At 53.3% G+C, this 461373-nt stretch carries 366 protein-coding genes, 3 tRNA genes, 1 other RNA gene and 1 riboswitch (1 of these 371 cut by a window edge); of the genes, 209 read left to right on the top strand and 161 right to left on the bottom strand.

What is annotated here, in order from left to right:
• Positions 1 to 37: 37 nt before the first annotated feature.
• From L1D43_RS11505 to L1D43_RS11495, 3 genes are all read left to right on the top strand, one after another.
• Positions 38 to 433, top strand: coding sequence for a hypothetical protein (locus L1D43_RS11505; RefSeq protein ID WP_220080913.1), 396 nt, complete (start codon positions 38 to 40; stop codon positions 431 to 433).
• Positions 434 to 587: 154 nt separating this feature from the next.
• Positions 588 to 971 carry a carboxymuconolactone decarboxylase family protein gene (locus L1D43_RS11500; RefSeq protein WP_220078820.1) on the top strand — a complete coding sequence of 128 codons (384 nt, stop codon included), beginning with the start codon at positions 588 to 590 and terminating at the stop codon, positions 969 to 971.
• A 788-nt stretch (positions 972 to 1759) separates the two neighbouring features.
• Entirely contained in the window at positions 1760 to 2713 is a 954-nt protein-coding gene (locus L1D43_RS11495; RefSeq protein ID WP_239851713.1) for an alpha/beta hydrolase-fold protein, read from the top strand.
• 11 nt (positions 2714 to 2724) lie between these two features.
• On the opposite strand, the gene L1D43_RS11490 is transcribed toward L1D43_RS11495, so the two are convergent.
• Complete coding sequence (locus tag L1D43_RS11490; RefSeq protein WP_239851988.1) at positions 2725 to 3618, bottom strand: collagenase; 894 nt, start codon at positions 3616 to 3618, stop codon at positions 2725 to 2727.
• 207 nt (positions 3619 to 3825) lie between these two features.
• On the opposite strand from L1D43_RS11490, the gene L1D43_RS11485 reads away from it, so the two are divergent.
• Positions 3826 to 5646: a M1 family metallopeptidase gene (locus tag L1D43_RS11485; RefSeq protein WP_239851711.1), complete on the top strand. Its 1821-nt coding sequence runs from the start codon at positions 3826 to 3828 to the stop codon at positions 5644 to 5646.
• 858 nt (positions 5647 to 6504) lie between these two features.
• On the opposite strand, the gene L1D43_RS11480 is transcribed toward L1D43_RS11485, so the two are convergent.
• Positions 6505 to 6984: a glutathione peroxidase gene (locus L1D43_RS11480; protein ID WP_041509189.1), complete on the bottom strand. Its 480-nt coding sequence runs from the start codon at positions 6982 to 6984 to the stop codon at positions 6505 to 6507.
• A 384-nt stretch (positions 6985 to 7368) separates the two neighbouring features.
• On the opposite strand from L1D43_RS11480, the gene L1D43_RS11475 reads away from it, so the two are divergent.
• Complete coding sequence (locus L1D43_RS11475; RefSeq protein ID WP_239851709.1) at positions 7369 to 7902, top strand: YfaZ family outer membrane protein; 534 nt, start codon at positions 7369 to 7371, stop codon at positions 7900 to 7902.
• Positions 7903 to 7961: 59 nt separating this feature from the next.
• Here L1D43_RS11475 and L1D43_RS11470 read toward each other — a convergent pair whose 3' ends face one another.
• Positions 7962 to 8132 carry a hypothetical protein gene (locus L1D43_RS11470; protein ID WP_160290139.1) on the bottom strand — a complete coding sequence of 57 codons (171 nt, stop codon included), beginning with the start codon at positions 8130 to 8132 and terminating at the stop codon, positions 7962 to 7964.
• 248 nt (positions 8133 to 8380) lie between these two features.
• Positions 8381 to 9811, bottom strand: a complete 1431-nt coding sequence (locus L1D43_RS11465) for an RsmB/NOP family class I SAM-dependent RNA methyltransferase (protein ID WP_239851708.1) — start codon at positions 9809 to 9811, stop codon at positions 8381 to 8383.
• Positions 9812 to 10200: 389 nt separating this feature from the next.
• On the opposite strand from L1D43_RS11465, the gene L1D43_RS11460 reads away from it, so the two are divergent.
• From L1D43_RS11460 to L1D43_RS11405, 12 genes are all read left to right on the top strand, one after another.
• Positions 10201 to 10644, top strand: coding sequence for a carboxymuconolactone decarboxylase family protein (locus L1D43_RS11460; protein WP_239851705.1), 444 nt, complete (start codon positions 10201 to 10203; stop codon positions 10642 to 10644).
• Positions 10645 to 11276: 632 nt separating this feature from the next.
• Positions 11277 to 11882 carry a transcriptional regulator BetI gene (betI, locus tag L1D43_RS11455; RefSeq protein ID WP_239851703.1) on the top strand — a complete coding sequence of 202 codons (606 nt, stop codon included), beginning with the start codon at positions 11277 to 11279 and terminating at the stop codon, positions 11880 to 11882.
• Positions 11873 to 13336, top strand: a complete 1464-nt coding sequence (gene betB, locus L1D43_RS11450; RefSeq protein WP_239851701.1) for a betaine-aldehyde dehydrogenase — start codon at positions 11873 to 11875, stop codon at positions 13334 to 13336. The genes betI and betB overlap by 10 nt, the downstream gene beginning before the upstream one ends.
• Before the next feature lie 9 nt (positions 13337 to 13345).
• A complete protein-coding gene (gene betA / locus L1D43_RS11445) occupies positions 13346 to 15037 on the top strand; it encodes a choline dehydrogenase (RefSeq protein ID WP_239851699.1) in 1692 nt (563 codons plus the stop codon).
• 258 nt (positions 15038 to 15295) lie between these two features.
• The gene (locus tag L1D43_RS11440) at positions 15296 to 16513 is read left to right on the top strand and encodes a BCCT family transporter (RefSeq protein ID WP_239851696.1); all 1218 of its coding nucleotides are present in this window, start codon (positions 15296 to 15298) and stop codon (positions 16511 to 16513) included.
• Between the two features lie 49 nt (positions 16514 to 16562).
• Positions 16563 to 17267 carry a TorF family putative porin gene (locus L1D43_RS11435; RefSeq protein ID WP_239851694.1) on the top strand — a complete coding sequence of 235 codons (705 nt, stop codon included), beginning with the start codon at positions 16563 to 16565 and terminating at the stop codon, positions 17265 to 17267.
• 161 nt (positions 17268 to 17428) lie between these two features.
• The gene (locus tag L1D43_RS11430; RefSeq protein ID WP_041509527.1) at positions 17429 to 17905 is read left to right on the top strand and encodes a MarR family winged helix-turn-helix transcriptional regulator; all 477 of its coding nucleotides are present in this window, start codon (positions 17429 to 17431) and stop codon (positions 17903 to 17905) included.
• A 2-nt stretch (positions 17906 to 17907) separates the two neighbouring features.
• Entirely contained in the window at positions 17908 to 18828 is a 921-nt protein-coding gene (locus L1D43_RS11425) for a patatin family protein (RefSeq protein ID WP_239851692.1), read from the top strand.
• A 341-nt stretch (positions 18829 to 19169) separates the two neighbouring features.
• Positions 19170 to 19556, top strand: a complete 387-nt coding sequence (gene pcaC / locus L1D43_RS11420) for a 4-carboxymuconolactone decarboxylase (protein WP_239851690.1) — start codon at positions 19170 to 19172, stop codon at positions 19554 to 19556.
• A 764-nt stretch (positions 19557 to 20320) separates the two neighbouring features.
• Positions 20321 to 21409: a dsDNA nuclease domain-containing protein gene (locus tag L1D43_RS11415; RefSeq protein ID WP_239851688.1), complete on the top strand. Its 1089-nt coding sequence runs from the start codon at positions 20321 to 20323 to the stop codon at positions 21407 to 21409.
• Between the two features lie 32 nt (positions 21410 to 21441).
• Positions 21442 to 23157 (top strand): hypothetical protein, encoded by a 1716-nt coding sequence (locus tag L1D43_RS11410; protein WP_239851686.1) that lies wholly within the window; start codon positions 21442 to 21444, stop codon positions 23155 to 23157.
• A gap of 132 nt (positions 23158 to 23289) precedes the next feature.
• Positions 23290 to 23508 (top strand): hypothetical protein, encoded by a 219-nt coding sequence (locus L1D43_RS11405; RefSeq protein ID WP_239851684.1) that lies wholly within the window; start codon positions 23290 to 23292, stop codon positions 23506 to 23508.
• A gap of 169 nt (positions 23509 to 23677) precedes the next feature.
• Here the strand turns inward: L1D43_RS11405 and L1D43_RS11400 are convergent, their stop codons facing one another.
• Positions 23678 to 24313, bottom strand: a complete 636-nt coding sequence (locus L1D43_RS11400) for a glutathione S-transferase (RefSeq protein WP_239851682.1) — start codon at positions 24311 to 24313, stop codon at positions 23678 to 23680.
• Between the two features lie 160 nt (positions 24314 to 24473).
• Between L1D43_RS11400 and L1D43_RS11395 the strand changes: the two genes are divergently transcribed.
• Positions 24474 to 25064: a TetR/AcrR family transcriptional regulator gene (locus L1D43_RS11395; RefSeq protein WP_239851680.1), complete on the top strand. Its 591-nt coding sequence runs from the start codon at positions 24474 to 24476 to the stop codon at positions 25062 to 25064.
• Positions 25065 to 25186: 122 nt separating this feature from the next.
• On the opposite strand, the gene L1D43_RS11390 is transcribed toward L1D43_RS11395, so the two are convergent.
• Together L1D43_RS11390 and L1D43_RS11385 are read right to left on the bottom strand one after the other, a co-directional pair.
• On the bottom strand, positions 25187 to 26011 hold the full coding sequence (locus L1D43_RS11390; RefSeq protein WP_049766584.1) for an SPFH domain-containing protein: 825 nt from the start codon (positions 26009 to 26011) through the stop codon (positions 25187 to 25189).
• A gap of 69 nt (positions 26012 to 26080) precedes the next feature.
• The gene (locus L1D43_RS11385; RefSeq protein WP_160794293.1) at positions 26081 to 26779 is read right to left on the bottom strand and encodes a DUF2461 domain-containing protein; all 699 of its coding nucleotides are present in this window, start codon (positions 26777 to 26779) and stop codon (positions 26081 to 26083) included.
• A gap of 181 nt (positions 26780 to 26960) precedes the next feature.
• Here L1D43_RS11385 and L1D43_RS11380 point away from each other — a divergent pair, with 181 nt between their 5' ends.
• The 3 genes from L1D43_RS11380 (at position 26961) to L1D43_RS11370 (ending at position 29743) form a co-directional block, all read left to right on the top strand.
• Positions 26961 to 27413, top strand: a complete 453-nt coding sequence (locus L1D43_RS11380; RefSeq protein ID WP_239851679.1) for a YaiI/YqxD family protein — start codon at positions 26961 to 26963, stop codon at positions 27411 to 27413.
• Between the two features lie 330 nt (positions 27414 to 27743).
• Positions 27744 to 28835 (top strand): PfkB family carbohydrate kinase, encoded by a 1092-nt coding sequence (locus L1D43_RS11375; RefSeq protein ID WP_239851677.1) that lies wholly within the window; start codon positions 27744 to 27746, stop codon positions 28833 to 28835.
• Positions 28829 to 29743 (top strand): pseudouridine-5'-phosphate glycosidase, encoded by a 915-nt coding sequence (locus L1D43_RS11370; RefSeq protein WP_239851675.1) that lies wholly within the window; start codon positions 28829 to 28831, stop codon positions 29741 to 29743. Before L1D43_RS11375 ends, L1D43_RS11370 begins: the two co-directional genes overlap by 7 nt.
• A 96-nt stretch (positions 29744 to 29839) precedes the next feature.
• Here L1D43_RS11370 and L1D43_RS11365 read toward each other — a convergent pair whose 3' ends face one another.
• The 3 genes from L1D43_RS11365 to L1D43_RS11355 all read right to left on the bottom strand — a co-directional run bounded on the left by L1D43_RS11365 (position 29840) and on the right by L1D43_RS11355 (position 31515).
• Entirely contained in the window at positions 29840 to 30376 is a 537-nt protein-coding gene (locus L1D43_RS11365; protein WP_239851673.1) for an NUDIX hydrolase, read from the bottom strand.
• A gap of 44 nt (positions 30377 to 30420) precedes the next feature.
• Positions 30421 to 31128 carry a tRNA (adenine(22)-N(1))-methyltransferase TrmK gene (locus tag L1D43_RS11360; protein WP_239851671.1) on the bottom strand — a complete coding sequence of 236 codons (708 nt, stop codon included), beginning with the start codon at positions 31126 to 31128 and terminating at the stop codon, positions 30421 to 30423.
• Between the two features lie 138 nt (positions 31129 to 31266).
• Complete coding sequence (locus tag L1D43_RS11355) at positions 31267 to 31515, bottom strand: hypothetical protein (protein WP_041509207.1); 249 nt, start codon at positions 31513 to 31515, stop codon at positions 31267 to 31269.
• 357 nt (positions 31516 to 31872) lie between these two features.
• On the opposite strand from L1D43_RS11355, the gene L1D43_RS11350 reads away from it, so the two are divergent.
• Entirely contained in the window at positions 31873 to 33702 is a 1830-nt protein-coding gene (locus L1D43_RS11350) for a S8 family serine peptidase (RefSeq protein ID WP_239851669.1), read from the top strand.
• Between the two features lie 281 nt (positions 33703 to 33983).
• Here the strand turns inward: L1D43_RS11350 and rsmS are convergent, their stop codons facing one another.
• The 4 genes from rsmS to L1D43_RS11330 all read right to left on the bottom strand — a co-directional run bounded on the left by rsmS (position 33984) and on the right by L1D43_RS11330 (position 39146).
• Complete coding sequence (gene rsmS / locus L1D43_RS11345; protein ID WP_239851667.1) at positions 33984 to 34178, bottom strand: pleiotropic regulatory protein RsmS; 195 nt, start codon at positions 34176 to 34178, stop codon at positions 33984 to 33986.
• Between the two features lie 142 nt (positions 34179 to 34320).
• Positions 34321 to 36732, bottom strand: coding sequence for a TonB-dependent receptor (locus L1D43_RS11340; protein WP_239851665.1), 2412 nt, complete (start codon positions 36730 to 36732; stop codon positions 34321 to 34323).
• Between the two features lie 447 nt (positions 36733 to 37179).
• Complete coding sequence (locus L1D43_RS11335; protein ID WP_239851664.1) at positions 37180 to 37584, bottom strand: hypothetical protein; 405 nt, start codon at positions 37582 to 37584, stop codon at positions 37180 to 37182.
• Between the two features lie 5 nt (positions 37585 to 37589).
• The gene (locus L1D43_RS11330) at positions 37590 to 39146 is read right to left on the bottom strand and encodes a S41 family peptidase (protein ID WP_239851662.1); all 1557 of its coding nucleotides are present in this window, start codon (positions 39144 to 39146) and stop codon (positions 37590 to 37592) included.
• Between the two features lie 522 nt (positions 39147 to 39668).
• Here L1D43_RS11330 and L1D43_RS11320 point away from each other — a divergent pair.
• On the top strand, positions 39669 to 40400 hold the full coding sequence (locus tag L1D43_RS11320) for a DUF599 domain-containing protein (protein WP_239851661.1): 732 nt from the start codon (positions 39669 to 39671) through the stop codon (positions 40398 to 40400).
• Positions 40401 to 40639: 239 nt separating this feature from the next.
• Positions 40640 to 41395, top strand: a complete 756-nt coding sequence (locus tag L1D43_RS11315; RefSeq protein ID WP_239851660.1) for a putative porin — start codon at positions 40640 to 40642, stop codon at positions 41393 to 41395.
• Between the two features lie 266 nt (positions 41396 to 41661).
• Here L1D43_RS11315 and L1D43_RS11310 read toward each other — a convergent pair whose 3' ends face one another.
• On the bottom strand, positions 41662 to 42774 hold the full coding sequence (locus L1D43_RS11310; RefSeq protein ID WP_239851659.1) for an HD-GYP domain-containing protein: 1113 nt from the start codon (positions 42772 to 42774) through the stop codon (positions 41662 to 41664).
• A gap of 177 nt (positions 42775 to 42951) precedes the next feature.
• The gene (locus tag L1D43_RS11305; protein WP_239851658.1) at positions 42952 to 44241 is read right to left on the bottom strand and encodes an aminotransferase class I/II-fold pyridoxal phosphate-dependent enzyme; all 1290 of its coding nucleotides are present in this window, start codon (positions 44239 to 44241) and stop codon (positions 42952 to 42954) included.
• A gap of 483 nt (positions 44242 to 44724) precedes the next feature.
• Here L1D43_RS11305 and L1D43_RS11300 point away from each other — a divergent pair, with 483 nt between their 5' ends.
• The 8 genes from L1D43_RS11300 (at position 44725) to L1D43_RS11265 (ending at position 53209) form a co-directional block, all read left to right on the top strand.
• A complete protein-coding gene (locus L1D43_RS11300; RefSeq protein ID WP_239851657.1) occupies positions 44725 to 46086 on the top strand; it encodes a Na(+)-translocating NADH-quinone reductase subunit A in 1362 nt (453 codons plus the stop codon).
• Positions 46086 to 47300: an NADH:ubiquinone reductase (Na(+)-transporting) subunit B gene (locus L1D43_RS11295; RefSeq protein WP_239851656.1), complete on the top strand. Its 1215-nt coding sequence runs from the start codon at positions 46086 to 46088 to the stop codon at positions 47298 to 47300. Before L1D43_RS11300 ends, L1D43_RS11295 begins: the two co-directional genes overlap by 1 nt.
• A 114-nt stretch (positions 47301 to 47414) precedes the next feature.
• The gene (locus L1D43_RS11290; protein ID WP_239851654.1) at positions 47415 to 48185 is read left to right on the top strand and encodes a Na(+)-translocating NADH-quinone reductase subunit C; all 771 of its coding nucleotides are present in this window, start codon (positions 47415 to 47417) and stop codon (positions 48183 to 48185) included.
• A 1-nt stretch (position 48186) separates the two neighbouring features.
• Entirely contained in the window at positions 48187 to 48810 is a 624-nt protein-coding gene (locus L1D43_RS11285; RefSeq protein WP_011866503.1) for an NADH:ubiquinone reductase (Na(+)-transporting) subunit D, read from the top strand.
• A 4-nt stretch (positions 48811 to 48814) separates the two neighbouring features.
• Positions 48815 to 49423 (top strand): NADH:ubiquinone reductase (Na(+)-transporting) subunit E, encoded by a 609-nt coding sequence (gene nqrE, locus L1D43_RS11280; RefSeq protein WP_239851652.1) that lies wholly within the window; start codon positions 48815 to 48817, stop codon positions 49421 to 49423.
• 41 nt (positions 49424 to 49464) lie between these two features.
• Positions 49465 to 50682 (top strand): NADH:ubiquinone reductase (Na(+)-transporting) subunit F, encoded by a 1218-nt coding sequence (gene nqrF, locus L1D43_RS11275; protein WP_239851650.1) that lies wholly within the window; start codon positions 49465 to 49467, stop codon positions 50680 to 50682.
• 148 nt (positions 50683 to 50830) lie between these two features.
• A complete protein-coding gene (locus tag L1D43_RS11270; RefSeq protein ID WP_239851649.1) occupies positions 50831 to 51616 on the top strand; it encodes a hypothetical protein in 786 nt (261 codons plus the stop codon).
• A 528-nt stretch (positions 51617 to 52144) separates the two neighbouring features.
• On the top strand, positions 52145 to 53209 hold the full coding sequence (locus L1D43_RS11265; protein ID WP_239851648.1) for a M43 family zinc metalloprotease: 1065 nt from the start codon (positions 52145 to 52147) through the stop codon (positions 53207 to 53209).
• A 62-nt stretch (positions 53210 to 53271) separates the two neighbouring features.
• On the opposite strand, the gene L1D43_RS11260 is transcribed toward L1D43_RS11265, so the two are convergent.
• Entirely contained in the window at positions 53272 to 53622 is a 351-nt protein-coding gene (locus L1D43_RS11260; RefSeq protein WP_239851647.1) for an antibiotic biosynthesis monooxygenase, read from the bottom strand.
• A 168-nt stretch (positions 53623 to 53790) separates the two neighbouring features.
• Here L1D43_RS11260 and L1D43_RS11255 point away from each other — a divergent pair, with 168 nt between their 5' ends.
• Both L1D43_RS11255 and L1D43_RS11250 read left to right on the top strand, forming a co-directional pair.
• The gene (locus L1D43_RS11255) at positions 53791 to 54369 is read left to right on the top strand and encodes a Crp/Fnr family transcriptional regulator (RefSeq protein ID WP_239851646.1); all 579 of its coding nucleotides are present in this window, start codon (positions 53791 to 53793) and stop codon (positions 54367 to 54369) included.
• Positions 54370 to 54483: 114 nt separating this feature from the next.
• Positions 54484 to 54996 (top strand): YgjV family protein, encoded by a 513-nt coding sequence (locus L1D43_RS11250; RefSeq protein WP_239851645.1) that lies wholly within the window; start codon positions 54484 to 54486, stop codon positions 54994 to 54996.
• A gap of 120 nt (positions 54997 to 55116) precedes the next feature.
• Here L1D43_RS11250 and L1D43_RS11245 read toward each other — a convergent pair whose 3' ends face one another.
• Positions 55117 to 56640 (bottom strand): DUF3300 domain-containing protein, encoded by a 1524-nt coding sequence (locus L1D43_RS11245; protein ID WP_239851644.1) that lies wholly within the window; start codon positions 56638 to 56640, stop codon positions 55117 to 55119.
• A 277-nt stretch (positions 56641 to 56917) separates the two neighbouring features.
• Here L1D43_RS11245 and L1D43_RS11240 point away from each other — a divergent pair, with 277 nt between their 5' ends.
• Positions 56918 to 58231: a diguanylate cyclase gene (locus tag L1D43_RS11240; RefSeq protein WP_239851642.1), complete on the top strand. Its 1314-nt coding sequence runs from the start codon at positions 56918 to 56920 to the stop codon at positions 58229 to 58231.
• 42 nt (positions 58232 to 58273) lie between these two features.
• Here L1D43_RS11240 and L1D43_RS11235 read toward each other — a convergent pair whose 3' ends face one another.
• Genes L1D43_RS11235 through L1D43_RS11225 form a run of 3 tightly spaced genes read right to left on the bottom strand, consistent with a single transcriptional unit; the run spans position 58274 to position 60788 of the window.
• Positions 58274 to 59746 (bottom strand): ATP-binding protein, encoded by a 1473-nt coding sequence (locus L1D43_RS11235; protein WP_239851633.1) that lies wholly within the window; start codon positions 59744 to 59746, stop codon positions 58274 to 58276.
• 17 nt (positions 59747 to 59763) lie between these two features.
• Entirely contained in the window at positions 59764 to 60444 is a 681-nt protein-coding gene (locus tag L1D43_RS11230) for a response regulator transcription factor (RefSeq protein ID WP_239851631.1), read from the bottom strand.
• Positions 60445 to 60470: 26 nt separating this feature from the next.
• Entirely contained in the window at positions 60471 to 60788 is a 318-nt protein-coding gene (locus L1D43_RS11225) for a PepSY domain-containing protein (RefSeq protein ID WP_239851629.1), read from the bottom strand.
• Between the two features lie 262 nt (positions 60789 to 61050).
• Between L1D43_RS11225 and L1D43_RS11220 the strand changes: the two genes are divergently transcribed.
• The 4 genes from L1D43_RS11220 (at position 61051) to L1D43_RS11205 (ending at position 66301) form a co-directional block, all read left to right on the top strand.
• Complete coding sequence (locus tag L1D43_RS11220; RefSeq protein ID WP_052813665.1) at positions 61051 to 61974, top strand: choice-of-anchor H family protein; 924 nt, start codon at positions 61051 to 61053, stop codon at positions 61972 to 61974.
• 153 nt (positions 61975 to 62127) lie between these two features.
• Positions 62128 to 62868, top strand: coding sequence for a cytochrome b/b6 domain-containing protein (locus L1D43_RS11215; RefSeq protein WP_239851627.1), 741 nt, complete (start codon positions 62128 to 62130; stop codon positions 62866 to 62868).
• 220 nt (positions 62869 to 63088) lie between these two features.
• Positions 63089 to 63619, top strand: coding sequence for an outer membrane beta-barrel protein (locus tag L1D43_RS11210; protein WP_239851625.1), 531 nt, complete (start codon positions 63089 to 63091; stop codon positions 63617 to 63619).
• A gap of 243 nt (positions 63620 to 63862) precedes the next feature.
• A complete protein-coding gene (locus tag L1D43_RS11205) occupies positions 63863 to 66301 on the top strand; it encodes a TonB-dependent receptor (protein ID WP_239851623.1) in 2439 nt (812 codons plus the stop codon).
• A gap of 110 nt (positions 66302 to 66411) precedes the next feature.
• On the opposite strand, the gene L1D43_RS11200 is transcribed toward L1D43_RS11205, so the two are convergent.
• On the bottom strand, positions 66412 to 67251 hold the full coding sequence (locus L1D43_RS11200; RefSeq protein WP_239851621.1) for a sulfotransferase domain-containing protein: 840 nt from the start codon (positions 67249 to 67251) through the stop codon (positions 66412 to 66414).
• Between the two features lie 224 nt (positions 67252 to 67475).
• Between L1D43_RS11200 and L1D43_RS11195 the strand changes: the two genes are divergently transcribed.
• Positions 67476 to 68816 (top strand): amidohydrolase, encoded by a 1341-nt coding sequence (locus L1D43_RS11195; protein WP_239851619.1) that lies wholly within the window; start codon positions 67476 to 67478, stop codon positions 68814 to 68816.
• Positions 68817 to 68880: 64 nt separating this feature from the next.
• On the opposite strand, the gene L1D43_RS11190 is transcribed toward L1D43_RS11195, so the two are convergent.
• On the bottom strand, positions 68881 to 69687 hold the full coding sequence (locus L1D43_RS11190; RefSeq protein ID WP_239851617.1) for a molybdate ABC transporter substrate-binding protein: 807 nt from the start codon (positions 69685 to 69687) through the stop codon (positions 68881 to 68883).
• 463 nt (positions 69688 to 70150) lie between these two features.
• On the opposite strand from L1D43_RS11190, the gene L1D43_RS11185 reads away from it, so the two are divergent.
• The gene (locus L1D43_RS11185) at positions 70151 to 70708 is read left to right on the top strand and encodes a hypothetical protein (RefSeq protein WP_235375344.1); all 558 of its coding nucleotides are present in this window, start codon (positions 70151 to 70153) and stop codon (positions 70706 to 70708) included.
• A 68-nt stretch (positions 70709 to 70776) separates the two neighbouring features.
• On the opposite strand, the gene L1D43_RS19875 is transcribed toward L1D43_RS11185, so the two are convergent.
• From L1D43_RS19875 to fixA, 10 genes are all read right to left on the bottom strand, one after another.
• Positions 70777 to 70908, bottom strand: coding sequence for a hypothetical protein (locus L1D43_RS19875; protein WP_258406098.1), 132 nt, complete (start codon positions 70906 to 70908; stop codon positions 70777 to 70779).
• A 273-nt stretch (positions 70909 to 71181) separates the two neighbouring features.
• Positions 71182 to 72015, bottom strand: a complete 834-nt coding sequence (locus L1D43_RS11180; RefSeq protein ID WP_239851615.1) for an amino acid ABC transporter — start codon at positions 72013 to 72015, stop codon at positions 71182 to 71184.
• A 165-nt stretch (positions 72016 to 72180) separates the two neighbouring features.
• Complete coding sequence (locus L1D43_RS11175; protein WP_239851613.1) at positions 72181 to 72432, bottom strand: hypothetical protein; 252 nt, start codon at positions 72430 to 72432, stop codon at positions 72181 to 72183.
• Between the two features lie 148 nt (positions 72433 to 72580).
• A complete protein-coding gene (locus L1D43_RS11170; protein ID WP_239851611.1) occupies positions 72581 to 74215 on the bottom strand; it encodes a methyl-accepting chemotaxis protein in 1635 nt (544 codons plus the stop codon).
• A gap of 163 nt (positions 74216 to 74378) precedes the next feature.
• Positions 74379 to 75506: a hypothetical protein gene (locus L1D43_RS11165; protein ID WP_239851609.1), complete on the bottom strand. Its 1128-nt coding sequence runs from the start codon at positions 75504 to 75506 to the stop codon at positions 74379 to 74381.
• A gap of 249 nt (positions 75507 to 75755) precedes the next feature.
• Positions 75756 to 77012, bottom strand: coding sequence for an MFS transporter (locus tag L1D43_RS11160; RefSeq protein WP_239851607.1), 1257 nt, complete (start codon positions 77010 to 77012; stop codon positions 75756 to 75758).
• Between the two features lie 441 nt (positions 77013 to 77453).
• Positions 77454 to 77741, bottom strand: a complete 288-nt coding sequence (locus L1D43_RS11155; RefSeq protein WP_041509237.1) for a 4Fe-4S dicluster domain-containing protein — start codon at positions 77739 to 77741, stop codon at positions 77454 to 77456.
• Entirely contained in the window at positions 77738 to 79030 is a 1293-nt protein-coding gene (fixC, locus tag L1D43_RS11150) for an FAD-dependent oxidoreductase FixC (RefSeq protein WP_239851606.1), read from the bottom strand. The genes L1D43_RS11155 and fixC overlap by 4 nt, the downstream gene beginning before the upstream one ends.
• Positions 79031 to 79099: 69 nt before the next feature.
• Positions 79100 to 80041 carry an FAD-binding protein gene (locus L1D43_RS11145; RefSeq protein ID WP_239851604.1) on the bottom strand — a complete coding sequence of 314 codons (942 nt, stop codon included), beginning with the start codon at positions 80039 to 80041 and terminating at the stop codon, positions 79100 to 79102.
• A gap of 14 nt (positions 80042 to 80055) precedes the next feature.
• Positions 80056 to 80829 carry a putative electron transfer flavoprotein FixA gene (fixA, locus tag L1D43_RS11140; protein WP_239851602.1) on the bottom strand — a complete coding sequence of 258 codons (774 nt, stop codon included), beginning with the start codon at positions 80827 to 80829 and terminating at the stop codon, positions 80056 to 80058.
• 907 nt (positions 80830 to 81736) lie between these two features.
• On the opposite strand from fixA, the gene caiT reads away from it, so the two are divergent.
• The 8 genes from caiT to L1D43_RS11100 all read left to right on the top strand — a co-directional run bounded on the left by caiT (position 81737) and on the right by L1D43_RS11100 (position 93017).
• Positions 81737 to 83281, top strand: a complete 1545-nt coding sequence (caiT, locus tag L1D43_RS11135; RefSeq protein ID WP_052813667.1) for an L-carnitine/gamma-butyrobetaine antiporter — start codon at positions 81737 to 81739, stop codon at positions 83279 to 83281.
• Positions 83282 to 83332: 51 nt separating this feature from the next.
• Positions 83333 to 84469, top strand: a complete 1137-nt coding sequence (gene caiA, locus L1D43_RS11130) for a crotonobetainyl-CoA dehydrogenase (protein ID WP_041509240.1) — start codon at positions 83333 to 83335, stop codon at positions 84467 to 84469.
• 160 nt (positions 84470 to 84629) lie between these two features.
• A complete protein-coding gene (gene caiB / locus L1D43_RS11125; RefSeq protein ID WP_011866471.1) occupies positions 84630 to 85856 on the top strand; it encodes an L-carnitine CoA-transferase in 1227 nt (408 codons plus the stop codon).
• An 8-nt stretch (positions 85857 to 85864) separates the two neighbouring features.
• Positions 85865 to 87421, top strand: coding sequence for a crotonobetaine/carnitine-CoA ligase (gene caiC, locus L1D43_RS11120; protein WP_275659137.1), 1557 nt, complete (start codon positions 85865 to 85867; stop codon positions 87419 to 87421).
• Positions 87422 to 87478: 57 nt separating this feature from the next.
• Complete coding sequence (caiD, locus tag L1D43_RS11115; RefSeq protein WP_041509243.1) at positions 87479 to 88264, top strand: crotonobetainyl-CoA hydratase; 786 nt, start codon at positions 87479 to 87481, stop codon at positions 88262 to 88264.
• Positions 88265 to 88416: 152 nt separating this feature from the next.
• Entirely contained in the window at positions 88417 to 89379 is a 963-nt protein-coding gene (locus L1D43_RS11110) for an alpha/beta hydrolase (RefSeq protein ID WP_239851599.1), read from the top strand.
• A gap of 268 nt (positions 89380 to 89647) precedes the next feature.
• Entirely contained in the window at positions 89648 to 90559 is a 912-nt protein-coding gene (locus tag L1D43_RS11105; RefSeq protein WP_239851597.1) for a LysR substrate-binding domain-containing protein, read from the top strand.
• Positions 90560 to 90662: 103 nt separating this feature from the next.
• The gene (locus tag L1D43_RS11100) at positions 90663 to 93017 is read left to right on the top strand and encodes a penicillin acylase family protein (RefSeq protein WP_239851595.1); all 2355 of its coding nucleotides are present in this window, start codon (positions 90663 to 90665) and stop codon (positions 93015 to 93017) included.
• A 133-nt stretch (positions 93018 to 93150) separates the two neighbouring features.
• On the opposite strand, the gene pfaD is transcribed toward L1D43_RS11100, so the two are convergent.
• The 5 genes from pfaD to L1D43_RS11075 form a co-directional block, all read right to left on the bottom strand.
• Positions 93151 to 94785 (bottom strand): eicosapentaenoate synthase subunit PfaD, encoded by a 1635-nt coding sequence (gene pfaD, locus L1D43_RS11095; protein WP_239851593.1) that lies wholly within the window; start codon positions 94783 to 94785, stop codon positions 93151 to 93153.
• 158 nt (positions 94786 to 94943) lie between these two features.
• Complete coding sequence (locus L1D43_RS11090) at positions 94944 to 100889, bottom strand: beta-ketoacyl synthase N-terminal-like domain-containing protein (protein WP_239851591.1); 5946 nt, start codon at positions 100887 to 100889, stop codon at positions 94944 to 94946.
• Positions 100889 to 103024 carry a PfaB family protein gene (locus L1D43_RS11085; protein ID WP_239851590.1) on the bottom strand — a complete coding sequence of 712 codons (2136 nt, stop codon included), beginning with the start codon at positions 103022 to 103024 and terminating at the stop codon, positions 100889 to 100891. The genes L1D43_RS11090 and L1D43_RS11085 overlap by 1 nt, the downstream gene beginning before the upstream one ends.
• Entirely contained in the window at positions 103021 to 110874 is a 7854-nt protein-coding gene (locus L1D43_RS11080) for a type I polyketide synthase (RefSeq protein WP_239851589.1), read from the bottom strand. Before L1D43_RS11080 ends, L1D43_RS11085 begins: the two co-directional genes overlap by 4 nt.
• The gene (locus tag L1D43_RS11075) at positions 110874 to 111728 is read right to left on the bottom strand and encodes a transcriptional regulator (RefSeq protein ID WP_239851588.1); all 855 of its coding nucleotides are present in this window, start codon (positions 111726 to 111728) and stop codon (positions 110874 to 110876) included. Before L1D43_RS11075 ends, L1D43_RS11080 begins: the two co-directional genes overlap by 1 nt.
• A 658-nt stretch (positions 111729 to 112386) precedes the next feature.
• On the opposite strand from L1D43_RS11075, the gene fusA reads away from it, so the two are divergent.
• The 8 genes from fusA (at position 112387) to L1D43_RS11035 (ending at position 121518) form a co-directional block, all read left to right on the top strand.
• A complete protein-coding gene (gene fusA / locus L1D43_RS11070; RefSeq protein ID WP_239851587.1) occupies positions 112387 to 114435 on the top strand; it encodes an elongation factor G in 2049 nt (682 codons plus the stop codon).
• Between the two features lie 157 nt (positions 114436 to 114592).
• Positions 114593 to 114934, top strand: a complete 342-nt coding sequence (locus L1D43_RS11065) for a cupin domain-containing protein (RefSeq protein ID WP_041509252.1) — start codon at positions 114593 to 114595, stop codon at positions 114932 to 114934.
• A 96-nt stretch (positions 114935 to 115030) separates the two neighbouring features.
• On the top strand, positions 115031 to 115861 hold the full coding sequence (locus L1D43_RS11060) for an outer membrane lipoprotein-sorting protein (protein ID WP_239851586.1): 831 nt from the start codon (positions 115031 to 115033) through the stop codon (positions 115859 to 115861).
• 39 nt (positions 115862 to 115900) lie between these two features.
• Entirely contained in the window at positions 115901 to 117133 is a 1233-nt protein-coding gene (locus tag L1D43_RS11055; RefSeq protein WP_239851585.1) for an ABC transporter permease, read from the top strand.
• On the top strand, positions 117120 to 118385 hold the full coding sequence (locus L1D43_RS11050; protein WP_239851584.1) for an FtsX-like permease family protein: 1266 nt from the start codon (positions 117120 to 117122) through the stop codon (positions 118383 to 118385). The genes L1D43_RS11055 and L1D43_RS11050 overlap by 14 nt, the downstream gene beginning before the upstream one ends.
• Before the next feature lie 51 nt (positions 118386 to 118436).
• Entirely contained in the window at positions 118437 to 119120 is a 684-nt protein-coding gene (locus L1D43_RS11045) for an ABC transporter ATP-binding protein (protein ID WP_239851582.1), read from the top strand.
• 19 nt (positions 119121 to 119139) lie between these two features.
• Entirely contained in the window at positions 119140 to 120453 is a 1314-nt protein-coding gene (locus tag L1D43_RS11040) for a hypothetical protein (RefSeq protein WP_239851580.1), read from the top strand.
• 114 nt (positions 120454 to 120567) lie between these two features.
• Positions 120568 to 121518, top strand: coding sequence for a 4'-phosphopantetheinyl transferase superfamily protein (locus tag L1D43_RS11035; protein ID WP_239851579.1), 951 nt, complete (start codon positions 120568 to 120570; stop codon positions 121516 to 121518).
• Between the two features lie 466 nt (positions 121519 to 121984).
• On the opposite strand, the gene L1D43_RS11030 is transcribed toward L1D43_RS11035, so the two are convergent.
• Both L1D43_RS11030 and L1D43_RS11025 read right to left on the bottom strand, forming a co-directional pair.
• Positions 121985 to 123175 carry an alginate export family protein gene (locus L1D43_RS11030; protein WP_239851577.1) on the bottom strand — a complete coding sequence of 397 codons (1191 nt, stop codon included), beginning with the start codon at positions 123173 to 123175 and terminating at the stop codon, positions 121985 to 121987.
• Positions 123176 to 123449: 274 nt separating this feature from the next.
• The gene (locus L1D43_RS11025; RefSeq protein WP_239851575.1) at positions 123450 to 125459 is read right to left on the bottom strand and encodes an alkyl sulfatase dimerization domain-containing protein; all 2010 of its coding nucleotides are present in this window, start codon (positions 125457 to 125459) and stop codon (positions 123450 to 123452) included.
• Positions 125460 to 125575: 116 nt separating this feature from the next.
• On the opposite strand from L1D43_RS11025, the gene L1D43_RS11020 reads away from it, so the two are divergent.
• A complete protein-coding gene (locus L1D43_RS11020; RefSeq protein ID WP_239851574.1) occupies positions 125576 to 126511 on the top strand; it encodes a LysR family transcriptional regulator in 936 nt (311 codons plus the stop codon).
• A gap of 27 nt (positions 126512 to 126538) precedes the next feature.
• On the opposite strand, the gene queF is transcribed toward L1D43_RS11020, so the two are convergent.
• A complete protein-coding gene (gene queF, locus L1D43_RS11015; RefSeq protein ID WP_239851573.1) occupies positions 126539 to 127396 on the bottom strand; it encodes an NADPH-dependent 7-cyano-7-deazaguanine reductase QueF in 858 nt (285 codons plus the stop codon).
• 60 nt (positions 127397 to 127456) lie between these two features.
• Here queF and syd point away from each other — a divergent pair, with 60 nt between their 5' ends.
• Positions 127457 to 128119, top strand: a complete 663-nt coding sequence (syd, locus tag L1D43_RS11010; protein WP_239851572.1) for a SecY-interacting protein — start codon at positions 127457 to 127459, stop codon at positions 128117 to 128119.
• Between the two features lie 80 nt (positions 128120 to 128199).
• On the opposite strand, the gene L1D43_RS11005 is transcribed toward syd, so the two are convergent.
• Positions 128200 to 128973, bottom strand: a complete 774-nt coding sequence (locus L1D43_RS11005) for a Zn-ribbon-containing protein (protein ID WP_239851571.1) — start codon at positions 128971 to 128973, stop codon at positions 128200 to 128202.
• Positions 128973 to 129308: a hypothetical protein gene (locus tag L1D43_RS11000; protein WP_239851570.1), complete on the bottom strand. Its 336-nt coding sequence runs from the start codon at positions 129306 to 129308 to the stop codon at positions 128973 to 128975. Before L1D43_RS11000 ends, L1D43_RS11005 begins: the two co-directional genes overlap by 1 nt.
• A 147-nt stretch (positions 129309 to 129455) precedes the next feature.
• On the opposite strand from L1D43_RS11000, the gene L1D43_RS10995 reads away from it, so the two are divergent.
• Positions 129456 to 129827, top strand: a complete 372-nt coding sequence (locus tag L1D43_RS10995) for a DUF3192 domain-containing protein (protein ID WP_239851569.1) — start codon at positions 129456 to 129458, stop codon at positions 129825 to 129827.
• Between the two features lie 124 nt (positions 129828 to 129951).
• Here L1D43_RS10995 and L1D43_RS10990 read toward each other — a convergent pair whose 3' ends face one another.
• A complete protein-coding gene (locus L1D43_RS10990) occupies positions 129952 to 130182 on the bottom strand; it encodes a DUF2789 domain-containing protein (protein ID WP_239851568.1) in 231 nt (76 codons plus the stop codon).
• 143 nt (positions 130183 to 130325) lie between these two features.
• Here L1D43_RS10990 and L1D43_RS10985 point away from each other — a divergent pair, with 143 nt between their 5' ends.
• Positions 130326 to 130976 carry a GNAT family N-acetyltransferase gene (locus L1D43_RS10985; RefSeq protein ID WP_082035588.1) on the top strand — a complete coding sequence of 217 codons (651 nt, stop codon included), beginning with the start codon at positions 130326 to 130328 and terminating at the stop codon, positions 130974 to 130976.
• Positions 130969 to 131268: a DUF962 domain-containing protein gene (locus L1D43_RS10980; RefSeq protein ID WP_239851567.1), complete on the top strand. Its 300-nt coding sequence runs from the start codon at positions 130969 to 130971 to the stop codon at positions 131266 to 131268. Before L1D43_RS10985 ends, L1D43_RS10980 begins: the two co-directional genes overlap by 8 nt.
• Before the next feature lie 1675 nt (positions 131269 to 132943).
• Here L1D43_RS10980 and L1D43_RS10975 read toward each other — a convergent pair.
• Together L1D43_RS10975 and L1D43_RS10970 are read right to left on the bottom strand one after the other, a co-directional pair.
• Positions 132944 to 133333: a DUF3301 domain-containing protein gene (locus L1D43_RS10975; protein WP_239851565.1), complete on the bottom strand. Its 390-nt coding sequence runs from the start codon at positions 133331 to 133333 to the stop codon at positions 132944 to 132946.
• The gene (locus tag L1D43_RS10970; RefSeq protein WP_239851563.1) at positions 133330 to 134343 is read right to left on the bottom strand and encodes a DUF3549 family protein; all 1014 of its coding nucleotides are present in this window, start codon (positions 134341 to 134343) and stop codon (positions 133330 to 133332) included. Before L1D43_RS10970 ends, L1D43_RS10975 begins: the two co-directional genes overlap by 4 nt.
• A gap of 135 nt (positions 134344 to 134478) precedes the next feature.
• Here L1D43_RS10970 and L1D43_RS10965 point away from each other — a divergent pair, with 135 nt between their 5' ends.
• The 5 genes from L1D43_RS10965 (at position 134479) to purU (ending at position 138782) form a co-directional block, all read left to right on the top strand.
• Complete coding sequence (locus L1D43_RS10965; RefSeq protein ID WP_239851561.1) at positions 134479 to 134796, top strand: YqcC family protein; 318 nt, start codon at positions 134479 to 134481, stop codon at positions 134794 to 134796.
• Between the two features lie 10 nt (positions 134797 to 134806).
• Positions 134807 to 135628 (top strand): tRNA pseudouridine(65) synthase TruC, encoded by an 822-nt coding sequence (gene truC / locus L1D43_RS10960; RefSeq protein ID WP_239851987.1) that lies wholly within the window; start codon positions 134807 to 134809, stop codon positions 135626 to 135628.
• A 405-nt stretch (positions 135629 to 136033) separates the two neighbouring features.
• On the top strand, positions 136034 to 136498 hold the full coding sequence (locus tag L1D43_RS10955) for a flavodoxin (RefSeq protein ID WP_041509270.1): 465 nt from the start codon (positions 136034 to 136036) through the stop codon (positions 136496 to 136498).
• On the top strand, positions 136462 to 137919 hold the full coding sequence (locus L1D43_RS10950; RefSeq protein WP_239851559.1) for a PTS transporter subunit EIIC: 1458 nt from the start codon (positions 136462 to 136464) through the stop codon (positions 137917 to 137919). The genes L1D43_RS10955 and L1D43_RS10950 overlap by 37 nt, the downstream gene beginning before the upstream one ends.
• A 29-nt stretch (positions 137920 to 137948) precedes the next feature.
• On the top strand, positions 137949 to 138782 hold the full coding sequence (gene purU, locus L1D43_RS10945) for a formyltetrahydrofolate deformylase (RefSeq protein ID WP_239851558.1): 834 nt from the start codon (positions 137949 to 137951) through the stop codon (positions 138780 to 138782).
• Positions 138783 to 138883: 101 nt separating this feature from the next.
• Here purU and L1D43_RS10940 read toward each other — a convergent pair whose 3' ends face one another.
• The 4 genes from L1D43_RS10940 to map form a co-directional block, all read right to left on the bottom strand.
• A complete protein-coding gene (locus L1D43_RS10940) occupies positions 138884 to 139228 on the bottom strand; it encodes a DUF3718 domain-containing protein (RefSeq protein ID WP_041509273.1) in 345 nt (114 codons plus the stop codon).
• Between the two features lie 210 nt (positions 139229 to 139438).
• A complete protein-coding gene (dapD, locus tag L1D43_RS10935) occupies positions 139439 to 140263 on the bottom strand; it encodes a 2,3,4,5-tetrahydropyridine-2,6-dicarboxylate N-succinyltransferase (RefSeq protein ID WP_041509274.1) in 825 nt (274 codons plus the stop codon).
• Between the two features lie 35 nt (positions 140264 to 140298).
• Positions 140299 to 142899 (bottom strand): bifunctional uridylyltransferase/uridylyl-removing protein GlnD, encoded by a 2601-nt coding sequence (gene glnD, locus L1D43_RS10930; protein WP_275659123.1) that lies wholly within the window; start codon positions 142897 to 142899, stop codon positions 140299 to 140301.
• Positions 142900 to 142953: 54 nt separating this feature from the next.
• Positions 142954 to 143796 carry a type I methionyl aminopeptidase gene (gene map, locus L1D43_RS10925; RefSeq protein ID WP_268747955.1) on the bottom strand — a complete coding sequence of 281 codons (843 nt, stop codon included), beginning with the start codon at positions 143794 to 143796 and terminating at the stop codon, positions 142954 to 142956.
• A gap of 234 nt (positions 143797 to 144030) precedes the next feature.
• Between map and rpsB the strand changes: the two genes are divergently transcribed.
• The 17 genes from rpsB (at position 144031) to tilS (ending at position 164003) form a co-directional block, all read left to right on the top strand.
• Positions 144031 to 144759, top strand: a complete 729-nt coding sequence (rpsB, locus tag L1D43_RS10920; protein ID WP_011866432.1) for a 30S ribosomal protein S2 — start codon at positions 144031 to 144033, stop codon at positions 144757 to 144759.
• Between the two features lie 119 nt (positions 144760 to 144878).
• On the top strand, positions 144879 to 145727 hold the full coding sequence (tsf, locus tag L1D43_RS10915; protein WP_041509277.1) for a translation elongation factor Ts: 849 nt from the start codon (positions 144879 to 144881) through the stop codon (positions 145725 to 145727).
• Between the two features lie 133 nt (positions 145728 to 145860).
• On the top strand, positions 145861 to 146604 hold the full coding sequence (pyrH, locus tag L1D43_RS10910) for a UMP kinase (protein WP_011866430.1): 744 nt from the start codon (positions 145861 to 145863) through the stop codon (positions 146602 to 146604).
• A gap of 35 nt (positions 146605 to 146639) precedes the next feature.
• On the top strand, positions 146640 to 147197 hold the full coding sequence (frr, locus tag L1D43_RS10905; protein WP_041509278.1) for a ribosome recycling factor: 558 nt from the start codon (positions 146640 to 146642) through the stop codon (positions 147195 to 147197).
• Positions 147198 to 147278: 81 nt separating this feature from the next.
• Complete coding sequence (locus L1D43_RS10900; protein WP_041509279.1) at positions 147279 to 148070, top strand: isoprenyl transferase; 792 nt, start codon at positions 147279 to 147281, stop codon at positions 148068 to 148070.
• 20 nt (positions 148071 to 148090) lie between these two features.
• Positions 148091 to 148948, top strand: a complete 858-nt coding sequence (locus L1D43_RS10895) for a phosphatidate cytidylyltransferase (protein ID WP_041509280.1) — start codon at positions 148091 to 148093, stop codon at positions 148946 to 148948.
• Positions 148949 to 148950: 2 nt separating this feature from the next.
• Complete coding sequence (gene ispC, locus L1D43_RS10890; RefSeq protein WP_239851556.1) at positions 148951 to 150138, top strand: 1-deoxy-D-xylulose-5-phosphate reductoisomerase; 1188 nt, start codon at positions 148951 to 148953, stop codon at positions 150136 to 150138.
• A gap of 102 nt (positions 150139 to 150240) precedes the next feature.
• Positions 150241 to 151602 (top strand): sigma E protease regulator RseP, encoded by a 1362-nt coding sequence (rseP, locus tag L1D43_RS10885; protein WP_239851554.1) that lies wholly within the window; start codon positions 150241 to 150243, stop codon positions 151600 to 151602.
• Positions 151603 to 151633: 31 nt separating this feature from the next.
• Complete coding sequence (gene bamA / locus L1D43_RS10880; protein ID WP_041509283.1) at positions 151634 to 154117, top strand: outer membrane protein assembly factor BamA; 2484 nt, start codon at positions 151634 to 151636, stop codon at positions 154115 to 154117.
• Positions 154118 to 154186: 69 nt separating this feature from the next.
• Positions 154187 to 154681, top strand: coding sequence for an OmpH family outer membrane protein (locus tag L1D43_RS10875; protein ID WP_041509543.1), 495 nt, complete (start codon positions 154187 to 154189; stop codon positions 154679 to 154681).
• A 6-nt stretch (positions 154682 to 154687) separates the two neighbouring features.
• Entirely contained in the window at positions 154688 to 155713 is a 1026-nt protein-coding gene (gene lpxD / locus L1D43_RS10870) for a UDP-3-O-(3-hydroxymyristoyl)glucosamine N-acyltransferase (protein ID WP_239851553.1), read from the top strand.
• Positions 155714 to 155743: 30 nt separating this feature from the next.
• Positions 155744 to 156205 carry a 3-hydroxyacyl-ACP dehydratase FabZ gene (fabZ, locus tag L1D43_RS10865; protein ID WP_041509285.1) on the top strand — a complete coding sequence of 154 codons (462 nt, stop codon included), beginning with the start codon at positions 155744 to 155746 and terminating at the stop codon, positions 156203 to 156205.
• The gene (gene lpxA, locus L1D43_RS10860; protein WP_041509286.1) at positions 156202 to 156969 is read left to right on the top strand and encodes an acyl-ACP--UDP-N-acetylglucosamine O-acyltransferase; all 768 of its coding nucleotides are present in this window, start codon (positions 156202 to 156204) and stop codon (positions 156967 to 156969) included. The genes fabZ and lpxA overlap by 4 nt, the downstream gene beginning before the upstream one ends.
• Before the next feature lie 252 nt (positions 156970 to 157221).
• Complete coding sequence (gene lpxB, locus L1D43_RS10855; RefSeq protein ID WP_239851552.1) at positions 157222 to 158370, top strand: lipid-A-disaccharide synthase; 1149 nt, start codon at positions 157222 to 157224, stop codon at positions 158368 to 158370.
• Between the two features lie 13 nt (positions 158371 to 158383).
• On the top strand, positions 158384 to 159010 hold the full coding sequence (gene rnhB / locus L1D43_RS10850) for a ribonuclease HII (RefSeq protein ID WP_239851550.1): 627 nt from the start codon (positions 158384 to 158386) through the stop codon (positions 159008 to 159010).
• A gap of 130 nt (positions 159011 to 159140) precedes the next feature.
• The gene (gene dnaE / locus L1D43_RS10845; RefSeq protein WP_239851548.1) at positions 159141 to 162614 is read left to right on the top strand and encodes a DNA polymerase III subunit alpha; all 3474 of its coding nucleotides are present in this window, start codon (positions 159141 to 159143) and stop codon (positions 162612 to 162614) included.
• The gene (gene tilS, locus L1D43_RS10840) at positions 162615 to 164003 is read left to right on the top strand and encodes a tRNA lysidine(34) synthetase TilS (protein ID WP_239851546.1); all 1389 of its coding nucleotides are present in this window, start codon (positions 162615 to 162617) and stop codon (positions 164001 to 164003) included.
• A gap of 101 nt (positions 164004 to 164104) precedes the next feature.
• Here the strand turns inward: tilS and L1D43_RS10835 are convergent, their stop codons facing one another.
• Positions 164105 to 164980: a GGDEF domain-containing protein gene (locus tag L1D43_RS10835; RefSeq protein ID WP_239851544.1), complete on the bottom strand. Its 876-nt coding sequence runs from the start codon at positions 164978 to 164980 to the stop codon at positions 164105 to 164107.
• Between the two features lie 232 nt (positions 164981 to 165212).
• Here L1D43_RS10835 and L1D43_RS10830 point away from each other — a divergent pair, with 232 nt between their 5' ends.
• Together L1D43_RS10830 and L1D43_RS10825 are read left to right on the top strand one after the other, a co-directional pair.
• On the top strand, positions 165213 to 167162 hold the full coding sequence (locus L1D43_RS10830) for a monovalent cation:proton antiporter family protein (protein WP_239851541.1): 1950 nt from the start codon (positions 165213 to 165215) through the stop codon (positions 167160 to 167162).
• Between the two features lie 15 nt (positions 167163 to 167177).
• Entirely contained in the window at positions 167178 to 167936 is a 759-nt protein-coding gene (locus L1D43_RS10825; protein WP_239851540.1) for an SGNH/GDSL hydrolase family protein, read from the top strand.
• Here the strand turns inward: L1D43_RS10825 and L1D43_RS10820 are convergent.
• Positions 167933 to 169057 (bottom strand): patatin-like phospholipase family protein, encoded by a 1125-nt coding sequence (locus L1D43_RS10820; RefSeq protein ID WP_239851538.1) that lies wholly within the window; start codon positions 169055 to 169057, stop codon positions 167933 to 167935. The genes L1D43_RS10825 and L1D43_RS10820 overlap by 4 nt on opposite strands.
• A 497-nt stretch (positions 169058 to 169554) precedes the next feature.
• Here L1D43_RS10820 and L1D43_RS10815 point away from each other — a divergent pair, with 497 nt between their 5' ends.
• Complete coding sequence (locus L1D43_RS10815; protein WP_041509294.1) at positions 169555 to 170223, top strand: response regulator transcription factor; 669 nt, start codon at positions 169555 to 169557, stop codon at positions 170221 to 170223.
• Between the two features lie 85 nt (positions 170224 to 170308).
• Here L1D43_RS10815 and L1D43_RS10810 read toward each other — a convergent pair whose 3' ends face one another.
• On the bottom strand, positions 170309 to 173809 hold the full coding sequence (locus L1D43_RS10810; protein WP_239851534.1) for a PAS-domain containing protein: 3501 nt from the start codon (positions 173807 to 173809) through the stop codon (positions 170309 to 170311).
• 257 nt (positions 173810 to 174066) lie between these two features.
• Here L1D43_RS10810 and L1D43_RS10805 point away from each other — a divergent pair, with 257 nt between their 5' ends.
• From L1D43_RS10805 to L1D43_RS10745, 13 genes are all read left to right on the top strand, one after another.
• A complete protein-coding gene (locus L1D43_RS10805) occupies positions 174067 to 175104 on the top strand; it encodes a DcaP family trimeric outer membrane transporter (RefSeq protein WP_041509545.1) in 1038 nt (345 codons plus the stop codon).
• A 119-nt stretch (positions 175105 to 175223) separates the two neighbouring features.
• The gene (locus L1D43_RS10800; RefSeq protein WP_239851525.1) at positions 175224 to 176021 is read left to right on the top strand and encodes an ABC transporter ATP-binding protein; all 798 of its coding nucleotides are present in this window, start codon (positions 175224 to 175226) and stop codon (positions 176019 to 176021) included.
• The gene (locus tag L1D43_RS10795; protein WP_239851523.1) at positions 176021 to 177988 is read left to right on the top strand and encodes a long-chain fatty acid--CoA ligase; all 1968 of its coding nucleotides are present in this window, start codon (positions 176021 to 176023) and stop codon (positions 177986 to 177988) included. Before L1D43_RS10800 ends, L1D43_RS10795 begins: the two co-directional genes overlap by 1 nt.
• Complete coding sequence (locus L1D43_RS10790; protein WP_041509297.1) at positions 177985 to 178878, top strand: branched-chain amino acid ABC transporter permease; 894 nt, start codon at positions 177985 to 177987, stop codon at positions 178876 to 178878. Before L1D43_RS10795 ends, L1D43_RS10790 begins: the two co-directional genes overlap by 4 nt.
• Positions 178879 to 178938: 60 nt before the next feature.
• Positions 178939 to 180012, top strand: coding sequence for a branched-chain amino acid ABC transporter permease (locus L1D43_RS10785; RefSeq protein ID WP_239851521.1), 1074 nt, complete (start codon positions 178939 to 178941; stop codon positions 180010 to 180012).
• Between the two features lie 139 nt (positions 180013 to 180151).
• The gene (locus tag L1D43_RS10780; RefSeq protein ID WP_041509299.1) at positions 180152 to 181396 is read left to right on the top strand and encodes an ABC transporter substrate-binding protein; all 1245 of its coding nucleotides are present in this window, start codon (positions 180152 to 180154) and stop codon (positions 181394 to 181396) included.
• Positions 181397 to 181455: 59 nt separating this feature from the next.
• Positions 181456 to 182274, top strand: coding sequence for an ABC transporter ATP-binding protein (locus tag L1D43_RS10775; RefSeq protein WP_041509300.1), 819 nt, complete (start codon positions 181456 to 181458; stop codon positions 182272 to 182274).
• An 8-nt stretch (positions 182275 to 182282) separates the two neighbouring features.
• Positions 182283 to 183509 carry an AMP-binding protein gene (locus L1D43_RS10770; RefSeq protein ID WP_239851519.1) on the top strand — a complete coding sequence of 409 codons (1227 nt, stop codon included), beginning with the start codon at positions 182283 to 182285 and terminating at the stop codon, positions 183507 to 183509.
• Between the two features lie 519 nt (positions 183510 to 184028).
• Entirely contained in the window at positions 184029 to 186587 is a 2559-nt protein-coding gene (locus L1D43_RS10765) for an AAA family ATPase (RefSeq protein ID WP_239851518.1), read from the top strand.
• 1885 nt (positions 186588 to 188472) lie between these two features.
• Positions 188473 to 190236 carry a hypothetical protein gene (locus L1D43_RS10760; RefSeq protein WP_239851516.1) on the top strand — a complete coding sequence of 588 codons (1764 nt, stop codon included), beginning with the start codon at positions 188473 to 188475 and terminating at the stop codon, positions 190234 to 190236.
• A gap of 427 nt (positions 190237 to 190663) precedes the next feature.
• Positions 190664 to 191413, top strand: coding sequence for a hypothetical protein (locus L1D43_RS10755; protein WP_239851514.1), 750 nt, complete (start codon positions 190664 to 190666; stop codon positions 191411 to 191413).
• 198 nt (positions 191414 to 191611) lie between these two features.
• On the top strand, positions 191612 to 192295 hold the full coding sequence (locus L1D43_RS10750; protein WP_239851513.1) for an RDD family protein: 684 nt from the start codon (positions 191612 to 191614) through the stop codon (positions 192293 to 192295).
• A gap of 27 nt (positions 192296 to 192322) precedes the next feature.
• Positions 192323 to 193342: a hypothetical protein gene (locus L1D43_RS10745; RefSeq protein ID WP_239851511.1), complete on the top strand. Its 1020-nt coding sequence runs from the start codon at positions 192323 to 192325 to the stop codon at positions 193340 to 193342.
• A 122-nt stretch (positions 193343 to 193464) separates the two neighbouring features.
• On the opposite strand, the gene L1D43_RS10740 is transcribed toward L1D43_RS10745, so the two are convergent.
• A complete protein-coding gene (locus tag L1D43_RS10740; RefSeq protein WP_239851509.1) occupies positions 193465 to 195174 on the bottom strand; it encodes a proline--tRNA ligase in 1710 nt (569 codons plus the stop codon).
• Positions 195175 to 195292: 118 nt separating this feature from the next.
• Here L1D43_RS10740 and L1D43_RS10735 point away from each other — a divergent pair, with 118 nt between their 5' ends.
• Together L1D43_RS10735 and L1D43_RS10730 are read left to right on the top strand one after the other, a co-directional pair.
• Positions 195293 to 195715 (top strand): hypothetical protein, encoded by a 423-nt coding sequence (locus tag L1D43_RS10735; RefSeq protein WP_239851507.1) that lies wholly within the window; start codon positions 195293 to 195295, stop codon positions 195713 to 195715.
• 119 nt (positions 195716 to 195834) lie between these two features.
• A complete protein-coding gene (locus L1D43_RS10730) occupies positions 195835 to 196107 on the top strand; it encodes a hypothetical protein (RefSeq protein WP_239851506.1) in 273 nt (90 codons plus the stop codon).
• Positions 196108 to 196278: 171 nt separating this feature from the next.
• Here the strand turns inward: L1D43_RS10730 and L1D43_RS10725 are convergent, their stop codons facing one another.
• Positions 196279 to 198003 (bottom strand): AMP-binding protein, encoded by a 1725-nt coding sequence (locus L1D43_RS10725; RefSeq protein WP_239851505.1) that lies wholly within the window; start codon positions 198001 to 198003, stop codon positions 196279 to 196281.
• A gap of 214 nt (positions 198004 to 198217) precedes the next feature.
• Positions 198218 to 199765 (bottom strand): M28 family metallopeptidase, encoded by a 1548-nt coding sequence (locus L1D43_RS10720; protein WP_239851986.1) that lies wholly within the window; start codon positions 199763 to 199765, stop codon positions 198218 to 198220.
• 472 nt (positions 199766 to 200237) lie between these two features.
• Between L1D43_RS10720 and L1D43_RS10715 the strand changes: the two genes are divergently transcribed.
• Positions 200238 to 200471, top strand: a complete 234-nt coding sequence (locus tag L1D43_RS10715) for a hypothetical protein (RefSeq protein WP_239851504.1) — start codon at positions 200238 to 200240, stop codon at positions 200469 to 200471.
• 9 nt (positions 200472 to 200480) lie between these two features.
• On the opposite strand, the gene L1D43_RS10710 is transcribed toward L1D43_RS10715, so the two are convergent.
• The 6 genes from L1D43_RS10710 to L1D43_RS10685 form a co-directional block, all read right to left on the bottom strand.
• Positions 200481 to 201110 carry an acyltransferase gene (locus tag L1D43_RS10710; RefSeq protein ID WP_239851503.1) on the bottom strand — a complete coding sequence of 210 codons (630 nt, stop codon included), beginning with the start codon at positions 201108 to 201110 and terminating at the stop codon, positions 200481 to 200483.
• 2 nt (positions 201111 to 201112) lie between these two features.
• On the bottom strand, positions 201113 to 201850 hold the full coding sequence (tsaA, locus tag L1D43_RS10705; RefSeq protein ID WP_239851502.1) for a tRNA (N6-threonylcarbamoyladenosine(37)-N6)-methyltransferase TrmO: 738 nt from the start codon (positions 201848 to 201850) through the stop codon (positions 201113 to 201115).
• A 42-nt stretch (positions 201851 to 201892) separates the two neighbouring features.
• Positions 201893 to 202309, bottom strand: coding sequence for an Rcs stress response system protein RcsF (rcsF, locus tag L1D43_RS10700; protein ID WP_239851497.1), 417 nt, complete (start codon positions 202307 to 202309; stop codon positions 201893 to 201895).
• A gap of 77 nt (positions 202310 to 202386) precedes the next feature.
• A complete protein-coding gene (locus L1D43_RS10695; protein WP_239851496.1) occupies positions 202387 to 203655 on the bottom strand; it encodes an amidohydrolase family protein in 1269 nt (422 codons plus the stop codon).
• The gene (locus tag L1D43_RS10690; protein WP_239851495.1) at positions 203655 to 206783 is read right to left on the bottom strand and encodes an amidohydrolase family protein; all 3129 of its coding nucleotides are present in this window, start codon (positions 206781 to 206783) and stop codon (positions 203655 to 203657) included. The genes L1D43_RS10695 and L1D43_RS10690 overlap by 1 nt, the downstream gene beginning before the upstream one ends.
• Before the next feature lie 323 nt (positions 206784 to 207106).
• Positions 207107 to 207499, bottom strand: a complete 393-nt coding sequence (locus L1D43_RS10685) for an H-NS family nucleoid-associated regulatory protein (RefSeq protein WP_041509318.1) — start codon at positions 207497 to 207499, stop codon at positions 207107 to 207109.
• Positions 207500 to 207811: 312 nt separating this feature from the next.
• On the opposite strand from L1D43_RS10685, the gene L1D43_RS10680 reads away from it, so the two are divergent.
• The 3 genes from L1D43_RS10680 to L1D43_RS10670 all read left to right on the top strand — a co-directional run bounded on the left by L1D43_RS10680 (position 207812) and on the right by L1D43_RS10670 (position 211494).
• The gene (locus L1D43_RS10680; RefSeq protein WP_041509319.1) at positions 207812 to 208561 is read left to right on the top strand and encodes an electron transfer flavoprotein subunit beta/FixA family protein; all 750 of its coding nucleotides are present in this window, start codon (positions 207812 to 207814) and stop codon (positions 208559 to 208561) included.
• Entirely contained in the window at positions 208562 to 209485 is a 924-nt protein-coding gene (locus L1D43_RS10675; protein WP_041509320.1) for an FAD-binding protein, read from the top strand.
• 148 nt (positions 209486 to 209633) lie between these two features.
• Positions 209634 to 209850: riboswitch (Lysine riboswitch) on the top strand.
• Between the two features lie 78 nt (positions 209851 to 209928).
• On the top strand, positions 209929 to 211494 hold the full coding sequence (locus tag L1D43_RS10670; RefSeq protein WP_239851494.1) for a Na+/H+ antiporter NhaC family protein: 1566 nt from the start codon (positions 209929 to 209931) through the stop codon (positions 211492 to 211494).
• 252 nt (positions 211495 to 211746) lie between these two features.
• On the opposite strand, the gene L1D43_RS10665 is transcribed toward L1D43_RS10670, so the two are convergent.
• Complete coding sequence (locus L1D43_RS10665; RefSeq protein ID WP_239851493.1) at positions 211747 to 213888, bottom strand: M3 family metallopeptidase; 2142 nt, start codon at positions 213886 to 213888, stop codon at positions 211747 to 211749.
• Positions 213889 to 214256: 368 nt separating this feature from the next.
• Between L1D43_RS10665 and L1D43_RS10660 the strand changes: the two genes are divergently transcribed.
• Positions 214257 to 214835 (top strand): thymidine kinase, encoded by a 579-nt coding sequence (locus L1D43_RS10660; protein ID WP_041509323.1) that lies wholly within the window; start codon positions 214257 to 214259, stop codon positions 214833 to 214835.
• Positions 214836 to 214903: 68 nt separating this feature from the next.
• Here the strand turns inward: L1D43_RS10660 and L1D43_RS10655 are convergent, their stop codons facing one another.
• Positions 214904 to 215335 carry a hypothetical protein gene (locus L1D43_RS10655; RefSeq protein WP_239851492.1) on the bottom strand — a complete coding sequence of 144 codons (432 nt, stop codon included), beginning with the start codon at positions 215333 to 215335 and terminating at the stop codon, positions 214904 to 214906.
• 140 nt (positions 215336 to 215475) lie between these two features.
• Complete coding sequence (locus tag L1D43_RS10650) at positions 215476 to 216255, bottom strand: transporter substrate-binding domain-containing protein (RefSeq protein WP_239851485.1); 780 nt, start codon at positions 216253 to 216255, stop codon at positions 215476 to 215478.
• Positions 216256 to 216642: 387 nt separating this feature from the next.
• On the opposite strand from L1D43_RS10650, the gene L1D43_RS10645 reads away from it, so the two are divergent.
• On the top strand, positions 216643 to 218217 hold the full coding sequence (locus tag L1D43_RS10645; RefSeq protein ID WP_239851484.1) for a PAS domain-containing methyl-accepting chemotaxis protein: 1575 nt from the start codon (positions 216643 to 216645) through the stop codon (positions 218215 to 218217).
• A 108-nt stretch (positions 218218 to 218325) separates the two neighbouring features.
• Here the strand turns inward: L1D43_RS10645 and L1D43_RS10640 are convergent, their stop codons facing one another.
• The 8 genes from L1D43_RS10640 to L1D43_RS10605 form a co-directional block, all read right to left on the bottom strand.
• The gene (locus tag L1D43_RS10640; RefSeq protein WP_144200387.1) at positions 218326 to 218982 is read right to left on the bottom strand and encodes a 3-oxoacid CoA-transferase subunit B; all 657 of its coding nucleotides are present in this window, start codon (positions 218980 to 218982) and stop codon (positions 218326 to 218328) included.
• Positions 218983 to 218994: 12 nt separating this feature from the next.
• Positions 218995 to 219696 (bottom strand): CoA transferase subunit A, encoded by a 702-nt coding sequence (locus tag L1D43_RS10635; RefSeq protein ID WP_144200389.1) that lies wholly within the window; start codon positions 219694 to 219696, stop codon positions 218995 to 218997.
• A 46-nt stretch (positions 219697 to 219742) separates the two neighbouring features.
• Positions 219743 to 220642 (bottom strand): hydroxymethylglutaryl-CoA lyase, encoded by a 900-nt coding sequence (locus L1D43_RS10630; protein ID WP_239851483.1) that lies wholly within the window; start codon positions 220640 to 220642, stop codon positions 219743 to 219745.
• A gap of 2 nt (positions 220643 to 220644) precedes the next feature.
• On the bottom strand, positions 220645 to 222678 hold the full coding sequence (locus L1D43_RS10625; protein ID WP_239851482.1) for an acetyl/propionyl/methylcrotonyl-CoA carboxylase subunit alpha: 2034 nt from the start codon (positions 222676 to 222678) through the stop codon (positions 220645 to 220647).
• Positions 222679 to 222735: 57 nt separating this feature from the next.
• Positions 222736 to 223536 (bottom strand): enoyl-CoA hydratase-related protein, encoded by an 801-nt coding sequence (locus L1D43_RS10620; RefSeq protein ID WP_239851481.1) that lies wholly within the window; start codon positions 223534 to 223536, stop codon positions 222736 to 222738.
• Positions 223537 to 223585: 49 nt separating this feature from the next.
• The gene (locus L1D43_RS10615; protein WP_239851480.1) at positions 223586 to 225193 is read right to left on the bottom strand and encodes a carboxyl transferase domain-containing protein; all 1608 of its coding nucleotides are present in this window, start codon (positions 225191 to 225193) and stop codon (positions 223586 to 223588) included.
• A gap of 89 nt (positions 225194 to 225282) precedes the next feature.
• The gene (locus L1D43_RS10610) at positions 225283 to 226452 is read right to left on the bottom strand and encodes an isovaleryl-CoA dehydrogenase (RefSeq protein WP_239851478.1); all 1170 of its coding nucleotides are present in this window, start codon (positions 226450 to 226452) and stop codon (positions 225283 to 225285) included.
• A 109-nt stretch (positions 226453 to 226561) separates the two neighbouring features.
• On the bottom strand, positions 226562 to 226963 hold the full coding sequence (locus L1D43_RS10605; protein ID WP_239851476.1) for a MerR family DNA-binding transcriptional regulator: 402 nt from the start codon (positions 226961 to 226963) through the stop codon (positions 226562 to 226564).
• A gap of 286 nt (positions 226964 to 227249) precedes the next feature.
• Here L1D43_RS10605 and L1D43_RS10600 point away from each other — a divergent pair, with 286 nt between their 5' ends.
• On the top strand, positions 227250 to 229154 hold the full coding sequence (locus L1D43_RS10600; protein WP_239851474.1) for a propionyl-CoA synthetase: 1905 nt from the start codon (positions 227250 to 227252) through the stop codon (positions 229152 to 229154).
• A gap of 61 nt (positions 229155 to 229215) precedes the next feature.
• Here the strand turns inward: L1D43_RS10600 and L1D43_RS10595 are convergent, their stop codons facing one another.
• Positions 229216 to 230844 (bottom strand): methyl-accepting chemotaxis protein, encoded by a 1629-nt coding sequence (locus tag L1D43_RS10595; RefSeq protein ID WP_239851472.1) that lies wholly within the window; start codon positions 230842 to 230844, stop codon positions 229216 to 229218.
• 188 nt (positions 230845 to 231032) lie between these two features.
• Between L1D43_RS10595 and L1D43_RS10590 the strand changes: the two genes are divergently transcribed.
• The 3 genes from L1D43_RS10590 (at position 231033) to L1D43_RS10580 (ending at position 233048) form a co-directional block, all read left to right on the top strand.
• The gene (locus tag L1D43_RS10590; protein ID WP_239851469.1) at positions 231033 to 232037 is read left to right on the top strand and encodes a toxin-antitoxin system YwqK family antitoxin; all 1005 of its coding nucleotides are present in this window, start codon (positions 231033 to 231035) and stop codon (positions 232035 to 232037) included.
• 47 nt (positions 232038 to 232084) lie between these two features.
• Positions 232085 to 232558 (top strand): cytoplasmic protein, encoded by a 474-nt coding sequence (locus L1D43_RS10585; protein WP_239851467.1) that lies wholly within the window; start codon positions 232085 to 232087, stop codon positions 232556 to 232558.
• 298 nt (positions 232559 to 232856) lie between these two features.
• Complete coding sequence (locus tag L1D43_RS10580) at positions 232857 to 233048, top strand: DUF3185 family protein (protein ID WP_239851465.1); 192 nt, start codon at positions 232857 to 232859, stop codon at positions 233046 to 233048.
• Between the two features lie 91 nt (positions 233049 to 233139).
• On the opposite strand, the gene L1D43_RS10575 is transcribed toward L1D43_RS10580, so the two are convergent.
• Entirely contained in the window at positions 233140 to 234138 is a 999-nt protein-coding gene (locus tag L1D43_RS10575; RefSeq protein ID WP_239851463.1) for an NADP-dependent oxidoreductase, read from the bottom strand.
• Between the two features lie 225 nt (positions 234139 to 234363).
• Between L1D43_RS10575 and L1D43_RS10570 the strand changes: the two genes are divergently transcribed.
• Together L1D43_RS10570 and gndA are read left to right on the top strand one after the other, a co-directional pair.
• Complete coding sequence (locus L1D43_RS10570; protein WP_239851461.1) at positions 234364 to 234837, top strand: MarR family transcriptional regulator; 474 nt, start codon at positions 234364 to 234366, stop codon at positions 234835 to 234837.
• Positions 234838 to 235096: 259 nt separating this feature from the next.
• On the top strand, positions 235097 to 236638 hold the full coding sequence (gndA, locus tag L1D43_RS10565; protein ID WP_239851459.1) for an NADP-dependent phosphogluconate dehydrogenase: 1542 nt from the start codon (positions 235097 to 235099) through the stop codon (positions 236636 to 236638).
• Between the two features lie 70 nt (positions 236639 to 236708).
• Here the strand turns inward: gndA and L1D43_RS10560 are convergent, their stop codons facing one another.
• Entirely contained in the window at positions 236709 to 238241 is a 1533-nt protein-coding gene (locus L1D43_RS10560) for a DUF3612 domain-containing protein (protein WP_239851452.1), read from the bottom strand.
• A gap of 189 nt (positions 238242 to 238430) precedes the next feature.
• On the opposite strand from L1D43_RS10560, the gene L1D43_RS10555 reads away from it, so the two are divergent.
• Positions 238431 to 238967, top strand: coding sequence for a malate synthase (locus tag L1D43_RS10555; RefSeq protein ID WP_239851451.1), 537 nt, complete (start codon positions 238431 to 238433; stop codon positions 238965 to 238967).
• Between the two features lie 103 nt (positions 238968 to 239070).
• Here the strand turns inward: L1D43_RS10555 and L1D43_RS10550 are convergent, their stop codons facing one another.
• A complete protein-coding gene (locus L1D43_RS10550; RefSeq protein WP_041509341.1) occupies positions 239071 to 239943 on the bottom strand; it encodes a 1,4-dihydroxy-2-naphthoate polyprenyltransferase in 873 nt (290 codons plus the stop codon).
• Between the two features lie 407 nt (positions 239944 to 240350).
• Here L1D43_RS10550 and L1D43_RS10545 point away from each other — a divergent pair, with 407 nt between their 5' ends.
• The 5 genes from L1D43_RS10545 to ompW all read left to right on the top strand — a co-directional run bounded on the left by L1D43_RS10545 (position 240351) and on the right by ompW (position 244670).
• A complete protein-coding gene (locus tag L1D43_RS10545; RefSeq protein ID WP_239851985.1) occupies positions 240351 to 241268 on the top strand; it encodes an SDR family NAD(P)-dependent oxidoreductase in 918 nt (305 codons plus the stop codon).
• A 116-nt stretch (positions 241269 to 241384) separates the two neighbouring features.
• A complete protein-coding gene (tesB, locus tag L1D43_RS10540) occupies positions 241385 to 242248 on the top strand; it encodes an acyl-CoA thioesterase II (protein WP_160794570.1) in 864 nt (287 codons plus the stop codon).
• A gap of 29 nt (positions 242249 to 242277) precedes the next feature.
• Positions 242278 to 242670 (top strand): YbaY family lipoprotein, encoded by a 393-nt coding sequence (locus tag L1D43_RS10535; protein ID WP_041509552.1) that lies wholly within the window; start codon positions 242278 to 242280, stop codon positions 242668 to 242670.
• A gap of 367 nt (positions 242671 to 243037) precedes the next feature.
• Positions 243038 to 243400: a hypothetical protein gene (locus L1D43_RS10530; RefSeq protein ID WP_239851450.1), complete on the top strand. Its 363-nt coding sequence runs from the start codon at positions 243038 to 243040 to the stop codon at positions 243398 to 243400.
• 589 nt (positions 243401 to 243989) lie between these two features.
• Positions 243990 to 244670 carry an outer membrane protein OmpW gene (ompW, locus tag L1D43_RS10525; RefSeq protein ID WP_160794574.1) on the top strand — a complete coding sequence of 227 codons (681 nt, stop codon included), beginning with the start codon at positions 243990 to 243992 and terminating at the stop codon, positions 244668 to 244670.
• 99 nt (positions 244671 to 244769) lie between these two features.
• Here ompW and L1D43_RS10520 read toward each other — a convergent pair whose 3' ends face one another.
• Entirely contained in the window at positions 244770 to 245540 is a 771-nt protein-coding gene (locus L1D43_RS10520; RefSeq protein ID WP_239851449.1) for an SDR family NAD(P)-dependent oxidoreductase, read from the bottom strand.
• A gap of 118 nt (positions 245541 to 245658) precedes the next feature.
• Between L1D43_RS10520 and L1D43_RS10515 the strand changes: the two genes are divergently transcribed.
• The 5 genes from L1D43_RS10515 to L1D43_RS10495 all read left to right on the top strand — a co-directional run bounded on the left by L1D43_RS10515 (position 245659) and on the right by L1D43_RS10495 (position 250382).
• The gene (locus L1D43_RS10515) at positions 245659 to 246060 is read left to right on the top strand and encodes a YbaY family lipoprotein (protein WP_041509346.1); all 402 of its coding nucleotides are present in this window, start codon (positions 245659 to 245661) and stop codon (positions 246058 to 246060) included.
• Positions 246061 to 246133: 73 nt separating this feature from the next.
• Complete coding sequence (metA, locus tag L1D43_RS10510) at positions 246134 to 247099, top strand: homoserine O-succinyltransferase (protein WP_239851448.1); 966 nt, start codon at positions 246134 to 246136, stop codon at positions 247097 to 247099.
• On the top strand, positions 247092 to 247586 hold the full coding sequence (locus tag L1D43_RS10505) for a GNAT family N-acetyltransferase (RefSeq protein ID WP_239851447.1): 495 nt from the start codon (positions 247092 to 247094) through the stop codon (positions 247584 to 247586). The genes metA and L1D43_RS10505 overlap by 8 nt, the downstream gene beginning before the upstream one ends.
• Positions 247587 to 247797: 211 nt before the next feature.
• Positions 247798 to 248415 (top strand): NAD(P)H-dependent oxidoreductase, encoded by a 618-nt coding sequence (locus L1D43_RS10500; RefSeq protein ID WP_239851446.1) that lies wholly within the window; start codon positions 247798 to 247800, stop codon positions 248413 to 248415.
• A 5-nt stretch (positions 248416 to 248420) separates the two neighbouring features.
• On the top strand, positions 248421 to 250382 hold the full coding sequence (locus tag L1D43_RS10495; RefSeq protein WP_239851445.1) for a monovalent cation:proton antiporter-2 (CPA2) family protein: 1962 nt from the start codon (positions 248421 to 248423) through the stop codon (positions 250380 to 250382).
• Here the strand turns inward: L1D43_RS10495 and L1D43_RS10490 are convergent.
• Complete coding sequence (locus tag L1D43_RS10490; RefSeq protein WP_239851443.1) at positions 250372 to 251235, bottom strand: RluA family pseudouridine synthase; 864 nt, start codon at positions 251233 to 251235, stop codon at positions 250372 to 250374. The two genes, L1D43_RS10495 and L1D43_RS10490, sit on opposite strands and share 11 nt — an antisense overlap.
• A gap of 180 nt (positions 251236 to 251415) precedes the next feature.
• Here L1D43_RS10490 and L1D43_RS10485 point away from each other — a divergent pair, with 180 nt between their 5' ends.
• The 6 genes from L1D43_RS10485 to L1D43_RS10460 all read left to right on the top strand — a co-directional run bounded on the left by L1D43_RS10485 (position 251416) and on the right by L1D43_RS10460 (position 257264).
• Entirely contained in the window at positions 251416 to 252294 is an 879-nt protein-coding gene (locus L1D43_RS10485) for a transporter substrate-binding domain-containing protein (protein WP_239851441.1), read from the top strand.
• Between the two features lie 90 nt (positions 252295 to 252384).
• Positions 252385 to 253290: a GGDEF domain-containing protein gene (locus L1D43_RS10480; protein ID WP_239851439.1), complete on the top strand. Its 906-nt coding sequence runs from the start codon at positions 252385 to 252387 to the stop codon at positions 253288 to 253290.
• 232 nt (positions 253291 to 253522) lie between these two features.
• Positions 253523 to 255277, top strand: a complete 1755-nt coding sequence (locus L1D43_RS10475; RefSeq protein ID WP_239851438.1) for a phospho-sugar mutase — start codon at positions 253523 to 253525, stop codon at positions 255275 to 255277.
• A gap of 162 nt (positions 255278 to 255439) precedes the next feature.
• Positions 255440 to 255859, top strand: coding sequence for a VOC family protein (locus L1D43_RS10470; RefSeq protein ID WP_239851437.1), 420 nt, complete (start codon positions 255440 to 255442; stop codon positions 255857 to 255859).
• A gap of 159 nt (positions 255860 to 256018) precedes the next feature.
• Complete coding sequence (locus tag L1D43_RS10465) at positions 256019 to 256477, top strand: GyrI-like domain-containing protein (RefSeq protein WP_239851436.1); 459 nt, start codon at positions 256019 to 256021, stop codon at positions 256475 to 256477.
• A 100-nt stretch (positions 256478 to 256577) separates the two neighbouring features.
• Positions 256578 to 257264, top strand: coding sequence for a YafY family protein (locus L1D43_RS10460; RefSeq protein WP_239851435.1), 687 nt, complete (start codon positions 256578 to 256580; stop codon positions 257262 to 257264).
• Positions 257265 to 257288: 24 nt separating this feature from the next.
• Here the strand turns inward: L1D43_RS10460 and L1D43_RS10455 are convergent, their stop codons facing one another.
• The 4 genes from L1D43_RS10455 to L1D43_RS10440 all read right to left on the bottom strand — a co-directional run bounded on the left by L1D43_RS10455 (position 257289) and on the right by L1D43_RS10440 (position 259654).
• Entirely contained in the window at positions 257289 to 257600 is a 312-nt protein-coding gene (locus L1D43_RS10455; RefSeq protein WP_239851434.1) for an NIPSNAP family protein, read from the bottom strand.
• A 12-nt stretch (positions 257601 to 257612) separates the two neighbouring features.
• Positions 257613 to 257915 (bottom strand): AzlD domain-containing protein, encoded by a 303-nt coding sequence (locus L1D43_RS10450; RefSeq protein WP_239851983.1) that lies wholly within the window; start codon positions 257913 to 257915, stop codon positions 257613 to 257615.
• Positions 257915 to 258601, bottom strand: coding sequence for an AzlC family ABC transporter permease (locus L1D43_RS10445; RefSeq protein ID WP_239851981.1), 687 nt, complete (start codon positions 258599 to 258601; stop codon positions 257915 to 257917). Before L1D43_RS10445 ends, L1D43_RS10450 begins: the two co-directional genes overlap by 1 nt.
• A 183-nt stretch (positions 258602 to 258784) precedes the next feature.
• On the bottom strand, positions 258785 to 259654 hold the full coding sequence (locus tag L1D43_RS10440) for an AraC family transcriptional regulator (RefSeq protein ID WP_239851433.1): 870 nt from the start codon (positions 259652 to 259654) through the stop codon (positions 258785 to 258787).
• Positions 259655 to 259809: 155 nt separating this feature from the next.
• On the opposite strand from L1D43_RS10440, the gene L1D43_RS10435 reads away from it, so the two are divergent.
• On the top strand, positions 259810 to 260217 hold the full coding sequence (locus L1D43_RS10435) for a DCC1-like thiol-disulfide oxidoreductase family protein (protein ID WP_239851979.1): 408 nt from the start codon (positions 259810 to 259812) through the stop codon (positions 260215 to 260217).
• A 54-nt stretch (positions 260218 to 260271) separates the two neighbouring features.
• Here the strand turns inward: L1D43_RS10435 and panP are convergent, their stop codons facing one another.
• The 4 genes from panP to L1D43_RS10415 all read right to left on the bottom strand — a co-directional run bounded on the left by panP (position 260272) and on the right by L1D43_RS10415 (position 266058).
• Positions 260272 to 261912 (bottom strand): pyridoxal-dependent aspartate 1-decarboxylase PanP, encoded by a 1641-nt coding sequence (gene panP / locus L1D43_RS10430; RefSeq protein WP_239851426.1) that lies wholly within the window; start codon positions 261910 to 261912, stop codon positions 260272 to 260274.
• Positions 261913 to 262218: 306 nt separating this feature from the next.
• Positions 262219 to 263364 (bottom strand): glycerate kinase, encoded by a 1146-nt coding sequence (locus tag L1D43_RS10425; RefSeq protein ID WP_239851424.1) that lies wholly within the window; start codon positions 263362 to 263364, stop codon positions 262219 to 262221.
• Positions 263365 to 263632: 268 nt separating this feature from the next.
• Positions 263633 to 264991: a GntP family permease gene (locus L1D43_RS10420; protein ID WP_239851422.1), complete on the bottom strand. Its 1359-nt coding sequence runs from the start codon at positions 264989 to 264991 to the stop codon at positions 263633 to 263635.
• 263 nt (positions 264992 to 265254) lie between these two features.
• A complete protein-coding gene (locus L1D43_RS10415) occupies positions 265255 to 266058 on the bottom strand; it encodes a gamma-glutamyl-gamma-aminobutyrate hydrolase family protein (protein ID WP_239851420.1) in 804 nt (267 codons plus the stop codon).
• Positions 266059 to 266472: 414 nt separating this feature from the next.
• Here L1D43_RS10415 and L1D43_RS10410 point away from each other — a divergent pair, with 414 nt between their 5' ends.
• Positions 266473 to 266862, top strand: a complete 390-nt coding sequence (locus L1D43_RS10410; protein ID WP_239851419.1) for a universal stress protein — start codon at positions 266473 to 266475, stop codon at positions 266860 to 266862.
• A 326-nt stretch (positions 266863 to 267188) separates the two neighbouring features.
• On the opposite strand, the gene L1D43_RS10405 is transcribed toward L1D43_RS10410, so the two are convergent.
• On the bottom strand, positions 267189 to 267932 hold the full coding sequence (locus L1D43_RS10405; RefSeq protein WP_239851417.1) for a DUF4344 domain-containing metallopeptidase: 744 nt from the start codon (positions 267930 to 267932) through the stop codon (positions 267189 to 267191).
• Between the two features lie 370 nt (positions 267933 to 268302).
• Entirely contained in the window at positions 268303 to 269199 is an 897-nt protein-coding gene (locus L1D43_RS10400; protein WP_239851415.1) for a LysR family transcriptional regulator, read from the bottom strand.
• Positions 269200 to 269383: 184 nt separating this feature from the next.
• On the opposite strand from L1D43_RS10400, the gene L1D43_RS10395 reads away from it, so the two are divergent.
• Together L1D43_RS10395 and L1D43_RS10390 are read left to right on the top strand one after the other, a co-directional pair.
• Complete coding sequence (locus L1D43_RS10395) at positions 269384 to 270355, top strand: TDT family transporter (RefSeq protein WP_239851413.1); 972 nt, start codon at positions 269384 to 269386, stop codon at positions 270353 to 270355.
• 343 nt (positions 270356 to 270698) lie between these two features.
• On the top strand, positions 270699 to 272378 hold the full coding sequence (locus tag L1D43_RS10390) for a pseudouridine synthase (protein WP_239851411.1): 1680 nt from the start codon (positions 270699 to 270701) through the stop codon (positions 272376 to 272378).
• Between the two features lie 366 nt (positions 272379 to 272744).
• Here L1D43_RS10390 and L1D43_RS10385 read toward each other — a convergent pair whose 3' ends face one another.
• The 10 genes from L1D43_RS10385 to L1D43_RS10340 form a co-directional block, all read right to left on the bottom strand.
• Positions 272745 to 273908: a sugar diacid recognition domain-containing protein gene (locus tag L1D43_RS10385; RefSeq protein ID WP_239851409.1), complete on the bottom strand. Its 1164-nt coding sequence runs from the start codon at positions 273906 to 273908 to the stop codon at positions 272745 to 272747.
• 313 nt (positions 273909 to 274221) lie between these two features.
• Positions 274222 to 276321, bottom strand: coding sequence for an MtrB/PioB family decaheme-associated outer membrane protein (locus L1D43_RS10380; RefSeq protein ID WP_239851407.1), 2100 nt, complete (start codon positions 276319 to 276321; stop codon positions 274222 to 274224).
• Positions 276322 to 276333: 12 nt separating this feature from the next.
• Positions 276334 to 277323 (bottom strand): DmsE family decaheme c-type cytochrome, encoded by a 990-nt coding sequence (locus tag L1D43_RS10375; RefSeq protein ID WP_239851405.1) that lies wholly within the window; start codon positions 277321 to 277323, stop codon positions 276334 to 276336.
• An 81-nt stretch (positions 277324 to 277404) separates the two neighbouring features.
• Positions 277405 to 279375 carry an OmcA/MtrC family decaheme c-type cytochrome gene (locus L1D43_RS10370; protein WP_239851403.1) on the bottom strand — a complete coding sequence of 657 codons (1971 nt, stop codon included), beginning with the start codon at positions 279373 to 279375 and terminating at the stop codon, positions 277405 to 277407.
• 379 nt (positions 279376 to 279754) lie between these two features.
• Positions 279755 to 281944 carry an OmcA/MtrC family decaheme c-type cytochrome gene (locus L1D43_RS10365; protein ID WP_239851401.1) on the bottom strand — a complete coding sequence of 730 codons (2190 nt, stop codon included), beginning with the start codon at positions 281942 to 281944 and terminating at the stop codon, positions 279755 to 279757.
• 475 nt (positions 281945 to 282419) lie between these two features.
• Positions 282420 to 284726 carry a hypothetical protein gene (locus L1D43_RS10360; RefSeq protein WP_239851399.1) on the bottom strand — a complete coding sequence of 769 codons (2307 nt, stop codon included), beginning with the start codon at positions 284724 to 284726 and terminating at the stop codon, positions 282420 to 282422.
• Positions 284727 to 285243: 517 nt separating this feature from the next.
• Positions 285244 to 287391, bottom strand: a complete 2148-nt coding sequence (locus L1D43_RS10355) for an OmcA/MtrC family decaheme c-type cytochrome (protein WP_239851977.1) — start codon at positions 287389 to 287391, stop codon at positions 285244 to 285246.
• A 75-nt stretch (positions 287392 to 287466) separates the two neighbouring features.
• Positions 287467 to 289377 carry an OmcA/MtrC family decaheme c-type cytochrome gene (locus tag L1D43_RS10350; RefSeq protein ID WP_239851975.1) on the bottom strand — a complete coding sequence of 637 codons (1911 nt, stop codon included), beginning with the start codon at positions 289375 to 289377 and terminating at the stop codon, positions 287467 to 287469.
• Positions 289378 to 289414: 37 nt separating this feature from the next.
• Positions 289415 to 291526 carry an MtrB/PioB family decaheme-associated outer membrane protein gene (locus tag L1D43_RS10345; protein WP_239851397.1) on the bottom strand — a complete coding sequence of 704 codons (2112 nt, stop codon included), beginning with the start codon at positions 291524 to 291526 and terminating at the stop codon, positions 289415 to 289417.
• A gap of 15 nt (positions 291527 to 291541) precedes the next feature.
• On the bottom strand, positions 291542 to 292510 hold the full coding sequence (locus L1D43_RS10340) for a DmsE family decaheme c-type cytochrome (RefSeq protein WP_239851395.1): 969 nt from the start codon (positions 292508 to 292510) through the stop codon (positions 291542 to 291544).
• Positions 292511 to 292903: 393 nt separating this feature from the next.
• Between L1D43_RS10340 and L1D43_RS10335 the strand changes: the two genes are divergently transcribed.
• The 3 genes from L1D43_RS10335 to glnS all read left to right on the top strand — a co-directional run bounded on the left by L1D43_RS10335 (position 292904) and on the right by glnS (position 297306).
• Positions 292904 to 293143, top strand: a complete 240-nt coding sequence (locus tag L1D43_RS10335) for a FeoA family protein (protein ID WP_011866315.1) — start codon at positions 292904 to 292906, stop codon at positions 293141 to 293143.
• Positions 293136 to 295430: a Fe(2+) transporter permease subunit FeoB gene (gene feoB, locus L1D43_RS10330; protein WP_239851393.1), complete on the top strand. Its 2295-nt coding sequence runs from the start codon at positions 293136 to 293138 to the stop codon at positions 295428 to 295430. The genes L1D43_RS10335 and feoB overlap by 8 nt, the downstream gene beginning before the upstream one ends.
• A gap of 205 nt (positions 295431 to 295635) precedes the next feature.
• On the top strand, positions 295636 to 297306 hold the full coding sequence (gene glnS, locus L1D43_RS10325; RefSeq protein WP_239851391.1) for a glutamine--tRNA ligase: 1671 nt from the start codon (positions 295636 to 295638) through the stop codon (positions 297304 to 297306).
• Between the two features lie 120 nt (positions 297307 to 297426).
• Here the strand turns inward: glnS and L1D43_RS10320 are convergent, their stop codons facing one another.
• On the bottom strand, positions 297427 to 298023 hold the full coding sequence (locus tag L1D43_RS10320) for a Yip1 family protein (RefSeq protein ID WP_041509378.1): 597 nt from the start codon (positions 298021 to 298023) through the stop codon (positions 297427 to 297429).
• Between the two features lie 250 nt (positions 298024 to 298273).
• Between L1D43_RS10320 and miaE the strand changes: the two genes are divergently transcribed.
• Entirely contained in the window at positions 298274 to 299038 is a 765-nt protein-coding gene (gene miaE / locus L1D43_RS10315) for a tRNA isopentenyl-2-thiomethyl-A-37 hydroxylase MiaE (protein ID WP_239851390.1), read from the top strand.
• Positions 299039 to 299071: 33 nt separating this feature from the next.
• Here the strand turns inward: miaE and L1D43_RS10310 are convergent, their stop codons facing one another.
• On the bottom strand, positions 299072 to 299800 hold the full coding sequence (locus L1D43_RS10310; protein WP_041509559.1) for a UDP-2,3-diacylglucosamine diphosphatase: 729 nt from the start codon (positions 299798 to 299800) through the stop codon (positions 299072 to 299074).
• Between the two features lie 18 nt (positions 299801 to 299818).
• Positions 299819 to 300313 carry a peptidylprolyl isomerase gene (locus L1D43_RS10305; RefSeq protein WP_160794636.1) on the bottom strand — a complete coding sequence of 165 codons (495 nt, stop codon included), beginning with the start codon at positions 300311 to 300313 and terminating at the stop codon, positions 299819 to 299821.
• Between the two features lie 264 nt (positions 300314 to 300577).
• Between L1D43_RS10305 and cysS the strand changes: the two genes are divergently transcribed.
• The gene (cysS, locus tag L1D43_RS10300) at positions 300578 to 301957 is read left to right on the top strand and encodes a cysteine--tRNA ligase (RefSeq protein ID WP_239851389.1); all 1380 of its coding nucleotides are present in this window, start codon (positions 300578 to 300580) and stop codon (positions 301955 to 301957) included.
• Positions 301958 to 302139: 182 nt separating this feature from the next.
• Here the strand turns inward: cysS and folD are convergent, their stop codons facing one another.
• Complete coding sequence (gene folD, locus L1D43_RS10295) at positions 302140 to 302994, bottom strand: bifunctional methylenetetrahydrofolate dehydrogenase/methenyltetrahydrofolate cyclohydrolase FolD (protein ID WP_239851388.1); 855 nt, start codon at positions 302992 to 302994, stop codon at positions 302140 to 302142.
• 345 nt (positions 302995 to 303339) lie between these two features.
• Here folD and L1D43_RS10290 point away from each other — a divergent pair.
• From L1D43_RS10290 to L1D43_RS10250, 9 genes are all read left to right on the top strand, one after another.
• Positions 303340 to 303416 (top strand) — tRNA-Pro (locus L1D43_RS10290).
• Positions 303417 to 303479: 63 nt separating this feature from the next.
• Positions 303480 to 303556, top strand: a tRNA-Arg gene (locus L1D43_RS10285).
• Positions 303557 to 303564: 8 nt separating this feature from the next.
• Positions 303565 to 303640 (top strand) — tRNA-His (locus tag L1D43_RS10280).
• Positions 303641 to 303892: 252 nt separating this feature from the next.
• The gene (tig, locus tag L1D43_RS10275) at positions 303893 to 305197 is read left to right on the top strand and encodes a trigger factor (protein WP_239851383.1); all 1305 of its coding nucleotides are present in this window, start codon (positions 303893 to 303895) and stop codon (positions 305195 to 305197) included.
• Between the two features lie 89 nt (positions 305198 to 305286).
• A complete protein-coding gene (gene clpP / locus L1D43_RS10270; RefSeq protein ID WP_041509383.1) occupies positions 305287 to 305898 on the top strand; it encodes an ATP-dependent Clp endopeptidase proteolytic subunit ClpP in 612 nt (203 codons plus the stop codon).
• A gap of 84 nt (positions 305899 to 305982) precedes the next feature.
• Positions 305983 to 307263, top strand: coding sequence for an ATP-dependent protease ATP-binding subunit ClpX (gene clpX, locus L1D43_RS10265; protein ID WP_041509384.1), 1281 nt, complete (start codon positions 305983 to 305985; stop codon positions 307261 to 307263).
• A 126-nt stretch (positions 307264 to 307389) separates the two neighbouring features.
• A complete protein-coding gene (gene lon / locus L1D43_RS10260) occupies positions 307390 to 309747 on the top strand; it encodes an endopeptidase La (protein WP_239851381.1) in 2358 nt (785 codons plus the stop codon).
• Positions 309748 to 310006: 259 nt separating this feature from the next.
• Entirely contained in the window at positions 310007 to 310279 is a 273-nt protein-coding gene (locus tag L1D43_RS10255) for an HU family DNA-binding protein (RefSeq protein WP_011866302.1), read from the top strand.
• Between the two features lie 226 nt (positions 310280 to 310505).
• A complete protein-coding gene (locus L1D43_RS10250; RefSeq protein WP_239851379.1) occupies positions 310506 to 312371 on the top strand; it encodes a SurA N-terminal domain-containing protein in 1866 nt (621 codons plus the stop codon).
• A gap of 486 nt (positions 312372 to 312857) precedes the next feature.
• Here the strand turns inward: L1D43_RS10250 and fabV are convergent, their stop codons facing one another.
• From fabV to pspF, 7 genes are all read right to left on the bottom strand, one after another.
• Entirely contained in the window at positions 312858 to 314060 is a 1203-nt protein-coding gene (fabV, locus tag L1D43_RS10245) for an enoyl-ACP reductase FabV (RefSeq protein WP_239851377.1), read from the bottom strand.
• Positions 314061 to 314164: 104 nt separating this feature from the next.
• Positions 314165 to 314950 (bottom strand): ATP-binding cassette domain-containing protein, encoded by a 786-nt coding sequence (locus tag L1D43_RS10240; protein WP_011866299.1) that lies wholly within the window; start codon positions 314948 to 314950, stop codon positions 314165 to 314167.
• On the bottom strand, positions 314925 to 315938 hold the full coding sequence (locus L1D43_RS10235; RefSeq protein WP_041509387.1) for an oligopeptide/dipeptide ABC transporter ATP-binding protein: 1014 nt from the start codon (positions 315936 to 315938) through the stop codon (positions 314925 to 314927). The genes L1D43_RS10240 and L1D43_RS10235 overlap by 26 nt, the downstream gene beginning before the upstream one ends.
• A 12-nt stretch (positions 315939 to 315950) precedes the next feature.
• Positions 315951 to 316841: an ABC transporter permease subunit gene (locus L1D43_RS10230; RefSeq protein WP_220071820.1), complete on the bottom strand. Its 891-nt coding sequence runs from the start codon at positions 316839 to 316841 to the stop codon at positions 315951 to 315953.
• Positions 316828 to 317859, bottom strand: coding sequence for an ABC transporter permease (locus L1D43_RS10225; protein WP_239851375.1), 1032 nt, complete (start codon positions 317857 to 317859; stop codon positions 316828 to 316830). Before L1D43_RS10225 ends, L1D43_RS10230 begins: the two co-directional genes overlap by 14 nt.
• On the bottom strand, positions 317859 to 319499 hold the full coding sequence (locus tag L1D43_RS10220; RefSeq protein ID WP_239851373.1) for an ABC transporter substrate-binding protein: 1641 nt from the start codon (positions 319497 to 319499) through the stop codon (positions 317859 to 317861). The genes L1D43_RS10225 and L1D43_RS10220 overlap by 1 nt, the downstream gene beginning before the upstream one ends.
• Before the next feature lie 87 nt (positions 319500 to 319586).
• The gene (gene pspF, locus L1D43_RS10215) at positions 319587 to 320657 is read right to left on the bottom strand and encodes a phage shock protein operon transcriptional activator (protein WP_239851371.1); all 1071 of its coding nucleotides are present in this window, start codon (positions 320655 to 320657) and stop codon (positions 319587 to 319589) included.
• Positions 320658 to 320834: 177 nt separating this feature from the next.
• Here pspF and pspA point away from each other — a divergent pair, with 177 nt between their 5' ends.
• The 6 genes from pspA to megL all read left to right on the top strand — a co-directional run bounded on the left by pspA (position 320835) and on the right by megL (position 326203).
• Positions 320835 to 321518 (top strand): phage shock protein PspA, encoded by a 684-nt coding sequence (gene pspA / locus L1D43_RS10210; RefSeq protein WP_041509392.1) that lies wholly within the window; start codon positions 320835 to 320837, stop codon positions 321516 to 321518.
• Positions 321519 to 321538: 20 nt separating this feature from the next.
• The gene (gene pspB, locus L1D43_RS10205) at positions 321539 to 321778 is read left to right on the top strand and encodes an envelope stress response membrane protein PspB (protein ID WP_041509393.1); all 240 of its coding nucleotides are present in this window, start codon (positions 321539 to 321541) and stop codon (positions 321776 to 321778) included.
• Entirely contained in the window at positions 321765 to 322160 is a 396-nt protein-coding gene (pspC, locus tag L1D43_RS10200) for an envelope stress response membrane protein PspC (protein ID WP_239851369.1), read from the top strand. Before pspB ends, pspC begins: the two co-directional genes overlap by 14 nt.
• Positions 322161 to 322272: 112 nt before the next feature.
• Entirely contained in the window at positions 322273 to 323715 is a 1443-nt protein-coding gene (locus L1D43_RS10195) for a YcjX family protein (protein ID WP_239851973.1), read from the top strand.
• A 92-nt stretch (positions 323716 to 323807) separates the two neighbouring features.
• Positions 323808 to 324902 (top strand): TIGR01620 family protein, encoded by a 1095-nt coding sequence (locus tag L1D43_RS10190; protein ID WP_239851367.1) that lies wholly within the window; start codon positions 323808 to 323810, stop codon positions 324900 to 324902.
• Positions 324903 to 325027: 125 nt separating this feature from the next.
• Complete coding sequence (gene megL, locus L1D43_RS10185) at positions 325028 to 326203, top strand: methionine gamma-lyase (protein ID WP_239851365.1); 1176 nt, start codon at positions 325028 to 325030, stop codon at positions 326201 to 326203.
• 82 nt (positions 326204 to 326285) lie between these two features.
• Here megL and L1D43_RS10180 read toward each other — a convergent pair whose 3' ends face one another.
• On the bottom strand, positions 326286 to 327677 hold the full coding sequence (locus L1D43_RS10180) for a DASS family sodium-coupled anion symporter (RefSeq protein WP_239851363.1): 1392 nt from the start codon (positions 327675 to 327677) through the stop codon (positions 326286 to 326288).
• A gap of 392 nt (positions 327678 to 328069) precedes the next feature.
• Between L1D43_RS10180 and L1D43_RS10175 the strand changes: the two genes are divergently transcribed.
• Together L1D43_RS10175 and ffs are read left to right on the top strand one after the other, a co-directional pair.
• Positions 328070 to 328369: a ComEA family DNA-binding protein gene (locus L1D43_RS10175; RefSeq protein WP_239851361.1), complete on the top strand. Its 300-nt coding sequence runs from the start codon at positions 328070 to 328072 to the stop codon at positions 328367 to 328369.
• Positions 328370 to 328565: 196 nt separating this feature from the next.
• Positions 328566 to 328662, top strand: an RNA gene (gene ffs / locus L1D43_RS10170) — signal recognition particle sRNA small type.
• Between the two features lie 303 nt (positions 328663 to 328965).
• On the opposite strand, the gene L1D43_RS10165 is transcribed toward ffs, so the two are convergent.
• The 6 genes from L1D43_RS10165 to dinG are packed head-to-tail and all read right to left on the bottom strand — an operon-like array spanning position 328966 to position 334423.
• Positions 328966 to 329250, bottom strand: a complete 285-nt coding sequence (locus L1D43_RS10165; protein WP_041509400.1) for a late competence development ComFB family protein — start codon at positions 329248 to 329250, stop codon at positions 328966 to 328968.
• A 50-nt stretch (positions 329251 to 329300) separates the two neighbouring features.
• On the bottom strand, positions 329301 to 330203 hold the full coding sequence (locus L1D43_RS10160; RefSeq protein WP_239851359.1) for a histone deacetylase: 903 nt from the start codon (positions 330201 to 330203) through the stop codon (positions 329301 to 329303).
• 7 nt (positions 330204 to 330210) lie between these two features.
• The gene (locus L1D43_RS10155; RefSeq protein WP_239851358.1) at positions 330211 to 330900 is read right to left on the bottom strand and encodes a DUF2057 domain-containing protein; all 690 of its coding nucleotides are present in this window, start codon (positions 330898 to 330900) and stop codon (positions 330211 to 330213) included.
• A gap of 9 nt (positions 330901 to 330909) precedes the next feature.
• Positions 330910 to 331572, bottom strand: coding sequence for a primosomal replication protein (locus L1D43_RS10150; RefSeq protein ID WP_239851356.1), 663 nt, complete (start codon positions 331570 to 331572; stop codon positions 330910 to 330912).
• Complete coding sequence (locus tag L1D43_RS10145; protein WP_239851354.1) at positions 331569 to 332342, bottom strand: TSUP family transporter; 774 nt, start codon at positions 332340 to 332342, stop codon at positions 331569 to 331571. The genes L1D43_RS10150 and L1D43_RS10145 overlap by 4 nt, the downstream gene beginning before the upstream one ends.
• Positions 332343 to 332350: 8 nt before the next feature.
• Positions 332351 to 334423 carry an ATP-dependent DNA helicase DinG gene (dinG, locus tag L1D43_RS10140; RefSeq protein WP_239851352.1) on the bottom strand — a complete coding sequence of 691 codons (2073 nt, stop codon included), beginning with the start codon at positions 334421 to 334423 and terminating at the stop codon, positions 332351 to 332353.
• A 162-nt stretch (positions 334424 to 334585) separates the two neighbouring features.
• Here dinG and L1D43_RS10135 point away from each other — a divergent pair, with 162 nt between their 5' ends.
• The 10 genes from L1D43_RS10135 to L1D43_RS10090 all read left to right on the top strand — a co-directional run bounded on the left by L1D43_RS10135 (position 334586) and on the right by L1D43_RS10090 (position 348294).
• Positions 334586 to 336961 carry a DNA polymerase II gene (locus L1D43_RS10135; RefSeq protein ID WP_239851971.1) on the top strand — a complete coding sequence of 792 codons (2376 nt, stop codon included), beginning with the start codon at positions 334586 to 334588 and terminating at the stop codon, positions 336959 to 336961.
• A 233-nt stretch (positions 336962 to 337194) separates the two neighbouring features.
• The gene (locus tag L1D43_RS10130) at positions 337195 to 338406 is read left to right on the top strand and encodes a porin (protein ID WP_239851349.1); all 1212 of its coding nucleotides are present in this window, start codon (positions 337195 to 337197) and stop codon (positions 338404 to 338406) included.
• 769 nt (positions 338407 to 339175) lie between these two features.
• Positions 339176 to 341773: a TonB-dependent receptor gene (locus tag L1D43_RS10125; RefSeq protein WP_239851347.1), complete on the top strand. Its 2598-nt coding sequence runs from the start codon at positions 339176 to 339178 to the stop codon at positions 341771 to 341773.
• A gap of 107 nt (positions 341774 to 341880) precedes the next feature.
• A complete protein-coding gene (locus L1D43_RS10120) occupies positions 341881 to 342840 on the top strand; it encodes a class I SAM-dependent methyltransferase (protein WP_239851345.1) in 960 nt (319 codons plus the stop codon).
• A 502-nt stretch (positions 342841 to 343342) separates the two neighbouring features.
• Positions 343343 to 344125, top strand: a complete 783-nt coding sequence (locus L1D43_RS10115) for a DUF3450 domain-containing protein (protein WP_239851343.1) — start codon at positions 343343 to 343345, stop codon at positions 344123 to 344125.
• A complete protein-coding gene (locus L1D43_RS10110; protein WP_041509410.1) occupies positions 344125 to 345480 on the top strand; it encodes a MotA/TolQ/ExbB proton channel family protein in 1356 nt (451 codons plus the stop codon). Before L1D43_RS10115 ends, L1D43_RS10110 begins: the two co-directional genes overlap by 1 nt.
• A complete protein-coding gene (locus tag L1D43_RS10105) occupies positions 345480 to 346007 on the top strand; it encodes a MotA/TolQ/ExbB proton channel family protein (RefSeq protein WP_082035592.1) in 528 nt (175 codons plus the stop codon). The genes L1D43_RS10110 and L1D43_RS10105 overlap by 1 nt, the downstream gene beginning before the upstream one ends.
• Positions 346008 to 346020: 13 nt before the next feature.
• The gene (locus tag L1D43_RS10100; RefSeq protein ID WP_239851341.1) at positions 346021 to 346425 is read left to right on the top strand and encodes a biopolymer transporter ExbD; all 405 of its coding nucleotides are present in this window, start codon (positions 346021 to 346023) and stop codon (positions 346423 to 346425) included.
• Between the two features lies 1 nt (position 346426).
• Positions 346427 to 347044, top strand: coding sequence for an energy transducer TonB (locus L1D43_RS10095; RefSeq protein WP_239851340.1), 618 nt, complete (start codon positions 346427 to 346429; stop codon positions 347042 to 347044).
• Positions 347045 to 347046: 2 nt separating this feature from the next.
• On the top strand, positions 347047 to 348294 hold the full coding sequence (locus tag L1D43_RS10090) for a hypothetical protein (protein ID WP_041509412.1): 1248 nt from the start codon (positions 347047 to 347049) through the stop codon (positions 348292 to 348294).
• A 59-nt stretch (positions 348295 to 348353) separates the two neighbouring features.
• Here L1D43_RS10090 and L1D43_RS10085 read toward each other — a convergent pair whose 3' ends face one another.
• Entirely contained in the window at positions 348354 to 348863 is a 510-nt protein-coding gene (locus L1D43_RS10085; protein ID WP_041509413.1) for a diguanylate cyclase, read from the bottom strand.
• Between the two features lie 79 nt (positions 348864 to 348942).
• Between L1D43_RS10085 and L1D43_RS10080 the strand changes: the two genes are divergently transcribed.
• The 6 genes from L1D43_RS10080 to L1D43_RS10055 all read left to right on the top strand — a co-directional run bounded on the left by L1D43_RS10080 (position 348943) and on the right by L1D43_RS10055 (position 354485).
• Complete coding sequence (locus L1D43_RS10080) at positions 348943 to 350784, top strand: DUF885 domain-containing protein (RefSeq protein WP_239851339.1); 1842 nt, start codon at positions 348943 to 348945, stop codon at positions 350782 to 350784.
• Between the two features lie 91 nt (positions 350785 to 350875).
• Positions 350876 to 351154: a peptidylprolyl isomerase gene (locus L1D43_RS10075; protein ID WP_011866267.1), complete on the top strand. Its 279-nt coding sequence runs from the start codon at positions 350876 to 350878 to the stop codon at positions 351152 to 351154.
• 4 nt (positions 351155 to 351158) lie between these two features.
• Positions 351159 to 351707, top strand: a complete 549-nt coding sequence (locus L1D43_RS10070) for a GNAT family protein (RefSeq protein ID WP_239851338.1) — start codon at positions 351159 to 351161, stop codon at positions 351705 to 351707.
• Positions 351708 to 351755: 48 nt separating this feature from the next.
• Positions 351756 to 351983, top strand: a complete 228-nt coding sequence (locus L1D43_RS10065; RefSeq protein WP_239851337.1) for an RNA-binding S4 domain-containing protein — start codon at positions 351756 to 351758, stop codon at positions 351981 to 351983.
• A gap of 36 nt (positions 351984 to 352019) precedes the next feature.
• On the top strand, positions 352020 to 352406 hold the full coding sequence (locus L1D43_RS10060; RefSeq protein WP_041509417.1) for a ribonuclease E inhibitor RraB: 387 nt from the start codon (positions 352020 to 352022) through the stop codon (positions 352404 to 352406).
• 108 nt (positions 352407 to 352514) lie between these two features.
• Complete coding sequence (locus L1D43_RS10055; protein WP_239851336.1) at positions 352515 to 354485, top strand: NERD domain-containing protein kinase family protein; 1971 nt, start codon at positions 352515 to 352517, stop codon at positions 354483 to 354485.
• Positions 354486 to 354545: 60 nt separating this feature from the next.
• Here L1D43_RS10055 and gcvA read toward each other — a convergent pair whose 3' ends face one another.
• Positions 354546 to 355490, bottom strand: coding sequence for a transcriptional regulator GcvA (gene gcvA / locus L1D43_RS10050; RefSeq protein WP_239851335.1), 945 nt, complete (start codon positions 355488 to 355490; stop codon positions 354546 to 354548).
• Positions 355491 to 355601: 111 nt separating this feature from the next.
• Between gcvA and L1D43_RS10045 the strand changes: the two genes are divergently transcribed.
• From L1D43_RS10045 to L1D43_RS10000, 10 genes are all read left to right on the top strand, one after another.
• On the top strand, positions 355602 to 356366 hold the full coding sequence (locus L1D43_RS10045; RefSeq protein WP_239851334.1) for a TSUP family transporter: 765 nt from the start codon (positions 355602 to 355604) through the stop codon (positions 356364 to 356366).
• A 194-nt stretch (positions 356367 to 356560) separates the two neighbouring features.
• Positions 356561 to 358927 carry a hypothetical protein gene (locus L1D43_RS10040; protein ID WP_239851333.1) on the top strand — a complete coding sequence of 789 codons (2367 nt, stop codon included), beginning with the start codon at positions 356561 to 356563 and terminating at the stop codon, positions 358925 to 358927.
• Between the two features lie 111 nt (positions 358928 to 359038).
• Positions 359039 to 360832 (top strand): hypothetical protein, encoded by a 1794-nt coding sequence (locus tag L1D43_RS10035; protein ID WP_239851331.1) that lies wholly within the window; start codon positions 359039 to 359041, stop codon positions 360830 to 360832.
• Between the two features lie 91 nt (positions 360833 to 360923).
• A complete protein-coding gene (locus L1D43_RS10030) occupies positions 360924 to 363242 on the top strand; it encodes a toxin-antitoxin system YwqK family antitoxin (protein WP_239851330.1) in 2319 nt (772 codons plus the stop codon).
• A complete protein-coding gene (locus L1D43_RS10025) occupies positions 363243 to 364349 on the top strand; it encodes a hypothetical protein (protein ID WP_239851329.1) in 1107 nt (368 codons plus the stop codon).
• A 100-nt stretch (positions 364350 to 364449) separates the two neighbouring features.
• Complete coding sequence (locus tag L1D43_RS10020; protein WP_239851328.1) at positions 364450 to 364773, top strand: hypothetical protein; 324 nt, start codon at positions 364450 to 364452, stop codon at positions 364771 to 364773.
• A gap of 236 nt (positions 364774 to 365009) precedes the next feature.
• Positions 365010 to 365870, top strand: coding sequence for a glutathione-dependent disulfide-bond oxidoreductase (yghU, locus tag L1D43_RS10015; RefSeq protein WP_239851327.1), 861 nt, complete (start codon positions 365010 to 365012; stop codon positions 365868 to 365870).
• Positions 365871 to 366195: 325 nt separating this feature from the next.
• Positions 366196 to 367338: an exonuclease SbcCD subunit D gene (locus L1D43_RS10010; RefSeq protein WP_239851326.1), complete on the top strand. Its 1143-nt coding sequence runs from the start codon at positions 366196 to 366198 to the stop codon at positions 367336 to 367338.
• Positions 367335 to 370391: an SMC family ATPase gene (locus tag L1D43_RS10005; protein ID WP_239851325.1), complete on the top strand. Its 3057-nt coding sequence runs from the start codon at positions 367335 to 367337 to the stop codon at positions 370389 to 370391. Before L1D43_RS10010 ends, L1D43_RS10005 begins: the two co-directional genes overlap by 4 nt.
• Positions 370392 to 370636: 245 nt before the next feature.
• Positions 370637 to 371893, top strand: coding sequence for a peptidoglycan DD-metalloendopeptidase family protein (locus L1D43_RS10000; RefSeq protein WP_239851324.1), 1257 nt, complete (start codon positions 370637 to 370639; stop codon positions 371891 to 371893).
• A 108-nt stretch (positions 371894 to 372001) separates the two neighbouring features.
• Here the strand turns inward: L1D43_RS10000 and L1D43_RS09995 are convergent, their stop codons facing one another.
• The 3 genes from L1D43_RS09995 to L1D43_RS09985 form a co-directional block, all read right to left on the bottom strand.
• Positions 372002 to 372505 (bottom strand): YgjP-like metallopeptidase domain-containing protein, encoded by a 504-nt coding sequence (locus tag L1D43_RS09995; protein WP_239851323.1) that lies wholly within the window; start codon positions 372503 to 372505, stop codon positions 372002 to 372004.
• 67 nt (positions 372506 to 372572) lie between these two features.
• On the bottom strand, positions 372573 to 373013 hold the full coding sequence (locus L1D43_RS09990; RefSeq protein ID WP_239851322.1) for a DUF3010 family protein: 441 nt from the start codon (positions 373011 to 373013) through the stop codon (positions 372573 to 372575).
• A 315-nt stretch (positions 373014 to 373328) separates the two neighbouring features.
• On the bottom strand, positions 373329 to 374672 hold the full coding sequence (locus tag L1D43_RS09985) for a DEAD/DEAH box helicase (RefSeq protein WP_239851321.1): 1344 nt from the start codon (positions 374670 to 374672) through the stop codon (positions 373329 to 373331).
• Positions 374673 to 374888: 216 nt separating this feature from the next.
• On the opposite strand from L1D43_RS09985, the gene rssA reads away from it, so the two are divergent.
• The 6 genes from rssA (at position 374889) to ribA (ending at position 381486) form a co-directional block, all read left to right on the top strand.
• Positions 374889 to 375836 (top strand): patatin-like phospholipase RssA, encoded by a 948-nt coding sequence (gene rssA / locus L1D43_RS09980; RefSeq protein ID WP_239851319.1) that lies wholly within the window; start codon positions 374889 to 374891, stop codon positions 375834 to 375836.
• 446 nt (positions 375837 to 376282) lie between these two features.
• Positions 376283 to 376990: a hypothetical protein gene (locus L1D43_RS09975; protein WP_239851317.1), complete on the top strand. Its 708-nt coding sequence runs from the start codon at positions 376283 to 376285 to the stop codon at positions 376988 to 376990.
• A 250-nt stretch (positions 376991 to 377240) separates the two neighbouring features.
• Positions 377241 to 379358, top strand: a complete 2118-nt coding sequence (gene nrdD, locus L1D43_RS09970; RefSeq protein ID WP_239851316.1) for an anaerobic ribonucleoside-triphosphate reductase — start codon at positions 377241 to 377243, stop codon at positions 379356 to 379358.
• A gap of 261 nt (positions 379359 to 379619) precedes the next feature.
• Positions 379620 to 380096 (top strand): anaerobic ribonucleoside-triphosphate reductase-activating protein, encoded by a 477-nt coding sequence (nrdG, locus tag L1D43_RS09965; protein ID WP_239851315.1) that lies wholly within the window; start codon positions 379620 to 379622, stop codon positions 380094 to 380096.
• Between the two features lie 169 nt (positions 380097 to 380265).
• Entirely contained in the window at positions 380266 to 380622 is a 357-nt protein-coding gene (locus L1D43_RS09960; protein ID WP_041509435.1) for a YibL family ribosome-associated protein, read from the top strand.
• A gap of 246 nt (positions 380623 to 380868) precedes the next feature.
• Entirely contained in the window at positions 380869 to 381486 is a 618-nt protein-coding gene (ribA, locus tag L1D43_RS09955) for a GTP cyclohydrolase II (RefSeq protein ID WP_041509436.1), read from the top strand.
• A gap of 54 nt (positions 381487 to 381540) precedes the next feature.
• On the opposite strand, the gene L1D43_RS09950 is transcribed toward ribA, so the two are convergent.
• From L1D43_RS09950 to L1D43_RS09860, 19 genes are all read right to left on the bottom strand, one after another.
• Positions 381541 to 381999: a hypothetical protein gene (locus tag L1D43_RS09950; RefSeq protein ID WP_239851314.1), complete on the bottom strand. Its 459-nt coding sequence runs from the start codon at positions 381997 to 381999 to the stop codon at positions 381541 to 381543.
• 142 nt (positions 382000 to 382141) lie between these two features.
• Positions 382142 to 382546: a VF530 family protein gene (locus L1D43_RS09945; RefSeq protein WP_239851313.1), complete on the bottom strand. Its 405-nt coding sequence runs from the start codon at positions 382544 to 382546 to the stop codon at positions 382142 to 382144.
• Between the two features lie 100 nt (positions 382547 to 382646).
• Entirely contained in the window at positions 382647 to 385061 is a 2415-nt protein-coding gene (locus tag L1D43_RS09940; RefSeq protein ID WP_239851312.1) for a S8 family serine peptidase, read from the bottom strand.
• Positions 385062 to 385802: 741 nt separating this feature from the next.
• Complete coding sequence (locus tag L1D43_RS09935; RefSeq protein WP_239851969.1) at positions 385803 to 386144, bottom strand: rhodanese-like domain-containing protein; 342 nt, start codon at positions 386142 to 386144, stop codon at positions 385803 to 385805.
• Between the two features lie 68 nt (positions 386145 to 386212).
• Positions 386213 to 386425 (bottom strand): DUF2892 domain-containing protein, encoded by a 213-nt coding sequence (locus tag L1D43_RS09930; protein WP_011866238.1) that lies wholly within the window; start codon positions 386423 to 386425, stop codon positions 386213 to 386215.
• A gap of 11 nt (positions 386426 to 386436) precedes the next feature.
• Positions 386437 to 389691, bottom strand: coding sequence for an efflux RND transporter permease subunit (locus L1D43_RS09925; RefSeq protein WP_239851311.1), 3255 nt, complete (start codon positions 389689 to 389691; stop codon positions 386437 to 386439).
• 30 nt (positions 389692 to 389721) lie between these two features.
• On the bottom strand, positions 389722 to 390738 hold the full coding sequence (locus tag L1D43_RS09920; protein WP_239851310.1) for an efflux RND transporter periplasmic adaptor subunit: 1017 nt from the start codon (positions 390736 to 390738) through the stop codon (positions 389722 to 389724).
• Between the two features lie 114 nt (positions 390739 to 390852).
• The gene (locus L1D43_RS09915; protein WP_239851308.1) at positions 390853 to 391563 is read right to left on the bottom strand and encodes an SIMPL domain-containing protein; all 711 of its coding nucleotides are present in this window, start codon (positions 391561 to 391563) and stop codon (positions 390853 to 390855) included.
• Between the two features lie 75 nt (positions 391564 to 391638).
• Positions 391639 to 392025, bottom strand: a complete 387-nt coding sequence (locus L1D43_RS09910) for a VOC family protein (protein WP_239851307.1) — start codon at positions 392023 to 392025, stop codon at positions 391639 to 391641.
• A gap of 105 nt (positions 392026 to 392130) precedes the next feature.
• Complete coding sequence (locus tag L1D43_RS09905; protein ID WP_239851305.1) at positions 392131 to 393447, bottom strand: outer membrane protein transport protein; 1317 nt, start codon at positions 393445 to 393447, stop codon at positions 392131 to 392133.
• 381 nt (positions 393448 to 393828) lie between these two features.
• A complete protein-coding gene (gene putP, locus L1D43_RS09900; RefSeq protein WP_239851302.1) occupies positions 393829 to 395280 on the bottom strand; it encodes a sodium/proline symporter PutP in 1452 nt (483 codons plus the stop codon).
• Between the two features lie 337 nt (positions 395281 to 395617).
• Positions 395618 to 396322 (bottom strand): DUF3379 domain-containing protein, encoded by a 705-nt coding sequence (locus tag L1D43_RS09895; protein WP_041509445.1) that lies wholly within the window; start codon positions 396320 to 396322, stop codon positions 395618 to 395620.
• Positions 396315 to 396878, bottom strand: coding sequence for a sigma-70 family RNA polymerase sigma factor (locus L1D43_RS09890; RefSeq protein WP_041509446.1), 564 nt, complete (start codon positions 396876 to 396878; stop codon positions 396315 to 396317). The genes L1D43_RS09895 and L1D43_RS09890 overlap by 8 nt, the downstream gene beginning before the upstream one ends.
• 84 nt (positions 396879 to 396962) lie before the next feature.
• A complete protein-coding gene (locus L1D43_RS09885; protein WP_239851300.1) occupies positions 396963 to 398603 on the bottom strand; it encodes a BatD family protein in 1641 nt (546 codons plus the stop codon).
• A complete protein-coding gene (locus tag L1D43_RS09880) occupies positions 398597 to 400630 on the bottom strand; it encodes a VWA domain-containing protein (RefSeq protein ID WP_239851299.1) in 2034 nt (677 codons plus the stop codon). The genes L1D43_RS09885 and L1D43_RS09880 overlap by 7 nt, the downstream gene beginning before the upstream one ends.
• Positions 400627 to 401631 (bottom strand): VWA domain-containing protein, encoded by a 1005-nt coding sequence (locus tag L1D43_RS09875; protein ID WP_239851297.1) that lies wholly within the window; start codon positions 401629 to 401631, stop codon positions 400627 to 400629. The genes L1D43_RS09880 and L1D43_RS09875 overlap by 4 nt, the downstream gene beginning before the upstream one ends.
• Positions 401619 to 402113 (bottom strand): DUF4381 domain-containing protein, encoded by a 495-nt coding sequence (locus L1D43_RS09870; protein ID WP_239851295.1) that lies wholly within the window; start codon positions 402111 to 402113, stop codon positions 401619 to 401621. Before L1D43_RS09870 ends, L1D43_RS09875 begins: the two co-directional genes overlap by 13 nt.
• A complete protein-coding gene (locus L1D43_RS09865) occupies positions 402114 to 403043 on the bottom strand; it encodes a DUF58 domain-containing protein (RefSeq protein ID WP_239851290.1) in 930 nt (309 codons plus the stop codon).
• A complete protein-coding gene (locus tag L1D43_RS09860; protein ID WP_041509451.1) occupies positions 403043 to 403999 on the bottom strand; it encodes a MoxR family ATPase in 957 nt (318 codons plus the stop codon). Before L1D43_RS09860 ends, L1D43_RS09865 begins: the two co-directional genes overlap by 1 nt.
• 410 nt (positions 404000 to 404409) lie before the next feature.
• Between L1D43_RS09860 and fadI the strand changes: the two genes are divergently transcribed.
• Both fadI and fadJ read left to right on the top strand, forming a co-directional pair.
• Positions 404410 to 405720 (top strand): acetyl-CoA C-acyltransferase FadI, encoded by a 1311-nt coding sequence (fadI, locus tag L1D43_RS09855; RefSeq protein ID WP_239851289.1) that lies wholly within the window; start codon positions 404410 to 404412, stop codon positions 405718 to 405720.
• Between the two features lie 4 nt (positions 405721 to 405724).
• Positions 405725 to 407845: a fatty acid oxidation complex subunit alpha FadJ gene (fadJ, locus tag L1D43_RS09850; RefSeq protein WP_239851288.1), complete on the top strand. Its 2121-nt coding sequence runs from the start codon at positions 405725 to 405727 to the stop codon at positions 407843 to 407845.
• On the opposite strand, the gene L1D43_RS09845 is transcribed toward fadJ, so the two are convergent.
• From L1D43_RS09845 to L1D43_RS09830, 4 genes are all read right to left on the bottom strand, one after another.
• A complete protein-coding gene (locus tag L1D43_RS09845) occupies positions 407842 to 408105 on the bottom strand; it encodes a hypothetical protein (RefSeq protein WP_239851285.1) in 264 nt (87 codons plus the stop codon). The genes fadJ and L1D43_RS09845 overlap by 4 nt on opposite strands.
• A 377-nt stretch (positions 408106 to 408482) precedes the next feature.
• A complete protein-coding gene (locus tag L1D43_RS09840) occupies positions 408483 to 409196 on the bottom strand; it encodes a hypothetical protein (protein ID WP_239851283.1) in 714 nt (237 codons plus the stop codon).
• Positions 409197 to 409345: 149 nt separating this feature from the next.
• The gene (locus tag L1D43_RS09835; RefSeq protein ID WP_239851281.1) at positions 409346 to 413626 is read right to left on the bottom strand and encodes an EAL domain-containing protein; all 4281 of its coding nucleotides are present in this window, start codon (positions 413624 to 413626) and stop codon (positions 409346 to 409348) included.
• Positions 413627 to 414143: 517 nt separating this feature from the next.
• Positions 414144 to 416933: an insulinase family protein gene (locus L1D43_RS09830; RefSeq protein WP_239851279.1), complete on the bottom strand. Its 2790-nt coding sequence runs from the start codon at positions 416931 to 416933 to the stop codon at positions 414144 to 414146.
• Between the two features lie 211 nt (positions 416934 to 417144).
• On the opposite strand from L1D43_RS09830, the gene sixA reads away from it, so the two are divergent.
• Positions 417145 to 417615 (top strand): phosphohistidine phosphatase SixA, encoded by a 471-nt coding sequence (sixA, locus tag L1D43_RS09825; protein ID WP_041509458.1) that lies wholly within the window; start codon positions 417145 to 417147, stop codon positions 417613 to 417615.
• A gap of 168 nt (positions 417616 to 417783) precedes the next feature.
• Here the strand turns inward: sixA and smrB are convergent, their stop codons facing one another.
• A complete protein-coding gene (gene smrB, locus L1D43_RS09820; RefSeq protein ID WP_041509459.1) occupies positions 417784 to 418311 on the bottom strand; it encodes an endonuclease SmrB in 528 nt (175 codons plus the stop codon).
• A gap of 79 nt (positions 418312 to 418390) precedes the next feature.
• Between smrB and prmB the strand changes: the two genes are divergently transcribed.
• The 6 genes from prmB to L1D43_RS09790 all read left to right on the top strand — a co-directional run bounded on the left by prmB (position 418391) and on the right by L1D43_RS09790 (position 423991).
• Positions 418391 to 419335, top strand: coding sequence for a 50S ribosomal protein L3 N(5)-glutamine methyltransferase (gene prmB, locus L1D43_RS09815; protein ID WP_239851277.1), 945 nt, complete (start codon positions 418391 to 418393; stop codon positions 419333 to 419335).
• A 132-nt stretch (positions 419336 to 419467) separates the two neighbouring features.
• On the top strand, positions 419468 to 420562 hold the full coding sequence (gene aroC, locus L1D43_RS09810; RefSeq protein ID WP_239851276.1) for a chorismate synthase: 1095 nt from the start codon (positions 419468 to 419470) through the stop codon (positions 420560 to 420562).
• Positions 420563 to 420797: 235 nt separating this feature from the next.
• Positions 420798 to 421973 (top strand): MFS transporter, encoded by a 1176-nt coding sequence (locus L1D43_RS09805; protein WP_239851968.1) that lies wholly within the window; start codon positions 420798 to 420800, stop codon positions 421971 to 421973.
• Positions 421974 to 421993: 20 nt separating this feature from the next.
• Positions 421994 to 423160: an ATP-NAD kinase family protein gene (locus L1D43_RS09800; RefSeq protein WP_239851274.1), complete on the top strand. Its 1167-nt coding sequence runs from the start codon at positions 421994 to 421996 to the stop codon at positions 423158 to 423160.
• Positions 423161 to 423182: 22 nt separating this feature from the next.
• Positions 423183 to 423464, top strand: coding sequence for a YfcL family protein (locus L1D43_RS09795; RefSeq protein WP_239851272.1), 282 nt, complete (start codon positions 423183 to 423185; stop codon positions 423462 to 423464).
• Positions 423465 to 423466: 2 nt separating this feature from the next.
• Positions 423467 to 423991, top strand: a complete 525-nt coding sequence (locus tag L1D43_RS09790) for an RNA methyltransferase (protein WP_239851270.1) — start codon at positions 423467 to 423469, stop codon at positions 423989 to 423991.
• A 129-nt stretch (positions 423992 to 424120) separates the two neighbouring features.
• On the opposite strand, the gene mnmC is transcribed toward L1D43_RS09790, so the two are convergent.
• The gene (mnmC, locus tag L1D43_RS09785; protein ID WP_239851268.1) at positions 424121 to 426154 is read right to left on the bottom strand and encodes an FAD-dependent 5-carboxymethylaminomethyl-2-thiouridine(34) oxidoreductase MnmC; all 2034 of its coding nucleotides are present in this window, start codon (positions 426152 to 426154) and stop codon (positions 424121 to 424123) included.
• A gap of 175 nt (positions 426155 to 426329) precedes the next feature.
• Between mnmC and fabB the strand changes: the two genes are divergently transcribed.
• Complete coding sequence (fabB, locus tag L1D43_RS09780) at positions 426330 to 427541, top strand: beta-ketoacyl-ACP synthase I (protein ID WP_011866207.1); 1212 nt, start codon at positions 426330 to 426332, stop codon at positions 427539 to 427541.
• 187 nt (positions 427542 to 427728) lie between these two features.
• On the opposite strand, the gene L1D43_RS09775 is transcribed toward fabB, so the two are convergent.
• Positions 427729 to 428466, bottom strand: coding sequence for a YciK family oxidoreductase (locus L1D43_RS09775; RefSeq protein WP_239851266.1), 738 nt, complete (start codon positions 428464 to 428466; stop codon positions 427729 to 427731).
• Positions 428467 to 428726: 260 nt separating this feature from the next.
• Between L1D43_RS09775 and L1D43_RS09770 the strand changes: the two genes are divergently transcribed.
• The 3 genes from L1D43_RS09770 to L1D43_RS09760 all read left to right on the top strand — a co-directional run bounded on the left by L1D43_RS09770 (position 428727) and on the right by L1D43_RS09760 (position 433525).
• On the top strand, positions 428727 to 431213 hold the full coding sequence (locus L1D43_RS09770) for a VolA/Pla-1 family phospholipase (RefSeq protein ID WP_239851264.1): 2487 nt from the start codon (positions 428727 to 428729) through the stop codon (positions 431211 to 431213).
• Positions 431214 to 431341: 128 nt separating this feature from the next.
• Complete coding sequence (gene sohB / locus L1D43_RS09765) at positions 431342 to 432373, top strand: protease SohB (RefSeq protein ID WP_239851263.1); 1032 nt, start codon at positions 431342 to 431344, stop codon at positions 432371 to 432373.
• Positions 432374 to 432511: 138 nt separating this feature from the next.
• The gene (locus L1D43_RS09760; RefSeq protein WP_239851262.1) at positions 432512 to 433525 is read left to right on the top strand and encodes an AraC family transcriptional regulator; all 1014 of its coding nucleotides are present in this window, start codon (positions 432512 to 432514) and stop codon (positions 433523 to 433525) included.
• Here the strand turns inward: L1D43_RS09760 and L1D43_RS09755 are convergent.
• The 3 genes from L1D43_RS09755 to L1D43_RS09745 form a co-directional block, all read right to left on the bottom strand.
• The gene (locus L1D43_RS09755; RefSeq protein WP_239851261.1) at positions 433522 to 434757 is read right to left on the bottom strand and encodes an SO2930 family diheme c-type cytochrome; all 1236 of its coding nucleotides are present in this window, start codon (positions 434755 to 434757) and stop codon (positions 433522 to 433524) included. The genes L1D43_RS09760 and L1D43_RS09755 overlap by 4 nt on opposite strands.
• Before the next feature lie 52 nt (positions 434758 to 434809).
• Positions 434810 to 437461 (bottom strand): parallel beta-helix domain-containing protein, encoded by a 2652-nt coding sequence (locus tag L1D43_RS09750; RefSeq protein ID WP_239851260.1) that lies wholly within the window; start codon positions 437459 to 437461, stop codon positions 434810 to 434812.
• A gap of 566 nt (positions 437462 to 438027) precedes the next feature.
• Entirely contained in the window at positions 438028 to 438621 is a 594-nt protein-coding gene (locus tag L1D43_RS09745; RefSeq protein ID WP_239851259.1) for an arylesterase, read from the bottom strand.
• Positions 438622 to 438655: 34 nt separating this feature from the next.
• Here L1D43_RS09745 and L1D43_RS09740 point away from each other — a divergent pair, with 34 nt between their 5' ends.
• Together L1D43_RS09740 and L1D43_RS09735 are read left to right on the top strand one after the other, a co-directional pair.
• Positions 438656 to 439396, top strand: coding sequence for an ABC transporter ATP-binding protein (locus L1D43_RS09740; protein WP_239851258.1), 741 nt, complete (start codon positions 438656 to 438658; stop codon positions 439394 to 439396).
• The gene (locus tag L1D43_RS09735) at positions 439396 to 441846 is read left to right on the top strand and encodes an FtsX-like permease family protein (protein ID WP_239851257.1); all 2451 of its coding nucleotides are present in this window, start codon (positions 439396 to 439398) and stop codon (positions 441844 to 441846) included. Before L1D43_RS09740 ends, L1D43_RS09735 begins: the two co-directional genes overlap by 1 nt.
• Before the next feature lie 401 nt (positions 441847 to 442247).
• Here L1D43_RS09735 and L1D43_RS09730 read toward each other — a convergent pair whose 3' ends face one another.
• A complete protein-coding gene (locus tag L1D43_RS09730) occupies positions 442248 to 443171 on the bottom strand; it encodes a TIGR01777 family oxidoreductase (RefSeq protein WP_239851256.1) in 924 nt (307 codons plus the stop codon).
• 98 nt (positions 443172 to 443269) lie between these two features.
• The gene (folX, locus tag L1D43_RS09725; RefSeq protein WP_011866196.1) at positions 443270 to 443635 is read right to left on the bottom strand and encodes a dihydroneopterin triphosphate 2'-epimerase; all 366 of its coding nucleotides are present in this window, start codon (positions 443633 to 443635) and stop codon (positions 443270 to 443272) included.
• 75 nt (positions 443636 to 443710) lie between these two features.
• On the opposite strand from folX, the gene L1D43_RS09720 reads away from it, so the two are divergent.
• Together L1D43_RS09720 and L1D43_RS09715 are read left to right on the top strand one after the other, a co-directional pair.
• Complete coding sequence (locus L1D43_RS09720; protein WP_239851248.1) at positions 443711 to 444808, top strand: AI-2E family transporter; 1098 nt, start codon at positions 443711 to 443713, stop codon at positions 444806 to 444808.
• 50 nt (positions 444809 to 444858) lie between these two features.
• On the top strand, positions 444859 to 445776 hold the full coding sequence (locus tag L1D43_RS09715) for a class I SAM-dependent methyltransferase (protein WP_239851246.1): 918 nt from the start codon (positions 444859 to 444861) through the stop codon (positions 445774 to 445776).
• Between the two features lie 38 nt (positions 445777 to 445814).
• Here L1D43_RS09715 and L1D43_RS09710 read toward each other — a convergent pair whose 3' ends face one another.
• The 4 genes from L1D43_RS09710 to ackA form a co-directional block, all read right to left on the bottom strand.
• Positions 445815 to 446039 (bottom strand): hypothetical protein, encoded by a 225-nt coding sequence (locus L1D43_RS09710; RefSeq protein ID WP_239851244.1) that lies wholly within the window; start codon positions 446037 to 446039, stop codon positions 445815 to 445817.
• A gap of 683 nt (positions 446040 to 446722) precedes the next feature.
• The gene (locus tag L1D43_RS09705; RefSeq protein WP_239851242.1) at positions 446723 to 447154 is read right to left on the bottom strand and encodes a hypothetical protein; all 432 of its coding nucleotides are present in this window, start codon (positions 447152 to 447154) and stop codon (positions 446723 to 446725) included.
• Between the two features lie 335 nt (positions 447155 to 447489).
• Positions 447490 to 449628, bottom strand: a complete 2139-nt coding sequence (gene pta, locus L1D43_RS09700; RefSeq protein WP_239851240.1) for a phosphate acetyltransferase — start codon at positions 449626 to 449628, stop codon at positions 447490 to 447492.
• A gap of 96 nt (positions 449629 to 449724) precedes the next feature.
• Positions 449725 to 450921, bottom strand: coding sequence for an acetate kinase (gene ackA / locus L1D43_RS09695; protein ID WP_239851238.1), 1197 nt, complete (start codon positions 450919 to 450921; stop codon positions 449725 to 449727).
• A gap of 194 nt (positions 450922 to 451115) precedes the next feature.
• On the opposite strand from ackA, the gene yfbV reads away from it, so the two are divergent.
• Positions 451116 to 451559 (top strand): terminus macrodomain insulation protein YfbV, encoded by a 444-nt coding sequence (yfbV, locus tag L1D43_RS09690; protein ID WP_041509481.1) that lies wholly within the window; start codon positions 451116 to 451118, stop codon positions 451557 to 451559.
• Here the strand turns inward: yfbV and pflA are convergent, their stop codons facing one another.
• From pflA to L1D43_RS09675, 3 genes are all read right to left on the bottom strand, one after another.
• Complete coding sequence (gene pflA / locus L1D43_RS09685; protein ID WP_239851236.1) at positions 451560 to 452300, bottom strand: pyruvate formate lyase 1-activating protein; 741 nt, start codon at positions 452298 to 452300, stop codon at positions 451560 to 451562. It lies immediately after the preceding gene.
• A gap of 103 nt (positions 452301 to 452403) precedes the next feature.
• Positions 452404 to 454686 carry a formate C-acetyltransferase gene (pflB, locus tag L1D43_RS09680; RefSeq protein WP_239851234.1) on the bottom strand — a complete coding sequence of 761 codons (2283 nt, stop codon included), beginning with the start codon at positions 454684 to 454686 and terminating at the stop codon, positions 452404 to 452406.
• Between the two features lie 563 nt (positions 454687 to 455249).
• Positions 455250 to 456782, bottom strand: coding sequence for a DUF3360 family protein (locus L1D43_RS09675; protein WP_239851232.1), 1533 nt, complete (start codon positions 456780 to 456782; stop codon positions 455250 to 455252).
• Positions 456783 to 457753: 971 nt separating this feature from the next.
• Here L1D43_RS09675 and focA point away from each other — a divergent pair.
• Positions 457754 to 459277: a formate transporter FocA gene (gene focA, locus L1D43_RS09670; protein ID WP_239851230.1), complete on the top strand. Its 1524-nt coding sequence runs from the start codon at positions 457754 to 457756 to the stop codon at positions 459275 to 459277.
• Between the two features lie 299 nt (positions 459278 to 459576).
• On the opposite strand, the gene L1D43_RS09665 is transcribed toward focA, so the two are convergent.
• A complete protein-coding gene (locus L1D43_RS09665) occupies positions 459577 to 460491 on the bottom strand; it encodes a LysR substrate-binding domain-containing protein (protein WP_041509486.1) in 915 nt (304 codons plus the stop codon).
• 379 nt (positions 460492 to 460870) lie between these two features.
• Here L1D43_RS09665 and yfcC point away from each other — a divergent pair, with 379 nt between their 5' ends.
• Positions 460871 to 461373: the start of a putative basic amino acid antiporter YfcC gene (gene yfcC / locus L1D43_RS09660; RefSeq protein ID WP_239851228.1), read on the top strand. It continues 1027 nt past the right edge of the window; only the first 503 of its 1530 coding nucleotides appear in the window; its start codon is at positions 460871 to 460873; the stop codon falls past the right edge of the window.

The raw sequence follows: 461373 nt of genomic DNA, 5'->3' as shown, positions 1-461373 counted from the left end.
CCCCTGATAGCCAGCGTTAGGTTGCTAAAGGTAACTGATGTTCTGGATCTTAGTTTTAGCCTTTTTGTTTTTTTATTGGTTTGTGATGTCCCAGGGATGGAGAAGGATCGAAGGAATTGCAGACATAATAAAAACCCATAAAATCAGCAAGCCGAAAAATACCAAATGGCGCTGGGCTGGTAGCGGTCTGTTAAGGGAAGAAAAATCAAGTGTATGGGATGGCTTTGGTCATTTCGCTGAAACACAGGAAGGTTTGTATTATTGGTCGTTGGGAAAACCATGTTTATTTTTTTGTTGGTCAGATCTCACAATCATTCAAACGAAAAGGAATTGGTCGATGAGAAAATACCATCATATAAAAATCAAAGGGTTTCCAAAGATAACGTGGTTAGTTCCCTGTAAAGCAATTAGATGTATCGGCAGTGCAACCTAACAAACTGGTTAAGAGGGATTCAGCACGCGTGGCATTTTGGATATGCGTCAGGTTTAGTGGTTAAGGTTGTATGCAGAAGGAATGGTATTGCATGGTTTACACCTTAATTCGGCGTTAAGCCTAGTCAACTAATATATCGTTTGGAGAAGAAGTAATGGATTCTGCACTGGAAAGAGGAAGGAAAGCTGTTAGAGAAGTTGACCCTCAGCTCGAAGAAATCCTAAGTGAGAGATATGATGGAATACTCCCTGAGTTTTCAGAGTCACTAATTGAAATGGCCTATGGCCGCATATATTCGAGACCTGGACTCGATGTAAAAACAAGATTTATTGCCACCATTGCAGCACTCACAGCGCAAGGCGCTCAGACTTTACCTCAGTTGAGAATAAACATCAGAAATGCTCTAAAGGTTGGTGTGACTCAAAGAGAAATTAGTGAGGTAATTTTTCAGATGGCATTGTATGGTGGCTTGCCATCTATGATAAATGCTTTAAATGCGGCTAAAGAAATCTTTGAAGAAGAGGCTGGAAAGGCTTAACAAGGACCAGCCACTGTGACCGGTGTTACCCATTTAAATATTAATCAGGGCCAAGTGGATTAGAATAAAAATCTAACATGGAAATGCCCAAGAATGTTTTTAAAGCTTGGCTGTGCAATAACGTTAAATCGAAGAGACTATAGATACTGGTGTAAACACATTTGTGGCATTCCCTCTGTCCGTGGAGGTCAGATAACGAGGTAGAGCTCTCATGGATGTGCTCGAACAACATCCTTGTCTAACGGCCAGTTCGGCATCCATGCCTCTCGTTCGTATGCACGAAGCTAGGCTTCACTCACCGTGTCACAAATGTGTTTGCACATAAGCCTGCCGCAGGCAATTCAAAACCATGAAGGTCAACGCTACCATCAGCGAAGTAAAAACCTATGCCACTAAAGGTTACAAGCTAAAAAGCCAATACCTTTATTCGAAGACAAACATCGGTAAATTCAGGATAAAAAAAAGCGACCCTGATGAGGTCGCTTAAGTTCCAAATTCGGAATCTAAGGATAGTTGCGCTAGAAACTATCTAAAGGGAATGATGATGAACGGTCAACACACTGATGATTAATTAAGACCTGTCACTGGATTAACTAATCGATGCAAATTCTGTTCATATTATCAGAGCGCTTTTATCGGGATTAGTTCAGAAAAATTCTTAAATATTTTCATCTTTTTTAAAAAACCTTATTAAATCAACAAAAAGCTTCATGTTTAGCACCGGCTAAAGTAGTCTGTTGCCTGACTCACTACTCATCTTACGTCATCAATAAGGATATTGCGCTGACATGAAGTTACTCCATCTGCTCACATCGCAGGCTATCTTCTTAGTCTTCTCTATGGCCAGTCAGGCGTCCACTCCGGTAGCGGTATCCGAACAAGCGGCGCCCGGTTCTCTGGCGCCAAATTCAACGTCGCCAGCGTCTAATTCAACGTCGCCAGTGCCTAAGGTAGAGATCCCCCGCACCGCTGTGTTCGAGCTGACCGATCCCGTGAGTAAGCGCGTCTATCCACTCTGGGTTAAGCTGCCGCGCTCTTATCAGTCTGACAGCGAAAGGCATTATCCGGTGATCTATGTGGTCGATGCCCCCTATGCCTTTCAGATTGTCTCGGGCATGACGCGTTTTCCCATGAATAGCGGCAAGATGCGTGAGGCGATCATCGTTGGGCTCTCCTATGCCAAGGGGGATAAGGGGCCCCAGAGTCGGGTGCGTGACTATACCCAGGTTGTGGACAGCGGCTGGAAGCTAGAAACCGGCGGTGCCAGCCAATATGCAGACTATCTTCAGACAGTGGTCTTGCCCTTTGTGGCGGGGCGTTACCGGGTTAACGACAATGAGCTAACCTTCGTCGGCAACTCTCTCGGCGGCCTGCTTGGGGCCAATCTGCTACTGGAGAAGCCGAATCTGTTTGATAACTATGTGCTGGGCAGTCCGTCGGTGTGGTTTAACGGCGAGCAGATCTTATCCCTGATGGCAAAGCCGAGAGCCGAGGAAAAACAGGCGCGGCGAGTGTTCCTGGCGGTAGGGGCATTGGAGACACCTGCCAAGGCGGGGATGCAACACGACATGGTCGCCGGGGCGGATAAGCTTGGACGCCACCTAAGGCGCCAGCTGGGGGATAACTTGGTACTCGAGAGCCTCATCATTGCGGGGGCGCGCCACGAAACCGCCTTTCCCACCACGGCGAGCCAAGGCCTCTACTGGCTTTTGGCGAGCGATGGGGAAGGCAGTACTCAGTAGGAGGTTCGGCGTTAAGAGGCTTGTTTAGCGGTGCTGGCGGCATTCAGCGCCTTAAGCCAGGCCTGAAACTCCGCATCCATGCTGGTGCCCCACTGCTTTACCAATGCCTGATATCTCGGGTAATCGCCTTTGCGGGTAAAGCCCAGCATGGTGTCTATCTTGTCTTTGTGGTGTTCCATCATGAAGCGCACCGCTAGATAGCCCCAGCGATAGACGCGATCTGTGCCGCCGTTGTGCTCGTAGCTGGTGTTAAACAATTCACTCAGCTCAAAGTGCTGTTTGGCGATGATGGCGATGGCTGCCGGGTTGTCGTCTCCTTGAGAGATATATTCCCCCAGCCCTTCGCTCCACCACACTAGGTGCGGCAGCAGCGGCGCGGGCTTGGGGCAATACTCGGGGGCGCTATGGGAGTCGTGCAGCGAGGCGCAAAAATCGCCGTAGAGGTTGAAGTGACCATCCAGGTAATGCACATACTCGTGGGCCAGGTTCCAGATCTGTCCGCCGCGCTCATAGGCGACAAATTCAGCCTGATTTCCTTTTTGGTGGGGAAGTCCTTCCAGGAACATGCCGCCGTTGTCGCTGGGCACGTCGAAATGCGCCGTCACATAGCGGGTATAGTCGTCGCGGCTGTGATAGACATTGGCGCGCATGCGTTGGTTGTTGTCATTGGCGACCGGCTTGCCTTGGGTGCCAAATAGCTGGTGGAACTTGGCTTCCTGCTTCTGCATAAGGGCGCAGGCCGTGGTTATCTGCTCCTGGGTGAGCGCCTGAGAGCGAATGGTGATCGTGGGGCTGCAGTCGTGATTCTGGCTTAAGATTTGTTGTAATGGTGCAACCGGCGAGGTTTCGCCTGCCTGCAGGGCGAAGCTGGTCAGCAGGGGCAGGGCCGCCGCACCGAGACGCATGAGAGATGAATGGGACACAGAGGTTTCCTTATTGTTATTTTTGTATAAAATATCCTGATTGTTCCATCTTCAACCGCTGAAGTCAATTTGAAGGCCGCTAGATTAGGTGACAGTTAGTCGGCTGTTTGTCGACAATTAGACGACTCGCCTTATTCTGTGGTCATGACATGCCTGGCGGCCATGACATTCCAGGCCTGCGGGACTAAAATGGCGCTAGCCCTACATTATAAAAAAGGATTCCTTGTGACAGAGCAGTGGGATAATCAACAAGACCATCATTCGTTTGCCAATGTCGATGCAATTCGGGTCACGCATTTAAGCCTGGCCCTAGAGGTCGATTTTGCGGCGCGGCAGCTTATCGGTAGCGCCCGACTCAACTTAGACTACCTTGAGCCGGCATGCCGTATCCTCTACTTAGATACCCGTGACCTTAGCATTAGTGACGTGCAGGATGATGCCGGCAATGCCTTGGTCTATCGACTGGATGAGCAAGATGCGGTGCGCGGTCAGCGCCTGGCCATCGAGCTGACGGCGCCGAGCAAGCAGCTCACCGTCAAGTATCATACCTCGCCCTCGGCTCAGGGGCTGCAGTGGCTGTCGCCGGAGCAGACCAGTGGTAAACAGCTGCCGTTTCTGTTCAGTCAGTCTCAGCCCATCAACGCCCGCAGCTGGATCCCGCTGCAAGATAGCCCCAAGGCTAGAATTACCTTCGATGCTAAAATTACCGTGCCGCAAGGGATGCGCGCCGTGATGAGCGCCATGAACCATGGTGACGCGCCACTAACCGGTGAATTTAGCTTCGAGATGGAAAAGCCGATTCCTACTCACCTGCTGGCAATTGCCGTGGGCGATCTACACTTTGGCGCCATCGGCCCGCGCACCGGCGTATATGCCGAACCTGAGGTGCTCGGCGCCGCGGTGAAGGAGTTTGAAGATACCGAGAAGATGGTTGAGATCGCCGAGTCTCTGCTGGGCCCTTACGCCTGGGATCGCTACGACATGCTGATCTTACCGCCGAGTTTTCCCTTTGGCGGCATGGAAAACCCCAGACTCGCCTTTATGACACCCACTCTGATTGCCGGTGATAAGAGCCTGGTCTCCACAGTCGCCCACGAGCTGGCGCACTCCTGGACGGGCAACCTGGTGAGCAACGCCACCTGGCGGGATCTCTGGCTAAACGAGGGCTTTACCACCTATTTCACCAACCGCATCGTCGAGGCCGTGTACGGCAAGGAGCTGGCCGAGCTGGAGGTGGTGCTGGAATATGGTCGCCTCAAGGAGGAGCTGGTCAGCATGCCGCTCGCGGCGCAGACCCTGCCGGCCAATGTGCAGGCGGGCGACCCCAACGATGCCTTTAACCGTTTCACCTATGACAAGGCCTCCATGTTTGTTCATGAGCTGGAGCGTCGTCTGGGGCGTGAAGCCTTCGACAGCTTCCTGTTCGAGTATGTGAATCACTTTGCCTTCCAGGCGATCACCACGGAAACTTTCGTCGAATACGCCAAGCAGACCCTGCTCGTTCAGCATGGCGATAAGTTAACCGAGGCCGAGCTACTAGAGTGGGTCTACGGTGAGGGGATGCCGGCCTGGTTCGTGGCGCCGAGTTCTGACAGCCTAAAGAAGGTCGATACCCTGCGCGCTGCCTGGCTCGCCGGTGAGCCCATCAACCGGGACAATACTGCCGATTGGCGCGTGCATCACTGGCAATACTTCCTGAACAGCCTGCCCGAGGTGCTGGAGCAAGAGGCATTGATCGACTTAGACAGCTGCTTCGATCTTAGCCGTAGCACCAATGCCGAGATCGCCTGTGACTGGTATCGCGTGGCCATACGTAATCATTACGATCCCGTGTTGCCCTTTGTCGAGGCTTATCTGATGAAGATAGGGCGAGGTAAGTTTGTGCGTCCCCTGTACAACGAGTTACTGGCAGCTGGCTATGTTGAGGAGCTGCGTAGTATCTATAGCAAGGCGAGGGCAGGGTATCACCCCTCTTTGTCGGTACAGTTAGACAAGCAACTGCTGGCTTAGGATAAAAAAATGGCAACCCAAGGGGTTGCCAGAACTATCTATTTGGAGAGAGAAATCTGTGCGCTAGCGAAATTTCTAAGCTCCAGAGACCAATTGGGTCTCGAAGGGAGATGATGAACAAACAATGATGAAAAATCTGTTACATCTCTTCAGAGTCCCCATCTTCGGGTTAGTTCCCTGCACTGCAAAAAATAATCGAAAAAAGCAGATTTTCTGTGGTTCGCCGACTTTGCGGACCCGAAAGCATTTAAACAGGCAAAAAAAATGGCAACCAAAGGTTGCCATGAATCAAATAAGTGTCGAGTCATAAACCCCATTGCGCTAGCGAGGTTAATGCTCTTGGGACCTAAAGGGTCACCAAAGGGAGATGATGATGAACAATGTAACTTGAGCCAGGTACGCTTACCGAATCATTCGTTAGCTAAATTACCCAACCCGCTAATCCGTTCACTTATTCAGAGTCCCCCTTAGCAGATAAGTTCAATAAAGCTTGTAAAAAATTCAAATTTTTTTGCCAACCGTCGCCAAAGGGGCAAATTTAACCTTTTAGTATAGATGCAGTTGGGGGATCTTGCCCTGTAAAGCGTTATCAAACTCATTGAGGCGATAGGCGGTCTGGCGCTCTTTATTAGAGCATAATCTATTGATCTAAGTTGAATTTATAAAAAAAGGCAACCTAGGAGGTTGCCTGTCGATCCATCTAGATCTAGGGGGACTGCGCTAGAAGTCCCAGGGAGAATGATGAACATGAAAAAGCAAATCTTCGCGTTCAGTATTTGGAGTTTTTAAACGGTGAAAAGTTCAAAAAATAACCAAAAATGTTTGAAGATATTTCCAACATTCTCCTATCTGTTTGGATTAGTTCACTAAAGCAGCAATTTTTTCTGTTAAAGATTCCGGCGTCGTGGTGGGCGCGAAGCGCTCTAGTACCCGTCCGTTAGCGTCTACGAGGAACTTGGTGAAGTTCCATTTGATCGACTCGCTGCCCAGTAGCCCCTTGGCTTCACGTTTAAGGTAACGATACAGGGGGGGCGTCTTGTCGCCGTTCACCTCTATCTTGGCAAAGAGTGGGAAATTGACCCCGAAGTTAAGTTCGCAGAACTGGCTTATCTCGCTCTCGTCTCCCTGTTCCTGTTTGCCAAATTGGTTACAGGGGAAGCCGAGTACGGCGAATCGCTCCGGGCCAAACTTATCATACAGGGCTTGCAGCGCCTGGTACTGTGGGGTGAAGCCACACTTGCTGGCGGTGTTGACGATAAGCAGTACCTTACCTTTGAAATCCGCCATCGACTGCGTGCTGCCATCGATGCGGGTGAGCGAAAAATCGTATATCGACATAATAGGCTTCCTCCTGATGATGTTATTAGCCTAGCAATAAAATATATTGCGCGCAATTTAAATTGTCAGTTTAAGTCGATTGATGACCTCTAAGAGGCTAAAACCTAAAGGTTAGAGGCTAGTTGCTAGAAGTTACGGCTGGCGGTTAGAGGTTGGAGGTTGGAGGCAGAGCACAGTGACCTGACAGGAAAATGGATTGCGTAATAGAGGCGCTGGTGACCGTTGTATCCTACTCATTGAACTTGTGGTGATCACGGTTGTTTTATGCAATGAGTTTGTTAATAAATCCTTTGAAAACAGCTTGATGAAGCATATTTAATGGTGGGCGAAAATACAGTCTGATACCCTCTTGCCCGACTAAAAACCGCATTTTAAGGGGTGACGATGAAAACTAAACTCGCGCTACTGCTGTTAGCCAGCCTGAGCCTGACGGCTCAGGCCAGCAACTTGAACCTTGGCATCAACGACGATGTGATCTCAACGGATCTGCAGATGGAGCTTAACCCGTCGGCTAATTTGGTGATGGGGTATCTCTATTCCAACGATGAGGGGCATATGGTCTCTGCCGCGGCGCACATGACCCATGATGCCGGGGGACATCACTTTGAGGTTGGGCCTAAGTTTTCCCACTATTGGGCTAAAAACAGCAGTAACGGTAGTGTGGTGGCGATCGGCGGACGCTATTCGCTGGATCTGGGCTCAAACATCGCACTCAAGACCTCGGCCTACTATGCACCATCTGTGCTGAGTTTCGGCAGCGTCGATGGCCAGTATGAGTTAGATGGCAAGATCCAGTTTCAGGTCAATCCAAATCTTGGGCTGTTTGCTGGTTACCGCAATATACGACTGCAGTATGACGATAGCCGCGATAACACCTTCGACAGTGGTTTCTATATCGGCGCCAGCGCCAACTTTTAGTAGCCCATAAGCTTGTTGGAGACTTGGGTGAGCGCAGTCAGGCGTTCACCCAAGCTTGGCTAACGCCAGATATCCTCGTCAAACTCGTCGTCATGCTCATATCGCTTTGGCTGGTTGGCCTGATGACGACGTCGCTGTTTACCGCGCTTACTGCGTAGCTTATCCTGGGCATCGAACTCCCATGTGGGCGCCTGCTGTGATGCCATCTCAAATTCATCATAGTGTGACATGATCTCACCTGTCTCTCGTAACTGATCTTTACTGACCTATCTTGTGCTATCTAGGCCTAGCCGAAACCGCATGGTAAGAAGCTAATATGACGCCTGGGTGACAGGGATGAGACAAACAGGTGACAAGAGCGCCGCCCTATCGCGGCGCCAATTGGGATCTGTGGGGGAGGGGCTTAGCCCTGATGACCATGCTAAGCCTGACGAACAACTCTAGACCTGACGAACAACTCTAGACCTGACGAATGATTCTAGGCCTGACGAACCATCTTGGCTACAAACATGCCGTCGCTATCTGCCTGGTAGGGCAGTACCGTCAGCATCTGTGTCGCCTCATGGGTGAAGGGGTGAGTCAGTGTCTGCTGGCTAAAGTCGGGACGCTTAGCCAGGAAGGCCTCGACGACCTCTTGGTTTTCGACCGGACTAATTGAGCAGGTGGCATAGACCAGGACGCCACCGGGTCTTACCGCCTCACAGGCGCGGCTTAAAATATCCAGCTGCAGGCTCGCCTTGTCTGTGATGGCACTGGCATCATCGAGCCAGCGCATATCCGGGTTGCGTCGCCAGGTGCCGGTGCAGCTGCAGGGGGCATCGACCAGCACGCCGTCGAAATGACCGGCGGCAACCGGCAGGGCATCCGACTGCCAAGGCTGGGTGCTGATCTGGCTAAAACCGGCGCGCTTGGCGCGCTTAGTGAGTTCTTCGAGCGGTTTACGGCGAATGTCAGAGGCGACCACGCTGCCGCTGGCCTTGCTATCTTGCTGTAACATCAGCGAGCGCAGCTGCAGACTCTTACCGCCGGCGCCGCTACAGGCATCCCACCAAGATTCATCGGCCTTGGGCGCGCAGATATTGCCTATCACCTGAGAGCCGAGATCCTGGATCTCCAGCTTGCCTTCGCCGTAAAGGGTGACGGCGTTGAGGTTGATGCTCTTGTGCCCCAGGTTGATGGCATCAGCGAAATAGTCGCTGCCGCTGGTGTGGAGCTCTTGCTTTGCCAGCTTGGCCTGCGCCTTGGCCAGAGAAATGCCTTGCAGTCGTCCCCAGATAGGTGGGCGAGTGCTTAGGCTCTCCACTAGGCGTTTCTGCTTGTCGCTGTCTTGGTCGAAATGGGCCCAGAACCAGTCGGGGGCCAGCGCCGTCAGGGGGAAGCCCTGGCCGGGGAAGGCGGCCTCTAGCATGGCCTGCTTGATCTTAAGAGCATCAGAGTCTGAGCCAGAACCAGAATCTGCATGAGCAATTATTGCTGGCTCACCTAAACAGGCAAACCCGCGCCAGGCCGAGACGATATCCTGCCAGGGATGAGACTCCAGGGCGGCCGTCAAGGCTAACTGAGCGAACCACTGCTGGGTAATCGCCTGTTGGCTGGCGTTTTTCTGGGGGATTAACCTTAGCCAGCCATGCCAGCGAAACAGGCCAAAGAGACTCTCGCGGATCACCCGTCTGTCTTTGGAGCCATGCTTCTTATGGGCGCGGAAATAGTCGGCTAAGATGCGATCGCCCGGTAGCTTGCTTTGCAGCGTCTGGCAAAATAGCTGGTGAATGGTCAGGCTGTAGCTCAGGGCGCGTTTCTCGGCGCCGCTCTGGGCGTTTAACGCCTGATGAAGCTGCTCGCTGCTGATGCTGGCGACCGCCAGAGGAGCCTTGCTAGAGGTGGTTGCCGAAGTTGTGGAGTCGCCCATGAGTGTACGCCTAAGCTGAGATCTGTTTCTGAGGGCGCAAGTGTACCAGATGTCGGCATATTTGCTACCGCCGAGGCACGCGAAACACCCCATGAAACCTTGATTCTAGTCGCCACTCTCGCCTCATTCACACCTGCAGGTTATACCAATCACAGTAAACATGTGATCAGAAATAGCGCAGGAAAAACGCTTGAGAACAAAGCAGGATTTTTAGATAAGTAGTTATTCTACAGTTAAAAATGCTAATACAGTTATCGAGCGTTTTAACAAGCTAGAATGATCAATTATTTATTACGATTGGTATTAAGTTCGCCAGATGTCGAAAATGTACAATAGCACGAACCGGGTGCTGGGTATCCTGATGCTACTCGACTATCGGAGGAACCCAAATGAGTACAAATATCGATTACATGACGCTGGCGCCAGAGGCCCTGGGAATCTTATACAGCCAGGAAAACTATCTAAAGCAAGTGTTTAGTCAGCAAGATAAGTTGGGGTTGGCGGAACTCGAGCTGGTAAAGCTACACATATCCCAGGTGAATCAGTGCGCCTTTTGTATCAATATGCACACCAAGGCGGCACTGGAGCTAGGGGTAAGCCTGGACAAGATTGCCGGCCTCAGTGCCTGGCGCGGCCTGCCTTATTACACCGAGGCGGAGCGTGAGGCGCTCAATTGGGCCGGGCAGTTTTTCTTGCCGCAGATCCCCTCTGAGGCAGTTGAACGGGCACGGCGCTATTTTGGTGACAAGGCCCTGGTCGACCTGACCCTAGGGATCAACGCCATCAATAGTTGGAACCGCCTGTGTAAGGCGTTCAAACCCAGCCTGGCCTAGTCGCCTTGTGCCAGCCATGCCGAACTGGTCAAGCCGTGCTAATTATACGGCGCTAGTTACAGTGCGCTAATGAGATAGCGCTGATTACACTGGGCTAATTGCATTGTATTAGTTACGGAGTGCCAATCACGGCGCACCAATCACAGTGCAAGATAAAAGGGAGATGAAGTGAGTCGCAAGTGAGATTGCCATCTATTTGGCATTAGGTGTCCAGGCTCACTTTCTTACTTCATCATTTTCTTCACTTCATTACTTTCTCACTTCATCACTTCCGCACTTTCCTACTTTGTCCTTGTCCCAGAGCTTGAGGTCTTGGTGTTTTAGATAAAAGTTATTGCTGCAACTATTTGTCCGCGTTCCAACATCGGCCAAATGTTGGGGTTGTAACCATTTTCTGTTAACGAATAATTTCAAAAAATATTTTGTTAACAATTTTGCGCAAGTCACCTTTAAAAATATTGAGCGTCAACAATTAGTTACGAGATGGTCTTCCCTCTCATCTTTTCTTTAAAAAAACTGTGATTAGCCGTGCAAAATTAGTAATTGGGTTGATAGTTACACCTCTAACTATTACCATTGTTATTAATTGAACGTTCAATTAACTAATTTTTAGACAGGGAGAAGTGGGTTTTATGGCACGTCCTCAGATGAAATCGGTAAGGCAACAGCAACTCATCGATGCCACCTTAGTCTCTGTCGAGCGACACGGTTTACACCACACCACTATTAACACCATCAGCGGCCTGGCGGGTATGTCATCGGGCATTATCAGCCACTATTTCGGGGGGAAGCAGGGGCTGATCGAGGCCACGCTGAAGTATCTATTGGATGAGCTGAAGCAGGCGCTGCTGGCAAGGACCTTAGGTAAGACACTGACCCCCATGGAACGCCTGTTTATGATCGTTGAGGCCAACTTTACCGAGCTGCAACGATCGAGCGCCGCCACCAAGACCTGGCTGAGCTTCTGGTCACAGGCGATGCACGACCCAGGACTCGCCAGACTGCAATGCATCAACCATCAACGCCTCTATGCCAATCTTAAATATTCTTTTCGTCCCTTACTCGGCGCTGCGGCCGCCTGTGATGCGGCTAAACAGACGGCGGCGATGATCGATGGTTTTTGGCTACGCAGTGCGCTTAGCGCCTCACCAGAGAAAGATTTTGAGCAAGCTCAACAGTTATGTAAGTCCTTCATTGAGACTCGAGTGATGCAGTACGGAGAAAATGAATGTCACTAGTTGTATACCAAAATTACGTTCACGGTCGTTACCTGAGTAACGCAAGCGGTGAAATCTTCGATGTGGTCAATCCCGCGACGGGCGAGGTGGACTACCGCGTCGAAGTGGCCGACGACAAGATCAAACAGGCTGCCATCGACAGCGCCAAGGAGGGATTTGCCCTCTGGTCATCGATGACACCCATGGAGCGCAGTCGTATTCTGCTCAAGGCGGTCGCCTTGCTGCGCGAACACAACGATGCCCTAGCGGCGATCGAAGTACAAGACACGGGTAAGCCTTGGCAGGAAGCCTCTGTGGTCGACGTGGTGACTGGGGCGGATGCCATCGAATTCTTTGCCGGGCTGGCGCCTAGCATAGAGGGTAACCAGCAGAGTGTGGGAGACGATTTCTATTACACCCGCCGTGAACCTCTGGGGATCTGTGCCGGTATCGGTGCCTGGAACTATCCGCTGCAAATCGCCTGCTGGAAATCGGCGCCGGCGCTAGCCTGTGGCAACGTGATGTTATTTAAGCCTTCCGAGGAGACGCCGCGCGGCGCCATGAAGCTGGCGGAGATCTTCACCGAGGCGGGCGTACCCAATGGTGTGTTTAACGTGATCCAGGGCGATGGACGAGTCGGTGCCTGGCTAACCCACCATGAGGAGATCGCTAAGGTCTCCTTTACCGGTGAGGTAGGCACAGGCACTAAGGTGATGGCCGCGGCGGCCAGCACCCTGAAAGAGGTGACCATGGAGCTGGGCGGCAAGTCGCCGCTGATCATCTTTGACGATGCCGATCTCGACAATGCCGTGTCGGCCGCCATGCTGGCCAACTTCTACACTCAGGGTGAGATTTGTACCAATGGTACCCGCGTCTTCGTGCACAAGGATATCTACCCGCGCTTTATCGAGAAGTTACTCGAGCGTACTCAAAACAATATTGTCTGTGGCGATCCTATGGATGAGGCGACCAACTTCGGCGCACTGATCTCCAAAGACCATCAACGCAAGGTGCTCGACTATATTGCCCTCGGTCAATCGGAAGGGGCGACCCTGCTAACCGGTGGCACGGCCTTAAGCCCACAGAGTGCGCCTAATGGCTACTTTGTCGCCCCCACCATCTTCACCGATTGCCAAGACGAGATGACCATAGTGAGAGAAGAGATCTTTGGCCCTGTGATGTCAGTGCTCACCTTCGAAGATGAGCAAGAGGTGATTGCGCGTGCCAACGATACCCGTCTCGGCCTCGCCGCCGGGGTGTTTACCCAAGACATTACCCGCGCACACAGGGTGATTCATCAATTGCAGGCAGGGATCTGCTGGATAAATGCCTATGGCGCCTCGCCGTCAGAAATGCCGGTCGGTGGCTACAAGATGTCGGGCATTGGCCGCGAAAACGGCACAGAGACATTAAAGGCCTACACCCAGATCAAGGCCGTGTATGTTGGCATGGCGCCCCTTGAAAGCCCATTTTAAGGAGCGCCCATGACCAATACGACACAAGAATACGATTACATCATAGTCGGCGCAGGTAGCGCGGGCTGTGTGCTGGCCAATCGCCTGTCGCAAGACCCTGAAAATAGAGTGCTGCTGCTGGAAACCGGCGGCAGCGACAAGAGCATCTTCATCCAGATGCCAACCGCACTGTCTATCCCGATGAATACCAAGAAGTATGCCTGGCAGTTTGAGACCGAGGCGGAACCTTACCTGGATAACCGCCGCATGCACTGTCCGCGCGGCAAGGTGCTCGGCGGCTCCTCGTCGATCAATGGCATGGTTTACGTTAGAGGCCATGCGCGCGACTTCGATGAGTGGCAACAGGCGGGGGCCAAAGGTTGGGATTATGCCCATTGTCTGCCCTATTTTAAGAAGGCGGAAACTTGGGCCTTCGGCGGCGATGCCTATCGCGGCGACACCGGCCCGCTTGGGGTTAACAATGGCAACCAGATGAAGAACCCGCTGTATCAGGCATTTGTCGATGCGGGTGTCGATGCGGGCTATTTGTCGACCCAAGATTACAACGGCGCCCAGCAAGAGGGCTTTGGCCCCATGCACATGACGGTCAAAAACGGGGTGCGTTGGTCGACGGCCAACGCCTACCTGAGACCGGCGATGAAGCGCAGCAACCTGACGGTGATCACCCATGCCCTGGTGCATAAGGTATTGCTCGAAGGGAAGCGCGCCACAGGTGTGCGTTTCGAGCGTAAGGGCAAGGTGCAAGAGGTGCTGGCGGCCAAAGAGGTGGTGTTATCGGCAGGTTCTATCGGCTCGCCGCATCTGTTGCAGCTGTCGGGCATTGGGGCGGCCGATGTGCTCGCCTCGGCGGGTGTAGAGCTGGCTCACGAGCTACCGGGCGTCGGCCAGAACCTGCAGGATCATCTGGAGTTTTATTTCCAGTTTAAGTGCCTTAAGCCTATCTCCCTCAACGGTAAGCTCGACCCGTTAAATAAGCTGTTTATCGGTACCCGTTGGATACTGAACAAGTCTGGCCTGGGGGCGACCAACCATTTCGAGTCCTGCGGCTTTATTCGCTCCAAGGCGGGACTGGAATGGCCGGATCTGCAGTATCACTTCCTGCCGGCGGCCATGCGCTACGACGGTAGGGAAGCCTTCGCCGGACACGGTTTTCAGGTGCATATCGGTCACAACAAGCCTAAGAGTCGCGGCGCTGTGACCCTGGCGAGTGTCGACCCTAAGGTGGCGCCAAAGATACAGTTTAATTACCTGTCGCACCCCGAGGATATCGAGGGCTTTAGAGCCTGTGTGCGCCTGACCCGGGAGATCATCAATCAACCCGCATTAGATGAGTATCGCGGCGAAGAGATCCAGCCGGGGATCGGCGTACAGAGTGACGAGGCCATCGACAAGTTTGTCCGCAGTGCGGTAGAGAGCGCCTATCACCCCTCGTGTTCCTGCAAGATGGGCGAAGATGAGATGGCAGTGGTCGATAGCGAGACCAAGGTGCGTGGCATCGACGGGCTAAGGGTGGTGGACTCCTCCATCTTCCCGACGATCCCTAACGGCAACCTTAACGCGCCGACCATCATGGTGGCCGAGCGCGCCGCCGACCTTATCTTGGGGAAAGGCGTGCTGTCACCCAGTGATGCCGAGGTCGTGATTGCACCCGACTGGCAAGAGGCGCAGCGCCAGCAGGCGCCGAAGAGGGCGGCTATCTGAGCAAAGCCGCTGACTAAAGTGTCTGGATAGATTCAACCGGGCCTAAGGCCAGCCTAAGCCGACAGCGTCTCTCGGGGCAAATCGGCTAAATGGCCTAATCCGTCAAAAACCGTTTATCAGGGTTTAAATATCGTTAAAGCGATATTTAAGGCTTGAGGGCTTCTTGCAGCCTTAAAACAGGGTGGCTGACACAAGACAAACTAAATAAAAACGAGTTAACACCATGTTTAATTTGAATTTTAATGTGAGGGAACAATGATGACCGCTTGGTTAACCACAGGGATCTTATTTACGTTCGCGGCGATAGCCTTCGTGCTGTATCGCTGGGGCAATGTGAAGTGTATCGGCGTGACGCCGGTGCGTACTTTTACCTTTATCGCCATTCTGTTTACCTCGGGTCTGGATGTGGGACTGATCATGTTTCCCCTGACCGAGTTTGCGGGCTATGCCGATCTGAGCACCAGCCCAGAGTATGGCTTTAGTAACCCGCTGGCCATCGAGTTTGGTTTCTGGGCCTTCTTGATTTGGGCGTTCTACTTCCTGACCTGTTTCTACTTCTGTGTGATTGAACCTAGGGTGAAGTTTTTCGAGATCCCGCTGGTGAAGTTTATCAATAACCTGGTGATCATCGGCACCTGTGCCTTTACCGCCTATCTGCTATTGACCAACTTGCCCTGGTATCTGCCGGAGATCGGCGACGGTGAATCTGTGGTCGGCACCTTCTATCTGATTGTCTTCGTGGTGATCGCCGCCGCAGTCTATTCCAGCACCAGCATTCGCTATGTACGCACCCTGAGCCTGGCCAGCACCTGGCTGTTTATCGGCTTGATCGCCCTGATGTGGGCCGGAGCCTTCCTCAGCCCCGAGTCGGGCGTGGGCGAGTTTGTGACCACCTTTGCCTTGCTGGGTGACTACTTCGGCAACCTGCATCACTTCGTCCTGCCGTTAAACGACTATCATGAATTTTACCTCTTCTGGTGGTTTGCCTGGAGCATCATGATAGGCCAGTTTACCTCGCGTTTCGTCGGTGGCATGAAGACCTATCAGGTGTTGATCGCCATGATGGTTTTCCCCTCTATCCCCATCGCCATCTGGTTTAGCGTGCTCTATTACTACAGCGTCAACGAGATCGCCACCGCGGGCTTCTATAACATCGCCATGGTCACCGTAGGCATCACCTTCGTGGTGAACTCGTTAGATTCCTTGACCCGTCTTTATACCGACAACCTTAACCTCACGGTGCAGCGTTTCGGCAAGACCAAGTATGTGGTGGGCAATATTGTGCTGATGTCGGCGCTCACCCTGCTGTTTAGCCTCGACTTCTTACAGATCCAATGGGTTGGCGCGCTGGCGATTGCCCTGATCTTGGCCTGTTTCGGTTACATAGTGGCGACCAAGTACCAGAAGGTGGCGGCGATTGAACGCTCGCCAAAAGAAAACCAGATCGATTTCAACAAAATCGAATTGGCAAACTAATCTCAAATGCTAAGTGTGAAAATTAAAGTCATAAAAAAAAGGGAAGATAATGAAACAATCTATCAAGCAATTGGCGCTTTGTGGTCTACTCCTGTTACCCGCTAGTGCGATGGCAGGCCTGAGTTCGACCGTCAATCTGACTTCAGATTACACCTTTAACGGTGTGAGCCAGACAGACAACGGCCCGGCGCTACAGGCAAGTTTAGATTATGGTGTCGATTCTGGTTGGTATGTGGGAACCTGGGCGTCAAATGTCGATTTCGGTGCGGGCGATGATACCTGGCTGGAGTGGGACTTTTACGCGGGCAAGTATATGGCCCTTACCGAGCGCGTGTCATTGGACGCGGGTATCGCTTATTACACCTATCATGGCGACTCCTTTTCAGATGACTATCAGTACCCGGAAGCCTACGCCAAGTTTGGTTACGCGTCGTCTGTGGGCCAGAGTGAGTTGAACTTCTGGTATTCCTGGGACTACTTTGGCGTCGATGCGGGCCACTACATCATGATGGCGGCGCATACCTTTACCCTGGCCGAAGGCCATGACATTCGCATCAGCTTCGATCGCTCGACCTCGCAAGATGAAGACAAATGGTCGTGGAACGGCGACGATGCCTATAACCATTATCGCGTCGAGTACATGACCAGCTGGAACGGGTTCGACTTTAACCTTGCCGCTGAAGACACAAGCATGGATACTGACAACAGCGATACCCGCGCTGTGCTATCTGTGTCACGTACCTTTGCTTTTTAAGCGTGATACCGACAATGGCGATGTGATATAGCCTTAGGTTATAGACAGAAGTCATTAGTGAAAAAGCAGAGCAAGCGATAAGTTTGTTCTGCTTTTTTTCTATTTGAAGCATGAGTCTAGATAACATTTCTGGTATGGTGCGGCTGAAACGAGAGGAGATTATGGAAAAGTACGAACAACTACTGATTTCGCTGCGCCGTGTGATCCGCGCCATCGACATACATTCTCGCCAGCTGAATAAGCAGTCTGGCCTAACGGGCCCTCAGTTAATGGTGATGCAGACCATTGCCGCCTACGACCGTCCGCTGGCCAAGGAGATCGCTCAGGAAGTGGCCCTCAGCCCTGCCACGGTTGCCACCATTATCGACCGCCTCGAGGCGCGTGATCTGGTGGTGAGAACCCGTAGCGAGTCAGACAAGCGCAAGTGGCACCTGTCCCTTAGCGAGGCCGGCATAGATATTCTCAAGGCCGCGCCTAAGCCGCTACAGGATCACTTTATCAAGCGTTATCAAAACCTTGAAGACTGGGAACAGAGCCAGTTACTCTCTGCCGTCGAGCGTATCGCCTCCATGATGGATGCTCAGGAGCTGGATGCGGCCCCTGTACTCCTGGTGGGACAGATCCAGGCGGAAGAATAGCCGTGACGGGCGCAGTATTGCCTGACTTTGCAGCCGCCCGATATGAGGCGGCGGAGCTTAGGGTCGATAACTGCGCCTTAGTGCTGGAAGGTGGCGGCCTGCGGGCCATCTTTACCGCAGGTGTGCTCGATGCCCTGCTACAGGCGGGGATCCATTTTCAGTATCTGGTGGGCGTCTCCGCCGGCGCCATCTATCCCGCCTCCTACCTCTCGCGTCAGCTGGGGCGTAACCTCACCATTCAGCAAAACTTCCTCGCCGACAAGCGCTACATGGGGCTCAAACATCTGCTGCGCACCGGCAACTATGTCAACACCGACTTTACCTATCGGCGCATGGCCCATGAGCTGGTGCCCTATGATTTCGAGGCCTTTAGTCACAGCGAGGCCGAGTTTAAGGTGGGGGCGTTTAACTGCCTGACCGGCGAGACCGACTTCTTCGGCATGGCGGATTTTGCCGATCACGACACCTTCTTAGAGGTGCTCATCGCCTCCAGTAGTCTGCCCTTCATCTCTAAACCGACCTGGCTTGGTGGCACGCCCTATCTCGATGGTGGCATAGGTGCGCCCATTCCCCTGGCTCAGGCCCGTGCAGATGGCTTTAAGCGCCAGGTGGTGATCCTCACCCAGGAGAGTGATTATCGCAAATCCGCCTTTAAGGCCAAATGGCTGGCCAGGCGCCTCTATCGTCGCTATCCCAAGGTGGCCAATGCCCTTATCGAGCGCCACAACACCTATAATCGGGCGCTGGATGAGCTGGCGAAGGCAGAATCCGAGGGCAGCGCCCTGGTGCTGCAACCCGCCACGCCACTAGGCTTGTCGCGCCTGGAGCGGGATGTCAGCAAGGTCGAGGCCGTCTATCGCCGCGGCCTTGAGGAGGGCGAGGCCTTTATCCCGCAGCTGCTGGCGTTTATCGCTAAGGGCTAATAACTCACACCTAAGGCTTCAGGTTTTACACCTAGCGTTTCACGTCTAATACTCAGTCGCTACTCCCCAATGCCTGCTGGCTAGAATCTCATATCTATCACTCTGTCCCTTGTCTGCTAAGCCGCTATCCCTTGATCACTGCGTGCGCTACTTGTTCCAAGCGCCATGTTCTAAGCGCCATGTTCTAAGCGCTATTTTCTAAGCGCTATAGTAATTCGCTGGTGCCTTAATGCTTTAGCCGCAGAGGGGCAGGTTTTGGTTGATCTTTGTCCAGTTTCCAAGCACCTTTAGAGGATGTTTTGTCAAAGTCTCAATTGAATCATGATGTTAAAGGAGTTCCCATGGATAAGGCCAAGTATGAAAAAGGGTTAGGCGTCAGGCGCGAGGTGATGGGCGATGAGTTTGTCGACAGGGCGTTGTCATCGGCCAGTGACTTTACCCAGCCACTCCAGGAGCTGGTGACCCGCAATGCCTGGGGCGAGGTGTGGGCCAGAGAGGGACTCGACAGGCGTACCCGCAGCTTGATCACCATAGCGACCCTAGCCGCACTCAAGGCCTCCACGGAACTCAAGGGCCATGTGCGCGGCGCGCTGCGTAACGGCTGCACCGTCGAGGAGATTCAGGAGGTGTTATTGCATGCCACCGTGTATTGCGGCATGCCGGCCGGGGTTGAGGCGTTTAGGGCGGCGAATGAGGTGATTTCGGAGTGGCTGGAAGGGGAGTCATAAGGGGACTCTCGCCCTTTTGTTTCTGTTGTTGTGATTACCGGGATTGTTGTTTGAAGGGGCGTTGAAGGTCGTACCTTCACTGTAACTTATCGCCTGCCCGGCGAGGGGAGTGCAAGCACTCTTTTGGCACGCCGACTTTTTGTCAAAGAGAGTCATCCCTGGAGGCTTCACGGCGGTGCTGACCTACATGGATGTAGGGAATGCCAAAAGATGTAGGGAACATATTTGGCCATGCCGCCGAGAGCCAAAAGTGTGCTTACACTGAGTATCTAACGTCTCTTCGATTCATCGTCGATTGTTTTTGATTAGGAGGCAGCATTTGGCCACATTTGTATTTGTGAGGGATTTGAAGGTCGTACCTTCATGGCAATCTATCGCCTGCCCGGCGGGGGCTGTGCAAACACGTTTTTGGCTCGCAGCAAGTCCATCCATGGATGCTCTGCGAAATCATCCATGATTTCGAAGGCCAAAACCGTGTTTACACAAGTATTTCAACGCTTCTTCGATTGGAGGTGATCGGGTTCGAATAGATTCAACTCACTATTTTTTTTGTGAAAAAATCTTTGACTAAATGTGACTTGGCATGTTGTGTAGTCTCTACAAGATAGATTAAAGTATCACCAATCAAGGACAGAGCTAGGCCAACTCGAATCAAACATCGATTACGCCATTCAGGGAATGAAAAAGCCAACCACATGCGCTAATCATATCCCTTATAAGGCTAACTCTGACCCCATTTATTCAGGAATTAGGCCTTCTTAAAAATGAACAGTACAATTCAGTATGACCTAATTAAAGTGCCTCAAACTGAGAATGCAGGCTCTCGTTCCCCTGCAAGATTTGCATATCAAAGAAATTGGGCTCTAGCAGAACTGATCGAATATCATTTAGAAGGAAAAGATTACGTTTTCGCCTTTGAGTTCCACGATGACATACTGATACTTGACTCTGAAGATAATCCATCTAACCTGCAATTTGTACAGGTGAAAACCAAAACAACCGGCAAAAAATGGACTGTTCATGATCTCACCAAGTCGGAAAAAGGCAAGAAAGGGAATCCAGACAAGCTCTCAATAATCGGTAAATTATACGAAAATAAGAAAAACTTCTCCAGTCACAGCAGTCAACTGCGTTTTGTCACTAATGCATATTTCTCATTCATTGAACCTACACCTACAACAACAGCAGATCGGCTAGAAAAGAACGATCAAGATAAGATAACTAATGCAGTCCAAACACAGCTTGGAATTGGTGCTGTTGATTTAAGCTCTCTCAAACTAGAACAAAGTTCTCTAAGTGTTGATGACCATGAAAAGCACATTCGAGGCATTCTGCATAACTTCTTTGAAGAGTTATTTGGAAGTGATCACAACATCCCTGTATCACCTTGGTATCAGTCCATATCTGACCAGATTAAAGTCAAAAACAATTACCCATCAGAACAAATAAAATCTTTCGATGATTTAATTCGAAACAAATGCATTACAAAATCTGAAATTGAGGACTTTGTGCAGCGGGTTAACCGTTCTCATAATAGCGGTGATAACTGGGACTTCGTCAAACCCCAGCTACAAACGGAAGGCTTTGGTTTTCAGGAGTTGATAAAGCTTCAGCGGAGCTGGCAAAAGTACAGCACCGATAGACTGGACTACGACAACACTGCGCTAAAGACTCTCGAAAGTGACATTTCTAGAGCAATGAACGGAACCTCACTTGGAGACTCTCCAACATTAAAATACGTGGTTTCAAGCATTAGAAAAGACATATCTAAAAAGCTGTCAAAAGTAGAGAGTATTTTTGACTCCCACTACATAGATTCGATTATTCTGTGGCAATACTGTGAACAATTATAACTTTAAGAAACTTGTAAGGTATTTACGAAAAAATGGAACTAAATCAGCTGCTAATAAAGAAATTGACAATCCTGTCGATACCGGAGAAGTCCGCAAAAACAGTGACGTTCCATCCACAAAGAAACCTGATAACGGGCGAGAATGACGTCGGTAAATCTTCAATTATCAAGTCAATCTATCACTCACTCGGCGCTGATGTTCAGTTTGACAATATCTGGGAGAAAGCTGACGCTATTAGCCTACTAACATTTTCGTATAGCAATAAAGATTACATGATCTTACGCTCCAGAGATCATTTTGGACTATTTGATGAATACGGCAATCTCCTTCAATCTTTTGACAGCATTATCAAAGGTCTTTCACCTTATTTCGCCAAACTGTTCAACAACAAGTTACAGCTCAAACAATCACAAACAAATCAAAGAATACCTGCTTCACCTGCTATTCAGTTTCTGCCATTTTACATTGATCAGGATAAGAGCTGGACAAAACCATGGGACTCATTTGAAGGCCTCGGCGTATTTAGTGGTTTCAAACGAGATTTAATCAATTTCGTCACAGGTATACGTTCGAACGAATACTTCCTGTTATCCGAGCAAATAGACCAGCTTTCAGCCAAATTAAAAACACTTAAAAATGAATCAGGGGTTCTCAGTTCCGCTAGAAAGACTGTAGAAAAACACATCCCAAAAGCCACTTTTGACATTGATATCAAAGCTTTTAAAAGAGATATAGACAGGCTGCTTGTTAAACTGGAAGTGCTAAAGAACAAGGAAAACGAATACCGAAAAAATCTTATTAAACAAAAGAGTAAAGAAGCATTTATCGATAATGAGATTACCTTAGTCAGCAAGTCAATTCGGGAGATCAATAAAGACTATGAACATTCATTAAATGAGCTTGATTGTGAAATCACTTGCCCAACTTGTAATGCATCTTATGAAAACTCAATGGTATCCAGGTTCGGACTTTTGAAGGACATTGACACCTGTCGTAGTCTTCTCTCTGACTATTTAGAAGATAAAAAGAAAATCACAAAAGAAGTGACGAAACTAGAGAGTCAACTCAACCTGCAAGTTGCTAAGGTTCGCGAAATTACAGCCATTCTTAATAAGAAAAAAGGCAAAGTTCGCCTTAAAGACCTCATTCAAAATGAAAGTTCCAAGCAGGTTAAAGAAATCTTTAATCGAAGCCAGAGCAACTATAGCACGCAAATTGGTGGGGTTGAGGAACAGAAAACAGAACTTGAGTCTGCCCGCTCAAATTTGAACAACAGGGAACGTAAAGACTCTATTGTCAGCAGGTTTAATACGCTTATTGACCTATTTTTAATAAAGCTTAATGTTCACACCCTTAATTCAGATGGGTTCAGCGATATTCCATTATCAGTTAGATCCCAAGGTAGTGATACGCCACGAGCCCTGTTGGCCTATTACTATTCTGTTCTATTTACCTCTAAAGAGTTTACATCCTTACCGTTGTTTCCTTTGGTTATTGACTCGCCAAACCAGCAAGATCAGGATGCTACAAACAGGCATAAGATCATCAAGTTTATTTTTGAGAATACACCTGATGACTACCAGTTAATCTTAGGTACTGTCGATTTACACGGGGTTGAATATGACGGGCATATTATTTCCCCTGTAACTAAGCTCAAACTACTGGACAAGGATGAATTTGAAGATAGCTATGCTGAAATAGCCCCTCTTATCGACAGGCTTCAAACCAGCTTAGTTACTGGCTCGTAACTAAATTGGTGACTTTAAAGATTAGGTGTGGTTAAGGCTGCATATAACAAACAAATGTTGTCTAGCGGGTTTTTTATTGTGCTCCAAATTAGCCGCCAAAGTGGGTTTTATATGTATTTAAAGGAGAATATTATGAAAGATGAATATAAACAAAAAATTGGAATTCCAGACGAGCATGAACTAGTCCAAACCGCTACAAAGTGGGAACAGCGAAAAGGAAAAGATACTGATACCTATTGGTATGATGAAGTTAATACTGAGGGAGATGTGGTCGCGAAATATGTCGTTAAAGATGCAACTTCAATTTATCCCCCTTTTGGTAATAGCGTTACTTGGGAAAAAATCGACTAACAAATACATATAGCCAGTTGGTAAGTAAACTCTATAGAATATTTCTTTTTGTCCTTACCAAGATGTTGATCTAGCAATTACAACGTTCACCTATTTTTTAGTGGCTTGAACGGCGAGCTTTGGCTTGGGCTCGCCTTGTTTGTTTTAGCCTTTTAGGCCTGACGTTGTGTTAGCCGTTAAGGTCTATGATGGCGGGGCGTTGTTCCATCTTGTTGAGCCAGGCGGTGAGGTGGGGCTGGTCGTCGCTTGGGGTGATCTCCAGGTGTTTGATGAAGCTCATCATCACGTAGGCGGTGATGTCGGCGATGGAAAACTTCTGTCCGGCGACAAAGGGCTGCTGGCCGAGCTGCTGCTCTAGCGTTGGCAGAAACTCTATCACGCGCTGGCGGGATTCTTCTCCCCAGGCCTCGACGCAGCGCTCTCTGTCTTCATACACCTTAGTGATGTTTCTAAAGGCTTGGAAGGCGACGAATAGGCCCTGCAGCTCGCAGATCCTCTGCCACATCTCAACCTGAGCCTTCTCTAGCGGCGTGTCGCCAAACAGCGAGTGTGCTGGAGCAATGATCTCGTCGAAGTAGCGGCAGATAGCCACAGATTCACACAGGGTCTGACCGTCGTCGAGCTCGAGTACCGGGATGCGGCCGTTGACGCTGATGGCCTTAAACTCATCACTCAGATTGTCACCGGCGCGCAGGTTGAGACTCTCACGCTCGAGGCCTGTCTCTTGTTCGTTTAGGCCGAGTTCCTTAAGGAAGATATTGACGCGTCGGGCGCTGGGGGTCATGGCTAATTCGTAGAGTTTCATCTATCCCTCTCTGACTCTTGTGGTAGTTGTTGTGGTGGCCTCAGTTGAAGGTTTTTTCTTTAACTGAACGCTCGTTTAGAATAGAATCTAATTCATAACTGAACGTTCGGTCAAGAAACTTGTTGCGAACACATGTGACTAATTCAGAGCAAAATCATCTATGGCGAGAAGTTGTAATTTCGATAGACAAGACAAGCTGATAGCAGCCATGGAGCTGTTTTGGCAGAAGGGCTATGCCGATACTTCGGTAGCGGATCTGGTGGATCACCTTAAGATTAACCGCTTTAGTCTGTATAACAGCTTCGGTGACAAGCTGAGCCTGTATCGTGAGGCGCTGGCCTACTACTTCGATAACCATGCCATGCCCAATCTCACGCCCCTGTTTGTCGAGACGGCGGGCTTAGATGAGTTGGTGACTTATCTGGAGGAGTTTATCGTCAGGCAGTCTAACCAGCCCTTCGGCTGTTTCTTGCAAAATGCCGTGCTGGAAAAATACCTAAGCGATGAGGTGGTGCAGGGGATCTGTACTCGCCTGTTTGACGAGCTGCATCAGACCTTCGAGCGGTTGCTGGAAGGGGCGCAGCAACGCGGTGAGTTGTCGGCAGGTGTCCAATGTGCGCAGCTGGCAAGCTTTCTGGTGATGCAGATGCAGGGAATACGTGTGCTGGGCAAGGCGAGGCAGCAGGCGCGTATCGCTCAGGCCCGTGAGGTGCTTATGGGTTATCTTAAATCGCTAGCTGTGAGTGGTTAGCTTAAGTTGCTCGCTAACTAGTTTGTTTAAGGCACGCGAATCTAGGTTCAATAATTCTTTATCTCTAACGCTTCTAGTGCCTGTCGCCTAAATGACGACAGGCTTTTTGGGTTCCGTTACTGCTATTTGGCGCCCTTGATCAGAGGGATGCCGTTGGTGCCCACCGGAATGTAGACGGTAGTGTGATTCGGCGAGTCCGCCATCTTCAGTTGGGCGTTAATCGCCTCGTGCTGTAGATAGTTGGGCGTTAGGGTCTCGTTGATGATCTTCTGCGCCTGGGCGATCCCCTTGGCCTCTTCGATACGGATCTCCGCATCCTTCTGTGCTATCTCCTTCTGGGTCTCTTTTTCCGACAGCAGCTGCTGGGCGGCGAGCTTCTTCTCGACCGCGATGGCGACTATGTCGGGATAGTTGATATTACCCACGATCACATTGTTGAGCTGAAAGGGCGATGTCTTGAGGTAGTCCTTGAGCTTGACCGACACCGCCTGGGCGATCTCCGAGCGGTTCTCCTTGAGCGCCACGCTGTCGTAGCGCTGCACCTCGTCCCGTACATAGGTGCGGAAGGTCTCGCGCACGAAACGTACATACCAGTTCTCGGCGCCATATTTTTCCACCACCTCTTTCACTGTGCCCGACTTGATGGCAATCACCGCATGAAAGTTGAAGCTGATGTTGAGGTCGTCCTTGGCGAGGATCTTAAAGTTTTCCGTGTAGGTGTTGGGACGCATGTCGATGTTGATCACTTCGTTGCGCCACAGGGAGACCCCATAGTTGCTGGGGCCTATGAGGGTGCCGCGATAACCGCCTGCGCCGAAGATACGTGGCTTCTCAAACACATAGCCCTCTTCCCCCGCCGGGGTGTTGGGGTTGGTGCAGCCCGTTAGGCCGCCCGCAAGGGGCAGTACCACCACAAGCGGTGCGATAAATTTGAGGCGATTGAACATGTTCAGGCGCTGGCTCAGACGTGAGTTTAGCGGCTTGTTTTGTCTACGATTAAACATCAAAAATCCTTTTTAATAATCTAGGTCCAGGGCGAAACAGAGGTAGCCCATGAGTTTGTTGACCTGGCTAAACTGCTTGGCGCACCAGGTATCGAAATCCTCGGCAAACAGCTGCCGGGTGTCGAGTGGTTTGATGGCGATAAAGTCTTTGCGCTTGAGCTCATCAATCATGGGGTGATGCTTGTCAAAGCCCTTGGGCGGGCGCTGCAGGCTGTCGCCCTCCATGTTAAATCCAGCGTCGCTCAGCTGCTTGAGCGCCTGTTTGTAGGCGTTGGGGTTATCGTCGATGCAGCTGCGGATCTGGCTTAGCGCCTTGCTGTCTGGGTGCCAGATGCCAGCGCCGAGGAAGCAGCCATCGTTGGCGATATGCAAATACAGTCCAGGAGCGTGCACATCTTTGCCCTGGAAATGGCGAAACTGAATGCCGACGTTGATCTTATATGGGGTCTTGTCCTTGCTAAAGCGGGCATCGCGTTGGGGGCGCATCAGGCTGCCGCCGACCTTCTTGGGCACGGCGGTGAGGCGCGGCGAGAGCTTGGCGATATGGGGCGCCATGACACTGATAAAGTTGAGCGCCGGGGTGCGTACCTTGGCCTCATACTCGCTTTGGTGGCTCTTGAACCAGTCGCGCTCGTTATTGCTTGCCAGCTTGGCGAGAAAGTCGAGGCAGTCTGGGGTAAATATGGCTTCCCTGGGGGCCGATGTGGTCATAATCTGTGCCCTATGTCCTAATTATCAATATCTTGGCTAAATTACCATATTCCCTGCAAAGAGTGTTAATGCCTAGGCCCTAGTGATTGCTGGATTGTGCATTCTGCGAAGGGCGATAGCCGCTTGCTATGTTATAGTGCGCTCCATGCTCAACGCTATGTCGATATAACAGGAAAGAGAGATGAAAATTTGGGTCGATGCCGATGCCTGTCCGGGTGTGATTAAGGAGATACTGTTTCGTGCCGCCGAGCGCGCCGAGATCGCAGTGACCTTAGTGGCCAACCATGCTATGCGTATTCCGCCGTCGCGTTTTATCCAGTTGGTGACGGTGTCGTCCGGCTTCGATGTGGCCGACAATGAGATAGTGCGGCGCGCGGCGCCTGGCGATCTGGTGATCACCGCCGATATTCCCCTGGCCTCGGAGGTGATCGACAAGGGGGCGCTGGCGCTCAATCCCCGTGGCGAGCTGTACACTGAGCATAACATTAAGTCTATCCTCAACATGCGCGATTTTATGGATACCATGCGCGCCAGCGGCGTGCAGACCGGCGGCCCGGCCGCCATAGGCCAGAGTGAGAAACAGGCCTTCGGTAACCAGCTGGATCGCCTGCTCACCAAACACCACAAACGCTAGGTCGATGTTAGTGCTTTGCATTAGTGCTCGATATGAGTGTAGGCATTAATGCTCAGAATTAGTGGCTAGCGCCTCGTAACAGCGAATCCCTAAGCGCCAGGTTGGCGCTTTTTTTGTGCCAAAATGTGAGTGGATACTGACGCCACAACGCCTGTCAGCCTGGGATTGCGCTCAGAGCCGAGTGAGGCGCACCTCACATAACTATTTGATTGTGAATTTGTTTGTCTTGCACTGGCCGCATAAATCGATTAACTTAAAACAAAAGTTTGCAATACAAACATTTGTTTGTTTTGCGGCGATGTATCCTTAATGCTGAGTGAGATTGCCGTAATGACGGAACGTGAATTAGAAATCCTAGCACTACTCAAGCAAGACCCTCTGATCCCCCAGCTGGAGCTGGCGGATCGTCTTGGGATCAGCCGCTCTGCGGTGGCTGGTCATATCATGAACCTGACCAACAAAGGCATTATCCGTGGCAAGGGCTATATTCTAGCCGAAGCCAAGTTTGCCATGGTGGTCGGCGGGGCCAACATGGATATTCTCGGTCGCCCGGCTGCCAACCTGCGGGTGGGGGATTCTAACCCCGGCAGTGTCAGCTGCTCCCCCGGTGGTGTGGGGCGTAACATTGCCGAGAACCTGGCGCGCCTAGGCTCAGATACCCGCCTGATGACCGCAGTGGGCAAAGATGCCTATGGCCAGCAGATCGTCGAGCATTGTCAGCGCGCCGGTATCGACATGAAACCCAGCTTGCAGCTGAGCGATGGCGTGACCTCCACCTACCTCTCGGTGCTCGATGGTGACAGCGACATGCATGTGGCGATCAACGACATGGCGATTCTGGAGCGTCTCGGGGTCGAGCAGCTCAAGAGTCAGCAGGAGATGTTCAAACGCGCCAGCCTCATCATAGTCGATGCCAACTTGTCTGATGCAGCCTTAGCCTACTTGCTGAGCAACTTTGCCGATATCCCGCTGTTTGTCGATACCGTTTCCTGCGCCAAGGCGGAGAAGATTAAGCCCTACCTGAGCGCGGTACATACCCTCAAGCCTAACCTCAAAGAGGCCGAGCAGCTCTCCGGCATAGCCATCGCCAACTATGGCGAGTTGCCTATGCTGGCCAGCTGGTTCCATGAGCAGGGCGTGCAGCGAATATTCCTGAGCCTGGGAACCGATGGGGTGTTTTACAGTGATGGTGAGGAGCAGGCCCTTGTTCCGGCCATTCCGGTCGAGATGGTCAATGCCAACGGCGCCGGTGATGCCTTCCTCGCGGGCCTGGCCCACGGCTTTATTCAAGGTTGGTCGTCCCGTCAGTCGACCGAGTTTGCCATGGCGGCGGCGGTGGTTGCCCTGTCGGATCTGGCAACCATCAATCCAAATATGTCTGAAATATCAGTTAACCGAGTTATCAAGGAGTCTCTATGTTAGCGCAGTACCTAGATATCAACCCAGAAGTGAAAGCGGCATTGGATGCCGGCCGTCCCGTGGTGGCACTGGAATCGACCATCATCTCTCACGGTATGCCTTATCCGCAAAATGTCGAGACTGCCCTGAAGGTAGAGCAGATCATCCGCGATAACGGCGCTGTGCCAGCCACTATCGCGATTCTCAAGGGACGCCTCAAGGTGGGCATGACTCATGAGGAGATCGAGTATCTGGGTAAGGCGGGTCAGGCTGTGATCAAGACCAGCCGCCGCGACATCCCCTTCATCGTGGCCAAGCAGGCCGATGGTGCCACCACAGTGGCCTCGACCATGATCCTGGCGGCGATGGCGGGCATCAAGGTGTTTGCGACCGGCGGTATCGGCGGCGTGCATCGCGGCGCCCAGCAGACCTTCGACATCTCGGCGGATCTGCAGGAGCTGGCCAACACAGATGTGGCCGTGGTATGCGCCGGTGCCAAGTCGATTCTGGATATCGGCCTGACCCTAGAGTATCTGGAGACCCAAGGGGTGCCGGTTGTCGGCTATGAAACCGAGACACTGCCTGCCTTCTACACCCGTGAGAGCGATTTTGGTGTCGACTATCGTCTGGACACCCCTAAGCAGGTGGCCGATGCCATGATGGCCAAGTGGCAGATGGGCCTCAAGGGCGGCGTGGTGGTCGCTAACCCTATCCCGGCCGAGTATGCCCTGGATAAGGCGATGATCGATCAGGTGATTAAAGATGCTGTGACCGAGATGGATGCCAAGGGGATCTCTGGTAAGGCCTCGACGCCTTTCTTGTTGGCCAAGGTCGCCGAGAAGACCGAAGGCAGCAGCCTGGCGGCCAACATCCAGTTGGTGTTTAACAACGCCAAACTGGCGGCGCAGATTGCCTGTGAATACAGTCGTTAATACCTATTGCTAGGAATTAAAAAGAGCGCTGCGGCGCTCTTTTTTTTGTGGGTTTACGGGTGGTTTATCTTGAGATGATTTTAATTCGTGAGCAGTTTAGCAAGTGAGCAGCTCATCGCGGATCAGCCTCAGCAGATAGGTCTCGCGCTCGATAGACAATCCCTTCTTCTCGCTATGGGCCATGGTGTGCTCATTGTGGGCAATTGCCTCATGAATCTCTATCCAGACCGGGTGCATGCCGTTTTGTAGCTCATGGCTCTCAAGCCTAGTATCGCCCAGCTCCTCACCAATTTCGCAGACGAAGCAGTAAGACTCCATCTGCACAAAATCGAATTCGGGTTTATACCAGGGGCGAAACTCCTGGTAGCGGCCGAACTCGCTCAATATCTCGATAGTATGGGCGCCGGTTTCCTCCTCCAGCTCCCTAAGCAGCGCCTGGCGAATATCTTCGCCCTCATCCACGCCGCCGCCGGGAATGCTATAGTCGTGATATCGCGCCGTGTAGAGCATCAATATTTGGCTACCCCTAAGTACTATGGCGCGCGCCGCGCGGCGGATGAAGCCCTGTCCGGCTACCTCCTCTGGCGTGGCGGCGTTAAGGTCGGGATGGATAGTGGATTTCAGCAGGCGCATAAGTGACTCACTTGAAGATGAAAAAGAATGCCAAAGATAAAAGGCTAGGCGCTAAGCAAGTCCAGCTGCGCCTGATAATCTGAGATGGCGCGATCGAGCAGCGGTTTCTGCTCCAGCTGGCTGCCTCTGACCACCTGATGATAGTGTTTCAAAAGGCGCCTTAGATAGGCCACTTGTGTCTCGATTGGCGCCTGTGACCAGAGCCTGTCGCCAATCGCCGTGATGGGACGCTTGCCGTGGCGCGCCACATGCAAAAGCTCGTAGCAGCGCTTGTTCTCACTGATGAGTTTCTCGTCGACGAGCCCAAGCCTTATTGCACTTAGCCTGTCTCTGAGCTGATAGGTGTGATGCACGGGGCAGAGCAGAAACTCTATGTTTTGCCCCAGGGCATCGGCGCTGGCTTGAATCGCGCTCACCAGCTCGCCGGTGAGTTCGCCGCCGACGCCGGCGATGATCACCAAGTGCGGCGTCTCGCTCGGATAGTTCGCCAGCGGTAGCTTAGCCACATCCATACAGTGCACCCGCCATTGAGGGCTGGTGGCATCTTGATTTAGTGGGAAGAAGCGCTCGAGTTTGTCCTGCAGGGTCTGCATTATGCCAGGCACGATGTCGACAAAATGCATGGTACCGGCCACTTGCTTCTTAAGCAGGGCGGCGCCGAGCAGGCCGTGATCGCAGCAGCAGTCCCAGATATGTTCGTAAGGGCCATCGACCATGGCCTGCAGGTGAGAGAGGCGTTGACTGAGTTTCAAGCTATGACTCGTTATAGGTGATACATGATACTTGCTAGCGCGATAGGATGATAGTGGGTCTGTACTGTCTTGCAGGCACAGCTGATGCTATATCGTATCTGGGCTTATAATTCCTAGGCGGGCTTACTTTAGGCGAGGCTAGAGCAGCTCGATCTCCAGTTCGATATCCGTGCAGCCCTTCTTACAAAACACGCCGTAGTGGCCGGTTTGTGCCTTCTCCGTGGGTACGATTAACTGCAGTGGTTGTTTACAGGTCTGGCAATCGACCCGGTTGCCCTTAAATAGCCGCTTGATCAGGTTCTTCTGCTCGTTAAAGGAGCTGGCCGTGCTCTTGTTGATGGCCGAGAAGTCTATCGACTGGCTTGAGGCCTTGGCATTATTTGTCATCGTCAATGTCGTCAATGGTGGCAAATGAGCCCCTAGTATACCAGCCTTGGCGCTTTGCAACAGCGCTTTTACCCGTCGTGTCGCCGGCTTTGATGTATGGCCTAGCCGCTTGTCTGGTGAGGCAATGATCTGGCCTGCAAATTCTACTGCCAAACAAATTGTACGCCTGTGCAACATATGTTTATTTTTTGTTAACACCTTGTTGCCTTTGAGTTGGTGTGATAGTTTGTGCCTTGTTGTGTGGTAGTAAATGCCAAATCAGGTCGCAATTGAAGAGAGAAATACCGCGGCATTTGCTATTCAGGGAAGTTCTAATAAAAAGACTCTTAACAAAATAAATATAATGGAGAGACCTCTATGAAGTTAACTAAGTTGGCAAGTGCAGTAATGGCTTTAAGTGTTGGCCTATCAACTCAGGCATTTGCCGATGATGATCGTTACATCATCCAGGTAGACAATGGCAGTAAGGGTGTCGTTAAGGCACTGGCAAAGCAGCTAGGCGCACAGATCCACGTTGATGGTGACGGCTTTATCGCTGCAACCTTTACGGGCAAAGATTTGGCCCAGGTCAAGGGACTGTTAAATAACCCACATGTAAAATTAGTCGAGGCGGATCAGCGTCGTCATCTGATGAGCTTTAGCGATGACGCGGGCAACCCAATGACACAGCAGGTTACACCTTACGCCGTGTATCAGTCACAGGCCGACCAGGTGACCTTCAATGCTGCAGCTGGCATGAAGGTGTGTATCATCGACTCTGGCCTGGACGCGTCTAACCCAGATTTCGTTTGGAATAACATCACAGGTGACAACGATTCGGGTACGGGTAACTGGAACGTCAACGGCGGTCCACACGGTACTCACGTTGCCGGTACTATCGGTGCCGCTGACAACAATGTTGGTGTAATTGGTATGGCGCCTGGCGTCGATATGCACATCATCAAGGTATTTAACGCCGAAGGTTGGGGTTACTCATCTGATCTGGCACACGCCACAAACCTGTGTAGCGCGGCCGGAGCTAACATCATCAGCATGAGCCTAGGTGGCGGCGGATCAAACTCTACCGAATCTAATGCCTTCCAAGCCTTCGTCGATGCGGGCGGCCTAGTGGTTGCTGCGGCGGGTAACGATGGTAACAACGTACGTTCATACCCAGCTGGTTACCCATCTGTCATGATGGTGGGCGCGAACGATGCGAACAACAACATCGCCGATTTCTCTCAGTTCCCATCTTGTACTTCGGGTCGTGGTCCTAAGGCGACTTCAGACGAGACTATCTGTGTGGAAGTGACTGCAGGTGGTGTAGATACACTGTCTACTTACCCAGCAGGCATGGCGACAGCCTCTAACCTGACTGCCGATGGCGCTTCATTTGCCAGCAGCGCAATGGAAAACGCAGGCGTGGTTTCTGGCAACACCTATTTCATGGGCACTGCCGAGGCGACCGATGCGGGCGCGAACGGTAACATCTGTGTGATCGATCGCGGTGCGATCTCTTTCCACGACAAGGTGGCTAACTGTGAAAACTCTGGTGGTATCGGTGCGATCATCATCAACAACGAGCCTGGCATGCTGTATGGCACACTAGGCGATACCAACACCACTTCTATCCCAGCAGTGGGTGCTGCACAGGAAGATCGTGCTGCGCTATTGGCGGCGAGCACTGCAACTGTGGATATCGGCACCTCTGATTACGGCTTCATGAGCGGTACTTCTATGGCAACGCCAGCCGTGTCTGGTATTGCGGCCCTGGTTTGGTCTAACCATAACCAGTGTACCGGTAGCGAGATCCGTGCGGCGCTGAAGGCGACAGCCATGGATAGCGGTGCGCCGGGTAAAGATGAGTACTTTGGTTACGGTATCGTTCAGGCTGCGGCTGCCGATGCTTACCTGACGGCTAACGGCTGTGCCGGTGGCGACAATGGTGGCGGAAACAACGGTGGCGGTGATTTCTCTATCTCAGCGAATGGTTATAAGAGTAAGGGCGTTAAGAAAGTTGATCTGACCTTCTCTGGCGCAGCGGGTGCAAACGTAGATGTTTACCGTGACGGTGGCAAGATTGCGACCACTTCGGCAAGCAGCACCTACACTGACACCATCAACACTAAGGGCGGCGGAACTTACGTTTACAAAGCCTGTGACGAAGGTACTTCTACCTGTACTGCTGAGCAGACTGTTGTTTTCTAAACAGTGTCCCTGAGTAACATAAAAAACGCAGCCTAGGCTGCGTTTTTTTATCGTTAAGTTTCCGAAGAATAGACCGTTATTGAAGGTGTGATAGGGTAAAGCTAAGGTGCTGACTTTAGGCTTTATACCAATCACAATAATATCAATCACAGTAAACATGTGATCAGAAATAGCGCAGGAAAAACGCTTGAGAACAAAGCAGGATTTTTAAATAAGTAGTTATTCTACAATTAAAAATACTAATACAGTTATCGAGCGTTTTAACAAGCTAGAATGAGCAATTATTTATGACGATTGGTATTAGTTAACTTTCTTTGCAGATCTTGCTTAACTATCTCTAATGCCGCCAGCGCCACATCTGGCTCAATCTCATGGCTCTCCAGAAGATAAATAAGGTCTACGGCGAGTTTAATCTCATCACTGGCGTCATCTAGGCCTGTGTTAGCGCTGGCCGAATCATTCGCTGCTTGTGTCATATTTTCCCCTCAGTTGCATGCTGTCGATTTTCACACAGCGCAGCGATAGGAACAAGTTGCCTAAGCTCTCACCTTGATGGCTGGTCGAGATAAAAAAAACAGGCCATAGATGGCCTGTTTTAGTGTGATGAACTGATAAGAATTAGTAGGTATATTTCGCTTCTAGGAAGAAGTAACCACCATTAAAGCCAAACGGGGTGTTGGTTAATGGGTAGACGAAGATACCATTGAAATTATTGCTGTCTGGGCGCTTCTCTGGGTAGACATCAAACAGGTTTTGCGCCCCGGCGGTAAAGCTTAGTGCATCGGTTGCCGCATACTGCACCGACAGATCCATTATCCACTGGTCGCTGTAATTTACGTCGCCCGATGAATAACCCACAGTATAGTCGCCGAAGTAGCTTAGACGAATGTTAGTCTTGAAGTCGCCGAGTCTATGGGTGAGCCCCAGGTTGCCCGTGTTATTTGGCGTCGCCGAGGTCATACGGGTTTGTTCGATACGATTGAAGAGCTCTTTACCTACACCGTCTAAGATCTGCGGGAAATGGATGTCTTGTATTTCCGTTTTGTTATAGGCATAGGCCAGGTTGGCTTGCAGGTCGCCCCAGGAACCGATATCAAAGTCCTGGCTTATCACCAGATCGACGCCACGGGTACGGGTATCGACCGCGTTGATGAAGAAGCGCGCCGACTCGGCATTGGTGCCCGCCAAGGCCTGTGCGACGGCCGGTGAGTCATCAGGCGTGACTGAGCTCGACAAGATGATGCGGTCATCGACTGAGATTTGATAGGCATCCAAGGTCAGTGCCAGGCCGGCATCGTTACGATAGACCAGACCCAGACTGAAAGATTGTGATAACTCTGGAGCCAGCTCGTTGATCCCCAAGCCTTTCGTTACCGGTGACAGGGTGTTGAACGTACCCGACTCTGTCGGTACCAACTGACCCGTGACAGGATCTGGATTGAACAGGGTAGAGATATTGCTGAAGTATAGCTGCTGTACGCTAGGTGCTCTAAAGCCTGTGTTGATGGTGCCGCGCAGCGCTAAGTTGTCGGTAAAATCATAACGGCCTGCCAGCTTCCAGCTGGTGTTGTCGCCGAAGTCTGAATAGTCCTCGTAACGTAGTGCCGCCGCCCAGTAAAACTCATCGGTTAACTGGTTTTCGAGCTCGACATAAACACCTGTGTTATTGCGGGTCTCGTCGACTTCAGATTCTGGGGTAAAGCCCGAAAAGCCTTGGCTACCGGCGGCGCGGTTATCAAAACCACCATTGATGTAGGAACCACTCTCGCCAGCCTCGATTTGGTAACCATTTTGGCGCCATGAAATACCTGTGGCAAAGAGTATCTCTGAGTCATTTGCAAAGGAAAAATAGCGTGACGCATCGATGTTTATATTGGTTTCACGGGTCGACAATGTGCCTGCATCAAACTCGGTTGGGCTGTCGGGGCCTAAAGATGCGTTTAATGTGTTAACAATATTGTAGTTAAATGCATTTTCGCCATGGCCTGCGGAGGTATCGATATCCCACTCACCCAGGCTGAATTCATAGCCAAGCACTATCGAGGTGTCGATAATGTCGGGGTTGATCTGTGGCAAGAAACCATCGGGATAAATTTCCGTTAAGTTACGCTTATCTAGGGCTCTGCGGTAGAAGGCGCCAGATTTGGTTTCGCGTTTGCTCACGCCACCGAAGGCGTATAGTTCGCCATTATCTGAGATGGCCTTGGCGGCGTTGATAAACAAGCCTAAGTTGTCGTATTCGGCATCACCAACTTGGTGGCTCTTTCGATTAAAGCTGGCTTCACGAGGGTCGAGTGAACCATCGGCCAATTCCGGATACTGCTGGCGAGGATCTAACCCAGCGCGGTTAGTGCTGTCTTTGTGGTGGGCCTCGAGCGAGACATTGACGAAGCCATCGTCACCCAGTGCGATGCCATGGTTGGCTCCCACTCGCCACTGTTCACCGTCACCGGCGTAGGTTTGGCCCGCTTGTGCCGACAGGCTACCACCCTGTTCACTGTCTTTTAGCACCACGTTGATGACGCCGGCGATAGCGTCGGAACCATACTGGGCCGATGCGCCGTCACGTAGGATCTCGATACGTTTGATGGCCGTCATTGGAATGGCGTTTAAGTCGACGTTAGAGGAGCCTTTACCGACAGTGCCGCTTAAGTGGACCAATGCCGAGCCGTGGCGACGCTTACCGTTGACCAGCACTAGGGTGTGATCCGGTGACAGGCCGCGCAGGCTCGCCGGACGTACGGCATCAGAGCCATCGGTTACCGATGAGAATGGAAAGCTGTAACTTGGTGCGGCAAATTGCAGCGCCTTAGCCGTTTCTGTCATCCCCGTCGATTCGAGCTGCTCGGCGGTGATAATGTCCACCGGCGCCACGCTATCTGTGGCGGTACGCAGTGCGATACGTGAACCTATGATCTCGATTTTTTCGAAGCTGGCTTGTTGATTTAAGCTGGCTGGTTGATCTTCAGCTTGGACGTTAGGAAGGATGAGTGCAGATGACACTGCTAATGCGGAAACAGCTAAGCGCATAAGGCCTCTTAATAAAATGTATGTAAAACAATAATGAGAAGGGCGCGATAGTATCACTGTAACAATTGTTACATTTAGAAGGATATGTACTAACTCATTGCCGACGGTTCTATTGGGCACTCGGACTGCTATAGAGAGGGGAAGGCCTTGCTCGCCAAATGTAATCCTCGAGCCTGATGACGCTTGAGGGCTGCTAATGGCTTTGAACTATGAGTCACTGTGTGGCGGATATTGCGGTCATCCAGGCCCGATGATGAAGTTGGTTGCGAGCAGATAAGAGTGTGCTGACCATAAAAAACGGCTGCTTTGTAAAGCAGCCGTCGTGGGGAAGACGCATCTTGATGGGCATGTTGCCAACTAGCTTGATTAAGCCTGACCTTCTCTGTCTGGGTTAATCGGCCGGGCTCAATGTGACGAGCTTATTCAGCCTAGCTTGTTCAGACGGCCTTATTCGGCTTGGCACTGGGTGACTTCCAGCGGCGCACTGCGATGCTCTTCGGCATCTGTGACAAAACACTTATCACCGCTTATCCAAAGCTGCACTATTTGCGGCAGCTCGAAGCTGCGGCCCATTAACAGCTGACCGTTAGGATCCGTATGGGGAGTGCGCTCCAGCGCCAATCTACTGTTTTGGGTAAATGCATCTGCCGCCAGGGTCACCTTGTTCATCTTCAACAGTTTGGCGATGGCGTTTTCCAGCTCGGCCAGACTCTCGGCACTCGGCTCGCTAATTATTGCAGCCATTGGGGCAGGCACAGGATCCGGCAAAGCAGCGTCTTGTGCCTGTAATGAGCAGCCTAGGAGCGCTAATGGCATAGTGCTGACCATGATACGAATTAAGCGTTTCATCATAATTCCTACTTAGGCTGAGTCAGGATACGGTTATTGAGTAGAATATTTTGATTGCGGGTATCTTCCAGCATATAACCGACATCGATAAACTGAGGTTTCGCCTGGGTACGGGACGCTTTTGCTACTTGGGTTGGGCAGCTGTTGTTGTCACGGTAGTAGAGCGCCGCGGCTAGCTGGCTCTCCTCTTTATCGCCCAGGGCGTGGCTAAAGTCATCGGCTATGTCACAGCCAGGCACTTCGCTTTGCAGCGTCGGGCTGCTGCTGGGGACGAAACCATCTGAATAGTCGCCGAAGCCCTTGTCGTTTTCCCCCTTAAACTGAATGCTAAAGTAGGTATTGCCGCAGTTGGGGGTCGGGTAGAAGCCATAGGGCTTACCACAGGTAGTACCGCCAATCTGAATCACCTCGACATTTATGCCACGCAGACTGTTGATCAGCGACTCACTGGCGGAGCAGGTTCTGTTGGTGGTGAGTACATATACCCGGGAGAGGTTGAGGCTGGGCAGGCTCTGTCCGCTCGACAAGAGGCTGGGGTTAAAGCCGAAGGTCTTATCGTAGAAAGGGCTAGGGGTTAAGGTTTCACCCGTGACAGGATTCTTGGTGGGATATTTGTCATTGAAGGTTACTTGCTCGAAGATACGATCTTTCGTCGCCTGCTCACCGGCAATCATGTAGCCCAGCTGGCTGGCCATGGCCAGTAAGCCGCCGCCGTTGTAGCGCAGGTCTAACACCAGGTCATCGACCTTGGCATTGGCCAGTGTGTTGATGGCATCGAATAGGCCGCGCTCAGCGGTGGCAATATGAGCGTTGAACTGCATATAGCCTATGGTGCCCGATGGGGTAGCGAGTACCTTGGTATTTTGCACAGGTGTCGAGACCACGGTTTGCGCCGTCAGCACCACATCGCGCGTCTGGCTGGCGCCGAGATCTTGAAGGGTGAAGCGCGTCTGTTGACCTGCGTCCTCGGGGAACAGGCCCTTGTTGAGAATGTCTATCGAGGCACTGTCGCTGGCATCTTTCACGCTCACGCCATCGATACTGACAACGACAGCACCACGGGCGATATTGGCGTTGGTCGCGGGAGAATTGGGCTCAGTGTAGGCGACGGTGACCTTCCTGTCTGTTGTGCCACTGGCCTGTTGCAGATAGAAACTCATGCCATAACCCACGGACGCGCCCGATTGGTTGAGCTGCTCCCATTCGCTGGTGGGCATAGAGAAGTGGAACTGGTCTTTCGGCTTGCCCGAGGCGGACAGGTTTTCGGTTTTCAGGAGATCGAAATATTCCAGGACCTGGTAAGGGGCCGGATCCCTGTCGATGATCTCGCTGTACCAGAGATAGGTGTCGTTGCTCCATGAGCGTAACCAGAGTTTTTCCTTGAGACCCGCATCGCATTGGTTGGCCAGTTGTGCATAGGGGATAAATTCTCCCTCGACCCACTTCACCGTGCCGCCTGTGCCTGTACTTGGCCCAGAACTATCACTGCCACCGCCGCCACAGCCTGTGAGCAAGAGGCCTGATGCAATCAGACTTGTGATCAGAGTATTTGAGATTGACTTCATAAATAATCCTTTATTATTAAACTCTTGTATTTTGGTGGGTTGCAATTGTTAACGGGTCTCATGTGGTTGTACATGGAGGTAACAATTTATTGACCATCTTAGCTAAGAATTGTATGCAGGTATAGCCTAAGAATGATTGCACAAAAATCACACGGGATAGGTGCGCAGCGCAGTGGAAATCGAGTTGCAATATCAATGGGCTATGATTAAATGAGCCTTAGCAGCCATTGACCTTAGGGTCTGTTGACCTTTCCTGTTTGTTTTTGCAGCACTTTGTAGGCAATTTATACAAGGAAGAGCCCGTGTAGTGTAGTTATTCTACATGAGTGGGTGATAACGCCGTAGAAATAGCCTACAAAAGCAGCCCGAAGGGTTCACCTAAATACGCTCTGCTCCTTGTTGCGTGCCATTTGCATAGAATAACTATGCGACACTGCACGCGCCTTGAGCAAAACGCGTTTATATTGAACAAAAATTAAACCTGAAAGATAAACAGACCCTTGTTAACAAGTTGAATCCATAATGAATGATTATCTGCTCGACCTTATCGCCGTGACCTGTTTCTTTAGCTGCTGGATAGGTTACGCCCGCTTCGCCCGCAAGAAGGCCAAGAACACCAACTGTATCGCCCGTTGTCTGCATCAGCACAGAATTCACTGGATGTATCAACTGCTGGGCCGCGAGGTAAGAGTGGCCGAGGCGGCGCTGCTGGCCAACCTGGAGCGTAATATTACCTTCTTTGCCAGCACTACCATGTTGGTGCTCGCTGGTGTCTTGACCCTGTTTGCCCAGGTCGAGCGGCTGGAGGCGGTGATCGCCTCTATCCCCATGACGGCACCGCCGATTCACATGTTGATCCAGTTGAAGCTCGGCATACTGACGTTAATCTTCGTCATGGCGTTTTTTCAGTTTACCTGGTCCATGCGCCAGTATGGTTTTCTCAATGTCATGGTGGGTGCGACGCCGGTCGACAAAAGCGGTGGTGATGAGCAGCTAAAGGCCTACGCGCTGCAGATGGCCATAGTGCAGGACAGGGCGGCCCACGCCTACAACTATGGCCTGCGTTCCTACTATTTCTCGATGGCCGTGCTTGGCTGGTTCTTCCATCCGCTGCTGTTTATCGTCTCTAGCCTGGTCGTGGTCTATACCCTGTATCGGCGCGAATTTAAGTCGCGGGCGGTGCAGGCGATCACCCAGGGGATGTTGCTCCTCGATGAGCGTGAGCAGGCGAAAACGGCACAAGGCAAATTGTAGTCTTTAGGTTTCAATTGTTACCTGTGCGTAGCTTAAAGTTTTGGTGAATGTAGTTTCGCTGGGCTTTTATGAAGTTTTTATTGCGCTTTTCCTAAACTATGGCGTATCGTTAGCGCCGCTAGGAGAGCACTGGATATTTATTTGTATAAATATCAGAAAATTACAATGGATTGTGTAAAGCACCTTTCTATTTTTTGTCTTTTATTCTCCTAGCTTCATAAATATAAGGGAATACATTGATGAAAAAATCAGTAACAGCCGTTGCCATTTTTCTTGGTCTTAGCAGCATGAGCGCCATCGCTGCGCAGGACAACGCCTTTCAACACGAAGCCGGCCTGAACTACTACTCTAACTCTGAAGAGTTTGGCGATGGTATCTGGAACGCGAACTACCGCTACTATGTCACGCCTGTGGACCAGAGCAGCAGCCCATATGCCCTAAACGGCTTCCTGGCGCAGAGCTCTAACCTGGGTGCTCATTACAGCAACTTCGATGATGCCGACCTGGATTCTTACGGTATCGACGGCACTTATGTGTTTGCCTCTAAGTGGTTTGTTGGTGTGAACTATCAAAAGCACGACTACGCACATTTTGATTTTGACACCTATGGCGCGGAAGTGGGTTACTACTTCAACGATTCTTCTGCCGTTTCAGCCTTCTATAACGATGGCGATGAGGGTGTCGAAGAGACCTATGGTGTGAAAATTCGCAGCTATATCGCATTGCAATCGACTGCCGGTGTGGATCTGCAGGCTAGCTGGACTCACAGTGACGATGACGACATGATCAACCTGGGTGCCGACTGGTATGTGAACAATGCCTGGTCTGTGGGTCTGGGTTACACCAACACCGACGATGATGATGCGTTCGATGTGAGAACCGCTTACTGGCTGCGTATTTCAGACAACTTCTCGGCCAACTTCCAAGTGGCACGCGTGTTGGATTCAGATTTCGACGGCGTGAACATTGGTCTTGGTGTAGTCGGTCGCTTCTAAATCGCTGCCGGACTAATGTCTGAAACTTAATTTCTTTTACTTAGCGCCTCTGACTTCTAAAGATTAGAGGCATAGTGAGTATAAAAGGCCTGCTGGCGCCCTGGCTTGGCAGGCCTTCGTCTTATCCTGGTGACGATTAGTGAATGGCTAAGGCGCTCCGGGTTATTCTGTCTATCTTCTCTTAACTTTCCTCCATATTCCTAACCGGCTTTATTCTTTGCCGTCTCATCTTTCGGCCGTCTAATCGCGTCGACAGCTCAATGGTCTTAAAACTCGGTGGAGTCGAAGGTACTCTGTATCCTGAGCACCTCGGGCAGCGCCTCATGGAGCGCGGCGACACAATCGGCGTCCAGCTTGCTGCCCGATAGGCGTTCGAGTTCGGCAAAGGCATCGCTATTGGTCCAGGCGGATTTATAGGGGCGCTCACTGGTGAGGGCATCAAATACGTCGGCCACCGCCACTATTCTCGCCTCGATAGGCACCTCGTCGCCTCTTAGGCTGGTGGGGTAGCCAGAGCCATCTATCGCCTCGTGGTGATAGAGCACGATATTACGCAGCATCTGGGTATGGTCCAGGTTACTCAGGCGGTAGTTACAGAGTAATTTGTCGATGAGATCCCGACCCGATTCACAGTGTTTCTGCATCTCGGCGCGCTCATCTAAGGTGAGCGGACCCCGCTTAAACAAGATCTCGTCGGGCACTGTGATCTTGCCGATATCGTGCAGGGGGGCAAACATGAAGATATGTTCGATAAAGTGATCGTTTAGGCCTCTCTCATCCGCCAGACGCTGGGCGATCAGGCGTGAGTAGTGAGCCATACGACTCAGGTGGCCGGCGGTTTCCGGGTCGCGAAAATGGGTGACATCTATGGCTGTCTTCATGGTCGAGGCCAGGGTGTTCACCTCGCTCAGCTCGTTGATCACCATCAGGGCCAGCAGGTTGCCGATGAGATCCAGATGTTCCACGCAGCGCTTGTCCAGCACCTCTTTATCGTCGCCGTTAAAGAAGATAAAGCCTAGCAGAGTATTGCCCGAAAGCAGGGGCAGGGTATAGCTGCTGCGATAGCCTGCCTCATAGATCTTAACCGCGTGTTCGTGCTGGCTGTCTCGATAGATGCCGAGGTCTTGAACGATCCTCGCCTCCTTGGTGCGGGCTACCTGTAACAGGGAGTGGCACTGGCTGAGATTTGCCTGGTAATGGTTGAGGGGAGAGGGCTTACCGCTGTAGATGAAGGTACGCACTATGTCACAGTCCTGATCGTACAGGGCGACGGCGATACGGGTGATCTGCGGCAGCTTGGCCTGGGTGGTGGCGTGAAGGTGTGCCAGCTTACTCATGATAGAGGAGTGTTGATTGAGCTCCGTCGAGGTGTAGTACATGTGCCCTCCCATGGCTGGTGCCAGACTAAGCTAAGTTAGCTCATTGTCATTATAGTCAAGCTATTGGCAGAGATAGCATTATACCTATGGCTTATAGGAAAAAGGGCTTAAGGGAGTAGGGGGCATGAGCCTTGTTAAGTTACCGAGCCAGTTGGCCCGGTAACTGGGGCCGTCAAATTAAATAGCCTTATCCAGGGCCTGAGAGACGTCCGCGATAATATCGTCGATATGCTCTATGCCGACCGAGATGCGGATCAGATCTTCTGATACCCCCGCCTTGGCCAGCTCCTCGCCGTTGAGCTGTCTGTGGGTGGTCGTCGCCGGATGACAGGCCAGGGATTTGGCATCGCCTATGTTGACCAGGCGCAGGATCATCTGCAGGGCATCGATAAAACGTCCGCCGGCCGCCTTGGCCGCCTCGCTATCTTCGGCCTTGATACCGAAGCTGATGATGCCCGAGGCCTTGCCCGAGGTGATCTTCTGGCAGTTGTCGCGATAGGGGCTGTTGTCCAGCGCACCATAGTTGACCCAGCTGACCCTGGGGTCTTGTTCGAGAAATTTGGCCAGGGCGAGAGCGTTGTCGCAGTGACGCTCCATGCGCAGGGCCAGGGTCTCTAGGCCCTGTAACAGCAGGAAGGCACTCTGAGGCGATAGGGCGGCGCCGGTATTACGCAGCGGCACCACGCGGCAGCGACCAATAAAGGCCGCCGGACCGAAGGCCTGGGTATAGACCACCCCATGGTATGAGGGGTCAGGCTCGTTGAGCAGGGCGAAGCGTTCAGGCTGGGCCGCCCAGTCGAACTTACCCGAGTCGATGATCACCCCGCCTATGGTGGTGCCGTGACCGCCAATATATTTAGTCAGCGAGTGAATCACGATATCGGCACCGTGGTCGAAGGGGCGGCAGAGTACCGGGGTGGCGACCGTGTTGTCGACGATCAGTGGCACGCCATGCCTATGGGCCAGCTCGGCCAGGCGAGCGATGTCGACGATATTGCCCGCCGGGTTGCCGATTGATTCGCAAAACAGCGCCTTGGTCTTATCATCGATATGGGCTTCCAAGCCTTCGAAGTCGTCGAAGGCTGCCATGCGCACCTCGACACCCTGGCGTGGCAGAGTATGGGCAAACAGGTTATAGGTGCCGCCATAGAGCTGGCTGGTGCTGACAATGTTATCGCCCACCTGTGTCAGTGCCTGAATGGCATAGGTGATGGCGGCCATGCCAGAGGCCAGGGCCAGGGCGCCGATACCGCCTTCGATGGCGGCCAGGCGTTGCTCGAGCACATCTGTGGTGGGGTTCATGATGCGGGTGTAGATGTTGCCCGGCACCTTAAGATCAAACAGGTCGGCACCGTGTTGGGTGTCGTCAAACGTATAAGAGGTGGTTTGATAAATGGGTACGGCCGCCGCCTTGGTGGTTGCTTCCGAGTCATATCCATGATGCAGGGCTAAAGATTCGAGTTTCATCTAATTCATCCTATCGCTTAACTGAAAACCTGTGTTCGAAAAACGACCATAGCATTTAGCCTTCTAGATGTCTAAAGCTTTTTGTGATGGATGATTTGTTTACGGATCGGCCCATCTAAGGGATCTCGGCGGTCGATCTTTGTAAAAATTGCCCCTTTTGCTTCTTTTTTCACGCGCCTATCCCTAAGGGGTAAAAGAGGGGGTAAATAGCCCAGGGTGAAGCTAGGCATTTCGTACAATTTTTGTCCCAAATTGAATGTTTTAGCCCTGGCTAAATAAGCAGTATCCCCTTTACCTGTTTTATTGTTATAAAACTACATTGTTAACAGTTCTCAGGATTCACTGCCGATCAGGATCACAATTCTGGCGGAAAAACTGTTGCTAAGTTACAAGTCGGTGTCGGAATGTGACCTCAATATCGGAATCTAAGTTAACAAACTTTTACCATGAGGCATCCCAATTTAGTAACGGTTGATGTTTGCGATGGCAGGTTTTCCAGACAAGATTAAGACGATAAAGAAGGGCCTAGATGTGCCTATCGCCGGCGAGCCGAGGCAAGAGATAGATTGCTGCGCTCGTCCTGCAAAGGTGGCACTCCTGGGTGAAGAGTATGTTGGCCTGAAGCCCACCCTCTTGGTGGAGGTCGGCGATCGGGTGAAGAAGGGCCAGACCCTGTTCGAAGACAAGAAGGCACCGGGCGTGCGCTTTACTGCGCCGGCCAGCGGTGTTGTCGTCGAGATCAACCGCGGCGAACGCCGTGTGTTGCAGTCTGTGGTGATCCTGGTGGAGGGAGATGAGCAGATCACCTTTCAGGCCTATTCGGATCTGAGCCGCCTGAGCCGTGAAGCCGTGCAGCAAAACCTGGTTGAGAGTGGCCTGTGGACCGCGCTGCGCACTCGCCCCTTCTCTCGCGTGCCCCTGCTCGACACCGAACCTGCCGCCATCTTCGTCAACGCCATGGACACCAACCCACTGGCTGCCGATCCGCGGGTGATCATCGCCGAGCAGGGCGAGGCCTTTGCCGCCGGACTCGAGGTGCTGGCCTATCTGACGCCTGGCAAGATCCATCTGTGTCATGATGCCGGCGAGGCATTGCCTGGCGCCGACCTCGCCCGTGTCGATAGTCATCGTTTTGCCGGCGTGCATCCTGCTGGCCTGGTGGGCACCCATATTCACTTTATCTCCCCTGCGAGCCTAGATCGACCCGTGTGGCACCTTGGCTATCAGGATGTGATCGCCTACGGCAAGCTGTTTATGACCGGCGAGCTTTATACAGATCGCGTGGTGGCCTTTGGCGGCCCGACGGCGGTCAACCCAAGACTGCTGCGTACGCAACTGGGCGCCCAGCTCAGCACACTGATTGAAGGTGAGATCAAGCCTGGCACCAACCGTGTGGTCTCCGGCTCTGTGCTGGCCGGTCATACCGCCTTTGGTGTGCACGACTACCTGGGTCGTTTCCATCAGCAGATCTCAGTGCTGGCGGAAGACGCTAAACATCAGCTACTGCCTTGGGTGCGTGGCGGCGGCGACAAGTTCTCTATTACCCGTGCCGTGACCTCACGCTTCAAGGCGACAAAGCGTCTGTTCGACCTGACCACTCACGCCGGTGGTTCACACCGCGCCATGATGGCCTTCGGTCAGCTGGATCGCGTGATGCCGCTGGACATACTGCCGACGCTGTTAGTAAGGGATCTCGTAGTGCGCGATACCGATGAGGCCCAGGCCCTTGGTGCGTTAGAGTTGGATGAAGAAGATCTGGCCCTGTGTACTTTTGTCTGTCCGGGCAAGTATGACTTCGGACGTGAACTTCGCATCTGCCTAGATATTATTGAGAGGGAAGGTTAATGAGTAAGCAAGACAATAAGCCAGATGTGCAAGAGGATTATTATGCTCACGGCTCGTCGATGCGTAGCTTCCTGCGCTCGCTGCTATATGCCCATGGCCGCAGCACCAAAGGCAAAGTGCATGTTCGCGATGCGATCGATGTAAAACGTACCATGACCCTGGTGGGTCTGTGCCTGTTGCCGGCCATCTTGTTCGGCATCTATAACCTGGGTCTGCAGGCGCAGCTTGCGCTGGCTTCGGGCTTAACCACGCCGGATCGTTGGCAGCTACTGGCATTTAACGCCATCACAGGTGGGCTGAGCGAGCAGAGCGGTTTCTTCGGGCTGTTTGGTTATGGCCTGAGTTTCTATCTGCCTATCTATCTTACCGCGCTGTTGGTGAGCCTGTTTTGGGAGATGGTGTTTGCCAAGGTTCGTCGCCAGGAGCTGCATGAAGGCTTCTTCGTGACCGCCCTGCTGTTTACCCTGATCCTGCCGGTATCGACCCCGCTGTGGATTGTGGCGCTGGGTATCACCTTCGGGGTGATCATGGCCAAAGAGGTGTTTGGCGGCATGGGGTATAACTTCCTCAACCCTGCGCTGGCCGGTTATGCCTTTATCTACTTTGCCTATCCGACAGAGGTGGCGCAGATTGCCCAGTTTGTGGCGGTCGATGGCTTCTCTGGCGCGACAACCCTGCTGCAGACCGCGGCAGGCAAGATGAGCTTCGAGGGCTACACCTGGTACCAGGCCTTCAGCGACCCACTGTGGTGGGATGCCTTCTTCGGCTTCACCGTGGGTTCTATAGCCGAAACCAGCACCCTGGCAATTCTTATCGGCGGCCTGTTCCTGTTGCTGACCCGTTTGGCCGACTGGCGCGTAGTTGCCGGTGTGATGGCCGGCATGGTGGCGACCGCCGTGATGTTCAACCTTATTGGTTCGACTAAGAACGATATGTTTGCCATGCCTTGGACCTGGCATCTGGTCAGTGGCGGTTTCGCCCTGGGGATGATGTTTATGGCAACCGATCCCGTGACGACCGCCTATACCCGTCAGGGCAAGTTTGCCTATGGCGCGCTGATCGGTTTCATGACGGTGCTGATTCGTGTACTGAATCTCAAGATGCCTGAGGGGATCATGCTGGCGATTCTGTTTGCCAACCTGTGGGCGCCTATCTTCGATTACCTGGTGGCGCGCAGCAACATGAAGCGGAGGCTGAAACGCAATGCCTTATAAGTCAGAACATATGTTAAGGATCCAGACCGCCAACCTCTGGTCGTCAATCTTCGCATCCTTTTTGTTTCGTCGTTCCAGCCGCGCCCCGGGCGCCACTATGGAGAAGCAACGCTAATGGCATTTAAGAAAGATACCGTTGTGGGGACCATGATCTTCACACTCGTACTCTGCCTCTCTTGTTCTTTCATGATCACGGGAACCGCCGAGGTACTCAAAGAACGTAAGTTGGTGAAAAAGCGCGACGAGCTTAAGCGCAACGTCTTGCTGGCCGCCGATATCGACATCAGCGGCGACAAAGATTTTCGCGCCATCTTCGAGCAGTCGGTGAAGCCTCTGCTGGTGGAGCTGGACAGCGGCGCTATCGATACCGAGGCGAACGTGCTGGATTTCGACGACCGCATGGCGGCCATCAATCCGCAGACCTCGAGCAAGCCTAAGAAGGATATCGCCAAGATCAAGACACGCGCCAATCAGGCCCGCGTCTTCAAGGTGTTTGACGACAAGGGCGAGCTGCACGCCGTGGTGTTGCCTATCTATGGCAAGGGGCTCTGGTCGATCATCTATGGCTATGTGGCGCTCAAGCCAGACCTGAACACCATAGAAAACGTGGTCTTCTACGAGCATGGTGAGACACCGGGCATCGGCGACTTCCTCGACGATACGGCCTGGACCGACAAGCTTAAGGGCAAGCAGCTGTTTGACGAGAAGGGACAGGTTTCCTTCAAGGTGGTCAAGGGCGGTGCTAAGGCCGGCGATCTTCATGGCGTCGACGCGGTGAGCGGCGCGACCATGACGGGACGCGGCGTACAGCGTGCTATGCAGTTCTGGTTCGGGGTCGAAGGTTATCAGACCTTCCTTCACAAGCTAAAAGCGTCGGAGGTTTAAGATGAGTAAGAGTATGACGGCTACCCGGGACATTCTAACCGGCCCGATTTTCGCCAATAACCCCGTGGCCATGCAGGTGCTTGGGGTCTGTTCGGCGCTGGCGGTGAGCAATTCGATGCAGACCGCATTGGTGATGACTCTGGCGGTGACCTTCGTGTTGGTGTTTTCTAACCTGATCATCTCCAGCATCCGTAACTTTATTCCTAACAGCGTGCGCATCATCGCTCAGATGACAGTGATCGCCTCCCTGGTGATCATCGTCGACATGGTGCTGCAGGATGTGGCCTATGAGCTGTCGCGTCAGCTGTCGGTGTTTGTGGGCTTGATCATTACCAACTGTATCATCATGGGCCGCGCCGAAGCTTTCGCCATGAAGATGCCGCCGCATCTGGCTGTGGTGGATGCCATGGGCAACGCCATGGGCTATGGCGTTATCCTGCTCAGCGTCGCCTTCGTGCGTGAACTGCTGGGCGCGGGTACCCTGTTTGGCCATGAGATCTTAAAGACGGTCGAGAACGACGGCTGGTATCTGGCCAACGAGATGTTCAAGTTGCCGCCGAGTGCATTCTTCCTGATTGGCTTACTGATCTGGGCCATCAATGTTATCCAGCGTAAGCGAGGTTAAGGCTATGGAACACTATATCAATCTCTTTGTTCAGGCCGTCTTTATCGACAACATGGCGCTCTCTTTCTTCATGGGCATGTGTACCTTCCTGGCCGTGTCGAAGAAGGTATCGACCTCTTTCGGTCTGGGGATTGCGGTGATCGTGGTGATGACACTCGCAGTGCCGCTGAACCAGCTGATCTACTCCAAGGTGTTGGCTCCAGGTGCTCTGGCCTGGGCGGGTTATCCCGAGCTAGACCTGAGCTATCTCAAGCTCATCACCTTCATCGGCGTGATCGCCGCCCTGGTACAGATCCTGGAGATGTTTCTGGATAAGTATATTCCCAGCCTGTATGACAGCCTGGGGATCTTCCTGCCGTTGCTAACGGTTAACTGCGCCATCTTCGCCGGGGTGATCTTCATGGCGAACCGTGACTACACCCTGGGTGAGTCAGTGGTGTTTGCGACCGGTTCAGGCTTTGGCTGGGCGATGGCCATCGTGCTGCTGGCGGGACTGCGTGAGCGGATGAAGTTTCACGCCATTCCGGCGGGGCTGCAAGGTGTGGGTATCACCTTTATTACCACGGGCCTGATGGCATTAGGCTTTATGTCTTTCTCCGGCATCTCGCTGTAAGTGGCGTGCTAGTGTCAGTGCATTAAGAAAAGGGTTATTAGATGGAAATGGCAATAGGCATAGGCATGTTCACCATAGTGGTGTGTGTGCTGGTAATGGTGATTTTAGTCGCCAAGAGCAAGCTGGTGATCAACGGTGACGTGAGCATCCGCATCAACGATGATGATGACAAGAGCATAACCACGGCGGCAGGTGACAAGCTACTGGGCGCCCTGGCGAGTAAGGATATCTTTATTCCTTCAGCCTGTGGTGGCGGTGGTACCTGCGGTCAGTGCCGGGTGAAGGTTAAGTCGGGTGGCGGCGATATCCTGCCTACCGAGCGCGACCATATCAACAAGAAAGAGGCTAAAGAGGGTTGTCGTCTGGCCTGTCAGGTGGCGGTGAAGACCGACATGGAGCTTGAGCTGGAAGAGGAGATCTTCGGCGTCAAGAAGTGGCAGTGTGAGGTGATCTCTAACGATAACCAGGCCACCTTTATCAAGGAGCTGCTGCTCAAGTTGCCCGAAGGGGAAGATGTTAAGTTCAAGGCGGGCGGTTATATTCAGATCGAGGCGCCGGCTCATGAGGTGAAATATAGCGACTTCGATATTCCGACCGAGTACCGTGATGACTGGGAAAAGTATGGCCTGTTCGATCTTGTCTCTACCGTGAATGAAGATGTGCTTCGCGCCTACTCTATGGCTAACTACCCAGATGAGAAAGGGGTGATCATGCTAAACGTGCGTATCGCCACGCCGCCTTCTGAAGGCCTGCCACCGGGCAAGATGTCCTCCTACATCTTTAATCTCAAGGCGGGCGACAAGGTCACCATCTCTGGGCCTTTCGGTGAGTTCTTCGTTAAGGAGACTGACGCCGAGATGGTGTTTATTGGCGGTGGTGCAGGTATGGCGCCGATGCGCTCACATATCTTCAACCAGCTCAAGGGCGAGCAGACCAAGCGTAAGATGACCTTCTGGTACGGAGCCCGTTCACGTCGTGAGATCTTCTATCAGGAGGAGTTCGACGCGCTGGCGGCGGAAAATGACAACTTCGAGTGGCATGTGGCCCTGTCGGATCCGCTCCCAGAAGATAACTGGGACGGTTACACAGGCTTCATCCATAATGTGCTCTACGAGAACTACCTGAAGAACCACAAGGCGCCGGAAGATTGTGAGTTCTACATGTGTGGCCCACCGATCATGAACTCCTCGGTGATCAACATGCTGGAAAGCTTAGGGGTTGAACAGGAAAACATACTACTGGATGACTTCGGCGATTAATCCCTGAGTCTTTCTAAGATAAAACGCAGCCAATGGCTGCGTTTTTTTATGTCGAGGTGGGACGAGTCGCTATTTGATCTGTGTCATAGTGGTCTGGGAGGCATAGCTTTATATTGTTTTGTTATCTAAAGGTTAACGAAGCAATGATATGAGTGATAAGCCAGAGAGCTGCGAGAACAATACCCCCGAGAGCAATACCGCCAAGAGTACCTATACCATCTCCGCGCGGGGTAAGGCGGATCATCAGTCGGTGATTAAGTTTCTTAAACAACACTTTGCCGCGGTGCCCCTTGGGCAGGTAGAGAGCGTGTTTGGTTTCGTCGAGCCATCGACCCTATATGGCGGGCGTTTTTATCTGATGCGCCAGCTGTCCGAGCGGGACACGGGTCTGCTGGCCGATCATGGTATAGGACTCAGGATCCCCTTTACTAACCACTTTGCCACCAAGGAAGAGTTCGACGCCAATCGCCCCCTGCTTGCCAAATATCATCACAAACGCAACTCGATTATCTGTACAAACGATGATCTGGCTTACTGGATCAAGCAGGAGTTTCCTGACTATGACATAGAGGCGAGTGTGATTAAAAACTTGCTAAAACCCGAGCAGATCGAGGAAGCCTTTGGGCTCTACGACACCCTGGTGCTTCCTATGGTGCTCAACGATGACGAGGCCTTCTTGGCCGCACTACCTCATAAAGCGCGTATTCGTCTGTTTGCCAATGCGGGCTGTGCCTACACCTGCCCGGCGCGTATCTGTTACAAGTCTATCTCTAAGTTTAATAAGGGGCAGGGGGGCGAGTTTAAGTGCTCCCAAGATCTTAAGGCCCGTGAGATGCAGGGCATGATAGATTTCGATCTACAAAGGCTGAGAAACCTTGGATTTCATAAGTTTAAACTGCTCAGGGCCAGGGCTGGCGACCAGACGGGGTACTAGGGCCGATTCGATGGTGGTTGGCTATAACGGCTTAGCTTGCTGTTAGGGTTTAGCTTGCTGTTAGGATTTAGCTAGCCGTCTCGGTCAATTCATTCGCCCATAAGCCCTATTTTTGGGGATTCGTGGCGCCTTTTGGGAGGCGGCGTTAAAAGCACAGAGTTGGAAGGATAACAGATTCGTTCAATGCAGTTTTCTAAATTAAATCAGATGGATAAATTTATACTTGGCAAAGGCTAACGGCTCGTTAGCCTGCTATATCTCATCAATATATCCCTTTGCTTATTCGAGCAATTTTTAGTTTTTTTATCTTTGTGGTAAGCAGCGATCTAAGTGTCGCTAGCGAGTGCCATCGGTGTGATTCGTATTTTACAAAATATTCACATTTGGGTTTACTCTTAATTTCATTTGGGTATATTGTATACAGAATATTTTATCTCGATAGGTAATGTTGTTATTCAAATAGAGGGAAACGAATACGCCAGGGAAAGGTGATTTACCCACACACTAATAATAAGAGTGACGAATAACATGACCAACAAATTGACCCTATCTATCCTGGCCGCTCTGTTAACCGCCGGTACCGGCGTTAGCGCCAAGCAGCCGGAATTTGCCGCCGACCATTGTAAGGCGGGGGAGATCAACGCTCAGCATTATCGTAATTTCCCCGCCGCTTTAGATGAGGCCAAGGCCCGCCATGCCAAGTTGTTTGAGCGTAAGCGTGCCATGGCTAAACCGGGTGACGATAGCGCCTCGACGGGGGATACCCCCGCGGCGCTGGCATTGTCGGCGACCCCAAGCTATGTGATCCCAGTAGTTTTCCATGTGTACGGCAGCCAGTTTAACGGTAAGACGGTGACAGATGCGGTGATCATCGATGCGCTCAACAAGACCAACGAAGATTTTCAGGGACAAACCGCCGACTTTGCCGACATAGATGCCGAGTTCCAGGGCGTGAAGCAGGCGCTGAATATTGAGTTTCGCCTAGCCAGTATCGATCCCGATGGCAATCCCACCTCGGGGATCGTCTATCATTCGGCGTCGTCCGGGGCGGGTAACTATTCCAGCTCGGACGTGAAGCGGGATCACTGGGACAACTACAAGTACATGAATGTCTACATTCAGAACGATCTCTATGCCGACGGCGTGACCAATAACTCTGGGGTGGCCTGGTACCCGGATACCACTATGTCTGACGAGGGGCTGGCCCGTGTGACCTACAACGGTGCCTATCTTGGCAGCAATACCGATGAGAACTTCCGCTCTGTGTTGACCCATGAGTTTGGCCACTTCCTGGATCTGATCCATACCTTCGAGGGCGGTTGTAAGCGCGGTTTCGAGCGACGCTGCGATACCACAGGGGACGAGAACTGCGATACCCCGCAGCAAAACAGCTGGCAGATGAATCCAGGCGATGGCGGCATAGTCAACTGTATGGGGCAGACCATCAACTGGCAGAACTTCATGGCCTATTCAGACCAATATGCCAACTTCACCCAAGATCAGGTGGCACGCATGGTAAATGGCCTCGACAGTCAGGCCCGCGTGACTCTCTGGTCGGCGCAAAATCTGGCGGCCACAGGCGTGGCTAACTAAAACGTTACAGCTTTAAAAAACGCAGCCTAGGCTGCGTTTTTTTATGTCGCTGAATATGCTGTTCAGGCAAATACCGGCGCGTCGTACTCATAGCCCTCGTCGGTATAGGCGGTCACTATGGCATCATCCACCAGGCCGTCGGGAGCGCTGACCTGAGTCTCGAAGAAGTGCTGAATTTGCTGGCGGCGGCCATGTGCCGCCCAGCTCTCGCCATCGGTCCAGATCTCGTTGAAGACGATAGGATAGTCTGTGCGGCTGGCACTCGGATGGTCTATCTGGCGGGTAAGAATGTACTGAATGCATCCCTGTTCCCGCAGTGAATCTGGCTCGAGCGCCTTGAGCACCTCGAAGAGTTCGGCGGCTTTTCCCGCCTTGGGGCGAAACTGGGCTATGACAAATACGCGTGTTGACATCTGTGGCTCTCCGCTGGCTAAAAACTAAGTAAAATTACGAGTGAACTCAGAGTCTAGCCCAAAAAAGGCTGCGGCTTAAAGTAGGCATTGTATTGATATGCTGTTGGTTATTCAGGGCCGTCAGGGAGTGTTATCATCACTGCCTTAACAGATCGCCGAGGAGGCTAAGTGGCACAGAGATTGGTGAAAGATGCCCTGACAAGTTTTGGCGAGTGTCTTCGCCTGCTTGGACTGGGGGATGATGAATGCACTGAGGCGCTAAGCCTAGCCAAATGCATTCGAGCGCCCAGAGGGGAGATACTACTGCACCAGGGGGCTTGCCAGGAGCATGGCTATTACATCGTCGATGGCATATTGGGCGCACAGCATTATGGCGATTGTGGCGGTTTGTTTTCGAAAGAGTTTTATTTCGAGGGTGAGCTCTGCCTGCTCTACCACAGCCTGCTGACCTGTGATGTGGCGCCCTATCAGCTTGAGGCGGCGACAGATGTGACTTTAGTGCGCTTCTCCCTCGCGCAGCTTAAGCAGGCCAGCTGGCAGCCTGTGCTGATTGCATTGCTGAGCCAGCAGCTGCTTTATAAGGAGGAGAAGGAGGCCTTCCTGCTGCTTAAACGGCCGGAGGAGAGATACCTCTATCTGGTCAACCACAGGCCTATGTGGGTCGAGCGACTGAGTAACCTACAACTCGCGCGCTATATCGGCATCACGCCCGTGAGCCTGTCGCGTCTCAAGGCCAGGCTGGCCTGAGTTTAGCGAGGTAAATGCGGTAAAATCGCCTCGACTTATCTTAAGTTAATGCGCCGCATCGACAGCCTGCGACATACTGCCGCCATCTTTAGCTTGCTGAAATTTAGGTTGTATATGTCGGTATTTTTCCTGTCCCAGTGTCTGATCGCAATAGCCATAGTGACAGACATTCTCTCTTTTCAATTCAAGCACAAGCGCCATATAGTGCTCTGTCTCGCGCTGTCGGGGATACTGATCAGCCTGCACTTTGCCCTCCTGTCACAATGGACGGCCGCAGGGCTGATGCTAGTGGCCGCTATTCGCTATCTGATGACGGTTTTCAGCCATTCGAGGCGGTTGCTCTGGCTGTTTCTGAGTATCAATAGCCTGATAGCCCTGCTTACCTTTGCCGGTCCCTTGAGCCTTATCAGTTTTGCCGGCAGCTGCACCCAGACAATCGCCGCCTTTTGTCGAAGCGATCAGCGGCTGCGGCAGTTGATGATAGTGGGAACCAGTATCTGGCTGGTGAACAATTATCTGGCGGGATCACCGACGGCAGTGTTGATGGAGCTGCTGTTTATCGGCAGTAATCTGGTGGGCTACTATCGTTTCTATGGCTTGCCGTGGCGGCCTAGGCTGGTAGATTAAGGTGCGAGATCCGAGTATTGCTGAACTGATTCGAAAAAAGTGACGGCGGTGATTGTCACCGCCTTAATGCTTGCTCTTTACGTAGGCGAGCTCCCTCTTAGCTATTTAGCGACTTACCGCTTAGTTATCACGTTGCTTAGTTCGGCCCTGTTGGTTGTGAGATGAGGCGCCGCGACCATTATTGGTCTGATGGCTCTTCACCTGCTGATGGCTCCTCTCTCTTTGATAGCTCTGGGGCTGATGGCTCCTCTCTCTTTGATAGCTCTGGGGCTGATGGCTCCTCTCTCTTTGATAGCTCTGGGGCTGATGACTCCTTTCACGCTGATGGTTCTTAGTCGGTTGATGGCTCTTAGTCGGTTGATGACTCTTCACTTCTCGCTGATGGCTCTTCATCTCTCGCTGATACTGTTTGGGCTGATGGCTTTTGACCTCGCGCTGATGGCTCTTGACTGGCTGATGGCGCCTATCCTTGTTCCAGTCTTTAGCCCTGTTATTGGCTTTCGTACTGGATGAGTGGTTAGCCCTATCTTTCAGGCTGAGCCTGTCGCGCTTCTCATAGTACTTGGTCTGCGCCTTGTGCCCGTCCTGATGACGGTCATTCTGGCCGCGTGCATCACTCAGCTTGTGGCGGAAGTTCTGCTCGCGGCGCGCCTGGATCTGCGCCGCGTTGTAGTGTTTACCCTGACTCGGCTTAGCCTTATTCGAGTTGGAATAGCGCTCCACACTGCTGTGATGTTTCACGTCATAGCGGTTAGGGCGATACTTGTCATAGCGGGCCTTAACCTTAGGCGAGCGATACGCCACCCCGTGTCTGTGCACCGGCTTGTGGTGCCAACGTTGGGCGCCGCTGCTGGTCACGATTCGGTTATGTGGACGGTAGCGGGTCGTATGATGGTGATGGGTCACCACGATATGACGCTTGTGCCAGCTAAAGGCGCTGAAGAAATAGTTAAAGCTAATGTGTATGCCACTGTTGAAGTAGAAGTGGCCCGAAATATGACCAGGATAGTATCGGCTGTAACGGGGCGGATAGGCCCAATATACAGGCGGATAGTTGTACCAGTGCCAATGACCGTAGACCACTCGGGTGTCATAGTAAGGCACATAGATCACCTCACGCTGTACAGGCTCGATGACGATTTGGCGGTTGACCTTAGTCACCTTCATATTCTCCATCTCGTCGAAGGCGTTGGCGCGTTCGGCCTGCTGTCTCAGGCGCTGAATGCTGTCCAGCACCCGGCCCTCGTCTTGCAAGAAGGCGTCGCCCAGCTTCTGGGTCCACTCGAGATCATCACTCAGGCGTTGCAGCAGATCGGGAAAGGCGACCAAGGCGGTAACGCTGGGATCCCAGTCCTGTTTCTCTGCGCGGTTAACCGCCTCGGCGCCTGCTAACGACTTGTGTTTGTTGCGCCAGCGATTGGCCTGCACCACCTCTAGTGGATAGGTGGAGGCGATCAAGATGTGGGTGAGTAGGCTGTCGGGATACAGGGCGATAGGGGCCAGCATCTGTGCCAGCTCGGCGTCGCTAAATTGGATCTCCTGAACAGCGTCTTCTGCCCGTTCGAGTGCCGACACCGAAGGGGTAAGCAGTGACTGTGAAAGGGCAATGAGCAGGAGCAAAGTCCATTGTCTGATGCTTTTCATAACGTCTCCTAGGCTTATCTGTCATTGGATTTACTCAGATAATAAAAGACCCAAGATGAACATTAGCTGAAAGCCATTTGGCACAAGAAATAACAATGAAGATGCCTTTAGGGCGAAGCATGTCAAAAGAAACTATAGTTTAACCATATCAGATCATTAGCCGAGTAGAGCGTCGTGTTTTAGTGTAAAACGCAGACCTAAACTGAGGAGGCATTTAGGTGAAACATGATCCCTTTGAAGGGGATGAGCTATGGTAAAGACAGGGAGTCAGTACTCGATGAGTATTCAGAAAAAGCTGTTAGGTTTGCTGGCACTCTTATTCCTGTTTCTGTTTTCCAATATTTTTTTAGCCTACTTCTTAGAGCGAAAGAGCGAACAGAAGCAGAGATGGGTTACCCATACTCATACCCTATTGGCTTACTCAGATAAACTTTTATTGGCGGTAGCCAATGCCGAAACAGGGCAGCGGGGTTACCTGCTTACCCAGCAGAACCATTATCTTCAACCTTATTATCGATCGCTTAGTCATATCGAAGATTTGTTAGTTCAGCTGACAAGGCTTACGCAGGACAATCCGAAGCAGCAACAGCTGCTAGGACGCCTGGAGAAAGAAGTTGCACGTAAGCTTGCAGAATTAAAAGAATCAATCGAACTGTTCGAACACGACAGGCCTGCCGCAATGCAGTTGGTTCGTAGCAATGTGGGTCAGGAGTACATGGCCAACATTCGTCACTATATCAGTGAATTTAATCTTGAAGAGCGGCGCCTACTCGAACTACGTTTAGCCGAATTCAAAGCGGTTAAAAGCGATATCGCTACCATTATGGCGGTCGAAGTCTTAGTCACCTTTTTCTTGGCCTTGGCGATATTTGTATTGATAAAAAAAGATTTGTTTGCGCCGTTGAGCAAATTAATTGACGCCACTAAGCGCATGGAATCGGGTAAGCGGCAACGGCTGACAGATTTCCTGCCCAATGACGAGATAGGTTACTTGATGTCGTCATTTTATAAGATGAGCGAAGTGGTGTTTCAAAAGCATCAGGAGTTGCATGAAAAGGCACACCTTGACGAGCTAACCGGGGTGAATAATAGATTCTGCCTGTTTAAAGATATCGCTGAGGCCATAGACAAGACGCAAGCTTCACAGACTCATCTGGCGCTGGTCTTTTTGGATATTGATAATTTCAAACAGATAAACGATGAGTATGGTCATCATTGTGGTGACGAATTACTCAAGGTCTTGGTGACAAGGCTGACCCAGAGTCTGCGGCGTACCGACCGCATTTATCGTTATGGAGGGGATGAATTTATTATCTTGTTGGATGAATTCAACAGTGTAGAAGAGGTTTATAACACCTTAGCAAGTGTCGTTGACAAAATGCGCGGAAGCTTTACTTATCAAGGGGAAGTATTGCCCTTGGATGTGAGTCTGGGGGCGGCTCTGGCACCAAAGAACAGCCAAGATGGTGAGACCTTGATTCGATATGCCGACATTGCCATGTATGCTTCCAAGCGAGAAGGGCGTCAGCGTCTGGTCTATTTCAAGCCTGAAATGTTGCAAGACAATAGCCTGATGGTTGTGAAGTCTTAGCCTGGCGCCCTTAGTGATTTAGTGATTTAGTGATTTAGCGATTTAGCGCGCAAATTGTTGATCAAATATCAGTTCGAATCTGGCGCCGCCTAATATCTTGCCTTGTGAAATGTGTAAGGTGCCCTGATAGCTGTCAACCAGATCGCGCACTATGGCCAAACCTATGCCGTGCCCCTTCTCATAGGTGTCGGCACGTTTACCACGCTCGAGTATGGTTTGACGTTGCTCAGGGCTGATGCCTGCGCCATCATCTTCCACGCTGATGGTGAGTTTGCCCTGCTGGGACTCAATGCTCAGTTCTACCCGGCTACTGGCCGCCTTACAGGCGTTGTCCAACAGGTTGCCCAGCATCTCAGTGAGGTCGCTCTGATCGCCATAGAAGATATGCTCCTCTTCTGGCGGCTTGCCATAGACGAGTTGTATGCCGGGATGGATCTTGACCAGGGTGCGCAGCAGCTTGTCGGAGACCAGGCTGATTTTAGTCCCCAGGTGCCAGGCGTTCCCGGCGGCGCTCTGGGCTCGCTTGAGTTGATGGCCTATGGTGCGATTGATCTGTCCGACTTGCTCGAGGGAGGTGGGGCTGAGATCTTTCTGGCTCTGGATCACCGCCAGTGGGGTCTTGAGGCTATGGGCCAGATCAGACAGGGCATTGCGGTAGCGGCTGCGCTGGCGCTGCTCGGTACTGAGCAGGGTATTGAGCTGTTTGGCCACCGCTTGCAGTTCATTGGGGTAGTGGCCACTGAGCTCTTCCGCCTCGCCTCGCTGTACCTGTCCCAGCTCCAGCCTAAAGCGCGCCAACGGCTTGAGTGTCCAGGCCAGCCAGGCAAATTGAATCGCCAGTAGCACCAACATCAGGACGAGCAACCAACTCCACAGATGTTGACTAAAGGCGCTGATTTGCTGTGTCACGCCATCGAGATCTTTGATGATGTGGACTGTGATAGGCGCGCTCTGACTCTGGGGCTCTGCAGGCGCGAAGCGCACGCTGAAGCTATAGATGAGATGAGGCTGCTGCTCGAGTACCAGCTCACCAAATTCGCTGCGACCCACCTTAGGGTGAGGAAGGGGGCTGGTAAGATTCAAGCCAAGAAAGGAGTTGGATGACCAGAGAGGCTCAATGTCACTCGCGGCACCGCCCTGGCGATCGCTATCTGTTTGGTTACTACCTTGACGGTCACTATCAGTTTGGTTATTGACCTGGCGGTCACTATTATTTTGATTATTGACCTGACGGTCAATGATGGCGTAGAGGCCTGAACCTATCACATTGAACTGATTCTCCAGCAGGGCCTCTGGCATATAGAGCTTACCTTCTTCCATCTCGGCCACCGCCAGCACAGAATAGAGGTAGGCACTTAGCTGCTCTCTGACGTTGGTCATCACCTGTTGCTTAAAGGCGTTGTTGAGCGCGAAGCCTATGGTGGGTAACAGCAATAAGATCAGCAGCAGGGCGCTGAGGATCAGACGAACCCTGAGGGAGTTGAGTTTGCCCTGTGGGGCGCGCTGGCTGCTCATCAAATGGCCTCGAACCCTTAGTCGTTATCCAGGGGCTTGAGGCGATAGCCCTGGCCACGCAATGTCTCGATAAGACCATACTGGCCGTCCGGATCCAGCTTCTTACGCAGGCGTCTGATAAAGACCTCGATGACGTTGGAGTCTAAGTCGAAATCCTGATCATAGATGTGCTCGATCAGTATGCTCTTGGATTTCACCTCGCCGATATGCAGCATGAAATACTCGAACAGCTTGTACTCCGAGCCACTCAGGCTGATTTCCTGCTCGCCAAATTTGATCTCATGGCTGCTGGTGTTGAGGGAGTAGGGGCCGTTTTGGATCAAGGGGCTGGACTTGCCCGCCGCCCGGCGAATAAGCGCCTTGAGCCTGGCGACCAACTCTTCGGGATGAAATGGCTTGGTCAGGTAGTCGTCGGCGCCGGCATCCAGGCCTTCGACCTTGTCCTGCCAGTTATCGCGGGCGGTCAGGATCAGTATGGGATAGTCAATTCCCTCTTCTCTGAGCCTGGCGATCAGGGCGATACCATCGAGCTTAGGCAGGCCCACATCGATAATGGCGGCATCGTAGGGATATTCCTGTCCCTGAAACAGGCCTTCTTCGCCGTCGCTGGCGATATCTAAGGTGTAGTTGGCATCCAGCAGGTGTTGCCTCAGGTTTTCCTGCAGCGCTAAATCGTCTTCAACCAGTAGTAATCGCATCGGCGTGTCCTTCCTCTCAAGCAGGCTTATTGTCTGCTCATCTGTCCTGTGACGGCGTCTATGGCGACATAGAAGACGACGCCATCCTTACTGAGCAACTTGGCGCGGTAGCCTGGGTTGCCATTGACCCTTGCAGATTGCACGCTTAAGACCTTGGCGTTATAGCGCCCCTTTACCATCTGGGTGGCCTGCTGACGATTTTTAACACGCAGATTTTGATGAGTATTTTTCTGAGCCGCCATCAAGATGCTGCTACTGGCCGCCGATATTCCATAGCCTGCACTGTTTCCTGGTAGGGGAAACAGGAGTGATGCTATGGCGATCAATATTAGGGCTGGTTTCATCAAAATCACCTGTGTTGAATTCTTCGGACAGTGTAAAAGATCCTATAAAAATAAGAAACATATGCCGCGAATCTCCATGCTCGCCAGGGCAGATAGGCAAGCGTGCTCTTTCATTGTTAGGGAGTGCAGATGAACATGAGCTGAATGTTCGTTTTTACGCCATCTTGTTGAATAAGCTGATTTTTAATGTTCAGCTTATGTTCATTTTCGATCGATTCTAATGGCCTTAAGCAGGACCTAGTCCATTTATTGGAGATTGATTATGAACAGACTCACGATGAAACATAGCCAACAGCAGGCAACTCATACCCCCTCCGCACTGGGCAAGGTGTATACCGCCATCAAGGCTACAGCCTTAATGGCCATGCTGGGCAGCGGCGTGGTGATGGCGGCCGACAATACCGCTGAGCTAAATGGTTTAGTCGGCTCTGCATCGACTAGCGTAGTACAGGATCAGCAGACCCTGGCCCAAGGTTTTAGCCGCGCGGGGCAGCGCATGACAGACTCGCAGCAGGCAAGCGCCGAATTGCTCAAACAGCAAGAGGTGGCACCAGCTCCGCGTAAGACACGTGATCAGGTGATTGCCGAGCGTCAGGCACTGACGCAAGGCGCATCCGATGCTGGGACTAAGGTGCTCAAGTCCTCCGCTCAGCGCCTCGAGGCGGGGATCTATCATGAGTTCGTTATCTATGAGGCCAGTAGCCGCCTGTTTGAAGACTTCGACTATGATGGTTTCTATCGCACCTTCAGCGTGACCTTCGACGCCGACGTCCACAGCTATTATGTGGGCGAGCATGCCGACGTCTACGCCGATCTCTACCTGAGTCGTAACGGCGGGCCCTGGGAGCTGTACCACACCACAGATGTGTTCACCATAGTCGACGATGCCACCGATGATGATTTTGAGGTGCTGACCACCTTGCACACTGGCTATCCGACGGATCACTACGATGTGTTGATCGACCTCTATGAGGTGGGCTACAGCGATATCGTCGCTACCATCAGCAGCGATGATGTGGATGACCTCTATGGTCTGCCGCTGGAGAGCGCCGATCGCGACGAGTATGTGGTCGATGAAGTCATCACCGAGGTGGAGGTGAGTGGCGGTAGCCTCTCAGTAGGCTGGCTGTTCGGGCTACTGGGGTTGGGCTGGTTGAGCCTTATCAGACGCCGCCAGCAGGGTTAACAAAGTTATCGAGATCTTCCTTTGTGGCGAGATCAATTAACCATAAAGAAATTAAGGTTAAGCTGCCTTGCCATGAAGCATATTTCACAAAATTTTGCCCCCAACAGGCGTATATTATTAGCCAATGGATAAACGTCTGAAATGGGGGAGACGATGTCACACGAGGCATTTAATCAAGAGGTGAAGGTTTACAAGGTGTGGGACAAGCCCACGCGGTTATTTCACTGGATAAACCTTGGCTTAGTCATGGTGTTGATCTTCATAGGCATGCTAATGCTGTTTAAGGGCGATATCGGCATCAGCGGTCTGGAAGCCAAGATAGGCCTGAAGAAACTGCATGTCTGGGTTGGTTACCTGTTTGCCATTAATCTGATTATCAGACTGATCTGGGGCGTCATCGGCAGTCATAGCGCCCGCCTGAGTCAGTTCATTCCGGATCTCAAGGGATTATCAGGCTACAAGGCCAAGCTGGCCAAGGGCGAGTCGCCCCAGTATCTGCACCATAATCCCATGGGGCGCCTGGCTATCTTTGCCATGATGCTATTGTTGCTGACCATCATGTTCACTGGCCTAGTGCGCGCTGGAACCGATATCTACTACCCGCCATTTGGCGGTGCCGTTAGCGATTATATCGCTCAGCCTGGCGTCGAGGGGGCCAGCATCAAGCCCTATGATGATACGGGCGTCGATGCGCAGAAGGTGGCGCTATTGAAGCCCTATAAGTCGCTGGCCGGCGAGGTGCATGTGTATAGCGTCTATCTACTGATCCTGATGATAGTGCTGCATGTGGCCGGGGTGATAGTGGCGGAGATCAAGCATCAGCCTGGACTGGTGTCGGCGATGATTTCGGGTAACAAGCCCCTTACTGGACCCGCCGAGGATGAGAAGCAGTAATTGCTACCAATCAAGCCTGTAGACCTGCCCGAAAGATGACGGGCCGGTTGAGAGAAAATGCAGCCTAGGCTGCATTTTTTATGGCCGGGAATCCCTTGTCTCACTAGCTTGTTATACCTTGGTCGAATTTTTAACAAGGATGTAATTAAAGGCTTAATTTAATGTGATTTTTAGTCTAGTATGCTAGCTACATTTTAACTGTTTCGTAACTAGGGGAAGCATGAAGCGCGTATCTTTGCTGGCACTGTCCTTGGCGAGTCTCATCGTATCGGGATCGGCGATGGCAGTTGCCGATATTGAGGGGTATTACCTGGGAGCCATGGCGGGTCATTCTCAGCTTGAGGCGGGAGAGTTTGACGAGTCTGCCATCAGCTATGGCCTCTACGGCGGTTACTATTTCAGTAAGAATTTCGCCGTCGAGAGCACCTATGTTCGTACCGACAACTTTGTCGATGTGGGTGATGTGAAGGCCAATCAGTTGTCTTTCGCGGCCAAGTTTCACCACTATTTCAATGATACCTACTCTATGTTTATCAAGGCCGGTATCGCGGCCACTAAGGTCGAGGCCGATCAGGACTACGACGGCAACGGTTGGCTGTGGGGCGCGGGCTTTAACATGGCGTTTCAAAATGGGGTCAATGTGCGCGTTGCCTATGAGATGCTATACACAGATCTCGATGCCACTGGCCTAACGGATCAGCTCGATAGCGACTGGGGCAATGTCTATTTAGGCGTGCATTATCAGTTTTAGCTGTCAGTGCTTTAGTGCCGATGATTAAGATGCAGCCTCTGGGCTGCTTTTTTATCCCCTAAATTTAGCTATGCCATCGAAAAGCCTGTACTTAAATTGCATTTACAATGTAAAAAAATCCAATTAAATCCTTTATAAACAATTACAAAGATTGCGTAATTGTATCCACCTGACTTTATCATATTGAAACGGTATTGATAATCGTTATCATCTGCGTGCAATTCTAATGGGGATTATTAACAGATGAAACAGATGCGCTTATCAGCAGTCGCGCTAGGGTGTGCCGTGTCCTTGTCGGTATCGGCACAACAAGACAGTACCAGTATCGAGCAACAAGCTTCGCCGGACGTCGAACGCATTACCGTATATGGCCGGCAGAACCGAGTCGTGATGAACTCAGGTCTGGCGACTAAATCCGATATGTCACTCATGGAAACACCCGCGGCAGTGGTGGTTGTGGATGAAGAGTTAATCACCACACAAGGGGCGACAGAGCTACAAGCGCTGCTGCGCAACATCAGTGGTGTGACCCAGGCGGGTAACAACTATGGCATCGGCGATAATATCGTGATCCGTGGTTTGGGGGCGAACTACACTTATGATGGCATGTATGGTGGCGCCGGACTGGGGAATACCTTCAACCCGACGCGCTCACTGACAAATGTCGAGTCGGTCGAGGTATTAAAGGGCCCTGCAACCGGGCTGTATGGCATGGGCAGTGCGGGCGGCGTGATAAATCTTATCGAGAAGAAGCCGCAGTTTAATGCCAGCCACCAATTCAGTGCAGAAGTCGGTCAGTGGGATAGCTATTCCTGGGGCATAGACAGCACTGCGGCTATGACAGACAAGCTGGCCTATCGTTTAGTGGCCAAGCATGCCAGAAGCGATGGCTATCGCGACATAGGCACCGACAGGGACGAGGCTTACGCCTCATTGAAATATCTGCTCAGCGATGATCAGGATATCATGTTCAGTGCGGCCTATATCAAAGATGCGATAGCGGTGGATTCTATCGGGCACCCCATTCGCATCTACAATGCGGCCTCGGTAGGCGGAAAAACCGCAGGAGAGGTGAGCTGGCAAGATCTGGTCAACGACCCATCTGACGCCGGATTACAGCTCACTGAAGCCCAACGCCAACAGCTGGCCGACTCCCTCGCTACTGGCGATGGACTGACGCCCTACGCCTTCGGTGAGGCGGGGATCATCTCCCCCATGGCGAAAGACAACGAGGGCGAGGAGCTAAGGTTTAAGCTGACTCACAACATCTTCTTCGCCGATAATCTGTTCCTTAATCAGCAGTTGCAGTATCGCGACTATCAGTCGGGGTTTGCCCGCCAGACCGGGGCGTATAACTATGTGTACTGGAACCGCCGTGGAACTATCAATGCCGATCCTCGCGCGCCATTAGTTGTCGATGATGTGCTTTATCCCTTTGCCGCCCGTCGTCAGGAATATCGCCAGGTTGAGGCCGATGAGACATCCTGGCAGTACTTTGCCGATCTGCGTTATGACTTTTCCTTTGCCGGTATTGATAATGAGCTGTTAGTTAACGCAAATTTTGAAGATAGAAACATCCGCTTCAAACAATATTCCATCTATGATGCGGATAAGGTGATTAAGAATAAAGCGGGTGAGGTGATCTACCAGGGACAGTTACCTTACATTTTTGACATCCGCTCACCCAATTGGGCCCAGGGGGCGTTTGAAGATTACGATCCGCTGATGACCAGTAACTATGACAAGAAGGTGCAAGCATGGGGCTTGGGGCTGCAACACGTGGGTTACTTTGATTTCGGTATTACGACGCGTGTGGGCATCGCATTCAATGATATTTCCCAACGCTATGAACATTATGGTGTCGATGCGCGTTACAGTGCCAGCCGTGCAGAACCGACGCCTGAAGCCGATACCTCAGACGATGGGGTGACCTACAACTTGGGCGTCACCTATATGCCGAGCGAAAACCTGTCGTTCTTCATTAATCACTCCAAAGGACGCACCGCTTATAGCATATTGGGTAGCCTGCAAGGGGATGGCACGGATCGCGAAGACTCTGAGTCTATCAGCAATGACCTTGGCGTGCGATTTAAGGCATTTGATGATCAGATGCTGGCTTCAATCGTCCTGTTTGAGAGTTCGCGTACCAATCTGCAATACAATAACAAGGATTACGAAGCCGGGGTCTCAGGCCCAGATGTGCCGCAATACTTCTATGATGGCAGTGAAGAGACCAAGGGTGTTGAGCTCGATCTGAATGCGCATCTCAGCGACCGCTGGTCGATTAACCTCAATGGTGTCTACCAGGATGCCAGGGACAAACAAGATCCCAATAGCAGTAGTTTCGATAGTCGCCAGAAAGGGGTTCCCTATGTGACGGCAAGTACCTGGGTCACCTATGGTGCCGACTGGTTTAATTTGCCCAATGCGCTCAATATCAGCCTGGGGGCAAAATATGTCGATGATCGCAGCACACATTCCTCATCATTTGGTATCCCAGATGGCTACGTGCCTAGCTATACAGTGATGGATGCGGCGGTGAGTTATCAGGCCGACAATTGGCAGGTACAGCTGAACGTCAACAACCTGCTGGATGAGCAATACTATGAAAAAGCCATGTTCCTCGGTGGCATGCCGGGCGCCGAGCGCAATGCCAAGTTAAGTCTAAGTTACCGCCTATAGCTCTTGTCTATAGCTCTCGTCTATAGCTTTCTTCTATTATCTTGCGTCTATGTCGACGCGCAATAAAAAACGCAGCCTTGGCTGCGTTTTTTATTGGGTAAGGGCAGGTGTTATTTGCCCGGCAGGTATTTAAATCTCGCCATCTGCTCGCCGTGGTGCTCGATGATCTTCGCTACCTGCTCGTCGCTCAGTACCTGGCGCCACTGGTTCTTGCTGCCCTGGCGGAAGAAATACTTGGCATTTTCATGCTTCTCCACAAAGCCGCGTTTGCTTTCCTGGGCCTTAAGCTGGGCGAAGGAGGAGTGCTTGATGGCGTTCTTGAGGCGATTGGGGTCTTTCTTCAGGCCGAGGAAAGATTCTATCTTGCGAAACACCTTCTTGGGGTTATCTAAGATATCTTCGTAGCGCAGGACAAGCTTGGCATCCTCAGGATCTTGCGTCCAGCTGGAGACATGCATAGACCAGGAGGTGATCACCTGAGGCACATTTTCGGGTTCGTTAGGGGTGCCTGTCATCTCCTCGGCCATGTAGGCGATAGTCTCATCTATGCTATAACCGAAATAGTTGGCCATAGAGACGGTGACGTCCAAGGGATTGCGCACTATGTAGATGGATCCCGAGGTGACCGAAGAGTTATGCAGTGGATATTCTTTATAGGTGCCCAGGTAGTTATGGGTCTTCACAAAGGTGGTGCCCTGGGCCTGCATGGCGATATCGGCCTGCACCGTGGGCCTGAGGGCACAGATCTCCTCTAGGCTAAGGTCCGTCGTCTGGCGACCATCTTGCAGGTGCGCTTGAAAGCGGTGCGCCGCCGACTCCGCGGTCGAGATCTTGTGCATGGTGTTGATGTCGATCCCTTGTTCGGTGTTTTGGATATAGTTTTCAAGGAAGGCGCGAACCCAGGTGTTGCCCGATTTGGGATAGGAGGCGACCCAAAGAATATTCCCCATCAAAAAGTCCTTTCTTTGTTCTTGTGACTAGCTGGACGTATACGTGTCCGGGTACAAGCATATGAAACTACCGATTCGCCGGGCAAATGGCAAGGGAGGGCCAAAACTCTCTTTTGCCTCATAGTTGGTGTATGGGGTGCGGTAATGACCCCTGGATTGGTTTCGTCGTTAAGAGTCGCTATGCTGGAGATCTTGTGGAAAAAATTTAGGCAATGGAGTCAAGCATGTTACGCCAATTCATTCATCAATCCTGTTTGCTGGGGGCTCTGGTAGCCCTTAGCACTAGCCAGAGCCTCTGGGCCCAGAGTGAGGGGCTGTCGCTGTCGGTTAAGCAAGCCATGCCCGCGCTCTCCAGCCTCTATCTGGATCTGCATCAACACCCGGAGCTCTCCTACCATGAGAAGCGTAGCGGCGAGAGGATGGCGGCCGAGTTCGAGGCTCTGGGCATAGAGGTGACTCAGGGCTTTGGCGGTCATGGTGTGGTGGGGATCTACCGTAACGGCGAGGGGCCGACTGTGATGATCCGCGCCGATACCGATGCCCTGCCGATAGTCGAGGAGACGGGCAAAGACTACGCCTCCAAGGTCACCACCATAGACGCCCAAGGCAATTCGGTGGGGGTGATGCACGCCTGCGGCCACGATGTGCATATGACCAATCTGGTTGGCACGGCGCAGCAGTTGATCAAGCAAAAAGATCAATGGCAGGGCACCTTGATGTTGGTGGCTCAGCCAGCCGAGGAGGTGGGCGGTGGCGCCAAGGCCATGCTGAAGCAGGGGCTGTTTAGCCAGTTCCCGACCCCAGATCATATCCTTGGCCTACATGTCAGCGCCTCTGTGCCTGCCGGTAAGGTGGCGATAGCGCCGGGTTATGCCCTGGCGAACGTGGACTCCGTGGATATCAGGGTTAAGGGACGCGGCGGCCATGGTGCCTATCCTCATACCACGGTCGATCCTGTGGTGCTCACGGCGCGCATCGTACTGGCCCTGCAGACCATTGTCAGCCGGGAAGTCTCGCCACTGGCACCCAATGTGATCACCGTAGGCTCCATTCACGGTGGCTCGAAACATAACATCATAGGCAACGAGGTGAAGCTACAACTCACGCTACGCTCCTATGACCCTAAGGTGCGAGAGCAGCAGATCGCCGCCATTAAGCGCCTCACTCAGGGGATCGCCATCAGCGCGGGCTTGACCGAGGCCGAATGGCCAGAGGTGTATGTGCATCAGGAGGAGAGTATTCCGTCGACCTACAACGACCCCGCGCAAACCGCTAGGGTCAGGGCGAGTATCGCCAAGCAGCTGGGGGAGGACAATGTTTGGGAGGCATCGCCTGTGATGGCGGGCGAAGATTTTGGTCTGTATGGGCTAACGCCGGCTAAAAGACCTATTACCCTGTTCTGGTTGGGCGCCGTGCCTGTGGCCGACTATGACGCCAGTCAGGCATCGGGCGCGAGTCTACCCTCGCTGCACTCCAGCAAGTTTGCACCGGATTATCCTGCTACCATAGAGACGGGTGTTCAGGCGATGAGCCGGGCGGCGCTCGATCTTTTCAATCACGAGTGATTCAATTGCTATTGCTGTGACGCATAATCAAGGGGCTGGTGGTCATCAGCCCCTTGGCATTTAGCTAAGGCAGTGTCGGTGTATCGAAGCCGTAGCTAGCCAGAATTTTCTGTCCTTGAGGCGACAAGATGAACAGCGCCAGTTCGGCGGCGTGTGGCTGTGCATCCTGAATTACGGTCAGGCCGTAGTTTGCGCCGACACTCAGGTTATCCGGTAGCTGGACTATCTTCAGGGGCTTAACTTCCTTCTGCGCCAACACGGCGTTGGTGCAGTAGGTGAGGAAGATATCCGCTTGCTTGTTCTCCATCACCCAGCCATAGGGGTTGCGGCCTTTTGGCGGCTTGGCGCTGTCAGGGCCTCCCGTGAGCTGCAGCGCCTTGGTCTCGAGCTGCTGCTGGGCGCCTGGCGATAGGTGTTCGGCGCGCTCGAAGACCTTAAAGGCATAGTCGCCGGCAGGGTCGGCCTTTGGCGTAGAGGTACCAAGGCGTATCTTGCTGTTTAGCATCTGGGTGAGCAGGGTGTCGCTGGTGAGCGCCACTTCCGGCTGTGCCAGTGCGCAGAGCTTGTTGCGGGCAAACATCACCACATCGCCACTGCGAGATGCCTTACTCAGGGTCGTAGGGTGTTTCATGTTAGCCGAGGCGAACAGATCCACCTTTTCCCCCGATTCGATACGCGACCTGAGTAGTCCCGAAGGGGCAAACTGAGGCGCAACCTCGCTATGGCTCTTGGCCTGATAGGCACCTATCACCTCTGTCATGGCCGCCTTGAGGCTGCCGGCGGCGCGAAACTCTATGGGCGCCTCGTGGGCGACTACCTGAGTGCTTATTCCAGCGATGAAAAGCGTGCCGAGAAACCACTGATATTTCATGATTAGAAATCCCTGTTCGTCATAGTTGGGCCTATCAAACCCGAGTTTTACTCTCTGAGCAATAGGGGAGTTTGGCAGGGCATTTAACTTGCTACAGGGATCGCTGAACTAAGGCTGTGGCGAGACAAAATGTCGCGCCTTAACGCTTGTTACCTCTTTGGCGTCTGTTACCTCTTTTGCGCTAGCCACATCTTGGGGCTTGAGATCCCTGCGCGGCTATCGCTTTCTCATGTGGGACACGAGTGAAGGGGACGAGTGTGGGGCACGCATCTAGGGTGTGAATAAAATTCGTACAGAGATCCCATAAATGACTCCTCGTTGTTGCTTTGTCTAAGGGGGTGACTATATTACGCGGCCTATTAAATTTTTGCTTTATATTCAGTTGTTTAATATTATTTTGCGCATTTTGTGCTAGCGTTAAGAGAGAGTTGGTATGTTTACATTTTCGACAAAAAAAACACTTATGGCATTTATCGGGGTAACACTTGTTGCGGGTTGTGCGACGGGTAACACGCCTGAGGCGAAGAAGGCCAACGCGCGCCAGGAGACCCAGGAGGCTCTGGCCAGTATCTATGCGCAGCATCCCGCTGCTAAATCGGCCGTGGCCAATTCGATCGCCCATGTGGTCTGCACTGGCAGTAACAGTTATCTGTTTGCCTTGTCTACGGGTGGTGGAATTTGTGTACTCAGTGAAGGGGGCAGCAACAGCTACTATCGTTTTGCAACCGGTGGTGTGGGAGCGGGAATAGGTTGGAAGCAGATGGCCTTCGTGCAGGCGTTCATGAAACCTGATGCGCTACAAAGGTTTAAGGACTCGGGTTATGAGGGCCAGGCTCAGGCCGAGGCCAGTGCCAAATACAAGGAAAATGATGAGCAGATGTCGGCCAATCAATCTGTGGATCTCGACGGGGTGAAGACTTACCAGGTCAATCTGATGGGGGCGGCGGCTCAGGCGACGGTGCAAGGCTATAAGTATTGGCCAACCGACTTCAGTGAAGATTTCATGCAAAACCGGGAGTGATCTCTGCCTTGCCGAGACAATCGCCAGCGCGTCTGGCGATTGATGCTAGCCTGACGATTCGTTAGCGCTTAGTAGAGCAGCAGGCCGATCATCCGGCCGAAGAAAAATGCGGTGAGACACAAGAGTCCCAATAATGCCAGAGCAACGAGTGGTTTTAGTAATTCGGGGGTGGCGTCCCATGCCTTGAGTAGTGAGTTCATCCTTGTTTCCTTATGCCAATTTCCTATGCCAATTTATGCTTTCCATTTCGCTTATCCATTAGCCTTCACCGACGCAGTTTAGTCTAGTGAGCGATCGATGCAACAGGCCAAGCTTGGATTTGGCCTTAGCCTATAGCCAGTCATAGCATAATCGCAGATTGTGACACAATAAAGTCGCAGGCACTGCCTAAGCTTTTGCTCAAGCCGTTGTTCAAGCCATCATTCAGTCACTCAAGCTATTCAAGTCATTGACTGTGTGAGGCAGAAGTCATGTCAGTGGCTGACCTGACTCGGTGCGAAAAAGCTCTCTCTTATCCTTTCTGTCTCACCGCTGGCACGCATTCTCTCCAGTTCGTCGGCCAGGGCATGAGCCTTACTGCCGGGCATCAAGAGCCGTCTTCTGTTGGCGATGGAGTCGGCTTGGCCGGGATCGTAATCGGGATTGGGTGAGGTCTTAAAATAGCGACTGGCCCGTGAAAATCCCAGGTACATGTCGCGCATCGGTTCACAGCATTTGGGGTGAAGCTTGAGCTCTGGATGAGGATGGTGTGCCAACTCATACCTTATTGTTGTCTCGTCATAGCTGAAAAAGTCCCCCTTACCCGTGCTCAACAGCTCAAAGGCCTGAGCGGCATCCATCTCGGGGGGGCGGCGTGTAATGACCCCCTTGGGAATGCCATCGAGATCATAGCCGCCGGGAGAAATGAGCAGCACGTAGGGGGTGGTGACAAGATCATTGAGTGAGCTTATTTCCTCTATTCCCGAGTGGCTGATCCCCGTGTATCTCTCGAACAGACCATTGGCAATGAAGTAAGCATAATGATTACGCTTTTGGGTAAAGCCAAAGCCAGGGTAGAAATCCACCTTGCCTAGCCGCAGCGCCCTGAGTATTCGCTTCTTGGGTGCCCTGTACACCTTGAGTGAGCAACCAATTCGCTCGCTGGCTAGCTGATAAAGCGCAAGATAGAGCCCCTGATTATCCGGCTCGGCATGTATGTAGGGCAGGCGCTCACTGGTGCGATAGCCCATGATGAGTTCGCAGGCGTTGCTATTAACGCTAAACAGTATCAAGGCCAGGGCGGCGAGCATGAACCTGGTCTGGCTCATAGCAAGTTTCAGCCATGATGTTAACCCAGGGCTGGCAATCGAGACGTTTTGTGAGCGCTTGGCGAATACCATGGGGCCATCCATTTAAGTTTACGATTCCTTTAGCCACTGCGAATGGTTTTAAACCAAGACTAAATATTTTTACCTTACTTCGCAAACGGTTAGCTATTTCATTATGACTTTGCCGCCGATAATCTTAAAAGCGGGTACGCCTCTTATCAAGGTGTCACGGGCAAAGCATTGCTCACAGTATGGACAGTGACAGGGCGTATGAGTGTCGTCCTCAACGATGCGCTCCTTGAAGCATTTGACCAGGGCGCCTTTTCCTCCTTTTCGATATTTGAACAGGCGCGTCTTGCATTGGGCGCAGTAAATTTCGACGCTGCGGCTGGGGGCTTTCTTGTTGGGGCGGGCCATGGCTATTCTGTTATTTTTAGTGGTTAATGTTGAAGCTACTAGAGAGTGAATTGTTATTGTATTGCAATCTTATCCGTTAAGCGAAACAGAAAGGCCCTGGGGTAAATACCACAGGGCCAGATAGCTATCATCGCAGCGGGAGGGAACCCTAGGTCGTTTGAAAGTGATCGACCATGGTTTTTAGTTCCAGGGAGAGTTGGCTCAACTCAATACAGGCCTGGGCCGTCTGGCTGGCACCCTGAGCAGCCTCTGCCGAGGAGACATTTATTCGCTCTATGTTTTGGCTGAGGTTTTCGGTCACCGAGTTTTGTTCGCTACACGCGCTGGCGATCTGAATGTTCATCGCTGCAATCTGTGCAACGGCGACTTCGATTTCGCTTATCTTATCGCCGGCTGCCAGGCTCTGTGACACACAGCGACGAATCATCTCACAACTTTGTTTGGTGGCGCTGCCGGCCTCGACGGCTCTTTGTTGCAGTTTCTCGATAATCTCCACTATCTGACGAGTAGAATCTTGAGTCCTGCCGGCCAGGGTTCTCACTTCGTCGGCAACTACCGCGAAGCCTCTGCCTTGCTCGCCGGCCCGAGCGGCCTCGATGGCGGCATTGAGCGCCAGCAGGTTTGTTTGTTCGGCGATACTGCCAATCACGTCTACGACCATGGAAATACTGGCAGAGTCCTTCTCCAGTTGCGCCACCATTTCTCCGGCCTCGTCGATCACAGTGGAGACCCGTTCGATGGCCTGGATATTATGTTTGACCTCTTGGTTGCCTCGGTCGGCAAAGTCATTGGCGGCGTTGGCCGATGTAGAGGCTTCCTCTGTATTCATGGCGACTTCATTGACCGTGGCCTGCATCTGCTGCATTGCCGTGGCGACCATGGTGATTTCACTTTGCTGCGCGGCCATGCCTTGAGAAGACTGGGTAGAGATGGCGCTGACCTCTTCGATAGAGGTGCTTAGCTGCTCTACCGCGGCACTGATCTGAGTTACCAAGGCCGTTAAATTGTTTTGCATGCTGATACAGGTATCGGCTAGTTGACCGAATTCATCTGTGCCTATCTGCTTGCGATCTATGTTATAGGTCAGATCACCACTGGCAATTGCCTGAGCCATCTGCATCACGGCATGCAGCGGTGCGCGAATCTGCCTGCCCAGTAGAAGTGTCATCAATGCCATAAGTACAAATACGGCGGCGATACCTATATAGGTTTTAATGCTGGTGCGACTCACACCTTCTAGGGTGCTGACTCTGTCGGCTTCGGTACGGGTCACATTGATAGCGGTGAGCTGGTTTAGGGCTTCTTGCATCTTGTTGAACTGCTTGTATGAACTGAGCAGGTAAGTGTTTGCCCCGGCTAAATCTTGTTTCAACACTATCTCGTTAAAGCCACTCTGGGCGGCGAGGTAATCGCGCCAATGTGTTCTTGCCAGTATAAACGCCTGACGCTCGGCGTCGGTTTTAATGGCTTTCTCGTAGGAGTCGATCATCCTAGTGACATCTTGGATCATATCGTCTGTCGTTTGCATCCAGCTCGTCATTTCGGGGTCGCCAATACTGGGAAGAAAACTGAATTGATCTCGGCGAATGAAGATAGTGACAAACTTAATTTTCTCGACCAGCAAGACGTTGGGCAGCACCTCATCCGTCAGGGTGAGAATATTGTCACGTGTTTGATTGAGTCCCGAAATTAGCATCATGCTGAGAGCCACTATGGCAACGGCGATACAGCTAAAGGCGAGCGCTATCTTGTGATTAACGGCTAGGTTTTTAAGCTTGAACATGCGCTGATAACCTCATTGATAAATTAAAAAAAGCCTTCGACGGGGCGAAGGCTGGGCCAAAAGGTAGTCGTACAGCGTTAAACGAACTCGGAGCTGACCCTAAAGGTGGTCATCGACTATCGAATGAGGGTGGCGTCCGATAGCCGATTAACCACACTGGCGGTTAGAAATAGTAGGCCATGCTGATGTTGATACGTTTGTCCCAATCATCACCCACTTCGGGTAGACCGACGTGGTCGTTGTTGGCGGTAGAGAAGGTCATGTTTTTACCCATGATAAAGTCGATATGGGTGTAGGTTGGGCCTGCCGATAGCGCGGCACCTAAGACGTTTTGCATACTGTTGTCGTAGGTCTCATCTTCAACGTCAGGTGTCATCAGACCGAAATCGTTGTAGAACTTGATGCTGCCCCAATCGGTAGGGATGGTCTTAGCTATGTTCAGGTTATAGATCTGCCCCTTTGAAGCCACCTCGTACTGCCAGCTCACCACAGATACGGCAATCTTGTTGTCATCGACGGCATCGGCTGCATCAAACTCATATTGCATCGCCTGCAGTTGAATGTTCCAGCCATCGAATACTGTGTTGAGGTGGGCGGCGACGGCGTAGCGATCGCCGTTATTGCCGGTCTTGGCGTTGTAGATTTGACCGGCCTCTAAGGATGCACCCAGCGTGGTGGTGCCGCCCTGATGTTCGAAGGTATAGGTCTGGCGCAGGTTGATCTGATTGGTCTCTTCGTTGTTGTATTCGGTACCGTTAATGGTGCCTGTGTAGAGATCGGCCGCATAACGCTTGTTTTCGGTTGGACCGTACTCGGCGCCTTTGTAGAAGGCCATGTCGGTATGCCAGCCATTGCGCTCGAAGGTGGCTTTTACGCCGATGTCATAGTCATCTTCGAAGCCCAGGTAGTAGGGCAGGCCGAACCAGTAACTATTTGAAATATAATCTCTGTTACCGAAAGGCACCTGGTTGATACCCATCTGAAGTTGCCACTCTGGGTTGAGATCATAGAAGGCGTAGCCATACTTGATGTAGTTGGTGCCAGAGGTGAAACGATAGTCTGATTTTAATCCCCAGTTTCCTAGCTTGCCGTCGAATCTTAGCGAGGCCATGTCGAATGAAAAGTCGCCGCCTTTATCCTTAGAACTCTCGCTATAGTCTTTATAGGCATAGTTAACACGCACGGCGCCGTGAATATTAATGCCATCCTCTTCGGCAGCAAAAGTATTGAAACTACTCAGTGCCATGGCACTGGCTAAAATAGAAAGGCAAAATGTTTTTTTATTCATCATCATATTTCCAAATTAATTATTTATCTGTGTTGCAGTGTGTTTACTTATTACTTTTTCTTTATTGATATAAGAATTTATATATATCCTGTTGTTTTCAAAGTGTGTAAAGCCTCCTTACCTGAACTCAGCAAGAGTGGTAATGATTTATAGATAGTGTTATTTCTTGATTGATTAATGTTCTGGTTAGCTATTTATTAATCTATTTATCCTTGTTTTTAATATGGATATGGTTTCGTCATGAAATACCTATTAAAAGTCGGCTGCACTGGTTGTTTCTAGTGCCAGTCCCTTGGTTTCGGGCGCCATAAAGACAGATACCAGCAGACCCAGGAGCGAGATCGCCGCGCCAACCAGCAGGGTGGCCGATATGCCATAGCTCGCCATAAAGAGTGGCAGGCAGTAGGTGGAAACAATGGTGCCTATGCGGCTGAAGGACATCACGGCTCCCACCGCCGAGGCGCGAATCTCTGTCGGAAACAGCTCGTTAGGGTAGAGCCACTGCAGGATCCCCGGGCCGCCAGAGAAGAAGGCATAGATGGCAAACGCCGCCACAATCAGCCAGATGCTGGGGTTGTTGACCACGCCAAGCAATGCCAGTGCCGCTGTCATGATGGCAAAACTGCCGATGAGTAGGGGGCGACGGCCGATGGAATTGAGCCAGTACATGGCCGGAATGCAGCCCGCCATGAAGAAGATACTGATGACAATATTACCCAGGGCCGCATCTTTGCCGTCGGTGAAGCCCAGCAGTTCGATGATCTCGGGGCCAAAGGTATATATGGCGAACATAGGGATCACTTGGCAGGTCCAGATGATGCCGACAAATAGGATGCGTTTCAGATAAACCGGCTCAAATAATTTGCTGTATTTGGTTTGCTCCGCCGTTTCAAAATTCAGGCTGATATCTTTGCCGAAAAACTGGTTCATCACCTGTTTGCACTCCTCGGTGCGTCCCTTCTTCAGCAGCCATCTTGGGGATTCCGGCAGATGGAATCGTCCGAGTAGGATGACTAAACAGGGGATGACGGCACTGCCAAACATCCAGCGCCAGCCGTCTTGCACATCGTACAGCAGGTAACCCACCATGTTGGCGGCCGTCGCGCCCACATACCACATGGCGGCGATGAAGCCCATGGTGAAGGCGCGCTGTTTGGTTGGCGAGAATTCGGCAACCATAGAGGTGGCGATGGGGTAATCGGCGCCGATGACAATGCCGATGAGGAAGCGTAGTATCACCAGTTCTATGGGAGAGGAGACGAACATGGTTGCGAAGGAGAGGACGGCGATGGCGATGATGTCTATCATGAACATCAGTTTGCGTCCGAACAGATCGGCGACATAGCCAAATAGCGCAGTGCCGATAAACAGGCCGACTAAGGTTGCGGCGCCGACGAGACCGATCCACTGGGCGTCCAGTGCTAGGGCGGGGGTTAGCTGTTGTAAGGCTAACCCAATGATGACTAAGACATAACCATCGAGGAATGGACCACCACTTCCCCATAACATTATTTTTTTATGAAGCGGAGTAAACTCCAAATCATCGAAACTCTTCTTTGATTTCATGCTTCTAACCACCGACTTAACTTGTTAATTTAAATCACAACCAATTGGGTTGTGTCAGGCGTTAAAATGTACATAGGTTTAAATTTGTACATATGATCTTTTTTATAATCTGTTGCCTGCGCTGTTATTTTATCTGGTTTACATTTTGTAAACGGTGATGTAACCAAGTTTTCTGTTCAGTTTTAAAGTCTGTTAATTGTTAATTTATAACTTCGTGATCGGTGTAGGGCTTTGGTTATTTTTTATCGCGCACAATAAAATAAATTTTATTGATAATGCCGGGTTTAATATTCAGCTGCCTGAATAGTCGACATTCATGACGGTATTATTGGCGCGATAATAACGATTAAAGACTCTAAATATATAAATCCATTTAATATCGTGTTATCCGTAACGGTATTCGATGCCGAACGTTCCTCTCGGGTACTCCCACTTCTCTAGAATGGTCTCGCCGCAGAGAAACTTGCAGGTGCCGCACTCCAGACAACCGGCGGAGTCGAAACGTACACTACCGTCTTGCTCCAGTTTGTAGAGACCCGCGGGGCAGGCGTTTACCAGCTTGCGATACTCCTGGATATTGGGATTGTCTTTTAAAATGATGTGCGGGTGTCCCTCATCGACATAGAACTTATTGACACCCAATTTCACGTCGACATTGACTGCTTCGGTCATATTGATGTGACTCCTTTATAACCATCTTTGATTAGGTTCATGAACCCCACCTCTTTACAGTGCTTGAGCAGGGTCTTGCGCAGCGGCTGGGCAGGGGTTCCGTCTATGATGAACATCTCGTGCATGATGTCGGCCACCATCTTTGGATACTGATTGAAGATGCGTGGCGTCTCCATGAAGGCGGGGAGCTGCTTGTACAGCTTCATGTCCTTCATCAGGAAACTCTCTTCCAGCAGGCTCTGGTAGCTGCTCAGGCCCTGGGCCGAGAAGTCTTGCTGGGCGCGTGCCGCGAGTACTGCCTTGGCCGCAGCCTCTCCAGAGGCGATGGCGAGATCCATGCCGCGCACCGTATAGCCTACGTTGAGACAGAATCCGGCGGCATCACCCGTGATAAGCACGCCATCATCGACCAGCTTAGGCACCATGTTCAGGCCTGCCTCGGGCACCACGTGGCCTGAGTACTCCAGCAGCTTGCCGCCTTCGATGAGCGGCTTGATGAGCGAGTGATTCTTAAAGTCTTCCAGCATCTGAGGTACGCTCTTATCCGATTCGCCTATGCCATGCAGGCCACAGACAATACCCAATGAGATGCTGGTGCGGTTGGTATAGATAAAGCCGCCGCCCATCAGGCCGTTAGAGGGAGAGCCGGCAAACAGCCAGGCGGCACCTTCGTCATCCTGCAGGTTAAATCTGTCTTTGATCACGGCTTCAGGCAGTTCGATCAACTCCTTCACGCCAACCGCCATGGCATCGGCGCTCACCTTAGGTTTCACCATGCCTAACTGTTCGCCCAGCACTGGGTTGACCCCTTCGGCCAAGATCACTGCCTTTGCCGTGAGCTCGTCGCCATCGGCTTTGACGCCGATGACCTTGCCATCCTGGGTGAGGATCTCATCGACACGAATGCCGGTGATAAATTGTGCGCCCACCTCTTCGGCCTTGCCCTGTAGCCATTGGTCAAACTCACCGCGTAGCAGGGTGTAAGACTCCTGCACCGGGCTCTGATCGCGGCCATTGTGATAGTCCAGGGTGACGCCGGTATCATCGGTCAGGAAGGTGACCTTTTCCTTGGTGACCTTGCGTTCTATGGGGGCCTCCTTGGCAAAGCCTGGGATGATCTTTTCCAGGCTATGGGCGTAGAGGCGGCCGCCCGTCATGTTTTTGCTGCCGGCGTAATTACCACGCTCGATCACCAATACATCGGCGCCTTCTTTGGCCAGGACATAGGCGGCAACACAGCCTGCGAGTCCGGCACCAACGACGATCGCGTCAAATGCTTCTTCTGACATATCTAGTCACTCTTCTTCTGTTGGGGGAAAGTAGCCAAGCCAGCGGCCTGGCTACTTGCCTTGTTCAGCCTAGGCTTTCATCGCCTGGATAAGTGCAGGCAGTACCTTGTTGATGTCGCCCACCAGGCCGTAATCCACATATTGGAAGATCGGCGCATTCTTATCCTTGTTGACCGCGAGGATGGTTTGAGAGCCTAGGGCGCCCACCATGTGCTGGATCTGTCCCGAGATCCCCAGGGCAAGATAGACATCGGGTTTGAGCATCACACCCGACACGCCCACATAACGCTCGCGCTCCATCCACTTCTCGGTCTCGGCGATAGGGCGAGAGCAGCCGAGTTCGGCCTGGAAGGTGGCGGCAAGCTCGCCGGCGAGCGCCAGGTTGTCCAGGCTGCCGATACCGCTACCGACGGCGATAACACGTTTGGCCTTACCTAGGTCGACGCTGTTACCTTGCTTGACGCGGCGCTCGATGCAGGTGATCGCCTGCTTAGGGGCGACGAAGGGCAAGGAAACGCCTTCACCTGTTAATGAGGTATCGGCCGCTTGTGGCTCAAAGGCGCCGCTGGCAAGGGTGACTAAGGCCACAGTAGAGGCAATTCGCTCGGTGCCGATGGCTAGGCCGCCGTACACCATGTGTTTGGCAACGACGCCATCGTCGAGTGTCACCTCGGTTGCATCGTTGATCAGGCCTGCTTCGAGCTGGACACTGAGTTTTGCCGCCAGCGCCTTGCAACGCTTGGTTGCCGGTAGCAGCATCAGTGCAGGTTTCTCGCCATCCTTGATGGCCTGGCTCATGGTTGTCGCAAAGTCTTCGATCATCTGGGTGTCGGCCTTGTTGCCTAGGTAGTAGACATGGCTGGCACCATAGGAATAGGCGGTCGCGATATCGGCTTCGCTGCCGATGATAAAGGCCGATACTTTTTCGCCCAGGGCGCGACCACCGGCGATCGTTTCGGGTAGACGTGCAGCAATATCACTAAATACCCATACATTTGACAGTTTGCTCATCGTATTCCCCTCGATTAGTTAAGTGCTTTACGTAGATGGTCGGCAAAGGCCGCGATTTGTGCCTCATCGTCACCTTCGACGATGACTTGTGCACGCTCGGCCTGTTTAGGTGCGACAACACTGATGGCGTCGACCAGTTTAGGTAGGGCTGCCAATTCAAGCGCTTCTGTGTCCAGCGTGGAAACGGGTTTCTTGGCCGCAGCCAGAATCGTCTTCATCGATGGGATCTGAGGTTCGTTGATGTCGGCAGATACCGAGACTACTGCAGGCAGCATGATTTCCAGCACTTCGACTTCATCGTCCAATGCGCGCTCGACGGTCAGGGTGTTTTCGGTTACCGAGACAATCTTGCTGACGGCATTGATGGTGCTGACATTTAGTAGCTCACCTAATTGCATGCCAACCTGCTGGGCGAACAGATCGCCCGAGCCATCACCACAAAGGATCAGGTCGAACTCGCATTTGCGCGCTGCGCTAGCAAGCACACGTGCGGTTTGATGGGGGAGCATGGCTTCAAACTGTTCATCGATCACTAAGGTCAGATCATCCGGGCCGCGAGAGAGGATATCTTTGCGTGCCTTTGGATTGTCCAGTGCCTTGCCACCAACGCTTAACGCGGTCAGCTGACTGCCTTCGACCATAGACTTTATCTGTACGCCAGCTTCAACGGCATTGAGATCGAATGGGTTGATCTTAGGGGCAGCCTTGCTGGTCTCTACTGAGCCGTCGCCATTGATCGATATGTCTTGTTCTTCGGGGACCAGTTTATAGCAGGTAATAATTTTCATTATATCTCCAAATTATCAGTGTTTATTTACTGTCTCATCAATAACGAGATGACATTAATATGTTGTCGACTAACCTGGCCTAGTTTATGTCAGGGTTTTCGACTCTTGATATTAATAAGTTAAACCTTGAGTCGTTACAGATAGACGATAAATAAATTGTATTTGCCATTCTGTTGATTGACTGTGTGGAAATTATAAGATCAGAAATATTTAATTCGATGTTACACACTTCACATTTATGGTTTGAATGTGTTTTTTCTGTAGGTAGAGTTTCTAACGGATATATTAGTCTGGCTAATATCGGTGTGTTTATTTAGTTTCTTTAAACTGGTTATAAGTTTGGCTAATAAGGTGGTTAAGATATCCTTATAGCCTGTTTAGCCTGGCTTATTTGTCTCGTTTTAGTTTTTCTAATGGCAACTTTAGAATTCGTTTTGAATGTTTTTCAACGACTCCGGTTACCACCGGGTTTCTATGTATATCATTGTTTTTAATGTGGTTTTGCCTGCCTTTTTCTGGTTATGTCTTAGGTTTAAATATGATGTAAATCACTATTTATTCCTGCTTTGATATCGCGAGCACATGTTTTTTGTGATCGGTTCGATAGTTGTTGTCGACGTATTTATCATCTTGAACGATGCTTTTTTGTCTGTTTTTTTTGATTTTATTTATACGTGATAACGATCACTGAACAATTAAAGTTGCCGCGTATTATTTAAATGCCTGCTAAGCCTTTAATGAGTCAGATTTAATGATGAATTTAAAGTTGTGTGGTGAATCAAAATAAAAACTGCTTATCAATTTTATGTAAAAGCGTTTATTGAACCCTGCTTATCAATAACGCGAAGCATATTAATTAAATTGGCTTTTACCTATTGTCCTCCTATGAAGAGGGAGATCTATTAAGATGAACGAAAAAACCATGGGATTTGATCTCGCAGCGGGGAAAAAGAAGAAGGTCACGATTGAACCTAAAATCTTTTTTCCTTCTCTGATTGCCGTCATATTGCTCTCTTACCTGACCGTAAGGGATCTCGATGCGGCAAACGTAATTATCAAGGATGTATTTCATTATCTAACCCACTCTTGGGGATGGGCATTCGAGTGGTACATGATAGCCCTAGCCATAGGTTGGGGTTGGCTGGTCTGGGGACCCTATGCAAACAACCGCTTGGGTCAGGAAAAACCCGAGTTCAGCACAGGTAGCTGGATCTTCTTGATGTTTGCCTCCTGTACCTCGGCCGCAGTGCTCTACTGGGGATCGTTAGAGGCTTACTACTACCTGACTTACCCACCCTTTGAAATCGAGTCTATGTCGGTGCAAGCCAAAGAGCTTGGGGTGGCCTATAGTCTCTTCCACTGGGGTCCCTTGCCTTGGATGGGCTATGGCTTCTTTACTGTCGCCCTGGGTTACTTCCTGTTCGTGAAGAAGATGGATGTGGTTCGTCCGAGCGGTACCCTTGAGCCGGTACTGGGCAAGCATCACAAGGGGATCCTGGGTTCCTTCATCGACAACATCTATGTCGTGGCATTAATCCTGGCCATGGGCACCAGCCTAGGTTTAGCGACGCCGCTGGTGACCGAGTGTATTCAGTGGTTGTTTGGCATCGAGCGTACTATTGAGGTCGATACCTTTGTTATCTCTGTGTGGATCATCTTTAACGCCGTGTGCGTGGCATTTGGTCTGACTAAGGGGATCAAAATAGCCAGTGACCTGCGTAGCTACCTGAGCATCATCATGCTGTTCTGGGTGTTCTTAATCGGTGCAACCAGCTTTACCGTCAACTACTTCACCGAATCTGTCGGTGTGATGCTGGCTTACCTGCCACGCATGCTGTTCTACACAAGTTCTATCAGTGCCGACAGCTGGCCACAAGATTGGACCGTTTTCTACTGGGCCTGGTGGGTAGTGTATGGCATTCAGATGTGTATCTTCCTCGCCAAGATCTCTCGCGGTCGTACCGTACGTGAGCTGTGTCTGACCATGGTATTGGGTCTAACCGCTTCAACCTGGTTCCTGTGGACCATCCTGGGCAGTAACACGGTTAACCTGATGCACGAAAGCATCATCAACATGGGCCAGCTTATTCAAGACCATGGTGCGCCGCGCGCCATCATTGAGACCTGGGCTGCCTTACCCATGAGCACTATCACCATGTGGGGCTTCTTCATTCTCTGCTTCCTGGCAACTGTGACCCTGATTAACGCCTGTTCTTACACCCTCGCTATGTCGACCTGTAAGGGCGCCGACGCCGACAACGAGCCACCTGTTTGGATCCGTGTGGGTTGGTCTGTGTTGGTGGGTGTTATCGGTATCGTGCTGCTGTCACTGGGTGGGTTGAAACCGCTGCAGACAGCCATTATTGCCGGCGGCGCACCGCTAGTGATTGTCAACATTCTGGTGATCATCTCGTTCTTAAAAGATGCACGTAAAAACAAGTGGGCTTCTTAGGTTGGAGCTTCTCCCCTAAGCAGTCGTTAACCGTAAAGATAGGAATATACGATGGACTTTAAATTAACCGACGAACAAGAGCTATTCGTTTCTGGTATTCGCGATCTGATGGCGAAGGAGAACTGGGAAAGCTATTTTGCCGAGTGTGATGAAAATAGCCAGTACCCTGAAAGGTTTGTCAAAGAGCTGGCTGAGATGGGTATCGATAGCCTGCTACTGCCTGAGGAGCACGGTGGATTCGAAGAGGGTATGGTAACCCTCACGGCAATCTGGGAAGAGCTGGGTCGCCTGGGCGCCCCGACTTATGTCCTTTATCAACTGCCAGGCATTGCGACTGTGCTGAGACACGGCAACCAAGATCAGATAGACAAGATCATGGCGCTGCGCGGCACAGGTAAGCAGATGTGGAACTCGGCCATTACCGAGCCAAGCGCGGGTTCAGATGTGGGCAGCCTGCTGACCACCTACAAGCGCCGTAACGGCAAGGTTTACCTGACGGGTAGCAAGTGCTTCATCACCAGCGCCGCCGGTATCCCTTACGTGGTGGTGATGGCTAAAGATGCCGACAGCGAAACACCTGTGTTCACCGAATGGTTTGTCGACATGACCAAGCCTGGCATCAAGCTGAGCAAGCTGCCTAAGCTGGGCCTCAAGATGGACAGCTGCTGTGAGCTGCAGTTTGACGAGGTTGAGCTGGAAGAGTCAGACATGTTCGGTATCGAGGGTAACGGCTTCCTGCGTGTGAAGGAAGAGTTCGATTCGGAGCGTTTCCTGGTGGCATTGACCAACTATGGCGCGGCCTACTGCGCCTTCGAAGATGCGGCCAAATATGCCAACCAGCGCGTACAGTTTGGTGAGACTATCGGTCGCTTCCAGCTGATCCAGGACAAGTTTGCCCATATGGCGATCAAGCTTAACAGCATGAAGAACATGGTCTATGAAGCGGCGTGGAAGTGCGACCAAGGCACCATGACATCGGGTGATTCGGCCATGTGTAAATACTTCTGTGCCAATGCCGGTTTCGAAGTGATCGACTCCGCCATGCAGGTATTAGGTGGCTACGCTATCGCCGGCGAACACCGCATCGGCCGTATGTGGCGCGACATCCGTGTCGACCGCGTCTCCGGTGGTTCGGATGAGATGCAGATCCTCACCCTGGGCCGTGCCGTGTTAAAGCAATATCGCTAAACGGGGAGGGCAGCGACGCGGCTCCCAGCGTCGCTGGCCAAGGATGGCGGTGTGATGGCCGCCATCTCCTCACAATCTCATTAACCTTGAAAATTCGCTACCGCATTGATGCCTGCGCATCAGTGCCGGGGACGGGTTTGTGTGAAAAAGGATGCTAGATATGTCGAAAAAGTTATTTACCCCGCAATTTGGTCCCCTGTCGGGCCTGCGTGTGGTGTTCTCAGGGATTGAAATTGCCGGCCCATTCGCGGCGCAGATGTTAGCCGAGTGGGGCGCCGAGGTGATCTGGATTGAAAACGTCGCCTACACAGATACCATTCGCGTGCAGCCTCACTATCCAGAGCTGTCGCGTCGTAACCTACACGCCTTGTCGCTCAATATCTTTAAGGATGAAGGCCGTGACGCCTTCCTTAAGTTGATGGAGACCACAGACATCTTCATCGAGGCCAGTAAGGGCCCAGCCTTTGCCCGTCGCGGCATCACAGATGAGGTGTTATGGCAACACAACCCTAAGCTGGTGGTCGCTCACCTGTCAGGCTTCGGCCAGTACGGCACCGAGGAGTACACCAACCTTGCGGCCTACAACACCATTGCCCAGGCCTTCAGTGGTTATCTGATCCAAAACGGCGACAAAGACCAGCCTATGCCGGCCTTCCCTTATACCGCCGATTACTTCTCGGGGATGACGGTCACCACGGCGGCCTTGGCGGCCCTGCATAAGGTGCGTGAGACGGGTGTCGGCGAGAGTATCGATGTGGCCATGTATGAGGTGATGCTGCGCATGGGGCAGTACTTCATGATGGACTACTTCAACGGCGGCGAAGTCTGCCCACGTATGACCAAAGGTAAAGATCCTTACTATGCCGGTTGCGGCCTCTACAAGTGTGCCGATGGTTACATCGTCATGGAGCTGGTGGGTGCCATGCAGATTGAAGAGATGTTCAAGGACATGGGCATTAGCCACCTGTGGGCAACGCCCGAGATCCCAGAGGGCACTCAGCTTATCCATAGGGTGGAATGCCCATTTGGTGACGAAGTCGAGACCAGCCTGGACAACTACCTCAACGGCAAGACCATCGAAGCCGTGCTGGCACGCTTTGCCGAGCTGAAGATTGCCTGTGCCAAGGTGCTGACCATCCCAGAGTTGGAAGGAAACCCTCAGTACCAGGCGCGTGAGTCTATCACCGAGTGGACCAACATCGACGGTAAGGCCTACAAGGGCCCCAACGTGATGCCTAAGTTCAAGAACAACCCAGGCAAGATCTGGCGCGGCATGCCTAAGCACGGCATGGATACCGAGGCGATTTTGAGCGATATCGGTTATTCGGCAGAAGAGATCGCGGCGCTGAGCGCCAAGGGTCTTGCCAAGGTGTTTGAAGGTAAGTGAGGAAAGTGATGGATATCGTGGGCAGCAGAACATTAAGGTGCATGTGGCAGGATCGTGCTCAGCAGTACAGTGATAACACGGCATTGATATATGAAGATACTGCCGGCGATATCCGCACCTTTACCTATCAATCTCTGGACGCCCAGATTAACCGGGCGGCCAACCTCTTCCTCAAACAGGGAATAGCCAAGGGCGACAAGGTGGCGGTGCAGCTGTACAACAGCCCGGAGTTTATCTTCTGCTGGTTTGGTCTGGCCAAGATAGGCGCGGTGATCGTGCCTATCAACACCCAATATGTGCAGGGTGAGTGCAGCTACATACTGACCAAGTGTGACGTCACCACCCTGGTGACTGAGCCAAGCTTTCTGCCTATCTATGAGGCGTTGGCGGCTAAGGGTCAAAGGCTTGAGCAGGTCTTTGTCGCTCGCGCTGCGGGAGAGCAGTTTGCTGGGCGGGTGAATTTCGATGATCAGTTAGCACTGCAGGCGCCAACTCTCGACCTGCATGTGCCGCTGGAAAGCGAAGACCCCGCGGAGATCCTCTTTACCTCGGGGACGACCTCTCTACCCAAGGGAGTGGTACTCACTCACTGCAACCTGCAATTTGCCGGGCACTATACCGCCTGGCAGACCCGCTTGACGGCCAAGGACAGGTATCTCTCCATGATGCCCAATTTTCACATCGATTTTCAGTGCAATGCGGCCATGGCGGTGTTTACCGTCGGTGCTTGCCTGGTGATGTTGGAGAAATACAGTGCCCGCCGTTTCTGGAAGCAGATTTGCGACTACCGAGCTACCATCACCCACAGCATGCCTATGATACTGCGCACCCTTATGCTGCAACCCGTGGCCGAGGGGGAAGACCAGCATTGTCTGCGGGATATGTTGTTTTTCATGCATATCTCAGATCAGGAGAAGCTGGATTTCGAGACGCGCTTCAAGGTGACCCTGTTTAACTCCTACGGCATGACAGAGACCCTGGTGGGCTTGATTGGCGACACGCCCGGCGAGCCTCGTCATTGGCCGTCAATAGGACGCCCCGGGCTGGGATATGAAGCCAAGGTGACCGATGAGACGGGGCGGGAGGTGGCTCCTAACCAGGTGGGTGATCTCTGGGTGAAGGGGGTGCCGGGCAGAAGCCTGTTTAAGGAGTATTACCAGGATCCACAGGCGACCCGGGCGGCGCTAGGTGACGATGGTTGGCTGCTCACCGGCGATAAGGCCTACGTGGATGAGCGAGGCCTGTTCTACTTCGTCGATCGCAAGAGCAACATGATCAAGCGTTCGGGCGAGAACATCTCCAGTACAGAGGTGGAGAACGTGCTGATGTCACACCCCGCCATCCAGGATGCCGCCGTCATCGGCATAGCCGATCCGATTCGAGATCAGGCCGTTAAGGCGTTTGTCATCTTCGCCCCAGGCCAGTCACTCACCCTAGAGGAGATCTTGGCGTTTTGTAGCGCCAACATGGCCAAGTTTAAGGTGCCCAGTGTGGTGGAGATCCGCGAGAGCTTTCCCCGCACCTGCACCTGCAAAGTCGATAAGAAGTTGCTCGAGACCCGTTGAGGCCCCGAGCCGTACAAATTTTCCGTTATCACGCGATAACTTCAATGGAGTAGTAACATGAGCGAATCATTACACGTGACCCGTAATGGCAGCATCTTAGAGATCGTTTTAGACCGACCTAAGGCCAATGCCATCGATGCAAAAACCAGTTACGAGATGGGAGAAGTCTTCCTGGCATTTCGTGACGATCCCGAGCTTAGAGTCGCCATCATTACCGGTGCCGGCGCGCGTTTCTTCTCTGCTGGCTGGGATCTCAAGGCGGCGGCAGAAGGTGAGGCGCCAGACGCCGACTTCGGTCCAGGCGGCTTTGCCGGCTTGACCGAACTGTTTGATCTCGACAAGCCGGTTATCGCCGCGGTCAATGGCTATGCCTTCGGTGGCGGTTTCGAGTTGGCCCTGGCGGCGGATCTGATTGTGTGCGCCGACAATGCAAGCTTTGCCCTGCCTGAGGCCAAGCTAGGCATAGTGCCAGACAGCGGCGGCATGCTGCGCCTGCCTAAGTTGCTGCCAGCCCCTATCGTCAACGAGTTGATGATGACGGGCCGCACCATGGACGCTCAGGAGGCATTGCGCTGGGGGGTGGTCAACCGTGTGGTTGAGCAAGAAGCACTGATGGAGACGGCTCGTGAGTTGGCAAACGAGATCAGCCAGAGCGCACCACTTGCCCTGGCGGCCATCAAGGAGATCTATCGTGAGACCGGCGAGCTGTCTGTCGAGCAAGGCTATGCCCATATCCGTGGCGGACAGCTGAAGCACTATCCAAGCGTGCTGCACTCTGAAGATGCGCTGGAAGGCCCTGCGGCCTTTGCCGAGAAACGCGATCCTGTATGGCAGGGTAAGTAAGCCTGCGCGTTAAATCTGGGATGGATGTCGCCTTTAAGGGGACGCCATCCCTGTATCGTTATCGGCAAAATTAAACCAAGTACTCGCCGTTGCTAGGCGACTTTACGTTTAAGCAGTTTGCGTTTAAGCAGTTTGAGTTGAAGGAGTTAGCCATGCCACTCGATCCCGAGGTTGCGCAATTTTTACAAGAGGTTAAAGATTCAGGGGCGCCAGCCTACGAGACGATGACGCCCGCCCAGGCCAGACGTCAGGAGCTGATGGATCTAGCTATCGCCAAGGCCGGTAAAACGCCGGAGGCGGTGGGTGAGGTGATCCACAGCTTTATTCCCGGCCCGACGGCGGATCTGCCCGTGCGTATCTATCGCCCCTTGGGTGTCGAGGCGCCCGAAGCCGGCGCGCCAGCCTTAATCTTCATCCACGGCAGTGGCTGGGTGGTGTCTAACATAGAGACCAATGATCACTTTAGCCGCGCCCTGGCCAATCGCACCGGTGCCGTGGTGATCGCGGTAAATTATCAAAAGGCTCCCGAGCATAAGTTTCCGATCCCGATGGACGATTGCTACAGCGCGACCCTTTGGGTGTTTGAGCAGGCCAAGGCCTTGGGGCTGGATCCTAAGCGTATCGGCATCATGGGCGACAGCGCCGGTGGCAATCTGGCCGCCGCGGTGACCCTGCGTCTGCGCGACGAGATGGGGCCATCGCTGGCCTGCCAGGTGTTAGTCTATCCTGCGGTGCAGTATGGGTGGTCGACACAATCGGCCAAGACTCATGGCACCGGCTACCTGCTACAGCAAGAGAGCATGAAATACTACTGGCACCACTATATTCGTAGCGCCGCCGATGGTAAGCATCCTTATTGCTCCCCCTTAGATGCCGCCAGCCACAGCTGTCTGCCACCGGCATTCATCTATACCGCAGAGTATGACCCCCTGTGTGATGATGGCTTTAACTATGCCCAAAAGTTAAGACTGGCCGGGGTGCCCGTGACCTACAAGATGTACGAAGGAACCATCCACGGTTTTATCAAGATGTTACAGCGCTTCACCCAGGCGCAATTATTTCTCGATGAGCTGAGCGAGGCGGTCAGGCCCTTGCTTGCGCCTCAAGGGGAGTAACGGGCTCCTTCGTTTAGGGCGTTAGCCGTGGCTATCGCCCTCATCTGGTCAGCGATTGCGCCGCAGGATCTGCTGCGCAAACATACTCAGATACAGCTTTGTGGTCGATATCACTATTCAGCGATTGTTAATTGGTGATCTTAGTCTGATTACTGCAATTAAGCAGTAATTTAACCTGTTGTTAACTTAGATATTGTGCGCGGCGTTACATCTTTTCTCAGGATCCCTTGTTAGCATTTTGATTCGGTTTCCGCTTTGCTAAAGAGTCATGAATAATAATATTCCGCTAAGAGCGCTGCAGATATTTGAGGCGTGTGCCAGATTAGAAAGTTGTTCCCTTGCGGCGAACGAGTTGTGCATTACCCAGAGCGCGGTATCACAGCAGATAAAGCAGCTGGAAGACTACTTCTTAGAGAAGTTATTTTACCGGCAAAGCGGTAAGATCAATCTCACCGAGGCGGGAATAGAACTCAGAGAGCGTCTGGCGCCTGTGTTCTACGATCTCAATAGCGTCTGCTCGAGCCTGGTACAGAATATGACGGGCGAGGTCAGGGTGCACTCCTACACCTCGCTGGCGGCCAGATGGCTGGTGCCTAAGATGGAGCAGCTCAGGCAGATTTACCCCGAACTCGACATCAATGTCGGCATGTTTCAAAACGATATCGAGATGAGCGATATGATTGCCGACATCTTCATCGTGACGCGGGAATTTCAGGATGGTTATACCATCATTCCCCTGGTCACCGAGAAGCTGGTGGCCTTTTGTAGTCCGCAATATTACGCTCAGTCGAACGGCATAAGCGTCGATACCCTAGATCAACACTGCCTGCTCTATTCGAAACACAAGGATTATGGTGTCGACTGGGATACCTGGTTTAGAAACAATGAGCTAGCCATCAGTCCCAATCAGCGAAAGATCATCTTCAATCACAACATGTTGGCGGTGCAGGCCGCCATCTATGGTCAGGGGATCGTTTTGGGGCTGGAGCAGACCCTCAAGGTTGAGCTGGATTCGGGCAACCTGGTGAAACTGGATCTGCCGACCTGTCTCTCGGGCCTGACCTACTATATCGCCTATAAGACATCGAAGAAGCGCGACGCCCGTATCATGCGTATCGTCGATTGGATCATCGACAACTATCCTGGTGATCATCCGGGGGAGCGTATCCTGGCGCGTTAACGCCCCTTTCCTTGAGGCCTGCAAAACAATATCTTTTGGGTGCTTAACAAGTAAGCAACTTTTGTTATGATGAGTTTCCATTGACTTATCACTTGCTTATCTCATGTTAAGACACCTGAAATTGCTATTGCTCCTCCTCTTGTCACTGCTGTTTTTGCTGGTGGTCGGCGTCTATGTCGGCCTCAATCTCAGCCTGCCCAAGCTCTCTGGCGAGGTGAGCACAAATCAGATCTCGGCCAAGACCCTGATAGGGCGCGATCGCCTAGGCACAGCGGTGATCCATGCCGAGAATCGCCAGGATGCGGCCTTCGCCTTAGGCTTTGCCCATGGCCAGGACAGGTTCTTTCAGATGGATCTACTCAGGCGCAACTCGGCCGGTGAGTTGGCCGAGCTGTTCGGCAAGCCTGCGGTAAAACTCGATGAGTCGCGCCGCTTTCATCAGCTGCGAAAACGCGCCGAGCAGATCTATCGCCATCTGCCCACGGCCCAGCAGCAGTTGTTGCAGCGCTACGCCGATGGCGTCAATAAGGCGCTGGCCGAGCAGTCGCTGCCGTCGTTCGAATACCTGCTGACGCGCGCCGAGCTTCAGCCCTGGCGACCTGCCGACAGCCTGCTGGTGATCTACACTATGTATCTGGATCTACAAGGCAATACCCTAAAGCGGGATCTGACGCTGGAGCAGATAGAGCGGCGTTTTGGCCCCCAGATGCGCACTTTTATCACCCAGGCCTCAAATTATCAGGCGGCGTTGGATAACAGCCTGTTTCCCTCCGATCCGCCGGAAATCCCCCAACTAAACCTAAGCTCAAACCTGAGCCTAAATCTAAGTCTAAGTCTAAGTCATAGCGATACCCTGGCTCGGCGCCTCGCCGTCAGTATAGAGGAGCCCATTGAAGTGGGCAGCAACAACTGGGCGGTCACCGGCAAGATGACCCGCACAGGCAGCGCCATGCTGTCCGATGATATGCACCTCTCCTTCGCCGTCCCCATCATCTGGTATCGTGCCCAGCTTAACTATCCCGACGCCAAGGGCGAGGCGGTACAGGTAACCGGCGTGTCCCTGCCCGGCGCTCCGGCTATCGTGGTCGGTAGCAACGGCAAGCTGGCCTGGGGCTTTACCAACGCCTATATCGATACCGCCGACTGGGTGGCGCTTAGCGACGACGAGCCTCTGACCATAGAGCATGAGACCATCAAGTTGCCAAAGGGAGAGCAGGACTACCCGCTGACCCTGTCGCGCTTCGGCCCCGTGCGCCAGCTTGACGGCCAGGCCTATGCGCTGTCCTGGGTGGCCCATCAGGACTATGCGGTCAACATGGAGTTGATGGCACTCGAGCAGATGAGCAGTGCGGCCGAGGCGATGGCCAAGGCGAGCGGTTTTGGTATTCCGGTGCAGAATCTGATGCTGGCGGACGACAAGGGCCATGCGGCCTGGCAGCTGGCCGGCGCCGTCCCGGCCAGAAAGCAGGTGAGTGATGTCGCCCTGAGTGGCGAGCAGCTTGAATGGGGAAAATGGCAGCAGCGTGAGGCGGGGTTGCCCTCGCGTCAGGACCCACCGGGCGGCCGCTTGTGGAGCGCCAATGCCAGGGTGATGTCGACTCAGGAGGCGCAGCGTTATGGTGATGGCGGTTATGCCCTGGGAGCCAGGAGCGCGCAGATCAGAGACAGGCTACTGGAACAGGAGCTGTTTGATGAGGGCGACTTCTATCGCATTCAGCTGGATAACCAGGCGCGCTTCTATCGTCCTTGGCACACCTATCTGCTTGCGGCCTTAATGAAGGAGCCCAAGCGCTTTGCCAAGGATATAGTGCAGCTCAGAGACTGGCAGGAATGTGCCTGCGCCGAATCGGTGGGCTTCACCCTGGTGAAGGCGTTTCGCACTCAACTGCTGGACAGCGCCTTCGCGCCTATCGAAACCGAGCTGGCCAAGTCGCAGCTGAGCCTGTCGGTACTCAAGCGATATCTGGAGCCCGCCATCTGGCAATTGCTTAAGCAGCAGCCCACAGATTGGCTACCCCAGGAGCTTACTAGTTGGGATGCGCTGGTGATCGCCAGCTATGTGAAGGCCCGCGACGAGCTACTGGCAAAATACAGTGATGATGGTGAGCTCAGTGAGCTCAACTGGGGGAAGGTGAATACCCTGGCGATACAGCATCCCTTCAGTCGTCAGATTCCGCAGCTGAGTCGCTGGCTGGATATGCCTAAGGTGGCGGGTTTTGGCGACACCTTCATGCCTGCGGTGCAGCGACCTAGCTTTGGCGCCTCGCAGCGTTTCATCGTGCAGCCTGGCTATGAGGAGAGGGCGATCATGGCGATTCCTGGCGGTCAGTCGGGTCATCCTCTGTCTAAATATTATCGCGCCGGATTTGGCGAATATGCCCGGGGCGTGCCGACCCCGCTGCTACCCGGCGAGATAGAGGCCAGGCTGACCTTAGTGCCGAATCAGATGCCGCATTAGCCGTAGGATAGAGGCCGTAAAAATAAGTCGCCGTAATATATGTCGGCGCAGGAATAAGTCATCGTGAGATAAACAAAAGCCACCCTAGGGTGGCTTCTGTTTTTGCCAGTTAAGGCCAGGTTTTCGACTGAGTCTAGATCAGCGGCGCCTGGGGTCTGTAGCGCAGCAGTTCTCCAGGCAGCTTAACGCCCTGGGCATTGATGGCGTTAACCCTCGCCAGATAGGCGGCGCCATACATCAGGTGTTTGGCCAAGTCGACCGCGTGACGCTTGCTGTAGTCGTCCAGGTAGCTGCCCTTGGCCCACTGGTTGAAGGCGCCCAGCGCGGGACCTGCCCAGATCTGATAGTCCATCTCACGCCCCGGCTCGCCGGTGTTTGACCAACGGCTCGACAGCCCCAGATACCAGCGGAAGATCAGCGCCATCTTACGCTTGGGATTGCCCTCGGCGCGCTCAATCTGCTTGGGATCGCGCTCGTTAAAGTGGGCGACAGTGCCGGCCCAGATCTCATCAAGGCTGGCGCGAAACACCTGCTTCTCCAGCTTGTCGCGCTCATCGACAGGGATCGCCTCAATCGAGTCGTAGCGGCTGTAGATCTCATACAGCTTGTTGGCGCGCATGGGGAATAGGGTGCCGCGTTTGACCACCTGCAGCTTGACGCCCATCTCAAACATATCCGCTGCCGGTGCCATGGTGACATCTGCCATCTCCGTGGTGGCCAGCAGCTTGCGGGTGTGCTCGCTGGCACCCGCCTCGACACAGGCCTGGTTGATGGAGCCTGTCACTATGTAGGCGGCGCCCATGTTGAAGGCCGCCAGGGCCGCATCTGGGGTGCCTACACCGCCACCGCAACCGACCCGCAGAGGCGTGGCGTATTGGTACTTGGCCTGGATCTCCTCCTTAAGCGCCAGGATAGTGGGCAGCAGGGTGACCAGAGGACGGTTATCCGTGTGGCCGCCCGAGTCCGCCTCGGCGGTGATGTCGTCGGCCATAGGTACCAGCTGTGCCATCTCCATCTGATCATGGGTGATCAGTCCCTCGTCCACCAACTTCTGCAGCATCTTGACGGGAGCCGGCTGCATAAACTTCTCGGCGACCTCGGTGCGGCTCACCTTGGCGATCACCTTGTTGCCTATGATGATGTGGCCGTTGGCGTCGCGGCTCAGGCCGGCGGCGCGATAGTAGACGATCTGCGGCGTCAGTCCCAGGAAGGCCGAGGCCTCGACGGTGCGCACCTTATGCTTGAGGAAGAGCTCGACGCTGCCGCGCTCTAGGGCAGGCTCGCTCGGGCTGTGGATCAGGTTGAACATATAGGGGCCGTTTGGCAGCGCTGCTTGGATGCGTGCGATCGCCTGTTCAACTCGGCTAGGGATGAGTCCTGCGGCGCCGAAGGAGCAGAGGATCCCCGCCTTACCCAGGGCGATCACTAGCTCTTCCGATGAGATGCCATTGGCCATGGCGCCGGCATAGTAGGCGTACTTGACGCCGTGCACCCGGCGAAAGTTACTGTCGCCCAGGCTCTCTGTGCCCAGGGCCGGGGTGAAGGCGCTCACCGGGTGGCCCGTAGCCTGTGCCCTGGTGTCATTATTGGTCATCAGGCTCGCCTCGGCGGCGATGCCCACGCCCAGATCGCTGTCGTTGACCAGGTAGCAGGCGCGGCTGAAATCCTTCAGCTGGGCGGCCATGGTGGCGGTGTCGAAGCTTACCTTGCTGTCGCTCACCTGCCAGGGCCAGGGAGAGAGCTGCTCGTTTGCAGTAGTCGGATTCATCTAATAAAAGACCTTTTTCGTCTTGGGCCGATGGCAGCGCCATGCACCTTTCATCTGGCATGGTGCGCTCGCATCGACCGATTTTCTTATGATGCTTGCTTAGAGTGAGCGCCGAGCCCGAGGTTGTGGCTCGGCATTCCCTCAATTTATTTCGCGATTTACGCTTCTTCGATGCAGATGGCGATGTCGCTGACCTCGTAGATCCTCAGGCCATCCTTGCTCAGGCTGGCATTGCCGGTTATCACCAGCTTACCTGCGTCTTCCTTGATCGAGGTGATGCTCACATCCATCGACATCTGCTTGTTGAGCGGGTTGATCTGACCGCGATACTTCCACTTGATGTTGGAAAGGATCTGGCCAAATTTCGGGTTACTAAACCCGGCGCCCAAGTCTTTGCTGATGGCATAAGTCTGCATGGTTTCTATGATGGCTTCAACGCCTAATGAGCCCGGCATCACAGGATCCTGATGGAAGTGGAACTGGAAGAACCAGTCGCTGGGATCTATGGTGCGCTCGGCGTAGAGGTAGCCCAGGCCGTGGCTGCCGCCGTTATCGACAATCTCGACGCTGTCGATAAAGTTCAGCTGACCGCCCGCCAGACGGTAGTGGGGCTGACCTGCAGGGGCGTTAAAGTGGCGCCCGCCTTTGTCCAGCAGGTTGACCCTGATGTCTGGCGCTATCCCCTTGGCCTGATGCCAGGGCTGCGTCGTCTTGCCGTTATCCAGCCCCAGTTGATCTTTAAGCGCCTCGGCCTTGAAGTAACCGAACACCGCTGTGCCACGATAGAAGGGCTCGCCATCTGTGCTGAGTTCGAAGCTGAAGCTCTGAATGATATTGGTCCCCGCCATCACGGTGGAGAGCAGACGCGAGTCGTTAACAATCGTCTTGCCGCGCAGATCCACCTGACGCAGCAGCTCGCCGCTGCCATCTAGGTTGCGGAAGAACAGCTCGAGGCCCGGGAAGCCTAGGGTTGTGCCCATGTAACCTGAGATGAAGCCATTTGGCTGCAGGGCGATCTCCATCATCACTGAGTAGGGCATCAGTGCCTGATGGTTGTTGGCATCGAAATACCAGGCATCTTGAGGCACCTCATACTCGGCGATACAGCTGGCAGGGCGCTTAAAGTCGCCGCGCTGACCATTGACCTCTATGACCCGTGTGGTGAGCTGTAGATCGCCGCAAGGCGTACGCGGCGGGATCATGCCACGATAGATGGCAAACTCTGGGCCGAAGCACTTCTCGATGTCGCCGGTGGCGAACTCGAATAAGTGATAGGGGGTAAAAGGCACAGTGTCGGGCACCCGGTTCGGATAATCCGGGATGAGCGGGGCCTCGACATGAGTCAGCGGGATCACCCCCTTGTTAGGCTCGGCGTTGAGATCGGGGATCTGAGCCATCAGCGGGGCATTAGTCATTAGCGGTGCATTGGCTGATGCACCTTGAGCGCTGGTCGCCTGTGCGCTGCTTGTGTCGCTGCTTTCCTGTTCAGGATAGCGGGTACACTCAGATTCCTCTTTGATCATCACCCCCAGATTTTGGAAGTCGACCACCACCTTGCCATTTAGCAAGATATCGATATTCGCCTTGGCGTAAGGGCGCGGACTGAAGCCTATCTCTGTGACCTCCATGCGGTAGGTGAGACGGGCCGATTGCGGGATCACCTGGCCGCGACAACGCACCTTCTGCGAGGCGTTTTCCAGTGGCTGGAAGCGACCGTTTTGCGTCTGGGTGTGCATGCCAAGGTGCAGCATGTAGAACTGCAGCAGCTGGCCACAGCCCTCGGCCATCAGCGAGCCGGCCATCACCTGATCGTCCTTGAAGTGGCAAGGGAAATACCAGTGGTTTGGCTCTAGCTGCTTATGGCCTTCTACCAGACCCAGTCCCCAGGCGCCGCCGCTGCGCTCAACTTTGCTGACCTCTTCGATCATCAAGAACTTCTCCGAGGCGAAGCAGAGCGAAGGCTGTGCGAGGCCTGCATGTGAGGGGCCGAAACAGCCTTGGATATCGGCCGACAGCAACTTGTGGATGTCGCCATAGCTGAATTGGGTGCGCGGGCAATCCAGGAGTGGATTAAAGGTCTGCTTGGTGGCGCGACTGCGGGCCAGCAGCTCCTCTTCGGTGCGGATCACCCCTTTACCGTCAGCCAGCTCGGCGTCGGTGAAGAAACCGGCGCAGCCGCCATCCATCTTGAGGATCATGGTATCGCCGACGAAACACTCGTAGGAGAAGAAGAATAGCAGGGTGTCGCCGTTGCGGGCGAAGTTGTTGATCTTTATCTCATATCTCAGGGTATCACCGCCGCGGGGCAGATCCCCTAAGAAGGTGAGAGTACAGTCCAGCAGGCGGTAGACACGCTCGCCCTTGTTCTCGAGATCTATGCCCAGGTAGCTGATCAACATGAGGTCACACTGCCCCGACTCGACCGCGACCGCCCAGGGGATCTGGCCGTCCACCAGATAAGGGGCATCGACGGGGATGTCGTACTCTGTGGTCATGGTGCTGGGCTTATATTCGCCCAGCTTGGCGTCCAGCTTGGTCACCCTGGATACCAGCAGATAGTCAGTGGTCGGCAGGCGCACCCGGCGAGAATAGCCGTCGATCGCCGCATACTCTGGGCCAAATACCTTGGCGATATCCCCCTCGGCGTATTCCACCAGATCATGATAATCCCAGATGCAGGGCTTATGCTCGGGGACGGGGGCGCGGTAAGGGGCGACCAGATGATGCCTCGGCTGTAATGGTGTCGTTGCTGCTGACTGCAGCGTCTGCTGCGGTGCCGATTGCGGTGCCGATTGTGGAGTTGATTGTGGCGTGATTAGCTGCGTCGAGGCTTGCGCCTGGGCCGTCAGAGGGGCTGCGCTGTGACCCTGCGCTTGGGCCAGTTGCTGTTTGAGCAGGCTATCGGCCAGTTTCAGCCCGCTTTCCCGGCTCTTGAGGTAGGCGAGGTGGGCCTGACGCGCCAGTTGCTGGTTTTGCTCTTGATATAGAGCGGCTTGATGCTGAAGCTGTGAAAAAGCGCCGTTATCGCTTGCGCTAGCTTGAAGACTTGGCGCTTGAGCTGTTTTTGGACTCATAGTGTGTGACATACCTGCTGCACCTAAATTTGCGGGTGCATATTGTGATTCGTTAGCGGTAGAGGCGGCGTTACTCTCGCCTAGGTAGCTGATCAATTTTTGCGGCGGCTGATGCCGAGATGGCTTCCCTGTTAAGCCCCCGGCGCCTTGCAACAGGCCGTTTTGCAGCTGTGCCTGTATCTCGGCCTGCTGACTCAGGGGCGACCCTATGATGTGCTCCACCAGATCCCGCCCGCCCAGGCTGACCCGTTTTATCAGGCGGCGATCAGGTTGCGGCAGCGGCTGGACCAGACGCTCGGTCAGGGCGCTTGCCTGGGCCTGATTCTGGCTAAGCTGGATAAGAGCGGCCTGATCTTCGCTGCAAGTGACCGAAATGGCCTGACGCACATTCTCATGGGCCATGGTCAGCACCGTGGTGATAAGGCTGTTCATGCCGGCGGCGGCAAAGCTGTGACCGAGTCGACGACTGCTTGCTACCTGTTTGGCCGTGGGGAGCGGCAGCATGGCCATTAGCTGTTGTTCGCCGTATTGGCTGCCAGGCGCGACGTTGAGATCGGTGAGGCCGACCTGTTCGGCCGTGGTGCCGCTTTTGTTTTGCGCTCTGATGCTCTGGCTCAGGAGCTGATCGCCAAGGCGGGCGAGTTGGCGCTGGGCGCCAAAATGCAGGCCGGTTAGCTGGCCATAGGCCTTGGCGCCACGAGCGTCTTGGCTCGCCTGGGTTTCCAGCACCAGGGCGCCGGCACCCTCGGCCAGTCGCCAGCCTTCGGGGTTGGCCGGGCTGGCGACGGGGGCGATGGCATTTTTCAGTATCACCTGCTCCAAGCTGCCACAGAGATCCACCGCGGCGATCACCACGGCATCGAGCTGTTCATGTTGCATCATGTTTTCGGCGACATCTATGGCCCGGGCGACAGATTGCTCACCCGCCGAGATGGTAAAGGCCGGGCCGCTGAAGTCCCACAGGGCGGCTATGCGCGAAGCCATGATGTTACCGATGAAGCTGGTGTACTGGTTGAGCTTGGCGGCGTCGAGGACGCTGTCCATGGTGAGGGCCTCGAGCTCGCGATATTGCGCCTCGCTCAGGGTAGCGCCCATGGCTTCCAGACTCTGCTTGAGCTGGGTGTGCAGGTTGACCCGGCCGCGGAACTGATGCAGCTCCAGTTCAGTCTCCATGGCGACCAGGACGGCGACCTTCTGTCCGGCTTGCAGCCCGGCGTCGCAAATGGCCTCGTCGGTCACCTTCATCAGCATCAGCTGTTGGCCGATGAGGCGATCATCCTCGTTGGGGGGCAGCTTAAAACGCAGGAAATCCAGCTCGAAGCTGTCGACGTAGGCGCCCTGGGGAACATGGTTCAGGCCAAATTGGGCCAGTAGTTCAGGATGTTGATCCAGCCCCTTCCAGCGTCTTGCAGGCAGAGAGATGGCGGGATCGCGGCCTGTTTTGAGGCAGGCATCCATGGCCTGAATGTCGGTAAGAGGGCCGAAGTGGGCGGCGAGGCCGCTGATCATCAGCTCGGGCCGAGTGGGCGCGGTTTCTGTACTTGCTTCTCGATTCGCTAGGGGCTGTTGCGGCGCGGACTTGGCGGCTGAGTCGGCCGCCTGCTCATAGGATTCCAGCAAGAGGTGGGCGTTACAGCCGCCGAAACCAAATACAGATACCCCGGCCAGGCGAGCTGTATTCTCGACCTTAACCGGCCAGGGGGTGACCTCCCTTGGCAGGGTGTGGCTGCCAAACAGGCCGTTTGGTGAGGCGATCGCCTCGCTAAGGTTGATGCTTGGCGGCAGCTCGCCCTGATTCATGGCGAAGATCATCTTCATGATCCCCGGCATACCGGCGGCGGTCAGCAGGTGGCCCAGGTTAGACTTGGCAGAGCCTATAAGCGGCGGCACTGCACCCTCTAGCTGGGGCGCGAAGAACTGCTCCATGGAGGCCAGTTCTACCTTGTCCCCCAGCGGGGTGCCTGTGGCGTGACACTCGATCACCTCTATCTGCTTGGGGGCTAAACCACTTTGGCGATAGGCGCGCTCGAAGGCCTTGACCTGGCCCTTGCTGTTGGGGCTGAGCACAAACTGCCCCTTGCCGTCGTTCGACAGGCCTATGCCCGCAATGACTGCATAGATCTTATCGCCATCGCGCTCGGCATCTTCCAGGCGTTTCAGTGCCAGTACACCGGCGCCTTCCCCCGCAAACAGCCCCTTGGTGTTGCTATCGAAGGGGGCGGAGAAACCATGATCCGGATAGGCGTGGAAGATGGAGAAGCCCATGTTGATGAAGAAGGGATCTGCGCCGGACACCGCGCCTGCCAACATGAGATCCGCCTTACCGCTGCTGAGATAATCGCAGGCCAGCTTGAGGGAGTAGACAGAGCTGGCGCAGGCGGCGTCCAGGCTCAGGGAGACCCGGCCCAGCCCAAGGGCATCGGCCACTAGCTTAGAGGCGTTGTGGGCGATGGCGCCATTGGCACAGTCCAGGGTGTGGTTGCCCTGATGCGCCTTGAAGGGGCTTAGGTGAAAGTTTGGGCAGGCCAGCTTCTGCTTAAGCGCTTTCTCTACCGCCTTATGATAGAGGGGCAGAAACAGCTCGTTCGACTTGGCCATCGGGAAAGAGAGGGTGCCCATGATGATGCCGGTGCGCGACAGCAGGGGCGAGTCCAGCTCGATACCCGCATCGAGCAGGGCATTGCGGCTGGTGTCCAGGGCCCACAAGAGGCTGTCGTCCAGCCCTTGGAGCTGCTCGGGGGGCAGCTGGTAGCCGTAGGCATTGAAATGGAAATCCTGAATATAGCCGCCCTTGTCGCAGTAGAAGCGATCGGCCTCGCCCTGCTCGCCGCGATAATCGTCCAGGCGGGCGCCGAGCTTCTCGTCGCTTAATTGTGAGCGAGAGTCGCGTTTGTCGAGCAGGTTTTGCCAAAACTGCTTAGGGGTCTTGGCGTCCGGATAGAGGTTTGCCAGACCCACGATGGCAATCTTGCCATGACCTCGGGTCTTGCTTGGCGCTTGTTTGGCAGAAGGCGCTTCATTTGAAGGCATTAGACTTCCTCTTGAAATAGGGTATTGGCGAGCGGGGGCTCACCTTGAGCGCTGCGCTGTTGCAGCTTAGCCAGTTCACGCTTGATTCCCAGTTGCAGCACAGTGAGGCTGACGGGAACTCTGTGGCTGATCAGTGTGCCCAAGGCTTTGAGCAGGGTGATCACCTCGTTTGCGCCGCGGGCATTGACCGGCACGCTGACGTGGGGTGTCTCGCTGGCTTTTAGAATTTTATCTATCAGGGTGCAGTTTTGTCTGTCGGCACCGATCTCGACAAATAGCGCTGCGCCCTGATGGGTTGCGCTCTGGATGAGCGACTCAAAATCGAGGCGATGGCAGAAGGTCTTGGCTATCGAGGTCGCGATAGCTTCGGCACTCAGGGCCTGAGTCTCGTTGACGGCGCCATCTTGGCCATCGATGAGGCTGGCGGCGCTGATAAATTTGACCGGATGCTCGGCGGCTTCGGCCATGAGAGCCTGATGATAGAAGGCCTGCACCTGCGACTGCAGGCTTAAGGCCGGTGGCGTATGCATTGCAGTCACTCGATTGGCGGCTATGCCACGCTTACCCAGTTCCTGTAACAGGGCCTGGCAACTGGCCTGACAGCCAGCGATCACACAGGTATCCCCCTGGGTGATGGCAAGATAGGCTCTGGGGTAACGCTCCAGCAAAGGCTGAATATCATCGCCTTGGCATCGCACCAGAAAACTGTTCCATTCGAGAGGGTCCTTGTCTGACAGTTGCCAGTGACGACGAACCGCCTTGAGCGGACCTGAGATCTCCTCGGTAAACAGGGGATCGCTCAGGGTCTTATCGATCAAGCTATGGGGATCTTGCCACACATCCAGGCTTGCCCACATGGCGGCTTCACCCATGGAGTAACCCAGGGCAAAGTGAGGCTGCACTGCAAATTCATCCACCAAGAGCTTGGTCATCAGGTAGCTGGCGCCCACACCGGCAATGGCCATCTTGCTTAGAGGCATCTGCTGAGTGTCGGCTTTATCTTCTTGATAGATCATATCGGCCTGCAGCATCGCCTTGAGATTTCCTTGCTGCTGCAAGCGGCTAAACAGGGCCGGAAAGTAGCTGTGCAGCTCATGCAGCATATCTGGGTAGATGGTGCCAACGCCGGGATAAACGAAGGCCAGCTTGGTCTGACCCAGCGGCGCGGCGCTGAAATAGCTACCCGATGGCGTACGGTATTCCCCTTTCTCCTTACAGACCTTGGCCAGCGCCTGGCTCATGGCGGTGATCTCCTGCCCAAGCGCCTCGATACTTATGGCCTGTAAACAGATCACAAAACGTGTCGGGCCGCTGGTGACAAAGGCATCAAGATTTTGCTGCATCAGCTCAATGATCGCCATCTCGCGCGCTAAGGGCTCAGTCTGTGATAAGGCGAGCTTATCCAAGGCCGCCGCCAGGGCCCAGAGACCTTGGTTGAGCGCGGCTTCACTGCTACCGGGTAACAGAAAGAACAGCTGGCTGGCCGACAGTAGCGAACGCGCCTTGAGCCGGCCTGTGCCCTGTGTCAGCACCATGGCCAGATGAGTTTGCGCTTTCCCTTGCTGAGGCTGGGTATTCTCCAGGGTAAGCGTCGCCACTCGTCCCTGATAGGGCTCGGTAAACCAGTAGTGACGCCGGCTCTCTGAACGCCTAATGGTTCGCTGTGCAATATCAGCGATCAGACGACACAAGGCGTTGAAGCCCTTGTTCATGTCATCGATATGCGCTCTGCACTGAACACTATCTGGTTGGCGTTTGGCCTGTGCCAGCGCGCCTTGCAGTGCACTGCTCTGGCTTTGACCATATTGCAGCGCCGCCAGATGGGCATGAGGGTGCAGCTTGTGCTGCGCCGCCTTGAGAGATGGCATCAGCAGCAAAGTTTGCTGGGCGCCTTGCAGGCAAACCAGATCGCCTGTGGCGACCCAGCTCACTGCCTGCTCTAGCGTCTGAGCCAGCTTATTCTCAGTAAGCTCAGTCTCAGTTTGGTCAACTTGCAGCTCTCGAACGGGTTGATTGGCTAAGGTATCGGGCAAGGTGGCATCTTTTGGCAACAGCAAGAGGGCTACCCGCAGTGGGGTAGCGCCTTCGCTGTTAGCGTTAGCATTGCTTACCTTTTGGCCAAACTCCTGAGTCACTGCGTCGCCTCCTCGTTGGCCGTTTCACCGCGCGCGCCGTGTGGCACGAAGGCAGCATTGAGGGTTGAGCTGATGGTGATCCTGGCCCCTTTCATCAGGGCGCTCAGGCGGCCATCTTGATGATAAAGCGCCACATCGGCCGTCAGGCTTCTGCGATTGCTCTTGACCACATTCAGCTCTATATAGCCGGTTTCGCCGCCGTGCATCGGCTGCACACTGATGAACTCGTCGATGGCCGATGGCAAACTGGCCGCCCCATAGCTGAGCCTTGCCCAGACCAACATGGCTTGGAGCAAGAGATCTTCGGCAAAAGGCTGACAGCCTGCGCTGCTTAGGCTAGGTACAAACTCGCCGCAGTCGGCTTCGCGCACCTGGGGCAGGCTAACAGAGGCGATAAGCCTCTGCTCATCGAACTTCACTACCTTATCCAATCCCTGCAGTCTTGGCCCATGAAACAGGGTGCCGTCACTGTAGAGCGTGCTGGCATCGGTGACCGCCTCGCCATTGTACTGCCCTTCGAAGGCCTTGATTGGCGCCGAGCTGTCCTCGCTATCCATCAAACAAAGGCTCGCCTGGTACTGCGGCCGTCCCTCGCAGCTTATTAAGGTCTGAATGGCCGTCAGGCTATCGCCCTTATATTCAGGGGTTAGCGTAAGCACTAAGGATTGCGGCGCTTCGGTGTCGAAAATAATGCCTTTGAGCAGCTTATAGCTGCGCACCTTTACCGGGGCGCCAATGTGCGCCCGAGCGGCTTCACGCATCCATTGGATAGCACAAACCGTCGGTAATACGGGGTTACCGCCGATCACATGGTCCGAGACAAAGGCCATGGTCGCGGGCGTTAACTGGCGCGTTAAGGTGACAGGCGGCAGCGGATGCTGTGCGACGTGCACCTCATCCGCATCAGGCTTTTTTACAGTGCTTGCCTCATCTGCTTGGTCGCGCGTCTGCGTATTGCCCTGCATGTCATTACCGATCAGCAGCTGTGCGCCACTTAGGCTTAGCAGCTTGGTGGCAAACAGCTCGGCACCCGCCTGCAGTGGGATCACATAGACGCCGCGATCGACAAACATCTTCTTCAGCGCGGGATTGACCATGCCGCCATCCCAGGGGCCCCAGTTAAAGCTCATCACCTTGGTCTGCTCGTTTAGCTGAGTCAGTTGCAGTGCCGCCTTGTTGAGGATCTCGTTGGCCATGGCGTAGTCGCTCTGACCTGTGTTGCCGTAGAAACCCGCCGCCGAGGAGAAGAGTGCCACCAATTTAAGCTGGGCGGGATCGATCACGCTCAGCAGCGCCTTAAGCCCGGCCACCTTAGTGCCGTAGACTCGCGCAAGCTCATCTAAGGTTTTGTCTTGTATGTGTTTATCGGCCAGTACGCCCGCACCATGGATGAGTCCTGTAATTGGCGTTAGCTGATTGATGGCGCCGAGGGCCTGCTCGATCGCCTCGGCCTTGCTGACATCCATCGCCAGATATTCCGCCGAGGCACCCACCGCCTCGAAGGCGTTGAGGGCGGCCTGGATCTCAAGGCTGCTCTTTACCGGCCAGATGAGGGCGTCGACCTGCTTAGGCGTTGGCTTGTCACCGCTGGCGACTAGATGAGCGATAGCGGCCTGCTTAAGTTCGCCGATAGTCTTGCCCTGGGCCCATTCTGGTAGATCCTTCGCGCTAACATGTTCGCTGCGACCTGCGAGGATAAAGTGCGACTGGCAACGCTTGGCCAGTGCCAGGGCACATTCGAAGGTCACCCCTTTTGCACCCCCGGTCACCAGTATTTTATCTGAGCTATCTAGCTGGGATTCTGCGGTTTTTATCGCCGCTTCACCCGGCTGTAGCCTATGACGGCACAGTTTGCCGCCGGCATCGATACTGATACCGACCTCGTTGAGACCGCTGTCGCTGTCCATGAGCTCCGCGAGCAGGGCATCGCCCAGCTGCGCCGCGCTCATCTCTGGCGCTAAGTCCAACGCGCGGCAGAAGATGCCTGGCCACTCATGACTCAGAGTCTTGGTGAGACCCGAAAGCGCGGCCTGATTGAGTTCGCTCTTGGCCAGTTGCTTAGCATCCAGGTAGCCGAAGCCGCCGTCGATACGGCTGACGGTGACAAAGCAGCGACGACCTAGCTGGGTGCTCAATGGCGCCTGCAGATGCTTGGCCCAGAGGAACGCCGAGCTCAGGTGGTTAAAGCCTGCGTCGGTCAGTTGTAGCCCTGAGACAGCGTTGGCCTCCTGCTGAGGCTGCAGGTGTACAAAACCTGCAATGTTACCGTGGTTTGCACTAATTTCTTCTATAGCCTGCACCACATCTTGCTCAGCCAGTCCTTCTGGCTGCCAGCTGGCGATGGCGCTGCTCAGCGGTGACTGAGGCTGACCTTCTGGCAGGCGCACAACCACGACCTTGAGCCCCTGGTTACTGAGTTTCTCGGCCAGTACCCCGGCGTTGTGACCATCGTCTTGGATCACCAGGGTAGCATTGGCGGCGAAACCCTCGGCATTAGGCTTCGCCGCTTCAAGCTTTTTTAGCGCTACCTCGCTGTGAGGTGGCAACTCGACCAGCGGCTCGGCGGAGATGGCTTGCACCTGGGTAACCGAGACACTCTGCTCCTGGTTGCCCGTCGTTTCTGCCAAAGCGCCCGCGGCGGTTTGTTGAACATGAGTGCCTGCGGCGGGCAGCTTGCTATTCATGTAAGCGACGATTTCACCCAGGGTGCGACACTCGGCCAGATCTTCCGGGTTGAGATCCGGGAGTCCCGGTAGCTCGTCTTGCACTGTGCCTAAGATCTCGACCCGTTTAATTGAGTCGATACCAAGGTCGGCTTCCATATCCATCTCGAGGGCCAGCATCTCAGTTGGGTAACCTGTCTTGTCGGCGACCACGGCCAGCATGGTCTGCTGCACCTGTGTTGATGACAGGCTATCAGTCGCATCAGAGCTTTGAACCTCTGGGCTGACTGTAGCGCCTGCGGCGGGCAGCTTGCCAGCCATATATGCGACGATCTCACCAAGGGTGCGACACTCGGCCAGATCTTCCGGGCTGAGCTCGGGCAGGCTCGGCAGTTCATCTTGAACCGTGCCTAAGATCTCCACCCGCTTGATAGAGTCGATGCCAAGATCGGCCTCCATATCCATCTCAAGCGACAGCATCTCAGTTGGGTAACCTGTCTTATCAGCTACCACGCTCAGCATGGTTTCTTGGACTTGTGCCGAAGACAAGCCAGCGGCGGCTTGCTGAATAGGTGCACCTGCTGTCGGCTGTTGGTTGGTCATAGCGCCTGCGGCTTGCTGAACATGAGCGCCTGCGGTGGCTTGTTGAATATGAGCACCAGCGGCTGGCAGCTTGCTGTTCATATAGCTAACAATTTCCCCCAGGGTGCGGCACTCGGCCAGATCTTCCGGGCTGAGTTCGGGCAGGCCTGGCAGCTCATCTTGCACAGTGCCTAAGATTTCCACCCGCTTGATGGAATCGATGCCGAGGTCGGCTTCCATGTCCATCTCCAGCGACAGCATCTCGGTGGGGTAGCCCGTCTTGTCGGCCACAACTGTGAGCATGGTCTCTTGGACTTGTGTCGATGACAAGCCTGTGGCGGCTTGTTGAATAGGTGCACCTGCGGCTGGCTGTTGGTTGTTCATAGCGCCTGCGGCCGGCAGCTTGCCTGCCATATAAGCAACGATCTCACCCAGGGTGTGGCACTCGGCCAGATCTTCCGGGCTGAGGTCAGGCAGTCCTGGCAGCTCGTCCTGCACTGTGCCTAAGATCTCTACGCGCTTGATGGAATCGATGCCGAGATCGGCCTCCATATCCATCTCAAGGGCCAGCATCTCAGTTGGGTAGCCTGTCTTGTCGGCCACAACTGTGAGCATGGTCTCTTGGACTTGTGTCGAAGATAAACTGCTAGTAGCTGTGTTTTGAACCTCTGGGGTAGCAACAGCGCCTGTGGCGACTTCTGAAATGAGAGTGCCTGCGGTTGGCAGTTTGCTTTCCATATACGCCACGATCTCACCCAGGGTGCGGCACTCGGCCAGATCTTCCGGGCTCAGCTCAGGCAGAGCCGGTAGCTCATCCTGAACCGTGCCTAAGATCTCTACGCGCTTGATGGAATCGATGCCTAGGTCGGCTTCCATGTCCATCTCAAGCGACAGCATCTCTGTGGGATAACCTGTCTTGTCGGCGACCACCTCAAGCATGGTCTTCTGAATCTCGTCTGCACTCGATTTTGCAGCAGTGCTTGGGGTCGCAGGCACAGGCGCCTGAACCTCTGCGGTATGAACTGGTGCTGCTACGACAGGAGTCTGAGGCGCCTGTTGCACTTGCTGCATCACTGGTGCCGATGCCGCTACAGGAGCGCTCTGGACGGCGGGGACTTCTGCTGGCAGAGATTGAGGCTGAATAACAGGCGTCACTAGCGGCGCGGCTTGCACTGTAGGCGTTAGCGGTTGACCGCCTTGTCCCATCAGTTGCAGGGCGCTCTGATTGCTCTGGGCCTGCATCTCGAGGAATTGCGTATGGCTCTGTAGCGTCTGCGCCTGATGTTGGTGGAACTGCTCCATGGCGCGCTGCAGGCTCTCAGGGATCGCGACCCCGGCGGCGGCCATCTGTGCCTGCGCCGTCATCAGCTGAGTGACTGTCTCACCATACTGCTGAGGTATGGTCAGGAACTGTTGATGCAGCTGAGCCGTCTGTTGCTGGGCGGCGAACAGTGCCGTCAGGGCATCATCGCCAGCGATTGTCTGTAACGTCTGGATGGCAGGTGTATTGATGACTGAGCCATGAGAGTCATTGGCCTGTGGCGCTTGGGCTGCGGGGATCGATTTTTCCACTATCTTCTCTACTTCTACAAATTTTTCGACGACTTTTTCGACTTCGACCAGTTTTTCAACTTCCACTATCTTCTCTTGCACTCGGGTCTGTGGCGTGATGGTGCCCGTGTTAAGGGATTTTTCCATCTTTGCCAGGGTCGCCGGGCTGATGTAGTTGGTCGCGTTGAGCGTGATATTCATGGGTGAGACAGGCTCGGCCTGGGCCGGTTCGGCTTGGTACGGGTCTATCTCATCCAGTGCGATGCCACAGACGGCAAGCTGCATGGCGCCTTGGCGAAGTTGCAGGTCGCTATCGCCCTTAGGGTTCGGGTTGAGGCTGATGGTACACAGGGTATCTAGCTTGTCGCTAAGGGTGTTCTCCACCAGTTTCTGTAGAATGTTCTTCGGGCCGAACTCGACGAAGACGCGCGCACCATCGGCGTACATGGCCTCTAACTGCTCGCTAAAGCGAACCGATTGCAGCATATGCTGCTTAAACTCGCTCTTGATGGTCTTGGCGACATTGGCGTAGCGAGCGCCGCTGGCGTTGGCATACACAGGCAGCGCCGGTTTGGCAAACTTCACCTTGTCGATCGCCTCGGCAAACGGTGCCTGGGCGTGGCCCACCAATGGCGTATGGAAGGCGCCGGATACCGGCAGGGCAATCGCCTTGAAGCCGAGCTCGCTTAGGGCCTTGGCCGCTTGGATTGTGGCATCTGTCGGCCCGGCGATCACCAGCTGGGTCGGCGCGTTGTAGTTGGCGACCTTGACGCCGTCGAAGGTTTCAAGGGTAGCTTCCAGTCGAGTCAGATCCTCGGCGGTTTTGGTGATGATGGCATACATGGTACCGCGATCGGCACCCTCGGCACACTCGGCACTTGGGCTGGCCATGGCATCGCCACGGGCAAATGTCAGCTGGTAGTAGTCTTCGAGGCCTATTACCCCGGCGGCGCACAGGGCGCTGAGTTCACCAAAGCTGTGGCCTGCCAGCATATCGGGCGTGAAGCCGGCTTGCTTGAGCAGGGTGTATTGTCCCATGGAGATGGCGCCGATGGCGCTCTGGGCATTAGCGGTATTGGTCAGTAGTGCCTCTTGTGCCTTGCGCTCCTCTGTCGTGAAGACTGGCACCGGGTACACCAGTTGTGACAAGGGCGTCTTATCCTGGCTGGCAAACACCTTGTCGGCCATTACAAATTGCTCGCGCATCTCGGGGAAGTGGCAGGCAAGCTCACGGCCCATGTTGAGGTATTGGGCGCCTTGTCCGGCAAACAGCGCGGCCACTTTAGGGTTAGCCAGGCTGGCGCTGCGATAGTGCAGGCCGCCAGGCAGCGACCAGTATGCCTCATCGCCCGCTTCCAGGCGGCTTAGCGCCTGATTAAGCTGGGTCTTGAGGCTGTCTGTGTCGTTAGCCACTAGGCCAAGACGCGGGGCATTGGCGTCAAGCGCGCGCAGCGGATGTTGAGCGGCCAGGGCGTCGAGGGATTGTTTATCTGCGTCTGCAACGAGCTGCCTGATGGTGGCGATAAGCCCCGTCTTGTCGGCGGCGCTCAGTAGCAGGCTTTGAGGCACGGCGCGCTGACGGAAACGTGTGTGCTCACCCAGATCCCTGCCGTGGTCACTCTGATATTCCTCGAGCACGAAGTGGAAGTTGGTGCCGCCAAAACCGAAGGAGCTGATCCCGGCGCGGCGCGGGGTGCCGTCGGGGCGTGGCAGCCAGGGACGCGTCTCGGTATTGAGGTAGAAAGGCGAGTTGGCGATATCCAGCTTGGGATTGGGCTGGTCCACATTGATGGTCGGCGGTAGCACCTTGTGGTGTAGCGCCAGCGCCGCCTTGATAAGCCCGGCGGTGCCAGCGGTCGACTTGGTATGGCCAATTTGCGATTTCACCGAGCCCAGGGCGATATGCTGGGTCGTCTCGCAGCCTTCGCTAAAGACAGACTTGAGACCGTTAAACTCGGCCACATCACCGGCGGCCGTGCCTGTGCCGTGGGCCTCCATCAGTCCCAGGGTGTGGGGGGCAAATCCGGCGTCATCGTAGGCGCGCTTGAGCGCCTTGGCCTGGCCTTCTGGGCGCGGCGCATAGATAGACTTAAACTTACCGTCAGATGAGGCGCCTATGCCCTTGATCACCGAATAGATGCGATCGCCATCGCGCTCGGCATCTTCGAGGCGCTTCAGTGCCACCATGCCTATGCCTTCGCCTATCATCATCCCCTTGGAGTCGATATCGAAGGGCTGCACCGTCTCGTTGGTGGTAAAGGCTGGCGTCTTGGAGAAGCTCATGTACATGGAGGGGGAGTTGTCGGTACAGACGCCACCTGTGATCATCATCTCGGCGCGGCCGTCCACCAGTTCACTCAGGGCCATGCGCATGGCTGCTAGCGAGCCGGCGCAGGCGGCGTCGACGACGCAGTTCATGCCGCCTAAGTCGAAACGGTTGGCGATACGTCCGGCGATCACATTGCCCAGAGAGCCGGGGAAGGAGTTCTCTTCCCAGTGGACATATTGGTCCTGAAACTTCTTGATCAGCATCTCACTGTCGGCGTCGCTGATACCGCTGTGCTTGAACACCTTCTTGAGCACAGGATATTGCAGCCTGGCGTTGAGACTGTGGCTGATCTTCTGACCGCCGCCTACGCCCAGGGTGATGCCAATCTTGTTTCTGTCGTAGTCGCTCGGAAGCTTGGCATCGGCGAGCACCTCTTTAGCGACGATGAGTGACAACAGCTGTGAGGTGTCGGTCAGCTCTAGGATGTTGGGCGGCAGGCCAAACTCCATCGGGTTGAAGTTGACCTCGGGCATGAAACCGCCTCGTTTGCAGTAGCTCTTGTCCGGCGCGCTTTTGTTGCTGTCGTAGTAATCGTCGACCTGCCAATGGGTGTCTGGCACCTCAGTAATGGCGTCAATCTTGTCGCAGATCAGATCCCAAAATTTGTTGAGATAACGTGAGTTGGCAAAGATGCTCGCCATGCCAACGATGGCAATGGGCATATCTTTCAGACGCTTGTTGAGGCGCTGATCGCTTGACGTCTTTGATGTTTCGGTCTGGCTCATTATGAGTCTCCGCTTGCTACCTGATGCTCAGGTGTCTGTATGTCAGCGCCGGGTGTTAGCTGTGCCATGGTGGCACCTGGGAAGCGCTGTAAGAAAGTGTGATAGTTGCGTACCAAAAGCTTACGCAGATGAAACGGCCCCTGGCGAAGCAGATGGGTGATGTATCGCTTGGTGGCCTGGGTATTGCCGTCTTGATAGATATCTAAGTAGATCCAGTCGCTGTGGGGATCTATGCCCAAAAGTACCGAGCTTGGCTCGGCGTCCGCCAGTTGTGGCGGCAGGGTGAGCGAGGCCACCTGCAGCACTGTGTCGCCGTCGGCCTGTGGCAGCGCCAGGGTATGGGCCAGGGTCTCTGGATTTAAGGTATAGGTGACAATATCGCTGCCTTGGGCGATGGGCAGCTGGTTGAAGTAATGATCCGGCACCTCGGGACGCTCGATGTTGTGGATGCGCGATACCCCGTAGCGCTTGAGGCAGCGGGCGAGGCCGGAGCGGGACACGTTTGGGTTAATAAATTCCTGAGTCACCTTGAGCAGCCTGTCCAGGGGCATCTTGAGCTGATAGCGCAGCCCAACCACCACATATTCCTGCATCGGGGTCAGGGTGGTGTTGAGGTGGTGAGGGGTGTTGGGCGTGTCATTTATCGAGTCGCGTCGACGCCATTTGCGCACCGTGGCCTCGCTGATGTTGAGCACCTTAGCCAGCCGGCTCACCGGCAGATCCGACTCCTGGATAAACTGGCGCATCTCAGGGGTGGTGGTGGCATTCTTGTGCCTATATTCACTGGCGCTGAATTTTCGCGCCCCGTTTTGCGAGTCTTTGCGCTGCGTCTTGTGGTGAGGCTTCTCGAGCATACTGGTTAGGGCGTTCCATCAATAATCTATTGGGACAAGCGCTGTGGCGGTTTGCTGCTAGCCTGCAAAATGCCGCGTTGTCCGTCCGAACTGACGTTAATAGAGCAGCAGACTACAGTAGCTTGCTGGGCAATACAATCACCTGGGACTTAAAAGTCATTGATGCGTGCAATTTTAGCTTACGTATGTTCGCTATTTGTGATGGGCGTTAGCTAAATTAACCCTGTGAGTTAAAGCGTGATCTCGATCAAAAGCAAGGCAGGGTGACAGGCCTATACTGGTTGTTAACAGACTAGGGCCTGTTGATCTTTAGCGTTCACTTTTGCAGCATTCTGCATCGCTTTTATACAAGGCAGAGCGATTGTCATGTAGTGCACTACATCAATGAGCGATAACGCAGTAGAAAATTGATACAGACGCTGCCCGTAGGGTTCGTCTTGAGCACGTTCAACTCTTTGTTACTCGGCTTTTATATAGAATAACTATATCTCAAGCCGCGATTTGAACGTGCTCAATTAGAACAAAATTTGCTCTCAAAAGGTCAACAGGCCCTCATTACAACACTTTGTTTTTGTTTGCAGCTAACACGATTTTGAGTGGTAGGTAATGAGGTCGTGGTGCTGTTACCTCTTGATATGACAGATCAAAGGAGGCCGATATGGCTGAGTTTACCACGGAGCAGATCCGGAATCTGGCGGTGCTCGGACACACTGGGGCGGGGAAATCCACCCTGTTAGAGGCATTGCTGTTCCAGGGCGAGGCGATCGCTCAAAAAGGCAGGGTGGACAAGGGCACAAATCATGCTGATTTCACTGCCCAGGAAAAAGACCATCGACATAGCCTAGAACCTTCCTTCCTCAATCTCGACTTCGACAATCATCATATCAATTTCATCGACACCCCAGGTCTGCCCGACTTCTTCGGTCGTGCGCTGTTGCCCTTGAGCGGTGTTGAGTCCGTGCTCCTGGTGATCAATGCCGCCACCGGCATAGAGACCATCACCCAGCGCGCCTTCGAGGCCGCCAGAGCCCAGGGCAAGGTGGTGTTGATCGCCATTAACCATATCGATGGTAACGGCGCCAAGCTGGCAGGCCTGCTCGATGAGATCCAGACCAAGTTTGGCCATCGCTGCCTGCCGGTGAATCTGCCAAACGCCGCCCTGGACGATGTGATCGACTGTTACCTGCATCCCCAGCCCGAGCTACAGGGCGAGGCCCTGTTTCACGATGTGGCCTGCGCCCGCGACGAGCTGGTCGATACCGTGCTTGAGGAAGACGATGAGCTGATGGCCCTCTATCTGGAGCAGGGGGAGAACCTGACTCCCGAGCAGCTGCACGCGCCGCTTGAGACCGCATTGCGTATGGGACACCTGGTGCCAGTGTGTTTCACCTGCGCCGAGCAGCAGGTGGGGATAGGTGCGCTGCTTGAGCTTATCATCAAGCTGAGTCCCAACCCGTTAGAGGCCAATCCGCCGCAGTTCATCAAGGGGCTGGGGGAGTCGGCCGTGCCTGTGGATGTGACTCAGTCCAGTGACGATCACGCCCTTGCTCATGTGTTTCGGGTGGCCATCGACCCCTTCTTCGGTCGCATGGGTGTGTTTAGGGTCTACCAAGGCACTATCTCGTTGGGGATGAAGCTGTTTGTCGGCGATGGTCGCAAGCCCATCAAGGTGGGCAACCTGTTTAAACTGCAGGGGGACAAGCAGATCAGCGTGACCTCGGCGGTGCCCGGCGATATCTGCGCCATCTCTAAGGTGGATGAGCTGACAGTGGGCGCCGTGCTGCACGACAGTCACGACGAAGATGAGTTCCACCTGCCAGAGCTGGTACTGCCTCAGCCTATCTTCGGCCTGGCGGTGTCGGCCAAGCGCCGCGGCGATGAGCAGAAGATTGCCGAGGTGCTCAACAAGTTGGTGGTGGAAGATCCTAGCCTGCATATCGCTAAGAACGAGGCTGAGGGGCAGACGATTCTACAAGGCCAGGGGGACCTGCATCTGCAGATCGCGCTGGAGAAGGCCCACGACCTCTTCAATGTGGATATGGAAACCGATGTGCCCGCGGTGGCCTACCGGGAAACCATCACCCGCAGCGCCACGGCGCGCTATCGCCACAAGAAGCAGTCTGGCGGTGCCGGTCAGTTTGGTGAGGTGGAACTCACCGTCGAGCCGCTGCCGAGAGGGGCTGGATTCGAGTTTGTCAGCAAGGTGGTGGGGGGCTCGGTGCCGAGTCAATATATTCCCGCGGTCGAGAAGGGGGTGAAGGAGGCGATGATTGGCGGTGCCCTGGCTGGCTTCCCGATGCAGGATGTGCGCGTCTCCCTGCTCGATGGTAAGCACCATAGCGTCGATTCCAAAGAGATCGCCTTCGTGATGGCGGGTAAGAAGGCCTTCTTAGATGCGGTGCACGAGGCCAACCCTGTGATCTTAGAGCCCATCGTCGAGATGCAGGTACAGGTGGCTCAGGAACATGTGGGTGACATCACAGGCGATATCAGCGCTAACCGCGGCATCATCTGTGGTACCCAGGCTCAGGGTAATGGCAAGGTAGAGGTAGAGGTCGAGGCGCCACTGGCAACCGTCGATGACTATTCGACCCGGCTGAAATCCCTCACAGGGGGCGACGGTCAGTTTGCCATGACCTTCAGCCGCTACGATGTGGTGCCGGACCATGTGCAGCGGGAATTGATCTCGGCGGCTAAGGCGCATTAAAGGCGTACTGCATTAAAGGCGTATTAATGGCTTAGGCCTATGTAAGTAAAAAAGGAGAACCCGTTTCTCCTTTTTTATTGCGCCCGGTCCGTATCGGCATTAGCTTGGTGTCATTTAGAACTTGGATCCATAAAGAGCCATTAGGGAGAGAGCGGGGATGACGTCGATAAGTCGGGAAAATGCCGAGCATTATCTGTGGGGTGACAATTGCGATGGCTGGCATCTGGTGAAAAGCCAGGCCTTAAGCGTGATCCAGGAGCGGGTACCCGTGGGCTGTGGCGAGCAGCGCCACTATCACGGCGCGGCGGAGCAGTTTTTCTTTATCCTGTCGGGTACGGCGCTGCTGGAGGTAGAAGGTACTGAGCATAGACTCACGGCCCACCAGGGGATGCATGTGGCACCGGGTCAGGCTCACTGCCTGCGTAACGGCGGCGAGCAGGTGCTGGAGTTTCTGGTGACCTCGACGCCACCGAGCCATGGTGACAGGGTGAATGTCTAAGCGTAAGCATTTGTATGTTTCCTTTTTAGACAACAGGTTATAGGCTAGAGTTTAAGTGGTTAGCCTAGCATTTACACATCAACAGGGGACGTTGACATGCAAGCAGTAAGACCTTGGTTAGTCGGCATCTTTGGCCTGGCGCTGGTGTGGACGACGCCGCTATTTTTCTCCACAGAGGCAAGGGCGGTGGAGGCTATGGTTGTGGAAAAGGCGGCAGGTGAGGAGGCCGTCTCCGCCGAGCAGGCGCGGGAGATAGTGCGCCGCGCCGACGAGCAGATGCGCGGCCAGTCCAGCTATGTGGTGGCCACCATGAATATTGTGCGTCCGGACTGGACGCGCTCCATGAGCATGAAGAGCTGGACCAAGGGACAGGAGCTGTCGCTGGTACTGGTGACGGCGCCGGCGAAGGACAAGGGCAGTGTGTCTCTCAAACGCTACCGTGAGATGTGGAACTGGGTGCCCGCCATCGAGCGCATCATCAAGATAGCCCCCTCCATGCTGAGTCAGTCCTGGATGGGCTCAGACTTTACCAATGATGACCTGATCAATCAGTCCTCTATCGTGGTCGACTATCGCCATCAACTGGTGAAGCACGAGGCGATAGAAGGTGACGACTGTTTCGTCATCGACGCCATCGCCAAGCCCGATGCGCCCGTGGTCTGGAGCCGCATCCGTTTGTGGATCTCCTCCAGTCACTACCTACAACGCCGGGCGGAGTTTTTCGATGAGTTCGACGAACCTGTCAATACCCTGACCACCTCGGATATACAGATGATGGGTGGGCGCATGCTGGCCACCAAGATGGTGATGAGCCCCGCCGATAAGCAGGGCCAGCGCACCGAACTCATTACCCATGAGGCGGCATTTGATTTCGACATAGGCGACGATTTCTTCTCGCAGCAGCAGATGAAGGCGCTACGGGACTAATCTTGGATTTACCCTTTGGCACAAGGATTGGGATGAGGCATGTTGATTAAGCTGGCGTGGCGTAATCTCTGGCGGCAGAAGCGGCGCACCCTGCTGACCGCCTTCGCCCTGGCCTTGGCGCTGTTTCTGTCCCTCTTTATGCGCAGCATGCAGGAGGGCAGTTACGAGCACAACATCGACAACAGTGCCCGTTTCTCCACCGGTCTCATTCAGCTGCAATCGCCCGAGTATGCCACCACAGAGAGCATAGAAGACTTGCTGCCCGGCGATGATGAGTTTATCGCCAAGGCAAAAGGCCTTGCCCACATCAGCTACGCTCTGCCCAGAATCGAATCTTTCCTGTTGGCTTCTAGCGAGGAGCGATCTAAGGGCGTGGTGGTGTACGGCGTGCGTCCCCAGCTTGAGAATGACTATTCAGGTATCGCGGATAAGCTGGTGGCGGGCAGTTACCTAAGCCCTGGTGCTAAGCAGGTGCTGCTGGGGCAAGGATTGGCAGAGTATCTCAAGCTGGGTGTCGGCGATGAGCTGGTACTCTATGGGCAGGGCTATCACGGTCAGACGGCGGCCGGTGTCTACCCCATTGCCGGCATACTGCATTTTCCCCTGGCGCAGCTGGATAATCAGCTGGTCTATATGCCGCTCGGCACGGCCCAAGGCTTGTTTTCAACCGGTGAACAGGTGAGCTCCTGGGTACTGCATAGCGACAACTTAGGTGAGGTGGCGCCTCTGACCGAAAGACTTTCTGCACTTTATGGTGACAGGGTCAAGGTGCGGGACTGGCAGTCGCTGGCCCCTGAGATGGCGCAGCAGATCGCCCTGGACCGGGCTGGCGGCCTGTTTATGATCTGCCTGCTCTATCTTATCGTCGGTTTCGCCCTGTTTGCCACCATCTTGATGATGACGCTGGAGCGCAGGCGGGAGTTTGGCGTCATGCTGGCGACCGGCATGGCGCGCCTGACCTTGCTGCGCCTGGTGATGATCGAATCCTTGTTGATCGCCGCATTGGGGACGGTGCTGGGGCTTGGAGTCAGCAGCGTGGTGATAGGTTACTTCTATTATCACCCCATCTCTCTGACTGGCGAGACCGCCAAGATGATGCTCGAGATGGGCTGGGAGCCTGTGATGCCGATGAAGGTGTCGCTGGCGCTGGTGCGCAATCAGGTGTTAATTATCCTCAGCTTGATGGCCCTCTGTCTCTGCTATCCCCTGTGGCGCATCCAGCATCTTGTGGTGGTTGCGGCGCTCAAAGGAGGCGATGATGACCAAGGATAATTCTGGCTGGCATCCGCCCATGTTGGCCCTTTTGGCCTGGCGCAATCTGTGGCGTAACCGGCTGCGCACCAGCATCATGGTGTGTGCCATGGTGTTTGGCCTGGTGGGCGTGGTGGTGATGATAGGCTTCATGACAGGCATGTACGCCAACATGATAGATAATGCTGTCGCCTGGCAGACCAGCCACCTGCAGGTGCATAACAAGGATTATCTGCTCGACCCGGCTATCAATAGCCGGATACGCGCGCCAGAGCCCGTGCTGGCTAAGCTTAGTGAGATCCCTGAGGTGCAAGGTGTCTCGGCGCGCTTTGTGGTGCAGGGCATGCTGGCCTCGCCCCGGGCGAGTCGTGGCATTCGCATCAATGGCGTCGACCCTGCCGCCGAGGCCAGGGTGACGCCCATCGCCGACAATATCACCCAGGGTGGCTGGCTAGAGGCCGGTGGACGCCACCCCATAGTGATCTCGGAGAAAACGGCGAGCCGCCTCAAGTTAAGGCTGGGCTCCAAGGTGGTGCTTACCTTCAGCAACGCCGATAAGGCGGTTAGCGGCGCGGCATTTAGGGTGGCGGGCCTCTATCGCTCCCCCTCCAGCACCTTCGATGAGGCCAATGCCTATGTGCGCCGCGCCGATCTGACCGCGTTGGCGGGGCTGGATGGCGTGCATGAGATCGCCATTCGCCTGACAAAGAGCGACAGCCTGGACAATAGCCGCGCCAAGGCGCTTGCCAGGAGGTTGTCGAGCGTGCTGGCGCCCCAGGACAGGGTGCGAGACTGGCAAGAGATCCAGCCCCTGCTGGCCACCATTATCGCTCAGATGGACACCAGCAACGCGGTGATTCTGCTGATCTTCATCTCGGCGCTGGGGCTGGGGATCGCCAACATCATGTTGATGGCGGTGTTTGAGCGTACGCGGGAGTTTGGCGTGCTGATGGCCATCGGCATGGTGAAGCGCAAGATACTGGGGCTGATCCTGCTGGAGTCTCTGCTGCTTGGACTGACGGGGGCGCTGCTGGGTCTGCTGCTGAGTGTGATGGTGATTACTCTGCTGGGCGAGACAGGCATTCCCCTTGGCAGCATGGCCGATGGACTCGGCGCGTTTGGCGTATCGACCACCCTCTATCCTCAGGTCGCTCTGGCTCAGTATCTTCTGACCCTGGCGATGGTGGTGGTAGTGAGCTTGCTGGCTGCCCTCTATCCGGCGCGGCAGATCATCAAGCAGCGTCCGGTGGATGCCATGGCGCAGAAGCATTAGGTTGGGGGAAATTTGGGTGAGACTCATTAGAGAAAGGAGTCAGCGTATTTCATGACCATAGCGATTCAAGCACTAACTAAGATCTATAACCCCGAGAGTGACTTTCCGGTGGCCGCGGTAAAATCGCTGGATCTCACCATAGCCCAGGGAGAGTTTGTCGCCATCATGGGGCCTTCCGGGTCGGGCAAGACGACGCTGCTCAACATGATAGGCGGAATAGATAGCCCGACGAGTGGCGCCGTGTTGATTGACGGTGAGGATATCACCCGACTGAGCGAGCAGGCGCTGATCGCCTTTCGCCGCGACCATGTGGGTTTCATTTTCCAGGACTACAGCCTGCTGCCCGTACTGACGGCGCTAGAGAATGTAGAGTTTGTCATGCAGCTACAGGGTCACAGTGAGGCAGAGTGCCGCGAGCGCGCCATGGCACTGTTGACTCAGGTGGGGTTGACCGACCAGAAGGACAAGATCCCTGCCAAGCTGTCGGGTGGCCAACAGCAGCGGGTTGCGGTGGCGCGTGCCCTGGCCCCGAGACCCAGATTCGTGATGGCTGACGAACCGACGGCCAACCTGGATGCCAAGAGCACCGCCGAGCTTTTAGATATCATGCAGAGCTTAAATGAGCAGGAGGGCACCACCTTTATCTTCTCGACCCATGATCCACGGGTGATCGCCAGAGCCAAGCGGGTGATAGTGTTTGAAGATGGCCGCCTGGTCGAGGATCGCCGTCAATGAATCGGGCGGCTGAGTGCTTATGCTAAGGCCATGCTTGGCTGCCGTCGTCTGCCTCTTCGCGGCTCAGTCGAGCCTAGTGGCATTAGCTTCGCCCATTCCCGGCGTTGCGCCCGAGCAGCCCTGGCAGGTCAAAGGCTATGTGAGTTATCTGGGCTCTTTGGTTGCGCCAGAGCAGGGCGACAAGTTGTGGGACGGCCTGCTGCATAATCGTATCGATGCCGAGTATCGCTGGAAAAGAGTCAGGGTCAACGTAGGGCTGCGCAATCGTCTCATGGCGGGTGACACCACCAGCCTGCCGGGTTATGGCGAACTAGTCTCGAGGGATCCTGGCTACTGGGATCTGTCTGCCAACTGGCTAGAGAGTGGCGACTGGATCGGCAATAGTCAGTTAGATCGTGCCTACCTGAGCTGGCAGTTTGCTGACAAGTGGGAGCTAACCGCAGGCCGCTTTAGGGTCAACTGGGCCATGAGTACCCTTTGGAACCCCAATGATATCTTCAACGCCTATTCCATCTATGATGTCGACTATCCAGAGCGCCGGGGCGTCGATGCCATTAAGCTTAGCCATCAACTGGGTTATGCCAGTCAACTGGAGCTTGTCTATAGCCAGGGGGATGAAGGGCTAACCACAGCCACTGATCGTACTAATCGCCAGTATGCCGGACGCTATCTCGGGCATAGCGTTCTTGGCGATGACATTTTTGGCTATAACCTAGGCTGGGATTGGCAGCTGATCATCGGCGAGACCTGCGATGACAGGGTGTTCGGTGGCGGGTTTGCCGGCGATCTTTTTGGCGCCGGGCTACGGGGCGAGTTGAGCTATTTTGACCCTATCTATGATTCGGGAGGAGCGAGGCTTTCACCTGAGTTGAGCGGGCCACAGATACTTATTCAGATCCAGACTCAGGCTCAGGATAAAATGCAGCCACAGGCGCTGAGGGCCAGCACAGTGGCGACGCTTGAGATGGATTACAGCTTCGCCAGTGATGTCAACTGGCGCGTACTGGGCGCCGCCCTCTATATCTCGTCGCCCCTGAGCGCCGACAGTGCCTTACTCTATCTTAATCTGCCGCTTTCGGCGCGTACCCTGAGCTTTACGACCTGGACCTATTATCTGGATGTCGGCTTTGACATCACGCCCCTCAGCCGCCTGAGCAGCAATGCCAGCTACTATGATGATGGCTCCTTCTTTGTGGGCGTCACCTATCAGTATTCGCTGGCAGACGATTGGCAGCTTAGCCTGATCGCACAGCGCTTCGATGGCTCGACTGCGAGCCTCTTCGGCCAGTCGGCGTCCACCTTAGGCTATCTGCAGCTCAAGTGGAGCTTTTAGCTGGTTTGCATCGGAGCTAGGTTTCAAAGAGAGGCCTATTTTAGCGGCTCAGGTGGTGCTCCTAGGCCGTCGATGGTAGGCTTGGCCAACTTATCAAGTAGGACATTAACCGAGTTGAACAAGGTCACTGGGGACGCTATTCCCGTACATCTCTATCTCTGCCCATTGAATTTGCCCGGTTTCAGCGCCGAGCAGCAGGCGCGCCTGCTTGACACCCTGCCGTTGGATGAGCAGCAGAAAGTGACGCGTTATCGAATGGCGTCCGCCAGAGAGAAGGGACTCTTGGTCAGATGCTATCTGCGCCTGCTGCTGTCGCAGGCCCATGAGCGCCTGAATGGTGAAGCCGGTGATCTTATCGCCCCCACAGAGTGGCGTTTCGATTATCTGGATAAGGGCAAGCCTGTGCTGAGTAAGGCGCTTTTTCAGCGCAGCCGTCTGGTGTTTAACCTGAGTCACAGCGGCGATTATATGCTATTGGCGATCGCTCGATTGCCCAAGACGCTAGCATTTAAGCCGTTAGCGTCTAAGTCCTTAAAATCAGCAGCTTTAGGGTCAGAGCAACAGGTCTGGGCGCTGGAACTGGGCGTCGATATCGAGCGTCTACGCGTCAACACCAATATTCACGCCATCCTAAACCATTACTTTACCCACCAGGAGCGAGACGCCCTGCTGGCCTTGCCACCTGAGCGGCAGCGTCTGCGATTCTTTGATCTCTGGGCATTGAAAGAGTCATACATCAAGGCCAAGGGGTTGGGGCTGGCACTCTCTCTCAAGTCTTTCTATTTCGCCTTGAGTGATGCCCCGCATCAGGCGCTAAATTTTAATGGCTCAGCGGCCCGACAAGCCTGGATAGAAGAGGCTGTGAGCCTGTTTCTCGTCGGAGAAAATGCTGACCAAGCCGATGCCAGCGACAGCCAGCAATTGGCTCGGCCTGCCGCTGGCTGGCAAAGTATGCTGGGGCAACTCGATGATGAGTATCGTTTTGCGCTGAGTCTCTCCTCGACACAGCCTCTGGCGTTACGTTGTGAGATGGTGAGTGCGCAGGCCTTGTTGCTGGCCGAATAGCTTTTATTCTTAGCTCTAGGGTCTGTTTATCTTTCAGGTTTAATTTTTGTTCGATCTAAACGCATTTTGCTCAAGGCGCATGCTGTGCGGCATAGTTATTCTATGTAAATAGCAGGCAACAAAGGGCAAGGCGCGTTTAGATGAACCCTTCGGGCAGCTTTTGTAGGCCATTTCTACGGCGTTATTGCCCGCTCATGTAGAATAACTACAATACACGGACTCTGCCTTGTATAAATCACCTTCAAACTGCTGCAAAAATAAACGGCAAAGATCAACAGACCCTAGGATATAGTCTGGGTTTATTAGGCTTTGATAGAGTGAAGCAGCCTGAATCGACAGCGGTAGACAGAAAAAAGCAGGAAAACCAAGGTTAAAATTGGCATTCCTGCAAAGCTGTTGCAATTCAGGGAGTACTAGCGCCTATCGCCCGCCTTGGGCGATAGGAAATTGGCTTAGTACTTCTGATTTAGTACTTTGCCTGGAAGGTTAGCCATAGCTTGTCTGTGTCGTTAGAGAAGGCGTAACCCTCATCGGCACCGCTGAAGCTGGCATATTTCAGACCCACGCTATAGTGGTTGGCGAAAGGATAGGTCGCCGATACGCCCCATTCCTTACCCATGTCGACATCACCATAGTCAGAGTCAAACTTGTGATACTTGGCGAGGAGTTTCAGGCCCGCAACCTTTGCGGTCACAATAAGATGAGTATCTACGATACCGTTTTCCCAGTTGCCCTTACCGCCGAAGAGGAACTTATCTGTCCAGCCGTTAAAGGCGTGCAGAGTCGCCAGTGGCGTGATAAAGCCAGCCTTACCATCGTCTGAACCCAATACTTCGTAGCCCACTTTAGCGCCGAATGCGTCGAAGTTAACCCCAGCGCCTAGCTTGTAGTATGAGGCCGAGTAACTTACAGGGTTGTCGCCCGCTTCAGACTGCTGGGCATATTCTGCCTCATAGTTGAACTTAAGTTTATCTAGCTTGATGTCGCCGGTCGCGCGCACACCATAGGTATCGGTCGAGAAGGCGGCAACATTGACGTTATCGATCAGGTAGACATAACCGCTGAGCTTAACGAACTCTAGCCCTTTGTAGTTAACGTTAACCAGGTGAGTCTCGTTCTTGTGCTCGTCTTTGCCCGAACCTTCGGGGAAGATGCGATTAACGTTATTCACATAGGCATAGTAAGCTGTGAGTCCTTCAACGGCGGTATTTTTTACCGAGAAGGCGTCATAGGTCTGCTCATTTTGACGGAAGCCTACACCACCGACGAAGCGTTGGTTATCGAGCAAGATACGTTGGCGACCATATTGAGCCAGGGTGTTAGCCGGGCCTCGATAACCGATGAAGGCCTGATTGATCTGGGTATATTCGTAGTCGGCAATGAGAGGCTCATCATCGGTAGAGCGCACATCATCCACTTCTGCCAAGGCAAATAGATTATAAATATCACCGGTTTGATAGGTCAGGCGGGTACGCAGTGTGGTCTGATTTTGCTCGTCGACATTGGCGACATCCACATCTTCATAGCGCAGGCGAAATTGTACGTTTACCTTAGAATCGTCGATAAAGGCCTTCTTCAGCGGATCGACGCTCTCTGTCGCAAGGGCAGAGGCGGATAAGCTGGCAAGCACGGCAAGGCTGAGGGCATGAAGTTTCATTAATTGTGATCCTTTTGTTTGGTCATTGCTCACCAGCTGTTATAGGACTGCAAAAGGATCAATTTGTTGATCTAAAACAATGTTACACGGTGATTAAGTTTTTGTGTCAATAATTGTGATTAAGATCATGAGCTTATACTAATTTAGAGGTATCTCTAAAGTAGTATTTTTAGTTAATACTTAATAATATTTTTTGCATTAACCGGGTTGAAGGGATAAACGCCAAACCGGCTAAGTTTGGCGTTTGGTTAAATCAAGTTAGTAAGATACTAAGCTATGGCTGTGAATCATGTTTATGTTCGCGTTTTCCCAGCGGGACGATTTCGAAATTAGGATCAAACTGCACCATGGTCGAGGCGATTTTGTTAAAGGCCTGCTGATCGCCTGTCATGCTGGCTTCTCCCTGCTGTAGCAGCTTAGCTAACTGGGTTTGACCTAGCAATATCCGGGTGATGTCGGTTTTGTTGATGGTGAGCGTGGCATCGGCGACCTTGGGCTGGTTAATCTGGATGTTGCTTAGGTTGCCATTACTCAGTTCGACATAGAGGACATTCGACTCGTCAGGGGTGATCACATTCAGGCTGATCCGGCCCAGTTTCTCGGCCTTGAGGCTATCTATCTTCACCGCCAGGAAGTCGAAAAGGGTCGAGAGAGCCATCTCACTTAGCACATCTGCCGATGCCGTCTTTGGCGTGCCAGGTTGAATTCCCATCCTCAGTTCCTGGGCCCCGGTCAGGTAGATGTTACGCCATCCTGCGCCTTCGGCCTGGTAGCCCAGCTGTTCATAGGTATCGGCGAGCAGATCGCGAGCGGATTGATTGTCTGGCTCTGCCGTCACCAGTTTGTTAAGCACGGTGGCGACGAAGCGATACTCACCCTGGGCATAGTCTTGGCTGGCCTTCGCCATCACCTGTTCGGCGCCCCCCATGTAGTGGACAAACTTTACGGCTTCGGGCGAAGTCGGCAGCGGATTCAAGTTGGCCGGGTTCATGTCGAAGTAGCCTAGGTACATGTTGTATACCGCCTTAGCATTGTGGCTATAGGTACCGTGGTAGCCCTTGGTATGCCAGGCCTGCTCGATGGCGGCGGGGAGCACCTCTTGAATCGCGTCGCCGATATCCTGAATGCTGACGCCCTGGTTGGCCAGTCTCAGGGTCTGGTTGTGGATGAAACCATAGTTGTCCCTTTGTAGGCGTAAGAAATCATTAATGGCGCCGTTACCCCAGATGGGCGCCGAATGGGAGGAGAAGAGCACCTGCACCTCATCCCCGAAGGCATTAATCATCTCATTGATATCTTTAGACCATTTTTGTGCATCACGCACCTTCGCGCCGCGCAGCGTATAGATGTTATGCATGCCTTGATAGGTGAGCTCAGCCGACCACAGGGCCTTCATCGACGGAATGTAGGTGATCATCTCCGATGCCGCCTCTGTGCCAGAGGCATCCATGAAGACCATCTCCAGGCCATCTATCGTCAGTGTCTGCCACTTAGCGTCAGCGTTGAGCGTATAGTCGGGTTTGACGAAGGTGATTTCCCCCTTGGAGATCCCCTTACCGAGGGCGGCATCGACGATACCGTGTTCATGTTTCCCTAAGGTAGCACCATATTGGTAGGCGGCGCGGCGGCTCATGGCGTTGCCGGCCAGCACGTTCTCGTCGACGATCTCCTTGGTGATGTTATGAGAGCCGTAGACTTTGACGTCTGGGTAAAGCGTCAGCACGCCCCTGGCGCCGCCGAAATGATCCGCATGACTGTGCGAGTAGATCATGGCGACGATGGGGAGATCGCCATCTTTGGGCAGGTGCTTCATGGCAAACTGTATCGATGCCATTGAGGCCTCTTTGGTGAGTAAGACATCATAGGCAATCCAGCCGGTTTTCCCTCGGATAAGGGTCAGGTTGGCGAGATCTGTCCCCCTGACTTGATAGATGCCATCACGCACTTCGTACAGTCCGTTGGCGACCATGTTGAGCCTTGCCTGACGATGCAGCGATGGGTTGATGGTGTCTGGCGCCTCGTCGCCGAGAAAGGTAAAGTCGGCGCGCAGAATGGCGGCAGTCGTCTTATCCAACTCGGCAATCAGCTTGGCACTAGACGCCTCGAAGGCGGCCGTGTCGGCAAAGTTGAGTTGCTGTGCCAGTGCCTGATTAGCCTCTTTGGTGTGGGCAGTTGCGGCCTTACCCTGATAACCGACGCTGATGTGGTCGTGTTCATGTTGGGCGGCTTGGGCGTTGCTGGATAATGCGGCGAGCAGGCAAAGCGTTAATGGTGTCTTTTTCATGGTCTGACCCTTAGCTGGTTTTTTAATCGATGAGGTCAGTATATGGCGCTTGAGCTGTTAAATAATTAGGGGTAACCTGCTTTGTAATATTTATATTATAAATAGTATTAGGGCCTATGCCGCAACGTAAACCACTAGACTTGAACCTGTTAAGGGTGTTTGCCGTCGTCTGTCGTACCGAGTCCTTTAGCAAGGCGGCTGAGGAACTGGATCTCACTCAGTCCTCGGTCAGTAATGCCATTGCCCGCCTGAAGGCCAGGGTTGGCGAAGCCCTGTTTGTGCGTGTGGGAAGAGGTGTTAAACCCACGGCCGCGGCGCTGAATCTGTATCGGCATCTCGCCGGACCCTTGGCTGAAATCGAGCAGTTGGTTGCAGGCCTGGAGGCTTTCGATCCTAAGTTGAGCCAGAGAACCTTCACCGTTTATGCCAACGACACCATCATTGAGCTACTTCAGGCGGCGGCTGAGGAACACCTCAGTGAGATGCGGGTGGAGATCATCTTTAAGGAAGCGCCGGTGCAGGAGCAGGATTTTTTGAAAGATCTGCAAACTGAAAAGGTGGATCTGGCTATCGATGTTTCTAAGCCACAGGAAGCTGGCTTCGACGTTGCCCAGATATTGCAAGAGCGCATCGTCTGTGTGGCGCGCCAGCTGCATCCTCGCATTCAGGGGAGTCTGAGTTTTGAGCAGTATTTTGCGGAGAAGCATATCATCTTCAACCTCAGGCGTTTTAACCTCAAGGTGGTAGATATGCTGACGACTCAGGTGCTGCCGGAGCGTAAGGTGTATTGTGAGCAGTCTTCGCTATTGAGCATGATAGCCACGGCGGCGAAGAGTGATGCCCTAGCCATTGTGACCGAGTCTTACGCCAGGGAATATGCCGAACTGTTTAAGCTGCAGGTGTTTGAGCCCCCCTTTGAGACCAAGCCACTGAATATCTATATGCTGTGGTCAAAACGGCTCGCTCAGAATCCTGCCAATCTGTGGCTGCGCCAGACGCTGGTGAGCCTGCTACAGGCGCAGCATCGTCAGGGCAATAAAAAGCCCGCTTAGTGCGGGCTTATTTACGCATTCAACGGATCACTGGCGCGCCAGTCGATGGTTTTCCGGTGGATTTTCGAAGTCGCTGCGATAGGGGTTAATGTCTAAGCCACCGCGGCGGGTGTAGCGGGCATAGACGGTCAGCTTGGCGCAGTGACACAGGCGCTTGAGGTCGACGAAGATACGCTCGACACACTGCTCGTGAAATTCATTGTGCTGCCTGAAAGAGATAAGATAGCGCAGCAATTTCTCGCGATCTATCTTAGGGCCCTGGTAACGGATCATCACGCTGCCCCAGTCGGGCTGAGAGGTGATCAGGCAGTTAGACTTCAACAGGTTAGAGGTGAGTGTCTCGGCCACCACGCTCTTGTCATCCGTACTATCGATAAGATAATCGCTAGAGAATTCATAGCTGTCGATCTCGATATCCAGATCGTCGATGCAGGTGCCAGGCAGTTCCACGACGCGCTGATGGACGAACTGCTTTGGCTCGATGATTTTCACCACCACCTCACCGCCGGCGCAGGCCGACAGATCCTTGGCTAAAGTCTGCTGAACCTGCTCGATGGATTCGAAGCGGGTCTGGTTGAAGCTGTTGAGATAGAGCTTGAAAGACTTGGACTCGATCAGGTTGTCGCTGTTGAAGTCGAGGATAAACTCGGCAATGGCCACCATGGGCTTGCCTTTGGCGTTTAACCAGGAGAGTTCATAGCCGGTCCAGATGTCGGCGCCATGGAAGGGCAGGGTATCGCCTAAGGCGATGGCATCCCGGTTTAGCTGGCGCGGCACGCCTTGTAGCAGGGAGGCATCGTATTGGGCCTGATAGCCAGTCGATTTACCTAAGGTCAGTTTGGACAACGCGGGGGCGTCGCGATAAGGGTCATGAACCTGTGTCATCAATCGTTTTTCCATGTCAAAATAGGCGCACATTATACTTAAAATTCGGGTAACTGCTAAGTGTCTTCTTTGCCTGCACTGGATCAATTTTTTACGCTTTATCATCAAGCTTATAGCGACAAATTGGGGGAATCTCCCCGCTATTTCCCGCTAGGGGAAGCCTCTCCCTGCGTTTTGGCCTGTGATCAGGAGAAGGTCGATGCCTCACCCGAGCGCTCGGTGCAGTGGCAGGCGGTAAGACGCGACAGCCAGGGTCAGTTCGACAACATAGAGCACGCGCTCTCCATCAAATTGCATCCGAGCATACAGGCCTTCTATGGTCGCTATTTTTCGGCGCCGCTGATGTTTGAGTCGGACTTTGGCGAAGGGGAGCTACTACAGCCTTGGAACCAGCAAGATTTTGAATACTTACAGCAAAATCTCATCGGCCATCTGATGATGAAGCAGAAGCTGAAACAGCCTGCAACCTGGTTTATTGGCGTGCTGGGGGAAGGCGACGAGATGTTGGTGGTGGAGAACGAGAATGGCAGCGTCTGGATAGAGATCCCGGGTGAGCAGCCTCATCGTCAACTGGCCGATAGCCTGGAGGATTTTATTGCTTCTCTTCGCCCGCGAGTCTGTCCGCCGCAGAAACCGGTCGAAGTCGCTATGCCCGAGACGGATCATCCCGGGATCTGGCAGCGACTCAAGACCATGTGGCGTCATCTGCGCGCTAAAGGGTAAAGAGTTCAGCCTGGCGTTAGAGAGAGTCTCTTCGCAAAGGCTTATATCGGCTAAGCGTCTTGGGTGAAGCGGCGCCTAGGTTAGAGGTGATCCCAGGAGATGTTGGAGACGATACGGCAGTTATCGCATTTGAAGTGGAACAGATCCAGCAGCGGTGTCTCCTGTAGCCAGTGGGGGTTACCACAACGTGGACAGGGTCTTTGCTGTTCGGCGGCCAGACTCTCGCCCCCTACACGATAGAGATAGTAGTAGGTAGGGATCTTGGTGAGGTATTCGATGCGTCCACGCAGATCCCAGCCGCGACGAAACAGGTCGCTGTCGCACTGACTCAGCTCGTCTAAGGCGGCAAACTCTGCCTTAGTGGCCGCCGCCATCTGCAATTCATCACAGGCCTGCCATTCGGTTTGCCACTTGATCACCCGCTTGTGATCGCCGTTAAAGGTCGCCGGGAGTCGATACAAGGGAATGGGCTGCAGGGTATCACCATTTCTCAGCGGAGAGCACATATGCACATAGCTGGTATAGAGTAGTTGCCAGCTGGGTGTCTCAGTGCTGCTCACCTCAGAGTTGATATCCTGACCGATATATTTTTCTCTTGGATGCAGCAGTTTGGCCTCGGTGAGTTCTTCGAGGGCATAGTTGACCCAGGGGCTGTTGAAACGTTTGGCCAGGCTGCTCTTTTCCGGTAACAGCAGACGCACCCTGAATTCACCTTCGTTGAAGGCCACGGCAAATTCGCGTCCCAATACCTGACCATTGGCGCGGTAGGCTTCGAGCAGACCATTAATGGCACGCTCGGCGGTCGTGATGGTGGTGTTGTCAAAACACTCAAATCTGAGTTCCACCACGTGCATCAGCAATCACCCTTGTCGTTTAATTTGGCTTCGAGCTCAGTGATACGTTCAATCAAGATCTCTTGAGTGGCAGTGAGCTTAGCGACCTGCTGTGCCAGATGGGCAAGACTCGGCGCCGCCTCTGCACTCTGAATACTTGGTACAGGTGCCGCTGCGCTAACCACTATCGCCGACTGTTCGTCGGCCGACATGGATTTAAAGCGTTGTAACCCTTGTACCAGTACGGGCATGGGAAGTGAGTTGCCGAGACTCGCCTTGATTAAGGCCAGGCTGGGGGGCTTACCCGCCAGACTCAATTTTCGTGCGGCGACCAGCACCTGTTCGAGAGGACTCATGATTGGTGAAATTCCTTACTTTTTAGCTTGGCTGACATAAATTAAAAATCAAATTTATTTTAAGGTGTTGATAAATATAAATATGTCTGTTTGGCATAAGCTTTGCTTTACCTGAATCCAGTTATAATAGATAAACAGGACGTGAAAGTGAAAACAAAATTAACAACAGCATTGGTCTTAGGCGCCACCAGTTTAGCGCTATCCGGGTGTGTATTGAATGTGGGCGAAGGCGACAAGGGATGGAGCACGGGTAATTCTTGGGAGCGCGTGCAGGAGCAGAACCGCGTTAATCTGTCTAAGTTATCTTTGGGGATGACCCGCGACCAGGTGATGACATTGATGGGCACTGCCGATTTTAATGAGGCCTATACCAAGCAAGATAAGACGGTCAACGTACTCTACTATCGTACCCAGCGTACGCGCGAAGATGGCACGACCACTAAGGATGAATGTACACCTATCGTGATCACGGATAACCGCGTCGTGGGCTGGGGCGAGAAGGCCTACCACAACATGTAATGGAATAAGTTAACCTTTAAAGGCAAGCCAACTTGGCTTGCCTTTTTTGTTTAGGCCTTTTGGTGTTAAGCCTTTTTGCGGCTTTAGTTCGTTGCGCTATAAGGTGATACTTTAGCTCTATAGCCTAGGCTCTAAGCTGGGCATCGAGATGATCGATCACCTCTGTCCACATGGCATCTTCTGCTAAGGCCTCGGCTAAAAAGTGCTTCTGGGCTTGAGACCAGAAGGGCGCCTCGGCAATATGGATCTCCGCGGCGATGGAATGTTGCTTGATAAAAGCCTCTACGGCATCGGGGTCGCTCGGCAGGCCGAGTTGATCAAATAAGCTGGCTAGATCGGGTTGTGTTATATCCATCTTATCCCTCGCTTGTTAGTAGTAATGAGGTGCTCCTATTTAGTATGCAATAAATTGATAAAGTTTCGAATCGATTAAAGTTTGCACTTTTTTACGAGCTTGTTACATTGGACAATGTTGATCTAGATCAAGGAATAACAGCAATGATGACAACAGCTACCCCACCTGTTAATGAAACCTATAAAGCTGTCTATTTAACCGCCGAAGACCTACGTGTCGCCGCCTCGATTCTCTATAACGCCTACCATGATGATCCCTTCTTTATTGCCGCCCTGCATAAGGGAGACAAGGCGCAATATGAACAGAAGCTGCGTGGGGCTATTCGCGAGGAACTGCATACCCTCTGGCAAGAGGAGCAGGCTTTGATCGGCCTGTTTGAGGAGGAACGCCTGATTGGTTTGGCCTGTATCGTGACCCAACAGGTGCCTTTAGGGGAAGCCAGATATTGGCATTGGCGCCTCAAGATGTTGTTAAGCGCCGGTTGGCAGTCGACCCAGGCGCTGATGAAGAAAGAGTCTTCGATCCTCGAGCATCTGCCCAGCACTCAATGCGGCATATTGCAGTTCATTGCCGTCACCCCGATCGAGCAGCATAAGGGGTTAGGTAAGCGTTTGATTCAGGCGGTAATGAGCTGGTGTGATGAGCAACCCGAGCTCGAAGGCGTTGGGGTTTACGTGACACAGGACGAGCATGCTCATCTCTTTTCTTCTATGGATTTTGCGCCCATCGAGCGCCTCGTTATCGGTGGTGTGCCGGGGGAGCTGCTTTTCTATCGGAGCACCGAAATTGAGTAAACGCTATACCAGCTTTTGGGATTTCTATCCGTTTTATCTGTCGCAGCATAGAGATCCCAGGTGCCGCACCTTGCATTATGTCGGTAGCCTGTCGGTGGTCGCACTCTTAGTCATGGCTATTGTGCTGGGCAATTATTGGATGCTGTGGCTGCTGCCCATCTTGGGCTATGGTGCGGCCTGGATAGGACATTTCGTGTTTGAGCGAAATAGGCCTGCGACCTTTGAGTATCCCTTCTACAGTTTCATTGCCGATTGGGTGATGTTGGCCCAGTGGCTTACCGGGCGTCGATGATTGCTTGGTCAATAACGCTGTCTTAAGGTGGTCTAACTGATGTCAGTTATCTCGCGGCAGATTAAGCTCGTGGCTCCTGGTTAATAAACGGGGGTACAGCGCTTGGCTTAGAGGCGCTAAATTGGTTCAGAGAAGGTCTTTGAAAATCGCACTATGGCACAGGCGACTCACAATTTGCCAAGCTGTTTGTGAGAGATCGCTTACAAGTATGTGAGTCTTCCTCCTTATCTACCCCCTGTTTTCTCCTGCGGATACTTAAATAATCTTTATATTCAATATTTTATGCTTAACTTTTGCTTTGTTTGAAAATTAATCGGTTTAAGGTCGTTTTCAGAGGCGTACATTCTGGCGCTGCGCCCAGTATACTGAAATTAAGTTAAGAAGCTTACTTAAGCAATGTGAAGGCAAAGGATAGCCAAAGCTAAGGAATAGCAGGCCAAGGAAGAGCAAGATTGTCGAGGACGCGAGAATCTTATCAGGGACGAGAGCAGGATGCTTTAGGACGATAGGCGATACGGATCATCGCGAAATGGATATTCACTCAAGGGATACGAGTGTAACCAAAGGACAACTTACTAGGGAACAGGTAAGCGTAAGCATAAAAGGATAGCGGCAGGAAGCGCCGGAGCCCATAGGATGTGGGAGCGTGGTTGAATGAGTCGACCACCCAGGGAAGAAAAAGATAGGATGTCTCAGGAACTGGAGACGGCAGGAAGCCGATGTGATCAGGATGATGCAGGGAGCAAGGTGATAGCAGGATGGCTAACACAAGAGTATAGAAAGGCGCACTTATGGTGCGCCTTTTCTTTTTTGGGTTAATCTCTTTGGGCTATCTAAGCCCTAGGCCTGGGCGCACGAAACGAAAGGTTTTGCAGGTGTTAGCCTTAACTCACAAAAAGTGCCCGCCGCCGTGTGAGACATCTCTTACATTGATGTGAGAGATAAAGCTGACGGCCTGCTATTTATATCTGTATCAGTCTTTATTTGTCATTAAATTCATGTGTTTATCTATTTTTATTGAGATGGCAATAATGTGACCAGCTAAGCAGAACTTTTTCCGACTCTATTATTGGGCGACAAGGGCGCTAGAATTAACAGTGTTCAAGGATGAATGGATAAGGAAGGGTCAGGACGACCTAATCATCATCAGGATGATGATGGCAAGGATGGTACAAGGATGGCAACTCACGGAAGAGTCGACAACTAGGGAAGGCCAAACACTCAAGGATGATGGATATCTGCCTAGGATGGCAGATGACAAGGAGTGTAGGAAAGGAATCCCAAGGACGAGACTGGACATGCTTAAGGATTAAGCAAACTTGGTAAATGGATGACCAAGCAAAGGGACGGTACCTAAGTACGCAAGTGCTAAAAGGTACAAGGAACGGAAGGACCAAGGAAGATGCAAGGAGCATAAATTCGCAAGGATGGAGCAGGGAGCACTTAAATAGCTGGATTGCTTAGCGAAAAAGACAGAAGGCGCGGCTCTTAATTGAGCTGCGCTTTTTCTTTATCTGCGCCATATAGAGAATTTCTATCCGTGAGCCTTATTTGTCATCAGAGGCGCCTCGATTTAGGCGCCTTGATTAAAGTATCTTGGTCAAAGTTCTTTGATTAAGGCATTGCGGCTGGCTGAGCACTATTGTGGATCAGCCTTAGAGGTGAACTTGATCGCTTATTTACAGCCGCCAGAGTTGCAACCGCCACGACTGCCACAGCTGCCGCCGACCGAGCCTCTTGCCTCAGGGGCTTCCAGCCATTCCGGCTCGGGAAAGATGGGCCACTGAATTTTTTCTATCTTCTTACCATGCATCCAGATATGTGCACGATATTGATTGATACCGTCGGTACTGAACTCCATCAAGAACTTGGCTTTCCAGGTGAGTCCGCTAGTGCCGCCAATGCTGGGACGGGCCGATTCCATGGCGATAGCCAGGAGCTGTACTCGCTGCTTCTTGCATTCACTGCTAGCGAACATCCGGCTCAGCTCGGCCATCTGTCTTAGCTGCCAGAAGAAGGCGGCAATGATCACCAGCGCGGCGATCATTAAAAAGTCTGTCATCATGCTTTGGTCACCCTAAAGAGTCCACCTATGGCATTGGCGAGGGCTTGGCTGCGCTCGCTGTCTCTTAATGCCATCAAGAGTTGAGTTCGTATCGCTGGAATTGCCACAATATCAGCAAAGATCTGGTTAAAGAAGCCCTGGGGTTGTTTTGCTAAGGCCTCGAGATAGATCTTGCGAGTCCGATCGTCTTTTAATGCGGTCCAATTTCGGCCCGCTATGGTGATCAAGGCGTTGTCATCCAAAGCATCTTGCTCATCCAGGTACTGTATCGCTTGCTGTGCCAGGGCTGGCGCCGAGGCTAGGGCGCGCAGATAGTAGAGTCTCTGTTCGGGACTGGCTTGATAAAACGCCCCAAGCAGCCGCTCGGCTAAGGGCGCCTTGAGGCTGATGTGCTCTAGCTGTTGGCACAGGGCTACCTTGACTTCGTCAGCGCTGTGCTCAAAGGCGTTAAGCAGCTGCTCACTGTGGTCGAGCGCCGTGGCGCGCACGCAGATGTCGGCTAATCCCTGTAAGCCCACATCTTGCCAACGCTCAGGCGAAACCTGCCCCGATAGGTATTGATAGGCAAATTCATATTGCGCCGAGGCAGGTAGGCCCAGCTGTTTACGCACCAAGGCGTTGAACAGCGCCAGTTTCTCCGCACTCGGTTTGAAGGCGAAGGGATGGTTGGCGAGCTTGTCTTGCTGATCTTGTGAGAGTGCCTGGGTCGGATCGCTGCCCAGCGCCTCAATCACCATACGAATAAACTGGGTTCTCGGGGCAGGTGAGAGTAGGCCACGTTCATCCAGGGGGAGCTTTAAGAACCAGATGAAGTGTTGGTTGGAGTCGTCCCAGAAGACGATGGCAAATTGGGCATGACCTTGGATAGGCGAAGGATAAGGCGTCTGGAGTGCCTCAATTTGGGAGAAGGCCATCATGTCGATATGCTGTACACGGCGGCCGAGATCATAGACTTGGAATTGGGTGTTAGCCGTGCTGAGAAATTGAGTAAGAGTGGTAATTTCAGTCATTAGAATGCCGTCTTGCTTACAGGGAACAGATTAAATGGCGCTTATTATAGGGAGAAGTCAGGTGAGATGGTACAATTTCGGCCGAATTAGCTCGCAGGCCTAGGCGCCGCGGGGAAAGATATCATTGAGGAAAGTGTGTCTCTCTATACCGAAAAACAGCTAAGGCTTATCGAAGCCGAATTGAAACGACTGCAACTGTGGCAAGACGAGCCGCCCTCCGTCGAGGCGATGGCCGACCCGACCCCCTTTGCCTGCGAGTCCATGGCCTTTGAGCAGTGGCTACAGTTTATCTTTCTGCCCAAGATGGGCGAGATCATGGCGGTCAATGGCACGCTACCCAGTCAGATAGCTTTAGGCCCCATGGCTGAGTATGTGTGGCAGGGGCGGGGCGAGATGCAAGCTTTAATCAACATTATTAATCAATTAGATGAGCATTTGAGTGGATCCAATTAATCCTGAACCTATGGAAAATCTTACCGAGCAACTAGCCGGTGATCATGACAGCACCACAGTCGAAGTGGCACCGAAAATCGAGATCCTCTACGAAGATGACGACCTGGTCGCTATCCATAAACCTGCCGGCCTGCTGGTACACCGCAGTTATCTGGCGAGGCGGGAGAAATATTTTGCCATGCAGATGACGCGGGATCTGGTGGGCTGCCACGTCTTCCCCGTTCATCGTCTCGATAGGCCGACCTCTGGCGTATTGCTGTTTGCCAAGAGCAGTGAGATGGCGAATCAGCTGTGCGAACAGTTCGCCAGTAAGTCGGTGCAAAAGCATTATATCGCCTTGGTCAGGGGCAATATGCACGAGCCTGGGCTGCTGGACTATCCTTTGAAGCAGGAACTCGATGAGCTGGGCGACAAAGGTGTCGATCCCAATAAGGCGGCGCAGGAGGCGCAGACAAGCTATCGCCCCTTGCTCAACTGTGAGATCCCTTATCCCTCAGGCCGATACGCCACCAGTCGCTATGCCTTGGTTCAGCTAACTCCCCATACGGGGCGTAAGCATCAGCTACGCCGGCACATGGCACATCTGCGTCACCCCATCATAGGTGACACTACTCACGGCGACGGCAAACAGAACCGTTTCATGCGTGAGCATAGTGGCATCAATCGTTTGTGGCTGATTGCCAAGAAGCTGGAATTTAATCATCCGCGAAGTGGCGAGCGAATTGCGGTAGAGGCAGAGTTAGAGAGTGAGTGGTTGGCGCTGTTTCAGCTACTGGGGTGGGACGATACACTGCTGAGCGGCGAAGCTGCGCAGCTAATCTGTGAGGCTTAACCTTTAACGTCTAATCGCTAACTTCTAATGTCTAACGTCTAGTTTCTAGCATCTAGCCTCGAAAACAGAATGTCTCAAAGCAAAACTTCTGTTGCTCAAGGCTAAGGGCCTGTGGTTACTTTACCAGTGCGCAGGCCGATTTGATTGCCGAGAGGGGGGATAGTTTCTCTTCGGGGGCGTCTGTTTCTGATGGGGGATGCGGATTGAGCGAGAGGGACTGAACGGTTCTGAAATAACACATGCGCCTGATGTGCGCGCTGCGGTGAACATGCTTTAGATGTTTCTGTCGGCTCGAGTGTCGCATCTAATTGATCCTTGAAACTCAATAACCTAGTGTAGCTATCAAGCTTTCAATAAAGTATGTTTAGAGTATAAGTAAATAATGCGCTAAGGGCTAAGTAAAACATGAGAAAAGTGAATCTGGTATATGGAACTGTCTATGGTAATGCGCAGTTTGTTGCCGAGACCCTGCAAGAAGAGCTGATGGCCAAAGATATCCAGGTTACTCTGATGACGCCTGAGACGCTCAATGGTTTCGTACCACCCGAGGATGAGTTGCTGCTGGTGGTGACCTCTACTACGGGCCAGGGCGATCTGCCCGATGATATCAGCCCTTGGTTTGAGACCCTGAGGGGCGAGGCGCCCTATTTGCCTAAACTCGAATATGGCATGGTGGCGCTGGGGGACTCGAGTTACGAGACCTTCTGTTTTGCCGGCATACGTTTCGATGAGTTGTTGACTGAGCTTGGTGGCACACGCATAGGCGAACTGCTTAAGATAGATGCCTGTGAGACGATGGAGCCGGAAGTAGAAGCAAAAGCATGGTTAACCCAATGGACCCAACTCATCAACGACCGCGCGGCCGATTAAGTCGGATCAGTCGTCAATGGTTTAAGTTTGCCCAGCGGCTGAGCCAAGCGCTGCTGCTGCCTATCGCCATCTTGCCCGCCGCGGGGGTGATGATAGGCCTGGCGACTAATCCCATCCCCTTTATTTCGGCCGATCTTGCTACCCTAATGTGGACAGTAGGCAACCTGGTTTTCTCCATGATGCCCATGCTGTTTGCCGTTACCATAGCCATAGGTTTCTGCAAAGATCAGGGGATTGCCGCCTTTAGCGCCGTATTCGGTTATGGGGTATTTTTCTCTAGCCTGTCGGCCCTGGCGAAGATCCATCACTTGCCCACCGAGATGATCTTGGGGCAAGCCACCATAGACACAGGGATTGCCGGTGGCATGATGGTCGGGGCCTTTACCTGTTTTGCGGTCAAACATAGCGAGCGCATACGTTTGCCTGCGGTGTTCTCTTTCTTTGAAGGGCGTCGTTCGGCGCCCCTGATGATGCTGCCCATGGCTATCTTATTGGCCTATCTGTTTCTGCTGTTGTGGCCCTTGCTTTCACAGTGGATTGAGCAGATCTCTAACTGGGCCGTTTATCAGGAACCCGCCTCGGCGTTTGCCGTATACGGCATGGTGGAACGCCTGCTGATCCCCCTTGGGTTACATCACATCTGGAATGCGCCTTTCTACCTGGAGATGGGGCAATACTTTAATGGCGATGAATGGGTAAGGGGAGAGGTGGCCCGCTACCTGGCGGGAGATCCGCAGGCCGGTAACCTGGCTGGTGGCTACCTGATTAAGATGTGGGGGCTGCCCGCGGCGGCGCTGGCCATCTGGCGCTGCGCCGATAAACATGAGCGCAACCGGGTGGCTGGTATCATGCTGTCGGCGGCCACCGCCTGTTGGCTGACAGGGGTCACCGAGCCCATCGAGTTTGCCTTCATGTTTGTCGCCCCGCTGCTGTTTATCCTGCACGCCCTGATGACGGGGATTGCCTATGCGGTGACGATTTCGCTGGATATCCACCACAGCGTGGTGTTTTCCCATGGCTTAGTCGATTTCAGTCTATTGCTGGGACAGTCCAGAAATGTAGAATGGTTTTTGATCCTCGGTCCCATCACGGCGGTTATCTATTACCTGGTGTTTCGCGGCACCATATTGGCCTTTAACCTCAAGACGCCGGGACGCATGGAGGCGGGGAGCGGCCAGCGGGCCGGCCTGATCTCCATGATCACCGCCCTGGGGGGGCAGGATAATATCAATGAGTTAACCGCCTGTCTGACACGGCTGCGTATCAGCGTGAAGCATGCCGAGTTGGTGGACAAGGCTCAGCTTAATCAGCTAGGGGCTAAGGGGGTGGTGTTAGTCGGAAACGGTGTTCAGCTGGTTTATGGCACGAAAGCGGAGAGTATCAGGCGTTTACTGCAACGCTATCTAGATAGGCACAAATAGTGAGATTTTGACATTAAGAGGTAGAGAAGATGCAACAGAGAGTATTAATCACAGATTGTGCCGACGCACCAGGACTTATCACTAAGATCACGGGTGTTTGTTATGCCCACGGGCTCAATATCGTTAAGAATAGTGAATTTGTCGATAATGCTCAGGGGCGATTCTTCATGCGCACCGAGTTGGAAGGGGTGTTCGATGAGGCGAAATTCTTGGCCGATATCGATGAGGTGCTTCCTGAGCAGCGACATCGTAAGCTGGTGGTCAAGGGCAAGAAGCGTGTGGTGGTGATGGTGACCAAGGAGGCGCATTGCCTCGGGGATATCCTGATGAAGGCCTACTATGGTGGTCTGGATGTGGAGATAGCCGCTATCGTTGGCAACTACGATACGCTCAAGCCGCTGGCCGACAAGTTTGATGTGCCTTTCTACTGTGTCTCTCACGAGGGCAAGACCCGCCATGAACATGAACAGGAGATGCTAGCAGTCATAGCGCAATATGACCCAGACTACCTGGTGTTAGCGAAATTTATGCGGGTATTGACCCCTGAATTTGTTGAGCAATACCCCAATCGTATCATCAATATCCATCACTCTTTCCTGCCGGCATTTATTGGTGCCTCTCCCTATCGCCAGGCGTGGGAGCGAGGGGTGAAGATCATCGGTGCCACGGCCCATTTCGTCAATAACTGTCTGGATGAAGGGCCGATTATCAAGCAGGACGTTATCCCAGTGGATCATAGTTACAGCGCCGAGGAGCTGGCCAGATGTGGCCGGGATGTCGAGAAGAGTGTCCTCAGTAAGGCATTGCAACTGGTGTTGCAAGAAGAGGTGATTGTCTACGGCAATAAGACGGTTGTGTTTTAGCGAGCTTATTTATCAGCGACCCCCAATAAAAAAGAGCCTTTAGGCTCTTTTTTTATCGGCAATCTAGCGTAGCTTTTGTCTTAGACTCGTTAGCTATTGGTTTAGAAGTTAACGGCTAAGATATCTTGGTCACCATAATTCATGGCGATATCTTTAATGGTCACAGTACCTAGGGCGTATGGGGCAATCTTGGCGGCGGTGCGATCGGCGCCGTTGCTCAGGGCAAACTGATGGAAGCTCTGATCATTACATACCAAGCGTGGGAACACGCGCTGCTTATTGATGCGATACTCTCTGAGTGTACTGCTAAATTCAACCATGTTGTTGCTTGCACCGGCCTTGCATACGGCAACTAAGGTTTTTTCCATCTGAGGCGACATGGCGGCTTGAGAAGAAAAAGCCAGTGGGGCTAATGCGATGGCGGCAATCGTTAGTAACTTTTTCATTTTGTGCTCCTAGCATATTTCCGTTGGGATCGATTATGAGTAAAGCCCTTTATGTAGTGAAAAGCTGTTAGCGATTTGTCGCGAAATGTATCGGTATATGAGGAGTGGATCTGACTGTGTCTGGGAGTAACAGAATGTGTCTGTTTATCCCTAAAGAAATAAAAAAGCCAGGCGATCACCTGGCTTTTCTAAATTGGGTCGCGAAAGTGATTAATCGACGATGCGCAGTAGCTCGTTGATACCCACTTTACCGCGGGTCTTGGCGTCGACCTTCTTCACTATGATGGCGGCATATAAATTGTATTTGCCACATTGAGATGGCAGGGTGCCAGAAACCACGACCGAGCCCGCGGGCACACGGCCATAGTGGATCTCGCCGGTTTCACGATCATAGATACGGGTGCTCTGGCCTATGTATACCCCCATAGAGATAACACTGCCTTCTTCGACCACTACGCCCTCGACGATCTCTGAGCGCGCACCGATGAAGCAGTTGTCTTCGATGATAGTTGGGCCAGCCTGTAGTGGCTCCAATACGCCGCCGATACCGACACCGCCTGACAGGTGAACGTTTTTACCGATCTGGGCGCAAGAGCCTACGGTTGCCCAGGTGTCTACCATGGTGCCTTCGTCGACATAGGCGCCGAGGTTAACGTAGGATGGCATAAGAACGGTATTTTTACCGATAAATGAGCCTTTGCGCACCGCAGCTGGTGGTACCACACGGATCGCTTCCTGCTTGAAACGCGCCTCATCATAGTCGGCAAATTTCATCGGTACTTTATCGAAGAACTTGGTTTCTGCACCGTCGATCACTTGGTTGTCGAAGATGCGGAAAGAGAGTAATACGGCTTTCTTCAGCCACTGATGCACATGCCACTGGCCGTCGATCTTCTCGGCAACGCGTGCTTCACCAGTGTCCAGCATGGCGATGGCTTTCTCAACGTCGGCACGAACACTCGGCTCGACTGTGGTAGGGGTGATATCTGCGCGAGCTTCAAAAGCTGCTTCTATACGTTGGCGTAAAGCCTCCATTAACGTCTCCCAATTATCGTAAAATAGTCTGTTGATTAAACTTGGTTATGCGTATCGAGCGCCTTGGCCAGTGCTTCACTGAGCGCCTCTTGTTGTGTCTCGTTCAGTTGCTGCCCATCTCGTGTCTGCAACATAAAGAAATCTTCGGCGCGCTCGCCTATGGTGGTGATCTTTGCCGCTAACAGGGTGATCTCACAGCGATAAAAGATATCCCCCACCTTGGCCAGTAGCCCTGGGCTGTCTAGGGCGATCAGCTCCATCATGCTGGTGCCTGGTTTGCGCGCCGGCAGGAAGCTCACCTGCGTCGGTACCCTAAAGGGTTTCATCTTACGCGGTAGCTTCTTAAATTTTGGCAGTTTTGCCGTGTCATTGCTTAGTGCTTTCACCAATGCCTTCTTGATCCCCTGGATACGGGAGATCTGCGACACCGGGCTGCCATCTTGCTCTAAAATGACGAAAGAATCCAGTGCGTAGCCATCTTTTGAGGTCATGATATTGGCGTCATGCACATTGATGTTCTTGTTGTCCAACACGGCCATCACTGTGGCAAACAGCTTAGGCTTATCCTGGCTGTAGACAAACAGCTCGGTACCCCCACGTGTGGTGTGCTTGGAGATCAGCACCAGAGCCTCATCATGCTTGTGCTTGAGTATCGCTTCGGCGTGCCAGGCCACCTGATTGGGTTGATGACGCAGGAAGTAGTCGGCCTTGAAGCGCTGCCAGAGGGTATCCAGGCTCTTCTCCTTGATCCCGCGGCGCAGCAGTTCTTTCTTTGCCTTGCCCTGATGCTCGCGCACGCGGGCGCGAATATCCACTGGCTTCTCCTTGCCCCGGGCGAGTACCCTCTGGGTGGAGAAGTAGAGATCGCGAAGCAGCGAGCCCTTCCAGTTGTTCCAGGTCTTCTCGTTGGTGGCGCAGATATCTGCGACCGTGAGGCAGTAGAGGTAACTCAGGTGCACGGCGTCGCGCACCCTGTCGGCAAACTCGGCCACCACATCGGGATCGGAAATATCCCGGCGCTGGGCGGTCACCGACATCACCAGGTGATTCTCTACCAACCAGCTGACTAGGCGGCCATCATGCTTGTTGAGGCCGTGTAGATCGCAAAAGTCCTGGGCATCGACGGCGCCGAGCTTACTGTGATCGCCGCCGCGTCCCTTGCCGATGTCGTGGAAGATGGCCGCAAGTACCAGCAGCCCCTTCTTTGGCAGCTGATTGATCAGTATGGAGCCCAGAGGGAATTCATCCTTCTGCTCCGTCTGTGAGAATCTGTCGATGTTGAGCAGTAGTCTGTGGGTATGCTCATCGACCGTGTAGGCGTGAAACAGGTCGAACTGCATCTGCCCCTCGATGTTGCGCCAGGCGGGCAAGTAGGCCGATAAGATGCCATGGCGGTGCATCAAGGAGAGTGAGGCGATACCACGCGGATGACGCAATATCTCCAAAAACACCTTTCGGCAATCTTCATTGTCCATCAGCGGCGCCTGCAGGGCGCGGCGGGCGCGTCTTAGGCTGCGCAGGGTAGGGGCGTAGATCCCCTTGATGTTGGAGTTGCGGGCCGCGTGTAAAAATACCCGCATGATCTCCACAGGGTCCTTAAACAGGTCCGCCTGGAGAGATTCGATGAAACTGCCGCGGCGCTGGTAATACTCGTCAATGGGCTGGATCTCCAGCTCCTTGGTGTGGCCCAAGGTGGCGCGCTTAAAGAGTTGCAGCAGCATCTGGTTGAGCTCCATCACTCGGCGCACGGTGCGGTAGTAGCGCTTCATCATCTGCTCGACCGCAAGTTGAGTCTCATCCTTGTAGCCAAGAAGCTCAGCCACCTGGCGTTGTAGGTCGAACAGCAGGCGGTTTTCGTCACGTCCCGAGATCAGGTGCAGGGCAAAGCGCAGCTGCCACAGGTACCCCTGACACTCGAGCAACTCCTCGAGTTCATCCTGCTCGAGGAAGCCATGGGCGACCAGCTCCTCGGCGCAGCTGGCATCGAAGTAGCGCATCGCTACCCAGGTGATGGTCTGGATGTCTCTCAGGCCGCCCGGGCAAGATTTAAGATTTGGCTCGAGATCGAAGGCGCTGGCCTTGGCGTGGCGCATGACCTGTTCATCGCGCTTGGCGACAAAAAAGTCGCTGGCGGGCCAGAAGTCACCTTCGCGCACCTTGTCATACAGAGTGTTAAACATGGCTTGGGGCCCGCAGAGTAATCTGGCTTCGAGCAGGTTGGTGGCTATGGTGATATCGGCCTTGCCCTGAGCTATGGTCTCATCCAGGGTTCTCACGCTGTGGCCCACCTCGAGGCCCGAATCCCAGAGGAAGGCGATAAACTGACTCAGTTTGGCTTCGTCACTCTGGGCGAGCGCGCCTTGGATAAGAAACAGCAGATCCACATCGGATTGGGGATGCAGCTCCCCCCGGCCATAGCCACCGACGGCGATCAGGGCGATAGGGGTTTCATCGAGTTGATGGGCTTGCCACTGGGCAATGAGGAGTTCATCGACGAAACGGCAGCGTTGGCTGACCAGGGCGGTGACAGATTCGCCAGCGCTGAAACGTTCTAGGAGTTCTTGGTTTTGTTGTTTTAGGGCGTTCTTAGCTGTTAGCGCAGTGTTCATTGCAGTCCTTAACCTCAGAGCGTGCATAGCAGGCCGGATGGCCTGCTATGGGAGTAAACCACAATTTAGCTGCGTGTGCGATTAGTGGTTGATGATGCGGGGGAAGTTTTCTTCTTCGCGCAGAGTCAGGACTTCCACGCCAGTTGGCGTGATCAGCAGGGTGTGTTCCCACTGGGCCGAGTTTTTACCGTCAGAGGTGGTCACAGTCCAGTTGTCGTCTTTGTCCAGTACGCTGGTGTGACGACCTGCGTTGATCATAGGTTCTATGGTGAAACACATGCCAGGACGCAGTACTGTCTTGTCATTGTTTTTGTAGTGCATCACCTGTGGCTCCTCATGGAAGCCGGCGCCGATGCCATGGCCACAGTAGTCGGTCACGATACTATATTTCTCCAGGCCGGTTTTCTTGCTCTTGATATACTTTTCGATGATGGTGCCGATCTCGCCCAGTTTCATGCCTGGACGTACCTTCTTGATCGCCTCATATAGGCTTTCTTGTGCCACGCGGCACAGGCGCTTGTCTTTCGCGCTGACATCGCCGATGAGGAACATCTTTGAGGTATCGCCGTGGTAGCCATCTTTGATCACTGTGATGTCGATATTGATTATGTCGCCATCTTTGAGGGCGCGATCGCTGGGAATACCATGGCAGATCACTTCGTTGATGGAAGTACAGATAGATTTAGGAAAGCCGTGATAATCCAGCGGGGCCGAAATTGCGCCTTGCTCTTCGGTATATTTCGCACAGATATCATTGAGTTCGTTTGTGGTGACCCCAGCCTTAACGTGGGGGGCAATCATCTCTAATACTTCGGCGGCCAGCTTGCCTGCCGCGCGCATTTTTTCGATCTCTTCGGCGGTTTTTATCACTATACTCATTAAGCTTTCTCTGTTGTGTCGGTAGTCGAATTCGGGGCGCCTCAGGGCGCTAAAAATTTGTGTTGGCGCCGATATTATGGTATAAAGCGCGCCGTTATGTTTGACTCTTGTAGATGAGGTGCATTGTTACCCCATCTCAGAGCGAATGTGGCGGCCATTATACATGGCTATGACTAAATACTAAATCACACACGTATCGACACGTTCTTCGGGGTGCCTATTTAGGTCGGAGATATGGGATGCGTGGAGGTCTAACCCCTAATTTTTTAAGGTAAAAAAATGACTACAGTTTCAATGCGCGACATGCTTCAGGCCGGTGTTCACTTCGGTCACCAAACTCGTTACTGGAACCCAAAGATGAAGCCTTTCATCTTCGGCGCTCGTAACGGTGTACACATCATTAACCTAGAGCACACTGTGCCTATGTTCAATGAAGCACTAGCGTTCATCAGCAACGTAGCATCTAAGAAAGGTAAAGTACTTTTCGTTGGTACTAAGCGCGCTGCAAGCGAAGCGATCAAAGAAGCTGCTATTTCTTGTGATCAATACTACGTTGACAACCGTTGGTTGGGCGGCATGCTGACTAACTGGAAAACAGTTCGTCAATCAATCAAGCGTCTAAAAGATCTTGAGAGCCAGTCTGTAGACGGTACTTTCGACAAGCTGACCAAGAAAGAAGCGCTAATGCGTACTCGTGAGCTTGAGAAGCTAGAAAAGTCTCTTGGTGGTATCAAGAACATGGGCGGCCTACCTGACGTTATCTTCGTTATCGGTGCTGACCATGAGCATATCGCTATTAAAGAAGCTAACAACCTAGGTATTCCAGTTGTTGCTGTTGTTGATACTAACTCTTCTCCAGACGGCATCAACTACATCGTTCCTGGTAACGATGACGCTATGCGTGCAATTCGTCTGTATGCTGAGTCAGTAGCAGCGGCTGCTAAAGCAGGTCGTGGTCAAGACCTAGCGGTACAAGCTGAGCAAGACGGTTTCGTAGAAGCTGAATAATAAAGGCGAGATGAATTTCATCGCCCTTATTAACCAAGATAGATAATTGGTGAACAGGGGCCCACAGGCCCCTGTTTTTTCACATTTGATTTGTAGAGTTACCTATAGAGGATTTAACAATGGCAATTACTGCTGCCCAAGTTAAAGAACTACGCGAGCGTACTGGCGCTGGCATGATGGATTGTAAGAAAGCGCTAACTGAAACCAATGGTGACATTGAGCTAGCGATTGAAAACATGCGTAAGAGCGGTGCTGCTAAGGCTGCTAAGAAAGCGGGTAACATCGCTGCTGAAGGTACTATCCTGATCAAGCAAGGCGAAGGTTTCTCAGTACTTCTAGAAGTTAACTGTCAAACTGACTTCGTTGCAAAAGACTCTAACTTCCTAGCATTTGCTAACGAAGTTCTAGATGTTGCTGCAGCAGGTAAGGTGACTATCGCCGATCTACAAGCTCAGTTCGAAGAAACTCGTGTTGCGCTAGTTGCTAAAATCGGTGAAAACATCAACGTTCGTCGCGTTGAGTACATCGATGGTGCTAACCAAGCTTCTTACCGTCACGGCGACCGTATCGGTGTTGTTGTTTCTGGCGAAGCTGACGAAGAGACTCTGAAGCACGTTGCTATGCACGTTGCTGCTTCTAAGCCTGACTACGTTAACCCAGAAGACGTACCAGCTGAAGTTGTTGAAAAAGAGAAAGCCGTTCAGATCGAAATCGCAATGAACGAAGGTAAGCCTGCTGAGATCGCTGAGAAGATGGTTTCTGGCCGTATGAAGAAGTTCACCGGTGAAGTATCACTGACTGGTCAAGCTTTCATCATGGAGCCTAAGAAGACTGTTGGCGAAATCCTAAAAGAGAAAGGCGCTACAGTAACTAACTTCATTCGTCTAGAAGTTGGTGAAGGTATCGAGAAGAAAGAAGAAGATTTTGCCGCTGAAGTAGCAGCGCAAATCGCCGCTTCTAAGGCTTAATAGCCAGTTGTAAGATACCCTAAAAACCGCAGCATTCGCTGCGGTTTTATTATGCCAATTAGATTGCTGCAGAGCGCTTTTTTTCCTATATAATTGGCACGTTACCCATCGGCATTTATCAGGATAAACAACTATGAGCACAAATCCAAAACCTGCTTTTCGACGTATTCTTCTCAAACTGAGTGGCGAGGCCCTGATGGGCGAAGAGGGCTTTGGCATCGATCCCAAGGTGCTAGATCGCATGGCACAAGAGATTAAAGAGCTGGTCGAGCTTGGTATTCAGGTAGGTGTTGTGATTGGTGGCGGTAACCTGTTCCGCGGTGAAGGCCTGGCACAAGCCGGTATGAACCGTGTGGTGGGTGACCATATGGGCATGTTGGCAACCGTAATGAATGGCCTGGCGATGCGCGATGCGCTGCACAGAGCCTATGTGAATGCCCGTCTGATGTCGGCCATCCCTTTGAAAGGTGTGTGTGACGACTATAACTGGGCCGAAGCGATTAGCCTGCTTAAATCTGGCCGAGTAGTGATCTTCGCTGCCGGTACGGGTAATCCTTTCTGTACCACAGATTCTGCCGCCTGTTTACGCGGTATCGAAATCGAAGCCGAAGTGGTGCTCAAGGGGACTAAGGTAGATGGTGTTTACTCAGATGACCCGGTCAAGAACCCTGAAGCGGTGAAGTATGACGAGATGGGTTATGGCGAAGTCCTAGAAAAAGAATTGAAAGTGATGGATCTTGCGGCATTTACCCTTGCAAGAGATCACGATATGCCTATCTTAGTGTTTAATATGAACAAGCCTGGTGCGCTACGACGTGTTATCATGGGCGACCATGAAGGTACGCTTATCAGAAGTAGCCGTAAGACTGCCGAATAAATAACCCGATACGAATGAATTTAAGGATATTTAACGTGATTAACGAAATCAAAGAAGATGCAAAGAGCCGCATGGCGAAGTGTGTTGAAGCGACTAAGAATCAAATGGCTAAGGTACGTACTGGTCGTGCTCACCCAAGTCTGCTTGATTCAATCAAGGTGCCTTACTATGGTACGCCAACGCCGCTTAAGCAGGTGGGTAACGTATCGATCGAAGATTCTCGTACACTGGCAATCACAGTCTTCGATACCACTATGATTGCAGCCGTTGAGAAGGCGATCATGAGTTCAGATCTGGGTCTAAACCCAATGTCTGCCGGTACGACTATCCGTATCCCACTGCCAGCACTGACCGAAGAGCGTCGTAAAGACTTGATCAAGGTCGTTCGCGCCGAGGCTGAAAACGGTCGTATCGCCGTACGTAACGTGCGTCGTGACGCTAACTCTGACGTGAAAGCGCTAGAGAAAGAGAAAGAGTGTACCGAAGACGATGTACGCCGCACCGAAGATGAGATTCAGAAATTTACTGATGCTCACATCAAGCAGATCGATGAGATCTTGGCGGCAAAAGAAGCAGAGTTGATGGAAGTCTAATCTCCCTGTTTCGTTACTAGAGTTCGCACGCCGTGTAGGGGTATACTACACGGCGTTTGCTATTTTTAAGGGTTGTAATAGATGTCAATCGAATCTCAATCTGGCTCTGAGTTATCTAATGAAGCACTCGCAGAGCTGGTAAAACAGTCTATCCCCAAGCACGTGGCTATCATCATGGATGGCAACGGGCGCTGGGCACAGGCACAGGGCAAGCCCCGTGTCGTGGGCCATAAGGCCGGTGTGAAGACTGTTCGTCGCGCCGTGAGTATGGCACGAGAGATGGGGATAGGTTCGTTAACCCTGTTTGCGTTTTCCAGTGAGAACTGGCGCAGACCCGAGAAAGAAGTCAGCCTATTGATGGAGCTGTTTTTCACCGTTTTACAACGAGAAATAAAACTACTGGATAAAAACGGTGTAAGGCTCAACGTTATAGGGGACACCAGTCGTTTCTCTGCCCGACTGCAGAAGCAGATCGCCGCGGCGATGGAGAAGACGGCTCACAACGATGGTTTAATTCTCAATGTGGCGGCCAACTACGGCGGTCGTTGGGACATAGTGCAGGCGGCGCAAACCTTAGCCAAAAAGGTGGAATCTGGTGAAATGACCAGCAGTCAGTTCACCGAGGAGGCGCTAAGTCAGCATTTAAGCATGCAAAATCAACCGGAAGTTGATTTAATGATTCGCACCGGTGGCGATTTTCGCATTAGTAACTTTGTGTTATGGCAAGCCGCCTACGCAGAGTTAGTGTTTACTGATGTGTTGTGGCCAGATTTTGATGAACAAGCCTTTAAAGATGCGGTAGCCGTATTTGCTACCCGGCAGCGCCGTTTTGGATTGACGGGTTCTCAAATTGAGACTTTGCAGGCTGAGTAATAAATATAAGAGGGAAAGTTTTGCTAAAACATAGAATAATAACAGCAGTATGGTTGATCCCATTGGTGATGGGAGCCATTTTCTTTTTCCCTGTGGAGTATTTTTCATGGGCCTTGGTGGCGGTATTTTTGATCGCCGCCAAGGAGTGGGGACGCATCATAGACAAGCGCTGCAATGTGACCCAGTGGAGTTTCACCCTGACCATAGGCATCTTGTTGGTAGCGTTAAACCTCTTGGTGCCTACCGAAGAGATATGGTTTAAGGGGCAAATGCACCCCGTCTATCTGGCCATCACCCTCATTGGCGCCATGTGGTGGACCATCTCACTCCTCTTGGTGCTGAGTTTCCCTAAAAGTTCGGCGTTGTGGGCCAAGAGCCATATGCTCAAGTCCATGTTTGGCCAGCTGACCCTAGTTCCCTGTTTCACTGCGTTGATCGCGCTAAAAGCCCTGAGCACGGCGAGCATGCCTTACTATGGCGGCTCCCTGGTGTTCCTGGTGATGCTGACCGTATGGGCGACCGATTCCGGCGCCTATTTCGCCGGCAAGGCCCTGGGCAAACACAAGTTGATGCCAAACGTCAGCCCGGCAAAAACCGTCGAGGGGCTTCTCGGTGGCCTGGTGACCACTATGGTTGTAGTGGCCGGGGTCATGATGGTTTCGCCCGAGCAGGAGCTGGGGCTAGTGATCTGTGTTACCCTGTTTGTTGCCCTGGTCTCTGCCCTTGGGGATCTCTCTGAAAGTATGTTTAAGCGGGTGGCCGAGATTAAAGATTCGGGCACCATATTGCCGGGTCATGGTGGTGTGCTGGATCGCATCGACAGCCTGACGGCGGCACTGCCTATCTTTACCCTAATTTATATCGCATTTTGGATGTAACCATGCAGAAAATGGTGATTCTGGGCGCCACAGGTTCTATCGGTGCCAGTACCCTGAGCGTTATCGAGCAAAATCCTGAGGCCTACAAGGCATTTGCCCTGGTTGCCCATAAGAGCGTCGATAAGATGCTGGACTTGTGTATCAAGCACAATCCATCGATCGCCCACATGGTCGACCCACAGGCGGCGGCCGAGTTGCAGCGTCGCTTGCCGCCGCATATGGCGATTGCCGTCTCGTCTGGTGAAGATGAGCTGGCGGCTATAGTCGCTCTGCCCGAGGTGGATTGCGTCATGGCGGCCATCGTCGGCGCGGCGGGCTTGCCGGCGACACTGGCGGCGGTTAAGGCCGGTAAAAGGGTGCTGCTGGCCAACAAAGAATCATTGGTGATGTCGGGTCGCCTGTTTATCGATGCGATGCAGGGCTCAAACGCCAAGGTGTTACCTGTGGACAGCGAGCATAACGCCATCTTCCAATGTCTGCCTGAGCCTGCTCAGCAGGCCATTGGCGCCTGTGATCTGGCCGGTGCGGGTATCTCACATATTCTGCTGACAGGCTCCGGCGGACCATTTCTCAGCTCGGATCTCGACAGCCTGAGTCAGATGACGCCGGATCAGGCGTGCAAACATCCTAACTGGTCGATGGGCCGCAAGATCTCGGTCGACTCTGCCAGTATGATGAACAAGGGGCTCGAGTATATCGAGGCCCGCTGGCTGTTTAACGCCACCAAAGACCAACTCAAGGTAGTGGTGCATCCCCAGAGCGTGATTCACTCTATGGTGCAGTATAAGGATGGCAGCGTGCTGGCCCAGATGGGCAACCCAGACATGCGCACCCCTATCGCTCACTGCATGGCCTATCCGCAAAGAATTTCGGCGGGCGTTGAACCTTTAGATTTTTTCAAAGTCGGACAGTTAAGCTTTCTTAAGCCCGACTTTAACCGCTTTCCCTGTTTGAAGCTGGCCATAGATGCCTGCGAGCAGGGGCAGGAAGCCACAACGGTATTGAACGCGGCCAACGAGGTGTCGGTAGAGGCCTTCCTGGCAGGTAAGATACGTTTCACCGATATCGCCCGGGTAAACGAGTATTGCCTGAGCCACGTCGAGCAGCGTAGCTTAGACACCATAGAAGATATTTTGGCGCTGGACAGCCTGGCACGGCGTGCGGCGCAGGAACGAGTCGCCAAGCTTTAAGGCTCACGCCAAATAAGCTTTAAGGCTCATGCAAAATAAGATTTAAGGCGCGCCAATTAAGTTTTCAGGCTCGCGCCAACAGAAGCTGAGATAAGGAGAGGAATGCTAGACTTTTTGTGGAACTTGGGCTCATTCATCATTGCCCTTGGGATTCTGATCACGGCCCATGAATATGGTCACTTTTGGGTGGCCAGACGCTGTGGCGTGAAAGTTGAGCGTTTCTCTATCGGTTTTGGTAAGGCTATCTGGCGCAAAATCGGTGCCGATGGTACCGAATATGTAGTGGCCATGATCCCCCTGGGTGGCTATGTCAAGATGCTCGATGAGCGGGTCGATACCGTTGCCGATGAGCTAAAGCCTCAGGCTTTTAACCGCAAATCAGTCTGGCAGCGCATTGCCATCGTCGGTGCCGGCCCTATGGCGAACTTCGTCTTTGCCATCTTTGCCCTGTACATCATGTACCTCATAGGTGTGCCCTCGATAAAGCCGGTGATCGAATCGACCCAGGCTGATTCCCCCGCGGCTGTGGTTAAGGTCAACAAGCCGATGCAGGTGATCGCCGTTGGCGATAGCAGCGTGCGCAACTGGGAAGAGGTGACCTATGCCCTGGTCGGCCATATCGGCGATGAAGCCATCGATGTAACCTTGGCGCCCTTGTCTGGCGTGATGGGCGAGGAGCGTACCTATAAGCTCGACACTCGCAACTGGAAGTTTAACCCAGAGACAGAGTCGCCCATTACCTCTTTAGGCCTTAACCCCTATCGACCCGCCATTACCCCTACGCTGGGATTTGTCGACGAAGATGGTGCTGCCTACGCCGCGGGTCTTAGGGTTGGCGATACCTTGGTTGCCGTCGACGGCCGTGCCTATAGCGACTGGGATCAGTTTGTCACTAAGGTTAAGGCCGCCGCCGACAAGCGGCTTACCGTGACCATCAGACGCGACGGCGAACAGCTTAAATTTGATATTACGCCCAAGGCCCGTACCATTGATGGTGGTAAGGTCGAGGGGGGGATCGGTGTCGCGCCGACTCAGGCACCTTGGCCCGATGAGATGCGTCTGCAACTCGAATATGGTGTCGGCGAGTCCCTCTGGGTTGCCGCGGATAAAACATGGCAACTTGTATCGGTCAGCATTAAGATGATCGGCAAGTTATTTACCGGTGACGTGTCGGTGAAGAATTTGAGCGGCCCTATCTCCATCGCTCAGGGCGCGGGAAGCAGCGCCAATTACGGTTTAGTTTACTTTTTGGGATTCCTGGCATTAATCAGCGTGAATTTAGGCATTATTAATTTATTGCCTTTACCCGTGCTTGATGGCGGGCATCTGTTATATTACTTCATCGAAGTGATCACAGGCAGGCCTGTACCGGAAAAGGTACAGGAAATTGGATTCAGATTTGGGGCAGCCTTGCTGCTAATGTTGATGAGTATCGCCCTTTTCAATGATTTTTCCCGACTCTGAGCAAGGACAGACACATAATTAGAAGCGCTCTATGAGATTGAATAAAATTTTTGCCTCGATGTTATTAGTCGGTGCGTCTTTATCAGGGAAGGGTTGGGCCGATACATTCCAGCCTTTTGAAGTGACCGACATCCAGGTTAAAGGATTACAGCGTGTCGCGCTGGGTGCCGCCTTGTTGAATATTCCCATCAAGGTAGGGGATACGGTTGACGAGATGCGCCTGCAGCAGGCGATCAAGAGCCTGTACTCCTCGACCAACTTCGAGCATATCGAGGTGAGTCGCGACGGCAGTGTCTTGGTGGTGACGGTCAAAGAGAGACCTACCATCAGCGTGGTGACCTTCGAAGGTAACAAAGACATTAAGGACGAGCAGCTGCAAGAGAGTCTCGACGGCAGTGGCGTCAAGTCGGGTGAGTCACTCGACCGCACCATGCTTAGCGGCATCGAGAAGAGTCTGCAGGACTTCTACTACGGCGTAGGTAAATATGGCGCCAAGGTGGAAGCGCAGGTGATCAACCTGCCACGTAACCGTGTCGAGTTGAAGTTTAAGTTTACCGAAGGTTTGGCGGCAGAGATTCGCCAGATCAACGTGGTGGGTAACACTGTCTTTAGCGATGCAGAGCTTATCGGCATGCTGGAGCTGAAAGACTATGTGGCCTGGTGGGATCTCTTTGGCGAGCGTCGCTATCAGAAGCAGAAGCTGCAGGCCGACCTTGAGACCATCAAGACCTTCTATCATAACCGTGGTTATATCCGTTTCGAAGTTACCTCGACTCAGGTGGCGATGACGCCTGACCGTAAGGGTCTCTATATCACCATTAACGTCGATGAGGGTGAGCAGTACAAGGTTAAGGAAGTTAACCTGACTGGCGACCTCATGGGACGCGAAGAGGTGATGGAGAAGATCTTGCCGATCAAGGTTGGTGATACCTATAACGGTGCGGATGTGACCTTTACCGAAGAGATGTACGGCAAGTATCTGGGCCGCTTCGGTTACGCCTATCCTGAGGTGAAGACCTATCCTGAGATCGATGATGAGACCAAAGAGGTCGCCCTTAACGTCAACATCAAGCCGGGCAAGCGTGTCTATGTACGTAGCATTAACTTCACCGGTAACCAGGTGACCAAAGACGAGGTGATGCGCCGCGAGCTACGTCAGATGGAAGGTGCCTGGCTGAACTCGGCCCAGGTCGAACAGTCCAAGGCGCGTCTGAATCGTTTGGGTTACTTCGAAACCGTTGATACTCAGACAGTTCAGGTACCGGGCACTGATGACCTGGTGGATGTTGACTTTACCGTGAAGGAGCAGCCATCTGGCTCGTTCAACGCAGGTGTGGGTTATGGTACCGAGTCGGGACTGAGCCTGCAGTTTGGTGTGCAACAGAGTAACTTCCTCGGTACGGGTAACCAGGCGGGGATCAACCTCAATACCAACAAGTATTCCAAGAACGTCAACATCAACTACACAGACCCTTACTTCACTAAAGATGGGGTGAGCCTGGGTGGTAGCATCTACTGGAACGAGTTTGACGCTCAGGAAGCGAACCTTGAGCGCTATAAGAACAGCTCTTACGGTATTGCGCTGAACTCTGGCTTCCCGATCAACGAATACAATCGTATCAACGGTGGTATCGGTTATCGTCACAACAGCATCTCGGAGATCTCGGCCTACGAGCAGGCCCTGCGTTTCTACAACATCTACCGTGATGCCAACGATCCTAACGCCGACCTGTCGTTCGACAACTTCGAGCTGACCCTTGGTTGGTACCGCAGCACGCTTAACCGGGGTACCTTCCCAACTGACGGCTCATCACAGCGCCTGAGCGGTAAGATGACGGTACCTGGCTCGGATCTGCAATATTTTAAGACAGATTTCGATACCAGCTTCTACTGGCCAATCAACCGCAGTCACAGCTTCGTGCTCCTGACTAAGGCGCGCCTGGGTTATGGTAACGGTTACGGTCAGTTTAACGACAATGACCAGATCCTACCTTTCTGGGAGAACTACTACTCGGGTGGTAGCAGCTCACTGCGTGGCTTTAAGTCTAACTCTGTGGGTCCACGTTCCTTCTACCTGTACCGTGGCAGCGAGCCTTGCTCGCCGGATCCTGCCGGCGATACCTGTACCTTGCCTGGCGATCCTAACCGTGTCACGGTAAGTGATGGTCGCTCTATCGGTGGTAATGCCATTGCCACGGCGAGTGTCGAGATGATAGTGCCAACCCCATTCCTGGATGAGGCCTACACCAACTCGGTTCGTACCAGCTTCTTCGTCGATGCGGGTAACGTCTGGGATACCGAGTTCGATTACGACGCCTATCGCTTCCTGCCGGCTGAGCAGTTTGACAAGCTGTCGGACTATTCAGACCCAGGACGTATCCGCGCGTCGGCGGGGATGAGCGTACAATGGTTGTCGCCCATGGGACCTATGGTATTTAGTCTTGCATGGCCAATCAAAAAATATGAAGATGATGACACAGAGATCTTCTCGTTCAACATTGGTAAAACTTTCTAAAGTAGAACTAATTTAAATAAAAAGTCATCGGCAAGTTTTGCTGATTATAAGGAGTTTATTTTGAATAAGATGTTTAATCGCGCAATGATGGTGTTGGTTTTGTTGGGTGCGCCTATTGCGGCACAAGCTGAAAAAATTGCCGTAGTCGATATGCAGGCGGTATTTGAGCAGCTACCACAGCGCGAAGAAGTCAGCAAGACACTGAAAACCGAGTTCGGTGATCGTGTGGCTGGCGTGCAGAAGATGCAGGACGAGCTTCGTGGCATGCTAGAGAAGCAACAACGCGATGCGGCGCTGATGAGCGAAACTCAGAAGACTGAGATGCTGCGTAAGATGGAGTCTCTCAAGGCTGAGCTACAGCTTAAGGGTAAGGCGCTAGACGAAGATATGCGTCGTCGTAACGGTGAAGAGCAAAACAAGCTATTGGTTAAGGTTCAGAAAGCCATCAGCGCCATCGCCGAGAAAGAGCAATATGACGTAGTGCTACAGCGCGGCGCCGTGATCTACGTGAAGCCTACATCAGATATCAGCAGCAAAGTGGTTGAAGCTCTGAGCAAAGGCTAAGCATTGATGACAAGTTATACCCTAAGTGAGATCGCCGCCCACCTAAATGCCGAGGTCAAGGGTGACGAGACGGTGACTATTCACCGTGTCGCCACGCTGGAAAAGGCTCAGGCGGGCGAGATCTCCTTTCTGGCAAATACCAAATACCAGAGTCAGCTAGAAGGCACGGCAGCCTCTGCCGTGTTGCTCTCGCCCAAGATGGCAGAGCATTACAACGGCAATGCCATAGTGTTAGCCGACCCCTATGTGGGATTCGCAAGAGTCGCCCAGCTGCTCGACACCACGCCTAAGGCCGCCGAGGCCATTCACCAAAGTGCGGTTATCGACCCGAGTGCCCAACTGGGTGAAGGTGTCGCCATAGGAGCCAATGCGGTGATCGGCGCCAACGTCATCTTAGGTGAGAATGTGCAGATAGGCCCAGGCTGTGTGCTAGGCCAGGATGTCATCATAGGTTCAAATACCATACTCTGGGCCAATGTGACGATTTACCACGACGTGCATCTGGGCACAGACTGTATCGTCCATTCGGGCACAGCGATCGGCTCTGATGGCTTTGGTTATGCCAACGAGCGTGGTCAGTGGATCAAGATCCCACAAACCGGTGGGGTGCGTATCGGCAATCGTGTCGAGATCGGCGCCTGTACCAGTATCGACCGCGGCGCGCTGGATCATACCGAGATCCACGATGGCGTGATCATCGACAACCAGGTGCAGATAGCCCACAACGTTATTGTGGGTGAAAACACCGCACTGGCAGGCAGTTCGACCTTTGCCGGCAGCTGTAACATAGGTAAATACTGTATCATTGGCGGCAACAGCGCCGTAGCAGGGCATCTGTCGATTGCCGACGGTACCCATGTCTCGGGTGGCACTAATGTGACGAGTGTTATTCGTGAGCCTGGTGTATACTCTTCTGCTACCATTGCGATGGAAAACAAGTTGTGGCGACGTAATACCGTCAGATTCAGACAACTTGATGAGTTGTTCCAGCGCGTGAAACAGCTTGAAAAAAACGTTAATTCAGATGATTAACTGCCCGAGGGCAGCTAAGGAAGTTATTGAGTGTCAAATCAATTAAATACGATGGATATCAAAGAGATCCTAAAGTTTCTACCTCACAGGTATCCGTTTTTATTGATCGATAGAGTCCTCGACTTTACGCCAGGTGAAACACTGCACGCGATCAAGAATGTCACCATCAACGAGCCATTCTTCCAGGGACACTTCCCTGTGGCGCCGGTTATGCCAGGCGTATTGATCCTCGAGGCCATGGCCCAGGCAACCGGTCTGTTAGCGTTTAAAACCATGAGCGATGAGCCATCTAGCGATGCCTTATACTATTTTGCCGGTATCGATAATGCCCGCTTCAAGCGTGTGGTCGAGCCAGGTGACCAACTTCATTTCGAAGTTAAGATGATTAAAGAACGCCGCGGGATTGGCGTCTTCACAGGTGAAGCTAAGGTTGATGGCGAACTAGTTTGTTCGGCAGAGATCATGTGTGCCCGCAGAGAGATTTCCAAGTGATTGATAAGTTAGCATTTGTACACCCAGATGCCAAAATCGGTAACAATGTTACCATAGGCCCGTGGACCTACATCGGCCCAGATGTCGAGATCGGCGACGATTGTCATCTCAGCTCTCATGTGGTGGTCAAGGGCCCTACGGTTATCGGTAAGGGTAACCGTATTTTCCAGTTCGCCTCTGTAGGGGAAGATTGCCAGGATAAGAAATATGCTGGCGAGCCAACCCGACTCATTATCGGCGACAACAATGTGATCCGTGAGTCTGTCACCATACATCGCGGCACGGTGCAGGATAACAGCGAGACCCGTATCGGCTCGAACAACCTGTTTATGGCCTATGTGCATATCGCCCACGACTGTGTGGTGGGTAACAATGTGATCATGGCCAACAACGCCTCTATCGCAGGTCACGTCCATGTGGGCGACTGGGCGATTTTAGGCGGCATGACAGGCGTGCACCAGTTTGTTCATATCGGTGCCCACGCCTTTACTGCGGGTTATTCGTTGATCCTGCAAGATGTCCCACCCTTCGTGATGGCGTCGGGTCAGCCAGCCATCCCAAGGGGACTGAACAGCGAAGGCATGAAACGCCGCGGCTTCTCCAAGGAGAGCCAACTGGCGGTACGCCGTGCCTACAAGACCTTGTATCGTAAGGGATTGACCGTAGAAGAGGCGGTTGCCGCCTTGGGTGAGGATGCCCAGGATGAGCAGGTTAAGTTGATGATGGACTTTGTGGTCAACTCGAGCCGAGGCATTATTCGTTAATCGGTTGCATTTATCGGTTGCATTAATCGGTATTAGTTATCGAAGAAAAGCTCGTATTCACGGGCTTTTTTATTTTCAGTAATACCAATCACGGTAAGTGAGCAGAATTAGTGCTGGAAAACGCTTGGGAAAAGGCAAGGTTTTTAGGTAAGTCGTTATTCTACAATAAAAATACTAATGTCGTTATCGAGCGTTTTAATCAGCTAGAACGTTCAGTTATTTATTAGGATTGGTATAAGCAAGTATCAGAAGATGAATCAGAGCAATCAAAAAGTATTCGCCATGGTGGCGGGTGAGTTGTCTGGCGACATTCTCGGCGCCGGTCTGATCAAGGCCTTGAAGCAGCAATACCCGGATGCCCGCTTTGTCGGTATCGGTGGCCCACAGATGGATGCCCTGGGGTTTGAATCCCTGTTTTCTTTCGAAGAGCTGGCCGTGATGGGTCTGGTCGAGGTGTTGTCGCGCCTGCCACGCCTGCTCAAGGTACGCAGGACGCTGATCGACGAGATCACTGCCCTAAAGCCCGATTGCTTCATCGGTATCGATGCCCCCGACTTCAATATCGGCCTGGAGCTGAAACTCAAGGCCCAGGGGATCAAGACGGTCCACTATGTCAGCCCCTCTGTGTGGGCCTGGCGCCCTAAGCGGATCTTTAAGATCGCCAAGGCGACTAATATGGTGCTGTCGCTGCTGCCTTTCGAGAAGGCCTTCTACGACAAGCACAATGTGCCTTGCACCTTTGTCGGTCATACGCTGGCGGACGATATTCCGCTGGAAAGCGATAAATTAAGTGCCCGCGAGCAGTTGGGATTAGCGCCTCATGATGAATACCTGGCCATTTTACCCGGCTCTCGCGGCGGTGAGCTCCAGCAGTTGGCCGAGCCTTTCGTGCAGGCGGCGGTGAAATTGCGTCAGCGCTACCCGGACCTTAAGTTTGTCACTCCGCTGGTCAATGCCAAGCGCCGCGCCCAGTTTGAGCAGGCGCTTAAGACCCATGCGCCGGATCTCGACATCCATCTGGTGGAGGGACAGTCTCGCACCGTGATGGCCGCGGCGGATGCTATTCTGCTCGCATCAGGCACGGCGACTCTGGAGGCCATGCTGGTGAAGCGCCCCATGGTGGTCGCCTACCGGGTATCGCCTATCACCTATCGCATCGCTAAGGGGATGATGCAGATCTCTCATTATTCGCTGCCTAATTTGCTGGCGGGCAAGGAGATCATTCCTGAATTGATTCAGGCCGACTGTACGCCAGACAAGATAGCCGAGGCCGTCGCAAATCAGCTCGATGGCGATCATCAGCCCTTGATGGCGACCTTTATGGCCCTGCATCAGCAGTTGAGGTGTGACGCCAGTGCGCGCGCTGCTCAGGCCGTTATCGAACTCATCGAGACCAACTAGGGGAGATAAAATAATGGCAATCTATAAGCAGATCACCCCGCAGCAGGTGGATGAGCTATGTAGTGGCTTCTACGCCGGTGTCGACGAGGTGGGCCGCGGCCCCTTGGTGGGCGATGTGGTCACCGCAGCCGTGGTGCTGGACCCTAACACTCCCATCGAAGGGCTCAATGATTCCAAGAAGCTGTCGGAGAAGAAGCGCGACGCCCTCTATGAGGAGATCTTCGCCAAGGCGCTGGATGTCAGCGTCGGACGCTGCTCGCCGAGCGAAATTGACGAGCTCAACATCTTGCACGCGACCATGCTGGCGATGCAGCGCGCCGTCGCCGGACTGCGCGCCCGACCAGACAGAGTATTGATCGACGGCAATCGGGTGCCCGCCTTCACGGATGACACCCTGGAGGGGCATGCGGTGATCAAGGGCGATGGCCTGATCCCGGCTATCAGCGCCGCCTCTATCGTTGCCAAGGTGGTGCGCGACAGAGAGATGGAAGCCCTGGATGAGCGTTACCCCGAGTATGGCTTCGCCAAGCACAAGGGCTACCCCACCAAGGCGCATTTCGAGGCGCTCGAGGCACATGGCGTACTGGCCGAGCACCGCAGGAGCTTCAGGCCGGTCAAGGAGCGTCTCGACGCCTGTTGAGTCGATGCGCCGGGGCGCCATTAACTGGTGCCCTGTGTGTGACTCTGATACTCTTTCTGGGCGACTCTTTCAAGAGAGTAGTTCGTCGCATAAATATTAGAAAACTAGCTAACTAAATTAGAACCTCCATATGTCAGAACCTCGTTTCGTGCACCTGCGCGTACACAGTGATTTTTCCATGTCTGATGGCCTGGCCAAGGTCAAACCTATTCTCGCCAAGGCGAGTGAAGATCAGATGGCCGCGCTGGCCCTGACCGACAACACCAACCTCTGCGGCCTGGTGAAGTTTTATGGCGGCTGTCACGGCGCGGGGATCAAGCCCATCGTCGGTTGTGACTTTTTCATGCTGGTGCCGGGTTTCGAGGATGAGTTCTGTTCCCTGACAGTGCTGGCGATGAACAACGAGGGGTATAAGAACCTCACCCTGCTGATCAGTGATGCCTATCTGCGTGGCCATGTAAAAGACAGGGCAGTGATCGACCAGGCCTGGCTGGAGCGCTACAGCGAAGGGCTGATTTTGCTCTCTGGTGCCAAAGATGGCGACGTCGGTAAGGCGCTGCTCAAGGGTAACCGCGGTCAGGTGGACTCTCTGGTCGCTTTCTATCAGACCCATTTCCCCGACCGTTATTATCTCGAGCTGATCCGCACCGGTCGCCCCGACGAGGAGCGTTACCTGCATATGGCCGTCGAGCTGGCGGGTGAGAAAGAGCTACCTGTGGTGGCCACCAATCAGGTGGTCTTCATACAGCCGGAGCAGTTCGAGGCCCACGAGATCCGTGTAGCCATCTCGGATGGTTTCACCCTGGCAGATCCAAGGCGGCCGCGCCGCTATAGCGAGCAGCAATATTTCCGCAGCCAGGATGAGATGTGCGAGCTGTTTGACGATATCCCGGAGGCGCTGCAAAACAGTGTCGAAATTGCCAAGCGCTGTAACGTGACGGTGAGACTCGGTGAATACTTCCTGCCGAATTTCCCCACAGGTGATCTCTCCATCGAAGATTACCTGGTCGAGGTCTCCAAGAAGGGTCTAGAGGAGCGTCTCGAGTTCCTCTTCCCAGAGGAGGCGGAGCGCGCCGAGCGCCGGGGCGAGTACGACGAGCGTCTCGACGTCGAACTTACCGTAATTAACAACATGGGATTCCCCGGATACTTCCTTATCGTGATGGAGTTCATCCAGTGGGGTAAGGACAACGGCATCCCTATCGGTCCTGGCCGTGGTTCGGGGGCGGGTTCTCTGGTGGCCTATGCCCTTAAGATTACCGACCTGGATCCGCTGGAATTCGACCTGCTGTTCGAACGTTTCCTTAACCCAGAACGTGTTTCCATGCCCGACTTCGACGTCGATTTCTGTATGGACAGACGTGACGAGGTGATCGATCACGTGGCCGATCTCTATGGCCGCGACGCCGTGTCACAGATCATCACCTTCGGTACCATGGCGGCCAAGGCTGTGGTGCGTGACGTGGGCCGTGTGCTGGGCCACCCCTATGGCTTCGTCGACCGAATCTCTAAGATGATCCCCGCAGAGCCCGGTATGACGCTGGCCAAGGCGTTCGAGGCCGAACCGGCGCTGCCCGAGGCCTATGACGCCGACGAAGAGGTAAAAGATCTTATCGACATGTGCCGGGTGCTCGAAGGGGTCACACGTAACGCGGGTAAACACGCTGGGGGCGTGGTGATCGCGCCGACTGTGATCACCGACTTTGCGCCGCTCTATTGTGACGCCGAGGGCCACAACCCTGTTACCCAGTTCGATAAGAACGACGTGGAAACAGCTGGGCTGGTGAAGTTCGACTTCCTGGGTCTGAGGACCCTGACCATCATCGACTGGGCGCTGCAGATGATCAATCCGCATCTGGCGAAGCAGGGCAAAGAGCCGGTGCGTATCGAGGCGATCGCCCTAGACGACCCGGCCTCTTTCCGTCTGCTGCAGCGTTATGAAACCACCGCCGTGTTCCAGCTGGAATCCCGCGGCATGAAAGATCTGATTAAGCGCCTACAGCCTGACTGCTTCGAAGATATGATCGCACTGGTGGCCCTGTTCCGTCCTGGGCCGCTACAGTCGGGCATGGTAGATAACTTCATCGAGCGTAAGCACGGTCGTGAAGAGGTTTCCTACCCGGATCAACAGTGGCAACACGAAAGCCTGAAACCTATCCTAGAGCCTACCTACGGCATCATTCTCTACCAGGAGCAGGTGATGCAGATCGCCCAGGTGCTGGCGGGCTACACCTTGGGTGGCGCGGATATGTTGCGTCGTGCTATGGGTAAGAAGAAGCCCGAGGAGATGGCCAAGCAGCGTAGCGTCTTCGAAGAGGGGGCGGTGAAGAACGGCGTCGATGGCGAGCTGGCTATGAAGATCTTCGACTTGGTGGAGAAGTTCGCCGGTTACGGCTTCAACAAGTCGCACTCGGCCGCCTATGCCCTGGTGTCCTACCAGACGCTCTGGCTCAAGACCCACTATCCGGCGCAGTTTATGGCGGCGGTGATGTCGGCGGATATGGACAACACAGACAAGATCGTCACCCTGGTGGACGAGTGTGAGCGAATGGGCTTGCCGCTGCTGCCGCCGGACGTCAACAAGGGCCTGTTCCGTTTCACAGTGGATGACGACCTCAACATCGTCTATGGCATAGGCGCCATCAAGGGCGTGGGTGAGGGGCCGGTGGAATCGATCCTCAAGGCCCGTGAAGACGGTCCATTCGTGGATCTGTTCGACTTCTGTGCCAGGGTCGATCTCAAGAAGCTCAATCGAAGAGTTATCGAAAAACTGATCTGCGCCGGCGCCCTGGATAACCTGGGGCCGCACCGCGCCGCCATGATGGCGACCCTGCCAGAGGCGATACGAGCCGCGGATCAGCACGCCAAGGCCGAGGCGATTGGCCAGCACGACATGTTCGGCCTGCTCAACAGCGAGCCGGAAGATAACAAGCAACAGTTTATGCAGTGCACCCCCTGGCCCGATAAGGTGTGGCTCGAAGGCGAGCGGGAGACCTTGGGCCTCTATCTCACCGGTCACCCCATCAATCAGTATCTCAAGGAGCTGAAGCACTATACCTCGGGCAGGCTCAAGGATGTGCATCCTACCGAGCGGGGCAAGACGACCAAGGCCGCGGGCCTGGTGGTGGCGACCCGTGTGATGATGACCAAACGCGGCTCCAAGATGGGCCTGGTGACGCTGGATGACAAGAGTGCCCGCCTCGAGGTGATGTTGTTTACCGAGGCTTTTGAGAAATTTGGCGAACTGCTGGAGAAAGACAGGATCCTGATCGTCGAAGGAGAGGTGAGTTTCGACGACTTCTCCGGCGGCAATCGCATGACGGCCCGCAACATCATCGACATGGGCGAGGCGCGCAGTCACTTCGCCCACGCGGTCGAGGTCGATCTGGATGGCGAGAGCATCAATCCGGATTGGCTCAGCCAGTTCCAGCAAGCTGTCGAGCCCTGGAAGGCTGGGAGTGTACCTTTGGTGATCAACTATGCCCAGCCTACCGCCAAGGCTCAGTTCAGGTTGGGGGATGAGTGGCGGGTGAATCCGACCGACGAGCTGATGCTGGCACTGGAGACGCTGACCGGGTCTGACAAGGTAAGGATCCTCTTCTAGATGGCGCAGGATAGCTTCTGTCCTACTGCGGCACTGACCCAGTTGCTGGCGCGTGTCGCACCTGAGCCCGGCACTAAGCCAGCTATGAAGTTAGTGCTGGCTTACAGTGGCGGCGTCGATTCAGAGGTGCTTGCCTATGGACTGAGCCGTTTTGCCAAACAGCATCCCGAGTTTAATTATCTCCTGGTGCATGTGCATCATGGCCTCAGCGCCAATGCTGATAGCTGGCAGAGCCACTGTGAGCGCCGCGCCCGCGAGTATGGCTTGCCGATCAGCGTCAAGCGGGTGACCGTAGCCAGCGGCGCCCGCATCAGCTTGGAGGCGGCGGCTCGCGAGGCGAGATACGACGCGCTGTTAAGTGAGCTGGCCTCTGGCGATATTCTGCTTACCGCCCATCATCAGGACGATCAACTCGAGACCCTATTGCTGGCGCTCAAGCGCGGCCTTGGGCCCAAGGGGCTGGCGGCCATGGGAGCGGTGCAGGCCTTTACCCCAGAGAATCTGTTGCTCAGGCCGCTGCTGACCTGTTCCCGCGCCCAGATAGAGGCGTTTGCTAAGGCACAGGGACTTGAGCATATCGAGGATGAGAGTAACCAGGATAGTCGCTTCGACCGTAACTTTTTGCGCAACGAGGTGCTGCCGACCCTCACGGCCCGCTGGCCGGCCTTTGCCGCCACGGCGAGTCGCAGCGCCCAGCTGTGCGCCGAGCAGCAGGCGCTTATCTACGAGGAGGTGAATCTTCGCTTACCCGCTATGCTGATGTCAGTGCCTTATAGTCGGCAACCTGTGCTGGATCTCAGCGTGCTGGCGCAAGAACCCAAGCGCTGGCGCCCCCATCTACTGCGGGGCTTCATCGAACATAGTGGTTTCGCCTTGCCCTCGGCGGCTCAGCTTGCCGATATTCTGGCGCAGCTCGAGGCCAAGGCCGATGCGCAGGTGGCGATTCGAATCAAATCTATGGTGCTGAGACGTTTTCAGCAATCCCTCTATCTGGACCCTGTCGAGGTTGAGCCCAGGTGCGAGAAAGTCCTGTCAGGCCTGAGCCTTGACACACTATCCCAAGGTGCGAGCGAGCTAAGCTGGCCCCTCGATAGCCACAGCAAGTTAGTGGCTAAGTGGGGCATGACTGGGCCTCGGCTGCTTTTGGAAGGTGATGAGGTGACGCTGCGTTTTGGCGCCCCGGGCGCGCTGCGCTGTCACCCCCATGGGCGAGACAAGGGGCGGGAGCTGAAGAAGCTGTGGCAAGAGTTTGCCGTGCCGCCCTGGGAGCGCGGGCGGATCCCGCTGATTTTCGCAGGCGAACACTTAGTGGCCGCAGTCGGGCTCTGGGTGGATAAACGTTATCTGGCGGCTGAGGGCGAGGGCGGCTGGCAGTTTAGCCTCGCCTAACGCCGGGATAGGACTCACATGGCGGCGTCCTTTGCTGCCGCGTGACTAGTTTTTGATACAATTTTCGCCACGATTTTAGCAAAGTTAGTTTAGGTCGCTTGCTAGTCGACGCGGTAGCAGCGACGTCCCGCCGCCTTGGCCTGATAGAGGGCCTTGTCTGCCCTGAGATACAGGGTCTCGGTTTCATTACCTAGCTGCCACTGAGCCACGCCTATGCTGGTCTGCACCTGAAACTTATTCAGCAGGGTATCGTGCTCCATCATGGCGAGGATACGTTCACATAGCACGCTTGCCGCCTGGGCATCGCCTTCGATAAGGAGGGCAAATTCGTCCCCGCCGATGCGAAAGGCCTGATCGCTGTCGCGAATCGCCTGACTCAGCGTCTGGCCGAATTGACTCAGCACCTCATCACCGACCAGGTGACCATACTTATCATTGAGACTCTTGAAGTTATCGAGATCCAGCACCACCAGGGTGATGGCGTCGCCGTGGCGTTGAGCGCGGGCCAGTACCTGTTTGAGACTCTGCTCATAGTAGCGGCGGTTGCCAAGCTGGGTGAGTGAGTCGTGCATCGCCTGTCTCGCCATCTGCTGGTAGGCGATGGCGTTCACCAGAGGGCTCAGCAACAGCGACTGCAACTGGTACAGCAGCTCTGTCTGCGGCTTGATCAGCGGCGCCGACAGACGATAGGCGATGCTGATGCTCACCCCATCATGGCTAAGGTTTTGTTTTATTAGTAAACCTTGCTCACCGCCCCAGCTTAGCTGATACTCTTTATAGCACAGGGTGATTCCCTGCACAGGCAAGTGTTGTCCCATGAGTTTGCCGTAGCAGGCAAATACCGTCCGTGGATCTAGGCTCTCATGCAGCTGCTGCATGACGGTGACCAGGTTAGGCGCACCGACTGTATTGTGATGGTGATCTGGCTGATAGCGATATTCGTCAAACGAAAATTCTGTCGCTAAGGCAAAGTCCATAATCTTTACTCCACAATGTAACGGACCCGAGATAGATTATATAAAGCAAAAATCGTGCCTAATACTAAATGATGATTTTGTCTATATTTGTCATTGAGTTAGTCTGAGGTAGCGGCAACTTGGGTGATGACAGTATTTTGACTGTGGCAATAAACTTGACACTATGAGGTCGCGCCACGGGGCGAATTGGGGCAGGCTTAATTGAGGGCGGCGCAAGTAGAATGGAGCGTTAATGGAACACAGCATACTGGTTAAGATCCTTTTGATGTTGATGATGGCCATAGTGGCGATCGCCCTCTTTAGGCGGGTGGGCTTGCCGGCGATCTTGGCCTACCTGATCACTGGGGTGATCAGTGGCCCCTCTGCGTTCAACTGGTTCACCCAGCAGCAGATCCACTCGGTGGCCGAGCTGGGGGTGGTGCTCTTGATGTTCTCTCTCGGCCTCGAATTCTCCCTGCCCAGGCTGTGGGCCATGCGCCGTACCGTGTTTGGTCTGGGTAGTGCCCAGGTGTTCGTGACTGCCGTCTTAACCATGTGCATCAGCATGTTGATGGGGCTTAACCTGAGCGAGTCTATCGTGGTGGGCTCGGCCATCGCCCTCTCCTCTACCGCCATCGTCTTGAAGTTACTCAACGAGCGCGGCTGGCTCAGGCGGCGTCACGGGGAGCTGTCGGTCAGTGTGTTGCTGTTTCAGGATCTGGCTGTGGTGCCGCTGCTGATCCTCATGCCGCTGCTGGCCTCTGACGGTGAGATGCTCAGCTGGCATGAGATACTGCTGGCCATGGGCGAAGGGGTCCTGGCCTTTGTCGCCCTGATGGCCGTGGGTAAGTGGGCGCTACCTAAGGTGTTTGACGAGGTGGCCCGCTCGCGCTCCAACGAGCTATTTGTCCTCTCTACCCTGGTCGTGGCCTTGGTGACAGGCGCCTTGACCCAGTGGCTCGGCCTCTCCATGGCACTGGGGGCCTTTATCGCCGGTATGCTGCTTGGCGAGAGCCAATATAAACGCCAGCTGGAGGCGGATATCCGTCCCTTCAGGGATCTGCTGATGGGGCTCTTCTTCATCTCTATCGGCATGCTGCTCGACTTTAGCCTGGTGATCACCTTCTGGTGGCAGGTAATTCTGTTGGTGGTGGCGGTGATCATCGCCAAGGCACTGATCGTCTTTGGCCTACTCAGGGCCGCTAAGGAGTCGTTTCGTACCTCGGTAGCGACCGCCATCAGCCTGGCGCAGGTGGGGGAATTCAGCTTCGTGGTGCTGGCGCTGGCGGTCAACTATCAGCTGCTGGAGATCACCGTAAGCACTAAGCTGGTGATGGTGGCGGTACTCTCCATGGCCGTGGCCCCCTGGTTGGTGCGCCACAGCGTGGATATCGCCAGGCGCCTACATGGGGTCAAGTCCATCAAGCAGGGTGGCAATGAAACCATTCCGATCCCAGAGCAGAGTAGCGACCTGGTGCTGATCTTGGGCTATGGCCGGGTAGGGCAGACCATAGCACGCTTCATGAAGACGGAGGCGATCCCCTATCTGGTGCTCGACAGGGACCCCACCAGGGTGACCGAGGCGCGCCGGGCCGGCGAGCCTGTCTATTTTGGCGATGTGGCTAAGCGGGCGATCCTCAAGCAGGCGCAGATTAAACAGGCCAAGTTGATCGTGCTGACCTTCACCAGCAGTCATGTGCTCGATGAGGTCTTGCCCCTGTGTCGTCAGCTGGCGCCCGAGGCCAAGATCTTGGTGAGAACCCGTGACGATGAGGGGATGGAGGCATTAGAGGAAGCCGGTGCCAGTCAGGTGATCCCCGAGACCTTAGAGGGCAGCCTGATGCTGGTGTCTCAGGTGCTCTATCAGTGCGGCGTGCCCCTGACTCGCATCCTCAAGCGCCTCGAGTATGAGCGGCGCAATCACTACCAATATCTGCATGGTTTCTTCTCCGGCGAGGAGACAGACTTTACCCTGGAGCTGCTGCACGCCGTCGCCCTGCCTAAGGGGGCGCAGGTGGTAGGGCAGCCACTCTCTGCCATTCCCTGGGAGAAGCTGAGGGTGGAGCTGAGGGCGGTGCGCCGCAGCGGCGCCGAGGTGGAAAGCCCTGAGTTGGATTGGCTGATCCGCCCGGGGGATATATTGATCATCCTGGGTAAGCCGCGGCGCATAGAGAAGGCGGAGCACTACCTGCTTCAGGGTTAAAGCGGTGGCAAGCCTATGATGAGAGCAAGCCTGTTATTAGTATTTTCTCCCCTGCTGCTGATGCAGGCCCTGTGGGTTAAGTGGCGCACCCCCAGGTTGCCCGAGCCCGAAGGTGAACGCCGCGGCGAGCTGGGGGAGGGACCGCCGCTTAGGCTATTAATTCTGGGCGATTCTGCCGCCGCCGGAGTTGGCGTGGCCCGTCAGGATGAGGCCCTGAGTGGTCAGCTGACGGCGCTGTTGCAGCCCCACTTTCGCCTGCATTGGCGCTTGCTGGCCAAGTCTGGCATGACGACGCCCCAGACGCTAAGGCTTATCCGGCAAGAACCGATTCGGGTCGACGTTATTCTTATCTCCCTGGGGGTCAACGATCTACTCTCGCCCATAGGCGTACAGCGCTGGCTGAGCGCGACCCGCGCACTTATCGAGGGACTGTTACAGGACTCGCCAGACGCCAGGCTGCTGCTGACGCCACTACCACCCCTAGGGGCCTTTCCCGGCTTTGCTCAGCCTCTGGCAGGTGTGTTGCAGCGAAGAGAGGCGCTATTTAATCAGGCCTTAAAACAGTTTTGTCGTGATCAGAATGCCTGCCAGCTGTTGCCGCTAAGGCTGCCGTTGACGAGTGATGCCTTGGCTAGCGATGGCTTTCACCCCAGCGCCAGCAGCTATCGACTATGGGCCGAATGTGCCAGTCAGGTCATTCTCACCCAGCACACCTTAGGCTGTTCATCGGATAGCACTGACGAGTCTGGGCAACACCTTGCTAATCTGGTCTAGGGGATTTTGAAGAAGGCCTTGATCTCATCTATCTGACACATGGCATCCTGATAACCTAAGTTGATCAGTGCGCTACAGTATGACTGCTCGAACAGCAGGTAGGAGACGATACTCGAGTCCGATTGCTGGTTGATGCCGATCAGCCTTAGCAGCAGCTTCACCGCCAGGGGCATCTCATGATAGTGCTGGGCGGCGAGCAGACTAAGGTCTTCGCTGGGCTTAATTACCAGCGTGTCTATGTTCTTGAGCGACGCCTCATGGCGGCGCTCCTCGGGGATCAGGTTTATGGTGCCGTTGATCCGCTGCAATCGCTCGAGATCGCTGTTGAGGGTGTCGGAGAAGATGGTATCGAGCAGGTGACCGGCTATGGTTGCCGTCTTGGGATGATGTTCGAACTCCTTATGCACCTGCTTGTGGGGACTCTCTAAGTTGATCACCATGATCTTCTCCGCCCCAAGATGGATCGGGCTACTCAGGGGCGCCAGCTGATGCACAGAGCCGTCGCCGTAATAGCCGCGATTGAGCTTCACCGAGGGGAATACCAGGGGGATGGCGGAGCTGGCCAGCAGGTGTTCGGTATGCAGATGGGTGCGCTGGCCGCCACGTCGGGCACGGTTCCAGTCTTCAATTTCTTTGGCGGCCTGAAAGAAGCTCACCGAGCGCGACGAGTTATAACAGGAGGTGTCTACGCTTAGGGCGTGCAGGGCGCCATTGGCAATGTTGCGATCGATCCGTTCGAAATTAATCAGGTTGTTCAGCAGATTTCTCAGGGGCTGGTTGTCGAACAGGCTACCGGCTTCTGTGTTGATCTTCACATCCTGTAGTCCCATCAATGCCATCTGTGCTAGGTGAGAGAAGATGCCGCCGAAAGAGGAGCGGTAGACCTTATGGGTGTTAAAGTGGCGCCAGACCCACTCTAGCTTACGTACACCCAGGTGAAAACAGGAGGCGTGGGTAGCAATCGAGGTGCCGTTGATGGCGCCAGCAGAGGTGCCGCAGATGATCTTAAAGGGCACGCCGTGGTTACGGGGATAGAACTGCACTATCGCCTTGAGTACCCCGACCTGGTAAGCGGCACGCGCACCACCGCCTCCTAATACCAATGCTGTCTTATCTGGCAACTGCTTTCCCTCTAAATGGTTTCTGTTGTCGTGCGTTAGGATTTAAATTATTGATTTTTTTTATTGTATTGAAGCGCTATTATGCTTCTTGTTAACAGTGACGAGGCGTACTGTCTCGCCCAGCGCTTTGGCGATGATTTTCGTGGCTGATATTGATTAGAATATGTGAGCCGTGTGATATGTTCAAGCCAGCGCCTATAGATGATTCTCGGCAAATCATGGCTCATTTCGGTGCGAGCCATGGGCCGTTATTGGACCATTAAGCGCCGCTCATCTCCTCAATACGCCATCTCTAGCACAAATAATAGCGCCCTGACCTAGATAATAAGTCTATATTGACGCCACTGCCGAGGATGGGCTTTAGCAAATTTATGCCGCTATCTAGTTGTAATGTAAATGTTAACTGACAAGTGCTTCCTCGGCTACGGGTTTTGGGCCTGTTTGATAATCTCTAAGGTTCGCGTAGACTGGAAATGAGTACATATGAGGGATCAAAAATGTTACAGCCACTAAAAATAATAATAGCTGATGATCATCCACTGTTTAGACAAGCACTCGTAAACACCCTAACCACCCAGTTTGATCAGCCTTTGCTGTTCGAGGCGGAGACGGTGACGGCACTGGATGAGATCTTAACCCAGCACCAGGATGCAGACCTGCTTTTATTGGATCTGAACATCCCTAACGCACATGGATTCAACACACTCGTTAATATTCGTAACAGCTATCCCCATATCGGGATAGTGGTGATCTCCGGCCAGGAGGATAAGGTCACCGTAGGTAAGGCGATGTCTTTCGGCGCGGCGGGCTTTATTCCCAAGTCCTCGCCGGTCGAGCAGATGGTCAAGGCGATCAATGCCGTGATGGCCGGACGCCAGTGGACGCCGCCGGGCTGTGAGGATCTCAGCGCGGTGACGCTGGACAGCATGAGCAGCAAGATAGCCAGCCTGTCTCCGCGTCAGCACAAGATCTTGATGATGTTCGCCGATGGCCTGCTCAACAAGCAGATCGCCTATGAACTTGGCCTGTCGGAGGCAACCATCAAGGCCCACGCCAGTGCTATCTTCCTCAAGCTCGGGGTACACACACGCACCCAGGCGGTGATCGCCATGAGTCAGCTCTATCTGGATAAGACGCCGCTGACCGCCGAAGTGGAAGAGGTTTAGCCGCAGAGGTTCAGGACCAATAGGCCCAGTTTGAGCTAGCTAGAAGCGCCCCGCATCTGTAGATTTCAGGTGCGGGGCGTTTTGGTTAGTCGGTCAGTGGGTCTACCAGATTAAAGTGAGGGCTCGGCTGCGCCGAGTAGTTGTTGTGCAGGCTGTTGGCCAGGGTGGCGCTCATCACGGCGCGCAGGGCGATGGGTTTGATGATCTTGCGCAGATAGCCATAGCCCAACTCTTTGGTGCGCTGCACCACCTCTTCGTCTATGGTGGCGGTGATCAGAATCGCCGGGATGGGGCGGCTGGACATGGCCTGCAGTTCGGCCATGAGATCCAGACCGTTCTGATTGTTTTCAAGCTGATAGTCCATCAGCACTATATCTATCTTACTGGCAAACTGGCCGACACAGGCCTTGGCCTGCTGCGCCGAGGAGGCGGTATAGACCTGACACTTCCAGCCCTTCAATAGCTCCTCCATGCCTGCCAGCACGTTCGGATCGTCATCGACACAGAGTACATGTACGCCGTTGAGGGTGAGAATGTCTGGCTGGCTGGCGTGCTCCTCGACAAGTTTCGGGGCGACGGTATTCAGGCTCAGGCTGAAGATACTGCCCTGATTGACCTTAGATGACAGGGTGAGCCTGTGCTGCATCAGCTCTGCCAGGCCCTGGGCGATATTGAGCCCGAGTCCCAGACCGTTGACCCCTTCGTGGCCCGAGTGCTGCAAACGGGTAAACTGCTCGAAGATCACCGCCTGCTTGTCATCCGGGATCCCCGGGCCATCATCCACCACCTGAATGGCGATGGTATCGCCGTGGCGGCGACAGCCCAGCAGGATGCGACCGCCACCGGCATAGCGAAACGCGTTGCTGATGAGGTTCTGTAAGATGCGTCTGAGCAGCACCTTGTCGCTGCGCACCCAGAGCTTGGTCTTGATGCACTTAAAATCAGCCTCTGTGGTACTGGCCATGGCGCTGAACTCTTCTACCAGAGAGTCGAGCACCTCCTGCAGGGCAAATTCGGTGATCTCGGGCACTACCGTACCGCCCTCGATGCGCGACACCTCGTTGAGATCCAGCAGCAGCTCGTTGGCCACCTGCAGGGCGTTGTCGATATAGCCGATCTGCTGCTTCTGCTTGTTCGACAGCTGGCCCCCCTGGACAAAGGCGGAGGAGAACAGCCGCGCCGCCGACAGTGGCTGCAGCAGATCATGGCTACAGGCCTTCAGATACTGACTCTTCTTCTGGTGCGCCTGTTCCACCTTCTGCAGTGCCTCGGCCAGCTCGGCGTTGGACTTGGCCAGCTGCAGGTTGGCCTGCTCTAGGCGCTTGGTGCGCTCAAATACCCTGGCTTCCAGGTCTAAGTTTTTCTCTTTCAGGAGCTTTTCCGCCTCGCGGTACATGCTGATATCGGAGAAGATCATCACGAAGCCGCCGCCAGGGATGGGGTTGCCCTGAATGCGTATCGTCTTGCCGTCGGGCTGGATGCGCTCGGTGGCGTGGCGACTGCCCTGGCGCAGGAAGTTGAGGCGCCGCTCCACCTGTTCATCCAGGTTGGGAATATAGCCCTTGCCGAACTTGAGGTTGTACTCGATCAGCTGCCTCACGGGGCAGCCGATGTAGATGAGGTCGTCCGGATAGTTAAACAGGCTGAGATACTGCTGATTCCAGGCCACCAGGTTGAGGTCTTTGTCGATAACTGAGATCCCCTCGCTGGCGTTCTCGATGGCGCTGTGCAGCACGCTGCGGCTGAACTCCTTGCGATGGCTCGAGGCTTCCTCTACCAGCTGGGCCACATCTTCGATGGCGATGTCGCGGCCATGGAGTGCGCAGGAGAGTACCAGTCGGGCCGAGGCCGAGCCCATGACACTGGCGAGCATGTTTTCGGTAAAGAAGATCAGCGCTTGGTTATGGGCATTCTTGTCTTGAATCGGCTGAGGCTGGCAGGAGAAGAAGGAGTAGAAGCCCTGGGCGGCCTTGTCCTTGCCTATGAAGCGGGCCACCAGGAGTTCGAGCTCGGTGGGGTTCACATGTTTAGGCACCTCGGGCAGCGCCTTATCCAGCTCGGGGCGCTCGATAAAGTGGCCTATCTGCATCTGCTCATGCACGCTCTGGCGGGTGAAGGAGGAGACCAGCCAGATAGCCATCACGTTGACAAACAGGCCCACCAGAGTCGCCATTGTGGTCATGGAATAGCCGCTACCAGCAAACGGGTGGCCATAGAGGCCGAGCTGTGGCAGCAGGTTGAGCACCAGCCAGAGGGCGAAGCCGCTGGAGATCCCCACCAACACGCCGATCAGCGTGACCCGGCGCCACAGGAAGGCGGCAAACAGGGCCGGGCCGATCTGGGCGATGGCGCCGAAGGCTACCTCACCTAAAGATGCCAGGGTATCGGGCGGGGCGATGAGAAACATGCCATAGCTCAAGAAGATCACCAGAAGCACCAACGCCTTGCGGATATTAAGCAGGTGCGAGCGGAACTTGTGGAAGTCGTTGCTCTGTATGTTGTTGATCTTAAATAGCGTGGGGAAGACTATCTCGTTACTCAGCATGGTGCTCAGGGCGATGGTGGAGATGATCACCATGGAGCTGGCCGCCGAGATGGCGCCGAGAAAACTAAACAGCCCCAGCCAGATATCGCCGCTGAATACCGGCAGAAACAGCACATAGGCATCGCTCTGCAGCGAGTCGCCATAGAGGATGTTGCCCGCCTGACCCAATGGGGTGGCGAAGAAGGCGAACACCAGCACATAGAGGGGGAAGGTCCAGCGGCTCCAGAGCACATGTTTTTGTGATTTCAGCTCGACGATTAATACCTGAAACTGACGTGGCAGACAGAGAAACGCCGACATCACTATGATCAGCAGGCCAAACAGCGAGATGAAGTTAGGGTAGGTGAACTCGGTTGCAATCGGCTTGATCTCTGTCGCCTTCTGCCAGATCTCCATGGGGGAGTCGAACAGGAAGAAGGAGACGAAGATGCCTATGGTGAGATAGGCGATGAGCTTCACCAGAGACTCGAAGGCGATGGCCAGCATCATGCCCGGATGGCGCTCGGTCACGTCGATGGCTCGCACCCCAAACACTATGGTGAAGCCGGCGAGGATCAGGCTGACCACCAGGCCCAGCTGCCAGGAGGAGAGCAGATGGTCTTGCCGCAAGATCTCATAGGAGTTGACGATCGCCTTCTGTTGCAGCGCGATGTAGGGCAGGGTGCCAAACAGGGCGACGAAGGTGACCACCACCGCAAGTAAAGGTGATTTACCGAATCGGGCCGCCAGCAGGTCGGCAATCGAGGTGATGTTGAGCTTGAGACACACGCGGATCACCCGCTGGATAAAGGGCCAGGCGAAGATAAACAGCAAGATAGGCGCAATATAGACGGGCAGATAGGCAAAGGAGTTGTTGGCGGCCTGGCCGGCGGTGCCGAGAAAGCCCCAGGAGGTACAGTAGACCCCCAGCGACAGGGAATAGATGATGGTGTGCTGCCCGGCAAACCACTTGCCGCGGTACTTGTCACCCAGAAACGCCATTAAAAACAGCAGGCCTATGTAGCTGATGCTGATGGCGACCAAAAGCCAGTTAGGGAACATTTGTTACTTATCCTATCTTTTCAGGAGCTTATCTCGCCATCCCGGCTCACTCCTTTTATTTTGTTATTCAAGCCAACATATCACAGTTAGGGCCAAAGTCGGCATTTACGGCCATCGACTTAAGTATTAGTACTTACTGTCTAAGTCTCACGTATTGCGCCCTTTGGCCTACTACCGCTGCATTACTACCTATTCCCAATTGAGGCAAAGGAGGCATTTCTCCATCTTGAATGCAACCACAAAAGGGGATAATCAAGATGATATCAACAATAAAAAAACTCACGCTCGCAACTTCACTCGGCCTGATGGCCAGTTCGGCCATGGCAGGCTATGACTTTAATGTCGGCGACGACGGCAAGCTGTCGTTCGGTGGCTACCTCAAGGTCGATGCCCGTTATGTTAACGGTGATGTCGGCTATCGCGACTTCTGGATTGGCACAGGCACGCCGCTCGAAGAGAGCGCGTCACAGTTCCGTATCTTCGCCAACGAGTCTCGTTTCAATACCAAGTATGTTCACGGCGACGTGATGGGTTTCATCGAGATGGATTTCCTCGGCGGTGGCGGTAACCAGGTGGTGTCTAACTCGGCCCATCCGCGTCTGCGTCATGCCTTCATCAAGTACAAAGACTTAACCGTGGGTCAGACCTGGACCACCTTCATGAACACCAGCGCCATCCCGGAAACCGCCGACTTTGCCGGTGCCACAGTCGGTCTGGCCTTCGTGCGTCAGGGGCAGATCCGCTACGACATAGGTGGCTTCCAGGTCTCTATCGAGAACCCAGAGAGTCACGGCGGCGATACCGCTAACGACGATCTGCCGGACGTAGTGGCCCGTTATAACTTCAAGGGCGACTGGGGTAACGTCTCCATCTCGGCCCTGGGCCGTCAGCTCAATACCCTGGGCGGCAACAGCGAAACCGCCTTCGGTGGCTCTATCGCCGGTCGCATCAACACCTTCGGTAAAGACGACCTGCGTTTCCAGTTCCACCAGGGGGAAGTGGGCCGCTATGTGGGCCTTGGGGTGACGCCAGATCTTATCGGTGAAGAGGTTGAAACCACCACCTCATATCTGGCCGCCTACCGTCACTACTGGACAGATACCCTGCGCAGCACCTTCCTGTATGGCCGTATCGAGACCGATGAGTCGGATGCGGATCGCAGCCAGTGGAGCGTCAACCTGTTCCAAAACCTGACACCGGCACTGGCCGTGGGCATCGAAGTGGGTAACTTCGCCCTGGACGACCAGAACGTCGATTCTAACTATGCACAGTTCTCAATGCGTTACGCCTTGTAAGTGCTCTTGGGGGAGGGATTCCTCCCTGCTTTTTTTACCCGTTTAACCCTCGTCCTGGCATCCGCCGGGGCGACTCATCGCCGAAACGCCCAGGCAGAGCCGTTTAAAGGAGTAGGGTTGTGAAAGATACCATTTTAACTGTCGATCAGATCTCGCTCGCATTTGGTGGGGTAAAGGCCCTGACCGATGTGAGCTTCGAGGTCGAGCGCGGCGCCGTGTTTTCGATTATCGGTCCCAACGGGGCGGGTAAGACCTCGATGCTCAACAGCATCTCGGGTCGCTACCGTCCACAGAAGGGGACGATTCATTTCGATAATCAGGATGTCACCCATCTCAGACCCAATGCCCGTGCCGATCTCGGCATAGGCCGTACCTTTCAAAACCTGGCGCTGTTTGGTCACATGTCGGTGCTGGACAACATCATGGTGGGCCGTCACCACCTGATGAAGAACAACTGGCTCACCGGCCCGCTCTACTGGGCGTCTCCGGCGCAGAAAGAGGAGCTGACCCATCGCCGCCAGGTGGAGGAGATCATCGACTTTCTCGACATCTCCCATGTGCGCAAATCTATCGCCGGCACCCTCTCTTACGGCCTGCGCAAGCGTGTCGAGCTGGCACGTGCCATGGCCCTCAATCCTAAGCTGATTTTGCTCGACGAGCCGATGGCGGGGATGAACCTGGAGGAGAAGGAGGATATGGCCCGCTATATCCTGGATCTCAACGAAGAATTTGGCATTACCGTGGTGATGATTGAACACGACATGGGGGTGGTGATGGATATCTCCCATGAGGTGATGGTGCTCGATTTCGGTAAGAAACTGATCTGTGGCCTGCCCGAGGCGGTGATGGCCGACGAGCACGTGAGACAGGCCTACCTAGGCCTTGAAGATGACGAGCAATTACAAGAGGTTGGCTAATGACTCAGGTAAATAATGCGTCGACGGCGCGGGCCTTCGACATGGGCTCTCTCGACACCTTTCCCAAGATCCTGCGCCATAATGCGGCCAACTGGGGTAGCGAGGTCGCCATGCGCGAGAAGGAGTTCGGCATCTGGACCGAATTCAGCTGGCAAGATTATCACAACCGGGTGAAGTGGATGGCGCTGGCCTTCGACCACCTGGGTATCGAGTCCCACAGCACCATCGCCCTGCTGGGGGAGAATCGTCCCGAGTGGGTCTGGGGCGAAGTCGCCGCCCATGCGCTGGCCTGTTTCTCCCTGGGGGTCTATCAAGACTCGCTGCACGAAGAGGTGGCCTATCTGCTCAATCGCAGCGAGGCCAAGGTGATCGTCGCCGAAGATGAGGAGCAGTGTGACAAGCTGCTGGAGCTGGGCGACAGTATTCCTTCGGTGAAATATATCGTCTACTGTGACCCGCGCGGCATGCGTAAATATGACGACCCACGCCTTATCAGCGTCGAGGAGATCTATCGAATCGGCCAGGAGGTGGACAACACAGATCCGCGCCGCTACGACAACCTGGTGGATGCGGGCAAGGCGGAGAACATCGCCATCTACTGCACCACCTCGGGCACCACCTCTAAACCCAAGATTGTCTTGCTGCAGGGCAGCAAGTTTATCGACCACTGCTGCTCCTACCTGCGGGCCGATCCTCGCGCGCCGGGCGACAACTATGTTTCCGTGCTGCCGCTGCCCTGGATCATGGAGCAGGTGTACGCCGTAGGCCAGGCGCTCATCGCTCGTCAGATAGTGAACTTTGTCGAAGAGCAGGAAACCATGATGGCGGATCTGCGCGAGATAGGTCCAAGCTTCGTGCTGCTGGCCCCTAGGGTGTGGGAAGGGATCCTCGCCGACGTCAAGGCGCGCATGATGGACTCGACCCCGCTCAAGCAGAAGCTGTTCGATTTTGCCATGAAGCGCGCCGAGCTGCGACTCGCCGAGGGCCGACGCTCTAAGCTGGCCGACATCATCTTGATGAAGGCGCTGCGTGACCGGTTAGGGTTTTCCTTCCTCAAGTCGGCGGCCACCGGCGGCGCGGCCATGGGGCCGGATACCTTCAAGTTCTTCCAGGCGATCGGCGTGCCGCTGCGTCAGCTCTATGGTCAGACCGAGATGTGCGGCGCCTACACCATACATGACGAACATGACGTGGACTACGACACGGTAGGCGTGGCCTTCGATACCGCCGAGCTTAAGGTGATCAACACCGACAGCGAAGGGGTAGGCGAGGTGATTGCCAGAACCGTGGGCATGTTCAACGGTTATCTGGGCGACCAGGCCGCTTTCGATGAAGATGTCAAAGATGGCTGGATGCACACGGGGGATGCCGGTTATTTCAAGCCGTCGGGCCACCTGGTGGTGATCGACCGCATCAAAGACCTGGCCAAGACCAGCCAGGGCATTCAGTACTCGCCGCAGTATATCGAGAACAAGCTCAAGTTCTCCTCCTTCATCGGTGAGGCGGTGATTCTGGGCAAGGACAAGCCTTATCTGTCCGCGATTTTGTGTATCCGCTTCAGCATCGTCTCCAAATGGGCCGAGCAGCAGGGACTGGCCTTTACCAACTATACCAACCTGTCGAGTCTGCCCGAGGTCTATGAGCAACTGCAGGCGGAGGTAGAGCTAGTGAATCAGACTCTGCCCGATGCGCAGAAGATCAACAAGTTTGTGCTGCTCTACAAGGAGCTGGACGCCGATGATGGCGAGCTGACCCGTACCCGTAAGGTGAGACGTGGTGTCATCGCCGACAAGTATGGCGAGATCATCGAGGCCATCTATGGCGACCAGCCCCATGTGGATATCGATACCGTGATCACCTTCCAGGACGGCACCAAGTCGCGCATTCAAACCCAAGTCAAGGTGGCGACAGTGATCGCGCCACAGCATCGTCTCGAGGGCGACGCCACTCAAAGGAGAGCATCATGAACTTTGAACTCTTATTGCAACTCATCGTCAACGGCCTGATCGTCGGCCTGCTGTATGGCGTGGTGGGTATGTGTTTCGTGCTGGTGTACAAGTCGACCCAGATCGTTAACTTTGCCCAGGGCGAGTTTCTGCTGGTGGGGGCCTGGGTCTGCTGGGCGTTTCTCACCTATTTCCAGCTGCCGTTTTTTGTCGGCTTCCTGTTCACCCTCTGTTTCATGGCGGTGTTCGGCGTGCTGTTGCAGATGATAGTGCTGCGCCCCATGATCGGTGAGCCCATCATCTCGGTGATCATGGTGACTATCGGCCTGTCTATCTTCTTCCAGTCGCTGACTAAGTGGATATTCGGCGTCTCGCCACAGAGCTACCCTAAGGTGTTCGATACCCAGTCTATCGCCATCTTCGGCCTCAACATAGAGCTGGCGTACCTGATGAGCACCATCATCGCCATCTTGATCATGGCCGCCTTCTTCCTCTTCTTTAAATACTCCAAGCATGGCCTGGCGATGCGTGCCACGGCGTTTGACCAGCAGGTAGCCCAGAGCCTGGGGATCTCGGTCAAGCAGGTGTTTGCCATGAGCTGGGGCATTGCCGCGACCGTCTCGGCCACGGCCGGTGTGGTGATAGGCATGGTGAACGGCGTGTCAGACTCGCTCTCGACCATAGGCATCAAGGTGTTCCCCGCGGTGATCTTGGGCGGGCTGGACTCCATCGTCGGCGCCATCGTCGGCGGCGTGGTGATAGGCGTGCTGGAAAACGTTGCCGAGTTCTTCGACAGCCAGTGGCTGCATGTGGGCAACCTGTACAACATCGCCCCCTTCTATGTGCTGTTGGTGATCCTCTGGTTCAAGCCCTATGGCCTGTTCGGTACCCGCGACATCGAGCGCATCTAAGGAGCACAGCCATGACACACCTAATTACGTTCGACCCTATTGCAGTTCAAGGAGTTTTCTATGTCTAGTTTAGCGATGCGCCCGTGCGGGGATTTTCGCACCAGCTATAAGGCTGACAACACGATTTTTGAGACCAAGACCATACGCCTGGTGACCTGCCTGGTGATCGCGCTGGCCTGCGCCGCGCCCTTGGTACTCGATGGCTACTTTCTGACCCTGTTTATTCAGATCTCTTACTTAGGCATTGCCGCGCTGGGGCTGAATATCCTGGTGGGCTTCACCGGGCAGATCTCTTTAGGGCACGGCGCCTTCTTCGGCTTCGGCGCCTTCGCCTCGGCCTGGCTCAACACCAGCTTTAACATCCCTGTGGTGTTTTGTATTCCGCTGGCGGGCTTTCTCACCATGGGCGTCGGCATGATGTTTGGTATGCCGGCGGCGCGAATCAAGGGACTCTATCTGGCCATCGCCACCCTGGCGGCGCAGTTCATCATTCAGGACTTCTTCGGCCGCGCCGAGTGGTTTACCGGCGGTGCGGCCGGGGCCATGGCGGCGCCCGTCAGCCTGTTCGGTTTCGACTTCGATACCGATATGAGCTTCTACTTCATCGCCCTGTTTGCCTTGGTGTTCATGTACATCTGGGGCTGTAACCTGATGCGTAGCCGTGACGGCCGCGCCTTCGTGGCGGTGCGCGACCACTATCTGTCGGCGGAGATCATGGGGGTCAAGCTCAACAAGTACCGTCTGCTGTCCTTTGGTATCTCCTCCTTCTACGCCGGGATAGGTGGTGCCCTCTATGGCCACTACCTGGGCTATGTCTCGTCCGAGGGCTTCACCATCTTAATGTCGATTCAGTTCTTGGCCATGGTGATCATCGGCGGCCTGGGTTCAATCAAGGGCACTCTGATGGGCGTGGTGTTCATGGTGCTGCTGCCCGAGGTGTTAGAGGGGATAGTCGGCCTGATGAAATACACAGACTTCGGCAACCTGCCCATGGTCACCGACGGCCTGGCCTACATCAAGGAGATGGCTATCGGCCTGGTGATCATTTTGTTCCTCATCTTCGAGCCTGAGGGACTGGCCCATCGCTGGGGACAGATCAAGAACTACTGGAAGTGTTACCCCTTCGCCTACTAAGTCGAGGACAGATAAGGGCGAAGACAAATCAATTTGCTGTAAAACCGACACAGTTTGAATCGCAATGAGCGTTAAACCCGGCTGTAGCGCTGCCTTAACCGCATTCAATCTTTATGGATCATGTTGAAGGAAGAAAACGATGACTAAAAAAATACTGCTTAGCACCACGCTTGCTTGTTTAACCTTTGCCGCCGGCGCTGCCCAGGCCGAGGATACGGTTTTTGTCGGCCATCTGGCTGACATGTCTGGGCCCACCGCCTTCGTGGGTAAGCCCTACGCCGATGGCGTGCGTGACGCGCTGGCCTATATCAATGCCCACGGCGGTATCGACGGCACTAAGCTGGAGTATGAGACCATAGACTACGCCTACAAGGTGCCTCAGGCGATCGCCTCGTATAAGAAGTGGCTATCGCGTAAGAACATGGTGGCCATGCAGGGCTGGGGTACGGCCGACACCGAGGCGCTGATCTCCTTTGCCGCCAAGGATAAGACGCCTATCTTCTCGGCCTCCTATTCGGGTCATTTGACCGACCCTCAGGGCAAGAACCCTAAGACCACTAAGCCGGCGCCTTATAACTTCTTCTATGGCGCATCCTATTCAGATGCCTGTCGCGGCCTGGTGCAGTGGGCGGCAGATGACTGGAAGGCCAAGGGCGGTAAGGGCAAGCCTAAGTTTACCCATATCGGCGCCAACCATCCTTTCCCTAACGCGCCTAAAGAGGCCTGCGCCGAGTACGCCACCGAGCTGGGCTTCGACGTGCAGCCATCTGTGGTGATCTCCATGAAGCCGGGCGACTTCAAGGCCCAGTGTCTGAGCCTCAAGAGTTCGGGTACCAACTACGGCTATATCGGTAACCTAGGGGGCTCGGTGCAGTCGCTGATCAAGTCTTGTGACACTGTGGGTACCGATATCCAGTTTATGTCTAACATCTGGGGCGGCGACAAGCTGGTGTTTAAGGCGGCCGGTGAGGGGGTGAGAAACTATATCTTCCCAACCATGACGCCGTTCTGGACCGACGATGTACCTGGCATGAAGCTGGTGCGTGAGATCTCTAAGATGTCTGACAGCACGGGCACAGAGGAGCGCCTGCACCACTATATTCGCGGCGTCTGCTCGACCTATTTCATGAAGGAGTCGATGGAGTGGGCCAAGGCCAATGGCGGTATCACGGGTGAGAACGTGAAGAAGGGCATGTACGCACACAAAAACTGGGTACCAAAGGGGCTAGAGGGCGTCTGCCTGGCAGCGACCTGGACCCCAGAGGATCACCGCGGCATCAACCAGGTCAACATCTACAAGGGTAACTTTAACCATGGCGACATCAAGGTCGAGAAGGTGAATCAGGTGACCCTTGAGCGCCGTACCGACTGGTTAGGCTACTAATCTCTTACCATTTGCCGGGCAGGTCATTGCCCGGCTCGCTTCTTGACCTTGGAGTTGTTATGACACAAGCAGTGCAGTTAAAGCCCGAGACACCACTTCTCTCGATCAACAATATCGAAGTGGTCTATGACGATGTGATCCAGGTGCTACGCGGCGTGAGCATAGAGGTGCCCCAGGGGGAGATAGTTACCCTACTCGGGCCAAACGGCGCCGGTAAGTCCACCACCCTTAAGGCTATTTCAGGTTTGCTTAAGACGGAAAATGGCGAGGTATCCCGTGGTGACATTCATTTCATGGGCGAGCGTATCGACGTAAAGAATGCCGATGACGTGGTGCGCTCCGGCCTGTTTCAGGTGATGGAGGGACGCCGCATCGTCGAGGATATGACGGTGATCGAAAACCTGAAACTGGGGGCCTATACCCGCCGCGACGGCCAGGTGAACCAGGATATCGAGATGGTGTTCAACTACTTCCCGCGCCTCAAGGAGCGCACCGGACTGGCGGGTTATCTGTCGGGCGGTGAGCAGCAGATGCTGGCCATCGGCCGTGCCCTCATGGCCAGACCTAAGATGATCTGCCTGGACGAACCCTCTATGGGTCTCTCGCCCCTGCTGGTCAAAGAGGTATTTGGCATCATAGAGAAGATCAACCGCGAGCAGGGGATCACCATGTTGCTGGTGGAGCAGAACGCCAACTATGCCCTCAAAGCCGCTAACTACGGCTACATCATGGAGTCGGGCAAGATAGTGCTCGACGGCACCAAGGCCCAGCTGCTCAACAACGAAGATGTGAAGGAGTTCTATCTGGGGGGCGGCAACGAGACCCGCAAGAGCTTCAAGAACTTAAAGTCCTATAAACGCCGTAAGCGTTGGCTGTAGGAGGCAATATGGCCGAGTATTTCAAACCCCAAGAGGCTATCGCCCCTGCCGAGCGCGAACAGCAACTGATGGCGGCGCTGCCCGAGCAGCTCGGCTATGCCAGCCGTCATTGCGATTACTTTGCCCATTTACTTGAGGGGGTAGATCTCACTCAGATTAATAGCCGCGAGGCGCTGGCAACCCTACCCATTACCCGTAAGGCCGATCTGATCCGCCTGCAGGCAGAGCAGCCGCCTTTTGCCGGCATGACGCCAGACAGGCCAAGTGGCCGCATCTTTCAGTCGCCAGGGCCTATTTTAGATCCCGAATGTGACGGCCATGACTGGTGGCGCATGGGCCAGGCCTTCTTCGCCGCCGGCTTCCGCCCCGGCGATATTGTGCAGAACTGCCTCGCCTACCACCTGACGCCCGGCGGCTTCATCATGGATTCGGGCGCCAAGGCCTGCGGCTGCACTGTGATCCCGGCGGGACCTGGGCAGACCGAGATGCAGCTGGCGCTGATAGGCTCAATCAAACCCAATGGCTACTGCGGCACTCCCTCGTTTCTCAACATACTGCTGGAGAAAGGCAGGGAGCAGGGGATGGACACCAGCTCGATCACTAAGGCGCTGGTGTCCGGCGAGGCGTTAACCCCATCCCTCAAGGCCAGCTTCGAGGCGGCGGATATCGACGTCAAGCAGGCTTATGTCACCGCAGATCTGGGGCTTATCGCCTTCGAGAGTGTCTCGGGCGAGGGCCTGGTGGTGGCCGAAGAGATTATCGTCGAAATCGTGCGTCCCGGTACCCTGACACCTGTGCCCGAGGGCGAGGTGGGTGAGGTGGTGGTGACCAGCTTTAACCGCGACTATCCCCTGGTGCGCTTTGCCATCGGCGATCTGTCGGCCATTATGCCGGGTGCTAGCCCCTGTGGGCGCAGCAACATGCGCATCAAGGGCTGGTTGGGACGCGCCGATCAGACCACTAAGGTGAAGGGGCTGTTTGTGCATCCAGAGCAGGTCGAGCGGGTGCGCGCCCGTCATCCCGGCATTGCTAAGGTGCGACTCGTCGTCACCCGTCAGCAGGAGAATGATGTGATGCGCCTGCTGTGCGAGGTGGATGAGACGACGCGGCCACAGCTGGATATCGCCGCCGTGCAGGCGTCGATCCGCGCCGAGACTCAGTTGTCAGGGGAGGTGGCGCTGGTGGCACCAGGAGCCTTGGCGGACGATGGGGTCGTGATTGAGGACCAAAGATAATGGTCTAGGCTTCGCCTAGCTTGACGTTGAGGATAATGCCCGGCCTTGGAATAGGTTGGGCATTGTTGTTTTGGCTTCCTGTTAGGGGGGTTAGCGTCTGGTGGCTTGGGTGCTGGGAGGATTTCTGAAAGTCATACCTTCATGGCAACCTAACGCCTGCCCGGCGAGGGATGTGCACGCACACTTTTGGCACGCTTTGAATATGTCCCTATACGCTCCACGGCGGCGTCCGTGCCGCCGAGGGCCAAAAGCGTGCTTACACAGGGTATCCAACGTTTCTTCGATTTGGCGGTTTTAGTGTGTTTAGGGCGTGAAAGCTGACTGATTTTAGCCCCATTTTGAGTTACCAACTTCACTTCTTAATCATACCTTTACTCATGTGAAACTCTTGCAAAAAGGTTTGTTTCATAAACTATGTGAAAACATGCCAAAGCCCAAGTAAACGGATGTCGGAGCTTGACTCTGCAGAGTCTTAGATATGCAATAGAGCAAACAATCTACATCGCAAAGGAGATGCTTATGCCGATAGTTGCCCAAATATGTACTTTGGTAAATGGCAAAGGGAAACCTGCTTGGTGGAGGTACGCACTAAACCAAGCATTGAATTCAGGTGAACTGTCTACCTCGGAGCTTGAGACGACTTACCAGCTTGCAAAGATGGAGTTTGGTTTAGAAGCCCAAGATGACAACTATGAGCTTTTAACTCAGGAAGTCAAAGCCATTGGTTATCATGCAGAAGTTGAGGAAAACAGGCTTATTTCTGTTGGAAACGCGTTGAATATCTCTACTTTGGTACCAGAGAAGAAAATCGAATTTTCACCAACAGGCTTAACATTAGTTTACGGTAACAATGGTACTGGAAAGTCCAGCTATGCAAAGATATTGAAGAATGCTTGTTTAACCAGAGGGGAAGCCCCCGCTCTTAGACATAATGTATTTACTGATAAAGTGGGAAGGCCGTCAGCTGAAATTGAGATTGAATCAAATGGGCAACCTGACCTAATTAAGTGGAGCCACCGACTTGCGCCTGACCATCGTCTTAAATCTATTCGAGTATTCGATTCGCAATCATCATATCACTACCTATCTAAGACAGATAATTTAGATTATAAACCTGCCGCTTTGAAGTTGCTGGATGAGTTACTGAAAGCAAGCAATTTCATCGTTAGTATGGCTAAATTGGATGAAAGTGCTCACGTAGCCACAGATGTTCTTCCACTGATGAATGAGGGGACTTCACCAAGTAAACTGCAAATTACACCAAAGTTAAAACCTGAAGATGTAGATCTGTTGTGTGCAACATCAGTAGAGATTGCTGAGTTAGAAGAATTAAGAAAAGAAATTGTAGAACTTACCAATAATTCCCCTCAAACACTTAAAGAGCGGTATAAAAAAAGAAGGCTTAGAGCACTGCCGTTGCAAAATCATTTGCAGAGTTTGGCTGATAAGCTCGACCTAAAATCGATGGAGCGATATAAAACTCTATATGACAAAAAGGAACAAGCTAGGTTAACAGCGCAAGAGCTTAGCAAAACAACATTCAATAAGTTACCTGTATCTAATATTGGCTCTGAACTATGGCTTGTGATGTGGAATGCTGCAAAAGCTTTCATTGAGGGTTCTGAGCAAGAGTTATCATTCCCCCCAAAAGAGGGCGACTACTGCCCAACATGCTTACAAGAAATCAATAACCACACCGCAAGCAGGATGGCTTCTTTCGAAGACTATATTCATACTACTTTGCAAAAAGAAGCTGATTCAGCAAGAGCAGCCTGGGATACAGAGCTAGTTAAGATTAAAAGCTTAAGCCTGTCTACAGCCCCTTACGATGCTCTTCTTAATGAAATTAAAGAAAAGGATGAAGCTTTAGGCAACCAGTTTGATTCTCTAATACAAACCCTTATAACCAGGCAGGAAGGGTTATTGAAAGATAAACCAGAGTTTGCAAAAGGAGAAGTTGATGTAGCGGCTCTTACTCGGCTAAGTGCAGATATAAAAAAGCTGGAACAAGCAGAGAATGCTGTGCTAAATGATGAGAGCAAGGCTGATGTCATCAATCTCAAGCAGCATAGAGTTTATGAAATCGAAGATAAAAAGAAAATTTTAGCAGCTCAAAAACAAATCAAATCTGAAATAGAAAAAGCGAATAAAAGAGAAGCCTATAAAAAAATTAAAGACTCAACGTCTACAACGGCTATTACAAAACTAACTAACGAAATCTGTAGTTCTGGTGCAATAGGAAGGATGCAAGAACTCTTTAATGACGAGCTCGAAAAGCTAGGCTTTCAGCACTTTAAAATTAACACCTTAACCAAAGGTTCAAAAGGAAATCAGACATTTAGCATCCAAATTTCGAATAACTCAGCAAAAATCACCGATATCGCCAGTGAGGGGGAGCAAAAGTGCATATCTCTTGCGAGTTTCTTTGCTGAGTTAGCAACGGATAATAGAAAGTCTGCAATTATCTTTGACGATCCAGTTAACTCTCTCGATCATGTTTGGAGACTGAAGTTCGCACAAAGAATTGCAGAGGAATCAAAATCTAGGCAAGTAATAGTGTTTACCCATGATCTACCTTTTATGAAGATGGTTGAAGAGGCTGCTGATGAAATAACTATCAGGGCTGTGACTCGCAATAATCGTGTCACCGGTATTCCTCTCGATATGCCTCCTTGGGATGCATTGAAAACGAAAGATCGAATAGGCCTTCTCAAAAATAGGCTTGTTAGGTGCAGACAGGCTGCTAATGAATCAATCGATGAATACCAGGTTCAAGCTGGTTTCATATACGGAAAGATGAGGGAAACCTGGGAAAGACTCATCGAAGAATGGTTAATTCGGGGCGTGGTTGAGCGCTTTAATCGAGAGATCAAAACTCAGAGCTGTAGGTACTTAACAGACATTAATGAGCTGGACGTTCGAACCATCAACTCAGCAATGACAAAGTGCAGTACTTATATGCACGGACACGATATGGCCGAAGAAGCTACTGGTGTATTTCCAGAAATTGATGAATTGGAGAGAGATGTTGCAGACCTTGAAGCCTACTTCAACAGCCTTAAAAAACGTAGAAACTAACGGGTTATTTTTGTTAGCAAATTTAAAACGTAGCAACTTGGAGCAGAAGCAGGAAAAATTTAGCCCGGGTGGTGGGGACGAGTGAAGGGAATCAGGTTGGGATTCATTCTTCTTCCCAACCGAACCAAGAGCCATACATTTTCTAATCACCACCAAGTCGTGCTGTTCTGGCGGATAACACGGAATTGTCCAAAAATGATTTGGTGTTTGATCGTCGAGGATACGCGGATACAGAAGTCGATCAATCGAAGAGACGGATAACCAGGTGTAAACACATTTGTGACCTTCCGAGGCATGGATGCCGAGGTAGAGCTCACAGGGAAGTGCTCGAAGCGTGTCACAAATGTGTTTGCACATAAGCCTGCCGCAGGCAATTCAAAACCATGAAGGTCAACGCTACCATCAGCGAAGTAAAAACCTATGCCACTAAAGGTTACAAGCTAAAAAGCCAATACCTTTATTCGAAGGCCTACTTACTTTTGTCCAAAAATGATTTGATATTTGATCGTCGCGGATACGCGGATACAGAAATCGCTCAATCGAAGAGACGGATAACCAGGTGTAAACACATTTGTGACCTTCCGAGGCATGGCCAAAAACGTTCTCGACATTGGTGCATCCATGCTCGGCACCTGCGGCAGACAATTGATATATCATGAAGCTTGGTTAAGGCTTTCTTGCCAATCAGCAATTTGGCGAGATGCTAGCGCGTATTATCTCTCTGAATCGTCACTGATTTAAGTTGGCGGGCAAATCGGAAAAGTGAATCGCAACGATTTTCCAGTCACGAATCAAGGTGCCAGAGTCGCCGAAATCTAGGTGCGGCACCATTTAAATTTCATTAGAGCCGCTTCGGTATTTAAATGCATTTTTTTAAGTAGGTACTTATTAGTTTAAATCTGCATGGACTTTATTATTGCCTTGCAGCGATATAAGCATCTGTGGGAGTAAGGCTCGGTTAGTCAGGGGTGATAAATTTATCTTGATTAAAATAGCAGTCACTTATAAAGGTAATGATTAAACTAGTGCCTGCTTATTGGGTAAGTACCTTAAACCTTAAGTCTTAAATCTTAAGTTTAATGTGTCAGCCTTTTCTAAGCCGCCATTAATATTCCTTTTTCCTGCCGGTATAAAAATTTGTGCTTAATTAATATAAGTGTAAGCCTTGATGCCGAACTCCCTGTCTAATCACTCTCCAGTCATATTCGTTTTTAACCCCGAACGCTTTTTAGGGCTGCAAATCACCTGTTTAGGACTAGGTGCGGCGTTTCTTCTGCTCGGGTAAAAGATTCATGACCCATACAACACTATTTGTTTTCATAAACTGGTAGGGGAGTAAGTCATTAATAGTTAATGGGTCTTTTCTGTAAGTGCCGCCTATCTAATTAAGGGTTTTCTGTAGTAAAAAAATCTTATGGATTTTTATGGAAACAAGATCTGGCTCATAAAATGAACGATATCCTTAGTGTAAGTTCAGCAAATATAAGTAACAGGTTTGTTAGTCATTATTTAAAAGGTCGCTGAATGTATGCCTACTTAGATTGTTATATTTTAACGTGTGTTAAATAAGCAGTCTGAAATATAGATAGCTTCGAGCGTAACACGTCGGCTTGCGACTCGAAATATAAAGTAAGACGCCGACAATCATAGCCGTTAGCCACGGTTTTAATTTTGGAAAAGACAATCGTTGAATTGAGTCTTTCAGATAGGTGCACCCTGAATAAATGTGATGCTGTGAGTGACTGTTGCAGACAGTATTTTTTTAAGCAGCCACTTTACCTATTAGGGATGACCGACACTGAGTAGATGAAGACTCTAGCCTGTAATTTGGCGAATGAGCTAAATCCATAATTAAAGTTTAATAAAAATATAATGGAGAAAGATGATGAGTAACACCAAAGTATCAGGATGCATAGGCTTGCTGGCCTTAATCCTAGCGCTGCCGGTCTCCGCCGGAAAACCCATAGACAATGATGGCGATGGTTACAACGCCAATTTAGATTGTAACGACAACAACTCGCTGGTCTGGGAGGTCAACTCCTGTGGCGTCTGTGAAGTTGAGCCATTAGGTGGCTGTAATGCCTCCAACCCTCACTCTGACCTGAATTGGGCCGACTATCCTACCGCTTGTATAAGCTGTCATGATGGCGGGATCGCTGGTACCCAGTACGAAGAGATGTTTGGTTCCACCCACTACCAATGGACGGGTGATACACCGGATATGGTTAATCAGGGAGGAACCCTGCAAGGTAAGTTGACCAATGCGGTTAACAGTTACTGTATCAATATCGAGGGAGACTGGCCCGTTTGTGGCTCATGCCATGCTGGCCGAGGGGTCAAGCCTGGCGAGGGTGACTCCAAGGCCAATGTCGATTGTTTGATGTGTCATAACAAAGACTACGCGCTAAATCGTGTGAGAAAACCAGACGGCAGCATGGGGCCATCGGACGGCACTGCGCAGGCTACTCTGGATTCCTATGTGCAAAACATTGCGGCACCGAGCAGAACGAACTGTCTTAAGTGTCATGCCTATGCCGGTGGTGGCGATGGTGTGAAGCGTGGTGATATCTCTTCTGCCTTGATGGGCAATTCAGATATGCATTTTGACGTGCATATGAATGTTGCCGGTGCAAACCTCGAGTGTCAGGACTGCCATAAGTTTGAAAGTCACAGAGTGATAGGTAAGGGCTCAGATCTACGTCCGACCGATGACATAGTTCGCGGCGCCGAGGTGACCTGTAGCAGCGGAACTTGCCACCAGGGTATGGATTCGGGCTCGGGTCATGCTGCCTCAGGCCGACGCGGTGAACCCGATCGTCACGTGGCCAGAGTGGCGTGTCAGTCTTGCCATATTCCCACCTATGCAAAAGATTTAGGTGATCCGTCACACGTGCCAACAGAGATGAACAGGGATTGGCGTTTCCACCATGATGGCACACCGGCCGATGGCGTTTCAGGTGCGGGTCATCCCCATACCGATAAGCTGGCCAACCAGACACCAGAATTTAAGTTCTGGAACCGTAAGAGCGATAACTATCTACTTTATGACTTGGGGGTTATCGATCCCCTCACCGGACGTTATCCAACGTCTCGCCCTATGGGAGATGTGAATGACGGAAAGCTAACGCCGTTCAAGTACAAGACAGCGACACAGCCTATGACGGTCGCCGATGAGCGTATGATTGCTCTCGATACTTTCGAATACATCAAAGGCTCGGGTGACGCCATTACCGCAATCGAATCTGGCTTGGTTAACATGGGCTACCCAGTTAATGAACCATATAAGTGGATAGAAACAGATACCTATCAGGCGATCAACCACGGTGTAAACCCTGCCAGTGATGTTGCAGCTTGTAGTCAGTGTCACGAGGAGACTCTGGACTTGACCACAGACTCTAAGCTCGATGCCATGGGCTATCGACTCAAGGGGCCGAAAGAGCAAGTATGTGCCCAATGCCACGATGGTAGTAAAAACCTACCGCGCACCTGGGATCGCATGCACAATCATATTAATAAAGGCACCACAGGCATAGGCTGTAACTTCTGTCACGATATAGAACGTGTCGAGCGTAACCTATGTGACCCTTGCGACTCATCCTGCGCCGCCGAATATGTCGATAACATTGCTTATCCGCATCAGTGTAATTAGGTCAAGATTGCTCAATAAACATCGTTAAGATAAAGGCTGGCACTCAGGTGTCAGCCTTTTTGTTTTGAATAATGTCGAGAGGCTCTAGGCTGGCGGCACTTCAAATCGGACACATAGTTATGCTGATTTGAAGCGGTACCAGCTTAAAAAATGGTCGTTACTCTATTTGCACACATGGTGTGATTTAAACAGGTTAATTCTGGCCCATGAGGTAGGTTGCATTATAAATATGTAATTGACTAGACCTATTCAAGGTCAAATCACTCAAGCTCGCTTGAACCTGAGCTAGTGCAGTATGTGATTTTGGTTAAGCATCAACAGTTATGTTAATCAGTATATAGAAAGTAACGATTCCTATTTGCGTAAATTTAAGTTAGCAACTAGTTTGTGATGAGGATGATTTATCAACACAACAGAGGACGTTACCATGGGTATGATACGCGACAAAATTAAGGAACTCGATGAATCTAAACAGCTTACTGATGAAACGAGGGAGTTGATCAATAGTCTTATGGATTTGGCTCAAGAAAAGGCCAACACTATGGAAAACGAGATCAAGCTGGCCATTCTTGGTGCAGGTAAAGATTTAGACCAAACTATCCCAATCGATTCATATTTACGTTCTGATATTAGAACTGCAGCATCGACTAGCGACAGCGTAGGTTTCGTAGATAAAGCCAAAGAACATATAAACAAGCTATCTGAAGGTGGGAAATCAAACATCATTGATGGTGTTTGTGGCTTAGTCGGTGAGGCCGTTGAGATGTTTTTGGGGTCTTCCTCTGCGGGGGGCAGTACTATGAAAGCCTATTATATTGTCCCTGGCGATTTCGGTCAGCTTTTTAGACTCGATATTCGGGGCTGGAAACGAGATGTTGAAGCTACGAGTATTAAGACAAAAGTCGAAAAAGTTTCTGCATATTGTGCAGTATTTTCCGCAGTTGATATGACTAAGATTTCATTCTCTGTTTTCATGGCATTTTATGGCAAGCAGTTAAAACAAATGAAGTTTTCAGAAGAGCAGGCTGTAGAGGCCCTTAAATACGCCAAGAGTATTATTGATGAGTGGAAAGCTTTGAATGTTAATGAGACTGAGCTAAAGGCCTATCTAGATCCAGGGTTTGCGGCTGCCGATTATAAAGTTGAGTCTTTGCCTGCTAGCGTTAACATTATGTAAGTTATGCGAGTTAAGAAATGCCCAGCCCTTGCTGGGCATTTCTTAGTTAGATTTGTTTTTCAGTTGTTACCTTTCATTAGCTCCAGAATAGTCAATTCGCTAGTCCTTAAAGAATTGTTCCTTTTAAGATAAAACGGTATGCTTCGCGCGCTTATCGTTAAGATTTCAGCGCAACAAAAACAACATCATAGATAGGGAATGAGTGAGTTAATGGACTACGCACCGGATTTTTCAACATACTCCTACAAGGAATTATTAGAGGCCGAAAGGTACATAAACCGGGAGGAGTATCCTGAACGTTACGATAGAGTCGTAGAGCTGCTCAAGGATCCCGGCCGCTGGCCAAAAGAGCAGGCCGAGGATGTAATCGGCATCGAAGGTAATAAATACGCAACCTTTTGGCCGCGCTTCTGGGCGGCAGTCATAGATGGTTTACTCTTCGGCTTGATATTGATTGTTGAACGTCTGATCTTCGATATCCAACTCAATTATGACGATAAGTTGGTGCAGGCGTTAAATGGCGTTCTATTTGGCGTTTATTCCCTTTTGATGCATGGTTATTTTGGTCAGACAGTTGGCAAGATGATCATGGAGGTCAAGGTGGTCGATCACCTGAGCGAAACCGACATCGACCTATGGCAGGCATTTAGAAGAGAGTCGGTCAATTTAGCGCTGAGCATCTTAGGCGCCCTGTTAGTAGCCGCCTATCTGATGGTGATGGCGTCGGTCGGCAAGGTCAGCCTGGGCCTGTCATTCGTGGTGATTGGTTTTACCTTTATCTCACTGAGCTGGGATCTGTCAGAGTTTGTCACCATGTTGTTTAACGATAAGCGGCGCGCGGTGCACGATTTTATCGGTAAAACTGTTGTGGTGCGTATTTAGATGGGGCGGCTAAGAAGTCTTTAGTCTATGAGTATTCCCCTCGAATCTGCGCCGCGCGCCGGCGATAGCCTGATGCTAAACGGTCGACCGGTTTATTTTCTTGCGCCGCTGCCCGTGATGTCACTCCCAGATGACCCCTTGCTCCCCCCTGAGCTTGTTCTGCAACACGATGAGGTGATACTTGATCTCGGCCAGGGTAAGGCCGACAGAGACCTTGCCTTTCAGACGCGCTTCGTCATTTTTATCTTGTATCTCTTCGGCGCGATTTTTATCGCGGCGGGCATGCAAGAGGGTGAGCTGGACAGCTTGGCGCTCATGCTAACCCTGGCACTGTTATCGATTGTAATGCTGGCGGCGCTGATGGGGTTTGGCTGGCAGGTGATTCGCCGGCGACGTCGGCCAACGATACGTTTTAATCGTCAGCGGCGCGAGCTCTGCTATCGAGATGCTGTCAGTGGCGTGCCGCGCTTTGTGCCCTGGGAGTCTGTGGTGGCCTATGTTCATGGCGGCACGGCACTGGGTGCCACGGCCATTGGCCGACCGATAAAGATGGAAGATCACAGCCTGCGCCTGGCGGAGTATCAGGCGCACGACGGGTCGCTGCATAATTTCTATCAGGGGGAGGGCTACATGGTAGTGAACTTCTCTCTGGAAAATTGGGAGGCGATCCGCCGCTTCATGGAGGAGCCAAAGGAGAATTGGCTAAGGATAGACCCCTTACCCGATAGCCAGGGTTTTCGCCGCAGACGTCGTGACCTGTGGCAGCGCTTTAAGGACAATCCCAATAAGCGCTGGCTGCATATTAATCTGCGCGATTACAGCGAGTCCTGGTTGACTATGGGCGCCTATTATCTGTTTCATCTGCTGTCTTGGTGGCAGCTACCTTACTCAGTTTCAGCCTGGTATTTGCGCCTCGCCGTGGTGAGACCCTGGCCTGATGTGGTAGCAGAGTGGTCTCAGCCTCTGCCTCAATCGCAGTGGGCCCAGCCCAGCGAGCAGTATCTTGAGGCACGCGCCGCATTTTTAAAGACGCAGCAGGCGGCATAATTGGTGAGATAGCATTATCAGATAGCATTATCAGATAGCACATACCACATATAAGCCCTTAAAAGGGCAATAAAAAAGCCCGGCAGTTGCCGGGCGTTTTATATTCGAGTTCTGTAAGAGTCTTACTTGGCAGACTTGATGAAGTCGACGATCTCTTCGAATGGGATCTCTTGCTTCTCGCCGGTGCGACGGTTCTTGTATTCGAATACACCGTTGTCTATGTTGCGCTCGCCAATCACGATGACGTGTGGCAGACCAATCAGCTCCATGTCGGCAAACATCACGCCTGGACGCTCTTTACGATCGTCGAACAGGACTTCGATGCCGGCATCGTTAAGATCGCTGTATAGCTTCTCGGCCATATCTTTAATGCGATGTGACTTGTGCATGTTCATCGGCAGGATGCCTACTTTGAACGGAGCGATGGCGTCTGGCCAGATGATGCCGCGATCGTCGTGGTTCTGCTCGATGGCGGCGGCCACGATACGGCTCACGCCGACACCGTAACAACCCATCAGCAGGGTCTGTGCCTTACCGTTCTCGTCCAGTACGCTGGCGCCCATGGCTTTAGAGTAGTTGGTGCCCAGCTGGAAGATGTGACCCACTTCGATGCCGCGTAGCAGGCCGATAGTGCCCTTGCCACATGGGCTAGGCTCACCTTCGATAACGTTACGCAGGTCGGCAACCTCTGCCTGTGGCAGGTCACGTTCCCAGTTGATGCCCACATAGTGCTTACCGTCTTGGTTGGCACCGGCGGCAAAGTCGCTCATGACGTTGACGCTGTGATCTACATATACTGGGATGGTCATGCCAACAGGGCCGAGTGAGCCAGGGCCTGCACCCAGTGCGTCGCGGATCTCGGCTTCACCGGCCATCTCAAATGGTGCCAGTACAGCGTCGAGCTTCTCGACTTTGACTTCGTTCAGCTCATGGTCGCCACGAACGATCACGGCCACCAGAGGTGCCTCTTCGCTGGCGCCCTTAACGATAATGGTCTTGATGGTCTTCTCGATGGCGATACCGTGCTGCTCAACCAACTCTTCGATGGTCTTGGCGTTTGGCGTATCGATAACGCTCATTTCCATGGTGGCGGCGCCACGAGGCTCGGTAGGCATTGGCGCCTCGGCCTTCTCGATGTTGGCGGCGTAGTCGCTCTCGGTCGAGTAGGCGATCAGGTCTTCACCGCTGTTGGCCAGTACGTGGAATTCGTGTGACATGCTGCCACCGATAGAACCTGTGTCGGCCAATACCGGACGGAAGGCCAGACCCATACGGCCTAAGATGTTGCTGTAGGCTGTGTACATGGCCTGATAGGTATCATCCATGGTCTGCTGATCAAGATGGAAAGAGTAGGCATCTTTCATCAGGAACTCGCGTGAACGCATCACACCGAAACGGGGACGTACCTCGTCGCGGAACTTGGTCTGGATCTGATACAGGTTCAGCGGCAGCTGCTTGTATGAGCTAACCTCTTTACGAATGATGTCGGTGATCACCTCTTCGTGGGTTGGGCCCAGTACGAAGTCGCGGTTGTGTCTGTCTTGGAAACGTAGCAGCTCTGGGCCAAATTTGTCCCAGCGGCCGGTTTCAACCCAAAGGTCCGCCGGTTGCACCATGGGCATCAAGATCTCAACAGCACCTGCATTGTTCATCTCTTCGCGAACGATCGCTTCGACTTTGCGCAGCACACGTAAGCCTGACGGCAACCAGCTGTATAGGCCAGAAGCGTTACGGCGTATCATGCCGGCGCGCAGCATTAATTGATGACTGACCACCTCAGCGTTTGCTGGGGTCTCTTTTTGTGTTGAAAGCAGGTACTTGCTAACTCGCATTCCCAATATCCAGTTGTGTGATGAAATAGGTCGACATTTTAGCACCCTGACGTTTGATGTCACCTAGTTTGTTGGCCTAGCGCCGTGGCAGATTTTTTTCGGCCAACTAGTGATCAATATGGATAAATTGCGTAAAGTATTGGGCTTTTCGAAGCTGGCTATCGGCAAGATAAAGTTAGCTAAGCAGGTCGATAAAACGAGAGATAACAGGCCAGATAACAAGGTAGAGAAAAACATGGAAGTGATCGCGCAAATTTATCCCGACCGTATCGTGGTGAGTCACGGCTCGCAGCAGCAAACGTTTTCACCCCAAGCACCTTTTACCACCCGGCGCCTGCTGGTGGGCAATTTTGCCCCTGCGGAGCAGTGCCTGAAAGCGGGATTAAAGCAGCTGGGTTGCTTCGGGCTGTTTAAGCGGCCAACACTGGTCATCCAACCTATGGCCATGTGTGAAGGGGGGCTGTCTGAGGTCGAGGAACGCTGCCTGATGGAGCTTGGCTTGAGCGCCGGTGCCCGTGATGTAAGGATACAGGTAGCGTAAGCCTAGTTGCACAAGGTTTGATGCCAATGGATGCTGGGATGAGCAGGCGATAGTCAGCTGTCGCTAACGGCTGTTATATTAAGGGCCGTATTTTTAGGAAAGTTGTATTAAGGATAGCCATGAAAGCAAAAGTTATTATCGTCATCGCGCTGACCCTGGGCGCCTTGGTTGTTGTGCCTAAGCTCGAGACCACCTATCAGAAGGCGACTCTGAGCAACGACAAGGGGGAGACGGTGCAGTGTGAGGTGAGTTGGACCGGATTAGGCTTCGGTGAAACCCTGTCAGATGGCAAGTATCAAGCCTGTATCGACGACTATATCGATCAGGGCTATGTGATCAGCCGCAACGAGAAACGGGTAGAGAAGGTGGGTGCCCATCTGCTGAGTCTCTAACATTAGCCTGTAAACATTAGCCTCTAAACACTAGCTCTAACATTAGCCTCTAAACATTAGCTTCTAAGCACTAATGTTCTAAACATAAGCCTTTAAAAATTAGATTGGCATCAAGCGCCAGGCAAAAAAAAGCCAGCCTAATCTAGGCTGGCGAAGGGCTAGCTGGGATCGCTAGTTGCAGTTGATTGCCTCATACAGCTCCTGATACATCATCTCGCGCATCTTGAACTTCTGGATCTTACCGGTCACCGTCATGGGATACTGCTCGACAAACTTGATGTATCTCGGGACCTTAAAGTAGGCAAATTTCTCGGTGAGGAAGTGACGTATCTCCTCCTCGGTGACGCTGGCGCCCGGTTGCACCTTGATCCAGGCGCACACCTCTTCACCATATTTCTCGCTCTTCACACCGAAGATGGCGGCATCCTGCACGTCTGGGTGGGTGTAGAGCTTCTCTTCGATCTCTCTCGGGTAGATGTTTTCGCCGCCGCGGATGATCATATCCTTGATGCGACCGACGATTTTCACATAGCCTTCGCTGTCCATCTCACCCAGGTCGCCCGAATGGAGCCAGCCTTCGCTGTCTATGGTGGCGGCAGTCTTCTCGGCATCGTTCCAGTAGAACTGCATTACGCAGTAGCCTCGGCTGCACACCTCACCGGGTTGGCCGACGGGGAGCACCTCGCCGAACTCATCGACTATCTTCACCTGGGTGTGGGCCAGGGCACGGCCGACCGTGGTGACGCGTTTCTCCAGTGACGAGCCGATCTCTGTCATGTTGTTGATGGGGCTGCATTCCGTCTGGCCATAGCCTATCAACACCTCTTTCATATACATGAGATCTTGCACCCTGCGCATCACCTCTTCGGGGCAGGTGGCGCCTGCCATAACACCGGTGCGCAGCGAGCTGAGGTCGAAGCGCTTAAATTCGGGATGCTCCAGCTGGGCGATAAACATGGTCGGTACCCCATGCAGCGCGGTGCAGCGCTCGGCCTCGACCACTTCAAGAGTAGTCAGGGGGTCGAAGGAGTCGCTTGGGTAGATGGCCGAGGCGCCCACAGAGATGCAGGAGAGGTTACCCAGCACCATGCCGAAGCAGTGATACAGGGGCACAGGAATACAGAGTCTATCCTCCAGCCCAAGGCGCATCGCATTGGCGACCAGCAGGCCGTTGTTCAAGATGTTGTGATGGCTCAGGGTCGCGCCCTTGGGGCTGCCGGTAGTACCCGAGGTAAACTGGATATTAATGGCATCGAAGGGGGAGAGCTGCGCGGCGGTGTCTTTGAGCGCCTTGCGGTCGCTCTCGGTGAGCGGACGCTTGAGATGGTTGAAGTTGAGCATTCCGGGAGAGGCTTCATCGCCCATGCGGATCACAAACTCCAGGCTCGGCAGGTTGGCCGATTCAAGCTGTCCCGGCAGGCAGTGCTTCAGCTCCGGGGCCAGCTCATAGAGCATGGAGAGGTAGTGGCTGGACTTAAATTTCTCGGCGCAGATGATGGCGCGGCATCCCACGTTGTTGAGGGCATATTGCAGCTCCTCTGGGCGGTAGGCCGGGTTGATGCACACCATGATGGCGCCTATCTTGGCGGTGGCAAACTGGGTCAGACACCATTCGATATTGTTGGGTGACCAGATACCGACGCGATCGCCGGGCTTGATGCCGATGGCCAGCAGGCCGGCGGCCAGTTCGTCGATGTGGGACTGATATTCCTGGTAGCTCCAGCGGATCCCTTGATGATGCATGACGATGGCGAGTTGGTCGGGATGGCTGGCGGCCATCTGTTCCAGATAATCGCCTATGGTTTGTTCGATGAGCGGCGTGCTGGTGTCGCCGTCAAATTGGCTCAGTTGTAGGGGAAATTGGTTCTCAGTTGCAAATGTCGTTACAGCAGACATAGAGCCTCCGTGCATAGGGTGTGTCGATAGCGGTCTGAAGACACACTACTCAAAGTGTGAGGTTTCTCACAAGCAAAGAATGGCGTTTATAGACTAAAGAACTAAGTTGGCCGCGGGGGATAGATAGAAAGGTGAAACTAGGGTTTTATTGAATAAAAACAATATGAAAAAGGAGGCCGCGGCCTCCTTTTGTCGGTAAGTATCATGGCTATGGCTAGCGGCCGTCCTGGGCGCGGCGCGTCTTAAAATCTGACGCCTCGAGCCACTTTGGCCAGTCATTATTGTTGGCGAGCTTCTCTAGGATATCGCTGATGAGCGCCAAATCTTGCTCTACACCGCCGAGCGTCCAGCTGGAATCGTAATCGTCGGCGCCCTGATGATACTTGTGGGCGATATAGTCAGGGTCGGTATCTCCCAGACTCATAAACATCAGGCCGGGCACCCCTTGCTTGGCCAGGGCGAAGTGATCCGAGCGGAACATCAGGCCATTCTGTGGTCTGGGATCGGCCTTGACCCAACGTCCCTGCGCCTTGGCGGCGGCGTCCAGATAGTGTTCCAGCTCTGACACCCCTTCGCCATAACGCAGTATGTAATCGACTCCTTTACCGACATTCATGCCGTCTATGTTGAGGAAGGCGACCAGCTGCTTGGTAGGCACAGGCGGGTTCTCGGCAAAATATTGCGCGCCGATAAGGCCTGTCTCTTCGGCGGTGAAGGCGCTGAACAGCATGGAGCGTGCAGGCGGCTGAGTAGCGCTAAGCTCCTTGAAGTGACGCGCCAGCTGCAGCACGCCAGCCACGCCAGAGGCGTTGTCCACCGCGCCGTTGTAGATGCGGGTCTGGTCTTCGTGCACCGTCTTGCCCAGGTGATCCCAGTGGGCGTGCATCACCAGCCACTCGTCAGGACGCTGCTTGCCTGGCAGCAGACCGGCGACGTTGTAAGAGGTGGCCAGCTCAATAGCATTTTTCACCTCGAGCCTGGCCTTGAGATCTAGCGAGCGCGACTTAAAGCCCGGCTTGGCGGCGGTGAGCTTGAGCTTGTCATAGTCGAGCCCGGCGGCGGCAAAGATCTTCTGCGCCACCTCATGTTGGATCCAACCCATGACCCCGATATGCGAGCGATTCTTCTGCTTATCGACCAGGGTGTACTTGGTATTGGTGTTGCTGTTTTGCACCACGTTCCAGCCATAGGCGGCCGGGGCCGTTTCATGGACGATAAAGACCGCCTTGGCGCCCTGTCTTGCGGCCTCTTCATACTTGTAGGTCCAACGGCCATAGTAGGTCATGGCGTTGCCCTTGAAGACCTCCGGGTCTTGGGTGGCAAAGCCTGGGTCGTTGACCATGAGGATCACCGTCTTGCCTTTCACATCGATACCCGCGTAGTCGTTCCAGCCATATTCCGGGGCATTGATGCCGTAGCCGACGAAGACGATGTCGCTGTTATCCAGCTTAATGGTTGGCTGGATCTGCTCGGTGCGGGCGGTAAAGTCGCTGCCGTTGTTAAACACCAGATCGCCAACGCTCAGCTGCATATTCTGTTCGGCGGTGATCTTGGCCATGGGCACGCTCTGGCGGTAACTGTCGCCAAAGCCCGGAGCGAGCCCCATCTGCTTGAAGGCATTCTCCAGGTATTCCACCGTGAGGGTTTCCCCCTTGGAGAGCGGGCCCCGACCCTCAAATTGGTCGCTGGCGAGGGTTTGAACATCTTGCCGGTAGCTGGCTTGGTCAAAGACGAAGGGGGCGGCACTGGTGGCCGGTAGCAGCAACAGGCCGAGTAAGCCCAAGAGGCGTGGGGTATTCACAGACGACTTCCTTTTGTGATGTTTGTTTTATTATCTGGTGCTCGCCGCCATGGGTAATGGCAAACGATCAATACCAATCACGGTAAGTAAGTGATCAGAAGTAGCGTTATAAAAACGGTCGAGAACAAGGCATGATTTTTCGATAAGTAGTTATTCTACAATCAAAAATAGTAACGCCGTTATCGGACGTTTTAACAAGCTAGCATGATCAGTCATTTACTACGATTGGTATAGTCATCATATGTGCATCAGAAAGGCAGATGCAAGAACAGTAGAGTGAGCGCTGCAAAGATCTGTTAAGTTTGTTTGCTTGTTAAAAAATCTGCTTTAGCTTTAAGCTATCGATGAATGTAGGTTTGCCATTGTTTGGCGCTATTCATGTTAGTGGATTCAGGGAATGACGATGAAAGTCACTTGGGATAAGGAAAAGTCTATGAAGGCTACAATAATCGTGCTGATGGCAAGTGTCAGCCTAGGGCTCATGAGCGGCTGCGCCAGTAATAAATCTCTCGATCAGGCCTTCTACGATGGGGTTAAGAAAAGCGCCGAGTCGCGGCCCAATAACCCGGATAATCGCGTGGAAGATAAGGACTTAGGCGGCGGAGTCGTTAACGTGATTTTCCATGGTACCGGTAAGCTGATCCACGGTGATGGCGCGACTAAATAGTGCGGCGGTTTATTTCTTATCGCGCCTGTCACCTATGATACGCGCCGGGTTCCCGGCGACGATGGCGTAGTCGGGCACATCTTTGGTGACGACACAACCCATGCCAATCACGGCGCAGTCACCTATGGTCACCCCATCGACTATGCCCGCCTGGGCACCGATCCACACATCCTTACCTATGACGATCCCCTTGGACTGACTGCTCTGCTGATATATCGGCGTGTCAGGGCGCATGCCATGGTTAAAGGCGTAGATGGTGACATTGTTGGCGATACGGGTCTGATCGCCAATGACTATCTTGCCGCGACCGCCATCTAAGGAACAACCATGATTGATAGCTACCTCATTACCCATGACGATAGGGCCGTGTAGGAAGCTGTCGGCGGCGATCATGCAGCGATTGCCTATTTGAATATCCCGGCCTGGCTCGGCAAACAGTTTCGCCTGGGGCGCGATAAAGCACTCCTTACCTATGCTCACGGTTTCAACGCTCATCAGTGCTTGCTGCACCTCATCCTGCCAGGGCTTGGCCCAGGTGAGATGTTTAGGCTTCAGGGAAAAGTAGAGCCAGGGCATGTAGGCCAGGCGCTGCTTATGTTGCTCGCGATAGTCCACTTGGTTATCTAATGGCGTCTGCATGATTAATCTGCTTCCTTAAGGGCGTCGGGCTGCACCGGGCGCACCGCGTCGACCAAGATACCTGCCTCGTCCACGTGCCAGAGGATGTCGAGATCATACAGGGCGACCTGGTAATGCTTTGGATCTTCCTTGGCCTTCTTGTAGGCAGGGCGTGGATCTTGCGCCAATACCCCTTGGATGATGGCCTTGAGGTTGGGGTACTTATCGGCAGGGAGACTGTCGATCTGATGCTGTACCGCATCGGTAAAGCGCACGTCGATCAGTACCGGCGCCTCCTGGGCGATACCGCCGAGGGCACCCTCGATGGCATCTGAGAAGGGGATATAGGGTTTGATATCTAGAATAGGCGTGCCGTCCAGCAGATCCATGGCGGAGATCTCAAGCTCCACCTTGCCCTTGCGTTGATGGATGGCGTGCAGTTTGACCACAGACTGGCCGATGCCGTTGGGGCGGAAGGTGGAGCGGGTGGCAAATACTCCTAGCTTCTCGTTACCGCCTAGGCGCGGCGGCCGAACTGTGGTCTTCCAACCTTGGCTAAGGTTTTCATGGAAGGTAAACAGCAGCCAGATGTGAGAATACTGGGATAGGCCGCGCACTGTATCGATATGGTTATAGGGCGGTTGCAACTCGACGAAGCCGCGGGCGGCGGTGACCAGCCCTGGCTGTCTGGGGATGCCAAATTTCTGTTTATAGGGGGTGCGGCAGATAGCCACAGCCTCAATTTCACGCTTGAGTGTCATGGTAAAGACTTATGTTTACGCTGGTGCGCTGGGCGATAAAAACTACTTGTCTGCGGTGGGCAACAATATGGCCTGACCGACACACAGGGCTTGGCTAACGCAGGCCTTACTCGGTTCCTGGATCAGGGCGCAGCGTTTGATGATAAGGCCATTGGCACCTTTATCGGCGGCGGCGCGGCGTGCCATGGTGCGGGCCTCGCCGATGGATGCGGGGACATCCTGAGCTCGTTCCTGGCAGGATTCTCCCTCGACCATCCCCTTTAGTTCATAAGGACCCTTTGGCTGAGTCTCTTGAAACAGCTGGACATCACCGGCCTTGAAGTAGTCGTCGATGGCCTGACCATCTAAATTGCTGTTGAAGGTGTATTCGCCCGCGCAGCCACCGAGTAGCAGGGCAGAGAGCAGCAGGACAGACTTTGGAGCCATTTTCAAAGCAGTGGTCAGGTCGGAATTAGTCATGATTTGGGCCTGTATTAGGAAGAGAGCTCAAAACTGGCCAATAACCGGCCAGTTTTGAGTCGTTTAGAAGCAAAAGTCTAACGCTTTAGGTACTTTTGATAAAGTTGTTGTTGGCGATTATTGAGATCTATTTGGCGACCGTCGATAAACACAGCGTCTATCTTGCTAGTGGCGGGATCGAGAATGTCGCCCTTGGAGAGCACCAGGTTGGCGCGGTAGCCCACGGCGATGGCACCCATGTCATCCACGCCTAAGATCTTGGCCGCATCCAGGGTGATGCTCTTAAGCGCCTCTTCCTTACTCAGGCCATAGGCCGCCGCCTGACCGGCCGCAAAGGGCAGGTTACGGGCGTTCCAGTCGCCGCTAAAGCCGATGGCGAAGGGCACACCCGCCTGTTTCAGCAAGGCTGGGATCTTAAAGCTCATCTCTACCGGCTCATCCTTGCGCATTGGCAGGCTGAGGGTGCGGTTGTAGATCACAGATGCGCCGATCTCGCCCAGTTGCTCCGCCAGGCGCCAGGCGTCGTAGCCGCCGACAAACACCAGCTTGAAGCCATAGGGGCGGGTCATGGTGATGGCGCGCTCTATCTCTTCGCTGCGATTGGCGTGGATAAACAGGCTCGCCTTGCCCTGATACAGGGGCAGCGCCGCCTGCCAGCGGTTATCCAGCTTCTGCACAGTTCCTGCCTTGTCCGCCAGATAGTAGCGGTAGCCATCTTCGAGCTGCTCGGCTAATCGGGTCATCTGTTCATCTCGCGCCTTGAGCTGCTTGGCGGCGACCTCTTTATCTTTGGAGAGATAACGAATGGCGGGCCAGTAGAGATGGAACTGGGGCGCGGTACTCACCAGGGCATCTTCTATCGTCCAGCTGTCGAGGGAGACCAGAGAGGACTGGCCGGCCAGGGCATCGCCCTGAGGCACCACCTGGGCATGGGTGATACCGTTGACCCTGATGGTTGGGATAAGCTCCGAGTCGGGATTGAAGGCACTGACGGCCAGTAGCTGCGGGTTGCTGTCACCCACCTCGAAGGCGTCGTTGCTGGCGCGCATCATCTCCACCTCGACGATGCCGATAGAGGTGTCCAGTGCGATAAGCCCAGGGTAGAGATCTTGCCCGCTGGCATCGATCACCTTGGCACCCTCTTGTGAGAGCTGTTGACCTATGGCGACTATCTTGCCCTTGTCGAACAGTACGTCGGTGGCATCCAGCACGCCGTTAAGGGCGGTGTGCACGCGGGCGTTGTGGATCAGTATCGGCTGACTCTGGGCGCTGGCGGGCACCATGTCGTGGGCCAGCGACGCACAGGAGAAGAGGCCCAGGCTAAGGACGAAGAGTGTCGGCTTCATTAGATGGCCTCCTTGTGTAGCTTGCTGTGGGCGCTGTTCTGGCTGTGGGCTTTATGCTCGCTCATGGCTTTATGCTCGCTCAGGGCTGTTTGGCTCAGGGCTGTGCCCCAGGCGTTGTAATGGGTGTCGCAGTGCCACTGGGGCTCTTGCTTATCCTCTGGCATCTCGCCGGGTACCTCGGGTTTATCCCGGGTCAATACCGCCTGGATCAGCGCGGCGCGCTCGCGTTCAACCTCGAGCTGCATCTTCTTGTCTTGCTGACGGTCGAAGTAGCGGCGGCCTTCCACCCAGGTGTTTTCTACCTTGGCATAGACGGAGAGCGGCGAGGTATTCCAGAGTACCAGGTCGGCCTGTTTGCCTTCTTCCAGTGAGCCGGTGAGCTGGTCTATGCCTAACTGTTTAGCCGGGTTGATGGTGACCATGTTCCAGGCATCAATTGGCGACATGTCGCAATACATCATGGACTTGGCCGCCTCCTGATTGAGACGCCTCTGCATCTCATAGTCGTCCGAGTTGATGCTGGTGAGCACTCCCTTGTTGTGCATCAGGCAGGTGTTTTGCGGTATGGCGTCATAGACCTCGAACTTATAGGCCCACCAGTCGGAGAAGGTGGAGGCGTAGGTGCCGTGCTTGGCCATCTCGTCGGCCACCTTATAACCTTCCAGAATATGGGTGAAGGTGCCGACCCTAAAGTTATAGGCCTCGGCGAGGCGTAAGAACATCAAGATCTCAGACTGTACATAGGAGTGAATATGCACCTGACGCTCGCCGCGCAGCACCTCGGCTACCGCCGCCAGGCGATAGTTTGGCTTGGGCGCCACCTGTTTGCGTTGCTGACTGCTGCGTAGGCGCTCATAGTCGGCGTTTGCCTTCTCATAGGCCAGCGCCTCGTTGAAGGACTCTTCGAACAGGGACTTCACACCCATGCGGCTCTGGGGGAAGCGGCGGTTGTAGTTGTCGCCCCAGTTGGCCTGTTTGACGTTTTCGCCGAGGGCAAACTTGATGCTGGCCGGTGCCTGTTTAAGTTTCATCGCCTCGGCGCTCTCACCCCAACGCATCTGGATCACCTGGGCCTGACCGCCTATGGGGTTGGCGCTGCCGTGGAGGATTTGTGCAGTGGTTACACCACCCGCCAGGGCGCGGTAGATGGCGATATCGTCTGGGTTGATCACATCGCCGATACGCACCTCGGCGGTGACTGCGTCGGTATCTTCATTGGTGCCGCCGTTAAGGGCGATGTGGGAGTGCTCGTCGATAATACCTGCGCTCAGGTGTTTGCCGGTGGCATCCAGGGTTTGGTAGCCAGATGGCGTCTTGAGAGACTGGCCTATCTTTTCGATACGGCCATCGCGGATAAGCAGATCATAGCCTTCCAGTACCCCCTGCTGGCTCGAGGTCCACAGGGTAGCGTTTTTGATATGCAGGCGCTCAGCCTTGGGCTGCGCCGTTAGGCCGTAGGCGGTGTTGGGCTGAGTGAGTTTGGAGATGAGCGCCTTGGCAGGTTTCTCCTGCTCGGATTCATCTTTGTGCTCTTGTGCCATGACCACACCCGCGATTGGGTGTTGGCGATTACTGTTGTCGAGCATCCTGCCGTGAATTCCTTGGGGATCGAACCAGAGGGTGAAGCGGCTGATGCCTGGGTAACCCGCCTCGCCGAGATTGGCGTTGAAGGTCAGGCGTTCATTGGCATAATTAAGGTCGCTCAGGGTTATCTCCTGCTCGCCGCTGGCCAGGGTGCCGCTGAGCTTGTCGTCGTCGACCAAGTCCAGATCTAGGGTGAGCTCGCCCAGCGTCAGCTGATAGCCTTGGCCGAGCCAGTGTCTGTCGCGAGGCACCTTCTGTGTCTCGCTGCCCTGTAGCCAGACGCTGACAATTTTGCCTTGGGTAAAGATGTCGCCATCGGTCACTACCAGATCCGCCATGAAGCCGGGCTTTAGCTTGCCGCTAAAGGTAGAGATGCCCGCAATTTCTGCCGCCTCAGTGGTGAGGGCCGCCAATGCTGTCTCTTGGCTCAGCCCTTGTTTGACCGCCTGCCTGAGTCTTGGCCAGAAGGCGTCGGCCTTGATGCCATGCTGGGTAAAGGCGAAGGGGATCTCGGCACTTTCCAGTGCGTGTGGATTGCTCGGCGCGCGCTCCCAGTGGCGTAGATTGGCCAGGCTTATCTCTCTCTCCTTGTCGCCATCTTTAATATTGGGAGCCGCGGGAAAATTGAGCGGGGCGATAATACTAAAGCCGGTGGCCTTGACCTCGTCGATGCGGGCATATTCTCGTCCGCTGCCTACCAGGCTTGCCGATAATTTAAATTCGTTCATTAAGTGAGCGGCGCGCAGCAGGCTATTTAAATTCCTGGTTTCAAATACGGCCGGGTGTTTGTCTATATCACCCAGGCGCTGCAGCGCGATATTAAATTCGATATTTTTCTCTTGGGTAGCCGAGTCGGCTTTATCTATATTGGCGCTATACCAGTTGGCATCGGCCAGAGTTTGTCGAATAAGCGCGATACTGCCCATTAAGGAGTTTGGGTAATCCTGAATCGAGCTGCCTTTATCGAAGGCGAGCAGGTGACTGGATTTTGCGCGATAAATAATGTCATTGGCTTTTAAGGGGGCCAGTGAGATAGTTGCGGCCCTGCCTCTGAATATGCCGTCTAACATACCGGTTTGTACGCTGGTAAACCCATTATCAATCCATTGCTTGGCCGCTTCCTGGTCGGGATATATATAGTTAAACCACTCTTTTTCAGCGTGAATTGCACCATTATCGGCATTACCACCTATGCGTTTAATTTCATAAACCGGGCGGGCCACTTTCTGCTGGTCATATTTAAAGTCAATGCCGTAATTGGTATATGGGTCGATAAAGCCGGGATAAATATGCTTACCTGTCATGTCGATGACATAGGCATCTTCGGGTATTTTGTCATTGGAGATAATGGCTTTAATTTTATTATCTTCAATTAACAGGGTGGCATCCTGTTTGGTTTCGCCGGGGGCGATCATCAGGGTTGCATGGGACAGCGCGGTTAATTTTGGCGTGTTATCTGTTAGCTGAGCGTTTGCTATCGCGGACGGACTCGCCAAGAGGCAGGCCACCAGACTCGCGGGCACTGAGAGGAAATGGATTCGCATGGCGTTTAATTATTATTGGCTGGGATCAAAAGTAGCTCAAGATTATCCTATATTATGAACAATTTCCAAACATTGAACTGTATCGGTTTATGTCAGGCTCCTGAGAAATAGCGGCTTGGCAAACACTCGGCATTGGTTGAGAAAGGGAGGCTGGAAAATCACTCGAAAAAGCATTGGAGAAATGACTGAATAATGGCTGAGAAAATGCAAAAGAAAGGGGGAACGCAAATGGATGTAGCAAACTTGCCCTGACTAACAAATAAAAAAGCCAATCCTGAGGTTGGCTTTTTTGCTCGTTCATCCCACTGTGGGAATGTTTAAGCTTAGATAAGGAAGTCTTCGAGTGAACGACCCTTATCTAACTCATTTTTAAATACGGTTGGTGTGCGACCCTGACCCGTCCAAGTGATCGTTTCGCCATTCACTTCAATTTTATATTTTGGTGGGCGTGGAGCACGTTTCTTAGGAGCTGGCTTAGCAGCCACTGCGCCTAAATCGTCAATTGATAAACCAACAGCTTCCATTTGTTGGCGAATCTCTTCTATCTTTGCATTGCGCTCGGCCATAACCGCGCTTTCTTCTTCTGCCTGCTTCTCTTTCTCGGTAATGATTTTTTCAAGCTTAACTGCTACATCTTTTAAATCTTCTACCGACAATTCTTTAACAGCAGCCTTAAAGCGACGACCATGCGTCAATATATCTAGAAATTCGCTCATATTTATAATGTCCTGCTTAAAAATAAAATAGTAAATAGGATTGCAGGGCTAATAATAGGAACTAAAAAAGGTTTTATCAAACGAATTAAATGAATATTTGAGCCTTTAATGTAAATTTTATTTCAGCTTTTCTTTTTTTGTCCCATTTTGACCTCTTAGTCACCCCTAAACACGCTGTTTTTGATGTAAGACAAAGATGCAGGTGACTTCCTGTTGACGTTAACGTCAACAGCACGTAAAGTGGCGTAAGTTGGTGATAGTTTCGCTATGCACTATTTGTTATCCAGAATAAAGACGTAAGAAGGAAGCCTTATGAAAGTATTGGTGCCAGTAAAACGCGTCGTCGATGCTAATGTGAAGGTCAGGGTTAACGCTGACAATACAAATGTCGATACCGCAAATCTGAAGATGGCCATTAACCCATTTTGTGAGATTGCTGTAGAAGAAGCGGTACGTTTGAAAGAAGCAGGTATTGCGACCGAGATCGTGGTAGCAACCATAGGGCCTAAGGCGTCGCAGGAGCAGCTACGCACGGCGATGGCGCTGGGCGCAGACCGCGGTATTCATGTGGAAACCGACGAAGAGCTTGCGCCGCTTTCTATTGCAAAGATCCTCAACGCGATTCAAGCCAATGAGCAGGCTCAGCTGATCATGCTGGGTAAGCAATCTATCGATGGTGACAACAACCAGACAGGCCAGATGCTGGCGGCGCTAGCCGGTCTACCTCAGGCAACCTTTGCCTCTGAGGTAAAGGTTGAAGGCGAGCAACTTGTGGTTACCCGTGAGATCGACGGCGGTCTGCAGACCCTAAAGATGCCACTGCCTGCGATTGTCACCACAGACCTGCGTCTGAACGAGCCTCGCTATGCCAAATTACCTAACATCATGAAGGCGAAACGTAAGCCGCTCGATACCATCACGGTAGACAGCCTGGGCGTGACCCTGAAGCAGCATCAGAAGGTGCTCAAGGTGACACCGCCTGCCGAGCGTCAAGCGGGTATTATGGTGGCTTCTGTCGAGGAGCTAGTGGACAAGCTAAAGAATGAAGCGAAGGTGATCTAAATGGCGATTCTAGTAATAGCAGAACATGATAATGCGACTTTAAAACTCGATACCGCCAAGGTAGTTGCTTGTGCTCAGGCGATCGGTAGCGAAGTCGATGTGATGGTAGCCGGTCATAACTGTGGCGCCGCGGTTGAGAGCGCCAAGCAGCTTGCCGGTGTGCGTCAGGTATTGGTGGCCGATAGCGCCGTTTATGCCAACGCCATTGCCGAAAACCTGTCATCGCTGATCGTTTCTGTGGCCAGCGAGTATCAACACATCCTGGCTGCGGCCTCGAGTGTCGGTAAAGATGCACTGCCACGCGTTGCGGCCCTTTTAGATGTGGCGCAGATCTCTGAAGTGGTTGAAGTGGTCAGCGAAGATACTTTCGTGCGTCCTATCTATGCCGGTAGCGCCATGGCGACGGTTCAGAGCCTGGATGCCATCAAGGTGATGACGGTTCGCGCCAGTGCCTTCGATGCGGTTGCCCAGGACGGTAGTGCCTCGGTGCAGACCCTGGATAACGAGTACAGCGGCGATGTCGAGTTTGTCTCGCAGACCCTGTCTGAGTCTGAGCGTCCCGATCTTGGTGCGGCCTCAGTCGTGGTGTCGGGTGGTCGTGCCATGGGCAGCGCCGAGAACTTTGCGATTCTCGAGCAGTTGGCCGATAAGCTGGGCGGTGCACTGGGTGCGTCTCGCGCCGCGGTTGACGCCGGTTACGTGCCAAACGATCTGCAGGTGGGTCAGACGGGTAAGATTGTTGCGCCAGACCTCTATATCGCCGTGGGTATTTCGGGTGCCATCCAGCACTTAGCGGGGATGAAAGATTCTAAGGTGATCGTGGCGATCAACAAAGATCCTGAGGCGCCTATCTTCCAGGTGGCCGACTATGGTCTGGAAGCGGATCTGTTCGAGGCAGTGCCTAAGCTACTCGAACTTATTTAATAAAATGTAAATGCTTGGTGAGCACTTTGGTGTTCATCTAAAATTTAGTGTGATATAGATCACATGGAGCGGCTTTGAGGTAGCGTCCTTAAAGCCGCTTGTGTTTTTATGTGCCTCACGTTTGCCGATAGTGACATTGGCAGGCGTCCTGAGACGTAGAGGTGCATTAAATATCAGTAGTATTCGTTAGGGTGATGCCGTTAAGCGAATATGAAAGGATTTGGTGCCGAAGTGGTGGAGTTGATCAAGGCTTGCCGCTGGGGCTGTCATCGAATAGAGGCAGCACTGCCATAGTGCTTCTTATCTGGATTGATAAGTGGAAGGTATACCGAGAATGGGTATCACTATGGAGCGCTACTGATAGGACAGGTGTAATATCTCATGCTATATCCCACCAGTTCAGTTGCCCTCCATTCGTATTTAAACGAAGACAATATTTTACAATGACAACTTTGAGTTATGCCGATTCGGCACTTTCTTTGCTGCCGCCCGTGGTGGCGATTCTGCTGGCGATCTTTACCCGCCGCGTCCTGCTCTCGCTCGGTGTGGGGATCCTCCTGGGGGCACTGTTAATTGCCGATTTTTCACCGCTGGATATGGGCCAATACCTGGGACAACAGGTGGTGGGCCTGGTGTGGGATGATGGCGCCTTAAACAGCTGGAACGTCTATCTGCTGGGTTTCTTGATTCTGCTTGGGATGATCACCGCAATCATTACCGTGAGCGGTGCCGCCAAGGCCTTTGCCGACTGGGCCCGTCAGCATATTCGTAATAAGCGCGATGCCAAGCTGCTCACCATGTTCCTGGGCTGCGTGGTCTTCATCGATGACTATTTCAACAGCCTGGTCGTGGGCAGCGTCGCCCGGCCGCTCACCGACAGATACTATATCTCCCGCAGCAAGCTGGCCTACCTGCTGGACTCGACCGCCGCGCCTATCTGTGTGATCTCCCCCGTCTCTAGCTGGGGGGCGTACATCATCGCGCTGATCGGCGGCATACTCACCGCCCATGGCTTTGCCGACACCGGCCATCTGAGCGTGTTTATCCAGATGATCCCGATGAACTTCTATGCCATCTTCGCCCTGGTATTGCTGCTATGTGTGGCCTTCATGGGGCTGGATGTGGGGCCGATGCGCCAGCATGAGCTAAACGCCCAGAAGGGTAACCTGTATGACGAGGCCAAGGGCCTGCCGCCAGGCGCCAACAGCGACCTACCAGAGGCGGATTCGGGTAAGATCTTAGGCCTGTTCCTGCCTATTACCGTGCTGGTATTTGCTACCATCTACTTCATGATCGACAGCGGCGCCGCTGCGCTGGCCGCGGAAAACCTGCCCTTTAGCGTGATAGGGGCGTTCGAGAAGACGGATGTGGCCTCATCGCTCTTCTTCGGTGCCGTGATTGGTCTGGCAGCTACCCTAGTGCTGGTGGCTGTTCAGGGACTGGACAAGGCCCTTATCTTTAAAGGTGTGCTGGCCGGGGCGCGCTCCATGTTGCCCGCCATCTATATTCTGCTGTTCGCCTGGACCATCGCCGGGGTGATCGGTCAGATGGAGACGGGTAAGTATATGGCGAGCCTGGCGACGGGTAACATTCCGTTCGCGCTGCTGCCTGCCGTGCTGTTCGTGCTGGCGGGTCTGACGGCCTTCTCTACCGGCACCAGCTGGGGCACCTTCGGTATCATGTTGCCGATTGCCGCCGATATGGCCATGGGCACCCACACCAACATGATGCTGCCTATGCTGGCCTCTGTGCTGGCGGGCGCCGTGTTTGGCGATCACTGCTCGCCTATCTCGGATACTACTATCCTGTCGTCTACCGGGGCGAACTGTCACCACATAGACCATGTGCTGACTCAGCTACCCTATGCCCTCATCGTGGCGGGGATCAGCCTGGTGGGGTATACCGTGCTGGGCTTTACCGAGTCGGTCGGCGCGGGACTGGCCGCCTGTAGTGGGGTGTTTGTGGTAAGCATTCTGGTGCTGCGTCATAAGGCTAACCGTCCGGTTTAATACCAATCACAGTAAATATGTGATCAGAAATAGCGCAGGCAAAACGCTTGAGAACAAAGCTGGATTTTTAGATAAGTAGTTATTCTACAATTAAAAATACTAATACAGTTATCGAGTGTTTTAACAAGCTAGAATGATCAATTGTTTATTACGATTGGTATAAGTGACCTGTCGATACCACACAGACAGAAAAATGCCGCTCATGGAGCGGCATTTTTTTATGGTTAATATTCCCCTTTAACGGGAATTCGCTTAGTTGAGACCGCGGCGTTTTAGCAGCGCCTCTGTGGTCGGCGCCTGACCTCTAAAGGCCTTGTAGGCCTCCATCGGCGGCACGCTGTTGCCGACCTCGCGGATGGTCTTACGGTACTTCATGCCAATCTCGCGGTTAAGACCGCCCTGGGTCTGCACATAGGCGAAGGCATCTGCCGCCAGGATCTCGCTCCACATGTAGGCGTAGTAGCTGGCCGAGTAACCGCCGGGGAAGGCGTGGGCGAAGTAGGTCGACTTGTAGCGTGGCGGTACGGCGGCGATATTGATGCCGTGTTTCTTAAGCGCCTTGGCTTCGAATTCGGCCACATCCTGCAGCGGCGCGTCGGCGCTCAGTGAGTGCCACTCGAGATCCACCAGGGCCGCCGCCATATACTCCAAGGTGTCGAAGCCCTGGTTGAAGCTGCGTGATTTCAGCAGTTTCTGCAGTAGCTCGTCGGGGATCACTTCGCCCGTCTCGTAGTGCTTGGCGTAGTTGGCCAGTACCTCGGGGTGGGCCGCCCAGTCTTCTTCGAAGGTCGAGGGGAACTCGACAAAGTCGCGGGAAACGGCCGTGCCCGACAGGCTAGGGTAGGTCACCTTAGAGAACATGCCGTGGGTGCCATGGCCCATCTCGTGGAACATGGTGGTGACTTCGTCGTAGCTGACGAAGGTAGGCTCGCCCTCTGGCGCCTTCTTGATGTTCATCACGTTGACTACCACAGGCTTCTGGTTCAGTAGCTTCGATTGAGTCACGAAGGAGCTCATCCAGGCGCCGCCGCGTTTGCCTTCGCGGGCAAAGTAGTCGGCGTAGAATATCGCTATCGAGCTGCCGTCGGCGTCAAACATCTCGTAGGCCTTCACATCTTCATGGTAGACAGGCAGATCCGGGCGCGGCTTGAGGGTCACGCCATAGAGACGCTCCAGGGTAAAGAACACGCCGTCCTTGAGCACACGTTCAAACTCGAAGTAGGGTTTGATGGCGGCGCTGTCGAGATCGAATTTGTCTTTACGCACCTTCTCGGCATAGAAGGCCCAATCCCAAGGTGCCAGGGTGAAGTTACCACCAGTCTTGTCGATCATCGCCTGGATATCGTCGGCTTCCTTCTGGGTGTTGGCCACTACGGCGGGCACCATAGAGCCGAACATCTGATAGACGGCTTCTGGGGTCTTGGCCATCTGCGGCGTCAGTCGATAGTCGGCCCAGCTATCGTAACCCAGGAGTTTGGCGCGCTCGGCGCGCAGCTGTGCCAGGCGGGCAACCAGTGAGGCGGTTTCGTTGTCGCCGCTCATGCCGCGATTAGATGAGGCCTGCCACACCCGCTGGCGTAGCTCACGGTTTTCCAGCTTGGCCAGGATAGGCTGACGAGTGGTATTGGTGATATTGATGAGATACTTGCCTTCATGGCCTGCGGCCTTGGCATCGGCCTTGGCGGCGCGGATCTCGCTGTCTGACAGTCCCTTTAGCTCATCGACGTTGTCGACCACGACGGCGATCTCCTTGGTGAGCCTTAGCAGGCGCTGACCAAATTCGTTGGTGAGCTTAGACTGCTCTTCGTTCAGCAGGCGTATCTCGGCCTTTTGCGCCTCGGTCAGCTTGGCACCCGCCATGACGAAGCGTTGATGATAGATCTCTATCAGGCGCACCTCTTCGGCCGTTAGCCCTAAGGTGTTGCGGCTCTGATACAGGCTGTCGATGCGGGCAAACAATTTGCCGTTGAGGTGGATGTTGTCTGAGTGGGCGGCCATCTTAGGGGCCATCTCGCCCTGTAGCTTACGCAGGGCGGGGTTGCTGTTAGACCCTGTTAGGTTGTAAAACACCTTGGAGGCGCGAGTCAGCAGCTCGCCGCTGGTCTCCAATGCCACGATAGTGTTGGCAAAGGTGGCGGGTTCCTTGTTGTCGGCAATGGCCAATACCTGTACATGGTGTTCTTCGATGCCTTGCTCTAGGGCGCGCTCGAAATGCGCATCCTTGATCTGGCTAAAATCTGGGGCCTGATATTGCAGCGTGCTTGGCTGCATCAACGGGTTTTGCGCTTCCATGCCGGCGGCCTGTGTGGGGGCATTGCTTGTCTGACAACCACTGAGGAGCAGTGTGGTCGATAAGGCGCCGACGACGGCAAAGGCGATAAGGTTCAATTTCATCTATACAACTTCCTTAGATTGCGATTGTTATTTTTATGTGGGCGGGTGTAGGGATAATCTAACGTTTGTAAATTAACTCAGGCTGAAAATAGTACGATGTCAGCCCCACTTAGCTAAGTGATTGGCTGACATGGATATCTTTAGAGCCCTCTATTGCCCGAATGGTCTTATTTAGCGGCCGCCGCGACGAGTGCTAATAGCGAGCCTCTGGCCATGGCAGGCCTGTCGTGATTCGGTTGGCGGTAGGGATAAGCGATAAATGTGTCAGACTGTGCGGCGAGCCCATGACGAGTGGCCTTTTGGCGCTGCTAATTGGCGCAATATGGTGATAGAATCGCTCGATAACAATAATCAGGGGACTACTCGCTTTGGCACAGCTCTATTTTTACTATTCGGCAATGAATGCCGGCAAATCCACCTCACTGCTGCAATCTTCCTATAACTATCGCGAACGCGGCATGAATACCTTGGTCATGACGGCGTCGATAGATGATCGTTATGGCGTGGGTAAGGTGGCCTCTCGTATCGGTATCGAGACAGATGCCCAGGTATTTGCCAGCGATGACAATCTGGTTGAGATGGTACGCGAGGCGCTTAAGAGTCAGCCTCTGCACTGCATCTTGATCGATGAGTCGCAGTTTTTGAGCAAGGAGCAGGTGAGACAGCTGACCTATGTGGTCGACGTAATGGATATTCCCGTGCTCTGCTATGGTCTGAAGACAGATTTCCAGGGCGAGCTGTTTAGCGGCAGTCAGTACCTGTTAGCCTGGGCCGACAAGCTGGTGGAACTTAAGACCATCTGTCATTGTGGTCGTAAGGCCAACATGGTGGTGAGGCTGGATGGCGAAGGCCGCCCCATGAAAGAAGGTGAGCAGGTCGCCATCGGCGGTAACGAAAGCTATGAGTCTGTCTGCCGTAAGCATTTCCGCGAATTTTTGTGGGACTAACTCTCCCACTCGAGTGAGCTAAGCAATAAGCCATCCAATAGGGTGGCTTTTTTATGCCTACGCCTCGGCTATTCAAGGCTGGCGAGTAAGTGTCTGACGCTGGCGCGGGTATGGTCAATCTGCTCGACGATACGGGTGGCGCTCTCTCGCTGGTCGGTCATTTGTGGCCAGTGGTGTTGCCATACGGTCTTGAGGTCGGCGCATGATGCGATAACCTCCTCCTCGGTGATCATGCTCAAGTCGTTAATCAGGTTTACCTTGATCCAGCCCTTGCGCGGATTGCCCGCATGGGGGTCTTTATCATAGTGCGCGGCAAACACTATCGCCTCAAGTTCAGAGAGCTGCAGCAAGAGTTCGAAGCTTGCGGTCCGCATGGTGTTGTTATACTCGCTAATTTCCATGCGCCACACGTTATAGCTAAATCCCACCAGCGCAAATATCATGCTGAATATGGCGGTGAGCTGGAAGATATAGCGCCTGCTATTGAGTCTGCTTGTCATAGAATAAGGCCGTCTGTGAAACAGCTACTATTGCTCGCTTTGATCTTGCTTATTAACATTGTAGTCGCAGACTTAAGCTTCTGTGGGCTTAACGGCCAATTGAGAGGGGTTAGGGTTCTGGTCGCGGTTGTAACCGAGGATTAACGCGCATCATGCCTATTGTCGGTGCCATGTAGTGGAAACCATTTTTGGTATAGCCGCTCGATCTCTCCTTCTTCGATGAAGCTGTTTAGGGCGTCGTCGATCTTGGCTAAGAGTTCGATATTGCCTTTCTTGACGGCGAAGGCCACCGGCGAGCCGGGATCGGGGTTGTCCAGTATCTTGACCCCAACGCCCATCTGCTGTGCCAAGTAGAGGCCGACCGCTTTAGGCATGATGGCAGCCTCGATCTTGCCGGCTTTTAACAGTTCCATAGATTGTGCTTTGGTCTGGGTGCCTATGATACGAAAATTGTAGAGTGTACCCAGCTCCTTCCAGTGAGTCTCTATGTAGGAGTGGCGATCACCGCTCACCAGTTCGTTATGGAGATCCTCTACCTTAGTGATCTCCTGGTTGTCCTCAAGAATGAAGATCACGTCATACCTGTGATAGTAGGGGCGGGTGAAGTCGAAAAACTTGGTTCTCAAGTCGTTAATCTCCATCCCTGCAATTACCTCTATATTGCCGAACCTGAGTTCGTTGAAGACCAGGTCCCAGGGTTGCTGTTTAAACTGAAACGGCATACCCAGGCGTTTGAAGATTAATCTGGCCACATCGGCATCGAAACCTTGTGTGTCGCCTTGTTGACCAAATTGGTAGGGAGGAAATCCGGTGGCGACACCACAGCGTATAGGGGTTGCCTGCTGCGCGGCGGCGGTAAGACTCAGGCTGAGGAGTAGGGGGCCAAGAAGCAGCTTCTTGTAGGTAACAAAATTAGGCATCAGTCGAGGTGGCCTGCTAGTTTCATGATTTCATTCTTAAGGTTTTTATTTTAGTTGTTTTTGCGGATATTGAATGCGAAACCCTATAGACCCCCCTGGTGAGCGAGTCGTCGGAAAAGGCCATGATAATAATGTGGATTAAGGCCGATTTGCAAACAAAAGCTGTTACAAGGTGTTTTCTGCTTATATATTCAACCAATTAGATAAAAATAATCTTTATAATTAAATACTTAATTAGTGGTTGTTTAGGTGACTTCCTATGAGATCTGGCTCAAAAAATCAACACTTGTAACCTCTCTGGATACAGAAATATTGTGTTAGATCAATTGTCAGTAAATTGTTAGGCGTCAAAATTCAGTCACCGCTTTGATAACTAATTAAAATGCAATGCGAAATAATCAACCCGTAATCGACAACGAGGTTGCGCTGACCGACGATGATATCCTGCTCTCCACCACAGATCTCAAGGGCAACATAGGCTACGCCAACGAGGATTTCTGTCGTATCTGTGGATTCTCCGAAGAGGAGTTACTCAGTCAGCCCCACAACATAGTGCGTCATCCAGACATGCCAAAAGCCGCCTTTGCCATGTTGTGGCAGCGACTGACCGATAAGCAACCCTGGCTGGGCGTCGTCAAGAATCGCTGTAAAGATGGCTCCTATTACTGGGTCAACGCCTATGTGGCGCCCGTGCTGGAGAACGGCCAGGTCAAGGAGTATCAGTCCGTGCGCCGCCGGGCCAGTCAGGAGCAGGTTGCGCGCGCCAGCGACATCTATCAGAGCCTAAACAGCGCCGAGCAGCGCAGCGAGATCGTTGATGCCAAGTTCAGCTATGGCGCTAAGCTGACCCTGTTCGCCCTTGTCTGTCTGTTGCTAGCCATTGGGCTAAGCAACATCTCCCCCTGGCTGGCGCTGCTTTGCGCCCCCCTGTTGGTCTTTGGGATGCGCGCTATGTTGGCGCCGCTGCGCGCCCTCAACCAGCATGCGCTGTCCATAGTGTCAGATCCTGTGGCTAGACATATCTATGCCGGGCGGCGGGACGAGCTGGGTAATATTCAGTTTGCCATGGAGTTCACCACCGCGGAGATCGCCGGGGTGGTGGGGCGCATGACAGACGCCTCGACCACTATCGCCAGGGACAGTGACACCTTGCTGAGCTCTATCACGGCCACCGCCGATCGCGCCGATGGTCAGAATCAACAGACGGCCCAGGCTGCGGCAGCGGTCGAGGAGTTGACCGCCAGCTTCAATGAGCTGGGCCAACAGATCAAGCAGGTGTCAGTCGATGTCGAGGCCAGTCAGGCGGCGGTGCAGCAGGGCTATGAGCAGCTCGATGCCGTGGTGGCCAGCATAGATGAGCTACATGGCGAGGTAGGTAACTTTGCCCAGGTGGTGAGTGAAATTGAACATGACAGCGTGGCAATTAATCAGGTGCTTGAGGTGATAACCAAGATTGCCGAGCAGACCAACCTGCTGGCGCTTAACGCCGCCATCGAGGCAGCAAGAGCTGGGGAGTCGGGCCGGGGCTTCGCCGTGGTGGCCGACGAGGTGCGTCAGCTGTCGGCGCGCACCGCAGACTCCACCAGTCAGATCGATGCCATCATCGCCAAGTTCCAGCAGAGCACGGCTAATGCCGCTAACACTCTGACCGCAGGTCAGCGCCAAGCAACCCAGGCGGTGCAGCTGGTGAAGCAGGCTGAGGCCGTGTTTGCCGAGCTGGTGAGCCGTATCGATAAGATCAATCAGATGACGGAGCTGAGCGCCGATGCCATGCAGGAGCAGGGACTGGCGGCAGTGGATATCAGCGATTCGCTGCAGGCGATCAGCGAGCTGGCCAGCGAAGGTTTTGCCCAGTCCCAGGCCGATAGGCAGCTTGGCGAGCGCAGCTCACTCAAGTCGATGGAGTCACGCCAGCTGGCGCGTCAGTTCTGGCGTCAGGCGGTGCATCGCGCCAATGCTTAACCAATGTCTAGCGAATGCCTAAGCGTTAGTTTTCGGTAATAAAAAAGCCCAGAGTTCACTCTGGGCTTTTCTTTTGAGGCTTCTCTTTTAAGGCTTAAAGCCTAGGGATTAGAGCTGCATCTCGGGTACATGCTCAGGCACGATAAGCTTGCCGGCCGTCTTCTCGATGATCTCCTCGACGCTTACGCCTGGGGCACGTTCCAGCAGGTGGAAGGCGCCATCTTTGATCTCCAGGAAGGCAAGGTCGGTCAGCACACGCTTGATGCAGCCATAGCCGGTCAGCGGCAGCTCACACTTAGGCAGCAGCTTAGAGTTGCCGTGTTTATCGGCGTGCATCATGGTGACGATAATATTGTCGGCACCGGCCACCAGATCCATGGCGCCGCCCATGCCCTTGATCAGCTTGCCTGGGATCATCCAGGAGGCGATAGAGCCCTCGACATCCACCTCGAAGGCGCCCAGCACGGTGAGATCCACATGACCACCACGGATCATGGCGAAGCTCTCGGCCGAGGAGAAGAAGGAGGCGCCGGGCACTGCGGTGACCGTCTGCTTACCCGCGTTGATGAGATCCGCGTCTATGGTCTCTTCTGTGGGGAACTCGCCCATGCCCAGCAGGCCGTTTTCCGACTGCAGCATCACCTGCATGCCTTCGGGAATATAGTTAGCGACCAGCGTCGGGATGCCAATGCCCAGGTTGACATAAAAACCATCCTGTAGCTCCTGGGAAACACGCTGTGCCAGTTGTTCTCTCGATAAAGCCATGGTGTCGCCTCCCTATTTGCTCTTCACTGTGCGCTGCTCGATACGCTTCTCGAACGTACCTTGGATCAGGCGATCCACATAGATGCCTGGTGTATGGATATGGTCTGGATCCAGCTCGCCCGGCTCGACGATATGCTCGGCTTCGACCACAGTGATCTTACCGGCGGTGGCCATCATAGGGTTGAAGTTAGCCGCCGTCTTGCGAAACACCAGGTTACCCATGGTATCGGCCTTCCAGGCGCGCACCAGGGCGAAATCTGCGGTCAGCGCAGGCTCCAGCACATAGTGGCGACCGTCGATCTCACGGGTCTCCTTGCCTTCGGCTACCGGGGTGCCGTAACCGGTTGCGGTAAAGAAGGCGGGGATACCGGCGCCGCCGGCGCGGATCTTCTCGGCTAGCGTGCCTTGCGGGGTGAGGATCACATTGAGCTCACCCGAGAGCATCTGCTGCTCGAAGGTAGCGTTTTCGCCCACATAGGAGGCGATCATGGTACTGATCTGACGGCTCTTGAGCAGCAGCCCCAGACCGAAATCGTCTACCCCGGCGTTGTTTGAGATGGCGGTGAGCCCCTTGGCGCCACTCTTAACCATCTGGGCAATTAAGCCTTCTGGGATGCCGCAGAGGCCGAAACCGCCGACCATGACGGTCATGTTGTCTGTCAGACCTTCCAATGCTTCTTCATAGCTGGCGACCAGCTTATTGAGTCCTGCCATTATCATTATCTCCTTTGAGCGTGAGTCGGGCCTGAGCCTAACCCTATTATTCTGTTAGCGCGCGTGCGACCTTGGCACCGCTGACTCTGCCAAGCGCCTGGCTGATGTTGTTACCCGCGGTGATCAGGGCGTTAAGATCCACACCTGTCTCTATTCCCATGCCGTGGAGCATATAGACCAGATCTTCCGTGGCCAGGTTGCCCGATGCGCCTTTAGCATAAGGGCAGCCACCCAGGCCGGCCACCGAGCTGTCGATGACGCTGACGCCAGTCTCCAGGCAGGCAAGAATATTGGCTAATGCCTGACCATAGGTGTCATGAAAGTGTAGCGCCAGTTTCTCCACCGGCACCCTGCGCGCGACCGCTTCTACCATTCTACGGGCATTTAAGGGGGTGCCAACGCCTATGGTGTCACCCAGAGAGATCTCGTAGCAGCCCATTTTGTAAAGGATCTCTGCCACACGAGCCACTTCCTCGACCTGGATCTCGCCCTCGTAGGGACAGCCCAGCACGCAGGACACATAGCCGCGCACGGGGATCTGTTTCGCCTGAGCCGCCTCCATCACAGGGATGAAGCGTTCGATCGACTCCTCGATAGAGCAGTTGATGTTGCGCTGGCTAAAGCTCTGCGAGGCGGCGCCGAAGATGGCCACCTCGTCCGCGCCGGCGTCAAGGGCAAGTTCCAGCCCCTTGAGATTCGGTGTCAATGCGCTGTAGACCACGCCCGGGCGTTTGCTCAGCTGGCGGAAGATCTCGCCCGAGTCGGCCATCTGCGGCACCCACTTGGGGGAGACGAAGCTGCCGGCCTCGATGCGGGTCAGGCCCGCCTCGCCGAGCTGGTCGATCAGGGTCAGCTTATCGGCGGTGGTGACCGCCTTCTCGTTCTGCAGGCCGTCGCGGGCGCCGACCTCGAAGATGCTGACCCGGCTTGGATAAGTCTTGCTCATGGTTAGGCGTCCTCGTTCGGGGTAACGTCCAGCAGCAGGGCGCCGTCGCTCACTAGCTCACCTGGCTGGAAGAAGAAGGCGGCAACCTTGCCGTCAAACGGCGCTTCGATGGTGTATTCCATCTTCATCGCTTCCATCACCATCAGCCCCTGACCCGCCTCGACCTCATCGCCCACCTCGACCAGGTGAGTGACGATAGTGCCGTTCATCGGCGCCTTGAGCTTATCTTCGCTGCTGGCCTGATCTTCCACGACCTCTGTCTGCAGGGCGCGGAAGTGATAGCTGCCGCTTGGCAGGAAGAGGGTGAAGTCGTCGCCTTCACGACTGACGGGGATCTTGCTCTTGTGGCCGTTGATCTCGGCGTGCAGCAGATCTTGCTTTAGCTCACCGCTCAGGGTCAGTTGCTGCTCGTTGAGGCTGAGGTAGTAGCAATCGCCCACTTGGCTCAGGGTCAGGTGTTGGATCTCATGTTGGTCATCCAGCAGAGAGAGCTGATGTACGCCGCTGCGGTTGAGTCTGAAGCCGCTGACCTGCCCCCAAGGCGAATAAGGGTCGTGGCTGTTGGTCGCGGTGAGCTTGGCCTGCTCCTTCTGGGCACACAGATGATAGAGGGCGGCGAAGGCCAGGGCGCCATTTTGCTCGCTGCTGTTGTCGCCATCTAGGTTGGCACCAATCAGGGTGTCGCCATAACGCTCGATAAAGTCTGTGCTGAAATCGGCCTGGGCGAAGGCCTGATGTTCGGCGATGTTGGCCAGGAACTCTATGTTGTGTTTCAGGCCACTGATCTGATAAGACTCCAGGGCGTGCACCAGGCGCTGCAGGGCGCGGGGACGCGACTCGTCCCAGACGATCAGCTTGGCGATCATAGGGTCGTAGAAGTTGCTGATCACATCGTTTTCGCGGATGCCGGAATCGATGCGCACATAACGGTTCTGTTCGGGTTCGCGCAGGAAGTTGAGCTTGCCGCTGGCGGGCAGAAATTCGTTTTGCGGATCTTCGGCGTAGATACGCACCTCGAAGGAGTGGCCGTGAATGCGCACATCTTCCTGGCGCAGTGGCAGCTCGCTGCCGCTGGCGACCATCAGCTGCCATTTCACCAAGTCCTGGCCGGTCACCATCTCGGTGACGGGATGCTCTACCTGCAGACGCGTGTTCATCTCCATGAAGTAGAAGCAGTCGGCTTCGTCGCTGGCATGGGTGTCGAGCAGAAACTCCACGGTACCCGCGCCCACATAGTCGATTGCCTTGGCGGCGGCGACGGCGGCTTCACCCATGGCGCGGCGCAGGCTGTCGGACAGACCCGGCGCCGGTGCCTCTTCAACCACCTTCTGGTGACGACGCTGAATGGAGCAGTCGCGATCCGACAGATAGATGCAGTTGCCCTGGGTATCGGCAAATACCTGCACCTCGACGTGACGAGGCTGTCTCAGATAACGCTCGATCAGCAGCTTGTCGTTGCCAAAAGATGAGGCCGCCTCGCGGCGCGCCGAGTTGATTGCTTCCAGGGCTTCAGACTCGGACTCGACGATACGCATCCCCTTACCACCACCGCCGTAGGCGGCCTTAATCAGTTGAGGGAAGCCAATTTCTTTAGAGGCCTTGAGCAGCACTTCGTCGCTCTGGTCGTCGCCGTGATAGCCCGGCACCAGAGGCACATTGGCCTTTTCCATGATGATCTTGGCGGCGCTCTTGCTGCCCATGGCATCGATTGCATCGGCGCTTGGGCCGACGAAGGCGATACCGGCCTGCTCACACTGGCGGGCAAAATCGGCGTTTTCCGACAGGAAGCCGTAGCCAGGGTGGATCGCCTGGGCGCCGCTGCGCTTGGCGATCTCAAGGATTAATTCGCCCTTGAGGTAGGACTCGCTTGGGGCGCTGCCGCCCAGATAGAAGGACTCGTCGGCCATGGCTACATGGCGGGCGTCCTTGTCGGCGTCTGAGTAGAGGGCGACGGTTTTGATGCCCATGACCTGTGCGGTCTTGATGATTCTGCAGGCGATTTCGCCGCGGTTGGCGATCAGTAATTTGGTAAACATGTTAGCGAGCTCCCCGAACTGGTAGGGCAATAGGGTCTAAGATGATCTCTGTGTTCATTAGGCGTTCCACCTTGGGCTTCTCTTCTCGAAGAAGGCGTTAAGCCCCTCCTGGCCCTCGTCTGAGACGCGGATGCGGGCGATACGCTCGCTGGTGTAGGCCAGGGTCTCCTGGTCGATCACACCATCTTCCAGGCGTGACAGCAGGGTCTTGACCCAGGCCATGCCCTGAGGGCTGTTGCCCTTGAGCGCCGTGATGATGGGCGCGCTGGCGCTATCGAGATCATCGTTAATCTCATGGATCACATTGAGCTTGAGCGCGGTTTCGGCGTCGAAGCGCTCGGCGGTCAGCATGTAGCGGCGCGAGGCGCGCTGGCCCATGGCACGTACCACATAGGGGCTGATCACCGCCGGGATAAGCCCTAGCTTGACCTCGCTCAGGCAGAAGCTGGCGCGGCTATCGGCGATGGCGATATCGCTGGCACAGATAAGTCCAAGGGCGCCGCCGAAGGCTGCCCCTTGTACCAAGGCCAGGGTCGGCTTGGGGAACTTGTCCAGCTTATGCATCAGGGTCGCCAGCTCGTTGGCGTCATTCAGGTTCTGCTCGAAATCCATCTTGGCCTGCTTGCGCATCCAGTTGAGATCGGCGCCAGCGCTGAAGTTACGGCCGTTGGCCTTAAGCACCAGCAGCTGACAGCTGTCGTCATTGGCGAACAGGTCGAGGGCGGCGATCATCTCAGCGATCATCACCTCATCGAAGGCGTTATGTTTGTCGGCGCGGTCAAGCACCATCTCGCCGACCCCGTCGCTTAGGGCGCAGCTTAAGTATTCAAATTCTTGCGTAATCGTTTGGCTTGTCATGGGTATCCTTCCTTGCCTCTGCGTTATCGATTGCTGACTGAGCGGCGCATTACATGCGGAACACGCCAAACTTAGTCTCTTCAATTGGCGCATTGAGCGCCGCAGAGAGGGCCAGGCCGACTACGTCACGGGTCTGGGCCGGATCGATAATGCCATCGTCCCACAGACGAGCGCTGGCATGATAAGGATGTCCCTCCTTGTCATATTGAGCCACGATAGGGGCGCGGAAGGCGGCCTCATCTTCGGCCGGCCAGTCCACTCCTTTACGGGCTAGACCATCGCGGCGCACGGTCGCCAGTACGCCGGCTGCTTGCTCGCCACCCATGACCGAGATGCGGGCGTTAGGCCACATCCACATCATGGTCGGTTCGAAGGCGCGGCCACACATGCCGTAGTTACCGGCGCCATAAGAGCCGCCGATGATCACGGTAAACTTAGGCACGGTGGCGCAGGAAACCGCGGTCACCATCTTGGCGCCATGCTTGGCGATCCCTTCATGCTCATACTTCTTACCCACCATGAAGCCGGTGATGTTTTGCAGGAACAGCAGTGGGATCTTGCGCTGGCAGCAGAGCTCGATAAAGTGGGCGCCCTTCTGCGCCGACTCGGAGAAGAGGATGCCGTTGTTGGCGACGATGCCGACTGGGTAGCCGTGGATGCGGGCGAAGCCACATACCAGGGTCGCGCCATAGTTGGCCTTAAACTCATCGAAGTCTGAGTCATCGACGATACGAGCGATCACCTCTTTGACATCGAATGGCTTCTTCAGATCTGTGCCGACTATGCCGTAGAGCTCGTTGATATCGAACTTAGGCGGTTTCGCCGGGCTCAGCAGGCTGGCGATCTGCTTGTTATGGTTGAGGCGAGTCACCGACTTGCGCGCCAGCTCAAGCGCGTGTTCATCGTTCTGCGCCATATGGTCGGCTACGCCCGAGATCTTAGTATGTACCTCGGCGCCGCCCAGCTCTTCGGCCGAGACCTCTTCGCCTGTAGCGGCCTTCACCAATGGTGGGCCCGCCAGGAAGATGGTGCCCTGTTCCTTGACGATGATCGACTCATCGGCCATGGCGGGCACATAGGCGCCGCCCGCGGTACACAGACCCATCACCACGGCGATCTGTGGGATGCCCTTGGAGGACATCTTGGCCTGGTTATAGAAGATGCGACCGAAATGGTCTCTGTCGGGGAAGACCTCATCCTGGCGTGGCAGGTTAGCCCCGCCCGAGTCCACCAGATAGATGCAGGGCAGGTGACAGCGCTCGGCGATCTCCTGGGCGCGAAGGTGTTTCTTCACCGTCAGCGGATAGTAGGTTCCGCCCTTCACCGTGGCGTCGTTGGCGATGATCATGCACTCGACACCGCTGACGCGGCCGATACCGGCGATAATGCCCGCGGCCGGTACCACGTCGTCATAGACCTGGTAGGCGGCAAACTGGGAGATCTCCAGAAACGGCGAGCCGGGATCCAGTAGCTTCTCGACACGCTGACGTGGCGACAGCTTGCCACGGGAGAGATGGCGCTCCATGGCGACGGCGCCACCGCCTTGTTCGATTTCAGACAGTTTTAACTTGAGATCGGCGACCACCTGGCTCATCTGTTGATGCTTGGCCTTAAACTCGTCGCTGCGGGGATTGATTTGACTGCTCAGTTGCGTCACGGCTTGGTTCCTTTTAAGACTGTGGTGAACGGGAAGTGGCGATTGCCCGCCCTGGGCCGGATTAGCTCCGGCCCGTTTTACGCATTCGACTATTTCGACTCGTTGAACAGCTCGCGGCCGATCAGCATGCGACGGATCTCTGAGGTACCGGCGCCAATCTCATAAAGCTTGGCATCGCGCAGCAGGCGACCCGTGGCGTATTCGTTAACATAGCCGTTGCCGCCTAGCAGCTGGATGGCATCCAGGGCCATCTTGGTAGCCAGCTCCGCGCTATAAAGGATGGCGCCGGCGGCGTCTTTACGTGTGGTCTCGCCGCGATCGCATGACTTGGCCACGTTATAGACGTAAGACTTGGCGGCGTTCATGCCTGTGTACATGTCGGCAAGCTTGCCCTGTACCAGCTGGAACTGACCGATAGACTTGCCAAACTGCTCACGCTCGTGAATGTAAGGCACCACGATATCCATACAGGCGGTCATGATCCCAAGTGGGCCGCCAGAGAGCACTACGCGTTCATAATCCAGGCCGCTCATCAGCACCTTAACGCCGTTGTTGAGACCGCCTAGGATGTTCTCTTCAGGCACTTCGCAATCTTTGAACACTAGCTCACAGGTGTTAGAGCCACGCATGCCCAGCTTGTCCAGCTTCTGCGCCTGGCTGAAGCCCTTAAAGCCACGCTCGACGATGAAGGCGGTGATACCGTGTGGCCCCTTGTCCATGTCTGTCTTGGCGTAGATCACATAGGTGTCGGCGTCCGGGCCGTTGGTGATCCACATCTTGTTGCCGTTGAGGATATAACGGTCCCCCTCTTTACGGGCGCTCAGCTTCATGGAGACAACGTCCGAACCTGCGTTAGGCTCACTCATCGCCAGGGCGCCGATATGCTCGCCGCTCACCAGCTTAGGCAGGTACTTGGCCTTCTGTTCGCTATTACCGTTACGGTTGATCTGGTTAACACACAGGTTGGAGTGGGCACCATAACTCAGGCCGATAGAGGCCGAGGCGCGAGAGATCTCCTCCATGGCGACCACGTGGGCCAGGTAGCCCATGTCGGCGCCGCCAAACTCTTCGGGGACGGTGACCCCGAGTAGTCCCATCTCGCCCAGTACGGGCCATAGCTCGTTAGGGAAGGCGTTTTCCTGATCCACCTTGGCGGCGATAGGAGCGATTTCATTGGCGGCGAAGCTACGCACTGCATCACGCAGCATGTCGACATCTTCACCGAGGCCGAAGTTGAGAGAAGAGTAGAGTTGAGTCATGGTTTTATCCTACAGGTCTTATGCTTTTATAATTTTTTTAGTCAGGCTTCCTAGCCTGGCTTGTGTCTAATTTGTTGCTGTGTTAATTCGATATGGTCCTTGCTACCCCCTAGGTGTTCTGTTGCTGCTCCAGGGCGGCGCGGCACTGCTGCTCGGCAGAGTTAAGCTCCATCAAGACCACCTTGATGTCGTCCATCTGCTGCTGCAGGGCCGATTTTTTCTCTTCCACCAACTCCAGCATGGTATGTAGCTGAGTGCTGCTGTTTTTGTCGGCATCGTAGAGCTCGAATAAGCGGCGGGTTTCGGCGAGCGAGAAGCCCAGGCGCTTACCCCGTAAGATCAGCTTGAGGCGCACGCGATCTTTCAGGCCATAGATGCGGGTTTGCCCACGGCGCTTGGGTTTGAGCAGCCCCTGATCTTCGTAGAAGCGGATACTACGTGTGGTAATATCGAACTCCTTAGACAGGTCGCTGATGGAGTAGGTGGTCTGTGGACTGTGTTTGTCGCTCATCGAAAAAATACCATATTGATTAACTTTTCTAGCACGATATATGAAGTTTACGTAAAGGTAAAGATTTTAGGTGGTCTGATCGGCGTGTTTGGCTGTAAAAATCTCAGCAATAAGTGGTGAAATAACCACCAGTCCTGGGTTTGCGGATAGGTTAGGCAAAGGTCTAATGGGAAAAGTGTCACTTGCCTCCATAATGTGATCTATGGCGCATAAGCCAAATCGTTTGGAAGGGGAAGCCGATATGTCGACCGTGAGTGGCGGGCGCATGTCATTCGGAGAAGATCACATGAAGGATTTGCATAATCAGTTACACCAGGAATCTATCGATAATCCCAATGCCTTCTGGGGCGAGGCCGCCGGGGCCTTAACCTGGGACAAGCCGTTTGAGCGGGTACTCGATGACAGTCAGGCACCTATGTATCGCTGGTTCAGCGGCGGTCAGCTCAATACCTGTTACAACGCGGTCGACAGACACGTCGAGGCCGGGCGCGGCGATCAGGTGGCGATTCAATATGTGAGCCCGATAACGGGCACAGAATATGGGATCACCTACAACGAGTTGCAGGCACAGGTGAGCCGACTGGCCGGCTACATGGCCAGCCAGGGCGTGGTCAAAGGCGACAGGGTGATCATCTATATGCCCATGGTGCCAGAGACCGCCTATGCCATGCTGGCCTGTGCGCGACTCGGCGCGATTCACTCAGTAGTGTTCGGCGGTTTCGCCGCCAACGAGCTAGCGACCCGCATCGAGGATGCCAAGCCTAAGATGATCCTCTCTGCCTCTTGCGGTGTCGAGCCCTCTGGCGTGGTGGCCTACAAGCCGCTGCTGGATGATGCGCTCGAGCAGGCCGCTCACAAGGTGGATCAGTGCGTGATCCTCAACCGTCCTCAGCTGCAGGCCGAGCTGCTCGATGGCCGCGACGTCGATTGGCAGAGCGCGATGGCCGATGCGCCGAATATCGATTGCCAGAAGGTCGAGGCGACCGATCCTCTCTATATCCTCTATACCTCGGGTACCACGGGCCAGCCCAAAGGCGTGGTGCGCGACAACGGCGGCCATGCCGTGGCCCTCGCCTGGTCGATGAAGCATGTCTATGATATCGATGTCGGCGACGTGTTCTGGGCCGCCTCGGATGTGGGCTGGGTGGTTGGTCACTCCTACATCGTCTACGGCCCCTTATTGGTGGGCGCAACAACTGTGCTGTTCGAGGGCAAGCCGGTGGGCACGCCAGATCCCGGCATCTTCTGGCGTACCATAGCCAAATATGGGGTGAAGAGTTTCTTCACCGCGCCGACGGCGATCCGCGCCATCAAACGTGACGATCCCGAAGGTGGTTACCTGAAGGATGTGGATCTTAGCTGTCTGGGCACCCTGTTCCTCGCCGGTGAACGCTGCGATCCCGATACCCTGCACTGGGCCGAGCAGCAGCTGAATAAGCCGGTGATCGACCACTGGTGGCAGACAGAAACCGGCTGGCCTGTGGCCGCCAACCTGATGGGCACGGCGCCCGTGCCGGTCAAGGCGGGCTCGCCAGCCAAGGCGGTACCCGGCTATGACGTGCAGGTACTCGATGAGATGGGCGATAGTGTCGCGCCGGATCAGTCGGGTAACGTGGTGATCAAGCTGCCACTGCCGCCGGGCACACTAGCGACCCTGTGGCAAAACGAGGGGCGCTATAAAGAGAGCTACCTCTCCATGTATCCAGGTTATTACCTCACAGGGGATGCGGGCTACATGGATGAAGATGGCTATCTCTATATCATGAGCCGCATCGATGACATCATTAATGTGGCCGGTCACCGTTTATCGACCGGACGCTTCGAAGAGGTGCTGTGTCAGCATGAGGCGGTGGCCGAGGCGGCGGTGATTGGTGTCGACGATAAGCTCAAGGGGCAGGTGCCGCTGGGTCTGGTGGTGCTCAAGAAAGGTTGCGATCTCAGCGACGAGCAACTCTACAAGGAGCTCATCGCCCTTGTACGTGAGCAGATTGGCCCTGTGGCGGCCTTTAAGCTGGTGAGCGCCGTGCCTAAGCTGCCTAAGACACGCTCGGGTAAGATCTTGCGCGGCACCATGCGTAAGATTGCCGATAACCAGAGCTTCAAGATGCCGGCGACGATCGAAGATCCCTATACACTCGAGTTGGTGCGTAATGCCCTGACCCGCATGGGGTATGCCGACGCCCACGTCTAGTATCGCTTTTAGCTTGCTATTAAAAAAGGGCCTTAGGGCCCTTTTTGTTTTTCAGGTCAGCTTACAGCTTGAAGGTCTCTATCCTGGCCTTGAGGTTGTGGGCCAGGCTACTTATCTCCTGACAGGCGATGGCGGTCTGTGACGAGGCTTCGGTCATCTCGGTAGAGACATTATTGATATGATCCACGCTGCGGTTGAGTTCCTCGGAGACCGCATTTTGCTCGCTACAGGCGGTGGCGATCTGGGTGCTCATCTGGGCGATATTTTCCACCGAATGTTCTATCTCGCCTATCTGACTTCCCGCCGCATTCACCTGCTCGACACACTGGGCGATGCCGGTTTGGCACTCCTGACTCGAGTGACCTATCTTGCTGCTGTTCTCCTGTAGTTGATTGACGATATCCACGATCTGCGCGGTAGAGTCCTGGGTGCGCTGCGCCAGGGATCTCACCTCGTCGGCCACCACGGCGAAGCCGCGACCCTGCTCGCCGGCGCGAGCCGCCTCGATGGCGGCGTTGAGGGCCAGCAGGTTGGTCTGCTCGGCGATGCCACGGATCACATCCACCACCATGTTGATGTTGTTGGAGCTGGATTCTAACTCGTGAGCCAGCAGGTCCGACTCCTGAATCGTCTGGGAGACACGCTCGATCACCGCTATGGTCTGGGCCAGCGTCTCTGTGCCTTGTTTGGCGATCTCTGTGGCCGAATAGGCCGAGGTCGCACCGTTTTCGGTATTTTGCGCCACTTCACCCACGGCGGCCTGCATCTGGGTCATGGCCGAGGCGACCGAGCTCAGTTCCAGCTGCTGATTCTGCATGCTGGAGGCATTCTGCGCCGAGATGGCGCTCACCTCTTCGACGGCGGCGGTTAGCTGTATGGTGGAGTCGTTGATCTCTGAGACCAGGGCATGCAGATTCGCCTGCATGGTGACTAGCTCGCGCAGCAGGGTGCCTAGCTCATCCTGGGTCAGGGCCTCCTCGTCGATGGCGTTGGTGAGTTGTCCCTTGGCAATATTGGCCGCAAAGGCCAGCGCCCGGTCGATGGGGCGGCAGATGGCGCGTGATAGCAGGGTGGAGGCGAGGGCGATCACTATGATGATCACCAGCGCGCCTATGCCGGCGCTATATTGGGTCGATAGCGCCTCATCGTGCACATTTAAGCCTATCTGCTTGACCAGTTCATCGTTGAGTCCCAGGGTGTCGTCCAGGCTGCTCAGCGCCTTGGAGTAGGTGCCGAAACTCGCCAGCACCACCTGGTTGGCCTTGTCGGCATCCCCCTGATTGAGCAGGCCGTTATAGGCGCTGGTCTCCTGTATGTACTGATTCCAGGTGTCTTTGAATACCTTAAAGGATTGCCTCTCTTCGGCGTTGAGCTCCAGGGCCTCATAGGCGGAAATGCCCGCCTGAACATCGGCGCGCCATCTGTCCAGATCTTGCAGCCACTGGCCTATCTTAGGGTTGTCGCTGTTGGGAAGCAGGGAGAACTCATCTTTGCGGACCTTGGTAATGTCCACCTGGATCCCCTTGAGAATGGCGACCGAGGGCAGACTCTTATCGGTCAAGGTGCGAATGTTCTGATTTAATGTCGATAGACTTAACATCAATAACATGGCAACCAGGATGAAGACGATAAACACGGCCAGATAACTTGCCCATATCTTCTTGACCACACTCAAGTCTCTAATATTCATAAGCTTCCCCATAAAGTACTTGCCAAAAGACCAATATCTATTAACTATAGCGGCATTCTTGGCATGTCTGATGACCAATTAGCTGTAAATTATAGCTTTTATTTTTTGAATGGCTGCGACCTGCCTAATAGAGAGAAATGACAGAGGAAAAAGGACTACTTTTGGGGTCAGGGAGTTGGAGTAAAAGGATGATGAAACCTAAGCGCTTGCTGGTGGGCCTGGTCGTGGTGACCCTATTGGGTCTGGGCTACCAGGTGGCGAGTGAGCTGACGAAGGACTATGTCGAGTTAGACGCATTAGAGAAGGTGAACGGTCGCTTTCACCTGCGCGACGAGGCCGAGCCCTATAGCGGTAAGGCGAAGTATTTCGCCGAAGAGGGGTGGCTGAAGCAACAAGCCACCCTGCATCAGGGCAAACTTAACGGCGAGCTGGTGAGCTTCTATGAAACTGGCGCTATCGAAGTAGTCGAGCCCTATGTCGACGGCCAGTTAGAGGGGGTGACCCGGGTCTATCTGGAGGATGGCACCCTGAATAAGACCATCCCTTATCACAATGGACTGAAAGAGGGGACAGAAGCGCACTATGGTTTCCAAGGAGGCCTGCTGTCTAAGTCTATCGAGTATCGCCAGGGCAAGCGCAACGGCTGGAGCACCAGTTATTGGGATCCAGACAGGCTGCGCAACCGCATCCATTATGTGGACGACCTGCGCGACGGCCTGTGGCAGCAATATAGCTTCGGCAAGGTGGTGATCGAGGGCCCTATGGTGAAGGATAAGGAAGAGGGCGAGTGGCGCTCCTATTTTCAGGACACCGATATCTTGAAGGGGATAGCTCACTTCAAGGCCGGAAAGCTGCACGGAGAGGTGATCGAGTTCTATCAAAATGGCGCCAAGGAGTGCATCGAATATTATGACTCGGGTAGTAAGATGGGGACCTGGACACGCTTCTATGCTGATAACAGCCCAGAGCAGGTAAAGAACTACCGCGACAACCAGTTAGATGGCAGCTACCGCAAGTATCACCGTGGTGGCAAGCTTGCCGAGGAAGGACAATACCAAGATGGCGAGAAGGTAGGCGTGTGGCGCCGATTCAGCCCAGATGGTCGGCTCATCTCTGTGGGTGAGGAGCCAAAGGCGCGGCTTGAAGCGGACAGTGCTCAGAACTCAGTTCCCAGAGCCCAGAGCAAGGAGTAAGGGGCAAGGAAATAAGGTGTAAGGAATTCAGGAGAAGGAGTTAAAGTATGCAAGTCGTTTTTACCAAGGGAGATGGACGCTACGGCAGGCTAACTTGCATTAGACAGGATGCCAGTCGCACCGAGACGCAGATGCCAGAGCAGGGCATAGCGCCCCATGACATGATCCACTACGTGGTGGAGAAGACCCTGGCGATCCCTGGTGCCTTCTATGGTCAGCTAAAGGCCGGGGCGAATATAAGTTTCACCCTGGAGCATAACCAGCTGTCGCGTCAGGTAGCCGATAAGACCCAGGTGTGGCAGACGGAGTCTATGGTAGAGTCATTGCAGTCGCTCTACTGGTCTCAGGAGCTTAATTTCGAGGCCTTCAGCTATCTGCTCGCCCAGAGCTGTGAGCAGCGCGGACTAGTTATCCCTCAGGTGAGTGAGCATGAGTTCGAGCAGATGCTAGCGAGCATCACACAGCTCTCGACTCAGTGGCAATCCTTGGCGGCCGGACAGAGCATCACACTGGTGTTTTAACCGTACAGTGTTAGCCGCACAGCTTTAACCGCACAGTTTTAATTATTAGTTAGAGATAAACATAGTGATTAGGGCCTTGGGCAGAGTTAGGTAAGTCAAGGGCTCGAATTGGAAGTCGGTGCATGCGCTTGTTCGGCCGGTGACTAAGCCTGTGACTCAGCCGGAGACTAAGTCAGAGACTCGGCCGGTGGCAGAACCGGAGACTGGGCCGGTGACTAAGCCAGTGACTTTGCCATTGATATAGCACTTTGAGCTGTCGTATGCTGAGGCGGTCAACTATTTTCAAGAGGCTATGGAAATGAAGAGTCAGTATTTAGGGATAGTGCTATTGGTCATAGGCGTGGCCTTAGCCTGGTGGGGATATAACATCTACGACTCCACCAGTTCGCAGATCTCCCGTGCGATTAGTGGCGATACGCCGATAGAGGCGTGGGCGGGTATGGTTGGCGGTGCCATCTGTGTCTTGATAGGTCTGCTGAAATTAAAGTAGCGGCTATCACTCTCGCATAGACGAGGGCTGCTTTTTCCGTTATAAAAAAACCGGCTCAGCGAGCCGGTTTTTTCGATAGGCTAGGCGATATTTAAGCCAGCTTGACTACCATCTTACCGCGGTTCTTGCCTTCGAACAGGCCGATGAAGGCCGCGGGGGCATTCTCTAGTCCTTCATATATGGTCTGCTCGGCTTTGACCTTGCCGTTGGCCAGCCACTCACTCATCTGCTTGGCGAACTCGCCATAGTGTTGCCAGTGCTCGAACACGATAAAGCCTTCCACTCTCAGCTTCTTCATGATGATGTAGGCCAGGTTGCTTGGGCCAGGCGTCGGTGCTGTATCGTTGTACTGGGCAATCATGCCGCATACGGCGATACGGCCATGGTCGTTCATGTTATCCAGCGCCGCAGCCAGATGCTCGCCGCCTACGTTTTCAAAGTAAACATCGACCCCTTGAGGGGCGGCGGCTTTAAGTGCCTGGCTCAGGTTAGGCGTCGTCTTGTAGTTGATCACCTGTTCGATTCCCATCGCCTTGAGCGCCTCGGCCTTCTCATCCGAACCCACGGAGGCAACAACCTTGGCACCCATCAGAAGCCCTAGCTGACAGGCGACGCTGCCCACCGCGCCCGAGGCCGCCGAGACAAACAGGGTCTCACCGGCTTTTAGCTGGGCGATACGGTTAAGGCCTGTCCAGGCCGTCATGCCCGGCATGCCCAGGACGCCGAGAAAATGAGATTCTGACAGGGGCGTATCCGGTAGCAGGGTGTGATCCGTACCATCTGTAACATAGTGGCTGCGCCAGCCTTTCATGCTGCTCACCTTGCTGCCCACGGGAAAGCCTTCATGGTTCGATTCGATCACCTCACCAATGGCGCCACCTTCCAATGCTTCACCCAGCGCGAACGGAGCGATGTAACTCTCTCTATCGATCATTCGGCCGCGCATATAAGGGTCGACCGACATCCATAGGTTCTTGACTAAAAACTCGCCTGGCTTGAGCGGCGGTAACTCAAGTTGTTTCAGGCTGAAGTTGGCTTGAGTCGGCATGCCTTCAGGGCGGCTGGCCAGTATTATCTCTTGTGCTTGCATTAAGTTGTCCTCTTTTGCTTTGCGCGCTAACTAATTGTGTTAGACTCTACAAATAAATTGAGCGCAATGCAAATACTTTGTGCGCAAAGTAATGAGTTTTGATGTCAGCGTATCCTGCGTCAATTCTGTTAAGATAGATGACCTGAAGTGAGGCGACCGATTGCTAGAATGAGCAACGCCTTGAAAGTGCTTTGAAAAGTGTCCGGTAAGATGAAGAGTAAGCAGATGAGTGAAACGCAAATGATGCAAGTGACGACGGATGTCGTCGAGGGGGGAGAATGCCTGTCGGATAATGTCTGTTTCGCCCTCTATACGGCCGCCAATGCCCTGGTGCGGGCCTATCGTCCCTTGCTGCAGCAGTGCGATCTGACCTATCCACAATATCTGACCATGCAGGCACTCTGGTTAAAGGACAAGGCTAGCCTGACCGATCTGTCTCAGGCGACCCGCCTCGATCTGGGCACCTTAACCCCCATCGTCAAGCGCCTGGAGGCCAAGGGCTTGCTGGTGCGCCAGGTGGACAGTCGGGACGAGCGCAAGAAGGTGATTCAGATGACGCCCGCCGGCGAGGCGCTTAAGCAAGATGCCCTGGCGTTGAAGCAAACCTTACTGGAGAAGGTGAGTGTGTCGGATGCCGAGCTCGAACAGCTGCGGCAGATCTGCTTGACCCTGACCCAAGATCTTAATCTACGCGAGTGAACCTCTTAATGTATAAGGGCTTTGTGGCCCTTTGCGCTTAAAAGGAAACACTGTTCTGTCAGGCGGTCAGTCATCGCCGAGTTTTTCTAGTAATTAACTTACCAGTTTTTGTATAATCGCGACCAATTTCGTGCCTATCGACTATGTGGCTCGCAGTTGAAGCAATAGAGCGATTTAAGCTCATGATTTGACTCAGATAGTCCAGACTATAATAAAAGATAGGTGTAGACAATCTCAGTTTCCCATGGGGAAAAATCTCATGCAAAATCACTCAGACCTCCTCGACATAGGCGTGATAGGCCTTGGCGTCATGGGCAAGAACCTGGCGCTCAACATTGCCGATAACGACTACCGCGTCGCCGCCTTCGATCTCGATAGTGCCAAGATAGATGCCTTACTGGAACAGGAGCAGAAAGAGCGTCCTGCCAATCATACACAGCGTATCGAAGGCTGTAGCAATCTTTCAGAAATGTTATCTAGTCTCGCAAAGCCGCGTGTCTTAGTTTTGTCGGTACCAGCCGGCGCGCCTGTGGATGGTGTCTGTAATGCCCTGCTGCAGGCCGGTATTGAGCAGGATGATATCGTGGTGGATACAGGCAACAGCCTGTGGACAGATACGGTAGAGCGTGAAGCCCAATATCAAGGCAAGTTTATCTTCTTCAGCTGCGCCATCTCTGGTGGTGAGATGGGGGCTCGCTTCGGCCCCTCTTTGATGCCAAGCGGCGACATCAAGGCCTGGGATCGTATCAAGCCCATCTGGGAGGCGATCGCCGCCAAGGTGGATCCCGACACTGGCCTGCCCATAGAGCGTCAGGAGCCAGGAAACCCAGTGACCGAGGGCGAGCCCTGCACCACCTACATAGGTCCTGCAGGCGCCGGTCACTACGTGAAGATGGTGCATAATGGCATCGAATACGCCGACATGCAGCTGATCTGCGAGGCCTATCAGCTGCTCAGCGATGGCTTGGGGCTTAGCGCCCGTGAGGTGGGGGAGATCTTCGCCCGCTGGAATCAGGGTAGCCTCAACAGCTACCTGATGGAGATCAGCGCCGAGGTGCTTTCTCAGGCCGACCCGCTTACGGGCAAGCCCCTGGTTGAGATGATCTTGGATAAGGCGGGTCAGAAAGGCACAGGCCTGTGGACCGCGGTCAGCAGCCTACAGATCGGCTGCCCGGCACCGACCATAGCCGAAGCCGTCTATGCCAGGGCGGTCAGTACCCAGAAACATCAGCGTCAGCAGCTGAGTCTGCTGCTCGCAGGCCCCCAGCCGCTTGAACTCGGCGAGGATGAGCGCGGCGCCTTTATCGACGAGCTCGAAAACGCCCTCTACTGTGCAAAGATCGCCTGCTATGCCCAGGGTTTTCAGCTGATGGCGATGAACGCTCAGGAGCGTGGCTGGCAGCTGGATTTTGCCGAAATTGCCAAGATCTGGCGCGCCGGCTGTATTATTCGCGCGACCTTCCTACAGTCCATCACCCAGGCTTACCAAGAGGCGCAGCGGGTGGGTCAACCCCTGGATAATCTCCTGATGGCGGAGACCTTTAGCCTGGCCCTGTCGGCCAAGCAGCAAGATTGGCGCCGCGCGGTGGCAAGAGCCATCATGAGCGGTGTCCCCGTGCCTTGTATCGGCTCGGCGTTGGCCTATTACGACAGCTACCGTAGCGAGACACTGCCGGCTAACCTGCTGCAGGGACAGCGGGACTTCTTCGGTGCCCATACCTTCGAGCGTATCGATAAGCCTGCGGGGGAGAAATATCACCTCAACTGGAGCCTGAGCGATCGCACTCTAGAGAAGCTCTGATTGCTGCTGACAATAAAAAACCGCTACTCGTTAGCGGTTTTTTTATCTCCAAAGTGTGCCCTGGTTTCGGTTAGCCCTGACAGCCGCCGCTCTCGTAGCAGCTTGGCTTACGGGGACAGCTGGCGCCGCGGGCGCAGATGAGCCTGGCCTCGCTGTCGATGCCCCGCTCGACCCAGTTGATGTTGAGGATCTTGGCGACGCGTTTAATATCTGTCTTGATATTGCTCGGCAGCGGCGCTGAGCCCCCCTTGTCGACACAGACCTCCTTGAGCTGCTGAGCCACCTGATTGGCGTCACCGCCCTGGGCCTGGATGGCCGGGTTGAGGTCGATACCGGCGCAGAGCACATGGGGATTACCCGCCAGATCTTTCACCCTAATCGATTCGCAGCAGTAGATCTTAGGCTCGTTACCCACATCTAAGATGGAGATCTGCGCCGAAGAGCCCTGGGTCGAGGCGTTGATCATCCTAAATACCGCCCAGTGTTGGCAGGGATCTTCCACCTGGCGCATGTTGCCCCAGGGCAGGGGGATGCCGTTGCCGCGGTACACCGCCTTGAGTTTACCGGGCGAGTAGGCGTCGAAGTAGTGCCAGTGACTGTAGGGCGAGACCGCCGTCATGCGGCGCATGGCCACCGAGGGGGAGACATCCACCAACTTGGCCACATCTATCTCGTAGCCGTGGCGGTCCAGTAGCTGTCTGAAGGGCACCTTAGGACAGAGCAGGGCGCCGGCGAAGAAGCTGGACTCGAAGTCTCGCCAGGCATGCAGGATATCCTGGGCGTCCACGGTCGATGATTGCCCATGATTGTCGGCCTCATCCACCAGGCTGGTGCCGTGGCTGCGTCCGGCCACCATGATGCTTTTCAAGCCATCTTTGTTGTGCAGAACGCTGTGGCCGATGTGAACCGCCAGATCATACTTGAGACGCCGGGTATGCTGGTTAAGCAGCTGGTTGAGACAGATCTTGTTGGGACGCTCAAAGTAGGAGGTGATGATGTGCTGTTTCCCTGCGCCAGCCTCCTCGCGGATCGCCTTGGGGGCTCGGGTAAACCACTTCACCACCAGGCCGAGGCGTTGGACGATGGCAAGCAGATCCTCGAGGCTCAGGGGCATGCGTTTCAGTCCCACCTCTTCGGCGGCGCGCTCGAGATCGGGAAAATGATTCTGATGATGCTCCTGATGGGCACGGATCAGCAGGTGGGCGAACTGCCGACCACTGATGCCGGTCTGGGACAGCATCTCAGGGATGGCGATTTGTAAAATTTCATTGGAGAACAGGAAGCTTGGCTCCAGCGCCATACCGCTTATTCCGCCGCGAGAGCCCTTGACCGGGGTAATAGCCTGCTCCTCGGGGGCATCATCGAGAAACCAATCCACCTCCTTTTGGAACACGGCGGCGATCACCGCCAGCATGCCTGCACTGGGCACCCGCTTGCCGCGTTCTATCATGGAGAGGTAGGAAACCGAGGGCGCCGAATCCGCGTCCACCCTGACACAGCGGGCCGATAGGTCTTCCATGGTTAGATTATTACGTTTCCTGAGGTTGCGTATCTTGGTACCCAGAAAATGTGACTTTCTCATCAAGCTGCTATTGGTTTTCATTTTGTAAAATTCACACTGTGAAATTTTTATTGTGAAATTGTAATAAAAAAGTCGCTAGACTACAAATTAAGCAATCGGGGGAATCATTCATCCCTAATGAGAGCCACATGACGCTGTAGGGCAATTGTCGTCAGCGAGTCAAAATTAGCGAGTACTAGAATAGCTATCACAAGCGAGAGGGATGAGGCGATGAATATACAGACACAGCAACTAGACCAGAGTATCTATAACTTCATCAAGCAGGTAATGCCTATGACACAGATTAACGGAAACAACGCACTGGCAACTCAGACACAGCAAGACGGCCTGACCTATGCCAAGCAGATATTAGATGAGTACTTTCCGCTGAGTCAGGGCTCTCACCAGGATGTGTGTAGCTATGTGATCTACTACAAGCAGCTGCTGGCCTTCTTCGCCGACGGCAGCCAGAGTGGCCTGGCACAGCCCAAGCAATTTGTGGCGCTCTCGGGTCATAAGTGTGAGCCAAGCTCACTGGTGCTGAAGAACAACGGTTTCCATATCGAGATTGCACTGGATCGCCGCGGCGAGCAGGGACGTCACGATCTGGCCGGTATCGACGACGTACAGGTCGAGGCGGCGCTGATGACAATCGTCAATAGTGAGCAGAGCCCTTGCCAGCGCACCTGGACCAGCCTAGTGACTGGACAGGCGGATCAACACTGCAAAGAGTTCACCTCCAAAGACGGCAACGAATACAGCCTCTAAAATGTGTGACGACTCGCTATAAAAAATGCCAGCAATTGCTGGCATTTTTTATACTGGCATTTTTTATAGTTGTCTTAGCTTAGATAGTGCTACTCACTTTGCCTTAGGCCAGCGCCAATCCCAGGCTGAACAACGCGCTAAAGATCACCGTCAGCTTGGCGGTACGACCCAGTAATGGGTTTAGGGCCGCCCCGGTCGTTTGACTAAATTCGCTGTTTAGCTTGCGCGCCAGAATGAGCGAAAGGCCGCCGAGCAAGACGGGCAATCCAGGAAGTAGCCCCAGTAGGAAACCGCCAATAATCAGGGCGAAAGGCAGATAGACTAAGGCCTGATACAGGACTCTGGCCTGGCCTTCACCTATCTTGACCGCCAGGGTGCGCTTGCCCGCCTTGGCATCGGTGGGGATGTCGCGGGTGTTGTTGACCAGCATCACGGCGGCGTTAAACAGGCCGATGGCGCTGCCTAAGATCCAGGCGGCGACACTGGTGTCGTGGGCCTGCAGGTAGTAGCTGCCGACCACGGCCACCAGGCCGAAGAAGACAAAGGCGGCCACTTCGCCCAGGCCGTGAGAGGCCAGCGGGTAGGGACCACCACTATAGCCAAGTGCGCCCAAAATCGAGGCGGCGGCGAGTATGGCGATGGGCCATCCACCGTGATAGATGAGTAAGGAACCCACCAATAGCGCCAGCACCAGGCAGGCGATCATGGCGTTGCGCACCTTGCTCGGGTCGAGCAGGCCACTCTGGGTGACGCGAACCGGGCCGAGTCGCTCCTCGGTGTCGATGCCACTCTTAAAATCGAAGTAGTCGTTGGCCAGGTTAACGGCGATCTGCAGCAATAGTGCGCACAACATGGAGGTGGCGGCAATTAGCCAGCTAAATTGTGTCAGTGATAGGGCGAGCGCATTGCCGACTAAGATAGGGCCAATGGCTGCGGGAAGAGTACGTGGGCGTGTCGCCAGGATCCAGGGATTCATTATCTGTGTTCGTAATTATTAGGTAGGGATTGAGTCAGGCTCGAAAATATAGCCCAAGCATAGCAAATAAGCCCAAGTCGATGAAGCGCTTGCATTAGCATTATGTGAACAGCCTCGTTTTATTTTTCCGGGATCTTTAGGATAATCCCCCAAGCCTTTAATAAACCTTAAACGCCTTGTTAAAAATTTGTGTAATTTTGACGCGGCGCACACCTTTGCTGTCTTTTTCCATCAAATCTGTTGCCAGCCTCAAAGATCTCCGGCCTGACATGTGCTGTTATAGCTGTCTGACGGTGAGATTCAGCCGGGAATGCTTTAAGCTTATCTAATTAATTTATATAGGTTTTATAAATTTAATACTTAGGTCGAATAAGGCTTTTTGGCGGCGAGAGACAAGGATCAGGATGATGCGTTTTGATGAACAGGTAGCTGTCGTCACAGGAGCTGGGGCAGGCTTAGGACGAGCCTATGCGATCGCCTTAGCCGAGCGCGGTGCGCGCTTGGCCATTATCGATTCGGGATGCGGCGATAGCCGCTGTCAGACCTATAGTGGTGCCGGCCTCAATAAGACGGCTCGTACCCTGACCGAGCTGGGCGCCGACTGCCTGAGTTTCCATATTGACGTGTGTGACAGTCAGGCGCTTCGCGAAGCGATCGAGACTGTGGTGGCGCGCTGGGGGCGCATCGATATCGCCATTAACAACGCCGGCATTCATGCGCCTGTCTCCTTCGATACCCTGAGTTTCGACCAATGGCAGCGGCAGCTGGAGGTGGATCTCAACGGCAGCTTCCATCTGACCAAGTTGGTGTGGCCCTTGATGAAGCGGCAAAACTATGGCCGCATCGTAATGACGGCAGGGGCCAGCGGCCTCTATGGCGATATGCATGAGACCCACTACAGTGCCAGCAAGATGGCCTTGGTCGGCCTGGTCAACAGCCTGGCAAAGGAGGGGCGGGACTACAATATCTCGGTCAATACCTTAGTGCCACAGGCGCTGACCGCCATGACCGAGCATCATCTCAGTCCCTTGGTGAAGCCACTGTTTAGCACCTCGTCTGTCAATGCCACGCTGCTCTATCTCTGTTCCTCTCATGCCTGTAGTGGCCAACACCTGCTTGCCGCCGCCGGTAGCGTAAGCCATGGAATGTTTGTCGAGTTTCAGCCGCTGCGAATCGTCGAAGATGATTGCAAGCCCGAGGTGATCGCCCTGCGCTGGGATGAACTTTATCGGGCGCAGCCTTGCCATTACCACGAGAGCGGCGAGGAGCAGGTGACCGCCTGGGCAAGGCGCAGCGCCGCCGAGCATCATGTCGACATCGAATAGCCGGCGGTGACAAACTGCTGCAAAAACAAACGGCAAAGATCGACAGGCCCTAGCAAGATAAGGGGAATCTAAGGTAAGCTTGACGACCAATATTGATGAGTTATCGGTGAGGTTGCATGAGTCAGGTATTAGATGATCTCTTATCCCTGTTATCGCTCGAACAGATAGAGGTCGGCCTCTATCGCGGTCAGAGCCAAGATCTGGGGTTCGGCCATGTGTTTGGCGGACAGGTCATGGGCCAGGCCCTCAGCGCAGCGGCGCAGACCGTCGACAGTGAGCGTCAGGTGCACTCCTTCCACTCCTATTTCTTGCGTGCCGGTGATGAGAAACTGCCCATCGTCTATGACGTGGAAAATATGCGTGACGGTGGCAGCTTCAGTGCCCGCCGAGTGAAGGCGATTCAGAAGGGCAGACCCATCTTCTACATGACCTGCTCCTTCCAAAAGCCCGAGCAAGGCCTAGATCACCAGAGTCAGATGCCCGATGTGCCCGGGCCAGAGGGCTTGCTTAATCAGCAGGAGCTGGCTTCGACACTCAGAGACAAGGTGCCTCGTAAGGTGCTGGAGAAGTTTATGGCGGATTCGCCGCTTGAGATGCGTCTGGTGAACCCCTGTAACCCCATGGCACCTAACCAACGCGAGCCCATCAGGCATGTGTGGATCCGTGCCAATGGTAAGGTGCCTAACGATCTCTCGGTGCACGAATATCTGCTGGCCTATGCCTCAGACTTCAATTTCCTGGTGACGGCGGCTCAGCCCCACGGCGTCTCCTTCTTAACCCCTGGCATGCGTATGGCGACCATAGATCATGCCATGTGGTTCCACCGTCCGCTGGATCTCAGCCAGTGGTTGCTCTATAGCATAGATAGCCCCAATGCCGGTGGCGGTCGTGGCTTCGTGCGCGGCGAGTTTTACACCCAGAGTGGTGAGCTGGTGGCCTCGGCGACCCAGGAAGGCTTGATTCGATTAACACAGGGATAAATGAAACAGTGAGTGAAAGGTTGAATGTGATGAAGATGAAAATGAAAGCCATATTGGCGTCTTTGCTGCTTATTTTGTTGGCGGGCTGTGTGACGGTAGAGCCCGAGCCGCCGATTTTCGTCAATGGCGCCGCCGGTTATCTGGAGAAGATCAATCTGCCCCAAGGTTGCAGCATTACCATAGCCGTGATCGATCTCGACACCCCGGGCGCCATCATCGCCCAGAAGAGCTTCGATATCGCCAGAGCCCCGGTGCCCTTTAAGTTTGCCTTCGCCCGCGAGACCATAGACAAGAGTGTCAACTATGGTGTGGTCGCCATGATCCAGTATCAGGGCAAGGTGATCTTCCAGACCTACGACAGGTTTCCGGTGATTAATAACGGCAAGTACACCACGGAAGTGGTGATGAAACTGGTCAAGTAGACCTACTTGATGAAGCGAAGGGAGCCCAAGGGCTCCTTTTTTATGGCGCGTTTTCAGCGGAGCTCATAGAGGATAGCCTTCAGGCTCGGCTTTTGAGAATAGGCTTTGTGGATGAAACTTGCGGTTAGCCTTGGCGTATAAACTTTTGTGCAGGCCTTTGCAATTGGACACCTGGTTATTTGAGCAAGGCAACTCGAACAAAGGCAATTTGAACAAGGGTAATTTGAGCAAGAGTAATTTAAGAACAGACAATTTAAGAATAGGCAACTTGAGTAAATTTTAGTCAAGTGTCATCGCCTGAATCTTGATTTAATATATTTTATCCAATAGGGTGGGTTGATAATAATAACAAATCAAGGAAGAACAGATGCAGTTTATCGGCAGTCATCATCTCATCGGCAGTCTGCCCGGTGCCGACACCCCTGGCTCGTTCTCATCTCATCGAGAAGCTGAGTTCAAGCGTCAGCTTAATACCCACACTAACAAGATCAATAGCAACAATATCAATACCAATATCAATACCAACAAGATCAATACCAGTACCAACAATTCCAATAGGGAACATGATGGCTGGCGTTCGGCCTGTCGAAGCAGCGACGAGCCACACAATGCCTTTAAGGATAGAAGCTGGCAGCACCAAGAAGGCCAAGACCCGCTAGTTGCCAGCCTGGCTCTGATTAGTCTCGCAATGCTGAGTCTCGCGTCCGGCCTATTAACGATAGGGGCATAGTAGGAGTCTAGCTGGAGCATTCGCCGCCTCAGGCTAGCACCACGACGCTCGCCAAAACTAAAACTAAAACCAAAGCCATATTCTCAGCTCCCCCCCCAGCCGCTCGCCCACTGCCATGCCATTTGCCTGCATTGTTGAGGGGGCGGTGAGTTGCCGACATTAGCTGATAGCTCCATCCATACCCATTTATCTGCTTAGGCGTTGCTGCAAAGATGAGCAAACGCCCAGGCATCTCTTTCTCTCAGCGGGCTTTCATCGCTGTTTTCAATCTATCAGAATGGTTAACAACCGCGCCGAATTACAGGGTCTTTGGGGATGTTGCTTGTTTGTTAACTTCTGAATTTATCTGAGTTCCGCTCGGTTGATCAACAAGTGATCGATGCGGATATGCGTCACGGAAAATAAAGGGGTATTATCAATATTTGTTTATTTTGTGTGATCTGGGTCGCGCATAGCTACGCAAAAAGAGGTATTGTTCTGGCTTGTTGATTTGGATCAAGAACTTTTAGGTATTCATCTGGCAGGATACGCGCAAATGTAAGGATTTTGATAATAAAAACAACGTTAACTGTTGTATTAATGGAGTAGTATGATGAAAAAAACTATCGTTTCAGGTCTGATCGCTGCCGCCCTACTGTCTACTGGATTTGCCGCTTCTGCACACCAAGCTGGTGACATCATCGTTCGCGCCGGTGCTGTTACCGTTGCGCCAAATGAATCTAGCCAGGATGTCGTTACACCTGACCTAGGTAACCTAGGTGAGTTTTCTGTTAGCAGTAATACGCAATTAGGCCTGAACTTCGGTTACATGCTGACCGACAACTTTGGTATTGAACTGTTGGCCGCGACCCCCTTTAGCCATGACATTTCGCTAAAAGGTGTTGGTAAAGTGGCTGAGACCAAGCACCTGCCACCTACCTTAGTGGCTCAGTACTACTTCGGTTCGGCCGATTCTAAGTTACGTCCATATATCGGTGCCGGTGTGAACTTCACTAACTTCTTCGATAATGAGATCACTAATGATGCAGGCGGACGCCTATCGGATCTAAGTCTGTCAAACTCTTGGGGTGTGGCGGCGCAAGTGGGTATCGACTATCAGGTGAACAAGAACTGGTTGGTTAACGCCTCAGTTTGGTATGCGCAAATTAGCACTGACGCCAAGTTTAACTATACCTTCGACAATGCAGGTACTGCGACAACTGTGCCTGTGACTATCGAAACAGATATCAACCCTTGGGTTTACATGGTGAGCGTTGGCTACACCTTCTAATCCTCTGGATTAGGAATAGAAAAAGGAGCCAGTTGGCTCCTTTTTTTGTGCGTTTCTATTCGCCCTCGCTCGTGATTAGGGCTTTACTAGTGCGCCTTACTACTGCGCTTTCTTGGCAGCTTTTGCCGCCTTGCGCTCTTCCTTGGTGCGCCAGTGGCGTGTGTTGTAGATAAATTCCGGTAGACACTTGGTTAACCAGGCCACCAGGCGCCAACGCTTGGTGATATAGGCACGTCGCTTGCCCTTCTGCATCGCCTTGAGTGCCTGGCGCGCTACCTCATGGGGCGGTGATAGCCAGAGACGGCTCTGCTGCATGGCCGCCTTGTCAAGCAGACCAAGCTGAAGATCGCTAATGGTGATCGGCAGCTTGAGGCGCTGGGCATGCATGCTCAGTCCTTCGAGGTAGCTGCTGGCGTAGGCCTTGGAGGCATGATAGGCCACACTTGGGCCGCCCCTTAGTCCGGCGATGGAGTTGATGGCCGCGAGCTGGCCATAGCCCTGATCGACAAATAGTCTGAATGCCGTATTGCATATGGCGCTATAGCCCTGCACATTGACGGTAATGATGTCCTGTTCCAGTGGCCAGGGGAGCGAGGCGTCGTAGCCATTGAGGCCGGTATTGACGATCAACAGATGGGCACCGCCAAGTTGTTGCCAGACGCTCTCCAGTGTGGTGATGATTTCCCTCGGGCTCTCGATCGCCAGCTCATGCAGGCTGACTTGGGTGGGCAGAGACTGGGCAAATTCGGTAAGGGATTCGGTATCTTGTGCTAGAAGTGCCAGTTCCACGCCTTGCTGGGCAAGTTGTTTGGCAATTTCACGGCTAACGAGTGAGCTGGCGCCCACAATTATGGCTGTAGCTTGAGACATGAGGCTATTTCTCAACAAATGGTTCGCCTATGATATGAAGATCTCTGATAGAGAACAAGATTTATAGTATAGACATATGGACATCCAGAAGTCTTGATGTATGATTAGGAGCAAGAGTATGAACAGATGGTTGAAACCCCTAGCGGCAGTGGCGATGAGTGCGGGCCTGATGACGGCTTGTGCAACCCCAAATGCCAGCGTGGAGATCCAGGGGGAGGTTTGGTTTAAGGAGCGAATCGCCTTACCACCAGAGGCTGTGCTGTCGGTGCAGATCCAGGACGTGTCATTGATGGACGCGCCTGCCGTGGTGTTGGCGGCCTTCGAGCGTGATGATGTGACCACGCCGGCGCCCTTTACCTTTGTCATCCCAAGGGATCAGTTCGAGGCGGGCCATACCTATAGCGTGGGCGCCAAGATAAGCCTGGATGGCAAACTGATGTTTATCAATACTCAATCTTACCCCATAGATTTAGGCGATAGTGCGCCTATCTCTGTGCTAGTACAGCGCGTCGGCGGTTAAGGCGATACACCGCGCCGCTTGCGACATCTAGCCTATTGTGGGGCTCTGTTAACCAGGTCGAAAGAGGCGCGGTATGCCGGTAAAAATTCCCGATAATCTGCCAGCGGCGGAAATTCTCGAATCAGAAAATATCTTTGTCATGTCCGAGACCCGGGCGGCCAATCAGGATATCAGACCCATGAAGGTACTGATCCTCAACCTGATGCCAAACAAGATAGAGACTGAGACTCAGCTGCTGCGCCTCTTGGGTAATACCCCCTTGCAGGTGGATGTGGATCTGCTGCGCATTCACGATAAGGCGTCCAAGCACACCTCTATCGACCATATGAACAATTTCTATCGTGATTTCGAGGCTGTGCGCCATAAGAATTACGATGGTCTTATCATCACCGGCGCGCCCCTGGGACAGATAGAGTTCGAAGAGGTGACCTATTGGGATCATATACGCGAGATCATCGACTGGTCCCAACAACATGTGACCTCAGTGCTGTTTCTCTGCTGGGCAGCCCACGCGGCCCTGTACCACCTCTACGGTTTGCAGCGAAAGCTGCTCTCGGCCAAGCGATCTGGCGTGTTTAATCACCAGCGCACTCATAAACATTTTCCCCTGCTGCGGGGGTTTGATGATGAGTTCTTCGCGCCTCATTCCCGCTTCGCCGAGATGAATGTCGAGGATCTCAAGGCCCACAAGGAGCTGCAGGTCTTGGCCGAGTCCGATGAGGCCGGCGCCTACCTGGTGTTGAGCCGCAACAACCGCAATCTGTTTGTGATGGGCCATCCGGAATATCAAAAATCGACCCTGGGGGATGAGTATCAGCGGGATCTGGCAGAAGGGCTTAACCCTACGATACCTAAGAACTATTTTCGCTGTGATGATCCCAGCCAGGCGCCCGTCGCCCGCTGGCATGGTCACGGCAGCCTGCTGGTCAGCAACTGGCTGAATTACTATGTCTACCAGCTGACCCCCTATGATCTCCATGATATGAGCGCCATCACGCCCTGGGAGCATGAGTATAAGGATGGGCAAGACGATGACTAAGCCTGCCGCGCTTATCGAGACACCAAGGCTCACCATGCGTCAGTTTGTGATGGAGGATGCCGAGGCCGTGTATCGTTTCTCCTCAAATCCTGAGGTGGTGCGCTATACCGGCGATGAGGATGCGATCAAGAGCCTGGACGATGCCAGGGGCGTCATAGAAAGCTACTGGCTCGCCGGATACCGCGAACATGGTTTTGCTCGCTACGCCTTAGTCAACAAGCAGGACGACGAGCTCATTGGCTTTTGCGGCATCAAGTATGAGCCGCTGCTCAATCGTGGTCAGGGTGGGGTGGACATAGGCTATCGCATGTTGCCCGAGTATTGGGGCAAGGGGCTGGCCACCGAGGCCGTTACCGCCTGTTTGCATTACGCCAGGGAGACCTTAGGCATAAACTGGGTATACGCCGAGGCGATGAAGGAAAATGTCGCGTCCATCCGGGTGCTGGAGAAGGCGGGCATGGTGCGAATCGACAGCTATGAGGATTAAGGGGCTGAGCTTCATCTCTACCGCACGGCCTAGTCTGGGCGCGCAATTGACATAGAGGGTAAATTGCCAGAACCTTAGGTGACAGCGCTTGAAAAACAAGGTCTTAGGCGCTATTTTAGTGAGGACAGTTGATACCTTCATCGAGGCTCAACGGCTCCTAAACCAAGCGCCCGGTGTTCGCCAGACGCATCACCTTAGAGAATGGATCCTCATGTCAGAGCAACAGCAAGCCGTACTCCTGTTATTAGCACATCCCTCCCAACATAGATCCGAAGTTAATCTGCCCCTGTTTGAACTGGCCAAGACAATACCCGGCGTGACCGCGGTGGATCTCTATGGCGAGTATCCCGAATTTGATATCGACATCGAGCGTGAACAGCAGCGTCTGTTGGCCCACGATGTGGTGATATTTCAATTTCCCCTCTACTGGTATTCCACGCCCGCCATCCTAAAGGAGTGGCAAGACTTGGTGCTGGAATATGGCTTTGCCTATGGCACAGATGGCAATGCGCTCAAGGGGAAACGCTTCTTCTGTGCCATCACGGCAGGGGGCAAGGAGGAGGCCTATCAGGCAGAGGGCTATAATCATTTCACCCTGAGACAACTCCTGGCGCCCCTTGAGCAGACCGCCAGCCTCACCGGCATGCGCTATCTGCCGCCGTTCGCCCTGTTTGGCGCCCGCACCGCCGTCGAGGATGGACTGATGGCGCTGCACCTCGAGGAGTGGCGCGAGCTGCTCACCGCACTGGTGGCGGGCAAGCTCAATCGCCGTCTGGCCGCCAGGCTTGAGAAGTTAAACGGCCATCTTGATCAGATCATCACGGGGTAAGCGCTATGACCAATTATTTCCTGCAAGCCTTTATCTATCTGGTTGCCGCGGTGATCGCCGTGCCCCTGGCGAGGCGCTTTGGCCTGGGTTCGGTGCTTGGCTACCTGATCGCCGGGGTGGTGATAGGGCCGGTGATCGGCCTGGTGGGCGAGGAGACCTCGGTCATTCAGCACTTCGCCGAGTTTGGTGTGGTGATGATGCTGTTTGTGGTGGGGTTGGAGCTGGAGCCTAAGATGTTATGGGCCATGCGCCACCGCCTGCTGGGGTTGGGCGGGCTGCAGTTACTGCTGACCACGGGCGCGGTGGCGGCCATCGCCCTCTATTTCGGCCAGCAGTGGAGTATCGCCTTCACCATAGGCCTTATCTTCGCCCTGTCGTCGACGGCGATCGTGCTACAGACCTTTAATGAGAAGGGGCTCAGTCGCACCGATGGTGGCCGCAACGCCTTCTCGGTGCTGCTGTTTCAGGATATTGCTGTGATCCCCATGCTGGCCTTTATTCCGCTGCTGGCCCTGCCCGAACTGGTGGAACAGGCGCAGCAGGCGGCCACCCAGATGGCGGCGCAGCATGAGGAGATGAGCCTGGTTGCCGACCTGCCGCCCTGGGCCTATGCCATGGTGATGGTGGCGGCCATCGGCATATTAGTCGTTGGTGGTCACTACCTGAGCCGCCCCCTGTTTCGTTTCGTGGCCTCATCCGGGGTGAGGGAGATCTTTACTGCCACCGCCCTGATGTTGGTGATCGGCATCGCGGCGCTGATGAGCCTGGTGGGGCTGTCACCAGCCCTGGGCACCTTTCTCGCGGGCGTGGTGCTGGCCAACAGTGAGTTTCGCCACGAGCTGGAGTCCAATATCGATCCCTTCAAGGGGCTGCTGCTGGGGCTCTTCTTTATCACCGTCGGTGCCGGCATAGACTTCGGCATTCTGTTGCAGGATCTCGGCCTGATCCTGGGGCTAACCCTGGGGATCATAGTGCTGAAGGCCCTGGTACTCTTGCTGCTCACCCCTGTGTTTAAGATAGGGCAGAGTGACCGTTGGCTGTTTGCCCTGAGCCTGGCCCAGGCCGGGGAGTTTGGTTTCGTGCTGCTCAGTTTCACCGTGCAAAACCATGTATTGCCGGGTGAGCTGGCACAGCTGCTCTCACTGGTGGTCGCCCTGAGTATGATGCTGACTCCCGGCCTATTTATCCTGTTTGAACGTGTGATAGAGCCGAGATATTGCACCAGCGAGGCCGAGCGCGAGGCTGATAACATCGACGAGCACGGCAGCGTGATCATCGCCGGTGTCGGCCGTTTTGGTCAGGTGGTCAATCGCCTGCTCAGCGCCAACGGTATCAAGACGGTCGTGCTGGACCATCAGATTAGCCAGGTGGATATGCTGCGCCGCATCAATGTGAAGAGCTATTTTGGCGATGCGACCCGCCCGGATCTGCTGCATACGGCGGGGATAGAGGAGGCTGCCTTGTTGGTGGTCGCCATGGATAACCGAGACAGTGCGGTGGAGCTGGTGAAGTATGTGAAGCACACCTACCCCAAGGTGAAGGTGCTCGCCCGGGCGTTCGACCGCGGTCATGCCTATCTGCTGCGAGACGCCGGCGCCGACTTTATCCAGAAGGAGACCCTGTTGTCGGCGCTGGAGCTGGGCGCCGATGCCATGAAGTGTTTGGGATTTCATCCCTTCCATGTGGAGCAGCAGAAGAACACCTTCAAGCGTATAGAGAAGCGCAGCTCCGACACGCTCTATGGCGCCTGGAAAGATGACAGCAGTGGCGAGCGGTTCGATAACAACTATCGCAAGCTGTTTATCGAGCTGGAGGAGACCATCAAGGCCGCCATGGCGCGGGATCGCAACGACAAGTATGCCATGAGCGAGCGGGGCTGGACGCCGCCGCCCAAGGGGTATGACGAGTTGCTCGATGGCGAGGAGCCGCTGCCGTTACGCCCGCCAGAAGAAGAGATTAAGCCTTAAGGGCGGAAAGACTCGGCTGCAGCGCCTCTGGCAGCTCGACATGCACAGGCTGCTTGTCTAGGGGGCAGGTGAAATCCAGGAAGCAGGCGGTGAGCTGCAGGTTAGGATCGCTTTCTTGCGCATCGCCATGTTGTCTGTCGCCCACCACGGGAAAGCCAATGCTGGCCATATGGATGCGGATCTGATGCTTGCGGCCGGTCTCTATCTTGACCTGGACCAGGGACATATCCAGCGTGCCATCATACGCCACTAAGCTGGCGTGGGAGCGGGCCGCCTTGCCATCCACCTGGGTGTCTATGGTCTGAGTTTGCTTGGGAAACTTGCCCTTAACGATCACCCGGTACTGTTTGTCCAGCTGGTGCTGCTCAAATTGCGCCGCCAGCGCCGCCGTGGTGGTCTTGCTATGGCCAATGATCACCAGGCCGGTAGCGGCCCTGTCCAGTCGATGTATGATAAAGGCGGGGCGCTGGGGTGTGAGGTGAGTCTCCACGTAGCGGTTGATGGTGGTGTGATCGCTCCATTTGGAGCCCTGACACAACATGGCGTAGGGCTTATACCAGATGCTGTATTCGCCCTTATCCAGAATAAGCTGGGCATCTTCCACCTGCTGGGCCAGCACCTTGGGGTTGTAGTAGAGGTGGAGTTGATCCCCGATCTTTAACGGCTTCTTGGCCCGGCGCAGTCGTTGGGTGTATTTGCCTCGGGTGAGCCACACCGCCCCCTTGGCCATCGCCTGCTTGATCTCCTGCTTGGAGAGAGCACTCGCCTCGGCCAATAGGGTGCAGGAGTCATTCTGCGTCTGGCTGACCTTGAGGTGATGTTCGACTGGGTGTAGTTTGGGGTCTAGAGGCATGCTGAACTCATCATTTGCGCATTGGAGAGCGCTCGGGTGAAAAACCACGCCAGTTTACACTATTTTGTCTCCTTGTCGTCGGCAGCTGCTTATCGGCAAGGGAATTAATCTCATCATAGTTGACCGCCCCTTGGCTGCTATACTCAAGCCTCAAGCAAGGTGGCATCAGGGAGGAGCAAGATGCGGCAATTTAGCCTGATGAGGTGGATGACATTGCTCATCAGCCTGTGCATTACCCTTTTTATCAGCATGGCTGCACGGGCCGAGGTGACAGAGATACGCTACAACCTGTCGACCCATTTTGTCGATCCCAAACAGAGTTATTATATCGACCTGCTGCGCTTGGCGATGGAGAAGAGCCAAGATCAATATGGTGACTACCGCCTGCTGCCGGTGGAGATGGAGATGCCCCAGGGGCGCACCATCAAGCTGGTGGAGCAGGCCAAGCTGGATGTGGTGTGGACCATGACCAGCATGGAGCGTGAGCGCCAGCTGCGCGCGGTTTATTTCCCTCTGCTCAAGGGGTTAATGGGTCACCGTATCGCCATCATACGTACAGAGGATGCGGCGCGTTTTGCCAATATCACCACCATAGAGCAGCTCGGCGCTATCCCTGTGGGGCAGGGCAGCGACTGGCCAGACAGCGATATTTTGCAGCGTCAGGGTTTTACCCTGGTTCGCGGCGCGGCCCATAATTTGTTGACCATGCTGGAGAAACGCCGTTTCGATTATTTCCTGCGGGCACTGCATGAGCCCTGGGATGAGGTTAGCGACAGGCCTGCGCTCATGGTCGACACCCACTTCGTTGTCATCTATCCCGCGCCACTCTATTTCTTTGTCAGTCCTGACAATCCGGCACTAGCGGAGCGGATCGAATATGGCCTGCGCGCGGCCTTGCTCGATGGCAGTTTCGACGAGCTTTTTTATCATCATGCCATCACAGAAGGCATGCTTGGCCGGGCCAAGCTCGCCGAGCGGCGAGTCTTTCGCTTGGATAATCCATTTTTGTCACAGACAAGTAAGAATTTGCTCAGCGAATCGGCATTATGGTTCGATTGAGCATGTTGAATTGTCTGGCAATTGTTGCCAAATTGGCGTCAAATAAGGCCGAGAATAGCGTTAGTCTGACGGCCTCTATGGGGAGGGGGTATGATCGCAAATGAGCAGATGGTTGCCGTGCTTGAGGCAATGCCGGATCCCGCATTTATTCTGTCCTGTAGCGGCAAGTATGTGGCCGTCTTCGGTGGCAGCGATGCCCGCTATTATCACGATGGTCGCGGGCTGATTGGCAGCTACCTACATGAAGTGATCAAACCCGCTAAGGCCGCCTGGTTTCTGCAAACTATAGACAGGGCCCTTTCGAGCCGCCATCTGCTGATTGAAGAGTATGAGCTAAGCAACAAGGATGTGAAGGGGCTCCCCGATGAAGGCCCTGTGGAGCCCATCTGGTTTGAGGGGCGGATCCAGGCGCTGGACTTTCGCGTCGACGGCGAGGAGGTGGTGCTCTGGGTCGCCAGCAATATCTCCAAACGTCATGAACTTGAGCTTAAGCTCAGAGAGCTGAGCGACACGGATCAGCTCACCGGGTTGTTTAATCGTCGCCGTCTCGAGCGAGACTTTGCCCTGCATTTCGATAACTTCAGCGAGCAGGGGATGCCGACGACTATCCTGATGTTAGATATTGATAATCTCAAACAGGTCAACGACACGAAAGGGCACCAAAAGGGGGATGAGAACATCCTGGCGGTTGCCGAGATCTGCCGCAGTGAGTTTCGCCGAACCGACTATGCCTATCGATTCGGTGGCGATGAATTTGTGGTGGTCTTGCCCGGTCTGCTGCCGACTCAGGCGATGGCCATGGTCGAGGCGCTGCATCAGAGCTTCAATCGCGCCTTATCTGCCCTGGCGGAGGATGGGCTACTGGCCACCATCAGCCTGGGGATGACAGGGATCAAGGCGGGCGATACCTCTTACCAAGATACTTTAAGGCGAGCCGATATGGCCCTGTATCAGGCTAAAGACCAGGGTAAGAATCAGCTGAGATATATCCCTTAGTCTTTCGGTAAGGCGTTTTACCTCCTCTATCGACGCGCTCATTCTGGCGCTGGCGACCATCTATGGGGAGGCTCCCTCTTTGATAGCTAATTAGCGCTAGAAACAGGTCACCTCAATTGGGGCATCCGGGTGTTTCTTCTATAGTTTATATAATGAATCTTTAATGCAAATTTACTTGTTTAGCCCGACAGGCAGCCATACTGTTAAGGGAAACAGGTGCAGCGGAGGCATTATGCAAACACAGATACAGGCAAGGATTAAACATTGGTTGAGTCTCGACAGCGACGCCAAGAGTCGCGACGAGATCCAGGCCTTGGTAGATCAAGGTGCGCAGGAGGAGCTGGCGGCGAGGTTCGCCGGACGTCTCACATTCGGCACTGCGGGCATTCGCGGCGTGGTGGGCGCAGGTCCCATGCGGATGAACCGTCTGGTGGTGCAGCAGACCTCCAAGGGGGTCGCCGAATACCTCAAGGCTCAGGTGGAAAATGCAGTGAGTCGCGGCGTTGTCATCGGCTACGATGGCCGTCACGACTCCAAGCAGTTTGCCGAAGATGCCGCCAGCGTGCTCACCGCCGCGGGCTTCAAGGTGTTTCTTACCAGCAAGGTGGCGCCGACCCCTCTGGTGGCCTTCGGCGTTCTGCATCTGGGGGCGGCAGCCGGCATAGTGGTGACCGCCAGTCACAACCCGCCGCAGTACAATGGCTATAAGGTTTACTGGGGTAATGGCGCGCAGATCATTCCGCCCCATGATACTGGCATCGCGGCCCGTATTGAGCTGGCGGCCAACTCGCCGGTGGATATGTTGCCGCTGGAAACGGCACTGGAGACTGGTAAGCTGGTAATGCTCGAGGAGGATTACTATCAGGCCTATCGTCAGGGCGTGTTAAACGCAGAGGTGCTGCAAAGCCCCGCCCGTCCCGAGTTGGTGAGCCTGGCCTATACCGCCATGCATGGGGTCGGCGCAGAGATGGCCGAGACCCTGCTGAAGGATATCGGGGTCACACAGGTCTATTCGGTCGCGGCCCAGCGTGAGCCTGATGGTGACTTTCCTACGGTGAACTTCCCTAATCCCGAAGAGGCAGGCGCCATGGATCTGGTGATGGCCGAGGCGCATTGGCACGGTGCCATGTTGGCCTGTGCCAACGACCCCGATGCCGACCGTTTTGCGGTAGCGGTGCGTAAACCCGGCGCTAGGCCAGAGATGCCCTCCACCGAGGCCTACCAAATGCTTACAGGTGATCAGGTGGGCGTCTTGCTGGGCCACTACCTGCTCTCCCACGCCAGTGATGATCAGCGACTGCTCTGCTGCACTATCGTCTCCTCCAGCCTGCTGACCCGCATCAGTGAGGCGTGTGGCGCCCAGTGCGAGACCACACTCACAGGCTTTAAATGGCTGACCAATGTGGGCATGAGCAAACAGACTCAGGAGAACCGCTTCCTGTTCGCCTACGAAGAGGCGCTCGGCTACACGGTCGGCAGCATGGTATGGGATAAGGATGGCCTCTCAGCCTTGGTCGCCTTCGTGCAGCTCACTGCTGAGCTGGCTGCCAAGGGGGAGACTCTGTGGGACAGGCTAGAGAGCATCTATCGTCAATATGGCTATTATCTCAACCGTCAGGTGAGTATCGCCCTCAGCGGTGAGCCAGGTGCGCCTACCATAGGCGAGCAGCTAAGGGCGCTCAACCCAAGTGAGATTGCCGGTAGGGCCCTGGTGTCTGTGGATGATATCAGCCTAGGCGTGCGCCGTTTTGCCGATGGCCGCGAAGAGACGATCGACCTGCCTCGCAGCGACGTGCTCATCTATCGCCTCGAGGGCAATGCCAGGGTGATCGTACGCCCATCGGGCACAGAGCCTAAGGTGAAGTGTTACTACGAAGTGGTCGAGCCCTTTGGCGAGGATGAGGGAATGGATGCGGTGCAGCGCCGCGCCGAGGCGACCATGGAAGATTTCGTCAGCCGTCATCAAGCGGGCTTGCCGAAGGCATGAGGTGCTTTACTTAGGCTCACTGGTAACTACCAAATGGTTTTTATCGGCTTGCCCCCCTACTGACACTAGGCTGTCAGTAGGGGGGCGTTAAGCTCCTCTTATTGACGAATGAGGGAGACGCTCAGGGTTGAGCGTCGCATTCGGCCAATTAAGGAGAGCAAGATGCAAGAGCAGCAAGTGTTACACCAGGCACCTTTACAGCAGGCACCTTTAGTCTGGGGCGAGATCGCCGTCGAGGACATGGCGCGGGCCAAGGCCTTCTACCAGATTCATTTTGGGGTGAGTTTTCGTGATGAAAACATGTTTGGCATGCAGATGGCCATCTTAGAGACAGAGGCTAAGGATGCGGCCAGCATCGCACTAGTGAAACATGATATGATGCGCCCGAGTGGAGCTGGCAGCATTCTTTACCTTCATCTTAGCGATCATCTCGTGCCTTTGGTGTCAAAGTTAGCGCAAAACGGTGTCGAGATCCCTGTGCCAGCCATGGCCATCAAGGAGGGGGAGTGCGGCTATAGCTGCGTCATCGTCGATAGTGAAGGCAATCGCGTCGGCCTCTGGGCACCTAATTTGAACGGCTAATTTGAACGCCTAGCCTGAACGACTCGTCAGGATGCTCAGGCGCAGTATGCAGTGATGGCTTTAGCACCGATGCCTAGCGAGCTAAACCTAGTGAGCTAAATAGGCTAAGGCAAACGCTTGGCGTCTGCCTTAGCTCAGGAAACAACAGAAGGAATTGAGATGAAGACGATAAACCTAGCGCCTAAGGCCTTGGTTGGCATGAGTGTTCGCACCAACAATGGGGCAGAATCTGAGGCGTCGACGCAAAAAATTGCGCCGCTGTGGCAGGCCTTCATGGGGCAGTATGGCGAGCAGATCTTCGGTAAGTTGCCTGTGTATGGGGTCTATTACGACTATGCCAGCGACATGGATGGCGATTATAGCCTGATGACGGCGGTCGAGGCGGGCACCATAGAGCATGACGACAAGTTAACGCCGCTCACCTTAGAGGGCGGTAACTACCTCTGTTTCAGTGCCACAGGAGAGATGCCCCAGGCGGTTATTTCACTCTGGCAGCAGATCTGGGCCTATTTTCAGCGCCCCGATTGCCCCTATCGTCGCCAGTATCTGACCGATTTCGAGTGTTACGCCCAGCCTGACAGCGTCGATATCTATATCGGCGTCCACGTCGAAGTTTAGATAGGTAGAGGTCTAGCCAAAGTCTAGTTAAGCCTGGATTTAGCAACGTCCAGTCATAATCACCACGGGCCGTCCAAGGGGCGGCCAATTCAGGTAAGTCATGCGCCGCGCCGATCGCCTATTTCAAATCGTACAAATTCTCAGACACAGACGCCTCACTACGGCTAAGCAGCTGGCGGAGCGTCTCGAGGTCTCTAGCCGTACCATCTACCGGGATATTCAGGATCTCTGCCTGTCGGGGATCCCCATCGAAGGGGAGGCCGGCGTCGGCTATCTGCTGCGCCAGGAGGTGAATGTACCGCCACTGATGTTTAACGAGCAGGAGCTGGAGGCGATACAGGTGGGGATGCGTATGGTGCAGGCTCAGGGTGGCCACGAGCTGGCCAGCGCCGCCAAGCAGGCGATGATCAAGGTCGAAGCCGTGTTACCCGAGCGACTCAAGGCCTATCAATCCTTGATGTTTGCCCCCGATTTCTATCGCCATGACCAAGGCTTTATCTTTCTCGACCTGCTGCGCAAGAGTGCCAGAGAGCGAGAATATATTCTGCTGAGCTATCAGGATGTTAACCAGAGTTGCAGCGAGCGCCGGGTACGCCCCCTGGCACTCTATTACTGGCAAGGAGTCTGGACCCTGCTGGCCTGGTGTGAGCTGCGTGACGATTTTCGTAATTTCCGCATCGATCGAATGTCGAGCGTGCTGCCGCTCGCCAGCCATTTCCCCCACGCGCCGGGTCAGGAGATGCCTGACTATATCGCCATGATGCAGGCGCAACATGGCGAGTGTTAGCGGTCTTTCCATCGGTATATAAAATTATTCCGGCAGCAGCGGGCGCATGAAGCTGCGCTCATAGCGGCGGATAAACTTGTGCTGCTTGGCGTACTCGAAGGCCGCGATACACGCTTTATCATGCACTGAGGCCTCGCGGTATTGCTCGTAGCTGGCCAGCGATGGAAAGCTAAATAGCGCCAGCGCGATATCATTGGCGCCCTCGCTAGGTAGGAAGTAACCGTGGTGTTGTCCACCGAATTTGGCGACTAAAGGTAACCAGAGCTTGGCATAGTGCTCAAACTTATCCAGTTGATCCGGGTCGATGATGTATTTCACGTGACAGGTTACCGCCATCTTAATTTCTCCCTAATGTATGATGAAAAACAGCGCCATACTCACCAGTACGGTCAGCAGTGTGTTGCGGGTAAAGTAGGCTAGTAATACGGCCACTAAGCCGCAGATGAGGTAGCTGTTATCGAATGTGATCGCCAGTTGCTGGTCGCGCACGAAGACGATGGGGGCGGCGATGGCGGTTAGCACCGCAGGCGCCGAATACCCGAGGAACTGCAGAGTATTCTTACTCAGGCGCAGGGGCAGTCTGGGTTCGAGAAACAGGTAACGGCTGAGGAAGATCACCGCCGTCATGGCGAGCATAGTAAGCCAGATCATCATGCCTGCCTCCAGGATTCACCGCTGAGTTTGGCATAGAGCTGGCCGCAGGACATGGCAGTAAGCGAGGCGATAAGCAGTCCCGCCTGCAGCTCCATCAGGGCGCACACCACACTGGCCACCATGGCGACCAGTACACACACCAGGATTGAGGGGCGTTTCACCGCTGGCACCACAATGGCGATGAAGGTGGCGGCGATGGCGAAATCCAGCCCCAAGGCGTCCAGATTCTCTATCTTATGGCCCAGGGTTATCCCCATTGCCGTGGCAAGGTTCCACCCCAGATAGAAGCTAAAGCCGCCGCCGAAGGCGAACCAGGGATCCAGACTGCGTTGCTTGCCCAGGTTGGCGATGGCAAACAGCTCGTCGGTGAGCAGAAAGCCCAGGGTGAGTCGCCATCTTAGGGGCAGTGGACTTATCTGCGGGCGCATCGCCATGCCGTAGAGCAGGTGGCGTGAGGTGATTAGTAAGGTGGTGATTAAGATGCTGACCAGGCCAATCCCTGCCTTGATCATCCCAAGCGCCACTAGCTGCGCCGCACCGGCGAAGACCAGAGCTGACATCGCCTGGCTCTCGAATGGACTTAAACCGGCATTAAGGGCGAAGGAGCCAGCGAGTATGCCCCAGGGGACGACCGCTAGGGTTAAGGGGGATATGGCCAGCGCCCCCTTAAGGGCGGCGCGCATCGGCCCAGTGCCTGGTGCGCTGCTCTGGGTGTCTTGAGGTGTTGGGCCGTTGGCGCCAGTCTGAGCTTCCTGAGTCATCTTGTGTCTATATACCTGTGTCTGGGGGCCTGTTTTTTTATGAGCGTGTGTCTAGGTGCTAATGTCTTGATGCTTATCTATAGGTGCTAGAGAGATAACTCGACCTTACAAAAAATGGGTTCGCCTGGCTTGTACATTGTTGCGCTCAACTTCTTTAGCGTATTGACCGGGAGTGACTCCCAGGGCACGCTTAAAGTGGCGATTGAGGTGGCTCTGATCGTGAAAGCCGCAGCCGAGGGCGACTTCAAGTAGCGGCTCGCCTGCGCGGATCTTCTGTTTTGCCAGTCGAATGCGACTCTGGATCTGATAGGCGTGGGGTGGCAGGCCGAAGCTCTGCTGAAACTGTTTTATCAGGTAATAAGGGCTAATTCCGGCCAGGTTAGCGAGGGCCGTTAGCGACACGTCGCTGGCGGGCATATCATCGAGAAACTGCTTAACTAGCGTTAGTTGACGTTGAGCGGTCTTAGCTGTGTCGGCGGGGGGCCGACTGGTACCATGGCGCGTCACCAGCTTCACCATGCTGGTATAGATGAGGCTTTCTCGCAGCAGGGGGTTATCTGAGCCGGTGAGCGTCTCGAAGGTTAGACGTAGCAGGTCGGCCAGGGGTTTATCTTTTACCACAGGTTCGGGAAAGTAGGGAGCCCCTGTGCGCTTAGTGCCTATGGCTGCTGCGATATCCGCAAACTGCTCGGGGAGCGGATACATGGCGCGATAAGACCAGCCATCGTCTGTGGCCGAACGGCCATTATGCACCTCATCGGCATTGACCAGAATGATGCTGTCTTGTGGGGCAACATGATCGCCGCCGGTACGATAAAAACGCTGGGCGCCGGTGTCGATAACCCCCACGGTATAGCCCTCATGGCTATGTCGCGAGAAGTTTTGTTTCTGATAGCTGGCATTCAGTAGCTCTATGCCGCCCAGCTCATCGGCTAGGCTGAAGTGTGCCTGTTCTTTACTGCTGTGCTTGTTCATAGGATTGCTGCTGTGAGCGCGATATATGTCTGATGTTGGCGAGTCGATAGGCTCATCTTAGCCTAAAACTCGCAGCGGCTTTTGTACAAAATTGTCATCCGCTATCGCCGATGCTATGGTCGAGTTTCCTACGAGGTGGAGAACTAGTGCAACCCATGACGCGACAAGCCCCTGTGGTGATCTTCGACGGCAGCTGTAATCTGTGTCACGGCGCGGTGCGATTTATCATTAGGCGTGACAGACGCAAGCAATTTAAGTTTGCCTCGGTTCAGAGTGAGACGGCCCAGCGGCTATTGGCCGCGCAGGGTATCTTGGTGGATCTTGAGGATCTTAGCAGCTTCTATCTGCTGGATGAGACAGGCGTGTCGGCTAAGAGCGAGGCGGCATTAGCGGTGGCCAGTCGACTCGATGGCCCCTGGCCCTTGTTGAAGCTATTGAGGTGGCTGCCCCGCTCCTTAAGAGACTGGGTTTACAATCAGGTTGCCAATCGGCGTTATCGCCTCTTTGGCCGAAGAGCCTGCGCCCTGCCAGAGGATATCGACAGGGACAGGTTTATCGAGTGAGCGTTCTCGATTGCACTTTCTCGAGTGCACTTTCTAGATTGAGCTATTGAAAAACTAGAGGGCCAGCAGCTTAGGTAGGAAGCGGGTATCCAGCTTGGCGATCTCGCGTTGCTCATCCAGCACCTGCTGCAATATCTCTTTGCTGGTCAATGGATTGGCAAGAACCACCCTGAATACCACAGAGGTCTGCTCCAGGTTGTTTGCCGGAATGATACGGGTACGAGAGACGAAGGATTTCCCCTGTTCGCGTTGCCGCTTCTGGATAAATTTGGTCAGGCTATCCAGCAGGGTATTGATCTCACTCACCCGCGCCGCGTCATTCGCCGCTATCGCCTCGGCGAGCTGCGACTGTACCTTGGCCGGTACATAGCGATAGGTCAGCAGGCAGAGTTCTGGCCTTGAGGCCAGCTGAAAATCGTCCTGGGCGGCGATAAGCTCCCCAAAATAGCGCGCCTTCTCCAGGCTGTTGTTGATTAAGATCTCGTAGCCATCGCGGCCAATCACCTGTAGGCAGGCATGCACCAACATGGCCATGCCCGGACGCGAGCCCTCTAGTGTCTGACTGCCCAGATCCTTAGAGCCCTTACGCAGAATATATTCGGCGTGGTGTTTGATGGCGTTGGCAAATTCCGGATCTTTAAACAGCACCATGCCGGCGCCCATGGGCACATACATCTGTTTGTGGGCATCGATAGTGACCGAATCGGCGCGCTCTATGCCGGCTAACAGGTGGCGATACTTGTTCGACAGCAGGCTGGCACCGCCCCAGGCGGCGTCCACATGGAAATGGCACCCCAGTTGCTCGGCGAGATCCGCAAGTTCTTTCAGTGGGTCGATATTACCGGTTTCGGTTGTCCCGGCGACACCGACTATAGCCATCACCTTGATGTTCTGCGCTTCAAGCCGCTCGGCCGCCTCGCGCATCTTGGCCACATCCACCTTGTTATCTGCCGCGCAGGGCACGCTCACTATGTTGTCGCGGCCTATGCCTAATAGATCGGCGGCTTTGCCGAGGGAGTAGTGGCCGCGCGTCGAGACCAAGATAGCCAGATCATCATAGCCATAGTGGCGCAGTGCGCGCATCAATCCAGATTGGGCCACGCCCTTGAAGTCGCCATCGGGTTTTAATAGACGGTTGCGGGCGATCCACAGCGCCGTGATGTTGGCGACCGTGCCGCCGGAGCAGAAGGCGCCCAGGGAGTGGCTGGCGCTGTGCATCCAGCTTTCATAGAAGGGCTTGTTTTGACCATAGACCATGTGGTGCATCATCCCCAGCACCTGGCGCTCCAGCGGCGTGAAGGCCTTGGAGGTCTCTATCTTCACCAGGTTCTGGTTGAGCCCCACCATCATCTTCGACAGTGGCAGCACGAAATAGGGCAGCGCCGAGGTCATGTGACCGATAAAGCTGGGCGCAGAGGTGTGCACGCTGTGGGCGATAAGCGTCTGCATCATCTGCTCGGCATAGTCGGAGACGAAGCTGGGAGCCGCTGGGATCTGATAGGCCTGAAAATCTTTTTCGATCTCGCTCAGTGGCTTCTCGACGGCGACGATATTCTCTTTGAGGAAGCCCATCAGGTTTTCCGACAGGTTTTTCTCTATCTTACCCAGGGTCGAATTCGGTGCTTCGGGCAGAGTGAAAATACGCATCAAGGCCTCTTCAGAGGCGGTCGCTTGTCGTGTCTGTTTTGATGTCATCGAGGCGCGTCGCTTAACTTGTGTCTGTTTTGAAATAGAAAAAACAGGCGATCGAAAAAGGGAGCTAACTTTACTGTAAGCTTTATACCGCATCAAGGGGAAAAGTGAAATGGCTGGCGGGCAGGGCGTAAAGCCGTCAGCCCGAACGGAAACAGCCTTGAGCCTAATTGGAAACAGCCTTGAGCCAAATTTGAAATGGCCTTGAGCAAAATCGGCACAGCCTTGAACCGGATGGGATATTTAACAAGAGCGTAAACCGCCCTGAGTCGAGAGAGTCTCAGGGCGTTTGGGGTTTAATTAAGGTGGCTAACGTCCCAGTCTATACAGACGGGCGACATTGACCGCGCAGCTATAGAGGTTATGGCTGGCGCTGGCCAGCACCTCCTCGAGCGGCAAGGCCCTGGGGGTCACGGAAAACAGGGCGTCTATACCGTGGTTCAGCAGCACATTTGCATCCTCGCTGACGCAGCCGGCGATGGCGATCACTGGTATCCCCTGCTTGTTGGCCTCCCGGGTAACGCCCATGGGGGTCTTGCCATGCAAGGTCTGGCTGTCGAGGCGGCCTTCGCCCGTGATGACGAGATCCGCCCCCTTAAGATGTTCGCTCAGCCTGACCGTCTCCATGACGATATCTATGCCGGGCCTGAGCTTGGCGCCCAGATAGGCGAGCATAGCAAAGCCCATACCGCCGGCGGCCCCGGCGCCAGGCATGTCGCGGCACTCCTTTAGGCCAGCAGAGCTGGTGACATCGGCGAAGTGGCTAAGTGCCTTGTCTAATCTGGCAACCATGATCTCATCGGCGCCTTTCTGTGGCCCGAAGATGGCCGAGGCCCCCTTGTCGCCACACAGTGGATTATCTACATCGCAGGCGACCTCAATTGCTACCTGGGCAAGCCGTGGATGCAGCTCGCCGATATCGACGCTGGTGAGGTGCTCAAGCGCCGCGCCGCCAGGTCTTAGGGGCTTGCCGTCATTGTCCAGTAGGTGCGCGCCCAGGGCTTGTAGCATGCCGGCGCCGCCGTCGTTGGTGGCGCTGCCGCCAAGGCCGAGGATCAGATGGTTGACGCCACTGTTGAGGGCATGACAGATAAGCTCGCCCGTGCCATAGCTGGTGGTGACTAAAGGGTCGCGCAAGAGACTTGGCACATGGTGCAGCCCAGAGGCCGAGGCCATCTCAATCACGGCGGTGCGCTGCCCGAGGACTTCCTGACCCAGCAGACCATAGTGGGCATCCACCTGACTGCCCAGGGGGCCTGTGACCTTAAGTGTAACCAGCTTGCCGCCGGTGGCATCCACCATAGATTGCACCGTGCCTTCGCCGCCGTCGGCGACCGGCAACTTGATATATTCGGCGTCGGGAAGCACCTCACAAAACCCCCGGGCTATCTCGGTGGCGACTTCCATGGCGCTCAAACTTTCTTTATATGAATCGGGCGCGATGACTATTTTCATGCAGGCTTCCTGTGTGAAGAGGGGTTAATACCAATCGTAGTAAATAACTGATCATTCTAGCTTGTTAAAACGTCCGATAACGGCGTCATTATTTTTGATTGTAGAATAGCTACTTATCGAAAAATCCTGTCTTGTTCTCGAATGTTTTTCCTGCGCTATCTCTGCTCACTTACTTACCGTGATTGGTATAGTGTTTTACAAAATCTGAAAAAAATCAGCTGGGTTGTCCGGCGCCCAGGCTGTGCCCGTTGGCGCCGGTCTGATTAGCTTAGAGTAGGACGAGACTCAGCAGGTAGACAAGGATCATGGCGGTCACACCTTGGATTAGGGTCGCCATGGTTTGGGCCTTGTAGGCCTGCTTCACGCTCATGCGGCTAAACTGAGTCACCACCCAGAAGAAGCTGTCGTTGGCGTGTGAGACTGTCATGGCGCCGGCGCCAATGGCCATCACGGTCAGCACACGGCCCATGTCGCTGGCAAGGCCGATATCGCCCAACATGGGGGCGACCAGAGCGGAGGTGGCCACCAGGGCAACGGTCGATGAGCCCTGGGCCGATTTCAGCGCCGCGGCGACGATAAAGGGCATGAAGATACCTATGCCCAGCGCCGAGAGCGAGCTGCCGAGGAAGTTGCCAATCTCAGTGGCCTTGAGCACGGCGCCGAAGGCACCGCCGGCACCCGTGATCAGCAAGATAGGCGCGGCGACAACTAGGCCGTGGCTGATGCGCTCGCTGAACTCTTTGATCTTATCCTGACTCTTGAGCAGGCTCAGTGACAGGAATAGACCTATCATCAGGGCGTTTACCGGTTGACCCAGGAAGGCCAGGGTATCGAACAGGGCACCATCACCCAGTGGCTGTGAGGGGAACTTGGCAATGGAGCCCAGGCAGATGAGCAAGATTGGCACGAAGATAGGAGCAAACGCCTTGGCCGGACTGGGTAACTCGCCGTAGGCGGCCTTGAGGTTTTCAAAATCTTCTACATTGCTCTTTAGCTCCTCGGCGCCTTCACCGTCGGGCTCGACATGAGCGAATCGGTTGGCCCATAACATGCCTGCCAGGGCAGCGACGGCCGCGACGAAGATACCCACGCCTATGACCAGCCCGAGGTTTGACTCCAGCCCCAGGTTACCGGCGGCGGCAATCGGGCCGGGCGTTGGTGGCACGAAGGTGTGGGTAGCATATAGGCCGGTAGCTAATGCGACGCTCATGGAGACGCTGGAGACCTTCATGCGATTGGCCATGGACTGCTTGAGCGAATTGAGGATCACGAAGCCCGAGTCACAAAATACCGGGATGGAGACCAGATAGCCGATGATCGACATGGTCAGGGTCGGGAAGCGTTTTCCCAGCACCTTAATCACCACATCGGCCATGGTGATGGCCGCGCCGCTCTTCTCCAATATGGTACCTATGATGGTACCCAGCACGATAACCAGGCCGATATAGCCCAGGATACCGCCGAAGCCGGAGGTGATGGTTTTGGCCACATCGGCGCTGGGTAGCCCGTAGGCAAAGGCGGCGATGAAAGAGGCGAGAATGAGGGTTAGGAAGGGGTGAAGCTTAAATTTGGATGTCGCGATAACGATGAAGGCTATCACGGCGATCAAGATCAGTACTAGGCTCATAGGGTGTCCCTGTATTGGGTTATATTTATTGGCTGTGATCTGTTGGTTTGATCTAGCGATGACCCGTTAACTCGCTCCTAGCGCGGGAGCAAAGGGTTTTCAGGCTGGCACTATTATCCGGAGAATAGGACAATCTGGCTTCGTGCCAGCCTCCTAATATTTTGCTTATGCAGAACTGATATTTGTGCGCTTGCACTAATATCGGTTAAGGGGTAGGAATAAAGTCGGTCTAGATCACAAAATGGCCGACTGGGCTTGTTCGATTAGGCGGTTAATTTAGCGTCGTTGGCCGATTGCCAACAGGCCTCGCCGCGACAAGCGCTGCCGAAGGCTTGAAATAGTTTGATGGAATCTGGGTTGTCGTTGGCTTGCCATTCGGGATGCCATTGTACGCCGAGGATAAACTGGCCATAGTCTGGGCCATGTATCGCCTCGATAAGGCCATCCTCGCCATAGGCGAGGGCCTCTAGCCCCTTGCCAAGGGTACAGATCCCCTGGCCGTGGAGGGAGTTGACCATTGTCTTGTCACCAATCAGCTTGGCCAGCCAGCTACCGGGTACCGTCTCGATGGCGTGTCTCGGCCCATATTGAACATGGTTGGGGGTTTGTGGATCTTCGCGGTGATCATCGAAACCGGGCTCACTATAGACCTTCTGATACAGGGTGCCACCCAGTGCGATATTGAGCTCCTGCATGCCACGGCAGATCCCTAAGATAGGCAACTTGCGCTTGAGGGCGCCGGCTATGATGGCCAGATCGACGGCGTCGCGATTTACATCTTGGCTTTTTTCCGGGGTGAGGTTTTCCTGGCCATAGAGGCTGGGGTCGATATTGGAGCCCGCGCCCGAGAGATAGACGCCATCGACCATATCCAGGTAGCGGTCCACATCTTCTGTGCCGAAACAGGTGGGCATCAGCAGCGGGATGGCCCCGGCGATCTCCACAATCGGCTGCATATATTTGTGGGTCATCACCTGGTAGGGATGCTGGTTCCTGTCTTGCTGACCCATGGTCATCAAGATAATTGGTTTGGATTTCTTAGCACTTGTAGTATGTGTTATTGGCATAGATCACCCGTTTGGTCGATTTGTATGTCACCCGATGCGTGACGTCTGTGTAGCCTCATGTGGCCGCTACTGGCCCTAGCTATCGTCTTTCTTAAGGATAGCAAAATGTGAAAAAGCACATTTGTTGACCACCAGTCTGCCAATCAGTGTTCATTATGTCAAACGTTTTGAACGTAATTAATTACGCTTTTAGGGAGGTTGGAGGAGTTGGATTTTTACCGATTGCGCAATTGGTGAGGCATATAGGTATGCTGGGGTGATACCTAGGTTTGAGTGGGACCTAGGCTTGAGTGTGGGTGATACTTTGGCCTGAGTGAGAGCTTGGCCAGAGAGGGTTAGCCTGTGGGTCAAGCGGCTAGGTGTGACGCTGCTAGACTTAAGGTAATCATTTATCCTTTAACAAGGAGAGCCGTTATGAGTTACAAGCATATCTTGGTTGCGGTCGATCTGTCTGAGTCTAGCCAATCCGTGATAGACAAGGCCGTTTCACTGGCGAAAGCTGGTAATAGCAAGGTTTCATTTGTCTTCGTCGATGTCGACAGCGTGGCGATCACCCTACAGGAAGAAATTGAACTGCAGGAGAAGTTGCAAATTTTAGCAACCCTAAGTGATTACCCCATCGCTGAAACCTTAGTGGTGATAGGCGACCTGCATATGAAACTGGCGGGGATTGCCAAGGAACACAATATCGATCTGCTGGTTTGCGGCCACCATCATAAGTTCTCAAGTAACCTGTTTTCCTCTTTGCCCAAGGTGGCCAATGCCGTCGAGGCCGATCTTCTAGTGGTGTATCTAGATCACTAGCCCTGGTCTGTTTAACGGGGTGGGCTTTTTCGTCTGTGCGGCGATTTTTTGAAAACACTTTTTTGGCACGGCGAGTAGAGCAAAGCTTCGGGCCTACAGTCCATACTCATGGATATAGAACTGTCAGTTAAGCTGGGATGTTATTCGAACACATCCCAGTGGGTTCTCCTGTAAGGGAACAGCCATTGCCGTTTTGGTAAGTTGTTGTTTTATAGCGATTTGCGTGCCTTTTGGTGCGATCGGGGTAGGCGCAAGAAACAACCATTAACTTCCAAGGTCCACGGGCTAACTATCTTAGATCTGTTTCTTTGAGGCTTGCTCGTTTGTTACTGTCGGGGCGTATCGGTTTTGTTATCCGTGATATAAGTATTTAGTATGGTGAGCCAGCTCTGTGAGATGGCAGCATACTCCTCGATGCATAACTCGGCCCTCTCTTCCCCCAGCAATCCTTCTTTCACTATGGCAGCATATTTGTCAGGATCACTGCCGTATATGTGACATAGGGTGCTGAAATATCTCTGATCGTCTAAGCTATGCTCATCCCAAAAGTCTTCATCTTCAAGGACGTTTCTGTCATCACTTTCCAGATCAAATAGATCGGCCGAACTTAGCGCAATTTCCTGACCATCATCGAAAAACTCGATCAGTAGCGTAGTCGCGAGTGTATCGGCGGCATCTTCCTCTTTTCCCAGCACTGGCAGCTGGTACATGTATATCAGGGCATGGGCCAACTCATGAAATATGGTATGTAGCAAGGCGTCTTCTGTGGCCTGCTTAGGAGTAACACCCGTCTTATCATAGTTTGCCTGCTCGAATCTGTGCCTAACCTCATCAATGAAAGTGTAGGGAATCATGATGCTATTGCGCTGTGCATCAAACAGTGGACCATCATTTCCACCAAAGGAAAGGACGACAGCTTGATTAAGCTTGAAGTGTTCATTGATAAACAGCACCGCAGTGTCAACGGTCCCCGAGGCAATGAGTTCGTCTCTTACTGTCTTTTGCGTGATATCGCCAGGATGCTTGTACTCGAGGCGCGCACCAACCTCGCCGTAGGCAGAATTGGCCATGATGCAAGCACTCACGACAGCAAGCATTATAGATTTTATGATATTCACCTTTATTCCTTGTTAGGTAAAACGCCTAAATTGGCGCGCCGGAGGCGCGAATTTGTTTTACTTGTTGCACCTATACTTTGCACCTTTACTCGTGCATAAGCCTAGATAGTTTTTATACATTGACGCTATTATTTGAGATCTGTTAATTCAGTCATGCACTTCTCTGTGGCAGTTTGGGCACAAAGCGTGGCTTTCTAGCCACTTAGCTAGACCTGATTCCTTTAGTCTTGCGAAACCCGGCCTCACTCTGCCAGACAGCGACTTAGATCAAAACAACTCTCCCCAATAAATCTTAAAATTGGCGTGAGCCATTAGGCTACTGTTAATGCTCCCGCTCCCATTGATGACTGAAATCGATAAAGCTTCTCAGCAGCGGGCTGAGGTATTTCTCCTTGTGGACCAGCAACCAGAAGCGGCGGCTCATGTTTAGTGGCAGTTTGAGTACCTTGACTCGGCCGTCACGAATTGCTGGTTCGGCAGACAGACGTGACAGGCAAGCCAGGCCGAGGCCGGCCGAGACCGAGTTGATCAGGGCCTCTGTGTTATTGAGCTGGAAGGCTTCATGCCATTGCTGAAGCCTCGGGGCAATCAGGCGCAGAAAGAATTCCCGTGAGCCCGAGCCAGGCTCGCGCAGGATCCAGGGACTGGCTTCCAGTTCCCTTAGCGGGATCTCGACATTAGCCGGCAGGGGATGATTCGGTGGACAGATCACACACATCTCATCTGCGCTGAAAGGGGTTGTGTCGAGTTCCGGGTGTTGAATCTTTCCTTCGATTAGCGCGATATCCAGTTCGTAGTCGACAAGCTTGTCGCAGATCTCGGCCGAGTTGGAGATAAACAGGCTTTGCCGCTCATGCCCGGTGTGACGACGAAAGTCACTCAGAAGATAGGGGGCCACCTGATTGCCCAGGGTATCGCTGGCGCCGATACGAAGTTGGCCACAGAGTGCTTGTGCATCGCTGAAGAGGTGTTCGATATCGCTGGCCCTGTTAAGGAGTTCATCGGCCAGGGGCTGTAGCTTGTGCCCCTCCTGATTGAGGATCAGGCGGTTGTTGACCCGATCGAACAGGTGGTGGCCGAGCTGCTTCTCCAGCTCAGCCAGCGCCATACTCACGGCGGCCTTAGAGAGATACAGGCTGTCCGCCGCCGCGGTTAGGGTCTTGTGTTGAGTGAGGGTGCTAAACACCTTCAGCTGTTTGAGTGAGATGTGACTGGCCATGGCTTGATGCTCGGGTGCTTATGTTTGGGGCTTATGTTTGGGCGTTAACGCTTAGGTATTAGCACTTAGGTATAAGTGCCTTTGCGTTTAGTTATTCTGAACGCTTGTTATAAATAATTAGATATAACGGAACAAAAGGCAAGCGTATTATTGCTGTAGAGAAACGAACCTGATTGAGATTGTTATGATTCAAAGAACGAAAAAGGCAGTAATGGGCGTACCCACACCTATGGCGGGCTTGGCGCTGGGCATCGCCAGTTTAGGCTGGTGCTGGGAAAACTTCGCCGAACTCAATGGTTATGGTCAGTGGGTTAGTGCAGGTATTGCCAGCGTTCTGCTCGCCATATTGACGATTAAGTTTTTCTTTCATAATCATCTGCTGAGACAGGACCTTGCCCATCCCGTGGTCGGCAGTGTCGTGCCGACATTTTCGATGGCGACCATGGTGGTATCCAACTCTCTGGGGCAATTTTATCCGCTAGCGGGCGATGGCCTGTGGTTAGCGGCTGTGGTATTACACATAGTCTTCCTGGTGAGCTTCATTTATCACAGGGCTAAGGATTTTGAGCTGCACCACATGGTACCCAGCTGGTTTGTGCCACCTGTTGGCATCATTGTTGCAGATGTCTCTTTTTCGGGCACGACAGTACTGGCTCCCATTGCACAGGGCGCGCTTATCTTCGGTATGCTGGCCTATGCGGTGATGCTGCCTTTGATGATCTATCGCTTGATGTTTACCCATGAGGTGCCGGATGCGGCAAAACCCACCATGGCCATTCTGGCGGCGCCGGCCAGTCTCTCGCTGGCAGGCTACCTAACGGTAACCGCCACGCCATCGCCTGTGACCATCGCCCTGCTGTTTGGTATCGCCGTGTTGATGACGGTCATTATCTACCTGGCGTTTTATAAACTCTTGAGACTGCCCTTTAGCCCTGGTTACGCGGCCTTTACCTTCCCCATGGTGATCGGCAGTACCGCACTGTTTAAGATGGCAAACTGGATGGCACTCGAGGGAATGCAGTCTCACTATGTACAGCAGGTGCGAAACCTGGCGGGACTCGAGCTCATGGTCGCGACTGTGGTGGTTTCTTATGTCGCACTGAAATATATCAATCACCTGGTGATACAGCCGCGCCTAGTGTCACATCCAGTTTAGTGTCACAACCTGTTTAGTGTCACAGCCCGTTTAGCGTCACATACGGATCGGTGGCACGGCTAGCTTAGTATGACGCCTGACTTAGTCTCACATCTAACTTAGTATCACCTCATGACTGATAGATATTACTGAGTCGGCCTTGCCGGCAAGGACGCCATCGCCTGATCTATTGTCCACCGCCTTAGCATACAAACTAAGGCTTCTTAACTGGCCTATAGGGCAAAAAAAGAGCTTAGCGGCATGACTTCACCGCCGTGAGCGCGTAAAATCCCCGCTTTCAGAACGGGCCTCCCATCTTCATTGGGCCAGCCGATAGCCGTATTTACTCAAAATGTCAGACACCATGTATTCAGCCCAGCAATGTTTCACCCCCTTTAGCACCTCGGTCGAGGGCATCACGTTGCCTGAGCGGTTTACCTTTCCTTTCTATTATGAGCCCCACGAGCTGTGTGTGTTGGCGGCGAATGAATTGCAAATGCATCTCGAGCATCAAGGGGAGTGGCAACACAACTTCGGCCTGACGGGGCAGCGCGAGGGCGCCATAGGTAAGATGTTTGGCGTGTTGGTGGTGCAAAACCGCGAAGGCGAGCTTGGCTATCTTAAGGCCTTTTCCGGCAAATTAGCCGAGCAGAATCTACTGCCGGGCTTCGTGCCGCCTGTGTTCGACATGCTGACCCAGGATAGCTTCTTTCATGGCGAGCAGCAGGCCATCAATCGACTGACCGACAAGCTTGAGGCCTTACAGAATGCCCCAGCGCTGGTGACGCTAGAGGCTGAGCTTAAGGGACTCAACGGCGCCAAAGAGCAGGCCGTGGCCGCGCTGAGGGCAGAGATCATCGAGAATCGCAAGTCGCGCAAGGCCAGACGTCAGGCGGGGCAAGGGCTCGATGCCCAGGCCTTCGAGGTCCTGCAGCAACAGCTTGGCCGGGAGAGCGTGGCCGAGAAGCATAGACTCAGACAGCTAAATCTTGAGTGGGATGACCAGATCGCCGCGCGCGAGACCCGGCTGAGTGAGTTACGCGATGAGATTGAGGCCCTAAAACAGCAACGTGCCAGCCAGTCGAGCGCGTTGCAGCGTAGATTGTTTGCCCAGTATCAGTTCTTGAATCAGGCTGGCGAGATTAAGGATCTCAACAGCCTGTTTAGCGCCTCGCCTAGGGGGCTGCCACCTGCCGGAGCCGGGGAGTGCGCCGCCCCCAAACTGCTGCAGTTTGCCTTCGAAAACGGCCTTAAACCCATTGCCATGGCTGAATTCTGGTGGGGAGCCTCGCCCAAGTCCGAGGTGAAACAACACAAGCAGTTCTATGGTGCCTGCCACGGCAAGTGTGAGCCGATTTTGGCCCATATGCTGAGCGGTATGGCGCTGGATGACAACCCACTGCTTAATAATCCGGCCGAGGGTAAAGCGCTCTCTATCATATACCAGGATGAGGCGATCGCCGTGGTCAACAAGCCGGCGGAGTTTCTCTCTGTACCGGGCAAGCATGTGACCGACAGCGTTTATAGTCGCATGCGCCAGGCCTTTCCCAAGGCGACCGGGCCGCTGATTGTGCACCGGCTGGATATGTCCACCTCTGGTCTGATGGTGATAGCCCTGAGCAGTGAGGCCAACACCGCACTGGTGCAGCAGTTTATCGGCCGCACGGTGGAGAAGCGTTATCTTGCTAAGGTGGTCGGTGAGGTTCAGGGGGATGAGGGCGAGATCAAGCTGCCGCTGCGGGTGGATCTCGATGACAGGCCGCGTCAGCTGGTGTGTTTCGAGCATGGAAAACACGCCCATACCTATTGGGAGGTAAAATCCAGAGCCGAGGGGACGACTTTGCTGTCGCTGTTTCCCAAGACGGGGCGTACCCATCAGCTCAGGGTGCACTGCGCCCATCAGCATGGCTTAGGGATGCCCATCATAGGGGACGATCTCTACGGGGCTAAGGCGAATCGCCTGCACCTGCACGCCCAGTATCTGGCTTTTAACCATCCCATCAGCGGCGAGCGGGTGAGCTTTAGTTGCGATCCCGACTTCTAGGGCCTGTTGATCTTTGCCGTTTGTTTTTGCAGCAGTTTGAAGGCGATTTATACAAGGCAGAGCCTGTGTCGTGTAGTATCCTACACAAATTGGCGATAACGCCGTAGAAATGGCCTACAAACGATGCCCAACGGGTTCATCTAAACGCGTGCTGCACTTTATGAAAGGCTTCCTGTGCCTTTCACCGCAGGCGGTCAGCTACGCTGTTAGAAATCGTTCCAGACGATTTCTTTGTTGTTCGCCATTCACATAGAGTAACTATCACATAGAGTAACTATCACATAGAGTAACTATGCTTCATGGCTCTCGCCTCGTGCAAAACGCGTTTAGATTGAACAAAAATTAAACTTGAAAGATCAACAGGCCCTAGGGTTCCTCTTGGCCGCGGCTCAGCAGCACCTGACCCAGGTAGAGCTGTAACAGACCATCGAGTTTGTGAATATTCACTTGAGTGATTTGCGCTATCTTATCCAGGCGATACCTTAGGGTATTGCGATGGATAAACAGTGCCTTGGCACAGGCCTGCTGATCGCCAAAATGTCCCAGATAGCTTGCCAGTGTCCTGCGCAGCAGGGCGTTTTTATCCTTGTCGATGAGGCGCTGAAAGGGCCTGAGCAGCTGCTCGCCGCGCCAGTCATGCTTGAGACCGGAGAGCATCACCAACAGGGCATGGTCTTCATAGAGGTATTTGCTTCGCTCGGGTTGCAGCTGCTGGCCGAAATTCAGGGTCTCCAGTGCCGTCTGATAGGAGCGGTTTATGTCCATGGTGTTGGGGAAGTAGTGCCCCAGGGCGATCTTCAGTCGGGCGCTCAGCTCACTAGGCAGACGCTTTAGCAGGCGGTCGATGCGCAGGCTCTCGGCTTCGGCGCTCCAGGCCTTGCCGTCAAGGAAGGCGGGTTTGAGGATCACCAGCTCCGTCATCGAAGTCATGGCGATCAGGTTGCCCCGGGAGGGGGTCTCCAGCAGGTGCAGAACAGTCTTGAGCTGAGAGTTGGCCAGCTCGTCACCGCCATCGTCGTTGATGCGCAGCACGGCCGCGACCCTGGGCAGCTCGAGATCGATATCCAGACGCTTGGCCCAGATCTTAAGGTGGTTGAGATCCCGTCCCTCGGGTTTTATCAGCTGCAGGATAAACTCCTCCTGCTGACGGGCACGCCACTGAGCTACATCCAGGGAATTGGCCTGCTCGACGATCATCTCGGCGGTCATCTTCAACAGCTCACCGAAGGCCATCAGTTGTTCAGGCTCACCCGTGATGCCGATAACACCGATGATCTCCCCTTGATAGTGCAGCGGCAGGTTGATGCCGGGCTTGACCCCCTGCAGGCTGGCTGCACTGGCGCTGTTGAGCGCGACGGTGCGGTTCTGGCTGATGGCCAGCAGGGCACCTTCGTGGGTGGAGCCGATACGGTGAGGCTCACCGGAGCCGAGGATCACCCCCTGGCTGTTCATCACATTGATGTTGTGGCCGATGATCGCCATGGTGCGATCCACTATCTGTTGGGCGAGTTGATTGTCGAGAAAGTACAAGGCGCTGGGTCGGCAAAGGGTTGTGGCTTGAGCTTACGACAAAAGCCCGATGGGCAAAAGTCTTGGAGGGCGCTTTTGCGAGATGGCGAATAATACCAATCAAAGTAAGTATGTGATCAGAAAAAGCGCAGGAAAAACGCTTGAGGATAAAGCAGAATTTTTAGCTAAGTTGTTATTCTAAAATTGAAAATACTAATGCAGTTGGCGAGCGTTTTAACAAGCTAGCATGATCAATTATTTATTACGATTGGTATAACCATGAAGCATAAAAAAACCCGCGACAGGCGCGGGTTTTTAGCTGGGCTATTCCCGACTAGAGCTTGTAGCTCATGCTCAGCATGATCAGGTGGGCATTGTAGTCATGGCTGTTGTAACCAAAGCCGACCACGTTCCAGATCCCGTCTGGGTTTATGCTGTTACCTGGGTCATTGTCCTCATATTTTTCCATCTTGTAGTCAAGACGCAGTGCCATCTTGTTGCTGGCCTGATATTGGCCGTAGACATTGATGTTATGGACCTTGGCGTAGTAATCACCATAGTCGCCGGTGAGACCCTGCTGTACCTGGGTGTTGCTGCTTGAATCTGAGTAGGTGTAGTCCACGCCCAGGCGCAGTTTCTTCTCTAACAGATTGTTGTAGCTAAACCCGGCACCGATCACATCGACCTGATCTTCTACCAGACCATACCAGTTAGGCGCGCCGAAGTTGGTGCTGCCTGCCTGCTCTGAGTCGATGTTTTGACGATTGTAGAAGGCATTCACCATCATGTCGTCGTTGATCAGGTAGCTGGCGTTGATGTCATAGCTGACATCTTTCGACTCGGTCAGACCGATTTGGGTCTCGTTGTAGTCGTCCAGGGCATAACGGCCGCCGAAGTCGATAGTCAGTGCATCGATTGGCGTGTGGCTGATACGTGCCTCGACCATGGTGCGCTTACGATCCGCCAGATTGTACTTGCGCAGCAGGCTGTTTGACTCGCTTGAGGTCCACTCGGAGGCCTGGTACGTAGAGCCATCGCGCTCGCCATAGCTACCCTTGATCCACATATCCCAGTTGTCAAACGCGCTCATGTGGAACTTGGCCCATAGCGTGTTTTCATCTGTGGTTTCGCGGTCTTGATAGCTACGCTCGTCGCGGCGGAAGTCGTAACCTGCATCCAGCTTCATGCCTCGGCTCAGGCGGAAGTCTGCGCCCACTTTAGCCCGCTGTGACGTGAAGTCATAAGGGGTGTTGTAGGCGACCTTGCCTGTGGTGGAGTTGATGCTGATCTGGGTCCACTCGTCCACATTGGTCTTGTTATCGCGGTCGCTATAGTCATAGCTGGCGTTAAGGCGAACCGTGCGGTTGAGTCGAGACACGACCTTAAGGTTAGCGCCCTTCATGTCGACCTTGGCATCCACGGCCTCGACCGGCGTGGTGTAAACATAACCTGAGGTCACCAGCGCCTGATCCTGGCTCATCTGGCCATAATGCACGCGGCCGCTCATGATGGTGCTGCCTGCCGTGTATTGGCCCATCAGCGAGACTGTGTGTGCCTCGTTGTCTGGGTCTAAGGCCATGGTGCCCTGAGTCTGGGCGCCGAAGGTTGGATTGAAGGCGTTGTCGAAGGTGAGCTGGCTGTACTCATTCTTAAAGCTCGAGCCTGAGTAGGCCAGGGCGGTAAACCAGTTGTCGCCCTTGAGCTTGATGCCTGCCTCAACCGTGTCTGTGGTGTAGTCCACAGGCTCTGCCAGCATCATAGACTGATTGAAGAAACTGCCCGATGCCTGCTTGAGGCCGGTCTTGTCTTCACGCTGGTAGTTGACGTAGGTGCTCCACAGCTCTTCGCCCTGATACTCGAAGCCGATGCCAGCGCGCTTGCGCTTGAGCGACAGCTCCAGTGGGTTGAGGCTGCTGTAAAGCTCGCTCATCTCCTGGCTTGACCCTGCGGTTTGCCAGTTGTCGGGCAGCGTCAGGTTATCCCCGCCCACGCCCTGATAAGGGCTCATCGCCTTGTCTGTCTTGTAGGTGGCTATCTGACGGTAGTTGAGGCTTAGCTTGTGCTGTCCCACCTTGCCGGACTCGAGATCTAGGCGGCCGTTTTCCATGCCGAGGTTTTGCGCCTCTATGCTGGCACGGTAGCCCGATTCGCTGATGTAGCTCACATCGGCGTCGACCTTACCGACAAATTCATTTTCGGCGGCAAAGGCGTTGGCCGAGCGGATGTCGTCGCTGTCGTTGTACCCAACGCCGATACCAACGGTGCCGTTGACGCCGGTCTCAATCTTACAGCGCTTACAGGCCCACTTGTCGAACTTCACCTTTTCCGTGTTGGCGTTTTGAATGCCATAGCCTTCGGCCATTGCCATGCCGGGAATCGCGATGCCGACATTAGCGATAAGGGCGAGGGTGACTACATTGAGTTTGAATTTCATCTTCTCGTCTCCTTAGCGCTGGAACAATTTGCCAGATGGATGGTTAGAACCATGGATCTGGTTATGACAGTTCAGGCAGCTGCGGCCACCGGTAAAGGCATTGCCACCCACGGTTGAACCTTGGTCAGTGTTGCCCAGGTAAGCATTGCTGGCATGGCCATCACTAGCGTGGCACTGCTGACAAAGTTGTGGGGCGCGGGTCTTCAACATGCCCTCATTAACACTGCCGTGCGGGTTGTGGCAGGTGACGCAGTTTTCAGTAACGGGAGCATGTTCCCATAGCTTTGGGCCGCGTTTTTCTGCGTGGCACGAATAGCAGGTATCGTTAACGCTGGGCTTGACCAGGTCCGAGTCCGACAGGGTACCGTGTGGATTGTGGCAATCGCTACAGACCATCTGCGCCCACTTCATTGGGTGAGAAGAGCGCTTGTTCATGTCGGCTTTTTGCTTGGTGTGACAGCTGGTACAGACTTCCATCTCGGTGTTCTTAGAGAGCACTGGATCTTTATCTGTGTGCACAGAGTGACAAGAGGCACAGGCCACATCGGCGTTGTCATGGTGACCACCATTCCAGGCTATACGCTTGTCATCTTTGTGACAGCTCATACAGACGCTGTTTTGCTTCTCGGCAGACAGGCTAGAGTCGGGACCGAAGGCGATCATCGGCTCTTTACCGCCGCGGTTATGCTTACCCATAGGGCCGTGGCAGGCTTCACATTGTAGGCCGGCCATCGGGCTTTTGCTGGAGTCTGCAGCGCCGTGTACGCCCTTAAACAGGTCCATGACCTTTTCAGACTTGCCGTGACACATGAGGCAAGAGTCGGCGCCTTTAGGCGAGTATTGGCCTTCGGCAAACTTCTTGTCCAGGGTGGCTTCCACCTCGTCCGGGGTCATGTTGGCATCCCACTTGGACGCAACCGCGCCCTGGCTTATGCCCAGCGACAGCAGGGCCGCTGCCATCACCGCCGGAATCAGGCTTTTGAATTGATTTGTGATTTTCATAATAGGCATCCTAATTTGCACAAATGAGTAGTGAAAAGTGGGGGAGGAGACTCCCCCGGTTTTCAATTTGAGATGCGCAAATTACATCTTCACCGCAGTGTGATCTTCGATAACGGGTGCGTGGCAGTAGAAACAGGTTTCTAGCTGCGCCGCGTCGTTAGCGACATCTTTAGCGCCATTGATGATGGCACCTTGGCTCTCGACGTGGGCCTTGACGCTATCGCTGGTGTGACAAGAAGTACATGTCGCGGCGATAGGCGTGCTGTATTGGCCGCCAGCCGTTGCCAGGGCACCTTTAGCCTTGAAGGCATCCAGGTTGAAGTCGTTGTGACACTGGGCACAGTCTTTGATGATGCCTTGCTCGCCGTGTACCACGTGCAGTTTCATCTCTAGTGCACCCTTGTTCGCGCCGCCAGCGTATGTGCCGTCAGGCGTGTGACAAGCCACACAAGCATCGACACCTATGATAGGCATGTCGTTGGCATCTTTGGTGTGAGAGAGTTGCTCAGACAGGACGAAACCAGCGTGGTGACTACCCTTGTGCACTTCAAACTCTGTGGTGTGACAAGAGGCACAGGCGGTGAAGTTCACTGAGTCGACGTGACGCATGCTTGGCGCCTTGCCTGATAAGGTTGCGAAGGCAAGGTCGGCTTTCATGCCAGTGTACTTGTCGGTGTCGCTACCGTCGAAGTCTGGATCGTCGCAGTTAACGAACTCACCCTTGTCTGAGCACATAGCCCAGCCAACGAAGGTGAAGGCAGTTTCGTTGTCTGCATCCTCAGCACCCAGTTGAAGATCTTTGCTTGTGGTGTAAACCAGCTTGCCTTCTTCAATCTTAGCGGCTGCGTCGAGCACGCCATTCTTGATGGCATTGATTGAGTCTTTGCCACGATAACCTAGGGTCACGTTGTTCGGACCTACGTTAGTCACGATCTCGATACGCTGGATCATTGGCTGCAGTGTGGCAAGATCCACGGCGGCGCCACTGGCATCGACCACCTGAACGCTGATGGTGGCAGCCTGGGTGTCGGCATCGATAGTCGACTCAACATTGAGGCCGTACTGATCGATAAGGGCTTTCTTATCATTGCTGGCCTGGCTGTGTAGCTCGGCGGTCCAGGTCGCGTTATGACAGGCAACACAGTTGCTGTTGTCGTTTTGCTGTGAATGGCCCTTACCCGCTTCGAAGTCTATGTTGACGTGACAGCTGGTACAGGTTTCCATGGTTGGAACGCGTGACCAGTTGCCCCATTCGGTGAGTTCGTCAGACTGAACGTGACAGGTCTGACAGTTGTCTTGAACTATGTGGTGTGCCGTCTCGGCGCTCTTGTCCATTTCGCGGCCATACATCTTAGCGTCGTTATGGACGTTGTGGATCAGATGGTTGAAGGCAACTTGTGGCTTACCTTTGCTATCTGCCAGCTCTTGGGTGTGACAAGAGACACAAGTCTCAACGTTGGTGTAGCCGTGGTAGATCTTCTGACCTTCGGCGTGACAGCTGTTACAGCTGGCGGTTGAGACCACGTCCTTGGTGTAAAGCGGCGCATAACCTTCGCCAGAGAAGTCTTCGGCGATCTCGGTTTGCGGCACTAGTGTGACGCCGTCAAGCAGCGTAGAGGCCTTGGCGATGATGTTGTATCGCTGAGTTAGCTCAGGATTGTAACCTTCCACTTCGATGGTGAAGCTGTAGTTACCATCTTTGTGATCGGTGAAGGCTTTCTGAGAACCGATGTATTGCCACTCGGCGGCATTACCGGCACCGGTTGCACCCTGAGGTAGCAGCTGAACCACTTTCTTCACTTCCAGATCTTTCAGACCGATCACGGGAAGATCATCCTCGTTGGTCGCAAAGACTGTGATAGTCGGTGTACCGTTGTCGTATTCCACCTTGGTGACATCCAGGTGAAGTACTTCGATGGCGTCGGCCGCTGGGCCGCCGGGGTTGCCCGGATTGCCGTCTTTACCGTCGCTGCCACCACAACCTGTGAGAGCCATGGAGACGGCACCTGCTGCGAGAAGCAGCTTAAATTTATTATTTTGTACGTTCATCATTTTTTCCCTGCATAGGTTTGGCATCGTCTTAAGTGCATGGCCCATCGAATGTGCCGATTCTCAGTTATAAGTTGTGCGACCTAAGTCAATGCTGGAAATAGAAATCCCCAAGGAAATGCTAACGTAACAGGCGGCTAAAATCTGCCAGACTGAGTCTAATGTGTGACCCAGATCTTTCTATTTCTAAAGGGGTATGAAAGTGGGGGCGGAACGCTGCTGAATGTGGGAAAAAATGTTGCAAAATGAAACAGTTTTGCGATTTTTGTTCTTATTTTAGTAATCGCTGTTCTATAGATAAGACAAAGGGAGGCAATGCCTCCCTTTGGGTATTAGATTTCACCCCGATAAGTGGTCAGGGTGAAGCCCTAGTCATTAGTCACTAGTGACTGCTGCCCCAGTTAGCGTGAGCTTCCAGGATCTGGCTGTCTTTGTGACAAGTCGAGCAGGTCTCTGCCGGGTTGAGGCTGTCATAGTCGCTTGCCGGTACACCTAGGGTGGTGAGCGGAGCGCCTTCTTGCTTGAGCAGACCACCGTTAGTCTGAATGTGCGCAGCAGTTGCTTCGCTCAGACCATAAGGTGCCTGGTGACAGCTGACACAGGCTGCGGCTTGTGGTGATACCACTAGCTGCTCGTTAGTGTCGCTCAGACGTTGTCCATCGGTTGTGCCGAAGGCCACTGGTGCGGCGGTTGGATCTATCTTAGAGAGTGAGAATCCCTTGTCACCGTGGCAGGCCTGACACTCAGTCTTCTTGAAGAACAAGCCGCCTTCAGAATCGTACACATAGTGCTTGCTGTGGACAATGTAGGCTAGGTTTGAGGAACCTGTGCCTTTCTTGTCACGGGTACCGTTGTGGCAGCTCGCACAGCCATCCATATCATTACTGAAACGGTGCTTGATTGCGGTTGTGTGACACTGCTGACAAGCGGCCATTTCGGCGTGTTGTACGCGTGGAGACTTATCAACTTTAGTACCATCAAGCGCAAAGTAGGCTGTGTCAGAAGGTACGTATGGGCCTGAGTTAGAGACCTCAAGAGGATCACCGTTTTCATCAACTAATGTAATATCGCAGTCTTTTATAGCGCCTTTACCGTCGAAACAGATGTGTAGTTGGCTGCTTAGTGCAACAGTGACATCTGCCGTTTCCATGATTTGCGCAACTTTAAAGTCGCCATCTGCGATGGTGACATTGATTGAGCCATCTTCACCGGCGGTGAAGTTATCGTAACCCACCTTCTGGTAGTTCACCAGGAAGTCATCGTCGACAACGCCGTTGAACACTATCGCACTGGTGAAGCCACCGTACTTATACGGAGTCGGATCGATCTGTGCCAGAGTTACCTTAGTGTCGCCCAGACTAACCGTCATGTTGGCCGTTACTGTCTTAGTGTCGGCGTCATAGCTCATGCTGTTGAAAGTGACTTTTGCGGCAGCTGACTGTGCATTGTCATTTTTCAGGTAGTGGCCAGACTCGGCGCCACGTACACCGCCATTTGGATCGTTATGACAGCTCACACAGTTTTGCTTGCTTTCGGCGATCTGGTTGTTTTCGCTATCCCAGTGCCAGCTTGGTACCGCGTATGGGCTGTTGTGACAGTTCATACAGGTTGCCGTATCCAAGTCAGCCTTCCAGACATCGGCCATGGTCAGGCTTTCATCTGCCTGGTGACAGGTTTGGCAATTACCCGCGCTTTGTGGGTAGATACCATTGTAAGTTGAGTGGCTATGGATAGCGTGTGCCATACCTTTGATTGAGCCGTCAAACTCATAGGTACGAACCACCTTGCCATCTTCATCCTTCTCGTCTTTCATGTACGAGTTGTAGTCGGTATGACAGAAGGTACAAGATTCGAGGGTGACATGCTTACCGCCATGCATGGCGAGGGCGCCATCTTGGCCAGGACGGTGACAGCTTTGACAAGTATCATTGGCAATCAGTGCCTTAGGCTTTTCCTGAACCGTGTCAGAGCTTGGCTGCCAATAGAAGAAGCTGTTGTCGACCATGGTCGAACCGGCATTATTGCTCGCCTTCACGCCAAGGTAGATACCGTTGGTGACGTCTGCCTTGTAGTCGTACTTACCTAAGGTATCGATAGGCTTATCGAGGACTAGGGTGTAGCTGCCGTCACCATTGTCGGTTAAGCAAGTCTCACAATCCTTTCCTTTGAAATAAGAGGAGCCTGTGTAATGGTCATCGCCTTTGTCTTTATTAAAGTAGCTTAACCAGATGTCACGTGGGTTACCCTCGAGATCTGTGCTGCCAACTTCATCTTCGTTACCGACACGACCAAAGGAGACGGCACCGATGTCGGCATAGCCAAGGCCGAATACGGCAACGCCGTTGGCGTCGGTCAGGTTGAAGTTGATGGTTAGGATACCCGCATCATCTACGCTGGCTGATTGGATATTTGATTTTAGGTGTGAGACCTCGCCAATGGGGTTACCAACGGGGCCTGGCTTGCCATCTTCACCATCTTTACCGTCGCTGCCGCAACCGGATAAGACGAGTGAGAGAAGCCCTGCACCTAATACAGCTTTTGTCGCTGCATTAACATTGAACTTTTTCATCATGATTATTCCCTGCAATAGTTTTAATCATCATTAATTGATTGTTCATCAATAAAAACAAGCACCGAAATTGAGAACAGTATTTGTTTCGCCTATTGAAAACACTCGCTTAATGTGTGGAATTAGTTTCCACCTCTAAGGCTATCGAAATGGCAACTTTTTAGCAGGTGTTTCAGTCTGCTTATGTGATTGAGATCTGACTATTTCTTTAGAGGTAGGTAAAAAAATGCATTTTTGGTGAAATTTTCATTTTCATATAAGAAAGTCAGCCAGTTAAATAGCAGCTTGTTGATTTCCTGTTACCGAAAGTGGGACGCTTTAGGGGGTAGATGTTAGTGTGTTTAGGCAGGCTTGGTTGGTGGGTTTTTAAGCTATGTCGGTAGGCGCAACAGGCGCCGCCGGATAGAAAAAGAGTGCCAGGGCAGGCCTGACACTCTCGGGTTATTTTACATGAGTCGCTAAAACAGTGATGTTTGTTCTAGTCTTGCTTGTGCAGTTCGGCAACCTTCTCTGCGCTGTGGCAGGTGAGGCAGGATTCGCTGTTTAACATGGCCGCTTCATAGCTGCCTGCGACGACACCGCCCATGCTCTCGATGTGAGACTTGGCCGCGTCTTTGCCACCGCCGATCTCATAGCTTGATGAGACGTGGCATGAGGCACACACGCCCGCCTGAGGGCTGGCGTAGCTGGCGTCACCCTTGTTCCAGCGCATTGGCGTAGAACGAGCATTCTCTAAACCGAAGTCGAGATCGCTGTGACAGGCAGAGCAGTTGGCACTGCTCACCAGCTGATGCACATCGGCGCGGCCATGGGCCTTACCGAAGGTACCGTGAACGCGCACGATCAGGCTGTTATAGTCGCCGGCTTCGTGACACTGGGCACAGGTGTGTACGTCGGCGTTACGGTAGTGTGATTCACCTTGTCCTGTATCTCTATTGCCTTTTGCCACCATGTCGTTGTTGTGACAGCTTGCGCAGTTGTCATAGTCAACGGCGCTGGCACGCACCGCGCCTGGGGTTCCGTCAAGCTTAACGAACACAGTTTTAGCTGCATTTGGGCTTAGGACATTTTCTCTACCACGACTATCTAATGGGCAAGCGCCATCAACTAAGGCTAGTAGGTCTGAAGTTTTATTGGTGAAACAAGTCTTGAAACTCGATGTGATCGCCAGATCGGCCCCATTAGCAATAACCTCTGCCAGTGAAGGCAGGCCATAAGCGGGCGTTGAACCATCGACTATTACGCTATAGCTACCGTCAGCATTGGGGGTGACAGAACCACTAGTACGTCCGGCGAGGAAAGCATCAGGTTTAGTCGCGTTAACGGCGTTCACATAAAGACGCATGTCAGTAGTATAGTCACCTGATACAATCTCTTTGCCCTTTGTTAAGTGCATGGTAAAGCTTAAAGTGTTTGAAGCCTCATCCCAGTTGATTTGACTGTAGCTAGCGTCAATTAGAGTACCCGCCTGTGATGCCGCTTCATAGCTTTGTTGCTCATGGCCTGCGAAGTGGCGGAAGGCGCCGCCGCGGGTGTTACCGTCCTGGCTGGTGTGACAGGTGACACAGCCCACCAGTGTCGCGCCATCTTCACCCGGTGTGACTAGGCTGCTGCCTTTATGATATTCGCCGTGACAGCTTTGACAGCTGGTCACATCTTTATCGCCAAACCAGGCCAGCGAATGGGGCGTCAGGCCTTCGGGTAGCATCTCTTCTGTGGTGGTATAGCTCACGTGACAGCTCTGACAGTTGGCAGTCGATGCTGGGAAGTTAAGCTCGGCTTTTGGCTTGCCTTCGCTATCGAGCGCGGCGCCATCAAATTCATGGGTAAAGGCTGGGTTGTTGGCGTTGGCGATAACCGAGTTGAATTTCGCCAGTTCGCGGCGATCCTTTTCGGTGATACCTGTATGCACTCCATGAACCAGCCCTTTGATGGAGCCGTCGAAGTGGAACTCGACGGTATTGCCTTCACCATCGATGCCCGAGCCGCTGTATAGGGTGTAGTCGGTGTGACAGAAACCACAACCATCGGCGGTGTTACCATAATTGCCGTGACGGATATGATCCTGACCCACGTGACAGTTGGTACAGGTGTCCATCTCTAACACCTTCTTAGGCGAGGCCACCGACTGCTGTGTCAAAGGATCCCAGTAGTAGGCTTCGACATTCTTAAGCTTGTTTTGACCCACGCCATAGGTGATCAGATAGATGCCATTGATCTGATTGGCGTCATAGTCGTAATCCAGGCCATTGGTGTCGATGATCTCTGGCGCCGTCACCTTGTAACGGCCTTCACCCAGGTAGGCAAGGCAGGTTTCGCCTTCAGGGCAGTCACGATTAGGGCGCCAGTTGTTGGTGCCTGTCATAGGTACGCCATTTTTGCTGGCGTTGCGGTATGAGAGCCAGATCTCCTCGTCGCCATCGGCGCGATTAGTGACCTGAGTGCCATCTTCTAGGGTGTAGGGCGTGAAGGCCTCGCTACGTGTGCCCATACGACCGAAGGCGATGCGTAGTGGGTCGGTGAGCGCCGCTAATCCGGTGACGGCGACGCCATTAGGATTGGTCAGGCTAAACTCGAAGCTTAATGTTTTCGCCGCCTCGTCATAGCTGGCGCTTTCTATCTTGGTTTGGACCTCAGTTGCACTGTTGATATCGACTGCGATTTCACCAGGCTTGCCATCTTCACCATCTTTTCCATCGCTGCCATTACAGCCGACCAGTGCCAGAGACAAGGCTCCGACACCGAATGCTGCTTTGACTGCGGTACTGATTGAATACCGTTTCATCATTTTTCCCCTGCATGAGAATGAGAGTGATCTCAATTTTTCTTTTTTGGTATGAATAAGGTGGGCTTCGTTATTGCTATTGCCTCAATGACTTGGCGACACCTTAATCGTCATCTTATTCAAAAGGGGGTAGGCGCATTGGCTCGTTTGGCGCAAACGTGAAGCGGATCCATTAAGCCTGGAGTAAATTGATAAACTTGTTAAATAACATTATTTTCAATTGGTTAACGCTCAATCCTGGTGTGGGTTTTAAAAGGGGGGCGTAAAAATGCTTTATTTCTTAAATAAAGCTTAAGGCGGCTAAGTTTTTTTATCTCAGCTTTGATCTAACGCAAGTGTCGATGCTGGAGAAGTACACAATTTCGCCTGTTAGCTCCCCTTGTATGTACGGGGGAAGTTAGCCGAATGTGAATCTAACGGTGAAATGACGTTACCGCGATAAAAAAGGAGGCCTGGGCCTCCTTTTTATTAGCGCTCCACTTTGGGAGTCACTGGTTGGCTGCTCAACTGAGCCAGGTTAGGGCTGATGAATGCCTAACAGCTGAGCCGGCGTATGACAGGTGGCGCAGGTCTCTGCCGCCCGTGTGCGTACATCTGCCGCGTCCATACCATCCAGAATGCCGCCGTTGGCCTGAATATGGGCCGAGCCTGAGTCTTTCAGGTACTTCTGGTGACAGCTCAGGCAGGCGCCTGCATCGGATGAGACCCAGATGTCGGCCCCCGTGGTGGTATCACCATAGCGCCAGACACGGTCAGAGGCTCGGCCAAGGGTAAAGCCGTCTTGCCTATGGCAGGTGAGGCAGTCGGTCTTAAGTACTGTGCCCGACTGTACGCCGGCATACTTGAGGTAGTGCCCCTCGGCCTCGTGGGCCTTAAAGGTGAAGCTGGTTGACTTACGGCCGCCGGGATAGCTGTTATCGCCGCGAGTCGTCTTATCCGAGGTATGGCAGGTCTGACAGTTATAGCCATTGTTGTAATGGTGATTCTCCTGATTGTGGCAGGTCTGACACTTGCTGGTATCGACGATGGCGCGGCGCATCGCGATCTGGCCATCTTCGGCGACTCCGGTGCCGGACCAGACGAAGCGATAGGGCGCCTCTTTAACCGCCACCGAACGGGTATCCTCGCTACAGGCGGTCATCACCACCTCGGCCACGCCATAGCCACCGTTGTTGAAACAGACTTCGATGGCCGACCAGAGTTCGAAGGTCTTGCCTGTGGCATCCGATGGCATATCGAAGGTGTTGGCGACAATGGTGAAGGTCTTTGTGGCCTCGTCATAGCTGCCTTGTGACAGTCTGAATCGACGATTGCTATAAGAGGCATCACCGTAGGCGGGGTAGTCCTTGTCCACATCCCAGGCCACCACTACGCGGGTGCTCAGTTCGATAAATTCGCTGGCAACCGGGTTGCCAGCGGTATCGGTTACCTGAAGATCAAATTTCAGCTTGCCGTCGCCATCCAGGCCTATGTTGCTAAAGCTGACGCCCATCGCCTGGGCCAGCGAGTAGGCCTTAAGCACGTCGCCATGGCGCTTCTCGGCGTTGCCCGTTCCCGGATAGGTATCTGTTGCGTTGTGGCAGGCGACGCAGTTGGTGCTTGAGTGATTCTGCGATGGTTTCTCGGTATGACAGCCGATGCAGGCGACGCTGGAGTTATCGGCCTTAAACAGGGCGGCATCACTTGGCGCATCGTCACCCTCTTTGTGGCAGGCCGCGCAGTTGGCCGCCGGTTTCTGTGGGAACATCACCTTGCCATAGTCATGTAGGCTGCCACCATAACCCACTATCTTATAAGGGGCTGGCACATAACCTTCGGGCGTGCTGGTGACTCTGTCCTGGCCCTTATGGATGGCATGGATCATATAGGGAAACTCTATGCTGTTGCCGCTCTCGGGATCTCCTGAGGTCGCGGTATGACAGCTGGCGCAGTTTTCCAGGGCGATACGACGGCCGCCGTGCAGGGCCAGGCTCTCCTCCTGGTGACAGTTGAGACAGGTCTGCTTGCTTACCACATTGCGGGTTTGAATCCCTTCGGTCGCGCCCGATGAGGGCTGCCAGTCATGGTGGGCATTGGTGGTCACCTGAGGCAGTTTCAGCTCAAGGGTGACCCTGTGGGTGTTTTCGCCATTGTAGGTGATGGCCAAAGGCTCGGTGACATTGGCAATATTTTGCTGAAACCTGTAGGTGTAGCTGCCATCGAGATTATCCGTCAGGCAGTCTTCGCAGGCGCTGGCCGCCTCGACACCGGCTTGAAATTGGGGCGAGGGGTTAAGCCCTTCGGCACCATCTGGCAGCGAACCGGGTTGCCTGAGAGTATTGATGTAGGCCTGCCACTGGTAGCCGCGGTCGAAGGACTGGTCGTCTATGGTCTCTGTGACCTGGGCCAGCTGGGCGATACCGAACCTGAGATCAAAGTCTTTGGTCAGGCCGAGTACGGCAACGCCGTTGGCATTCTCAAGCTTAAAGGTCACGCTGACCTGGCCATCTTCTATCGATGCCTGGGTAAATTGCGCCATTACCGTTGGTGTGTCGGCGATGCTAACGCCTATGACGCCGTCGGGGCCATCTTCACCGTCTTTGCCATCGCTACCACAGCCCAGTAGCAGCGCGCTGCAACTCAGGGCGATGAGGCTCCATTGATTCACCTTCTTCTTTATATCCATCATAGTGCCTTCCATTTCAGTCAATTTCTCAATGCGTTGTTCTATCGGCGCCAGCGAGCCGGCGCCTTGCCCGGTCTATTTAATGGGATGCACGCTGAGCACATCGGCATCGGCCCCTTGTCGGTGACAGGTGGTGCAGCTTTCAGTGCCCGCCGTGGCATCGGACAGCGTGCCGCCGAACACCGCGCCTTGCTGGATCATGTGGTTCCTGTTGGTCTCGCTGCTGTGACAATCGCTACAGATAGCCGCCGTCGGGCTAGTGTAGCTGCCATCGTCGATGGTCAGCGGTTGCACGCCGGGATCCAGCGGCAGGGCGACCGAGAGCACGCCATCTCTGTCGGCGTGACACTGGGCGCAGTTACCTATGTTGCCCGGGTAGTTGATCCCTTCGAAACCGGCGCGTTGGCCGCTGTGAATGCCGTGGATAAGGTGCTTGAAGTCCGCCGTGGTGAGGGACGGGTTATCCGCGGCATCGGCCTGCATGTTGGGGTTGTGACACAATTGGCACTGGCCTTCGAGATCGTTGCGGGAACCGTGGAAGTTCAGCTGTTGATCCCCATGGCAACTGCCGCAGGTGTCGTTGCTGACCACGACGCGGCGGCCGCTATCGCTCAGTGCGTCTGTGGCGAAGAAACGATGGCTGGATTTGATCACCACTTCGCTGTTGGCCTCATCACTGCAGGCGCCCAGCACGCCATTGGCGGCGCAGACTCTGCCCTGAATCGCCAAGGTGCCTTTATCCATCTCACTACCGGCAGGCACGGTCAGCCCGGCTATCTGATAGTCGAAGCTGCCGTTGCTGCCAGAGACGGGCGTGGTTTCATGCACTCGTATGGAGCGCGCCGAGCGGGTGGCGTAGTCGAAGCTGGTGCCCCAGTTGGCGTAGACGCGAAGATCCGAGACGAAATCGAGTTGGTCGGCGCTGGCCGTGTAAGGCTGACCCGTCGCGGAATTTTCCAGTGTTAGGGTGAAGGAGACGGTATCGCCGCTGCGCATGGCTTTGGTGATCACAGGTTTGAACTGTGCCAATGCCTGGGCGTTGCCGCCGTCGTTGTGGACGCTGGCTGTCCAATCTGGGTTGTGACAGGCGACGCAGTTGGCGTTGTTGAGCTGCGCCGGATGGCCTTCACCCTTCTTGAAGTCGATATAGGTATGACAGGCGCCGCAGGCCTCCATGGTGGGTACCCGCGCCCAATTCATCTGCTCGCTTAGGGTCTCATCTTCGGCATGACAGGTCTGGCAGTTTGCCAGCGAGCCGGGGAAGCCGGTCAGGTGCTTACCGTGGATCATCTGCGGGAAGATGTTGTCTGGGTTGCTGACGCGATCGGCGTTGTGACAGGTCACACAGGTCTCGACCTGATTATAGTTGCCGCGGTGAAAGGCCAGGTCGTTATGACAGGTGTTACAGGTTGCTATCTTGATCAGGTTGCGGGTGTAGACAGGATCGCTGCTGGCGCCGTCTTTGTCGGCCTGCCAGTCGAAGTGCTGGTTGGTGACGGGCAGGCTGGTGCCATCGGCCAGGCTGTCGCCCCCTAGCTTAACCACTATGCGCTGGGTGGCGCCGGCCTGATAGCCGACATCGTTTAAGCCATCGAAACCTGCGCTAAAGGTGTAGCTGTAGCGGCCATTCTTATGATCCACATACTCCCCAGGGCAGCTGTCGTTGCAGCTCTCTGAGGTGAAGTATTGCCACTGGGAGGCGTTGCCCGCATTGGTGTAGCCCTGGGGCAGCAGCTGAGCGGCAATAAAGGTGGCGCTTGGGATCCCCACTACAGGTTCGTCATCCTGATTGGTGACACGGTAGTTCACGGTGGCGACGCCTGATTGCATCTGCACGGGATCGAAGCTGACCACTAAGGAGTCGATCACCATGGCTGGTGGGCCGCCGGGCTCGCCAGGATTACCGGGTTTACCATCGTCGCCGCCACAGGCGGAGAGTAACGAAACTAGCCCAAACAGGGCGGCATAATGGAAAGTTTTGTTCATCTTCATCATCGCTTCCTTGGCATAGGGGGCGGCTGAGTTACAGCTGGTAACTCAGGGTCACTCCAAAGTAGTGGGCGTTGTAATCATGGCTGAGGTCACCGAAGGTCAAGACGTTGGGGATGCTGTCTGGCATCAGCTTGTCGTTGGCCCAGTCGGCGTCTTGGTATTGCTCGAAGATCCAATCCAGCCGCAGCCCCAGGCTCTCGCTGAGATTAAAGTCGGCGAAGGCGTTGAGATTGTGCCGGGTGGCGTAATAGCTGCCATAGGGGCTGTGCAGGCCTTGGCTGATCTCTGTGTCACTCTGGCCGTCGTTATAGCTGTAGTTGAGGCCGAGCCGCAGACGGTTCTCCATCAGGGCGTCGTAATTGAACCCGGCACCGATAAGGGTCGCCTTATCCTTGGTGGTGGCAAACCAGTTGGCACTACCGAAGTTGTTACTGCCCGCCTGATCGCTGTCGCGCCAGTCCTGATTGACGAAGGCGCTCAGGTTAATCTGCTCATTCAGGGCATAGTTGGCGGAGAGATCATAACCCTGGCTATCGACCTGAGTCAGGCCTATCTGGGTGTCTGTGTAGTCATCCTGCATCAGATGCAGGTTGAGCGTGGTGCTGAGTGCCTCGCCGCTAAAACTGGTGTAGAGGCCATAACGCTGGCGCTCACGATCGGCCAGATAGCTGCGCCTTAACAGCGGGTTGTTGGGGCGATTGCTGACGCTCGAGCCCAGATATTCGCTGCCGCCGCGATCCTCAAACTCGGCCTTGAGCCAGGCTTGCCATTGGGAGGAGAGCCGATAGTGGAGCTTGGCCGTAACATCTGATGTCTGCAGGCTGTCGCGGTCGAGGGCGTTGTAGTTGTTGTGCTCATACTGGTATTGCAGATCCAGATAGAGGCTGCGGGTAAAGCGATACTTGGCCCCCAGATTAGCCTGTTGACGGGTTCGGTCATAGGCCTGATTAAGCTTATCGCCGCTGTAGTAGCTGTCGGTAATGATCTGCGGGTAACTCAAGATCTCAGACTTGTTGTCGCGATCGCGATAGTCGTAGCCGGCCCTGAGGCTGAGCTCTGGGGTGAGACGCCCGAGATACTTAAGCTTCATCTCCAATAGATCTACCTGACCGTCGAGATTACTTGCCGGCAGCATGGGGGAAGGGCCGTTGATGGTGGCCGGCAGATACGCCTGATCTTGGGTCATGCGGCTAAAACCTAGATGCATCAGCACCTGCTGACCCGGGGCGGAGAATTGGCTGTGAGCCGCGACGCGATAGGCCTTGTTATCGGGCGCTACAGCGCTCTGGCCATAATAGGCGGCGCCGAAGGTGGGGCTGAACGCCGATTGCCAGTGCAGGGCATTGATATCGTTCTTGTAATGACTTAGCTCGGCATCTATGCCGGTCAGCCATTGATCGCCGCGAAAGTAGAGTTTGCCTTCGATGCGATCGCTCTTGTCGTCGACACGCTCCGCCAGCATGGTGCTGTTGGTGAGCAGATTGGCGCTGGCACGGCGATTGCCTTGACGCTGCTCATGTTGGTAGCCGAGGCTAGCCTCGTAGAAGCTGCCAGTATAGGCGGCGTCGAGACGGTAGCGGTCACGGGTGATCTTAAGCTCACTCGCCATCAGGCTATCGTTTAGGCTGCTCATCTGATCGGTTGTGGCGGCGCTCTGCCATTGGCTGGGGAGTTGCCAACTGCTGTCATTCAGCCGATAGGGGCTGAGCGCATCATTATTATCGAAGTGGGCAAAACCTCGATAGCTGGCGGCTATCTGGTATTGGCCCTTGCGGCCGGTCGTTAAGCTAGCAGAGCCAGCGTCATAGCCTAGGCGGTCTGCCTTAAATTGGGTCTGGTAGCCAGAGGCCTTCTTGTGGGTTAGATCTGCCTCCAGGCTCGCCACGGCGCCATCGGTATCCGAGCCCGTGGTGTTGCCAAAACGGCTATCACTGCCGTCGTTATAGGCGACGCCGACGCCTATCTCGCCTGTGGTTGCATCTTTGACCTCACAGCGCTGGCATTTCCAGGCGTCCATCTTCACCTGACTGCGGTTGGCCGACGCCAGATCGTACCCCTGAGCCGATGCAAGGCTGCTGATAATAGAGAGGGCCAGCAGGCTGAGTGGCCAAGCGCGTGTTTGAGTGCGGTCTTGTCTGTTCATCGCTATGCTCCCTCATTAACGTTGCAGTAATTTGCCCGATGGATGGTTGGAGCCATGCACCTGGTTGTGGCAGTTCAGGCAGCTTCGGCCGCCGTTAAAGGCATTAGGGCTGTTGGCAAACACCGGATTGGCGGCGTGACCGTCGCTGGCGTGGCATTGCTGACAAAGCTGAGGGGGCTTGGCGATCAACATCGCCTCGTTGACGCTGCCGTGGGGGTTATGACAGTTGGCGCAGTTGTCGGTGACGGGCGCATGCTCCCACAGTTTAGGCCCACGCTTCTCGCTGTGACAGGCATAGCAGTTGTCGTTGATGCTCATCTGCTTCAGGTTGGCCTCGCCAAGACCGCCGTGGGGATTATGACAGTCGCTGCAGACCATCTGCTGCCACTTCATTGGGTGGCTGCTGCGCTTATATAGGTCGGCCTTTTGCTGTGCATGACAGGTCGTGCAGACGGCGACCTCCTGGGTCTTGTCGCTGATAGGGTCATGACCCGTGTGTACCTGATGACAGTCGCTACAGGCGACATCGGCGTTGTCGTGATGATTGCCACTCCAGGCCATGCGCTGGTCATCGTTGTGGCAGCTCATGCAGACACTATTTTGCTTCTCGGCGGGAACAGGGGAATTGGCGCCGAAGGTGATCATAGGTTCCTTCCCCCCGCGGTTATGTTTCCCCATGGGGCCGTGGCAGGCTTCGCACTGCAGGTCGGCCATGGGAGAGCCTTTAACCTGGGGATTGCCATGTACACCGTCAAATAGTGCCATGACGGTTTGGTTCTTGCGATGGCACATCAGGCAGCTATCGGCGCCCTTGGGGGAGTACTGCCCCTGCGCAAATTTGTTATCGAGGATCTTCTCTACCTCTTCAGCTGGCATCTTGTCCCATGGAGTCGCCTGAGCGAACAAGCTAAAGAGGGGAGTTAGCGCGAGTAGGGCCGTTAGCCAGAGGGCTGACTGCCAATTAGATTCCTTTTTCATCATCATCCATCCAAGCACAGTGAGGTTTTTAGTTGTTATCTTTATGAATTACTAATTTACCAAAGCTAAATAATAGGTGGGATTTGTGACGAATGTGTAAAATTTGTGCCGATAAATCGCGGTTAAAAATGAGGTATTTGAGCGAATTAGCACTTTATGTGATCTGGATCACGCTAGGCGCGAGGACTGGGACGTAGAATTGGCCACTAATGAAAATGGTTCTCATTTGATAATCTCGTTTACTGATTGAGATATCTGTCACATAATATAAAATACAATTGAAAATTATTATCGTTTCCAATCATAAATATTGATCTAGATAAAGTTATTGGAAGCCTTGCTCCGTTAGAATCTGGTGTAGTTCAGATTTATCGAGACCTGAAAAGGTAGAGTTGCAATATGAAATTAAGCGAATTAAAGCCTGGCGATAGTGCTGTGATCTCCGAGGTGGGCCAGATTAGCCTGCCTGCGGTAGTGAAACGCAAGCTTTTATCTATGGGGATCACCCCAAACACCTCTCTGACCCTATTACGACGTGCACCATTGGGCTCGGGATTAGAGTTGGCCATTCGTGGCAGTAAGTTATGCATGCGTAAGGATCTGGCAGAAGTAATCGAGGTGGAGCTGGCTCATGGCTAAACAATTTCATTGTGTGACCGTTGGTAATCCTAATGCGGGTAAGTCAACACTCTTTAATGCGCTAACCGGTGCCAACCAGCAGGTGGGTAACTGGTCAGGGGTGACAGTTGAGAAGAAGACTGGTGCCTTTACCCTGAATGATACCCAGGTGCTGCTGACAGACTTGCCGGGTATCTATGATCTGCTTCCTGCCGGTAGCAGCTGTGACTGCTCCCTCGATGAGCAGATCGCTCAGCAGTATCTGGCCGAGGCGCAGATGGATGGCATCATCAACCTAGTGGATGCTACTAACATCGAGCGTCACCTGTACCTGACTGTGCAGCTGCGCGAACTTGGTATTCCTATGGTGGTGGTGCTCAATAAGATTGATGCAGCCAAGGCTCAGGGGATCGAGGTCGATGTCGACAAGATGAGCCAGCAGCTAGGCTGCCCAGTGATCGCCGTCTGCTCTCGCGATGTCAACGACATCAAGCAGGTACAGGCCCAGGTGGTAGATCTGCTAGATGGCAAGGTCTCTGAGGCGCCATTGGTACTAAATTATGACGCCGAGATTGAGGGTGGCATCAAGGCGCTGTTTGAGCGCGATAGCCAACTCAGCCGAGGCCGCGCACTGGCGATGATGGGCAACGGCCTGGGTTGTGGCCAGTGTAAGAATGGTCAGATGCTGTCCGAGGTGTCCCAGTGCTCCGAGCGCCTGGCGGCGCACGGCAAGGATATCGAGATCATGGTGGCCACCACACGTTTCGATTTCGTGCAGCAGGTGTTTAATCAATCGGTGAAAGACAGTGAGCAGCTCACTCTGAGCGATCGCTTAGATAAGCTGGTGTTACATCCGATAGCAGGCGTACCCGTATTCCTGTTTGTGATGTACCTGATGTTCATGTTCAGTATTAACGTCGGTAGCGCCTTTATCGATTTCTTCGACATCACGGCCGGTGCCCTGTTTGTCGATCACCTCGGCGCCCTGATGACCAATATCGGTGTTCCAGCCTGGTTGGTAACTGTGGTTGCCGGCGGTATAGGCCAGGGTATCCAAACCGTTGCCACCTTTATTCCCGTTATCGCCGCTCTGTTCCTGGCACTCTCTGTGCTGGAAGGCTCGGGCTATATGGCGCGCGCCGCCTTCGTGGTCGATGGCCTGATGCGTCGTATTGGTCTGCCGGGCAAGGCGTTTGTGCCTATGATCGTCGGTTTTGGCTGCTCGGTACCTGCCATCATGGCAACCCGTACCTTAGGCAGCGAGCGTGAGCGCATCGTGACGGGTATGATGGCGCCCTTCATGTCTTGTGGTGCACGTTTACCGGTTTATGCTCTGTTTGCGGCGGCCTTCTTCCCCGAGTCGGGTCAGAACCTGGTGTTCCTGCTGTATATCATTGGTGTGCTGGCCGCGATAGGAACGGGTTTACTGCTACGTTCAACCTTGCTTCCGGGCAGCAGCAGCGCCGTGGTGATGGAATTGCCTAACTACGAGACGCCTAAATTCAAGGCGGTGATGGCAAGAACCGGCAAGCGTACTAAGAGCTTTATTCTAGGCGCGGGTAAGACGATCGTTATCGTGGTCACCCTGCTTAACTTCATCAACGCAATCGGTGTCGATGGCAGCTTCGGCCACGAAGACAGCTCTGAGTCTGTGCTCAGTGTGGCGAGTCAGAAGGTGACTCCGCTCTTCTCACCAATGGGCATAGAGCAAGATAACTGGCCGGCAACTGTGGGTATTATCACGGGGATTTTCGCGAAGGAAGCCGTGGTAGGTACGCTCAATAGCCTCTACTCTACCGCAAGTGGTGAAGAGGAAGATCTGGCGCCGCTGTCAGAGAGCTTTAGTGAAGCCTTGGCGACCATTCCTGAGAACCTGTTTGGCATCGCGCCTGAAGATCCGCTGTCAATGTCTGTTGGTGATATTGAGAGCATAGAGACAGCCTCGAGCGAGCTGGATGTAGATACCTCAACCTTTAGTGCGCTGCAGAGTGGCTTTAGCGGTGTGACGGCAGCCTTTGCTTACCTGCTGTTCATCTTGCTCTATACCCCTTGTGTGGCGGCCATGGGCGCCCTGGTGGGTGAGTTTGGACCGCGCTGGGCAACCTTTGCGGCCACCTGGACCTTCGGCTTGGCTTACGGTACCGCGACCATCTTCTATCAGGCGATGACATTTGCGGCGCACCCATTGCAGTCTGGGCTGTGGATCGGCTTCTTCTTAGTCGCGCTGGTGGTCTTCTACCTGTGGCTCAAGCGCAAGGGTCAGCGTGCTCAGACCATCATACCTGTGATTAACGTGGTGACAGAGTAGATTTAAGCTTGATGTAAAACAGTTTGTTAAACCGAGAAAAGCAGCGATAATTCGCTGCTTTTCTGTTTTTGCGCTAAATCATGGCAGTTTTTGCGATTTGGCCGTTGTAACGAAGCGAAATCTGTAGGAATATGCAGGTTTTCTCCCATTAGTCTCGAGCGGCAGCTGTGCGCCCGATGAAATAGAGTTCGCAAAGAGGATTTCCATGAGTCATGTGGACACCGAAGTACGTCCTAGTAACTTCATTCGTAACATCATAGATGAAGATTTAGAGAGCGGTAAGCACACCCGAGTGCACACACGTTTTCCGCCCGAGCCAAACGGTTATCTTCATATTGGTCACGCAAAATCGATTTGTTTAAACTTCGGTTTGGCGCAGGACTATAAGGGGCTATGTAACTTACGTTTTGATGATACCAACCCTGAGAAAGAGGATATCGATTACGTTAACTCTATTCAGGCAGACGTGCATTGGTTAGGTTTCCAGTGGGATGGTGAGATCCGCTACTCGTCTAACTATTTCGACCAGCTGCACCAGTACGCGGTAGAACTGGTTAAGAAGGGATTAGCTTATGTCTGCTTCCTCAATGGTGAGCAGACTCGTGAGTACCGTGGCACCCTGAAGGAGCCTGGTAAGAACAGTCCTTATCGTGATACCTCTGTCGAAGAAAACCTAGCGTTATTCGAGAAGATGCGTAAGGGTGAATTTAAAGAGGGTGAGTGTGCACTGCGAGCCAAGATCGATATGGCATCCCCCTTCATGTGTATGCGTGATCCTGTGATCTATCGTATCCGTTTCGCCCATCACCACCAGACTGGCGACAAGTGGTGCATCTATCCTATGTATGATTTCACCCACTGTATCTCTGATGCGCTGGAAGATATCACGCATTCGCTCTGTACGCTTGAGTTCCAGGATAACCGTCGTCTGTACGACTGGGTGCTGGATAACCTGGATGATTTCCAGGCGCCAAACCGTACCCGTCAATATGAGTTTTCACGCCTGAATCTGGAATACACCCTGATGTCTAAGCGTAAGCTTAATGACCTCGTGGTTCGTGGCCTGGTATCAGGCTGGGACGACCCACGTATGCCGACTATTGCCGGTCTGCGTCGTCGTGGCTATACGCCTGCCGCTATTCGTGAGTTCTGCCGTCGTATCGGCGTGACTAAGCAGGAGAACATGGTCGAAGTGAGCATGTTGGATGCCTGTATTCGTGAAGAGCTGAACGAGCATGCACCTCGCGCCATGGCGGTGATCAACCCGGTTAAGGTTGTCATCGAAAACTACCCAGAAGGGCAAGTTGAGAAGCTATCGGCGCCAGCACACCCAAGCATAGAGTCTATGGGGCAGCGTGAGCTGGTGTTTGGTCGCGAGCTTTATATCGATGCCGACGATTTCCGTGAAGAAGCCAACAAGAAATACAAGCGTCTTGTTCAGGGCAAGGAAGTGCGCCTGCGTAATGCCTATGTGATCAAGGCTGAGCGTTGCGACAAGGATGAGGCTGGCAATGTCACCACCATCTACTGTACCTATGACGATCAGACGCTAGGTAAGAATCCTGCCGATGGCCGTAAGGTAAAAGGGGTGATCCACTGGGTTGAGGCCACAAGTGCCGTACCAGCCGAGTTCCGTCTATATGACAGACTCTTTAATCAGCCAAATCCGGCGGCTGCAGAGACGGTCGATGAGGTGCTGAATCCTGAGTCCTTGGTGGTCAAGCATGGTTTAGTCGAGCCAGGCCTGGTTAATGCAGAGGCCGAGAAGGCCTATCAGTTCGAGCGTGAAGGTTACTTCTGCGCCGACAGTAAAGACTCATCGCCTGAACACCTGGTGTTTAACCTGACGGTTGCTCTGAGAGATTCTTCTAACTAAGTTAACGCTTGGTACTAAAAAAGGCTTTAGGTGATTCCTAAAGCCTTTTTTGTATCTCAGGTTAACCTATGCCGGCTACTGATAATTTTTCCTATTGATACCTTCTCTTATCGATACCTTCTATTGATACATAGGGCCTAAGCCGAAGCTCCACAGGATGACGCTCGAGGCCATCAGGGCGACTAACAGCACAAGGCCGGCGGTGACGACCGAACTGGCGTAGATAAAGCCCTTCTCTTCGGGAATGTTCATTATGATAGGTACCCCGGTGTAGAGCAGGTACACAGAGTAGGTCAGCCCCACCAAGCCTACGATCATCATAAACCAGAGCGCAGGATACAGGGCCGCAAGACCCACCATAAAGAGTGGTGTGGCGGTATAGGCCGCCAGCTCTATCGCCTGTGTGTAGCTTGGCTGAGCATCGAAGGTCTTTGCCATCCAGTAGGCCAGGTAGGCCAGGGCGAATACCCCGGCAATCAGGCCGAAATACATGCTAATCGACATCATCAATGCGCTTTGCTTAGTGAGGAACAGGGGATCAGATACCCCTAGATTCCAGCCGAACATGGTGGAGGCAAGATAGGTGCAGACGGCTGGAATGAGGGCGATCAACAGGACATGGCTAAGACTGCTTCTCAGCGCTTCGTGGTTTTTCTCAATTGTGTGCCACTCTTCTTTCGGATGAGTGTATAACCCCATTAAGTGATTTAATATCATTATAATTATCCTTGTTCAGCTTTCATTTTGTGCTCGCCAAACTTCAGACGAACCCGCATTGCCTGTTGGTCTGCTACCCAATAGACCTCAGGCTCCCAAACAGTCCTATAAGGACTGACATAGTTTATTTATTGAACATAAACTTAGACTAGTCAAGCTAACTTTCATCTGTTAGGCAGATGGACCTGCCTAAGGCCGTCTTTTAAGGGTAGAATAGTCGGCGTCTGTCCGTTTAACCCCCGAGTGTGTCATGCAAGCCTTATTAGCGCCGATAAAGCAGTTCTTACAATGTGAAACCCCAGATGAGTGGATTGCACTCGCCAGCCAGAGCGAGCAGCTTGCTGCGCTGCTTATCGATCACTGTAACTGTGAGCTGAAGGCGGCGCAGACGGCGATGTTTTTGATCCGTAAGTACGCGGTCGATAAGGCAAGCGGTGATAAGCTGCTCGAGTGGGCTAAGCCCTATGAGGAATTCGTTTACAACAAGTCACGGGACATAGATGCCTTTCTGGCGCGGGACGTGAAGAAAAATGAGCTGGTGGGTGAACTCACTGCCAAGCCTGGAGTCGATTATGGCCCAGACCTTATAGCAAAGATGGTGCGTCTGATAAAGGAAGAGTTTCACCATTTTGAACAGGTGCTGGAGATCATGCAGGCACGTAACATACCCTATCAAAATCTCACCGCCGGGCGTTACGCAAGAGGGATGATGCGCGGGGTGCGCACCCACGAACCGGCGACCTTAGTGGACAAGCTGATCGTCGGCGCCTTTATCGAGGCGCGATCCTGTGAGCGTTTCGCCAAGCTGGCCCCCCATCTCGATGAAGGCTTGAGTAAGTTCTACGTATCTCTGCTACGTTCGGAGGCGCGCCATTATCAAGATTATCTGGTGTTGGCCCAGGCCATTTCTTCAGAGAATATCGACGAGCGTGTGGCACATTTCGCCAGGCTGGAAGCCGAGCTGATAAGCGCGCCAGACAGTGAGTTCAAGTTTCACTCGGGAAGGCCTTGCTAAGGTACACTTAATCTAGGCTGGTGAATGAACGCCTTAGGCGTCAGTTTCGCTGAAAGGCAAGCTTTGCAGGCTCACCTGCTCGGGACTCACTTTTAATACGCTGCCTTGCTCATACCAGTCTCCCACCACGATTCGCTGGCCATTATTGGCGAGCTGGTGAATGTCGGGTCTATGGGTGTGACCATGGATCATGCGTTTAGCGCCAGTTTGGGCCATGAGCTGTGCTACCGCGCAGGGCTCCACATCCATGATGCTATAGCTTTTTAGCTGATTGCTCTGCTTACTCTTGCTTCGAAGCTTGTCGGCAATGGCGATGCGCTTCGACTTAGGCAGGTGATTGTAGATGAACTTGGCCCACGACATATTTCTAAAGCGGCGGAATCTCTGATAGGCCTTATCTAGGGTGCACAGGCTATCGCCATGGAGCAACACACTAGGCTGACCATAGAGGTCTAGGCAATATACCTCGGGTAAGAGTGTCATGCCCGAACGCTCGGCATATGCTTTACCCAGGAGGAAGTCGCGATTGCCATGGATGAAGTAGATTGGGGTGTGAACCGAGAATTGCTTTAAGCGCTCGGCAAGTTCTAGGGCAAAAGGCTCGGCGATATCGTCTCCCACCCATACTTCAAACAGATCCCCCAGGATATAGAGGGCGTCGCAGTGGGTGACATCTTGACTAAGAAATTGATGGAAGGCGCTTAGGATATCGGGGCGATCGGCACTGAGGTGCAGATCGCCCACAAACAGGGTGTAGTTCAACAAGTGTCGGCCCTGTGATTACGCTTCGACTGTCACGCTTTCGATGACGACAGCTTCTAGCGGAACGTCTTGGTGCATGCCGCGGTTGCCGGTAGCAACAGCCTTGATCTGGTTAACCACATCCATGCCTTCGGTGACTTTACCAAACACACAGTAACCCCAACCTTGTACTGACTCAGACTTGAAGTCGAGGAAGGTGTTGTCGTTGATGTTGATGAAGAACTGTGCGGTGGCCGAATGAGGATCAGAGGTGCGGGCCATGGCGATAGTGCCGACAAGGTTAGAAAGACCATTGTTGGCTTCGTTCTCGATCGCTTCGTTGCAACGCTTTTGCGACATATCTTCGGTGAAGCCACCGCCCTGGATCATGAAACCGTCGATTACGCGGTGAAAGATGGTGCCGTCATAGAAACCGTCTTTTGCGTACTTGATGAAGTTCGCTACGGTTGCTGGTGCTTTTTCGGCATCGAGTTCGAGTTTAATAACACCGTGGTTGGTTTGCATTGTGATCATATGACTGTATCTCATCATGGTTACTTATTCAGATAGCGCCAGATTCTAGCCTATTAACCTGGGCGCATAAAGGGATGGCGTGACTTTTATCCCTGCGAACATGCTTTACAGTCCGAGCTACTCTCGCATTTTACGCTATCGGGTGTGAAGAATGTGCGAGGGCACAAAAAACGCTTTAGATTCACGCAATCACTCTGGAAGCAGCCGTTTGCAGGTGGTAGACTGAGCGGCCTATTTGTTGTCAATTATCTGTAGAGAATATCAATGTTGAAGCTATACAACAGTCTTACCCGCAAAAAAGAGGAATTTAAGCCAATACAGCCAGGTAAAGTCGGCATGTATGTCTGCGGGGTAACCATATATGATTTGTGTCATATAGGTCACGGACGTACGTTTGTTGCTTTCGACATGATCGTCAGATACTTAAGATATATCGGCTATGATGTGAATTTTCATCGTAACATCACGGATGTCGACGATAAGATCATCAAGCGCGCCACCGAGAACGGCGAGAGCTGCGACACGCTGACCGAGCGTCTGACCCAAGAGATGTATCACGACTTCGACGCGCTGAACATGAAGCGTCCCGATTTTGAGCCCCGTGCGACTCAGCATATGCCTGAGATCATCGAGATGGTCGAGCGTCTGCTTGAGCGAGATCATGCCTATATTGCAGCTAATGGCGATGTACTCTTCAGTGTGGCGTCATTCCCTGAATATGGTCGTCTGTCAGGACAGAATCTCGATCAGCTGCAGGCGGGCGCCCGCGTCGAGGTTGACGAGAACAAGCGCGATCCTATGGATTTCGTGTTGTGGAAGATGTCCAAGCCGGGCGAGCCGACATGGGATTCGCCGTGGGGCCCTGGTCGTCCGGGCTGGCACATCGAATGTTCGGCGATGAACAGCAAGCATCTGGGTGAGCATTTTGACATCCATGGCGGTGGCTCTGATCTGCAGTTCCCCCACCATGAGAATGAGATCGCTCAGTCTTGCTGTGCCCACGACACCCCTTATGTAAACTACTGGATGCATACGGGTATGGTGATGGTGGACAAGGAGAAGATGTCTAAGTCGCTCAATAACTTCTTCACCATTCGTGACGTGCTCGAGCATTATGATGCCTCGACCGTGCGTTACTTCCTGCTGTCGGGCCATTACCGCAGTCAGCTAAACTACTCGGAAGATAACCTCAAGCAAGCCAAGGCGGCGCTCGAGCGTCTTTATACCGCGCTCAAAGATCTGGATCTGACCGTCGAGGCGGCGCCGGCAGAGGAGTATGTGGCCAAGTTTAAAGAGGCGATGGACGACGACTTCAATACGCCTGAGGCTTACTCAGTGCTGTTTGATATGGCCCGTGAGATCAATCGCCTCAAGGCAGATGATATGAATGCGGCCTCTGCCCTGGGTGTGAGCATGAAGCAGCTGGGTGACGTGCTAGGGATCTTAGAGCTGGATGTGGATAGCTTCTTTAAGGGCGAGGGTAGTGAGGATGAGGTGGCGCAGATCGAGGCCTTGATCGCCGAGCGTAACCGTGCCCGCGCCGAGAAGGACTGGGCTGCGGCCGACGTGGCTCGCGATGGCCTGAATGCCCTGGGCGTGATCTTGGAAGATGGCCCTGGCGGCACCACCTGGCGTAAGAAGTAAAACCTTCTTATAACGGTTGGAATAAGAAAGCCTGCACTTAGTGCAGGCTTTCTTGTTTCAGGGGCCAGCGGCTTAGCTAAAGCCTTTTATATCAGTCCTTGATACTAACCTTTGATATCAGCCCCCGATCTTAATCCCTAATATGAGTAGCGATTATCGGTCGTGATGATTCGTCATGATAGTTAGTCATGATAGTTTTCGGCGGCGTACAGGGTATTTTCCAGCAGGCTGGCGATGGTCATAGGGCCGACACCACCCGGAACGGGGGTAATATGACTGGCGTGCTCGGCAGCCACATCATATTCCACATCGCCCACGAGTTGACCGCTCTCTAAACGGTTGATCCCCACGTCGATAACGATGGCGCCCGGTTTAATCCACTCACCAGGAATAAAGTTAGGCTTGCCTACGGCAACGATCAGCAGATCTGCGCGGCGTACCTTATCTTCGAGGTCACGGGTGAAGCGATGACAGGTGGTCGTGGTGCAGCCAGCCAGCAGCAGTTCCAGGGTCATGGGTCGGCCGACGATGTTAGAGGCGCCTACGACGACGGCGTCTAAGCCATAGGTGTCGACACCTGTTGACTTGATAAGCGTCATGATCCCCATCGGCGTGCAAGAGCGCAGCACTGGGATGCGTTGAGCCAGACGACCCACGTTGTATGGGTGGAAGCCATCGACATCTTTATCCGGACGGATTCGCTCGATCACCTTCGACTCTTCGATATGATCCGGCAGTGGCAGCTGAACTAAGATACCGTCTATGCTTGGATCTTCGTTACATCTGTCGATCAGGGCGAGCAGATCGGCCTCCGAGGTTTCGGTAGGCAGGTCAAAAGATTGCGACAGGAAGCCGACCTCTTCACAGGCGCGGCGCTTACTGCCGACATAGACCTGAGAGGCGGGATCGGCTCCCACTAAGATAACGGCTAATCCCGGCACACGCTTTCCGGCCTCTTTGCGGGCGGTTACTTTGGCACTCAGTTGCTTTCGAATGGATTGAGCAATCGCTTTGCCATCGATTATTTGGGCTGTCATGGGGGGTGGATTTCCTTAATATGGCGCGATAATAAAAAATCGGCGACATTTTAACAGGGGGGGCGGAAACTGTCATTGACTTCGCTCGATAACAGTCAGTTCTAATATATGGATAATGTCGGCCAGGCTACAGTGCTCCTCTGCTTTGTGTAAGACAACAGGATGTGGGCTGAAATAGACTAAATGCCCTGATATTTGCCTTAATTGTTTAATAAAGTTTCGGATAGCTGTTTAAATAGTCAGGCGCGCAGGCATTGCAAAAAAATCGTTGACGCTAACCATATGAGGGGATAATATGCGCTCCGTTCTCGACGACACCCTGTGTATGGTCAAGAATAAGATTCTCGGTGATTAGCGCAGTCCGGTAGCGCATCTGGTTTGGGACCAGAGGGTCAGAGGTTCGAATCCTCTATCACCGACCAAATTTTTAAATAACGTGGAGACGTTATTTGCCCTGTTAGGATATGAACCAAGTTCATAACGACGCGCCCGTAGCTCAGTTGGATAGAGCATCCGCCTTCTAAGCGGATGGCCGCAGGTTCGAATCCTGCCGGGCGTACCAAATCAGTGGTGATTGTAGCTCAGTTGGTAGAGCCCCGGATTGTGATTCCGGTTGTCGTGGGTTCAAGTCCCATCAGTCACCCCACTTCTTTCGAAGAAAATAAAAAAAGCGACCTCTGGTCGCTTTTTTTACGTCCGTAATTAGGGCTTTGAGGCTCGACTATGCCGAAAACCGTGGCTATAATGTCGCGTCTTGATAAATTTCAACTATGTGCGACGACTGCCAAACCCAGTTACCAAGGCATTTTAGTCGTTTTTTTAGATCAAGAAACGAATACCTTAATAGTTGATGATTCGGCTATTACAAAAGACGTTTGACATATTTCGAGGTAAAACAATGCAAGTTTCTGTAGAAACAACACAAGGTTTAGAGCGCCGCCTAACTATCTCTGTTCCTGCTGAGCAGATTGAAAAAGCCGTTTCTGATAGTTTGAAAAATGAAGCTAAGCGTGCACGTATTCCTGGTTTCCGTCCAGGCAAGGTACCTGTAAGCGTGATCAACAAGCGTTATGGTAAAGCGATTCGTCAAGAGATCACTGGTGAAGTGATGCAGCGTAACTTCGTTGAAGCCATCATCGCAGAAAAATTAAACCCAGCGGGTGCACCTACTTTCGTTCCTGGTGAGACCGATGCTGAGAACTTCCAGTTTGTTGCTACTTTCGAAATCTACCCAGAAGTAGAACTAAAAGGTCTAGATGCGATTGAAGTTGAGCAACCAACTGCCGAAGTAACTGACGCCGATGTTGACGCTATGATTGAAACCCTGCGTAAGCAACACGCTACTTTCGAAGCGGTTGACCGTGCAGCTGCCGAAGGCGACAAGGCGAAGATCGACTTCGTTGGTTCTATCGACGGTGAAGAGTTCGAAGGCGGCAAGGCTGAAGATTTCGAACTACAACTAGGTAGCGGCCGTATGATCCCAGGTTTCGAGTCTGGTGTTGAAGGTCACAAGGCCGGTGAAGCATTCGATATCGAAGTGACTTTCCCTGAAGACTACCACGCAGAAAACCTGAAAGGTAAAGTGGCTAAGTTCGCTATCACTCTGAAAGAAGTGCAAGCGGCTAACCTGCCAGAAGTGAATGACGAGTTCGCTAAGCTGTTCGGCGTTGCCGACGGTGGCCTGGAAGCGCTGAAAGTTGAGATCCGTAAGAACATGAGCCGTGAACTTGAGCAAGCGCTTAAAGCTAACGTGAAAGATCAGGTTCTAAATGGTCTGCTAGCGCAAAACGAAATCGACCTGCCTAAGGCTCTGATTGACGGTGAAGTTAACGTACTTCGTCAACAAGCTATGCAGCGTTTCGGTAACCAAGCCGCTAACATGCCTGAGCTGCCAGCTGACCTGTTCACCGAGCAAGCTGAGCGCCGCGTAAAAGTGGGTCTGCTACTTGGTGAAGTGATCAAGACTAACGAGCTGAAAGCTGATGACGAGCGCGTTCAAGCACTGATCGCTTCTATGGCTTCTGCCTACGAAGATCCAAAGGAAGTTATTGAGTACTACAATAACAACCAAGAGATGATGCAGAACATGCGCAACGTTGCCCTAGAAGAGCAAGCCGTTGAAGCACTGCTGAAATCAGCTAAGGTTACCGAGAAAGCAGTTCAATTCGAAGAATTTATGAACAAGGCTACTGGTCGCGCGTAACCTATGCTTGACTTAAATGGCTGTTAGCCATTTATAATGGCTCGTATGAGGCTCCTCATGCGGGCCGTTTTTATTTAGGGAAGTTAATAATGCAAAATGCGCCAGAATCAGTACTGAATGCACTTGTGCCTATGGTCGTTGAACAAACTGCCAAAGGGGAACGTTCATATGATATTTATTCTCGTCTGCTCAAAGAGAGGGTGATCTTTCTCGTTGGTCAGGTTGAAGAACATATGGCTAACCTGATCGTTGCTCAGCTACTGTTCCTCGAGTCTGAGAGCCCAGATAAAGATATCTATCTTTATATTAATTCTCCTGGCGGCTCGGTTACGGCGGGGATGGCGATTTATGATACCATGCAGTTTATCAAGCCTAACGTTAGCACTGTGTGCATCGGCCAGGCCGCCAGTATGGGCGCCTTCCTGCTTGCCGGTGGTGCCAAAGGTAAGCGTCACTGTCTGCCTAACTCACGTGTCATGATCCACCAACCATTAGGTGGCTTCCAAGGTCAGGCTTCTGACATCGCGATTCATGCACAAGAGATTTTGGGCATTAAGAATAAGCTAAACCAGATGCTTGCCGACCATACTGGCCAGCCGCTGGAAGTGATCGAGCGCGATACGGATCGTGACAATTTCATGAGTGCCACCGAGGCGGAAGCCTACGGTTTGGTTGACTCTGTGCTCGATAAACGAGGCTGATATTTGTCGCTTGCTGAGCTATGATCAGTAAAAGGCGTAAGAGAAGAATTGTGCAGTGAGTGAAACTGCAAAAGAGGTAAACTAATGGGCGACAACAAAAGTAACGGTGATAGCGGAAAACTGCTGTACTGCTCTTTTTGTGGAAAGAGTCAGCATGAGGTTCGTAAGCTCATCGCCGGCCCTTCTGTGTATGTATGTGACGAGTGTGTAGAGCTTTGCAACGATATTATCCGTGAAGAGATCCGTGAGATATCGCCAAAGCAAGATCAAGATAGATTACCTACGCCACATGAGCTCAGAGCGCATCTTGATGACTATGTCATAGGTCAAGAGAAGGCTAAAAAAGTCTTATCTGTTGCTGTATATAACCACTATAAGCGTTTAAAGAATGCTACGCCTAAAGATGGTGTCGAACTGGGCAAGAGTAACATCCTGCTTATCGGCCCAACCGGTAGTGGTAAAACGTTGCTTGCCGAGACCTTAGCTCGGTTCTTGAATGTGCCTTTTACCATGGCCGATGCCACCACGCTGACCGAAGCCGGTTATGTGGGTGAGGATGTCGAGAACATCATTCAGAAGTTGCTACAGAAATGCGACTATGATGTCGAGAAGGCGCAGCGCGGTATTGTCTACATCGATGAGATCGATAAGATTAGCCGTAAGTCAGATAATCCATCGATCACTCGCGACGTGTCCGGTGAAGGCGTGCAGCAGGCACTGCTTAAGCTGATCGAAGGCACTGTGGCTGCCGTACCGCCCCAAGGCGGACGTAAGCATCCTCAGCAGGAGTTCTTGCAGGTCGATACCTCTAAGATCCTCTTCATCTGTGGCGGCGCCTTTGCGGGCCTTGAGAAGGTGATTGAGCAGCGCTCTCACGTGGGCACCGGCATTGGTTTCGGCGCGGAGGTGAAAGGTGAGGCCGATAAGGCAACCATCTCTGATGTGTTGTTGCAGGTAGAGCCGGAAGATCTGGTGAAATACGGTCTGATCCCTGAGTTCATCGGTCGTCTGCCTGTACTGGCTACGCTGGCTGAGCTGGATGAAGCCGCCCTGATTCAGATCCTATCTGAGCCAAAGAACGCGCTGACTAAGCAGTTTGCGGCACTGTTCGAGATGGAAGGGGTCGAGCTGGAGTTCAGAGAAGATGCGCTCAAGGCGATTGCTCTGAAGGCAATGGAGCGTAAAACCGGTGCTCGTGGTCTGCGTTCAATCGTCGAAGGCATACTGTTGGATATCATGTATGACCTGCCATCGACAGAAAACGTAGCCAAGGTGGTTATCGATGAGTCTGTGGTTAAGGGCGAGTCGGCTCCTATCCTCATCTACGAAGCCAACGAAACGCAAGCGGCTGTGGCTGAACAATAATTCGGCTAATACCAAGCGAAACAAACATAAAGGAGTCCAGTGGGCTCCTTTTTTTATTTTTGCCATTGAAACCCACTGAAACACCCCAATATACTCATTAATATTGTTACCAAACGGAATCGAGCTATGACCTTAGAGCGTGAAGCGCGAATCGAACTCCCGGTACTGCCATTAAGAGACGTGGTGGTTTACCCCCATATGGTTATTCCCCTGTTTGTCGGACGGGAAAAATCTATTCGCTGCCTGGAAGCGGCGATGGAGCAAGATAAGCAGATTATATTAGTGGCCCAGCGCGATGCTGAATTAGATGAGCCGACCAGCGATGATATCTTCGAGGTCGGTACCGTCGCCTCTATCTTACAACTGCTCAAACTGCCTGATGGCACAGTGAAGGTGCTGGTCGAAGGTGGGCAGCGTGCCCGTATCGACAAGTACACTCAAGAGACCGAATTTTTTGTGGCGACCGCCCAGTACCTCGAATCGGAAGAACTTGCCGATAAGGAAGAGGAAGTATTGGTGCGCTCGGCCATCGGTCAGTTCGAAGGTTATATCAAGCTAAATAAGAAGATCCCGCCCGAGGTCTTAACCTCGCTCTCGGGGATCGATGAAGCCGCGCGCCTTGCCGACACCATGGCGGCCCATATGCCGCTGAAGCTTGAAGATAAGCAGGCGGTGCTGGAGATGGTTAACGTCTCCGAGCGTCTGGAATATCTGATGGCTATGATGGAGTCGGAGATCGATCTGCTGCAGGTGGAGAAGCGCATTCGCTCCCGCGTCAAGAAGCAGATGGAGAAGAGCCAGCGCGAGTATTATCTCAACGAGCAGATGAAGGCGATTCAGAAGGAGCTTGGGGATATCGACGAGTCTCACGACGAGTTCGAGACCCTGACCCGCAAGATTGAAGAAGCCGGCATGCCGAGTGAGGCCAAAGAGAAGGCCACCGCCGAGCTCAACAAGTTGAAGATGATGTCGCCTATGTCGGCCGAGGCCACGGTAGTGCGCAGCTATGTCGACTGGATGATCTCTGTACCTTGGAAACAGCGCTCTAAGATTAAGCGCGATTTGGCCAAGGCCCAGGATGTGCTGGACACAGACCATTATGGTCTGGAAAAGGTCAAAGAGCGTATTCTCGAGTATCTGGCGGTGCAGAGCCGCGTGAAGCAGCTTAAAGGCCCTATCCTTTGTCTGGTGGGCCCACCGGGTGTGGGTAAGACCTCTCTGGGACAATCTATTGCCAAGGCAACAGGTCGTAAATACGTGCGTGTCGCGCTCGGTGGCGTGCGAGATGAAGCCGAGATCCGAGGTCATCGCCGTACCTATATCGGCTCAATGCCGGGTAAGGTGATTCAGAAGATGTCTAAGGTTGGGGTTAAGAACCCACTCTTCCTGCTCGATGAGATCGATAAGATGAGCAGCGATATGCGTGGTGACCCGGCATCGGCGCTGCTTGAGGTATTAGACCCAGAGCAGAATGCGACCTTTAGCGATCATTACTTAGAAGTGGATTACGATCTCTCTGATGTGATGTTCGTGGCGACCTCTAACTCGATGAATATTCCAGGGCCACTGCTGGACCGTATGGAAGTTATCCGCCTGTCGGGTTATACCGAAGATGAGAAACTCAACATTGCTAAGCAGCATCTGCTACCTAAGCAGATCGAGCGTAATGGCCTCAAAGCCAGCGAAGTCAACGTCGATGAGAGCGCCATTATTGGCATCATTCGCTACTACACCCGCGAAGCCGGTGTGCGTGCGCTCGAGCGTGAGCTGTCTAAGATCTGCCGTAAGGTGGTTAAACAGATCCTGCTCGACAAGTCGGTGAAACATGTGGATGTCAATCAGGACAACCTCAAGTCTTTCCTAGGCGTTCAGCGCTTCGACTATGGTAAGGCGGAGTCGAACAACCAGATTGGTCAGGTGACAGGTCTTGCCTGGACCGAAGTGGGTGGCGATCTGCTTACCATAGAGGCCACCTCTGTGCCGGGTAAGGGCAAGCTAACCTATACCGGGTCACTGGGTGATGTGATGCAGGAGTCGATTCAGGCCGCCATGACTGTGGTGCGCGCCCGCGCAGAGCAGCTTGGTATTAACCCTGACTTCTATGAGAAGCGCGACATCCATGTTCACGTGCCCGAAGGGGCGACGCCGAAAGACGGTCCATCTGCAGGTGCGGCCATGTGTACCGCACTGGTCTCTAGCCTGACCGGTAACCCGGTGCGCGCCGATGTGGCCATGACGGGTGAGATCACCCTGCGTGGTGAAGTCCTGCCAATCGGTGGCCTTAAAGAGAAGCTACTGGCGGCCCATCGTGGAGGCACTAAGCTGGTGCTGATTCCTAAGGAGAACGAGCGTGACCTCGAGGAGATCCCAGCCAATGTGGTGGCCGACCTTGAGATCAGGCCGGTACGTTGGGTGGATGAAGTCCTTAAGCTGGCGTTAGAACAACCAATCGAAGGCTTTGAAGTTGTTAAAAATTTGGTCTAACGCAAGAAAATGCCTATTTGCATTAAAAAAAATGCAAAAAGGGGCTTTTTAAAATCTAAACCTGTGGTAGCCTAGGTCTGTGGATAGCATTTTAGCTGCAGCCCTTGGCGCTGCTGGTTTTTAGGCTTATTCCAATTTTATTTCTTAGGTTTTCCTATTTGGCTTGAACTTTAGTTTCAAGCTTGTTATAAAAAGCCTCCGCAGACCGCTCTAGAGAAGGATTTGGTTGCGGCGCAAAAATTAAATTCAAGGGGATGACATGAACAAATCTGAACTAATCGAGAAAATCGCTTCTGGCGCTGATATTTCTAAAGCAGCAGCTGGTCGTGCTCTAGATTCTTTTATTTCTGCTGTGACTGACGGCCTAAAAGATGGCGATAAAATTTCTCTAGTTGGTTTTGGTACTTTCGAAGTGCGTCAACGCGCAGAGCGTACTGGTCGCAACCCACAGACGGGTAAAGAGATCAAGATTGCTGCGGCAAACATTCCAGCATTCAAGGCCGGTAAAGCACTTAAAGACGCTGTTAACTAAGAAACACTTAGTTAAGGTGGCCTTTGTAAACCTTATGAGTAGTTTGATAAGCACTGTTTAGGCAGTGCTTTTTACGAGTAAGGGTTTTGATAATGTATACCCTCATTATCAAGCCGTTGGCCTAACATTACGCACTGTGTAAACTAGGTCTACAAATTACAGAAATGGCGCATCCTCCAATAGGTGATGCGCCTTTTTATTTTTATTGCAACGAGCGAGAAGTCTGATGTTAGAAAAGATTCGCGAAGGCTCACAGGGCGTGATTGCTAAAGGCATTCTCGTTCTTGTTATTCTGTCCTTTGCATTTACTGGCGTGAGTAGCTATTTGGGTTCATCTTCTGAGCCGAGCGCGGCTACGGTTAATGGTGAAGAGATCAGTAAATCTGCACTGGAGCAAGCCTATCAAAGCGAGCGAGCTCGATTAGAGCAGCAACTGGGTGACATGTACAACACATTGGCCAGCAACGAAAGCTACCTGGCGAGTGTAAAGCAGAACGTATTAGAGCGCCTGATCGCCGACAAGTTGGTGGATCAAGCCGCTGCCGACTTAGGGCTTACCGTGTCTGATCAACAGATCAAGGCGGCTATCATGAACGAGCCGGCTTTCCAGGTTGATGGCAAGTTTGACAACGACCGTTACCTTGCGCTTATTCGTCAGCTAGGTTATCAGGCCAACAGCTTCCGCGACATGATGCGTGGTGACATGACACGTCGTCAGTTAGTGGTGACAGTTGTCGGTTCTGAATTTGTGTTGCCTGGTGAAGCCGAGTATCTGGCCAAGATCCAGGGACAAACCCGTGACATTCGTTACCATGTGGTCGATGCCGGGCCGTTACTGGCGGGTGTGAGCGTCAGTGACGAAGAAGCGAATACCTATTATCAGCAAAACCTGTCAATGTTCGTGCGTCCTGAGACCATCGCACTGGATTATATCGAGCTAAGTGCCAATCAGTTGGCCTCGGCAATTCAGGTGAGCGATGAAGATGCTAAGAGCTACTATGACGAGAACAAGGCGCAATATCTGCAGCCTGAGAAACGTCTTGCCGCGCATATCTTGGTGAGCCTAGGTGATGATGAAGATGCAGCTAAGGCTAAGGCAGAAGCGATTCTGGCTAAGCTGAAGGCGGGTGAAGATTTCGAGGCATTAGCCAAGACTGACTCTGACGACAGCTTCAGCGGTGAGCAGGGCGGTAAGCTGGATTGGTTTGAGCAGGGCGTGATGGAAGTACCTTTCGACCAGGCACTATTCGCACTGGAAAAGGGTCAGTATTCTGACATAGTGAAGACCAGCTTCGGTTACCACATCATCAAGCTACTGGATCTACAGGCGGCATCTACCTCTCCATTTGAGGCGGTGAAAGACAAGATCGTTGCCCAGATCCAGCAAGACAAGGCAGTTAACGAGTTTTATACCCTGCAACAGCGCCTGTCTGACGTGAGCTACGAAGTACCTGATACGCTAGCCGAGGCGGCTAAAGAAGTGGGCGTTGAGGTGAAGACCAGCCCGGTATTTACCCGTGACAACGCACCTGAGCCGCTTAACTCGGCCGACGTCATCAAGGCAGCGTTCTCTAATACTGTGCTGCTCGACGGCATGAACAGTGATGTGATTGAGCTGGGTGATAACCATGTGGTCGTGGTGCGTGTGAACAAGCACGCTGCGGCGGGTACTATGGAATTTGCCGAAGTGAAGGCGACAATCATCGAGCGCCTCAAGCAAGATAAGGCCAACGAGCTGGCACGCGACCAGGCGCAAGAGATGATGACGGCCATCAAGGGCGGCGAAGTTCCAGCGGATATGCTAGCTCGTACCGAGTTGAGCCGTGGCGAGCAAGGTATCGATACCTCTATCGTCAGCAAGGCATTCGAGATGGCGCAGCCTGCTGGTCAATTCGTGGTTGATACTGCGGCGCTGGCTAACGGTTATGCCGTGGTGATCCTCGATAAGGTGAATCAAGCCGAGAGTGTGGATGAGAGCCTGGTAACGGCACTCAAACAACGTCTGAACTCACAGTACAGTGAAAATGATTACCGCGCGCTTATCGCGGCGCTGAAGGCTCAGGCGGAAGTGGTTTACACACCAGCCGAGTAACTATTTCAAAAGCGAAATAAGTGAATAAAAGCCAGTCCCTGTGACTGGCTTTTTTGTTGCTAAGATTTGGCCCGATGGCACTCAATTCGGTTGCCTGTGTGTTTAGAGCGACAATCCGACTAGAGGGAGATCAGCCTGAGTTGCTGTTTAGAAGGTATTTCCACCGATTTGGTAGGGGAGGTGAGTGTCGATAACTTCCTTCTATCGAGTGTATGGCCGCGGCTTCTATCCAGTAGCGGTTAGCATTTACCGTTACAACTATTACTCTGGATTATCTTCTATGGGGGATAGGTAGGGAGATTGTCTTTAGCCTTTTCATGACGTCTCTTACAAGCGCAGGGCTGAGAGAAGGCAGCTTTATGAGGGCGATATAGCAGGTTTCACCAATTGCGGCCTGATCGTGCCTCTGAGGCGCTTCAGGGAAAATAAGCCAGCAAACAAAAAGCCACGGCAATGGCCGTGGCTTTTTATCGATGAGCAAGCGGTTTAGAACTGCTCGACGTCGAAGTTCACCTCTGGGTTCACATCGGCGTCATAGTCTACAGACTCGATACCGAAGCCGAATAGCTTGAGGAACTCTTCCTTGTACTCACGATAGTCGGTGAGTTCGCTGAGGTTCTCTGTGGTGATGGTTGGCCATAGGTCACGGCAATGCTGCTGAATATCTTCGCGTAGTTCCCAGTCGTCCAGGCGCAGGCGGTTAGCCTCGTCGACAGCTGGTGCGGCACCATCGGCGCGGTAGAGGCGCTCGTGGAACATACGGTTGATCTGCTCCTGACAGCCTTCGTGTAGGCCCTCTTCGCGCATCTTCTTAAATACCATGGCGATGTAGAGTGGCATCACAGGAATGGCCGAGCTCGCCTGAGTGACCACACTCTTAAGTACGGCAACGTTGGCGCTACCGCCAGTGGCCGATAGCTTGTCGTTAAGTTCGTGTGCGGCGCGATCTAAGTCCATCTTGGCCTTGCCCAGGGCACCATGCCAGTAGATAGGCCAGGTCAGCTCTGTGCCTATGTAGCTGTAAGCAACTGTCTTACAGTCTGGGGTCAGAACACCGGCCTCGGCCAGGGCATTGATCCACAGCTCCCAATCCTGACCGCCCATGACGGTAACAGTGTCTTGGATCTCTTGCTCTGTAGCTGGCTCTACGCTAGTTTCGATGATCAGGTCTTTATTGGTATCAACCGCAGTAGATTTGTATGGCTCGCCAATCGGCTTCAGAGATGAGCGCACCAGTTCGCCGCTGTCAGGCAGCTTTCTTACCGGAGAGGCCAGTGAGTAGACGACCATGTCTACCTGACCCAGATCTTGCTTGATCAGCTCGATCGCTTTCTGCTTGGCTTCATGGCTGAAGGCATCACAGTTCAGGCTCTTAGAATAGAGACCGTCTTGCTTCGCAAACTTATCGAAGGCCGCTGAGTTATACCAGCCAGCCGTACCAGGCTTAGTCTCGGTACCTGGTTTTTCAAAAAAGACGCCGAGGGTTGCCGCGCCGCTGCCAAAGGCTGCCGCAATGCGCGAAGATAGACCATAGCCACTTGAAGAGCCGATCACTAATACTTTCTTAGGGCCGTTGGCGACAGGGCCTTTTGCCTTAGTGATGTTGATTTGCTCTAGTACATTTGCTTCACAGCCAACCGGATGAGTGGTGGTACAAATAAAGCCACGTGTTTTGGGTTTGATTATCATGTTTCTGCTTCTCTTGAAAAAGTGCCATAAGGATAATTAAACCAAGCTGAAATGGCACACCTTTTTTAATAATAAGACGTTAATGTTCCAGTGGTTGGATCAGTTTAACGCTTGTAGGAAAACATGGTCTGTTCCTGGATCAGACGCTGAGTATATTCATGTTCGGGGGCGTTAAATAGCTTCTCCGTGGTGGCCTTTTCCACCATCTTGCCCTGGTGCAGCACCATAATTTTATCGCTGAAATGGCGAATGATATTCATGTTGTGGGACACAAATATGTAGGAGAGTCCCATCTCCTGCTGCAGCTTGAGCAAGAGGTTAAGAATTTGTGAGCGAACCGAGAGATCAAGCGCGGTTAACGCCTCGTCGGCAATGATGATTTTTGGGTTTAACATCAAGGCCCTAGCTACCGCTACCCGTTGTTTCATCCCCTCTGAGATCATGTGAGGGTAGAAGTCGGCGTGCTCCGGCAGCAGGCCGACCTTGCGCAGGGTATCGACTACTTGGGCAAAGCGTGCCTGCTTGTCCAGATCGGTATTGAACCTTAAGGGTTCATCCAGCAGCTCACCGACTGTCAAGCGCGGGTTGAGCGAGGTGTTGGGGTCTTGGAAAATCATCCGAATGAGCCTGCAACGCTGCTTCAGGTTGCGGCTCTCTAGGGCTTCGCCTTCAAACAAGATCTCGCCATCGGTGCGCTGTTCTGCACCCACCAAGATACGCGCCAGGGTACTCTTGCCCGAGCCGGTTTCGCCCACAATTGCCAGGGTCTCGCCGCGATTAAGCTCGAAGGAGATGGGCTCCAATGCGTGGTTATATTGGCGCTTAAATCCCTTATAGCCGGCAAAAAAGGTTTTACTCAGTCGATTAACTTTTAGTAAGGGGCTCTTCATGGCATGGCTCATTGTGATAAGGGAAATGACAGGCAAAATAGCGATCTTTCTGGTGACACAGGCTAGGCTGGTTGACGCAGAGCTTCTGCGCTTGAGGGCAACGGGGGCCGAGTCGGCAACCTATGGGCAGATGCTGCAGTGCCGGCGCCGAGCCTGGTAGGGTCTGCATCATGGTCTTGTGGTGCTCGGGATTGGAGTAATCGGGAATATTATCCAAAAGCGCCTTGGTATAAGGGTGATAGGGATTGGCGATCACTTCACTGGTGACCCCAGATTCCATCACCTGACCGCTGTACATGACGGTTAGCCGGTCGCACCACTGAGAAAGCGTCTCTAATTCATGACTAATCAACAGGATAGATACATTTTGTAGCTGATTGAGCTTACTCAGTAGACGGAAGATCTGCGCCTGGGTGCGAACCTCCATCGAGTTGGTCGGCTCATCGGCGATGAGCAGCCTGGGCTGGTTGGCAACGGCGATGGCGATCATCACCTTCTGGCATTCGCCGTCGGAGAGTTCCCAGGCGTAGCTGGACATGATCTTCTGGGTCTCTTTGATACCTACCTTATGCAGCCACTGCTGAGCCTTCTTTCGCTTATCGCTGCCGCGTTTCCACCAGGGGAGTTCCTTGTTTTCTGGCATCGCCTCGATGATCTGGGTGCCGACGGCAATCGCCGGGTCTAAGCTACTGATGGGATCTTGAAAGATCATCGCCATCTCGCTGCCCATGAGCACGCGGCGTTCGCTGGGCGACATGTCCATCAGGTTCTGGCCATCCCACATCATGCGATCCGCCTGAATGGTCCAGTTGTGTCCCGGGATCCCCAGGATGGCCTTGGCCAGCAAGGTGCGGCCGGAGCCCGACTCGCCCACCAGGCCGTGGACTTCGCCCGGATTCAGGGTGAGGCTCACACGCTCCAGGGCCTTGACGCGGCCATGGGGCGTATCCAGTTCTATGGTGAGGTTTCTAATGTCCAGTAATGGCATAGCAGTGTCTCGTTAGGAGCGAATCGGCGAGAGGGCCGAACGCAGTCCGTCTCCCACCAGGTTAATGGCTAGCACGCTACAGAGAATGGCGACGCCGGGAATGGTGACCGTCCAGGGAGCGGTGAGCAGGTTGTCCAACCCCTGAGACACCATGGCGCCCCATTCCGGGCTAGGTGCCTGAGCCCCTAGGTTAAGGAAGCCCAGTGCGGCGATATCCAAGATCGCGGCCGAGATCCCTAAGGTTGTCTGAATGATCATGGTGTCCATGACGTTTGGTAGGATCACATACCAGAAGATCTGTAGGCTGTTGGCACCATCGAGTCTGGCGGCGGTGACATACTCTTTCTGTAACTCTTCGTGTACCGCCTGATGAATGGCGCGGACAAACTGCGGGGTAAGCGCGATGCCTACGGCCCAGAAGACGTTGCCAAGCCCTGGTCCTGTGACCGCCACCACTAGAATCGCCATCAGCAACGAGGGGATAGATAACAGGGCGTCTAACAGGTGGCTCAAGATACTCGATTTGAGTCCCTTCATCATGCCCGAGATAGAACCTATGATGAAACCCAGTAGCAGGGCGGTGATAACGATTGCCAGTGCCATGCCGAAGGTCAGATGAGCACCATGGAGTAGGCGACTGAAGATGTCGCGGCCCAAGTCGTCTGTGCCGAGGAAGTGCTCCACAGTGCCTGTGGGCTCCCAGGAGGGCGCCAGTAGCAACGCCAAGGGGTCTTGATGTTCAGGGCTATATGGGGCGATAAGCGGGCCAAATAGAGCCAGAAGCAGCAGACAACAGACGGCCCAGAGCCCGGCAAAGGCGAAGGGGTTGTCGGTAAAGGCGGACCAGATCCGGCTCAGCGGCGAGGGGATATGGTCTTCCTGGTAGATTTTAATTTGCGGCATAGAGCTCTTTCCTGCTGAGGGGGTTCATTGCCGTATGGATCACCTCGATAAGAATGCTTAAGAAGATGATGATTAAGGCGACGGCGAGGATCCCACCCTGTATCACAGTATAATCCCTTTGGTAAATCCCTGAGACCAGCCAGGCGCCCACGCCAGGCCAGCTAAAGATCACCTCCACCACCATAGCATAACTGGCGAAGGCGCCGAGCATAAGGCCGAGGTTTTTCAGCACGGGAATAAAGGCGTTTGGCAATGCGTGGCGCAGCACTATGATGCTGGTGTGAAGGCCGCGGGCCTCGGCGGCCTTAATATAGGTCTGCTCCATGATGGCGATCATCGCCGCGCGGGTGATCCGCACCACCACGGTAAAGGGCAGTACTGCCAGGGTTACCGCCGGCAAGATTATATGCAGCAGGGCATCGATAAAGGCCGAGGTGGCGTACTGCGAATCCGACAGCAGGGTGTCGAGCAGCAAAAAGCCGGTCACCGGGCGTATGTCGTACAGTAGGTTGATCTGCCCCGAAATTGGCAGCCAGCCCAGCTGCACCCCAAACCAGAGCGACAGCGACAGACCGAGCCAGAATACCGGAATGGAATAGCCAGTTAAGGTGATGGCCATGATGGTGTGTTGGGTGATCTTATGTTTGCTCAGAGAGGCTAGTACCCCAAGAGGCAGACCCAACACCAGGGCGATCAGCCCGGCGACAATCCCCAACTCGAAACTGGCGGGCAGCACGGCGGTGAGCTCATCGATCACCGGATTCTGCGAGGTGGCCGAAATCCCCAGGTTGCCCGATAAGCGCTGCTGTAGGTAGGCAAAAAACTGATGCAGCTGTGAGCTATCGAGTTGATAATCGCTCTCTATTTGTGCCAGCTCCTGGCTGGTCGGCGACTGCAGTCCGGTCAAGGCGAAGGTATGTTCGACCGGAAATTTGCTGGTAACGATAAACATTACCAGGAAGAGAACCAGTGAGGTCGCCAGGAAAAGGTTTAACCTGCGGATCAGATATCTGGCCATCAGTTGCTCTCCTTGTTATCGCCTTTAGGGCGATTTGGGGAAGTCTTGGTAAAGGAGATGCCACCGAAGGGGGTTAGCTTAGCTTCGGTTACCGATTTTTCTTTTACCACCATGCGCGTGGCGTGGGCGAAGGGAAGCAAAGGCACCTGCTCTGCTACATATTGCTCTGCCTCCTGGTAGAGGCGCGCACGTTTCTCTCTGTCTGTGGTGGACTTGGCCGCATTGAGAATATGGTCGAAGGCGGGGTCGCACCAGCGCGAGCGATTGCTATTTGAGCCTACGGAGGCACAGCTCAAGATAGGGGTAAAGAAGTTGTCGGGATCGCTGTTATCGGCGTTCCATCCGATTAATACCGAATCGTAACCGCGTTGGCTCAGCTTCTGGTTGAAGACGCTCCAGTCGTAGTTAACGATATTCACCTTGACGCCTATGTTGGCCAGATCCGCCTGGATCAGTTCGGCGGTCTTGTGGGCGTTAGGGTTGTAGATACGTGCGACCGGCATGGCCCAGATGTCTATGGTGAGCTTGTCTACCCCGGCCTCTTTAAGGAGCTCGCGCGCCTTGTCAGGGTTATAGTCGATCATCTTCTCGTTGGCCGAGTAGGCCCAGGAGAGTGGTGGCAGCAGGCCAACTGCCTCTTCGGCCGTCTTCTGGTATACGGCCCTGAGGATGTTTTCTTTATCTATGGCGTGGGCCAATGCACGGCGCACCCTGACATCGTTGAAGGGAATACGCTCGGTATTAAAGGCCCAGAAGGCGACATTAAACCCGGGCAGGGACTCGACCTCGAGCTCCTCTTTCTCGATCACTACCGGCAGCTCACCCGCCTTGGGCAGGGCAGACACGTTACAGTCGCCGGTGATCAGCTTAGCCAGACGTGTGGTGCTCTTCGGAGTGATGTCAAATACCAGCTGGTCGACCTCGGGCGTGAGGCGCCAATAATCTGGGTTACGGTAGTAACGAATAAAGTCGTTCTTCACATAATCGATCAACCTAAATGGCCCGGTGCCGATTGCCAGTTTATCCAACAACTCCTCTTGGTTAGATTGCTGCAGTTGGTCGGCATACTCTTTAGAGAGGATCACCGCAAAGCCGGTCGCTAGGTTTGACAGGAAGGAGGCATCCTTATGCTTGAGATGAAAGGCGACGTGGTAGTCGTCTATCTTCTCTATGTCGTTGATAAGTTCGGCAAAGCCGATACTCTGGAAGAAGGGATAACCGCTTTTAGAGACAAAGTGATAGGGATTGTCGGTATCTATGATGCGGTTGAAGGAGAAAATCACATCGTCGGCATTAAAGTTGCGACTCGGGGTAAATATGTCGGAGCGATGAAATTGCACGTCCTGGCGAAGCTCAAAGGTGTAGACCTTCTCGTCACTGCTCAGCTGCCAGGAGGTGGCGAGAGACGGGGTCATCTCACCGGTTCTGGCGTCGTAATCCACCAGACCGTCGTAAAGCTGCTGTGAGGTTGCATCGACCGTGGTACCAGAGGTGACCAATTGGGGGTTGAAGGACTCAGGGTTGCCTTCAGAGCAATAGACCAATCCCGAGGGCACTCGCGTCGGTCCACAGGCCGACAACAGTGGCACGATACAACAAAACGCCGAACCTAACGTGAGACGTTTGAGCAGCTCTTTCATCAGCAGATGTAATAGTTATTTGAATGGAGAGGTTTATTTTAACAGTGGGATGGAGTCAGGGGCAAACATCATCTGCCCCTGCTGGTCTTATTTGTCCAGTAAGTTGTATTTTTTTAAGATGCCTCTCAGCTGATGGTAGCTGAGTCCGAGCAGCTCCGCCGTCTTCTTCTGGTTGTATTGCCCTGATTCCAGCGCCTTCTTAAGCAGCATGATCTCCTGCTGCTCACAATGCTCTTTAAAGTCCAGTGGGAAGCTGATATCTAGGTCGTTAGCCTTGTTCGTTGATTCGGTAGCGGGCGTCGCTGGACTCTCCTGCTCAATGGCCTGTTCACTCTGCGCCTGACGGGACTTGGTCTTGACGCGGTTGGTCGGTCTATAAGGGGAAGCAAAGGGATCTATGATAATGCTGTCGATCGGTTCTTCCAGATCCGTATTACGGTAGACGGCGCGTTCGACCACGTTCTTCAACTCACGGATATTGCCCGGCCAGTGATAATCCAGTAATTGCTCGATGGCATTGCGACTAAAGCCGTCAAATTGCTGCTGTTTCAGCTGGCGAGCCATACCTATGGCGAAATATTCGGCCAGGGGCATGATATCTTCCGGGCGATGGCGCAGCGGCGGCAGGGTGATCACATCGAACGCCAGGCGGTCGAGTAGGTCGGCCCTAAATTCCCCCGCTTCGGCCAGTGAGGGCAGATCTTCGTTGGCCGCGCATACCAGACGCACATCCGTCTGTACCGTCTTGCTGCCCCCCACACGTTCAAACTCGCCATATTCGATGACGCGAAGCAGTTTCTCTTGGATCAAACCAGAGGTGTTGGCTAGCTCGTCTAAAAACAGGGTGCCGCCATCGGCGCGCTCGAAACGCCCTTCATGCTTCTTGTTGGCACCGGTGAAGGCGCCGGCATCGTGGCCGAAGAGCTCGCTCTCCAATAGGTTTTCGCTGAGCGATGAACAATTTAGCTTAATAAAGCTTTGATCCCAGCGCTTGGAGAGATAATGTAGGCGCTCGGCTATCAATTCTTTACCGGTTCCGCGCTCGCCAATAATTAAGACTGGCTTAGAGAGGGGGGCAATTTTTGAAACGTGCTCAAGGACTTCCAGTAGAGCGTTCGACTGACCTATGAGGTTGTCTTGTTGAAATTGATTGGCCACTTTATTTTTTAGTCTTTCACGCTAATTATTGGTGAAAATTATAATATGTGCCCTGTGAAATAAAATAAAGAAAAAGTTATAAATATGTTTAACTGATTGTTTTTAATCGGTATAGTTAAGTTGGCACACTTAATGTATTAATCTAGGCGAAACCAACATAAATTTGAGGACAGTATTATGGGAATTTTCTCTCGCTTTGCAGATATTATTAACTCGAATATCAGCGCATTACTCGATAAAGCAGAAGATCCAGAAAAAATGGTTCGCCTGATCATCCAAGAGATGGAAGATACGTTAGTGGAAGTTCGTTCGACCTCGGCCAAGGTACTGGCGGAGAAGAAAGAGATCATTCGTCGTATCGCTAAGGTGCAGGAGCAGGTTCAGGATTGGCAGGACAAGGCGGAACTGGCACTGTCGAAAGACCGTGAAGATCTGGCTAAAGCCGCACTACTTGAAAAGCAAAAGGCCAGTGAGCTGGCAGTTACCTTAGAGCAGGAGCTAGTGGTTGTCGAAGAGCAGATCGCTCGCCTGAAAGAGGAAGTGAACCTGCTGCAAGAGAAATTGGCCGACGCCAAGGCTCGTCAGAAGACTATCATTATGCGTAAGCAGACTGCGTCTTCTCGCCTGGAAGTGAAGCGTCAGCTGGATTCGAGCAAGATTGACAATGCCATGAGCCGTTTCGAGCAGTATGAGCGTCGTGTCGAAGGACTGGAGTCACAGGTGGAAGCCTATGATCTGGGTAACCAGAAGACACTGAATGACGAATTCGCCGCGTTGGAAGCTGAAGATGCCGTTAGTGCAGAGCTAGAAGCCCTGAAGGCTAAGGTAAAAGCAGCAAAAGCCAAGAAACAGACTAAATAACAACAATTCTGAGGTGAGTTATGGATTTGGATTTACTAATAGCCCCAATTATTATCTTTATGGTAGTGGTGGCGCCCATCTGGCTGGTTCTGCACTATCGTAGCAAACGCCAAGTGAGCCAGGGACTCACTGAAGAAGAGTATGCTCAGCTCAATGAGTTAATCGGCAAAGCTGATAAAATGGCCCAACGCATAGAGACATTGGAAGCGATTTTAGATAGCGAGGCCCCGCAGTGGAGGAATCGAGATGAGCGAATCTAAGGGACGACCCTTATATCGAATCCCCGAGTCAGGCAAGATAGCTGGAGTATGCGCAGGGATCGCGGATTACTTTAACTTTGAGACCTGGTTGGTCAGAGTGGTCGCCGCATCGATATTTTTGCTTGGGGGATCGGGCGTTATTCTTATCATCTACGTACTACTCTGGATGATTCTGGATATTAAACCCGGCAGCGCAAAGAACAAGCAACAACACAGGGAGATCGAGGTTAAGAAGAAGGTATGGCAGGCAGGAGAGCCCGCTAAGGCAGCCTTAAGAGACGTTAACAACCAGTTCCGCGATTTAGAACTCAGGTTGCAAAATCTCGAACGGCACGTCACCTCGGACAGCTTCGATCTTAAACAACAGATCAATAATCTTTAAATCCTTTCAATGGGCGGTGTATACCGCCCTTAGCCGTATTAAGATTAGAAGCCTTTAGCCTTTAGCTATAAGCCCTTAGCCAAAAAGCTCTTAGCAATAGTAAAAGCAAATGATGAATTCATTTAACCGCTCACTTCGTCAACTCGGCCATCACTCCAAGTCACTGGTTAAACGCACCACGGACAATCATGTTCGCCTGGCGGTGACAGGCTTATCGGGCGCGGGAAAGACCGCCTTCATTACCGGACTGGTCAATCAACTGCTACACGCGGGTGTCGGTCAGCGTCACAATGCGCTGTCACTATTACAGGTCTCCCGTGAGGGGCGCTTACACGGGGTGAAGCGCGCCCTACAGCCGGATCTGACCATAGCGAGTTTCGACTATGAGGGCGCCATGAGCGCCTTGTGCAGCGAGACGCCTGCCTGGCCACAATCGACCCGTACCATCAGCGAGCTGCGCCTGGCCATTCGCTATCAGCCTTCGGCAGGCTTTAGGGCGAAATTTACCGATAGCGCGACGCTTTATTTGGACATAGTGGATTACCCCGGAGAGTGGCTGCTGGATCTGCCTATGCTCAAGCTGAGTTTCAAGGCCTGGTGCCAGGTGCTGGCGCGCCGTGATGCCGTGTTGTCCCAGAGCGCCCATTATCAGGCCTTCGTGTCGGCATGTAGAGTGCTAGATCTGACCCAGAACGCCGATGAACTCAAATTAAAGCAGATCGCCAGCCTCTATCAGGCCTTGCTGGTTGATTTAGTCGAGCAGCAAGGCTTCTATCATGCGCAGCCCGGCCGTATGTTGCTGCCGGGAGAGCTCGCCGATACGCCCATACTAGCGTTTTTTCCTTTGCTGCATCTCAGTGAGACCGAGTTAGATGCGGCCGAAGAGAGTCCGAAGCACTCCTATTATCAGGTGTTGAAGCAGCGCTATCACAGCTATGTTAGCCAGGTAGTGAAACCCTTCTATCGAGACTACTTTGCCAAGTTCGACCGCCAGTTGGTGTTGGTCGATTGCCTGACGCCGCTCAATCGCGGTAAGGCACAGTTTGATGATATGACAGGGGCGATCGACGCCATCATGGAGAGTTTTCATTTTGGGCAGTCCAACCTGTTGAGACGCTTGTTTGCCCCGCGGATTGACAAGCTCTTGTTTGCCGCCAGTAAGGTCGATCACATCACCCGGGATCAGCAGGGCAATGTGTTGTCGCTCTTATCTCATCTGGTGAAACGCAGTCAGCAACATGCCCAGTTTGAAGGTTGTGAAGTCGAGGTGATGGCCATCAGCGCCATCAAGGCGACTCAACACGGCATGGTGCAGCGTCAGGGTAAATCGATAGAGGTGGTAAAGGGGATAGAACTTGCCTCAAACCAAGAGGTGACTATGTTCCCCGGCGAAGTCCCCACTCACTTACCCAGTGGTGATTTCTGGCAGCGACAGGGGTTTGAATTTGTCGATTTTGCCCCGCCGCGTCTGGTGGAAACTGGCCATCAGGCGCAGTTTGAGCATATTCGTCTGGATCACCTGTTGCAGTTCTTGCTCGGTGATAAGCTAAGTTAATGCCAGCGCTAGCTAAGACATCGTATTAGAGAGCGCCATTGCGATTCCTGTTTATGCAAGAGCGGTTAGCAAGAGAGCGTGATAGAACCAGTATGAAAAAAGCCGATATGCAGATTGAAAAGAAACAAGTATTCGAGCCGGAGCAGGCGTTAAGCGTCACCGAGCTCAAGGCGGCCGAACGCTTCGATGATCAGGTGGTGTTCGAGGATGCCGAGACAGGCGAACTCGACGAAGCGGCGATTCAAGCACTCGTCCCCGAGCTTGACGGCATCGTTAGCAAGTCGCCATCTGGTGCGCGTCGGCGCTCATGGTCCTGGCTGGCTAAGGCATCATTGCTCGGTATAGGAAGCATATTGCTGGTGGAGCTAGTGCTGACCTTAAAAGAGGCATGGGGCCAAAGCCCCTGGCTGTTTGGGCTCTATGGCGGCGTCACGGCCATCGTCAGTCTGTGGGCAATCACCCTAGGCGTGAAAGAGTGGCGTCAATTAAGGCGGCTGCGTGCGGTAGAAGAGGCGCAGGCGGTAAGTGAGCGCTTATCTCAGAGTATGCAGAGAGGAGAGGCGGACAGCTTCATCGATAAGCTGATCTCGAACTTGCCTGAAGATATCGATACCAAGGGCTATTATCGCCTGGTGCACGAGGAGCATAACGACGCCGAACGCCTGATACTGTTCGAGAGCAGCGTGCTGCCACAGGTCGATGCCAAGGCGAAGAAACTGGTGCATAGATATGCCAGTGAGTCGGCGCTCTTGCTGGCGGCTAGCCCAATCGCCGTGCTCGATATGGCGATCATCTTGTGGCGCAATCAGAAGATGATCGCCCAGCTGGCGAAATGTTATGGCATAGAGCTGGGTTACTGGAGCCGCATCAAGCTTATCCGGTCGGTGATCACTAACATCATCTACGCCGGTACCAGTGAGCTAGTCACAGATATCGGGACTCAGCTGTTTTCGCTGGAGATGTCGGGCAAGCTCTCCGCCAGGTTGGCACAGGGGCTAGGCGGCGGACTGCTTACCGCACGTTTAGGCTATCAGACCATGCGGCTGTGTCGTCCCGTGGTATTTACGCCAGAATCTCAACCTAAGCTGAGCAAGATACACAAGGCTTTGCTTGGCGAGCTGAAAGACTTCTCCCTCAGCGTCCTTGGTAAAACGCCTGTTCGTAACAAAGATTTTACATCCAAGTAGGGGATAATTTTTCGCGACAGGTTTACTCTAAGCCCTGAAACTGGGCAAGTTAGTGCATCGCTGCCACGCCAAGACAATAAATATAAGCCAACAATAATAGGCAGCGAGTATGACGGAGAAAGTGTATGCAAGATAAATGGAAACTTGCCACTCAGGTGATCCATGCTGGGCATGAGGCCAATCAGCATGGCGCCTTGGTATCCCCTTTGGTGCAAAGTGCCACCTTTACCTTTGAGAATGTCGAGCAGGGCGGTGATTGCTTTGCCGGCGAACAACAAGGCTATATCTACACTCGCCTCGGTAATCCCACCACGGCAGAGCTCGAACGCAAGATGGCTGTGCTGGAAGGCTGCGAGGCGGCTGCCGCGACCGCATCTGGCATGGCGGCGGTGTCGGCGGCCCTGTTGACCAACCTGAGTCAAGGAGACCACCTGGTTGCATCCAAGGCTGTCTATGGCTGTACCTTTGCCTTGATGACAGAGCAGTTTAAACGCTTCGGTATCGAAGTTACGCTGGTGGATTTTTGCGAGGTGGCCAACATAGAGCAGGCCATTCGCCCCAACACTAAGGCGTTGTTTTGCGAGACGCCTGTTAACCCGCATCTGGATGTGTATGATCTCGCCGCCATTGCTGCACTGGCCAAGCGCCATCAGCTGGTCAGTATCGTCGACAACACCTTTATGACGCCACTGTTGCAACGCCCGCTGAGCATGGGTATAGACATGGTGATCCACAGTGCGACTAAGTATCTCAACGGTCATGGTGACGTGATCGCCGGAATCGTCTGTGGCACCGAGGAGATGATCACTAAGGTCAAACTTGAGGTGCTCAAGGATATCGGCGGGGTGATCTCGCCTCACGATGCCTGGCTGATCTTACGCGGGCTGAAGACGCTAGATGTCAGATTAGCGCGCCACTGCGACAACGCCGAGCGGGTCGCCGAATATCTGCAGCAGCACCCTCAGGTGGCCAGAGTCTATTATCCTGGCCTCAAGGGACATTCGGGCCATGCCCTGGTGGGTAAGCAGATGCTCAGGGCCGGCGGTGTGGTCGCCTTCGAACTCAAAGGCAGCTTCGATGCCGCCAAGGCGTTCGCTAATCGACTCAAGCTCTTTAAAATTGCGGTCAGTCTGGGGGATGCCGAGTCGTTGATCCAGCATCCTGCTTCTATGACGCATTCCCCCTATTCGCCAGAGGCCAGAATGGACGCCGGCATTGGCGATAGCCTGTTGAGGATCTCCCTAGGCCTGGAAGACAGCGATGACATCATTGCCGATCTGGCGCAGGCCTTCGGGGAATAGCCTGAAGCTTTGAGTCGATAACAGTGATGTGAGCCGTTAGCTTCGATGAATAAAAAAGCCTGCGATTGCAGGCTTTTTACTTTTAGATGGTCCAGAACAGATGGGCGATCACATAGAGCGCCAACATGCTGATGAAGTTGATGATCACCCCAGCGCGCATCATCTCAGATTGCTTGATAAAGCCCGAGCCGTACACGATGGCGTTCGGCGGCGTGGCGACCGGCAACATGAAGGCGCAGGATGCGGCGATACCTATAAGCACAGAGAGCATCACAGGCGACAGGCCAAGGGCTTCGGCGATGGCGGCAAATACGGGAACCAAGAGGGCGGCGCTGGCGGTGTTACTGGCAAATTCGGTCAGCATCACCACGAAGAAGATCACCGCAAAGGTAAACAGCGCCATATGGGTATTACCAAAGATATCAGTCACCCAGTGTGCCAGGAAGACGCTGGTGCCCGTGGCCTTAAGGATGGCGCTCAGTGTGAGACCGCCGCCGAAGAGGATAAGCACGCCCCAATCTGTGGTTTTCTCTATCTTCTTCCAATCGACCAGGCCAAGCCCCGCGAGCATCACTACTGAGCCCAGTGCCACTATGGTGTCGAATTGTTTAATTCCCCCCAGCGAGGTAGAGATGGGCTTGCTGAAGATCCAGCAGCAGACCGTGGTGATGAAGATCAGCAGGGTAAGCTTGCCCTGCATGGTGAGATGCTCGTTGCTCTTGGGGATCTCACAGACCACATTCAGATTGGGCTTAAGGTAGAGATAGAGGGCAATCAACATGCTAGGCAGCATCAGTGCAACGGTTATAAGGCCAAACTCAAGCCAGTCGGCGAAGCTCAGGCCCACCTGGGCGGCGGCAATCGCATTTGGCGGGCTACCGACCAGAGTGCCTATGCCGCCAATGTTGGCCGAGTAGGCGATACCCAGCAGCATGAAGAGGTAAGTGCTTCTGTGCTCCTTGAAATCCAGTTGTCTCAGGATCCCAAGCGCAAGTGGTAGCATCATGGCCGCGGTGGCCGTGTTGCTGATCCACATGGAGAGCAGGGCTGTGATCCCAAACAGTAGCATGCAGGCGATGCTGAGCTTACCCTTGGAGGCGGTTAATACCTTCTGAGCGATGCGTCTATCGATTCCTTGATGACTTAGCGCTGCGGCCAGCACGAAGCCACCGAAGAACAGGTAGATGATAGGATTGGCGAAGTTGCTCATGGCCGCCTTAGTTTCGAATACCCCTAACAGCACCCCTATGATGGGGATCAGTATGGCGGTGACGCTGATGTGAATCGCCTCGGTCAACCAGAGCACGGCGGCGAAGACCAAGATGGCAATGCCGGTATTTACGCCTGGCTCGAAAGGTAGAAAGTTATAGAGCAAGACGAAGAGTAGGATATCGCCAAACAAGATGGGCAAGTTGGTTTGAGGCGCCGACTTAGGTGGTGCGGCGAGCGCCTCTTGTGTGGTGTCGAGGGACATAGGGCTTCCTTAATTATTATTTTGGCGCTCTACACTAGCCTAGCGGTTGCGCTGCGCAACAAAATTTTTTATGTGGCAAAGCTACATATTTCACTTCTGGTGGCGTGATCTGCTTCGCCTTGTTTGAGTCATATGAGGCGTTGATCACGCGGTGGTGAAGCTTGGCGATCAATTTTTTTTACGACGGCTGGGTAAAGGGGTGCTAATTAATAACAGACTGAAATAAATTAATATAATTTATTTTGTGATCTATATCTCGGCGAGCTCCGCGTGGTTTGTCTGCTTGTCACGTATTGGCGAAATTTTTGAAGCTGTTCTATGTTTTCGAGGTGGCCGAGGAAAAAGGATTGTTGGCCATGCATACCATAAGGACATTTAAGGAGAGCCCCTCAATGAAAAACCTACTTTTAGCCGCGCTCGTCGTGGCGTCATTTTCCCTCTTTCCCGCTCTGGCTGCCGAACAGGTTTCTATACCTGCTGACACGGCCCAGGCGAGCCTGACCCAGGTAAATATCAATACCGCAAGCGCCCAAGAGTTGACTCAACTCAAGGGTATAGGTGAAGCTAAGGCATCTGCCATTGTGGAATACCGAGATGCCCACGGTAATTTCAATAGCATTGAAGATTTAACCCGGGTAAAAGGTATCGGTCCCAAGGTGCTTGAACAGAATAGGGCGATCTTGTCTCTGTAGTGACATTTGTAGTGGCACCCGTAGCGACGCCAAAGGTCGATGGAATTTAGCCCGCACTCGCGGGCTTTTGTTTATAGATTCGGCAGTTGGGCCTATTCTGGTGATTACTCTTGGTTATTGACTTGATCGCCGGGCTGCCATAGTAGATAATGCACGCCGTCTTAAGGATTTAATTGCTTAAGCATCTATGGTGACCCTAGGGTCCCCCCGCAATGATAACTTGTGAACTCGGCCAGGCCCGGAAGGGAGCAACCGCAGCAGGCGACTCATGTGCCGGGGTGTGGCTCTAGGGGAACCTCCAATCCTAACTATTATCAACGAGTTAACTCAGAAATACCTCAGGTGATACACTTGGTGGTACACTCGATGATAAATAGTCCATCTAAAAATCCTCCTTATCTGTTTCAATCTCGTCATGGCATTTTGTATGCACCTATTGTCGAATCCACAGAGTCGTACCTACAGCGTCGTACCCGAAGCTCAGCAAGGTATTTTGGGCAAGCGGGAAATCAGAAAGTCACTCGCCACCAGAGACAAATAGCCCGCTGTTGACTCTTGCTGCTAACTGCAACAGATAAGCTCTTACCTTGGCCGCCTCAGGATTCTTCCGTTTGAGTTTGCTCTTCCGGTAGTTTTGATTTTAAGAAGGCGCGCGATTTTTCCAATGCCGTTTGGATCTCCTCCTTCATCTGCTTGAGTTCGTTATAGTCCTCGAAGAAGTAGGTATCGACCAGGTGACGTATGTAACGTACCGGCAGTTGGTTTAGGGTTACGCAGCAGAGATCGGCAAGATAGTCTTCGGGTAGCTCGTCGAACAATCCTTCATCTGACAGTATCTCCATCAACAACACTTCGTAATAATTGCGAATTTCCAGTTGCATAGCTTCTCCCTCGGGTTCAGTTGCGGTTTAACTAAGCATAATCTAGTTTGCTACCATATGGCATGGGCGGCAATAAAAACTTGCGCGTGGCGCTCGGCGAGAACCTCTACCGACTTGTTGTAACCGCCTCCGACGACGCAGGCGATTGGAATGCCGACGGTTTTGGCGCTTGTTAACACCAGCCTGTCTCTTTGGTAGATCCCCTCTGTGGTGATTTCGAGATGGCCTAACCTGTCATCCTGATGCACATCGACGCCCGCGTCATAGATAATCAGATCCGGTTGATAGAGGCGCAGGGCGAGTTCTAAGGTTTGTGCCACGGCCTCGAGATACTCATCGTCAGCGACACCCCGGCGTAATTCCAGATCGAGATCTGAGGTTTGCTTTCGAGCCGGGAAGTTTTCCTGGCAGTGAATGGAGCAGGTATAGACCTCGTCATGAGCCTGACCCATGGCGGCCGTACCGTCGCCTTGATGCACGTCACAATCGAAGATCAGCACCCTATCGATCCCCTCTAGTGTCTGGGCGTGTAGGGCGGCAGAGATCAGGTCGTTGAATACGCAGTAGCCGCTACCAAATTGATAGTGGGCGTGGTGATAACCGCCGCTCAGTTGCAGGGCTATGCCGTGTTTAACCGCCAGTTCACAGGCAAGATGGCTGCCGCCGACAGAGTAGAGTGTCCGCTGAGTCAATCGCTCGCTCAGAGGAAATCCAAGTCGACGCACCGCCTTGTCGGGCAGACGCTGCTCGATAAATTGCATGACATAGTCGGGACAATGGATCGATTTCAGCCACTCAAGGCTGACCGCCTCGGGGGAGTGAAATGCGGTCGGGTCGACTATCTGTCTATCCTGCAGGTATTGGTAGAGCGCCTGGTATTTAGTAATGGGAAATCTGTGGTGGTGGGGTAACGCCAGCTGTGAATAGCTGGCGTGATAGACGAGTGGTACCATCTAGGATTTACAGCTGTTTAATTGCCCAGCTCATAAACTCTTTACGTGTCTTGTCGTCGGCATGTAGCCACCAGTATTGCAACATCTGCTGAGCATGATCGGCATCGCTTGCACTTGGGTTCGTCGGCAATGTAGCGGGTAGGGTAACGGCTTCGACAGTGTCAGCCTGCGGTACCGGGGCACTTGCTTGCGCGGCAACGCCTGCGCCGGTCGCGGCAGCGGCGGCGGTTTCGATATCCTGACCCGAGTTGCCATTAAACAGCTTGCTGACGAAGCTGTCTTCTGTGATGTCAGTTTGGGTAACCTTGTAGTTAACGACGCCGCCATCGACACGGCTGATCACTACCGCGGGTGACTTGGCGAACGCCTTAGGCTTCTTGATGATCTCGCCCTCGGCTGGTTGCAAGCGGTAGTCATAGTCGCCATCGACGGCCAGGGTTAAGATGAAGGGAGATGATTTCACAAAGCTTTCGCTGTCGCTGAAGTCGTCTTGCACCATGTCGTGATAACGGATAGCAATTTTATGTGTGCCTTGGCTTAACTCGAGATCAGATTTGTGATTAAACAGGCTGCCTTCTACCTTCTTGCCGTCTAGGGCAAGGTATTCGAATGCCATGGGGATGGTGAGGTTGGCAGCCATTGCCGATGAGGCACCAAGCAGAGCGATTAAAGCGGTGATTGGCTTGATTGATTTCATTGTTGCTCCTTAACGATTCTGATGCTTGTATGGGCGTTCGAACGCCTGAATACGATCTTCTATATAGCTGATAGCTTGTCGGCACTTGCCTAAGCGGCGGTGGACCAAAAGTATTTCATTTTGCAGTGCAATTTTGTCAGCACTATGACAGTTTTCAAGCTTAGATTGCAAATGCGCAATTTTTTGTTCAAAGGTGTGAACCCAGTTCATATGTTTGTTCAATTCTTCATAGAGCTGGTGGCTGTTATTCATCACTCCGGCGGCGATCCAGCTAAATCCACTCTGGGCATGGCTCTTCTGGCGACGTTTACGCGCATGAGCTATCCGCGAGGCTTTCTGTTGCTCGGCTGATTTCACACCGAGTGTCGTGGTATTCAGCGCGCGCCTCAAGGCGGTAAACCTGTCCTGAATGCCCTCACAGGCCATGGTGATGGTGGTCGCCGATATATTGCCTTGGAGCAGCTTCTCGAGCTGAGCGATCTTCTTACTGAGCTGATCTATACAAGGAGAGAGCTGCGCGCCCGCCTGATTAAACAGGTTGTCATTAAATCGCTCGGTATCTTGTAGCAGCTTGCGCTGCCCCTTAGGCAATTGACTGTCGTGTTGCAGTACCTCTTGCTCTAACTGTTTCAGTTGGACTCGCAGGCGATGGATAAGTTCATTTGTCTTCATGCCCAGGCTCCCCATGCCAGATTAATGGCGATGAGTATCACTATGCTAATAAACAGAGGACGAATAAAGGGGACGCCAAACTTGATGGCAGTGCGGGCGCCAATAAATGAGCCGAGCATCATGCAAAGCCCCATCGACAGACCGACCATCAGGTTCACCTGTCCCAACACCAGAAACACGCTCAGGGAGGTGAGATTACTAATAAGGGTCATGGCCCTGGCAAGGCCGCAGCTATTGAGCACCGGCAGCTTATATTGAGACACGCTGCTGATGGTCCAGAAGGCGCCGGTAGCCGGGCCGGCAAATCCGTCGTAGAAGCCAAGCGGTAGCCCTTGGCGCCACTGCTTAAATTTGGAGGGGGCTTTTACCGGCGGCTCATAGGTGGGGCAGCCCATGGCATTGGGTTTTAGTAGCGTATAGAGGGCCACGGCGATGATAAACAGCGGCAGCCACTTTTCTAGCCACTGATTGTCGATAAGATAGACCACAAAGGTGCCTATTACGGCGCCGATGAAGGTGGCAATGGAGGCGTGATACCAAAACTTGGGGGTAAAAAACTGCTTACGATAATAGGTAAAGGCCGCCATGGAGGAACCAAAGCTGGCGGCCAGCTTATTGGTGCCCAGCGCCGTGTGTGGGGGAATGCCTATGGTGAGCAGGGCCGGGATCGACAGTAGGCCACCGCCACCGGCGACGGCATCGATAAAACCTGCGATAAAGCCGGTCGCAGCAAGAATCGCCCAGCTACCTGGGTCGAGTAATAGATCCAATGGTCTTCCTATTCAATGACTTGTCGAAAGGGGGGCAGGGCATCCAGTAGAGACTTGCCGTAGCGTTTGGTCACTAAGCGGCGATCCAATATGGTGATCCTGCCATAATCCTCTTCTTTACGCAGTAATCTACCACAACTTTGGATTAATTTACGTGAAGCATCGGGGATAGTCAGCTGTAAGAAGGGATTTCCCCCTTTTGCCTTAATGTATTCCGCGTGCGCCTGTTCCACCGGTGAGGTGGGGACGGCAAAGGGCAGTTTAGTGATGATAAGGTTGGTCAGGTAGTCACCGGGAAGGTCGAGACCCTCGGAGAAACTGCCGGTACCAAAGATGATGCTGACCTCGCCATTGTCACAGCGCGTCTTGTGATCTTGTAGCAGCTGCTGACGGGACGCCTCCCCCTGGATAAGCAGCGGCGACTTAATCTTGCTCCTGACCAGATCGGCCACCTTTTCCATCTGCCAGTAGGAGGCGAACAGCACCAGGGTGGCCATCTCACCATCGATAAGGGTGAGGATCTGTTCCGCCAGCTCATCGGTATAGCGATCGTCCGTGGGTTCGGTGCGCATCTTGGGCAGATAGAGGGTGGCGTTCTGCTGGAAATCAAACGGACTGTCCATGGCCAGATAGCGACTGCCATCGTTGATGGAGAGTCCTACCTGATGGGTAAAGTGGTTGAAGTTATTCAGTGCCCTTAAAGTCGCGCTACAGAGCACCACGCCGGCGGCCTTCTCCCACAGCAGGGTTTCGAGCATATAACCCACCTCGATCGGCGAGACGTTAAATAGATAGTCGCTCTGCTTGCCCACCAGATGCTCGACCCAGCGAGCCATGGGGGCGCCCTTGGCGCTGTCTTCCTTGGCCATCATCTTCCACAGCTTCTGCAGATTCTCCAGACGCTGTAACATGAAGCCTGTCTCGCTCAGTAGCTGCTCAGATTGATGCTTAGGTAGCTCGCCATCCTTAATCGCCTCGTTGAGCAGCACCAGCATTTTGTTGAATTGCTTGAGCGCGCTGCTCGATGCCGTGGCCAGGTTTTCCGCCAGCATGGTCAAGGCCGCTGGCAGCTTGCCGTGTTCAAAGCGGATGCGCCGCTCGGGGTTATCAAACTTCGCCGCCTGGCCATCGCAATATTGCGCGACGCTGGTGAGCAGGCTGGTGAGATCGTTGATGTGATCCAACATGGCCTGAGCGGGGGCTATGATGTTGTTGCTCTTGAGCTGGTTTTGCAGTTTGGCGCTGGTCTTGCCGACCTTTTCCAGCCAGTCAATGGCGCCTCTCAGGGTGGCCTGGGCGCTCGAGAAGTCTCTGGCCACTATCGGTAGGTGATGTGCCTCGTCGATCACATAATAGAGCTCTTCCGGGTCGGGCAGAATCACACCGCCGCCCAGCTCGAGATCGGCAAACAGCAGGCTATGGTTGGCGATCAGCACATCCCAGGTGTCGACATCTTCACGGGCCTTATGGAAAGGGCAGTGTCTGTGGCTGGCGAGTTGTCGATGACAGCTGTGTTTATCGCAGGCGATCTGCTGCCATAGGTGATCCGGTAGCGGTTGAGAGAGGGTATCGCGCTCGCCGTTCCATCGTCCTTCGTGAAAATCTTTGAGCAGGTTTTGTAACAGCTCGACCTGACTATGGTCGGGCTTGGTCTGCCACATGGCCATCTGAGTGCCGTCATCGCCACCGATCAGCATCTCCAGCTTGGAGAGACAGACATAGCGCTGACGCCCTTTTACCAGACCGAAGGTGAAGTTAAGCCCCGATTGCTTGGAGAAGAAGGGCAGGTCCTTATTGAGCAGCTGCTCCTGCAGGGCAACCGTTGCCGTGGCGATACAGACCTTTTTCTTGCTCGCCAATGCCAGTGGGATTGCACCCAAGATATAAGCCAGCGACTTACCTATGCCAGTGCCAGCCTCGACCACTATGATACGCCTGTGCTTGTCATATTCACCCGCAAGTGTCTTGGAGATCTCTGCGACGATATAATTTTGTTCCCGACGCGATCTGAAGTTAGGCAGGGCGGCGGCAATATCTTTATAAATCGTGCGGATCTGGGTTTTAACGTCGGCAGATAACATGAAGGCTTATGTCTGGCAAATAATGCTGTACATAATAACAGTGATTACATAGCCTAAGAAGAGTTGATGTGATGAATTCACGACTTATTTGTCGTCAGTAATCCTAATATATTGAAATAAAATGGAAAATAGCCAGGCTTGCATGATTTGAATACCCCTGTTTTGAGTGTAAAGGGACGGATCTTAACCCGTCACCACCTAGGCAGCGAATTACATTATTACCTCTGTACGGCCGACGGGCCGGCTCGGGTCATTGTGCCCAATGGCGAGCGCATCTGTTTTTGTCGTACTCAGGATGAGTTGAGCCTGCTCGGCGGCAACCATGAGAGTGGGATACGCAGCGAAGCGCTTAATTTAACCACCTTCGACGATGAGCCGGTCAGCGCCCTCTATTTCGCCAATAATCAAAGTTTTAGGCACCTAAGCCGCGTGGCTACCGACAAGGGGATCTCCCTTTACGAGTCTGAACTGAGAGCCGAGCAGCGTTATCTTATCGAGCGTTACATAGCCCTTGATGTGGAGTTTATCGGCCGCTGGCAGAATCAAGCAGAGGATATGCCGACTTTTATTGCCGAGCGGGCCAGGCGTAGTGAATTAGATGTTGAGCTTGCTGTGGTCTCGTTGGACTTCGAATGTGCCATGGATGGTGAGCTTTTTAGTGTCGGGCTGTACGGCCAATCGGCCAGCGGCGAGCCCTACAAAAAGGTGATCATGGTGGGGGATGCGTGTGAGTCGCCGCCAGACTATCTTCAGCTTGTGGCAGATGAGGCGGCGCTTATTAAGGCCTTGTTGGCCTGGTTCAGGCTGCATGATCCCGACATCATCATAGGTTGGGCCGTGGTCACCTTTGACTTAGCACTTTTGTATCGCAGGGCCAAGGCGCTCAATATTCCGTTAACGCTTGGCAGGCTAGGCACTCAGCTTTCCTGGCGTGTAGATAACAAATATCGGCCGGAGACCTTAATTCTGCCCGGGCGTGTGGTGCTCGATGGCATAGATTGGTTAAAGGCGGCCTTTTATCAGTTTGAGAGTTTTAGCCTGGAGTCTGTCGCCAGGGAACTGCTTGGTGAAGGCAAGGCGATTCATGATGTCAGCCAAAGGGCGGAAGAGATAGTGACGCTGTTTCGTCAAGATAAGGCGGCGCTGGCCCACTACAATATTACCGATTGTCGCCTGGTGTGGGAGATCTTCGAAAAAACGGATCTGCTGGCCTTCGTGATGGAACGTTCTCGCCTGACAGGTTTAGAGCTAGGTCGTGTAGGCGCCTCGGTGGCGGCGTTTAATAATCTCTATCTGCCGCATCTGCACCGCGCCGGTTATGTGGCGCCAAGTGTGCCGATAAGTGATGGCATAGAAAGTCCGGGCGGCTATGTGATGGACTCTAAACCCGGTCTCTATGAGCACATATTGGTGCTCGATTTTAAGAGCCTTTATCCCTCGATTATCAGAACCTTTCTCATCGATCCTAAGGGATTGGTGGAAGGACTAAAAGAAGGGGCCAATGCTGGGGCAAAGGGAGCAAGTGAAGGCAATGATACCGTGCCCGGCTTTTTGGGCGCCCAGTTTAGTCGTGGCTCTCCCATCCTGCCCGAACTTATCGCCAGTTTGTCGGCTAAGCGAGAGCAGGCGAAGCGTGATGCCAATGCGCCCCTTTCCCAGGCGATAAAGATCATCATGAATTCCCTGTATGGGGTGCTGGGTTCTCGCGGCTGTGTGTTTCACGATGCGCGCCTGGCAAGCTCGATAACCCTTAGGGGCCATGAGATCATGAAACAGACCAAGCAATGGATTGAAGCAGAGGGATTGACCGTCATCTATGGTGATACCGATTCGACCTTTGTGCATGTCTCCTCGCCAGAGCGCGTCGGTGATATCGATGCCTTTGCGCGGGAACTTGTCGCAAGGATCAACGAAAAATGGCGACGCAAGCTCAAGCAGGACTTTAAGCTAGACTGTTACCTAGAGCTTGAATATGAACGTCACTTCGAGCAGTTTTTCATGCCGACATTGAGGGGGTCAACCGAGGGATCCAAGAAGCGTTATGTGGGTGCGTACCAGCAGGATGACCGCAGTCTCAAGTTGGTTTTTAAGGGAATGGAGCAGGTAAGGAGTGACTGGAGCCCCTTGGCGCGCGAGGTGCAGGCCGAGCTTTATTATCGGCTCTTTGCCAAGCAGGATGTGCTTGGTTATTTAAAGCAGATCGTCGAGGCGCTGCAGCAGGGCGAGCTGGACGATAAATTAATCTTCTCCAAACGCCTTAGGCGCAACATAGAAGACTATACTGCAAAGTCATCGCCTCACGTTAAGGCGGCGACCCTCTGGTGTCAGCGAAGTGGAGATGATAGCCACGGTAAACGGGGCGAGAAGATTAGCTATCTGATGACTCAAAATGGCGCAGAACCTGTACAGCATCGTCTTGGAAAGATCGATTATCAGTATTATCTGGATAAACAGATAGCGCCTATTTCTGATCCCATACTTTCAATTTTAAACACTAGTTTCAATAATCTTGTGGCCAAGCAAATGTCGTTAATTTAGTTGTTTTCTGGTTGTTGAGATAGTGATGAATTGTTAACGCTTAGTGTAAAGTCTGATATTTCGGGAGTTCTCAAGTTAAATTGGTGAAAAATAGCGCCGTTATTGTGATATTCGTCTTTGAGGGAATGCTAATCTTTTGCTAGTCTTTAGCTGAAATTGGAACGAAATAAAACAACGGAATGTAGCACAAAAAGATAAAGCAGACTGAACATAACAAAAGGTTAGACAAACAGATGAAGAAGAGTGTAATAGCAACAGCGTTAGCGGCTGTCATTTTTGTCCCCGCTGTATCCGCTATCGAGATCTATAAAGACGATAAAAATGCGGTAGAAATTGGTGGTTTTATTGATGCCCGTGTTATTAACACTCAAGGTTCAACTGAAGTGGTTAACGGTGCATCACGGATCAATTTTGGTTTTACTCGTGAGATGAGCGACGGCTGGAAGGCCTTCACTAAGCTTGAGTGGGGAGTTAACCCATTCGGTAACAGCGAAATCGTATACAGCAGCGAGAGTAACTTCGAATCTAAGAGCGGTGACTTTCTTAACAACCGTTTAGGTTATGTCGGTATTGCTCATGATCTCTATGGTAGCCTGACCATAGGTAAGCAGTGGGGCGCTTGGTATGACGTCGTCTATAACACCAATTACGGCTTCGTATGGGATGGTAACGCTGCGGGTGTATATACCTACAATAAGGCCGATGGCGCGGTAAACGGTGTGGGTCGTGGTGACAAGATCGTACAGTACCGTAATAGCATAGGCGATCTAAGCTTTGCCGTTCAGGCGCAGCTCAAGCACGATACCTTCTATACCTGCGAAGCAGATCCTAACCTGCCTACAGACTGTAAAGAGCGCTGGGACAGCCAAGATCCCGTGCTAGATTCAGAGGAAGTTGAGTACGATTACACCTATGGTGCTTCTGCTACCTACCAGGTAAACGACAAACTTTCTGTCACTGCCGGTATCAACCGTGGTGAGTTTGATGTCACCTTCAGAAAGACCTCTGAGCAGATCACCGCCATAGATGTGATTTATGGTGTCGGTGCGACCTGGGGGAACTGGGATGGTGAAGGTTTCTATGGCGCGGCTAACTTCAACAAGAATGAGAACCATGATACCGATAACCTGGGTCGTCTGATCAAAGACTCTTACGGTGTCGAAACCCTGTTCTCATACAAGTTTGATAATGGATTCCGTCCCTTTGTTTCTTACAACGTCTTAGATGCGGGTAAGGACTATGTGATCCAGCCAAACAATGTCGATCCTAATTCTACGTTCAAGCGTCAGTTCGTTGTGGTCGGTCTGCATTATGTATGGGATGCCAACACAGTACTCTATGTTGAAGGCCGTAAAGACTTCAGTGAGTTTGACGGTGCCGATGCAGAGGCCCAGGCTAAATTCGAAGAAGACGGTGTAGCGATCGGTATTCGTTACACGCTGTAATACTTCATACTGTAATCATGAATGAAAGCTTGAATAAGCCAATAAAAAAGCGCCTATAGGGCGCTTTTTTATGTTCAGTCAAAAAGTCTTTCCCGTTAAGGATCGGGGGATTATCCAGTTTGAGTTTGTTTCACCATTTAACTTAAGTCTCTTTGCACACTATGGCTAAGATGTGTCTATTTTAGCGTTAGCATTTCACCTCATTGTCCGCTCTTAACGATAGTGCGTCATGGCCTAATGACGTTACCTAAAGGAGACTGCGATTTAATCTTCACTGTCTGCTTGATTTGTAATCAATTCTTTACGTGAAAATATGAGTTCTGCCCAATGAGCAGCGCGAATTTACAATTAAGCCTCTTTGTTACAGCTACAGACATTTAACATCTTGTCGTTGTTTAGTTTGATTGTGTCTAATTAAACACTCTCTTAATTTAGTATGAGCTGTTGGATGATTAAATATTCTTAAACCACTATGTTATTGTTTTTATGTTGATTAATCTTTTGTTTTATTTGTCTGCCTAGTTAATTCGTGGGATTCTTGTACATAAACTGTCGAATTGTTCCTGCTAACAAAAACCTGACTTATTGTGACTGTCGTCTACAAATTGAGCGGTCACCAATTAAATCTGTGAAAATAGTGATGCTATTGTTGATTAAATGTTTCACATGTGGTTCTATTTGTTGGCGAATGTGCACAAGTGTAACGATTGGTGTTGATTTGTGTTTACTTTCACAAAAAAATAAAAAATAAAGTCCAGGGAGAAACAACATGTATAAGAACAGCTTATTAGCTAATTCAGTGCGTTTCGCACTAGTTAGCGGTGCAGCTATGACGGCATTTACTGCGCCAGCAGTATTCGCGGCAGATGAGCAAGCTGCAGATAAAGTTGAACGTATTGAAGTTACTGGTTCACGCATTAAGCGTAGTGATCTTGAAGGTGCATCACCTGTAACAACGATCACTGCAGATGACATGAAAGTTGAAGGTAACTTTACAGTAGCTGATGCGCTACGTAACAGTAACTTAAACTCTTTTGGTTCATTCTCTGAGCGTTCTGGTAGTTCTGCTCAGTCTCAAGCAACAATCAACCTACGTGGTGCTGGTTCAAGCCGTACCCTAGTTCTGATCGATGGCAAGCGTTTCCCAGGTTCACCTACTCTAGGTGGTGCTTCTGCTAACCTTAACGCTATTCCTATGGCGGCGGTTGAGCGTATCGAAATTCTAACCGACGGTGCTTCTTCTACTTACGGTTCTGATGCGATTGCTGGTGTTGTTAACATCATCATGAAGAAGAACTTCCAAGGTATCGAATTCAACGTTGGTGGCGGTTCTCGTGACCGTGACGGCGGCCTGACAAGTAAAGAATTCTCTGTGGTTGCTGGTTATGAAATGGATAAGGGTAACATTACCTTTGCATTCGACCATCAAGACCGTAAGGGCATCTCTGATGCAGATCGTGAATTCACAGCTCCTTGGATGCGTGATCTTAACGGTGATGGCGTAATCCAAGCATATTCTGAAACAGATGGCTGGAGTTATTACGGTGCCAGCGTAAAACACCCTGACACAGGTATTTATCAGCCTTCACCGCTGTGTGATGACTTAGCTGCACAATACGGTGACAACGTATTTAAGAAAGTACGTGGTGACGATGTATTCGGTGCGGGTTCTGAGTTATGTATGTATGCATACGGTAACGTTTCATTCAACAAAGCCTCTGTAGACCGTAACACTGTTTATGTCGATGCTAACTATGAAGTTGCTGAAGATGTTGAGTGGTTTGGTCGTGTGATGTTCACGCAGAACAACTCTTTCGGTCGTTATGCGCCTCCAGCCGCTGCTTGGAATAACATGTCACCAGACAATCCACATAACCCATTCGATGTTGAAGCGAAAGGTTACTTCCGTTGGGTTGGTATCGGTACTCGTGACGGTAACGTAGATGACTACAACCAAGATTACCTGACTGGTCTTCGTGGTTCTATCAGCGCATGGAACGATGCGACTTGGGAATTCTACTACCACTACAACAAGGCTGATAACAAGTCTATCGGTGAATACTACCTAAGTTACTCAGGTCTTGCTTACAACGAAGCTAACGGCATCGATCTAGGTTCAGAAGCTGGTGTAAACAACCTGAAAGCAACGACTCTGACGCAAGACCGTGCGACCTTCCACCAGTACAACGCTGGTATCGGTTTCGACGCATTTGAGCTGCCAGGTGGTGAAGTTGCTCACTACTTCGGTATGGAATACTTCGATCAAGATTATGACTCTGTTTATGACGCACAGTCTGAAGCGGGTCTGATCGGTGGTAGTGCTGGTAACTCTGCTGGCGGTGACCGTCAAGTTTGGGCGGCTTTCTATGAAGCAGCTCTTCCTCTGACTGACACCATTGAGCTGAACATCGCTGCTCGTTACGATGATTACAGTGATTTCGGTGATAACGTTGCACCTAAGGCCTCTATTCGTTGGCAGGCTCTGGACAATGTTGTTGTTCGTGCTTCTTACTCTGAAGCCTTCCGTGCACCAGCACTTGATCAGCTATATGCTGCGACTACATTCAGTGCTGAAGACGGTACCGACTACCCATACTGTGCTGCTACTGGTATCCCACAAGATAAGTGTCCTGAAAAGCAGTATGATACTTGGATCAGCGCTAACAAGGATCTAGGTCCTGAGACTTCTGAGTACATCAACTTGGGTGTTGCGTGGGATGTAGTTGATAACTTCGGTATCAAAGTTGATTACTTCGATCTGAAGATCGATGATGTTATCAGCCAGCGTTCAATCACAAACGTGATGGAAGGTATCGCAAGCGGTTCATTGACTCCTACAGACACTTTCTATGTTAAGCGTGATGCAACTGGTGCTGCAGAAGAGATCGGTACTGGTTACGGTAACGGCGACAAACTTCAAATCAGAGGTCTTGACGTTGCATTTAACGGTAACCTAGAAACTGATATCGGTGACTTCGGTCTGTCATGGACTAACAGCTTCGTTCTGGAATATACCGAAGAAGTTGAAGGTGGTGCTGGCGCTGTAGATACTAAGGGTTGGAATGGTCAGCCTGAGTACAAGTCTGTATTCACTACAACTTATACCATGGGCGATCACCGCGTTTCATGGAACATGAACTACACTGATTCAACTTATGAAACTAAAGACACAGGTAAGCTTGATTCATGGTTAATCCATAACATCAACTATACTTATGACGCAGGTTCATTCGGTTCAATCATGCTAGGTGTTAACAACCTAACTGATGAAGATCCAGTTCTATCTTCAGACGGTAAGTTCGAAAACGCTGACCTATACAACAACTATGGCCGCGAATACCGCGCAAGCTACACTCTGAAGTTCTAAGAGTAAGCTAATAGTTTTAGTATAAATATCTGATAAAAAGGCCCTATTTAGGGCCTTTTTTTATGGTATTAATAAGCCAATAACTACAAGACTGAAGGGCGAGCATTATGAGCCAACATTGGGACGAATACTGGCAGCAAGGACACCTTACATCTTTTGGTGACAGTTTTTCTGGCAATTACTCGGGGGTGTTAGAGACAAATTGGCATCATGACTTTAACGATTTACCCGATAATTTTAAGGTGCTGGATCTCGCAACGGGTAATGGGGCACTGCCGCTGTTACTTAATCAATTTTTTAAGGACTCGAGCCGGAAGGGTGAAGTAATAGGTGTAGACCTTGCAAAAATTAGCACCAATCTTGATGAATTAGCGCTAAATAAACAGGTCGATGTGTCGTTGGTCTCGCATATCGATTGTTCGGATTTGCCTTTTGAAGAGAATAGTTTTGATCTGGTCATCTCTCAGTATGGTCTCGAGTATTCAGATTTAGCACTTTCTATCCCTGAGGCGCTTCGCGTGCTCCGTCCTGGTGGCAGGCTGAGTTTGGTGACACATCATAGCCGCTCAATGATCATCAATCGTAATCGGCGAATACTGACTCTGATCTGTCAACAGGCAATTGCAAGGGTATTTCAGACCATAGATACGCTTATATTGCAGATGGGAACACTTACTAATGCCGAAGATGTCCAGCGTATTAAGCAAAACCAAGAGTGCGAGCGATTACGTCACCAATTGAATCAGGAAATCTCCACTCTTGCTCAGTCAGATGAGGGAGCGTTAAAAGATAGTGAATTACTCACTTATGTGGCAACCCTTTTTCAGCAGGGGCTGTTTTGGCCGCTAGCAAAGAAGCAGGAGTATCTCGCTTTTGCGCGACAGCAAATTGATACTTTAAAAGATCGCCTCGGCGAGCTTGTCGAAGCTTCACTAGATGAACTGGCGCTTTCTGCCATGTTAGCTAATCTAATTGAACTGGGAGCGAACTTGGTCAGCATCAATCAGATTGAAGATCACGATGGTCAGGTACTGGGTTGGAAGATAGTCATAAATAAAACGAACTAGCACCAGAAGGCGTTAAGTCATGATTTGTATAAAAGATGTTGTAAATAGACCGCGTGGTAATACCAGCACAACATAATTTGATGCAAACGTTTCTGGAAAGGTTGCATGGTTAATAAGTTGTTAACAAAATATTTTGCTTTTGTTATTCACTTAAGTTTATAAAAATCAGTGTTTTAAGTGTTTTTTATTGGTTGGGACAGTATATGTGAATTAAATTTGTAAATGTTGACTTGTTTGAAAAAACGACTCTTGTGTTATTTTCACGCCCTAAGAGCTTTTTCTAGCAGTTTTAGCCGTTTCCAAATGTTGACACAGGTCAACATTTTGTGAAATGATGCCTGCGGGTCTACACCTTGATCGGTGTAGAAAAGGGAAGATAATAACTAACAATCACAAGAGAAATGCATACTTAAGGTTACGGAATTCATGCAACTATAAGCAGAAAACCCGTGTTACCGTTAAGTTAAACCTTTTATTTTTCACTTCAAATTGGTTGGGAACTATGTCCAAGGTAAGCAATAGAACTAAAATCGCTACGGCGCTCATTGGCGCGCTGGCCTTAGCAGGCAGTAACTTAGTGGTTGCCGATCCACTTTCTGATGTTCAGAAGGCGGATGCGAAAATTCATGCGGATGCAGCTGCATCTCAGAAGAAAGTTGATAAGTATTACGATCAAGCGCAAGACATGGCGTTTGAATATGGCCAAGTTGCAGATACTCGTGAGTCAACTAAGTCATACAACGATTATGTAGCTGGCCTGGTAGCAGACCAAGAAGCAACAATGAAGCTTATCCAAGAAGACATCAATGGTGTTGATAAGCTACGTCAAGGCGTTGTACCGCTAATGTTCAAGATGGTTGATGCACTAGAGCAATTTGTTGCTCTGGATCTGCCATTCAACAAGGAAGCTCGTGAATCGCGTATCAAGCGTCTTCGTGAAACCTTAAACACTGCCAACGTAACGCTGGCTGAAAAATACCGTCTGATCCTTGATGCTTATAACATCGAGCGTGAATACGGCTATAAGATGAACGTTGAAACCGGTAAGCTGCAGCTTGACGGTAAAGAGATCCTGGTTGATTTCATCAACTTCGGTCGCGTTGCCTACTATGCACAAAGCCTAGATCAAAAGTCTGCGTGGATGTTCAATCCTGAGACTAAAGCATGGGATAAGCTAGAAGATAGCTACCTACGTAACATTACTAAAGCAATTCGCCAGGCCCGTGGCCAGGGTGCTCCAGATATGTTCGCGTTACCAATCCCAGCTGCGGAGGCTGCACAATAATGAAAAAGTTAATCTCTACAGCAATCGTTGCTGCAAGTCTGTCTTTAACTGCTGGCATGGTGAGCGCTGCTGATGCGCCTAAGAACATCGACCAGCTACTTAAGCAAGTTCAAACCGATCGTGCTAACGCTGCTAAAGTAAACAAGAAGCGTGAAGCCGAGTTCCAAGCCGAGCGTGGTGATAAAGCGGCACTGTTAAAGCGTGAAAAGGCGGCATTGGCTGCTGAAGAACAGCGCGGTAAAGATCTTTCTCAAGCATTTGCCGATAACGAGCGTAAAATCGCTCAGTTAGAAGAAGACCGTAAGATTGCTCAAGGTGACTTGGGTGAAATGTTCGGTGTTGTTAAAGGTGAAGCCGGTGATTTCGCTGGTAAGCTTGTTTCATCAAACGTTAGCGCTCAGTTCCCTGGTCGTGATGCTTTCATCGCCGAGCTAGGTGCACGTAAAGAGCTGCCAAAAATCGAAGAGCTAGAAAAGTTCTGGGAAGAGCAGCTATTCGAAATGGCCGAGTCTGGCAAAGTGGTTACTTTTGACGGTGCCGTAACTGGTATCGATGGTAACGTTCACAACACTAAGATCACTCGTGTTGGTGCCTACAACTTGCTAGCCGATGGCCAGTATGTTGTATATAACGCCGACCTAGGTCTGGTTCAGCAGCTTTCACAGCAGCCTGGTGGTGAGCAAGTCGCTAGTGTTAAGGCTTTCGAAGGCCAAACATCTGGTGTTCACAAGCTGTTTGTTGACCCTGCACGTGGTGTACTGCTAAACGTGTTCACTCAGAAGGCGACTATCGAAGAGCGTATCGAAGCGGGTGGAACCATCGGTTACATCATCATCGGTCTGCTTGTACTAGGTGCCCTGATCTCTATCGAGCGTCTGGTCACTCTGTATGTTGTTGGCGCGAAAGTTAACGCACAGCGTAAGAACATCGACAACCCAGGTAACAACCCTCTGGGCCGTGTACTGAAGGCATACCACGACAACAAAGATGTTGACGTTGAAACCCTTGAGCTGAAACTTGACGAAGCGATTCTGAAAGAAACTCCTGCTCTTGAGACTCGTATCTCTATCATCAAGGTTCTAGCGGCTATCGCTCCTATGATGGGTCTACTGGGTACTGTTACCGGTATGATTGCAACCTTCCAAAGCATCCAGCTATTCGGTACTGGTGATCCTAAGCTAATGGCAGGCGGTATCTCTATGGCACTGATGACTACTGTACAGGGTCTGGTTGCTGCACTACCACTAATGCTAATGCACGCTATCGTGATTGCACGTAGCAAGTCAGTTGTTCAAGTACTTGAAGAGCAAAGTGCGGGTATTGTTGCCGAGCACGCTGAGAAGAGGAACGCCTAATGATGCTATACCTGATGGACATCTGGGATTCCGTCAGGGGCTTCATGGCCTCCGGAGGAGACGTCCTCTGGTTGGTTGCGGCAGTGCTGTTCCTTATGTGGGTGTTAATGCTTGAGCGCTATTGGTATCTCAATCTGATTGCGCCAAAAGAGCACAAAAACATTATCACCGCATGGGACAATCGAGAGGATTCCACCTCTTGGCATGCACACCGTATCCGTGAAGCTTGGGTATCCCAAGCGAAACAAGATATGAATGCTCGTATGCTGATTATCAAAACCTTAGTAGCCATCTGTCCAATGATCGGTCTGCTAGGTACCGTAACCGGTATGATACAGGTATTCGATGTGATGGCAGTTCATGGGACGAGTAATGCTCGTATGATGGCAGCTGGTATTTCAATGGCAACCATGCCGACAATGGCGGGAATGGTCGCAGCGTTATCGGGAGTATTCTTTAGTACTCGTCTGGACGCCAAAATGAAAATCAGTATGGAAAAGCTAAAAGATAGCCTGCCACACCACTAGAGAGAGATTGAACATGGCACGTAAAAAGCATTCAAGTATAGAAGAAGAAGCGCAAATTGATATGACACCGATGCTCGACATCGTGTTTATCATGTTGATCTTCTTTATCGTAACAACGTCGTTCATTAAGCCATCTGGCCTTGACTACAACAAGCCAGAGGCTTCTCAAGCGACAACTCAGAAGTCGGCAAACATCTTTATTGGTGTGAGCAAGACAGGCGTTATTAAGATGGAAAACCGTCAGGTTGACATCGAGCGTGTAACAGCAAACGTTGAACGTATGTTGGCTGAATCACCAGAAGCGGCTGTATTGATCGAAGCTGATAAAGAAGCTGAACACGGCATTGTTATCAAGGTTATGGACAATGTAAAGAAAGCTGGGATCAACAAGATTTCGGTATCAGCGGGGAAAGACTAATATGCTGAGAGGAATAGTATCATTATTAGTTGGTGGTGCTGTTACTTTCGCCCTGTTTGTTTTCATGGCCTTCTTGGTCAGTGGCGGCGCGAAACGCGCCGACACTGCGACTGATTCTCCGGTTATTGAGATCAGTATGGATAAACAGGATACGAAAGTGCAGGACAAGCCTAGGGTTAAACCTAAGCCGCCTACACCGCCTGAGCAGCCACCTTTACCAGATACGCCACCGCCTGATAGCTCATCAGACATCGACACCAACATGTCTTTCAACATGACTGGTGTAGTAGCTGGCACTGCAAATACTGGCTTCAAGCTGGGTAACATGATGACTCGTGACGGTGATGCAACACCTATCGTACGTATCGAGCCTCAGTATCCAATTGCGGCAGCACGTGACGGTAAGGAAGGCTGGGTACAACTTAGCTTTACCATCAACGAACTTGGTGGAGTTGAAGATGTGCAGGTGATTAAGGCTGAACCTAAGCGTATCTTCGACAAAGAAGCTAAGCGTGCACTGAAAAAGTGGAAGTACAAGCCAAAGATTGTTGACGGTAAAGCCCTTAAGCAACCAGGCATGACGGTACAACTAGACTTTAAACTTGATGGAGGCAAATAGAGATGCAAAAAGTTAATACGCTTGCAGCAGCACTATTGCTTGCCATCGGTGGAAGCCTAGTCGTCGCACCAGCGGCCAACGCCGCCGAGAAGTGTCCGATTGAAAAGCGCCAGTCTAAGGCCGTAGGCCAAAGCTCGGCAAAGAAAGTCCAAAAGTCTTTCGAAGCTTATCAGGAAGGCAATATCGACGAAGCGATCGCCGTTTTGCTTGAAGCGAGTCCCCGTGACGACTTTGATAAGGCCTATATTGCCCGTATGTTGGGTAACTTTTATGCCGAAAAAAATCAGATGGGTACGGCGATCAAGTATCTGAAGCAAGCCGTTGACGCTGACATTCTTGGTGGTACAGACCATGGTGCAACCCTGCGTCTGTATGCCGACTTGTTAATTCAGGAAAAGAAGTTTAAAGAGTCTATCCCTTACTACTACGAGTGGATGAAGTTTACCTGTAAAGAAGATCCACAAGTGTATCGTCGTATAGGTATTGCTTATTCTGAGCTTAAGCAGTGGGATAAGGTACTCAGCGTTGTCGATAAGGGTCTGGCCATCAGCACTAAGCCTGATAAGGGCTTATACCAGATGAAGCTGACTGCTTACTTCAACAAGAAAGATTATAAAAATGCGATTAAAGTCCTAGAGACTATGGTGCCACTCTTCCAACAAGATGGCCGTCTATGGGTACAGCTAGCGCAGTTTTATTTGATGACTGAGAGCTATGATAAGTCATTAGCAACTTACGACTTAGCTTATAAGAATGGATTTTTAGAGACTGCGGGTAACATTACGCGTCTGTCTCAACTGCTGGCGCAGAATGGTTCACCATACCGTGCGGCAAAAATCTATGAAAAGCATATGAAGAGTGGCCTGATTAAGGAAGATGAAAAAACTTTGTCTATCCTGGGTGGCTTCTATCATAATGCGAAAGAGCTAAAGGAAGCGGCGGAATATTATGGTAAGGCTGCTGCCGTTAATAACGACGGTAAGCTATACCTTAAACAAGCCCGCCTGCTGACTCTGCGTGAGCAACACAAAGCGGCGATCCCTGTGCTGAAGAAAGCATTGGCTGCCGGTGGCGTGAGCGCGGGGGAGGTCGAGTTCGAGCTAACCTTGGCTTATCTAGGTACCAAGCAGTATAAAGCGGCATATAACGCTTGTTTGAAGGCTGCTAAGGATGAGAAGACTAAGCGCACAGCGACCAGTTATCTCGCCTACATCAAGGAAAAGGCGCGTATTTATAACGTCGCCCTTTAAGCCTGAAAATAAAAAGCCCCGCAAGGGGCTTTTTTTATGCCTGTAGACAAATAAATCTGTTAGTTAAGGCAGTGCATCGCCGTATGCTGCTCCCTCTGTCCCTCTAGGGTATGTGTTAACGACCGTACATCTTCAAACAGATTTTCGATGTTGAGGTCACTCTCGGGTTGGCAGAGACAACCGGCCAGTTCATAGTCGATACGATTATTGTGTTTGCGTTGATAATCCTGGTTAAAATCCTTTATTTTCTGTTCTATGCGGGCGATAACGATTTCGGTTCCTTCTCTATCTATGTTAAACAGCCCCAAGGCAAAGTTATCCTGGTTCAGCCTGGCCACCATATCTGTTGTTCTCAATATCGCTTCTTGAACTTGTTTCATGAATAATTCCAGTAAATGAGGTTGCTTTACTGTTTCATGAATGTGTGGGCAAAGATACAATAAGGCCAGCGTCTGGCGTTCACGCATGTGGCGGTGCCACTCACGATTAAACACCTCCATAAAATAGGTTTGGTTGTAGACGCCAGTTTCGGGATCTCTGAATCCAGAATTACTAAATGAGTAAATCATTAGCTCGCTCCTCAGATACACCTAAGGTAATTATAGAAAACAACACTCACTTGCACAGAATATGAAGGATATAACTCGAATGAACAAAACGCTTCTCGCTTTGACGATATCAGCTATGGTGGCCATGGTGGGCTGCTCGGAAAAGGAAACCAGTGCAAGCCAGGCTAACAGCAATGCGCCGGCGCCAGAGCAAACTGTGGCGCCTCAAGTGCAAAGCGCCGAGCAAGAATACCTTGCCTTAGTCGATCGTTATTTCAATGACATGCTCAAATTAGAGCCCATGTACGCCACCTTTGTCGGCGTGAACGATTACAACGACCAGTTCGGTGGCGACCTCACCGAGGAATACCTCAAGGCGCGTCACGAGCTTAACAGTCGCTACCTGAAGGCGGTAAAGGCAATCGATCGCAGTGCCTTACCCGAATCGCTGCAACTTAGCTACGACATGTTTAGCTATGACAGAAACATGGCCCTAGTGTCAGAGACCTTCCCATCCTATTTTATGCCGATGAACCAGTTCTACAGCACTGTGATTACTATGGTGCAGCTGGGCAGTGGCGAGAGTGCACAGCCATTCAAGACGGTTAAAGACTATGAGAACTGGCTGTCGCGTCTGTCAGGCTTCATCAACTGGACCAAGTTAGCTCAGGAACGCATGGACGAAGGGATTGCCAGCAAGGCAGTACTTCCACGCGTCCTGGTTGAGCGTATTATTCCTCAGCTGGATGCACAGTTAGTTGAGCAGGCCAAAGATAGCCTCTTCTATGCGCCAATCAACAACCTGCCAGAGAGCTTTAGTGACGCTGAGAAGCAAAAGCTGACCGAGCAATATGACGCGTTAATCAGCAAAGAGCTGATCCCTGCGCTGGCCGATTTGAAGCAATATTTCCAGGAAACCTATTTGCCGGTTGCCAGAGCGAGCGATGGTTGGTGGGGGCTGCCTAACGGTAAACTTTGGTATCAACATCTCGCTAATGCCCATACCACGACCACTATGCCGGTCGACGAGATCCATCAGATTGGCCTAGATGAAGTGGCGCGTATTCTGAGCGAGATGGATAAGGTGAGAGAGCAGGTGGGCTTTAAGGGCGACCTTAAGGCTTTCTTTGCATCACTCTCTTCAGAGCCTCAGTACTTCTTTAGCGAGCGCCAGGGGTTAATTGATGGCTACATGGTGTTAAAGGACAAGATCAACGCAGTATTGCCTAACTACTTCAATGTCATGCCTAAGGCCGATTATGTGGTTAAGCCGGTTGAGAGCTTTCGTGAGCAGTCTGCTGCCGGGGCATCTTATGAGTCTCCAGCGGTGGATGGTTCTCGCCCAGGCGTGTTCTACATCAACACCTACAACCTGAAAGCTCAGCCTAAGTGGGGCATGACGACGCTATCTCTGCATGAGGCAGCGCCTGGGCACCACTTCCAGATAGCCATCAAGCAGGAGCTGACTGGTGTACCCGAGTTCCAGCGCTTTAGTGGCTATACCGCCTTCGAAGAGGGCTGGGCACTGTACGCCGAGTACCTGGGTATCGAGATGGGCTTGTTTGAAGACCCATACCAGTATTTCGGTAAACTATCTGACGAGATGCTGCGCGCCATGCGCCTAGTGGTGGACACAGGTCTACACGCCAAAGGCTGGAGCCGCGAACAGGCGATTCAATATATGAAGGACAATTCGCCGATGGCCGAGACCGATATCATCGCCGAGGTAGAGCGTTATATGGCGATTCCTGGCCAGGCCCTCTCTTACAAGGTGGGTCAGTTGAAGATCTTGGCGCTTCGCGCAGAAGCCGAGCAGGCCCTGGGCGACAAGTTCGATCTGAAAGGCTTCCACGATCAGATCTTAACCTCAGGCTCTCTGCCTATGGCGGTCATGGAGCAAAAAATCCACCGCTGGATAAAAGCAGAGGGTGGTAAGGCATAATCTGAGCGATACGCCTTTTTAAACCCAGCAAATGTTTTATACTTGCTGGGTTTTATTTTATTCATTTTTAGGAAAATCAAAGGAGTGCCACATGGTACAAGCAACAGCACGTCATCTATTGGTTAGCAGCGAAGAAGAGTGCGCCCAGATCAAACAGCAGATCCTGGACGGCGCAGATTTTGGTGAGATGGCTAAGGCTCACTCCTCTTGTCCGTCTGGCGCACAGGGTGGCGATCTGGGTTCATTCGGCCCAGGCATGATGGTTCGCGAGTTTGACGAAGTGGTATTCAGTGCACCACTAAACGAGGTGCAGGGTCCGGTTAAGACGCAGTTTGGTTACCACCTGCTCGAAGTGACCAGCCGCGGTTAATCTTTTGAGTCTCGAGTTATATACTGATAGCTTGAAGATCCGCTCGCTCACGCCTGAGGACTGGCCGCATTTTCTGTCGGTCCATCAGGATGAGCAGCAAAATCGCTATGTGAGAGCGCCCCAAAGCGAAGGTGTCATACGGGAGAGGTTTGATCAAAGGCTCACTCCTTGGCATTACGAGTCCGGCGCCTGGTTGACCCTGGTGATCGAAACCATAGATGGCGGCGAGTTTATCGGCTTCACCGGTTTCTACTGTGTCGATGCCAGCCTGGGACAGGTCGAGATGGGCTATATGCTCAGCCGCAGCGGCCAGGGACGAGGCTATGCCACCGAGAGTCTCAAGGCGGTGATCGATTGGGCCTGTCTGCAGTTTAAGGTGCATAAGTTTATCGCCCTGTGTACGGACAATAACCTTGCATCGGCGCGGGTGCTGGAGAAGTGCGGCTTTGTCCTTGAGGGCACCTTGAGGCAGAACTTTAGGCTCAACCAGACCTGGGTGGACGACCGCTATTATGGGTTGCTCGCCTCGGAGCGTCCCGATAGCCCGCAGTAGGGCAGAGTGGTATACTCCCGCCGACTCAGTTAAATAAAGGTAGTTAGTGTGACCACAGAATCCCAAACCTTGGCCTTGTTGCCGGGTGAAGAGTATATCGAACTCTATAAAGTATTGAAGGTGCAATCCATGACCTCAGGTGGCGGCGAAGCCAAGATGGTGATCAGCGAAGGCCTGGTGACCGTCGATGGTGAGGTCGAAACCCGTAAACGTAAGAAGGTGATTGCCGGCCAGGTGGTCAGCTATAACGGCGAAAGCGTGACAATTGTCGCTTAGTGATTCGTCGCCGAGAGATCCAGAAGGAGTCAAACTATGCAGTTTCCAGATGATGATAATGGCAAGATGTTAGCGGCCATGGCCGAGGCGGGTATCGACTTAACCAAGGCCTTGGATGTGGATTTTTTCCTGATCTTCGAAGATCAGCGTGACGCCGAATCAGCGGTGGAAGAACTCGCTCAGTCTGAGCTCGAAGGTGAGATGGAATTACACCTCAACGACGAGCTTGGCAAGTGGGAGCTTATCGTCTGTATCAACATGGTGCCCGACTACCAGGCGATCGTCGATCAGGAGTTCGAGCTTAACGAGTTTGCCGCGGAGTTCGGCGGCGCCACCGATGGCTGGGGTGTGATGCAGCATCAGGAAGGTGACGACGAGTTTGCCGACCACGACCATGAGTGCGGCGACGACTGCCAGCACTAATCGCGACTAATTTAAAAAGCCACTAATTTAATAAGCCACTATTTATAGTGGCTTTTTTTTACGGTAATGTTAGCGGCAAGAGCATTTAGCCAGAGTTAGGGAGAGCAGATGGCGAAGCAGATCAGTTTTGGAACCCCGGTCAATGACGCCGAACGCTGGGCATTTGCCATGTTGGCCGACGAGTTGCCGGAAAATTACATCCTGCTGACCAATGTGGAGATCCCCACCAAATCGGGCCAGGCGATGGAGGTCGATGCCCTGGTGATCGGCGAGTGGGGCGTCTATGTGGTCGATGTTAAGGGCTACATAGGGCGCCTAGATGCCGGAATGCATGCCTGGTCGCTCGACGGGCGTCAGGTGGACAACAGTTTAGCCAAGGCCAACTATGTGGCCCGTGTGCTTGCCGGCAACGTCAAACATAAGATCCCCGTGGGCGTCTATGCCCCCTGGTGCCAGGGCATGGTGTTTGTCACCGGGCGAAAGGGGGAGGAGATAGAGCTGGCCAAGCAGCAGGGCTCGCTTAGTATCTATACCCCGAGTCAGATCGTCGCGGCGCTTACCAAGGAGTGGGGACTCACGGCGCCGCGTAAGCTTCAGGTGACCGACAAACAGAAGCAGATGGTGCTGGAGACCATAGGTCAGGTGGCCTTGGTGGAGCAGCGTAACAACAAGATCCAGGACTTCGTTAAGCTCAAGTGTCTCTTCATCCAGAGCGGCCTCGAGGTGTGGCAGGCGGAGTACAACCCAGGTGGCTGGACCGCCCCCTGGCTGCTTAAGGTGTTAGTGCCTACTCAGTTTGAGAACAGCGATGAGTCCCTGCAATATGAGCTGCGCCTGCGCGACGAGTTTAAGCGATTGCAAACCCTGGCCGGCTGCAGCGGCGTGCCTCAGTGTGCGCCCCTTATTCAGGATGGTGAGCAGCTGGTGCTGCCCATCCGTATGCCTCGGGGCGTGCCGCTGGATGTGCTAGAACATGAACAGCTGACCACCTATCAACTGCTGGAGATCCTGCGCCGGGCCGTGTCAGGCCTGCAGCAGATCCACCGCCGCGGGGTGACTGTGGGTGGCTGGCAGAGCAACTGCCTGTTTGTCTCGGATCTTGGGGATGTCGAGTTTATCGATATCAAGGATAACCTCAACACCAGCGAAGATATTGCCGCCTTCGCGGGCAGCTTTCTTCCCCTGGCGGAGCAGACGCGTCAGCCGAGGATCTACCAATGGTTTCGCCAGGCCGCCAGTGGCAGTAACACAGATCTGGACATGATCCGCTGTGATATCGCGGCATTGATCGACAACGGCGTGTGCGACACTCTGCCTGAGCGTATCGAGATCGCCAGCGGCGCCATCATAGACCATCACTATCAGCTGGAGCAATTTATTGCCGCCACCGAGCACAGCCAGTTTTGGCGAGCCCGTCACCTTCAGGGGAACTACCCCTGCGGTGTCTCCATCTATGCCAAGGTAGAGACAGACTGGTCGATGCTTAGCAGCCTCTATCGCAGCCTGTCGAAGCTCTATCACCCCCATGTGGAGAAGGTGCTTAATTTTGGTCAGCTGCCCCAGAGCGATGAGCTGTTTATCAGTCGTGCCTGGGAGCGCGGCGTGTCGCTGGATGAGCTAAGGGATATTCAACTTGGGCAACCGGCAACCTGGTTTACTCAGTTATTGTCGGCGCTGCAGTATCTGCATCAGATGGATATCTATCACGGCGCCATCTGTCCGAAAAACATCATCTGTAGCGACGATAAGGCCGTACTGGTGAACTTCGGCATAGGGCTGGATATCGCCACCAGTCATTATGCTCGCCGTTACGCCGACCCTCAGCTATGGGCCGCCGAAGGGGAGGCGGAGAAGGACCTCTACGGCCTGGTGGCAAGCTTTATCGCCACCCTGACGCCGGTTAAACTCCAGGGGGATGGCGGTCAGGCCGGGATCATCAAGGCGTTGCATTCCTTCGACCGGGAGTGGTTTGGCGAGAAGACCTTCGATACCTGCCTCAAGGTGCTCAATTTCGAGTTTGATGTGGGCCATGGCGTTAACTATCTCGAGGCCTTCGACGCGAGCGATCTGCTTGAGTAGGGCTCGATTTAGAAGGAATTAGTCCGAGTTAGTGAGTCAGAGTTAGCGAGTCGGAAGTTGTTAGCTGGAATTAGTTTTCTTGGCGCCGTGGCGATAGGGCGCGAAGATCTCCAGCAGCCAGTCGATAAAGGCCTGGGCCTTGAGTGGTCGCTCACTGGCACTAGGTTCTGCTCCTTCTGATTTTGTCGCATTAGGAGTGAGTACATAGTAGCTATAGGGGCTGATAAACTGGGTGTTTAAGGGGATCACCAGGCTGCCCTCAGCTAGCTCCTTTTCGATGAAGAAGCGGGGGAGCAGCGCCAGTCCCATGCCGCTGACAGCCGCCTGACTCAGCATATAGAAATGTTCCATCCCCAGCATCTTGTCCGTGGTCAGCCTTAGGCCCACCTTTTCGGCCCAGAGCGGCCAGAGCTCAGGGCGGGTAGTGTGCTTCAGTAGCGTCTGCCGGTTGATATCTTTGAGCGTCTTTATCTGTTCGGCGAGCTGGGGGGCGCACACCAGGCAGAGATCTTCATCCATCAGTTTGAGCACGTGGCAATGGCTTGGCCGCACCGTGGCACTACGAATGGCCACGTCATACTTATCTCGTTTGAAGTCCACCTGAAAGTCACCGATGGAGAGATCCACATACAGGTGAGGGTGGCGCGCCTTAAACTCCTCCAGCCTTGGGATCAACCAGTTGATGGTAAGGCTGGGCAAGACGTTGATCGATAATGCCTGAGCGATACCCGGCTGTGACCTTAGCTCCTCCGTGGCCTGACCGATGCTTTGCAGTGCGCTGCTGATGTGGCGCAGGTAACGTTCTCCCTCCAGGGTGAGGCTGAGCTGTTTATGTTGGCGGGTAAACAGGCTGACATTCAAGTAAGACTCTAATGTTTTTATCTGTTTACTGATGGCGCCATGGGTGACAAAGAGTTCCTCTCCTGCGCGGGTAAAGCTTAGGTGTCTTGCCGCTGACTCGAAGGCGCGCAGCGCATTGAGGGGCGGGAGTGTCAGTGGTTTCATCGTCTATGTGTGAGATTATTTCACGCTAAGGCGAGGATAACTCCTTTGCCAAATGGATGCAAAGGGCGTTTAATAGCCGCCAAATTCTAATCAAGCTTTATATGAGTCCTTATGTCTGTCGAACTGAGTTATGAACTGATGGCCATGCTGTTTGCGGTGGCCTCCCTGGCCGGTTTTATCGATGCTATCGCCGGCGGCGGTGGCCTTATTACCATTCCCGCACTCATGTGGGCTGGGCTTCCCCCCACGGCGGCGCTGGCCACCAACAAGCTGCAAGCCTGTGGCGGCAGTTTCTTCGCCAGTTTTTATTTTGTGCGTAAGGGGATGGTCGATCTCAGCAAGATGAAGCTCGCCATCTGCTGCGCCTTTGTGGGGGCGGCCTTGGGCACGGTTGCGGTGCAGCTTATCGACACCAGCGTGCTCAAGCTGCTGCTGCCTTTCTTGATCCTAGCGATAGGCTGCTATTTCCTGTTTTCAAAGTCCATCAGCGAAGAGGACAAGCATCAGGTACTCTCGCCAACCCTGTTCGGTCTGACGGCCGCTTTAGGCGTCGGTTTCTACGATGGCTTCTTCGGCCCAGGTACGGGCAGCTTCTTCGCGCTGGCCTTCGTGTCGCTCGCCGGATATGGCTTGGCAAAGGCAACTGCCCACGCCAAGGTGCTGAATTTCTCCACTAATATTGCCTCACTCATCTTCTTCGCCTTAGGCGGTAAGGTGCTCTGGCTGCTGGGGGGCGTGATGCTCTTGGGTCAGGCCATAGGTGCGACCTTAGGCTCTCGCATGGTGCTCACCAAGGGTAGTAAGATCATCCGCCCGCTGGTGGTGACCATGTCGATAGCGATGAGCGGCAAGTTATTGTTGGAGCACTATCTATAGCGCTAAAGGGCTATAGATAGTGCCGATCTTTAAAAGGTTTCAGGGGACGATTGCGAGTTAGCAGGCCATCGGTTTGACTATGTGTTTTGGTTGTGCCCAAGGCTGTGGATTTCACCGGGCTTTTGTGTAGAATGGCCGAAGGGATAGTTTAATCTCATTACATTTCAGCAACATGCAAAGCCAGGGAAGTTAGGATGGCCTCTAGCCAGAACAGGATTGTTTTTACGGCATTGACGCTCTGTTTCAGCCTTTTGGGGCTGGCGTCACCCAGCTATGGTCGTGAATCGGATGGCCAGGAAATGGCCCCCAGCCAGCGCGAATATCAGGTCACCATGAGCACGCTATTTGCCCATGGTGATAACCAGCAAGTCGGTGTCCGAGCTCGGGCACTGCTCCAATATCGAGTGGACTCGGCGCCAAATAGCGCTAAGGCGGTCAGTTTCTCCGTCTTGCCCACTATGTTGCAATATCAAGACCCCGCCTATCGACTCAATATCAACAGTTTCGACGATAGCGGCCGCGGCGCGGCGCTTGCCAACATAGTGCGCCGGGGCACCTTGCTAATGGACAACGGCGACAGTCAGAGTACGGCGCGCTTTAAGGCCCAAGATGAGTGGCTTGCCTATGTGGCTAAACAGGGGCAAGAGGCGCAGTCGGTACTCGCTCCCCTAAAATCGCTATTCGAGTTCTATCCGCTTGTTTCTCAAGCACATCGTCTACAGAAGGCGCTCGCGGTGGGCGACACGCTTAGACTTGGCAATTTATTGCCATCGGGGCTTGGCGATTTCTTGCAAACAGGAGCTGGCGAGCCTGAAGAGTGGCAGATAGTCGCCACCGAGGGGCAATGGATCACAGTGAGACTCGAGCGAGATACGCAGCGACAAGGCATCGAATATCGGCGCTTTGGCGAAGTGAGCTTCAATCGGGAAAACGGCTGGCTCGACAAACTCTTGCTAGTAGACCAGCAACAAAAGGGCGACAAGCTTCAGGCTCGCCGCTGGCTAATGGCACCGACATCGACCCCCTATGTCAGCAGCATCTTGTGGCAGGATGAGGGTGACTATTTCGATGAGGATGACGTTTTCGCTGAGGAGCATCTTGGGGATGACGCTCTGGGCGGCGAGGGGGCCGTTATCGAGCTGTTCGATATTCCGACCCTGCCCATGGCGCCGGATGATAGAGATGCCAGCGTAGCCATGATGGAACCCGATGAGGGGGTCATGTCTGCGGGCTGGGGCGGCGATGATATCGAGCTGCGTTATATCCATGGCCTGACGACGGGGGATTACGCCACCTCGGTCGCATACCGTAATATCGAGTTGCTCGACTGGAAGGATAGAGTGATCGACTTGCCGCTGTGGCAACACAGCGCCCGCGGCGCCAGCGCCATCAATGGTGTGGTCAGCTCAGGCGTTAATCTGCTCCCCATAGGTTGGGGGGAGAGTAAAGCCAAGTTGGAGGAGCTCTATCAGATCCGCGCCGAGCTGATATTCACCCCAGTGAAACGTTACAGCCAGCAGTTGCCCTGGCCGCAACTGCTGAAGCAGCCCTATCGATTTGGTGAGACGACACTAACGCTCTCCGCGCTGAGTAAACCCGGCCGCTATCGCCTGGCTATAACCAATCGTGGTGCTAACGCCCTGGCGCCAGATTTCAATGGACTACAGGGCAAGCTGGGCATTGTCGAGCCGGAGGGGCTGGGGCCTGCATGGCTCTCAAACACAGAGCAGCTGCTGCTCGATGAGCTGTTTCCCCGCGAGCAGAGCGCTCATGTCTATATCTTGCAGCTCGATAGCGTGCCCGAATCACTCAAGATCCTGCATAGCGAGCAGTTAAGTGATCGCAAGATAGCAAAACAGATTAGCTTCGTTACCCAGGCTGCCTATGAGGCCAACCTGGCCAATCCGCCGCTCGAGTCAGCCTCTCTAGGCCCTGTTGAGTTAGACCGGGTAACCGATCGAGGCGCCGTTGCTGAGCCCGGCCGATTAAGCGAGCTATCAATTGCCTCCATTACGGGCTACGATCTTTATATCCGGTTACCGAGCGCCCTCGCCGAGGTGTGTCAGCCTCAAATCAGCGAGGGCTTCGAAGAGGTGGGTAAGCCGGTTGAGTGGCGCCTTGTCGACAATGGCCTGGGGCAGAGTGCCTATGTGCTGATGACGCCCGATGGCAAGAGACGCTATTTTTACGACAAGCGCATCAAAGGCAGCATAGAGTGTCTTGGTCATGCCCATTGGCAGACGTTCGGCGCGGGTGATAATCGCCGTCCCTGGCTGGTGGATCTCACCCCTTGGCTATCGACACTGGACAAGACCGAGGTGCCAATCAGCCAGCTATATCGCTCCTTGGTGATCACCGACGCTCAGGGGCGACACCTATCGCCGCGGCTATCCAAAGGGGCCAATTCGGCAAAGGGAAACGAGATAAATACCTTAGACAAGGCCCTGGTTGACGGGCGTTGGCTAAGTGTCGATGGCGCCGTGAGCAGCGCTGCCTATCTCTCGATCGACCATGAGCCGCTGACAATTCCCTATCAATTTCACCTAAAGCCGCTGCCATAGGAGATGAGTAGATTGCGTCTTCTTTTCAGTGTTCTTTTCAGTATTTCTTCCAGTATTTTTTACACGCTTCTGCGCTGTTTGCCGCCCTGCCTTTCTGTCTGGTGTGCCTGCATGGTCACTGCCAACGCGACGATTTGGCTCGATAAGGACTGGCAGCCCACCCAGGAGAAGAATAAGGCCAAGTTTTACCTCAAGGGGCCGCCCAAGCCGCTATCCAAGCCGCGATCCGGTGCCGAGCAAAAGTTTTCCTTCGAGCCCTATTATCTTGGTAATGATTCAGGCACGCACTCTGGTATTCGGCAGTTTAGCGGCGCCCTCAACAGCGATCGCCTGGGGGATGACAAGACTCATCCTGTGGGATCGTATCGCTTCTATGGCGTCGATGGCACCTTAGTCGAGCAGGGGACATTTAATCCGCAGGGGCAGCGACAGGGCGCGGTTAAGATCTTCTATGAAGACGGCCCACTCAGTTGTGACTGTCAGTTCGACAAGGGCGAAAGAGACGGGCCGCAGAAGGAGTATTACCCCGAGGGGCAGCTCAAGCGTGAGGCGGTCTATCATCTGGGCGAGCCTGTGCAGCAAGAGACTGTCTATACCCCGGGCGGGGAGACGGTGCGGGTGCTGTGTCATACGGGGCAGTGCAGCGATAAGTTTTATAACCGGCAGGGCCAGCTCACCATGGAGAGCCAGAAGCGAGACGGGCTAAAGCATGGCACCGAAACCTTCTGGCGTGAGGGCAAGGTAGAGGTGACCCAGGCCTATCGAGACGGTAAGGAAGAGGGCGATTACTTTGCCTATTTTCCAAATGGTCAGATAAAACAGCATCATCAATGGCAAAATGGCGTCAAGGTGGGCGAGCAGCTGAACTACTTCGAGGAGGGGCAGCTGGCGAAACGAGAGTTTCTGGACGATCGCGGCCGCACCCTAAATTTCGTCGAGTATCGAGGCAGCGGCGAGCGATATCGAGAGGGGCAATTTCACTATGGTGCAAATGGCGACAAGCAAGAGGTGAGACGCTTTTATCGCCAAGACGCCCTGGTCAAGCAGATAGAAAAGCACAAGCTGAGGCAGTGGCGTCTGGAGACCCAATATCTTGATGGGCAGGTGATAAGCCGGGAAGAAACCCTGGCGGGTAAGCTTACCGGACTCAAGATCGTTACTAAACTAGATCGTCAAGCTGAGCTAGGTCGTCAAACTAAGCTAGATGGTCAAGGTAAACAGGAGCGTCAATCTAATCTAGGTCGGCAGAATAAGCCTGATCAGCAAAATCAGCTCGCCTGGATAGAGAAGATCCATTACCGAGACGGGCTGCGCCACGGTCTGGCCGAGAAACTCAGCGGCGATGGTACTCTTATCTACAAGGGGCAATATGCCGAAGATAAGCCGGTGGGCGACTGGCAGAGACAGAGCCGTGAGATGCGCACTCAGTGTCACTATAACCTCGAAGGTCTGCTCGATGGCGAATATCTCTCCCTTGGTGAGAAGGGGCAGGTGCTGGAGCGCGTTCAGTATCTCGATGGCGAGCTAACCGGGAGATTTGAGCGCTACTATGCCGATGGTGAGATCTACGCTCAGGGCCAGTATCGCGATGGTCGGCGCGACGGCGAGTGGATATTGCCGCTTGCTGAGCGCGATTATTCACCGCGAGTCGTCTCACACAGAGAGTATTGGCAGGGGCGCTTTCGGGAGGGCATTAAGGTAGGTGTCTGGCAGCGACTCAGCATCCAGGGCTATCAGATGGCGATAGCTAACTTTGATGAGCAGGGACGTCAGCATGGCGCTCAGTATGAGTTTTATGAGGATGGAGCGCTACATAGGCGCAGCGAATATCGCCATGGCGAGCCACATGGCGAAGTGCAAAGCTGGCCCAATCGCTTATTGCGGGATCAGATCTTCGCGCGATAGACGCGGCTTGACTAAGGCTGAGGGCTAAGTTCAGGCATGATTTTATAGAAAAGTATTTTAGGAACATATTGTTAGGTAAAAGGAAGCTTACATGCAGTTTAATCGAGCTTATTCGGCCCTGCTGGCTGGCGTTAGCCTAGGCGTCGCTAGCTTTATCGCCAGTCCAGTGGCGGCGAGTCAGAATCTTTCCAGCCTGATGGTGGAGATCCGCCAGCAGGAGGGCATAGCCACATACTACAACTTGGCTACCGGCATGGCGCTCAATGGTCAGGTGACCCTGGTGCGCGACAATCAGGGCTATACCCTGGGGGAGTTTGCTCAAGGAGTGCCCAATGGGCGCTGGCAGGTCTTTTTGCCAAACAATCAAAAACTGCTAGATGGCGAATATGTGAGCGGCCTGCAATCGGGCCGCTGGCAGTTGTTTGGCTCGAGTGGCGAGCTGAGTGAGGAGCAGTTCTATCTCAAGGGCGTGCCAAGCGGTGAGTGGGTGCAATATGATGACATGGGTAACCTCTACCAGAAGATCGTCTATGAGGCCGGGGTGAAGACTGAGGTGCTGCGCTATTTTGCCAGCGGCAAGCTACAGGCCAAAGAAACCTATGTCGATAATCTGCGCCACGGGATCTGGGAGACCTATCATGGCAATGGTGTACTGGCCCAGCGACAACAGTATGCCAACAACCAGTTGTCCGGCCCCTATCTTGCACAAAACAGCGAGGGGCTGGTGATAGAGCAAGGCTCCCTGGATGCCAACGGCGAGCGTCAGGGGCGCTGGCAGACTTTTTATGATGATGGTACGCCCGAGCGCGACGAGTATTACGCCGCTGGTCGTCTCCATGGTGAGAGCCTGACCTACTATCCCAATGGTCAGTTGTCGCTAAAGGGGCTGTACAGTGAGGGGCTGCGCCAGGGCACCTTGGTGCATTACGGCGATACGGGCGTTAAGCTCGAGGAGGAAAACTACCTCGATGGCGAACATGACGGTATACAGCGCTATTTCAATCGCGCCGGCATCCTGGTGAGCGAACTTAACTATAAAGCCGGGCTGCAGGCTGGCGTGCAGAAGACCTATTTTGACGACGGCAAGCCCAAGAAGGTGATTCGTTACCATGAGGAGACTCTGGCCGATAACGGTCAGTACCCCTTACACGGAATGCAGCAAGTCTTCGACACGGCCGGTAACCTGGTCAAGACAAAAGACTATGATCTCGGCCTGAAAGATGGCAACTTCGAGCGCTACCGTAATGGCCGGCTGCAACGCCAAGAGCAGTGGCGCCAGGGGGCACGTCATGGGGATTTCTTGGCCTATTACGACAATGGCAATCTGCGCAGCCTGGATCAATACCAGGACAATCGCCAGACCGGCAGGGCCGAGCGCTATTTCGATGACGGCACTCTTAAAGAGCGTGGCACGCGCATCGAGGGTCAATGGGTGGGCAAGTATGAGGCCTTCTATGAAACGGGCAAACCCAGAGAGCTGCTGCATTACGGCATGGATAAGTCGGCCGGGCGCAGCCGCTATCCGCTCGACGGTGAGTTTTCCCGCTGGTACGCCAATGGCGATCTTAACGAAGCGGGCGAGTACAAGAATGGCGAGAAACAGGGAACCTGGCGGCAATATCGCCAGGGATTGGTCAGTCGGGAGATGACCTTCGAGGCGGGCAAGCTTAACGGACCTTACCGCGAGTTTGATAATGGCCGCCGCCGGGTGACCGGCAGTTATCAGGCAGATCGTAAAGAGGGTAAGTGGACCGAGTATCGTTACCAGGAGAAAGACCCCAGCTTCGGGCCGATTCCCGAGGGTAACATCTATCGTGTCAGCCACTACCATAAGGACAAACTCGAGGGCGAGCGGGCATATTACAGCTTCAAGCAGGTGCGTTATCGCAGCGAGCAGTATCAGGCGGGTGAGCTCAGCGGCCACTTCAGCGAGTATTATTCGAGCAATGGTCAACTCAAGCGCGAGGGCAAGATGCTCAAGGGCAGCCAGGAGGGCCTGTGGCAAAGCTGGTTTGAGGATGGCGTGTTGGCGGAAAGCGCCGAGTATCTGGGCGGTAAGCGCCACGGGGACTATGCCAAGTATTATCCCAATGGTCAGTTGCAGGAGCGCGCCCACTATCGAAAGGATAGGCTCAGCGGTGAGCAGTTGAGCTATTTTCAAACCGGCAAGCCTAAGGCCAAGGAGCTCTGGCTCGACGGTCAGCGCGAAGGCGAGGCCAGCTATTTTCATGCTAACGGCAAGCAGGCCGAGCAGGGGGCATTTCTGCGCTCACGCAAGGAAGGCTTGTGGCGCGCCTTCTGGCCTAACGGCGAGCTGCGCAGCGAAGGAAGTTACATTGCAGACCGCGAGGCCGGTGATTGGGCCTTCTATGACCAATTTGGCAAGCTGATCAAGACGGAGCATCACTAGGTGGCGCGTCGAAAATGCGGCTGGTTAGATAAGATGTGTCCCGGTCTCTTATTAAGGCGGGCCGCTGCGCGTTTGCTAGGTCGAGCCGCGACGCTCTTGCTTGGTATTCTCCTGATACCCGGTTGCAGCGAGGCGCCACAGCTGCCCGTAGATGAGCAGGCGCTGACGCCCATCGACTGTAGCAGACAAGAGGTCTACGGGATCTGGATCGAGACGGACTGCCTGGAAGGCTATCGCGGCGAGCCCTTCAGCGGCATCAAGACCACAGGCCAGCCGGAGGGCTTCTTCAGCGCCACCCAGTACCATCAGGGCAAACGCCACGGCTTTAGCTTCTCGGCAAATGGCAGTCGTATCTTGTCCCATGCCTGGTATCACCAGGGGGTAAGAGAGGGGGAGCAGCTGGATTATCATGCACAAAGCCAGCGGCCTAAACGTCAGGCTATCTATCGAGGCGGTGAGACTCAGGCGGTAGCCCTGTTTAATGAGCAAGGCATTATTGAGCGATACCAGCGCCTGGAAGGCGATGAGATACTCGAGTCCATCACCTATGAACAGGGGCGTCCCTGGACACACCTCTTCTATCAAGATGGCGAACAACGAGAGCGCCTGCGTCGCTATTTCCCCGACGGCAGCCTGGCCAGCGATGCCCTGTTTCGTAAAAAGGATCTTAAGCGCCTGAGCGAAGTTACTTTCTATGCCAGCGGCAAGATAAAGACCCGCTATACCTATGATGGGGCGGCGAGCCTGGCCGCGCAGCAGACCTATTGGTCAAACGGTCGCCTGCAGTCTGAGCAGCAATACGGCTTCGACCCGCTCATAGTGCGCCATGGTGAGCAGCGCAGTTACTGTCAGTCAACCGGCGCGCTGGAAAAACTCGCCCACTACCAGATGGGTAGCGAACAGGGGCGGTTTGAGTGGTATCACTGTAATGGCCGGCTGATGAATGCCAAGCATTATCGACAGGGCATCATGGTGGATACTCGGGTGGACACCCTGGATGAGTCGGGCCACCTGGTTAAACGCGAGCTATTTGATGGCAAGGGAAAACGACTCGAGGCCTTTTATTTTAATCAGGTGGGTGAGCAGGTCTATCACGAGCGGCTTTGATCTAGGCCCTACTTTGATCTAGACCCCACTTTGTTATCTCAGGCAAAGGTAATATAGCGGCCTCACTTTTACTTTGGTTCGATGGGAGATATCGAAGCCCATGACGCGTAAGCCAGATAGCGCCACCGCCATGCAGCAGCTGATCGAAGAGGTCAAACAGACCATGCCGCTAAATGAGCCAGAGACCTTCGTCTGTGGGCCCAAGGGGTCTTGTATTGGCTGTCCTAAGAAGTTACTCGAGCTGGTCGACAGCGAGATCTGCTATTGGGAAAGCGCCCTCGAGCAGGGAGAAAAGCCCTTATTGGGTGAGGTGAGTCGTTTCGCCAAGCTGTGCCGCAACGTGCATAGGGGGCTGGCCCGCAGCGGTATCCTGGAGAGGTATCAGACAAGGCAGAACGGTGAGTCTGATACAGACCCCGCCTGACGCTTGCCTCGACGATAATATCGTTACGCTCGCCATGCCAAGGTTGCTGCGGTTAAGTGCCAGTTTTCTTTCATGCCATTTTTCTTGGCGCTATAGCCAAAGGTTCTATCCAATTGACCTCACAAGGGTTTAAATTGAACTCAATCGCCCCGAGATAGATAGACAAGCTATCAGGCTCCCCACAGGCAAGGCCAGAATGAGTGAGGGGCGCAAACGAATAAGATAAAGGAAGCAGTATGTCAGAAACCTATACTCCCCCGAAAGTGTGGACCATGGACAGCGAAAATGGCGGTACCTGGGCCAGTATCAATCGACCCACCGCGGGTGCCCGACATGAGGCCGAGCTGCCTCGAGGTGAGCATGGCTTGCAGCTCTACTCCATGGCGACCCCCAATGGCCAGAAGGTCACCATCATGCTCGAAGAGTTACTCGCCCTCGGCGCCGATGCCGAGTATGACGCTTATCTGATCCAGATAGGTGAGGGCGACCAGTTCTCCAGCGGCTTCGTGGCTGTTAATCCCAACTCTAAGATACCCGCCTTGCTGGACACCTCGGGCGAGACCGAGGTTAACGTGTTCGAGTCGGGGGCCATCTTACTCTATCTGGCGGAGAAGTTTGGCCATTTCCTGCCAGAGAGCGGCCCACAGCGTACTCAGGTGCTCAATTGGCTCTTCTGGCTACAGGGTTCCGCGCCTTACCTGGGGGGCGGCTTCGGTCATTTCTATGCCTATGCACCGGAAAAATTTGAATACCCCATCAACCGTTTCTCCATGGAGGTGAAGCGCCAGCTGGACCTGCTGGATAAGCAGTTGGCCGAGAACACCTATATCGCCGGGGATGAGTACAGCATCGCCGACATGGCTATCTGGCCCTGGTATGGCAACTTGGTGCTGGGTCAGGCCTATGATGCTGGCGAGTTCCTCGATGTCGATAGCTATGTGCATCTTAAGCGCTGGGCAGAGCAGATCGCCTCACGGGAGGCGGTGCGCCGTGGCCGCATCGTCAATCGCACCTGGGGAGAGCCTTGGGAGCTGTTGGCCGAGCGCCACAGCGGCGCCGATATCGACGCCGTGCTGGCCATGACGCCCGAGAAGTAACGCACACGCTTGATAGTATGAGCTAGCAATACTGAAAAGACCCACCGCTTATGGTGGGTCTTTCTTATCTATTTTATCTATTTATCTTTTTGCCTAGGGATAGACAGAGTACTAGCGCCTGTTGAGCTTGCGCGTTCATTTCTGCAGCTTTCTGCATCGATTTTGTACAAGGAAGAGCGATTGCTGTGTATGTACAAGAACAACGAGTGATAACGCGGTAGAAAAGAGATACAGATACAGGCCTGCATTGCCTAATGGGGTGACATTTCTTACTATAGCCAGCAATGGCTTCGCTCCTATCCTCCTCATTTTTAAACGAGAAAAGATGAAATTTATCCATACCTCAGACTGGCATATCGGCCGTCAGCTGCATAATCAGAGCCTGCTCGACGACCAGCGCCATGTGCTCGATCAGATAGTCTCCCTGGCTAAGACCCATGAGGTCGACGCCCTGATTGTCGCCGGTGATATCTATGATAGATCCGTGCCGCCGGCCAACGCGGTGGCCCTGCTCGATGAGGTGCTCAACGAATTTATCGCCTTAGGGATCAGCGTCATCATGATCGCCGGTAACCATGATGGCCATGAGCGCCTCGGATTTGCCGCGCGTCAGATGCAGGCCAGTGGCCTGCATATCATAGGCCCGCTAGGCGCCCAGGTATGCCCCATAAGGTTGAATGGCGAGAGTGGCGATGCCATCTTCTATCCGCTGCCCTATGCCGAGCCTGCCACCGTCAGGCAGATACTCGATTGCGAGGCCAGCAGCCATGAGGCGGCGATGGTCGAGCTGCTCAAGCAGGTGCACGAGCATGACAGCCAGGGATTGCCTAAGGTGGTGATAGGCCACTGCTTCCTCGATGGCGGCAGCGAGTCGGATTCGGAGCGGCCACTGAGTATCGGCGGGGCGGACAAGATCTCGCCCAAGCATTTCGAGCCCTTCGAGTACACGGCGCTCGGCCATCTTCATGGTCCCCAATACAAGGGGGCGGAGCAGGTGCGCTATTCGGGTTCCATCCTCAAATATTCCTTTAGTGAGCAGCATCAGCACAAGTCGGTGACCCTTGTGGAGTTGAATTCGGGCAGCCCGGCGAGCATGACGCTACTGCCACTCAGCCCTCTGCGAGACGTGCGCATCATAGAGGGGGCGCTCGATGACTTACTAAAGCAGGGTGTGAAAGATCCCGGCCGCGAAGATTATCTGATGGTGCGTCTGCTCGACAAGCACGCCATCTTGGATGCCATGGGCAAGCTCAGGAGCGTCTATCCCAACGTGCTGCATCTGGAGCGCACCGGCCTGATGGCCAATAACCAGCAGCTGGCCATCGCCTCGGATCACATCAAGAAGGGCGAGCTCGAGATGTTTAAAGATTTCTTCAATCAGGTCTCTGGTGACCCACTTAACGAGGCGCAGCTTGAGCTGATCACCCAGACCCTGGATGAGCTGCACAAAGGGGAGGCGGCGCAATGAGACCACTGCGACTGACCATGACTGCCTTCGGCCCCTTCGCCGACGAGCAGATCATAGATTTTGCCGCCCTGGGCAGCAACCCGCTGTTTCTAATCAACGGCCCCACGGGGGCGGGTAAGACGACGATTCTCGACGCCATCTGTTTCGCCCTCTATGGCAAGACCACGGGGGACGAGCGCGAAGGCACTCAGATGCGCTGCGACATGGCCGATGAGCAAAGGCTTACTCAGGTCAGTTTCGAGTTTGAACTGGGGGCGACCCGTTACCTGATTCGCCGTGTGCCCGAGCAGCCTAGAGCCAAGAAGAGTGGTGACGGAGTAACGCTGCAAAAGAGCGAGGCCCAGCTATCTCGCTTCGACACGGATGGCAGCGAGACCCTGCTGGTGGCGGCCAAGGTGTCTGACGCCACCGCGCAGATAGAGCAGCTGACCGGCCTGGATGTGGATCAGTTCCGCCAGGTGATGGTGTTGCCCCAGGGCAAGTTTCGCGAGCTCTTAATGGCCGACTCCAAGGCCAGAGAGAAGATCTTCAGCCAGCTGTTTCAGACCCACATCTACCGCCGCATCGAGGAGCGCCTCAAGCAGCAGGCGGCCGGTATTCGACGCGACGTCGAGGCGATGCGTAATCGCCGCGGCGGTATCCTGGAAGGCGCTTCGCTTGAGAGCGACCAGGCGCTGGCGGACGAGCTAGAGAGTATCGCGCCCGAGCTGGCACTTGCCCAGACCCAGAAGCAGCAGAGCGAGCAGAGCCTGCTGGCGGCCAATCAGCATCTGGACCAGGGCTTGAAGTTACAGGGCGATTTTAATCGCTTGCAGCAATTACAGAGCGAGGGTGAAGCCTTGAAGGCCCGTCAGGTCGAGGCGAACCAGTGCCAGCAGAGATTGCAGGCGGCGGGCCGGGCAAATAGCCTGACCCCCCTGTACCGGGCGATGCAGTCACGCCTCGGCGAGCAACAAAGCGCCACCCGGCATCTAGAGATGTGCCAGCAGACCCAAGCAAGCGCCGAGCAGGCATTAGTGCAGAGCAGGCAGGCATTTGAGCGGCTGGGTGAGCTCGAGCAGGAGCAATTGAGCCAGCAGCAGCGCCTGACTCAGCTCGAGGCCTTGATTCCTCAACTTGAGCAGCTGAACTTGCTGAGTCAGAAGCTTGCGGATGGTCAGGCCAAGATGCAGGCGGCCGAGGCCAGTGGTAAGCGCAGTTCCAAGCAGCTGGAACAGCTGAATCTGGACCGCCAGGAGATGGCCAGTCGTCGTGAGGCGCTTAAGCGTGAGGCCGAGCCGCAGCTCGCGTTGCAACAATCCCTGAGCGACGGCCGCGCCCAACTCAAGGTGTTTGAGCGCTGGCAGCAGCAGGGGCTGGAGATCGCGGCGTTCGAGCAGAAGTTAATCGCGGCTAAGACAGCCGGCAGTGAGCTTGCCGAAAAGCACCAGCAGGCCATCGATGCCCACAAACGTCTGGAGCTTAGCTGGCATCGTGGTCAGGCGGCGCGTCTCGCGGCCGAGTTAGCGCCGGGCGAGCCTTGCCCCGTCTGTGGCAGCCTGGAACACCCAGAGCCTGCGATGGGCGAGTTTGACCTGCCGAGCGACGAGGCGCTGGCGAACGCCAAGCAGCGAGAGAGCGACGCGCTCAATCTGCTGCATCAGGCCAGAAGCGAGTATAAGCTGCTACAGCAATCCCTTTCGAACCTGCAGCTAAGTGCATCTCAGCTGCAAGAGGAGCTGGGTGAGGCAGCCGGCCTGTCGCTCGAGGAGCATCAGGCGCGACTTGCGGAGCTTAGCGACGGGTTTGAGCGTGCTAAGGCGGCGCAGCAATCACTTGCCCAGTTAGAGACTCAGCTTGAGCGCAGCGAGCGCCAGGGACGTGAGTTACAAACCGCGCTAGATGAGGCGCGCGCGCATTACGCCAAGCTGGCCGAGCAGCTGGCCAGCGACAAGGGACAGTATCAGCAGATAAGCGCGGCCATTCCCGAGGGCTTCAGCGATGCGGCGGCGGTCGGCGCGGCCATTGCCGAGCTCACTCAAACCATCGCAGGGCTTAAGTCACGTCAGCAAGCGGTGAGGGCGGCCCACGCCAAGGCTGAGCAGGATAATGCGGCGGCCAAGGCCTCGCTGGAGGCGGCCAGCGGTCGTCTTGAGGGCATCAAGGCGCTTGCCCAGCAGGAGACTCAGAGCTTCCAACAGGCGCTAGACACCTCAGAGTTTGAGTGTGTTGCTGACTTTGAGCAGGCTTGCCTGACAGAGGCAGAGCAGAGCGAGCTGGCAAACCAGATAAAGGCGTTCGAGCAGGCGCTAATCACACATCAAGCCAACCTGTCTCAGTTAACCCAGGCGTTAGCGGACTGTGAGGCGCCGGATATCGCCTTCCTCGAGCAGCAGAAAATGGACGCCCAGCAGGCGATGCAGCAGGCCTTGGCTCAGTGGCAGAAGCTGAGTGCCAGGGCTGCGCAGCTCAGTCAAACCCAGGAGCAGCTCAAGGCGCTGGATCTTAAGGCCGGCGCTCTCGAGCAGCAATACGCCGTGGTCGGCACCCTGGCCGATGTGGCCAATGGCAATACGGGTAACAAGATAAGCCTGCAGCGCTTCGTGCTTTCCGTGCTTCTGGACGATGTCTTGCTAGAAGCCAGTCACAGGTTGCAGCTGATGAGTAAGGGACGCTATCGCCTGTTACGTAAGGAGGAGCGGGCCAAGGGCAATAAGGCCTCAGGCCTGGAGCTTGAGGTCGAAGATGCCTACACGGCCAAGGTGCGATCTGTGGCGACACTGAGCGGCGGCGAAAGCTTCATGGCGGCCTTGTCTATGGCCCTTGGCTTGTCGGATGTGGTGCAGGCCTACGCCGGTGGCATCAAGCTAGATACCCTGTTTATCGACGAGGGGTTCGGCAGTCTGGATCAGGATTCCTTAGAGCTTGCCATCAGGACCCTGATGGATCTGCAATCGGCCGGGCGCATGGTGGGAGTGATCTCTCATGTCACCGAGATGAAGGAGCAGATCACTAGCCGCATCGATATCCACAAGAGTGCCGAGGGCAGCGAAATTAAATTAGTTTTACCTTAACCGAAATTAAGAAGGTGCTGATATTGGTTGGCTTTTCAGCACCTTTTTAGTTTTTTTGTCTGTTTGGCGGCCGAAAACCTCTATATATTCCATTAAATTGTGTTGTCGATCGGTTTGTAAATGCCGTTATTTTTGATATAACTTGGCATCGACCCCATGTTTTATGGGGTTTTGGGGTCTAATGAAAAGCATAATAATGAAAAATGAGGCACAGGTTGCGCGCAGGTAAAATTTCTTTTTTGAGCATGTCTCAATCCCGTATCATGGCGTTACCCGCGCCACACAAAAAGATCTTATTGGCGGCGGGTCTGGTTGTGGGTGCGGCGCTGTTGTGGCCGAGCCAAAAACAGGCGCTGCCACAACGCATTCCCGTGGCGCTGGATATTGAGTCTCTGGTGACTAACCTGCACCTGAGCGATGAAACGGTCGAAACCGTGTCTCATGCGGATTTTGTTAAGACCATAGTATCCGGCGATACCCTAAGCGGCCTGTTTGTTGAGGCCAATGTCGATCAGCAGACCATGTACAAGGTATTGGAGGCGGATCTCAATATCCTGGCTCTCGATACCCTAAAGCCCGGCAACATCATACGTTTCTGGCTTGATGACTCGGGTCAGCTGGAGAAACTCGAACTCTACTTCAATGCGGCGCGCCAGGTGGTGTTTAGCCGTTACGAAGAGGGTGGTTTCAGTGTCGATGAGATCAACATCGACGGGATCTGGCAGGACAGGGCCCTAAGCGGCGAGATCCAAGGTTCCTTCTATCTGTCGGCTCAAGGTATTGGCCTCAATGCCGGCGAGATCCAACGCATCGAGACCCTGCTGAAAGAGAAGCTCAATTTTGCCCGGGATCTGCGTGCAGGCGACCGATTCTCGGTGCTTAAGAGCGATCAGTATATCGATGGCGAAGTCACGGGCAACAGCGATATTTTAGCCGTCACCATTGAGCGTGGACGCAGCAAGATTAACGCCTATCAAAACAGCGATGGCAACTTCTATGACGATCAGGGCCGCAGCCTGGCGCGCGCCTTCCAGCGTGTTCCGCTACAGAAAAATTACCGTATCAGTTCGCGTTTCAACCGCCATCGTCACCATCCGGTGACGGGTCGCACCGCGCCCCATAATGGTACCGATTTTGCCACGCCTGTCGGCACTAAGGTGATCGCCCCTGGCGATGGCATCGTCTCTTTGGTGACCGACCATAGATATGCGGGTAAATATGTGGTGATCGATCATGGCAACAAGTACCGTACCCGCTATCTGCATCTGTCTAAGGCCTTGGTGCATAAGGGCCAACGTGTGTCCCGCGGACAGGTGATCGCTCTGTCGGGTAAGACGGGCCGCATCACTGGGCCACATCTGCACTATGAGTTTCATATCAATGGCCGTCCGGTGGATCCTATGAAGGCAAATATCCCCATGGCGAGTAAGCTGTCGAAGAAGCAGATGAATGAGTTTGCCCAGCTGGTCAAGGTGCGCCAGATGATGATGGGTCAGAGTTAAGCTCTGCTCATACATAAAAGATGGCCATAAAAAAACGCCACATCTTGTGGCGTTTTTTTATGGCCGAGTTTTCTTGAGCTGTCAGGCTAAGCCTCTTGCACTGTCAGGCTAGGCCTGTTGCGCCTCGAGGTCCAGCATGGTGAGCCATAGGCGTAGATCGAATTCCAGCTGATGATAGTCGCCTTGCATATGGCAGCACAGCTGATAGAAGGCCTTGTTGTGATCCTTCTCTTTAAGATGCGCCAGCTCGTGTACCACCACCATACGCAGCAGGGGCTCGGGGACCTCCTTGAGCCTGGCGGCGATGCGGATCTCATTTTTCGACTTGGTCTTGCCGCCATGATTCTTGGCCACATAGCTGTGCAGCCCCAGCGCCTGTTTCTTGAGGGTGATCTTATCGTCAAATATCACCTTGCTTAGGGGCGAGGACTTCTTGAGGTAGCGGTTTTTCAGCGCCATGGTGTAGTCATACAGGGCCTTGTCGCTACGAATAGCGTGGCCATCTGGGTAACGGCGCTCGAGCACCGTCCTCAGTCGATTGGTCTCGATGAGTTCATTGACCTGGCTGATGAGCTCGGGTCGATAGCCTTGTAGATAGGGCAGTGATGACATAACTAGGTGTTGATTAGCTGACGTCGCGGTCGAAGAGATAGCCGGGCGCATCGGCCCGGCAAGATGCTTAGTCTTTCTTGGTAAAGATGCACTTGTTTTGATAGCAGTAGGCTACTTCGAAGGCGCTCTTTTGGAAACGTTTCAGGTCCAGACCGTCGAAATCGACCATAGGCGGATTGCGCTTGAGCTGCTCCTTGATGTTAACCGGTGAGATCAGCTGCACCGGCAGGCCGCAAAGCTGAATGGCCGCTTCCATCTTGAAACTGGTGGCGCTGCCTGCCAGCTTGCCTTTCTGCTCGCGCTCAATGATGGCGACTTCGTCGACCTTATAGTCTTGCATCAGCTTGCTGAAGGCAAAGTGGAACTCTTTGATCGACTCTGTGCTGGCCGAATTAGAGATGGTCAGTGAGCGAGAACGGCAATCAGGGATGTTAAAGGTCTCACCCTCATAGCTCAACAAACAGATGATGGCTTCGCCACCTTTTAACTCAACGCCACAAACTCTCATGATAACCCTAATATAAAAAAATCAATGGCGGCTATTGTAACCTTAATTGCTGCAATTGAGCACTAGTTGTTGCGTGAAAATCGACGCACTTGCCTATTGCTTGGTTTAAATCATGCGACTTGACGCCGTTTCCGCCGGGAGTGTCTTGGAGAGTTGGTCCGGGGAAGCAGGTCAGGGAAAGCTGCTTTAGAGGGAACTGATGGTGAGCGGCTCAGGGCATTAAAAAGCGGCCTTAGCTGGCCGCTTATTCGTAATAGCTTATTTGTACTAACTTAGCTGGACTTGCTTTGTCGTATTAGCTTAGTCGCTCGATGCTTACTCTTCCGGCGTATCTTGCAGTTTCGACTTGGGTTTACGTAGCATAGGCGCATCGCCCACGTCGACGCCTGTGATAAAGCGTTTATCTCGCTGTTGCTTGGGTTTGTCGCTGCGGCTAGTCTTGGTCGTCTTGGCCTTAGGCTTTGCCTGACTCTTACCCTGACGCTTGTCCTGGCTGGGCTTGTCCTTCAGACCCTTAAAGGTAGGCGCTAACTCCTCTAGCTCGCTAAATTCGAAACGTTTCTGCAGGAAGGTTTGTACCTGCTTGAAGTTGAACCAGTCTTTCGGTCCCACTAGGGAGATAGCATCCCCCTTGGCGCCGGCGCGGCCGGTGCGGCCGATACGGTGAATATATTCTTCGGCAAATTTTGGCATGTCGAAATTGATCACCAAGGAGACGTTGAGCAGATCCAGGCCGCGAGAGGCCACATCTGTGGTGACCAAAATCTGCTGCTGACCGCGGCTAAATTGATCCATGATCTGGTTGCGCGCCGCCTGTTTCAGCTCACCGCTTAAGGAGCTGGTGCTAAAGCCCTGCTCGGCCAGCAGTGTTGCCAGGCGGTCGGTATCGCCGCGGGTAGCGGTAAAGATGATCACCTGCTTGTGCGGTTCGAGCTGCAGCAGGCGGGTGAGCAGCTGCTCCTTGTGGCTGAGGTTGTCGCACAGGTAGATCTTCTGGGTGATATCCTGGTTCTCTACGTGAGAGGCGCCGATGGCCACGTGCTCGGGCTCTTTGAGAAGCTCGGCGGCGATTTCGTTGATCTGGCCGTGATCCAGTGTGGCCGAGAACATCAGGGTCTGGCGACGCTTGTGATCGGCGGCCAGGTTGATCGCCTTTAGCTGCTCGGCGAAGCCCAGATCCAGCATGCGGTCGGCCTCATCCAGGATGAGAAGTTCGAGTCCGTTGAGGAACAGATGGCGCTGGGCCAGGTGATCCGCCAGACGGCCGGGTGTGGCCACCACGAAGTGAGGGTCTTTGGCCAGCGCCTTGGCCTGGTCGTTAAAGTTTTCCCCGCCGAGGATCTTGATTGCCTTATATTGGGTGTTAGCCACAAGTAGCCGCAGTTGACTGTAGACCTGAGTGGCCAGCTCTCGAGTGGGCAGCAGAATCAAGACTCTGGGGTCGCGCTTGCTGAGGGCCTTGGTGGCGATGACGCGCTGCATTGCTGGCAACAGGAAGGCGAGGGTCTTGCCCGAACCTGTCTTAGACGATGCCATGAGATCTCTTCCCGATAAGCCTACGGGGATCGATTGCGTTTGGATCTCGGTCGGCGTATCGATGCCCATGTGTTCAAGGCTGGTCAGTAGACGTTTATCGAGTGAAAAATCTGAAAATTGCAATGCTGTGCTCCAAAATATAGATAGGCGCGCATTATACATCGCTAAGCGCGATTCAGCCATGACTAGCGCGATACCGATTCGTAAGCCTATCGGCGAGATTAATTTTTAGTGTCACGGGCTGTGCCCGAGCGCGCTTTGGCTTATGATGAAAACAAAGACAACATACGGCGCGGCTTGGTTAAGGCCGATCGCGTCCCAGGGAGAGAAGTAGAGAAGATGGCGAATATCGGCATTGCATTGGGGAGTGGCGCGGCTAAGGGATGGGCCCATATCGGGGTGCTAAACGAGCTGGCGAACATGGGGATTTTCCCCAATAAGGTGGCAGGTTGCTCTATCGGCGCCGTGGTGGGCGCCGCCTATGCGCAAGATAATCTTGAGGATTTAGAGGCCTGGGTCAGCAGCTTCTCTAGCTGGGACGTGCTTGGCCTGATGGATCTTAGTTGGCGCAAGGGCGGACTGATTGGTGGCGAGAAGGTGTTTGACGTGATGCAGCAGCATATCGGCAACCTGGACATCGAGCAGATGCAGATGCCTTTCGCCGCGGTGGCAACCGATCTCTATACCGGGCAGGAGATCTGGTTTAAGCAGGGCAATCTGCGTCATGCGGTGCGCGCCTCCTGCTCTATGCCGGGGATCTTACCACCGGCGCGAGTCGGAGACCGCTGGCTGGTGGACGGCGCCGTGGTCAATCCGGTTCCCGTGTCTGTGAGTCGTGCCATGGGGGTCGATCTGGTGATCGCCGTGGATCTAAATGCACACAGGAAGACGCGCCAACAGCAGCTGCCTGTGGCCATCTCTTCCGACGTGAAGGCCAGCGAAGCCGAGCTGGTGAAAGCCGAGAAGGAGCTGGAGAGCGGCTTCATGGATCTCCTGGCAAGGGGAAGAGACTATGTCAGCGGCCTGACCGATAAGTTTTCCCTGGGTAATCGTAGCGAGCCCGGGATGTTGGCTGTGATGTCGCAGTCGATGGATATCCTTGAGCAGCGCCATAAAAGAGTACGCCTGATGGGCGATCCGCCGGATATCCTGATCACCCCTAACGTGATGGAGATAGGAACCATGGAGTTTCACCGCGCTGGTGAGGCAATCGAGGCGGGGCAGGAGGCGGTTAAGCAGGTGGCTCATATTATCCGCGCCCGAGTCGATGAACTGGAGAGTCACTAGGGCCTGTTGACCTTTTGAGAACAAATTTTGTTCTAATTGAGCACGTTCAAATCGCGGCATGAGGCTTGAAGTATAGTTATTCTATATAAAATCCGAGTAACAAAGAGTTGAACGTGCTCAAGACGAACCCTGCGGGCAGCGTCTGTATCATTTTTCTACTGCGTTATCGCTCATTGATGTAGCACACCACATTACAATCGCTCTGCCTTGTATAAAGGCGATACAGAACGCTGCAAAAATGAACGCGAAAGATAAACAGGCCCTAGCTTTTAAATAAGCGCCTCTGGTTTTCTGTGACCCGGGTTTTCTGTGATCCGGGTTTTCTCTGGCCTGACTTATTTCTAACATGAGTTTTCTCTAGCCTGAGTTATTTGGGGCATAGGTTATCTCTGGCCTGGTTTTTGCTGCTTGCTTGGATATTTCATGCAGCAGTCGAAAAATTGACAATGAATTCAATTAGCCAGGCCATTACGGGTTCACAAGGCAACCTGATCGCCAACACCTATGGCCAAAACACACATGGTCAGGACACCCCAGATGTCGATAGTTCATCTTCCAGCGACAAGGTGACGCTGTCCCACCAGGACACCCAGGCAAAAGCTGGCGGACCAGGGATCCCACAGGAGGCGGTGTTTCTCTCGCCCAGGGCCGAGCGGGCGCAGAAGATAGAGGCGATGGCGAAAGATTTCTTTTCCAAGGGGCAATTTGGTCTTGGCGACATTCCTAAGTTAATTCAGCGTCTGCATCAGGACGGCATCTTGTCGGAAAACCAGCTCAATCGCCTGGGTCAGGCAGGCTTTGAGATCCCAAGGGGGGATGCGTCGCAGCCGTCGCTGCTTGACTTTATTGCCAGCCAGCGAGCGCAACTCAAGGAGAGTAAGCCCGATAGCGTGATGATCGCCATGCTCGATGATGCCGAGTCTGTGCTAAAACAGATGGACAGCCTCGATAGCCAGGGGCTGAACCAGAAGGCGGCGCGGGTGTCGGCGCAACTGGCGGTATTTGTTCAGGGGGAACACGGGCTGACCCAGAACGATAAGGCGATGTGGCAGGGACTCAAGTCGACCATGCAATTGGCGTCTGCCTCAGGAAGTTCGCAACAGGCTTCCGGACAACTACAGCGTTATCTGTCACTATCTAAAAGAATTACGTAATTTATTCACAGTTTGTCCCATTTTTATCCCGCATCTAGCTCCCTTTTCCAGCTGGGTCAAGGCCAGTTTTGACGATAAGTGGCTCAGTTGGCAGTAATCTTGTGTTAAAAAAATCCATCCGCAAATTAATGATCTGGATCAAGGTACTTGAGCCTGACTTGTAGCTTAATGCGCTACATATTGTGTTCATCGTCTATATTAACACTATATATGGTGTTAATTTGGCCGTTACTTGAGGAGATATTGAACAATGCCAGTGGTTATTAAGCGGGATGGTTACCGCACGCCTTTTGACGAAACAAGGATTCGGGATGCAGTGATTGCCGCTGCAAGTTCGGCAGGTATTGATGATGTTGCCTATGCCACCGAGGTGGCCCTACAAGTGCGCCAGTCGGTGGCCGAGCTCGAGCAGGTGGATATTCACGACCTGCAAGATGCGGTCGAAAACCAGTTGATGGAAGGCCCCTACAAGCGACTCGCCAGGGTCTATATCGAGTATCGCCATGATAGGGATATCCATCGTGAGTTGAGCAGTCGCCTCAACCGCGAGATCCGTGGTCTGGTGGAGCAAAGCAATGCCGCGCTGCTTAACGAGAACGCCAACAAAGACTCCAAGGTGATCCCGACTCAGCGGGATCTGCTGGCAGGCATTGTGGCCAAACACTATGCCACACGCCATATTCTGCCAAAAGATGTGGTGGCGGCCCATGAGTCTGGCGAGATCCATTATCACGATCTCGACTATGCGCCTTTCTTCCCTATGTTTAACTGTATGCTGATCGATCTGGCCGGCATGCTGACCCACGGCTTCAAGATGGGTAACGCCGAGATCGAGACCCCCAAGTCAATTTCGACTGCGACTGCGGTAACGGCGCAGATCATCGCTCAGGTGGCTAGCCATATCTACGGCGGCACCACCATCAACCGTATCGATGAGGTGCTGGCACCATTCGTTGCCAAGAGTTACGACAAGCATTATCAGGTCGCGCTGACCTGGGGGATCACAGACGCCAAGGCCTTTGCCACGGCGCAGACGGAGAAGGAGTGTCACGACGCCTTCCAGTCGCTGGAGTATGAGGTAAATACCCTGCACACCGCCAACGGCCAGACACCTTTTGTGACTTTCGGCTTCGGCCTTGGCACCTCCTGGGAGTCGCGCCTGATTCAGTCGTCTATGATGAAGGTACGCATGACTGGCCTGGGTAAGAACCGTAAGACGGCCGTCTTCCCTAAGTTGGTGTTTGCCATTCGCGACGGCATTAACCACAAGGCGGGTGACTGCAACTATGATATTAAGCAGATGGCGCTCAAGTGCGCGTCGATGCGCATGTACCCGGATATCCTCAACTATGAGCAGGTCGAGAAGGTTACCGGTTCCTTTAAGACGCCTATGGGCTGTCGCAGCTTCCTCGGCACCTATGAGGAGGAAGGCGAGCTGGTGCACGAAGGGCGCAACAACCTGGGTGTCGTGAGCCTAAACCTGCCGCGGATCGCCATCGAGGCTCAGGGCGACGAGACCCGCTTCTATCAATTGCTTGATGAGCGTCTGGCGGTGGCTCGCCGCGCCCTGGACACTCGCATCGAGCGTCTACAAGGCGTGAAGGCGAGGGTAGCGCCAATTCTTTATATGGAAGGCGCCTGTGGCGTGCGTCTGCGCGCGGATGATGAGATCAGCGGCATCTTTAAGAATGGCCGCGCCTCTATCTCCCTGGGGTACATCGGCCTGCATGAGACCATCAATGCCCTTTACGGCAATGAGGCCCATGTGTATGACAGCGAGGCGCTCAGAGATAAGGCCCTTGCCATTATCGAGCACCTCAAGGCGGCGACCGTGCGTTGGCGTGAGGAGTCGGGCTATGGCTTTAGCCTCTATAGCACGCCGAGCGAGAACCTGTGCAGCCGCTTCTGCAAGCTGGACACAGAGGCCTTTGGGGTGATCGATGGCGTAACGGATCGAGGCTATTACACCAACAGCTTCCACCTGGATGTGGAGAAGAAGGTGAATCCTTACGATAAGCTGGATTTCGAGCAGCCCTATCCGGCGCTCACCAGTGGTGGCTTCATCTGCTACGGCGAATACCCCAATATGCAGCACAACATCGAGGCGCTGGAAGATGTGTGGGATTATAGTTACAGCCGGGTGCCTTACTATGGTACCAATACGCCGATTGATGAGTGCTACGACTGTGGCTTTACCGGCGAGTTTAGCTGTACCAGTAAAGGCTTTACCTGTCCTAAGTGTGGCAATCATGAGCCGAGCAGGGTTTCTGTGACCCGCCGCGTGTGTGGTTACCTGGGTAGCCCGGATGCCAGACCCTTTAACTATGGCAAGCAGGAAGAAGTTAAACGTCGGGTGAAGCACCTCTAATGAGAAGAGGGCCCGTTTTATACCAATCACAGTAAATATGTGATCAGAAATAGCGCAGGAAAAACGCTTGAGAACAAAGCAGGATTTTTAGATAAGTAGTTATTCTACAATTAAAAATACTAATACAGTTATCGAGCGTTTTAACAAGCTAGAATGATTAATTATTTATTACGATTGGTATTAGCTGCGGTTAACGCGATAACGTGAAGCTGAAGATAGCAAGGCGCCATAGGGCACTTGCTATCTTTGCATGAGGGACACATGAATTATCATCAATATTTTCCCATCGACGTGGTCAATGGCCCAGGCACCAGGGCGACTCTGTTTGTCTCGGGCTGCGAGCATCAGTGCCGGGGCTGTTACAACCAATCGACCTGGAATCCCGACTCGGGCCATCAGTTTGATGAGCAGATGCTCGAGCAGGTGATCGAGGATCTCAACGATACCCGCATCAAACGTCGCGGCCTGTCGCTCTCCGGCGGTGACCCCCTGTATCCGGGTAACCTCGACACCATACTCACCTTGGTGAGAAGAGTTAGACAAGAATGCAAGGGTAAGGATATCTGGTTATGGACTGGCTATAGGCTTGATGAACTCAGCCCGGCACAACAAGCCGTTGTCGCCTATGTGGATGTGCTGGTGGATGGCAAGTTTGAGCGTGATTTAGCCGATCCTAGCCTGGTGTTTCGCGGCAGCAGCAACCAGGTGATCCACTATCTCACCCAAAAGCAGCGCTGATTGTTACGCCAAAAACGAATAAACAGGCCTCAAGACACTGGCGCGGCCTGCGCCGGAAGACTTGTTCGCACCTTCCTCATTAGTGGTATAATGTTCGCCAAACTGGCAAATGCTGCCTTTTTTTAACCGAGTGGCATTTGTGTATTCGCGAGATTTTTAAGGCAAGTTAATGAATTTAAAGCAAGAGTTACAGCAGTTGAACGATCGTCTCGACAAGTATCGTCGTAAATTAGATGCGGCGGAGAAACGCGGCGATCAGGCGGTGATTTTGCAATTTAAGCAAGAGATCAATGCGGTAACTAAGCAAATTACCCATGTCAAACAGCAACAGAGTCGTCAATTGAACAAACGCGGCACCGAGCTGAGTGAACTTGCCTTTAGCCGTGCGCTGACCAAGGCCGAGCAGGCCGATATGGGTAAGCTCAAGCGTTCGGTGAAGGGTTTGATAGTCGTGCATCCCATGACGGCGCTGGGTCGTCAGATGGGATTGACTCAGGTAACAGGATACGCACCTAAGGCCTTTTAAGACTGAGGATAAAGCATAAAGGATTTTGATGGCGGCGTGAGCGACTTCATAGCCTTGTCGCCGCTCAGAGCGTATCCTAATAAGCCGAAGCGGTTGCGGTGAAGCAATATCCGATTTTAATACTCGGGTATTTCACTGTTAGGCAAAAACACATAGAATGCTCGGTCTGAGAAAGGGGAGAGTTCCTCCACCTGGTTTTCATTCTTCATTCGCATCTCAGACAGAGCGAGTTGTAAAGGTTATTTCATGTCGATTAAGTATGTCGCCACCTCTAAACTTCCCACCCCTTGGGGAGTATTTGCCATGCATGGTTTCGAAGATACAGAGACGGGCAAAGAACACGTGGCGCTCACCTTTGGCGAGTTAGATGCGAGCCAGCCCATGTTGGGCAGAATTCATTCCGAGTGTCTGACCGGTGATGCCCTGTTTAGTCTGCGTTGCGATTGTGGTTTTCAGCTACAAACCGCGATGCAAAATATCGCCGAGGCGGGTCAGGGGTTTATTCTCTACCTGCGTCAGGAAGGCCGTGGCATAGGCCTGCTCAATAAGATCCGTGCCTATGAGTTGCAAGATCAAGGTGCCAACACGGTAGAGGCCAACGAGCGTCTGGGCTTTGCCGCCGATATGCGCAAATATGACATGATCAAGCCTATGCTGGAGAAGATTGGTGTGCAGCAGGTGAAGCTGATGACCAACAACCCCCGCAAGGTCAAGGCGATGAAAGAGCTAGGTATAGCGGTTATCGAGCGCGTGCCTCTGCAGGTAGGTAAGAATCGTTACAATGAGGCGTATCTAAAGACCAAGTCGACCGAGCTGGGTCATATGATGTCTGAATATCACTTCACCGAAGAACATCAAAATTAACCTCTTTCGCCATGGCGACACCTTAACCTGTCGCCATGGTGTGATTATTTTTTGTTACCCTTGCGATTGCTCCTGTTTCTCTTTAGCGCTGAGCAGGGACATCAGCTGATTGCTGAGAACGGCTATCTGATCTTGTAGTTGCTTGCGCGCTTGTTTCGCCGCCTCGGAATCATCCCCTTGAAGGGCCTGTAGCTCGAGTTTTAGCTCTTCGAGTTTCTGCTTTAACTCTTTAATCTTTTTGTCTATCTGAGATTGGCCTTCATCCACTTCTTGCTCCGCTTTTTGCGCGTTAGCTGCCTTGGCTGCATAGTTGTTACGCAGCGTCTTGCCCGTCGCATCGGCGAGCGCCTGACGGCCCTCTTCGGACAGGCTGACCTTATCGGTTACTGGCTGAGACTGAGTGTTTTGAACTTGGGGCGCCTGCGGGGAATTGGTGCTGCGCACCTCGATAGAGCTTAAGTCTGTAGGACCGGCGATTTGGGCGCCTAAGGAATTTATACCGAGCACATTCATTTGCTAACCTTCCTGGTTATGACGACTAAGACGATGCCTAGCCAGAATTTCGGCAGGCAGGCGCAAAGCTTAAGTTAATTCCTGCATGAATACGCTGATAGGATTCACTTTTTCGGTGAAATTCGCTGGCTTCTTTTCTAGCTTAATCCTGGCCTTTTCCCCAAATGTGTTGATTCACGCCCGTTGAACTCTCATCTTCAGCCTTGTCTTTCGTGGGCTGCTCTTTTGTGGGTTGATGGCTTGTTGGACTGGATCTGCCAGAATCCTGGGTACCGCTAGCGCGTGGTGCCTCGGTATTACGACCGGCGTCACCGCGAAGGTGCTGCGGAATAGGCTCGCCAATCATCTTGAGATAGAGGCGCTCGACCTTTTCTCTGGCCCATTGGGTCTTGCGTAGAAACTTGAGACTGGACTTGATGGAAGGGTCGTGGTTAAAGCAGCGTATGTCGATGCGTCTACCCAGCTCTTCCCAGCCGTAGTGGTCGACAAGGTCGGTGAGTAAGGCTTCGAGTTTGATGCCGTGTAATGGATTATTCGCCTGGGTCATGGTGATGGATGAGTCAAAAAATTTGTCTCATTATATCAGCTTATTTATGGCATTTTCGATAAAAAAGGGGACTCTGAGGTCCCCTGTTTATTTTATGCCTTTACTGGAAGCTCAGCTGCCATGCATCGATAGTACCTGTGTCGCGACGGGCGCTATCTACGGCCTTCAGTGTCCAGGTGCCGGCCGATTCTACGCCAGACATGTCGACTGTGTAGCTCTTGATGATGTTGTCTGCGCTGCCGCCGCTGTTGTCATGTAGCACGGCTACCTGACCGCTTGGGCTGTGCAGTTCAACCTGCAAGTCGCCGATATAGGTGTGGGTAATGTTTACCGTTACCGTGACTGTACCTGAGTCGCCGCTGCGAGTGACATCGATTGGGCTGCTGATACCAGCAGTGTTGTTGTCAGGGATCGCATAGCTGGTGTTGTTGGTGTAGGTGGCAGGGCCGCCAGTGTTGCCGCCAGAGCTCTGCTCTGTGTAGCTAGCCGTCAGGCTGACACCGCTGAAGTCGTTGTAACCTTGCACCATCACATAGTAGGTACCCGCCTGCGGTGTGCTCACAGGGCAAGACTCGCTGTTGCCACCTTTCCAAGGACGACAGTCGTAGCTGCTCAGGGTAGGAGCCGCGCCGTACTGCATGTAAAGGTCAGCATCACCTGTACCGCCGCTCATGGCAAAGTTCAGATCGCTGGCACCCGCTGGTACGTCGATAGAGAAGTGTAGCTCGTCGCCTTTCACGCCAGACAGGTTGGTCTTAGCCACGCCATTTTCCAGCACGTTGCTACCGTTTCCGCCCGTACCCGGATCGGTTGGGCCGTTACAAGAAGCATCTAGGTACTCTTTGGCTGCAACCGCGTTAACCAGACCATAACCAGTCTTGTCGTCGCGACCCGCTACGTCCAGATCTTCTGCGGTTGCGGTCAGCGCAGCACGCACCTGGGCGGCGCTACACTCTGGGTGATAGCTCCACACCAGTGTCGCAACACCCGATACGTGTGGCGTCGCCATAGAGGTACCATTGTAGTACTCGTAATCTTCACCACTAGTGTTAGCCACAGTGACGTTGGTGCCTAGGTGAGCACGCAGTGCCTGACCAGTGGCGCGATCGACAGATACAGAAACCATTGGGGCTTCGTTGTTGGTGTCAACCAGGAAGGGGTTTTGCAGACCTGGCAGCGCGGTGTTACTGAACACGATGGCCGCCTGGGCGCCGGCATTGTTACATGCCTTAACCGCATCGATCTCTGGGTAGCTTGCGCCTTGGTTGCCAACACGCTCAACCAGACAAACCTTACCTGTCATGTCGCCACAGTTAAATACACCGCCCGATACGCTACACTCGGCCAGCTCGGCGGTGACAGAACCTGCGATAGGTGTACCGACATAGTTGCCGCTGCTGTCTTTCACATAGCGGTTATGGGGAACTACGCCATTGTCGAAGTATGACTGACCACCGGCTGTGATGTTTGCCAGACGACCTTCACCACGTGTGACGGTCGACAGAATCGCTTCACCTGGACCCGAGATCTCCACCTGGTTGGTGTACTGAGAGAAGGCGGCGTGATCTTTATTGTTGTCTACTGCTGCTACAGACATTACGGCGTCATATGATGCTGGGTAGCTATGAGTGTTGTTACCGTCGTTACCGGCAGCGGCGATCAGTAGCACGCCGTTGTTGGCGTGGGCCGCGAGTGCGTTGCGCTCAGTCGTGGTTGACTGAGAACCACCCAGACTCATGGTGACGACATTGGCGCCGTTATTGACACAGGTGTCAACCGCAGAAACCAGTGAAGAAGAGTAACCCCAACCATCAGAGTTAAATACTTTCACCACGTGGATGTTGGCGTTTTGGTTTGGCATCACACCGACAACACCGTCGTTGTTGGCGATAGCGGCGATGGTGCCGGCTACGTGAGTACCGTGCGCGTTGTGAGCGCCTGGTTCATACCAGTTACCCGTACCTGAGTTGTTGGTACCTGTGACATTGTTGCCGCTCAGCTCGCTGTGGCTACGATCGTAACCCGAGTCGATGATACAGATGGTGCGGTTGCCAGCCATGCTGTCGCTTAGGCTGGTGGCGCCTACGAAGGTTTGACCCCAAGGCGTTGTTTCACTCAGCAGACGGCGCGGCATATCTTCTTCAACATAGTCGATGTCGGCGCGCAATTTCAGGGCCTTAACGCCCTTGCTATCCAGCTGAGCCGAGTATGCGTTTGAGCGACCGATGCGCTTCATCTGCTTGGCCTTCACGCTGTTCAGTGCTCTGTGCTGAGAGAAGACTTCGTTGGCTCTAGGCTGATAATCATTCAGGCTGTTGGCATCGGCTTGTGCGGCGGCCTGGGCATTCTTAAACTTGACGATATAGCGCTTAGGCAGGGGAGATGCTTGATTGATACGGGCATTATCCGCCTGAAGGTGGAGTCCTTTCGAAGGCGCCGCATTGACGTTTGCTGCAATTGCCAGGGCAAGCGCAGACAAAGACATAGCGACCGCAGTTGTCTTTTTAACTGTCATATTGTCTTCCATTTTAAAAGTTAGAATTAATAATTATTATTAGAGTGCATAGCAGCATGACTGCCATAATATGCGTTACTCGACAGAGAATTTATCTGCTGCAGAAACATTTGTAAACAAGCTGTTAATTCGTGATGCGGGCCAAACATCATAATGGGATAGAGCATTTTTATGCGGGAAATATTCAATGAATACGATTGTTTCGTCGGTGGGATAGTGTATTTTTGAGTATTTATTCGAATTTTTGGCGTATTTATTTTGTAGGTGCGAGGGATGCTTTCCTGCGACGGGAAATTGACCTTAATTTATAACTCATTGTAATTATTATCTAATTGATATTCCATAATTGTAATAACTTATAGCTAATGGTTATATGTTGTTTCAATTGTTACATTTGCCCCGATACCTTGGCTGCATATTGGCCGCATAGTTAGTTTCACATTGAGCGCATATTGAGTGAGCACAGTGGCCCATGAATCTATGTATCGGTTGGTTACTTGCTGTCGAGATAGGCTAACGAGCGGATAGAGGCGTTATTGGGGGCCTTGTGCTGATCCGCCCTTGGCTAACTTGCTTTGATGCTATGTCCTAGGCGGCTTATAAATAGAAAGCATGAAATAGCTAAGGTTGAAATAGCTAAGGTTGAAATAGCTAAGGTTGAAATAAGATGGGCAGAAATAACGAAAGCTGAAATAAAAAAGGCACCCGGAGGCGCCTTTGTGTTAATGGCAGAACTTATCTTTACTGCTTATTAGCCAGGCTCTGATAGCCGCCGCCATTATAGGTGTTGCTATAGCCGAGTTTTATCAGGCTTTCCTGAGCAATACCACTGCGACGGCCGCTGCGGCAATAGAGCACCACAGACTGATCTCTGGCGATGTTGCGTTTGGTAAACTCTTCGGCAATGTTTTCAAAGGGAATGTTAATCGCGTTTTCCAGGTGTCCCTCGGCAAACTCCTCAGGGGTTCTGACGTCAACGATCAAAGCTCCGTGTTGTATATGCTCCCAGGCAACCTTTGGATTTTTCTCTTCGCCATAACTTGGCGCCGATACGCCCATGATGGCGACAAATAATAGCGCCATCAGGCTGATGATTGATTTGGGTAGCATTTTATTGGCTTGTCTCACGTTGGCTCCTTGTGATCTGTGAGTTATTTCATGCGGGCCAATTCCGCTTCCGTCTTGATCCCCATCTTCTTCATTAACATGGCGGCTGGGCAGAAGCCGGTAAAGGCGCTTTGAAATAGATTAGCGCCTACAAAAGCCGTTAGCCAGATAAAATTAGGGTGGACAAAGGTCGTGAGCAGCAAAGACAACATGACCATAAAGCCTGCAAAGGCGAAAATACTACGTTCGACAGACATACTGTATCTCCTTAAGATTGCGGATTAACCGCGGCAAAGTATTCGGGACGGTGACGCATCACGGCGTAATAGAGCACGGGGATCACCACTAGGGTTAACAGGGTTGAAACCAAGATGCCGAAGATCAGGCTGATGGCCAGCCCGTTAAAGATCGGATCATCTAAGATGAACAGGGCGCCAATCATGGCGGCCAGTCCCGTGAGCATGATGGGCTTAGCCCGTACGGCGCCAGAATGAATCACTGCCTGCTCGAAGGGCACACCCGCGGCGGTTTCTTGATTAATAAAGTCCACCAAGAGGATGGAGTTACGCACGATAATCCCGGCCAGGGCGATCATGCCGATCATTGAGGTGGCGGTAAATTGTGCCCCCAGCAGGGCATGACCCGGCATTACCCCTATGATGGTGAGCGGAATGGGCGCCATGATGATCAGCGGCACGCTGTAGGAGCGGAACTGACCCACCACCAGGAGGTAGATGGCGATCATGCCCACGCCATAGGCGATACCCATGTCTCTGAAGGTTTCATAGGTGATCTTCCACTCGCCGTCCCAGAGTACGGCTATGCTGTCCAGCCCTGAAGGCTGGTTGACATAGTGTTGATCGAAGCCCAGACCACCCTCTTGATTGATGCTGCCGGCGATCTCAAACATGCCATAGAGAGGGCTGTCCAGTGGACCTGCCATGTCGGCGACCACCATGATCATAGGGATCATGTTCTTGCGTATGATAGGCGCGTCTATGGTTCGCTTATGTATGGTGATCAGCTCAGAGACGGGAACCGAGGTGCCCGATGCATTGGTGAGCCTGAGGTTAAGCACCTGCTCGAGATCCACCTTGGCGCCTTCCTCCAACTGCAGCTTGATAGGTACAGGCGACTTTTGATTCGGCTTGTGCAGGTAGCTCACCGCCTTGCCGCCCACAGAGGTGGCCACCAGATCGACGATATTGCTGTAGGGCACGCCCATCAGGCTTGCCTTGGCGCGGTCGATATTGACCTGCCATTTCTGCTGCGCGGCCGGCAGATAGATGTCGATATCCACCACATCCTGGGTGTCATGAAATAGCTGTTGCAGTGCATTGGCTGCTGTTTCACGCATCTCGGCGTTTGGACCATAGACCTCGGCCAGGATAGGCGACCATACGGGAGGGCCAGGGGGCACTTCGACCACCTTGACGTTGGCATTGTATTGCTTGGCGGTGGCCTGCAGCGCACGGCGTACCTCGGAAGCTATGCTGTGGCTGTCTCTGTCGCGATCGCCTTTATCGACCAGATTAACCTGAATATCGCCCAGCTCCTGACTTTGTCTGAGGAAGTAGTGACGCACCAGGCCGTTAAAGTTCATCGGCGCGGCGGTACCGGCGTAGAGCTGGTAATTGTCCACCTCTTCGACCTTATCCAGCTCCTGTACCAGCGCCTTGAGGACGCGCTGTGTCTGCTCAACCGGCGTGCCTTCTGGCATATCCAGCATCACCTGAAACTCTGACTTGTTATCGAAGGGCAGCATCTTGAGCACGACCAGCTGTCCCACGGGCAGGGAGATGGCGATCATGATCAGCAAGGCGATGGCGGCGCCCAGGCCAATCCTCGCCTTACCGGCCTGTTTGCCTCTGACGAAGGGGGAGATCAGTCTAGTAAACAGCCTAAGCATGCGATCGTCCACATCTTGCTCGCCATCACCGCCTTGGTGTTGATGACCCTTGAGCAGCTTTGTGGCCAGCCAAGGGGTGACGATGAAGGCGATGGCCAGGGAGATCAGCATTCCCATGCTGGCGTTGATGGGGATCGGGCTCATGTAGGGGCCCATGAGGCCAGAGACGAAGGCCATGGGCATCAGCGCGGCGATCACGGTAAAGGTCGCTAATATGGTCGGGCCGCCCACCTCATCAACGGCGACGGGGATCAGCTCCACGAAGGAGCGTTTGCCCAGCGCCATATGCCTGTGGATGTTCTCTACTACCACGATGGCATCATCTACCAGTATGCCGATAGAGAAGATCAAGGCGAACAATGAGATACGGTTAAGGGTAAAGCCCCAGGCCCAAGAGGCAAACAGGGTGATCGCCAGGGTGATAATGATGGCGATGCCCACCACCACAGATTCGCGTAGCCCCATGGTGAGGAAGACCAGAATCACTACGGCCGAGGTGGCAAACACCAGCTTGAGGATCAGAGTATTGGCCTTGTCGCCAGCCGTTTTACCATAGTTACGCGATACCGTGATGTTCACATCGTCGGGCACTAGGATGTTGTCTATCTTATCCAGACGCTCGAGGATCACATTGGCGATATCCACGGCATTTTCGCCCGGCTGCTTACCGATGGCGATGGTGACCGCTGGATAGATAGCCGACTTGTCGCCGTGCCAGGCGTGTTGGGTCGGGATGTCGCTGTTGAGGCTTACCTTGGCGATATCGCCCAGGTACACGGGGGCGCTCTGGCCCGACTCGTCCTGATACACGGCGACAACCAGCTGCTCAACCTCTTGTTTCGATTTTAAAAACTGCCCAGTTTGTACCTTGATCTCCTGATTATCCTGCACCAGCGATACCGGCATGGAGACATGGTTATTGCTCGACAGGCTACGGTTGATATCGTCGTAAGTGAGGCCATAGAAGCTCATCTTGGCGGGATCGATCCGCACGTTGAGGCTAATCTCATGACTCCCCACGCTGTAGATCTCGCGGGTGCCCGGAATGCGTTTCAGCTCGCTCTCAAGCCCCTTGGCGATGTGGGTCAGCTGCTCGGCAGATTGCGTCTTGTCTTTCGACCATAGGGTCAGGCTAACGATGGGCACATCGTCGATGCCGCGGGGCTTGATCTGTGGCTCGCCCACGCCCGCATGGCTGGCGACCTTGTCTTTATTGGAGTAGACCTGATTGTATAGCTTGACGATCGCCTCGTTGCGGGGAATGCCCACCTCGAAGATGGCGATGATCAGCGCGCCGTCCGGCTGCGAGAAGGAGTAGAGGGTATCTATGCCCTTGATCTGCGAGATCACCTCCTCCATGGGCTGAGTCACCAGATGCTCGACCTCGCTCGGCGTGGCGCCGGGGAAGGGGATGTAGATGTCGGCAAAGGTGACATCTATCTGCGGCTCTTCCTCTTTTGGGGTCACCATGACGGCGAACAGACCCAGCAGCAGGCCAAGCAGGGCCAGCAGTGGCGTGATGGCGCTCAGCTGGAACATGGCCGCCAGACGCCCGGAAAATCCCAGACGTTTTTGGCTGTGGTGATTATCTTGGTGTCGATCTTGCTGATTCATATCTATACGGCTCCTATTCGATCAACAGATCTAGTGTTTCAACTTCAGCAGCACTTGGTAGGCATCGACAGCTATGGTGTCGCCATCACTCAGGCCCGAAAGCACCTCGAAACTATCGCCCTGCTTGTTGCCCAGTCGCACCTGATTGAGCATGAACTGATTGTTCTGCATCAGGTAGACCGCGCTTAGCTCGTTGTTATAGATCACCGCAGACTCGGGGATGGTCAGGGTATTGCGATCGCCGGCGTTGAAGCTGGCCTTGACCCACATACCCGGCATTAGGTTGGGCTCCTGAGGCGGCAGGTTGATACGTGTCTTATAGCTGTGGCTCTTGGCGTCTGCGAAAGAGAAGATGGTCAGGGCGTCCGATTCGAGCTCCTTGCCGTTAGGTAGCACTAGCTTCATCTTGGGATTTGCGCGCAGCGCATCTATGTAACGCAGGGGCACATGGGTGACGGCGCGCATATGCTCGGTGGCAAAGCCGCTCAGCAGTGCCTGGCCGGGAGACACGGTTTCGCCCACTTCCACATGGCGCTTGGTGACCACGCCGGCAAAGGGGGCGCTGACAGTGGTGTACTGCAGAGACTCGTTGGCCTGAATGATACGGGCTCTGGCGGCGCTGACCGCCTGGGCCGAGGCGCGGGCGTTGGCGATGGCCTGATCCATATCCCCTTGGGAGATGGCCCCCTGGGGGAACAGCTGCTCATAACGCTTACGCTGCTTCTGCGCCTCTTCGTTTTGGGCCTGGGCGCGGGCAAAGTCGGCCTCGGCGGCCGCTAATTCGGCGCCCTGGGCCTTGCTGGTGATCTCCAGCAGGGAGGCGCCCTGGGGCACTATATCGTTGACGTCATAGTTGATCTTGATGATGCGGCCCGAGGTTTGCGCCGACACAGTCGCCGATTTTACCGCCTCAAGCTGTGCATCTAAGGTGATCCACTGGGGCTGAGAGTGTTTGGCCACCGTCATGGTGGGCAGTTCGCTGGCGCCAGATACCAGGCTGACGAGTGACAGCAAAATGCCGATGGAAAACGTGTGTTGTACTTGCATGGAAGATCACCTCTTAAAACTTCATAAGAAAATTCTAATGGACTTTTTAAGCTTGTGCAATCTTTTATTAGAAAAATACGATTGAAGGGGCGAAAATCCTTTGCCCCTTTAAAACTAATCGTTTAAGTAATAGGTCAGGGTCGAAACCACCCTGACTTTCTTGATGCTCGGGGTGTTGCTGTCACGGTTGCTGATGGTAAATTGCCCCTGAGACGCCTGCTTTATCTTGCCAAGCTGTGATGCCGAGTCTTTGGCAAACTTCTCGGCGGTTTGGCGGGCATTCTCCGTGGCCGTCTGCACCATCTGCGGCTTGAGCTCATTCAGGCCGGTGAAGAGAAACTCGGTGCGGCCGTTGTAATCCTGGTTGGAGATGGCAATTCCTTCCTTGGTCAGTTCGATAAGGTTGCGTTGGGTGCCCAGCAGCAGATCCACCCGCTTGGTGTAGAGGGATACGGTGACCTGAGCCGCGTAGCGGTACTTGACGTTAGGGTCTACATAACCCTGGGCCTGTCTGTCTTCGATGGAGGGGAGGGAACTTGAGATCTCATTTTGCGTAAAGCCTTGTTTAATCAGGAAGGCTATCACCTTATCCGTCTTGCTCTGCACCTCCTGATAGAGATTATTGAGATCATTGTCGACCTGGGTGAAGCGGATGGGCCAGATGGCGGTGTCGGCCTTTACCTCGACCTCGGCGAGGCCCTTGACCGTGACGGTTCTTTCCATGGCGCGCATCTTTATGATGCTGTCGCCAAGGCTAGTGCCTAACAGATAGAGACCGGCGCAGATGAAGCCGCCTAAGAGAATACTCGCCAGTGATTTTTGCATGGATAAGCGTCCGAGTTGCTATGGGGTAAAGCCAGCATATGCTTGTTTCGTTTGGTTTTCCAGGGGAAACAGCGCTTAGGTTTGGGGGCTGGGTTGCCAGAGTTCTACCTTGTTGCCATCTGGGTCGATAAACCAGCCGAAACGGCCAAATTCAGAGTCTTCGGTTTCCGCGATTAATTGGGCGCCACCCTGGGCCACCTGGGAGAGGGCTTCGTTGAGATCGTCAACGATCAAGTTAAACATAAACTCTTTGGTTGAGGGATGGAGATAGTCCGTGTCTCTGCCCATGGGGGTCCAAACGCTGTAGCCGGTGGCTGCCATCGGCATCAGGTTGTTGAGGTAGAAGGCCGCGCCGCCCCAGTTCTCTACCGGCACCTGCAGGTAGGTCTTGTACCACTCGGCGAGTCGTTTGGGATCGTCACTCTTGAAAAATATGCCGCCTAGGCCAATTACTTTTGCCATCGTCCATCTGTCGTCATGGGAGCCTTGTATTAACTGTAGAAAAGTTTTCCCATAACTACAAAAAAGCCGCAGTAGACTGCGGCTTTTTTGGTATTGGTCAACAAGTTAGAACTTGTAGTTGTACTGCATAGAGTAGTAGGTGGCGTTCGAGCGCGTGGTGGCGTGAACCATGCCGGTATCTGGACCGATTGGTAGCCCGCCCGTGATGGCGCTGTGCTCGATAAGATCCACATCTTCACCGCGGATGACGGCGATACCGAAATCCAGGCTGGCATGCTTGCCCAGGTTATAGGTTGCACCTGCAGTGAACCACTGGCGGTCAGAGTCTGGGATTGAGATAGAGCTGAGTTCGCCCACAACACCCTGGTCGAACATGTAACCGGCGCGTAGTGTCCAGTCCTGGTTGAGGGTATAGGTGCCGCCGATGCTGAACAGCCAAGAGTCGTCCCAGGCGTAAGTTTTCAGGCTAGCCTCGGGTGCTACTGGTATGCCGCCTAGGGTGCCGTCGGTCACAGTGATCTCTTTAAAGTCGCCCCAGGTGGTTAGCTGGGCAGTGTAGTGCAGGGCAAACTTTTCGGTGAGCTGGTGGAAACCAGCTACCTGGAAGATATCCGGCATAGGGATGTTGATCTCATCGAAGGCCACATTGGCACCGGCTGCAGGGTTGTACATGTCGATGTCGCCCGTCGCCTTGAAATCTGGGCTGAAACGGTAGCTCATACCAAATCTGTGATCGGCATTGATCTCATACACTGCGCCTATGATGCCGCCAAATGCTACGCCGTCGGCGTCAACATCTACAAGCTCTTGCTGCACTGCACCGGCTTGAGTCGGTACCAGGCCGCCGCGGGTTAGGGTGCCTTGACCATAGATCACATCGACACCGGCGCCGATGCTGAAGTGGTCGTTAAAGCGGTAAGAGGCGCTCAGGTTAAAATTAAGTGTGGTGACTTCTGTCTTACCCAGGAGATCCAGCGGGGCGGGCAGGCCGTTGACCAGCTGCTGTGACATAGGTGTGGTGTCTGTACCTGTGCCGAAGTTGCTGAACATGGCAACGCCATAGGCAAACTTGTCGTTTACCGGGCTGACATAATAGAAGTTCGGGATGATCTTGGCTTCTGCCGCATCATCCACATGGCCGTAGTGGATCTGACCCAGCGCAGAATCTATATAGACATCTTTTACGCTGACTTCCACATCGGCGTAGGTCAGGCCCATAGAAAGTTGCTTCTCGTCAAACAGGGCCATGGCCGCTGGGTTGCGAGACAGCACTGAGGCGTTGTCAGCGATCACTGCATCACCGGCAAATGCACGGCCGACACCAGTGGCTGACTGGCTGTTGAGTTGGAAACCTGCGGCCATCGCCTGTGAGCTAGCGAGTGTGACGGCTACTGCGAGTATTGTCTTGTTGAAACGCTTCATAGTTTGTTCTCGTTATTGTCGGCCCGGCTGCATACTGCGCTCATGCTTGTGCCTAAGTCGTGGCGGCCGGGTCCATTTTATAATTCCCGTGCATAGTAGGGACGAGGTGTTACCTCAACAACTCCGACCAGATACAACTTTTTGTTGACTTTGTGTTAAATGCTTGGCCGGTTTTGTGCCGAGAAATGGACGCCTGTTTGAAGAGTGCCTCGATCGAGCTATTTCACGTATGCTCTGGGTTTGGTTAAGGTTTTGCTAAAGGTTAACGGGATGTGAAATGACAAATTGTAAGTAAAATTTTTACGGTATAAAAAAAGCGTACACTTGTACGCTTTTTTGATCTTTCGCTCATTTTTACGTCAGCGAAGTGGGAGCCTAGCCTCAGAGTTTCTGGTTAAACTGGTCGAATTGTTCGCGCGTGCTGTTTGCTGGGGCAGAGAGCAGGCTAACCAATACACCGGCAAGGGTGGCGAAGAGGAAACCTGGCAAGATCTCGTACAGATCGAAGATGCCGCCACTGCTCTGTTTCCATAGCACGACCGTGATGGCGCCAACAAGAATCGTGGCCACGGCGCCGTTGCGGCTATAGTTACGCCAGAAGAGTGACAGAATGACCACAGGGCCAAACGCCGCGCCAAAGCCTGCCCAGGCATAGCTCACTAGACTCAGTACGCTGCTCTCCGGATTTAAGGCAATGAGGCCAGAGATGACGGCTATGGTCAGCACGCCGATACGACCTATCATCATCAACTCCTTGCTGCTGGCCTCGGGTCTGAGCCACTTCTTGTAGAAGTCTTCGGTGATCACGCTGGAGCAGACCAGTAGCTGAGAGTCGATGGTGCTCATGATGGCCGAGAGGATCGCCGCAACCAGCAGACCACCTATCCAAGGGTTGAAGGCGGCATGGGTCAGATGAATGAAGATGGTCTCCGGGTTGTCGATAGGCTGGTCGGCAAAGTAGAGGCTGCCCGCAAGGCCAGTTGCCAGGGCGCCCATGAGTGCGACTACCATCCAGCTCATGGCGATACGGCGAGATACCTTGAGGTCGTCGGCGCTACCAATAGCCATGAAGCGCGACAGGATATGGGGCTGACCGAAATAGCCAAGTCCCCATGCCAGCAGAGATGCCAGGCCAATCATGGTGGTGTTGTCACTCAGTAGGGATAACATGGTTGGATCTAGGCTATGAATGCCGTTCTGTGTCTCTGGTTGGCTGAAGATGGTGACTGGCACGATAAGCAGGGCAATTAACATCAGGCAGCCCTGGAAGAAATCGGTCCAGCTCACGGCGAAGAAGCCGCCGACGAAGGTGTAGGCCACTATGATGCCGGAGCCGATAAGCAGGGCCAGGTTGTAGTCCAGGCCGAACACCTTCTCGAACAGTATGGCGCCGCCCACCATGCCAGATGAGGTGTAGAAGGTGAAGAAGACTAAGATGGTGACCGCCGAGACCAGCTTGAGCACAGACTGCTTGTCTTCGAAGCGTTTCTCGAAGAAATCCGGCAGGGTGAGGGCATTGTCGGTAAACTGGGTGTAGATCCGCAGGCGTTTGGCCACAAACAGCCAGTTGAGCCAGGCACCGAATACCAGGCCTATGCCGATCCAGGCTTCGCCCAAGCCGCCGAGGTAGACGGCGCCAGGTAGTCCCAGCAGCAGCCAACCGGACATGTCGGAGGCCCCCACGCTGAGCGCGGTGACGGCCGGTCCCATGGAGCGACCACCTAGAATATAATCGTCGACAGAGTCGGTTGCTTTATATGCCCAAAGGCCAATGCCCATCATGAGGATGAGGTAGCCGAAAAAAGTAATTAATATCGGTAATTCAATATTCATGCTTACGCCATATTGTTCTCATGCCAATGCCCTTGCTGGCTGGGATGCTAGCCCAGCGCCGATGGGGAGTGACATGTCTGTTTTAAGTGAGCCTGCTATGCTAGCAGATGTTTGAGCGCTAGCCCAAATCTGCCTTGAAATGTGATCAATATCTAGGCTTTATCGGTCGATTAATTGCCAAATAAAGCGGAAATGTTGTGGCTTTGTTGGTCGTTTTGAGGTGTTGTAGCGTGTAAGTGTTAGCCGTGGCAAGGTATGACGGAGCCGACACTAGGTCGGCTCCTTAGATCATCTTGTCTGGCGATTTGCTTTATGCACAGGTTCAGCTTTTAGCCTCTTAGATGAAGGACTCTTTCACTTCGTCTCTGACAAAGTTCAGATCCGTCACATCTTCACCGACCAGGAGCACGTAGGCGTTGTCAGACTTGAAGCCCATTCCCTGGTAGCGATTATCGGCAAAGGCTTCCTCAAGCACCATGCGGTCTTCCAGCGGTACGATAAACAGGGTGACCTTGCCCTGCTTGCCTTGCATCACCAGGTGGATACTCTTCACGCCCTGGAAGTCACAGTAGGTACTGTAGAGTACGCGGCCGGGTTGCTCGGTAAAGCGGGCATGATTGAGGCTAGTCAGCGAGGCGAGCTGGGTATTGACCTCATCGACGCTGATATTGCGCTCACTCTTCATCGCCATCTCTTCATGATAGACATGGGCCAGGGCGTGCTGCCCCAGATCGACCGGGGCGAGGCGTAGCAGGGTGAAGCTGATCCCGGCGATGAAGGCGATAGAGGCCACCAGTGCCAGGGTAAAACCTGTCTTGCGGCGCTCCACCTGATGTTGATGCAGCTGTTGGTTGAGTAGCAGCTTAGCCTCGAGATCCTCAGGCACTTCTACCTTCAGAGCGGCCTCAAGCTTCTTGTCTAGTAGTTTGAGATCGTTAACAAACGCGGTGCGCTCGCTCGACTCATGCATCGACGCAAGAAATTCGTCGTCTTGACGATTTGGATTTTCATAGGCCTCGCGGCGGAATTTGAGCTCATCCATTGGAGCGCCCCCTAGTTTGCGTGTCATCGAGTATCTCTTTTAGCTGATTTCTGGCGCGAAATAAGCGAGTCATTACGGTATTACGATTCAGATCTAAGATGTCGGCGATCTCTTCACCGCTAAAGCCGCCGATCACCTGCAGGATAAGGGGCTCACGGTATTCGGCTTCAAGCTTGGCGATCTGACGCCTGAGCATATGCTGCTCCATGCTCTCCTCGCTGGAGGCGGAGATATGGTCGGCGATATCGGCCTGCTCCACATCCGAGTAGTCGAACTGTTTGCGCTCGAAGCGGCGGGCGTTCTCACGCCGTAATATGGTGATCAGCCAAGCCTTGGCCGCCTTGTCATCTTTTAGTGATTCCAAGGAGCGCCAGGCGCGTAAGAAGGTTTCCTGGGTGATATCTTCGGCGATATGTTTATCCCCGCACAGCCAGAAGGCGTAGCGGAACAGATCGCCATGAAGTGCCCTGACAAGGCTATCGTATCGTCGTTGTTTATTCAGCATGTCTCTATTGACCGACTTTTTCGGTTTTTTATTTCGTATCACGCTAAACATTTTTTACTCGCAGCATAGAAAGGAGGGGAGGCGCGTCAATTGTTTCGACTACGTTAACGCCATTGGCGCGCCTTAGGCAAGTTGTTAGAGCGGATTTAAGGGCCTTAAAGCAGATTGTGTGCTGTGGGGCGCAGCTTTGGGGGCATTTTTCACCGCGCGGATCACCTTTTCACAGTCTAGTCCCTGGCTATCGGGGCTGTATCCCTGACGCTGTATGGCTTGGATCGCCTGGTCTAGCTCGCAGCTAAGTGCCGCGATATCTGTCAGGGTCATTGGCTTGCCCGCCTGTTGGCTCATATGACGCTGCAGGGCAACCAGTGCCTCGCCCGTCTTGCCTTGGCGGCAGGCGATTTCAAATTGGCGCAGCGCATCTGAGTCCATGGGCGCAGGGTTTGCAGCGTCCCTGTTTGCATTGCTCGGCGCGGCGCGATAACGATAGCCCTGGTAGTGGCGATACCACAAGAGCATAGTCGCCAACCATAGCAAAGCAAATAGTGCGCTGATGCCGGGCCAATAGTTTGTTGTAGCGGCCTGAGCATCTGTTGTCACGACCAGCGGACTCTGCTGGCTTGCGCTTGCCGGTGCCACACTGATGGTGCGGGCGGGCAGGGTGGCAAACTCCTGTTTCTGGGTGCGGCTGTTCCACCAGGGAATGCGGAGCGCGGGCAGGGTATAGCTACCGGGCTGAGTCGGCACTATGGCCGTGGTCTGGTTGAGCTGGGCGACCACCTGTTTCTCACGCACATAGGTCTTGCGTTGAGGCTTTTCCGGATAGACCTTAAAGGATTCGGGCAGGTCTAGGGAGATCCCCGGCAGGCTGGTATCGTCGGCGTTGGAGGCCAGCAGGCTGATGTTACGTGTGATGGGCACGCCGACCTGGTATTGGGCATCTTTCTTCCAGTCTTCTTTTAACACCACGAGATCGCTCACCAGCCAGTCACCCTGATAAGTTTCTGGGATGGGCAATACCTCGATGTCGCTCGGGGCGGCCTTGGCCTGCATGGGGCGGCTCTCGTTAAAGGAGAACATGCCGCCGCGGCGGGAGGATTCGACTAACACATCGCCAGAGAAGCTGGCGCCGGCAAGCGACAGTGTGCCTGGCTTATCGGCGATCAGGCTATAGGTACGCTCGATAACCCGGTAGCGGCGGCCATCGATGATCTCTGTGCCATCGACATCGTCCCCCAGTTGTTTGAGCTGAGCGCCTTCGACATTGGGCGCACTGAGTACGCCGCGTTGCAGCTCTACGCCCAGGTAAAGCTTCACCTTATATGTGATCAGTTGCCCCACATAGGCGGTCTCGGTGGAGACGCTGCTGCGGATAAACAGGTTCTTCATCTGCTCGGGTTGGCTACCGGGGGCCGCCACCTTGAGTTCTATAGGAGCAGAGCTGATGTTGTCTATGGTCATGGCGGGGATGATCACTGTGCCGGTTTTCTTGGGGGCAAGCAGGATCTGCCAGCGGGTCTCCTTGCTGGCGTCGAAGTTCATGATCTGGGTGCTGCGGCTGACACTGGTGCGTCCGACGATGAAGTCTTTTAGCAACCCACTGGTGTCCAGGCTGGCGTTGTCCACATCGTCATCGGCCTTGATGCTAAGCACCAGATATTCCCCCTGGATGGCGGGGTTTCTGTCTACCGAGGTTTCTACCTTGGTTAGGGCATAGGCTGGCGCTGACAGGCTGAGTGCCAAACAGGCTAAGGTCAAAAAGCGTCGTATTACCACTGTTGATTGTCCTTTATGGTCGCGCCCTGACGGCGGCGTTTTTGATATTCCAGTTGCATCTTGTTGCGCAGCAAGACCTGAGGGTCATCGACCACCCCAGAGAGGGCCCGCTGCATCTCGGGGGGCAGATCCTCTGGCGCAATCGCATTGGTTAGGGCCGCAGCAGGTTCGCCTTGTTCATCTGACTCGCCTGCTTGTCCCTGGGTCATCTTGCTTGCCTGAGCTTGGTCTTGCCCCGTCTGTTGTCCGGCATCGCTTTGATTTGCATTAGCATCCGCTTGCTTACTGTCATCCTCTTGGTTATTGGCCTGTTGAGCCGGATCGGCGCTCACCTGAGCATCATTTGGCGTGACTGACTGTTTCTGCCCTTGGGACGGGTTATCCTGACCGGTATTTTGCGATGCTTGCTGGTCAGCTTCTTGTTGCGAGCCTTGCTGTTTTGACGTCTGGCCATCCTTTTCTTGAGCGTTTTGCTCCTGTGAGCCATCACCTTGTGAGTCGTCGCCAGATTGCTGGTCGCCATTGCTGGTTTGTTGGCTCTGCTCCTGTCCGCTACCCTGTTGTCCGTTCGCGTCCTGGCCTCTGTTTTGATCAGAGTTACTTTGGTCAGAGCTACTTTTATCAGAGCTATCTTGGGACTGATTCTGATCAGACTTCTGCTGTTCCGATTGGTCTTGGTTATCTTGCTGCTGTTTAAGCTGCTCAGCTAACTCAAGGTTTTGTTTAGCCTGGCTGAGTTGGGGAGCTTTATCCAACGCCTGTTGATAGCGCTCGATGGCCTTGTCGAGTTCATTGAGCTGCATCAGGCTGTTGCCCTGATTAAACAGGCCACTTGCCGAATCATCTTGCTCGAACAGTTCCAGTGCCTGCTGATAGTCGCCACTCTTATACAGGGAGGAGGCCTTCCATTGAGGCGAGTCAAACTGCTCGGCGGCCGCTTGGTAGTCTTGCGCCTGATAGGCCTGCATGGCCCGCTGATCGTCAGTAGTAAACGGATGTTGCCAGCTGGCAGCCTGCGCCTGTGGGCTAGGGGAGAGGATAGCCAGGCAGGCCAGAGCGGGTAGGGCATGCCTGAAGCTCAGTAGCGCCGGCAGCAGCAGGAGCAGCGCCAGATAGGGGCCGAGATCTTGCCAGGCTTCTCCTTGGCGATCTGACGTCTTGGCATCGCTTTCCTGGCTCAGGCTTTGTGTCAGTGCCTCGAGATCTTTGCCATCGGCGCGGTAGGCAAACAACTTGCCACCACTCTCGCCAATCAGGCTGCCAAGATCATTGAGATGGGTTTGGCTGACCACCACCTGATCACTTTTACCGCGCATCAGTTGTCCATCCGGCAGGCGGATGGCCGCGCCCTGTGCCGTGCCCATGGCGATGATGGAGAGGCGATACTGGGTATCTTCCAGTATCGACTTGGCCTCGCCTATTTGCTCTGGGTTGACGCCATCGGCCAGCAAGATGATCTCGCCCTTGAGATGACCGCCCTGAACAAGCAGCTGCTTGGCCTGCTCTAGCGCCGCTGGCAGGTTGGAGCCCAGCACCGGCATGATCTCCGGCGACAGGGTCGGTAACAGATTTAGCAGGGTAGATTGGTCTCGGGTCAGTGGGCTGATGGTAAAGGCATCGCCGGCGTAGGCGACCAGACCTGTCTCGCCCTCCTTGAGGCTCTTGATGAGATCCGTTGCCTTAAACTTTGCCTGAGTTAACCTGTTAGGAGCCAGATCGGTGGCGTACATGGACAGCGACATATCCATGACGATCACCCGGCCAAGATTGGACTCGAACACCGGCAGCTTCTGCTTGGTCAGCGCCGGGCCGGATAGCGCCAAGACGCCAACGAGCCAGATAAAGGCGACTAGGCCAAGATGTTGTTTCTTATTGGCCGCCTGGCCACTCACCAACACCTTGGCCAGATGCGGCGCGATATAGCGATTCCAACTCGAGGCCTGGTGCTGCTGGCGTCTTTGTAGCCAGAGCAGCAGGGCCAGTGGAATGAGGGCCAGCAGCCATTCGGGACGGAGAAAATGGATCATGAGGCGCTCCGTGGGAAACGTTGAACTAAGGCCTGCACGGCAGCTAGGCCGCTTAACATCATGAGAACCGTTATCAGCAGGGCGACAGCCAAGGGATAATAGAAGAGCTCGGCCTGTGGACGATAGCTGAGTTGGTCGCTGTCGGTGGGCTCAAGTTTGTCTATCTCCTGATAGATCTGCTCCAGCTCATCCGAGTTGCGCGCCCGGAAATAGCGCCCCTGGGTTTTCTGCGCCAGCAGGGTGAGCTGCGCCTCGTCGAGATCCATCGACGGATTGACGCGCTCCTTGCCAAATAGGGTGCGGCGCTCCATCACCTCGGCGCCCACCCCTATGGTGTAGATGGTCACGCCTCGCTTGGCGGCGATATCGGCGGCCTGCTCGGGCGTAATGCTCCCCGAGTTATTTGAGCCGTCGGTGAGCAGGATAAGCACCCGGTTACTCTGCTCGGCCTTGTCGAAGCGTTTAACCGCAAGGGCGATGGCCTCGCCGATGGCGGTCTGCTTACCGACCAGACCAATTTGTGCCTCGGTAAGGAACTGGGCCACCGAGCGTCTGTCCTGGGTGAGCGGCGCCTGCAGATAGGCGTGATCGGCAAATAGGATGAGCCCCAGCTTATCGCCCTTGCGGCGCTCGATAAACTCGCTCATCACCCTCTGTACCATGGTAAAGCGATCGACCGTCTTTGCGTTTAACACCATGTCCTCTATCTGCATACTGCCCGACAGATCCACCGCCAGCATGAGGTCACGCCCCTTGCTCGGCAGCTCGATGGCGTCGCCAACCCATAGGGGGCGGGCGACGGCGCAAACCAGCAGCGTCCACACCAACCAATAGGGCCAGCGACTGCGGTTAGGGGAATTATCGAGTGCGAGGGTCTGCGCCTCACCGACGCCGGGCATCTGCAGATGCCCGCCAACCGTTTGCTGTGCTTGTTTGCTGCTGCGAAAGATTAAGGGAAGCGGCAATAAAACCAGCAGCCAAGGCCAGGCTAGTGTGAACATAATGCCTCCTTGTCAGCCTTTAGCGGTAGCGCGTGCTGCAGCCAGACTTTGGCGCCGCTCAAAAGTTGTGTGGCTTCCTCTGGCGTGAGGTGCGCGGACTGATAACGCTTCTCCAAGAGGCTTGGCAGCTTAGGGTCCATGGTTGGCAGCTGGGCGCTTAGCCAGGCATACCAGTCGTCTCCCTGTAGGGAGGCGACCTGTTCGCGAGGCAGATAGCTCATGGCGCTGCGTTTAAGCAGGCTGTTGACCGTGAGTGCTAACTGGGGATCATCGGGTGTTACTTCAGCAAGAAGCTTTAGTGCCTCGCGTTTGGCCGCCAGCTGCTTGCCTCTGCGTTTGACATAGATGAACAGGGCGGCGATCAGGATAATCAGTAGCAGAGCCACTAGGTAATAGCCGTAGGCGAGGGGCCAGAAGCCGATAGGCTCAGGGGTGATGATATCCTGCATCTTGGCTAGTGCAGGTTGACTTGCCGCTTGCATCTACCTTAGGGCTCCGATTTGTTGGTTTAACGGCTGGGCCGCGTCGATGCGTCTTGGCCGTGCGTTGATTTGATTCATCATGGTGATAAATCCCTGTTGCTGTGTTTGTTGCTGATTGAGCCAGGCATCGTAGCTGCGCCTGTCCAGCACCAGCTCCTTATCGCCATCCCTGACCGGGAATTGGAACTGTGGCGGCAGCTGAAGGGTGCCTTGCCTGAGGGGATCTGTGATCAGAAAGGCGCCGATATCACAATGGCGCTTTAGCTCGCTCAGCGGCCCCAGACACTGGGGGCTGAAATGGTTGCCGTCACTGATGATCCAGATAAGCGAACCGGGTTTGGCGATCCGTCTCAGGCGTTGGCAGGCCTTGAAGATATGCTCAGGCTGTTTCACTGGCTGATCGAGCTGGCTCAGTTGCCGCTGGTGCACCTGCTCCATGGCCGAGATGAGTGCCAGCATGCCACCCTGGCGACTACGAGGCTTAAGTTCAAGGTGTTCTGTCTCACAGGCGATTAGGGCGCCGAGGCGATCGCCGTGACCGACGGCCGTCCAGCCCAAGGTCGCGGCCAGGTGCGCCGCCTGCACCGACTGCAACATAAGGCTGGAGCCGAAATAGAGGCTATGGCTAAGATCCAGTAGTAGCAACACCGGACGCTCGCGCTCCTCGACAAACAGCTTGGTATGGGCCTTGCCGGTTCTGGCGGTCACCCGCCAGTCTATGGTGCGCACGTCGTCGCCGCTCTGGTAGTGGCGCACCTCGGCAAACTCCATGCCCCGTCCCTTGATGCTGCTGGCTCTATGGCCGGCCAGCGCCGCTCGCGCCTTGGTCTTGCGTTCGGGCAGGGCCCTGGCGATATTCTGGCAGGCTAACAGCTCTTTCTGATTGAGGGAGACGCCATCGGCAAATAGCGGTAAAGCCTTCTGTTCCATTAAGGCACCGCTACCTGACTGAGAATATGGTTGATCACCTGATCGCTGCTCACTCCTTCCGCCTGTGCCTGATAGCTGAGGAGCAGACGGTGGCGCAGCACATTTGGCACCACGGCTTGAATATCTTCCGGCGAGACAAAGTCGCGCTCCATCAGCCAGGCCCGGGCGCGGGCGCAGCGCTCGATGGAGATGGTTGCACGTGGGCTGACGCCATATTCCAGCCAGCTCGCCAGCTCGTCACTGTATTGTTGTGGCTGACGGGTGGCCATCACGATATTGACAATATATTGCTCCAGCGGCTCAGCCAGATAGATGTCGAGCGCGGCCTTACGGGCGGCGAATACTTCCTCCTGGGCGATGGGCTCGACCCTTGGCAGTTCCTGAGTGATGGCCTCGCTGCGCGACAGGCGCATGATCTCAAATTCGGTGGCGGCGCTTGGGTAGTCCAGATTTAGGTGCATCAGGAAGCGATCCAGCTGCGCCTCGGGCAGGGGATAGGTGCCCTCGTTTTCCAGCGGGTTTTGAGTTGCCATTACCAGAAACAGCTTTGGTAGCTTGTAGCTTTGTTTGCCGACGGTGACCTGACCCTCGGCCATAGCTTCCAATAGCGCCGACTGCACCTTGGCCGGCGCGCGGTTGATCTCGTCGGCCAAGATCAGGTTATGAAAGATAGGACCTGCTTCAAACTCGAAGGTGGCCGTCTGCGCACGATAGATGTCGGTGCCGGTCAGATCCGCAGGGAGTAGATCCGGGGTAAACTGAATACGGTGAAAGTCCCCCTCTACGCCATCGCTCAGCGCTTTGACCGCGCGGGTCTTGGCCAGACCCGGCGGGCCCTCAACCAGTAAGTGACCATCGGCAATCAGTGCGATCAATAAGTTTTCGGTAAGAGTGGGTTGACCTAGGATCACTTTATCCAGGTATTCACGTAATGCATGAAATCGACTTAAGGGCATGATGCTACTCGGTATTATCTATTGTGTGAGCTGTAGACAGCGTATCGGGTAAAAAATTCAGTGATTAACGGCTTACCGCAACCTTGGGAGTGTCAGAAGACCTTGCGGGGCTTGGCGGCGCCAAATTTCAATCAGCAAAATAAGTTAGCATGCTTAAACGGGGAATAAAACCGACTTTAACGGCTAATTTGTATTTTATTAAACATTGTTAATCAACATCTTTTTCGATAATTGTCGTTTAAAAACCAAACAGGTGTTTAAAACCTTGAAATAAGAAGTTAGAATCAGATCACACTTTGATGGTCTGACCTGTTGCGAGCATGTAGCAAGACTGCTGGCAACGGGGTAGGGAAGAATAATAACGGCGTTAGTAGAAGCGTTTCTATATAGACGCGTCACGAGGGCAAAAGATGAGTGAACTACAGCAAGTAAGGAACGCGAAGGGCGATCGCATCGCGATAGTGATGGGGCTTAGAACCCCCTTTGCGAAGCAGGCGACCGCGTTTCATGGGGTGTCGGCATTGGATATGGGCAAGATGGTAGTCAATGAGCTGCTGTCGCGCTCGGAACTCGATCCGAAGGAGATTGAACAGCTCGTTTATGGTCAGGTGGTTCAGATGCCTGCGGCGCCCAACATCGCCCGCGAGATAGTCCTAGGCACTGGCATGAATGTGTCCACCGACGCCTACAGCGTGACACGTGCCTGCGCCACCAGTTTCCAGTCGACGGTCAATGTGGCCGAGTCCATCATGACGGGCAATATCGAGATAGGGATCGCCGGCGGCGCCGACTCATCATCTGTACTGCCAATCGGCGTATCGAAGAAGCTGGCCCATGCCTTAGTGGATCTCAATAAGGCCCGTAGCTTTGGTCAAAAGTGGTCTATTATCCGTCGTCTCGGGCTGAAAGATCTGCTCCCTGTACCGCCTGCGGTGGCCGAGTACTCAACCGGCCTCTCTATGGGGCAGACCGCCGAGCAGATGGCCAAAACCTACAGCATTAGCCGCGCCGACCAAGATGCCTTAGCCCATCGCTCTCACACCCTGGCGACAGAGACCTGGGATTCGGGCCATTTGCGTGATGAGGTGATGGTGGCGCATGTACCGCCATACAAGTCTTTCATCGACAGAGACAATAATATTCGCGAGAACTCTTCGCTGGACTCTTACGCCAAGCTACGTCCGGCGTTTGACCGCAAACATGGCTCGGTGACTGCGGCCAACAGTACGCCGCTGACCGATGGTGCCTCGGCGGTACTCCTGATGAGTGAGAGCCGTGCCAAGGCCCTGGGCTATGAGCCGATTGGTTACATCAAGAGTTATGCCTTCAGCGCTATCGACGTGTGGGAAGATATGTTGATGGGGCCTTCCTATGCGACGCCGCTGGCGCTTAAGCGTGCAGGCATGGAGCTTGAGGATCTTACTCTTATCGAGATGCACGAAGCCTTTGCGGCGCAGACCCTGGCCAACATGCAGATGTTTGCCTCGAAGAAGTTTGCCAAGGAGAAACTGGGTCGCGATCGCGCCATCGGCGAGATAGATATGACTAAGTTCAACGTCTTGGGCGGTTCTTTGGCCTATGGTCACCCCTTTGCGGCGACCGGGACGCGTTTGATCACTCAGGTGTGTCGCGAGCTCAAACGACGCGGCGGCGGTACTGGCCTGGCAACGGCCTGTGCGGCGGGTGGTCTGGGTGCAGCTATGATTGTAGAAGTGGAGTGATCTCATGGATAAGAGTTTTACATTAAATCGTCAGGATAACGGGATCGCCGTGCTCACCATGGATGTACCCGGTGAGACCATGAATACCCTGAGAGCCGAGTTTGGCCCAGAGATTTGCGAGATGTTGGCCGAGATTAAGAGTGACGCCAGCATTCGCGGCGTGGTGATCATCTCGGGTAAGAAAGATTCTTTTGTGGCGGGTGCCGATATTTCTATGCTCGATGCCTGTGCTACAGCGGAAGACGCCAGAGAGCTGTCGAAGCAGGGCCATGAAGTGTTTTTGGCTCTAGAGTCACTCTCGATTCCCGTGGTAGCCGCTATCAATGGCGCCTGTCTCGGTGGGGGGCTCGAACTGGCCCTGGCCTGCCATCAGCGCGTGTGTACCGATAGCAAGAAGACCATGCTGGGATTGCCAGAAGTGCAACTCGGTCTGCTGCCCGGCGGTGGCGGCACACAGCGCCTGCCTCGTCTGGTGGGGATTGCCAAGTCATTGGATATGATGCTCACCGGTAAGCAGCTGCGCGCCAAGCAGGCATTGAAGCTTGGGCTGGTGGATGATGTGGTGCCCGAGTCAATCTTGCTACAGACAGCTGTAGAGATGGCGCTAGCAGGTGCGCGTCCTGCGAAGAAGCCTAAGCTGTCGACGGTAGAGAAACTGCTCGAGGGCACCCCTGTTGGTCGCAACATCATCTTCGAACAGGCGCTTAAGCAGGTCAACAAGAAGACCCAGGGCAACTATCCTGCACCTGAGAAGATCATCGACTGTGTGCGTCAGGGTATAACCAAAAGCATAGTGAAAGGTCTCGAGGTTGAGGCGCAGCATTTTGGCGATCTCGTGGTCTCGAGTGAGTCGGAAGCTTTACGTAGCATCTTCTTTGCGACCACAGAGATGAAGAAGGAAACCGGCGCCGGTGACGTATCGCCTCAGTCTGTCAACAAGGTGATGGTATTGGGCGGTGGCTTGATGGGCGGTGGTATCGCCTCTGTCACCACCACTAAGGCCAAGATCCCGGTGCGGGTGAAAGATATCAGCGAAACCGGTTTGAGCAATGCGCTGGCCTATGCCTATAAGCTGCTGGCTAAAGGAGTTAAACGACGTCATATGACGCCTGCGGTGCGAGATAACCTGATGGCGCTGATGACCACCACCACTGAATATAAAGGGATCAAGGATGCGGATATGGTGGTGGAAGCCGTATTTGAAGATCTCAAACTGAAACATCAGATGGTGCAGGATGTGGAGCGTGAATGTGGTGAGCACACGATTTTTGCCTCTAACACGTCATCGTTGCCGATCAAACAGATCGCCGAGGCCGCCGAACGTCCCGAAAACGTCATTGGCTTGCACTACTTCTCGCCGGTTGAGAAGATGCCTCTGGTCGAGGTGATTGCCCATGACAAGACTTCGCCACAAACGATCGCCACCACGGTCGCCTTCGCCCGCAAGCAGGGCAAGACACCGATTGTGGTAAAAGATGGTGCCGGTTTTTATGTGAACCGTATTCTGGCGCTCTATATGAACGAGGCAGCGAATCTGCTACTCGAAGGCCAGAGCGTCGATCATCTGGATAAGGCGCTGGTGAAGTTTGGCTTCCCCGTTGGCCCCATGACGCTGCTCGATGAGGTCGGCATAGATGTGGGCGCCAAGATCTCGCCGATTCTTGAGAAGGAGTTGGGTGAGCGCTTTAAGGCGCCGGCGGCCTTTGACAAGTTGTTGGCCGATGACCGTAAGGGCCGTAAGAATGGTAAGGGCTTCTACCAGTATGGCGCTAAGTCGAAGAAGAAGTTGGTGGATGAGAGCGTCTACGGCGTGCTGGGTCTAACACCTGGTAGCGGCGGTGAACCAAGAGCCTTGGCCGAGCGATGTGTTGTGCAGATGCTTAATGAAGCGGTGCGTTGTCTGGAGGAGGGGATTATCGCGTCGCCAAGAGATGGCGATATAGGCGCGATTTTCGGTATCGGCTTCCCGCCATTCTTAGGTGGCCCCTTCCGTTACATGGACTCACTGGGCGCCAAGCACTTGGTCGAGACCTTAAAACGTTATCAAGATCAGTTTGGTGAGCGATTCGCACCTTGTGATCGCCTAGTCGAGATGGCCGAATCGGGCAGTAAGTTCTACGATTAGGGCATCCAGGCTGTTAACAATGCGGCAACATAATGCCGCATTTTTTTTGCCTGAGGATTATTTTTGCCTGTTTTTTGTTCACCTACAGGCTGGTTTCGGTTATCATGCTGGGCTGATTTTGGCTGTTTACAGTCCTCTTGGCGCCGTTGTTGTGAGGTAGTGTCTGTGGTGATATGCATTCTTGGTGTACTAATGGTGAGTAGCTTGGCAATGGGAAATATGGCTTTTCGTGCTGGGTTAGGGGTGAAACGCTGGGCCATGCTAGGACTCATCATGGGGCCGGTAGCCTATCCGCTGCTAAGTACACATAAGCGATTCGCCCATAAGCGGGCCCAGGGAAAGCAAAGTATCGCGATAAAGGCGTAGGACAGCTTCTGTGGCCATGTAGATGTAGGCTAGGTGCAAATCTCTAATTAAAAGTCATATAACAAGATCAAAAAAGGAGCCTTTAGTAGCTCCTTTTTTATGTGTCTGGTTTTCGAAAGACGTTTGAAGTCAATTAGTTCCACCAACCTTTTGCAGGAATCACTTCTAAGTGATTCAGGCCTTCTGGAAGCTGTACTTTTTTGCGCTCTGGTTTGTGAGTAAGTCCTAGAGCTTTTTTCAATGAATCTAACATAATCATTCTCCTTAAGACTTAAGCAACGGCTGAGTTGATGAATTTGACGTGTGGGTAGCCAGCGACTTCGAGAGGCTTAAACTTGACGTGTGGGTAGCCAGCGACTTCGACAGGCTTAAACTTGACGTGTGGGTAGCCAGCGACTTCGAGAGGCTTGAACTTAACGTGTGGGTAGCCAGCGACTTCGACAGGCTTGAACTTAACGTGCGGGTAGCCAGCGACTTCGACAGGCTTGAACTTAACGTGCGGGTAGCCAGCGACTTCGACAGGCTTGAACTTAACGTGCGGGTAGCCAGCGACTTCCATAGGCTTGAACTTAACGTGCGGGTAGCCAGCAACTTCGAGAGGCTTGAACTTAACGTGTGGGTAGCCAGCAACTTCGAGAGGCTTGAACTTGACGTGCGGATAACCAGCAACTTCGACAGGCTTGAACTTGACGTGTGGGTAGCCAGCAACTTCAAGAGGCTTGAACTTGACGTGTGGGTAGCCAGCAACTTCAAGAGGCTTGAACTTGACGTGTGGGTAGCCAGCAACTTCGAGAGGTTTGAACTTGACGTGTGGATAACCAGCGACTTCGAGAGGCTTGAACTTAACGTGTGGGTAGCCAGTTACTGTTAGTTGCTCAGTCTTCTGCCCCTTGATGTCAGACGTATTTGATACTTCTTCGGTATTAATATTTGCAGTTGATAAGCTTGTTGCTAAAGCGATGGCAGTAACTAGTCCGTTAATCATTGTCTTAATCTCTCAGGGTTATTGAAGTTATAGTGCCAACTATTCGTTGACGTCTGAGAGATGTATTGCAGGTGTTATGCCAATTTTTATTTTTAGCTTAATTTTAGTTAAGTATTCTTTTCTTCAGTCAGTCATGTGCTCATTAAATATTAGGCTTTCTTATGTTGAGAGACTGGTGTATAGCTAAAGCTTTCTTGTTTTAGCAGTTCGGTAAAGCTAGTCTCATTGACGGCTTTGCTGTATATAAAGCCTTGTATTTCCTCACATTTTAGTGCTTTTAATATGCTGAGCTGAGAAGCCTCTTCGACGCCTTCACCGACCACCGAGAGCCCCATGTTATGGGCGATAGTGATGATAGAGTCGACCATTTTTAGATCTCTGTCAGATTTATCTATGTCGTCAACAAAAGCCTTATCGATTTTCAGGGTGTCAATTGGGAAGCGCTTTAAATATGACAGTGACGAATATCCGGTGCCGAAGTCGTCTAACGCAAGGCTGACGCCCATTTTAGAGAGTTGCATCATCACCTTTATAGCCTTTTCTGGCTGTTTTATGACGGTTCCTTCGGTAATTTCTAGCTCAAGGTTGGCTGCAGGCAGCTGAGTGAGACGTAAAATTGACTCTATCCGCTGCTGGAGGTCTGGAAGAGCGAATTGTTGCGATGATAAATTGACGGCGACTCGGCCGTTGAACAAATTTTGACGGCGCCAATTTTGCGCCGCAAAGCAGGCTTTACGTAGTACGACCTCGCCAATCTCAACGATGAGCCCATTCTCTTCTGCCAGCGGGATAAAGTCGCCCGGCGGAATAAGACCGTGTTCTGGGTGATTGAGCCTTACCAGAGCCTCCATACCAGCCATCTTGCTGCTTCTAAGATCTATCTTAGGTTGGTAGTAGACTTCGAAGAGATCATCCCTTAAACCTTCGCGGATGAGGTTTTCGACTTCCAGCTGGCGAATGGCATTGCGATTGAGCGATTCAGAATAGAACTGATAACGATTGCCGCCGGCAGATTTGGCGTGATACATGGCAATGTCAGCCTTACGCAGAAGCGCCTGCTCGTTCTGATCATCTTCCGGGTAGAGCACAATGCCGATACTCACTCCCACAACGACTCTGTCTTTGGTGAGTTCGAACGGGCTGGAGAAGGCATCGACCACATGATTAGCAATTACGGCGCTTGAGCCGATATCCGGGTTGTTATCGACCAGTATGGCAAACTCATCGCCCCCTAAACGATAGATACTCGTATGATAAGGTACGGTGGATTCGATGCGTCTGGCCACTTTGATCAGCAGTTCATCGCCTACCTGGTGACCAAGGGAGTCGTTAATCTTCTTGAAGTTATCTAAGTCCAGCACCATAAGGGTATGATGGGTATCCTTCTTCACCAGGTTACCCAGGGTAACCATGAGGCTTGAACGGTTTGGTAGGCTGGTGAGGAGATCGTTGTTGGTGAGTTTACGTAGCTCCTCTTCCTGTTGTTTACGACGAGAAATATCAGAGAATACGCCAACATAGTGGGAGAGGACCCCCTGTTCATCGTAAATTGCATCGACCGTTAGCTCCATCAGGAAGCTGCTACCATCGCCCTTGGCGGATTCGACTTCGTTACTCCAGCTGCCTTGCTGTTGCAAAATATGACGAATTTGTTCGGAGTAGCTTTCGGGATAAAGGTCAAACTTAAACAGCTCGCCGATAAAGTCATTGCGGCTCTTCTCACACAGATCACAGCAGGCCTCGTTGACTTCAACGAATGTAAACTTGTTGTCCAAGATAAACATGCCTTCGGAGATATTCTCGATAGCTCGCTCGAACAGTCTCAGTTGTTCCTCTGCTTGCTTGAAGTTGCTGATGTTTTTGATTGTACCTGTCATACGTAGGGCTTTATCTTCCTCATCGCGTTCAACGATTTTTGCCCTGTCCAATATCCAGATCCATTGGTCATCTTTGCCTTTGACGCGATAGGCCGCCTCGAAGTGGTCGGTTTCGCCATAGAAGTGCTTATTCAGCGCCGTATTCACTCGTTCTTGGTCCATGGGGTGAATGTTGCTTTCTTCACCATCCTCACCCGAACGTTGGCCATCCCTTGGAAACTCAAGAGAGCCCCAGATATTAGAGCGATAAATCTGTCCGGTTTCGATATCCCAGTCCCACATCTCATCACCGCTTCCCCACAGAGAAAGCTTCAGTCGTTCTTCTGACTTAGCGATCTGGCGTTGCACCTCTCTTCTTCTGAGCGCTGCCTTGACTAAGGCGCCAGAGATCAACAGAGTAATGAGCAGGTAGACGAGCTTAGCTTGAATCGATAACCACCAGGGAGGGGTGATTTCGATCGAAAGGCCTTGGGTAACTCCTAACTTCTTCGTTAAAGGGTCAATGGTATGTACCTTGAAGTAATATTCGCCAGGAGATAAGTTAGTATAGGTTGCGGAGTTAATGCCTTTGGAGTTTATCCAAGCATCGGAAAGCCCTTCCATCTGATAGGCATATTCCAAAGTCTTATCGATATTTCCAGGTGTGCTAAATTTCAAAGTAAATGGATAATCTGAATACTTTAAGCTTATTTTTTCCGTTTTAGGAAGTTGTTTTTTTAATATGCTACCATTTACTTTTTCTGGAACATTGAAAACCAATAACGTATCTATAATTACTTTGGGAGGTATTCTTTTGGTTAGGAAGTCAGAAATTTTGTTTGCATCTAAAACACTTAATCCATTTATGCCGCCTATGTAAATCGTTTCATCTATGCTGGATATTGCCTGTGAGTTATACTCGTCTTGGCTACCATATGATGAAGGGAATGAATACATATAATGATCGTCGGTTATTAAGAATATTTCAGCGTTTGATGAAGCAATTATATTTTTGCCTACTTTTTCAATGGCGTAAATAGGTTTGCTGCTTTTAAATAATTCGGTTGTATGTTTTTTTAATATTTCAAATTTTGAAAGTGAATTCCTGGTTGTGAAATATACTGTATTCTCGTCTATGAAAATGCTACTAACTAGATCTGCAGCAACGACTTTAGAGACCAAACCAGATTTTAATGAAAATAATCCGCTTTGAGTGGCTACCCAAGCAGTATTATTTTTTATTTTTATATCGTAAATTGGATTGCCACTATCGACGGTAATCGGTGTCATTGTTTCATCATCTAGACTATAGAAAAACACTTTGCCATCGAATGAGCCTGTGATAATCCTATTGTTATTTTTATCGCTCCTTACAATTAAAAATCTATTATTACTCAGTGTTTTATGTTCGCTGGTCAAGGTGTCTATCGACTGGAGCCCGGCGGTAGAAGCAATGTATATCTTATTGTTCTTTATTATCGCAGATTTTGGGCCTTCTATTTTTGAATCATAACTATTTATTAAATTAAGATTTTTATCAAAAATTTCGATCAAAGGAGAGTCAGATGCAATAATTACATTTTCTTTGTTATAGCTATCAATTGACCATATATTTCTATCTGGAATATAGTTCTTTAAAAGATTTCTGTCATGTTTTACTATAGTTATTCCATCGTTTAATGAAGCAATGTAAATGCCATTTTTACTGGAATAAATTAGCGGTGGATTGGTTGTCTTAGAATCTGTGTTTAATGTCCCTATTACTTCTAGGTTAAAATTGTCATCAACAGTTGTAATTATATTGTTAGTCAATATTATTGGGGGTGAGGTATTCTCTGAGATGCTAGTTATTTGGCTTGGGAATATTAATGTTTCTCTTGTTTCGATATCAACCAGGCTGTCTTTCTGTAGTGTGAAAGCTTTGCCATTAAACAAGGTGAGTCCTATCGAATTCTGCGTAATTAATCTTATATTTCCTTGGTTGTACTCATAAATACTACCGTCATAATTTCTAAGGTATATTTTGTTGTTGAGTACAATGGTCTTCTTTATTCCACCAAAATTATGGCTGGCGATTAATTTAACTGAATCCTCAGGTTTTCTTAGTTCGAATAAGTCGTTTTCGGTACCAATGATTATTGAGCTTCCGTCTTCATTTATAGACCAGATGGCTTGGTTTTTTATTAGTTCATGGTTTATTTTTTCGAAATTATCTAAATTATCATTATAAATAACTAGGCCTTTATCTGTACCAACAAGTAACCTATTACTATCATCTATATACAAGCTTCTAATGAATGAGCTTGGTAAAGAGCTATTATCACCTTCGGCAAAATAGTGCTTAAAATGGGTACCATCGAATCGATTAAGTCCATTTAGGGTACCAATCCAAATATATCCCTGTTGATCTTCAACGATTGAAGTGACGGTACTTTGGGATAAACCTTCGGGAACATTGTAGTGATCGACTTTTAAGATCGGCGCATTGCTTGGGGTGTCACTGGCGGAGGCATAGCCGGAGACAGTCAGGGCCATTAGCAGTGAGAGTAGCAATCTTGAGAGGATTTTAGGCATAATTATTAGTTTGATTATCAGCCAATAATGCATAGGCAACAGTTATTTAACCTAATTTATTCAGAAATAGGGGGATTTGTCAAAGGAACACTGAATTTTCTTGTTTGCAAATTACTTTCATTTTCATTGTCTTTTAGGGCTTTGTTCTATGAGAAGTTCTGTTTGATTTGGCTTTGTCTGCTGTTTACGCTCATATCAGGCGTTTGTCCTATCTCGAATATTTTAGCGAATCAAGCGATAAAGGGACTAAGAATCATTCCCCTAGTGCAGCAGGCGAGCGAGAGCTAAGGCGATCTATTGCTAAGAGGATTGAGCTAGATAAGGGTTTAAGCGTTGACCAAAGAGCTGTTTGGTCAGACAGCTAACAGCTAACACTTAGAAGAGATTGCCTAACAGCTGCATCTAAGAGATATCGCTCAAAGGCAGCCTCTAAAAGATATTGCTTAAGAGGCTTTCTCTAGAACATATCGCTCAGAGATAAGGCCTCGGCGATATAGCTTAAGGGAAGGGGGGCTGGCTAGTAGCTAAACTTGGCTGCCCGTTGTTTAAAGCTTCTCAGATCTGTGATCATATTGTCTGATGTGAGCTGTTCCTGATTCCTGTGTTGTTCTCCAGTGGTAAAGAGGATCAGGCGGTCACCGTGTTTAGTGCGCATCTTCTGCATCATAAATTTAATCAGGTCAGAGCGGGTAAGTTCGCCAATTTTTTCGGCCACCAGTTCTCGCTGGTTAAAGTCGTAGTCTTTATTCCCTATGCTCGACCAGTATCTTTGTCCCCGCGTCTTGAGGTTAGGGTCATGTTCCATAATCTGGTTGACCAAACCTTGCTTGGTGAGCTCCCACTGATCATTGGTGATCTGCATGACGGCATAATTAAAGTCTGCGATAAACTCGTCGATGGCCTCCAGTAGCTTTAGAGGCCCTGCTGTGGGGGATTGCACATAGAAGATCATGCCTGGGTAACGATTGAGTGGCAGATATCCCGTGCCCACCATGTAACCCAGCTGACGCTTAGTTCTTAGCTCGTGGAAGAAGGTCGAAGACATGGTGTGGTTTAACAGGCTGAATAGGGCCATCTTGAGTGGTGTCGCCTCAGCAGACTGATAGTAGACTATGATGCTGCTGTCTTGATGATTGACGCTAACCTCGCGCATCAGGGTGCCGACATTTTCAAGCTTTATCAGCTCACGTTCCGATTCGCCGCTGGGAGAGGAAACCAGAGAGAGAATATGGTCGAGTCGCTTACCTAAGGCCTGCGCTTCCTCGGTCAGCCAATCGCCATAGACCAGCCCCTCGAGGTGGATCTTCTCATAGAAGGCTCGTACGTGGTTGTGAAGATCGTCTAGGGTGATATCTTCAAGCTCCTCGGCCATGCGTTGAGGCTCGAAACTACGTTTCTGCAGCGTCACCGTCAGGCTGGTGAATAGCTGTGAGATAGGTTTTGCCCGGCTCTGATTAAACCAGTTACGCAAGATCTGCTTCTTAATCTGCTTAAATCTGTCCTGGGTAAAGTTACGTTCTCTGGCTTTATTAATCAGCAGCGACAGCAGCGCCTCTTGCTTACCTGTCAATCCCGTTAGGTGAAGGGTGATGCCCCCTTGATGAGGGTAGATGTTATAGCTGAGTCCGGCGACCTCGGCCGGATAGGTAAATTCGGTCAGGTAGTCGAGTAGCATCTCCACATAGAGACGGGTGAGTGCCGCATGTTTGGGGGTGGCGGCCGCCTGATGTGAATCGAGCGACAGGTACATATGTCCCTTGGGAACATTAAATTCATCATCTTTCTTATGCCAGATGCGATAGCCGGTTTCCTGGCAGACAACGACAGGTACCGGGTGGTCACTCTTAACATCTCTGGCTATCGAATCCTCTATAATAAAGGGGTTGGGGTCCGGTAGTTTTAGTGCCTCTCTGACATCAGGGTCACGCCACGGATGAAGCCGTTGTTTATCTATGGGCTTCATCTGATAGGGGGAGTGGTACCAGGCGGCCTGCTTTTCTGTGTCTAAGTCGGGCGAGATCAGCTGGATACGTAGATTGTCCGGACTCATTAGATCCAGTAATTCGGTGACTTGAGTGACGTCCAAACCATCCATGCGATAATCGCCATAGATGAGATCGGCTACCTCATAGTGGTGCATGTTGATGCTGAGGTGACTGGCCAGATCCAGCGGTTTGATCTGTTCCTGATATTTAAAGGCAAGCTTTAGCAGATTGGCGCGCTCTTGATATCGCCAGGCCTGCATGCCCTGGGTTTTAATCAGTTTAAGGTATTCGAAGCTCGCCTGAATCACATCATCGAGTTGTAGCAGGCCTTTCTCGGTCAGCTGAATACTGATGTTATAGTCTTTAAAGTTATAACCATTGACGCCACCACCGGCCGAGAGATTGATGGCCAGCCCTTGTTCCTTGAGGTGACTCAGCAGGCTTCCCTTACCCTCATAACCGAATAGATGACTGATAAAGGTCAGCGGCTTGCGCTTATAGAAGCGGTCGATGGCGGGCAGGGGAAAGGTGATCGCCACGCGGCGCTGCTCTTTTAGCGGCACTATGTTGATCTGCTGGCCAAGCTGAGCTGCTTCATAGATGGCCACATTTGGGTATTGCTTTGCCAGCTTGCGGTTTTCAATCGGCGCAAAATAGTTCTCGGCCAGTGCCAAGAGTTCATTTAGTGGCAAGGGCGCGACTAGACACAGAGTCATCAGGTTGGCACTGTAATGAGTTTGATAGAAATCCAGCAGCTCTTGCCTAAGGGTTTTCTCATCGCCGTCTAAGGTCTTGAGATTGCCAACCGAAAACTTTGAAAAGGGATGCGCCGGGTTTACGGTTTCCTTCTGGACCTGGTAGGTGCGGCGAATATCATCTTTGAGCTTGAGGCTAAATTCTGACTCTATTGCGTGGCGCTCTCTGTCGACCAGTTCCAGATCGAAGCTGGGCGCGATAAAAAACTGGCTAAATCTATCCAGAGACTCTTCAAACACTTCGGCGTCGATGGCAAAGAAGAAGTTAGTCTGCTCTGTGCCTGTCCAGGCGTTGTTGCTGCCGCCATGCTGATTGATGAAGGCATGATATTCGCCAGATTTAGGGTATTTCTCTGTGCCCAGAAACAGCATATGCTCGAGGAAATGTGCCATACCGGGACGTGAGGCGGGATCGTCAAAATGGCCAACGTTAACCGCCATAGACGCGGCGGCCTGCTGGGCCTGGAGATCTTCCACTAGCAATACACGTAGCCCATTGTCCAGCTGCAGATATTGATACTGGCGATGATCGTTGGGGCTTTTAGTGATCGGCATAGATGTTTGCAATTGCTGGCTCCATCCTTATGCTGGACAAACGTATGATATTCATCGGAGTTTAGGCGACTAAAGCGGTAAGCCTACATATTGAGCCTCAAAAAAGACTTTGGCAAATATCTTATCCATTATTCGACTAATTAATAACAGGGTTAAGGTTTGTTGCGTCGAACTTTAACGCTACAATTCATAGTAGAACAAGAATAATCATAGCGAGAGTAGTATGAAGCTATATTTGATGCGACATGGTGAGGCGGGTTATCACGCCCACTCAGATCGAGAACGTGTACTGACAGAAATCGGCCGTTATCAGACTGAATTGATGAGTAATTGGCTGGCCCGTGATGTGACCGAGTTCGATCTTGTGTTGGTGAGTCCCTATCTGCGTGCGCAGCAAACATGGCAGGAAGTGAGTAAGCACTTCCCCGAACCGAGAAAGTGGCTGGTATTAGATGAGCTGACCCCTTCGGCCGAGCCGACCCTGGCCGCCGATCTGACCCTGGCCTATGCCGAACAGTATAAGGCGGATAATGTGTTAGTGATTGCCCACATGCCGCTGCTGGGCTATATGGTGAGCGAGTTGGTGCCTGGCATAGAGCCGCCGCTGTTTGCGACTTCAGGTGTGACCCTTATCGACCGTCACGGTGAGCGTGGCTCCCTGAGCTGGCAGCACACCCCTCATACGGTGAGCTAAATCAAATAAATGGTTAGAATAAAAGTTAACCATAGAAAAAGGACGCCTCGGCGTCCTTTTTGATATCTATTTGCGCCCAAAGATGAGAGCTAATTTCGACTTCTAGGCCGGTCGCAAAACTTGTCAATCCTGATGGGGGCTCCCTAATACTCTCAGTCGAAAAAGGGATTACTCCCAGCTAGGGAACTCACCCACCTCGACTAAGACCAAAAGCGCCGCATCGCCGCCCCATTCCTTGGGCGCCTTGTGGAAGGCCTTAACCTGTGGATGCTGTGCCAGCCACATGGGAATATTCTGCTTTAATATCCCAGTGCCATGTCCGTGCATGACGCAGCAGCATTGGCTGTGCTGCTTAACACAAGCCTGAATCAGGGCGGCAAGTTCCAGTTTGGCCTCGGTTTGGCGCATGCCGTGGAGATCCAGCAGCAGATCCGGCTGATAGTCGCCGCGCCTGAGCCGCTTAAGTTCGTGACTGTCCACATCCTCTCTGGCCCAGCGCATGGCGCCTTCTAGTGGCAGCAGGGGCTGATAGGTATCTGAAAAATAGCTGTCGGCGTGCAGCTGAGTGGTCGCGACTTCCAGCTCACGCTTAGGTTTTTGTGGCGCGGAGAAATGACGCTTATCCTGTTTAAGCGGCTTTATCCCTTTGGTTAACGCCGAAAAAAGCGCCAATTCATCATCATTTTCTTTATTCATTACGCTATTTTATTGAATCCGATGCCATATGAATAGAGTTCAGTTACAATGAGGCGGAACTATCTAGCGGGAGCCAGTTTTGGACAAGATTTTTGTTGATGAAGCCGTGACGGAATTACGTACAATCGGCGATATGTTACGTTGGGCGGTGAGCCGCTTCAACGATGCCAATATCTACTATGGTCATGGTACCGATAACGCTTGGGATGAAGCCATCGCTCTCGTATTCCATGCGCTGCATCTGCCAGAAGAGATTGGCCAGCAGGTGATCCATAGCAATCTGACCAGTAGCGAAAAGCATAAGATTGTCGAACTCATCATTCGCCGGGTACGTGAGCGTCTGCCCGTGCCTTATTTGACCAACCGCGCCTTCTTTGCCGGCCTCGAGTTTTATGTGGATGAAAGGGTGTTGGTGCCGCGCTCGCCCATTGCCGAGATGATCGCAAACCGTTTCAGCCCTTGGCTCTATAACAAGCCGGTAGACCGTATCTTAGATCTCTGTACCGGTAGCGCTTGCATTGCCATCGCCTGTGCCTATGAGTTTGAAGATGCAGAGGTCGACGCTATCGATATCAGCAGTGACGCGCTGGAAGTGGCGCAGATCAACGTTGAATCCTTAGGGGTGATGGACAGGGTTTTCCCTATCGAGTCTAATTTGTTTGCTGCCGTCCCTAAGGGGCCGCAGTACGATCTTATCGTCTCCAATCCGCCTTATGTAGACGCCGAAGATATTGGTGACATGCCTGATGAATATCACCATGAGCCAGAGCTTGGGTTAGCTTCGGGGCGCGATGGCCTGGATTTGACGAAACGCATCCTTGCCAATGCGGCCGACTATTTGACTCAAGATGGTCTGCTAGTGGTCGAGGTGGGCAACTCTATGGTTCACCTTATGGAGCAATTCCCTGAGGTGCCATTTACCTGGGTTAACTTCGAACATGGTGGCGACGGCGTGTTTGTGCTCACTCGTGATCAGTTAGTTGAAAATGAATCACTTTTCGCCATCTACAAAGATAGTGAATAATGTATGGTCGGCTAAAGTCTGATTGGTGAATGGTTTATCGGCTTAGCATGACTAAGCCGATTTAGGAATATAGCCACTGGCGGCTTTGGGTTATGCTGGGGTCAAATAATTAAGTAGAGGTGAAGTAAGCGAATGTCGGGTAACAGTATCGGTCAAAATTTTGTGGTGACGACGTTTGGTGAGAGCCATGGTAAGGCCCTGGGATGCATTATCGATGGTTGTCCTCCGGGTCTGGCGATTGATGAAGCCGATATGCAACACGATCTCGACAGGCGCCGTCCGGGCACCTCGCGTTATACCACGGCCAGACGCGAGCCGGATCAGGTGAAGATACTCTCAGGCGTATTTGAGGGTCAGACCACAGGGACTTCCATCGGCTTGGTGATCGAAAATACCGATCAGCGTAGCCAGGATTACTCCAACATCAAAGATCAGTTCCGCCCGGGTCACGCCGACTATACCTACCAGCAAAAATATGGCCTGCGAGACTATCGCGGTGGCGGTCGTTCTTCTGCGCGGGAAACCGCTATGCGCGTAGCGGCCGGCGCTGTGGCGAAGAAATACCTTAAGCAGGTGCATAGTATAGAGATTAAAGGTTATCTGTCTCAGCTCGGCCCTATTTGCGCCGAGACCCTGGATTTCGACCAGGTAGAGCAAAATGCCTTCTTCTTCCCCGATGCTAGCAAGCTCGAGCAGCTCGACGAGTATATGCGCGAGCTGAAAAAGAGTGGTGATTCTATCGGTGCCAAGGTGTCTGTAGTGGCGACCAATGTGCCTGTGGGACTGGGCGAGCCCGTATTCGATCGTCTCGACGCCGATATTGCCCATGCCCTGATGGGGATCAACGCCGTTAAGGGGGTTGAGATTGGTGACGGTTTCGCCGTAGTCAATCAGAAGGGATCTGAGCACAGGGATCTCATGTCGCCAGAGGGCTTTGCCTCTAACCATGCCGGTGGCATTCTCGGCGGGATCTCATCGGGTCAGCCAATTGTCGCGCATATCGCCATGAAGCCGACTTCCAGCATTAGCGTGCCGGGAGAGAGCATGACGGTGCAGGGTGAGCGCTCAGAGGTGGTCACTAAGGGACGCCACGACCCCTGCGTAGGCATCCGCGCCGTGCCGATTGCCGAGGCCATGCTGGCCATCGTCTTGATGGATCACCTTCTCAGACACAGGGCACAAAACATGAATGTTGAGAGCATCACCCCTGTGATAGGGATGAAGTAAGGCGCAATCTAAAGCGAGTAAGAGGGCACAGTAATGTGCCTTCTTTTATGGGGCCCACAATAACATGGGGTCGAGCCAGTATAAATAAGCTTCGGCCAGTAGCAGAAGCCACTCACAATAAGTTAAAAATAAGTACTCATTAAAATAAATCGCTCCCAACAATATGAGAGCGGATAATAACCCTGCTAGGAATAGCCCTACATAAATGTCGTCCAACATTAAGTTTCCTTCCAGCATGACACCCAACAGCGGGTCGTCAGCATCACAGCAGCAACTACATTGGATCAGCGCCTGTTACTTTTTCTTCTTCGCGATCCTTGGCGTGCTGGTGCCTTACCTTGGAGTCTTCTTCGAGCACAGAGGGTTCGATGCTCAGCAGATAGGTTTCCTGCTCGCCATCTTGATGGCGACCCGCATCATAGCGCCCAATATCTGGGCCATGGTGGCCGATAGAACAGGCATGCGCGGTCAGCTGGTTAAGATGGGGGCCGCCTGTTCGGCGGTGACCTTCATGACCTTCTTCTATCACGGCGGATTTCTCTACTTAGCGATTAGTCTCAGCATCTATACCTTTTTCTGGAATGCGATTTTGGCCCAGCTCGAGGTGATCACCCTCGAGACCCTTGGGGAGAACACGGGGGGGTATGGCAAGATCCGCAGTTTTGGTAGCCTAGGCTACCTTGTCTTCGTGGTGAGCGTGGGCTTCGCCATCAGCCAGTTCGGCACAGAGATCTTACCCTTTGTGGGCCTCGCCTTGTTCCTGGGCTTGCTGGGCTGCGCCTTATCTCTGCCAAGCACCCGGGTAAAAGTCGATAACAGCCAGGTGGTTACGCCGCTCAAGTTAGATGCTGGCATCATCTGGTTTTTGCTGTCGGCTATGTTACTGCAGATGAGCGCCGGGCCATTTTATGGTTTCTTTGTGCTCTATCTAAAACAGGTAGGCTACAGCGAGTCCAGTGCCGGCATCTATGTCGCCCTTGGGGTGCTGGCCGAGATAGTGATGTTCATGTTTGCGCCAAGGCTGCTCGGGCGCTACGGGGTCAGCGCCTTGCTGGTGGTCTCTATCGGCTTCACGGCGGTGCGCTGGCTGCTGATGGCCTTTTGTGCCAGTAGCATGATCTGGCTTGGGGTTAGTCAGTTGCTGCACGCCTTCACCTTTGGCTTAGTGCATGCGGCCTCGATTCAGTTTGTGCATCAAAGATTCGACGTGCGTCATCGCAGCAAGGGGCAGGCGCTCTATGCCAGCCTGAGTTTCGGCGTCGGTGGCGCCTTGGGTACTTGGCTGTGTGGCTTCATCTGGGGCGATGGCTCTCAGGCCTGGCTCAGTTGGTTGGTGGCCGCGGTTTGTGCATTGCTGTCTATGCTCGCGGTACTCCTAATCCCTAAGGCGCGTGAAGCGGTAAAACAATAAGAGATGATAAGGAAATATCCATGAAACAGACATTTCGCCTCGGCGTGATCATCAATCCTCTGGCAGGCCTTGGGGGCAGCGTGGCCCTCAAGGGCAGCGATGGTGTGGCGCAGGAGGCTATCGCTCGCGGCGCCGAGCCCAAGGCGCACCTGAGAATGGCCCAGGCGCTTGAGGTGATTAAACCCTATCAGCAAAAGATCACTATCGTTACCGCCTCCGGTGCCATGGGAGCCGATTTGGCCGATCAGCAGGGGTTTAAGCATCAGGTGGTCTATCAGGCGGGCGAGACGACGGCGGCCAGCGATACCCAGGCTGCCGCGGCGGCGCTGCAACAAGCGGGCGTGGATCTCTTGTTGTTTGCCGGTGGTGACGGTACGGCGCGGGACCTGTTTGAGGTCATCGATGAGGCTCAGCCCGTGCTGGGGGTGCCTGCCGGGGTGAAGATTCACTCGGGCGTCTACGGCATTACGCCCCACGCCTCGGGTATGGTGGTCAAGTTGCTGCTCGAAGGGGCTCTGGTGAGCCTGATGTCGGCCGATGTGATGGACATCGACGAGGTAGCCTTCAGGCAAGGGGTGGTGCGGGCGCGCCGATTCGGCGAGATGCAGGTGCCTGCCGAGCCACGCTACATTCAGGCCGTTAAGATGGGCGGTAAAGAGGTCGATGAGTTGGTGCTGGCGGACATTGCCGCCGAGGCGATCGAGCAGATAGACGATGGCCTTGCCATCATGGGCTCTGGTAGCACAGTCGCCGCCGTGATGGAGGAGCTTGGGCAGGATAACACCCTGCTGGGGGTGGACTTGATTGAGGAGGGCGAGCTTGTTGCCAGCGATATGAGCGCTCAGTCGCTGCTCGAGCAGACTGCCAATCGTCAGTGCAAGTTAGTGATCACCCTCATCGGCGGGCAAGGGCATATCCTGGGGCGGGGTAATCAGCAGCTGTCGCCAGCGCTGATTCGTCAGGTCGGCAAAGAAAATATTATCATCCTGGCGACAAAAACTAAGTTAAAAGCACTTGAAGGTCGGCCCTTAATTGTGGATAGTGGCGACCCAGAGTTAGACAGCGAATTATGTGGTTATTATAAAGTCGTGACCGGCTACCACGATTATGTGATGTATCAGGTGGCTAATCCTGACTTAATCAGCCCAGATTTAGTCAGCCCAGATTTAATCGGCCAGCCTGAGTAGCGAAATGATAATTGGAGACGCAATGTTAGAGCAGTATGAGCAAGCATTAGACGAGTGGATCGCCACCAAGGTTACAGGCGGTGATGACGATCAACTCTTCGCCAGCGGTTACCTGCAGGGCCATGTCGCCGTAGTCCTGTCTGAACTCGAAGTGGAAGAGTCTCAGGATTACCAGGCGCTGGATACTAAGATGCAGGCCTGTTTGGAGACGGCCAAGTCTGAGCTAGAGCCTGCCGACCTTGCGCTGGTGATCAACGCCTGGAATGAACTGCGCGAGAAGATGGCTCAGGTGGCCAGCGCCTAGTCATGGCTAACACAAGCAAGGCGATTATCGGGCTGCAAAACCCCAAGAGCCCTACCAACGTGGGCGGCGTGATGCGCGCCGCCGGCTGTTATCGTGCCGATGAGGTGCGATACACGGGCAAGCGTTATGCGCTGGCCGCACAGCACAGGGGCGAGCAGTACAACACAGACACCAAGCGGGTGAGTCAGCATATTCCGCTAAAAGGGGTCGAGTCATTGCTGGATGAGCTCGATGTCGATACTAAGGTGATCTGTGTCGACCTGGTGGAAGGCGCCACGCCGCTGCCGGCGTTTATTCATCCAGAGAAAGCCATCTATCTCTTCGGCCCAGAAGACGGCACCCTAGATCAGGCGCTTATCGATCGTGCCGATGAGGTGGTCTATGTCCCAACAGTGGGCTGTATGAATCTGGCCTCCTCGGTTAATGTGTTGCTCTATGATCGGCTGGCGAAGGGCGAACACCTCGCAGGGGATGAGCTCATTCGGGCTAGCAGAGACACCAACAACCGCGTCAAGGTAAAGTCTTAGCCTTATTTATACAATGAAAACGCCGACTCCTTGAGTCGGCGTTTTGTTATCTGGTGGCTATATCGTTAATCATGCCAAGGAGTGACCATCGTCTTTTGGTTGCTAAACGGGCGAGGTTTTAATCCTTTCTCACAGCGCCTTACCCTTGATAAGCTTTCTCATCCACATACGATTGGGGTTGAGCAGGGTTAATATATCATTCGTCGCAGGTAGCAGCTCGCCGCACAGCTGAGCGGCTAAGATCTCTGCCGCCAATGGACCCGAGGTGAGACCGCGGGAGCCGAGTCCGCCGAGAATATACAGACCATGATGCACAGGAGCAGGTGTAGCCTGCCAATATTTGGCACTCTCCTTGGTATGCTGGTGCTCGCCGTAGGCTGCCAATATCGCCTCGAAATCTGGGGCGCAGCCCATCATGGGGGCGTGATCCCTAGTCACCATGCGCACGCCTACGCGAGCGCTATGGCCTGTGATGTCCACGGCCTTCGTCCAGTCTCCGCCGTAGCTGGTGCGGATCTTATCTAGGTTCTCTACTTGTTCCACCGCGCTGTAGTCGAGATTACTTGCGTCTTTCACATAGCTGGCGCCCGTACAGTGCAGCCTGTCGTGGGCGGGCGTGAGATAGCCGTGGGCGCAGAGTACCGTCTTAAGCTCGGCAAGTGGTGCTCTTGCCGGGATATGGCTGACCTGGCCGCGAAAACCGCTGATGGGTAAGTGTGCCGTTTGCGAAAAATCGGTCAGGTGACGGCCATTGGCCAGCACTAGGTTGGCAAAGGGGCCAAATTCTTGCCTCTGACCTTGCTGCACTGTGATCAGATACCATTGCTGATCTTCGAACCGAATAGCTGTGATCTGGCATTGGTAGTGTGTGCTCTGCTTACCGAGCTGCTCGGCTAGGCTGATGGCCGCGCGGGTAAATGCCTGGGGCGATACCCAGCCACCGAGCGGGTAGTAGATCCCCTCATGCTCTATGGTGACGCCGGCAAGCGCCGTAGCCTCTATCGCATTGACGGCCTGAGCGATAGAGTCAGCCCAGGGCTGGGTATTGATGATCTTAGCCAGGCGCTTATGGCTGCGTTCATCATGACCTGTCTGTAACACACCGCAAAAGTCATGGGGGATCTCGTGGCCGGCATCGACCAAGTGAGCGATGCGCTGGCGGCTAAAGAGATAGCCTTGCAAGAAGTAGTGGCTCAGGCTGCCGTGCTCGGGCGTGAGCAGTGGATAGATGGCGCCCTGTTTGTTGCCCGAGGCTTGCTCGCCGGGCGCCTTATCCATACAGAAGAGACTAACCGACTTGCCGCGCTCGGCCAGAGAGAGTGCTAAATTCGCGCTAGCCACCCCGCCACCTATGATGGCGGTTTCTCCTGCATATCCTTGATGCAGGGGATTGAAGGCAAGCCCATCATTTTGTTGACGCCTCAGGGCGCGACGCTCCTGCATTGCGATATCCATTGATGCTTTGCTCGGCTTATCTGCCAGAGTCATCAAGCGGTCATCTTTGGCAGATAGGTTAAGGCGATAGCAGGTAAATCCCGCCGTGGTGACTCGCTCGGTCAGCTCGTTTGCGGTAGCTGCGGCCGGTTTAGGATTTGAGTCTGTGCCCAACGATGCGTTATCCGCGCTAATATTACCGGGGTGAGCAAGTCGCACATCCGAGCGTTTTTCATCGGAAAGTTTTGCAGCGGCTAGCAGTATATTGGCGTTATCCTGGCTGAGGCGCGCCATCTGCCAGATGATTGCTTCATCCAGGAGATCTTGGTCGACCAGCCAGCTATGGATGGCTTGACTTGGCTCGCTCGGAGCGATCAAGGCCTTGAGCTGCGAGAGCGGCTCGCCCAGGTGAATGTCTATAATGAGCTGGGTGCTTGCTAGTTTTATCCTGTGGCAACCGGACACTTGGGCCTCGGCAATCGCCTTAATTTGCTCTCTGGCTGATGAGGTGAAGGCGTCACAGTTGGTAAGTGCGAGCAGCCATGGCGCCTGATGCTGGGCAAACAGGTGAAGATGAAGAGGCTGCCTAGCATGGGCTTGTTTTAATCGATCTGCTAGCAGTGCCACGGGCCAGTTGGCGTCACATCTTGGGAGTAGGGCGATAATGTGGGGAGTGTTTTGACCCGTTATCGCCGATAAATGGCTGAAAATTTCTTCGAATGTAGGCATTTTGTCACTATTTTGTGCGTTATTCGGGTGTTCGGTAGCCAATGAATTTACTCTCAAGGGGATATTAGGCATTATTTTACCTGCCTTTATGGAAAGCTGACCACTTAAATGCAGTAAAAGCGATACTATTGGCGCAGCTAAATTGGTACTAGACGTACGGAATGGATAGTAAATAATGAAAAGAGTCGTGATCACCGGCCTTGGCATAGTGTCAAGTATCGGTAACAACAAGCAAGAAGTCACCGAGTCACTCAAAGCGGGTCGCAGTGGTATTACCCACTCAGATCAGTTTGAAGAAATGAAGCTTCGTAGCCATGTTTGGGGCGACATTAAGTTAGACCCTAAAGAACATATCGACCGTAAAGCATTACGTTTTATGGGTGATGCAGCCGCATACGCTTATATTGCCATGGAGCAAGCGATAGCCGATGCTGGCCTCACCGAAGAACAATATTCAAATCACCGCGTCGGTATCATCGCCGGTACTGGCGGTGCGTCATCGGCTAACCAGGTTCAGGCGGCCGATACCCTGCGTGAAAAAGGTGTGAAGCGTGTAGGCCCTTATATCGTGCCACGCATCATGTCGAGCACGGCCAGTGCCTGTTTGGCCACGCCGTTTAAGATCAAGGGCATGAACTACTCAATCAGTTCGGCTTGTGCAACCAGTGCTCACTGTATCGGCCATGCTGTTGAATTGATCCAGATGGGTAAGCAAGACATGGTCTTCGCCGGTGGTGCCGAAGAGGTGGATTGGACCCTGACCATGGGCTTCGACGCCATGGGCGCACTGTCGACTAAGTATAACGACTGCCCTGAGAAGGCTTCTCGTACCTATGATGCGGACCGTGATGGTTTTGTTATCTCTGGCGGCGGCGGGATCGTGGTTGTCGAAGAGCTTGAGCATGCGCTCGCTCGCGGCGCTAAGATCTATGCCGAAGTGATCGGTTACGGTGCTTCTTCAGATGGTTACGACATGGTTGCACCATCGGGCGAAGGCGCGGTGCGTTGCATGAAGATGGCCCTCGAAGGTGTAGACACACCGATCGACTACATCAACACTCATGGTACTTCAACGCCTGTTGGCGACATGCGTGAGCTGGAAGCCTTGGCCGAAACCTTCGGTGACAACCTGCCTGCTATCGCATCGACCAAGTCTCTGACTGGTCATGCTCTGGGCGCCGCGGGTGTGCATGAGGCGATCTACAGCCTGATCATGATGGAGAACAGCTTCATCGCGCCAAGCATCAACATCGATACTCTCGACGAGAAGGCGCAAGGTATGCCTATCGTGACCGAATATCGTGATGCCGAGCTTAACACTATCATGAGCAACAGCTTTGGCTTCGGTGGCACAAACGCTACCTTGGTCATGCGCAAGTACAAGTAATTGCTAAGCTGTTTTTGACAGTTATTAGAAAAGGGAAGCAGATGCTTCCCTTTTTTGTGTCTAGCTTTAGCTGGTCATCTTACTGATAGACAGTAAAACACGCCTATAAAAGCGGGCGCGTGAGCTATGACTGAGGCTTAAACCACCGAGCTTTAAACTACCGTGCCTTAAACTGCTGAGTCTGAAACTACTGGGCGTTAAACTGCTGGCCCGTGACGCCTTTAGCGTCGTCACCCATGAGGTAGAGATAGGTCGCCATGATCTCTTCTGGCGCCTTGAGATCCTGTGGGTTCTCTGCCGGGTAGGCATTGGCGCGCATCTTAGTGCGAGTCGCACCTGGGTTGATGCTGTTGACGCGCAGGTTGCTGCCTTCATATTCGTGTGCCAGAGACTGCATCATGCCTTCGGTGGCAAATTTTGAGATGGCATACTCACCCCAGAAGGCGCGTCCCTGACGGCCAACGCTGCTGGAGGTGAACAGGATAGACGCAGAAGGGGCTTTCTTCATAACAGGCAGCAGCGCCTTGGTCATCATGATCTCGGCGACCAGGTTAACCTGTAGTACTTCCTTGACCGAATCCATCGAGATATGTTCGAATGGGCCTAACACGCCTAGCAGGCTGGCGTTGTGCAGCAGGCCGTCGAGGTGACCAAACTGCTGCTCTATGGTTTCGGCCATATCCTGGTAGTTTTGCTCTGTGGCGCCTTTGAGATCGAGTGGCACGATAGCAGGGGTAGGGTAGCCGGCCTGTTCTATCTCGTCATAGACGGCTTCCAGCTTCTTGACTGTCTTGCCAAGCAAGATAACGGTGGCACCATGTTCGGCGTAGGCCAGAGCAGCGGCGCGGCCAATACCATCTCCGGCGCCAGTGACCAGTATCGTTTTATCTTTAAGTAAATCTTTTGCTGCCTGATATTCCAACATGAGTCAATTTTTCCTGTAAGCGGAAATCCCCGCCATTTCTATGATTTATTCGAGCCTAATACGCATGTTTTAAACAAATGATTGATTAATGACCGTCAATCTGTTGTTTGTGTGTGACAAAATTGTAGCTAACTCAATAATTTTGCGTTAACTTGAGTGGCAATAAGGACGGTAAAAGTCCTATTGGTCACACAAGGAAGACTATTGTGACCAATTTTTGGGGAAAACAAAATTATTACAACAAGATTTGGGGAAAAAAGATGAAAAGACTCTTTTTGGGTGTCGCAATTGCATCCGCATTGGGAATGGCTGGTTGTAGCGAAGATAGCGTCGATCAACTCGCAGAGAAGACTGAGCCGCTAATCCCTCTTTCACATATGGTATTCGATCCTGAAAACAAGAAGGTACCATTACCCAACGATCTACTCTTTAGCGGTACCACTGACGGTACCCTGACCATGCCGGGCGAAAAAGCCGACGGCTCAAGCGATTACACCGACCCTCAGATGGCGCTGGGCGCACTGGACGGTTGGTCTACCACTTCTCCCATCTCTATCACGGTTGAACCTGCTACCGACCATGACGGCACTATGTTAACGCTGGCGGCAGCCTCTGTGGCCCAGCCTGGCGCGGTGCGCATGTTCGAAGCCACTGTAGGTGGTCCGCTATCATCGGATCCCGAGTGTCAGTCTGCACCATCTGTGTCAGCCTGTAAGATAGGCAACGAGCTTCAGTTTGGCGTAGACTTTGTCGCCAGCGCCTCGGGCAACACTATCGCTATCGTACCACTCAAGCCGCTTAAGGCGGGCCAATCTTATGTGTATGCCACCACAGACCTGATTCAAGACTCGGCTGGCCGCCCTATTGCGCCGTCGACCACCTATGCCACGCTGAAACTCGATATCGAGACCAAGCCGCTGCAGACACCCGATCAGCTGATGCTGCAAACGCTGGTGAACAGCTATGAGAAGGGCATGGTCGCCGCTCATGGCGTAGATAGCGCGACTATCAGCTATGCTGGCCTGTTTACTACCCAGGCGATCAGCGATGTCTATGAGACGACTAAGTTACTGATGCTGCAAGAGGGCACACCTTTTGCGCCGTCTATCTCAGTGCCTCAACCGCATCCGCTGGGGATCACGGTTGCCCAGGCGGCTGGTCTGACACCTGCCGATGGCGTGGCCTATGTGGTCTCTAGCCTGGCGGATGTTTATGTAGCAGAGCTGACCCTGCCTACTTATGGCGCCTGTAACTCTGTGATGTGTAATGGCATTAACGGTAACTGGCATGCGCTGGGTGACAGCCCTGTAGCCGTATTGTTAGCCCTGCAATCGGGTACCCTGAGCCAGCAAAATTACGGCGCTCAGGCCGTGGCGCACGGTATCGACCCCGCAGCGGGTCTGGCCGATCCTGCCCTGTTAGCGGGTAAGGCCTGGCTACTCGATGATGGCACGCCGGCCGATAAGGCCAAGCACCTGACTAAGTTCAACCCTATCCCTGCACCAACTGGCGCAGAGAAGGTCCCTGTGTTGATCTCTATGCCAAACGCCGAGCGTCTGGCGCAGTTCTACGCCTCACAAGGCTTACCATTTACGCCGCCAACGGGCGGTTGGACGACCACCATCGCCATGCATGGCCTGGGCGGTGGTAAAGAGATGTCACTGGCCTATGCCGGTAGTTATGCTGCTATGGGCGTTGCCACTATCGCCATCGATATGCCGCTGCACGGCGCTCGCTCATTCGATGCCAACGGTGATGGCATCTATGAGGTATCGGCTTCAGATCCAGCATTTGGCGCTGTAATAGGTAACCCAGATGCGTTTAAGAATGGTAACCCCTTGGTGTTTGTTAACATAGCGAGCACTCTGGCGGTACGTGATAACTTCAGACAGGCAACGGTTGACCATCTAGCGCTTCGCGCCGCCCTCACAGGGCTTGCCGGTGGCCTTGCCGCCGCGCAGATGCCGCAGATGTTCGATATCACCAAGATCAGCGCACAGGGCCTGAGCCTTGGCGCCATCGTCGGCACCGACTTTGCTACCTATGCTAACTCTGGCCTGAGCCATCCGGCTAACGGTGCGGACCTTAGCTATGTGCATAAACTCAATGCGGTTTCTCTGGTTGCGCCAACTGGCGGCTTGTCGGGCACCTTCATCGGCTCTGCCACCTTCGGCCCACTGCTGTTTGAAAATGTAACCGCCAGCGATACCTTCAAGGCGTTGGTGGACGAGGCAAACGTTGCCGGTTATGAGCCTGGTACGCCTGAGTATGCGGCGCTGGTTCAGGCTGTGTATGCCGAGTTCATTCCAACCTTCGCCTTCGCGGTACAAACTGCGGTAGATGGTGCGGATCCTATCAACCATGCAGCTACGCTTAAATCGACTGGCCTGCCTGTACATCTGATTGAAATCGTGGGAGATGGCAGCAACTTAGGGGATCAGGTGCTACCTAATCGCGTAGACAAGTTCCCTGTGGCGGGTACCGAGCCGCTGATTGCCAACCTGGGTCTTGAGTGTATAGATACCACGACAGTTGGCTCTGGCGCCGTGCGCTTTAGCAAGGGGCATCACAGCTCGCTGATTAGCCCAAGTGAGGTTCCTGGTGTGACAGATGGTAGCGCCGCCGCAGCTACGGTTGAGATGCAGCAGCAAGTTGCCGCGTTTGCCCTGACTGCGGGTAAGGGCCAGGCAAGTGTACTGGTGCAGGATGATTCAGTGATTCAGCCTTGCGCTGTGCCAGCTAACTAAGCCTAAATCCAAAAAGGATAAAATAAAAACCCAGCCTGGCTGGGTTTTTTTATGGCTGGATTTGTTATTGCCCTCAGGGCTGATAGAATAGCGGCCAGATTTTAAAGGCCTGATCACGGAGCTGAATTTTGGAATTTTTGTACGAGTATGGACTCTTTCTGGCGAAAGCCGTCACCATAGTGGTGGCTATCGTCGCCGTCGTGGTGTTGGTGCTGGCATCGGCGGTGAAGCAGAAGGCCGATAAGGGTGAGCTTAAGCTGACCAATGTGTCTGAAGATCTTAAGGCACTCAAACACGACTTAAAGGAAGAACTGCTGAGCAAGAAGCAGTTTAAGGCCTACGAGAAGGGCCTCAAGGCCGAGGCCAAAGCCAAGGAGAAGGCAGAGAAGGCCGATGGCGAAGCCGCGCCTACGCCTCGCGTATTTGTTATCGACTTCAAGGGCAGCATAGATGCCCATGAAGTGGCGTCACTGCGAGAAGAGATCAGCGCCATCCTGGCCATTGCCGAGCAAGGCGACGAAGTGGTGGTCAATGTCGAGAGTGGCGGCGGCATGGTGCATGGCTATGGCTTGGCGGCCAGCCAGCTCGACAGACTGCGCAGCGCACAGATCCCACTGACCATCTGTGTCGACAAGGTGGCCGCGAGCGGCGGCTATATGATGGCCTGTGTGGCCAATACCATCTATGCCGCGCCTTTTGCCATCGTCGGTTCTATCGGTGTGGTTGCGCAGATCCCTAACTTCAATCGCCTGCTGAAGAAGCATGATATAGATTATGAGCAGCACACCGCCGGTGACTTCAAGCGTACCCTGACCCTGTTTGGTGAAAACACCGACGAAGGAAGACAGAAGTTCCAGGAAGAGCTGGAAGAGACCCATGTACTGTTTAAAGCCTTCATCAGCAAGTACCGTCCTACATTGGACATTGCCAAGGTGGCGACAGGTGAGCACTGGTATGGTCAGCAGGCGTTGGATCTTGGTCTGGTCGATGGCCTCTCTACCAGCGACGATGTGGTGATGAAGCTTGCCGAAGAGAAGACAGTGATCAAGGTTCGCTATCAGCTGAAGAAGAAGATTGCCGACAAGCTTGCCCACAGCGCCTCACTGGCGGTCAATGCCGTGTTCAATCGCTTGGCGGAAAAGAATCAACCTCTTAACTAAGGCTTGTGACTTTCACCGGATAAAAACCCGCTCTCGGCGGGTTTTTACATATTTGTAACCTTTTATCCCTACTGGGCTTTTACTCGTCCCTAAAATCTTATACAAAATACTATTATCCTTGGATGTTGTAATGATGAGATGACGAGTAATACCCGCTATCAGGCGACATTAAAAGTTGGCGATCAATCTTATCCCGCCTATGAACTGAGAAGCCTGGTTCATTTCCTAGCCGAGCGTTACGGCAAGCATCATGCCGAGCAGCTGTGTCAGGAGATAGGCCTGGGGCTAAACGAGCTGGCCAGGTTAAACTTTGTCTATGTCTGGCAAGTGGATTACGCCATGGCCTTTCTGGGGAACTTAGCCGATGACCCTCAGATAGGTGCGCGGCTCGGCGAGACCTACAAGGTGGAAGAGCTGGCGCTTATCTGGCCCTATCTGGCCAAGTGTCAGACCTTAGGTGAATGCCTTGAGTTTGTTATCGCCCATCCCGAGCTGGTGGGCAGCGTCTCCGATACCTTGGTGAGCCATGGCGAGCGATGCCTCTATTTTCGCTGGCTCAATACGGCGAAGATCTCGGCGCGATATTTCAGCCTGCAGTTTCAAAACAGCGTCTGCTCCATGTTAGCCCTGGCGCGTCAGCTCACGGGTCAGATGGTGACACTCAAGCGGGTGCTGCTGGCCACTCCGGCTCACGACAGTGAATTTCTGGCAGGGTTTTGCCGGGCCGAGGTGAGCTTTAATCACGAGTTTTTCGAGTGGGCCATCTCCCATGAAATGCTTTCGCTGCCTGTTGTGTATGACTTCTCTCTGCTGCAACTTGATGAGCAGGCCCTGCATGACACCTCCTTGATCGAGAAAGTGTTGGCCATCCTAAACCAGGATTTTCCCAATAACCCTAAGCTGGAGTCGATGGCGCTAAGACTCAACATGAGTGATCGTACCCTGAGACGACACCTGGCGAGTGCCGGCACCAGCTATCAGAAGCTGGTGGATCAGGTGCGCTGCCAGACGGCCATTGGTCTCATCGTTCAGGGTGACAAGAGCATAGTGGATATCGCCGACATAATGGGGTTCGGCGATGTGAGCCATTTTCGTCAGAGCTTCAAACACTGGCTTGGTCTGCCGCCAGGCCAGTTTATTCGCAAGATCTAGCCTGCATGCTGGCAGTTGCCTAAACTTGGCGACAGGCGATCTATCCAGCTTTGTAGCACGGTCAATGCCTCCACATGGCTAAGGCTGCGGCCTATGGGCGGCATACGATCTTTGGGGGCATCGAGCATCTGGCGATAGAGCAAGATGGAGTGCTCGCTATCTCCGGGGATGATGTCGTAGGAGAGGCCCTTCTCGCCGCCGTCCCAGCCCGGTGGCTGCTTACAGATCCCATATAGATAGCTGGTGTGATCCACATAGAAACCCAGGCGCAGGCCTGAGATGCTGGCAAAGCCTTCGGCTCTGTGACAGTGGGCGCAGTTGATATCCAAATATCCCTTGGCTCTAATGGTCAGATCGCCGCTCTCATCTGTGATTGCAGGCGCCGAATCTGGGGCGCCGCCCTGCGGCAGGCCTTTCAAGCGCCCCTGGTCGCGCCAATGTTCGAGCTGATTCACCGTCTGATTCTCGACTAACACCTCATGGTTAAGCAGGTAGGGCTTGAGGCCTATGGGATAGATCTGGGCGCCTTTGTCACCGGCGCGTTGATGGCACACCTTGCATTCCGCCCGGCTGGGCACATGGTAGGTGAACTCCAGCTGCTCGCCCTGACGCGTCAGGCTGTGGGCCTGATTGGCGCCGGCAACGGCGAGACGCGCCTCGCCGCCTTGCCAGAGATAGGGCAGCGCCGTCCAGCCTTTTTCGCGGTGGATAAGCAGCCGGGTCTCGACCAAGGTCTCGTTGGCTTCACCTGTGAGCTGGGTGTCGCTCGGCAGGGCAAAGGTCTTGACCAGCACAGAGCCTACGGGGAGGTTGAAGGTATCGCTCGGGTGATAGTCGATTTGGCTGCCATCGGGCAGGAAGATGAAACGGTATTTATGGGCGTAGTTGGTAAACAGTTGGCTCGAGAGTTGATAGCTAAAACCTGGCCCATTAGGATCCGCTGTTGGTTTATCAGGCTGCTGAAACAGCCGATATTGGGACAGAAGCTGGCAGTCTTGCTCCATCAGCGCCTGCCAGTTGATCTCCCCCTCCTGGCTATCGCATATATCCGATGAGGGATCTGTGCCGCCCGTCGGCGGGGTCACAGGCGTTCCGGGCTGGTTGGTGTCTGTGCCTGTTTGATTGGTCGAGGAGTCATCGCTGCCGCCGCAGGCCGTGAGGCATAACAGCAAGAGAGCTAATAGAACTGGGCTCGAAAGCGGCAGCAAACCTTTTACTGGGCTGGTTAACATAGTTTCGGCTCGTGAGAAAAAGGGCCGCTAGATGGCGGCCCTTGTGTTGGAATTATTGAGAGCAGGTGGCCAGCGGTAATCGCTTGATCCACTCGGCAATCAAGGCCGTGCCTTCGGTGTGGGACAGGCTGCGACCTATCTCAGGCATGCGATCGCCAGGTACCGTGCTATCCATACGGAAGTGCAGGATAGAGGTCTCGCTCGAGCCAGGCACCACGTCGTAGCTCAGCGAGCCGCCGCCATAGGCGATTGGCGACTTACAGGTACCGTGAGAATAGCCGCTGTCCTCCTCGTAGGTACGCCAGTACTCCAGCTTCAGGCCTGTGTTAGAGGCGTTGCCTTCTGGGCGGTGACAGTGAGCGCAGTTGATATCCAGGTAGCCCTTGGCGGTTTGCATCAGCTCGGCATCTGTCATGGCTGCCACCTTGGCCTCATCACCATCGTGGAAGGCGGGCACTGTGGGGATGCTTGCCGTGTCTGGCACGCCCTGCAAGATACCGGCGGTCTGCCACTTCATCAGCTGATTCATGGTGCCGTCGCTATAGGCATAGTCCTTGTTCAGATGGCGCGCCTTAGGGCCTATGGGCACGAATACCGCGTTACTTGCATCATCACTCTTAAACTGGTGACACTGCTTACACTGGTTCATGCTGGGGACCACATAGTCGAAGTCCAGCGTCTTGCCGTTGTGAACCACTTGCTTGGCCTGGATAGCTCCGGCCTTGGCCAGCACGGCATCTGTCTGCTCTGCGTTAAACACATAGGGTAGGGCCGACCAGCCGGTGGCGCGCTTAATCAACAGTCGGGTCTCGACCAGTGTCTCGTTGGCCACGCCGCGCTTGCTGGTATCACTTGGCAGGGCGAAGGTCTTAGTGATCACAGTACCAACCGGGAAGTCCATGCTCTCGTTGGCCGAGTAGTTGGCCACCTTGCCCTCTGGCACGAAGACGAAGCGATACTTGCTGGCATAGTCGGTAAACAGCTGAGTGTTGAGATCGTAAGGAATACCGCCTGAGTTCGCCCCAGTGCTCGGATCCTTAGTATCGGCAAACAGCTGATAGTCTGAGAGGTTAGGGCAGTTGGCGCCCAGCAGGGCATCCCAATTTACGCCAGGGGTGGTGGTGCTACACAGACTAAGGTCACCATCGCCCACCAGACCACCTTCACCTTCGCCTATGGTGCCGCCGCCACCGACCAGGTTGCCGCCGTCACAGCCCTCGACATCGTCATCCACGCCGCAGCCGAAGATCTGATCGCCAAAGGTGACAGTATGCACGGGCAAACTGACCTGGGCACAGTTCATGATCTTATCCTGGGTCTTCTCATAGAGGACGTCGGCGATGCTGATATCTGTGTTGCTGTTGGCATAGAGACGACCGAAGGAGACATCGCCGTTATCCCGGGCACAGATGTTGTCGCTGCCATCATCGGCAAAAGGCAACTCCTTAAGCCCCAGATAGGCGGCGGTGCCGTTGTTGGAGAGCATCTCGCCCAGGCCATCGTAGAGGATCCCCGGGAAGGCGCCGTGGCTCAGCAGGTAGGCCTTGATGATATCTTCAATCAGATAGCCATTGGGCTTCTTGCCATAGTCTGTGATGACGTTGTCATGCAGATAGATGTTGCGTGGTGTCGGGCGCCAGCCATCTTCTATGGGTTGGCCCGGCTGGCCATAGTTGCCCACAAAGCTGGTCATGTCTGGCTCGGCGATGAAGAAGCTGGATACGGTCACGCCTAAGGTATCGTGGCCGGTGATCTCGTTGTTGAAGATCTCCACATCGTTAGTGGAGAGGATGATCACCCCTGTGCCTGGCGGCACGATATGCACTCCGGCAGGGTTAGAGGAGGCGTTGGCGAAGTTAGGGGTATTGTTGTTATACACCTTGTTGTTGAAGATACGCACGCTGGAGCCATATCTATGGTTGTTGATTGGCAGATCGAACACCAGGATGCCGCCTGTGTTACCCATGGCTTCGTTGTCATAGACGTCGGCGTATTTAGAGTTTTCAATCTCGATACCGGCGACGTTTTCCTTGGCGATATTACGGCGAACCACTATGTATTCAGACTGACCCACATAGATACCGGCGTCCGCACTACCGCGAACATAGGTGTCTTCGATGAGGATGTTTTCACACTCTACCGGATAGAGGCCATAGGCGCCGTTGTCTTCATCCAGTGCACCTTCCCATACTGTAGCAAGGCGTCTTAAGATGATGCCGTTGGTGTTTTTCAGCTTGATGCCGTTGTTCTTAGCCTCATTGACCGAGAGATCCTGGATGGTGATGTTAACGGCGTTCTGCACGAAGATACCATCGCCAGTGATCGACTCGGAGAAGTCTAGCACGGTCTCTTCCATGCCATAGCCCATGATGGTGATGTTCTTGGCATAGGCACCGTCACCGTCCACGTCGCCGTCAAACAGCAGGGTCGACGCTATCTTAAAGTAGCCCTTGGGCAGCACGATCACATCATTGCTCTGGGCGTTGATCAGGGCTTCCTGGATGCGGGTGGTGAGGTTTTCACCATCTTCTATGATGATGGCGCCGACGGGAAAGCTTGGGCCGGGATCCGTTGGTGTAGTGGTAACAGGTGGTGTCTCGACGTTAGGGGTATCTTCATCATCTGAGGAACAGGCGGTGATGGAGAGGGCCACTGCACTGGCCACTAGACTTGGGAGCAGCCACGAAGGCATCTTGTTGAACATAGTATCTCCTACTTATTGTTATTATTCCCACTCTAGATTGCACTGACGTACTAGATAAGCAATGTGAAATCTGGCCAACAAACCTTTAACATCCGTAACAATCAGTGGTTTAGTACATTTATCAAACAGGTGTTTGAGATAAAATTGATGGAAAACAGTGAGGTGTGTAATTTATCAAACGGTAAAATTTGCCACACTCAACTGGTAGGAGGAGTTGATTTTAGCATTCAAGCCTGATAGGGAGCCTAAACCGTTAGCCTTGAGGCTATTGTTTGAGGCTATTGTTTGGGGCTGTTGCTTGGGGCTTGGGGCTTGGTGGCATGGGCGGAAGCCGCTTGCGGTAAATCGTGGCGAGGCACAGATAGGCAGAGGCGTGAGAATTAGCATGGGCTTGAGCAAGCAGGGCCTTGGAGATATCTGGGCGCAGGTTAGTTTTAACAAAAGAAAATGGGAAACGCCAAGTGTACAGTCAGGGGCACTGTCAGCACTCGGCGTAATAGCTATGCCCCCAGGCAAACAGATCAGCATACCGGGATAGTCTGCCCAAATGCGTGCCCGAGGTGATCCTATTCACTCGATTGTTGCGTATCGATAAGCCAGGGGCGGATAAAGCTGACGATCTGTGGCTGTGCCTCCTCGTTGGGGTGTATGCCGTCGGCCTGCATCAGCTTGGGATGAATGGCTATTTCTGTCATAAAGAAGGGGACTAAGGTCACGCCATGCTCGGCCGCGAGCTCCTGGTAGACCTGGGTAAACTGTTTGGCGTAGCGCGGGCCATAGTTGGGCGGCACCATCACCTCGCTGAGCAGCACCTCTGCGCCTGAGTCCTTGGCGAGCAGAATCATTTTTGTAAGATTATTTTTCAATTGCTTAGGCGAAAATCCGCGCAGACCATCGTTGCCGCCGAGCTCGATAAAGACCCGCTTGGCCTTGGTCGAGTCAAGCAGGGCGGGCAGTCGGCGCAGGCCGCCGGCCGAGGTCTCACCGCTGACCGAGCCGTTGATGATGGTGACCTCGGGGGATTGTTGCTGCAAAAGATGCACCCAGCCCTTGTCTTGTTCCATGCCGTAGCTTGCGCTTAGGCTATCACCTAAGATCAATATCGGGTTAGCATGGGCCTGGGGGATCAAGAATAAGACAAGCAGGCAAGTGGCTTGCACCAAACGGCTTAAGCGACGAAGCGAGAAGGAATTTATGTTAGAAAATAGTGCTATCAAGGTCAGTGATCTCTATAAATCGGTAACTACCCAAGAGGGAGAGCTTACTATCCTCAATGGCATCAATCTGGATGTCAAGTCGGGGGAGAGTGTGGCGATTCTCGGTCCCTCGGGATCGGGGAAGTCGACCCTGCTCGGCCTGCTGGCGGCGCTCGATTCGCCCACTAAGGGGGAGATAGTCCTCGATGGCGTGACACTCAATGGTTTGGATGAGGAAGGCAAGGCCGCGCTGCGTAAACAGAAAGTTAGCTTCATCTTTCAGTCCTTTATGCTGGTTGATACCCTCAATGCCCTGGAGAACGTCATGCTACCGGCCGAGCTGTCTGGGATCAGTAACGCCAAGCAGAAGGCGCAGCGGATGCTGGATCGTGTGGGATTAAGCCACAGACTCAACCATTTCCCCAACCAGCTCTCGGGCGGCGAGCAGCAGCGCGTCGCCATTGCCAGAGCCTTTATCTGTGAGCCTAAGGTGCTGTTTGCCGACGAGCCGACGGGTAACCTGGATGGCGCCAACAGCGACCGGGTGGCGGACATGCTGTTTGAGCTCAACCGCGAGAGCGACACCACCCTGGTGCTGGTGACCCATGATCTCCAGCTGGCTAATCGTTGTCAGCGCCGCCTGAACATGCAGGCGGGGCAGTTGAGTGAGGTGGTGAGCGAAACTGACAACAGCGACGAGCAAGAGATTGCCCGTTCGAGCGCAGCGGAGGCGAGTTAATGGAGTCTCGCATCGCATGGAAGTTGTTTAAACGAGAGCTGCTGCAGGGACAGCTGTTACTTATCATATTGGCGATCACCCTGGCGGTCTTGTCGGTATCAGGCCTAGCGCGGGTGAGCGAGCGCCTGCAGCTGGCGATTAACGGCCAGGCCTCTAAATTTATCGCCGCCGATCGCATCATCAACTCACCGGTTCCGCTGGACGAAAAGATCTTAGCCAAGGCCGAGGCGCTGGGGCTAAAACACGTGGCCAGCATGCAGTTTAACTCCATGGCTTATGCAGGTGATGCCTTTCAGCTGGTGACGGTAAGGGCGGTTGGCGACGGTTACCCCTTAAAAGGCGTGATAGAGCTGAGTGATGGCCCGACCGATAAGCTGCCCAAGGCGGATCAGCTCTGGTACGAGACCCGCCTGGGTGGGATCTTGGGTTACCCTAAACAACTTGAGCTAGGTAATGCCAACTTCAGCCTGAGCGCCGAGATAGCCAGGCTACCCGATGCGGGCTTTAATCCCTTCGCCTCATCGCCCGTGGTGCTGATGCGACTTCAAGATGTGCCCAAGACTGGGGTGATCCAGCCGGGCAGCCGGGTGAGCTATATTCACCAGTTTGCAGGAGACGCAAGTCAGCTAAAGGCCTTCGAGGCCGAAGTTAAGCCGCTGCTGAACAACAGTCAGCGCTGGGTAGATGTGCAGTCGGGAGACTCGCCGATTGCCGGCGCGGTCAAACGGGCAGAGCGTTTCTTGCTGCTCGCCAGCCTTTTAGGTATCGCGCTCGCCTGCGCCGCCATAGGCATTGCGGCGCAGCGTTACTGTCAGCGCCATTTCGACGTGGTCGCCATGCTCAAGACCTTCGGCGCATCGAGTCGGCAGATCCGCATTCTCTTTGGCCTGCATCTACTATTAGTAACCCTTGCGGGTATCGCGTTGGGGCTTATAGGCGGTTTCCTGCTCGATACGTTGATCAGCGCCTATCTGCCAGCATCGATCTCGGCGTACTCGCCCCCGCTGTTTAGGCCTATCGCCTTAGGGGTTGCCACCGGGCTTATCTCGGCCTTCATGTTTTCAGCCTACCCACTGATGAGGCTGCTGGCCATTCCGCCCCTTAGGGTGTTGCAGCGCCAGCTGGAGGGGATCCAGCTGGGGATGTGGCTGCATCTGGTACTCAGCATATTGGCGATGGCGCTGCTGGGGTATCTCTATTCCCAGAGCCTGGTACTTACCCTGACTGTGGTCGCCGGCGTCCTGCTGCTCGGCGTCTTGCTGAGTCTGTTTGGTTTCTTGTTGATCCGCGCAGGACATGGCGTGGGGATGAAGACCACCAACCCTATGCAGCTCGCCTTGGCGGGGCTGAGACGCCGAGCCCGGCAGAACGCGGTGCAGCTGGTGGGCTTTAGCAGCGCCTTAGTGCTGCTGCTCACGATCATAGCGCTACGCCAGGATCTGCTCGATGAGTGGCATAAACAGCTGCCGGAGAAGTCGCCCAACTACTTCCTGGTGAACATAGCGCCCGAGGAGCAGGCGCCGCTGGAAGCCTATTTTAGTGACAATCGGGTTAAGGCGACGGATATCTATCCTGTGATCCGTGGCCGCCTAGTGGCGATCAATGGCGAGAAGCTGATCTCTGCCGAGCAGGCTGATGAGGGGGCCCAAGGCCGAGTAGGGATTTCCCGTGAGCTGAATCTGACCTGGCGTACCTCGCTGCCACCCAATAACGAGCTGGTGGCCGGGCATTTCAACCAAAAGGCAGATGAAGTCTCGGTCGAGTCTGGGGTGGCCGAGCGTCTCGGCATAGGCTTGGGGGATGAGCTGAGCTATGTGATCGACAATCAGCCGCTAACGGTGAAAGTTGCCAGCATCCGCACCGTTCACTGGGAGACGATGCAGCCGAATTTCTTCATGATCTTCCATCCCGACGCCTTAGCGCCCTTTGCCTACACCTCAATGGCGAGCTTCTATCTGGACGATAGCAAGCGCCCACTGGTGATCGAATTGATCAAACGTTTTCCCACGGTATCCATCATAGATGTCGGCGCCATGGTGAAGCAGCTTAGACAGATCATCGACCAGGTCTCTCTGTCGCTGACCCTGGTGTTGGTGTTGGTATTGCTAGCCAGCAGTCTGGTGATGATAGCTCAGACAGAGGCGGGCATGGCGACCCGACAACGTGAGCTGGCGGTGCTGCGAACATTTGGCGCCTCGGGTTGGTTGCTGCGTATGGCGACCGCGCTGGAGTTTGCCCTGCTTGGCCTGATAGCGGGCTTACTGGCGGCCATAGTGGCCGAGTTCACCATCTATCTGCTAAAGACCCAGGTGTTTGAGCTAGTGGTTTATATGCATTGGGACTGGTGGCTGTTGGCGCCACTTTCCGGTGCCGTCATCGTCGCCCTGCTGGGCACCTGGCGCTGTCGTCAGCTGCTACGGAAATCCTGTCGACAACTGCTGCAGGGCTAGGGCCTGTTGACCTTTTGAGAACAATTTTTGTTCTCATTGAGCACGTTCAAATCGCGGCATGAGGCTTGAAGTATAGTTATTCTATATAAAAGCCGAGTAACAAAGCGTTGAACGTGCTCAAGACGAACCCTGTGGGCAGCGTCTGTATCATTTTTCTACTGCGTTATCGCTCATTGATGCAGTGCACTACATTGCAATCGCTCTGCCTTGTATAAAAGCGATACAGAATGCTGGAAAAATGAACGCGAAAGATAAACAGGCCCTAGGGCCTGTTGACCGAGTGAGAAGAAGTGATAGGTGAGCGGCGCGAGTGTGTTATCACTGGCGCCGCAGCTCCTCGGTTTTAGGTTATAGCTTGTTTCTAGGTTATAGCTCGTTTCTAGGTTTTAGCGTCTGGCGATTTATGGATCGCCAAATAGACTCGCCAGTGCTTCATTTAGGTGGGTATAGTGAAAGCTAAAGCCTGCCTGGGTCAAACGCTCAGGATAGACGTATTGGCCTTCGAGTAATAGCTGAGACATCTCCCCGAGGGCCAGGCTTAACACGGGGGCGGGCATAGGTAGCAGGGTTGGGCGACTCAGGGCCGTGCCTAAGGCATTGGTAAATTCGCGATTGCTGACCGGATTAGGGGCGGTGGCATTATAGATCCCTTGGCACTGCTCGTTATTTAACAAGAATAGGATGATGGCGATCAGATCCTCTCTGTGGATCCAGCTCATTCCCTGTTTACCCGAGCCGACCACTCCACCTGCGCCCAGCTTGAAGGGTAACAACATCTTCTTCAGCGCGCCGCCGTTTAAGCCAAGTACCAGGCCGATGCGTATGATGCAGACGCGGGTTATCTCCTGGCATTGTAGGGCAAGTTCCTCCCACTTGGCGCAGACGCTATGGGGAAACTTTTCCTCTTCGCCTGTGTCTTTGAAGTGGGCCAGATCGAAGCTCTCGTCTAAGTGCTCCTGTTTGTCATGATCGCCATAGATGCCAATGGCCGAGCCGCTGATGAAGACTTTGGGCGGTGTCTTGCTGGCCTCGAAGAGTTTGGCTAGACGAGCGGTAATATCCCAGCGGCTGTCACAGATCTTCTGTTTAACGTCCAGGCTCCAGCGCTTGTCGGCAATGGGCTCACCCGCTAAGTTGATGACAGCATCGAAGCCGTCGAGGTTGGCCAGGGCACCAAGGTTGCCCAGCAACTTATGCTGATTGCCAACGATCAGGTGGGCCTTGCCAGCCGAACGGGTGAGCAAGGTGAGTTGATGTTCCTCTTCTAAGGCCTTCACTAAGGCCTTGCCGATGAATCCGGTACCGCCCGTGATCAAAATCCGCATGCCGACTCCATTTTTTTAGGGGATATCAAAAATATACACCATAGCGCGCGATTAGGATCACTTTTAGGCGGCAGTCGCGATGGGAATGTGATGAGGGCTTAGCCCTTTTGGTAGCAGAGCTGCATCGAGACCGAATCGGCAAATCTCAGGGCGTGTGGTTTGTCTATCTCCACAGAAGCAAAATCGACCCATTCGTGATCGCTGGCAATGCTTAACACCTGATCCGTGAGGTGTTCGAGCAACGAGAAACGATTGTTTTCAACTAAAGCAATGATTTTTTTCGTTATCGTGCGATAATTCAGGGCATCTTGCATATTATCGCTGTTGCGGGCCTTAGCGGCGCAATAATGGATTTCTGCGTTGATGGTGACGTCCTGCTTGTTGTTGATCTCATCTTCCTTTATGCCGATGTAGGTGCGAAGACGTAGGTTTTTAATTCGAATGATGGCAATTTCTGGTTTCATGAGCGTAATTTTTCTTGTGTAAGATTTAAGTTAAGCCTATCAATATTATGGGTAATTCAGAAGGACTTTATTTAGATGACTCGATTCGATAATCAGGGGGTTGCGTTTAAAGGCTTTGCCATCATGGCGTTTATTGTCGTGATCCTGGCAGGGATAAAAGCCGCCAGCCCTATCGTGGTTCCCTTTGTGTTGTCGGCCTTTATTGCGGTGATCTGCAATCCGGCAATCAACGGCATGACGCGGCTCAAGTTGCCTCGGGCTCTGGCGGTGGCCATCATGATGGTCTTTATCGTGTTAATGGGGCTCTGGCTGGCTTCTTTGGTGGGCAGTTCGATTAACGAATTTTCCCGTCAGCTGCCTGTCTATCGCGATCAACTGGTGGAGCAGTTTGCCTGGATATTGACTAAGTTGCAGGCATTCAATATCGAGTTATCCAAAGAGCAGATATTGGCCTATTTTGACCCAGGGATCGCCCTGTCGATGACCACTAACATGTTGTCCAGTGTCGGCGGCGTGATGGCTAACCTGTTTCTGATCATACTGACAGTGGTGTTTATGTTGTTTGAGGCCCAGGACTTGCCCAAGAAGCTGCATTTCGCGCTGGACGACCCGGACATGCGCATCAAGCAGATAGACAAGTTCCTGCAGTCGGTTAACCAGTACATGGTGATTAAGACGTTGGTGAGTGTGGGAACCGGCGTCGTCGTAGGGACGGGCCTGGCGATTATGGGGGTCGACTATGCCTTACTCTGGGCCGTGGTGGCCTTCCTGTTTAACTATATCCCTAACATAGGGTCTATCATCGCCGCGATTCCGCCTGTGCTGTTGGCCTTTATTCAACTCGGCCCTGCGGGGGCGGGCGGCACGGCGCTCCTCTATCTGGCGACCAATACCGTGATGGGGAACATAGTCGAGCCTAAATATATGGGACGAGGCCTGGGGTTATCGACCCTGGTGGTGTTCCTCTCTTTGATCTTCTGGGGCTGGCTGCTGGGCTCAGTGGGTATGCTGCTTTCGGTTCCGCTGACCATGATCGTTAAAATTGCACTTGAGTCGAGCCAGAGCGGTGGTTGGCTGGCCATCTTACTGGCCGATCGCGTCGACGAGACCTTGGTTAACGTCGAAGTGGAGGTTAGCGCCGAGTCCCAAGTTAACGCCGACGTAGAGAAGTAGTTCATTATTCATTAAAACAGACAGTATTAGTAATAGGTAAATAGCGTTAGATGGAGTCATTTAAACAAGCACTACAACAAGTGCAATTTTCTGAGGAAGCCGAGCGGCTGTTTCATGGCCGTGGTGGTCGCTATGCGGGGGCCGAGCATCTGTGTCTCGACTGGTTTCCGCCAGTCCTGCTGCTCACCAGCTTTAAAGAGATAGATGAGGCGGCGCTTGAGGAGCTAACCCAGGCGATTCAGGCGCGCTGGCGTGCAGAGAAAGGGGAGCAGGCCTTCAACCTGGTGTTTCAGCACAGGTGCGCCGGGCAGACCCAGACCCATCTGCTATATGGCGAGGTGCCAGAACCTCATATCGTCAGCGAAAACGGCGCGCGTTTTCAGGTGCATCTGCTGCGCGGGCAAAATCATGGCCTGTTTCTCGATATGCGCGCTGGACGTGCCTGGGTGAAGGCCAATGCGGCCCAAGCTAATGTGCTTAATCTGTTTGCCTATACCTGTGGCTTCTCTGTGATGGCGCTGCAGGGCGGTGCCGATCAGGTGGTTAATATCGACATGAGCAAGGGGGCATTAGCCATAGGCAAGCAGAACCACCTGCTAAATGAGCTGCCCCATGGCGCCCGTTTTCTGGGGCATGATATTTTTAAGTCCTGGGGTAAGCTAACCAAGATGGGACCTTATGATCTTATCATCGCCGATCCGCCGAGTAATCAGCGAGGTAGCTTTGTAGCCACTAAAGATTATGCTCGCCTGCTGCGCCGCCTGCCTCAGTTGTTGGCTCCAAATGGCGAGGTCTTGCTGTGTCTTAATGCGCCCGAGCTGGGGATAGATTTTCTTAAACAGCAGGTGGCAGAGCAGAGCCCAACGCTTGAGTTTGTCGAGCAGCTGGCTAATCCAGAGGTGTTCTTGGATAGCGATCCCGATAAGGCATTGAAGGTGTTGCGCTACCGCCAGCGGGAGCGGGCATAGCGCAACTGGGCTCTTGGCATGGCCATGAGCCGCTTAAATCAGTAGCGATAGAGTTCTTGAATCAAGGACTGACCGTGTGACTCGATGACCTGGGCTATCTGTTGCTGGTCCAGGTTTTTTAATGCCGAAATCTCGTTAAACAATTTTTCTTGTACGTCGAAGGGCATGGACATGGAGTCCATGAACATGTGGATAGATAAGGTGTCTCCCTGCGTAAACAGGTCGGCTAACCTTTGAGCCTCAAATTCGATCAGCGTGTTCATTGCATTACCTCATTCCTGCCTGCGCAAACCATTCGCTATTAATTAATTGATAGCAGTTCTCATTTGAGTCATTAGATCGTTTTATTGTAAAGAAAATGTTTTTTAGTTTTCGCAGCAGTAAAAAAATGAAAGACTTTCACCTTGCTCCTTGAATATTGACACTTTTAGGCTTTTTTTTGCTAAATGCGGCCACAATACTGAAAGTTTTCTGTAAGTCGTGGTTTTTTAGTGTTAGACTAGCGCCCATGAGTTAGCAGATAGTTGCAGCTTATACCCAAGGCAAAATGCACCAATAAAAAAGCATGCCTGTACCCTACACAAAAATCTGGAGTCGTTATGGAAGCCCGTGAATACGAGAACGCCTATTACCAAGTGCAAGATGAAGTAATTGAGTCATTACCCGTTGAGATGGATGACGAAGCGTTTTTGGATTAAGGAAATATCCAAACTGAATTTTCACCTTCGCGTTGAGTCTGACTGGATGCGTTAAAGTTGAGAGTCTTCAGACAAAAAGAGCAGCCCTAGGGCTGCTCTTTTTTGTGGTTGTTTTTGTGGTCGTTTTGTTGATTGGTATGCCGCGTAATGAGTCATGTTATTGGCTATGCGCCTTTAAACGTCAGCCCTGTTCTCGGCAAACTTATTTGAGACAAGCTCCTCTGACACTAGGCCCTTTAAGACAAGCCTTAGTTTAGGTTGCCTTTCTCTGGCAGGATTTCGACTATCACCCAACGTTTCTTTATCTTGTGCAGTCTTATGGTGCGATCGTCTATCCAGGGTTGTCCGCCCTTGAGCCCCTTCATCTTGACGATCACTGTGACATCCTTGGTAAATTTACGGAAGAAGTCGATATCTATCTCTTCGATCTCCAGGGTGACGTCGCGCATGGAGAGGTTTAACACATGGCGCTGCACCGAGGCGGCAATATAGTAATGCGACAATACCTTTTGCATCGGCTCATCGACAAACTGCTTGGCTTTCTCGACATCTCTGTCGACATAGATGGCTCTAAAGAATCCTAATGAGACCTGTTCTGGTGTCATGACGCCCGAGACGGTTTCCGAGTCCGGGCTGCACGCCGTTAAGAATAAAATGAAGATAAAGAGTAATTTTTTCATAGGGTTTAATCGATTGGCTTTGGTCTAGTATCGCGATTCTCTAATGCCTTGGCAAGCGGCGCACGTCAGTCGAAAGTACTTGACTCTTTAGGGCCGGGGTGGCATATCTGAATGAACAAATTGTTACGGTTATCCACAGAATCTGTGGACAAGTATGTTGAAGAGTCGATGCATAACTCTTAAGTGACTGAACTTAATTGGTAAATTAGTGTGGTCATTTTTTGACGCATTGTGCATCTATGAATATTTTTTAATCTTGCCAGACCGTTTAAGCATAAAAAAGCCTGTCTCATGACAGGCTTTTTTCGTTCTTTTGGCGTATTGCTCGGTGTTGCTTAGTTTTGTGAGGCCTGGATCGCTGTCAGCGCTATGGTGTAGACGATGTCGTCTACAAGGGCACCACGAGACAGATCGTTAACCGGCTTGCGCATACCTTGCAGCATAGGGCCGATACTGATCAGGTCCGCACTACGCTGAACCGCTTTATAGGTGGTGTTACCCGTGTTAAGGTCTGGGAAGACGAACACGGTTGCCTGGCCGGCCACGGGGCTGTTAGGCGCCTTAGACTGGGCGACATTTGGCATCACGGCGGCGTCATATTGCAGTGGGCCATCGATCACCAGCTCAGGACGTTTCTCTTTGGCGATACGGGTCGCTTCGCGCACCTTATCAACGTCAGAGCCTGTGCCTGAGCTACCGGTTGAGTAGCTGATCATGGCAACCTTAGGCTCGATGCCGAAGGCCGCGGCACTGTCGGCCGACTGAATGGCGATATCAGCCAGCTGCTCGGCATTTGGATCTGGGTTAATGGCGCAATCACCATAAACCAGTACCTGATCCGGCATCAGCATGAAGAAGATTGAAGATACCAGGCTAGAACCAGGTGCCGTCTTGATCAGCTGCAGTGGCGGACGTATGGTGTTGGCCGTGGTGTTTACCGCGCCCGAGACGATACCGTCGACTTCACCCTGCGCTAGCATCATGGTACCTAGCACCATGTTGTCTTCCAGCTGCTCACGGGCAACCACTTCTGTCATGCCTTTATGGCGACGCAGCTCAACCATTGGGGCCACATAGCGTTCGCGAGCGGCTTCAGGTTCGACAATTTCAACGCCTTCGCCTAGGGTCACACCCTGTTGGCCGGCGATACGCAGGATCTCTTCACGGTTACCGATCAGCACACAACGGGCGATGCCGCGATCGGCGCAGATGGCGGCAGCTTCGATAGTTCTTGGTTCGTCACCCTCTGGCAGTACCACAGTCTTTTGCGCGGCGCGGGCCAACTCGGTGAGCTTGTAACGGAACGCCGGCGGCGATAGTCTGTGCTCACGTGGCGAGTTCATGGTGATGCTTTCTACCCAGCTCTGGTCGATATGGCTGGCAACATATTCCTGCACCTCTTCGATACGTACGGCATCGTCCACCGGTACTTCATGGTCGAAGCGCTGGATGTTGAGCGAGGTCTGCCAGGTGTTGGTGTCGATCAAGAATACCGGTAGGCCAGTCTCGAAGGCTTGTTCACACAGGGCCATGATCTCAGGTTCTGGCTCGTAGCTACCGGTTAGCAGCAGTGCACCCACCTTGACGCCATTCATTGCTGCCAGACAGGCAGAGACGATCACGTCCGAGCGATCGCCCGAGGTCACCAGCAGAGAGTCTGTCTTGATGTGGGTAACCATGTTAGGAATACTGCGGGCGCAGAAGGTGACCTTGCGCAGACGACGGGTATTCATCTCACCGGCGTTGATGATGCGGGCACTCAAGTGCTTGGCCAAATCTGAGGCGCGTGGCGCGACCAGATTCAGGTTGTATGGCACGCTGCCTAAGATACGCAGCTTGCTCTTGCCGGGAAGCTGGAACATGCTGGCAGCGTCTGGACGCTGCACATCCTGGTGGTCGAACACCTCTGACAGATCCGGGCGAGCACGGCCTTCATCGTCTACCGGGGCACCAATCTTGTTGATGATGGCGCCGATGAGGCGTTTGTTCTTGCTGCCACCCCAGGCGTTGTGGGCGATCTCGAGACGGTTCATCAGGGCGGTAGGCGTTTCGTTACCCGGCGCGGCGACGAAGATGATGTCTGCATCCAGCGCCTTGGCGATCTCATAGTTGATGTCGTCAGAGAAAGGGTGGTTGCGGGTCTGCACCAGACCTTCGACGATCAGAGTCTCGCTTGGGTCGGCGCACTCGGTGGCGCGGGCGATGATCTGCTCCATCAAGACATCGGTCTGATCGGTGCGGATCAAGTGCTCGGCATGGGCCATGTCGAAGGGTTCGAGCGGATTAACCGTCGGTGATTTGCTAAGAATGGTGGTCGAACGCTCTGGGCCCTTATCGGTTGGGCGCTGTTGGGCGATAGGCTTGAAGAATCTCACCTTTACCCCGTGGCGCTCCAGCGCACGTACCATGCCTAGACTGATAGAAGTCAGGCCGACGCCGGTACCATTGGGGATGAGCATAATATTGCGAGACATAGTTACCTCTTATGCCCCGGCCAGTCTATCGGCCGGGTCTTGTCTAAATTCGTTGCGGCGCAAAGCGCCGCGATAGCATTTACTGCTTCGATAACATTACTTTAGCAGTGAAACGGCGTCTTCGGCGATCACCCACTCTTCGTTTGTTGGGATCACCATGGCTACAGGGCCATTGTCAGTCGTGATCTGGCCTTGGTTGCCAAAGCGCGCAGCCTTGTTACGTTCTGCATCTACCTCAAAGTTAAAGATGGCGAGCAGGTTAAGCACCTTCTCACGGATAAGGTCTGAGTTTTCGCCGATACCGCCGGTGAATACAAGTGCGTCTAAGCGCCCCAGTGGTACGGTGTAAGAGGCGATATATTTGGCCAGACGGTAGCAGAAGATCTCAAGCGCTAGCGTCGCGCCCTTATGGCCTTCGGCGTAACCTTCTTCGATGCCGCGACAGTCGTTGGTCAGCTCGGAGATGCCCAGTAGGCCGCTCTGCTTGTTCATCAGGTTGTTCACTTCATCTAGGGTGTAGCCCAGACGATCTACCAGGTGATAGATGATAGAAGGGTCGATGTCACCACAGCGGGTACCCATCACCAGGCCTTCGAGCGGCGTCAGGCCCATAGAGGTGTCGACACTCTTACCGCCTTTAACCGCAGTCACTGACGCGCCATTGCCAAGGTGGGCACAGATAACGTTAGTGTCGGCCAGCACTTTACCCAGCGCCTTGGCGGCTTCGCGGCTCACGAACAGGTGGCTGGTGCCATGCATGCCGTAGCGACGGATGCCGTGCTCGCGATAGAGCTTGTAGGGCAGGGCATACACGTAGGCACGCTCAGGCATGCTCTGGTGGAAGGCGGTGTCAAATACGGCAACCTGTGGCAGGTTAGGGAAAGAGGCCTGTGCGGCGCGAATACCGATAAGGTGCGCCGGGTTGTGCAGTGGCGCCAGGGCGGCACAATCTTCGATACCCGCGATCACGCTGTCGTCGATCACCACTGAATGGGTGAACTTCTCACCACCGTGTACGACACGGTGTCCGATTGCCTGGATCTGGGCGGCGACTTCAGGATACTGACCCAGAATCTCTTTAACGATAAACTCGACAGCCTCGCGGTGGGCGGTGAAGGCCCCAAGCTTAGACTCGAATTTGTTGCCATCGACTTTCCACTTAATGCGTGAATCTTCCAGACCAAAGCACTCTGCTAGACCTGAGATCTGGTCGTCACCTGTAAGCGCGTCGATAATGGCGAACTTCAGTGATGAGCTGCCGCAGTTTAGTACCAAAACCAGTTTGTTAGACATGTTTAAAACCTTTTGCAAAGTGAGTGAATGACTGGCATTCACCAAAATTAAATGACCTCAAGCCTAGGGCCGATGTCGCTTTAAATTCTCGTTCCTGAGATTAAGAGCCGGTCTCTGCCAAGGCGATGCCGCTTGGGGCTGGCGCTCGCCTTGTGCTATGGTAAAGACAGTCTCTTAAGTGTTAGGTGTCATCATTGACTGTTCAAGTGTTAAAAACCTTAGGGGTCGGTCGTCGCTATATGAAGACCTGGCCTATGGTTCGACAACTTAGCTTTTATTTTCCAGAGTATCGCGTGATCCGTGCGACCGCTCTGGCGATTCGTTTGATGCCGCCGCTGGCTCTGTTGGCCGGTGGCAGTCAACTCTATCTGTATGGTTGGGCCTGGTTACCTCAGGCTATCACCATTGCCTTATTCTTTATCAGCTTGCCTATTCAGGGCTTACTCTGGCTTGGCTGGCGCGCCAAGCATCCTCTGCCACTTTCTCTGCTGGACTGGGGCAATAATCTGTCTGCCAAGCTCCAGGGGATGGGGGTGGCCTGTAACCCCTTGGGTGCTAATGCCTGTTATCTCGATATGGCGGTCATCTTAAAAATGGCCTTCGAACGTCTCGATAAGCATTATTGGGAAGCGCTCTAGTTAGTAGACGGCGTTGATGCCAGCTTCCACAAACACCTGTTTAATCTGTTCCATGGTTTCGCGCGACGGGGGAGAGATATCCTTGAGGGTATACTCTTCGCCCATGGCTTCCCATTTGTGTTTACCCAGCTCGTGGTAGGGCAGCAGCTCTACCTTCTCCACGTTGGTCATAGGTTTAATAAATTCTGCCAGCCCCTTTGCCGATTCAACATCGTCGGTATAGCCGCCCACGACCACATAGCGTATCCACACTTTTTGTTGGCGTTTTTGTAGATATTGGGCAAATTGCAGGGTGCGATGATTGCTGACATGGGTTAAGGCGATGTGTTGGTCATCATCGATATGTTTGATATCGAGTAGGACCAGGTCTGTGTTATCGAGGAGCTCATCGATAACTGGGGTGTATTTACGTACGAAGCCGTTGGTGTCTAAGCAGGTGTGTATTCCTTGCGCTTTACAGGCCTTGAACAGGTCTGCGACAAATTCGGCTTGCAGTATGGCTTCGCCGCCACTGGCGGTGACGCCTCCGCCGCTGGACTCGAGAAAAGGTCGATAGCTGATGATCTGCTCCATCAGCTCGTCGACCTCGATTTCACGTCCACCGTGAAGATCCCAGGTATCACGATTATGGCAGTATTGGCAGCGCATCAAACAGCCTTGCATAAAGGTGATAAACCGAATGCCGGGACCGTCAACTGTGCCAAAGGATTCCAGTGAGTGAATCCGCCCTTTTACTGTCATTGTGACTCCGAAAACTTCAATTAAAGTAGGCTGTGCTAAATTAGTGCACAGCCTAGCTTATATTCACCAAAAATCTAGCGTTTGACCGCTCGATTGACGGAAATTACATCCCTTTGGTGAAAGTACGTGTAATGACGTCCTGTTGCTGCTCTGGAGTCAGTGCGTTGAAGCGCACGGCGTAACCAGAAACACGGATGGTCAGCTGTGGATACTTGTCTGGGTTAACCACGGCATCTTCCAGCATTTCGCGGTTCATCACGTTCACGTTAAGGTGCTGACCACCTTCACGAGTCTCGTTATGAGCGAAGTAACCGTCCATGAGCGCAGCCAGGTTGGCGCGGCGACCGTCTTCATCTTTACCCAGTGCGTTTGGCACGATAGAGAAGGTATAAGAGATACCGTCCTGTGCGTGAGCAAACGGCAGCTTGGCAACAGAAGTCAGCGAGGCGATAGCGCCTTTCTCGTCGCGGCCATGCATTGGGTTAGCACCCGGTGCAAATGGTGCGCCGGCTGGACGACCGTCTGGCGTAGTACCCGTCTTCTTACCATAAACCACGTTTGAGGTGATGGTGAGGATAGACTGAGTCGGGATCGCGTTACGGTACATCTTCTTGTGACGGATCTTAGCCATGAAGCGCTCAACCAGCTCGGTAGCCAGGTCATCGACGCGAGCATCGTTGTTACCAAACTTAGGATATTCACCCTCGATGTCGAAATCGACGGCGATGCCGTTTTCGTCACGAATTGGCTTAACCTTGGCAAACTTGATGGCTGACAGTGAATCGGCAGCAATCGATAGGCCTGCGATACCACATGCCATTGTGCGACGTACGTCTCTGTCGTGCAGTGCCATCAGGGCCGCTTCGTAAGAGTACTTGTCGTGCATGTAGTGGATGGCGTTGAGCGCAGACACATATTGGGTGGCTAACCACTCCATCATGGTGTCCAGACGACCCATTACATCGTCAAAGTCCAGCACTTCATCTTTGATTGGCTCAAACTTAGGACCGATCTGTGTCTTAAGCTTCTCATCCACACCGCCGTTGATGGCGTAAAGCATTGTCTTGGCTAGGTTGGCGCGGGCGCCGAAGAACTGCATGTGCTTACCCACAACCATAGGGCTCACACAACAGGCGATGGCGTAGTCGTCAGAGTCGAAATCGGGACGCATCAGATCATCGTTTTCGTACTGGATAGAGCTAGTGTCGATAGAGACCTTAGCGCAGTACTTCTTGAAGTTCAGCGGCAGCTTCTCTGACCAAAGCACTGTGATGTTTGGCTCAGGGCTTGGGCCCATGTTGTACAAGGTGTGCAGGAAGCGGAAGCTAGACTTAGTCACCAGAGTACGGCCGTCAAGACCCATACCTGCGATAGACTCGGTGGCCCAGATTGGATCGCCAGAGAATAGCTCATCGTATTCTGGTGTACGCAGGAAGCGTACCATACGCAGCTTCATCACGAAGTGGTCAACCATCTCCTGGGCTTGTTGCTCGGTCAGGACACCGTTCTTGATGTCGCGCTCGATGTAGACATCCAGGAAGCTAGAGGTACGGCCCAGAGACATGGCGGCGCCGTTTTGGCTCTTCACTGCGGCCAGGTAGCCGAAGTAAGTCCACTGAATCGCTTCTTTCGCGTTAGTCGCAGGACCAGAGATGTCACAGCCGTAGCTGGCAGCCATCTGCTTCATTTGACCTAGGGCTTTGTGCTGCTCGGCGATCTCTTCGCGTAGCTGCATGGTGGCAGAAAGATCTTCGCCTGCTTCAAACTGCGCTTGCAGTGAGCTGAACTGGGCAAATTTTTCCTGCATCAGGTAATCGATACCGTACAGGGCGATACGACGGTAGTCACCAATGATACGACCACGGCCGTAAGCATCTGGCAGACCAGTCAGTACGCCAGACTTACGGCAGCGCATGATCTCAGGGGTGTAGATGTCGAACACGCCTTGGTTGTGGGTCTTACGGAGTTCTGAGTAGACATACTTGATGTTTGGATCCAGTTCACGACCATAGGCAGCACATGAACCTTCGACCATGCGGATACCGCCATTGGGTAACATGGCACGCTTAAGTGGCGCGTCTGTTTGTAGACCGACAATGGTTTCAAGATCTTGGTCGATGTAACCTGCTGCATGAGAGGTAATGGTAGAGACTTTGTCGGTATCGAAATCAACCGGCGCGTGGGTGCGGTTTTCTTGCTTGATACCTTCCATCACTTTGTCCCAAAGCGCGCTGGTCGCTTCGGTGGCGCCGGCTAGGAAAGATTCGTCTCCTTCATAGGGCGTGTAGTTCTTTTGAATAAAGTCGCGTACATTTACTTCAGACTTCCAATCACCAGGAGTAAAACCTTCCCACGCTTTGGTGAACAGCTCAGTTTTTTCGGTCATCGTACTAATACCTTCTGTTTGAGATAAAGGTTATTGGTTATCGAGTGGCTGTCACTTAAGACGTTGCGATACACCAATAGCTATTCTTCGCAGCTCCCTTCAATGTATTACCCGGATGATGGGAACTGATTATCGAACCGGTAAACCGTGTCGATTTAAATCTGTTTTACGCGATATCCGAACTCGTTTGACACTTACTGTCTAAGCCGATTCGGCTATCGTTAAATTGGTAAGACCAATTAACCATATGAATAGTACCATATCTGCCTAGGTGCTGCATCTGAATCGCTCTGCTTTTGTCCGAGTTAATGCCAAAATTGCTATCGGGTTATCATTTTTGGCGCAAAATTTCGTTTGCATCTCACCTAAGAGTCGGTTATTTGCGCGAGGTGGTTCACACCTTTGTCTGACTGTCCGTGACATCGAGGGTAAGGGTGATTCCCTGGCGTTATGAGCGTCATGCCTATAGGGCATATTGATGCCGGTTATCAGCAAGTTTGATGTAAGTATAGGGGAGATAAAAAAGAAGAGGGCCTAAGCCCTCTTCGTTGTTGTTTGCGCGATTAAAGTAGCGCCGGGATCCCCTGAATCATACCCACTGCCAGCATGGCGGCGAGACAGATCACAAAGGCTAGCCCCGGTATGATCAGCCTGTCGGCCAGGCTTAGGCTGGCGGCACGTTCTTTGTCGCCAATCAGGCCATTGTTATCTAGCAACATGGTCAGCGCCCAGGCCAGTACAGGGTTAGCAACGAAAGAGGCGAAGATACAGATACCCGCCGCTTGGCTGCTTTGGGTGTCTTTCACCATCTGCATGCCGGCTTCCAGTAATGGCAGGAATACGCCAACCAGGAGGGCGATTGACATCACTGGACGCCATACGGTGACATCCATTGGGTAACCCAGTACCGCGACTATGATACACAGGCTACCTAGCAGGATGGCGCCGGCAGGAATAGGACGCTTAGCGATCGCCGCCGGGATCATATAGGTACCCCATGAAGAGGTGATGTTACCGCCACCCACAGCAGTACCGACGATTTGACGTAGTGAACAGGTGGTCATGGTGTCATCCACGTCCATCAGCACTTTCTCTGTGCCTTTAGGGTAGTTCAGCTCCTGGAAGATACGGTGACCCAAGAAATCGGGTGACCACATGGCAACCGCCAGGATGGCAAAGGGGAGTGACGCGATAAAGTGCTCGAAGTTAGGTAAACCTAGCTGCCAGCCATGCTCGGTAGAGCCCCACCAGTAGACGGGGTTCAGGTTAGGGATGCCTGGAGCGGTAACAAACTGCAGATCTAATCCCGCGCCTAGGGCGAAGGCCAGCGCAATCGCGGCGATAGAACAAAGTGGGATCGCCAGCCAACGTTTACCTACCTTGGCCAGATAGGCGTAGAGAACGACGTTTACCAAGAGGATGAAGAAGGCCACATACCCAAGGCTATAGTCCAGGGCATGCTTGGCCTGCAGGCCGCCGGCCCAGTCAAATAGCGAAGTGATCTGACTCTTGGCGCCCATGAAGCCGAGGAAGACCAAGAGGCCCCCCGCGACGCCGCTGGAGGTGAGGTTTACTAACCTGGAGCCCCCCTTAAAGTAACTGAGCAGCAGACCAAAGATACCCAGGAGGATCGCCAGTGCTAATGGGTGGGCACCGGCCAAGGCTATGGTACCGATAAGCGGGATCATGGGGCCGTGGTTGCCGCCAAGGTTGGCGCGAGGGTTGATAAATCCAGAACTGATGATACAGAAGAGCAGGGCGGGGATGAGCATTTCGACGCGAACCACCTGAATGGCGAATTCGGCGCCCAGGTTGATGTGATCCCAGCGCTCGCTCAGGCCCGATGCCCAGGCGGCCATTACGGCCGAATACATTACCGTGATGCCGATAGTGCCTGCGATGGCGGGCACTAGGTCTTCCCACTCAAAGCGGAAATCGCGTCCCGGCAGGTTGAGGCCCCAACGTCTGGGCTTCATGATCTGTAATTCGTGGTCTAAATATTCTTCACGAGTGGCAAACTCGCTGGCAGGACGGTGAAGCGCCTTGTAAGTCAGCTCAGAGGCTTCCATCTCTTCTTTTTTGACTGTTTCTGACATAATTTCTCATTCTCCGAAAAGAACTTATTGACTCATCAATTCGATGAAGACTTAGAGGTAATCCTTGCAAGTCAGCGAGTGTCGTTTGTTGAAAGACCCCCAGGTGCCACTCGAGTAACTTGTCCGCCCCCAAGAATGGATAAAACACCCTAAATCCGGTGAGCAGTTGCATCCCTAACGCTGTTTAAAATTGGTCTGACCAATTTACCTCATAAATCTTAACATAGTGACTTTTGCCTGACATTAACTATCAATAAACTTGAAACTGGTGATTAGATGATTTGGGAGCTAGTTAACATCTTGTGTCGCCATTTCAGATCAATTTTTACATTAGGCATATATATTGCGTTTGGTTTTAGATCGCGCCTTCTGTCAATTTTGAGAGCCACTCCGCCAATTCTTTGCAAATAAGAGGCGCCTCTCACACCTCACATTTTTAGCTGGGTCACGGCTCGCAAAAGGGGTGCTCATTGTGACCAGGGTCTCGCTAGGGGGCGCGAATGTCCGCCTTAGCCTTTTGCTATCTCGCCAGTTTGCCTTGGGAAAAAATTGGCTAGGGATGTTAATCAACTTGCCTTATAGCTTAGGCAATAGGTGGTCAGTTGCCAGTTTGCTAAAGCAAGCTAGGCGCCTTCGCGCCTCAACGCCGCATTCATAGGTTTTTATGTCGTTAACAATTGTTTTTATGTAAGCCTCTGTATTAAAGCGGTTTTAAGGTTATTTGTTATCGGCTTAACAAGCTCGTCACCTCAGTGTTTGGCTATCAAATTTACTGATTGCCTCATTCATTAATATCAAATTTTATTTCGCCTTTTTAGTGGCTAATCTCGGCATCAGAGAGCGAGGCAACAAGCTAACTCTTTGTAAAAACATTTATTAATCAATAGCCGTCTCTAGGGAGATGGCACTTGCGGAGATGATGTTAATGAAATTTCACCCCTGTTTTACGCTTGGCTGGAGAAGGACACGTCATGACGATACCTAATCTAGTGCCACTTGCCACCAGGCAGAGCCAGCCAGCGCCTTTGGCCGAGACTAGCCTATGCCAGCGCGCCGCGGTTTACGGTCAGGAGAAGGTGACTAAGCAGGCGATGCAGTCTATCGGCCAGGCGATGTTTGCTGGCGCCTTTATCGCACTCGCCTTCGTTTTTTATCTCACCGTCACCACTGGCGCATCGGGCGATTGGGGCATGGTGCGCCTGGTTGGCGGCCTGGCCTTTAGTCTGGGGCTGATGTTGGTGGTCATCTGCGGAGGCGAGCTCTTTACCAGTAGCGTACTGAGCAGCGTTGCCTGGGCGCAGAAACGCGTGAGCACGCGGCAGCTGCTGGTCTGTTGGGGACGTGTCTATTTGGGTAACTTCTGCGGCGCCATGATCATGCTGGCATTGATCCTCAGTGCCAAGATGTATCTGTTGGACGGCGGCTTGTGGGGGCTCAATGCCCTGAAGGTCGCACAACATAAGCTGCACCACTCCTGGGGCCAGGCCTTCACCTTGGGTATCTTATGTAACATGCTGGTTTGCTTAGGGGTTTGGATGACCTTTGCCAGCAAGGAGGCGCTCACCAAGGCCATTTTATTGATGCTACCCGTGGCGATGTTTGTCAGCAGCGGCTTCGAGCACAGCATAGCCAACCTCTTTATGGTGCCACTGGGGATCGCCATTAAGCAGCTGGCCATCTGGGACTGGTATCAGATCCCAGGGTTTACCGCTCAGCAATTTAATGACCTGACTCTGCTTCACTTTTTGGCCAATAACCTCATTCCTGTCACTGCGGGCAATATCGTCGGCGGCGGCATAGTGGTGGGCCTGGGCTACTGGTGGATAGATGCAGGCAAGGCTCGCGTCGTACCAGAAAAAGTGCCACTGAGGGCGGTACATCTGGAGCCAGTATTGAGCCGTGACCAGCAGGGCAATGAACAGAATAGCTACAGCGATAACGCTGCCAATACCATTTCAATTTTATCTAGTAAAGTTTGCAGGGGAGAGACCCAAATGCCTAAATCGATTCAAAAACTCAATGTCAGCGCCCTGATGGAGCAGACTCCTTTTACCCTAACCCCCGATCTATCCGTGTACGAGGGACTCAAGCAGCTCAACCAGGCGCAGCTGCGCGGCGCGCCTGTGGTCGATGCTCAGCAACGCCTGCTGGGGTTTGTTTCTCAGCAAGACCTGCTGCGTAGTCTCTGGTCAGAAGAGTTTGTCCGTGGCATAGGCTACAAGGTGGCCGACCTGATGCAAACCCGGGTGCTGACGGTAACCCCTGATGATGCGGTGGCCGATCTGATCGAAGTAATGGTGGTGGATCGTGACAAGTTGTTTCCGGTGAACGACATGGGCGTGCTGACCGGCAACACCTATGCCAGCTATGAGGAGCGGCTCCGTCACGCCAGCGCCAGCAAGCCGAGCTGCTTCCCTGTGGTCAGTGAAGGCAAGCTAGTGGGCGTGATCACCCGTGAGGCCATAGTGACCAAAGTGTGTGCTGTGTATGGCTAAGTCGTCGCAGATGAAACTCGGCAAAGATATGAATAAAGGGCCTGCGTGACTTTATACCAATCACAGTAAATATGTGATCAGAAATAGCGCAGGAAAAACGCTTGAGAACAAAGCAGGATTTTTAGATAAGTAGTTATTCTGCAATTAAAAATACTAATACAGTTATCGAGCGTTTTAACAAACTAGAATGATTAATTATTTACTACGATTGGTATTATAAGCCGTGTTGATGTCAATCGGCGAAAGTAGAAAGGGGCATTTGCCCCTTTCTTGCGGTTTGTACTGTCAGCTAAGCCTGCTTATCGGCTGGTCTTGGCGTGCTGACGATGCTTGCTGAGACGTCTGGCCTCGGTGATCACACAGTCTCGCAGCGGGTTTTCGCCCGAATCGCAGCGCCACACAAAAGAGAGGTGTCTCTGCATATTGAGCTGCGGTGTCGGTAAGATAACCAACTCGCCGGCGGCCACCTCTTTCTCCACATCCAGAAAAGGCAGGCTGCTGAGGTAGGGCCCATTCTTCACTAAGGCCTTGAGTAGCGAGACATGCTCATATTCTTTCCATACGTTGAGCTTTTCGATGACGCCATGAATGGCCCCCTCGAAGATGCGGCGAGTTCCTGCGCCTTGCTCGCGCAGCACCCATCTTGCCTGCTCTAACTGCGCCAGGCTGATGTTGGTCTGCTTGGCATAAGGGTGATGAGGCGAGGCGACTACCACCAGATGGTCGTCTAACCATTGCTCCTGATACAGACGGCTGTCGTCGTTGCGCCCCTCTATGATGCCAAAGTCATATTCGTAATTAAGCAGGCCCTCGACCACGTTCTCGGTATTTTCCACTGTGAGCTCGATCCTAAGTTCAGGAAAATCGGTATCGATTTTACTGATAAGCTCGGGGAGCAGATGCTCGGCGGCGGTCTGACTGGAGCATAAACGAAAACGACCGCTTATAAGGTGTTGTTCGTGAAGGCCTAATTCTATTTGTTGTGCATCTTGTAGCAGGCGCCGCGCCCTTGGGCGTAACCAGTTTCCCCAGTGACTCAGGGTGAGGCGATTACCCTGTCTGATAAAGAGGGGGCGGCCGAGTAGATTTTCCAGCTGCCCAAGGGACATGCTGACTGCAGACTGTGTCATCGACAGTTTGCGCGCCGCCGCACTCACACTTTCCAGGCTGGCTACGGCATCGAACACCATGATTTGTTTTAGGGAGTACTTCATTGACCTTGTGGCGTCCTAACTGAATTAACCAATAAAGAAAACTATCAATAAAATTGATGCTTGCGTGATATTGATTGTATGAGCGCCTGAAGGCTTTCACAAGTAACGCGTTGATTTTATCTGAGTTACTCGACATGCCTCACTCTTTAAGCGTGTCTTGTGCGCACCATGACATTTCTTGGCTACATGTGAGCCCAATCGAGCGGATGGCTTTGTTTGGGCGCTCCCAGTTTAGGCCATTCCAGTTTAGGCGATCCGAGCCGGTTGCTCTGCGCTTGATTGGTTCAGTGCCCAACGGGTGATTCTTGTGCAGCAGAGGGGGAATTGGTTTATATTGGCGGGCAATAACTTAGACTCCAAGAATAACCATGGAAAAACAATGGCAAATCAAGCGCCTTCTTCGGCGGCAAACCCGCAAAATAAAATCCCTTTACCCGACACCTTAGTGATCATCTTCTTTGTGGCCTTGGCAGCCATGTTGTTGACCTATCTGGTGCCCGTAGGTTCCTTCGAGACCCAGGAGATCCATTATCTTGCCGATGGCGTCGAAAAAACGCGTAGTGTGGTCGACCCTAACTCCTTTCGTTACAGTCTGAATGAGGCGGGAGAGCAGCTTAAACAGCCAGTAGCCCTGTTTGAAGGGGGCGGGGGCATAGGCTTCTTCAATTTTGCCTTCGAAGGTTTAACCTCGGGATCCAAGTGGGGTACCGCCATCGGGGTTATCATGTTTATGCTGGTGATCGGTGGTGCATTCGGCATAGTGATGGAAACCGGTACCATAGATAACGGCATCATAAGGCTTATTGATAAGACCCAGGGCAACGAGCGCCTCTTCATTCCCGTGCTCTTTATCCTGTTCTCCCTTGGGGGGGCCGTGTTTGG

The sequence above is a fragment of the Shewanella sp. Isolate8 genome, from assembly GCF_022398495.1.
In the GTDB taxonomy this organism is placed as follows: Bacteria; Pseudomonadota; Gammaproteobacteria; order Enterobacterales; family Shewanellaceae; genus Shewanella; species Shewanella aquimarina.
The sequence above is the reverse complement of the archived record's forward strand: the minus strand, read 5'-3'. Positions and strand labels throughout refer to the sequence as shown.

Excerpts from the sequence above, each read along its gene's own strand:
- nrdD (WP_239851316.1), top strand. The coding sequence starts at position 377,241 with ATGCCAGTGGTTATTAAGCGGGATGGTTACCGCACGCCTTTTGACGAA.
- L1D43_RS11465 (WP_239851708.1), bottom strand. The coding sequence starts at position 9,811 with ATGGGCGACTCCACAACTTCGGCAACCACCTCTAGCAAGGCTCCTCTG.
- L1D43_RS10815 (WP_041509294.1), top strand. The coding sequence starts at position 169,555 with ATGTTACAGCCACTAAAAATAATAATAGCTGATGATCATCCACTGTTT.
- caiT (WP_052813667.1), top strand. The coding sequence starts at position 81,737 with ATGAACGAAAAAACCATGGGATTTGATCTCGCAGCGGGGAAAAAGAAG.
- L1D43_RS11170 (WP_239851611.1), bottom strand. The coding sequence starts at position 74,215 with ATGTTCAAGCTTAAAAACCTAGCCGTTAATCACAAGATAGCGCTCGCC.
- fixA (WP_239851602.1), bottom strand. The coding sequence starts at position 80,829 with ATGAAAATTATTACCTGCTATAAACTGGTCCCCGAAGAACAAGACATA.
- L1D43_RS10125 (WP_239851347.1), top strand. The coding sequence starts at position 339,176 with ATGTATAAGAACAGCTTATTAGCTAATTCAGTGCGTTTCGCACTAGTT.
- clpX (WP_041509384.1), top strand. The coding sequence starts at position 305,983 with ATGGGCGACAACAAAAGTAACGGTGATAGCGGAAAACTGCTGTACTGC.
- pspA (WP_041509392.1), top strand. The coding sequence starts at position 320,835 with ATGGGAATTTTCTCTCGCTTTGCAGATATTATTAACTCGAATATCAGC.
- L1D43_RS10790 (WP_041509297.1), top strand. The coding sequence starts at position 177,985 with ATGAACTTTGAACTCTTATTGCAACTCATCGTCAACGGCCTGATCGTC.
- L1D43_RS11240 (WP_239851642.1), top strand. The coding sequence starts at position 56,918 with ATGAGTATTCAGAAAAAGCTGTTAGGTTTGCTGGCACTCTTATTCCTG.
- L1D43_RS11235 (WP_239851633.1), bottom strand. The coding sequence starts at position 59,746 with ATGAGCAGCCAGCGCGCCCCACAGGGCAAACTCAACTCCCTCAGGGTT.
- L1D43_RS10810 (WP_239851534.1), bottom strand. The coding sequence starts at position 173,809 with ATGTTCCCTAACTGGCTTTTGGTCGCCATCAGCATCAGCTACATAGGC.
- L1D43_RS09920 (WP_239851310.1), bottom strand. The coding sequence starts at position 390,738 with ATGCAAGTACAACACACGTTTTCCATCGGCATTTTGCTGTCACTCGTC.
- L1D43_RS10360 (WP_239851399.1), bottom strand. The coding sequence starts at position 284,726 with ATGAAACGGTATTCAATCAGTACCGCAGTCAAAGCAGCATTCGGTGTC.
- L1D43_RS10680 (WP_041509319.1), top strand. The coding sequence starts at position 207,812 with ATGAAAGTATTGGTGCCAGTAAAACGCGTCGTCGATGCTAATGTGAAG.
- L1D43_RS10940 (WP_041509273.1), bottom strand. The coding sequence starts at position 139,228 with ATGAAAAAGTTACTAACGATTGCCGCCATCGCATTAGCCCCACTGGCT.
- L1D43_RS10335 (WP_011866315.1), top strand. The coding sequence starts at position 292,904 with ATGAAATTAAGCGAATTAAAGCCTGGCGATAGTGCTGTGATCTCCGAG.
- L1D43_RS10625 (WP_239851482.1), bottom strand. The coding sequence starts at position 222,678 with ATGTTTACCAAATTACTGATCGCCAACCGCGGCGAAATCGCCTGCAGA.
- L1D43_RS09880 (WP_239851299.1), bottom strand. The coding sequence starts at position 400,630 with ATGATCCATTTTCTCCGTCCCGAATGGCTGCTGGCCCTCATTCCACTG.
- L1D43_RS09805 (WP_239851968.1), top strand. The coding sequence starts at position 420,798 with ATGACACCCAACAGCGGGTCGTCAGCATCACAGCAGCAACTACATTGG.
- L1D43_RS10630 (WP_239851483.1), bottom strand. The coding sequence starts at position 220,642 with ATGAGCAAGACTTATCCAAGCCGGGTCAGCATCTTCGAGGTCGGCGCC.
- glnD (WP_275659123.1), bottom strand. The coding sequence starts at position 142,899 with ATGCACGCTCTGAGGTTAAGGACTGCAATGAACACTGCGCTAACAGCT.
- L1D43_RS09975 (WP_239851317.1), top strand. The coding sequence starts at position 376,283 with ATGAATTCAATTAGCCAGGCCATTACGGGTTCACAAGGCAACCTGATC.
- L1D43_RS10575 (WP_239851463.1), bottom strand. The coding sequence starts at position 234,138 with ATGCAAGCACAAGAGATAATACTGGCCAGCCGCCCTGAAGGCATGCCG.
- L1D43_RS11295 (WP_239851656.1), top strand. The coding sequence starts at position 46,086 with ATGAGTAAGCAAGACAATAAGCCAGATGTGCAAGAGGATTATTATGCT.
- L1D43_RS11020 (WP_239851574.1), top strand. The coding sequence starts at position 125,576 with ATGCCGCAACGTAAACCACTAGACTTGAACCTGTTAAGGGTGTTTGCC.
- L1D43_RS11195 (WP_239851619.1), top strand. The coding sequence starts at position 67,476 with ATGTTACGCCAATTCATTCATCAATCCTGTTTGCTGGGGGCTCTGGTA.
- fixC (WP_239851606.1), bottom strand. The coding sequence starts at position 79,030 with ATGTCAGAAGAAGCATTTGACGCGATCGTCGTTGGTGCCGGACTCGCA.
- L1D43_RS10355 (WP_239851977.1), bottom strand. The coding sequence starts at position 287,391 with ATGGATATAAAGAAGAAGGTGAATCAATGGAGCCTCATCGCCCTGAGT.
- L1D43_RS10505 (WP_239851447.1), top strand. The coding sequence starts at position 247,092 with ATGACTAAGCCTGCCGCGCTTATCGAGACACCAAGGCTCACCATGCGT.
- L1D43_RS10690 (WP_239851495.1), bottom strand. The coding sequence starts at position 206,783 with ATGCGAATCCATTTCCTCTCAGTGCCCGCGAGTCTGGTGGCCTGCCTC.
- L1D43_RS10115 (WP_239851343.1), top strand. The coding sequence starts at position 343,343 with ATGTCCAAGGTAAGCAATAGAACTAAAATCGCTACGGCGCTCATTGGC.
- pta (WP_239851240.1), bottom strand. The coding sequence starts at position 449,628 with ATGTCTCGCAATATTATGCTCATCCCCAATGGTACCGGCGTCGGCCTG.
- dnaE (WP_239851548.1), top strand. The coding sequence starts at position 159,141 with ATGTCAGAACCTCGTTTCGTGCACCTGCGCGTACACAGTGATTTTTCC.
- L1D43_RS10045 (WP_239851334.1), top strand. The coding sequence starts at position 355,602 with ATGTCTGTCGAACTGAGTTATGAACTGATGGCCATGCTGTTTGCGGTG.
- L1D43_RS11505 (WP_220080913.1), top strand. The coding sequence starts at position 38 with ATGTTCTGGATCTTAGTTTTAGCCTTTTTGTTTTTTTATTGGTTTGTG.
- dapD (WP_041509274.1), bottom strand. The coding sequence starts at position 140,263 with ATGGAGGCTTTACGCCAACGTATAGAAGCAGCTTTTGAAGCTCGCGCA.
- pcaC (WP_239851690.1), top strand. The coding sequence starts at position 19,170 with ATGGATAAGGCCAAGTATGAAAAAGGGTTAGGCGTCAGGCGCGAGGTG.
- folD (WP_239851388.1), bottom strand. The coding sequence starts at position 302,994 with ATGACAGCCCAAATAATCGATGGCAAAGCGATTGCTCAATCCATTCGA.
- L1D43_RS11440 (WP_239851696.1), top strand. The coding sequence starts at position 15,296 with ATGACCGCTTGGTTAACCACAGGGATCTTATTTACGTTCGCGGCGATA.
- L1D43_RS10710 (WP_239851503.1), bottom strand. The coding sequence starts at position 201,110 with ATGCAGACGCCATTAGATAACCAAGTGGACTATCGCGAGCAACATAAG.
- L1D43_RS09915 (WP_239851308.1), bottom strand. The coding sequence starts at position 391,563 with ATGCAAAAATCACTGGCGAGTATTCTCTTAGGCGGCTTCATCTGCGCC.
- L1D43_RS10255 (WP_011866302.1), top strand. The coding sequence starts at position 310,007 with ATGAACAAATCTGAACTAATCGAGAAAATCGCTTCTGGCGCTGATATT.
- pspB (WP_041509393.1), top strand. The coding sequence starts at position 321,539 with ATGGATTTGGATTTACTAATAGCCCCAATTATTATCTTTATGGTAGTG.
- L1D43_RS11225 (WP_239851629.1), bottom strand. The coding sequence starts at position 60,788 with ATGAAACCAGCCCTAATATTGATCGCCATAGCATCACTCCTGTTTCCC.
- L1D43_RS11315 (WP_239851660.1), top strand. The coding sequence starts at position 40,640 with ATGAAAAAATCAGTAACAGCCGTTGCCATTTTTCTTGGTCTTAGCAGC.
- ackA (WP_239851238.1), bottom strand. The coding sequence starts at position 450,921 with ATGTCTAACAAACTGGTTTTGGTACTAAACTGCGGCAGCTCATCACTG.
- L1D43_RS10610 (WP_239851478.1), bottom strand. The coding sequence starts at position 226,452 with ATGACTCAACTCTACTCTTCTCTCAACTTCGGCCTCGGTGAAGATGTC.
- fabV (WP_239851377.1), bottom strand. The coding sequence starts at position 314,060 with ATGATAATCAAACCCAAAACACGTGGCTTTATTTGTACCACCACTCAT.
- L1D43_RS10765 (WP_239851518.1), top strand. The coding sequence starts at position 184,029 with ATGCCGATAGTTGCCCAAATATGTACTTTGGTAAATGGCAAAGGGAAA.
- L1D43_RS10825 (WP_239851540.1), top strand. The coding sequence starts at position 167,178 with ATGATGAGAGCAAGCCTGTTATTAGTATTTTCTCCCCTGCTGCTGATG.
- L1D43_RS10110 (WP_041509410.1), top strand. The coding sequence starts at position 344,125 with ATGAAAAAGTTAATCTCTACAGCAATCGTTGCTGCAAGTCTGTCTTTA.
- L1D43_RS10345 (WP_239851397.1), bottom strand. The coding sequence starts at position 291,526 with ATGAACAGACAAGACCGCACTCAAACACGCGCTTGGCCACTCAGCCTG.
- L1D43_RS10785 (WP_239851521.1), top strand. The coding sequence starts at position 178,939 with ATGTCTAGTTTAGCGATGCGCCCGTGCGGGGATTTTCGCACCAGCTAT.
- L1D43_RS11090 (WP_239851591.1), bottom strand. The coding sequence starts at position 100,889 with ATGCCTTCAAATGAAGCGCCTTCTGCCAAACAAGCGCCAAGCAAGACC.
- L1D43_RS10085 (WP_041509413.1), bottom strand. The coding sequence starts at position 348,863 with ATGATTTACTCATTTAGTAATTCTGGATTCAGAGATCCCGAAACTGGC.
- L1D43_RS09775 (WP_239851266.1), bottom strand. The coding sequence starts at position 428,466 with ATGTTGGAATATCAGGCAGCAAAAGATTTACTTAAAGATAAAACGATA.
- L1D43_RS11460 (WP_239851705.1), top strand. The coding sequence starts at position 10,201 with ATGAGTACAAATATCGATTACATGACGCTGGCGCCAGAGGCCCTGGGA.
- L1D43_RS10230 (WP_220071820.1), bottom strand. The coding sequence starts at position 316,841 with ATGCCGCAAATTAAAATCTACCAGGAAGACCATATCCCCTCGCCGCTG.
- lpxD (WP_239851553.1), top strand. The coding sequence starts at position 154,688 with ATGACAAGTTATACCCTAAGTGAGATCGCCGCCCACCTAAATGCCGAG.
- L1D43_RS11000 (WP_239851570.1), bottom strand. The coding sequence starts at position 129,308 with ATGAGTCCTCTCGAACAGGTGCTGGTCGCCGCACGAAAATTGAGTCTG.
- L1D43_RS10590 (WP_239851469.1), top strand. The coding sequence starts at position 231,033 with ATGATGAAACCTAAGCGCTTGCTGGTGGGCCTGGTCGTGGTGACCCTA.
- L1D43_RS09940 (WP_239851312.1), bottom strand. The coding sequence starts at position 385,061 with ATGACAGTTAAAAAGACAACTGCGGTCGCTATGTCTTTGTCTGCGCTT.
- L1D43_RS11350 (WP_239851669.1), top strand. The coding sequence starts at position 31,873 with ATGAAGTTAACTAAGTTGGCAAGTGCAGTAATGGCTTTAAGTGTTGGC.
- L1D43_RS11400 (WP_239851682.1), bottom strand. The coding sequence starts at position 24,313 with ATGAAACTCTACGAATTAGCCATGACCCCCAGCGCCCGACGCGTCAAT.
- L1D43_RS11480 (WP_041509189.1), bottom strand. The coding sequence starts at position 6,984 with ATGTCGATATACGATTTTTCGCTCACCCGCATCGATGGCAGCACGCAG.
- caiA (WP_041509240.1), top strand. The coding sequence starts at position 83,333 with ATGGACTTTAAATTAACCGACGAACAAGAGCTATTCGTTTCTGGTATT.
- L1D43_RS11300 (WP_239851657.1), top strand. The coding sequence starts at position 44,725 with ATGGCAGGTTTTCCAGACAAGATTAAGACGATAAAGAAGGGCCTAGAT.
- L1D43_RS09720 (WP_239851248.1), top strand. The coding sequence starts at position 443,711 with ATGACTCGATTCGATAATCAGGGGGTTGCGTTTAAAGGCTTTGCCATC.
- pfaD (WP_239851593.1), bottom strand. The coding sequence starts at position 94,785 with ATGAATCCGACTACTGCAAACGAGCAGCTCTCTCCCTGGCCCTGGCAG.
- betI (WP_239851703.1), top strand. The coding sequence starts at position 11,277 with ATGGCACGTCCTCAGATGAAATCGGTAAGGCAACAGCAACTCATCGAT.
- pspC (WP_239851369.1), top strand. The coding sequence starts at position 321,765 with ATGAGCGAATCTAAGGGACGACCCTTATATCGAATCCCCGAGTCAGGC.
- L1D43_RS09905 (WP_239851305.1), bottom strand. The coding sequence starts at position 393,447 with ATGAAGCGTTTCAACAAGACAATACTCGCAGTAGCCGTCACACTCGCT.
- L1D43_RS09675 (WP_239851232.1), bottom strand. The coding sequence starts at position 456,782 with ATGTCAGAAACAGTCAAAAAAGAAGAGATGGAAGCCTCTGAGCTGACT.
- lpxB (WP_239851552.1), top strand. The coding sequence starts at position 157,222 with ATGAATCAGAGCAATCAAAAAGTATTCGCCATGGTGGCGGGTGAGTTG.
- rseP (WP_239851554.1), top strand. The coding sequence starts at position 150,241 with ATGCTAGACTTTTTGTGGAACTTGGGCTCATTCATCATTGCCCTTGGG.
- L1D43_RS09800 (WP_239851274.1), top strand. The coding sequence starts at position 421,994 with ATGAAACAGACATTTCGCCTCGGCGTGATCATCAATCCTCTGGCAGGC.
- L1D43_RS11290 (WP_239851654.1), top strand. The coding sequence starts at position 47,415 with ATGGCATTTAAGAAAGATACCGTTGTGGGGACCATGATCTTCACACTC.
- L1D43_RS11105 (WP_239851597.1), top strand. The coding sequence starts at position 89,648 with ATGAATAATAATATTCCGCTAAGAGCGCTGCAGATATTTGAGGCGTGT.
- L1D43_RS10155 (WP_239851358.1), bottom strand. The coding sequence starts at position 330,900 with ATGAAATCAATCAAGCCAATCACCGCTTTAATCGCTCTGCTTGGTGCC.
- L1D43_RS09840 (WP_239851283.1), bottom strand. The coding sequence starts at position 409,196 with ATGATTAACGGACTAGTTACTGCCATCGCTTTAGCAACAAGCTTATCA.
- nqrE (WP_239851652.1), top strand. The coding sequence starts at position 48,815 with ATGGAACACTATATCAATCTCTTTGTTCAGGCCGTCTTTATCGACAAC.
- mnmC (WP_239851268.1), bottom strand. The coding sequence starts at position 426,154 with ATGCCTACATTCGAAGAAATTTTCAGCCATTTATCGGCGATAACGGGT.
- L1D43_RS10835 (WP_239851544.1), bottom strand. The coding sequence starts at position 164,980 with ATGGACTTTGCCTTAGCGACAGAATTTTCGTTTGACGAATATCGCTAT.
- L1D43_RS11435 (WP_239851694.1), top strand. The coding sequence starts at position 16,563 with ATGAAACAATCTATCAAGCAATTGGCGCTTTGTGGTCTACTCCTGTTA.
- smrB (WP_041509459.1), bottom strand. The coding sequence starts at position 418,311 with ATGAATAAAGAAAATGATGATGAATTGGCGCTTTTTTCGGCGTTAACC.
- L1D43_RS10240 (WP_011866299.1), bottom strand. The coding sequence starts at position 314,950 with ATGAAGAGCCCCTTACTAAAAGTTAATCGACTGAGTAAAACCTTTTTT.
- L1D43_RS11175 (WP_239851613.1), bottom strand. The coding sequence starts at position 72,432 with ATGGCCCGCCCCAACAAGAAAGCCCCCAGCCGCAGCGTCGAAATTTAC.
- rcsF (WP_239851497.1), bottom strand. The coding sequence starts at position 202,309 with ATGACTAATTCCGACCTGACCACTGCTTTGAAAATGGCTCCAAAGTCT.
- gndA (WP_239851459.1), top strand. The coding sequence starts at position 235,097 with ATGCAAAATCACTCAGACCTCCTCGACATAGGCGTGATAGGCCTTGGC.
- L1D43_RS10530 (WP_239851450.1), top strand. The coding sequence starts at position 243,038 with ATGCAGTTTATCGGCAGTCATCATCTCATCGGCAGTCTGCCCGGTGCC.
- L1D43_RS09890 (WP_041509446.1), bottom strand. The coding sequence starts at position 396,878 with ATGTTTAGCGTGATACGAAATAAAAAACCGAAAAAGTCGGTCAATAGA.
- L1D43_RS10650 (WP_239851485.1), bottom strand. The coding sequence starts at position 216,255 with ATGCCTAATTTTGTTACCTACAAGAAGCTGCTTCTTGGCCCCCTACTC.
- L1D43_RS10990 (WP_239851568.1), bottom strand. The coding sequence starts at position 130,182 with ATGGATATAACACAACCCGATCTAGCCAGCTTATTTGATCAACTCGGC.
- L1D43_RS10560 (WP_239851452.1), bottom strand. The coding sequence starts at position 238,241 with ATGAAAACCAATAGCAGCTTGATGAGAAAGTCACATTTTCTGGGTACC.
- L1D43_RS11330 (WP_239851662.1), bottom strand. The coding sequence starts at position 39,146 with ATGAAGTCAATCTCAAATACTCTGATCACAAGTCTGATTGCATCAGGC.
- L1D43_RS10535 (WP_041509552.1), top strand. The coding sequence starts at position 242,278 with ATGAAGATGAAAATGAAAGCCATATTGGCGTCTTTGCTGCTTATTTTG.
- L1D43_RS10250 (WP_239851379.1), top strand. The coding sequence starts at position 310,506 with ATGTTAGAAAAGATTCGCGAAGGCTCACAGGGCGTGATTGCTAAAGGC.
- L1D43_RS10475 (WP_239851438.1), top strand. The coding sequence starts at position 253,523 with ATGCAAACACAGATACAGGCAAGGATTAAACATTGGTTGAGTCTCGAC.
- L1D43_RS11375 (WP_239851677.1), top strand. The coding sequence starts at position 27,744 with ATGACGGAACGTGAATTAGAAATCCTAGCACTACTCAAGCAAGACCCT.
- lon (WP_239851381.1), top strand. The coding sequence starts at position 307,390 with ATGACCTTAGAGCGTGAAGCGCGAATCGAACTCCCGGTACTGCCATTA.
- L1D43_RS10060 (WP_041509417.1), top strand. The coding sequence starts at position 352,020 with ATGCAGTTTCCAGATGATGATAATGGCAAGATGTTAGCGGCCATGGCC.
- ribA (WP_041509436.1), top strand. The coding sequence starts at position 380,869 with ATGTCGATTAAGTATGTCGCCACCTCTAAACTTCCCACCCCTTGGGGA.
- L1D43_RS10500 (WP_239851446.1), top strand. The coding sequence starts at position 247,798 with ATGTCAGAGCAACAGCAAGCCGTACTCCTGTTATTAGCACATCCCTCC.
- L1D43_RS09870 (WP_239851295.1), bottom strand. The coding sequence starts at position 402,113 with ATGCAAGCGGCAAGTCAACCTGCACTAGCCAAGATGCAGGATATCATC.
- fabB (WP_011866207.1), top strand. The coding sequence starts at position 426,330 with ATGAAAAGAGTCGTGATCACCGGCCTTGGCATAGTGTCAAGTATCGGT.
- L1D43_RS10900 (WP_041509279.1), top strand. The coding sequence starts at position 147,279 with ATGTCAATCGAATCTCAATCTGGCTCTGAGTTATCTAATGAAGCACTC.
- truC (WP_239851987.1), top strand. The coding sequence starts at position 134,807 with ATGGAAAATCTTACCGAGCAACTAGCCGGTGATCATGACAGCACCACA.
- pyrH (WP_011866430.1), top strand. The coding sequence starts at position 145,861 with ATGAGCACAAATCCAAAACCTGCTTTTCGACGTATTCTTCTCAAACTG.
- aroC (WP_239851276.1), top strand. The coding sequence starts at position 419,468 with ATGTCGGGTAACAGTATCGGTCAAAATTTTGTGGTGACGACGTTTGGT.
- L1D43_RS11030 (WP_239851577.1), bottom strand. The coding sequence starts at position 123,175 with ATGAAACTTCATGCCCTCAGCCTTGCCGTGCTTGCCAGCTTATCCGCC.
- L1D43_RS10520 (WP_239851449.1), bottom strand. The coding sequence starts at position 245,540 with ATGTCTCAAGCTACAGCCATAATTGTGGGCGCCAGCTCACTCGTTAGC.
- L1D43_RS11050 (WP_239851584.1), top strand. The coding sequence starts at position 117,120 with ATGACCAAGGATAATTCTGGCTGGCATCCGCCCATGTTGGCCCTTTTG.
- L1D43_RS10235 (WP_041509387.1), bottom strand. The coding sequence starts at position 315,938 with ATGCCATTACTGGACATTAGAAACCTCACCATAGAACTGGATACGCCC.
- L1D43_RS10380 (WP_239851407.1), bottom strand. The coding sequence starts at position 276,321 with ATGAAATTCAAACTCAATGTAGTCACCCTCGCCCTTATCGCTAATGTC.
- L1D43_RS10420 (WP_239851422.1), bottom strand. The coding sequence starts at position 264,991 with ATGAGCCTAGTACTGATCTTGATCGCCGTGATAGCCTTCATCGTTATC.
- L1D43_RS10795 (WP_239851523.1), top strand. The coding sequence starts at position 176,021 with ATGACTCAGGTAAATAATGCGTCGACGGCGCGGGCCTTCGACATGGGC.
- L1D43_RS09715 (WP_239851246.1), top strand. The coding sequence starts at position 444,859 with ATGGAGTCATTTAAACAAGCACTACAACAAGTGCAATTTTCTGAGGAA.
- L1D43_RS09860 (WP_041509451.1), bottom strand. The coding sequence starts at position 403,999 with ATGCCCTTAAGTCGATTTCATGCATTACGTGAATACCTGGATAAAGTG.
- L1D43_RS10695 (WP_239851496.1), bottom strand. The coding sequence starts at position 203,655 with ATGAAGCCGACACTCTTCGTCCTTAGCCTGGGCCTCTTCTCCTGTGCG.
- L1D43_RS10030 (WP_239851330.1), top strand. The coding sequence starts at position 360,924 with ATGCAGTTTAATCGAGCTTATTCGGCCCTGCTGGCTGGCGTTAGCCTA.
- L1D43_RS10400 (WP_239851415.1), bottom strand. The coding sequence starts at position 269,199 with ATGGCCAGTCACATCTCACTCAAACAGCTGAAGGTGTTTAGCACCCTC.
- L1D43_RS09910 (WP_239851307.1), bottom strand. The coding sequence starts at position 392,025 with ATGGCAAAAGTAATTGGCCTAGGCGGCATATTTTTCAAGAGTGACGAT.
- L1D43_RS09750 (WP_239851260.1), bottom strand. The coding sequence starts at position 437,461 with ATGTTCAACAAGATGCCTTCGTGGCTGCTCCCAAGTCTAGTGGCCAGT.
- L1D43_RS10750 (WP_239851513.1), top strand. The coding sequence starts at position 191,612 with ATGAGTGAGTTAATGGACTACGCACCGGATTTTTCAACATACTCCTAC.
- L1D43_RS10305 (WP_160794636.1), bottom strand. The coding sequence starts at position 300,313 with ATGATCACAATGCAAACCAACCACGGTGTTATTAAACTCGAACTCGAT.
- yghU (WP_239851327.1), top strand. The coding sequence starts at position 365,010 with ATGTCAGAAACCTATACTCCCCCGAAAGTGTGGACCATGGACAGCGAA.
- tsf (WP_041509277.1), top strand. The coding sequence starts at position 144,879 with ATGGCAATTACTGCTGCCCAAGTTAAAGAACTACGCGAGCGTACTGGC.
- L1D43_RS10735 (WP_239851507.1), top strand. The coding sequence starts at position 195,293 with ATGGATAAATTGCGTAAAGTATTGGGCTTTTCGAAGCTGGCTATCGGC.
- L1D43_RS10460 (WP_239851435.1), top strand. The coding sequence starts at position 256,578 with ATGCGCCGCGCCGATCGCCTATTTCAAATCGTACAAATTCTCAGACAC.
- L1D43_RS09835 (WP_239851281.1), bottom strand. The coding sequence starts at position 413,626 with ATGCCTAAAATCCTCTCAAGATTGCTACTCTCACTGCTAATGGCCCTG.
- L1D43_RS10150 (WP_239851356.1), bottom strand. The coding sequence starts at position 331,572 with ATGAAGACAAATGAACTTATCCATCGCCTGCGAGTCCAACTGAAACAG.
- L1D43_RS11180 (WP_239851615.1), bottom strand. The coding sequence starts at position 72,015 with ATGAGCCAGACCAGGTTCATGCTCGCCGCCCTGGCCTTGATACTGTTT.
- L1D43_RS11165 (WP_239851609.1), bottom strand. The coding sequence starts at position 75,506 with ATGATGAATAAAAAAACATTTTGCCTTTCTATTTTAGCCAGTGCCATG.
- L1D43_RS10480 (WP_239851439.1), top strand. The coding sequence starts at position 252,385 with ATGATCGCAAATGAGCAGATGGTTGCCGTGCTTGAGGCAATGCCGGAT.
- L1D43_RS10775 (WP_041509300.1), top strand. The coding sequence starts at position 181,456 with ATGACACAAGCAGTGCAGTTAAAGCCCGAGACACCACTTCTCTCGATC.
- L1D43_RS10195 (WP_239851973.1), top strand. The coding sequence starts at position 322,273 with ATGAATTCATTTAACCGCTCACTTCGTCAACTCGGCCATCACTCCAAG.
- L1D43_RS10035 (WP_239851331.1), top strand. The coding sequence starts at position 359,039 with ATGGTCACTGCCAACGCGACGATTTGGCTCGATAAGGACTGGCAGCCC.
- purU (WP_239851558.1), top strand. The coding sequence starts at position 137,949 with ATGCAACAGAGAGTATTAATCACAGATTGTGCCGACGCACCAGGACTT.
- L1D43_RS10875 (WP_041509543.1), top strand. The coding sequence starts at position 154,187 with ATGTTTAATCGCGCAATGATGGTGTTGGTTTTGTTGGGTGCGCCTATT.
- dinG (WP_239851352.1), bottom strand. The coding sequence starts at position 334,423 with ATGTTATCTGCCGACGTTAAAACCCAGATCCGCACGATTTATAAAGAT.
- rsmS (WP_239851667.1), bottom strand. The coding sequence starts at position 34,178 with ATGACACAAGCAGCGAATGATTCGGCCAGCGCTAACACAGGCCTAGAT.
- queF (WP_239851573.1), bottom strand. The coding sequence starts at position 127,396 with ATGACACAGGTTCATGACCCTTATCGCGACGCCCCCGCGTTGTCCAAA.
- L1D43_RS10190 (WP_239851367.1), top strand. The coding sequence starts at position 323,808 with ATGAAAAAAGCCGATATGCAGATTGAAAAGAAACAAGTATTCGAGCCG.
- tsaA (WP_239851502.1), bottom strand. The coding sequence starts at position 201,850 with ATGACACTCAAGCGTGAAATTGAGGCTGTGGCTATCTGCCGCACCCCC.
- L1D43_RS11025 (WP_239851575.1), bottom strand. The coding sequence starts at position 125,459 with ATGAAAAAGACACCATTAACGCTTTGCCTGCTCGCCGCATTATCCAGC.
- L1D43_RS09735 (WP_239851257.1), top strand. The coding sequence starts at position 439,396 with ATGGAGTCTCGCATCGCATGGAAGTTGTTTAAACGAGAGCTGCTGCAG.
- L1D43_RS10010 (WP_239851326.1), top strand. The coding sequence starts at position 366,196 with ATGAAATTTATCCATACCTCAGACTGGCATATCGGCCGTCAGCTGCAT.
- L1D43_RS10770 (WP_239851519.1), top strand. The coding sequence starts at position 182,283 with ATGGCCGAGTATTTCAAACCCCAAGAGGCTATCGCCCCTGCCGAGCGC.
- L1D43_RS10670 (WP_239851494.1), top strand. The coding sequence starts at position 209,929 with ATGACAACTTTGAGTTATGCCGATTCGGCACTTTCTTTGCTGCCGCCC.
- L1D43_RS10465 (WP_239851436.1), top strand. The coding sequence starts at position 256,019 with ATGAAGACGATAAACCTAGCGCCTAAGGCCTTGGTTGGCATGAGTGTT.
- metA (WP_239851448.1), top strand. The coding sequence starts at position 246,134 with ATGCCGGTAAAAATTCCCGATAATCTGCCAGCGGCGGAAATTCTCGAA.
- megL (WP_239851365.1), top strand. The coding sequence starts at position 325,028 with ATGCAAGATAAATGGAAACTTGCCACTCAGGTGATCCATGCTGGGCAT.
- L1D43_RS09795 (WP_239851272.1), top strand. The coding sequence starts at position 423,183 with ATGTTAGAGCAGTATGAGCAAGCATTAGACGAGTGGATCGCCACCAAG.
- L1D43_RS10600 (WP_239851474.1), top strand. The coding sequence starts at position 227,250 with ATGAAGGATTTGCATAATCAGTTACACCAGGAATCTATCGATAATCCC.
- L1D43_RS11215 (WP_239851627.1), top strand. The coding sequence starts at position 62,128 with ATGTCACACGAGGCATTTAATCAAGAGGTGAAGGTTTACAAGGTGTGG.
- L1D43_RS10100 (WP_239851341.1), top strand. The coding sequence starts at position 346,021 with ATGGCACGTAAAAAGCATTCAAGTATAGAAGAAGAAGCGCAAATTGAT.
- L1D43_RS11320 (WP_239851661.1), top strand. The coding sequence starts at position 39,669 with ATGAATGATTATCTGCTCGACCTTATCGCCGTGACCTGTTTCTTTAGC.
- L1D43_RS11485 (WP_239851711.1), top strand. The coding sequence starts at position 3,826 with ATGGCGCTAGCCCTACATTATAAAAAAGGATTCCTTGTGACAGAGCAG.
- L1D43_RS11260 (WP_239851647.1), bottom strand. The coding sequence starts at position 53,622 with ATGTCAACACGCGTATTTGTCATAGCCCAGTTTCGCCCCAAGGCGGGA.
- L1D43_RS11145 (WP_239851604.1), bottom strand. The coding sequence starts at position 80,041 with ATGAGCAAACTGTCAAATGTATGGGTATTTAGTGATATTGCTGCACGT.
- L1D43_RS10655 (WP_239851492.1), bottom strand. The coding sequence starts at position 215,335 with ATGACAAGCAGACTCAATAGCAGGCGCTATATCTTCCAGCTCACCGCC.
- L1D43_RS10985 (WP_082035588.1), top strand. The coding sequence starts at position 130,326 with ATGATGACAACAGCTACCCCACCTGTTAATGAAACCTATAAAGCTGTC.
- L1D43_RS11185 (WP_235375344.1), top strand. The coding sequence starts at position 70,151 with ATGGCATTTATCGGGGTAACACTTGTTGCGGGTTGTGCGACGGGTAAC.
- bamA (WP_041509283.1), top strand. The coding sequence starts at position 151,634 with ATGAGATTGAATAAAATTTTTGCCTCGATGTTATTAGTCGGTGCGTCT.
- L1D43_RS10485 (WP_239851441.1), top strand. The coding sequence starts at position 251,416 with ATGCGGCAATTTAGCCTGATGAGGTGGATGACATTGCTCATCAGCCTG.
- L1D43_RS11155 (WP_041509237.1), bottom strand. The coding sequence starts at position 77,741 with ATGACCGAAGCAGTCAATGTCGACGTGAAATTGGGTGTCAATAAGTTC.
- tig (WP_239851383.1), top strand. The coding sequence starts at position 303,893 with ATGCAAGTTTCTGTAGAAACAACACAAGGTTTAGAGCGCCGCCTAACT.
- L1D43_RS10415 (WP_239851420.1), bottom strand. The coding sequence starts at position 266,058 with ATGCCAATAACACATACTACAAGTGCTAAGAAATCCAAACCAATTATC.
- ompW (WP_160794574.1), top strand. The coding sequence starts at position 243,990 with ATGATGAAAAAAACTATCGTTTCAGGTCTGATCGCTGCCGCCCTACTG.
- L1D43_RS09760 (WP_239851262.1), top strand. The coding sequence starts at position 432,512 with ATGACGAGTAATACCCGCTATCAGGCGACATTAAAAGTTGGCGATCAA.
- L1D43_RS11470 (WP_160290139.1), bottom strand. The coding sequence starts at position 8,132 with ATGTCACACTATGATGAATTTGAGATGGCATCACAGCAGGCGCCCACA.
- L1D43_RS10450 (WP_239851983.1), bottom strand. The coding sequence starts at position 257,915 with ATGATCTGGCTTACTATGCTCGCCATGACGGCGGTGATCTTCCTCAGC.
- L1D43_RS10440 (WP_239851433.1), bottom strand. The coding sequence starts at position 259,654 with ATGAACAAGCACAGCAGTAAAGAACAGGCACACTTCAGCCTAGCCGAT.
- L1D43_RS11370 (WP_239851675.1), top strand. The coding sequence starts at position 28,829 with ATGTTAGCGCAGTACCTAGATATCAACCCAGAAGTGAAAGCGGCATTG.
- L1D43_RS10120 (WP_239851345.1), top strand. The coding sequence starts at position 341,881 with ATGAGCCAACATTGGGACGAATACTGGCAGCAAGGACACCTTACATCT.
- L1D43_RS10095 (WP_239851340.1), top strand. The coding sequence starts at position 346,427 with ATGCTGAGAGGAATAGTATCATTATTAGTTGGTGGTGCTGTTACTTTC.
- nrdG (WP_239851315.1), top strand. The coding sequence starts at position 379,620 with ATGAATTATCATCAATATTTTCCCATCGACGTGGTCAATGGCCCAGGC.
- L1D43_RS09935 (WP_239851969.1), bottom strand. The coding sequence starts at position 386,144 with ATGGCGCTATTATTTGTCGCCATCATGGGCGTATCGGCGCCAAGTTAT.
- L1D43_RS11230 (WP_239851631.1), bottom strand. The coding sequence starts at position 60,444 with ATGCGATTACTACTGGTTGAAGACGATTTAGCGCTGCAGGAAAACCTG.
- L1D43_RS10745 (WP_239851511.1), top strand. The coding sequence starts at position 192,323 with ATGAGTATTCCCCTCGAATCTGCGCCGCGCGCCGGCGATAGCCTGATG.
- tilS (WP_239851546.1), top strand. The coding sequence starts at position 162,615 with ATGGCGCAGGATAGCTTCTGTCCTACTGCGGCACTGACCCAGTTGCTG.
- L1D43_RS10580 (WP_239851465.1), top strand. The coding sequence starts at position 232,857 with ATGAAGAGTCAGTATTTAGGGATAGTGCTATTGGTCATAGGCGTGGCC.
- L1D43_RS19875 (WP_258406098.1), bottom strand. The coding sequence starts at position 70,908 with ATGAACTCACTACTCAAGGCATGGGACGCCACCCCCGAATTACTAAAA.
- L1D43_RS10975 (WP_239851565.1), bottom strand. The coding sequence starts at position 133,333 with ATGATGACAGACTTTTTAATGATCGCCGCGCTGGTGATCATTGCCGCC.
- L1D43_RS10970 (WP_239851563.1), bottom strand. The coding sequence starts at position 134,343 with ATGACTGAAATTACCACTCTTACTCAATTTCTCAGCACGGCTAACACC.
- L1D43_RS10545 (WP_239851985.1), top strand. The coding sequence starts at position 240,351 with ATGCGTTTTGATGAACAGGTAGCTGTCGTCACAGGAGCTGGGGCAGGC.
- L1D43_RS10755 (WP_239851514.1), top strand. The coding sequence starts at position 190,664 with ATGGGTATGATACGCGACAAAATTAAGGAACTCGATGAATCTAAACAG.
- cysS (WP_239851389.1), top strand. The coding sequence starts at position 300,578 with ATGTTGAAGCTATACAACAGTCTTACCCGCAAAAAAGAGGAATTTAAG.
- L1D43_RS10340 (WP_239851395.1), bottom strand. The coding sequence starts at position 292,510 with ATGATGATGAAAAAGGAATCTAATTGGCAGTCAGCCCTCTGGCTAACG.
- L1D43_RS10175 (WP_239851361.1), top strand. The coding sequence starts at position 328,070 with ATGAAAAACCTACTTTTAGCCGCGCTCGTCGTGGCGTCATTTTCCCTC.
- feoB (WP_239851393.1), top strand. The coding sequence starts at position 293,136 with ATGGCTAAACAATTTCATTGTGTGACCGTTGGTAATCCTAATGCGGGT.
- betA (WP_239851699.1), top strand. The coding sequence starts at position 13,346 with ATGACCAATACGACACAAGAATACGATTACATCATAGTCGGCGCAGGT.
- rnhB (WP_239851550.1), top strand. The coding sequence starts at position 158,384 with ATGGCAATCTATAAGCAGATCACCCCGCAGCAGGTGGATGAGCTATGT.
- L1D43_RS10595 (WP_239851472.1), bottom strand. The coding sequence starts at position 230,844 with ATGAATATTAGAGACTTGAGTGTGGTCAAGAAGATATGGGCAAGTTAT.
- L1D43_RS10080 (WP_239851339.1), top strand. The coding sequence starts at position 348,943 with ATGAACAAAACGCTTCTCGCTTTGACGATATCAGCTATGGTGGCCATG.
- focA (WP_239851230.1), top strand. The coding sequence starts at position 457,754 with ATGACGATACCTAATCTAGTGCCACTTGCCACCAGGCAGAGCCAGCCA.
- L1D43_RS11005 (WP_239851571.1), bottom strand. The coding sequence starts at position 128,973 with ATGCACGTGGTGGAACTCAGATTTGAGTGTTTTGACAACACCACCATC.
- L1D43_RS09730 (WP_239851256.1), bottom strand. The coding sequence starts at position 443,171 with ATGCGGATTTTGATCACGGGCGGTACCGGATTCATCGGCAAGGCCTTA.
- L1D43_RS11310 (WP_239851659.1), bottom strand. The coding sequence starts at position 42,774 with ATGTACTACACCTCGACGGAGCTCAATCAACACTCCTCTATCATGAGT.
- L1D43_RS11430 (WP_041509527.1), top strand. The coding sequence starts at position 17,429 with ATGGAAAAGTACGAACAACTACTGATTTCGCTGCGCCGTGTGATCCGC.
- ispC (WP_239851556.1), top strand. The coding sequence starts at position 148,951 with ATGCAGAAAATGGTGATTCTGGGCGCCACAGGTTCTATCGGTGCCAGT.
- L1D43_RS10425 (WP_239851424.1), bottom strand. The coding sequence starts at position 263,364 with ATGAAAATAGTCATCGCGCCCGATTCATATAAAGAAAGTTTGAGCGCC.
- caiB (WP_011866471.1), top strand. The coding sequence starts at position 84,630 with ATGTCGAAAAAGTTATTTACCCCGCAATTTGGTCCCCTGTCGGGCCTG.
- L1D43_RS10090 (WP_041509412.1), top strand. The coding sequence starts at position 347,047 with ATGCAAAAAGTTAATACGCTTGCAGCAGCACTATTGCTTGCCATCGGT.
- L1D43_RS10390 (WP_239851411.1), top strand. The coding sequence starts at position 270,699 with ATGTATTCAGCCCAGCAATGTTTCACCCCCTTTAGCACCTCGGTCGAG.
- putP (WP_239851302.1), bottom strand. The coding sequence starts at position 395,280 with ATGAATATTGAATTACCGATATTAATTACTTTTTTCGGCTACCTCATC.
- L1D43_RS10645 (WP_239851484.1), top strand. The coding sequence starts at position 216,643 with ATGCGAAATAATCAACCCGTAATCGACAACGAGGTTGCGCTGACCGAC.
- L1D43_RS10375 (WP_239851405.1), bottom strand. The coding sequence starts at position 277,323 with ATGAAAATCACAAATCAATTCAAAAGCCTGATTCCGGCGGTGATGGCA.
- L1D43_RS10075 (WP_011866267.1), top strand. The coding sequence starts at position 350,876 with ATGGTACAAGCAACAGCACGTCATCTATTGGTTAGCAGCGAAGAAGAG.
- L1D43_RS10370 (WP_239851403.1), bottom strand. The coding sequence starts at position 279,375 with ATGATGAACGTACAAAATAATAAATTTAAGCTGCTTCTCGCAGCAGGT.
- rpsB (WP_011866432.1), top strand. The coding sequence starts at position 144,031 with ATGACTACAGTTTCAATGCGCGACATGCTTCAGGCCGGTGTTCACTTC.
- L1D43_RS11285 (WP_011866503.1), top strand. The coding sequence starts at position 48,187 with ATGAGTAAGAGTATGACGGCTACCCGGGACATTCTAACCGGCCCGATT.
- betB (WP_239851701.1), top strand. The coding sequence starts at position 11,873 with ATGTCACTAGTTGTATACCAAAATTACGTTCACGGTCGTTACCTGAGT.
- L1D43_RS10550 (WP_041509341.1), bottom strand. The coding sequence starts at position 239,943 with ATGAATCCCTGGATCCTGGCGACACGCCCACGTACTCTTCCCGCAGCC.
- fadJ (WP_239851288.1), top strand. The coding sequence starts at position 405,725 with ATGGATAAGAGTTTTACATTAAATCGTCAGGATAACGGGATCGCCGTG.
- L1D43_RS10715 (WP_239851504.1), top strand. The coding sequence starts at position 200,238 with ATGAAGGCTACAATAATCGTGCTGATGGCAAGTGTCAGCCTAGGGCTC.
- L1D43_RS10740 (WP_239851509.1), bottom strand. The coding sequence starts at position 195,174 with ATGCGAGTTAGCAAGTACCTGCTTTCAACACAAAAAGAGACCCCAGCA.
- L1D43_RS09930 (WP_011866238.1), bottom strand. The coding sequence starts at position 386,425 with ATGTCTGTCGAACGTAGTATTTTCGCCTTTGCAGGCTTTATGGTCATG.
- L1D43_RS11365 (WP_239851673.1), bottom strand. The coding sequence starts at position 30,376 with ATGCGCCTGCTGAAATCCACTATCCATCCCGACCTTAACGCCGCCACG.
- caiC (WP_275659137.1), top strand. The coding sequence starts at position 85,865 with ATGGATATCGTGGGCAGCAGAACATTAAGGTGCATGTGGCAGGATCGT.
- L1D43_RS11040 (WP_239851580.1), top strand. The coding sequence starts at position 119,140 with ATGCTAAGGCCATGCTTGGCTGCCGTCGTCTGCCTCTTCGCGGCTCAG.
- miaE (WP_239851390.1), top strand. The coding sequence starts at position 298,274 with ATGCAAGCCTTATTAGCGCCGATAAAGCAGTTCTTACAATGTGAAACC.
- L1D43_RS10665 (WP_239851493.1), bottom strand. The coding sequence starts at position 213,888 with ATGAAATTGAACCTTATCGCCTTTGCCGTCGTCGGCGCCTTATCGACC.
- L1D43_RS10495 (WP_239851445.1), top strand. The coding sequence starts at position 248,421 with ATGACCAATTATTTCCTGCAAGCCTTTATCTATCTGGTTGCCGCGGTG.
- tesB (WP_160794570.1), top strand. The coding sequence starts at position 241,385 with ATGAGTCAGGTATTAGATGATCTCTTATCCCTGTTATCGCTCGAACAG.
- L1D43_RS09770 (WP_239851264.1), top strand. The coding sequence starts at position 428,727 with ATGAAAAGACTCTTTTTGGGTGTCGCAATTGCATCCGCATTGGGAATG.
- pflB (WP_239851234.1), bottom strand. The coding sequence starts at position 454,686 with ATGACCGAAAAAACTGAGCTGTTCACCAAAGCGTGGGAAGGTTTTACT.
- clpP (WP_041509383.1), top strand. The coding sequence starts at position 305,287 with ATGCAAAATGCGCCAGAATCAGTACTGAATGCACTTGTGCCTATGGTC.
- L1D43_RS10435 (WP_239851979.1), top strand. The coding sequence starts at position 259,810 with ATGACGCGACAAGCCCCTGTGGTGATCTTCGACGGCAGCTGTAATCTG.
- glnS (WP_239851391.1), top strand. The coding sequence starts at position 295,636 with ATGAGTCATGTGGACACCGAAGTACGTCCTAGTAACTTCATTCGTAAC.
- L1D43_RS10180 (WP_239851363.1), bottom strand. The coding sequence starts at position 327,677 with ATGTCCCTCGACACCACACAAGAGGCGCTCGCCGCACCACCTAAGTCG.
- L1D43_RS10220 (WP_239851373.1), bottom strand. The coding sequence starts at position 319,499 with ATGAAAGAGCTGCTCAAACGTCTCACGTTAGGTTCGGCGTTTTGTTGT.
- L1D43_RS09740 (WP_239851258.1), top strand. The coding sequence starts at position 438,656 with ATGTTAGAAAATAGTGCTATCAAGGTCAGTGATCTCTATAAATCGGTA.
- L1D43_RS10620 (WP_239851481.1), bottom strand. The coding sequence starts at position 223,536 with ATGACAAGCCAAACGATTACGCAAGAATTTGAATACTTAAGCTGCGCC.
- L1D43_RS11160 (WP_239851607.1), bottom strand. The coding sequence starts at position 77,012 with ATGTTATGGGGAAGTGGTGGTCCATTCCTCGATGGTTATGTCTTAGTC.
- L1D43_RS11495 (WP_239851713.1), top strand. The coding sequence starts at position 1,760 with ATGAAGTTACTCCATCTGCTCACATCGCAGGCTATCTTCTTAGTCTTC.
- L1D43_RS09945 (WP_239851313.1), bottom strand. The coding sequence starts at position 382,546 with ATGACCCAGGCGAATAATCCATTACACGGCATCAAACTCGAAGCCTTA.
- L1D43_RS11395 (WP_239851680.1), top strand. The coding sequence starts at position 24,474 with ATGGCGAGAAGTTGTAATTTCGATAGACAAGACAAGCTGATAGCAGCC.
- L1D43_RS11060 (WP_239851586.1), top strand. The coding sequence starts at position 115,031 with ATGCAAGCAGTAAGACCTTGGTTAGTCGGCATCTTTGGCCTGGCGCTG.
- L1D43_RS10410 (WP_239851419.1), top strand. The coding sequence starts at position 266,473 with ATGAGTTACAAGCATATCTTGGTTGCGGTCGATCTGTCTGAGTCTAGC.
- L1D43_RS11055 (WP_239851585.1), top strand. The coding sequence starts at position 115,901 with ATGTTGATTAAGCTGGCGTGGCGTAATCTCTGGCGGCAGAAGCGGCGC.
- L1D43_RS10320 (WP_041509378.1), bottom strand. The coding sequence starts at position 298,023 with ATGATATTAAATCACTTAATGGGGTTATACACTCATCCGAAAGAAGAG.
- L1D43_RS10830 (WP_239851541.1), top strand. The coding sequence starts at position 165,213 with ATGGAACACAGCATACTGGTTAAGATCCTTTTGATGTTGATGATGGCC.
- fadI (WP_239851289.1), top strand. The coding sequence starts at position 404,410 with ATGAGTGAACTACAGCAAGTAAGGAACGCGAAGGGCGATCGCATCGCG.
- L1D43_RS10405 (WP_239851417.1), bottom strand. The coding sequence starts at position 267,932 with ATGGCCAATTCTGCCTACGGCGAGGTTGGTGCGCGCCTCGAGTACAAG.
- L1D43_RS10955 (WP_041509270.1), top strand. The coding sequence starts at position 136,034 with ATGAGAAAAGTGAATCTGGTATATGGAACTGTCTATGGTAATGCGCAG.
- L1D43_RS09995 (WP_239851323.1), bottom strand. The coding sequence starts at position 372,505 with ATGTCATCACTGCCCTATCTACAAGGCTATCGACCCGAGCTCATCAGC.
- L1D43_RS10225 (WP_239851375.1), bottom strand. The coding sequence starts at position 317,859 with ATGGCCAGATATCTGATCCGCAGGTTAAACCTTTTCCTGGCGACCTCA.
- L1D43_RS09875 (WP_239851297.1), bottom strand. The coding sequence starts at position 401,631 with ATGTTCACACTAGCCTGGCCTTGGCTGCTGGTTTTATTGCCGCTTCCC.
- L1D43_RS10515 (WP_041509346.1), top strand. The coding sequence starts at position 245,659 with ATGAACAGATGGTTGAAACCCCTAGCGGCAGTGGCGATGAGTGCGGGC.
- L1D43_RS11475 (WP_239851709.1), top strand. The coding sequence starts at position 7,369 with ATGAAAACTAAACTCGCGCTACTGCTGTTAGCCAGCCTGAGCCTGACG.
- L1D43_RS10105 (WP_082035592.1), top strand. The coding sequence starts at position 345,480 with ATGATGCTATACCTGATGGACATCTGGGATTCCGTCAGGGGCTTCATG.
- L1D43_RS10395 (WP_239851413.1), top strand. The coding sequence starts at position 269,384 with ATGATTCAAAGAACGAAAAAGGCAGTAATGGGCGTACCCACACCTATG.
- caiD (WP_041509243.1), top strand. The coding sequence starts at position 87,479 with ATGAGCGAATCATTACACGTGACCCGTAATGGCAGCATCTTAGAGATC.
- L1D43_RS11190 (WP_239851617.1), bottom strand. The coding sequence starts at position 69,687 with ATGAAATATCAGTGGTTTCTCGGCACGCTTTTCATCGCTGGAATAAGC.
- L1D43_RS09710 (WP_239851244.1), bottom strand. The coding sequence starts at position 446,039 with ATGAACACGCTGATCGAATTTGAGGCTCAAAGGTTAGCCGACCTGTTT.
- L1D43_RS10165 (WP_041509400.1), bottom strand. The coding sequence starts at position 329,250 with ATGCAACTGGAAATTCGCAATTATTACGAAGTGTTGTTGATGGAGATA.
- L1D43_RS10130 (WP_239851349.1), top strand. The coding sequence starts at position 337,195 with ATGAAGAAGAGTGTAATAGCAACAGCGTTAGCGGCTGTCATTTTTGTC.
- gcvA (WP_239851335.1), bottom strand. The coding sequence starts at position 355,490 with ATGAAACCACTGACACTCCCGCCCCTCAATGCGCTGCGCGCCTTCGAG.
- L1D43_RS11490 (WP_239851988.1), bottom strand. The coding sequence starts at position 3,618 with ATGCGTCTCGGTGCGGCGGCCCTGCCCCTGCTGACCAGCTTCGCCCTG.
- L1D43_RS10585 (WP_239851467.1), top strand. The coding sequence starts at position 232,085 with ATGCAAGTCGTTTTTACCAAGGGAGATGGACGCTACGGCAGGCTAACT.
- L1D43_RS11340 (WP_239851665.1), bottom strand. The coding sequence starts at position 36,732 with ATGCGCTTAGCTGTTTCCGCATTAGCAGTGTCATCTGCACTCATCCTT.
- L1D43_RS10780 (WP_041509299.1), top strand. The coding sequence starts at position 180,152 with ATGACTAAAAAAATACTGCTTAGCACCACGCTTGCTTGTTTAACCTTT.
- L1D43_RS11250 (WP_239851645.1), top strand. The coding sequence starts at position 54,484 with ATGTCGGTATTTTTCCTGTCCCAGTGTCTGATCGCAATAGCCATAGTG.
- L1D43_RS11380 (WP_239851679.1), top strand. The coding sequence starts at position 26,961 with ATGAAAATTTGGGTCGATGCCGATGCCTGTCCGGGTGTGATTAAGGAG.
- pflA (WP_239851236.1), bottom strand. The coding sequence starts at position 452,300 with ATGACAGTAAAAGGGCGGATTCACTCACTGGAATCCTTTGGCACAGTT.
- L1D43_RS10455 (WP_239851434.1), bottom strand. The coding sequence starts at position 257,600 with ATGGCGGTAACCTGTCACGTGAAATACATCATCGACCCGGATCAACTG.
- L1D43_RS10640 (WP_144200387.1), bottom strand. The coding sequence starts at position 218,982 with ATGGCTTTATCGAGAGAACAACTGGCACAGCGTGTTTCCCAGGAGCTA.
- L1D43_RS09755 (WP_239851261.1), bottom strand. The coding sequence starts at position 434,757 with ATGTTAACCAGCCCAGTAAAAGGTTTGCTGCCGCTTTCGAGCCCAGTT.
- L1D43_RS10005 (WP_239851325.1), top strand. The coding sequence starts at position 367,335 with ATGAGACCACTGCGACTGACCATGACTGCCTTCGGCCCCTTCGCCGAC.
- L1D43_RS10685 (WP_041509318.1), bottom strand. The coding sequence starts at position 207,499 with ATGAGCGAATTTCTAGATATATTGACGCATGGTCGTCGCTTTAAGGCT.
- L1D43_RS11220 (WP_052813665.1), top strand. The coding sequence starts at position 61,051 with ATGAACAGACTCACGATGAAACATAGCCAACAGCAGGCAACTCATACC.
- L1D43_RS10470 (WP_239851437.1), top strand. The coding sequence starts at position 255,440 with ATGCAAGAGCAGCAAGTGTTACACCAGGCACCTTTACAGCAGGCACCT.
- L1D43_RS10805 (WP_041509545.1), top strand. The coding sequence starts at position 174,067 with ATGATATCAACAATAAAAAAACTCACGCTCGCAACTTCACTCGGCCTG.
- L1D43_RS11045 (WP_239851582.1), top strand. The coding sequence starts at position 118,437 with ATGACCATAGCGATTCAAGCACTAACTAAGATCTATAACCCCGAGAGT.
- L1D43_RS10000 (WP_239851324.1), top strand. The coding sequence starts at position 370,637 with ATGTCTCAATCCCGTATCATGGCGTTACCCGCGCCACACAAAAAGATC.
- L1D43_RS11200 (WP_239851621.1), bottom strand. The coding sequence starts at position 67,251 with ATGGGGAATATTCTTTGGGTCGCCTCCTATCCCAAATCGGGCAACACC.
- L1D43_RS09665 (WP_041509486.1), bottom strand. The coding sequence starts at position 460,491 with ATGAAGTACTCCCTAAAACAAATCATGGTGTTCGATGCCGTAGCCAGC.
- L1D43_RS10490 (WP_239851443.1), bottom strand. The coding sequence starts at position 251,235 with ATGCCTCTAGACCCCAAACTACACCCAGTCGAACATCACCTCAAGGTC.
- L1D43_RS10950 (WP_239851559.1), top strand. The coding sequence starts at position 136,462 with ATGGACCCAACTCATCAACGACCGCGCGGCCGATTAAGTCGGATCAGT.
- L1D43_RS11385 (WP_160794293.1), bottom strand. The coding sequence starts at position 26,779 with ATGACCACATCGGCCCCCAGGGAAGCCATATTTACCCCAGACTGCCTC.
- L1D43_RS10570 (WP_239851461.1), top strand. The coding sequence starts at position 234,364 with ATGAGTGAAACGCAAATGATGCAAGTGACGACGGATGTCGTCGAGGGG.
- L1D43_RS10725 (WP_239851505.1), bottom strand. The coding sequence starts at position 198,003 with ATGTCTGCTGTAACGACATTTGCAACTGAGAACCAATTTCCCCTACAA.
- L1D43_RS11415 (WP_239851688.1), top strand. The coding sequence starts at position 20,321 with ATGAACAGTACAATTCAGTATGACCTAATTAAAGTGCCTCAAACTGAG.
- L1D43_RS11265 (WP_239851648.1), top strand. The coding sequence starts at position 52,145 with ATGACCAACAAATTGACCCTATCTATCCTGGCCGCTCTGTTAACCGCC.
- L1D43_RS09960 (WP_041509435.1), top strand. The coding sequence starts at position 380,266 with ATGAATTTAAAGCAAGAGTTACAGCAGTTGAACGATCGTCTCGACAAG.
- rssA (WP_239851319.1), top strand. The coding sequence starts at position 374,889 with ATGGCGAATATCGGCATTGCATTGGGGAGTGGCGCGGCTAAGGGATGG.
- L1D43_RS09950 (WP_239851314.1), bottom strand. The coding sequence starts at position 381,999 with ATGAATGTGCTCGGTATAAATTCCTTAGGCGCCCAAATCGCCGGTCCT.
- L1D43_RS10760 (WP_239851516.1), top strand. The coding sequence starts at position 188,473 with ATGAGTAACACCAAAGTATCAGGATGCATAGGCTTGCTGGCCTTAATC.
- L1D43_RS11205 (WP_239851623.1), top strand. The coding sequence starts at position 63,863 with ATGAAACAGATGCGCTTATCAGCAGTCGCGCTAGGGTGTGCCGTGTCC.
- L1D43_RS11210 (WP_239851625.1), top strand. The coding sequence starts at position 63,089 with ATGAAGCGCGTATCTTTGCTGGCACTGTCCTTGGCGAGTCTCATCGTA.
- L1D43_RS11100 (WP_239851595.1), top strand. The coding sequence starts at position 90,663 with ATGTTAAGACACCTGAAATTGCTATTGCTCCTCCTCTTGTCACTGCTG.
- L1D43_RS11245 (WP_239851644.1), bottom strand. The coding sequence starts at position 56,640 with ATGAAAAGCATCAGACAATGGACTTTGCTCCTGCTCATTGCCCTTTCA.
- L1D43_RS11075 (WP_239851588.1), bottom strand. The coding sequence starts at position 111,728 with ATGCTCGAGAAGCCTCACCACAAGACGCAGCGCAAAGACTCGCAAAAC.
- L1D43_RS10160 (WP_239851359.1), bottom strand. The coding sequence starts at position 330,203 with ATGGTACCACTCGTCTATCACGCCAGCTATTCACAGCTGGCGTTACCC.
- fusA (WP_239851587.1), top strand. The coding sequence starts at position 112,387 with ATGGCTGAGTTTACCACGGAGCAGATCCGGAATCTGGCGGTGCTCGGA.
- L1D43_RS11080 (WP_239851589.1), bottom strand. The coding sequence starts at position 110,874 with ATGAGCCAGACCGAAACATCAAAGACGTCAAGCGATCAGCGCCTCAAC.
- L1D43_RS09925 (WP_239851311.1), bottom strand. The coding sequence starts at position 389,691 with ATGAATCAGCAAGATCGACACCAAGATAATCACCACAGCCAAAAACGT.
- L1D43_RS10365 (WP_239851401.1), bottom strand. The coding sequence starts at position 281,944 with ATGATGAAAAAGTTCAATGTTAATGCAGCGACAAAAGCTGTATTAGGT.
- L1D43_RS10040 (WP_239851333.1), top strand. The coding sequence starts at position 356,561 with ATGGCCTCTAGCCAGAACAGGATTGTTTTTACGGCATTGACGCTCTGT.
- L1D43_RS11335 (WP_239851664.1), bottom strand. The coding sequence starts at position 37,584 with ATGATGAAACGCTTAATTCGTATCATGGTCAGCACTATGCCATTAGCG.
- L1D43_RS09845 (WP_239851285.1), bottom strand. The coding sequence starts at position 408,105 with ATGGCCCAGCGTTTCACCCCTAACCCAGCACGAAAAGCCATATTTCCC.
- L1D43_RS11405 (WP_239851684.1), top strand. The coding sequence starts at position 23,290 with ATGAAAGATGAATATAAACAAAAAATTGGAATTCCAGACGAGCATGAA.
- L1D43_RS11305 (WP_239851658.1), bottom strand. The coding sequence starts at position 44,241 with ATGAAACTCGAATCTTTAGCCCTGCATCATGGATATGACTCGGAAGCA.
- L1D43_RS09865 (WP_239851290.1), bottom strand. The coding sequence starts at position 403,043 with ATGGAACAGAAGGCTTTACCGCTATTTGCCGATGGCGTCTCCCTCAAT.
- L1D43_RS10555 (WP_239851451.1), top strand. The coding sequence starts at position 238,431 with ATGAATATACAGACACAGCAACTAGACCAGAGTATCTATAACTTCATC.
- L1D43_RS10730 (WP_239851506.1), top strand. The coding sequence starts at position 195,835 with ATGAAAGCAAAAGTTATTATCGTCATCGCGCTGACCCTGGGCGCCTTG.
- L1D43_RS11390 (WP_049766584.1), bottom strand. The coding sequence starts at position 26,011 with ATGTTCAATCGCCTCAAATTTATCGCACCGCTTGTGGTGGTACTGCCC.
- L1D43_RS10445 (WP_239851981.1), bottom strand. The coding sequence starts at position 258,601 with ATGCGCGCCGCCCTTAAGGGGGCGCTGGCCATATCCCCCTTAACCCTA.
- L1D43_RS11110 (WP_239851599.1), top strand. The coding sequence starts at position 88,417 with ATGCCACTCGATCCCGAGGTTGCGCAATTTTTACAAGAGGTTAAAGAT.
- L1D43_RS11500 (WP_220078820.1), top strand. The coding sequence starts at position 588 with ATGGATTCTGCACTGGAAAGAGGAAGGAAAGCTGTTAGAGAAGTTGAC.
- L1D43_RS10605 (WP_239851476.1), bottom strand. The coding sequence starts at position 226,963 with ATGAGCGACAAACACAGTCCACAGACCACCTACTCCATCAGCGACCTG.
- panP (WP_239851426.1), bottom strand. The coding sequence starts at position 261,912 with ATGACATCAAAACAGACACGACAAGCGACCGCCTCTGAAGAGGCCTTG.
- L1D43_RS09790 (WP_239851270.1), top strand. The coding sequence starts at position 423,467 with ATGGCTAACACAAGCAAGGCGATTATCGGGCTGCAAAACCCCAAGAGC.
- L1D43_RS11270 (WP_239851649.1), top strand. The coding sequence starts at position 50,831 with ATGAGTGATAAGCCAGAGAGCTGCGAGAACAATACCCCCGAGAGCAAT.
- L1D43_RS09895 (WP_041509445.1), bottom strand. The coding sequence starts at position 396,322 with ATGGATGAGCTCAAATTCCGCCGCGAGGCCTATGAAAATCCAAATCGT.
- L1D43_RS11410 (WP_239851686.1), top strand. The coding sequence starts at position 21,442 with ATGGAACTAAATCAGCTGCTAATAAAGAAATTGACAATCCTGTCGATA.
- L1D43_RS09705 (WP_239851242.1), bottom strand. The coding sequence starts at position 447,154 with ATGAAAAAATTACTCTTTATCTTCATTTTATTCTTAACGGCGTGCAGC.
- L1D43_RS10020 (WP_239851328.1), top strand. The coding sequence starts at position 364,450 with ATGACGCGTAAGCCAGATAGCGCCACCGCCATGCAGCAGCTGATCGAA.
- L1D43_RS09990 (WP_239851322.1), bottom strand. The coding sequence starts at position 373,013 with ATGAGAGTTTGTGGCGTTGAGTTAAAAGGTGGCGAAGCCATCATCTGT.
- folX (WP_011866196.1), bottom strand. The coding sequence starts at position 443,635 with ATGAAACCAGAAATTGCCATCATTCGAATTAAAAACCTACGTCTTCGC.
- L1D43_RS10635 (WP_144200389.1), bottom strand. The coding sequence starts at position 219,696 with ATGGCAGGACTCAATAAGCTGGTCGCCAGCTATGAAGAAGCATTGGAA.
- L1D43_RS10055 (WP_239851336.1), top strand. The coding sequence starts at position 352,515 with ATGGCGAAGCAGATCAGTTTTGGAACCCCGGTCAATGACGCCGAACGC.
- nqrF (WP_239851650.1), top strand. The coding sequence starts at position 49,465 with ATGGAAATGGCAATAGGCATAGGCATGTTCACCATAGTGGTGTGTGTG.
- L1D43_RS10675 (WP_041509320.1), top strand. The coding sequence starts at position 208,562 with ATGGCGATTCTAGTAATAGCAGAACATGATAATGCGACTTTAAAACTC.
- sixA (WP_041509458.1), top strand. The coding sequence starts at position 417,145 with ATGAAGCTATATTTGATGCGACATGGTGAGGCGGGTTATCACGCCCAC.
- L1D43_RS11065 (WP_041509252.1), top strand. The coding sequence starts at position 114,593 with ATGACGTCGATAAGTCGGGAAAATGCCGAGCATTATCTGTGGGGTGAC.
- L1D43_RS11355 (WP_041509207.1), bottom strand. The coding sequence starts at position 31,515 with ATGACAAATAATGCCAAGGCCTCAAGCCAGTCGATAGACTTCTCGGCC.
- L1D43_RS10350 (WP_239851975.1), bottom strand. The coding sequence starts at position 289,377 with ATGAACAAAACTTTCCATTATGCCGCCCTGTTTGGGCTAGTTTCGTTA.